The 382,386-nt window shown below is 72.8% G+C and carries 359 protein-coding genes, 10 tRNA genes, 1 rRNA gene and 4 pseudogenes (1 of these 374 only partly in view); 108 read left to right on the forward strand and 266 right to left on the reverse strand.

Going from position 1 to position 382,386, the window contains the following annotated elements:
- From IE305_RS09785 to IE305_RS09865, 16 genes are all read left to right on the forward strand, one after another.
- On the forward strand, positions 1-327 hold the 3' portion of the coding sequence (locus tag IE305_RS09785; protein ID WP_190129109.1) for a hypothetical protein. 57 nt of this gene lie to the left of the window's left edge; the window shows 327 of its 384 coding nt (coding positions 58-384); the start codon falls outside the window, past its left edge; the stop codon is at positions 325-327.
- 49 nt (positions 328-376) lie between these two features.
- Positions 377-1,291: a phage tail tube protein gene (locus IE305_RS09790; RefSeq protein WP_444546160.1), complete on the forward strand. Its 915-nt coding sequence runs from the start codon at positions 377-379 to the stop codon at positions 1,289-1,291.
- A 78-nt stretch (positions 1,292-1,369) separates the two neighbouring features.
- On the forward strand, positions 1,370-1,651 hold the full coding sequence (locus IE305_RS09795) for a hypothetical protein (RefSeq protein ID WP_190129111.1): 282 nt from the start codon (positions 1,370-1,372) through the stop codon (positions 1,649-1,651).
- A 14-nt stretch (positions 1,652-1,665) separates the two neighbouring features.
- Positions 1,666-2,055 carry a hypothetical protein gene (locus IE305_RS09800; RefSeq protein WP_190129112.1) on the forward strand — a complete coding sequence of 130 codons (390 nt, stop codon included), beginning with the start codon at positions 1,666-1,668 and terminating at the stop codon, positions 2,053-2,055.
- A gap of 8 nt (positions 2,056-2,063) precedes the next feature.
- Positions 2,064-7,895, forward strand: a complete 5,832-nt coding sequence (locus tag IE305_RS09805) for a transglycosylase SLT domain-containing protein (protein WP_190129113.1) — start codon at positions 2,064-2,066, stop codon at positions 7,893-7,895.
- Between the two features lie 90 nt (positions 7,896-7,985).
- Complete coding sequence (locus IE305_RS09810; protein WP_190129114.1) at positions 7,986-8,906, forward strand: phage tail domain-containing protein; 921 nt, start codon at positions 7,986-7,988, stop codon at positions 8,904-8,906.
- Between the two features lie 61 nt (positions 8,907-8,967).
- Positions 8,968-10,395 (forward strand): siphovirus ReqiPepy6 Gp37-like family protein, encoded by a 1,428-nt coding sequence (locus IE305_RS32925; RefSeq protein WP_229890824.1) that lies wholly within the window; start codon positions 8,968-8,970, stop codon positions 10,393-10,395.
- Positions 10,396-11,466 (forward strand): hypothetical protein, encoded by a 1,071-nt coding sequence (locus IE305_RS09825; RefSeq protein ID WP_190129115.1) that lies wholly within the window; start codon positions 10,396-10,398, stop codon positions 11,464-11,466. It begins immediately after the preceding gene.
- A 22-nt stretch (positions 11,467-11,488) separates the two neighbouring features.
- Positions 11,489-12,250 carry a hypothetical protein gene (locus IE305_RS09830; RefSeq protein ID WP_190129116.1) on the forward strand — a complete coding sequence of 254 codons (762 nt, stop codon included), beginning with the start codon at positions 11,489-11,491 and terminating at the stop codon, positions 12,248-12,250.
- Positions 12,251-12,263: 13 nt separating this feature from the next.
- On the forward strand, positions 12,264-13,076 hold the full coding sequence (locus IE305_RS09835; protein WP_190129117.1) for a hypothetical protein: 813 nt from the start codon (positions 12,264-12,266) through the stop codon (positions 13,074-13,076).
- A gap of 52 nt (positions 13,077-13,128) precedes the next feature.
- Positions 13,129-13,659: a hypothetical protein gene (locus IE305_RS09840; RefSeq protein ID WP_190129118.1), complete on the forward strand. Its 531-nt coding sequence runs from the start codon at positions 13,129-13,131 to the stop codon at positions 13,657-13,659.
- Positions 13,660-13,709: 50 nt separating this feature from the next.
- Positions 13,710-14,297: a hypothetical protein gene (locus tag IE305_RS09845; protein ID WP_190129119.1), complete on the forward strand. Its 588-nt coding sequence runs from the start codon at positions 13,710-13,712 to the stop codon at positions 14,295-14,297.
- A gap of 53 nt (positions 14,298-14,350) precedes the next feature.
- Positions 14,351-14,908: a hypothetical protein gene (locus IE305_RS09850; RefSeq protein WP_190129120.1), complete on the forward strand. Its 558-nt coding sequence runs from the start codon at positions 14,351-14,353 to the stop codon at positions 14,906-14,908.
- Positions 14,909-14,910: 2 nt separating this feature from the next.
- A complete protein-coding gene (locus tag IE305_RS09855; RefSeq protein WP_229890781.1) occupies positions 14,911-15,174 on the forward strand; it encodes a hypothetical protein in 264 nt (87 codons plus the stop codon).
- A 67-nt stretch (positions 15,175-15,241) separates the two neighbouring features.
- The gene (locus IE305_RS09860) at positions 15,242-16,483 is read left to right on the forward strand and encodes a LysM peptidoglycan-binding domain-containing protein (protein ID WP_190129121.1); all 1,242 of its coding nucleotides are present in this window, start codon (positions 15,242-15,244) and stop codon (positions 16,481-16,483) included.
- The gene (locus tag IE305_RS09865) at positions 16,473-16,733 is read left to right on the forward strand and encodes a hypothetical protein (RefSeq protein WP_190129122.1); all 261 of its coding nucleotides are present in this window, start codon (positions 16,473-16,475) and stop codon (positions 16,731-16,733) included. The genes IE305_RS09860 and IE305_RS09865 overlap by 11 nt, the downstream gene beginning before the upstream one ends.
- Positions 16,734-16,940: 207 nt before the next feature.
- On the opposite strand, the gene IE305_RS09870 is transcribed toward IE305_RS09865, so the two are convergent.
- The 23 genes from IE305_RS09870 to IE305_RS09980 all read right to left on the reverse strand — a co-directional run bounded on the left by IE305_RS09870 (position 16,941) and on the right by IE305_RS09980 (position 30,231).
- Entirely contained in the window at positions 16,941-17,663 is a 723-nt protein-coding gene (locus IE305_RS09870) for a hypothetical protein (protein ID WP_190129123.1), read from the reverse strand.
- Between the two features lie 50 nt (positions 17,664-17,713).
- On the reverse strand, positions 17,714-19,060 hold the full coding sequence (locus IE305_RS09875; protein ID WP_190129124.1) for a DUF3987 domain-containing protein: 1,347 nt from the start codon (positions 19,058-19,060) through the stop codon (positions 17,714-17,716).
- A gap of 94 nt (positions 19,061-19,154) precedes the next feature.
- Positions 19,155-19,409, reverse strand: coding sequence for a hypothetical protein (locus tag IE305_RS09880; RefSeq protein WP_190129125.1), 255 nt, complete (start codon positions 19,407-19,409; stop codon positions 19,155-19,157).
- Positions 19,406-19,648 (reverse strand): hypothetical protein, encoded by a 243-nt coding sequence (locus IE305_RS09885; protein ID WP_190129126.1) that lies wholly within the window; start codon positions 19,646-19,648, stop codon positions 19,406-19,408. The genes IE305_RS09880 and IE305_RS09885 overlap by 4 nt, the downstream gene beginning before the upstream one ends.
- A gap of 13 nt (positions 19,649-19,661) precedes the next feature.
- The gene (locus IE305_RS09890) at positions 19,662-19,871 is read right to left on the reverse strand and encodes a hypothetical protein (RefSeq protein WP_190129127.1); all 210 of its coding nucleotides are present in this window, start codon (positions 19,869-19,871) and stop codon (positions 19,662-19,664) included.
- Positions 19,868-20,080 (reverse strand): hypothetical protein, encoded by a 213-nt coding sequence (locus tag IE305_RS09895; protein ID WP_190129128.1) that lies wholly within the window; start codon positions 20,078-20,080, stop codon positions 19,868-19,870. The genes IE305_RS09890 and IE305_RS09895 overlap by 4 nt, the downstream gene beginning before the upstream one ends.
- Before the next feature lie 72 nt (positions 20,081-20,152).
- A complete protein-coding gene (locus IE305_RS09900) occupies positions 20,153-20,359 on the reverse strand; it encodes a hypothetical protein (RefSeq protein WP_190129129.1) in 207 nt (68 codons plus the stop codon).
- 74 nt (positions 20,360-20,433) lie between these two features.
- Positions 20,434-20,823 (reverse strand): hypothetical protein, encoded by a 390-nt coding sequence (locus tag IE305_RS09905; RefSeq protein WP_190129130.1) that lies wholly within the window; start codon positions 20,821-20,823, stop codon positions 20,434-20,436.
- On the reverse strand, positions 20,820-21,305 hold the full coding sequence (locus IE305_RS09910; RefSeq protein WP_190129131.1) for a hypothetical protein: 486 nt from the start codon (positions 21,303-21,305) through the stop codon (positions 20,820-20,822). The genes IE305_RS09905 and IE305_RS09910 overlap by 4 nt, the downstream gene beginning before the upstream one ends.
- Before the next feature lie 84 nt (positions 21,306-21,389).
- Complete coding sequence (locus tag IE305_RS09915) at positions 21,390-21,902, reverse strand: antirestriction protein ArdA (RefSeq protein WP_190129132.1); 513 nt, start codon at positions 21,900-21,902, stop codon at positions 21,390-21,392.
- Positions 21,899-22,168, reverse strand: a complete 270-nt coding sequence (locus IE305_RS09920) for a hypothetical protein (RefSeq protein ID WP_190129133.1) — start codon at positions 22,166-22,168, stop codon at positions 21,899-21,901. Before IE305_RS09920 ends, IE305_RS09915 begins: the two co-directional genes overlap by 4 nt.
- Before the next feature lie 10 nt (positions 22,169-22,178).
- Complete coding sequence (locus IE305_RS09925) at positions 22,179-22,412, reverse strand: hypothetical protein (RefSeq protein ID WP_190129134.1); 234 nt, start codon at positions 22,410-22,412, stop codon at positions 22,179-22,181.
- Positions 22,403-22,597 (reverse strand): hypothetical protein, encoded by a 195-nt coding sequence (locus IE305_RS09930; protein ID WP_190129135.1) that lies wholly within the window; start codon positions 22,595-22,597, stop codon positions 22,403-22,405. Before IE305_RS09930 ends, IE305_RS09925 begins: the two co-directional genes overlap by 10 nt.
- 118 nt (positions 22,598-22,715) lie before the next feature.
- On the reverse strand, positions 22,716-22,949 hold the full coding sequence (locus IE305_RS09935; RefSeq protein WP_190129136.1) for a hypothetical protein: 234 nt from the start codon (positions 22,947-22,949) through the stop codon (positions 22,716-22,718).
- Positions 22,950-23,244: 295 nt separating this feature from the next.
- Positions 23,245-23,469 carry a hypothetical protein gene (locus tag IE305_RS09940; protein WP_190129137.1) on the reverse strand — a complete coding sequence of 75 codons (225 nt, stop codon included), beginning with the start codon at positions 23,467-23,469 and terminating at the stop codon, positions 23,245-23,247.
- An 84-nt stretch (positions 23,470-23,553) separates the two neighbouring features.
- Entirely contained in the window at positions 23,554-23,802 is a 249-nt protein-coding gene (locus IE305_RS09945; protein WP_190129138.1) for a hypothetical protein, read from the reverse strand.
- A gap of 10 nt (positions 23,803-23,812) precedes the next feature.
- Complete coding sequence (locus IE305_RS09950; protein ID WP_190129139.1) at positions 23,813-24,166, reverse strand: hypothetical protein; 354 nt, start codon at positions 24,164-24,166, stop codon at positions 23,813-23,815.
- A 1,077-nt stretch (positions 24,167-25,243) separates the two neighbouring features.
- Positions 25,244-25,582 (reverse strand): histone-like nucleoid-structuring protein Lsr2, encoded by a 339-nt coding sequence (locus IE305_RS09955; RefSeq protein WP_190129140.1) that lies wholly within the window; start codon positions 25,580-25,582, stop codon positions 25,244-25,246.
- Between the two features lie 85 nt (positions 25,583-25,667).
- On the reverse strand, positions 25,668-27,017 hold the full coding sequence (locus tag IE305_RS09960) for a phosphomannomutase/phosphoglucomutase (RefSeq protein ID WP_190129141.1): 1,350 nt from the start codon (positions 27,015-27,017) through the stop codon (positions 25,668-25,670).
- A gap of 72 nt (positions 27,018-27,089) precedes the next feature.
- Complete coding sequence (locus IE305_RS09965) at positions 27,090-28,127, reverse strand: GHMP family kinase ATP-binding protein (protein ID WP_190129142.1); 1,038 nt, start codon at positions 28,125-28,127, stop codon at positions 27,090-27,092.
- Complete coding sequence (locus IE305_RS09970; protein ID WP_190129143.1) at positions 28,124-29,014, reverse strand: radical SAM/SPASM domain-containing protein; 891 nt, start codon at positions 29,012-29,014, stop codon at positions 28,124-28,126. Before IE305_RS09970 ends, IE305_RS09965 begins: the two co-directional genes overlap by 4 nt.
- 109 nt (positions 29,015-29,123) lie before the next feature.
- On the reverse strand, positions 29,124-29,594 hold the full coding sequence (locus IE305_RS09975) for a hypothetical protein (protein WP_190129144.1): 471 nt from the start codon (positions 29,592-29,594) through the stop codon (positions 29,124-29,126).
- A 478-nt stretch (positions 29,595-30,072) separates the two neighbouring features.
- Positions 30,073-30,231, reverse strand: coding sequence for a hypothetical protein (locus IE305_RS09980; protein ID WP_190129145.1), 159 nt, complete (start codon positions 30,229-30,231; stop codon positions 30,073-30,075).
- Between the two features lie 368 nt (positions 30,232-30,599).
- Between IE305_RS09980 and IE305_RS09985 the strand changes: the two genes are divergently transcribed.
- The 4 genes from IE305_RS09985 to IE305_RS09995 all read left to right on the forward strand — a co-directional run bounded on the left by IE305_RS09985 (position 30,600) and on the right by IE305_RS09995 (position 33,319).
- A complete protein-coding gene (locus IE305_RS09985; protein WP_190129146.1) occupies positions 30,600-31,475 on the forward strand; it encodes a helix-turn-helix domain-containing protein in 876 nt (291 codons plus the stop codon).
- Between the two features lie 22 nt (positions 31,476-31,497).
- Positions 31,498-31,707, forward strand: a complete 210-nt coding sequence (locus IE305_RS09990) for a DUF397 domain-containing protein (RefSeq protein WP_190129147.1) — start codon at positions 31,498-31,500, stop codon at positions 31,705-31,707.
- A gap of 299 nt (positions 31,708-32,006) precedes the next feature.
- Positions 32,007-32,141: a hypothetical protein gene (locus IE305_RS33450; protein WP_268255902.1), complete on the forward strand. Its 135-nt coding sequence runs from the start codon at positions 32,007-32,009 to the stop codon at positions 32,139-32,141.
- On the forward strand, positions 32,141-33,319 hold the full coding sequence (locus IE305_RS09995; protein WP_190129148.1) for a methyltransferase domain-containing protein: 1,179 nt from the start codon (positions 32,141-32,143) through the stop codon (positions 33,317-33,319). The genes IE305_RS33450 and IE305_RS09995 overlap by 1 nt, the downstream gene beginning before the upstream one ends.
- Positions 33,320-33,364: 45 nt before the next feature.
- On the opposite strand, the gene IE305_RS10000 is transcribed toward IE305_RS09995, so the two are convergent.
- Both IE305_RS10000 and IE305_RS10005 read right to left on the reverse strand, forming a co-directional pair.
- Positions 33,365-33,529 carry a hypothetical protein gene (locus tag IE305_RS10000; RefSeq protein WP_190129149.1) on the reverse strand — a complete coding sequence of 55 codons (165 nt, stop codon included), beginning with the start codon at positions 33,527-33,529 and terminating at the stop codon, positions 33,365-33,367.
- 31 nt (positions 33,530-33,560) lie between these two features.
- Positions 33,561-34,946 carry a uracil-xanthine permease family protein gene (locus IE305_RS10005; RefSeq protein WP_190129150.1) on the reverse strand — a complete coding sequence of 462 codons (1,386 nt, stop codon included), beginning with the start codon at positions 34,944-34,946 and terminating at the stop codon, positions 33,561-33,563.
- A gap of 218 nt (positions 34,947-35,164) precedes the next feature.
- Here IE305_RS10005 and IE305_RS10010 point away from each other — a divergent pair, with 218 nt between their 5' ends.
- From IE305_RS10010 to IE305_RS10020, 3 genes and pseudogenes are all read left to right on the forward strand, one after another.
- On the forward strand, positions 35,165-35,557 hold the full coding sequence (locus IE305_RS10010; RefSeq protein WP_190129151.1) for a hypothetical protein: 393 nt from the start codon (positions 35,165-35,167) through the stop codon (positions 35,555-35,557).
- A pseudogene (locus tag IE305_RS10015) lies at positions 35,500-36,762 on the forward strand (uracil-xanthine permease family protein); the annotation flags it as partial. The gene IE305_RS10010 and the pseudogene IE305_RS10015, both read left to right, overlap by 58 nt.
- Before the next feature lie 92 nt (positions 36,763-36,854).
- On the forward strand, positions 36,855-37,589 hold the full coding sequence (locus tag IE305_RS10020; RefSeq protein ID WP_190129152.1) for a DUF5995 family protein: 735 nt from the start codon (positions 36,855-36,857) through the stop codon (positions 37,587-37,589).
- On the opposite strand, the gene IE305_RS10025 is transcribed toward IE305_RS10020, so the two are convergent.
- The 11 genes from IE305_RS10025 to fmt form a co-directional block, all read right to left on the reverse strand.
- Positions 37,550-39,271 (reverse strand): flavin monoamine oxidase family protein, encoded by a 1,722-nt coding sequence (locus IE305_RS10025; protein ID WP_190129153.1) that lies wholly within the window; start codon positions 39,269-39,271, stop codon positions 37,550-37,552. The genes IE305_RS10020 and IE305_RS10025 overlap by 40 nt on opposite strands.
- Before the next feature lie 57 nt (positions 39,272-39,328).
- On the reverse strand, positions 39,329-40,132 hold the full coding sequence (locus IE305_RS10030; protein WP_190129154.1) for a carbon-nitrogen hydrolase family protein: 804 nt from the start codon (positions 40,130-40,132) through the stop codon (positions 39,329-39,331).
- A 250-nt stretch (positions 40,133-40,382) separates the two neighbouring features.
- Positions 40,383-41,456 carry a M4 family metallopeptidase gene (locus IE305_RS10035; protein ID WP_190129155.1) on the reverse strand — a complete coding sequence of 358 codons (1,074 nt, stop codon included), beginning with the start codon at positions 41,454-41,456 and terminating at the stop codon, positions 40,383-40,385.
- Between the two features lie 67 nt (positions 41,457-41,523).
- A complete protein-coding gene (locus tag IE305_RS10040; RefSeq protein WP_190129156.1) occupies positions 41,524-41,979 on the reverse strand; it encodes an Lrp/AsnC family transcriptional regulator in 456 nt (151 codons plus the stop codon).
- A gap of 96 nt (positions 41,980-42,075) precedes the next feature.
- Complete coding sequence (locus tag IE305_RS10045; RefSeq protein ID WP_190129157.1) at positions 42,076-42,642, reverse strand: GNAT family N-acetyltransferase; 567 nt, start codon at positions 42,640-42,642, stop codon at positions 42,076-42,078.
- Positions 42,643-42,734: 92 nt separating this feature from the next.
- A complete protein-coding gene (locus IE305_RS10050; RefSeq protein ID WP_373311579.1) occupies positions 42,735-44,477 on the reverse strand; it encodes an amino acid permease in 1,743 nt (580 codons plus the stop codon).
- Between the two features lie 390 nt (positions 44,478-44,867).
- Entirely contained in the window at positions 44,868-46,310 is a 1,443-nt protein-coding gene (locus IE305_RS10055) for a GuaB1 family IMP dehydrogenase-related protein (RefSeq protein WP_190129158.1), read from the reverse strand.
- A gap of 277 nt (positions 46,311-46,587) precedes the next feature.
- Positions 46,588-47,577, reverse strand: a complete 990-nt coding sequence (locus IE305_RS10060) for a sugar-binding transcriptional regulator (protein ID WP_190129443.1) — start codon at positions 47,575-47,577, stop codon at positions 46,588-46,590.
- A gap of 168 nt (positions 47,578-47,745) precedes the next feature.
- Entirely contained in the window at positions 47,746-48,432 is a 687-nt protein-coding gene (rpe, locus tag IE305_RS10065) for a ribulose-phosphate 3-epimerase (protein WP_190129159.1), read from the reverse strand.
- A gap of 471 nt (positions 48,433-48,903) precedes the next feature.
- Positions 48,904-50,349 carry an RsmB/NOP family class I SAM-dependent RNA methyltransferase gene (locus tag IE305_RS10070; protein ID WP_190129160.1) on the reverse strand — a complete coding sequence of 482 codons (1,446 nt, stop codon included), beginning with the start codon at positions 50,347-50,349 and terminating at the stop codon, positions 48,904-48,906.
- 67 nt (positions 50,350-50,416) lie between these two features.
- Positions 50,417-51,352 (reverse strand): methionyl-tRNA formyltransferase, encoded by a 936-nt coding sequence (gene fmt, locus IE305_RS10075; protein ID WP_190129161.1) that lies wholly within the window; start codon positions 51,350-51,352, stop codon positions 50,417-50,419.
- 373 nt (positions 51,353-51,725) lie between these two features.
- On the opposite strand from fmt, the gene IE305_RS10080 reads away from it, so the two are divergent.
- A complete protein-coding gene (locus tag IE305_RS10080; protein ID WP_190129162.1) occupies positions 51,726-52,226 on the forward strand; it encodes a hypothetical protein in 501 nt (166 codons plus the stop codon).
- A gap of 50 nt (positions 52,227-52,276) precedes the next feature.
- Here the strand turns inward: IE305_RS10080 and IE305_RS10085 are convergent, their stop codons facing one another.
- The 14 genes from IE305_RS10085 to pyrR form a co-directional block, all read right to left on the reverse strand.
- On the reverse strand, positions 52,277-54,439 hold the full coding sequence (locus IE305_RS10085) for a primosomal protein N' (RefSeq protein ID WP_190129163.1): 2,163 nt from the start codon (positions 54,437-54,439) through the stop codon (positions 52,277-52,279).
- Between the two features lie 105 nt (positions 54,440-54,544).
- Complete coding sequence (gene metK, locus IE305_RS10090; protein ID WP_190129164.1) at positions 54,545-55,753, reverse strand: methionine adenosyltransferase; 1,209 nt, start codon at positions 55,751-55,753, stop codon at positions 54,545-54,547.
- Between the two features lie 201 nt (positions 55,754-55,954).
- Positions 55,955-57,169 (reverse strand): bifunctional phosphopantothenoylcysteine decarboxylase/phosphopantothenate--cysteine ligase CoaBC, encoded by a 1,215-nt coding sequence (gene coaBC, locus IE305_RS10095; RefSeq protein ID WP_190129165.1) that lies wholly within the window; start codon positions 57,167-57,169, stop codon positions 55,955-55,957.
- Positions 57,170-57,325: 156 nt separating this feature from the next.
- Entirely contained in the window at positions 57,326-57,598 is a 273-nt protein-coding gene (rpoZ, locus tag IE305_RS10100; protein ID WP_126913306.1) for a DNA-directed RNA polymerase subunit omega, read from the reverse strand.
- A gap of 34 nt (positions 57,599-57,632) precedes the next feature.
- Positions 57,633-58,223 (reverse strand): guanylate kinase, encoded by a 591-nt coding sequence (gene gmk, locus IE305_RS10105; RefSeq protein ID WP_190129166.1) that lies wholly within the window; start codon positions 58,221-58,223, stop codon positions 57,633-57,635.
- Between the two features lie 50 nt (positions 58,224-58,273).
- Complete coding sequence (locus IE305_RS10110; protein ID WP_190129167.1) at positions 58,274-58,597, reverse strand: integration host factor; 324 nt, start codon at positions 58,595-58,597, stop codon at positions 58,274-58,276.
- Positions 58,598-58,847: 250 nt separating this feature from the next.
- Positions 58,848-59,708, reverse strand: a complete 861-nt coding sequence (gene pyrF, locus IE305_RS10115) for an orotidine-5'-phosphate decarboxylase (RefSeq protein WP_190129168.1) — start codon at positions 59,706-59,708, stop codon at positions 58,848-58,850.
- Positions 59,705-60,820 carry a quinone-dependent dihydroorotate dehydrogenase gene (locus tag IE305_RS10120; RefSeq protein WP_190129169.1) on the reverse strand — a complete coding sequence of 372 codons (1,116 nt, stop codon included), beginning with the start codon at positions 60,818-60,820 and terminating at the stop codon, positions 59,705-59,707. Before IE305_RS10120 ends, pyrF begins: the two co-directional genes overlap by 4 nt.
- A gap of 130 nt (positions 60,821-60,950) precedes the next feature.
- Positions 60,951-64,262, reverse strand: coding sequence for a carbamoyl-phosphate synthase large subunit (carB, locus tag IE305_RS10125; protein ID WP_190129170.1), 3,312 nt, complete (start codon positions 64,260-64,262; stop codon positions 60,951-60,953).
- Positions 64,255-65,397 carry a glutamine-hydrolyzing carbamoyl-phosphate synthase small subunit gene (gene carA, locus IE305_RS10130; protein WP_190129171.1) on the reverse strand — a complete coding sequence of 381 codons (1,143 nt, stop codon included), beginning with the start codon at positions 65,395-65,397 and terminating at the stop codon, positions 64,255-64,257. Before carA ends, carB begins: the two co-directional genes overlap by 8 nt.
- Positions 65,394-65,969 (reverse strand): PH-like domain-containing protein, encoded by a 576-nt coding sequence (locus tag IE305_RS10135; protein ID WP_190129172.1) that lies wholly within the window; start codon positions 65,967-65,969, stop codon positions 65,394-65,396. The genes carA and IE305_RS10135 overlap by 4 nt, the downstream gene beginning before the upstream one ends.
- On the reverse strand, positions 65,966-67,255 hold the full coding sequence (locus IE305_RS10140; RefSeq protein ID WP_190129173.1) for a dihydroorotase: 1,290 nt from the start codon (positions 67,253-67,255) through the stop codon (positions 65,966-65,968). Before IE305_RS10140 ends, IE305_RS10135 begins: the two co-directional genes overlap by 4 nt.
- A gap of 2 nt (positions 67,256-67,257) precedes the next feature.
- On the reverse strand, positions 67,258-68,259 hold the full coding sequence (locus IE305_RS10145; RefSeq protein WP_190129174.1) for an aspartate carbamoyltransferase catalytic subunit: 1,002 nt from the start codon (positions 68,257-68,259) through the stop codon (positions 67,258-67,260).
- An 89-nt stretch (positions 68,260-68,348) separates the two neighbouring features.
- Entirely contained in the window at positions 68,349-68,942 is a 594-nt protein-coding gene (pyrR, locus tag IE305_RS10150; RefSeq protein WP_190129175.1) for a bifunctional pyr operon transcriptional regulator/uracil phosphoribosyltransferase PyrR, read from the reverse strand.
- Positions 68,943-69,198: 256 nt separating this feature from the next.
- On the opposite strand from pyrR, the gene bldD reads away from it, so the two are divergent.
- Positions 69,199-69,699: a transcriptional regulator BldD gene (gene bldD / locus IE305_RS10155; protein ID WP_190129176.1), complete on the forward strand. Its 501-nt coding sequence runs from the start codon at positions 69,199-69,201 to the stop codon at positions 69,697-69,699.
- 81 nt (positions 69,700-69,780) lie between these two features.
- On the opposite strand, the gene nusB is transcribed toward bldD, so the two are convergent.
- The 15 genes from nusB to rpsD all read right to left on the reverse strand — a co-directional run bounded on the left by nusB (position 69,781) and on the right by rpsD (position 83,578).
- Positions 69,781-70,215 carry a transcription antitermination factor NusB gene (gene nusB, locus IE305_RS10160; protein WP_190129177.1) on the reverse strand — a complete coding sequence of 145 codons (435 nt, stop codon included), beginning with the start codon at positions 70,213-70,215 and terminating at the stop codon, positions 69,781-69,783.
- Between the two features lie 2 nt (positions 70,216-70,217).
- Positions 70,218-70,784 (reverse strand): elongation factor P, encoded by a 567-nt coding sequence (gene efp / locus IE305_RS10165; RefSeq protein WP_190129178.1) that lies wholly within the window; start codon positions 70,782-70,784, stop codon positions 70,218-70,220.
- 50 nt (positions 70,785-70,834) lie between these two features.
- On the reverse strand, positions 70,835-71,944 hold the full coding sequence (locus IE305_RS10170) for an aminopeptidase P family protein (protein WP_190129179.1): 1,110 nt from the start codon (positions 71,942-71,944) through the stop codon (positions 70,835-70,837).
- 69 nt (positions 71,945-72,013) lie between these two features.
- Positions 72,014-72,697: an AAA family ATPase gene (locus IE305_RS10175; protein WP_373311559.1), complete on the reverse strand. Its 684-nt coding sequence runs from the start codon at positions 72,695-72,697 to the stop codon at positions 72,014-72,016.
- Between the two features lie 75 nt (positions 72,698-72,772).
- Positions 72,773-73,234, reverse strand: a complete 462-nt coding sequence (gene aroQ, locus IE305_RS10180) for a type II 3-dehydroquinate dehydratase (protein ID WP_190129181.1) — start codon at positions 73,232-73,234, stop codon at positions 72,773-72,775.
- Positions 73,231-74,322: a 3-dehydroquinate synthase gene (gene aroB / locus IE305_RS10185; RefSeq protein WP_190129182.1), complete on the reverse strand. Its 1,092-nt coding sequence runs from the start codon at positions 74,320-74,322 to the stop codon at positions 73,231-73,233. Before aroB ends, aroQ begins: the two co-directional genes overlap by 4 nt.
- A gap of 7 nt (positions 74,323-74,329) precedes the next feature.
- Positions 74,330-74,875: a shikimate kinase gene (locus IE305_RS10190; RefSeq protein WP_190129183.1), complete on the reverse strand. Its 546-nt coding sequence runs from the start codon at positions 74,873-74,875 to the stop codon at positions 74,330-74,332.
- Positions 74,872-76,056: a chorismate synthase gene (gene aroC, locus IE305_RS10195; protein WP_190129184.1), complete on the reverse strand. Its 1,185-nt coding sequence runs from the start codon at positions 76,054-76,056 to the stop codon at positions 74,872-74,874. The genes IE305_RS10190 and aroC overlap by 4 nt, the downstream gene beginning before the upstream one ends.
- A 99-nt stretch (positions 76,057-76,155) precedes the next feature.
- A complete protein-coding gene (locus tag IE305_RS10200; RefSeq protein ID WP_190129185.1) occupies positions 76,156-76,992 on the reverse strand; it encodes a shikimate dehydrogenase in 837 nt (278 codons plus the stop codon).
- Positions 76,989-78,713 (reverse strand): endolytic transglycosylase MltG, encoded by a 1,725-nt coding sequence (mltG, locus tag IE305_RS10205; protein WP_190129186.1) that lies wholly within the window; start codon positions 78,711-78,713, stop codon positions 76,989-76,991. Before mltG ends, IE305_RS10200 begins: the two co-directional genes overlap by 4 nt.
- Positions 78,714-78,836: 123 nt before the next feature.
- Entirely contained in the window at positions 78,837-79,307 is a 471-nt protein-coding gene (ruvX, locus tag IE305_RS10210; RefSeq protein ID WP_190129444.1) for a Holliday junction resolvase RuvX, read from the reverse strand.
- Positions 79,304-81,973, reverse strand: a complete 2,670-nt coding sequence (gene alaS, locus IE305_RS10215) for an alanine--tRNA ligase (RefSeq protein WP_190129187.1) — start codon at positions 81,971-81,973, stop codon at positions 79,304-79,306. The genes ruvX and alaS overlap by 4 nt, the downstream gene beginning before the upstream one ends.
- Complete coding sequence (locus IE305_RS10220; protein WP_190129188.1) at positions 81,973-82,308, reverse strand: DUF6167 family protein; 336 nt, start codon at positions 82,306-82,308, stop codon at positions 81,973-81,975. Before IE305_RS10220 ends, alaS begins: the two co-directional genes overlap by 1 nt.
- An 8-nt stretch (positions 82,309-82,316) precedes the next feature.
- Complete coding sequence (locus IE305_RS10225; protein WP_190129189.1) at positions 82,317-82,757, reverse strand: DUF948 domain-containing protein; 441 nt, start codon at positions 82,755-82,757, stop codon at positions 82,317-82,319.
- A 206-nt stretch (positions 82,758-82,963) separates the two neighbouring features.
- The gene (gene rpsD / locus IE305_RS10230; RefSeq protein WP_190129190.1) at positions 82,964-83,578 is read right to left on the reverse strand and encodes a 30S ribosomal protein S4; all 615 of its coding nucleotides are present in this window, start codon (positions 83,576-83,578) and stop codon (positions 82,964-82,966) included.
- Between the two features lie 201 nt (positions 83,579-83,779).
- On the opposite strand from rpsD, the gene IE305_RS10235 reads away from it, so the two are divergent.
- Positions 83,780-84,481, forward strand: a complete 702-nt coding sequence (locus IE305_RS10235) for a DUF2470 domain-containing protein (RefSeq protein WP_190129191.1) — start codon at positions 83,780-83,782, stop codon at positions 84,479-84,481.
- Positions 84,482-84,490: 9 nt separating this feature from the next.
- Here IE305_RS10235 and IE305_RS10240 read toward each other — a convergent pair whose 3' ends face one another.
- From IE305_RS10240 to IE305_RS10255, 4 genes are read right to left on the reverse strand one after another with little or no spacing between them, the layout of a single operon-like run.
- Entirely contained in the window at positions 84,491-85,840 is a 1,350-nt protein-coding gene (locus tag IE305_RS10240; RefSeq protein WP_190129192.1) for a replication-associated recombination protein A, read from the reverse strand.
- A gap of 30 nt (positions 85,841-85,870) precedes the next feature.
- Complete coding sequence (locus IE305_RS10245; protein WP_190129193.1) at positions 85,871-86,521, reverse strand: vitamin K epoxide reductase family protein; 651 nt, start codon at positions 86,519-86,521, stop codon at positions 85,871-85,873.
- Between the two features lie 57 nt (positions 86,522-86,578).
- Positions 86,579-87,853 (reverse strand): histidine--tRNA ligase, encoded by a 1,275-nt coding sequence (hisS, locus tag IE305_RS10250; protein ID WP_190129194.1) that lies wholly within the window; start codon positions 87,851-87,853, stop codon positions 86,579-86,581.
- 8 nt (positions 87,854-87,861) lie between these two features.
- On the reverse strand, positions 87,862-88,587 hold the full coding sequence (locus IE305_RS10255) for an MBL fold metallo-hydrolase (RefSeq protein WP_190129195.1): 726 nt from the start codon (positions 88,585-88,587) through the stop codon (positions 87,862-87,864).
- A 202-nt stretch (positions 88,588-88,789) separates the two neighbouring features.
- On the opposite strand from IE305_RS10255, the gene IE305_RS10260 reads away from it, so the two are divergent.
- Together IE305_RS10260 and IE305_RS10265 are read left to right on the forward strand one after the other, a co-directional pair.
- Positions 88,790-89,620: a peptidylprolyl isomerase gene (locus tag IE305_RS10260; RefSeq protein WP_190129196.1), complete on the forward strand. Its 831-nt coding sequence runs from the start codon at positions 88,790-88,792 to the stop codon at positions 89,618-89,620.
- Positions 89,621-89,843: 223 nt separating this feature from the next.
- A complete protein-coding gene (locus tag IE305_RS10265) occupies positions 89,844-91,073 on the forward strand; it encodes a DUF349 domain-containing protein (RefSeq protein ID WP_190129197.1) in 1,230 nt (409 codons plus the stop codon).
- Between the two features lie 81 nt (positions 91,074-91,154).
- On the opposite strand, the gene IE305_RS10270 is transcribed toward IE305_RS10265, so the two are convergent.
- From IE305_RS10270 to pgsA, 15 genes are all read right to left on the reverse strand, one after another.
- Positions 91,155-93,590: a RelA/SpoT family protein gene (locus IE305_RS10270; protein WP_190129198.1), complete on the reverse strand. Its 2,436-nt coding sequence runs from the start codon at positions 93,588-93,590 to the stop codon at positions 91,155-91,157.
- Positions 93,591-93,767: 177 nt separating this feature from the next.
- A complete protein-coding gene (locus IE305_RS10275; RefSeq protein WP_190129199.1) occupies positions 93,768-94,334 on the reverse strand; it encodes an adenine phosphoribosyltransferase in 567 nt (188 codons plus the stop codon).
- Positions 94,331-95,455, reverse strand: a complete 1,125-nt coding sequence (gene secF / locus IE305_RS10280; protein ID WP_190129200.1) for a protein translocase subunit SecF — start codon at positions 95,453-95,455, stop codon at positions 94,331-94,333. Before secF ends, IE305_RS10275 begins: the two co-directional genes overlap by 4 nt.
- Position 95,456: 1 nt before the next feature.
- Entirely contained in the window at positions 95,457-97,322 is a 1,866-nt protein-coding gene (gene secD, locus IE305_RS10285; RefSeq protein ID WP_190129201.1) for a protein translocase subunit SecD, read from the reverse strand.
- Between the two features lie 148 nt (positions 97,323-97,470).
- Positions 97,471-97,968, reverse strand: a complete 498-nt coding sequence (gene yajC / locus IE305_RS10290; RefSeq protein WP_190129202.1) for a preprotein translocase subunit YajC — start codon at positions 97,966-97,968, stop codon at positions 97,471-97,473.
- Between the two features lie 177 nt (positions 97,969-98,145).
- On the reverse strand, positions 98,146-99,198 hold the full coding sequence (gene ruvB / locus IE305_RS10295) for a Holliday junction branch migration DNA helicase RuvB (protein ID WP_190129203.1): 1,053 nt from the start codon (positions 99,196-99,198) through the stop codon (positions 98,146-98,148).
- A 185-nt stretch (positions 99,199-99,383) separates the two neighbouring features.
- Entirely contained in the window at positions 99,384-99,995 is a 612-nt protein-coding gene (ruvA, locus tag IE305_RS10300; RefSeq protein ID WP_190129204.1) for a Holliday junction branch migration protein RuvA, read from the reverse strand.
- Positions 99,992-100,522, reverse strand: a complete 531-nt coding sequence (ruvC, locus tag IE305_RS10305; protein WP_190129205.1) for a crossover junction endodeoxyribonuclease RuvC — start codon at positions 100,520-100,522, stop codon at positions 99,992-99,994. The genes ruvA and ruvC overlap by 4 nt, the downstream gene beginning before the upstream one ends.
- Positions 100,523-100,645: 123 nt before the next feature.
- Complete coding sequence (locus IE305_RS10310) at positions 100,646-101,395, reverse strand: YebC/PmpR family DNA-binding transcriptional regulator (RefSeq protein WP_190129206.1); 750 nt, start codon at positions 101,393-101,395, stop codon at positions 100,646-100,648.
- 60 nt (positions 101,396-101,455) lie between these two features.
- A complete protein-coding gene (gene pdxT, locus IE305_RS10315) occupies positions 101,456-102,049 on the reverse strand; it encodes a pyridoxal 5'-phosphate synthase glutaminase subunit PdxT (RefSeq protein ID WP_190129207.1) in 594 nt (197 codons plus the stop codon).
- 130 nt (positions 102,050-102,179) lie between these two features.
- Positions 102,180-103,097, reverse strand: a complete 918-nt coding sequence (pdxS, locus tag IE305_RS10320; protein WP_373311563.1) for a pyridoxal 5'-phosphate synthase lyase subunit PdxS — start codon at positions 103,095-103,097, stop codon at positions 102,180-102,182.
- A gap of 86 nt (positions 103,098-103,183) precedes the next feature.
- Complete coding sequence (locus tag IE305_RS10325) at positions 103,184-103,726, reverse strand: hypothetical protein (RefSeq protein ID WP_190129208.1); 543 nt, start codon at positions 103,724-103,726, stop codon at positions 103,184-103,186.
- A 48-nt stretch (positions 103,727-103,774) separates the two neighbouring features.
- A complete protein-coding gene (locus IE305_RS10330) occupies positions 103,775-104,941 on the reverse strand; it encodes a glycosyltransferase family 4 protein (RefSeq protein WP_190129209.1) in 1,167 nt (388 codons plus the stop codon).
- On the reverse strand, positions 104,938-105,879 hold the full coding sequence (locus IE305_RS10335; protein ID WP_190129210.1) for a phosphatidylinositol mannoside acyltransferase: 942 nt from the start codon (positions 105,877-105,879) through the stop codon (positions 104,938-104,940). The genes IE305_RS10330 and IE305_RS10335 overlap by 4 nt, the downstream gene beginning before the upstream one ends.
- Positions 105,876-106,538, reverse strand: coding sequence for a phosphatidylinositol phosphate synthase (gene pgsA / locus IE305_RS10340; protein WP_190129211.1), 663 nt, complete (start codon positions 106,536-106,538; stop codon positions 105,876-105,878). Before pgsA ends, IE305_RS10335 begins: the two co-directional genes overlap by 4 nt.
- Before the next feature lie 244 nt (positions 106,539-106,782).
- Here pgsA and IE305_RS10345 point away from each other — a divergent pair, with 244 nt between their 5' ends.
- Both IE305_RS10345 and IE305_RS10350 read left to right on the forward strand, forming a co-directional pair.
- Positions 106,783-108,990 carry an elongation factor G-like protein EF-G2 gene (locus IE305_RS10345; RefSeq protein ID WP_190129212.1) on the forward strand — a complete coding sequence of 736 codons (2,208 nt, stop codon included), beginning with the start codon at positions 106,783-106,785 and terminating at the stop codon, positions 108,988-108,990.
- 198 nt (positions 108,991-109,188) lie between these two features.
- A complete protein-coding gene (locus IE305_RS10350) occupies positions 109,189-110,841 on the forward strand; it encodes an AbeC-like domain-containing protein (RefSeq protein ID WP_190129213.1) in 1,653 nt (550 codons plus the stop codon).
- Positions 110,842-110,865: 24 nt separating this feature from the next.
- Here the strand turns inward: IE305_RS10350 and IE305_RS10355 are convergent, their stop codons facing one another.
- From IE305_RS10355 to IE305_RS10380, 6 genes are all read right to left on the reverse strand, one after another.
- Positions 110,866-112,071, reverse strand: a complete 1,206-nt coding sequence (locus IE305_RS10355; protein ID WP_190129214.1) for a YncE family protein — start codon at positions 112,069-112,071, stop codon at positions 110,866-110,868.
- Positions 112,068-112,865 (reverse strand): polysaccharide deacetylase family protein, encoded by a 798-nt coding sequence (locus tag IE305_RS10360; protein WP_190129215.1) that lies wholly within the window; start codon positions 112,863-112,865, stop codon positions 112,068-112,070. Before IE305_RS10360 ends, IE305_RS10355 begins: the two co-directional genes overlap by 4 nt.
- A gap of 100 nt (positions 112,866-112,965) precedes the next feature.
- Positions 112,966-113,526, reverse strand: coding sequence for an HIT family protein (locus IE305_RS10365; protein ID WP_190129216.1), 561 nt, complete (start codon positions 113,524-113,526; stop codon positions 112,966-112,968).
- A 65-nt stretch (positions 113,527-113,591) separates the two neighbouring features.
- Positions 113,592-115,568 (reverse strand): threonine--tRNA ligase, encoded by a 1,977-nt coding sequence (gene thrS, locus IE305_RS10370; protein WP_190129217.1) that lies wholly within the window; start codon positions 115,566-115,568, stop codon positions 113,592-113,594.
- Positions 115,569-115,663: 95 nt separating this feature from the next.
- Complete coding sequence (locus IE305_RS10375; protein ID WP_190129218.1) at positions 115,664-116,857, reverse strand: hypothetical protein; 1,194 nt, start codon at positions 116,855-116,857, stop codon at positions 115,664-115,666.
- On the reverse strand, positions 116,857-117,453 hold the full coding sequence (locus tag IE305_RS10380; protein WP_190129219.1) for a DUF4365 domain-containing protein: 597 nt from the start codon (positions 117,451-117,453) through the stop codon (positions 116,857-116,859). Before IE305_RS10380 ends, IE305_RS10375 begins: the two co-directional genes overlap by 1 nt.
- Before the next feature lie 166 nt (positions 117,454-117,619).
- Here IE305_RS10380 and IE305_RS10385 point away from each other — a divergent pair, with 166 nt between their 5' ends.
- Entirely contained in the window at positions 117,620-118,345 is a 726-nt protein-coding gene (locus IE305_RS10385; RefSeq protein ID WP_190129220.1) for a 3'-5' exonuclease, read from the forward strand.
- A gap of 56 nt (positions 118,346-118,401) precedes the next feature.
- Here the strand turns inward: IE305_RS10385 and IE305_RS10390 are convergent.
- The 4 genes from IE305_RS10390 to IE305_RS10405 form a co-directional block, all read right to left on the reverse strand.
- Positions 118,402-118,473, reverse strand: a tRNA-Val gene (locus IE305_RS10390).
- A 62-nt stretch (positions 118,474-118,535) separates the two neighbouring features.
- Positions 118,536-119,027 (reverse strand): SRPBCC family protein, encoded by a 492-nt coding sequence (locus tag IE305_RS10395; RefSeq protein WP_190129221.1) that lies wholly within the window; start codon positions 119,025-119,027, stop codon positions 118,536-118,538.
- A gap of 67 nt (positions 119,028-119,094) precedes the next feature.
- Positions 119,095-119,166: transfer RNA gene (locus IE305_RS10400), tRNA-Val, on the reverse strand.
- Positions 119,167-119,250: 84 nt separating this feature from the next.
- The gene (locus IE305_RS10405) at positions 119,251-119,721 is read right to left on the reverse strand and encodes a TIGR02611 family protein (protein WP_190129222.1); all 471 of its coding nucleotides are present in this window, start codon (positions 119,719-119,721) and stop codon (positions 119,251-119,253) included.
- Positions 119,722-119,922: 201 nt separating this feature from the next.
- Between IE305_RS10405 and IE305_RS10410 the strand changes: the two genes are divergently transcribed.
- Together IE305_RS10410 and IE305_RS10415 are read left to right on the forward strand one after the other, a co-directional pair.
- Positions 119,923-120,336 (forward strand): SsgA family sporulation/cell division regulator, encoded by a 414-nt coding sequence (locus IE305_RS10410; RefSeq protein ID WP_190129223.1) that lies wholly within the window; start codon positions 119,923-119,925, stop codon positions 120,334-120,336.
- A 214-nt stretch (positions 120,337-120,550) separates the two neighbouring features.
- Positions 120,551-121,114, forward strand: a complete 564-nt coding sequence (locus IE305_RS10415) for a CGNR zinc finger domain-containing protein (RefSeq protein WP_190129224.1) — start codon at positions 120,551-120,553, stop codon at positions 121,112-121,114.
- 22 nt (positions 121,115-121,136) lie between these two features.
- Here IE305_RS10415 and IE305_RS10420 read toward each other — a convergent pair whose 3' ends face one another.
- Complete coding sequence (locus tag IE305_RS10420) at positions 121,137-121,277, reverse strand: hypothetical protein (RefSeq protein WP_190129225.1); 141 nt, start codon at positions 121,275-121,277, stop codon at positions 121,137-121,139.
- Between the two features lie 104 nt (positions 121,278-121,381).
- Positions 121,382-121,837, reverse strand: a complete 456-nt coding sequence (locus IE305_RS10425; RefSeq protein WP_190129226.1) for a hypothetical protein — start codon at positions 121,835-121,837, stop codon at positions 121,382-121,384.
- A gap of 166 nt (positions 121,838-122,003) precedes the next feature.
- On the opposite strand from IE305_RS10425, the gene IE305_RS10430 reads away from it, so the two are divergent.
- A complete protein-coding gene (locus IE305_RS10430; RefSeq protein WP_190129227.1) occupies positions 122,004-122,531 on the forward strand; it encodes a DsbA family protein in 528 nt (175 codons plus the stop codon).
- A 40-nt stretch (positions 122,532-122,571) separates the two neighbouring features.
- On the opposite strand, the gene IE305_RS10435 is transcribed toward IE305_RS10430, so the two are convergent.
- The 3 genes from IE305_RS10435 to IE305_RS10445 form a co-directional block, all read right to left on the reverse strand.
- On the reverse strand, positions 122,572-123,390 hold the full coding sequence (locus IE305_RS10435; RefSeq protein WP_190129228.1) for a GNAT family N-acetyltransferase: 819 nt from the start codon (positions 123,388-123,390) through the stop codon (positions 122,572-122,574).
- Between the two features lie 62 nt (positions 123,391-123,452).
- Positions 123,453-124,274 (reverse strand): aminotransferase class IV, encoded by an 822-nt coding sequence (locus tag IE305_RS10440; protein ID WP_190129229.1) that lies wholly within the window; start codon positions 124,272-124,274, stop codon positions 123,453-123,455.
- Positions 124,271-125,347 carry a chorismate-binding protein gene (locus IE305_RS10445; RefSeq protein WP_190129446.1) on the reverse strand — a complete coding sequence of 359 codons (1,077 nt, stop codon included), beginning with the start codon at positions 125,345-125,347 and terminating at the stop codon, positions 124,271-124,273. Before IE305_RS10445 ends, IE305_RS10440 begins: the two co-directional genes overlap by 4 nt.
- 229 nt (positions 125,348-125,576) lie before the next feature.
- Between IE305_RS10445 and IE305_RS10450 the strand changes: the two genes are divergently transcribed.
- The 6 genes from IE305_RS10450 (at position 125,577) to IE305_RS10475 (ending at position 126,119) form a co-directional block, all read left to right on the forward strand.
- Positions 125,577-125,649 (forward strand) — tRNA-Gly (locus IE305_RS10450).
- 33 nt (positions 125,650-125,682) lie between these two features.
- Positions 125,683-125,756: transfer RNA gene (locus IE305_RS10455), tRNA-Cys, on the forward strand.
- A gap of 1 nt (position 125,757) precedes the next feature.
- Positions 125,758-125,832 (forward strand) — tRNA-Val (locus IE305_RS10460).
- Positions 125,833-125,853: 21 nt separating this feature from the next.
- Positions 125,854-125,925 (forward strand) — tRNA-Val (locus IE305_RS10465).
- Between the two features lie 26 nt (positions 125,926-125,951).
- Positions 125,952-126,026, forward strand: a tRNA-Val gene (locus IE305_RS10470).
- Positions 126,027-126,047: 21 nt separating this feature from the next.
- Positions 126,048-126,119: transfer RNA gene (locus IE305_RS10475), tRNA-Val, on the forward strand.
- Positions 126,120-126,342: 223 nt separating this feature from the next.
- Here the strand turns inward: IE305_RS10475 and IE305_RS10480 are convergent.
- Positions 126,343-126,561, reverse strand: coding sequence for a hypothetical protein (locus IE305_RS10480; RefSeq protein WP_229890784.1), 219 nt, complete (start codon positions 126,559-126,561; stop codon positions 126,343-126,345).
- 497 nt (positions 126,562-127,058) lie between these two features.
- Here IE305_RS10480 and IE305_RS10485 point away from each other — a divergent pair, with 497 nt between their 5' ends.
- The gene (locus IE305_RS10485; RefSeq protein ID WP_190129230.1) at positions 127,059-128,333 is read left to right on the forward strand and encodes a serine/threonine-protein kinase; all 1,275 of its coding nucleotides are present in this window, start codon (positions 127,059-127,061) and stop codon (positions 128,331-128,333) included.
- Here IE305_RS10485 and IE305_RS10490 read toward each other — a convergent pair.
- The 9 genes from IE305_RS10490 to IE305_RS10525 all read right to left on the reverse strand — a co-directional run bounded on the left by IE305_RS10490 (position 128,308) and on the right by IE305_RS10525 (position 141,298).
- Positions 128,308-129,126 carry a TrmH family RNA methyltransferase gene (locus IE305_RS10490; protein ID WP_190129231.1) on the reverse strand — a complete coding sequence of 273 codons (819 nt, stop codon included), beginning with the start codon at positions 129,124-129,126 and terminating at the stop codon, positions 128,308-128,310. The two genes, IE305_RS10485 and IE305_RS10490, sit on opposite strands and share 26 nt — an antisense overlap.
- 50 nt (positions 129,127-129,176) lie before the next feature.
- On the reverse strand, positions 129,177-130,409 hold the full coding sequence (cobA, locus tag IE305_RS10495) for a uroporphyrinogen-III C-methyltransferase (protein WP_190129232.1): 1,233 nt from the start codon (positions 130,407-130,409) through the stop codon (positions 129,177-129,179).
- 152 nt (positions 130,410-130,561) lie between these two features.
- Complete coding sequence (cobT, locus tag IE305_RS10500; protein WP_373311565.1) at positions 130,562-133,462, reverse strand: nicotinate-nucleotide--dimethylbenzimidazole phosphoribosyltransferase; 2,901 nt, start codon at positions 133,460-133,462, stop codon at positions 130,562-130,564.
- 215 nt (positions 133,463-133,677) lie between these two features.
- On the reverse strand, positions 133,678-134,139 hold the full coding sequence (locus IE305_RS33750; protein WP_373311566.1) for a hypothetical protein: 462 nt from the start codon (positions 134,137-134,139) through the stop codon (positions 133,678-133,680).
- A 2,176-nt stretch (positions 134,140-136,315) separates the two neighbouring features.
- The gene (cbiE, locus tag IE305_RS10505; RefSeq protein WP_190129233.1) at positions 136,316-137,530 is read right to left on the reverse strand and encodes a precorrin-6y C5,15-methyltransferase (decarboxylating) subunit CbiE; all 1,215 of its coding nucleotides are present in this window, start codon (positions 137,528-137,530) and stop codon (positions 136,316-136,318) included.
- Positions 137,531-137,661: 131 nt separating this feature from the next.
- Positions 137,662-138,324, reverse strand: a complete 663-nt coding sequence (locus IE305_RS10510; RefSeq protein WP_190129234.1) for a GNAT family N-acetyltransferase — start codon at positions 138,322-138,324, stop codon at positions 137,662-137,664.
- Positions 138,325-138,477: 153 nt separating this feature from the next.
- Positions 138,478-139,356 (reverse strand): MetQ/NlpA family ABC transporter substrate-binding protein, encoded by an 879-nt coding sequence (locus IE305_RS10515; RefSeq protein WP_190129235.1) that lies wholly within the window; start codon positions 139,354-139,356, stop codon positions 138,478-138,480.
- 95 nt (positions 139,357-139,451) lie between these two features.
- Positions 139,452-140,252, reverse strand: a complete 801-nt coding sequence (locus IE305_RS10520) for a methionine ABC transporter permease (RefSeq protein ID WP_229890785.1) — start codon at positions 140,250-140,252, stop codon at positions 139,452-139,454.
- Positions 140,249-141,298, reverse strand: coding sequence for a methionine ABC transporter ATP-binding protein (locus IE305_RS10525; RefSeq protein ID WP_190129236.1), 1,050 nt, complete (start codon positions 141,296-141,298; stop codon positions 140,249-140,251). The genes IE305_RS10520 and IE305_RS10525 overlap by 4 nt, the downstream gene beginning before the upstream one ends.
- 587 nt (positions 141,299-141,885) lie before the next feature.
- On the opposite strand from IE305_RS10525, the gene IE305_RS10530 reads away from it, so the two are divergent.
- Both IE305_RS10530 and IE305_RS10535 read left to right on the forward strand, forming a co-directional pair.
- Positions 141,886-142,245, forward strand: coding sequence for a hypothetical protein (locus tag IE305_RS10530; RefSeq protein WP_190129237.1), 360 nt, complete (start codon positions 141,886-141,888; stop codon positions 142,243-142,245).
- Positions 142,246-142,247: 2 nt separating this feature from the next.
- Complete coding sequence (locus tag IE305_RS10535) at positions 142,248-142,751, forward strand: hypothetical protein (protein ID WP_229890787.1); 504 nt, start codon at positions 142,248-142,250, stop codon at positions 142,749-142,751.
- A gap of 7 nt (positions 142,752-142,758) precedes the next feature.
- Here the strand turns inward: IE305_RS10535 and IE305_RS10540 are convergent, their stop codons facing one another.
- From IE305_RS10540 to IE305_RS10550, 3 genes are all read right to left on the reverse strand, one after another.
- Positions 142,759-143,271 (reverse strand): GNAT family N-acetyltransferase, encoded by a 513-nt coding sequence (locus IE305_RS10540; RefSeq protein ID WP_190129238.1) that lies wholly within the window; start codon positions 143,269-143,271, stop codon positions 142,759-142,761.
- Positions 143,272-143,299: 28 nt separating this feature from the next.
- Complete coding sequence (locus IE305_RS10545) at positions 143,300-143,854, reverse strand: sigma-70 RNA polymerase sigma factor region 4 domain-containing protein (RefSeq protein WP_190129239.1); 555 nt, start codon at positions 143,852-143,854, stop codon at positions 143,300-143,302.
- A 102-nt stretch (positions 143,855-143,956) separates the two neighbouring features.
- Positions 143,957-145,126, reverse strand: coding sequence for a glycerophosphodiester phosphodiesterase (locus IE305_RS10550; protein WP_190129240.1), 1,170 nt, complete (start codon positions 145,124-145,126; stop codon positions 143,957-143,959).
- Positions 145,127-145,341: 215 nt separating this feature from the next.
- On the opposite strand from IE305_RS10550, the gene IE305_RS10555 reads away from it, so the two are divergent.
- The gene (locus IE305_RS10555; RefSeq protein WP_190129241.1) at positions 145,342-146,019 is read left to right on the forward strand and encodes a lysophospholipid acyltransferase family protein; all 678 of its coding nucleotides are present in this window, start codon (positions 145,342-145,344) and stop codon (positions 146,017-146,019) included.
- 49 nt (positions 146,020-146,068) lie between these two features.
- On the opposite strand, the gene IE305_RS10560 is transcribed toward IE305_RS10555, so the two are convergent.
- The 5 genes from IE305_RS10560 to IE305_RS10580 form a co-directional block, all read right to left on the reverse strand.
- Positions 146,069-146,917, reverse strand: a complete 849-nt coding sequence (locus IE305_RS10560; protein WP_190129242.1) for an alpha/beta fold hydrolase — start codon at positions 146,915-146,917, stop codon at positions 146,069-146,071.
- Between the two features lie 199 nt (positions 146,918-147,116).
- Entirely contained in the window at positions 147,117-148,661 is a 1,545-nt protein-coding gene (locus IE305_RS10565) for an MFS transporter (protein ID WP_190129243.1), read from the reverse strand.
- The gene (locus IE305_RS10570; RefSeq protein ID WP_229890788.1) at positions 148,658-149,206 is read right to left on the reverse strand and encodes a TetR/AcrR family transcriptional regulator; all 549 of its coding nucleotides are present in this window, start codon (positions 149,204-149,206) and stop codon (positions 148,658-148,660) included. The genes IE305_RS10565 and IE305_RS10570 overlap by 4 nt, the downstream gene beginning before the upstream one ends.
- 102 nt (positions 149,207-149,308) lie before the next feature.
- Entirely contained in the window at positions 149,309-150,757 is a 1,449-nt protein-coding gene (gene argH, locus IE305_RS10575; protein ID WP_190129245.1) for an argininosuccinate lyase, read from the reverse strand.
- Positions 150,754-151,947 (reverse strand): argininosuccinate synthase, encoded by a 1,194-nt coding sequence (locus IE305_RS10580; protein ID WP_190129246.1) that lies wholly within the window; start codon positions 151,945-151,947, stop codon positions 150,754-150,756. Before IE305_RS10580 ends, argH begins: the two co-directional genes overlap by 4 nt.
- A gap of 206 nt (positions 151,948-152,153) precedes the next feature.
- On the opposite strand from IE305_RS10580, the gene IE305_RS10585 reads away from it, so the two are divergent.
- A tRNA-Pro gene (locus tag IE305_RS10585) sits at positions 152,154-152,227 on the forward strand.
- Between the two features lie 208 nt (positions 152,228-152,435).
- Positions 152,436-153,593: a GDSL-type esterase/lipase family protein gene (locus IE305_RS10590; RefSeq protein ID WP_229890790.1), complete on the forward strand. Its 1,158-nt coding sequence runs from the start codon at positions 152,436-152,438 to the stop codon at positions 153,591-153,593.
- A 129-nt stretch (positions 153,594-153,722) separates the two neighbouring features.
- Here IE305_RS10590 and IE305_RS10595 read toward each other — a convergent pair whose 3' ends face one another.
- The 16 genes from IE305_RS10595 to IE305_RS10670 form a co-directional block, all read right to left on the reverse strand.
- A complete protein-coding gene (locus IE305_RS10595; protein ID WP_190129247.1) occupies positions 153,723-154,157 on the reverse strand; it encodes a lasso peptide biosynthesis B2 protein in 435 nt (144 codons plus the stop codon).
- A complete protein-coding gene (locus tag IE305_RS10600) occupies positions 154,154-154,411 on the reverse strand; it encodes a lasso peptide biosynthesis PqqD family chaperone (protein ID WP_190129248.1) in 258 nt (85 codons plus the stop codon). The genes IE305_RS10595 and IE305_RS10600 overlap by 4 nt, the downstream gene beginning before the upstream one ends.
- On the reverse strand, positions 154,408-156,267 hold the full coding sequence (locus IE305_RS10605) for an asparagine synthase-related protein (protein WP_190129249.1): 1,860 nt from the start codon (positions 156,265-156,267) through the stop codon (positions 154,408-154,410). The genes IE305_RS10600 and IE305_RS10605 overlap by 4 nt, the downstream gene beginning before the upstream one ends.
- 51 nt (positions 156,268-156,318) lie before the next feature.
- Positions 156,319-156,465 (reverse strand): keywimysin-related RiPP, encoded by a 147-nt coding sequence (locus IE305_RS10610; protein ID WP_190129250.1) that lies wholly within the window; start codon positions 156,463-156,465, stop codon positions 156,319-156,321.
- 267 nt (positions 156,466-156,732) lie between these two features.
- On the reverse strand, positions 156,733-157,425 hold the full coding sequence (locus IE305_RS10615) for an RraA family protein (protein WP_190129251.1): 693 nt from the start codon (positions 157,423-157,425) through the stop codon (positions 156,733-156,735).
- 40 nt (positions 157,426-157,465) lie between these two features.
- Complete coding sequence (locus IE305_RS10620; protein ID WP_190129252.1) at positions 157,466-158,026, reverse strand: arginine repressor; 561 nt, start codon at positions 158,024-158,026, stop codon at positions 157,466-157,468.
- Between the two features lie 8 nt (positions 158,027-158,034).
- On the reverse strand, positions 158,035-159,240 hold the full coding sequence (locus IE305_RS10625; RefSeq protein WP_268255910.1) for an acetylornithine transaminase: 1,206 nt from the start codon (positions 159,238-159,240) through the stop codon (positions 158,035-158,037).
- Positions 159,237-160,175 carry an acetylglutamate kinase gene (argB, locus tag IE305_RS10630; protein ID WP_190129253.1) on the reverse strand — a complete coding sequence of 313 codons (939 nt, stop codon included), beginning with the start codon at positions 160,173-160,175 and terminating at the stop codon, positions 159,237-159,239. Before argB ends, IE305_RS10625 begins: the two co-directional genes overlap by 4 nt.
- Complete coding sequence (argJ, locus tag IE305_RS10635; protein WP_190129254.1) at positions 160,172-161,323, reverse strand: bifunctional glutamate N-acetyltransferase/amino-acid acetyltransferase ArgJ; 1,152 nt, start codon at positions 161,321-161,323, stop codon at positions 160,172-160,174. Before argJ ends, argB begins: the two co-directional genes overlap by 4 nt.
- A complete protein-coding gene (locus tag IE305_RS10640) occupies positions 161,320-161,484 on the reverse strand; it encodes a hypothetical protein (protein WP_190129255.1) in 165 nt (54 codons plus the stop codon). The genes argJ and IE305_RS10640 overlap by 4 nt, the downstream gene beginning before the upstream one ends.
- Complete coding sequence (argC, locus tag IE305_RS10645; protein WP_190129256.1) at positions 161,481-162,509, reverse strand: N-acetyl-gamma-glutamyl-phosphate reductase; 1,029 nt, start codon at positions 162,507-162,509, stop codon at positions 161,481-161,483. The genes IE305_RS10640 and argC overlap by 4 nt, the downstream gene beginning before the upstream one ends.
- Before the next feature lie 162 nt (positions 162,510-162,671).
- Positions 162,672-163,220, reverse strand: a complete 549-nt coding sequence (locus IE305_RS10650) for a GNAT family N-acetyltransferase (protein ID WP_308440240.1) — start codon at positions 163,218-163,220, stop codon at positions 162,672-162,674.
- Positions 163,221-163,366: 146 nt separating this feature from the next.
- Positions 163,367-165,721, reverse strand: coding sequence for an ATP-binding cassette domain-containing protein (locus IE305_RS10655; RefSeq protein WP_190129257.1), 2,355 nt, complete (start codon positions 165,719-165,721; stop codon positions 163,367-163,369).
- 39 nt (positions 165,722-165,760) lie between these two features.
- On the reverse strand, positions 165,761-166,177 hold the full coding sequence (locus tag IE305_RS10660) for a VOC family protein (protein WP_190129258.1): 417 nt from the start codon (positions 166,175-166,177) through the stop codon (positions 165,761-165,763).
- A 10-nt stretch (positions 166,178-166,187) separates the two neighbouring features.
- The gene (locus tag IE305_RS10665; RefSeq protein ID WP_190129453.1) at positions 166,188-166,631 is read right to left on the reverse strand and encodes a helix-turn-helix transcriptional regulator; all 444 of its coding nucleotides are present in this window, start codon (positions 166,629-166,631) and stop codon (positions 166,188-166,190) included.
- 40 nt (positions 166,632-166,671) lie between these two features.
- A complete protein-coding gene (locus IE305_RS10670; protein ID WP_190129259.1) occupies positions 166,672-167,274 on the reverse strand; it encodes a TetR/AcrR family transcriptional regulator in 603 nt (200 codons plus the stop codon).
- A gap of 115 nt (positions 167,275-167,389) precedes the next feature.
- Between IE305_RS10670 and IE305_RS10675 the strand changes: the two genes are divergently transcribed.
- On the forward strand, positions 167,390-168,892 hold the full coding sequence (locus IE305_RS10675; RefSeq protein ID WP_190129260.1) for a carboxylesterase/lipase family protein: 1,503 nt from the start codon (positions 167,390-167,392) through the stop codon (positions 168,890-168,892).
- Between the two features lie 86 nt (positions 168,893-168,978).
- A complete protein-coding gene (locus tag IE305_RS10680; protein WP_190129261.1) occupies positions 168,979-169,557 on the forward strand; it encodes a flavodoxin family protein in 579 nt (192 codons plus the stop codon).
- Here IE305_RS10680 and IE305_RS10685 read toward each other — a convergent pair.
- Positions 169,536-170,987, reverse strand: a complete 1,452-nt coding sequence (locus IE305_RS10685; protein ID WP_190129262.1) for an aminotransferase-like domain-containing protein — start codon at positions 170,985-170,987, stop codon at positions 169,536-169,538. The genes IE305_RS10680 and IE305_RS10685 overlap by 22 nt on opposite strands.
- Between IE305_RS10685 and IE305_RS10690 the strand changes: the two genes are divergently transcribed.
- Both IE305_RS10690 and IE305_RS10695 read left to right on the forward strand, forming a co-directional pair.
- Positions 170,986-171,930: a DMT family transporter gene (locus IE305_RS10690; RefSeq protein ID WP_190129263.1), complete on the forward strand. Its 945-nt coding sequence runs from the start codon at positions 170,986-170,988 to the stop codon at positions 171,928-171,930. The genes IE305_RS10685 and IE305_RS10690 overlap by 2 nt on opposite strands.
- Positions 171,931-172,026: 96 nt before the next feature.
- Positions 172,027-172,227 (forward strand): DUF1918 domain-containing protein, encoded by a 201-nt coding sequence (locus tag IE305_RS10695; protein WP_190129264.1) that lies wholly within the window; start codon positions 172,027-172,029, stop codon positions 172,225-172,227.
- 25 nt (positions 172,228-172,252) lie between these two features.
- On the opposite strand, the gene IE305_RS10700 is transcribed toward IE305_RS10695, so the two are convergent.
- Positions 172,253-173,503, reverse strand: coding sequence for a glycoside hydrolase family 10-like protein (locus tag IE305_RS10700; RefSeq protein ID WP_190129265.1), 1,251 nt, complete (start codon positions 173,501-173,503; stop codon positions 172,253-172,255).
- A gap of 190 nt (positions 173,504-173,693) precedes the next feature.
- On the opposite strand from IE305_RS10700, the gene IE305_RS10705 reads away from it, so the two are divergent.
- Together IE305_RS10705 and IE305_RS10710 are read left to right on the forward strand one after the other, a co-directional pair.
- Complete coding sequence (locus IE305_RS10705; protein ID WP_373311567.1) at positions 173,694-174,554, forward strand: 3-hydroxybutyryl-CoA dehydrogenase; 861 nt, start codon at positions 173,694-173,696, stop codon at positions 174,552-174,554.
- Between the two features lie 193 nt (positions 174,555-174,747).
- A complete protein-coding gene (locus tag IE305_RS10710; protein ID WP_190129267.1) occupies positions 174,748-175,005 on the forward strand; it encodes a hypothetical protein in 258 nt (85 codons plus the stop codon).
- 81 nt (positions 175,006-175,086) lie between these two features.
- Here IE305_RS10710 and IE305_RS10715 read toward each other — a convergent pair whose 3' ends face one another.
- The 10 genes from IE305_RS10715 to infC form a co-directional block, all read right to left on the reverse strand.
- Positions 175,087-175,617, reverse strand: coding sequence for an NUDIX hydrolase (locus IE305_RS10715; protein WP_190129268.1), 531 nt, complete (start codon positions 175,615-175,617; stop codon positions 175,087-175,089).
- 56 nt (positions 175,618-175,673) lie between these two features.
- On the reverse strand, positions 175,674-177,011 hold the full coding sequence (locus tag IE305_RS10720; RefSeq protein ID WP_190129269.1) for an NsdA family TPR-like regulatory protein: 1,338 nt from the start codon (positions 177,009-177,011) through the stop codon (positions 175,674-175,676).
- Between the two features lie 88 nt (positions 177,012-177,099).
- A complete protein-coding gene (locus IE305_RS10725; protein ID WP_190129270.1) occupies positions 177,100-178,296 on the reverse strand; it encodes a PP2C family protein-serine/threonine phosphatase in 1,197 nt (398 codons plus the stop codon).
- A 201-nt stretch (positions 178,297-178,497) separates the two neighbouring features.
- Positions 178,498-181,008, reverse strand: coding sequence for a phenylalanine--tRNA ligase subunit beta (gene pheT / locus IE305_RS10730; RefSeq protein ID WP_190129271.1), 2,511 nt, complete (start codon positions 181,006-181,008; stop codon positions 178,498-178,500).
- Positions 181,008-182,129 (reverse strand): phenylalanine--tRNA ligase subunit alpha, encoded by a 1,122-nt coding sequence (gene pheS / locus IE305_RS10735; protein WP_190129272.1) that lies wholly within the window; start codon positions 182,127-182,129, stop codon positions 181,008-181,010. The genes pheT and pheS overlap by 1 nt, the downstream gene beginning before the upstream one ends.
- Before the next feature lie 99 nt (positions 182,130-182,228).
- Positions 182,229-183,365, reverse strand: a complete 1,137-nt coding sequence (locus tag IE305_RS10740; protein WP_190129273.1) for a sensor histidine kinase — start codon at positions 183,363-183,365, stop codon at positions 182,229-182,231.
- A gap of 38 nt (positions 183,366-183,403) precedes the next feature.
- The gene (locus IE305_RS10745; RefSeq protein ID WP_190129274.1) at positions 183,404-184,258 is read right to left on the reverse strand and encodes a TrmH family RNA methyltransferase; all 855 of its coding nucleotides are present in this window, start codon (positions 184,256-184,258) and stop codon (positions 183,404-183,406) included.
- A 130-nt stretch (positions 184,259-184,388) separates the two neighbouring features.
- Positions 184,389-184,775 carry a 50S ribosomal protein L20 gene (rplT, locus tag IE305_RS10750; protein ID WP_004944290.1) on the reverse strand — a complete coding sequence of 129 codons (387 nt, stop codon included), beginning with the start codon at positions 184,773-184,775 and terminating at the stop codon, positions 184,389-184,391.
- 104 nt (positions 184,776-184,879) lie between these two features.
- Positions 184,880-185,074 (reverse strand): 50S ribosomal protein L35, encoded by a 195-nt coding sequence (gene rpmI, locus IE305_RS10755; protein WP_030754426.1) that lies wholly within the window; start codon positions 185,072-185,074, stop codon positions 184,880-184,882.
- A 125-nt stretch (positions 185,075-185,199) separates the two neighbouring features.
- Entirely contained in the window at positions 185,200-185,895 is a 696-nt protein-coding gene (gene infC, locus IE305_RS10760) for a translation initiation factor IF-3 (RefSeq protein WP_190129454.1), read from the reverse strand.
- Between the two features lie 318 nt (positions 185,896-186,213).
- Between infC and IE305_RS10765 the strand changes: the two genes are divergently transcribed.
- Positions 186,214-186,561, forward strand: coding sequence for a DUF1844 domain-containing protein (locus IE305_RS10765; protein ID WP_190129275.1), 348 nt, complete (start codon positions 186,214-186,216; stop codon positions 186,559-186,561).
- Positions 186,562-186,619: 58 nt separating this feature from the next.
- Here the strand turns inward: IE305_RS10765 and IE305_RS10770 are convergent, their stop codons facing one another.
- The 5 genes and pseudogenes from IE305_RS10770 to IE305_RS10790 form a co-directional block, all read right to left on the reverse strand.
- Positions 186,620-187,498, reverse strand: coding sequence for an MIP family channel protein (locus IE305_RS10770; RefSeq protein WP_190129455.1), 879 nt, complete (start codon positions 187,496-187,498; stop codon positions 186,620-186,622).
- A gap of 98 nt (positions 187,499-187,596) precedes the next feature.
- Positions 187,597-188,334: an SseB family protein gene (locus IE305_RS10775; protein ID WP_190129276.1), complete on the reverse strand. Its 738-nt coding sequence runs from the start codon at positions 188,332-188,334 to the stop codon at positions 187,597-187,599.
- 9 nt (positions 188,335-188,343) lie between these two features.
- The gene (locus IE305_RS10780) at positions 188,344-189,144 is read right to left on the reverse strand and encodes a gamma-glutamyl-gamma-aminobutyrate hydrolase family protein (protein WP_190129277.1); all 801 of its coding nucleotides are present in this window, start codon (positions 189,142-189,144) and stop codon (positions 188,344-188,346) included.
- A 4-nt stretch (positions 189,145-189,148) separates the two neighbouring features.
- Positions 189,149-190,611 (reverse strand): annotated as a pseudogene (eat, locus tag IE305_RS10785) (ethanolamine permease).
- Positions 190,612-190,752: 141 nt separating this feature from the next.
- Positions 190,753-191,475, reverse strand: coding sequence for a FadR/GntR family transcriptional regulator (locus IE305_RS10790; protein ID WP_190129278.1), 723 nt, complete (start codon positions 191,473-191,475; stop codon positions 190,753-190,755).
- 78 nt (positions 191,476-191,553) lie between these two features.
- On the opposite strand from IE305_RS10790, the gene IE305_RS10795 reads away from it, so the two are divergent.
- From IE305_RS10795 to IE305_RS10810, 4 genes are all read left to right on the forward strand, one after another.
- Complete coding sequence (locus tag IE305_RS10795; protein ID WP_190129279.1) at positions 191,554-192,921, forward strand: glutamine synthetase family protein; 1,368 nt, start codon at positions 191,554-191,556, stop codon at positions 192,919-192,921.
- Between the two features lie 10 nt (positions 192,922-192,931).
- Positions 192,932-194,332, forward strand: coding sequence for an aldehyde dehydrogenase family protein (locus tag IE305_RS10800; protein ID WP_229890792.1), 1,401 nt, complete (start codon positions 192,932-192,934; stop codon positions 194,330-194,332).
- Positions 194,333-195,115: a 3-oxoacyl-ACP reductase gene (locus tag IE305_RS10805; RefSeq protein WP_190129280.1), complete on the forward strand. Its 783-nt coding sequence runs from the start codon at positions 194,333-194,335 to the stop codon at positions 195,113-195,115.
- 90 nt (positions 195,116-195,205) lie between these two features.
- On the forward strand, positions 195,206-196,474 hold the full coding sequence (locus IE305_RS10810; protein ID WP_190129281.1) for an HAD family hydrolase: 1,269 nt from the start codon (positions 195,206-195,208) through the stop codon (positions 196,472-196,474).
- A gap of 7 nt (positions 196,475-196,481) precedes the next feature.
- Here the strand turns inward: IE305_RS10810 and IE305_RS10815 are convergent, their stop codons facing one another.
- Positions 196,482-197,669, reverse strand: a complete 1,188-nt coding sequence (locus IE305_RS10815) for an amino acid deaminase/aldolase (protein ID WP_190129282.1) — start codon at positions 197,667-197,669, stop codon at positions 196,482-196,484.
- 181 nt (positions 197,670-197,850) lie between these two features.
- Between IE305_RS10815 and IE305_RS10820 the strand changes: the two genes are divergently transcribed.
- Together IE305_RS10820 and mycP are read left to right on the forward strand one after the other, a co-directional pair.
- On the forward strand, positions 197,851-198,711 hold the full coding sequence (locus tag IE305_RS10820) for a hypothetical protein (protein ID WP_190129283.1): 861 nt from the start codon (positions 197,851-197,853) through the stop codon (positions 198,709-198,711).
- 17 nt (positions 198,712-198,728) lie between these two features.
- Positions 198,729-199,865, forward strand: a complete 1,137-nt coding sequence (gene mycP / locus IE305_RS10825; RefSeq protein ID WP_229890794.1) for a type VII secretion-associated serine protease mycosin — start codon at positions 198,729-198,731, stop codon at positions 199,863-199,865.
- A gap of 153 nt (positions 199,866-200,018) precedes the next feature.
- Here the strand turns inward: mycP and IE305_RS10830 are convergent, their stop codons facing one another.
- Positions 200,019-200,936: a LysR family transcriptional regulator gene (locus IE305_RS10830; protein ID WP_190129284.1), complete on the reverse strand. Its 918-nt coding sequence runs from the start codon at positions 200,934-200,936 to the stop codon at positions 200,019-200,021.
- Positions 200,937-201,006: 70 nt separating this feature from the next.
- On the opposite strand from IE305_RS10830, the gene IE305_RS10835 reads away from it, so the two are divergent.
- Positions 201,007-202,140: a TDT family transporter gene (locus IE305_RS10835; RefSeq protein ID WP_190129285.1), complete on the forward strand. Its 1,134-nt coding sequence runs from the start codon at positions 201,007-201,009 to the stop codon at positions 202,138-202,140.
- Here IE305_RS10835 and IE305_RS10840 read toward each other — a convergent pair.
- From IE305_RS10840 to IE305_RS10850, 3 genes are read right to left on the reverse strand one after another with little or no spacing between them, the layout of a single operon-like run.
- Entirely contained in the window at positions 202,067-202,819 is a 753-nt protein-coding gene (locus IE305_RS10840; protein ID WP_190129286.1) for a helical backbone metal receptor, read from the reverse strand. The genes IE305_RS10835 and IE305_RS10840 overlap by 74 nt on opposite strands.
- 32 nt (positions 202,820-202,851) lie before the next feature.
- The gene (locus IE305_RS10845; RefSeq protein WP_190129287.1) at positions 202,852-204,660 is read right to left on the reverse strand and encodes an ABC transporter permease/substrate binding protein; all 1,809 of its coding nucleotides are present in this window, start codon (positions 204,658-204,660) and stop codon (positions 202,852-202,854) included.
- On the reverse strand, positions 204,653-205,690 hold the full coding sequence (locus tag IE305_RS10850) for a quaternary amine ABC transporter ATP-binding protein (protein WP_190129288.1): 1,038 nt from the start codon (positions 205,688-205,690) through the stop codon (positions 204,653-204,655). The genes IE305_RS10845 and IE305_RS10850 overlap by 8 nt, the downstream gene beginning before the upstream one ends.
- 183 nt (positions 205,691-205,873) lie before the next feature.
- Here IE305_RS10850 and IE305_RS10855 point away from each other — a divergent pair, with 183 nt between their 5' ends.
- The 3 genes from IE305_RS10855 to IE305_RS10865 are packed head-to-tail and all read left to right on the forward strand — an operon-like array spanning position 205,874 to position 208,017.
- The gene (locus IE305_RS10855) at positions 205,874-206,794 is read left to right on the forward strand and encodes a 5'-3' exonuclease (RefSeq protein WP_190129458.1); all 921 of its coding nucleotides are present in this window, start codon (positions 205,874-205,876) and stop codon (positions 206,792-206,794) included.
- A 58-nt stretch (positions 206,795-206,852) separates the two neighbouring features.
- Complete coding sequence (locus IE305_RS10860; protein WP_190129289.1) at positions 206,853-207,704, forward strand: siderophore-interacting protein; 852 nt, start codon at positions 206,853-206,855, stop codon at positions 207,702-207,704.
- A 22-nt stretch (positions 207,705-207,726) separates the two neighbouring features.
- Positions 207,727-208,017, forward strand: coding sequence for a hypothetical protein (locus tag IE305_RS10865; RefSeq protein ID WP_190129290.1), 291 nt, complete (start codon positions 207,727-207,729; stop codon positions 208,015-208,017).
- A gap of 185 nt (positions 208,018-208,202) precedes the next feature.
- Here the strand turns inward: IE305_RS10865 and IE305_RS10870 are convergent, their stop codons facing one another.
- The 11 genes from IE305_RS10870 to IE305_RS10920 form a co-directional block, all read right to left on the reverse strand.
- Positions 208,203-211,016, reverse strand: coding sequence for a DEAD/DEAH box helicase (locus IE305_RS10870; protein ID WP_190129291.1), 2,814 nt, complete (start codon positions 211,014-211,016; stop codon positions 208,203-208,205).
- A gap of 104 nt (positions 211,017-211,120) precedes the next feature.
- On the reverse strand, positions 211,121-211,987 hold the full coding sequence (gene tatC, locus IE305_RS10875) for a twin-arginine translocase subunit TatC (RefSeq protein WP_190129459.1): 867 nt from the start codon (positions 211,985-211,987) through the stop codon (positions 211,121-211,123).
- A 109-nt stretch (positions 211,988-212,096) separates the two neighbouring features.
- Positions 212,097-212,378: a Sec-independent protein translocase subunit TatA gene (gene tatA, locus IE305_RS10880; RefSeq protein ID WP_190129292.1), complete on the reverse strand. Its 282-nt coding sequence runs from the start codon at positions 212,376-212,378 to the stop codon at positions 212,097-212,099.
- 258 nt (positions 212,379-212,636) lie between these two features.
- A complete protein-coding gene (locus IE305_RS10885) occupies positions 212,637-212,843 on the reverse strand; it encodes a hypothetical protein (RefSeq protein ID WP_190129293.1) in 207 nt (68 codons plus the stop codon).
- 21 nt (positions 212,844-212,864) lie between these two features.
- Complete coding sequence (locus tag IE305_RS10890) at positions 212,865-213,107, reverse strand: hypothetical protein (protein WP_190129294.1); 243 nt, start codon at positions 213,105-213,107, stop codon at positions 212,865-212,867.
- A 64-nt stretch (positions 213,108-213,171) separates the two neighbouring features.
- Positions 213,172-214,134, reverse strand: a complete 963-nt coding sequence (locus IE305_RS10895; RefSeq protein ID WP_190129295.1) for a helix-turn-helix transcriptional regulator — start codon at positions 214,132-214,134, stop codon at positions 213,172-213,174.
- Between the two features lie 49 nt (positions 214,135-214,183).
- Positions 214,184-215,185: a helix-turn-helix transcriptional regulator gene (locus IE305_RS10900; protein ID WP_190129296.1), complete on the reverse strand. Its 1,002-nt coding sequence runs from the start codon at positions 215,183-215,185 to the stop codon at positions 214,184-214,186.
- 119 nt (positions 215,186-215,304) lie between these two features.
- A complete protein-coding gene (locus IE305_RS10905; protein WP_190129297.1) occupies positions 215,305-215,682 on the reverse strand; it encodes an FKBP-type peptidyl-prolyl cis-trans isomerase in 378 nt (125 codons plus the stop codon).
- A gap of 57 nt (positions 215,683-215,739) precedes the next feature.
- Positions 215,740-216,717: an FKBP-type peptidyl-prolyl cis-trans isomerase gene (locus tag IE305_RS10910; protein ID WP_190129298.1), complete on the reverse strand. Its 978-nt coding sequence runs from the start codon at positions 216,715-216,717 to the stop codon at positions 215,740-215,742.
- 142 nt (positions 216,718-216,859) lie between these two features.
- Complete coding sequence (gene pafA, locus IE305_RS10915; RefSeq protein ID WP_190129299.1) at positions 216,860-218,221, reverse strand: Pup--protein ligase; 1,362 nt, start codon at positions 218,219-218,221, stop codon at positions 216,860-216,862.
- Between the two features lie 82 nt (positions 218,222-218,303).
- Positions 218,304-219,911 carry an MFS transporter gene (locus IE305_RS10920; protein ID WP_190129300.1) on the reverse strand — a complete coding sequence of 536 codons (1,608 nt, stop codon included), beginning with the start codon at positions 219,909-219,911 and terminating at the stop codon, positions 218,304-218,306.
- Between IE305_RS10920 and IE305_RS10925 the strand changes: the two genes are divergently transcribed.
- Complete coding sequence (locus tag IE305_RS10925) at positions 219,865-220,857, forward strand: LacI family DNA-binding transcriptional regulator (RefSeq protein WP_229890796.1); 993 nt, start codon at positions 219,865-219,867, stop codon at positions 220,855-220,857. The two genes, IE305_RS10920 and IE305_RS10925, sit on opposite strands and share 47 nt — an antisense overlap.
- Before the next feature lie 71 nt (positions 220,858-220,928).
- Here IE305_RS10925 and prcA read toward each other — a convergent pair whose 3' ends face one another.
- The 6 genes and pseudogenes from prcA to arc form a co-directional block, all read right to left on the reverse strand.
- Positions 220,929-221,669, reverse strand: a complete 741-nt coding sequence (prcA, locus tag IE305_RS10930; RefSeq protein ID WP_190129301.1) for a proteasome subunit alpha — start codon at positions 221,667-221,669, stop codon at positions 220,929-220,931.
- Between the two features lie 57 nt (positions 221,670-221,726).
- Positions 221,727-222,527 carry a proteasome subunit beta gene (gene prcB, locus IE305_RS10935; RefSeq protein ID WP_373311580.1) on the reverse strand — a complete coding sequence of 267 codons (801 nt, stop codon included), beginning with the start codon at positions 222,525-222,527 and terminating at the stop codon, positions 221,727-221,729.
- A pseudogene (locus tag IE305_RS33755) lies at positions 222,524-223,119 on the reverse strand (endonuclease VII domain-containing protein). Before IE305_RS33755 ends, prcB begins: the two are co-directional and overlap by 4 nt.
- 34 nt (positions 223,120-223,153) lie before the next feature.
- The gene (locus IE305_RS10945) at positions 223,154-223,372 is read right to left on the reverse strand and encodes a ubiquitin-like protein Pup (protein ID WP_190129303.1); all 219 of its coding nucleotides are present in this window, start codon (positions 223,370-223,372) and stop codon (positions 223,154-223,156) included.
- A gap of 165 nt (positions 223,373-223,537) precedes the next feature.
- Positions 223,538-225,049 (reverse strand): depupylase/deamidase Dop, encoded by a 1,512-nt coding sequence (gene dop, locus IE305_RS10950; protein WP_190129304.1) that lies wholly within the window; start codon positions 225,047-225,049, stop codon positions 223,538-223,540.
- Between the two features lie 350 nt (positions 225,050-225,399).
- Positions 225,400-227,166, reverse strand: a complete 1,767-nt coding sequence (gene arc, locus IE305_RS10955; protein ID WP_190129305.1) for a proteasome ATPase — start codon at positions 227,164-227,166, stop codon at positions 225,400-225,402.
- Between the two features lie 242 nt (positions 227,167-227,408).
- Between arc and IE305_RS10960 the strand changes: the two genes are divergently transcribed.
- A complete protein-coding gene (locus tag IE305_RS10960) occupies positions 227,409-227,696 on the forward strand; it encodes a ferredoxin (RefSeq protein WP_190129306.1) in 288 nt (95 codons plus the stop codon).
- 70 nt (positions 227,697-227,766) lie between these two features.
- On the opposite strand, the gene IE305_RS10965 is transcribed toward IE305_RS10960, so the two are convergent.
- From IE305_RS10965 to IE305_RS10975, 3 genes are all read right to left on the reverse strand, one after another.
- Positions 227,767-228,357 carry a hypothetical protein gene (locus IE305_RS10965; RefSeq protein ID WP_190129307.1) on the reverse strand — a complete coding sequence of 197 codons (591 nt, stop codon included), beginning with the start codon at positions 228,355-228,357 and terminating at the stop codon, positions 227,767-227,769.
- 207 nt (positions 228,358-228,564) lie between these two features.
- Positions 228,565-229,452, reverse strand: coding sequence for a tRNA (adenine-N1)-methyltransferase (locus tag IE305_RS10970; RefSeq protein ID WP_190129308.1), 888 nt, complete (start codon positions 229,450-229,452; stop codon positions 228,565-228,567).
- A gap of 48 nt (positions 229,453-229,500) precedes the next feature.
- Positions 229,501-230,739, reverse strand: coding sequence for a site-2 protease family protein (locus IE305_RS10975; RefSeq protein ID WP_190129309.1), 1,239 nt, complete (start codon positions 230,737-230,739; stop codon positions 229,501-229,503).
- 75 nt (positions 230,740-230,814) lie between these two features.
- Between IE305_RS10975 and IE305_RS10980 the strand changes: the two genes are divergently transcribed.
- Together IE305_RS10980 and IE305_RS10985 are read left to right on the forward strand one after the other, a co-directional pair.
- Positions 230,815-231,831 (forward strand): RecB family exonuclease, encoded by a 1,017-nt coding sequence (locus IE305_RS10980; protein WP_190129310.1) that lies wholly within the window; start codon positions 230,815-230,817, stop codon positions 231,829-231,831.
- 15 nt (positions 231,832-231,846) lie between these two features.
- Entirely contained in the window at positions 231,847-232,518 is a 672-nt protein-coding gene (locus IE305_RS10985) for a response regulator (RefSeq protein ID WP_190129311.1), read from the forward strand.
- 80 nt (positions 232,519-232,598) lie between these two features.
- Here the strand turns inward: IE305_RS10985 and IE305_RS10990 are convergent, their stop codons facing one another.
- The 9 genes from IE305_RS10990 to IE305_RS11030 form a co-directional block, all read right to left on the reverse strand.
- Complete coding sequence (locus IE305_RS10990) at positions 232,599-234,188, reverse strand: ABC transporter substrate-binding protein (protein ID WP_190129312.1); 1,590 nt, start codon at positions 234,186-234,188, stop codon at positions 232,599-232,601.
- Between the two features lie 175 nt (positions 234,189-234,363).
- Positions 234,364-235,956, reverse strand: coding sequence for an ABC transporter substrate-binding protein (locus IE305_RS10995; protein WP_190129313.1), 1,593 nt, complete (start codon positions 235,954-235,956; stop codon positions 234,364-234,366).
- A gap of 413 nt (positions 235,957-236,369) precedes the next feature.
- A complete protein-coding gene (locus IE305_RS11000) occupies positions 236,370-237,080 on the reverse strand; it encodes an HAD family hydrolase (protein ID WP_190129314.1) in 711 nt (236 codons plus the stop codon).
- 155 nt (positions 237,081-237,235) lie between these two features.
- The gene (locus IE305_RS11005; RefSeq protein WP_190129315.1) at positions 237,236-238,363 is read right to left on the reverse strand and encodes a PAC2 family protein; all 1,128 of its coding nucleotides are present in this window, start codon (positions 238,361-238,363) and stop codon (positions 237,236-237,238) included.
- Positions 238,364-238,507: 144 nt separating this feature from the next.
- The gene (locus tag IE305_RS11010; RefSeq protein WP_229890800.1) at positions 238,508-239,572 is read right to left on the reverse strand and encodes a glycoside hydrolase family 18 protein; all 1,065 of its coding nucleotides are present in this window, start codon (positions 239,570-239,572) and stop codon (positions 238,508-238,510) included.
- A gap of 104 nt (positions 239,573-239,676) precedes the next feature.
- Positions 239,677-241,284: a glycerol-3-phosphate dehydrogenase/oxidase gene (locus IE305_RS11015; RefSeq protein ID WP_190129316.1), complete on the reverse strand. Its 1,608-nt coding sequence runs from the start codon at positions 241,282-241,284 to the stop codon at positions 239,677-239,679.
- 14 nt (positions 241,285-241,298) lie between these two features.
- Complete coding sequence (gene glpK / locus IE305_RS11020) at positions 241,299-242,837, reverse strand: glycerol kinase GlpK (RefSeq protein WP_190129317.1); 1,539 nt, start codon at positions 242,835-242,837, stop codon at positions 241,299-241,301.
- Between the two features lie 55 nt (positions 242,838-242,892).
- Positions 242,893-243,675: an MIP/aquaporin family protein gene (locus IE305_RS11025; RefSeq protein ID WP_190129318.1), complete on the reverse strand. Its 783-nt coding sequence runs from the start codon at positions 243,673-243,675 to the stop codon at positions 242,893-242,895.
- A gap of 360 nt (positions 243,676-244,035) precedes the next feature.
- On the reverse strand, positions 244,036-244,800 hold the full coding sequence (locus IE305_RS11030) for an IclR family transcriptional regulator (RefSeq protein WP_190129319.1): 765 nt from the start codon (positions 244,798-244,800) through the stop codon (positions 244,036-244,038).
- A gap of 312 nt (positions 244,801-245,112) precedes the next feature.
- Here IE305_RS11030 and metH point away from each other — a divergent pair, with 312 nt between their 5' ends.
- Positions 245,113-248,622 carry a methionine synthase gene (gene metH / locus IE305_RS11035; RefSeq protein WP_190129320.1) on the forward strand — a complete coding sequence of 1,170 codons (3,510 nt, stop codon included), beginning with the start codon at positions 245,113-245,115 and terminating at the stop codon, positions 248,620-248,622.
- Positions 248,623-248,699: 77 nt separating this feature from the next.
- Positions 248,700-250,253, forward strand: a complete 1,554-nt coding sequence (locus IE305_RS11040; RefSeq protein WP_229890802.1) for a N,N-dimethylformamidase beta subunit family domain-containing protein — start codon at positions 248,700-248,702, stop codon at positions 250,251-250,253.
- 76 nt (positions 250,254-250,329) lie between these two features.
- On the opposite strand, the gene IE305_RS11045 is transcribed toward IE305_RS11040, so the two are convergent.
- The 7 genes from IE305_RS11045 to IE305_RS11075 all read right to left on the reverse strand — a co-directional run bounded on the left by IE305_RS11045 (position 250,330) and on the right by IE305_RS11075 (position 257,596).
- On the reverse strand, positions 250,330-250,998 hold the full coding sequence (locus tag IE305_RS11045) for a VC0807 family protein (protein ID WP_190129321.1): 669 nt from the start codon (positions 250,996-250,998) through the stop codon (positions 250,330-250,332).
- 34 nt (positions 250,999-251,032) lie between these two features.
- Positions 251,033-251,683: a TetR/AcrR family transcriptional regulator gene (locus tag IE305_RS11050; protein WP_190129322.1), complete on the reverse strand. Its 651-nt coding sequence runs from the start codon at positions 251,681-251,683 to the stop codon at positions 251,033-251,035.
- Positions 251,684-251,765: 82 nt separating this feature from the next.
- Entirely contained in the window at positions 251,766-253,994 is a 2,229-nt protein-coding gene (locus tag IE305_RS11055; protein ID WP_190129323.1) for a glycoside hydrolase family 31 protein, read from the reverse strand.
- Positions 253,995-254,095: 101 nt separating this feature from the next.
- Positions 254,096-255,325, reverse strand: coding sequence for a cysteine--1-D-myo-inosityl 2-amino-2-deoxy-alpha-D-glucopyranoside ligase (gene mshC, locus IE305_RS11060; protein WP_190129324.1), 1,230 nt, complete (start codon positions 255,323-255,325; stop codon positions 254,096-254,098).
- A gap of 100 nt (positions 255,326-255,425) precedes the next feature.
- Positions 255,426-256,256, reverse strand: coding sequence for an SCO1664 family protein (locus IE305_RS11065; protein WP_190129325.1), 831 nt, complete (start codon positions 256,254-256,256; stop codon positions 255,426-255,428).
- Entirely contained in the window at positions 256,220-256,810 is a 591-nt protein-coding gene (locus IE305_RS11070; protein WP_190129326.1) for a DUF3090 domain-containing protein, read from the reverse strand. The genes IE305_RS11065 and IE305_RS11070 overlap by 37 nt, the downstream gene beginning before the upstream one ends.
- Before the next feature lie 99 nt (positions 256,811-256,909).
- Positions 256,910-257,596: a histidine phosphatase family protein gene (locus tag IE305_RS11075; RefSeq protein ID WP_190129327.1), complete on the reverse strand. Its 687-nt coding sequence runs from the start codon at positions 257,594-257,596 to the stop codon at positions 256,910-256,912.
- 92 nt (positions 257,597-257,688) lie between these two features.
- Here IE305_RS11075 and IE305_RS11080 point away from each other — a divergent pair, with 92 nt between their 5' ends.
- On the forward strand, positions 257,689-258,681 hold the full coding sequence (locus IE305_RS11080) for a magnesium and cobalt transport protein CorA (protein WP_190129462.1): 993 nt from the start codon (positions 257,689-257,691) through the stop codon (positions 258,679-258,681).
- A gap of 22 nt (positions 258,682-258,703) precedes the next feature.
- On the opposite strand, the gene IE305_RS11085 is transcribed toward IE305_RS11080, so the two are convergent.
- Positions 258,704-259,492: a ferritin-like domain-containing protein gene (locus IE305_RS11085; protein ID WP_190129328.1), complete on the reverse strand. Its 789-nt coding sequence runs from the start codon at positions 259,490-259,492 to the stop codon at positions 258,704-258,706.
- A 222-nt stretch (positions 259,493-259,714) separates the two neighbouring features.
- Positions 259,715-260,764, reverse strand: coding sequence for an LLM class F420-dependent oxidoreductase (locus tag IE305_RS11090; RefSeq protein ID WP_190129329.1), 1,050 nt, complete (start codon positions 260,762-260,764; stop codon positions 259,715-259,717).
- Between the two features lie 109 nt (positions 260,765-260,873).
- Here IE305_RS11090 and IE305_RS11095 point away from each other — a divergent pair, with 109 nt between their 5' ends.
- Complete coding sequence (locus IE305_RS11095) at positions 260,874-261,857, forward strand: aldo/keto reductase (protein WP_190129330.1); 984 nt, start codon at positions 260,874-260,876, stop codon at positions 261,855-261,857.
- Positions 261,858-262,084: 227 nt separating this feature from the next.
- A complete protein-coding gene (locus IE305_RS11100) occupies positions 262,085-264,277 on the forward strand; it encodes a helix-hairpin-helix domain-containing protein (protein ID WP_444546161.1) in 2,193 nt (730 codons plus the stop codon).
- A gap of 48 nt (positions 264,278-264,325) precedes the next feature.
- On the opposite strand, the gene IE305_RS11105 is transcribed toward IE305_RS11100, so the two are convergent.
- Positions 264,326-265,048 carry a hypothetical protein gene (locus IE305_RS11105; RefSeq protein WP_190129332.1) on the reverse strand — a complete coding sequence of 241 codons (723 nt, stop codon included), beginning with the start codon at positions 265,046-265,048 and terminating at the stop codon, positions 264,326-264,328.
- A 47-nt stretch (positions 265,049-265,095) separates the two neighbouring features.
- Between IE305_RS11105 and IE305_RS11110 the strand changes: the two genes are divergently transcribed.
- Positions 265,096-265,284, forward strand: a complete 189-nt coding sequence (locus tag IE305_RS11110; RefSeq protein WP_190129333.1) for a DUF5703 family protein — start codon at positions 265,096-265,098, stop codon at positions 265,282-265,284.
- A gap of 115 nt (positions 265,285-265,399) precedes the next feature.
- On the opposite strand, the gene IE305_RS33670 is transcribed toward IE305_RS11110, so the two are convergent.
- The 3 genes from IE305_RS33670 to IE305_RS11125 form a co-directional block, all read right to left on the reverse strand.
- Positions 265,400-266,293 (reverse strand): chaplin, encoded by an 894-nt coding sequence (locus tag IE305_RS33670; RefSeq protein WP_190129334.1) that lies wholly within the window; start codon positions 266,291-266,293, stop codon positions 265,400-265,402.
- Between the two features lie 160 nt (positions 266,294-266,453).
- Positions 266,454-266,687 (reverse strand): chaplin, encoded by a 234-nt coding sequence (locus tag IE305_RS11120; protein WP_190129335.1) that lies wholly within the window; start codon positions 266,685-266,687, stop codon positions 266,454-266,456.
- 161 nt (positions 266,688-266,848) lie between these two features.
- The gene (locus IE305_RS11125) at positions 266,849-268,180 is read right to left on the reverse strand and encodes a M20/M25/M40 family metallo-hydrolase (protein ID WP_190129336.1); all 1,332 of its coding nucleotides are present in this window, start codon (positions 268,178-268,180) and stop codon (positions 266,849-266,851) included.
- 240 nt (positions 268,181-268,420) lie between these two features.
- On the opposite strand from IE305_RS11125, the gene IE305_RS11130 reads away from it, so the two are divergent.
- A tRNA-Leu gene (locus tag IE305_RS11130) sits at positions 268,421-268,508 on the forward strand.
- Positions 268,509-268,576: 68 nt separating this feature from the next.
- Positions 268,577-268,990, forward strand: coding sequence for a (2Fe-2S) ferredoxin domain-containing protein (locus IE305_RS11135; protein ID WP_190129337.1), 414 nt, complete (start codon positions 268,577-268,579; stop codon positions 268,988-268,990).
- Here the strand turns inward: IE305_RS11135 and IE305_RS11140 are convergent.
- Positions 268,987-270,558: an APC family permease gene (locus IE305_RS11140; RefSeq protein ID WP_190129338.1), complete on the reverse strand. Its 1,572-nt coding sequence runs from the start codon at positions 270,556-270,558 to the stop codon at positions 268,987-268,989. The genes IE305_RS11135 and IE305_RS11140 overlap by 4 nt on opposite strands.
- 44 nt (positions 270,559-270,602) lie before the next feature.
- Positions 270,603-271,565, reverse strand: coding sequence for a hypothetical protein (locus IE305_RS11145; RefSeq protein WP_190129339.1), 963 nt, complete (start codon positions 271,563-271,565; stop codon positions 270,603-270,605).
- 330 nt (positions 271,566-271,895) lie between these two features.
- Here IE305_RS11145 and IE305_RS11150 point away from each other — a divergent pair, with 330 nt between their 5' ends.
- Positions 271,896-272,780 (forward strand): DMT family transporter, encoded by an 885-nt coding sequence (locus IE305_RS11150; protein ID WP_190129463.1) that lies wholly within the window; start codon positions 271,896-271,898, stop codon positions 272,778-272,780.
- Between the two features lie 51 nt (positions 272,781-272,831).
- On the forward strand, positions 272,832-273,356 hold the full coding sequence (locus tag IE305_RS11155) for an NUDIX domain-containing protein (protein ID WP_229890804.1): 525 nt from the start codon (positions 272,832-272,834) through the stop codon (positions 273,354-273,356).
- A gap of 18 nt (positions 273,357-273,374) precedes the next feature.
- Here the strand turns inward: IE305_RS11155 and IE305_RS11160 are convergent, their stop codons facing one another.
- On the reverse strand, positions 273,375-274,298 hold the full coding sequence (locus IE305_RS11160) for an NADP-dependent oxidoreductase (RefSeq protein WP_190129341.1): 924 nt from the start codon (positions 274,296-274,298) through the stop codon (positions 273,375-273,377).
- A 91-nt stretch (positions 274,299-274,389) separates the two neighbouring features.
- Between IE305_RS11160 and IE305_RS11165 the strand changes: the two genes are divergently transcribed.
- Positions 274,390-275,328: an MBL fold metallo-hydrolase gene (locus IE305_RS11165; RefSeq protein ID WP_190129342.1), complete on the forward strand. Its 939-nt coding sequence runs from the start codon at positions 274,390-274,392 to the stop codon at positions 275,326-275,328.
- 31 nt (positions 275,329-275,359) lie between these two features.
- A complete protein-coding gene (locus IE305_RS11170) occupies positions 275,360-276,331 on the forward strand; it encodes an endonuclease/exonuclease/phosphatase family protein (protein WP_190129343.1) in 972 nt (323 codons plus the stop codon).
- Between the two features lie 14 nt (positions 276,332-276,345).
- Here IE305_RS11170 and IE305_RS11175 read toward each other — a convergent pair whose 3' ends face one another.
- The 4 genes from IE305_RS11175 to IE305_RS11190 form a co-directional block, all read right to left on the reverse strand.
- A complete protein-coding gene (locus tag IE305_RS11175; protein ID WP_190129344.1) occupies positions 276,346-276,957 on the reverse strand; it encodes a TetR/AcrR family transcriptional regulator in 612 nt (203 codons plus the stop codon).
- 93 nt (positions 276,958-277,050) lie between these two features.
- Positions 277,051-277,854: a GntR family transcriptional regulator gene (locus tag IE305_RS11180; RefSeq protein WP_190129345.1), complete on the reverse strand. Its 804-nt coding sequence runs from the start codon at positions 277,852-277,854 to the stop codon at positions 277,051-277,053.
- Entirely contained in the window at positions 277,851-279,182 is a 1,332-nt protein-coding gene (gene hmgA / locus IE305_RS11185; RefSeq protein WP_190129346.1) for a homogentisate 1,2-dioxygenase, read from the reverse strand. Before hmgA ends, IE305_RS11180 begins: the two co-directional genes overlap by 4 nt.
- An 87-nt stretch (positions 279,183-279,269) precedes the next feature.
- Entirely contained in the window at positions 279,270-279,788 is a 519-nt protein-coding gene (locus tag IE305_RS11190; RefSeq protein ID WP_190129347.1) for a DUF2165 domain-containing protein, read from the reverse strand.
- 120 nt (positions 279,789-279,908) lie between these two features.
- On the opposite strand from IE305_RS11190, the gene IE305_RS11195 reads away from it, so the two are divergent.
- On the forward strand, positions 279,909-280,526 hold the full coding sequence (locus IE305_RS11195; protein WP_190129348.1) for a TetR/AcrR family transcriptional regulator: 618 nt from the start codon (positions 279,909-279,911) through the stop codon (positions 280,524-280,526).
- A 30-nt stretch (positions 280,527-280,556) separates the two neighbouring features.
- Positions 280,557-281,003, forward strand: coding sequence for a redox-sensitive transcriptional activator SoxR (gene soxR / locus IE305_RS11200; RefSeq protein WP_190129349.1), 447 nt, complete (start codon positions 280,557-280,559; stop codon positions 281,001-281,003).
- A gap of 42 nt (positions 281,004-281,045) precedes the next feature.
- On the opposite strand, the gene IE305_RS11205 is transcribed toward soxR, so the two are convergent.
- The 4 genes from IE305_RS11205 to IE305_RS11220 all read right to left on the reverse strand — a co-directional run bounded on the left by IE305_RS11205 (position 281,046) and on the right by IE305_RS11220 (position 284,872).
- Positions 281,046-281,657 carry a hypothetical protein gene (locus IE305_RS11205; protein ID WP_190129350.1) on the reverse strand — a complete coding sequence of 204 codons (612 nt, stop codon included), beginning with the start codon at positions 281,655-281,657 and terminating at the stop codon, positions 281,046-281,048.
- A gap of 265 nt (positions 281,658-281,922) precedes the next feature.
- Positions 281,923-283,248, reverse strand: coding sequence for an alpha/beta fold hydrolase (locus IE305_RS11210; protein ID WP_190129351.1), 1,326 nt, complete (start codon positions 283,246-283,248; stop codon positions 281,923-281,925).
- 196 nt (positions 283,249-283,444) lie between these two features.
- Positions 283,445-283,720: a hypothetical protein gene (locus tag IE305_RS11215; RefSeq protein WP_190129352.1), complete on the reverse strand. Its 276-nt coding sequence runs from the start codon at positions 283,718-283,720 to the stop codon at positions 283,445-283,447.
- Between the two features lie 312 nt (positions 283,721-284,032).
- Positions 284,033-284,872: an SGNH/GDSL hydrolase family protein gene (locus IE305_RS11220; RefSeq protein WP_190129353.1), complete on the reverse strand. Its 840-nt coding sequence runs from the start codon at positions 284,870-284,872 to the stop codon at positions 284,033-284,035.
- 327 nt (positions 284,873-285,199) lie between these two features.
- Between IE305_RS11220 and IE305_RS11225 the strand changes: the two genes are divergently transcribed.
- The 6 genes from IE305_RS11225 (at position 285,200) to IE305_RS11250 (ending at position 293,458) form a co-directional block, all read left to right on the forward strand.
- Positions 285,200-285,616, forward strand: a complete 417-nt coding sequence (locus IE305_RS11225; RefSeq protein ID WP_229890807.1) for a hypothetical protein — start codon at positions 285,200-285,202, stop codon at positions 285,614-285,616.
- A gap of 1 nt (position 285,617) precedes the next feature.
- Positions 285,618-286,712, forward strand: coding sequence for a GNAT family N-acetyltransferase (locus tag IE305_RS11230; protein ID WP_190129354.1), 1,095 nt, complete (start codon positions 285,618-285,620; stop codon positions 286,710-286,712).
- Between the two features lie 411 nt (positions 286,713-287,123).
- A complete protein-coding gene (locus tag IE305_RS11235) occupies positions 287,124-287,963 on the forward strand; it encodes a glycosyltransferase family 2 protein (protein ID WP_190129355.1) in 840 nt (279 codons plus the stop codon).
- Positions 287,960-289,036, forward strand: coding sequence for a glycosyltransferase family 2 protein (locus IE305_RS11240; RefSeq protein WP_190129356.1), 1,077 nt, complete (start codon positions 287,960-287,962; stop codon positions 289,034-289,036). Before IE305_RS11235 ends, IE305_RS11240 begins: the two co-directional genes overlap by 4 nt.
- Before the next feature lie 38 nt (positions 289,037-289,074).
- Positions 289,075-289,848 carry a polysaccharide deacetylase family protein gene (locus IE305_RS11245; RefSeq protein WP_190129465.1) on the forward strand — a complete coding sequence of 258 codons (774 nt, stop codon included), beginning with the start codon at positions 289,075-289,077 and terminating at the stop codon, positions 289,846-289,848.
- On the forward strand, positions 289,841-293,458 hold the full coding sequence (locus tag IE305_RS11250; RefSeq protein WP_190129357.1) for a lipopolysaccharide biosynthesis protein: 3,618 nt from the start codon (positions 289,841-289,843) through the stop codon (positions 293,456-293,458). The genes IE305_RS11245 and IE305_RS11250 overlap by 8 nt, the downstream gene beginning before the upstream one ends.
- Positions 293,459-293,480: 22 nt before the next feature.
- Here IE305_RS11250 and IE305_RS11255 read toward each other — a convergent pair whose 3' ends face one another.
- From IE305_RS11255 to IE305_RS11300, 10 genes are all read right to left on the reverse strand, one after another.
- Positions 293,481-294,122, reverse strand: a complete 642-nt coding sequence (locus IE305_RS11255) for a hypothetical protein (protein ID WP_190129358.1) — start codon at positions 294,120-294,122, stop codon at positions 293,481-293,483.
- Positions 294,123-294,137: 15 nt separating this feature from the next.
- Positions 294,138-294,392: a hypothetical protein gene (locus IE305_RS11260; RefSeq protein ID WP_190129359.1), complete on the reverse strand. Its 255-nt coding sequence runs from the start codon at positions 294,390-294,392 to the stop codon at positions 294,138-294,140.
- Positions 294,393-294,457: 65 nt separating this feature from the next.
- Positions 294,458-295,852, reverse strand: coding sequence for a xylan 1,4-beta-xylosidase (locus IE305_RS11265; protein ID WP_190129466.1), 1,395 nt, complete (start codon positions 295,850-295,852; stop codon positions 294,458-294,460).
- Between the two features lie 101 nt (positions 295,853-295,953).
- Positions 295,954-296,328: a GntR family transcriptional regulator gene (locus tag IE305_RS11270; RefSeq protein WP_190129360.1), complete on the reverse strand. Its 375-nt coding sequence runs from the start codon at positions 296,326-296,328 to the stop codon at positions 295,954-295,956.
- A gap of 82 nt (positions 296,329-296,410) precedes the next feature.
- Positions 296,411-298,279 carry an asparagine synthase (glutamine-hydrolyzing) gene (asnB, locus tag IE305_RS11275; protein WP_190129361.1) on the reverse strand — a complete coding sequence of 623 codons (1,869 nt, stop codon included), beginning with the start codon at positions 298,277-298,279 and terminating at the stop codon, positions 296,411-296,413.
- Between the two features lie 81 nt (positions 298,280-298,360).
- The gene (locus IE305_RS11280) at positions 298,361-299,593 is read right to left on the reverse strand and encodes a type III PLP-dependent enzyme (RefSeq protein ID WP_190129362.1); all 1,233 of its coding nucleotides are present in this window, start codon (positions 299,591-299,593) and stop codon (positions 298,361-298,363) included.
- 15 nt (positions 299,594-299,608) lie between these two features.
- Positions 299,609-301,357: an IucA/IucC family protein gene (locus IE305_RS11285; RefSeq protein ID WP_190129363.1), complete on the reverse strand. Its 1,749-nt coding sequence runs from the start codon at positions 301,355-301,357 to the stop codon at positions 299,609-299,611.
- A gap of 86 nt (positions 301,358-301,443) precedes the next feature.
- Positions 301,444-303,294, reverse strand: coding sequence for an IucA/IucC family protein (locus IE305_RS11290; protein WP_190129364.1), 1,851 nt, complete (start codon positions 303,292-303,294; stop codon positions 301,444-301,446).
- On the reverse strand, positions 303,294-304,514 hold the full coding sequence (locus tag IE305_RS11295; protein ID WP_190129365.1) for an ATP-grasp domain-containing protein: 1,221 nt from the start codon (positions 304,512-304,514) through the stop codon (positions 303,294-303,296). Before IE305_RS11295 ends, IE305_RS11290 begins: the two co-directional genes overlap by 1 nt.
- Before the next feature lie 121 nt (positions 304,515-304,635).
- On the reverse strand, positions 304,636-306,159 hold the full coding sequence (locus tag IE305_RS11300; RefSeq protein WP_190129366.1) for a carboxyl transferase domain-containing protein: 1,524 nt from the start codon (positions 306,157-306,159) through the stop codon (positions 304,636-304,638).
- Positions 306,160-306,217: 58 nt separating this feature from the next.
- On the opposite strand from IE305_RS11300, the gene IE305_RS11305 reads away from it, so the two are divergent.
- Positions 306,218-306,604, forward strand: coding sequence for a tautomerase family protein (locus IE305_RS11305; protein ID WP_190129367.1), 387 nt, complete (start codon positions 306,218-306,220; stop codon positions 306,602-306,604).
- A gap of 2 nt (positions 306,605-306,606) precedes the next feature.
- Here the strand turns inward: IE305_RS11305 and IE305_RS11310 are convergent, their stop codons facing one another.
- The 7 genes from IE305_RS11310 to IE305_RS33675 all read right to left on the reverse strand — a co-directional run bounded on the left by IE305_RS11310 (position 306,607) and on the right by IE305_RS33675 (position 314,964).
- Entirely contained in the window at positions 306,607-307,095 is a 489-nt protein-coding gene (locus tag IE305_RS11310; protein ID WP_190129368.1) for a ribonuclease FAU-1 family protein, read from the reverse strand.
- 41 nt (positions 307,096-307,136) lie between these two features.
- Positions 307,137-307,514, reverse strand: a complete 378-nt coding sequence (locus tag IE305_RS32930; RefSeq protein ID WP_308440242.1) for a DUF6193 family natural product biosynthesis protein — start codon at positions 307,512-307,514, stop codon at positions 307,137-307,139.
- A 50-nt stretch (positions 307,515-307,564) separates the two neighbouring features.
- A complete protein-coding gene (locus IE305_RS11315; RefSeq protein ID WP_190129369.1) occupies positions 307,565-308,242 on the reverse strand; it encodes an Lsr2 family DNA-binding protein in 678 nt (225 codons plus the stop codon).
- Complete coding sequence (locus tag IE305_RS11320) at positions 308,239-312,945, reverse strand: DUF6531 domain-containing protein (RefSeq protein WP_190129370.1); 4,707 nt, start codon at positions 312,943-312,945, stop codon at positions 308,239-308,241. The genes IE305_RS11315 and IE305_RS11320 overlap by 4 nt, the downstream gene beginning before the upstream one ends.
- Before the next feature lie 62 nt (positions 312,946-313,007).
- Positions 313,008-313,910, reverse strand: coding sequence for an aldo/keto reductase (locus tag IE305_RS11325; RefSeq protein ID WP_190129371.1), 903 nt, complete (start codon positions 313,908-313,910; stop codon positions 313,008-313,010).
- Between the two features lie 179 nt (positions 313,911-314,089).
- Positions 314,090-314,503 carry a hypothetical protein gene (locus IE305_RS11330; protein WP_190129372.1) on the reverse strand — a complete coding sequence of 138 codons (414 nt, stop codon included), beginning with the start codon at positions 314,501-314,503 and terminating at the stop codon, positions 314,090-314,092.
- Positions 314,500-314,964: a DUF397 domain-containing protein gene (locus tag IE305_RS33675; protein WP_308440243.1), complete on the reverse strand. Its 465-nt coding sequence runs from the start codon at positions 314,962-314,964 to the stop codon at positions 314,500-314,502. Before IE305_RS33675 ends, IE305_RS11330 begins: the two co-directional genes overlap by 4 nt.
- Between IE305_RS33675 and IE305_RS11340 the strand changes: the two genes are divergently transcribed.
- From IE305_RS11340 to IE305_RS11350, 3 genes are read left to right on the forward strand one after another with little or no spacing between them, the layout of a single operon-like run.
- Entirely contained in the window at positions 314,963-315,364 is a 402-nt protein-coding gene (locus tag IE305_RS11340; protein WP_190129374.1) for a hypothetical protein, read from the forward strand. The two genes, IE305_RS33675 and IE305_RS11340, sit on opposite strands and share 2 nt — an antisense overlap.
- 6 nt (positions 315,365-315,370) lie before the next feature.
- A complete protein-coding gene (locus IE305_RS11345; protein WP_190129375.1) occupies positions 315,371-317,116 on the forward strand; it encodes an alpha/beta hydrolase in 1,746 nt (581 codons plus the stop codon).
- On the forward strand, positions 317,117-317,689 hold the full coding sequence (locus IE305_RS11350) for a hypothetical protein (protein ID WP_190129376.1): 573 nt from the start codon (positions 317,117-317,119) through the stop codon (positions 317,687-317,689).
- A 3-nt stretch (positions 317,690-317,692) separates the two neighbouring features.
- Here the strand turns inward: IE305_RS11350 and IE305_RS11355 are convergent, their stop codons facing one another.
- Positions 317,693-317,893: a DUF397 domain-containing protein gene (locus IE305_RS11355; protein WP_190129377.1), complete on the reverse strand. Its 201-nt coding sequence runs from the start codon at positions 317,891-317,893 to the stop codon at positions 317,693-317,695.
- The gene (locus IE305_RS11360; protein WP_190129378.1) at positions 317,881-318,696 is read right to left on the reverse strand and encodes a helix-turn-helix domain-containing protein; all 816 of its coding nucleotides are present in this window, start codon (positions 318,694-318,696) and stop codon (positions 317,881-317,883) included. Before IE305_RS11360 ends, IE305_RS11355 begins: the two co-directional genes overlap by 13 nt.
- A 135-nt stretch (positions 318,697-318,831) precedes the next feature.
- On the opposite strand from IE305_RS11360, the gene IE305_RS11365 reads away from it, so the two are divergent.
- Complete coding sequence (locus IE305_RS11365) at positions 318,832-319,140, forward strand: hypothetical protein (protein WP_190129379.1); 309 nt, start codon at positions 318,832-318,834, stop codon at positions 319,138-319,140.
- A 16-nt stretch (positions 319,141-319,156) separates the two neighbouring features.
- Here IE305_RS11365 and IE305_RS11370 read toward each other — a convergent pair whose 3' ends face one another.
- The 3 genes from IE305_RS11370 to IE305_RS11380 form a co-directional block, all read right to left on the reverse strand.
- Positions 319,157-320,047 (reverse strand): esterase/lipase family protein, encoded by an 891-nt coding sequence (locus IE305_RS11370; protein ID WP_190129380.1) that lies wholly within the window; start codon positions 320,045-320,047, stop codon positions 319,157-319,159.
- A gap of 195 nt (positions 320,048-320,242) precedes the next feature.
- Positions 320,243-321,277, reverse strand: a complete 1,035-nt coding sequence (locus tag IE305_RS11375) for a DNA polymerase Y family protein (RefSeq protein ID WP_190129381.1) — start codon at positions 321,275-321,277, stop codon at positions 320,243-320,245.
- The gene (locus tag IE305_RS11380; protein WP_190129382.1) at positions 321,274-324,795 is read right to left on the reverse strand and encodes a DNA polymerase III subunit alpha; all 3,522 of its coding nucleotides are present in this window, start codon (positions 324,793-324,795) and stop codon (positions 321,274-321,276) included. The genes IE305_RS11375 and IE305_RS11380 overlap by 4 nt, the downstream gene beginning before the upstream one ends.
- Before the next feature lie 265 nt (positions 324,796-325,060).
- Between IE305_RS11380 and IE305_RS11385 the strand changes: the two genes are divergently transcribed.
- Together IE305_RS11385 and IE305_RS11390 are read left to right on the forward strand one after the other, a co-directional pair.
- Positions 325,061-326,092 (forward strand): YhgE/Pip domain-containing protein, encoded by a 1,032-nt coding sequence (locus IE305_RS11385; protein ID WP_190129383.1) that lies wholly within the window; start codon positions 325,061-325,063, stop codon positions 326,090-326,092.
- Between the two features lie 519 nt (positions 326,093-326,611).
- Entirely contained in the window at positions 326,612-327,070 is a 459-nt protein-coding gene (locus tag IE305_RS11390; RefSeq protein WP_190129384.1) for a subtilase-type protease inhibitor, read from the forward strand.
- Positions 327,071-327,207: 137 nt separating this feature from the next.
- On the opposite strand, the gene IE305_RS11395 is transcribed toward IE305_RS11390, so the two are convergent.
- The 4 genes from IE305_RS11395 to IE305_RS11410 all read right to left on the reverse strand — a co-directional run bounded on the left by IE305_RS11395 (position 327,208) and on the right by IE305_RS11410 (position 332,452).
- Positions 327,208-328,380, reverse strand: coding sequence for a S1 family peptidase (locus IE305_RS11395; protein ID WP_229890814.1), 1,173 nt, complete (start codon positions 328,378-328,380; stop codon positions 327,208-327,210).
- A gap of 418 nt (positions 328,381-328,798) precedes the next feature.
- On the reverse strand, positions 328,799-329,866 hold the full coding sequence (locus tag IE305_RS11400) for a slipin family protein (RefSeq protein ID WP_229890815.1): 1,068 nt from the start codon (positions 329,864-329,866) through the stop codon (positions 328,799-328,801).
- A 110-nt stretch (positions 329,867-329,976) separates the two neighbouring features.
- Entirely contained in the window at positions 329,977-330,909 is a 933-nt protein-coding gene (locus IE305_RS11405; protein ID WP_190129386.1) for a S1 family peptidase, read from the reverse strand.
- A gap of 247 nt (positions 330,910-331,156) precedes the next feature.
- Positions 331,157-332,452, reverse strand: coding sequence for a DUF5685 family protein (locus IE305_RS11410; RefSeq protein WP_190129387.1), 1,296 nt, complete (start codon positions 332,450-332,452; stop codon positions 331,157-331,159).
- A gap of 275 nt (positions 332,453-332,727) precedes the next feature.
- Between IE305_RS11410 and IE305_RS11415 the strand changes: the two genes are divergently transcribed.
- Positions 332,728-333,165: a cell division protein SepF gene (locus tag IE305_RS11415; RefSeq protein WP_190129388.1), complete on the forward strand. Its 438-nt coding sequence runs from the start codon at positions 332,728-332,730 to the stop codon at positions 333,163-333,165.
- 12 nt (positions 333,166-333,177) lie between these two features.
- Here IE305_RS11415 and IE305_RS11420 read toward each other — a convergent pair whose 3' ends face one another.
- Positions 333,178-334,347, reverse strand: coding sequence for an acyl-CoA dehydrogenase family protein (locus tag IE305_RS11420; RefSeq protein WP_190129389.1), 1,170 nt, complete (start codon positions 334,345-334,347; stop codon positions 333,178-333,180).
- A 92-nt stretch (positions 334,348-334,439) separates the two neighbouring features.
- Positions 334,440-336,041, reverse strand: coding sequence for an MFS transporter (locus IE305_RS11425; RefSeq protein ID WP_190129390.1), 1,602 nt, complete (start codon positions 336,039-336,041; stop codon positions 334,440-334,442).
- A gap of 198 nt (positions 336,042-336,239) precedes the next feature.
- Between IE305_RS11425 and IE305_RS11430 the strand changes: the two genes are divergently transcribed.
- Together IE305_RS11430 and IE305_RS11435 are read left to right on the forward strand one after the other, a co-directional pair.
- Entirely contained in the window at positions 336,240-337,409 is a 1,170-nt protein-coding gene (locus IE305_RS11430; RefSeq protein WP_373311581.1) for a glycosyltransferase family 39 protein, read from the forward strand.
- A 283-nt stretch (positions 337,410-337,692) separates the two neighbouring features.
- Positions 337,693-338,706, forward strand: a complete 1,014-nt coding sequence (locus IE305_RS11435; RefSeq protein WP_190129392.1) for a phosphatase PAP2 family protein — start codon at positions 337,693-337,695, stop codon at positions 338,704-338,706.
- Between the two features lie 65 nt (positions 338,707-338,771).
- Here the strand turns inward: IE305_RS11435 and IE305_RS11440 are convergent, their stop codons facing one another.
- A complete protein-coding gene (locus tag IE305_RS11440; RefSeq protein ID WP_190129393.1) occupies positions 338,772-338,987 on the reverse strand; it encodes an I78 family peptidase inhibitor in 216 nt (71 codons plus the stop codon).
- A gap of 445 nt (positions 338,988-339,432) precedes the next feature.
- Between IE305_RS11440 and ctaD the strand changes: the two genes are divergently transcribed.
- Complete coding sequence (ctaD, locus tag IE305_RS11445) at positions 339,433-341,103, forward strand: aa3-type cytochrome oxidase subunit I (RefSeq protein ID WP_190129394.1); 1,671 nt, start codon at positions 339,433-339,435, stop codon at positions 341,101-341,103.
- A gap of 43 nt (positions 341,104-341,146) precedes the next feature.
- Here the strand turns inward: ctaD and IE305_RS11450 are convergent, their stop codons facing one another.
- Positions 341,147-342,097, reverse strand: coding sequence for a hypothetical protein (locus tag IE305_RS11450; protein ID WP_229890817.1), 951 nt, complete (start codon positions 342,095-342,097; stop codon positions 341,147-341,149).
- Positions 342,094-343,347 (reverse strand): glycosyltransferase family 4 protein, encoded by a 1,254-nt coding sequence (locus IE305_RS11455; protein WP_190129395.1) that lies wholly within the window; start codon positions 343,345-343,347, stop codon positions 342,094-342,096. Before IE305_RS11455 ends, IE305_RS11450 begins: the two co-directional genes overlap by 4 nt.
- Before the next feature lie 251 nt (positions 343,348-343,598).
- On the opposite strand from IE305_RS11455, the gene IE305_RS11460 reads away from it, so the two are divergent.
- The gene (locus tag IE305_RS11460; protein ID WP_190129396.1) at positions 343,599-344,381 is read left to right on the forward strand and encodes a DUF8842 C-terminal domain-containing protein; all 783 of its coding nucleotides are present in this window, start codon (positions 343,599-343,601) and stop codon (positions 344,379-344,381) included.
- A 176-nt stretch (positions 344,382-344,557) separates the two neighbouring features.
- A complete protein-coding gene (locus tag IE305_RS11465; protein WP_190129397.1) occupies positions 344,558-344,899 on the forward strand; it encodes a hypothetical protein in 342 nt (113 codons plus the stop codon).
- A 22-nt stretch (positions 344,900-344,921) separates the two neighbouring features.
- Here IE305_RS11465 and der read toward each other — a convergent pair whose 3' ends face one another.
- The 4 genes from der to IE305_RS11485 all read right to left on the reverse strand — a co-directional run bounded on the left by der (position 344,922) and on the right by IE305_RS11485 (position 349,014).
- Positions 344,922-346,382 (reverse strand): ribosome biogenesis GTPase Der, encoded by a 1,461-nt coding sequence (gene der / locus IE305_RS11470; protein WP_190129398.1) that lies wholly within the window; start codon positions 346,380-346,382, stop codon positions 344,922-344,924.
- 56 nt (positions 346,383-346,438) lie between these two features.
- Positions 346,439-347,026, reverse strand: coding sequence for a lysophospholipid acyltransferase family protein (locus IE305_RS11475; RefSeq protein ID WP_190129468.1), 588 nt, complete (start codon positions 347,024-347,026; stop codon positions 346,439-346,441).
- 62 nt (positions 347,027-347,088) lie between these two features.
- The gene (gene cmk, locus IE305_RS11480; RefSeq protein WP_190129399.1) at positions 347,089-347,790 is read right to left on the reverse strand and encodes a (d)CMP kinase; all 702 of its coding nucleotides are present in this window, start codon (positions 347,788-347,790) and stop codon (positions 347,089-347,091) included.
- A 138-nt stretch (positions 347,791-347,928) separates the two neighbouring features.
- Positions 347,929-349,014 carry a prephenate dehydrogenase gene (locus IE305_RS11485; RefSeq protein ID WP_190129400.1) on the reverse strand — a complete coding sequence of 362 codons (1,086 nt, stop codon included), beginning with the start codon at positions 349,012-349,014 and terminating at the stop codon, positions 347,929-347,931.
- Between the two features lie 41 nt (positions 349,015-349,055).
- Between IE305_RS11485 and IE305_RS11490 the strand changes: the two genes are divergently transcribed.
- Positions 349,056-349,418, forward strand: coding sequence for a DUF952 domain-containing protein (locus IE305_RS11490; RefSeq protein WP_190129401.1), 363 nt, complete (start codon positions 349,056-349,058; stop codon positions 349,416-349,418).
- 67 nt (positions 349,419-349,485) lie between these two features.
- Here the strand turns inward: IE305_RS11490 and IE305_RS11495 are convergent, their stop codons facing one another.
- The 9 genes from IE305_RS11495 to pyrG form a co-directional block, all read right to left on the reverse strand.
- Positions 349,486-350,622, reverse strand: coding sequence for a pseudouridine synthase (locus IE305_RS11495; protein WP_190129402.1), 1,137 nt, complete (start codon positions 350,620-350,622; stop codon positions 349,486-349,488).
- On the reverse strand, positions 350,622-351,260 hold the full coding sequence (gene scpB / locus IE305_RS11500) for an SMC-Scp complex subunit ScpB (RefSeq protein ID WP_190129403.1): 639 nt from the start codon (positions 351,258-351,260) through the stop codon (positions 350,622-350,624). Before scpB ends, IE305_RS11495 begins: the two co-directional genes overlap by 1 nt.
- Positions 351,253-352,233, reverse strand: coding sequence for a segregation and condensation protein A (locus tag IE305_RS11505; RefSeq protein WP_190129404.1), 981 nt, complete (start codon positions 352,231-352,233; stop codon positions 351,253-351,255). The genes scpB and IE305_RS11505 overlap by 8 nt, the downstream gene beginning before the upstream one ends.
- Before the next feature lie 56 nt (positions 352,234-352,289).
- Positions 352,290-352,781, reverse strand: a complete 492-nt coding sequence (locus IE305_RS11510; RefSeq protein ID WP_190129405.1) for a hypothetical protein — start codon at positions 352,779-352,781, stop codon at positions 352,290-352,292.
- The gene (locus IE305_RS11515; protein WP_190129406.1) at positions 352,766-353,863 is read right to left on the reverse strand and encodes a ParA family protein; all 1,098 of its coding nucleotides are present in this window, start codon (positions 353,861-353,863) and stop codon (positions 352,766-352,768) included. Before IE305_RS11515 ends, IE305_RS11510 begins: the two co-directional genes overlap by 16 nt.
- A 343-nt stretch (positions 353,864-354,206) precedes the next feature.
- On the reverse strand, positions 354,207-355,322 hold the full coding sequence (gene ald, locus IE305_RS11520; RefSeq protein WP_190129469.1) for an alanine dehydrogenase: 1,116 nt from the start codon (positions 355,320-355,322) through the stop codon (positions 354,207-354,209).
- Between the two features lie 205 nt (positions 355,323-355,527).
- Positions 355,528-357,675 carry a tetratricopeptide repeat protein gene (locus IE305_RS11525; protein WP_373311573.1) on the reverse strand — a complete coding sequence of 716 codons (2,148 nt, stop codon included), beginning with the start codon at positions 357,673-357,675 and terminating at the stop codon, positions 355,528-355,530.
- 182 nt (positions 357,676-357,857) lie between these two features.
- Positions 357,858-358,496 (reverse strand): NUDIX domain-containing protein, encoded by a 639-nt coding sequence (locus IE305_RS11530; RefSeq protein ID WP_190129407.1) that lies wholly within the window; start codon positions 358,494-358,496, stop codon positions 357,858-357,860.
- Positions 358,497-358,573: 77 nt separating this feature from the next.
- Complete coding sequence (pyrG, locus tag IE305_RS11535) at positions 358,574-360,226, reverse strand: CTP synthase (RefSeq protein WP_190129408.1); 1,653 nt, start codon at positions 360,224-360,226, stop codon at positions 358,574-358,576.
- A 451-nt stretch (positions 360,227-360,677) separates the two neighbouring features.
- Between pyrG and IE305_RS11540 the strand changes: the two genes are divergently transcribed.
- Positions 360,678-362,480, forward strand: a complete 1,803-nt coding sequence (locus IE305_RS11540) for a glycoside hydrolase family 15 protein (RefSeq protein WP_190129409.1) — start codon at positions 360,678-360,680, stop codon at positions 362,478-362,480.
- A gap of 93 nt (positions 362,481-362,573) precedes the next feature.
- Complete coding sequence (locus IE305_RS11545) at positions 362,574-364,148, forward strand: PucR family transcriptional regulator (protein ID WP_190129410.1); 1,575 nt, start codon at positions 362,574-362,576, stop codon at positions 364,146-364,148.
- Between the two features lie 10 nt (positions 364,149-364,158).
- Here IE305_RS11545 and IE305_RS11550 read toward each other — a convergent pair whose 3' ends face one another.
- From IE305_RS11550 to recN, 3 genes are all read right to left on the reverse strand, one after another.
- On the reverse strand, positions 364,159-365,286 hold the full coding sequence (locus IE305_RS11550) for a glycosyltransferase family 4 protein (RefSeq protein ID WP_190129411.1): 1,128 nt from the start codon (positions 365,284-365,286) through the stop codon (positions 364,159-364,161).
- A gap of 133 nt (positions 365,287-365,419) precedes the next feature.
- Positions 365,420-366,160, reverse strand: coding sequence for a hypothetical protein (locus tag IE305_RS11555; RefSeq protein WP_190129412.1), 741 nt, complete (start codon positions 366,158-366,160; stop codon positions 365,420-365,422).
- Between the two features lie 52 nt (positions 366,161-366,212).
- Positions 366,213-367,967: a DNA repair protein RecN gene (gene recN, locus IE305_RS11560; RefSeq protein ID WP_190129413.1), complete on the reverse strand. Its 1,755-nt coding sequence runs from the start codon at positions 367,965-367,967 to the stop codon at positions 366,213-366,215.
- Between the two features lie 121 nt (positions 367,968-368,088).
- Between recN and IE305_RS11565 the strand changes: the two genes are divergently transcribed.
- Positions 368,089-369,522, forward strand: a complete 1,434-nt coding sequence (locus tag IE305_RS11565; protein WP_190129414.1) for a S41 family peptidase — start codon at positions 368,089-368,091, stop codon at positions 369,520-369,522.
- Between the two features lie 6 nt (positions 369,523-369,528).
- On the opposite strand, the gene IE305_RS11570 is transcribed toward IE305_RS11565, so the two are convergent.
- From IE305_RS11570 to IE305_RS11580, 3 genes are read right to left on the reverse strand one after another with little or no spacing between them, the layout of a single operon-like run.
- Entirely contained in the window at positions 369,529-370,461 is a 933-nt protein-coding gene (locus IE305_RS11570; RefSeq protein WP_190129415.1) for an NAD kinase, read from the reverse strand.
- The gene (locus IE305_RS11575) at positions 370,458-371,264 is read right to left on the reverse strand and encodes a TlyA family RNA methyltransferase (protein WP_190129471.1); all 807 of its coding nucleotides are present in this window, start codon (positions 371,262-371,264) and stop codon (positions 370,458-370,460) included. The genes IE305_RS11570 and IE305_RS11575 overlap by 4 nt, the downstream gene beginning before the upstream one ends.
- 13 nt (positions 371,265-371,277) lie before the next feature.
- Positions 371,278-371,562, reverse strand: a complete 285-nt coding sequence (locus IE305_RS11580) for a hypothetical protein (RefSeq protein WP_190129416.1) — start codon at positions 371,560-371,562, stop codon at positions 371,278-371,280.
- Between the two features lie 70 nt (positions 371,563-371,632).
- On the opposite strand from IE305_RS11580, the gene IE305_RS11585 reads away from it, so the two are divergent.
- Positions 371,633-371,980: a sterol-binding protein gene (locus IE305_RS11585; protein WP_190129417.1), complete on the forward strand. Its 348-nt coding sequence runs from the start codon at positions 371,633-371,635 to the stop codon at positions 371,978-371,980.
- A 32-nt stretch (positions 371,981-372,012) separates the two neighbouring features.
- Here IE305_RS11585 and IE305_RS11590 read toward each other — a convergent pair whose 3' ends face one another.
- The 4 genes from IE305_RS11590 to IE305_RS11605 form a co-directional block, all read right to left on the reverse strand.
- A complete protein-coding gene (locus IE305_RS11590; protein WP_190129418.1) occupies positions 372,013-372,462 on the reverse strand; it encodes a VOC family protein in 450 nt (149 codons plus the stop codon).
- Positions 372,463-372,554: 92 nt separating this feature from the next.
- Entirely contained in the window at positions 372,555-373,373 is an 819-nt protein-coding gene (locus IE305_RS11595; protein WP_373311575.1) for an ABC transporter ATP-binding protein, read from the reverse strand.
- Between the two features lie 65 nt (positions 373,374-373,438).
- Positions 373,439-374,515, reverse strand: coding sequence for a FecCD family ABC transporter permease (locus tag IE305_RS11600; protein ID WP_229890821.1), 1,077 nt, complete (start codon positions 374,513-374,515; stop codon positions 373,439-373,441).
- Positions 374,512-375,582 (reverse strand): FecCD family ABC transporter permease, encoded by a 1,071-nt coding sequence (locus IE305_RS11605; RefSeq protein ID WP_373311576.1) that lies wholly within the window; start codon positions 375,580-375,582, stop codon positions 374,512-374,514. Before IE305_RS11605 ends, IE305_RS11600 begins: the two co-directional genes overlap by 4 nt.
- A 55-nt stretch (positions 375,583-375,637) precedes the next feature.
- Here IE305_RS11605 and IE305_RS11610 point away from each other — a divergent pair, with 55 nt between their 5' ends.
- Entirely contained in the window at positions 375,638-376,672 is a 1,035-nt protein-coding gene (locus IE305_RS11610) for an ABC transporter substrate-binding protein (protein ID WP_190129420.1), read from the forward strand.
- Positions 376,669-377,490, forward strand: coding sequence for a siderophore-interacting protein (locus tag IE305_RS11615; RefSeq protein WP_190129421.1), 822 nt, complete (start codon positions 376,669-376,671; stop codon positions 377,488-377,490). Before IE305_RS11610 ends, IE305_RS11615 begins: the two co-directional genes overlap by 4 nt.
- A gap of 37 nt (positions 377,491-377,527) precedes the next feature.
- On the opposite strand, the gene IE305_RS11620 is transcribed toward IE305_RS11615, so the two are convergent.
- On the reverse strand, positions 377,528-378,556 hold the full coding sequence (locus tag IE305_RS11620; protein ID WP_190129422.1) for an HAD-IIA family hydrolase: 1,029 nt from the start codon (positions 378,554-378,556) through the stop codon (positions 377,528-377,530).
- Between the two features lie 72 nt (positions 378,557-378,628).
- Between IE305_RS11620 and IE305_RS11625 the strand changes: the two genes are divergently transcribed.
- Positions 378,629-379,933 carry a DUF1015 family protein gene (locus tag IE305_RS11625; RefSeq protein ID WP_190129423.1) on the forward strand — a complete coding sequence of 435 codons (1,305 nt, stop codon included), beginning with the start codon at positions 378,629-378,631 and terminating at the stop codon, positions 379,931-379,933.
- A gap of 71 nt (positions 379,934-380,004) precedes the next feature.
- Here the strand turns inward: IE305_RS11625 and IE305_RS11630 are convergent, their stop codons facing one another.
- The 3 genes and pseudogenes from IE305_RS11630 to rrf all read right to left on the reverse strand — a co-directional run bounded on the left by IE305_RS11630 (position 380,005) and on the right by rrf (position 382,214).
- Positions 380,005-380,820: a tetratricopeptide repeat protein gene (locus IE305_RS11630; protein WP_190129474.1), complete on the reverse strand. Its 816-nt coding sequence runs from the start codon at positions 380,818-380,820 to the stop codon at positions 380,005-380,007.
- Positions 380,821-381,054: 234 nt separating this feature from the next.
- Positions 381,055-381,960: pseudogene (locus IE305_RS11635) on the reverse strand (hypothetical protein); the annotation flags it as partial.
- A 137-nt stretch (positions 381,961-382,097) separates the two neighbouring features.
- A 5S ribosomal RNA gene (gene rrf / locus IE305_RS11640) occupies positions 382,098-382,214 on the reverse strand.
- Positions 382,215-382,386: the final 172 nt, after the last annotated feature.

A 382,386-nucleotide genomic window follows, 5' to 3' on the forward strand; every position in this document is an offset into this window, starting at 1 on the left:
CGCGAGCACGTGTCCGGCGACCTGGTCGGCCGGGAACCTGGGCAGGTCACGATCTACTTCGAGCACAGCGGGGGCTTCCGGCGCGTCCGCGACCGGGCCGACCGCTCGGACATCGAGTACGCGGTGTTCCACCCCGATCGTGGCGAGGCCGCGGCCCTCGCGTTCGCGCTGCGGGAGCACCTGCTGGAGCGCGCGCCTGGTGCGGTCGTTGCCGGCGTGCAGTTCCTCGACGTCGCGGAGGTCAGCGCTCCCCGGTACGAGCCGGACTCCGTATCCCGCGAGCACGTCTACAGCGGCGAGATAGCCGCCTTCTACATACAAATCTGATCACCCCCCAGACGGGGGCTTTTTTATTGCCTGAACCAGGAGGCACCTCATAGCCGTTGACACTCGCGGTAACGACTCGGGCCGCATTCGTTTCGCCCCTGAGGGCGCAGTCTATTTCGCACCGATCCCGAAGACGGGTCCGAAGCCGAACCCTCCGACGTCATGCGGCGTCAAGGGCGTAGCCCCTGATGGGTATACCCCCCTCGGGTACGTGGATGAGGGCGGCGTGACCATCACGCCGGAGATTTCCAGCGACCCTGTGAAGGTTTGGCAGGCAGCCGTCCCGGTCCTTTACAACGTAAAGGAGGCCAGTTTCAAGGTGAAGGCAACTTTCCTTGAAACGAACCTTGCGACCACCGAGCTCTTTTATGGCGCGAAGTGGGAAAAGGCCACCGAGAAGGACCCCTCCGGCGTATGGAAGGAAATCCCGGGCACGTGGCGCCTGAACCTGTCCTCCACGCCCAACCTCGAGGAAATCTCCCTCGTCGTGGACTGGGGCCAGGCTGGCGTGCAGAACAGAGCCGTCATCGAACGCGCCATGGTGGCCGATCGCGGGGCCATCCAGCTCCAGCGCCAGGAGAGCGGGAAGTTCGAGTTGACGATCGACGCGCTGGACGCTTCCGGCCGGCTCGGTTACGTGCTGACCACCGACGACCTCAAGGACGGCAGCACGCCCCCGTCGAAGGTGGCCGCGGCGGACCTCGAAGCGGACACGGTCGCCCCCGGCGCGATCACCTACGTGAGCATGTCCGGCTTCAAGCCTGGCACCGCCATCACCGTTACCACCGGCACGGACAAGATCACGGCGGCGACCGGCCAGACCGACCAGCGCGGCGACGCGCGGATCCCGCTCACCGTCGCGAGCGACTGCCCGGCCGGCTCGTACGAGATCAAGGCCGGCGACGGCACCACCGAGGCTGCCGCCGGAACCCTCGTGATCGACGTCAAACCCAAGACGGTCTAGCCCGTCGACGCCCCTGCCGGGGAGGGCTCTCATCCCCGGCCCCCACTTACTTTCCCCCTGCTGTCCCCTGGAGTTGCGATGACTGCTGCCACCCCTGCCACTGAGCCGGCCGCTAAGAAGGAAGCGGAGAACCGGCCGACCTCATTCGAGCACCACGGCCTGACGTTTACCGTGCCGGCGCCGCGCAAGCTGCCCGTCGCCCTCCTGGAAGCCCAGGACGAGCTCGAAGCGATTCGACTCATTCTCGGTGTCACGCAGTGGAAGACCTACACGGCCCACGAGGACAGCACCCTTGAGGACTTCCCCGTCTTCGCCGACAAGGTCGCCCAGGCGGCCGGTCAGGCCGACTCGGGAAACTAATCCAGACCGTCCGGGTGATCCAGCAGTACCCGGACGAACTCGAAGCCGACTTGCTTGAGCATTTCGGCATTGACCTGCTCGGCCTCTGGCGGGGGCAGCTGTCTCTCCGCCGGATCAGCGTGCTGATCAAGGCACTGATGGGCAAGGCCGGACGGTCCGCACTTCTGGCCGCATTCGACGAGTCGGCCACGTGGTCCGTACAGGAACACCTCTCCGCACGCATATCCGACTCCCTGGAACTGGCGAACTTCTTCTTCCTCAAGGCCCACTCCTCCGAGAGCCAGGGCCTGACGCCGCCCGATCCGATCCGCCGGCCCGGCCAGCCCGAGCCCGCGAAACGCGAATCCAACTTCGCATCGGGTGAGGAACTTTCCGCCTTTCTGGCGGGCATGAGTAACCTTTAGGAGGCCCTGTGGCTGTCGATAGGGCCCCGATCAGGGTGGGTTCCGGTTACATCGAAATCCTGCCGCTGATCAACCACGGCGCGGTCTCCCGGATGCGCACGGACCTCACGCGGCAGCTGTCTCAGCTCGGCCAGCAGGCCACCGCGACCGTCTCGCGGACAGCGAAGCGGGCTCGGCAGGCCACCGAGAAGGAAGCGGTCGACTCCCGGGCAAAGCTGCGGCAGTTGGAGAGGCACCTGACGAAGGTGCACGGCGAGGAAGCCGGTCGGCAGCTCAGGATGTTCCGCAACCTGCACAAACAGCGGGAGGAGCTGGAGGAGGGCACCAGCCGCGCGACCCGGCGGGCCATCAACGACGTCGTCCGCGTCGACCGCCAGGCGGTACAGGAGCGCATGCGCGCCGCGCAGCAGCAGGCCCGGGAACAGGCCGTTGCCGAGCGGCAGGCGACGGCCGAGACCCGTCGCCGCGTCGCCGCTGAAAAGGCGGAGGAACGCGCCTTGGCCGCCGAGGTGCGGCAGGTCAAGAGGGAGGTTGCCCAGGCGGCTCGGCAGTCCGCCGCTGAGCAGCGGCAGGCGGAGCGCGAGCTGGCTGCTGCCGCACGACAGCGCGCTGCCGAGGAGCGGCTTGCGATCCAGCGCCGTAAGGCCGGCCTCCGGGAGGAGCTGCGGCAGCTGGCCCTCGTACGACGCGAGTACGCGGACGTCATCGCCAGCAACCAGGCCCAGATGCGGGCCTTCGTGCGGCAGTCCGGCGCGAGCACGAAGACCGCCGGCCAGCACTGGAAAACGCTGAGCCAGAACACCGAAACGTTCGGCACCAACGTCGAGCAGATCGGTCGGACGCTCACACAGAACCTGGTCATGCCCCTGGCCGCCGCGGCCGGCTATCTGACGAAGATCGGCAGCCAGAGCGCCGACATGCAATTCCTTTCCTCCCGGGGACTGGAACGCGCAGGCTTCGATAACAAGGAAGTCGCCACCTCGCTCAAGTCCATCCAGGACTTCGCGGTGCGAACCCCTTTCTCGTTGGAAGACATGACGGATAAGTTCCAGCAGCTTACGCGGAACTTCCAGTCTTACGGCAATACCGCTTCAGACTCCCTGAAGAAGTCCGAGAAACTGATCCGGGCCATCGCCGATTTCGCGGCGTCGTACGGCGTCATGGACCCCGAGCGCGTCAAGAGCGCCATGTATTCGGCGGACATGATGATGGACATGTCGAAGCTGAACACGCGCTCCCTGAAGCAGTTCAGCCGCGGCACCGGCATCCCCATCAACGAACTCGCAAAAATGGCCGGCTTCAAGGTCGAGTCGAGTGACGATGAGGACACCGAGGCAAAGGAGTTCCTGGCCAAAGTCCAGGAACGCGGTGCGGGCATCTCATCGAAGAAGTTCTTCGAGAACTTCCTCGACGCCTACGACACGCGCAAGGGAGTTCAGGGTACCGCCGAGAAGCTGGGCACTGGCTCCATCGGTGGCCACCTGCAATCCGTCAAGGAACAGGCTCAGCTCAACCTCGGCAAGCTCTTCGGCGACTTCGACCCGAAAACCGGCCGGTTCGAGTGGACCGAGCTGGGCGAGAGCGTCCACAAGCTCATCGACCGCGTGGACGGGATGCTGTCCGACGAAGGCTTCCAGGAGATGTCCGGCGGGCTGATCCGGAACTTCGTCAAGTCCCTCCACTACCTCCTCAGCGGGGTTGAGTGGACGGCCGAGTTTCTGGACGAGAACCCGGAACTCAAGGGCCTGATCGTCAAGGTGGCCAAGGTCGCCGCCGTGCTGGGCCCCTTCTCGATCGCCATCGGCATCGCGACCAAGACCATCGGCAAGGTCGGCAAGTCCTTCTCGCCGCTGTTCAAGGTGATCGGCGGCCTGGCCAAGGGCGCCCGGGGCGCTACCCGGACGACGAACCAGCTCCTCGCGGGTGTACGCGCCGGCCGCGGCAACTTCCGGACCACCTACCGTGAGCGCCGGGCCGACTACCACGACGGCGACGACCGGTCCCTGGCTCGTCGCGGTCTCGACCGGACCCGCGGCCAGGACAGCCGTGTCCAGGCACTGCGGCTCAACACCGAACAGGCCGAGCAGGCACTACGCGAGGTCGATCGGAAGATCGAAACGGTCAAGGCGGCCGTCCGGGCGCTGAACGACCTGCGACTCGCCAACCTCGCGGCCGAGCTGGGCGGCGAGTTCGGCACCTCGGTGAAGGGCGGAGCACGCGACGCCAACCAGAAAATCGAGGCAACGCAGCGCAGCGTCCAGCAGCTGAACCAGTCCGGTCTCGGCGAGCTCGTCGGAAAGTTCCAGGCCCTGTCCGCGCGGGCGGATGAGTCCGAGCGGCAGGTGCGCCAGGTGCACACCGCGGTGCGGGAGCTCAACTCGGGCAAGTTGGGCCTGGTCCGGCAGCAGTTCGAGTACCTGAAGGACAAGGCGGACACCACCTACCGGCACGCCGGAAAGGTCTCCTCCGAGGTCAAGGAGATCAACGGCCGGAGCCTCGGAGCGATCAGGGAGCGGTTCGCCGGCTCGCTGAGCCCGGCCGTCAAGGGCTCCTACGGCCAGGCCAAGAGCCTGAACGACAAGATCAAGGAGATCAACGCACGCGGGCTCGGCCAGGTCACGTCCCGCGTGCGCACGCTCGCCGACGCCCTGGAGAAGGCGGAGAAGAAGGCCAGCGATCTCCACAAGCGGATCAGGGACGTCAACGAGGCCAACGGTGGCGGCCCCGGTGGCAGCTCGGGTCACGGCGGCAAGGGCGGGAAGGGGAAGCCTCCCCGCAAGCACGCTGCCGGCGGCGTCCTGCCGGGTTACGCGCCCGGGGTCGACAACATTCCGGCCCTGCTCTCCCCCGGCGAGGCGATCCTCCGTCCCGAGGTGGCGCACCATCTGGGCGCCGACCGGATCAACGCGTGGAACGCCGCCGCGGTCAGGGGGCGCCTCTCTCGGCATGCCAAGGGCACGGCGGGCAAGGGCACCTCGAAGGGCGGCCGGTGGCCGCTGAGCATCCTCGACGATCTGTGGTCGAGCATCGATATGTCGCCCGCCCTCGGGGCCTTCAACGGGGGTCTGGGGATGGCGCGGGCCGGCGCCGAAGTCGGCGGCGGCACCGGCCGGAACCTACGCTCGTGGGGCGCCCAGCAGGGCGGCGACGCGGCGGGCAGATCCGCGGTGAACCGGTTCGACAACATGCGCACGTTCGCCGTCGACCGCGTACCGGACCTGCTCCGGGCCGCGCCCACGGGCATCGGCAACATCATCGGCCTGGTGGCAGGCGCCGTCGCGCCGACCGCCGGTGATCTTTTCTGGCGCGACGTCTGGAAGGGGTCGGGAAACCTCTTCCAGCGCGGCCAGAAGTTCACGGACGACCTGCTCGACCCGTCCTCGGTCTGGTCGATGATCAAGGACCTCTTCGGCGGGTTCGTCGAGACAGCCAAGGAGATCGGCTCCCTTGCGAAGGACATCGTCACCGACGGTCCCGGCAAGGTCCTCGGCGAGGGCATCGATGCCCTGAAGGCGCTGTTCACCGACATGATCCGCGGCTTCCAGGACTCTTTCCAGGACGTCCGGGACATCATGTCGAACCCCGACGCGTTCGCCGCTGAGGTCTTCGCGTCCTTCTGGGAGCGGGCGCGGGAGGCGGCCCCGAACCGGGAGGGTCTGTTCGACTTCGCGGACGGCGGCATCGTGCCGGGCTACAGTCCCGGCCGGGACGTCGTCCACGCGCGTCTGAGCCCCGGAGAGGCGGTGCTGCGCCCGGAGGCCGTGCGGGCACTCGGCCACCGGGCGGTGCAGGGTCTCAATCGCGGGGCGAAGCACGGCAGCCTGAGCAAGGGCTCCGACGGGGACCAGGCCCAGGACCTCACGCCGGTTCCGGACGCGGAAGCCGTCGAGGCCGCTGTCCAGCGGATCCGCGCCGCCCTGGAGGCGATGACCAAGGCCGTCGCCGACCACCAGTCGGCGGCCGGTTCCTCCTGGAGTGCGGTCTCCTCCTCTGTCCGGTCGGCGGTCGACGGGGAGATCCGCCCGGCGCAGCAGCGGTGGGCACAGCACCTCACCGGCCCGCTCAGTACGGCGGAGCGAAGCTGGCAGAGCACCCACGACGGGGTCTGGTCGGCCGTGCAGTCCCGCGTCGCCTCGGCGACCGGGAGCTCCTTGGGGCAGTTCGCCCGGCTCCAAGCCGGGCTGGGCAACCTGCGCGGGATCTTCGAGACATCCTCGTCGGCCATCCGCAGCTCCTGGTCGTCGGCGATGTCAGTGGTGGACTCCTCCACCAGGTCCACGATCCAGGGACCGTACAACTCCGGCATGGTGCCGATGCTCGGCGGCATGGCCAAGCTCGCAGGGACCGCCGCGCCTCTCAGCGCCGTGCACTACGCGACCGGTGGCGTGGTCCCCGGGTACGCCCCGGGCGTTGACCGGGTGCCGGCCGTGCTGAGCCCTGGCGAAGGCATCCTCCGTCCGGAGGTCGTACGCGCCCTCGGCGCGGAGACGATCCACCAGTGGAACGCCGCTGCCCGCGCGGGCAGAAACGTTTTCGCAAACGGCGGCATCGTCAACGGCGGCACATGGGTGCAGCGGCACCAGGACGAGCCGTACAGCGGCTACGAGGAAGCCGTCGGCAAGGGCTGGTTCGAGGTGATCGAGCCGGAGCTGAAGCGCATCGCCGACGCGTTCGCGCCCGTCGGCCGGCTGTCGGCCGACGACTTCCGCAAGGCGCAGCCGTGGGCGAAGGCGTGGGGCAAGTGGGCTGATGACCGTGCTGCTGCCGGTGGCGGGCAGGTCGTCAAGGTCGCCCTCCAGGAGGCCCGGCAGGGCGACATGTCAGGGCGGAAGTACACCGCCGGCGAGGTCGAGTCCTGGTGTGCCGACTTCGTCTCGTGGGCGGTCGATCACGCGGCGGCAACCGCTTCCTACGGCGGTTCCCCGACCGGCACGCCGGGCTCCCGGTGGCCCGCCGTCGCCACCTGGGTCGACCACATGCCCTCGGTGCCGGTCTCGCAGGCCAGGGCCGGCGACCTCATGGTCTACCGCGGCTTCGGCCCCGGCTCCTGGGGCCACATCAACATCGCGACCCGTCGTGAGGGTTCCCAGCTGGAGACGGTGGGCGGCAACGAGTCCGGGGCCATCCGTCGGCAGCTCGGCTACGGCAACCGCGCCGACGCCGCCCTTCGTCCGCGGGGCGGCGCCCCGGGTACCGGCACGGGTCCGGTGCTCAACCCCTGGCCGGGCTCGCTCGCTCGGATCACCGAGGGCATGGGCGAGTACGCCGGCGGTGGCGGCGCCGTGGCCCGTTGGCGGCCCCTGGTCGAGAGCGTCATCCAGGAGCTGAACGGCAAGGGCGGCATCTCGCTGTCCGACGTGCCGCTCGTCCTGCATCGGATCGACGTGGAGTCCGGGGGCGACCCGAACGCGGTCAATAACTGGGACTCGAACGCCGCTTCCGGCGACCCGTCCAAGGGCTTGCTCCAGGTCATCAAGAGCACCTTCGACGCCTACGCCGGACCCTATCGGGACCGGGGACAGCTCGACCCGAGGGCATCGGTCTACGCGGGCCTCTCCTACGCGATCGACCGCTACGGCGCAGGTTGGCGCCGTGCTCTGGCCGGTACCAGCGGCTACTGGACCGGCACCCGGTCCGCCGCCTCCGGCCTCGCGCTGGTCGGCGAACGCGGCCCGGAGCTGATCGACTTCCGCGGCGGCGAGCGCGTCTACAACGACCGCGACACGCGGGACCTCCTCGCTCCTCGCTACGAGATCCACATCCATGAGGCGCGGTCGGAGGACACCACACAAGCGGTGCTCCGCGCGATGCGCTACGCGGAAGCCATGTCCGCACACTAACCGAAAGTAGGTGATCTCCTGCCGATTCCGGCAAGTTGGGACTTCAAGACGGAGCAGCCCCCGCTGCTGCCGCCGAGTCCACCCCAGCCCATGAGCTGGGGGCACACCTACGTTTCGATCACGGGCGGGGCTGGTGAGGGGGAGATCCCCCTCACCGGCTTCTCCGGACGCCACTGGCCGGGCATCTTCATGCAGGCCGGCGCCACGGGGCTCGACATGCCCGCCTACGAGGTGAACTACGACACCAGCCCCAACCTGGACGGCTCCACCTTCCGGTCCGCCCGGGCCGCCGCCCGGGAGATCATGATCCCCGTCTTCCTCTACGGCATCGACCGGTACACCGTCCGGCAGCTGAAGCGGAAGCTGATCCGCACCCTCAACCCGGACAACGGGCCTTGCACCCTGCGCGTCCAGGAGTCCGGCCAGCCGCCCCGGTACCTGACCTGCTACTACAAGGGCGGCCTGGAGGGCAACGAGGGCGAGAACAACGCAGGCTTCCGGTGGGCGAGTTACGGCATCCAGCTCACCGCCCCGGACCCCTATTACTACGGCGACGACTTCCACGTGGCACGGTGGGCCTTCGGCGGCGGCCAGCCGCTCCTCGGCGACCCCGGGCCTCTCTTCCCGCTGAAGCTCAGCGCGGGCGTCGTCTCCGACTCGGCGCTCCCGGTGCTCAACCCGGGCGATGCCCGAGCGTGGCCGGTGTGGGAGATCAAGGGCCCCGTGCGCTCCTTCACGTTGTCGCACGGCGACCGGTCGTTCGGCATCACCGGGCCCGGACCCGGCTCCGGCGAAGTCGTTCCCGGCGGCCGGACGCTACGCATCGACACCCGGCCGGGCGTGAAGACCGTCCGAGACGACCTCGGCCGCAATCTGTGGCCGGCACTCGACCCGAACCCCGATCTGTGGGCGCTGCCCTCCGGCTCGTCGCGCATCGGCGTGCAGCTGGTGCCCGGCAGCGGCTCCGCCGCGCTGACGATGACCATCAAGCCCCGCTACGAAAGTTACTGACCTTGGCGTACCGCGTATTCGTCCGTGACCGGAACCTGAACCTCGTCGGCGAGCTCGACTCCTGGATGAAGCTGGATTTACTGTCCGCTTCTGCCAGCAGGGTTCCTGGCAGCTCCTCGTAAAGGCCGGCACGGAGCAGGCGGATCTGCTGCAACGCGGCGGCGGGATCGCCGTCTACCAGGACGGTGTCGCCGCTCCCGTTTTCACGGGCCAAATCGAAAGTTTCCAGAGATACTGGACCAACGCCCAGCACACCGGACCGGGCAGCATGTACGTCGGGGGCAAGTGCGACAACAAGATCGCCTATGGCTACCTCGCCTTCCCCGGCGTCACGGGATCCGGCACCGACCGGATGAGCCCGCTCCCGGTGTCGGAGCAGTGGAGGGGCCAGGACTCCCGGCCCGCGGGCGGCCCGGCCGGCCAGGCCCTGTGGGTCGAGTGCGACATGGCCGTCGGCAACCGGGCCCTGCCGGACCGACGGGTCGAAGGTGTCGACGTCGGCTCGAACCCGAAGATCGGCGGCGACGTCGGCGGCACGCTCCGGTACGACACTCTGGGCACGACGTTCGAGAAGTGGTGCCAGGACAAGAACGTCGGCTACCGGTTCCTGTGGAACCCCGCCCGTAAGAAGATCGAGCTGACCGTCTTCGAGCCCCGGGACCTCTCCCGGCACATCCGCTTCTCCAAGGAGCTGGGCAACCTCCGCGAGGTCGTCTGGACCCTGACCGCCCCGCGCGTCACCCGCGCCATCGTCGCCTGCCAGGGGCAGGGGGCGGAACGTTACCTCTACCAGCAGGTCGACAGCGAAGGTGAGCAGCAGTGGGGCCTGGTCGCCGAGCAGTTCGTCGACCGGCGCGACATCCCGCTGAAGACCAACGCCCAGGGCGAGCCCGAACTCGTGCTGCGCAAGAACTCCGACGGCTCTGAGGAGATGGGCACCGGACCGGACGGCGCGGAGTGGACGCCGGCCCTCGCGGCGGCCAAGAAGGCCGTGGCGGACGCGCAGAAGCAGGCAGCCGACGCGGACGCCGCCGCCGAGAAAGCGAAGACGGACGCCGAAAAGCTCAAGGCCGCGCAGCTCAAAGCAGCCGCGACGGCGGCCGTCACCGCCGCCGCGGTGAACCTGATGAACGCCACGACCGACGCCAAGAAGGTCATGCTCACGCACTTCGTGAAGACCGTGAAGGATGCCGCGGCTGCCGCCCTCAAGGAGGGCGAGAAGGCCGGCAACTTCCAGATCTACCCGATCGACACCGAGCAGATCCGCTTCGGCGTCGACTACTTCGTGGGCGACAAGATCACCGTCATGGTCGACGGCCAGGAATACAGCGACATCGTCCGCGAGGTCACCATCACCGTCGAGGACGGCGGCCGGACCCAGTCCGTTACCCCCAAGGTCGGCCAACAAGGCATGGGCGACCCGCTGAACCTGTACCGAACCGTGTTCGAAATGCGGGAAAAGCTACGCAAACTCGAATCAAGGATGTAATTGGCAGAGATCAGCTTCCCCTTCAACAAGGACAACGACGCGGGCGGCCGGCAAGCCGTCGGCCAGGGCGACTGGCAGGCGATGTCGCAGCTGTGGGCGGGCGACCGCGTCGCGGCCAAGCTCACCAGCAGCTCCTACACCGGCGCGGCACTCCCCTTCGCCATCAAGGTCATCGGCGACCGCACCGTGGAGATCTCGCCCGGCGAGGCGTGGGTGGGCGGCTTCTTCTACCGGCTGGACGCCCCGATCAGCTTCGACATCGGCCCCAACTTTGACCCGGCCAAGGACCGCAGGGACACCATCGTGCTGCGGGCCGACATCCCCCGCGGCTCGGTCAACATGGCCGTCGTACAGGGCCAGCCCTCGGCGAACCCGATCGCGGTGCAGCCCAAGCGGAAGCCGGGCCAGGAGTGGGAGTTGGTCATCCACGAGCTGAAGGTCCCCCGCGCCAACGGGCGCGTCGAGCCCTTCAACCGGGCCCCCTTCGACCTGCCGGCCCCCGTGGCCTTCCCCTGGAACGCGGGCGACTCGGCGAACTTCGTCCCGGTCGGCACGTTCGTGTACGACCTCGACAGCGACGGGCGCCACGGCCAGCAGGAGCTGTTCCGGGGCCGCGACGGCTTGGTGCCGTCGATGACGCTCGGCAAGTCCTTCACCTACACCCCTCAGCTCATCAACGCCGCCAGCGACCCCAAGGGACTTGTGTGCCGTGGGCGGTGGCGCTGGATCGCCCCGAACCTTGCCTGGTTCTCGGTGGACTTCCGCAACGACAGCAGCGCCGCGATCCGCGCCAAGCAGGACGCCCTGTCCTTCCAGCTCCCCGTCCCGCTCAACGGGAGCACCGGCCAGAGCTTCGCAGGCTACCTGCTCAACATCGAGGAGCGGTCGGGGCTTCCCAACATGGCCGCGCTCACGGGGATGGCGTGGGCCGGCCAGCGCGGCCAGACGGTGCGCATTCTCAGCCAGTCCGCCAACAGTCTGATGGACGGGCTCGACTACCTCCTCGTCTTCCCGCCCCGTGCATCCATCGTGTTCTCCGGCGTGTTTGAGGCCAACCAGTTCAACGAGTAAGGAGGCTCCGGTGGAGCGCAACATGTTCGGAGGATCGGCCTCCGACGTCGCCGAAGACGTTGACGGCCGTCGCGTCTCCGGCGCGCCGGTCACGATCTGGGACGGCCCGTCCGAGACAGCGGCCCGCGTCCTGGACGTCCTGGACGCTGACGGCGCCGTGCTCGACAGCGGCACGGTCGTCGCCGACCAGTACGGTTACCTGCCCGCCTTCTTCGGACCACCTGGGGTCGAGCGGCTGTGGGCTGACTCCGGCGTCCGCCGGGTCGAGCTGATCCCGGTCAACCTCGGCCTGCGGCTCAAGCGCCACACCGAGCTGGACCCCGACCCCCACCGGTCCCGGGAGTACACCGACAACAAGTTCGCGCAGACGGTCAGGCTCGACGGCCCGAACCAGGCCGCGACCGCGGTGAAGGAGCCGTGGGTGGCGGTCGAGGCAGCCGACGGCTCCGGCGACGTTCTTCGCGTCACGCGGGCCGGCGCCCTCGGCACCAACCTCAAGGCCAACGGGACGCTGTACCTCAACCCGTTCACCGACAACACACCGCTGGTCATCAATACGACGCCGCTCGGCGACGGCAGACCGGCCGTCTCGGTCTCCAGCAATGGGCCGGGCACGGATGCTGCTTTCCGGGTCTACAAGACCGGCCTCGTTCGGGCGGCCGGGGCGATCGAGGCCGGCGGCGCGGTCAGCGCGCCGAACATCGGCAGCGCGCGCGTGTTCAGCGGGCCGACGCCTCCGGCGGCCCCCCAGCCCGGAGACGTGTGGGTGCAGTATGGCGCGTAGCTACAACCCGGTCATGACCTGGAACGGCAAGGGCTGGGTCGAGGTCACAAAGAAGGTCTGGAACGGTACGGCCTGGGTGGAGAAGCCGACCGTGCGGTACTGGGACGGGCAGGAGTGGATGACCCGCCCCCCGGAGGCACGGGAGTTCGCCACGTACGCCGGCAGCACCTCGAGCTCCGTGACGGCCAAGCGGTACGCCACGCTGCGGGTACCGCCCGGCACGCGGGTCAACGACTACATCGTCAGCATCTGCGCGAGCATGAGCGGCCTGCCGCGGCTCTTGTCCCCTGCCGGCCGCATGCCGCAGGTGCTCGGCAGCAACCAGGATGAGATTTCCCTCGCCGTCGCCTGCTGGCCGTACACCGGCGCCGACGACCAGGTCTTGTGGGACCTCGGCGCCTCCCCCCAGGCCACGCTGATCAACCTTGCCTACCGTAACGGCGACATCGCCCAGCAGTCCCTTACCCCGGTGAGCGACATGCAGGTATACAAAGCGGTGGACAAAGTGCCGCTCATGGCCAGCCGCGACTTCATGAGCGTGTTCGTGGCCTTGACGGTCTCCCGGCAGGTCACCAGCTACCAGTGGCCCGAAGGGCTGATCCCCCGGGAATCCGCGCTGGGTCGCTTCGGCTCGTACGAGATCAGCGTCCTGACCGCCGAGACGCCCGGCGCCGGCGCGTCGGCAGGAACCCTCGACCTCAACACGGCGGTGGACACCGCTGCCCTCTACCTCGTGACCATCCCCGGCCGCTCGGACGGGAAACCGACCTGGATCCTGGGCGACGACCGCGCGTCGCTGCTCGGCACCAGCACCTACCTGGGGTGATGCACCGATCGACATCAAGACTTGGGCCCAGGGCCCGGTATCGGCCGAGGACATGAACGTCCACATCCGTGACGTGCTCGGCCTCCTCATGGCCCCGCCCGGCTGCCGCAGGGCAGGCAAGATGTCCGGCAGCAAGGACGCCGGAACCTGGGCCGTGCTCACCCTGGAACCCGCCGGGCAGGGCGCCGGCCGCGGGCACTCCTACGACAGCACCGGCACGGCGATGTCCGACTCCGCCATCCGTATCACCGCTCCCCGCGACGGTCTCTACGAGGTCAACGCGGGTGCGGTCATCGGCTCGTACCAGACCGACGGCAAGATCGGCTACGCCCGCGTCGCCGTCGCCAAGGGGCAGACGGAAGGGTCGCAGTTCGAGGCCAACGCGTTCGTGAAGTTCGGGTGCCACCGCATCCGTAACTCGCACCGCTCCGGCACCGGCACGGCGACGATCCCCCTGCGGGCCGGCGAGTGGATCGCCATGGCCGGCTACGCCGAAGGCGGGGCCTGGATGTTCTCCGACGACAAGGAGAACGCCGGTGCCGCCACGTACCTCGAAATGCGATGGGTGGGTGATCTTCCCTGATCCCAACGACTCCGACCTGGGCTCGCCGCGAGGTCGTCACCGCGGACTTGATGAACGCCCGCATCCGCGACCTGCACCGGTTCCTGTACCGGCCGCCGTCCTGCTGGGTGACCTCGCGGCAGCGGGGCACGCACAAGGACGGCTCGGTGAACTGGGCGCCGGCCGACGCCCTCGACCCTGGCAAGCTCACGGGGTGGACCACGTTCTCCTGGTACCCGCCCGGCCAGGGCCTCCAGCCCGACTCCGAGTTCGACACGGCGAAGCTGGCACTGCCCGAAGCGACCGCCGGAGGAACTCCGTACGCGCTGCGCCTGACCGCCCCGGAGGACGGCCGGTACAGCGTCGCCTTCGGCGGCGTCATCGACACCCCCGGGGCGACACCGCTGAACATGCACGTCAAGCTCGGCAAGAACATCACGGCCGACTCTATGTGGACCGACGACTCCCACGTGATCGCGTCGTCCTCGCCGGGACGCTCCAACGGCAGCCGGGGATACGGCTCCCTCACCGCGACGGTCCGCCTGAAGAAGGGCGAGTCCGTGAGCGCGGCCGGCATCGCGGACCAGCCATTCCTCCTCGGCAACAAGTCCCTGCCGGGCAGGTCGTTCTTCTCCGTGCGATGGGTGGGAAGGTACTGATGAAACCGCCAGTGATCGAACCCTGGGCACCGCGCGAACTCGCGGACCCGGGCATGCTGAACCGTCGGGTCAAGGACGTCCACACCCATCTGCTGCGCCCTCCCGCGGTGCGGGTCATCGGCGTGGAGTGGCTGGCCCGCAAGGGCGGCTACACCCATCTCCCCTGCTACGCCGTGGGGGCGCAGCCGGTGGGGATCGCGTACGAGACCCGCCCCGGGATGGCGCCGACGAACTCTGCGGGCAACGTCGTCGGCCTCACGGCGCCGGTCGACGGGCGGTACCGGTACACGATCGGCGGCAACGTCTCTCCCGGGCTCCAGTCCTCGGGTGCCGACCAGGTCCACATGATGTGGCTCGACGTCGCCGTGCTGCCGGCCCCCGACTTCAACACCGCCTCGGTGGGCAACAACGCCCTCGCCACGGGCTCGCTCTCGTCCTGGACGTCGTACAGCAACTGCGGCACGTTCACCGTCGAAGTGCCGATGCGCGCCGGGAACTTCATCAGCTGCGTCGCCCGAACCCCCGACCTCGCCGGCATCGGCTGGGCCGACGCCCGCTTCCACACCTCTACCTGCTTCCAAGAGCTTCGTTGGATAGGTGAGCTCCCCTGAACATGTCCGTGATCCTGAGCCTCTTCGGGATCGCCAGCACCATCATCGGCGGCTACGTCGTCGTGCGCGCCGCCAAGGAAGTCCGCACGGCCGAGGTCTGGAAGTCGGAGGCCGAAGCCCAGAAGGCAAGGGCGGACCGGCTCCAGGACGATCTCACGGAGATCAAGATGCGGCTGGCCCGTATCGAGGCCGAGAACTCCAGGCTCGTTGAGCTGCTGACCGCGCTCGACCCGGCCCGCGTCGCGGCCCTCCTCGGCCCCCGCTGAATGAATTAATCCGTTCGTGCGGCCCGCTTCGGCGGGCCCTTTTTCATGCCCTCGCGAAGGAGAGCCCTTGGCTTCAACCGCAGCGTCCATGGTCAACCTGGCACTGACCCAGGTCGGCTACAAGGAAGGCGCCAACAACTACAACAAGTACGCCGAGCAGACCCCCGGGCTCCAGGTCGACTGGGCCGTCTACGGCCCCTGGTGCCAGAGCTTCATCAGCTGGCTCGCCTGGAAGACCGGCAACCGCGACGTCATCCCCACCACTGCCTCCTGCTCGGTGTGCACCGACTACTACAAGCAGCGCGGGGCCTTCACCCGCACGCCCCGCGTCGGCTCGCTGGCCATGTTCGGCTCGGACGGCGGCGTTCACGTGGAGCTGGTGATCGGTGTCTTCAACGGCGGCCGGGACATCGAGGTCGTCGGTGGCAACACCAAGGACTATCCGGCACCGAACGGCGACGGCGTCTACCGCAAGACCTACCGCGACTGGGCCTCGACGACCCGCATCCACGGTTTCGGCCACCCCGCCTACTCCGGGGCCGGCGTCGTCACCGACAAGGGCGGCTCCCCGGGCCGGTACAAGATCAAGGCCGGTCAGACGCTGAGCGGCATCGCCGCCGCCCTGGGCGTCACCCTCGCCTCGCTGCTCGCTGCGAACCCTCAGATCTCCAGCCCCGACGATGTCCATGAAGACCAGGAGATCAACGTTCCGGCGAAGCCCGCCGAGAAGCCGAAGCCCCCGGCCAAGGGCCGGGAGAAGCCGTCCACCACACCGGCGCCGCCTCCGGACTCCGGTTCGGCGACGGGCGAGTACACCGTGCGGTCCGGCGACTCGCTCAGCGGGATCGCCCGCGCGCACGCCATGTCGCTCGCCCGGCTCCTGTCTCTCAACCCGAGCATCACCGACCCCGACGTCATCACGGCCGGCCAGGTCCTGAAGGTGACCGGCTCACCGCGGCCGGAGCCGCCACCCCTGATGGGCGAAGGCTCGAAGAGCCCGGTGACCAAGCCCGCGCCGAAGCCGGACGCCTCGAAGCCGGCCAGCCCTGACTGGAGCGACCGGTTCGACCGAATCGACCGGGAGCTGAAGGAGGTCAAGGACGAGCTGGGCCGGATCAAGGACCGGATCAAGGACAAGCCGGCGCCGAAGCAGCCGGAGCCGCATAAGCCCGCCGATCTCCCGTTGCCGCCGAAGCCGTCGCATCCGGGGCCCATCCCTCCGGTCACCCCCGAGGTGTCGAAGCCGACCGACATCCCCGTCGTCCCCCAGCAGGTCATCCCCACCCCGGAGGTCAAGAGTGCTGCGTAATCACCCTGTACGGATCACGTCGTACGTAGGCGCGCTCGTCCCGCTGCTCGTCGCCCGGTGGCCGGGCGTGGACTGGTACACCCTCGCGGGCCTGGTCCTCACGGTCCTCGGTGCCGGCGAAGCCGCACAGCGGTTCGAGGACGCCAAGACCACCGCCGCCCAGAACACGCCGTCCCCCTGGGACGAGGCCACCGAGCGGCAGCGACTGCTCACCCTGAAGGAAGGCCCGTCGGCCGCCGGAACGCCGTAATCGCCCACACACGCCATGCCCCTCCTCTCCCCGCGCGGGTGAGGAGGGGCGCTTCTTTGCGTTATGGCACCAGGGCGCCATGTCAACCGGTCTTCCAGATCCCGTCGCGCCACTTGATCACAAGGTCCCAGTAGCGGCCCCGCACGAAGTGGTGGGGCCGCCGCCGAGGCATCGAGAGCGGGGTAGCCAGTGCCTGTTCGCTGACGGTCACGCGGCGGGGCGGAACTGCCCGTCCGTTGTCAGCCATCCGATCACCCGGCCCGAGGTCAGGTGCAGAACCGCCCGGCCGAGCTCGGTGTGCTCCTCGGCCGACAACCACCCTTCGTAGAGCACCCCGCGCCGGGCCTGGGCCGGCGGCACCGGCGGCGCTTCCTCAACGGGCACCTCGTGTTCGTCGGCCGCGGGTTCACCGTCGCCGGTCTCGTCCTCCGGTGCAGGGGCCCACCAGATCGCGGTCTGCCACGCGACGGTCAGCAGCACCTCGTCCGTGGCGACGTCACGGATCTCGTACCGGCCGTTGTCCACGTGCCGGATCCTGGCCAGCGCGGGCTTGGCGGGCTCTGTTGACCGCTTGCCGCCCTTGCCGCCGAACCTCACCACGACACCCTCGTCGGCGGTGCGCATGCCGGGGACCTTGCTCAGCGGGCCGTTGGTCCAGTCGTTCGACGTCGGCTTCCGCGTCGGCTCCACGAACCCGAAGTCCGGGAACAGGGTGGTCCAGGTGGAGCGCTGGGACGGGTCGGTGCCGGCGAGACCGATGCACAGCCGCACGGCGTCTTCCTTCCTCCCGCCGAACTGCGCCTTGACCTTCTGCGGCGGGGCCAGCAACGTACCCGTGCGGGTGACCTCGTGGCCCCGGGTGTCGGTGCCCCGCGCGGTCACGTAGTCCCCTGCGGTGATCTTCATCAGGGCGGCATCCAGCGTCGTCATGTTCTGTCCGTTCTCGTACTGTTCGGCGTGCCTGCGTGCGGTGTGGCCGCTCATACCAGCTCAAGCTGCGGCTGCTCGGCGGCGACGGCGGCCGTCTTCCGGCGGGCGGGGGCCTTGCGCTTCGGCCGGGCGGGTATGACCTGGAGCGCGGGCTTGCGGTCCTCCGGCTGCTGGTCGGCGGGGTTGGTCTCCGCCTCCTGGTCGACGAGCTCGTAGTAGATCGTCGGGGCCCCGCGGCCGGGGGTGGTCTTCTCGCTCCAGGTCTTCACCTGGTCCATGCCTTCGACGGCGGCCTTCAGGCCAGCCGCGTTGGCGCGGGTGCCCAGCACCCGCAGGATCTGGGTGGAGGTGGCCCGGCCGCCGAAGCGGGTGAGGGCGTCGATGATGCTCTCCTCCAGCGTCTTGCCGATTCTCGTGCCGGCGGAGGCTGTGGCCGCGTCGCGGACCAGCTTCTCGGCGGAGGCCATGCTGTACTGCACGAAGGCCCATGCGGCCTCCAGCGCGCGCTTGCTCACCCGCGTCTTCATCTCCGCGGCCGTCAGGACGGAGGCGACCCGGACGACCTGCTCCTCGGAGCGCTCCAGGTAGCACGAGATGCTTTCGGGCAGGGTGATCAACCGCTCCTCGATCTCGTCCCGCAGCTGGTCGAAGCGGTCCTCAGCGGCCTTGGTCAGCTCCATGACCCGCTGCTCCGCGCAGGCCCACCGGTACGCCTCCGCGAGCTTCTGGCTCGCGGGAGCGGTGGTGTTGGCCGAGTACGACAGCCGCTTGCTGCGCTCGACGGTCACCGGCAGGATCCGGTTGAACGAGCCGCCCAGGGCCTCGGAGGCGGAGACGTACTTCGCCCACTCCCCGGGAGTGATGTGCGCGTGCAGGCCCAGCAGCGGCCGGCTGACCTCCTGCGTGCCGTCCTTGGTCTTGTTGCTGATCGGCTTGCCGTCCCACGCGGTGCGAAGGAGCGGCGAGAAGGTGGCGCACTTCTTGGCCCTCTTGAGGACCGTCGCCCACTCCTCCTCGACAATCAGCGCCCGGCCGTCGATCCCGCCTTCCGTGCCCAGCGTCTCCATCTCCAGCGTGAAGAGCAGGTCCACCAGGGCCGGTCCGCTGGCGATGCCGGACACCGTCCGGGCGCTGACGTAGCGGCTGATGCCGCCGTTCAGGATCTGCCTGCTGGTGCCATAGGCGTAGCCCTTGCGGCCGATCGCGGACCGGCCGGCGAGCACGGTCCACAGCACGACGGGCCGCCCCTTGTCCGTGGTGACGGTGCGGCTGATGGCCGAGGAGAACTGGGCGAGGAGGGCGGCGTACACGCCGATCGGGTCGGCCTCCGTATACGGCATCGCCGCTTCGACGGCTTCCCCGAGGGGGCCGTAGTTCATCGTCTTGAATGCGCTCATTCTTCTGCTTTCCACGTGCGCCCATGCGAAAGGGGCCCGGGTCGTGACCTGGGCCCCTTTTGGGCGCCGCTATGTGTTGTCGGCTACTACGAGTTCAGAGAACCGGCTCGGGCGTTCGCTCGGCATTTCGGTGCTGGCTGCGGACGGCCCCGTATTCGAATACGGCCTCACGCACCAGCCGCTTCAGGACGGCTTCGGGGTCGGCGTACTTGCCCGCGGCTTCCCCGCACGCCGTGAAGGCGCCGTCGAGAGCCCGCATCCGGTCAGTGGCCCGCAGGAGCTGTGCTGCTTCTCGCGCCAGCTCACGGACCAGGTCGCTGTCCTCCACGTAGCGCTTCATCAGGCTCACCGGCGCTCCTTCGCGGGCTCGACCTCGGCCAGCCGGCACGTCCGGTACTCAACAGGCACGATCACGCGACCGTCGATGATGCTGACCAGCGCCTCGGTCTTGACCGTCACGCCTATGAGCGTGGTCCGGTTCATGGGTGCCCCACTGTGGATGCCCCCCACGACCCAGCCCTCGACCTTGCGGCCTTCCCACGTCCGGCCCTTGACGTACAGGCCGTGCCGGTACTGCTTCGGTGTCACTGCTCGGTTCTCCTCAGCGGTTGCGGCGCCGCACCGGACGCCAGGTCGTGCCGGGTTGGGCTTCTTCAGGGTGCGCGTGGGCGTCGCAGCGCGGCCAGGAGCAGAAGCGCTTGTCGCCGTAGTGCTCCCAGTCCTCCCACCAGGTGGCGGCCTCGTCGCACAAATGGCACTTGACGTCGCCGTTCGGCAGACGCGCGGGCTTGTAAACGTGTCGGGTTCTCATGCGTGATCGACCACCGTTGCGCAGAATTGGCAGTAAAGCGGATAGCTTCGTTCTTCTTGGTTCGACCACGGGAAGCAGAGGGTCGGCCCGTAGATGTCCTTCGCGAACTCTTCCCAGTGGAAATTTCCGCAGGGCTGGCAGGCGTATTTCGTTCCGAGGAAGCTGCTGGGCCAGCGCCAGTAGGCGTTATCGTCGGCTTTCTCAGTCACAAGGTGCCTTTCGTGAGTGACCGGCAAAGCCGGCCGCGCGACGGGCGGCCGACCAAGCCGGGCACTCGCGGGTCAGCGCGTGCTGCCGACGGGCGTGGGGGCGTCGACCTGTTCGACAGGGCCGTCGAGGTCGATACCGAGACGCTGGAAGGCATCGCAGACGAAGTCCACGACGTCGGCGCCGTTCCAGCCGCCGTCACCCTCCTCAACGGACTTGCAGCTCCGGAAGAGATCGGCGAGGACGCGGCCCTCGTGGGTGGTGGGGTCGAAGCTGATCAAAATGTGCACCTTTCGTCGGCGGGCAGCAAAAAAGCCCCAGGCCGGGACGGCTGAGGCATGCGGGCGGTCGGGGGTTACACCGCTGTGATGACAGCCGGCTTGGCGGAGCCGGGCACCGCCGGGGGTGACAGCGGCCGTCCCCGCGGGGGCTCGAAGACGTCGGGGCGGACCTCGATGAAGCCGCCGGGACGGCAGTCCAGCCGGATAGGCGGACCATCTTCCGCCCACACAGCCTCCCAGCCCTCAGCCGGCCGCCCCTGGGCGTCGGCGGGCACGCGCATCGCCCAGGTGGTGATCTCCTCCGCGAAGTGCGCCCGCCAACCGGCGAAGACAGGGAAGAGGTCTGCGAAGTCGTCCACCACCACGCAGGCTCGCGCGTCGAGCGGAGACGGGTCCTCGGCGAAGGTCGGCTGGTCCGGCCGAGTCCTCTCCCCGAGCGCCATGATCCACACGTGACGGTTCACCGCTGGTCCTGCTTCCCGGAGGGAACCTCGAAGGGCTCTGCCTCCAGGAACGCCATGTGCACAGGCTTGATGTGCCGCCGGAGATCGCGGCGTTCGGGACGGTTCAGGGGTCGGCCGTTGGGGTGGCGGGCGAGCGAGACCGCGCGATCGATCAGGAGGTGGGGGGATCGCCTGCGGACGTGCGTAGCGCATGTTTCGCACGCCGCCCAGTCGTCGCCGTAGTCCCTGATCTGGCCGTCCTCCTCGATCGCGACGAGGGCTTTCGTGGTGCGGAAGGTGCTGGTGCCGCCGGGCTGCAAGCACAGGTCACAGAGGTGGATGACGCGCTCGTCGACGTCGACCGGTTCTGGCTCGTGGTCCCATTCGCCTTCGGCACGAGCGGGGTGCTCGTAGATCGGAGGAACGATCGGTGCCCACAGCGGGGTATGGGCGTCGAGCGGAGTGAAGCAGACCGCGCACATGCGGGGCCGGGGAACGAACATGGATGTCCTTCTTCGTGCGTTCGACTGTCGTCTGACCAGCCGTCGCCGCCCTCGGTCAGGTTGGCCGAGGGCGGCGACGGTAAGTCAGGCGTTGCTCAGGACGGCCACGCCCCCGGAGGTGGGGACGGTGACGTACTCCCCGGCCACCTCCCAGTCGTGGGCCATGGCCTTGGCGATCGTCCAGCGGTAGTCCTGGTACGCCCTTGGGAGATCTCCGAGGTCGTCGATCAATTCCAAGGCGTAGTCGGCAAGGGAGTCGTGCACCCCGCAGAACCGGTCGTCGATCTCCTCGGCGATGTCCTCGGGCTCCAGGCCCTCGGCACGCAGGTAGCCCACGACTTGCGGCGGATGTTGGGTGACCAGGTGCGCGAGCACGGCCACGGTCTCCAGCGAGTCGTACTCGTCGATGTGGACCCCGCCGAAACCCTCGTAGTCGTGGATCGCCCACTCCTCGGCGTAGGGATCCGACGACGCGGCCAACATCGCGGTGACGCCCTTGCCGATGTCGTCAGCGCTCCGGTCGGCGGCGAGCCACGCACCGTGGTACCGCCCGGCCACATAGTCCGCCAGGCTGGCGACGTAGACCCGGGGACTCATACCTCGGACACCCCGACCAGGTCGTAGAGGAACGGGTTGTAGTCGTCGTGGTAGTCCTTGCGGTAGATCTTCGGCGGGTTGGTGACTCCGTTCTCCTCCGCGATGTGGTTGAGGGTCAGGGCGGGGAACTCGCGGTACAGGCGCTCACGCCAGGCCCCCAACACAATGTCCACAAAGGGCCGTTCCTCGTCGCCCCGCCAGATGCGGACCCTCGTGCGGCTGCGGTTCTCTTCCCACTGTCCGGCGCGGATGATGAACTCTGCCATGTGTCGCTCCTCAGCGAATGGCGCACAGGCCGTAGGGCCTACACGAGAAGTTGATGGGGCGGTCGATAAGAAGTCGGTGCCCGTCGGCGCGCTCCAGCGCGGCTATCCACGGGTCGACGTGATCCACGCAAAGGTGGGCGGTGATGGCGACGCCGCCGGGCCGCCCGGAGGTCACGTGCCGCGAGGCGCCGTGATTCGGGTCCTGCTGGCATCGCAACGACGGCGGATAATCGATCAGGCGCACAGGCCGCACCGCCGCACGTGCGTTTCGAGCTTCCGGACCATGTAGCGCTTCGTGGTGACCACCAGGCTGCTGTGCCAGCGAGCCAGACGGTCGTCCGTGTGCTCCTGCGCGCTCTTGGCGTGCTTTGCCGCCTCATGCTGAAGCTCTGACTTGATGGTCTGGAATGTTTCGCACTGGTATTTCATCGATCTCCCTCGGTGGAGTCAGCCCCGGCTGTGGCAGCCGACGAGCCATGCAAAAGGCCGCTCGACCGAATACATCGAGCGGCCCCAGGCAAAGCGCGTCAGTGTCGCCGAACTATGGTCACGACGTCACCTCCTCGAATCGCTTCAAGAGGTCCCGAAGCAGCTCTTGCGCGCTGAATGCCTGATCCTCCTGGATCTCGTCCATGCGACCCGCTTCCTCATCGTCTACATAGCCGTCTTCTGGGCAGTAGGAGGGAACCTCCGAGTGGAGGTATTCGAGCCAATGCGCCTCGTGCTCCTTTATGCGTTCCACTGCATTCCGCAGAACCGCATAAACGTGCCTGTCACTCATCGACCCCTCGTCTCAATCCGTTCACCGTTGGCCGTAGTCCTGGTTCCGTCAGGCCAGACGGCCATGCAGTCCCGCCCGGAGATGTGGAACTCTTCCTTCAATCCCTCGCTGTATACCGCCCACGGATAAGGGTCACCGGCCGTTCGGGGACGGTGCAAAGCTCGGAGGTAGGTATTACGTTCACGTATTTCGGCTCCCCGCTCTATAGCGGTGAGCAACTTGGGTTTCTGCCGGTTCTTGGGCTTCCGGAACGCCTGCGACTTTTCGCCAGTCATCACAACTGCCACCCGTTCCATTACTTCCAGTCCCACCAGGAGAGGACTTCTTCGGCTCCGCCGTCGTAATTTCGATCCATCACGTCGTTCAGCGACAGGGTCGGGTCTTCCAGGAGCGACAGAGCGGCGTTGACCATGAGGTTGAGAAGGTCGGCGTCCCGCTCGTCAAGCCCTAGCCCGTCGGCTACGAGGTCTGCTCCGTCGTTGATGGTGCGGGATATCTGCTCTTGCGTGTATGTGCTCATCGAGGCATTTCCTTAATCTTGATCCGGCCCGTTGACCGGCCATGGCGAGCGCACGCCGCCGCGTGCGCCACCAAAGCAGGTCAATCAGCCGTTGCACCACTCAGGGGAGTTGGGGATGGCAGGGACGTTTTCCCGTATCCAGCACTCGTCCGGATTGTTGGTGATGACACGTGCGACCTGTTCCCTGACGTCGCGCGCCCCGTCTTCGAACCCTTCGTTGAAGTTAGCGATGTCGCGGGCACCGCTTTGCGAACTACCCACGGGGCCGATCGCGATTCCGAGACAGATTCCAGCGGTCATGGTGAGTGCAAATCGGATTACTGTGCGCTTCATCAGGTTCTCCCTAGAGGTTGATCACGTCACCAGTGGTCACGTCGTAGATGGCTTTCTGTGACTCGAATTCACCCATGAGCAGCGCCTCTGCCCGGTCCGCGATGTTCATTGAGATGTCGAGATAGACCGTGCCGCCGTCAACCCACGCGCCGTAGTAAAGGCGCGGGTCAGAGTCGATGCGGTAGGCGTACTCCTGCATGTAGTTGACCAGTTCCGTCGGCCCGAACTCTGCGAGGGGGATGGTGCGTTCGCTGCCGTTCAGCGACACCATGAACCCCGATGCAGGTGCGGGACGGTCGGGTGCGTACGTCGCTCCGCCGGTGCCTCGGATCTGATCGAGAAGAGTGGTTGTTGCCGCGTTCATCACTTACCCCCTGAGGGTAGGTTACCGGTCAAGTTTGAGGTGAAAAAAAATGGCGCCTTCAGACTGCCAGTGGCGCCCTGTCCCGATTCCTGAGCTCCCACGCCGCTCGCTTCGCTAGCAGCTTTTCCGCCCTGCTGTCGCTCATCGCGTAGCCCGACCCCTTAGGGGTGGCTCGCCGTGTGGTGCGATAGACGGTCGGTGTCAGCCCTTTGGGCTTGTCGCTCACTCGGTAGCTCTTGGCCATTGTCTCTGCCCTCCATAGCGGCCCCCACGGTTGCTATCCCGTGGTAACCACTAAAGAGCCCAGATTCCCTGACTCTTCACCTCCGATGAAATGGCCCGGAAGGTAGCCCACCTAGCGGCTGCGACCCTTTAGGAGCGAGTCCTACGCGGTCTATGCGGCTGAACCACTGCGGTCTATCTGGGCCGTGGCTCCTGGCCCTGTCGGCGTCTTGCTCTTTCCGACACCCAGAACATTACGCAGATTGAGGTTACCGGTCAACTTAAAAGCGCGTGACGTGGATCACAACTTCAATTACCCATTGATTCATCAAAAGGACTGCGCGCACGCACGCTAAATAAGACCGATCGACCACCGGAGTCAAGATCAAACCGAGTGATCCACATCTCATCGAGGCATTCCAATTGCATTAATGAATTAATCCCCTAGGCGTGATCCAGCTCACCCGCTATTTAATTCATTCAGCGCGCACACTCGGGGGTAATACCCGGATTCTTTCATTCAGGACCCGCCGCGGGGCCCGTCCTCCGGGTGTGTACGGGTATGAAGGTTCTCGGCGCCTCGCCGGCGCTGCTGGAAGGGCGGGGCAAGAGGGCGAGCCCCAGGCCGGCAGGCGGCCCCGCAGGGCGGCGCAGGCCGGCTGGCGCGCCGCTTCCGCCGCCGAGGGGCCACTTGAATGAAATAATCGAGGGGCAGGGAAGTGACGTCAGGCACTCTTTCGCTCCTCAGAGTCCCGAAAACCGTCAAAGGACACCGACATCTACTGTGTAGGGGGCTCTCTATACACAGAAGCGGCCCCCTTGAGGGGGCCGCTCTGGGGTCGCTTTCAGCCGTCGTTAGTCCGCCAGGGCTTTCGCGTAGGCTTCCTGAATCTCTGCCGACACTCGACCGCGGTCGTTGACCGCGTAGCCGTTCTCCTTCGCCCAAGAGCGAATAGCGGCAGTGTCCCCGTTTCGGCGATATGCCTTCGCCCGGTTCCCCGGCTTATTGCCCTTACCCTGCTTTCGGGCTGCTTTCACGAATGGGCCAAATGCCTGAAGCATCTGCTCGTAACTGTCCGGTCCAAGGTCAATCTCGTAGGCGACACCGTCGATGGAAAAGGTGTGCGTCTCCGCCTCTTGGGACTCCTCGCCAGTCAGGTCGTCGGTGTAAATGGTGATGTACTTTTGTGCCATGCGAGGAGTATAGGGGCCGCCGCAGCGCTCAGGCTCGTTTAAGCAAAAGAGGGCTCCCCCACTAGGGGGAGCCCTCTTTTGTGGTTCAGGAGCGCACAAGGGCGAGGACTTCGTCCCGCAGGGCCCTCACAGCGTCATCGGTAGGAGCTTCGACGTTGAGGCGGAGCAGCGGCTCCGTATTGGAGGGGCGGAGGTTGAACCAGCGGCCGGCGCCGAGGGTGACGGTCAGCCCGTCGAGCCGGTCTGTGGTTACTCCGTCGAGCTGCCGGAAAGCCTCTTCGACCTGGTTGAGCTTTGCCGGAACGTCGGCGACCTCGGAGTTGACCTCCCCGGACGCGGCGTAGCGGGTGTAGTCCGCGACCAGTTCGGACAGGGGCCGGTCCTGTTCGCCGAGCGCAGCCAGGACGTGCAGGGCGGCGAGCATGCCGGTGTCCGCGTTCCAGAAGTCGCGGAAGTAGTAGTGGCCGGAGTGTTCGCCGCCGAAGACCGCGTTGTGCTCGGCCATGAGGGCCTTCATGTACGAGTGGCCGACGCGGGAGCGGACCGGCGTTCCGCCGTTCTCGCAGATCACCTCGACCGCGGCCTGGGAGGTGATGGCGTTGTGCACGACGGTGGAGCCAGGGGACTTCGCTAGTTCGCGCGCGGCCACCAGGCCGACGATGGCGGACGGTGGTACGGCTTGGCCGCGCTCGTCGATGACGAAGCATCGGTCGGCGTCGCCGTCGAAGGCGAGACCGATGTCCGCGCCCGTCTCGCGGACCTTCTCCTGGAGGTCCAGGAGGTTCTTGGGCTCCAGGGGGTTCGCCTCGTGGTTGGGGAACGTCCCGTCGAGTTCGAAGTACAGGGCGGTGAGGTCGACGGGCAGGTTCGCGAAGACCGCGGGGACCGTGTGGCCGGCCATGCCGTTGCCGGCATCCGCGACGACCTTCAGCGGTCGTTGGCCCGTGAGGTCTACGAGGTTGTTGAGGTGGGCGGCGTAGTCGCCGAGCATGTTCTGCTGGACCGTACGAGCCGCTTTGTCGGTGGGGGCCGGGATGTCGTCGGCTTCCAGCCAGGCGCGGATTTTGGCGAGGCCGGTGTCCTCACCGACGGGGGCAGCACCGGCGCGGCACAGCTTGATGCCGTTGTACTGGGCGGGGTTGTGGCTGGCCGTGATCATGGCGCCGGGCATGTTGAGCTTGCCGCTGGCGAAGTAGAGGTAGTCGGTGGAGCCGAGGCCGATGTCGACGACGTCCGCACCCGCGCGGTTGGCGCCCTTCGTGAAGGCGTCGGCGAGGCTGCGGCTGGTGGATCGCATGTCGCGGGCGATGACGATGGTCTCGGCTGCGGTGAGGCGGATGAACAGGGCCCCCGCCTTCTCGGCGACGTGCTCGTTCATCTCCGTGGGGACCTCGCCACGGATGTCGTACGCCTTCACCAGCCGGGAGTAGTCCATAAGCTGCGCCTTCTTCCAGGGGTTGATGGGCTCGTCTGAGGTTACCGACGGTTGGTGCGCAGGCACGGTTGGTCAGGCCGAGTTTGCCCTCTGTGGGGCAGGGGCGGCCAGACGGGTGACGGCGACGCCTTCCGGCTCGGATGCGGGCAGGACGTGGGTGTGGACGGGCAGGCCGACGAGGGCCTGGAGGACGGAGTTGAGCGCTTCGTCCGGCACCAGCGCGAAGAGGCACCCGCCGTATCCGGAGCCCGAGAGCTTCGCGCCGAGCGCGCCAGCGTTGATCATCCGAGCCACGCACTCGTCGATCAGCGGGGTTGAGCAGCGCACCAGGTCGCGCAGCAGACCGTGGCCTGTGGTCAGCAGTCGACCGACCAGCCGGTAGTCCACGTGCTGCTGCCCCAGGGCGGTGGTGACCGAGTCGACCAGGTCGGCAGCTTGGCGGGCGTACGCGTGCATGCTCGCGTCACCCGCGGCGTACCGCTCACGTTTCGAGCTCAGGGCCCGCATGGTGGTGCGGGGCTGGAGGGTGTCGACGATGACGACGGGGACGCCGAGGGTCGGTGCGATCCCGCGAGCCCCGGGACGGTCGCCGGCGGTCACGTGGCTGACGCCGCCGAAGGCGACGGCCACGTAGTCCATCCAGCCAGCCCCCGAGCCCAGTTCCCCGGTCTCGGCTGCGCGGGATAGGCGGCAGATCGTCGCTAGGTCCGGGGAGGTGCCGTTCATGGCGGAGAGGGCGGTGACCGCGGCGACGGTGACGGCCGCGCTGGAGGACAGCCCGGCGGCGACGGGCATGTCCGTCGTGGCGGTGAGTACCGTGCCGGCGATCTGGTCGGCGGTCTTCAGGGTGACGCGGACGGCGGCCTGCATGTAGTCGAGTTGGTCGCCGCTGTACTTCCCTTCGGCCACCTGTTCGGCGGGGATGAGGCGGTTGACGAACAACGGGCTGCCGGAGAGCAGGGTCAGCGCGTTGCCGGGGGCGCGCCAGGCGGTCACCTTGGTGCGCAGGGGGATGGTCGCGACGACGCTGCTGCCGCCGGTCATCCAGTCGAGGCTTTCCCCGGCGAGGCAGAGCCGGCCGGGGGCGGTGGCGACGGCGGCGGCCCTCATCGGCGTGTCTCCGGGAGTGCCTGCACGCAGGTCGCGCAGGCCGGAGAGCGGGTCCAGTCCGCCCGACTGTGCCGGTCGCGCCAGTCGGCCATCAGGGGGTGGTTCCACAGTTCGGCCAGCGAGTGGTCGGCGGCGTTGCCGAGGACGTACTCGCGGTGGTTGGCCGCCTGGTCGGGCACGACGTTGCAGCACATCTTCATGTCGCCGCGGTAGTCGATGCTCAGGGAGGTGCTGGTCATCTGGCACGGCTCGGTGCGGCGGGGCAGGACGACGGGCACGACCGCTGTCCCGCCCCTGTCGTTGTACGTGGCGATTTGCGGGCGGATGACTTCGACCAGCATTCCGGTGAAGGGGTCCTGCCAGCTGGCGGCGAGGCCCTGGCGGACTTCCTTGTACGTCCAGTTGATGCCGCCGCTGAGGAGCTTCTTCTTGTTCAGGTACTGGTGGAGGGCGGGGAAGTCGGGGCTCGCGTGGGCTTTGGTCGGGTAGCGGGTGACCCGGATGTAGCGGACGCCGTCCTCCGACATCTGCTCCAACAGGGTGCGGTTGAAGAGGTCGCCGTTCGTGTAGATCGCGGGCTGCGCGTCGGGCAGCGTGGCGCGGACGCGGCGGATCTCCTCGCCCAGCCGCGGGTTGGCCAGCGGCTCGTTGTAGTTGTGGAACGCGAAGTAGCCGTCGAAGGCGCAGTCCGCCAGCTCGGCCGTGATCTTCTCAAACAGTGACCAGTCCATGAAGTTCTTGTCGCGCCGTGCGAGCGTGTGCCCGTTGGGGCACCACCCGCAGCGACGGTTGCAGAACTGGCTCGTCTCCACCTCCACGTACCGCAGGCCCTTGAGGGGGTTCGGCGGGTTGGTGGCGATCAGCGGCAAGACCGTTCGGCCCTCCATCGGGCCCTCCTGTCGGTTCAGGGTATGTAGGTGAACACAGCCACGGCGGGCGTGGCGACGGTCAGAACCTGCAAGGTCACGATCAGCGCGGCCCAGCAGTGGTCAGCACTCACTCGAGGACCGCGGCTCGCGGCACGTGCGCAAGGAAGGCGCGGCGTTCGTGCAACCACTCGAGCTCGCGCTCGTATTCGCGGTCGGCGGTGCTGACGGCGCTGCGGGACACGGTCACAATGCCGCGCGCGAACCCGCCGGCGATGAGCTTGCGTACGGCCTGCCAGCCCGGCCGCTCTGCCGGGTCGGTCATGCCGTGGTTGTCCCAGAAGACGTCGTCGAGGACGCTCCACCGTTGTCCCTCTGCGTACGTGCGTGCCGCGTCGAAGGCCGGGTCGGGGTCCGCACGAAGCGTCGTGAGGGCGTAGAGCGCCACCTTCACCGTGCCGTTGTGGCCCTGTATGGCGTCCTCGAAGACCGTGCGCCGGAGTGCCGCGAGACGGGTGCTCGGGAACCCGCGGGGGTCGGTGTCCGGCCGGAGCATCCGGCTTCCGGAGTTGTCGAGGACGAGGTCAGCGGTGCCTCTCACGAGAGGTGTCCTTCCGAGCCAGGCATGGGGGGAGGCGTCGTGGGCGCGGTTCTGCTTCGAACCGCGCCCACGACTTCGGGGGTGCCGGCAGCCCTGACTCGCCACAGGTCTGCCGACCGGCGTCCCGGCCTCCTCGCCGCGCTCTCCTCCGCACGGGCCGGGACGTTGGTGGTCATGGGCGCGGGGTCATAGGTCCGCCGCGTGCATGACCGGCTGGTGGGGGCCGCCCGCCGCAGGTTGCGGGCGGCCCCGAAGCGGCCGGGCAGGTCCCCGGTCGGCTGGACGCCGGCTCGATCTTCCGGCGTCGGGGACCCGGTGCCCGTCCTCCGCCCTGGTCTCGGCGGGCCTGGCGCCGCGTACCCCCGTACAGCGGCAACAGGTCCGTCGTCCTCCAGGTGCAGGGCGAAGGCGGGCCCGGCCAAGCCGCATCACGCCGACGTGAGGAGGAAAACTGAACTCCCCGGCGCGATGCGGCGGTCTAGACGGCGGGCGCCGACTGGTCGCGGAGGTGCATCCGCTTGCTCGCCAGTCGGCGTCCGCGGATGACCGGCTCCAGGTCGCGGTGACGGACGGAGGTGCGCGTGCCGGGCGGCGGGGAAGCGGGCTGCTCGCCGAGCGGGAGGAACGGCAAGGGCATCTGAGCCGGCATTGTGCGGCCTCCGAGGAGTCGGCCTGGAGCAGGTCCGCAGCGAACGCGGGAGGGCTCCAGGGAGCGGGGACGGCTGGCCGCCGGAGGCATGGATGGTTCGGGGCCGGCGGCCAGCCGGAGGGGGGTGCCACCAGCGGAGTTCCGGACTCCCTGGTGCACAACTACCGTCGTTCAGCAGACCGTTCATCTGCAAGTGAATCTGAAATAAATACTCGCGGTCAGGCGCATTGGTATATGACTTTTCTGCACAGGGAGCGGTGACGGCTGCACAGGGGTGCCAGACTCAAGCACACGGGCCCTCGCAGCGCGCACAGGACCGTTCGGGGCATGCACACGGGCACGAGGAGAGGACACAGGTGGCAGCACGACGCGGGCCTACGGGTCACAAGATCGAGCTCGGCATCCGGCTCCGCCAGTTGCGCGACAACGCGGACCTGACGATGAAACAAGCCGTCGAGGGCCTGGGTTTCAGCGATGCCAAGCTGCAACGGGTCGAGAAGGGTGAGCTGGCCTTCCGACACGTCGGCGAGCTACGAGCACTGCTGGAGCGGTACGGTCTAACGGACAGGGAGCTCGTCGACTCCTTGGTCGAGCTCAACAAGGCGTCGAACAGCCGGTCATGGGTGACACAGGTTCGGCAGAAGATGCCGCCGGGGATGACCAAGTTCGTTGGGGCTGAGTCGGAAGCGCGAGAGATTCGGGCCTTCCACCCGACGGTGGTCCACGGGCTGCTTCAGACAGAGAACTACGCCCAGGGGATCTTCGAGAGGTCGAAGCCCATAGAGGAGACCACGACGCAGTTCATCCGTGACAGTGTCGCCATCCGCATGCAGCGTCAGGAGCCCGTGCTCCGCGAGGACGACCCTCTCAAGCTGTGGGTGGTCCTCTGCGAGGTCTCGCTTCAGTACGTCATGGGGGACGACGACGTGATGATCGAGCAGTACCGGCACATCGCCACGCTGTCCCAGCGCGAACACATCCGCGTCCAGGTACTCCCCACCGCGCACCGGGGCTATCGGTCCAGCAACGACTTCGCCATCCTCGATCTGGGAGAAGGACTGCCGTCGATGGTGCAGACCGACACCGCCGGAGGCGCTGTCTCCACATCGGATACCCCCGAGGTGGTCGAGCGCTTCGGTCGGAAGTTCGAAGCCATGGCGGCATCCGCACTTCCGCCCGAGGAAACAACCGATTTCATGTACCGACTAGAACGAGAGTTGCAGAGCCATTAACACTCACATCACGGCCCCTGACGTGGCCCCCGAAGACGCTTGGGTCAAGTCCTCCTACAGCGAGGGCACCGGTAACAGCTGTGTCGAGATCGCGCGCCTTCCCCTGGCCAAGCAGGTCGGCGTCCGCGACTCCAAGGACAAGGCCGGCGCCGCCTTGGTCCTGACGGCGACGGCGTGGAGCTCCTTCATCGATGAAGTCCGTACGGGTCACCTCACCTGCTCCACGGACTGACCTCGGACTGGCGTTCCCCCTCCTCAAGCCAAGTGAGGAGGGGGAACGGCGTCATGGGCCTGCCCATGCGGTTGTCCGGACCGAGCCAGTTTAGGGGCCGAGGCCGACGGTTCACAGAACCGTGCAGCCATCGGCATAGACCGCTGGCACCACCGGCGAGGCACCTCCAGACGGAGTTCGATCGTCCCGGGGCGGCTGCTCTGCTCGACCGGTGTCCTGAACCCTGCATGCCGCCTTCCGGCCAGGCAGCCGGGGGCCTACCGTATGCGCCGTCAACGTCGAGAGAAGGGGCGTGCGTCATGGGGTGGGGCACGGGCAAGGGCGGTTCCGGGGGCGACGGGCAGCACTCGGGCAAGAAGGACTTCGGCGACAGCAAAACCACGGATGACACGCAGAAGCCGCGGAAAGAGCCGAAGCACAAGAAGGACAAGTAATGCCCCAGAACGTCCCGTCCGGAGAGCCGGCCGCTCTGCGCGGCCTGCTCGCCGGCATCATCGAGGAAAACGGCGCGCTTCCCGAGAAGTGGGCATCCGCCATCACGGCAGTGCCCCGTCGGCTACACCTCCCGAGAGTGATCTGGCAACGCGACGACCAGGGCAACTACATCGCGATCGACGCCGAGACGAACTTCGGAGACTGGTTCTCCGCCGCCTACGCCGCCACCTCGGTCGTCACTCAAGTCAACGACGGCAACCCGGTAGACCCGGACGTGTCGGCCTTTCCGTCATCGTCCGCGTCGGCCCCGTCCATCGTCGCGCGCATGCTCAGCATGCTCGACCCCCGGCCCGGACAACGCGTCCTCGAGATCGGCACCGGCACCGGCTGGAACGCCGCTCTTCTTGCCCACGCGATCGGCGAGGACAATGTGGTCACGATCGAAGTCGACGCCACGCTCGCCGAGCAGGCCGCCACAGCCCTGAAGCAGACCGCTCCCGGCGTACGAGTCGTGTGCGGCGACGGCACCCTCGGGTACCCGGAGGGGGCCCCGTACGACCATGTGTTGGCCACCTGCTCCGTGAGCGCCATCCCTGAAGCCTGGATTGAGCAGATCCGACCGGGCGGCACCATCCTCACTCCGTGGTCCCGACCATGGTGCGACTACGGGCTACTCCACCTGGCCGTAGAAGCCGGCGGGAAGGCCGCAGGGCGCTTCCACCCCTATGCAGCCTTCATGCGCGCCCGGGGGCACCGCCTGGGACTGCGCCTCTTCCGTGATGTCGTAGCGGACGACCATCAGCCCGACGAGTCCAGGACTTCCTTGTCGCCGTGGAGCGTGGCCGGCGACGACTGGGACGCCCAGTTCGCCCTCGGGCTGCGCTGCCCTGACCTGTGGCACGTGTGGCACGACGATCCCGACGTGGACGGCGTGGCGACGCGTCTATGGGTGGTCACTGCGGACGGCTCATCCTGGGCCGCCGTGGACCACGATGGCCGACAAGACGACGAGTTCGCCGTCTGGCAGCACGGCCCGCGCAGGCTATGGAACGAGGTCGAGGCCGCCTGGCACTGGTGGACCGCTAAGGGCCGTCCGGAGCCCAGTTGCTTCGGGCTGACCGTTGCAGGAGCCAAGCAAGAGGTCTGGCTGGGTGTCCCACAGACCGTTGTCAACTAGAAGAGGCCCCCTTTGAAGGGGGCCTCTCGACGTTGTCGCCAGCGTTCACTTAGCGGAGTCGAACGCCCAGCGACCATGCTGGAAGCGCACCCGCGGCACTCCCTCTTCGCTGAGCTGGTCAGCCAGTGCTTCCACCGTGATGTCCGACGAGGCGTACCGCTTGGAGATTTCGCGGACGACGTCGTCAGGGGTGTCGTAGGAGGCAGTCATGGGCCAAGGCTACCCACGGCGCTATCACGACTCAGGAAGAACGCCGCGCTTCCTGGTCGTACTCCGAGGTGCCGCCGTCCAGCAGCGGGCCCTGCGGCCGACTCGCAGCCTGGGACAGCCACCGCAAGGAGTGGAACCCGGTGAGCACGATGAGGGTGCCCAACGCGATGCCGCTCAGTTCGAAGTTGTCCGTGATCTTCAAGCTGACGCCGCCGATACCGACGATGACGCCGGCCGCAACCGGAACGAGGTTGAGGGGCTGGGCAAAGTCCACCTTGTTACGGACCCAGATTTGCGCGCCGAGCAGGCCGATCATCCCGTAGAGGATGACGGTGATCCCGCCCAGCACCCCGCCCGGGATGGCGGCTACGACGGCGCCGATCTTCGGGCACAGGCCGAAGAGGAGCGCGAAACAGGCCGCAGCCCAGTAGGCCGCGGTCGAGTACACGCGGGTGGCCGCCATGACGCCGATGTTCTCGGCGTACGTCGTGGTGGCGGGTCCACCCACGGCCGTCGAGAGCACGGTCGCTGTGCCGTCCGCGACGATGGCCATACCCATCTTGTCGTCGAGCGAGTCACCGGTCATCTCGCCGACCGCCTTGACGTGGCCGGCGTTCTCAGCGATCAGGGCCACCAGCACCGGAAGGGCAACGAGAATCGCCGAGAACGAGAAGTTCGGCGCGTGGAAGGTCGGCAGGCCGATCCAGTCGGCCTTCGCCACGCCGGAGAAGTCGATCCGCCAGTGGTCCGTCATCTTTCCGGAACCGTCAACCGAGCGGATCTTGCCGGAAGCGAGGTCGAGGACCCAGGACAGCACGTAACCGAAGAGGAGACCCAGGAAGATCGCGATACGCGACCAAAAGCCCCTCAGGACGACCAGGGCGAGACCTGTGAAAAGCATCGTGGCCAAGGCGGTCCACTGATCCTGGGGCCAATACGTCTTGGCGGTGACCGGCGCGAGATTGAAGCCGATCAGCATGACCACTGCACCGGTCACTGCCGGCGGCAGCACGGCATGGATCACCCGCGCCCCGAGAAACTGGATAACGACCCCGCACGCCGCGAGGGCGGCGCCGACGACGAGCAGAGCACCGGTCAACGTGCCAGCGTCCCCGCCCTGCCCCGCGATGACGGCCGAAACCCCGACGAACGAGAGTGAAGATCCCAGGTAGCTGGGAATGCGCCCACGCGTCATCACCAGAAACAAGATCGTCGCGACACCAGACGCCATCAACGCCAGGTTGGGATCGAGCCCCATAAGAATCGGAGCGACGAAACATGCCCCGATCATTGAAACGACGTGCTGTGCCCCGAGCCCTGCGGTACGCCCCCACGACAGTCGTTCGCCGGGCTTGACCACCTCCCCGTGCTTCAGGTGCTTGCCATCGCCGTGCAGCTTCCACCCGAAGCCCGCCATAGTCCTTCTCCTTCGCACCGCCCTGCACGTCGCAGAGGCCAAGAGGATTCATAGTCGATCGTTTCGCCGAGGGACAAACCGAACCGGGCGCCGACCAGCGGCACCCCGCTCTTCGTGGCTCGGCAGCACGGCTTGAATGAATAAATCGAAGCCCCCGCCCACAGGCCGGAATCGCACACAGGTTCCCGTTTGCGAACATGATCGTTAACATCCCGATCATGGAACTTGGTGAGTACAAGACCGTCGGTGACCGCCCGCTCGTGCGCCCCATACCCGAGCCCGACAGCGCGGCGAGGTTCCTCGCCAACACCCTGGCCAACATCGCGGCCTGGCGAGCCTCAGAAGGAACCGCCAAACCCGCCGAGGACGCTTCTGACGAAGTCGCGGTGCGCCTGACCCCGAGGGAGTTCGAACTGGTGGTCCGGCTCCTTGCGGACGACGCCAGCCCCACCGGGATGCACCTCCTCAACGCCCTCGCCAACGACACCGAGGAACGCCTGGGAGACGTCTCCACAGGGGAGTGGCTGCCCCTCAAGCCCAGTGATGTACTCTCGGAGCCACATTCGTGGCCCCGCTGCTCATGGGCCTGGACCCCAATCTGGCGATCATGATGTCGGGCGTCGCCACGATCCTCTTCCTGCTCACCACGCGCGGCCGGGTGCCCAGCTACCTGGGGTGCAGCCTCTCGTTCGTGGGCGTGGCGGCGGTCGTCCGGGCGCGGGGCGGCGACAGCGCCGCGGTCACCGGCGCCATCCTCGTCGTGGGCGTCGCGCTGTTCCTCGCCGGGCTGGCCGTCCGCCGGTTCGGCGCGCGCATCATCCACGCCGCGATGCCGCCCGTGGTGACCGGCGCCGTCGTCATGCTGATCGGTTTCAACCTCGCACCGGTCACCGCCAGCACCTACTGGCCGCAGGACCAGTGGACGGCCCTGCTGACCATGCTCTTCACCGGCCTGGCCGTGGTGTGCCTGCGCGGCTTCTGGTCCCGGATCGCCATCTTCCTCGGCCTGGCCTTCGGCTACGGCATCTCCTGGCTCTTCGACCGCCTCTTCGGGAAGATCCATTCGGTGCACGGCGGCCCGCAGGCCGTCGACCACTGGCGGCTGGACCTCTCCGGCGTCGGCAAGGCCGAGTGGATCGGCCTGCCCTCCCTGCACGGCCCGAGCTTCGGCTGGTCGGCGGCGCTCGTCGCGCTGCCCGTCGTGATCGCGCTGATCGCGGAGAACGCCGGGCACGTCAAGGCCGTCGGCGAGATGACCGGGGACCCGCTGGACGACCAGCTGGGCACCGCCATCGCCGCGGACGGCGCCGCCACCGTCCTGTCCACCGCGGTCGGCGGCCCGGCCAACACCACGTACTCCGAGAACATCGGCGTGATGGCCGCCACCCGGGTCTACTCCACCGCCGCCTACTGGGCCGCCGCCGGCTTCGCCCTGCTGTTCGGCCTCTGCCCGAAGTTCGGCGCCGTCGTCGCCGCCGTGCCCGGCGGCGTCCTGGGCGGCATCACCGTGATCCTCTACGGCATGATCGGCCTGCTGGGCGCGCAGATCTGGAGCCACAACAAGGTCGACCTGCGCAACCCGCTCAACCTCGTGCCGGTCGCCGCGGGCGTCATCATCGGCATCGGCGGGGTCAGCCTGAAGATCAGCAGCAGCTTCGAACTCGGCGGCATCGCCCTGGGCACCATCGTGGTGATCACCGGCTACCACACGCTGCGTGCCCTCGCCCCGGCCCACCTCAAGTCGCAGGAACCCCTGCTGGACGAGGGCACCAGCGGGTACGACCCGGTCGCCGGGAAGCCGGCCGCCGAGCAGTAGCCGCACCGGGCGGGAGCGCCGCCGCTCACCCGTTCGGGTGCACTCCCGGCCGCCGCGCCCGCCGCACCGGCCCCGGATGCCACCGTGTGCGCATGACAGGGATCGGCGCGGTGCTGGAACGGATGCGGCGGCTGGACGCGACCCTGCCACCGGGCGACGGCGTGGCCGTGTTCAACCGCGTCTACCTGCGCGTCACCGAGGAGATCGGGCGCCGCGCGGCCGGCGGCGGCTTCCGTGACGTACGGGCCGCCACCGAGCTGGACGTACGGTTCGCCCGGCGGTATCTGGACGCGGTGGACCGGGCCGCGTGCGGCCTGCGGCAGCCGGCCTGCTGGCGGCCGCTGTTCCAGCTGCGCGGCCATCCGGCCGTGCGCCCGGTGCAGTTCGCGCTGGCCGGGATCAACGCGCACATCGGTCACGACCTGGCGCTGGCCCTCGTCGACACCTGCCGTGCGCTCGGTACCGGGCCCCGCGCCCTGCAGCCCGACTTCGAGCGGATCGGGGAGCTGCTGGTGGCCATGGAGGAGCGGGTCCGGGAGGAGCTGATGCCCGGCCCGGACCTGCTGGACGTCGCGGACCCGCTCACCCATGTGGTCGGGTCCTGGACGCTGGAGGCCGCGCGGAACGCCGCCTGGACGGCGTTCCGCACCCTGTGGGCGGTCCGCGGACTGCCCGAGGTGGCCGAGGAGTTCGCCGTCCGCGTCGACACGGGCGTGGGCCTGGTCGGCCGCTACCTCCTCACCCCGCTCGGGCCGCTGCCCGCGGCCCTGCGGCCGTACCTGCCGGCTCAGTCCTCCGGCAGCTCGACCGGCGCGATCTCGTCGTAGACGTCGCCCGGGCCCGGGTTGGTCGGATCGGTTTCGCCGCCGAGCTGGTGCATGACGCCCCACACGGCGTTCAGCGCCGTCTGCACCGCACCCTCGGCCCAGCCGGCCGTCCACGAGATGTCGTCGCCGGCGAGGAAGATGCCGCGCTTGTCCTCCGGCAGCCGGTCCTGCATGAAGTGCGTGAACAGGCGCCGCTGGTAGCGGTAGTGGCCGGGCAGGTTGGCCTTGAACGCGCCCATGAAGTAGGGCTCGTTCTCCCAGGAGACCGTCACCGGGTTGCCGATGATGTGCTTCCGGATGTCGACCTTGGGGTAGATCTCGCCGAGCGACTTGAGCATGACCTCCATGCGCTCGTTGGCCGACAGCGGCAGCCACTTGAGGCTGTCGTCGCACCACGTGTACGACAGGCAGATGACGGCCGGCTGGTCCGGGCCGTTGTCCAGCAGGTAGGTGCCGCGGGTCATGCGGTCGGTGAGCGTCATCGACATGACGTCCCGGCCGGTCTCGTTGCCTTCGTCGTCGACGGCCTTGTCCAGCCAGAACGGCCGGTCGACCGGGACGAACAGCTTGGAGCTCTCCATGTAGTGGGTGCGCTCCATCGCCGTCCAGTGGTCGATGGGGAAGAGCGAGTCGTCGCACTCGATCTTCGACAGCAGCATCCACGACTGGGCGGTGAAGACCGCCGCCTTGTACGTGCGGATGTCGCCGTTCGCGTCCGTCACCGTGATGCGGTTGCCGGACGTGCGGTTCAGGCGCGTCACGGCCGGGCGCGGAGCGCCGTCGTGCAGCGAGGACAGCGAGGTGCCGGGCGCCCAGTGGATGATCTTCTGCGGCTCGCGTTCCCACAGGCGCAGCGGCAGCTGCTGGCTGCCGCCGACGATGCCGCGGTGGTGGTCGTCGGCCTCGGTGTAGACGACGCGCAGGATCTCCAGGATGGAGTTGGGGAAGTCGGTGTCCCAGCCGCCGGTGCCGAAGCCGACCTGGCCGAAGATCTCGCGGTGCCGGAAGGACTTGAAGGCCTGGGACTCGCAGAGGAAGCCGTAGAAGGTCTGGTTGTCGAGCTTCTCGACGAGCTTCGCCCAGATCTCACGGATGCGCGGCACGTCGCGCTCGCGGATGGCCCGGTTCATGTCGGAGAAGTCGGCGCCCTCCTCCAGGCAGGCGTTCCACGCCTCGGCGACGTCGCGGTAGACCTGCGGCAGGTCGTCGATCGTCTCCGCGTAGTGCGACTCGCCCTTGAGGTCGACGACGGTGGAGGGCGTGGCGGGGGCCAGCGGGTTGGGGAACGGCTTGGTCTCCAGGCCCACCAGGTCGATGTAGTGCTGGAAGGCGGTGGAGGACGGCGGGAAGCGCATCGCGCCCATCTCCGCGGTGAGGTCGCCCTCGCAGCCCTCGAAGCCGACGGTCCGCAGCCGGCCGCCGATCTGGTCGGCCTCGTAGACGACGGGCTTGAGGCCCATCTTCATCAGCTCGTACGCGGTGATGATGCCGGACAGGCCGCCGCCGATGACGGCGACCTCGGTGCCGTGCTCGGTGGCCGGGACCTGGCCGAGCCCGGCCGGGTGGGCCAGGTAGTCGTCGTACGCGAAGGGGAAGTCCGGGCCGAACATGGTGATCGGCGGCAGGGCGGGCCGCTCGGTCTCGTGCTCGTCGTGGGCGGCGGGGGGCACCGTGGACGTCATCGGTCGGACTCTCCGTACTTGCGGGGGTGGTGACTGGGGGGTGGGGCGCGGGCGGGCTCAGCGGAGCGAGGTGTACAGCTCCGGCCGGCGGTCGCGCAGGTAGGTGTTCTCGGCGCGGGAGGCGGCGAGCAGCTGCGGGTCGGCGTCGGCGACGACGAGGTCCTCGCCCGTGCCGGCCCGGGCCCGTACGGTCCCGTCGGGGGCGGCCAGGCAGGACAGGCCGGCGAAGGTGAAGCCGCCCTCCTCGCCGCAGCGGTTGACGTAGGCGATGTAGAGCTGGCTCTCCCAGGCGCGGGCGGGGACGACCGTCATCGGCACGACCTCGTAGGGGCGCATCAGGGCGGTGGGGACGAGCAGCAGGTCGGTGCCGGCCAGCGCGTGCGCCCGGACGGTCTCGGGGAACTCCACGTCGTAGCAGATGAGCAGGCCGAGGGTGAAGCCGTCGAGCTCGGCCTGGACGACGGCCTCGGAGCCGGGCGTGAAGTGCCGCTTCTCGTAGGCGCCGAAGAGGTGGGTCTTGCGGTAGTTGGCCAGGGCCGTGCCGTCGGGGCCCACCAGGCGGAGGGAGTTGTGCACGGCGTCGCCGGCGCGCTCGGGGTAGCCGTAGGCGACCGCGACGCCGTGCTCGGCGGCGATCCGGCCGACGGCCTCCGCCCAGGGCCCGTCGGCGGGCTGGGCCAGCCCGGCCAGGGCGTCGCCGGCGATGTACCCGGAGAGGAAGAGCTCGTCGGTCACCAGCAGCCGCGCGCCGGCCCCGGCGGCCCGGCGGACGGCGCCGGCCAGGTCGTCGAGCGCGGCGTCCGGGGAGGAGGGAACGCCGCAGGGGCCTTGGTACAGCGCGATACGGAGCGGCGGCGTCATGCGTTCCTCTTCAGCCGGGCGGACAGGCGGACGGACGGGGCGGAACCACGGGAAGCGCACATGCGTGCGGAAGGTTCCCACGACGGTACGGCCCGGTAACCGGCGCGGACAAGGCGTCGACGTTGCGCGCGGACGTCGGGAACGTTGCGCCTTTGCGGTCGTGTCCGGCGATTCGTTGCGCGGGTGCCCGGGGACGGGCACGGCACCGCCACCGGGAGGGCCCGCGGCGGTGCCGTGCCGGCGGGCCGGCTCAGGCGCCCCGGACGCCGACCGCCGCCCAGGCGGCCGCGGTGGCCCGGTAGGCGGTGCTGTCCGCGCCGTACAGGCCGGCCGCGGCGGCGAGGGTGGCGGTGCGGGCCTGTGCGTAGGTGGTCCGCTCGGTCATCCGGGTGGTGAGGGCGCGGTACCAGATCCGGCCGGCCGCCTCCCGGCCGATGCCGCGCACCGGGACGCCGTCGGCGGTGGGGCTGTCGTACTGCACGCCGTTGATCACCTTCCGCCCGCTACCCTCGGCCAGCAGGTAGAAGAAGTGGTTGGCCGGGCCGGAGGAGTGGTGCACGTCGATGCCGCCGATGCCCGGGTACCAGGAGTCCTTCGACGCGCCGTCCCAGGACGGCCGGTCCATGCGGCGCAGGGGCAGGCCGTTGCCGAGGATGTCGGTGTCCTCGCCGATGAGGTAGTTGCCGGGGGCCTCGGGACGGGCGGCGTGGAAGCCGGCGGAGACGGCGAAGATGTCGCTCGTGGCCTCGTTGAGGCCGCCGGGCTCGCCGGAGAACACCAGGTTGGCCGTGGCGGACGTGACGCCGTGGGCCCACTCGTGGAGGCCGAGGTCCACGGGGAAGGACCACCGCCCGCTGCCCTGGCCGCCGCCGTAGGTGACGCAGCCGTCGAGGTCGCTGTGGAAGACCACCGGGGAGGAGGTGCCGTAGTGGACGCGGCTGCATCCGGCTCTGCCGTCGCCGCGGGCGCCCTTGCGGCCGTGGACGTCGAGGAAGTAGTCCCAGAAGCGGGCGTGCGTGACGTGGGCCAGCACGGCGTCGGCCTGCGCCGGGGTGTCGCACCAGACGTTGTCGTCGTCGGTGACGAGGGTGCCGGGGCCGGACGTCGCACCGTTCAGGTCGTAGGTCCGGTGCCCGCCGCGTATCTGGTCGACCAGCTCGTAGCGGCCGGTGGCGGGGTTGTACGTGGTGTCGAGGACGAACCCGCAGCCGATGCCCTTGGCGGGCACTCCGGACGGCGGGGCGGCGGCGCCGGCCGGGCTCCCCTGGAGGCCCAGGAGGAGACCGGCGGCTGCGACGAGGGCGTACACGTGGCGACGGGCCATGACGGCTCCTTGTGCGTCGGCTGCGGTGACGTGTGCGTCCGCAGCCTGGCAGGACCGCCGCGCGCTGTCAGGAGGGTGCGCCGGAGCTGAAGCGGCGCAGGAGCGGGGAGAGGACCAGCACCGACTTGGTGCGCTCCACGAACGGCTCGCCGGCGATGCGCTCCAGGACCCGCTCGAAGTGCCGCATGTCGGACGCGAAGATCTGGACGAGCGCGTCGGCCTCGCCGGTGACGGTGGAGGCCGCAGCGACCTCGGGGTAGCGGCTCAGGCCGCGGTGGATGGCCTCCGGCGAGGTGTTGCGCCGGCAGTAGAGCTCGATGAAGCCCTCGGTCTCCCAGCCGAGCGCGGCCGGGTCGACCCGGACGGTGAAGCCGGTGATGGCCCCCTCGGCGCGCAGCCTGTCCACACGCCGTTTGACGGCGGGCGCGGACAGGCCCACCTCCGCGCCGATGTCGGCGTAGGAGCGCCTGGCGTCCTCGGCCAGGGCGTGCACGATGCGTTCGTCGAGCTCGTTCAGTCGCACGTCGGGTGGATCACTTTTCTCGGGATGACCTGCTGCACACAGCAGTAGATCACGTCTCCGGGGCCGGGCCCGACCCGGACGTTCCGGGCGGTCGCCTCAGCTGCCCAGGGCGACGCACATCGCGGGCGGGCCGGGGAAGTCCTCGGGCAGGGCGTCCATCAGCACCTCGTCGACCTGCTGGCCCAGCCAGCTGCCGGAGCGGCGGAAGCGCCCGGTGGGGCGGAAACCGGCCTTCTCGAACGCGGTGATCGCGGCCCGGTTGGGCTCCAGCACCCGCAGCCAGACGGCGCGCAGCCCGGCGAGGTGGAAGGCCCAGTCGAGGGTGAGCCGGGTGGCCTCCTCGGCGAGGCGCTTGCCGCGGTGCGCGGGGGCGAGGACGACGTGGAACTCGGCCCGGCGCTCGCGCGCCTCGACGCGCAGCGTGCTCAGGCCCACGGGCTGCTTGTCCTTGGCCTTCACGACCTCGAAGGACACGTGGTCGGGGTCCTCCAGCTGCCGGTCCCAGGCGTCGGCGCGGGCCTCCCAGGTCTGCGGGAAGCGGCTGCCGCGGCCGAGGACGGCGTGCGGGTCGTTCTCCCACCGGTGGTACTCGGTGAGCATCTCGTCCCGGGCCAGGCCCAGGGCGAGGCGGTCGCCGGTCAGCAGGAGATGGGGACTGCTCATGCGGTGTGATCCCTTTCCGGGCCCGGATGACGACTGCCGGGCCCGCGGAGGCGGACCCGGCAGTCGGGATCATAGGGCGGCTCAGAAGAAGATCACTTCTTCGTGGCGGCTCCTGCCGGGGACTTGCCGGCGGGCTTCGCACCCTTTGCGGCGTTCTTGGCCGGGGCCTTGGCCGTGCCCTTGGCGGGGGTCCGGGCGGGGCTCTTGGCCGGAGCCTTGGCGGGGGCCTTGGCCGTGGCCTTCGCCGGGGTCTTCGCGGGCTCGGCGGGGGCGGCCTCGGTGACGGCCTCAGTGACGGCTTCGCCGGTCGTGGCCTCGGCCAGGGCCTCGCGGGCCAGGCGCGAGTTGCGCATGCCGTAGGCGAAGTAGATCACCAGGCCGAGGAACATCCAGCCGAGGAAGACCTCCCAGGTGACGACGTCCAGGCTGAACATCATGTAGACGCACAGACCGAAGCCGATCAGCGGGAAGACCGGGAACAGCGGCACCCGGGTGTCACCGAAGGGCACCCGCACACCCGAAAGCGGTACCTGGAAGCTGCGCTTCATGCCGGGGCGGGTGAACCGCAGCACGATGACGGCGACGTTGACCAGCGCGAAGGCGAACAGGGTGCCGATGCTGGTGGCGTCCGCGAGCTGGCCCAGGGGCACGGCCGCGGCCAGGCCGCCGCAGAAGAGCGAGACGACGACGGTGTTGCCGACCGGCACGCCCTTCTTGCTGACCTTGGCCAGGCGCTTGGGCACCAGGCCGTCACGGGACATCGCGAAGAGGATGCGGGTCTGGCCGTAGAGCACGGTCAGCACGACGCTGGCGATGGCGATGACGGCACCGGCGGCCAGCAGCACCGACCAGTAGCCGTGGCCGGTGACGTCCTTCATGATCCCGGCCAGCGCGGCCTCGGAGCCCTTGAACTCCTGCCACGGCATCGCGCCGACCGCGATCGCGGCGACCAGCACGTACAGCGCGGTGACGATCAGCAGCGAGAGCATGATGGCCTTGGGCAGGTCCCGCTTGGGGTCCTTGGCCTCCTCGCCCGCGGTGGAGGCGGCGTCGAAGCCGATGTACGAGAAGAACAGCGTGGCGCCCGCGGCGCTGACGCCGCCCAGGCCCAGCGGCATGAACGGGGCGTAGTTGCCGGCGCGGATGCCGGTGAAGGCGACGGCGCAGAAGAGCAGCAGCGCCGCGATCTTCACACAGACCATGATGGTGTTGGCGCGGGCGCTCTCCTTGGCGCCGCCCAGCAGGAACGCCATGCACAGCAGCACGACGAGCAGGGCCGGCAGGTTGAAGATGCCGCCGTCCACACCGGGCGGGTTGGCCATCCACGCCGGGATGGTGACGCCGATGGTGCCGTCGAGCAGCTCGTTGAGGTACTGGCCCCAGCCGACGGCGACGGCCGCGACGGAGACGCCGTACTCGAGGATCAGGCACCAGCCGCAGACCCAGGCGACGAGCTCGCCGAGGGTGGCGTACGTGTACGAGTACGAGGAGCCGGAGACCGGGATGGTGCCGGCGAGCTCGGCGTAGGACAGGGCCGAGAACAGCGCCGTGAGACCGGCGATGACGAACGAGATCACCACGGCCGGGCCGGCGTCGGGGACCGCCGAGCCCAGGACGACGAAGATGCCGGTGCCCAGGGTGGCACCGATGCTGATCATCGTCAGCTGCCACATGCCGAGCGAGCGGCGGAGGGTGCCGCCCTCGCCCTGGCCGCCCTCGGCGACGAGGCGCTCGACGGGCTTGGTGCGCATCAGGCGTGCGCCGAAGCCGGTGGTCGGCAGCGAGGCGCGCGCGGTGCCGCCGGAGGCGGCGGGCGCTGCGCCCTTGTCGATGATGGGGGTCGCTCCCACGGGGGTCGCTCCGTTCCTGAAGGCCGGTCGGGGGGATGCCGGTCGGTCGGGAGCGACGGCCGACGGCGGACCCCGGGGGTGCACCGGCAGGGCAGAGCAAACCCGTAGCGAGGGGGGTACCGCCGAGCAAGCGGTATCCGCCACTCCACGTTCTGCGCAGACCCTACGAGGTGAGGGGCCACGCTGGTAATGCACCATTCTTGCGTATGCCCGTTCGATCATTGCGTCGCAGGGTCCGACACGATTAATCGTTGCATACTCCATCATGAATCGGTACATGGGCAGCAAAAAAGGGGCGCGATCCGGAATGGATCGCGCCCCTTTCGGTGCGCCAGCGCGTGATCACCCTCTGATCACGGGTGAATCACACCTTGATCACTGCCAGCTGGCGTGCAGCGGCTTGCCCTCGGCGTAGCCGGCGGCGCTCTGGACGCCGACGACGGCACGCTCGTGGAACTCGGCGAGGTTGCCCGCGCCCGCGTAGGTGCAGGAGGAGCGGACGCCCGCGATGATCGAGTCGATCAGGTCCTCGACGCCCGGGCGGGCCGGGTCGAGGAACATGCGGGAGGTGGAGATGCCCTCTTCGAACAGGCCCTTGCGCGCCCGGTCGTAGGCCGACTCCTCCGAGGTGCGGTTGCGCACGGCGCGGGCGGAGGCCATGCCGAAGCTCTCCTTGTACAGCCGGCCGTCGGCCGTCTGCTGGAGGTCGCCCGGGGACTCGTACGTGCCGGCGAACCAGGAACCGATCATGACGTTGGAGGCGCCGGCGGCCAGCGCCATCGCCACGTCGCGCGGGTGGCGGACACCACCGTCGGCCCACACGTGCTTGCCGTACTTGCGCGCCTCGGCGGCGCACTCCAGGACCGCGGAGAACTGCGGGCGGCCCACGCCGGTCATCATGCGGGTGGTGCACATGGCGCCGGGGCCCACACCGACCTTGATGATGTCCGCGCCGGCCTCGACGAGGTCGCGCACGCCCTCGGCGGCGACGATGTTGCCCGCGACGATCGGGACCTGCGGGTCGAGCGCCCGGACGGCCTTGATCGCGGCGATCATCGACTCCTGGTGGCCGTGGGCGGTGTCCACCACGATGGTGTCCGCGCCCGCGTCCAGCAGCGCCTTGGCCTTGCCGGCCACGTCGCCGTTGATGCCGACGGCGGCGGCGATGCGCAGCTTGCCGTTCGCGTCGGTCGCCGGGGTGTAGAGGGTCGCGCGCAGGGCGCCCTTGCGGGTGAGGATGCCGGCGAGCCTGCCGTCCGCGTCCACGGCGGGCGCGAGCTTGCGGTGCGCGGCGTCCAGCTGGTTGAAGGCCTCGCGCGGGTCCATGCCCGCGTCCAGGAGCAGCAGCTCCTTGGACATGACCTCGGACAGCTGGGTGAAGCGGTCCACGCCGGTCAGGTCGTGCTCGGTGACGACACCCACCGGGCGGTGGTCGGCGTCGACCACCACGCCGGCGCCGTGCGCCCGCTTGGGCAGCAGGGCCAGGGCGTCCGCGACGGTCTGGTGCGGCGTGAGGACGATGGGCGTGTCGAGCACGAGGTGACGGCTCTTGACCCAGGTGATCACGTCGGTGACGACGTCGATCGGGATGTCCTGGGGGATGACCACGAGACCGCCGCGACGGGCGACCGTCTCCGCCATGCGGCGGCCGGCGATCGCGGTCATGTTGGCGACCACCAGCGGGATGGTGGTGCCCGTCCCGTCCGGGGCGGACAGGTCCACGCCCTGGCGGGAGCCGACCGCGGAGCGGCTCGGCACCATGAACACGTCGTCGTACGTCAGGTCGTACGGCGGCTGCTGGTCGTTGAGGAATCGCATACTGGCTCTCTCACCTGCGAAATTGAGGATAAAGCGGGTGGGGAGTCAGACCGTGCCGATACCGGATCGGGCTGAGGTTCCTGGACCCATCATCCACGATGAGAGGCCGTTCGGGCGAACATGTGACGCATTTGGGTGGGATTGCGTGGCTATTGCGTGGCTTCGGACAAGCGCTCCGGGGGCACGTCTGTGTGTTCGGCCAAGCGCATGGGCGTGCGCCCCTGATACGCCGACGCGCACCGGAGCTCCCGGTGCGCGTCGGGTAGTGACTACGCCCCTAGCCGGCGTCGGGGTCGGCGCGGTCCAGGGCCGGGCGGGGGCCGGGGCCGGTCTCGTGCAGCAGGTAGTCGGCGGCGGCGGTGTCGGTGACCAGGCTGGTCACCAGCCCGGAGCGGAGCACCGCGCCGATCGCCGCGGCCTTGCGGAGCCCGCCGGCGATGGCGACGACCTCCGGTATGCGGCGCAGCCGGTCGGCCTCGACGGTGATGCACCGCTCGCCCAGGTCGCGCCCGATGCGGCGGCCCTCCGCGTCGAAGAGGTGCGCCGACATCTCGGCGGTCGCGCCGAGGGACGCGTAGTGGGTGCGCTCCTCGTCGGTGAGCATGTCGTAGACCGTGGAGATGCCCGGCGCCCAGGAGCCGATGGAGACGGCGGCGACGGTCACCTTGTCGAAGTACTCGAAGGCGCGGGCGATGCCGGTCTGGCCGCGCAGGGCGGCCGCCGTGGCCGGGTCCGGCAGCAGCATCGGCGCGTAGATCGGGTGCGCCTCGCCGCCGGAGACCTGGGCGGCCCGCCGGACCGCCTCCACCGAGCCGCGCTCGGCGGTGCCGGCGTCGTACACGCCGGTGAGCTGGACGACCGTGCACGGCGGCAGCCGGTGCAGGGCCGCGGCCATGTGAATGGTGGAACGGCCCCAGGCCAGGCCGAGGACGTCACCCTCGTGCACCAGTTCGCCGAGCAGGCCGGCTGCCACCTCGCCGAGGTTCTCGGGGTCGGGCGCGTCGTCGGCCGCGTCGGCCGGGGACTCCACGACGACCGCGTGCCGCAGGCCGTAGCGGGCGCGCAGCGCGTCGGAGCGCTCGGCGTCCAGCTCGGCGGGCACCCGGATCTCGATCCGCACCAGGTCGCGCTCCAGCGCCGTCTCCAGCACCCGCGCCACCTTGAAGCGGCTCACGCCGAACTCCTCGGCGATCTGGATCTTCGACTTGCCCTCGAGGTAGAAGCGGCGGGCCATCGCCGCCGCCTGCACCAGCTCGGCGGGCCCCATGGGCGTGGCTGAACGGCCCGTCGACACCGTGGTCTCCTCACTACTGATGGGTTGTGCCGCTGTGGTGCAGCTGCTGTGGAGTCTTGCAGAGCTGTGGACTCGACGTCATCCTGTCAGATTCCGCTGACCTTGATCAGCCCTATTCGGGCGAGGAGCACGCCGGGGCGTTCAGTGCGCGCACGCCCAGGGTGCGGCGGCGATGGCGCCCTCCGCCTGGGCGCGCAGGGAGCGCACGGCCCCGGCCGGGTCGTCGGCGCCGTAGACGGCCGAACCGGCCACGAACACGTCGGCGCCGGCCTCGGCGCAGCGCTCGATGGTGGCGGCGGACACACCGCCGTCGACCTGGAGCCAGATGGGGAGGTTGTGCCGGGAGATCAGCTCACGGGTGCGGCGGATCTTCGGCAGCATGATGTCGAGGAACGCCTGGCCGCCGAAGCCCGGCTCGACCGTCATGATCAGCAGCATGTCGAGCTCGGGGAGCAGGTCCTCGAACGGCTCGATGGGTGTGGCCGGCTTGAGCGCCATGGAGGCACGGGCCCCGAGGCGGCGCAGCTCGCGGGCGAGGCGTACGGGGGCGTGGGCGGCCTCGGCGTGGAAGGTGACCGACCCGGCGCCGGCCTCGGCGTACTGCGGGGCCCAGCGATCGGGGTCCTCGATCATGAGGTGGCAGTCGAGCGGGGTGTCGGTGGCCTTCACCAGCGACTCGACGACCGGCACGCCGAGCGTCAGGTTGGGCACGAAGTGATTGTCCATGACATCGACATGGAGCCAGTCCGCGCCCCGCACGGCCCGCGCCTCGTCGGAGAGGCGGGCGAAGTCCGCGGAGAGGATGCTCGGATTGATCTGCACAGCCATGCCCTTAGCCTATGCGCTGGAGCGCATAGGCCCTGCGCTGGGTGGGGGGCCCGCCGATGCCCCGGCCGGGGCACCACCGGCAGCACGGGGCCGAGGGGGCAGCCCCCCGCACCCCGCCGCGACGGCACAACCCGGCGAGGCCGAGCCGACCCGGCCACCACCCGGCATGGGAGCCGAGGGGCCCCCGCACACCCCGCCACGACGGCGAGCAAGCACCACCCACCGGCAGCACCAAGCCGGCCCCAGCCACCACCCGGCACGGGGGCCGAGGGGGTCAGGCCCCCCTCATTCCGCCGCGACGGCGAGCAACCACCACGGCGCAGCCCGGCGGTGCCGAGCCGCCCCCGGCCCGGGGGCACCCACCCCCTTGCGCAGAGTTCGGCACCGCCGGAATCCGCCGTCGGGGCTGATCGCCGTCGCGGCGGGATGAGGGAACCGGGGGTCCCCTCGCCCCGGCGCCCGGGGCGAGGCTTACGCCGTGCGGCGGAGCAGCGCCAAGTACATCGCGTCCGTGCCGTGGACGTGGGGCCACAGCTGGATGTCCGGGCCGTTGCCCAGGGACGGGACGTCGGGGAGGAGGGGGCGGGCGTCGATCCAGTCCGCGGGGGGCGTCTCGCCGGCGCGGCCGCGGAGGACGTCCTCGACCACCACGCGCGTCTCCGCCAGGTGCGGCGAACACGTGGCGTAGGCCACCACACCGCCGACCCGCACCGACCGCAGCGCCTCGCGCAGAAGCGCGCGCTGGAGCGGGCCGAAGCCGGCGACGTCCTCGGGGCGGCGGCGCCAGCGGGCCTCGGGGCGGCGGCGCAGTGCGCCCAGACCCGTGCAGGGGACGTCGACCAGCGCCCGGTCGAACGTGCCCTCGCGCCACGGCGGGCGCGTGCCGTCCGCCGCGATCACCTGGTACGGGCCTGGGTTGCCGGCCAGCGCGCGGCCGACCAGCCGCGCGCGGTGCGGCTGCTTCTCCGACGCCAGCAGCGTCGCCCCGCGCTGCGCGGCCAGCGCGCCGAGCAGCGCAGCCTTGCCGCCGGGCCCGGCGCAGCCGTCGAGCCAGCGCGCGTCCGGGCCTTCCAGGGGCGCGGACGCCAGCGCCAGCGCGACGAGCTGGCTGCCCTCGTCCTGCACGCCGGCGCGCCCCTCGCGCACCGCGTCGAGCGCGCCCGGCTCGCCGCCCTCCGCGAGCGCCACGGCGTACGGGGACCAGCGGCCGGCCCGGCCGGCCTCGGGGCCGAGCGTGGAGAGCAGTTCCTCGGTCGTGGCCCGGCCGGGCCGGGCGACGAGCGTGACCTCGGGCCGTGCGTTGTCGGCGGCGAGGAGTTCCTCGATGCCGGCCCGGCCGCCGCCGAGCGCGTCCCACAGCGCGGAGACGACCCACCGTGGGTGGGAGTGCACCACGGAGAGGTGCTCCTCGGGGTCGTCCTCGTACGGCGGGGCGACGCGCTCCAGCCAGCCGTCCAGGTCGTGCGCGGTGATGCGCCGCAGCACGGCGTTGACGAACTTGGCGCGGCCGTCGCCGAGCACCACGCGGGCCAGCTCGACCGTGGCCGACACGGCCGCGTGCGGCGGGATGCGCGTGCCCAGCAGCTGGTGCGCGCCGAGGCTCAGCACGTCGAGGACCGGCGGGTCCACCTCGCGCAGCGGCCGGTCGACGCAGGCGGCGATGATCGCGTCGTACGTGCCGCGCCGCCGCAGCGACCCGTAGACCAGCTCGGTGGCGAGCGCCGCGTCCCGCGCCTGGAAGCCGTCCTTCTCGCGGGCCTTGCGCAGCAGCGGCGGCAGGACGAGGTTGGCGTAGGCGTCGCGTTCGTCCACGGCCCGGAGTGCCTCGAAGGCGAGGATCCGTACCGGGTCCTTCTTGGGCCGGCGGTGGGGCCGGGCGGGACGGCCGTTGCGGGGGCGGGGCGACGCCTGGTTCACGAAAGGTGCTCCGGAGCTGGGGTGACGAAGGGTTCCAGCCTACGCCGCCGCTCTTGGCGAGGGCCTGTCAGCTCTCCCCCAGCCGCTCGCCCGCGGCGATCCGCACGCCGCGCGCCCAGTCCGCGGCAGCCATCGGCTTCTTGCCCTGCGGCTGTACCCACTGGAGCTGCACCGCGTGCGAACCCGTGCCCACGTGCACCGTGTTCTTGGCCGCGGCCAGCGTGCCGGGCGCCAGGTCCGTGCGGGCGGGGTCGGGGGCCACGGACATGATCTTCAGGCGCTCGCCCCGGAACGTCGTCCACGCGCCGGGCGCGGGCGCGCAGCCGCGCACGACGCGGTCCACGCGCAGCGCGGGCGCCGTCCAGTCGAGGCGCGCGTCCTCGACGGTGATCTTCGGCGCGAGGGAGATGCCCTCGGCGGGCTGCGGCACGGCCTGCAGCGTGCCGTCCTCGATGCCGTCCATGGTGGCGGCCAGCAGCCCCGCACCGGCGAACGCGAGCCGCGTCAGCAGGTCGCCGCTGGTGTCGGTGGGGCGGATCTCCTCGGTGAGCACGCCGTAGACGGGGCCGGAGTCCAGGCCCTCCTCGATCTGGAAGGTGGAGGCGCCGGTGACCTCGTCACCGGCCATGATCGAGTGCTGGACGGGGGCGGCGCCGCGCCAGGCCGGCAGCAGCGAGAAGTGCAGGTTCACCCAGCCGTGGGCCGGGATGTCCAGCGCGGCCTTGGGCAGCAGCGCGCCGTAGGCGACGACCGGGCAGCAGTCGGGTGCGATCTCGCGGAGCCGGGCGAGGAAGTCCTCGTCGCGCGGCCGGGCGGGCTTGAGCACCTCGATGCCGGCCTCCTCGGCCCGTTCGGCCACCGGGCTGGCGACCAGCCGCCGGCCGCGCCCGGCGGGCGCGTCGGGGCGGGTGACGACGGCGACGACCTCGTGCCGCCCGGAGGCGAGCAGGGCGTCGAGGGCAGGGACGGCGACCTCGGGGGTACCGGCGAAGACGAGCCTCATGGGTGGCTGACTACCTCTCTCGCAGCTGTCTCGCGCCGCTGCACGGGCGCCGGACGGGGCCGGAACGGACGGCCGACCAGTCTAGATCCCGGGTGCGCCGCGGCTTCGCGCCGCCCCGGCCGGCGGGGCGGGCGCGCACGCCCAGGGGCTCCACCCGGAGGCTCCGGCCGGGGGGCGTGCGGGCTGCCACGCGCCCCATTACGGCTGATGCGCGCCCCCATACCGTGACCCAGCGGCCCGTGGCGCGTTGGGTCAAGAGAGATTGACCTGAACGGGCCGCGACGGCAGCCCGCTTGCACGGCGTCACCCGTCGGCCGCCCGTCAACTCCCGTACATTCCCGTCCTTTTAACCGCCGGTCCGAGAGGCTACTTCATGCCCGACCACGCAACCCACGACGCCCAGGCACGGGCCAGCCTGCATCTTCTGGTCCGGGACATCGAGAGGGTCCGCCGGCAGGTGGACGCCCTGCGCACGCTCACGGCACAGCTCGGCAACGTCTACCGGCCGCGCCGCACGGGACCGTCGGCGGGCTTCGTCGTCTACGGACGCGCGCCCGCGCCGACGGTGCGGCTGGCCCAGGAGCTGCGGGACAGCGTCGAGACGCTGGTCACCGCGGCCGTGGACTTCGACCGTTCCCTGGGGTTCTCGTGGGACGCCGTGGGTTCGGCGCTCGGTGTCACCAAGCAGGCCGTGCACCGCCGCTACGGGGCGCGGCGCGCGCAGAACACCGCGGAGACGGCGGAGCCGGTGCGCACGGCCCCCGAACCGGCCCCGGTGCCGGTGGTGCCGGCGGCCCGCACGGTACCCGGCCAGGCCACCGTCCACCGCGAGGAACCGCGCGCCTCCGCCTTCCCCGGCCCCCGCAACGGCTGACGCCGCACAGCCCGGCAGGCCGACGGCCGGACGCCGGCCCCGCCCCCCCGTCACCCGATGTCCGGCGGGTCCACCCGCAACCGCACCGGTTCGCCCTCGCGGCGGGCCAGCCGTACCGCCTGCGTCGTCTTCAGTGCCGCCGCCAGCGCCGCGCCCTGGCCGGGGCGCACCCGGAGCAGCGCCCGTTCCCAGCGTTCGCCCGGCGGGGCATCGCCGGGGCGGCGGGGGCGGCCGGGGAGCGCGGCGGGAACCGGGACCGGGCCGAGGACCTCGGCGCCGTCCGGCAGTTCCGCCATGGCGAGGAACTCCGCCACGGCCTCCGGCGGGCCCGTGACCGACGCCATCCGTGACACCGGCGGGAACCCCAGCTCGGCGCGGTCGGCCAGCTCCCGCGCGGCGTGCCCGGCCGGGTCCCAGCGGACCAGCGCCTGCACGGGCCGCAGCGCCGGGTCGGCGACGACCACCACCGTGCCGCCCGCCTCCTGGCCGCGCACCAGCGCCGCCGCGCCCAGCCAGCGGCGCAGCGCCTCCTCGCCGGCCCGCAGGTCGGGCCGGTTGAGCAGCGCCCAGCCGTCGAGCAGCAGCGCCGCGGCGTACCCAAGGCCCTCGGCCACGGGCTCGGCGCCGGGCGTGGAGACGACGAGCGCGGGGCGGTCGGGGACCGTGTCCAGGACGTGGTCCCGGCCGGAGGTCCGCACCGGCACGCCCGGGAAGGCCCGGCCCAGCTCCTCCGCGGTGCGCCGGGCGCCCACGACCTGGGCGCGCAGCCGGAAGCCGCCGCACTCGGGGCAGTGCCACGGCCCGGACTCCCGGCCGCACCAGCCGCAGTGCAACCCGCCGTCCTGGCCGCGTGCCTCCAGCGGGCCCGCGCAGTGCGCACAGCGCGCCGGCTCGCGGCACCGCTCGCAGGCCAGCCGGGGGACGTATCCCCGGCGCGGCACCTGCACCAGCACCGGCCCGTGCCGCAGGCCCTCGCGGGCCGCCTCCCAGGCGACCGTGGGCAGCCGGGCGGCCCGCGCGGCGGCGTCCCTGGCCTCGTCGTGCTCCCCCACCGTACGGATGCGGGGCGCGGCGGCCCGTACGACCGCCCGGTCGGCGGCCAGCGGCAGCGCCCAGCCGGTCTCGACCAGCTGCGCGGCCTCCACCGTGCGGCCGAAGGCCCCCAGCAGGAACGCGGCCTTCTCCTGCGCGGCGCGCAGCTCCAGCACCTCGCGGGCGTGCGGCTGGGGGGCGCTGGGGTCGCTGTGGCTGGAGTCGCCGTCGTCCCACAGGGCCACCAGGCCCAGGTCCCGTACGGGGGCGAACATGGCCGCCCTGGTCCCGACGACGGCCCGGACGGCGCCGCGGTTGACCGCCAGCCAGCGGCGGTAGCGCTCCTCGGGGCCCAGGCCGGCGGTGAGCAGGACGTGCCGCCCGGCGCCGAGCAGGGCCGTGAGCTCGGCGTCCACGCGGGCGGCGGTGCGCCCGTCGGGCACGACGAGCAGCGCGCCCCGGCCGGAGGCGAGCGCGGCGACGGCGGCGCGGGCCAGCTCGGCGGCCCAGTGGGGGCCGGGCAGCGCGGTCCAGACGGCCCGGGGGGTGTCGCCGCGGACGACCGCGTCCAGGTAGGCGGGGCCGGCCGGATAGCGGGACCAGCTGCCGGGCGCGGGCGCGGCGGGCGGCGGCAGCAGCTCCGGCGACGGCTCGGCCTCGATCCGGGCGTGCCGCGGCGGCACGGCCAGCTGGAGCACGTCGGCCAGCGACCCCGCGTACCGGTCGGCGACGGCCCGGCACAGCCGCAGCAGCGCGGGGCCCAGCACGGGCTCGGGCGACACCACCTGCGCGAGCGCGGCCAGCGGCCCCTGGTACTGCGACTCGGCGACGCGCTCGACGACGTACCCGTCGAGCAGCCCGCCCCCCTCGCGCCGCCCGCCCCGCACCTGCCGCGTCCCGGCGCCGAACCGCACCCGCACCCGCACCCCGGGCTGCGCCTGCGCGTCGAGCTCGGCGGGCACGGCGTAGTCCCACAGCCGGTCGAGGTGCACCGGCCCCTTGTCCACCAGCACCCGCGCCACGGGCAGCTCGCCGGCCAGCTTCGCGCCCCGCCACGTCCGCGGCCTGGCCTTGGGCTCCTTGGCCTTCCGCACGCTCTCCCGGATGAGCGCGAGCTGCTCCCCGTGCTCCCCGGACTGCCCGGAGTCCCCGCCCCGCCGCCGGCCGTTGTCGCTGCTCACAGCTCCAGGTGTATCAGAGGGCACCGACAACGGGACCGACGGCGACGGCCCCGCACCGGATGTCCGGTGCGGGGCCGTCGTGGTGGCTGCGGTGCGGTGCGCGGTTTACAGACCCGCGGCCTTCTTCAGGGCGTCCACGCGGTCCGTGCGCTCCCAGGTGAAGTCGGGCAGCTCGCGGCCGAAGTGGCCGTAGGCGGCGGTCTGGGAGTAGATCGGGCGGAGCAGGTCCAGGTCGCGGATGATCGCGGCCGGGCGGAGGTCGAAGACCTCGGCGATGGCGTGCTCGATCTTGTCGACGTCGACCGTGTTGGTGCCGAAGGTCTCGACGAAGAGGCCGACGGGCTCGGCCTTGCCGATGGCGTAGGCGACCTGGACCTCGCAGCGGGCGGCCAGGCCTGCGGCGACGACGTTCTTGGCGACCCAGCGCATGGCGTAGGCGGCCGAGCGGTCGACCTTGGACGGGTCCTTGCCGGAGAAGGCACCGCCGCCGTGGCGGGCCATGCCGCCGTAGGTGTCGATGATGATCTTGCGGCCGGTGAGGCCGGCGTCGCCCATCGGGCCGCCGATCTCGAAGCGGCCGGTGGGGTTGACCAGCAGGCGGTAGCCGTCGGTGTCCAGCTTGATGCCGTCCTCGACGAGCTGCTTCAGGACGTGCTCGACGACGTACTCGCGGATGTCGGGGGCGAGCAGCGAGTCGAGGTCGATGTCCGAGGCGTGCTGGGAGGAGACGACCACGGTGTCGAGGCGGACGGCCTTGTTGCCGTCGTACTCGATGGTCACCTGGGTCTTGCCGTCGGGCCGCAGGTAGGGGATGGTGCCGTTCTTGCGGACCTCGGTCAGGCGGCGCGAGAGGCGGTGGGCCAGCTCGATCGGGAGCGGCATCAGGTTCGGCGTCTCGTCGCAGGCGTAGCCGAACATCAGGCCCTGGTCGCCCGCGCCCTGGCGGTCCAGCTCGTCGTCGTCGCCCTCGACACGGGCCTCGTAGGCCGCGTCGACACCCTGGGCGATGTCCGGGGACTGCGCACCGATGGACACCGACACGCCGCAGGAGGCGCCGTCGAAGCCCTTCTTCGAGGAGTCGTAGCCGATCTCGAGGATCTTGCCACGGACGAGGGTGGGGATGTCGGCGTAGGCCTTCGTCGTCACCTCGCCCGCCACGTGCACCAGGCCGGTGGTGATGAGGGTCTCGACGGCGACCCGGGAGGCCGGGTCCTCCTTGAGGAGGGCGTCGAGGATGGAGTCGCTGATCTGGTCAGCGATCTTGTCGGGGTGACCCTCGGTGACGGACTCCGAGGTGAACAGGCGACGGGACACAATGCTCCCTGGGGTTGCAGCGGCTGCTGTCTGATCATTGACGGACCCGTTCGAGAGCTGCGCTCGACGGATCCGGTGCCAGTTTATCCGGCGTTCTGTCGATTGAGGACGCCCGGTCCCCGCGATGTGGAGCGCGTCCTGTGACTCCCGTCACCGGCGTCCCACGGGGACCGGGCGCAACGGCTCAGGCCGGGCCCGGGGTCAGCCCCGGCCCAGGCGGGCCGCGACCAGGTCCCAGACCGTGTCGGCCAGGGCCTCCTTGGGGCCGTGCGGGACCGGCGTCTCGGTGCCGTCGGCGGCGAGCACGACGGCCTCGGTGTCCTCCGCCCCGAAGGTGCGGGTCTCCCCCACCTCGTTGACGACCAGCAGGTCACAGCCCTTGCGGGCGAGCTTGGCGCGGCCGTTGGCCAGGACGTCGTCCGTCTCGGCGGCGAAGCCGACCACGACCTGGCCGGGCCGGGCGCGGTCCGCGGAGAGCTCGGCGAGGACGTCGGGGTTGCGGACGAGGGCGACGGGCTCGGGCTCCTGCCCCTCCCGCTTCTTGATCTTGCCTTCGGCGTACCGGGCCGGCCGGAAGTCGGCGACCGCGGCGGCCATGACCACCGCGTCGGCGTCGGCCGCCGCCTTCAGCACGGCCTCGCGCAGTTGAACAGCGGTGCCGACCCGGACCACGTCGGCGCCGGCCGGGTCGGGCAGGCCGGTGTTGGCGGCGACCAGCGTCACCCGGGCGCCGCGCGCCACGGCGGTGCGGGCCAGTGCGTAGCCCTGCTTCCCGGAGGAACGGTTGCCCAGGTAGCGGACGGGGTCCAGCGGCTCGCGGGTGCCGCCGGCGCTGATCACCACGTGCCGGCCGGCCAGGTCGGCGGCCGTGGCGGCCGCGCCCCGGGCCAGCACGCGGCGGCAGACCTCGAAGAGCTCCTCGGGCTCCGGCAGCCGGCCCTTGCCGGTGTCGACGCCGGTGAGGCGGCCCACGGCCGGCTCGACGACGACGGCGCCGCGGCGGCGCAGGGTGGCCACGTTCTCCTGGGTGGCCGGGTGCTCCCACATCTCGGTGTGCATGGCCGGGGCGAACACCACGGGGCAGCGGGCGGTGAGCAGGGTGTTGGTCAGCAGGTCGCCGGCCAGCCCGTGCGCGGCCTTGGCCAGCAGGTCGGCGGTGGCCGGGGCCACGACGACGAGGTCGGCCTCCTGGCCGATCCGCACGTGCGGCACCTCGTGGACGTCCCCCCAGACCTGCGTCCGCGCCGGGTGCCCGGAGAGCGCGGCCCAGGTGGCCTCGCCGACGAACTGCAGCGCCGACTCCGTCGGCACGACGCGGACGTCGTGCCCGGACTCGGTCAGCCGCCGCAGCAGCTCGCATGCCTTGTAGGCGGCGATCCCGCCGCTGACCCCGAGGACGACCTTGGGCTTGTCCATGCTCGTGCGCCTCTCCCCGCGCTCTTCGCCGTCGCGCGTTCACCTTCACGCGTACGCGTACGGCTCCATGACACACCAAGGGCCCGGCAGGTGTACTGCCGGGCCCTTGGTGACGTGTGTATTGCGTGTGTGCTGTCGCGTCGCCGCGTGGCGGCCTTACGCGGCCGGGGCCTCGACGGCCTCGGAGGTCAGCAGGCCCGCGTTGATCTCACGGAGCGCGATGGACAGCGGCTTCTCGTGGACGTGGGTGTCCACCAGCGGGCCGACGTACTCCAGCAGGCCCTCGCCGAGCTGCGAGTAGTACGCGTTGATCTGGCGCGCGCGCTTGGCGGCGTAGATCACGAGGCTGTACTTCGAGTCGGTCGCCTCGAGCAGCTCATCAATCGGCGGGTTGATGATGCCCTCGGGCGCGGTGATGGAAGAGGACACTCTCTGCCTTCCGAAGGGGGGTGAAGAAAGATGTTCAGCGCAGCAAGGCTAGCAGCTCGCGCGCCACGTCCTCGACCGAGGTGTTGACCAGCGTGGTGTCGAACTCCGACTCCGCCGCCAGCTCCACCTTCGCGGCCTCGAGGCGGCGCTCGATCACCTCGGGCGACTCCGTCCCCCGGCCGGTGAGCCGGCGGACCAGCTCCTCCCAGCTGGGCGGCGCGAGGAAGACCAGCTGTGCCTCCGGCATGGTCTCGCGCACCTGACGGGCGCCCTGGAGGTCGATCTCCAGCAGGACCGGCTCGCCCGCCTCCAGGCGGTCGAGCACGGCCTTCCGCGGCGTGCCGTAGCGGTTGCCCGCGAACTCGGCCCACTCCAGCAGCTCCCCGTTGGCGATGAGCTTGTCGAACTGCTCGTCGTCGACGAAGAAGTACTGGACGCCGTCCTGCTCACCGGGGCGGGGCTTGCGGGTGGTGCAGGAGACCGACAGCCATACCTCGGGGTGGGCCTTGCGCATATGGGCGACGACCGTGCTCTTGCCGACCCCGGAGGGGCCGGAGAGCACGGTCAGCCGCGGTTGTCCGGCCGGGGGAACGGGGGACGTCCCCCGGGAGACTGCAGTACTCATGCAGCGATTATCCCGGTTCCGGGGAGTGCCCGGTAACCAGCCGGGGGGCGTCAGGCGGCCTTGCCGCCGAACTCCCGCTCCAGGGCGGCGATCTGGTTCGAACCGAGACCGCGCACACGTCGGCTCTCGGAGATCCCCAGTCGCTCCATGATCTGCTTGGCCCGCACCTTGCCGACGCCGGGGAGGCTCTCCAGCAGGGCACTGACCTTCATCTTGCCGATGACTTCGTTCTTCTGGCCCTGCTCGATCACGTCGTGCAGAGAGGCGCCGGAGTGCTTGAGCCGATTCTTGACCTCGGCGCGCTCCCGGCGAGCCGCGGCGGCCTTTTCGAGCGCGGCTGCGCGCTGTTCAGGGGTAAGGGGCGGAAGAGCCACGCCTACGTCACCTCGGATGTCGAACTGTCGGATACGGACCGGTGAGGAACCTAGTCGGCCCACACCTGCGGAGCAACGAGCAACGCGCTTGCACGTTCGCTCTCGACGGAGACTAGCGGCCGATCCCGCTCCAGTCAGCGAGAACAGACGAAAAGTCCTGGTCAGACTCGCGCGACCAGGACTTTTCCGGACATAATGACCGACAATTTTGACGTTCCGACGACGCCCGGCGGCCGGTAATCGCCGTCGGCTACCCGCCGAGCGCCTCGCGCACCTCGCCGGCGAACCGCTCCGCGCTCTCCCGCAGCGCCGCCACGTCCGGCCCGTGCCGCAGCACGCCCCGGCTGACGTTCGGCACCACGTCGCCGGCGGCCGCGCCGAACACGCGGGGCAGGTCCGCGGCCGTGGCGCCCTGCGCCCCGATGCCGGGGGCCAGGAGGGGGCCGTTGATGGCCAGATCCGTACCCTGCGCGGCGGCCGCACCGCCCAGGGTGGCGCCGACGACGGCCCCGTACGAGCCCATGGGCGCCGCACCGGCGTTCTCGGCCCGCAGGTGGTCCAGCATCGTGGCCGCCACCGTCGCGCCGTCGCCGCGGACGGCGTGCTGCACCTCGGCGCCCTCGGGGTTGGAGGTCAGCGCCAGCACGAAGACGCCGGTGCCGCTCTCCCGGGCCAGGTCCAGCGCCGGGCGCAGCGAGCCGTAGCCGAGGTACGGGCTGACGGTCACGGCGTCGGAGAACAGCGGCGAGGCCGGGTCGAGGTAGGTGGCGGCGTACGCGGCCATGGTCGAGCCGATGTCGCCGCGCTTGGCGTCCATGAGCACCAGCGCGCCGGCGGCGCGGGCGTCGGCCACGGCGCGCTCCAGTACGGCGATGCCGCGGGAGCCGAAGCGCTCGAAGAACGCGGACTGCGGCTTGAGGACGGCGACCCGGTCGGCCAGCGCCTCGACGACGGTGTGCGTGAAGCGCTCCAGGCCGGCGATGTCGTCGCTCAGGCCCCAGTCGGTGAGGAGCGAGGCGTGCGGGTCGATGCCGACGCAGAGCGGGCCCCGCTCGTCCATGGCGCGGCGCAGGCGGGCGCCGAAGGGCTCCGGAGAGGACGCGGAGGTCATGCGGTCACCTTCTTGTGGTCGGCGCCGACGGCCTCGGCGAGGGTGGCGTACGGGCTGGCGGCGAGGCGCTCGGCCAGGCCCTTGTGGATCTTCCGGCACCAGAACGGGCCCTCGTACACGAAGGCGCTGTAGCCCTGCACCAGCGTGGCGCCGGCCAGGATGCGCTCCCAGACGTCGTCGGCGGTCTCCACGCCCCCGACGCCGACGAGGGTGATCCGGTCGCCCACACGGGCGTACAGGCGGCGCAGGACCTCCAGCGAGCGCTCCTTCAGGGGCGCGCCGGAGAGGCCGCCCGCGCCGATGGCCTCGACGGTGCGCTTGGGGGTGCGCAGGCCGAGGCCGTCGCGGGCGATGGTGGTGTTGGTGGCGATGATGCCGTCGAGGCCGAGCTCGACGGCGAGGTCGGCGACGGCGTCGACGTCCTCGTCGGCGAGGTCCGGGGCGATCTTGACGAGGAGCGGGACGCGGCGCGCGGTGACGGTGCGGTCGGCGGCCTCGCGCACGGCGGACAGCAGCGGCCGCAGGTGGTCCACGGCCTGGAGGTTGCGGAGCCCGGGCGTGTTGGGCGAGGAGACGTTGACGACGAGGTAGTCGGCGTGGGCGGCGAGGCGCTCGGTGGAGGCGACGTAGTCGGCGACGGCCTCCTCCTCCGGCACGATCTTGGTCTTGCCGATGTTGACGCCGACCGTGGTCCGGAAGACCTCGTGGCGGGCGGCGAGGCGGCGGGCCACGGCCTCGGAGCCGTCGTTGTTGAAGCCCATGCGGTTGATCAGCGCGCGGTCGGCGACGAGGCGGAAGAGGCGCTTCTTGGGGTTGCCGGGCTGCGGCTGCGCGGTGACGGTGCCGACCTCGACGTGGCCGAAGCCGAGCATGGCCAGGCCGTCGATGCCGTCGGCGTTCTTGTCGAAGCCGGCGGCGAGGCCGAAGGGGCCGTGCATGCGCAGGCCCAGCGCCTCGGTGCGCAGCTCCTTGTGGCGGGGGGCGAGCACGGCGGCGGCGAAGGTGCGCAGGACGGGGACGCGGGCGAGCGCACGGATCCAGCCGAAGGCCAGGTGGTGGGCCTTCTCGGGGTCCATCCGGGTGAAGATCAGGTCGAACAGGAGTCGGTACATGGCGGGCCTTCCGTGACGCCTTCCGTGAGGGGTGCCGTGGCGGTGTGCCGTGAGGTGTGCCGTGGGGGCGGCTCTCATGGCGAGGGGGACACCGGTCGGTGTCCCCCTCGCACGGTGGTGCGGACGTGCCTTACGCCTCGCGGGCGGCGATCAGGTGCTGCGCGTGCTCCTGGAGGGAGCGCACGCCGACCTCGCCGCGGGTGAGGGCGTCGATGCCCTGCACGGCCGCGGCCAGCGCCTGGACGGTGGTCAGGCAGGGCACGGAGCGGGCCACGGCGGCGGTGCGGATCTCGTAGCCGTCGAGGCGGCCGCCGGTGCCGTAGGGCGTGTTGACGATGAGGTCGACCTGGCCCTCGTGGATGAGCTGGACGATGGTCTTCTCGCCGTTCGGTCCCTCGCCCTCGCTCTGCTTGCGCACCACGGTGGCGTTGATGCCGTTGCGGCGCAGCACCTCGGCGGTGCCGGAGGTGGCGAGCAGCTCGAAGCCGTGGGCGACCAGCTCACGGGCGGGGAAGATCATCGAGCGCTTGTCGCGGTTGGCGACGGACACGAACGCGCGGCCCTTGGTGGGCAGGGCGCCGTACGCGCCGGCCTGCGACTTGGCGTAGGCGGTGCCGAAGACGGCGTCGATGCCCATGACCTCGCCGGTGGAGCGCATCTCGGGGCCGAGGACGGTGTCCACGCCGCGCCCGGAGGCGTCGCGGAACCGGGACCAGGGCAGGACGGCCTCCTTGACGGAGATCGGCGCGTCCAGCGGCAGGGAGCCGCCGTCGCCGTTCTTCGGCAGCAGGCCCTCGGCGCGCAGCTCGGCGATGGTGGCGCCGAGCGAGATGCGGGCGGCGGCCTTGGCCAGCGGCACGGCGGTCGCCTTGGAGGTGAAGGGCACCGTGCGGGAGGCGCGCGGGTTGGCCTCCAGGACGTAGAGGATGTCCCCGGCCATGGCGAACTGGATGTTGATCAGGCCGCGGACGCCGACGCCCTTGGCGATGGCCTCGGTGGAGGCGCGCAGCCGCTTGATGTCGTGGCCGCCCAGGGTGATGGGGGGCAGGGCGCAGGCGGAGTCGCCGGAGTGGATGCCGGCCTCCTCGATGTGCTCCATGACGCCGCCGAGGTAGAGCTCGTGGCCGTCGTAGAGCGCGTCGACGTCGATCTCGATGGCGTCGTCGAGGAAGCGGTCGATGAGGACCGGGTGCTCGGAGATCAGGCCGGCGTGCCGCTCCAGGTAGGCGGCGAGGGAGGGCTCGTCGTAGACGATCTCCATGCCGCGGCCGCCCAGCACGTAGGAGGGGCGGACCATGACGGGGTAGCCGATCTCGCCGGCGGTCTTCTTGGCCTCCTCGAAGGAGAAGGCGGTGCCGTACTTGGGCGCGGGCAGGCCGGCCTCGGTGAGGACGCGGCCGAAGGCGCCGCGCTCCTCGGCGAGGTCGATGGCCTCGGGCGAGGTGCCGACGATCGGAACGCCGTTCTCCTTGAGCGCCTGGGCGAGGCCGAGCGGGGTCTGGCCGCCGAGCTGGACCAGGACACCCGCGACGGGGCCGGCCTGCATCTCGGCGTGGACGATCTCCAGGACGTCCTCCAGGGTGAGCGGCTCGAAGTAGAGCCGGTCGGAGGTGTCGTAGTCGGTGGAGACGGTCTCCGGGTTGCAGTTGACCATGACGGTCTCGTAGCCGGCCTCGCCGAGGGCGAAGGAGGCGTGCACGCAGGAGTAGTCGAACTCGATGCCCTGGCCGATGCGGTTGGGGCCCGAGCCGAGGATGATCACGGCGGGCTTCTCGCGCGGGGCGACCTCGGTCTCCTCGTCGTAGGACGAGTAGAAGTACGGGGTCTTCGCGGCGAACTCGGCGGCGCAGGTGTCGACGGTCTTGTAGACCGGGCGGATGCCGAGCGCCTGGCGGATCTCGCGGACGACGTCCTCGCGCAGGCCGCGGACGGCGGCGATCTGGGCGTCGGAGAAGCCGTGCCGCTTGGCCTCGGCGAGCAGCTCGGGGGTGAGCCGGTCGGCGGCGCGGACGGCCTCGGCGGTCTCGTGGATGAGGAACAGCTGGTCGACGAACCAGGGGTCGATCTTCGTGGCGGCGAAGACCTCCTCCTGGGTGGCGCCGGCCCGGATGGCCTCCATGACCGTGTTGATCCGGCCGTCGGTGGGGACCGCGGCCTTGACCAGCAGCTCGTCCTTGTCGCCGACCGGGCTCACGAAGTCGAACTGGGAGCCCTTCTTCTCCAGCGAGCGGAGGGCCTTCTGCAGCGCCTCGGTGAAGTTGCGGCCGATGGCCATGGCCTCGCCGACCGACTTCATGGTGGTGGTGAGGGTGGCGTCGGCGGCCGGGAACTTCTCGAACGCGAAGCGGGGCGCCTTGACCACGACGTAGTCGAGCGTGGGCTCGAAGGACGCCGGGGTCTGCTCGGTGATGTCGTTGGGGATCTCGTCGAGCGTGTAGCCGACGGCCAGACGGGCGGCGATCTTCGCGATCGGGAAGCCGGTGGCCTTGGAGGCGAGCGCGGAGGAGCGGGAGACGCGCGGGTTCATCTCGATGACGATGACCCGGCCGTCCTCGGGGTTGACGGCGAACTGGATGTTGCAGCCGCCGGTGTCGACGCCGACCTCGCGGATGATCGCGATACCGATGTCGCGCAGGATCTGGTACTCGCGGTCGGTGAGCGTCATCGCCGGGGCGACGGTGATGGAGTCACCGGTGTGCACGCCCATGGGGTCGAAGTTCTCGATGGAGCAGACGACCACGACGTTGTCGTTCTTGTCGCGCATCAGCTCCAGCTCGTACTCCTTCCAGCCGAGGATGGACTCCTCCAGGAGCACCTCGGTGGTCGGGGAGAGCGTGAGGCCCTGGCCGGCGATGCGGCGCAGCTCGTCCTCGTCGTGGGCGAAGCCGGAGCCGGCGCCGCCCATGGTGAAGGACGGGCGGACGACGACGGGGTAGCCGCCGAGCGTCTCGACGCCCGCGAGGACCTCGTCCATGGTGTGGCAGATGACCGAGCGGGCGGACTCGCCGTGGCCAATCCTGGCGTTGACGGCCTCGACGACGCCCTTGAACAGGTCGCGGTCCTCGCCCTTGTGGATCGCCTCGACGTTGGCGCCGATCAGCTCCACGCCGTACTTCTCCAGCACGCCGTTCTCGTGCATGGAGATGGCGGTGTTGAGCGCGGTCTGGCCGCCCAGGGTGGGCAGGAGGGCGTCGGGGCGCTCCTTGGCGATGATCTTCTCGACGAACTCCGGGGTGATCGGCTCGACGTACGTGGCGTCGGCGATCTCCGGGTCGGTCATGATCGTGGCCGGGTTGGAGTTGACCAGGATGACCCGCAGTCCCTCGGACTTCAGGACACGGCACGCCTGGGTGCCGGAGTAGTCGAACTCGGCGGCCTGGCCGATGACGATCGGGCCGGAGCCGATGACCAGAACGGACTGGATGTCGGTGCGCTTAGGCACGCTGGCCCTCCATCAGGGACACGAAGCGGTCGAACAGGTACGCGGCGTCGTGCGGACCCGCGGCCGCCTCGGGGTGGTACTGGACGCTGAACGCCGGGCGGTCGAGCAGCTGGAGGCCCTCGACCACGTTGTCGTTCAGGCAGACGTGGGAGACCTCGACCCGCCCGTAGGGCGTGTCGGCGGGGCCGTCGAGCGGGGCGTCGACGGCGAAGCCGTGGTTGTGGGCGGTGACCTCGACCTTGCCGGTCGTACGGTCCTGCACCGGCTGGTTGATGCCGCGGTGGCCGTACTTCAGCTTGTACGTGCCGAAGCCCAGGGCGCGGCCGAGGATCTGGTTGCCGAAGCAGATGCCGAACAGCGGGGTGCCGCGCTCCAGCACGCCGCGCATCACCGAGACGGGGTGGTCGGCGGTGGCCGGGTCGCCGGGGCCGTTGGAGAAGAACACGCCGTCCGGGTTCACCGCGTAGACGTCGTCCAGCGTGGCGGTGGCGGGCAGGACGTGCACCTCGATGCCGCGCTCGGCCATCCGGTGCGGGGTCATGCCCTTGATGCCGAGGTCGACCGCGGCGACGGTGAAGCGCTTCTCGCCGATGGCGGGGACGACGTACGTCTCCTTGGTGGCCACCTCGGCGGACAGGTCGGCGCCCTTCATCTCGGGGGCCTCCTGGACGCGGGCGAGCATCGCGGCCTCGTCGGTGACGGCGTCGCCGGAGAAGATGCCGACCCGCATCGCACCGCGCTCGCGCAGGTGGCGGGTGAGGGCACGGGTGTCGATGCCGCAGATGCCGACGACGCCCTGGCGCTCCAGCTCCTCGTCCAGCGTGCGGCGCGACCGCCAGTTGGAGGGGATGCGGGCGGGGTCGCGGACGACGTACCCGGCGACCCAGATGCGGCCGGACTCGGGGTCCTCGTCGTTGACGCCGGTGTTGCCGACGTGCGGGGCCGTCATCACGACGACCTGGCGGTGGTAGGAGGGGTCGGTCAGCGTCTCCTGGTAGCCGGTCATGCCGGTGGAGAACACCGCCTCGCCGAAGGTGGCCCCCACGGCCCCGTAGGCACGGCCGCGGAACGTACGGCCGTCCTCCAGGACAAGTACGGCGGGGATCTGGCCGGTCCCCCTGGTGGAGGTCGTCATCGTGCGCCTTCCGTAGTGCTGTTCTTGGTGCTGATCGCCGTGCTGATCGCCTCGACCCAGGCGGCGTGCTCGGCCACCCGGTCGGAGCGGAAGCCGGAGTCGAGGGCCTTGCCGCCGTGCTCCCAGGTGATCACCAGCAGGCCGCCCTCGGTGAGGACCTTGCCGGCGATGCCCTTGTCCAGGCGGGCGCCGCGCAGGGCGGTCGCGGGGATGAGGAAGTCCGCCGCGCCCGGCCGTACGACCGCCACGCCCTGCTCGGTGAGGGTGAGCTCGGCCCGGCTGCGGGTGCCCAGGCCGTGCGCCACGATGCGGTCGAGCCACTGGCCGGCGGTGGTCGAGCCGTGGTAGCGGCCGCTCATCCGCAGCTCGGGCTCGCCCGGCGCGCCGGGGACGGCCGGCAGCTCGGGCAGGTCGCCCTGGAGCGTGCCGCGCCACTTCCAGCCCTCGCGCATCAGCCAGTAGCAGAGCGCCACGAAGAGCAGCAGCCCGACGACCCAGCCGATGCGCGCGGCCCAGTCCGTGACGGCCTGGGACTTCGGCCCGTCCGCCAGGTTGATGAGTGCAGATGTCACGTGAGATTCCCGTCCACGACCGTCGCCCGGCCCCGCAGGAAGGTGTGGGTGACGCGTCCCGGCAGCTCCATGCCCCGGTAGGGGGTGTTGCGGCTGCGGGAGGCGAAGCCCGCGGGGTCCACGACACCACGGTAAGCGGAGTCGACCAGGGTCAGGTTGGCAGGCTCACCGGCGGCGACCGGGCGGCCGTGCCCGGCCAGCCGGCCGATGGCGGCCGGGCGGACGGACATCCGGTCGGCGACCTGGGCCCAGTCCAGCAGGCCGGTGTCGACCATGGTGTGCTGCACGACGGACAGCGCGGTCTCCAGGCCGACCATGCCCATGGCCGCGGCGCCCCACTCGCAGTCCTTGTCCTCGTGCGGGTGCGGGGCGTGGTCGGTGGCCACGCAGTCGATCGTGCCGTCGGCCAGCGCCTCGCGCAGGGCCAGCACGTCGGCCTCGGTGCGCAGCGGCGGGTTGACCTTGTAGACCGGGTCGTAGCTGCGGACCAGCTCGTCGGTGAGGAGGAGGTGGTGCGGGGTGACCTCGGCGGTGACGTTCCAGCCCTTGGACTTGGCCCAGCGCACGATCTCCACCGAGCCGGCGGTCGACAGGTGGCAGATGTGCACGCGGGAGCCGACGTGCGCGGCGAGCAGCACGTCCCGGGCGATGATCGACTCCTCGGCGACGGCGGGCCAGCCGCCCAGGCCCAGCTCGGCGGAGACGACGCCCTCGTTCATCTGGGCGCCCTCGGTGAGCCGGGGCTCCTGCGCGTGCTGGGCGACGACGCCGTCGAAGGCCTTCACGTACTCCAGGGCGCGCCGCATGATGACGGCGTCGTCGACGCACTTGCCGTCGTCGGAGAAGACGCGGACGCCGGCGGCCGAGTCGTGCATGGCGCCCAGCTCGGCGAGCTTCTTGCCCTCCAGGCCGACGGTGACGGCACCGACGGGCTGGACGTCGCAGTAGCCGGACTCCTTGCCCAGCCGCCAGACCTGCTCGACGACGCCGGCGGTGTCGGCGACGGGGAAGGTGTTGGCCATGGCGTGCACGGCGGTGTAGCCGCCGACGGCGGCCGCCTTGGTGCCGGTCAGGACGGTCTCGGAGTCCTCGCGGCCGGGCTCGCGCAGGTGGGTGTGGAGGTCGACGAGGCCGGGCAGCAGGATCTTGCCGGCCGCCTCGATCACCTGCGCGCCCTCGGGGGCGGTCAGGGAGGGGGCGACCTCGGCGATCGTCTCGCCGTCGATCAGGACGTCCTGGGGCTCTCCGCCGAGGACCTTGGCGCCACGGATCAGGATCTTCGGCATGGTTACTGCGCCTCCTCGGGGCGGACGGTGTTCGGGGTGACGGCGTGGGGGGTGGTGGCGGGCTCGGAGCCGCCGAGCAGCAGGTAGAGCACGGCCATGCGGATCGAGACGCCGTTGGCGACCTGCTCCACGGCCGTGCAGCGGGGCGAGTCGGCGACCTCGGCGGTGATCTCCATGCCCCGGTTCATCGGGCCGGGGTGCATGACGATCGCGTCCTCGGGCATCCGGGCCATGCGGTCGCCGTCGAGGCCGTAGCGGCGGGCGTACTCGCGCTCGGTGGGGAAGAACGCGGCGTTCATCCGCTCGCGCTGGACGCGCAGCATCATCACCGCGTCCGACTTCGGCAGCACGGCGTCCAGGTCGTACGAGACCTCGCACGGCCAGGTCTCCACGCCGATCGGCAGCAGGGTGGGCGGCGCGACGAGGGTGACCTCGGCGCCGAGCGTGGTGAGCAGGTGCACGTTGGAGCGGGCGACCCGGCTGTGCAGGACGTCGCCGACGACGGTGATGCGGCGGCCGGCGAGGTCCTTGCCCAGCCCCGCGTCCGGGCCGATGAGGCGGCGGCGCACGGTGAAGGCGTCCAGCAGCGCCTGGGTGGGGTGCTCGTGGGTGCCGTCACCGGCGTTGACGACCGAGCCGCCGATCCAGCCGGAGGTGGCCAGGCGGTGCGGGGCGCCGGAGTCGTGGTGGCGGATGACGACGGCGTCGGCGCCCATCGCCTCCAGGGTGAGGGCGGTGTCCTTGAGGGACTCGCCCTTGGACACCGAGGAGCCCTTGGCGGAGAAGTTGATGACGTCGGCGGAGAGCCGCTTGGCGGCGGCCTCGAAGGAGATGCGGGTGCGCGTCGAGTCCTCGAAGAAGAGGTTGACGACGGTACGGCCGCGCAGGGTCGGCAGCTTCTTGATCGGCCGGTCGGCGACCCGGGCCATCTCCTCGGCGGTGTCGAGGATCAGGACGGCGTCGTCGCGGGTGAGGTCGGCGGCCGAGATGAGGTGGCGCTTCATCCGGTTGCTCCGGGGGTGTGGAGGTGTGCGGGGGTGTGGCCGGGCATGCGGCGGTACGGGCCCGGGGCGTGCCGGGTCCGGGGTGGGGGTTACTGCCGCTCGGCCGAGGTGGCGGGACCGGCGCCGAGGAGCACGCTGTCGCGCCCGTCCTCCTCGGTGAGCTGGACCTTGACCGTCTCCCGCAGCGACGTGGGGAGGTTCTTGCCGACGTAGTCGGCGCGGATGGGCAGCTCGCGGTGGCCGCGGTCGACCAGGACGGCGAGCTGCACGGCGCGCGGGCGGCCGATGTCGTTCAGCGCGTCCAGCGCGGCGCGGATGGTGCGGCCGGAGAAGAGCACGTCGTCGACGAGGACCACGAGGCGGCCGTCGATGCCCTCGCCGGGGATCTCGGTACGGGCCAGCGCACGGGCCGGACGCAGCCGGAGGTCGTCGCGGTACATGGTGATGTCGAGGGAGCCGACCGGCGTCTTGGTGCCGGTGATGTCCTCGAGCCTGTCGGCCAGCCGGCGGGCGAGGAAGACGCCGCGGGTGGGGATGCCGAGGAGGACCACGTCGTCGGCGCCCTTGGCGCGCTCGACGATCTCGTGGGCGATGCGGGTCAGGACCCGGGCGATGTCCGGTGCCTCGAGCACGGGACGGGCCGGGCCCGGCGCGGCGGAACCTGCCGGAAGATGTGCGTCCATACGAAACGGACCTCCTTCTCCGCCTCACGGGACGGACCTTAAAGGACGTCGGATGCACGGCCCCCGGGCTCACGGACCCGGATTTCAGCCGTACGGCCTCCACCGTACCAGCATTCCGGGAGGGGCTCCGCGGCGGTGCGGGACCGGGCCGGGAGCACACCTCCGACGGCCCAGGGGGTGGCCCATTCGGCTTGACGATCCGGGATTACGCTGCGTAACCTCACAGTGAGTTACCAGTCTGCGTCCGGGGAGCTTTATGTCCAGCGAATACGCCAAACAGCTCGGGGCCAAGCTCCGTGCCATCCGCACCCAGCAGGGCCTCTCCCTCCACGGCGTGGAGGAGAAGTCCCAGGGGCGCTGGAAGGCCGTCGTGGTGGGTTCGTACGAGCGCGGCGACCGTGCCGTGACCGTGCAGCGCCTGGCCGAGCTGGCTGATTTCTACGGCGTGCCCGTGCAGGAGCTGCTGCCCGGCACCACGCCCGGCGGCGCCGCCGAGCCCCCGCCGAAGCTGGTCCTGGACCTGGAGCGCCTCGCCCACGTCCCGGCCGAGAAGGCGGGCCCGCTCCAGCGCTACGCCGCGACCATCCAGAGCCAGCGCGGCGACTACAACGGCAAGGTGCTCTCGATCCGCCAGGACGACCTGCGCACCCTGGCCGTGATCTACGACCAGTCGCCCTCGGTGCTCACCGAGCAGCTGATCAGCTGGGGCGTCCTGGACGCGGACGCGCGCCGCGCGGTCCAGCACGAAGAGGCCTGAGCAGCGCCGGCCCGAGAAACGCCGTGAAAACCGCCTGGGGCGGGAAACCCGATGGTTTCCCGCCCCAGGCGGTTTTCCGTATCAGTGGTTCTCGCGCCGCAGGCTGGGCTTGAGCTCCTTGAAACGGCCGAGCAGACCGTTGACGAAGGCGGGGGACTCGTCGGTGGAGAACTCCTTCGCGAGCTGCACCGCCTCGTCGATCGCCACCGCGTCCGGGGTCTCGTCCTCCCAGATCAGCTCGTACGCGCCCAGGCGCACGATGCTGCGGTCGGCGGCCGGCATCCGGTCGAGCTCCCAGTCCACCGCGTAGGTGCTGATGAGCTCGTCGATCCGGGCGACGTGCTCCGCGTAGCCCTCGACGAGCCGCATCGTGTACTCGTTGACCGGCGGCTGCCGGTCGTCGGACCGCGAGTGCCGGATCCAGTCCGCGAGGACGGTCTGCACGGTCGCCCCGCGCTGGTCGGCCTCGAACAGGATCTGGAAGGCGCGCTTACGGGCCTTGCTACGGGCAGCCACGGTTAGCTGTTCACCCGGCCGAGGTAATCACCGGTACGGGTGTCCACCTTGATCTTCTCACCCGTGGTGATGAAGAGCGGAACCTGGATCTCGTAGCCGGTCTCCAGCGTGGCGGGCTTCGAGCCACCGGTGGAGCGGTCGCCCTGGACGCCCGGCTCGGTGTGCGCGATGGTCAGCTCGACCGCGGCGGGGAGCTCGACGTAGAGGACGCTGCCCTCGTTCTGCGCGACGACGGCCTCGAAGCCCTCGATCAGGAAGTTGGCGGCGTCACCGACGGTCTTGCGGTCGATGTGCAGCTGGTCGTACGTGTCCATGTCCATGAACACGAAGTATTCGCCGTCCATGTACGAGAACTGCATACCGCGCTTGTCGACGTTGGCCGTCTCGACCTTGACGCCGGCGTTGAAGGTCTTGTCGACGACCTTGCCGGAGAGCACGTTCTTCAGCTTCGTACGGACGAAGGCGGGGCCCTTGCCGGGCTTGACGTGCTGGAACTCGACGACGGACCAGAGCTGGCCGCCTTCGAGCTTGAGCACCATGCCGTTCTTGAGGTCGTTCGTGGATGCCACGGTTGCGGAATCTCCTGGACTGGTGGAACCAGAAAGTGCGGTGCGCCCCGCTAGAGGGCGAGCAGCTCTTTGGTCGTGATGGTGAGTAGCTCGGGTCCGCCGTCCGCCTCGGGGCGGACGACGAGCGTGTCATCGATCCGGACGCCGCCCCGCCCCGGGAGGTGGACCCCCGGATCTACGGTGACCGGCACGCAAGCGTCCAGTTTACCCATGGCCGACGGCGCCAGCCGAGGGTCCTCGTCGTTTTCGAGCCCCACGCCGTGGCCCGTCACCGGGCCCAGCCGCTCGCCGTGGCCCGCCGACTCCAGTACCACCCGTGCCGCCCGGTCCACGTCCCGGCAGGCCGCGCCGGGCAGCAGCGCCTCCCGGCCGGCGCGCTGGGCCGCGAACACCAGCTCGTACAGCTCGATCTGCCAGTCGGCGGGCGAACTGCCGATCACGAACGTCCGGGCGATCTCGCTGCGGTAGCCCCGGTAGCAGGCGCCGAGGCAGACGCTCAGGAAGTCGCCCTCCTCCACCCGCCGGTCGGTGGGCACGTGCCCGGACCGGCCCGAGTGCGGCCCCGCGCCCACGGACGTGGCGAAGGCCGGCGCGTCGGCGCCGTGGTCGATCAGCCGCCGCTCCAGCTCCAGCGCCAGATGCCGCTCGGTCCGCCCCACCAGGATCGACTCCAGCAGCTCCCCCAGCGCCTGGTCGGCGATCTCCGCCGCGATGCGCAGACAGGAGATCTCCTCGTCGTCCTTGACGACCCGCTGCTGCTCCACGGCCGGCCCCAGGTCGTCCAGGCGCAGCCGGGGCGCCACCGAGCCGAGGGCCCGGTGCCGGGCCACCGTCAGGTGGTGCTCCTCCACGGCCAGGGCCCGGGCCCCGGCCTCCGCGGCCCGTTCGGCGCCCGCCACCGCCGGGTCGCCCTCGGGCGAGGGCAGCACCAGCAACGGCAGGTCGTCGGCGGGCCGGCTGGTGCCGGTGACGTCGGCCGCCGGGTCGGTCGGGCAGACCAGCAGGTCCTGCCGCGGGCCGAGCAGCAGCACGGCCCCGGCCGGGGCGCCGCCCGACAGATAGCGGACATTCGCGCCACCGGAGACCAGGGCGGCGTCACTGCCGGCCGCCGCGCACCGCTCACGGAGGAGGGAACGCCGTGCCGCGTACACCTCGGTCATGGTTCCGAGCGTACGTTCGGCGGTCCGTTCCGGCCTGCCCAGGGAGCCGACCGGCGGACCGGCCGGGGTCTAGCGCGCCGGCACCGCGGTGAGGGAGCGGGCGACCGCCTCGTCCAGCAGCCGGGCCGTGGTGGCGACGTCCTGCTGCGAATTGTCGATGATCGGCAGCCCGGAGCCGTACCAGCCGGCCATCCGGCCGTGGATGCGGGCCACCTCCTCGTCACCGAGCCGGCGGTTGCCCGTGCGCTCCGCGTTGCGCTCCAGGACCACCTCCAGGCCCGGCAGCAGCACCACCGGCAGCAGACCGGGGCCCACGTGCCGCTTCCAGCCGCCCAGGCCCACCACGGGCCGGTCGGGGAACACGGCGTCGTCGATGATGCAGGAGATGCCGTTGGCCAGGAAGTTCCGGGCGGCGAAGCCGCAGGTGCGGCGGGCCAGCCGGTACTGCGCCTCGGACCGCTCGTCCCAGCCGGACTGCGGATTGGCGAAGCCCGACCGCACCCACTCGCGGACGTCGTCCAGGCTGACGTGGGCGGTGGGGACCCGGCGGGTGTCGGCCCAGTACCGGGCGACGGTGGTCTTCCCCGCCCCGGCCGGACCGATGAGCAGCACCGCCACCGCGGCGGTGCTGGGGTCGGGCGGGGGTACGGCCGGCATCGGGGGGTGGGGTGGCGGGGGCACCGGCGGTCCCACGGGGTGCTGCATCCTGTGGCACGCTCCGTCTCGTACGGCGGTTTCTGCGAGGCGCGCCACGGCGGGACCGGACCCGGCACACGGCGGCGCGGCCAGGGAGCGTACCCCGAGCCGCCCGCCCGCCCAACGCCCGGCTCAGCCCCGGAGTTCCTCCGCCAGCGCGCGCAGCGCCAGCCGGTAGGAGCCGATGCCGAAGCCGGCCACCGTGCCGCTGGCCACGGCCGCGATCACCGAGGTGTGCCGGAACTCCTCGCGCGCGTACGGGTTCGAGATGTGCACCTCGATCAGCGGCGCCGTGCGCTGCGCCGCCGCGTCCCGCATCGCGTACGAGTAGTGGGTGAACGCGCCGGGGTTGATCACGACGGGCAGCGAGCCGTCGGCGGCCTCGTGCAGCCAGCGCACCAGCTCGCCCTCGTCGTTGGTCTCCCGGACCTCCACCGCGAAACCCAGCTCGGCACCGAGCCGGGTGCACTCCTCGACCAGGCCCTTGTAGGACGTCGAGCCGTACACGTCCGGTTCCCGGGAGCCGAGACGGCCCAGGTTGGGCCCGTTGAGGACCAGCACCCTGCGCGGGCTCACACCGCTCACGCCGCTCATGCCGCGATCTCGGCGTGGGCGGCCAGCAGCATCGCCGGGTCCGGGCTCTCCAGCACGGCGGGCCGCGCCAGGCCGTCGAGGACGATGAAGCGCAGCCGGTCGCCGCGCGACTTCTTGTCGACCTTCATCGTCTCCAGCAGCCGCGGCCACTGGTCGCCCCGGTAGGTCACCGGCAGGCCCACCGACTCCAGGACCGCCCGGTGCCGGTCGGCGGTGGCGTCGTCCAGGCGGCCGGCGATACGCCCCAGCTCGGCGGCGAAGACCATGCCGACGGAGACGGCCGCGCCGTGCCGCCAGTTGTACCGCTCGTTCTTCTCGATGGCGTGGGCCAGGGTGTGGCCGTAGTTGAGGATCTCCCGCAGGCCCGACTCCTTGAGGTCGGAGGAGACCACCTCGGCCTTGACCCGGATCGCCCGCTCGATCAGCTCGGACGTGTGCGGGCCCTGCGGCGTGCGGGCCCCCTCCGGGTCGGACTCGATCAGGTCGAGGATCACCGGGTCGGCGATGAAACCGGCCTTGATGACCTCGGCGAGCCCGCTCACATAGTCGTTCACCGGCAGCGACTCCAGCGCCGCCAGGTCGCACAGCACCCCGGCCGGCGGGTGGAAGGCACCCACCAGGTTCTTGCCCTCGGCCGTGTTGATGCCGGTCTTGCCGCCGACGGCGGCGTCGACCATGCCCAGCACGGTGGTGGGCACCGCGATCCAGCGCACCCCGCGCAGCCAGGTGGCCGCGACGAAGCCCGCCAGGTCGGTGGTGGCGCCGCCGCCCACGCCGACGATCACGTCGGTGCGGGTGAACTTCGACTGGCCCAGCGCCTTCCAGCAGTAGGCGGCGACCTCCGCGGTCTTGGCCTCCTCGGCGTTGGGCAGCTGGATGCCGATGGCCTCGTAGCCCTGCTGCGCCAGGTCCTCCCGGAACACCTCGCCGGTGGGCGCGAGCGCCTCGGGGTACAGCACGGCGACCCGCTTGGCCTCCGGGCCGACGAGGGCGCCCAGCTCACCGAGCATCCTGCGGCCGATCAGCACCTCGTACGGGTCGGTGCCCGCGCTGCCGGCGACCGGGATGCGGGTGATGGCGTCGGTCATGCGTTCCTCACTGCGGGGTGTCGGTGGCGTCGGGGGTGGCGGCCGGGGCCAGCCGCAGCGCCGCCATCACGGCGTCGGCGACCTCGGCCGGGGTGCGGCCGGCGGTGGCCACGACGGCCGTGGCCACCTCGGTGTACAGCGGGCGGCGCTGCTCCATCAGCTCCCGCCAGCGCTTGCGCGGGTTGACGGCCAGCAGCGGCCGCGGGGCGTCCAGGCCCACCCGGTGGACGGCGTCGGCCAGGTCGACGTCGAGGAAGACGACGGGCAGGCCCTTCAGGAGGGCCCGGGTGCCGGCGTCCATGACGGCGCCGCCGCCGAGGGCGAGCACCCCGGGGTGCCCGGCCACGGCGGCCCGCACGGCCTGCCGCTCCAGCTCGCGGAAGTGCGGCTCGCCCTCGTCGAGGAAGATCTCGGGGATGGGCTTGCCGGCGGTGCGCTCGATGTCGGCGTCGGTGTCGCGGTAGCCGGTGCCCAGCCGCTGGGCGAGCAGGGCACCGACCGTCGACTTGCCCGCTCCGGGCGGGCCGACCAGGACGGCGAGCGGCGGTGTCACCGGATCGCCAGGTTCTCGAGGTAGCCGCGGACGTTGCGGCGGGTCTCGGCGACGCTGTCGCCGCCGAACTTCTCCACCACGGCGTCGGCCAGCACCAGCGCGACCATGGCCTCGGCCACGATGCCCGCGGCGGGCACGGCGCACACGTCGGAGCGCTGGTGGTGCGCCTGGGCCGGCTCGCCGGTGGTGACGTCCACGGTGCGCAGGGCGCGCGGGACGGTGGCGATGGGCTTCATGGCGGCGCGGACGCGCAGCAGCTCACCGGTGGTCAGGCCGCCCTCGGTGCCGCCGGAGCGGCCGGAGGAGCGGCGGATGCCGTCCTCGGTGGGGACGATCTCGTCGTGCGCCTGGGAGCCGGGCACCCGGGCCAGCTCGAAGCCGTCGCCGACCTCGACGCCCTTGATCGCCTGAATGCCCATCAGCGCGGCGGCCAGGCGGGCGTCCAGACGGCGGTCCCAGTGGACGTGCGAGCCGAGGCCGACGGGCACGCCGTAGGCCAGCACCTCGACGACACCGCCGAGGGTGTCGCCGTCCTTGTGGGCCTGGTCGATCTCGGCGACCATCGCCGCGCTCGCGGCCTCGTCGAGGCAGCGCACCGGGTCGGCGTCGAGCTTCTCGACGTCGGCGGGGGTGGGGTACACGCCGTAGGGAGCCTTGGCGGAGGCCAGCTCGACGACGTGCGAGACGATCTCGATGCCGGCGGCCTCCTTGAGGAAGGACCGGGCGACGGCACCGAGGGCCACGCGGGCGGCGGTCTCACGCGCGGAGGCGCGCTCCAGCACCGGCCGGGCCTCGTCGAAACCGTACTTCTGCATGCCGGCCAGGTCGGCGTGGCCGGGCCGGGGGCGGGTCAGCGGGGCGTTGCGGGCCAGCTCGGCGAGTTCCGCCGGGTCGACCGGGTCGGCCGCCATGACCTGCTCCCACTTGGGCCACTCGGTGTTGCCCACCATGACCGCGACCGGGGAGCCGAGGGAGAGGCCGTGCCGCACGCCGCCGAGGAAGGTGACCTCGTCGCGCTCGAACTTCATGCGGGCGCCGCGACCATAGCCCAGCCGCCGCCGCGCGAGGTGGTCGGCCACCATGTCGGTGGTGACCGGAACGCCGGCGGGAAGTCCCTCCAGCGTCGCGACGAGTGCGGGGCCGTGCGACTCCCCCGCGGTCAGCCAGCGCAACCTGCTCAACGGTGCTCCTCAGTGCTTCGGCATGCGAAATGCTGCCTCGATCCTCCCACGTCCGCGGCGCTCGTCCGGCCCGGCGTCCACGGTGTGGACCCCGTCGTCTCAGTGGCCGCGGGCCGCCAGCGCCGCCTCGCCCGCCGTGCGCATCGCGGCCAGCGGGGCCGGGCGCCGGCCGGTCATCAGCTCCACCTGGAGCACCGCCTGGTGGACCAGCAGGTCGAGGCCGCCCAGGAGGGTGCCGCCGCGGGCGGCCCAGGCGGCGGCCAGCGGGGTGGGCCAGGGCTCGTAGAGGACGTCGAAGAGCGTGCCGGGGCGGCCGGGCACCGCACCGGTCAGGGCGTCGGTGGCACCGGCGGGGGTGGTGGCGATCACCAGGGGCGCGGCGAGGGCCTCGCCGGCCCGCGCCCAGTCCTCGGTGCGGACGGGGACGCCGAGCCGTTCGCCCCACTGCCGCATCTCGGCGGCGCGGGCGGCGCTGCGCACGTAGACGGTGACGTCCTCGGCGCCCAGGCGGCCGAGCGCGGCCAGTGCGGAGGAGGCGGTGGCGCCGGCGCCCAGGACGGCGGCGGAGCCGGCCGACTCCACGCCGCGCTCGCGCAGCGCGGCCACGAGGCCGGGGATGTCGGTGTTGTCACCGAGGCGGCGGCCGTCGTCGGTGAACAGCACCGTGTTGACGGCCTCCACGGCGGCGGCCGTGTCACTGACTCCGTCGAGCAGCGGGATGACGGCCCGCTTGAGCGGCATGGTCAGGGAGAGCCCGGCCCACTCCGGGCCGAGCCCGTCGAGGAAGGCGGGCAGGGCCGCCTCGTCGACCTCGAACCGGTCGTACGTCCACTCCCCCAGGCCCAGGGCGGCGTACGCGGCCCGGTGCAGGTCCGGGGAGAGGGAGTGCGCGACGGGCGAGCCGAGCACGGCCGCCCGGTGACGCGTGGGGCTCATGAGCTGCCGGCCTTCTTCTTGTTCTCCTGCTCGTAGCGCTGCCGGTTCCGGTTGTGCTCCGCGTTGGTCACGGCGAACAGCGTCTCGTTCTCGTTGATCGAGACGAAGTAGTACCAGGGACCGTCGGCCGGCTGGAGCGCCGACTTCAGGGCTTCCGTGCCCGGGTTGCTGATGGGGCCGGGCGGCAGGCCCTTGATCTTGTAGGTGTTGTACGGGTCGTTGAACTGCCGCAGGTCACGCACCGCGCCGGTGTCCAGGGTGCTCTGGTTGCGCGCGTAGTTGACCGTGGAGTCGAAGTCGAGGAGGCCGTAGGTCTCCTTGTTGTCCGGCTTGAGCCGGTTGTAGACGACCCGGGAGATCTTGTCGAAGTCGTGCTTGTACTTGCCCTCGACCTGCACGAGGCTGGCGACGGTGACGACCTGGAGCGGCGACTTCAGCCCCAGCGCCTGCGCCTTTCCGGCCACGTCCTGCTGCTCGTAGTTCTGCTTGGCGCGGGCCACCATCTGCCGCAGGATGTCCTCCGGCTTCGTGCCCTTGCCCGCGCTGTACTGCGAGGGGAAGAGGAAGCCCTCCAGCGGGTCCTTGACGTTCGGGTCGCTGCCGGCCCAGTCGGGCAGGCCCAGGTTCTTCGCCTGGCTCTTGGCCACGCCCTTGGTGGTGCCCTCGGTCAGGCCGAGCTTCTTGTCGATGGCCGAGTAGACCTCGGAGGCCCGGATGCCCTCGCGCAGGGTGAGGAAGTTCTTGGCGTCCGTCATCAGCGCCACGGCGGCCTGGCCGGACATCTCCTTGCGGAGCGTGTACGTGCCGGGCTGGATGGACTTCTTGGCCGCCGCCTCGGTGAAGGCGCCGACGCTCTTGACGACCCCGGCCTTGAACAGCACCTGGCCCATCTCGGTGAGCGAGGCGCCCTTGGGGATCTCGACCTGCACCTGCCCGGTGCCCTCGCCCTCGTAGTCCGGGGCGGCGCCGAAGTGCGTCTGCCAGTAGTCGTAGGCGAGGTAGCCACCGCCGCCCACGGCGCCGACGAGCACGACGGCGACCAGCAGGCAGGCCGTGCCGCTGCGGCGCTTGTTCTTCTTGGTCTTGCCCTTGCCACGCCGCTCACGGCCGCGGCCGCCCTCCTCGGCGGCCGCCGGCTCGTCCCCGGCGGGGTCGCCGGGGACGGCACGGTCGTCCGGGCGGTCGTCGAACAGGGCGAGCTTGCCGGCGTCCGGCTCCTCCTGGTGCCACTCCCGGGCCCCGAGCTGCTCGTGCTCGCCCTGGCGCTGCTGGGGGGCGGCGTACTGGCCGGTTCCGTACGGGTCGGAGGGGTCGCCGGCCTGCGGGACGGCGTACGTTCCGGTGGAGTGCTGCCCGGTGGAGTGCTGCCCGACGTGGTGCTGACCCGTGTCGTGCTGACCGACATGGTGCTGACCCGTGTCGTGCTGACCGACATGGTGCTGACCCGTGTCGTGCTGACCGACGTGGTGCTGACCGGTGTGGTGCTGAGCGGCATAGGGGTCCTGGTGGGCGGTGCCGTCACCCGCGTACGGCGCCGCCTGGCCCTGCTGGTCCCAGCCGTAGGGCTGCCCGCCCTGCGGCTGCTGTCCGCCGTAGGAGGGCTGGGACTGCTGCGGCTGCTGCTGCGGCGCGTACCGCTGCCCTCCGTATCCCGGGTCCCCGTACAGCGGGTCCTCCGGATGCCACGGTTGGGAGCCGGAACCCCGGCCGTACTCAGTCATCTATCCCCTAGTGCCGCAACAGCGGCAGCCTTGGGCGCTTCAGGAGCGCGAGTCCGATGCCTGGTCCTGCCCGGAAGACATTCGAACAGCTGCCATGTCGCGCGGAACGTTACCGTATTGCGATCAGATGACCACTTCCACGGCCTCGCCGGGGGGCCGTCCGGAGGTCTTCTCCGTCTCCAGCGCGCTCTGCAGGATGACCACGGCGGCGGCCTGGTCGACCACCGAGCGGCCCTTCCTGCTGTTCACGCCGGAGGCCCGCAGCCCCTGCGCGGCCGTGACCGTCGTCATCCGCTCGTCGACGAGCCGGACCGGCACCGGCGCGACGCGCCGGGCCAGTTCCCTGGCGAAGGTACGCACCTTGGTGGCCGCCGGCCCCTCCCGCCCGCTCAGCGAGCGGGGCAGGCCGACGACGACCTCGATGGGCTCGTACTCCGCGACGACGGCCACCAGCCGCTTGTGCGCGGCGGGGATGTCACGCCCGGGCACGGTCTCGACCGGGGTGGCGAGGAGCCCGTCGGGGTCGCACGTGGCGACCCCGATCCGGGCGTCCCCGATGTCCAGGGCGATGCGCCTGCCGCGTCGCACGGTCAGGCCGCTTCCGCCACGAGGCGCTCGACGGCGGCCATGGCCTCGTCGACGGCCTCGGGGTTCTGGCCGCCGCCCTGCGCGAGGTCGGGCTTGCCGCCACCGCCGCCGCCGAGGGTCTTGGCGGCCGTCCGGACCAGGTCGCCGGCCTTGAGGCCGCGCTCGCGGGCGGCGTCGTTGGTGGCGATGACGGTCAGCGGGCGGCCGTTGGCGACGGTGAACAGGGCGACGACGGCCGGGCGGCCGCCGGTGATGCGGCCCCGCACGTCGAGGACGAGCTTGCGCAGGTCGTCGGCGTTGGTGCCGTCCGGCACCCGGTCGACCACCAGGGCGGTGCCGTGCACGTCCTTGGCGGAGGAGGCCAGGCCGCCGGCGGCGGCGAGGACCTTCTCGGCGCGGAAGCGCTCGATCTCCTTCTCGGCGTCCTTGAGCTTGGCCAGCATCCCGGAGATCTTCTCCGGCAGCTCCTCCGGGCGGCCCTTGACCAGCTCGGTGAGCTGGGCGACGACCGTGTGCTCCTTGGCCAGGAAGTTGTACGCGTCGGCGCCGACGAGGGCCTCGACGCGGCGCACGCCGGAGCCGATGGAGGACTCGCCGAGCAGCTTCACCAGGCCCAGCTGAGCGGTGTTGTGCACGTGCGTGCCGCCGCACAGCTCCTTGGAGAAGTCGCCGATGGTGACCACGCGGACCCGCTCGCCGTACTTCTCGCCGAACTCGGCGATGGCGCCCTGCTTCTTGGCGTCCTCCAGGCTCATGACCTCGGCGTGCACGTCGAGTTCGTGGGAGAGGACCTCGTTGATGCGCTGCTCGACGTCGGTGAGGACCGAGGACGGCACGGCGGTCGGCGAGCCGAAGTCGAAGCGGAAGCGGCCCGGGGAGTTCTCCGAGCCGGCCTGGGCGGCCGTCGGGCCCAGGGCGTCGCGCAGCGCCTGGTGGGTGAGGTGGGTGGCGCTGTGGGCGCGGGCGATGGCCCGGCGGCGCTTGACGTCGATGGCGGCGTGGGCGGAGGAGCCCACGGTGACCTCACCGACCTGGACGACGCCCTTGTGGACGTGGACGCCCGGGACGGGCTTCTGCACGTCGCGGACCTCGACCACGGCGCCGTTGTCCAGCCGGATGCGGCCGGTGTCGGCGAGCTGGCCGCCGCCCTCGGCGTAGAAGGGGGTGCGGTCGAGGACGACCTCGACCTCGTCGCCCTCGGAGGCGGCGGGCGAGGGCACGCCGTCGACGAGCAGGCCGACGACGGTGGACTCGCCCTCGGTGAGGGTGTAGCCGGTGAAGTCGGTGGCGCCGGCGGTGTCGGCCACCTCGCGGTAGGCGGACAGGTCGGCGTGGCCGGTCTTCTTGGCCTTGGCGTCGGCCTTGGCGCGCTCCCGCTGCTCCTTCATCAGGCGGCGGAAGCCGTCCTCGTCCACGGACAGCCCCTGCTCGGCGGCCATCTCCAGGGTGAGGTCGATCGGGAAGCCCCAGGTGTCGTGGAGCAGGAACGCCTTGTCGCCGGGGAGCACATTGCCGCCGGCGGACTTGGTCTCGGTGACGGCCGTGTCGAGGATGTTGGTGCCCGCCTTGAGGGTCTTGAGGAAGGCGGCCTCCTCGGCGAGCGCGACGGTCTCGATGCGCTTCCGGTCGGTGATGAGCTCGGGGTACTGCTGGCCCATCGTGCGGATGACGACGTCGAGCAGCTCGGCGACGACCGGGCCGGTGGCGCCGAGCATGCGCATGTTGCGGATGGCGCGGCGCATGATGCGGCGCAGGACGTAGCCGCGGCCCTCATTGCCGGGGGTGACGCCGTCGCCGATGAGCATGGTGGAGGTGCGCAGGTGGTCGGCGACCACGCGGAGGGACACGTCGGTGTCCTTCTTGTCGCCGTAGCGCACGCCGGTGAGCTCGGTGGCCTTGTCGATGACGACGCGCAGGGTGTCGGTCTCGTACATGTTCTGCACGCCCTGCAGGATCATCGCCAGGCGCTCGAGGCCGAGGCCGGTGTCGATGTTCTGGGCGGGCAGGTCGCCGAGGATCGGGAAGTCCTCCTTGCCCTCGCCGGCGCCGCGCTCGTACTGCATGAAGACCAGGTTCCAGATCTCCACGTAGCGCTCGTCGTTGACGGCCGGGCCGCCCTCGACGCCGAACTCCGGGCCCCGGTCGTAGTTGATCTCGGAGCACGGGCCGCACGGGCCGGGCACGCCCATGGACCAGAAGTTCTCCTTCTTGCCCAGGCGCTGGATGCGCTGGGCGGGCACGCCGATCACGTCGCGCCAGATGCGCTCGGCCTCGTCGTCGTCGAGGTAGACGGTGATCCAGAGGCGCTCGGGGTCCAGCCCGTAGCCGCCGTCCGCCACGGGAGTGGTCAGCAGCTCCCAGGCGTACTTGATCGCGCCTTCCTTGAAGTAGTCCCCGAAGGAGAAGTTGCCGCACATCTGGAAGAACGTGCCGTGCCGGGTGGTCTTGCCGACCTCCTCGATGTCCGGCGTGCGGACGCACTTCTGCACGCTGGTGGCGCGCGAGAAGGAGGGCTTGACCTCACCCAGGAAGTAGGGCTTGAAGGGGACCATGCCCGCGTTGACCAGCAGCAGCGTCGGGTCGTCCGCGATGAGCGAGGCCGACGGCACCACGGTGTGCCCGCGCTCCTCGAAGAAGCGCAGCCAGCGGCGGCGGATTTCAGCCGACTCCATCAGTGGTCCTCTTTCCGGGTGTACGAGTGGTGGGTGGGGTGCTGCGGTTCGAGCGCGACGAGGTGGCGCTGGGCGGGCAGGGCCCGGTGGCCGTCCTCGGGCCCGGGGGCCGCGGCCAGGCCGAGCGCGTCCCGCAGCGCGGCCTCGCGGTGCGCCATGCCGTCGCGCACGTCGAGGGCGAAGAGCTTGACCTTGCGGCCGGCGAGGACCGCGCGGTCGGCCGCCTGCAGGGCCAGGCTCTCCGGGGTGAGCTTGGCGAGCTTGCGGTTGACCTTGGTGGTGGCCCACACACCGGCGGCGACGCCGGTGGTGAACCAGAACGTGCGGCGGAACATGTCGGGGATCAGCCCTTCCCACGGGTGCTGCGGCGCCGGGACGACGGCAGGCCGTCCCCGGCGGTACGGCCGACGAACACGGTGCCGGAGCCGGACGGCGGCTCGGCCCGGCGGCCCATGGCGCGCCGGACGCCGTAGCCGAAGGCGGCGACCTTGACCAGCGGTCCGCCGAACGCGGACGAGACGGTCGAGGAGAGCGCCGAGGCGTTCGCCGTCACCTCCTGGACGTCCGCGGTGATCGAGTCGACGCGGGCGAGCTGGGCGTTGGCGGAACGGAGGGCGGCGGTGGCGTCGGTCAGGAGCGGCACGGCCTGCTCACTGATCTCGGTGACCAGCCGGGTGGCGGCCCGCAGGGTCTGCGCCAGCCGGACCAGGGCCAGGGCCAGGAACGACACGAGGATCGCCCAGAAGACGGCCACGAGGATCCCGGCCACCTCTCCACCGGACACGCTGCACCGCTCCCTGCTGATCGTCGCTGGTCATTGCACTGAACGTCGGATACCGACCTTATCGCGCCGGGCCCGTCCGCCCGTACCGCATTCCCGTTCGCCCTTCGCATTCGCGTGGGGCCGCGAAAACGCGCGAGCCCGCCGGCTCCCCGGCCACGAGGGCCGGGTGAGACGACGGGCTGGTGCGGAAGGAGTCCGCGCCCGGGTCAGCGGGCGTAGTACTCGACGACGAGCTGCTCGTCGCAGATCACCGGGATCTCCTTGCGGTTGGGCTCCCGGTCCAGGCGGAAGGCCAGCGCCTGCAGGTTGACCTGCAGGTAGCGCGGGGTCTCGCCCTCACCCGCGTAGCCACCCTCGCGGGCGACCTGGAAGGGGTGCTTGGCGCGGCTGCGCTCGCGGACCATCACGACGTCGTCGGGACGGACGCGGAAGGACGGCTTGTCGACCTTCTTGCCGTTGACCTCGATGTGGCCGTGGACGACCATCTGGCGGGCCTGGTAGATGGTGCGGGCCAGGCCGGCGCGCAGGACGAGGGCGTCGAGGCGGCGCTCGAGCTCGACCACCAGGGCCTCACCGGTCTTGCCCGGGGCCTTCTTGGCGCGGTCGTAGGCGCGCGCCATCTGCTTCTCGCTGATGTCGTACTGGGCGCGCAGACGCTGCTTCTCGAGCAGACGGACCTTGTAGTCCGAGTTCTGCTTGCGGCCACGGCCGTGCTCGCCCGGCGGGTAGGGGCGGGCCTCGAAGTACTTGACGGCCTTGGGCGTCAGCGCAATGCCGAGCGCACGAGACTTCTTGACCTTGGGACGCGACTGGTTAGGCACGTTCTCCAGACCTCCGGATGTAAGTTAGGTTAGGCTTACCTTACTCAAGGAGATCGCATGTCTCGTCCGGGGAACACCAGTCACATCACGGACAGCACGAAAGGATCCACGAGGGAATCCGACGCTCACGAAGGCGTCGACGTGACGGAGGTCCGATCAGATCGTGGTCAGCCGCGTCCCAGCGGACTTGAAATCGCACGGATGCCGTCAGCAGCCGAGCGCACACGAACTCTCGTACAGGGTACATGCTCCGGAGCACTGCTGATTCCCGGGCACTCCCCGGCCACCCCCGACAGCCTGGCCGAACGCCTCACACCCCAGGCCCGCACGGTCGGCCGCGACGGCGAGGTGTACCTCGTCCTCCCCGCCGACGCCGCCGCGGTACGGGCCGCCACCCACGCCCAGGACGACGAGCTGTCCGCCGTACTGGAACTGGTCGACGTCGCCCCCGTCGCCCTGCCCGGCGGCCGCATCCGGGGCCGCGCCCTGCTGGGCGGCTGGCTGACGAGCGTACCGGGCGTCGCCGAGCCGGGCCGTATGCTGCTGCGCCTGGAGGTCGGCGAGGTACGGATCGAGGACCTGTGGGGCGCGGACGGGGTCGACGTCGAGGACTTCGCCCGCGCGGAACCGGATCCCCTGGGGGCGCACGAGGGGGAACTGCTCCAGCACCTGTGTGCGGGGCACGGGGATCAGGTGCGGCGGCTGTCCTCTCTTCTCGGTGCGGAGAGGGGGCCGTACGAGTCCGTGGTGCCGGTCGCACTCGACCGCTTCGGTCTGCGGGTCCGCTTCGCAGTGGGGGGCGGGGACTGCTTCGACGCGCGCTTCGAGTTCCCGCGCCCGGTGCGCGACGTGCACGGCCTGCGCCGCGAGATGCACCGCCTCTTCGAGGCGGCGATGGAGTAGTCCCGGTCCTCAATCCCCCCGCAGCCGCGCACGGACCCGTTCGACCACGTCCGCGTACCGCGCCTCCGACCCGTACCGCGTCGGCTCGTAGTACCGCTTGCCGTGCACCTCGTCCGGTGCGTACTGCTGGGCCGCGATGCCGCCCGGTACGTCGTGCGGGTAGACGTAGCCCTCGCCGTGGCCCAGCTTGCCCGCGCCGCGGTAGTGGCTGTCGCGCAGGTGCGGGGGGACCGCTCCCGCGTGGCCGGCGCGGACGTCGGCCAGGGCCGCGTCGATCGCGAGGTACGCCGCGTTCGACTTGGGGGCCAGCGCCAGCGCGATCGCCACCTGGCTCAGGATGATGCGCGCCTCGGGGAAGCCGATCAGCGCCACGGCCTGCGCACCGGCGACCGCGGTCTGGAGGGCCGTGGGGTCGGCCAGGCCCACGTCCTCGCTCGCCGAGATCATCAGGCGGCGGGCGATGAACCGCGGGTCCTCGCCCGCCTCGATCATCCGGGCCAGGTAGTGCAGCGTGGCGTCGACGTCCGAGCCGCGGATGGACTTGATCAGCGCGCTGGCCACGTCGTAGTGCTGGTCGCCGGCGCGGTCGTAGCGCACGGCCGCGCGGTCGACCGCCGCCTCCAGCGTCTCCAGGGTGATCTCCTGCTCGCCCTTGGCGAGGGCCGAGCCCGCGCCGGCCTCCAGGGCGGTGAGCACGCGCCGGGCGTCGCCGCCGGCGATGCGCAGCAGGTGCGCCTCCGCGTCCTCGGCGAGGGTGACCGTGCCGGCCAGGCCGCGCTCGTCGGTGAGGGCCCGGCGGACCAGGCCGCGCAGGTCGTCGTCGGTGAGGGCCTGGAGCGTGAGCAGCAGGGAGCGGGAGAGCAGCGGGGAGATGACCGAGAAGTAGGGGTTCTCCGTGGTGGCCGCGATCAGCGTGACCCAGCGGTTCTCCACGGCGGGCAGCAGGGAGTCCTGCTGGGCCTTGCTGAAGCGGTGGATCTCGTCGAGGAAGAGGACGGTCTCCTTGCCGTACCCGCCGGCGGCGCGGCGGGCGCCGTCGATGACGGCCCGGACCTCCTTGACCCCGGCGGTGATCGCCGAGAGCTCGACGAAGCGCTTGTTGGTGGCCTGGCTGACGACGTAGGCGAGCGTCGTCTTGCCCGTGCCGGGCGGGCCCCAGAGGATCACGGAGGAGGCCCCGGCCGGGCCGCCGGCGCCCTCGCCGACGAGGCGGCGCAGCGGGGAGCCGGGCTTCAGCAGGTGGGCCTGGCCGACGACCTCGTCCAGGCTGCGCGGGCGCATGCGCACGGCCAGGGGCGTGGCCGCCGGGTCCTTCTCCTGGCGGTCCTCGGCGGCTGCGGTGAACAGGTCGGGCTCCACGTGAGGAACCCTAAGTCACCGCACTGACAATCAGGCCGTCCCGCCGGTCCAGAACCACCACCAGCGGGTGAGGATCAGCATGCCGATCACGCCGATCCACAGCACCGGCACCACCCAGTGGAACTCCAGCAGGCCCCGCTTGAGGCCCTCGGGGGCGGGGATGAAGCCGTGGCGGAGGTTGTTCAGCGTCACGTACCAGAACATGACGATGGTGGCGACCCAGGCCAGGCAGCACCACAGGCACAGCGAGCCGATGACGTACAGCGACTCGTACTGGAGCCAGGTGACGAAGCCGACGCCGAAGAGGCAGCCGGCCTCCATGCCGAGCCAGTACCAGCGCGGGAAGCGGCTGCCCGACAGCATGGCCAGGCCGATGGCGATGATCATGCCGTAGGCGACCAGGCCGAGCATCGGGTTGGGGAACCCGAACGCCGCGGCCTGCTTGCTCTGCATGATGTTGCCGCAGGAGACGATGGGGTTCAGGCTGCAGCCCGGGGTGAAGTTCGGGTCCTCCAGCAGCTTGAACTTGTCCAGCGTGATGACCCAGGAGGCCAGCAGGCCCATCGCGCCGGTGATCACCAGCAGCAGCGCGAACGCGCGACCGCCCCCCACCGAGCCGGTGGCGGGACCGTCGCGCTCCGCGTCGTCGGTGTCGGAGCGGTCGAGTGCCGAAATGGTCATAGCGCCGTCGATCCCATCAGTAGGCCGTCGCCCCATTCTGCACCAACCGCCTTCGCGTCAGCCCCGGGCCGAACGGACTTCACCCGCCACGGTGGCGGCCACCGCGTCGAGGGCGACGGCGCGCTGCTCGCCGCTCTCCAGGTCCTTCAACTGCACGACACCGTCGGCCAGATCGCGCTCGCCGGCCACCAGCGCCCAGCGGGCGCCGGAGCGGTTGGCCGACTTCATGGCGTTCTTCAGGCCCTTGCCGCCGAAGGCGAAGTCGGTGGCGACGCCCTCCCGGCGCAGCTGCGTGACGACGCCGAACAGGACCCGGCGGGCCTCCTCGCCCAGCGGGACGGCGAAGACCTGGGTGGGGGCGGGCAGTTCCAGCTCGATGCCCTCGGCCCGGAGGGCCAGCACCGTGCGGTCGACACCGAGCGCCCAGCCGACGGACGGCAGCGCGGGGCCGCCGATCATCTCGGAGAGGCCGTCGTAGCGGCCGCCGCCGCCGACCGCCGACTGCGAGCCGAGGCCGTCGTGGACGAACTCGAAGGTCGTGCGGGTGTAGTAGTCCAGGCCGCGGACCAGCTTGGGGTCGTCCTCGAAGGCGACGCCGGCGGCGGTCAGCAGCTCGCGGACCTGCTCGTGGTACTCCTTGCACGCCTCGCACAGGTGGTCGCGGAGCATGGGGGCGCCGGTGAGCTGCTTCTGCACGGCCTCGCGCTTGTCATCGAGGACGCGCAGCGGGTTGATCTCGATGCGGCGGCGGGTGTCCTCGTCCAGGTCCAGGCCACGCAGGAAGTCCTGCAGGGCGGCGCGGTAGGCGGGGCGGCACTCCTTGTCGCCGAGCGAGTTCAGCAGGAGGCGGAAGTTCGTGAGGCCGAGCGAGCGGTAGGCGTCGACGGCCAGGATGATCAGCTCGGCGTCGAGGGCCGGGTCCTCGGCGCCGATGGCCTCGGCGCCGACCTGCGAGAAGTGGCGGTAGCGGCCGGCCTGGGGGCGCTCGTAGCGGTAGTACGAGCCGGAGTACCAGAGCTTGACCGGCAGGTTGCCGGCCTTGTGCAGGTTGGCCTCCAGCGCGGCGCGCAGGACGGAGGCGGTGCCCTCGGGGCGCAGGGCGAGCTGGTCGCCGCCGCGGGTGGTGAGGGTGTACATCTCCTTGGTCACGATGTCGGTGGACTCGCCGACGCCGCGGGAGAACAGCTCGACCTGCTCGAAGCCGGGGGTCTCCACGTAGCCGTAGCCGGCCCGCTTGAGCGGTGCGGAGATCGCGTCGCGCACGGCGAGGTAGGTCGCCGAGTCGGGCGGGAGGAGGTCGTAGGTGCCCTTGGGGGCCTTGAAGGTGCTCACGTGAGTCGTCACATTCCTCGTCGTGGAGCCGACGGGGCTCCGTGGCCGGCCGCCACTTCCCTGAGATAGGGGTTGGTGGCGCGCTCGTGGCCGATGGTCGTCTGGGGGCCGTGGCCGGACAGCACCACGGTCGAGTCGTCCAGTGGCAGGCACACACGGGCCAGGGACTGGAGCATCTCGGCGTGGTCGCCGCCGGGCAGGTCGGTGCGTCCGACGGAGCCGGCGAACAGCAGGTCGCCCGAGAAGAACACCGAGGGACACCCTTGTTCTTGAAGAGTGGCGGCGGTCTCGGGGAGCCTGAAGGTCACCGACCCCTTGGTATGGCCCGGGGCGTGCGCGACGGTGAACTCCAGGCCCGCAAGGTCGAGCCTGCTGCCGTCGGTGAGCTCCTTGACGTCGTCCGGCTCCCCCACCGTGAGCTCGCCCATGAGCTGCTGCCCGATGGAGCGGCCGAGGGCCTTCTCCGGGTCGCTCATCATGTAGCGGTCCGCGGGGTGGATCCAGGCCGGGACGTCGTGGGCCCCGCACACCGGCACGACCGAGGCGACGTGGTCGAGGTGGCCGTGGGTGAGGACGACGGCGACGGGCTTGAGACGGTGCTTGCGCAGTGCTTCCTCGACGCCCGGGGCCGCCTGGTGGCCCGGGTCGATGATCACGCACTCCTCGCCGGCGGCGGGGGCGACCAGGTAGCAATTGGTCCCCCAGGCCCCGGCGGGGAACCCGGCAATGAGCACGTTCGTCCTTAAGGTTCGGCGTCGGTATTACTGCGGTTTCGGCGGTTCTGGGCGGTCGGCTTCGAATCCCCCGGCTTCGGGAGATCCGTGCAGGCAGAGCCTACCGGCGGCACTCCTGCCGCCGCGAACCCGTATACGGTACGGGCACACGCGCGATTCGCGGCTCATGACATGCACGCACACGGCACGAGGAGACGACCCGGTGGTCACTAACGAGCAGCGGCGGCGGCAGCTCGCCCGCGAGAAGTTCGAGCGGCAGCAGCAGCGCCGTGAGGCGGCGCGGCGCAAGGCACGCCGCCGGAACGCGGTGATCGCCGCGGGTGTCGCCGTGGTGCTGGCCGCGGGTGCGACCGCGTACGCCACGGGTGCGCTGACCGGCGGTGACAAGAAGGAGAAGGCGGCCGACGCCGCTCCGGACGGCCTGCCCACGCCGTCCGCGCCGAGCAAGGGCCCGGACCCGTGCGCCAAGCCGGCGCCGGGCTCGCCGTCGGACAAGCAGTGGAAGTCGGAACCCGCGATGACCGTGGACAAGTCCGCGTCGTACGCGATGGAGCTGAAGACCACCTGTGGCGCGATCGACATCAAGCTGGACGCGGCCAACGCGCCGCACACGGTCAACTCCTTCGACTTCCTGGCGAAGGAAGGGTTCTTCGACCACTCCAAGTGCCACCGCCTCACCACCGCGGGGATCTTCGTGCTCCAGTGCGGCGACCCCAAGGGCACCGGCACCGGCGGCCCCGGCTACAAGATCCCGGACGAGAACCTCAAGGACGAGCGGCTCAAGGGCAACGTCTACCCGGCGGGCACGATCGCCATGGCCAACACCGGCCAGCCGGGCACCGGCGGCAGCCAGTTCTTCCTCGTCTACCAGGACAGCCCGCTGCCGCCCACCTACACGCCGTTCGGCACGATCGGCGCGGACGGCATGAAGGTGCTGAAGAAGATCGCGGACGCCGGTGAGCAGTCGGGTGCCGGCGATGGCGCGCCGAACGCCACCGTGGTCATCGACAAGGCGACGGTGACCAGGTCGTAGCCGCCGGCGGCCGGTCCGTGCAGGGAAATCCGTTCGCGCGGGATACGGACAGCAAGGCCGCCGTTCGCCTATGTTGGCGTTGTGTAGGGTGCCCTGATCCGGCGGCGGTGAGCACCCGGACGATCAAGCCGCCGGACCGGCCAGGGCGCGGCCCTGCCCGGATCAACTGTGGACGATGCCAGCGGGCCGCACACCGGCCGCGGCATCATGTGGAGGAGGCGCTGTGAGCAGCGACCGGTGGGGCCGCGTCGACGAGACGGGGACTGTGTACGTGCGCACCGCCGACGGCGAGAAGGTCGTCGGATCGTGGCAGGCCGGGTCCCCCGAGGAGGCCCTGGCCTACTTCGAGCGCAAGTACGAGGGCCTCGTCGTCGAGGTCGGTCTCCTCGAGCGCCGGGTGAGGACCACCGACCTGTCGGCCAAGGACGCCATGGTGGCCATCGGCCACCTGCGCACCCAGGTCGACGAGCACCACGCGGTGGGGGACCTGGACGCGCTGCGGGAGCGGCTGGACAAGCTGGTGGCGGCCGTCGAGGCACGGCGCGAGGAGCGCAAGGCGGCCAAGGCCAAGCAGAGCGAGGAAGCGCGCACGGCCAAGGAGGCGCTGGTCGCCGAGGCCGAGGAGCTGGCCGCGAGCGAGCAGTGGCGGTCGGCCGGCGAGCGGCTGCGGGCCCTGGTCGACACGTGGAAGGGCCTGCCGCGGCTGGACCGGAAGACCGACGACGAGCTGTGGCACCGCTTCTCGCACGCCCGCTCGGCGTTCTCCAAGCGGCGCAAGGCGCACTTCGCGTCCCTGGACGCGCAGCGCGAGGACGCCCGCAAGGTCAAGGAGAAGCTGGTCGCCGAGGCCGAGGCGCTGTCCGGCTCCACCGACTGGGGCCCGACGGCCGCGCGGTACCGCGAGCTGATGGCGGAGTGGAAGGCGGCCGGGCGCGCCCAGCGCGAGGCGGAGGACGAGCTGTGGGCCCGTTTCCGCGGGGCGCAGGACGTCTTCTTCCAGGCCCGCGGCAAGGTGTTCGCGGAGCGCGACGCCGAGCAGCAGGCCAACCTCACGCTGAAGGAGGAGCTGGTCGCCGAGGCCGAGAAGCTGGTGCCGGTGACGGACCTCAAGGCGGCGCGGGCGGCGTTCCGTTCGGTCAACGAGCGGTGGGAGGCCATCGGGCACGTGCCGCGTGACGCGCGGCCGCGCATCGAGGGCCGGATGCACGCGGTGGAGCGCGCGATCCAGGAGGCCGAGGAGGCCGAGTGGCGCCGTACCAACCCCGAGGCGCGGGCGCGTGCGGCCGGCCTGACGGGCCAGCTGCAGGCGGCCGTCGACAAGCTCCAGGAGCAGGTCGAGAAGGCGCGTGCGGCGGGCAACGAGGCCAAGGCCGCGAAGCTGGCGCAGGAACTGGAGGGCCGCAAGGCGCTGCTGGACCAGGCGCTGAAGGGGCTTGAGGAGTTCGGCGGCTGACCGAGCGCAGCACGAGCGCATACGCGTAAGGGGCTCCGGCTATTGCCGGAGCCCCTTACGCGTGGGCTGCTCGTGGGGCCGCTACGGCCTGCGCGCCGACGTCACGCGGTAGACGTCGTAGACGCCCTCCACGCCCCGGACCGCCTTCAGGACGTGGCCCAGGTGCTTGGGGTCGCCCATCTCGAAGGTGAAGCGGGAGGTGGCCACCCGGTCGCGGGAGGTCTGCACCGCGGCGGAGAGGATGTTGACATGCTGGTCGGACAGCACGCGCGTGACGTCCGACAGCAGGCGGGACCGGTCCAGCGCCTCGACCTGGATGGCGACCAGGAAGACGGAGGACTGGGTGGGCGCCCACTCCACGTCGAGGATCCGCTCGGGCTGCTGGGAGAGCGAGTCGACGTTGACGCAGTCGGCGCGGTGCACCGAGATGCCGTTGCCGCGGGTGACGAAGCCGATGATGGGGTCGCCGGGCACCGGGGTGCAGCAGCGGGCGAGCTTGACCCACACGTCGTCGACGCCCTTGACGACCACGCCGGGGTCGGCCGTGGTCCGCCGCTTGGAGCGGCCGCGGATGGGCGCGGCCTCCTCGATGTCCTCGGTCGCCGCGTCCTCGCCGCCGAGCGCCTGGACCAGCTTCTGCACCACGCCCTGCGCCGCGACATGGCCCTCGCCGATGGCGGCGTAGAGGGAGGAGATGTCGGGGTAGCGCATCTCGTGCGCCAGGGTGACCAGCGAGTCGCCGGTGAGGATGCGCTGGATGGGCAGGTTCTGCTTGCGCATCGCGCGGGCGATGGCGTCCTTGCCCTGCTCGATCGCCTCGTCCCGGCGCTCCTTGGAGAACCAGGCGCGGATCTTGTTGCGGGCGCGGGGGGACTTGACGAAGCCGAGCCAGTCGCGGGACGGGCCGGCGCCGGGCGCCTTGGAGGTGAAGACCTCCACCAGGTCGCCGTTGTCGAGCGTCGACTCCAGCGGCACCAGGCGGCCGTTGACCCGCGCGCCTATGGTGCGGTGGCCGACCTCGGTGTGCACCGCGTAGGCGAAGTCGACGGGGGTGGCGCCGGCGGGCAGCGCTATGACGTCGCCCTTGGGCGTGAAGACGAAGACCTCGTTGCGCGAGAGGTCGAAGCGCAGCGACTCCAGGAACTCGCCGGGGTCCTCGGTCTCCTTCTGCCAGTCCAGGAGCTGCCGCAGCCACGCCATGTCGTTGATGGCGTCCGCGTCCTTGCCGGACTTGCCGGACGTGCGCGGCACATCCGTACGGATCTTGGAGGCCCCGGCGACGGCCTCCTGCTTGTACTTCCAGTGCGCGGCGATGCCGTACTCGGCGCGGCGGTGCATGTCGAACGTGCGGATCTGGAGTTCGACCGGCTTGCCGCTGGGCCCTATGACCGTCGTGTGCAACGACTGGTACATGTTGAACTTGGGCATCGCGATGTAGTCCTTGAACCGCCCCGGGACCGGGTTCCAGCGGGCGTGGACGGTGCCGAGTGCCGCGTAGCAGTCGCGGACGGTGTCGACGAGGACGCGGATGCCCACCAGGTCGTAGATCTCGGCGAAGTCGCGGCCCCGCACGATCATCTTCTGGTAGACGCTGTAGTAGTGCTTGGGCCGGCCGGTGACGGTGGCCTTGATGCGGGCGGCACGCAGGTCGGCCTGGACCTCGTCGATGACGGTGGCCAGGTACTCGTCGCGCTTGGGCGCGCGCTCGGCGACGAGGCGGACGATCTCGTCGTACATCTTGGGGTAGAGGATCGCGAAGGCGAGGTCCTCCAGCTCCCACTTGATGGTGTTCATGCCCAGCCGGTGCGCCAGCGGGGCGTAGATCTCCAGCGTCTCGCGGGCCTTCTTCTCCTGCTTCTCCCGCTTGAGGTAGCGCATGGTGCGCATGTTGTGCAGGCGGTCGGCGAGCTTGATGACCAGGACGCGCGGGTCCTTGGCCATGGCGACGACCATCTTGCGCACGGTCTCGGCCTGGGCCGCCTCGCCGAACTGGACGCGGTCCAGCTTGGTGACGCCGTCGACGAGCAGGGCGACCTGGTCGCCGAAGTCGCGGCGCAGGTCCTCCAGGCCGTACTCGGTGTCCTCGACGGTGTCGTGCAGCAGGCCGGCCATGAGGGTGGCGGGGTCCATGCCGAGCTCGGCGAGGATGGTGGTGACGGCGAGCGGGTGGGTGATGTACGGGTCGCCGCTCTTGCGCTTCTGGCCGCGGTGCCAGCGCTCGGCGACCTGGTAGGCGCGCTCGATCTGGCGGAGGGTGGCGGTCTCGGCCTTGGGGTCGTTGCCCCGGACGATGCGCAGAAGGGGCTCGAGGACCGGGTTGTACGGGCTCTGCCGCTGGACGCCGAGGCGGGCGAGGCGGGCCCGGACGCGGCTGGAGGAGCCGGGGCGCGGGGCGGGGCCCTGGACGGGCGCCGGGCCGGTGGCCGGCCGGCCGGTGGGCGTGCCCGGGACCGCCGCGGTCTCGGGAGAGCGTTTTTCCTGCTGAGCGGCGGTGACAGGCTGGACCTCGTCTGGCAAGAGCACTCCTCATGCGTTCCGGCCCCCCGTTCAGGTCCGGACTGCCATGGTAGCGATCCCGGACGCCGGGCCGCCGCGCGCCCGGCGGCCACCCCGCACAACAGCGGGCGCCCCCGGGAGCTTCCCGGGTGACGCCCGCTGTGCGGTGCGGTGCCTGACTGTGCTGGTCAGGGCCGGTCAGACCGTGATCAGGGCCTCCAGGGGGGCGTCCCCCAGGACGGGTGCCAGACGGTCGCGGCCGGGCAGGAAGCCCAGCTCCATCAGCACCGCCACACCGGCGACCTCGGCCCCGGCGCGGCGGATGAGCTTCAGCGACGCCTCGGCGGTGCCGCCGGTGGCCAGCACGTCGTCGATCACCAGCACGCGGTCGCCCGCGGTGAGGGCGTCGGCGTGCATCTCGATCTCCGCGGAGCCGTACTCCAGCTCGTAGGACTGGGCGAGCGTGGCGCCCGGCAGCTTGCCGGCCTTGCGGACGGGCACGAAGCCCACGCCGGCGCGGACGGCCACGGGCGCGGCCAGGATGAAGCCGCGGGCCTCCAGGCCGACGACCTTGGTGGCGCCGTACCGCTCGCAGAGCGCGACGAACGCGTCGGTGAGGGCGGTGAAGGCCCGGGCGTCGGCGAGCAGGGGCGTGATGTCCTTGAACATCACACCGGGCTTGGGGTAGTCCGGGACGTCGGTGATGCGGCTGAGCAGCAGCTCGCGCAGCTCCTCACCGGCGCCCGCGGCGCGTACGGCGCTCATCGGCGCCGTCCCTGGGACCGGCCGCGGCCACCGCGGTTGCGGCCGTCGGTGCGGCCGCGCTGGCCGACCACCCCGGCGGGGGCGGCGTCCTGCGGCTCGCCGTCCTCGCCGTGCTCCTCGCCGTCGCGCGGCTCGCCCGAGTCCGCCTTGGCGGCCTCGCTGGCGCGGCGTGCGCGCACCCGCTTGGCCAGGGCCTGCATCTGCGGGTCGCGTTCCTTGAGGTCGGCGACCAGCGGCGTGGCGATGAAGATCGACGAGTAGGCGCCGGCGGCGAGGCCGACGAACAGGGCGAGGGAGATGTCGTTCAGCATGCCCGCGCCCAGGAAGCCGCCGCCGATGAACAGCAGGCCGGCGACCGGCAGCAGCGCCACCACGGTGGTGTTGATGGAGCGCACCAGGGTGCTGTTGAGGCTGCGGTTGGCGATCTCGCTGTAGGTGAAGCGGGTCTGCTTGGTGAGGTCCTTCGAGCTCTCCTTCAGGCCGTCGAAGACGACGACCGTGTCGTAGAGGGAGTAGCCGAGGATGGTGAGCAGACCGATCACGGTGCCCGGCGTGACCTCGAAGCCCACCAGGGCGTAGACGCCCACGGTGATGGTGAGGTCGTGGACCAGGGCGATGAGGGCGGCCACCGCCATGCGCCACTCGAAGGCGATGGCGAGGTAGATCACCACCAGGACCATGAAGATCCCCAGGCCCCACCAGGCCTTGTTGGCGATCTGGTCGCCCCAGCTGGGGCCGACGATGTCGGTGTTGACCTTGTCGGTGTCGACGCCCAGCTTCTTGGCGAGCGCCTGCTGGGTCTTCCGCGACTGGTCCGGGGTCAGGTCGCTGACCTGGAGCCGGAGGGTGTCGTTGCCGAGCTTCTGGACGACGGCGGTGTGCCCCGACGCGTCCTGCGCGGTCTGCCGGGCCTGGGCGGAGGTCACCGCGGTCTTGGGCGTGGTGAACACCGCGCCGCCGGAGAACTCGATGCCCATGTTGAGGCCGCGCACCGCCAGGCCGACGATGGCCGTGATGGTGATGAGGATCGAGATGCCGTACCAGATCTTCCGCTTGCCGACGAAGTCGTAACCGACCTCACCGCGGTAGAGCCGGGCGCCGAGGGATCCGAGTCGGGACATCTCACGCCTCCTTCGGGTCGACGGGGGCGGAGGGACGGCGGCGGGAGGCCCGCAGCGGGGGCCGCACGCCGAGCCGGCGGGGGTCCAGACCGGACCACGGGTGACCGGAGGCGAAGAACTTCCGGCGGGCGAGGAGCGTCATGAGCGGCTTGGTGAAGAAGAAGACCACGACGATGTCCAGGAGCGTGGTCAGGCCGAGGGTGAACGCGAAGCCCTGCACCTTGCCGACGGTGACGACGAAGAGCACCGCGGCGGCGAGGAAGGAGACGAAGTCCGACACGAGGATGGTGCGGCGGGCGCGGGGCCAGCCGCGCTCGACGGCCGGCCGCAGGGTGCGTCCCTCACGGATCTCGTCGCGGATGCGCTCGAAGTACACGATGAACGAGTCGGCGGTGATGCCGATGGCCACGATGGCGCCGCAGACGGCCGGCAGGTTCAGCGCGAAGCCGATGGCCGGGCCGAGCAGAACCATGATCGTGTAGGTGAGGACGGCGGAGCACGCGAGGCTCGCCAGGGCCACCAGGGCCAGGCCGCGGTAGTACGCCACCAGGTAGATCACGACGAGACCGAGGCCGATGGCGCCGGCGATGAGGCCGGCCCGCAGCTGCTCGCCGCCGAGCGCGGCGGTCACGGTGGTCTCGGTGACCACGTCGAAGGAGAGCGGCAGGGCACCGTAGGACAGCACGTTGGCCAGGTCCTGGGCGCCCTGCTGGTCGAAGCCGCCGGAGATCTCGGCCTGGCCGCCGCCGATGGAGGTGCTGACGGACGGGTCGGAGACGACCTCGCCGTCGAGGACGATGGCGAACTGGTTCTGCGGCGACTGCTTGGCCGCCAGCTTGCCGGTGACGTCGGCGAACTTCTTGGCGCCCTCGGAGTTGAACTTCAGCTGGACGAGCCAGCCCTTGCCGCCCTGGCTGTCGAAGACGGCGCTGGCCTTGTCGACCGCGGTGCCCTCGACGGCCACGGGGCCGAGGATCTCCTTGACCGAACCGTCCTTGCGGCAGGCCACGACCGGGTCCTCGGCACGGGCGGAGGCGGCGGCCTCGTTGGCCTGGGCACGGCCCTGGGGGGTGGAGCAGTCCAGGGCGTCGAGCTTCTTCTGCAGCGCCGCCATGTCGGTGCCGCCGGAGGCGGACGGGGCGGGCGACGGCGACTGGCCGTCCTTCTTCGCCTCGTCCTTCTTCGGGTCCGTGCTGCCGTTCTTGCCGTCGGACACCGAGGCGGTGGCGCGCGGGGAGGGGGTGCCGTCGGCCTTGAGGGCGTCGCTGACGGCGCGGCCCTGCTGGCCCGTGCTCGCGGACGGCGCCGCGGAGCCGGAGGGCTTCACGCTCTCCTTGGACTTGCCGTCCTTGTCACCGGACTTGTCGTCGGGCTTGTCCGACGCCTTGTCCTTGTCGCCCTTGTCCTTGTCGCCGGCCTTGCCGGAGGCACTGGGCGCGGGCTCGGGCGTCTTCACCCCGGCGGTGGCGGTCAGCACCGGCCGGAAGCCCAGCTTGGCGGTGGTGCCCACCTGCTTGCGGGCCTGCTTCGCGTTCGTCCCCCGAGGGATGTTCACGATGATGTGGTTGCTGCCCTGCGTCTGGACCTCGGCCTCCGAGACGCCGAGACCATTGACACGGCTGTCGATGATGCCGACGGCCGTGTTCATGTTGGTCTCGTTGATCGCGTTGGGCTTGCCGGGCTCGTTCTTGGCCTCCAGCGTGAAGCTCGTGCCTCCCGCGAGGTCGATGCCCAGCCGCGGCGTCGTGTGCCCGGAGGCGAACATCCCCCCGGTGAGCGCCACCATGGCGATCAGGATGAGCGCCAGGACCCGGCCCGGCCTCCCCTGGCCGCCCGGGGACCTACGGCCCTTCTTCGGTGCTGCCACCTTGTCGTTTCTCCCTGTCCAACCGCCCGGCGTCGGGTGTTCGCCGGGCGGCCACGAAGTGTTGTGGGGACCTGCCCCCGCCGGAGCCTAGACCGTAACGGAACCGCGGTGCACCGCTCGGTGGGTGCTCCGCGGTTCCGGAAGGGGGCTACTTCGCGTCGGCGCTGCCGTCCGGCTTCTCGCCCTTCGCGTCGTCCTTCGCGTCCTTCGTCCCCGGGCCCGCCTCGTCGGCGTCCTTCTTGCCCAGGTCGATCTTCTTCTCGGACGCCTCGGCCGGCTCGCCGGACCCCGTCTCGGTGCGCGCCTCGGCGTCCCCGGTCAGAGCGGAGGCGTCGTCGGGCACGGCCGGCAGGTCCTCGGGCTCCAGGCCGTGGACGATGCGGTTGTACTCGGCGTCCTCCAGGACCGCGCCGATCGCGTTCTTCGCGTAGACGGCGTGCACGCCGGGGGCGACCTCGAGGAGCACCGTGTCCTCGCCGAGCTCCTTGACGGTGGCGTACATGCCGCCGATCGTCCGGACACCGGTGCCGGGCTGCATCTGGTCGCGCATCTGCGCTGCCTGGCGCTGCTTGTTCTTCGCCGACCGGGTCATCAGGAACATGGCCCCGATAAGCACGATGAACGGCAGGAGACTCACGATATTCACGGGACGGGGTTTCCTTCACACGACCGCTTGGGGGCGCGGCCTGGTCTACGGGGGTGGTATGCCGCACCGGTACGGACGGCATCGGCGGAGTCTAAGCGAGTCCGCACTCACGGAACAACGCCCAGCATGGCACCGCGGTTCCCGGCCGGACCAGCCCCCGCGCCGTCGCGCCCGCCATCACTCGGCGAAGAGTCCCGGCTGGCCGGAGGCCGTGGGCGGGGTGAGCCCCAGGTGGGCCCAGGCCGCCGGGGTGGCCACCCGGCCGCGGGGCGTCCGGGCCAGCAGGCCCTCGCGCACCAGGAACGGCTCGGCGACCTCCTCCACGGTCTCCCGCTCCTCCCCCACCGCCACGGCCAGCGTCGACAGGCCCACCGGACCGCCGCCAAAGAGCGTGAGCAGCGCGGTGAGCACGGCGCGGTCCAGCCGGTCCAGGCCGCGCGCGTCCACCTCGTACACCTCCAGCGCCCGCGCCGCGACCTCCCGGGTGATCACGCCGTCCGCCCGGACCTGCGCGTAGTCGCGGACGCGGCGCAGCAGACGGTTGGCGATACGGGGCGTGCCACGGGAGCGGCCGGCGATCTCGGCGGCGCCCTGGTCCGCTATGTCGACCTCCAGCAGACGGGCGGAGCGGTGGATGACGCGCTCCAGCTCGGCCGGGCTGTAGAACTCCATGTGCCCGGTGAAGCCGAAGCGGTCGCGCAGCGGCGGCGGCAGCAGGCCGGCCCGCGTGGTGGCGCCGACGAGCGTGAACGGCGGCAGCTCCAGGGGGATGGCGGTGGCGCCGGGCCCCTTGCCGACGACGACGTCGACGCGGAAGTCCTCCATCGCCATGTAGAGCATCTCCTCGGCGGGCCGCGACATGCGGTGGATCTCGTCGAGGAAGAGGACCTCGCCCTCGGCGAGGGACGACAGGATCGCGGCGAGGTCGCCGGCGTGCTGGATGGCGGGGCCGGAGGTGATGCGGATGGGCGCGCCCATCTCCGCCGCGATGATCATCGACAGGGTGGTCTTGCCGAGGCCCGGGGCGCCGGAGAGCAGGACGTGGTCGGCGGTCGCGCCGCGGGCGCGGGCGGCCTTGAGGACGAGGTCGAGCTGGGTACGGACGCGCTCCTGGCCGACGAACTCGCCGAGGTCCTTGGGGCGGAGGGCGGCTTCGACGGCCCGGTCCTCGCCGTCTGCGGCGGGGCCGACCACGCGGGTGGGGTTCGTTGACTCGTCGTCCCAGTTCACGGGTGCGTTGTCCTCACGGGTTGGTGTGACGTGCGGGTGCGGTGGGGGTCGCGGCGCGGGAGGGGGCCCCGGCCCCGCCTTCAACCTCCCCCAGCTACCGCTGGGAGGTGCCCCCACCGCTACCGCGGCGGTGTCCTCAAACGCCGGACGGGCTTGATGGGGCGGAGCCCCCGAACGGGCACATCTCAGCGTGCGCGGTTCAGCGACTGCAGCGCGGCGCGCAACAGCTGGCCCACCTGGGGCGTGCCCTCCGTCGCCTCCGCCTGTGGCGTCACCGCCGCCACCGCCTCGTCCGCCTCGCGTGCCGCGTACCCCAGGCCCACCAGCGCCGCGTGGAGCTGGTCCCGCCAGCCGGGGGCGCCGGCCGGCGCCGGCGCGGGGGCCGCGCCGCGCAGGGGTTCGCCCAGCCGGTCCTTCAGCTCCAGCAGGAGCTTCTGCGCGCCCTTCTTGCCGATGCCCGGCACCGCCGTCAGCGCCTTCTCGTCGCCCGCGGCGAACGCGCGCCGCAGCCCGTCCGGGCTGTGCACCGCCAGCATGGCCTGGGCCAGCCGCGGCCCGACCCCGCTCGCGGTCTGGAGCAGCTCGAACGTCTGGCGTTCGTCGTCGTCGGCGAAGCCGTACAGCGTCAGCGAGTCCTCGCGGACCACCAGCGACGTGGCGAGCCGGGCGGGCTCGCCGACGCGCAGCCGGGCGAGCGTGGCCGGCGTGCACTGCACGGCCATGCCCACGCCGCCGACCTCGACGACGGCGGCATCGGGGGCGAGGGCCGCGACCGGCCCGGAGACGAAGGCGATCATCGGGTGCCCTTCGGGAGTTGTACGGAGGCGGCCAGCTGCTGCAGGCGGTTCACCGCCGGGGACCGCCAGATGTGGCAGATGGCCAGGGCCAGGGCGTCGGCGGCGTCGGCGGGTTTCGGGGGCGCGTCGAGCCGCAGCAGCCGGGTGACCATGGCGCCGACCTGGTCCTTGCCGGCCCGGCCGGAGCCGGTGACGGCGGCCTTGACCTCGCTGGGGGTGTGCAGGGCGACGGGCAGTCCGCGCCGGGCGGCGCACAGCATGGCGACGGCGCTGGCCTGGGCGGTGCCCATGACCGTCCGTACGTTGTGCTGGCTGAAGACGCGCTCGACGGCCACGTACTCCGGCCGGTGCTCGTCGAGCCACTGCTCGATGCCGCGCTCGATGAGGACGAGGCGCTCGGCGACGGGCGCCTCGGCGGGGGTGCGGACCACGCCGACGCCGACCATGTGCAGCGGCCGGCCGGCCGTGCCCTCCACCACGCCGACGCCGCACCGGGTCAGCCCCGGGTCCACGCCCAGCACCCGCATGACGCCCCCTCCTCCAGTCACCCGTGTCATCTGCCCCGGCAGGTTATCGGCCACCACTGACAACGCCGGACAAGCACGACGGGCCGGCGGGATGCTCCCGCCGGCCCGTCGTGGTGGCCGTTGTCAGCCGACCTTCTCCATGACCTCGTCGGAGACGTCGAAGTTGGCGTAGACGTTCTGCACGTCGTCGCTGTCCTCGAGCGCGTCGATCAGCTTGAAGATCTTCTTCGCGCCCTCCTCGTCCAGCTGCACCTGCATGGTGGGGACGAAGTTGGCATCGGCCGAGTCGTAGTCGATGCCGGCCTCCTGGAGGGCGGTGCGCACCGCGACCAGGTCGGTGGCCTCGCTGATGACCTCGAAGTTCTCGCCGAGGTCGTTGACCTCCTCGGCACCGGCGTCCAGGACGGCGCCGAGCACGTCGTCCTCGGTCAGCTCGCCCTTGGGGACGATGATGACGCCCTTGCGGTTGAACAGGTAGGACACCGAGCCCGGGTCGGCCATCGAGCCGCCGTTGCGGGTCATGGCGACGCGGACGTCACCGGCGGCGCGGTTGCGGTTGTCGGTGAGGCACTCGATGAGCACGGCGACGCCGTTGGGGCCGTAGCCCTCGTACATGATCGTCTCGTAGTCGGCGCCACCGGCCTCGAGACCGCCACCACGCTTGATCGCGGAGTCGATGTTCTTGTTCGGGACCGACTGCTTCTTCGCCTTCTGGACGGCGTCGTACAGCGTCGGGTTGCCGTCCAGGTCGACGCCGCCCATCCGGGCCGCAACCTCGATGTTCTTGATGAGCTTCGCGAAGAGCTTGCCGCGCTTGGCGTCGATCACGGCCTTCTTGTGCTTCGTCGTAGCCCATTTAGAGTGGCCGGACATCTCGCCTGTCTCCTTCGCGTAACCCATTCCGGAACGAACGACTGAGATCCTACCGGGATCTCAGGACCGCCCCGCGCGCACCATCTCCACGAACAGGGCGTGCACCCGGTGGTCGCCGGTCAGCTCGGGATGGAAGGACGTGGCCAGCACATTCCCCTGGCGCACGGCGACGGTGTGACCGTCGTGGGTGGCGAGCACCTCGACCGCGCCGCCGACCGACTCGACCCAGGGGGCGCGGATGAAGACGCCCTCGACGGGGCCGCCTTCGACGCCCGCCATGTCGATCGTGGCCTCGAAGGACTCGTTCTGCCGGCCGAAGGCGTTGCGGCGCACGATCATGTCGATGCCGCCGAGCGTCTCCTGGTCCTCGCGGCCGTCCAGGATCTTGTCGGCCAGCATGATCATGCCGGCGCAGGTGCCGTAGACGGGCATGCCGGCGCGGACGCGCTCGCGCAGCGGCTCCAGCATGCCGAAGATCACGGCGAGCTTGGACATGGTGGTGGACTCGCCGCCCGGGATGACCAGGCCGTCGACCTCGGCCAGCTCCTCGGGCCGGCGCACCGGCCGGGCCAGGGCGTCGGCGGTGGCCAGGGCCGCCAGGTGCTCGCGGACGTCGCCCTGGAGGGCGAGGACGCCGATGGTGGGGGTGGACACGGGTGGGACCTCTCGGACGGGAAGCTGACAGGAGCGGGGAGCGGGGGAGCAAACACGCCCGCCGGGCGGCCGCGGGGCGCGGCCGCCCGGCGGGACGGGGCTCACGGTGACCGGCGGGGCCGGTCCGTCGTCACCAGCCGCGCTGGGCGTAGCGCTCGGACTCGGGCAGGGTGTCGCAGTTGATGCCGACCATGGCCTCGCCCAGGTTGCGGGAGGCGTCCGCGATGACCTTCGGGTCGTCGTAGAAGGTGGTGGCCTTGACGATCGCGGCGGCGCGCTTGACCGGGTCGCCGGACTTGAAGATGCCGGAGCCGACGAAGACGCCCTCGGCGCCCAGCTGGCGCATCAGCGCGGCGTCGGCCGGGGTGGCCACACCGCCGGCGGAGAACAGCACGACCGGCAGCTTGCCGAGCTCGGCGACCTCCTTGACCAGCTCGTACGGGGCGCGCAGCTCCTTGGCGGCGGCGTACAGCTCGTGGTTGTCGAAGCCGCGCAGCTTGGCGATCTCGTTCTTGATCTGGCGCAGGTGGCGGACGGCCTCGACGACGTTGCCGGTGCCGGCCTCGCCCTTGGAGCGGATCATGGCCGCGCCCTCGGCGATGCGGCGCAGGGCCTCGCCGAGGTTGGTGGCGCCGCAGACGAAGGGGGTGGTGAACGCCCACTTGTCGGAGTGGTTGACCTCGTCGGCCGGGGTGAGGACCTCGGACTCGTCGATGTAGTCCACACCGAGGGACTGCAGGACCTGGGCCTCGACGAAGTGGCCGATGCGGGACTTGGCCATGACGGGGATGGAGACCGCGTCGATGATGCCCTCGATCATGTCCGGGTCGGACATGCGGGCCACGCCGCCGTCCTTGCGGATGTCGGCGGGGACGCGCTCCAGGGCCATCACCGCGACCGCGCCGGCGTCCTCGGCGATCTTCGCCTGCTCGGGGGTGACGACGTCCATGATCACGCCGCCCTTGAGCTGCTCGGCCATGCCGCGCTTCACACGGGCGGTGCCGGTCTCCGGCTGGGGCGCGACGGACGACGTGCTGGGGGTGGACACGATGTGACCTCACTCATCAGGGGGTGGTGATCCTGCGAAGCCATCAAAACCAGGCCGCACCCCCCGGAAAAAGAGCCAATTCGAGGTCAGTGGCCTGTTCGCTCCGCCAGCGGCACCGGCGGCTCGTCGTCCATCTCGAACGCCAGGGGGAACGGCGCGTGCCCGGCCAGCCGGAACCAGCGCACCGTACGGTGCCGGCGCAGGGCCCGCGCGGCCCGCACCGCATCGTTGTGGAACCGCCGCGCCATGGGCACGCGGCGCACCGCCTCCGTCAGCTCGGCCAGCGACTCCTCACCGCCCGGCGCCTCCCGCACCGCCTCCACCTGCGGCGCCTCGGCGAACACGGCACGCAGTGCCTGGCTCAGCTCGCTCTCGGCGACCTCGCGGTGCTCCTCCTCGGCCTGCCGGGCCGCGTGCGCGGCCTGGTACAGCACCATCGAGGCGGCCGGGTCGAGGACCCCGGCGGTGCCCAGCTCCTGGGTGACGGAGGCCCGGCGCAGCAGCTGCGCGTCGAGCGCGGCACGGGCGGCGTCGATGCGGGTGTGCAGGCGGTCGAGGCGGCCGGCGGTCCAGCTGAGGTAGACGCCTACGGCGACGAGGACGACGACGATCCAGATGAGGGTGGTCACGCGCGATCACGTTACCGTTCGCCCGCCGCCGGGCCCGGCCGGTCCCGGTCAGTCCCCCGACGGGCTCGGCTTCAGCCGGGCCCACAGCCCCGTGCGCTCGTCGGTGGCCACCGACGCCGCGCCGTCCGTCACCGTCTCGTACACCGCCAGGATGTCCGCGCCCACCGTCGACCAGTCGAAGCGCCGGACGTGGCGGCTGCCCCGCTCGCTCAGTTCCTTGCGGCGCTCCGGGTCGCCCAGCAGCCGGAGCGCCGCCCCGGCCAGCGCGTCCGCGTCCTCGTTGGCGAACAGCTCCCCGGCCGCGCCCCGGTCCAGCACCTGCGCGAACGCGTCGAGGTCGCTGGCCAGCACCGGGGCGCCCGCCGACATGGCCTCGACCAGGATGATGCCGAACGACTCGCCGCCGGTGTTCGGGGCCACGTACACGTCGACGCTGCGCAGCAGCCGTGCCTTGTCCTCGTCGCTCACCATGCCGAGGAACTCCACCCGGCCCCGCATCTCCGGCGGCAGGCCCGCGACGGCCTCCTGCTCGTCGCCGCGGCCGGCGACCAGCAGCCGGGTGCCCGGCCGCTCGGCCAGGATGCGCGGCAGGGCCCGCATCAGCACCGGCAGCCCCTTGCGCGGCTCGTCGATGCGGCCGATGAAGCCGATGGTGCCGCCCTGCCACTCCGGCTTCGGTTCGGCGCCGGCGAAGAAGCCGACGTCCACGCCGTTGGGGATGACGACGGCGTCGCCGCCCAGGTGCTCCACGAGCGTGCGGCGCGCGTACTCGCTCACCGCGATGCGCGCGCTGATCTTCTCCAGCGCCGGCTGGAGGATCGGGTACGCGGCGATCATGGCGCGGGAGCGCGGGTTGGAGGTGTGGAACGTGGCGACGATCGGCCCCTGCGCCGCCCAGCAGGCCAGCAGGCCCAGCGACGGCGAGGTCGGCTCGTGGATGTGGATGACGTCGAAGTCGCCGTCGTGCAGCCAGCGGCGCACCCGGGCGGCGGAGAGGAAGCCGAAGTTGAGGCGGGCCACCGAGCCGTTGTAGGGGACGGGCACGGCGCGCCCCGCGGACACGACGAACGGCGGCAGCGGCGTGTCGTCGTCCGCGGGGGCCAGCACGGACACCTCGTGGCCCCCGCGCAGCAGGTGCTCGGCCAGGTCGCGGATGTGGAACTGCACGCCGCCGGGGACGTCCCAGGAGTACGGGCAGACGATGCCGATCCTCACTGCTGCTCCCCTTCCCCCTGCTTCCCCTGTTCCCCTTGCTCGCCGTGCTTGCCGTTCTTCCCGAGGTCGGCGAGCCAGAGCCGCTGGAGCATGTGCCAGTCCTCCGGGTGCTCGGCGATGCCGGCGGCGAAGGCGTCGGCCAGCTGCTGCGTCATGGCCGCGACCTGTTCCGGCCGGGTGCCGCCGGAGGGCGCCCGCACCGGCTCGTGCACCCGCGCCCGCATCCGTGCGCCCTCGTACCAGAGGGTGACCGGCAGCAGGTCCGCGCCGGTGCGCAGGGCCAGCATGGCGGGGCCGGCGGGCATCTTTGCGGTCTCGCCGAAGAAGCCGACCTCGACCCCGGAGTCGGACAGGTCGCGGTCGGCGACCAGGCAGACCAGGCCGCCGGTGCGCAGCCGGCGGGCCAGCGTGCCGAAGGCGCTGCCGCCGGTGTGCGGCACGACCTCCATGCCCAGGCCCTCGCGGTAGGCGACGAACCGGTCGAAGAGCGTCTCGGGCTTCAGCCGCTCGGCGACGGTGGTGAAGGGCACCCCCAGGTGGGTGGTGACCCAGGCGCCGGCCAGGTCGTAGTTGGCCATGTGCGGCAGCGCCAGCACGACGCCGCGGCCGGACGCCAGGCTGTCCTTGAGCCGGTCGGCACCGTCGACGGTGACGTCGCGCGCTATGCGCTCGGGCGTCCACACCGGCAGCCGGAACGACTCCATCCAGTAGCGCATGTACGAGCGCAGACAGGCCCGGGAGACACGGGCGAGCCGCTCGGGCGGCGCACCGGGCAGCACCCGGGCGAGGTTGGCCTCCAGCCGCAGGACGCCCGCGCCGCGCCGCTTCCAGGCGATGTCGGCGATCCGCCGGCCGAGGCCGGCGGCCACGGGCTCGGGCAGCTTCTTGACGGCCGCCCAGCCCAGCCCGTACAGGGCGTCCGTCAGCCGGTCCCTCACGCGCCCTCTCCCCCGCCGGCCGCCGCGGCGGCCTCCGCCTCGGCCGACTCGCGACGCACCGTCACCACGCGCTGGATCAGCGTGACCAGGCTGCCGACGGCCACGATCCACAGGGCCACGGGCAGCAGCACCTGGATGTGCGGCACGCCGAACGTGTGCAGGCCCGACAGGCCGCACGCGACCAGCGAGACGACCAGCCGTTCGGCGCGCTCGACCAGGCCGTTGACGGCCACGGGCAGCCCGATGCTCTCGCCGCGCGCCTTCGTGTACGACACGACCTGACCGCTGGCCAGGCAGAAGATGGCCACCGCGCACAGCATGTCGTCGTTGCCGCCGCCCGCGTACCACAGGGCCAGGCCGCCGAAGATCGCCGAGTCGGCCACCCGGTCGAGCGTGGAGTCCAGGAAGGCGCCCCAGCGGCTGGACCGGCCCAGCTGACGGGCCATGTTGCCGTCGACCAGGTCGGAGAAGACGAACAGCGTGATGACGACCGTGCCCCAGAAGAACTCGCCCCGGGGGTAGAAGACCAGCGCGCCCGTGACCACTCCACCGGTGCCGATGAGGGTCACCGCGTCGGGGCTGACGCCCAGCCGGATGAGCAGGGCGGCGAACGGCGTGAGAACACGCGTGAAGAAAGCACGCGCGTACTTGTTCAGCATGGCCTTCCCGTAAGGGTCGAAAGCGGGCCGGGTGGTCGGAAGGCCACCGGCTGGCCCATCGTAGCCAGGCCGCCCGGGCGGCCCGCGCACGCGTCACCCGAGGGGCAGCCGCCACCGGTCACGCGCCCGGTCGCGCGGAGGTGCGGGCGCGCGGGGTGTACGGGAACGTGTGCCATGTATGGACGCAGGGTGACCACGGTGGAAAGCTCGAAGGACCGCAGGTGTCGACCGGGAGGCGAGACACATGGGCGAGAAGACGAGTACGCACCCAGGGGCCGCCGGCAGGGCCGTCACGGCCGACCGGCCCGGGGCGATCCGGAACGTGGCCCTGGTCGGCCACACCGGGTCCGGCAAGACCACGCTGGTGGAGGCGCTGGCGCTGGCCACGGGCGCGGTGACCCGGGCCGGCCGGGTCGAGGACGGCGCGACGGTCTCCGACCACGACGAGATCGAACACCGCCAGCAACGCTCGGTCCAGCTGTCACTGGTGCCCGTCGAATGGGCCGGCATCAAGATCAACCTACTCGACACCCCCGGGTACGCCGACTTCCTGGGGGAGCTGAGGGCCGGTCTGCGCGCCGCGGACGCGGCCCTCTTCGTCGTCTCGGCGGCAGAGGGCACCGAGGGCGTCACCGGCGCCACCCGCGTGCTGTGGGACGAGTGCGCGGCCGTGGGCATGCCCCGCGCCATCGTCCTCACCCACCTGGAGACCGCCCGCGCCGGCTTCGAGGAGATGACCGAGACCTGCCGGGCCGCCTTCGGCGGCGACTCGGCCGAGAACGTGCTCCCCCTCTACCTGCCGCTGCACGGCCCCGAGGGCCCCGACGGGCACCGCCCCGTCACCGGCCTCGCCGGCCTCCTCAGCGGCCGCGTCTTCGACTACTCCGGCGGCACCCGCACCGAGTCCGCACCCGACGCGGACCAGCTGCCGCTGATCGAGGAGGCCCGCAACCGGCTCATCGAGGGCATCATCGCCGAGAGCGAGGACGAGACCCTCATGGACCGCTACCTCGGCGGCGAGGAGATCGACGTCAAAACACTCATCGAGGACCTGGAACGCGCCGTCGCCCGCGGCAGCTTCCACCCCGTCCTGGCCGCCGCCCCCGCCACCGACGGCTCCCGCCAGGGCCTGGGCACCGTCGAACTCCTCGAACTGATCACCGGCGGCTTCCCCAGCCCCACCGAACGCGAGGCCCCCGCCGTCACCACCCCCGACGGCCGGCCCCGCCCCGCCCTCACCTGCGACCCCGACGGCCCGCTCGCCGCCGAGGTCGTCAAGACCGCCTCCGACCCCTACGTCGGCCGCGTCTCCCTCGTCCGCGTCTTCTCCGGCACCCTCCGCCCCGACGAGACCGTCCACGTCTCCGGACACGGCCTGGAGGACCGCGGCCACGAGGCCCACGACGTCGACGAACGCGTCGGCGCCCTCTCCTCCCCCTTCGGCAAACAGCAGCGCCAGCTCGCCCAGGCCGTCGCCGGCGACATCGCCTGCGTCGCCAAACTCACCCGCGCCGAGACCGGCGACACCCTCTCCGGCAAGAACGACCCGCTCCTGATGGAGCCCTGGCTGATGCCCGACCCGCTCCTCCCGGTGGCCATCGAGGCACACAGCAAGGCCGACGAGGACAAGCTCTCCCACGGCCTCGCCCGGCTCGTCGCCGAGGACCCCACCATGCGGCTCGAACAGAATCCCGGCACCCACCAGGTGGTGCTGTGGTGCCTCGGCGAGGCCCACCGCGACGTCGCCCTGGAACGCCTGCGCACCCGCTACGGCGTCCAGGTCGACGTCGTCCCGCACAAGGTGTCGCTGCGCGAGACCTTCGCCGGCCGCGCCACCGGCCGCGGCCGGCACGTCAAGCAGTCCGGCGGCCACGGCCAGTACGCCATCTGCGAGATCGAGGTCGAACCGCTCCCCGAGGGCTCCGGCATCGAATTCGTCGACAAGGTCGTGGGCGGCGCCGTGCCCCGCCAGTTCATCCCCTCCGTCGAGAAGGGCGTACGCGCCCAGGCCGCCCGCGGCATCGCCGCCGGACACCCCCTCGTCGACATCCGCGTCACCCTCGTCGACGGCAAGGCCCACTCCGTCGACTCCTCCGACGCCGCCTTCCAGACCGCCGGCGCCCTCGCCCTGCGCGAAGCCGCCGCCGAAGCCCGCATCCACCTCCTCGAACCCGTCGCCGACGTCCAGGTCCTCGTCCCCGACGACTACGTCGGCCCCGTCATGAGCGACCTCTCCGGCCGCCGCGGCCGCGTCGTCGGCACCGAACAGTCCGGCAGCGGCCGCACCCTCGTCCGCGCCGAAGTACCCGAGATCGAGATCGGCCGCTACGCCGTCGACCTGCGCTCCCTCTCGCACGGCACCGGCCGCTTCAGCCGCCGCTACCTCCGGCACGAACCCATGCCGCCCCAGATCGCCGACCGCGTCCGCGAAGAAGCCCCCAACGGCGGCTAGTTCCCCTGTACCACCACAAACGGCACATACGACCGTCCGCCCCAACTCACTTGCGGCGGACGGCCGTCCGTTCTCCCCCATCTCCACCCCCGCCACCGCCACGCCCCGTTACGCTGAGCACGCGGCCCATGACACAGTCGGGAGGGCAGCAGTCGGAAACAGCCGGCGCACCGGACCGCGCAGGCGTGGGGGGCAGCAGTGGCAGGAGACGCGTACGACTTCACCCCGGGGGCACAGGTACCCGTCGCCGGAGGCGCCGGACAGACCGCGGCCACCCAGGCCCTGGCCTCCGCCGCCTACCGCGACGGCCCCGTCGACGAACTCCTCAAGGCCAACTCCGACTGGGCCACCTCCGAGGTCAAGAAACCCCGCATCTCCCTCTTCGAACCCAACCTCGGCGAAGCCTTCGCCCGCGCCGTCCAGACCCGCATGCTCGGCAGCGGCCGCAAACCCCTCATCCAGTCCTTCGGCCTCGAACCCCAGGTCATCGTCGAACACTGCCTGGCCGCCAACCGCATCCGCCGCGAACGCGACGCCCGGCTCACCCTCATCACCGTCCTGTGCGGCCTGCTCTTCCTGCCCGGCCTGCTCCTCTGGCTCGGCGCCTTCCAGCTGCGCCGCAGCCTCGCCGGCGCCCAGGACAAACGCGCCGGCGCCATGGGCACCCTCCTGATGGTCGTCCTCGGCGGCCTCGTCGTCCTCTTCCTCGTCAAAATGCCCTTCGGCGGCCTCCTCGGCCTCTACCTGCGCGCCATGGTCGTCGTCCCCGCCATCGGCGGCCTGCTCGCCAAGACCGTCTGCGAACGCACCGCCAAGGACCTCCGGGAACGCTGGACCGGCCTCCTCGAAGGCGGCGGCGTCCCCGCCCGCATCCCCGAGGCCGTCCCCCGCACCCCCGGCGAGAACGCCGCCGAACAACTCCGCCAGAACCTCGAGCGCATCTCCGCCGAACAACGCAGCAACGTCGTCTTCTACGCCGGCCCCAAGGGCATACTCGGCATGGGCACCCGCTGGGGCAGCTGGCAGCTCGCCGAGGAACTCCACCCCGCCGAACCCGGCAAGGACATCGCCCCCTTCCGCAGCTGGGACATCGTCCGCGCCGTCCACGACCGCCTCCAGCTCCTCGAACGCACCCCCGTCAACACCGGCGGCCTCACCCCGCCCCAGGTCGAACACTGGGTCGTCGTCCCCGTCGGCGAAGGCGCCGGCGCCGTCTCCCGCCCCGGCGGCACCGACGCCGCCTTCCGCATCAGCGGCGCCCAGCTCCAGGAGATCTGCGACAAACAGCACTTCGGCAGCGGCGACCGCCACTACCTCGGCGTCCAGTTCGTCCTCTGGGACGGCCAGCTCGTCATCACCCTGCTCGTCAACGTCACCGTCCTGCACAAGACCCTGCGCATCGAGGTCACCGGCCACGCCCTCGGCCCCACCCACTCCGTCTTCAACGCCAAGCCGAAGAGCCGCACCAAGACCTTCCGCAAGGGCCTGAAGTTCTGGGAGACCTGGACCCGCACCCTCCCCGTCGTCGAACCCCGCGAAGTCGTCCGCCTCGCCGCCCGCGCCCCCCTCACCTGGTACCCCCCGCTCCTCGAGTACTGGGGCGGCAAACTCGTCCTCCCCGAGCCCTTCGGACTGCGCCACGCCTGGGCCGACAAGCCCTGGCGGCACCGCTTCATGGCCGACGACGCCCTGCGCGCCGCCACGCCCGTCCTGCGCGTCGTCCACGAGGCCACCCTCAAGGTCCTCAAGGACCACGGCGTCGACACCGAACGCTTCGAGAGCCGCGCCGGCAACCTCAGCGGCGCCATCCAGGACCCGACCCCCCGCCAGGCCGACGTCTACAACGCCTGAGCCCCGGGACGGGCGCTCACGTGCTCACCTGAAGATGCCCGTGTGACCCAGCGAGTACCGGCCGGGCTGCGGATAGACCGCCAGCCCGTGCGGCCCGTCCCCCACCTTGATCTTCGCGATCTGGTGCCCGTCCCGCGTGTCGATCGCGTACACCTCGCTGTCGTACCGGCCCGACAGCCACAACACCTTGCCGTCCGCCGACACCCCACCCATGTCCGGGCTCCCGCCCTCCGGCAGCTCCCACTTCTTCACCAGCTTGCGGCTGGGCAGGTCCAGCACCGAGACCGAACCCTCGCCCCGGTTGGAGATGTACATCGACTTCGAGTCCCGGCTGACGTACAGACCGTGCGCCCCCTTGCCCGTCTTCATCAGCCACGGCTCGGTGAACTTGTCCCCGTCCAGCACCCACACCCCGTCGGCGATCATGTCCGCGACGTACCAGGTCTTCCCGTCCGAGGAGATCTTCACGTCCTGCGGCATCGCCCCCTCGAACGGCAGCTTCTGCTTGGCGATCACCTTCATCCGCGCCGTGTCGACCTTCAGCAGTTCCCCCGAGAACTCGCACGACACGATGAAGTACCGGCCGTCCGGCGAGAAGTCCGCATGGTTCACCCCGAGACAGTCCACGTGCTCCGTCTTCATCCGCTTCATCGTGTGCGCGTCCCGGAACACCAGCTCCCGGTCCATCGACGCCATCACCACCGCGTACTTCCCGTCCGGCGTGAAGTACAGGTTGTACGGGTCGTGCACATCCACCGGCTTGCCCGCCACCTTGCCCGTCGCCGGGTCGATCGGCGTCAGCGTGTGCCCCCGGTCGTTGTTCACCCACAACGTCTTCAGGTCCCACGACGGCACCACGTGCTGCGGCTGCCGGCCCACCGGAATCGTCTCGATCACCTTGTACGTCTCCGGATCGATCACGCTCACCGTGTCCGACTCGGTATTCGGCACGTACACCCGCGACGGGAAGTCCTTCACCACCGGCGACAGCGCATTCGGCCGGTCCGCCGCATACAGGTCGTCCGGATCCAGCAACGGCGGCATCCCCGGCAACCCCTGCGGCATACCCCGCGCCGCCCCCTGACTGCGGGCCCCGCGCGGCCCCCGCCCGCCGTCCCCGTCCTCACCACCACCACAGCCGGCCACCAGCCCGGCCACCAGCAGCGAGGACACGACGGCGAACACGGCGTGGGTACGGAAGGAAGCACGACGGGAGGAGAACGGGATCATTGGCTCAGCAGCTCCGAAGTCGTCACCGCACGCAGACCGCGGCGGTGCAGGCCGTCGAGGATCGCGGGCATCGCGGCCACCGTGCCCGCATGCCCGAAGTGCAGGCTCACCACGGACCCCGGGCGCACCTTGTCCAGCACGGCGCGCCGCACCGCGTCGGCACCCGGGTCGGTGAAGTCGAGCGAGTCCACGTCGTAGGACAGGACGTACGGATACCCGGCGCGGCGCGCCAGACGCACCACCTGCTCGGTGGCGCGCCGCGCCTTCGACGGCCGGAACCAGCGGCCGATGCCGCCCGTCAGCCGGCGCAGCCGGTCCGCGCACTCGGTGATCTCGGCGTAGGCGGCCTGCGCGGGCAGCGCGCAGATGTTGAGATGCCGCATGGTGTGGTTGCCCAGTTCGTGCCCGCCGTCCAGCACCCGCCGGGCCATCTGCGGCGAGGCGTCGAGCCAGTCCCCGACCGCGAGCACGGTCACCCGCGCCCCGGCCCGCTCCACCTCGCCCAGGACGGCCTCGGCCGACCGCGGGTCGCCCCGCCCGTGAAAGGTGAGGGCCACCGCCCTCGTCCGGCGCTCCCCGTGCTCGATCTGCGCCGGCAGCCCGGCGGGCAGCTTCGGCAGCACCAGCGGCTGCCGGCCGGGCGGTACGGCGGCGGAGCCCCGGCGCGGGGCCGCCGGGTGCGGCGACGAGGAGGCCGGCACCGCCCCGCCGGCCGTCCGGCCGTCCCCGCCACAGCCCACGACGGCCGGCAGGACGCCCCCGGCGAGGGCGCCACCGGCGGCTGCGCGCAGCACGCCACGACGGTGAAGGGTCACCGTCTCATTAGAGCTTCTTCGGAAAGAATTTCGTGCTATTTGCCCGAATCTCGCCGCGAACGTGTCTTGAGTCGCCCCGTCAGACGGCCGGCCAGACGTCGGCGAGCATCTTGCGCGTGTCGGCGAGGAGCTGCGGCAGGACCTTGGTGTGGCCGACGACGGGCAGGAAGTTGGTGTCGCCGCCCCAGCGCGGAACGATGTGCTGGTGCAGATGGGCGGCGATGCCGGCACCCGCGACGCTGCCTTGGTTCATGCCGATGTTGAACCCGTGGGCCCCGGACGCCTCGCGCAGCGCCCGCATGGCGCGCTTGGTGAAGTCGGCCAGCTCGGCGGTCTCGGCCTCGTCCAGCTCGGTGTAGTCGGCGACGTGCCGGAAGGGGACGACCATGCAGTGCCCGCCGTTGTACGGGTAGAGGTTGAGCACGGCGTAGACGCGCTCGCCCCGGGCGATGATCAGCCCGTCCTCGTCGCTCTTGGCCGGGATCGAGCAGAACGGGCACCCGTCGCCGGCCCCCGGCCCGCTGGGCTTGTTCTCACCCTGGATGTAGGCCATCCGGTGGGGGGTCCACAGGCGCTGGAACGCATCGGGCGTCCCCACTCCGAACTGCTGCTCCGGCTCAGTCGTCATGGGGTGAAGCATAGGAGCCCCGGAGCGCTGCGTGCGCTCCGGGGCTCTCCCGGCCGGCCGGTACGGCCGTCGGGCGGTCAGACCTGGACGCGGTCCTCGACGGCCTTGGCGACCTTGGCGAGGGCCTCGTCGCGCGGGATGCCGTTCTCCTGCGACCCGTCGCGGTAGCGGAAGGAGACCGTGCCCGCGTTCATGTCGTCGTCACCGACGATGATCATGAACGGAACCTTGGCCTTCTGGTGGTTCCGGATCTTCTTCTGCATGCGGTCCGAGGAGGCGTCGACCTCCATCCGCAGGCCCTTCTTCTTCGCCTCGGCGGCGAACTCCTGGAGGTACGCCACGTGGGCGTCACCCACCGGGATGCCGACCGCCTGCACCGGCGCCAGCCACGCCGGGAAGGCGCCCGCGTAGTGCTCCAGCAGCACGGCGAAGAACCGCTCGATGGAGCCGAACAGCGCGCGGTGGATCATGACCGGGCGCTGCTTGGTGCCGTCGGCCGCGGTGTACTCGAGGTCGAAACGCTCCGGCAGGTTGAAGTCGAGCTGGATCGTCGACATCTGCCAGGTCCGGCCGATGGCGTCCTTGGCCTGCACCGAGATCTTCGGCCCGTAGAACGCCGCACCGCCCGGGTCGGCCACGAGCTCCAGGCCCTGCTTCTCGGCCACCTTGCGCAGCGTCTCGGTGGCCTCCTCCCACGCCTCGTCCGTGCCGACGAACTTCTCCGGGTCCTTGGTGGAGAGCTCCAGGTAGAAGTCGGTCAGGCCGTAGTCGCGGAGCAGGTCGAGCACGAAGGTGAGGGTGCGGTCGAGCTCCTCGCCCATCTGCTCACGGGTGCAGTAGATGTGCGCGTCGTCCTGCGTGAAGCCCCGGGCCCGGGTGAGGCCGTGGACCACGCCCGACTTCTCGTACCGGTACACCGTGCCGAACTCGAACAGCCGCAGCGGCAGCTCGCGGTACGAACGCCCCCGCGCGTCGAAGATCAGGTTGTGCATGGGGCAGTTCATGGGCTTGAGGTAGTAGTCCACGCCCTCGTCGAGCTGCATGGGCGGGTACATGCCGTCGGCGTACCAGTCCAGGTGGCCCGAGGTCTCGAACAGCTGCCCCTTGGTGGCGTGCGGGGTGTAGACGAACTCGTAGCCGGCCTCCTCGTGCTTCTTGCGCGAGTAGTCCTCCATGACGCGGCGGATGATGCCGCCACGGGGGTGGAAGACGGCCAGGCCGGAGCCGATCTGCTCGGGGATGGAGAAGAGGTCCAGCTCGGAGCCGAGCTTGCGGTGGTCGCGCTTCTCTGCCTCGGCGAGGAAGTCGAGGTGCGCCTTCAGCTCGTCCTTGGTCGGCCAGGCGGTGCCGTAGATGCGCTGGAGCATCGGGTTCTTCTCGCTGCCGCGCCAGTAGGCGGCGGCGTTGCGCATGAGCTTGAACGCCGGGATCAGGCGGGTCGTCGGCAGGTGGGGACCACGGCAGAGGTCCTTCCAGCACAGCTCGCCCGTCTTCGGGTCCAGGTTGTCGTAGATGGTGAGCTCGCCGGCGCCCACCTCGACGTTCGCGCCCTCTTCCTGGGCGGCGGAGCCCTTGAGGCCGATGAGCTCCAGCTTGTACGGCTCGTCGGCGAGCTCCTCGCGGGCCGCGTCGTCGGTGACGACGCGGCGGGCGAACTTCTGCCCGCGCTTGATGATCTCCTGCATGCGCTTCTCGACGAGCTTGAGATCATCGGGGGTGAACGGCTTCTCCACGTCGAAGTCGTAGTAGAAGCCGTCCTTGACCGGCGGGCCGATGCCCAGCTTGGCCTCGGGGAAGAGCTCCTGCACGGCCTGGGCCATGACGTGGGCGCACGAGTGGCGCAGGATGTTCAGGCCGTCCTCGGAGGAGACCTCGACGGGCTCGATCTCCTCGCCGTCGGCGACCTCGTACGCGAGGTCCTTCAGCTCGCCCGCGACGCGCGCGGCGACGATGGTGCGCTCACCGGCGAAGAGGTCGGCGGCCGTAGTGCCCGTCGTCACCACGCGCTCTTCCCGCTCGGAATCGCGTTTGATGATCACACGGACGTCTGACACCGGTCTCTCCTGACGATATGGGGCGCGTCAGCGGTCGCTGCGCGCCTGAATCGTACCGAGCCCGGCGGCCCCGCCGCTAAACGGTTATCGGTGGCCTATCCGTGGCCTTGATCATGCTCGCGCTTCCCGGCGAGGGCGTCGAGGTTCTCGCGGAGCGACTTGAGCATGTGGTCGTGGTCGGCCTCGCCGGTGCGGGCGGGGACGGCGTCGTGGGCGCCGGCGAGGCGGCGGAAGCCGCCGCGGCTCTCCAGGCGCCCGGTGAGGGTGAGGGGCACCCCGGCCAGGTGGGCGTATCCGGCGACGCGGTAGTCCTCCGCGCCGAGGGTGGCCCGGACGTGGGTGACGTCGGCGCCGGACAGGACGCGCAGCCGGACGGTGCCGGGGCCCCAGGGGCTCTCGCGGCGCAGGCGCACCACGGTGCCGGTGAGGGTGACGGGCAGGGCCGGTTCCTGGTGTATGTAGCGGGCGGCGGCCTCGCGGAGGGCGGGGAGGTCGTCCGGGGTGAAGGTGACGGGGGCGGGGCGGGCGGGGGCGCCGGGTGGGGGGCCGGCGGCGGGGGCCCAGTGGACGGTGACGCGGGCGGCGGCGCAGCCGTGGACGAGGGCGGCGACGGCGTCGGTGAGCTCGCGGCTGCCGCCGTGGGTCACGGCGGTGGTGTAGCCGTCGGTGCTGCCGGTGGCGCGGCACTGGTCGGTGGCGGCGCGGGTGGCGCGCAGGGCGTCGAGCAGCGTGGTGACCAGGGGGCGGCCGCCGTCGGGCGGGGCGTGCAGGGGGACGTGGGCGGTGAGGGCCTGTCCGTCGGGGGCGGCGGTGACGAGGACGGGCGCGAGGGCGGTCTCGGCGCGGCGGCGGTGGCGGGCGCCGTGGTGGGCGGCGGGGCCGTGGGCGGCGAGGGCGGCGGCGAGGAGGAGGGCGCGGGTGGCGGTGCGCAGCCGGTCCTGGCCGGCCCAGGGGGCGGCGGGGGCGGGGGGTTCGGGGTGTTCGCGGTGGACGTGGACCTCGTCGCCGGGGGTGTGCAGGGCGTGGAGGACGGCGTCGGCGCTGGGGTGGGGGCTGTGTTCGAGGGCGGTGACGGCCTCGGCGAGGAGGTCGGCGCTGTCGGGGAAGGCGGGGTCGTCGGGCAGCAGGAGGCTGGTGGCGCCGGCGGTGGGGCCGGGTGGGGTCCAGCGGCTGTAGCGGCCGGGCTGTCCGCCGCGCCGGCGCCAGCCGTGGCGGGCGAGGAGGGCGGCGAGGACGGCGGGGTCGGGTGGGTGGGGTGCCTGGTGGTGGGGTCCGGTGGGCCGGTGCATCAGGGTCTCCCTCCCGCCCCGACCCGCGTCATGATCTCGCAGAGGGCGCGGTCGTCGAAGACGCGCGTGGCCGGGATCCGCACGGTGGTCCTGCGCCGGCCGGTGACGGGGTGGCCGGCGAGGTTGGTCCAGTAGCAGCAGTGGCGCAGTTCGAGGGCGTCGTGGCCGGCGTGGAGCCAGTCGTCGCGGGCGCGGGGGACGAGCATGACGACGAGGATGCGGTGCACGGCGACGGGGGTCCGGGCGAGCTTGGCCAGGTGGTCGTTGTCGAGGGTGAAGGGGAAGGTCACCGGGGGTGTGCCGGGGCGGGCCGGCAGGCGGCGGGGGCCGAGCTGGTAGGTGCTTTTGAGCTGGACCTTGATGGTGACCTCGTCGTCGGCGGTGTGGCCGGGGGCGCTGTGGCTGACGTGCCAGTCGACGCCGTTGTCGGGGAAGGGCTGGGCCAGGGTGCAGCCGGCGGCGGCCGCGACGGCGTGCAGGTAGCCGATCTGGAGGGTCTCCATGCAGGCGGTGGTGGCCAGGCTGCCGCGGCCGGGTCCGGTGGGGGGTGGTGGGGCCGGGACGGGGGCGTCGGGGCCGGGCTGCGCGAGCGCCATGTCCGAAAAGCCTTCCGGGCTCGCCGGTTCTTCGGTCGTACATCTGTGTTGTCTCCACGCGAACCCACCGGCAAACGGCGGCGGTTCGGGCACGCGGGTGTGGGGGTATCCACCTGGCGGGGAGGGGAAATTCGCCAAGTTCCGCTTGAGTGCGAGGAGTTGTGTCATGCCGTGCTGGTTCGAGGGGCCGCTGGCGGCCTTCGACACCGAGACGACCGGTGTGGACGTGGAGCGCGACCGGATCGTGTCGGCGGCGTTCGTGACGCAGTCGCAGGCGGGGGCCTCGCCGTTGGTCACCCGCTGGCTGGTGAACCCGGGTGTTCCGGTGCCGGAGGAGTCGACCGCGATACACGGGTTGTCGGAGGAGCATCTGCAGCGGCACGGGCGGTGGCCGGCGCCGGTGATGGAGGAGGTGGCGCGGGCGCTGGCGGGGCATGCGACGCGGGGCATCCCGCTGGTGGTGATGAACGCGCCGTTCGATCTGACGCTGCTGGACCGGGAGTTGCGCCGGCACCGGGCGTCGTCGCTGGCGGGGTATCTGGGCGGGGCGCCGCTGTGCGTGCTGGATCCGTGGGTGCTGGACCGGCATCTGGACCGCTATCGCAAGGGGCGGCGGACGCTGGTGGACCTGTGCGGGGAGTACGGGGTGGCGCTGACGGAGGCGCACGACGCGGCGGCGGACGCGATCGCGGCGCTGGAGGTGGTGCGGGCGGTGGGGCGGCGGTTCGCGTCGCGGCTGGACCGGCTGAGCCCGGCGGAGCTGCACGCGCGTCAGGCGGTGTGGCATGCGGCGCAGGCGCGGGGGCTGCAGGCGTGGTTCGCGCGGAACGGTTCGGACGAGGAGTGCGATCCGGCATGGCCGTTGCGGCCGGAGCTGCCGGCGGTGGCCTGACCTTCCGGGCAAGGCGGAAGGCCGGTCCCTCTGTTGAGGGACCGGCCTTCGTGCTGTGGGCGATACTGGGATCGAACCAGTGACCTCTTCGGTGTGAACGAAGCGCTCTCCCGCTGAGCTAATCGCCCGGGATTTCCCCGGGGTTTCCCCCGGCGACGCACTGAACAATACAGGTCGCGGCGGCTCCGCATCAAATTCCCTGCCGGGCGGGGTCCAGCCGGGTGCGGAGGGAGCGGCGGGCGGTGCGCATCATCCAGGCGTGGTTGGCGAGGAAGACGGGGCGGCCGGGGAGGGCGAGGAGGCGCATGAGGGGGTGGCGGACCTCGACCTCCTGGTCGTAGCGGAGGGTGGTGCCGGCGGGGTGGTGGGGGCGTACGGTCCAGCGGGCCCAGCCGTGGAGGTCGCCGGTGATGGCGATCTCCAGGAGGCCGGCGGCGGGGTCGTGGCGGGTGGCGCGGACGGCGAGGGTGAGGTCGTAGGGCAGGACGGAGCGCACGCGGACGGTGGCGCGGGTCTCGTCGATGCGGTCGACGTGGCGGACCTGGGGCCACCAGACGTTGTAGGCGTCGGCGTCCTCCAGGACGGCGTAGACGGCCGTGGGCGGGGCCGGGAAGGTCCAGGTGCCCTGGAAGCGGTAGCGGTGGAGGGTGCGCCGGTGCGGGCGGGTCGTGGCGGGTGGCATGTCTGCCAGCGGACACGACGCGACCGGGGGCCCGCAAGACGGCGTCCTGCGGGCCCCCGGTCGGCTGTGGGCGATACTGGGATCGAACCAGTGACCTCTTCGGTGTGAACGAAGCGCTCTCCCGCTGAGCTAATCGCCCCGGGCGCATCGCCAACATTACCCCATGTCAGAGGGTGCTTTCGAACTGCGCGGCGGCCGGGTGGCGGGACGGTGGCCGGGGCGGTCAGCGGTGCAGTGCCCAGGGTGCGCGGAGGCCGTAGCGGGCGAGGTAGCAGCCGACGAGCACGCCGGCGATGGCGAGGCCGGCGACGGTGAGGGCGATGTTGCGCCGGCGGACCTTCGGGTCGAGGGCGCGCTGGGCGGCGGCGGTGACCTTGTGCTTGGTCCAGCGCAGGACGAGCTGGGCCCAGACGAACTCGGTGGCCCAGATCGCCATGCCGGCGAAGATCACCAGCCAGCCGGGGCCGGGCAGGGGCAGCATGATCACGCCGGCGACGACGACGGCGAGGCCGACGACGAAGACCCCGGCCTGCCAGCTGAGGTGCAGGGCCCGGGAGCGCCGGACGAAGTGCGGGGCCCGGGAGCCCAGGGGCCGCTCCCGGCCGGCCGGGCCGGGCGGCGCTGCGGCGGGGCCGGTCCCGTCGGCGGGGGCGGTTTCGTCGGCGGGGGACCGCTCGTCACTCTCCGCGTTCATGCCGTCCAACGTACCCGACGGTGCGCGGAACGGCGGATATCACCGCTTCGGCGGTACCGGTGGCGCGGCGGCTGGGCCGTCCGGGGTATCCGAAGGGCCGCAAAACGGGCAGAGGGGTTTACAACGGCACCGTAGGTGGCATGTCGATTTCGCCGACGTGCGAATCCCCGAGCGCACACTGAGCGAAAGGCCTTGGCGCTTATGAACACCACGGTCAGCTGTGAGCTGCACCTGCGCCTCATTGTGTCGAGCGAATCCTCACTGCCCGTACCCGCGGGCCTGCGGTACGACACGGCCGATCCGTATGCCGTGCACGCCACCTTCCACACCGGAGCCGAAGAGACGGTCGAGTGGGTCTTCGCCCGGGACCTGCTCGCGGAGGGCCTGCACCGGCCCACGGGCACCGGAGACGTACGGGTCTGGCCGTCCCGCAGCCACGGTCAGGGCGTCGTCTGCATCGCACTGAGCTCGCCGGAGGGCGAGGCCCTGCTGGAGGCGCCGGCCAGGGCCCTGGAGTCGTTCCTCAAGCGGACCGACGCCGCCGTCCCGCCCGGCACCGAACACCGGCACTTCGACCTGGACACCGAGCTCTCCCACATCCTCGCGGAGAGCTGAGGCCGGGCGGGAGCCGAACCGACACGCCGGCCCACTCGGGGAGGCCGGCGAGCCCCACAGGAACATCACTCGACATCGCGCATACGGCATGAGGCGGCGCCGTCGTCCACCGCTCCCGGTGGCCGGCGGCGCCGTCGTACGGCCGGGCCGCTAGAGTCGCTCCCCACTCGAACAGTTGCCGCCCCACACCGCCCGGCCAGGGAGCGAACGACCCGTGCTGATCAACCACGACACCCGGTTCACACTGGAGGCCGTCGTCGACCTGCTCAACCGCGAGCTCGACGGCCTGGCCGCGCTGCGGGACTTCGTCGCCCGGCACGCCATCAGCGGCACCGGCGCCCTGCACGAGCCGGACCTCGCGGCCGTACGGGCCGTCCGCGACCGGTTCGCCCAGGTGTTCGACAGCCGGGACGCGCGGGAGGCGGCCGAGCTGCTCAACGCACTGGTCGCCGAGGCCGGCACCACGCCCCGGCTGACCGACCACGACGGGCACGACTGGCACGTCCACTACTTCGCCCCGGGCGCCTCCCTGGCCGAGCACCTGGCCGCCGACGGCGGCATGGCCCTCTCCTTCCTGCTGGTGGCCGGCGAGCTGGAGCGGCTGCGGCGCTGCGACGCCCCCGGCTGCGGGCGCGCCTTCGTGGACCTCTCCCGCAACCGCTCCCGCCGCTACTGCGACGGCCGCACCTGCGGCAACCGTCTGCACGTGGCCGCCTACCGCGCCCGCCGCCGTGGCGGCGACGGCGGCGGGGACGGCGGCAGCGGCACGGCCGGCTGACGCCCGGCCCGCCCCTCCCCCGTCACCACCGGTAGAGGTCGTGCACGGCGGTGAGCAGGATCAGGGTGCCGATGAAGGCGAGGAAGAACATCAGCGGGGGCTGGGAGAGCGCGAAGAGGCAGCCGCGCGGTTCCTCGGTGATCTGGGCCGGTTCGTCGTTCATCTCCGGCAGATCATGACGCAGCCCTGCCCCGGGGCCGCATCAACATGCCACCCGTTAGGGGGAGTTCATGGGAATGTTCTGCGGAGCACCGGGGCGAGAGATCGTCAGATCCCGTGTTTCTTGAGGATCGCCTCGATGTCCGAGAAGTCCTCGTCGCCCCCGCCCGCAGCCTTCGCCCCGCGCCCCTTGCGCCCCGCCTCGGGCGCGGCCGGTATGCCGGGCGTGGCGGACGCCGGCGCCACGGCGTCCCGCCGCCGGGCCCGTATCGCCGCACGGCGCTCGCGCCGCTCGGCGCGGCTTCCCCCGGACCGGCGCTCCACGGCCCGGCTCACGGTGAAGAGGAGGAAGGACAGCGCGAGCACGCCGAAGCCCGCCCACACGGTCGGCTTGAGGACGATGTCGGTGAGCCAGTCGACGACGCCCGTGAGCACCAGCCCCACGGGGATGAGGGACCAGGCCGCGATGCGGGTCGCGGCGAGGAAGCGCCGGCGGTAGGCGGTCACCAGGGCGATGCCCAGGCCGGCCGCGGACACCGCGGCCAGTACGGTCGACGTCAGCATCGCGTCCTCCAGCCGGTGGTTTCTCCGTCCGTTCCATCGTGCACCGTGCGGGAGCCGTGGGGCCACGCCTCCGGCCGGGGATCAGGGAGATCTCCGGGTGAACCCCTGGGTGATCCCGCAGTGATCCCCCGGGGGCGGGGCCCGCCGCGCCTGGAAGACTGGCCCCATGAGCGATGCCAGCACCCCCGACCCCGCCACCTCCCGCCCCGTCGTCCTGGACGTCTGGTGCGAGCTGCAGTGCCCCGACTGCCACACCGCGCTGGACGACGTCCGCGCCCTGCGCGCCCGCTACGGCGACCGGCTCGACATTCGTCTGCGCCACTTCCCGCTGGAGAAGCACAAGCACTCCTACGCCGCCGCGCAGGCCGCCGAGGAGGCCGCGGAGCAGGGCAAGGGCTGGGCGTACGCGGAAGCGGTCCTGGGGCGCACGGCGGAGCTCGGCGCACGCGGCGAGAAGCTGCTGGTGGAGGTCGCGGGCGAGCTGGGCCTGGACGCGGAGGAAGTGGACACCGCGCTGATCGACGGGCGCCACATGCTGGTCGTCGACGCCGACCAGGCGGAGGGCAGGGCGATCGGCGTGACGGGCACGCCCACCTACGTCATCGGTGACGAGCGGCTGGACGGCGGCAAGAGCCAGGAGGGTCTGCGCGAGCGGATCGAGGAGATCGCCGACCGGCTGCTGTCCGGCCACTGACCGCGCGGGAGCGGCCCGGCCCGGGAGCGGCCCGGCGTGCTCAGAGCGGCTTGTAGAAGTGGAAGGCCGTCGGCCAGTAGCCCAGCGAGTCGTACAGCCGTACGGCCGGGGTGTTGGCGGCGAAGACGTGCAGCCCCAGGGTGCGGGCGCCGGCCGCGAGGCACTCCCGTTCGGCCAGGCGCATCAGGGTGCGCCCGTGGCCCCGGCCCCGGTGGGCCGCGCCCACCTTCACGAGGAAGACGAAGCCGGCGTCCTCCTTCAGTGCCACCCACAGGGTGCCCACGTCCTGGCCGCCGGAGGTGAGGGCACGCAGTACGGTGCCGGGCGTGTCCGGGCCGGCGGGCAGGGCCGTGGCGTGGTCACGGTCGGCCTTGGCCCGGGCCACCGCCTCCGGCAGGCCGTTCTCCGCCCAGTCCTGCGCGTACCCGGCCTTCGCGTCGGCCTCCCAGGCGGGGAACTCGGCCGCACCCAGCTCCCGTACCGTCACGCCGCCGGGCAGCGGGGGCGCGGTGCCCAGCGTCTTCTCCATGGAGCGGCTGCGCTCCGCGTAGCCCAGGGCGCGGACGAGGCCGAGGGCGGCCTCTTCTCCGGCGGGAACCGTGACGGCGATCTGCCGGCAGCCCCAGCCGCGCAGCACCTCCTCCGCGGCGAGCGCGGCGACGGTGCCGCGCCCCCGGCGCCGGTCGGGCCCGGCTATCGCGAGCCGTTCGATCCGCCCGTAGCGGGGGCCGAAGCGGCGGTCGGTGGTGATCTCGACGGAGCCGACGGGCCGGCTGTTGACGCACACGTCGTACGTGCGGGCGCGGTGGCCGTCGGCGGTGCGCCGCTCGGGTGCGGTGGGCCGCAGGGTGGTGGTCACGCTGATGTTGTACCGGCCCGCCGTCCCTCCGTCACCGGGTTTTCAGGGGTCTCCACACGTCTCTACGGGTCGAGGTCGGCGGCCGCCCGCTCGGTGAAGGTCCGCAGCGCTCGGGCGGTGACGGGCCCGGGTGTGCCGGGTCGCTGACGGCCGTCGACGGCGTGCACGGGCTGCACGTCGCGCAGCGAGGAGGTCAGGAAGATCTCGTCGGCCTGTTCCAGCACGTCGAAGGGGAGATCGGTCTCCTTGGCGCCGGACCACTCCACCACCAGGGCGCGGGTGATGCCGGGCAGGCAGCCGGAGGAGAGCGGCGGGGTGTGCAGCTCGCCGTCGAGGACGACGAAGACGTTGGAGGCGGTGCCCTCGCAGAGCCGGCCCGCGGTGTTGGCGAAGAGCGCCTCGCCGGCGCCGTGCTGGTGGGCGTGGGCGAGGGCGACGACGTTCTCGGCGTACGAGGTGGACTTGGCGCCGGCCAGGGCGCTGCGTTCGTTGCGGGTCCACGGCACGGTGACCACGGCGGTGGTGGCGGCGGGACGCTGCGTCTCGGTCAGGGTGACGACGAGTGAGGGCCGGGCGGCGGAGCGGCCGGAGCCGGGGGGCGCGACGCCGCCGGTATAGGTGATGCGCAGTCGGCCGAGCGGCATGGGGTTGGCCCGGAGGACCTCGCGGCAGGCCTCGCGGACCTCGTCGGGGTCGGGCGCGGGCAGGCCCATGATCCGGGCCGAGGAGGCGAGCCGGTCGAGGTGGCGGGTGAGGGCGAAGGCGCGGCCGTCGGTGGCCTTGAGGGTCTCGAAGACGCCGTCGCCGACCGTGAGCCCGTGGTCGAGGACGGAGAGGCGGGCGCTGTCGGCGTCGCGGAGCGCTCCGTCGCACCAGATCATCACTGTGGTGTCCCTCCTCGGGCGCCGGCTTCTGCTGCTGTCTCTTCGCGCGTTCCGCCCGGCGCCGCTGCCGGTGCCGAGGCCAGGGCGAGGAGCCGGGCGGCCTTGAGTTCGGTCTCGGCCCACTCGCGGTCGGGGTCGGAGCCCCAGGTGATGCCGGCGCCGGTGCCGAAGCGGACGACGGGGCCGCCGGGGGCGGCGCGGTCGACCCAGAAGGTGCGGATGCCGACGGCGAGGGCGGCGGTTCCCCGGTCGGCGTCGACCCAGCCGATGCCGCCGCAGTAGGGGCCGCGGGGGGCGGTCTCCAGGGCCTCGATGATGCCGAGGGCGCTGGCCTTGGGGGCGCCGGTGACGGAGCCGGGCGGGAAGGTGCCGGCCAGCAGTTCGGGCCAGCCGGCGCCGTCGGCGAGCTGCCCGCGCACGGTGGAGACGAGGTGGACGAGGCCCGGGTGCGGTTCGACGGCGCACAGCGCGGGCACGGTCACCGAGCCGGTGGCGCAGACGCGGCCCAGGTCGTTGCGGACCAGGTCCACGATCATCACGTTCTCGGCGTGGTCCTTCTCCAGCAGGTCGGCCGCGGTGCGGCCGGTGCCCTTGATCGGGCCGGACTCGACGGTGCGGCCGTCGCGGCGCAGATAGAGCTCGGGCGAGGCGGTGGCGACCTCGACGCCGTGGGCGGGGAGCCGCACGGTGCCGGCGTAGGGGGCGGGGTTGCCGTGGGCGAGGAGGGCGGTGAGCGCGTCGACGTCGGCGTGGTCCGGGTCGGGCAGGGGCGCGCTGAGGACGCGGCAGAGGTTGGCCTGGTAGACCTCGCCGGCGGCTATGTGCTCGCGGATGCGGCGGACGCCCGCGGTGTAGGCGTCGCGGTCGAGGGAGCTGGTCCAGTCCTCGGGCGCGGGGCCGCGCCAGCGCGTGGGCTGGGCGAGGGGCGCGGGCCGTACGTCGCCGAAGCGGGCACAGGTGAGGCCCCCCTCGAAGTCGGCGACGACCGCCCACCAGCCACGGGATTCCAGGGCCGCCGGGTCGCTGGTCACGTCGCGCAGATCCGTGGCGACGAGACCGCCGAACCGGGCCATCGGGGAGGGCATCGTGGGGAGGCTGTGCACGTCATCGAGTCTATGGCGCGGCCCTCCGGGGCCGTCCGGACCTGCGCCGGGACCGCCTCCGGATCGGGATCAGGCCAGCATGCTGGGCAAACGGAATTTGAGCTGGCGCCGGAATCCGCTAAAGTTCAACACGTCGCCGGGACGCGGAAGCGGAACGGCGGAGCAGCTGCGGGGCCCGAGGCCCGGTGGGTGCGAAAATGCGGACATAGCTCAGTTGGTAGAGCACCACCTTGCCAAGGTGGATGTCGCGAGTTCGAGTCTCGTTGTCCGCTCGATGTGGGGGATCTTCCCGACCCCCCGCTCCTGGTGGAGTGGCCGAGAGGCGAGGCAACGGCCTGCAAAGCCGTCTACACGGGTTCAAATCCCGTCTCCACCTCCAAGGACGATTAGCTCAGCGGGAGAGCGCTTCCCTGACACGGAAGAGGTCACTGGTTCAATCCCAGTATCGTCCACCAGGGCCTTCACCGGCCTTGCCCGCGCGATTAGCTCAGCGGGAGAGCGCTTCCCTGACACGGAAGAGGTCACTGGTTCAATCCCAGTATCGCGCACGCACACCGCATGACCTGCGGTTCCCGGACGATTAGCTCAGCGGGAGAGCGCTTCCCTGACACGGAAGAGGTCACTGGTTCAATCCCAGTATCGTCCACCAGGGCCCTCATCGGCCTTGCCCGCGCGATTAGCTCAGCGGGAGAGCGCTTCCCTGACACGGAAGAGGTCACTGGTTCAATCCCAGTATCGCGCACACGTCACCGGCCGGGCCGGAGCATCACGCTCCGGCCCGGCCGTCGTCGTACTGCCGTAGGTCGCATCTCGCATGTCGTACGAGCGCACACGGGGTGAAACGCAACCGACCGGGTGCCTCCCCAGGCACCCGGCCGGACGTGCCGTCCGCCGCACCCCCGTCCCCACGGGGCTATGGCCGGTGACCACCGGTGGGTCCGGGCCGCTCTCCCGGACCCGGGGGCTCAGCGCCCCAGCAGTCCCGCCACGGACGACGCCTGTGTGACGAGGGCGTCCCAGCCGCCGAAGACGACGGTCAGGAAGACCGCCATCGGCAGCACCATGGCCGCAGCGACGAGAGGGTGGCGGGTCGGCGAGGGCTGCTCGCCGTGGAGGCCCTGCGCGGGACCGGTCCGCGGGCTGTGCGCCACCCGGCCTCCGGTGCCTCCCACGAGGTCCGTCATCGTCCCTCCACCCCTTTTTCCCGCTGCTCCCCGTCGTTCCGTCGCCCACCACAGTAGGTGGCGGGCGGGGTCCGGCACGTCATGCCCGCGTACCCCTTGGTCGTTGTCCCCGAGGAGGAGACGGGCCCGGCGCGGTACTCCCGAGGGTGGAGGGCGACCCTGACACCTTCCGGGTCACCCCTGGGGGGCGGGGTGAGTTCGATCACTTTCCTCCCGATCCTGCGGGCCGGCCGCGGCCCGGGGCGCGTCCGTCCGCGGGCGGACGGCGGGTGCCGTCAATCCCCCTGCGCCCAACGGATCTTGGCCGGTGGGGCACGGGCCGGGGCCGCCGCGCTCCCCTCCCCCGCCGGCGCACCGGCCGCCCCGCCCCGCACCGACACTCCGCGCGCCGACGCATGCGCGGCCTCTGCGCGCGACGGTCCGTCAATCCGTAAGCTGTGGCACGTCACAGGCCGGGCAGCTACGTGGGGCAGCCCCACCGGAGGTAGGGGACGAAAATGACGATGATGCGGCTCCGTCGCGAGGACCCGCGTGTCGTCGGCTCGTTCCGGCTGCATCGACGGCTGGGCGCGGGCGGCATGGGCGTGGTCTACCTGGGCTCCGACAAGCGCGGGCAGCGGGTGGCCCTCAAGGTGATCCGGCCCGACCTGGCGGAGGACCAGGAGTTCCGGTCCCGGTTCGCACGGGAGGTCTCGGCCGCCCGGCGCATCCGCGGCGGCTGTACGGCGCGGCTGGTGGCCGCCGATCTGGAGGCGGACCGCCCCTGGTTCGCCACGCAGTACGTGCCCGGGCCCTCGCTGCACGACAAGGTGAACGAGGAAGGGCCGCTGTCGGCGGCCCAGACCGCCTCGATCGGCGCGGCCCTCGCCGAGGGGCTGCTCGCCGTGCACGACGCGGGTGTGGTCCACCGCGACCTGAAGCCGTCGAACATCCTGTTGTCGCCCAAGGGCCCGCGCATCATCGACTTCGGCATCGCCTGGGCCACCGGCGCCTCCACGCTCACGCACGTCGGCACCGCGGTCGGCTCCCCCGGCTTCCTGGCGCCCGAACAGGTGCGCGGCGCGCTCGTCACACCGGCCACGGACGTGTTCTCGCTGGGCGCCACGCTCGCGTACGCCTGCACCGCCGACTCGCCCTTCGGGCAGGGCAGCTCCGAGGTGATGCTGTACCGGGTGGTGCACGAGGAGCCGCAGCTGATGGGCGTGCCGGACGCGCTGGCGCCGCTGATCCACGCCTGCCTGGCCAAGGACCCCGAGGAGCGGCCGAGCACGCTCCAGCTGTCGCTGCGGCTGAAGGAGATCGCCGCACGGGAGGCGCACGGCCTGTCGGAGGGCCGGCCGCCGTCCCCGCGCCGCGAGCCCGACCGCCCCTCGACGCGCCGCATGGCGGCCTACGAGCAGCAGCGCACCGAGCGCCGCCCGGGCAGCAGCCCCACGCCGCGCCCGCACGCCCCGGCGCGCCCCGCCGACGCGCTGCGCACGCCCGCGGCGCGCCGCCCGGCGGCGCCGCAACGGCCGTCGGGAGCACGGAACCGGCCGCGGCAGACGGCGCGGGGCCGGCGCCCGGGGCCGGACGGCAAGCTGCTGCGGCAGCGTCTCATCGTGTTCGTGGTGGTGACGCTGCTGGTGGCGCTCGGCATCGCGGCGGCCCAGGGCTGCCAGGGCCCGGCGCACAGCATGGAGCGGCCGGCGCCGGTCACCGTCACCGGGACGACAACGGGTACGGCTACGGCTACGACAACGGCGGTCAGTCCTGCGGACGGCCGGTCGTGACGGCGTAGAAGGCGACGGCGGCCGCCGCGCCCACGTTGAGCGAGTCCACGCCGTGCGCCATGGGGATGCGGACCCACGTGTCGGCGGCGCGCAGGGCGCGCCCCGACAGCCCGTCGCCCTCGGCGCCGAGCATGAGCGCGACCTTCTCGCGGCGGTGCGGGGCGGCCTCGTCCAGGGTGACGGCCGAGGCGTCCGGGGTCAGTGCGAGCAGGTCGAAGCCGGCGTCCCGGACGGCGTCCAGGCCCTGCGGCCAGTGCTCCAGGCGGGCCCACGGCACGGAGAACACCGCGCCCATGGAGACCTTCACCGACCGCCGGTAGAGAGGGTCGGCGCAGTCCGGGGAGAGCAGGACGGCGTCCATGCCGAGTGCGGCCGCGCTCCGGAAGATGGCCCCGGTGTTGGTGTGGTCGACGAGCCCTTCCAGGACGGCGACGCGGCGGGCGCCGCGCAGCAGCTCCGCCGGGTCCGGCTGGGGCTTGCGGGCCATGGAGGCGAGCGCTCCGCGGTGCACGTGATAGCCCGTCACCCGCTCGGCGAGGCCGGGTTCGACGACGTAGACGGGGGCGGGCGAGGCGTCGATGACGTCCCGCATCACGTCGACCCACTTGGCGGACAGCAGCATCGACCGCATCGCGTAGCCGGCCCCCACGGCCCGCCGGATCACCTTCTCGCCCTCGGCGATGAACAGGCCCTCGGCAGGCTCGCGACGGCGGCGCAGCTCGACGTCGGTCAGCCCGGTGTAGTCGTGCAGCCGGGGGTCGTCGGGGTCGTCGAGCGTGATGATCTCAGCCATGGCCGTTCCTGGGGTGGTGCGGGTGTGTCGTACGGGAGGTGTCGTACGGGTCAGGCGGTACCGGCGTCGGTGCCGACGGCCACCACGTCGCCGATCACGATGACCGCGGGCGGGCGTATGCCCTCGGCCCGTACGGTCTCCCCCACCGTCTCCAGCGTGGCGTCCACGCGGCGCTGCGCGGCCGTGGTGCCCTCCTGCACGACGGCGACCGGCGTGCCGGCGGGGCGGCCGTGGGCGATCAGGGCGGCGGCGATGGCGGGGATGTTCTCCACGGCCATGAGCAGCACCAGCGTGCCGCGCAGCTGCGCCAAGGCCGCCCAGTCCACCGTCGACCGGGGGTCGCCCGGCGGGACGTGCCCGCTGACGACGGTGAACTCCTGGGCGAGGCCCCGGTGGGTGACGGAGATTCCGGCGGCGCCGGGCACGCTGACGGCGCTGGAGATGCCGGGGACGACGGTGCACGGGATGCCGTGCTCGGCCAGCGCCTGCACCTCCTCCATGCCGCGGCCGAAGACGAACGGGTCGCCGCCCTTGAGGCGGACCACGGCCTTGCCGGCCTTGGCGTGCTCCACGAGGGCGGCGTTGATGGCCTCCTGGGCCATGGCCCGCCCGTAGGGGATCTTCGCGGCGTCGATGACCTCGACGTGCGGCGGCAGTTCGTCCAGCAGGTCGCGGGGGCCGAGGCGGTCGGCGACGACCACGTCGGCCTCGGCGAGCAGCCGCCGGCCGCGCACGGTGATGAGGTCGGGGTCGCCGGGGCCGCCGCCGACGAGGGCCACGCCCTTGGCGGGGGCCCGGAAGTGCGGTGCGGCCAGCGAGCCGTCGCGCAGGCCGTCCACGACGGCGTCGCGGACGGCGGCCGAGCGGCGCGGGTCCTGGCCGGTGAGCACGGCGACGGTCACGCCGGCGGCCCGGCCCGTGGCGGGGGTCCAGGCGGTGGCGGCGTCGGCGTCGTCGGACCGTACGGCCCACACGCGGCGCGCCTCGGCCTCGGCGGACGCCGCGGCGTTGGCCTCGGGGTCGTCGGTGAGGATCAGCGCGTACCAGGCGCCGTCGAGGTCGCCCTCGCGGTAGCGGCGGCGCTCCCAGCGGAGTTCGCCGGCGGTGGCCATGGCCTCGACGGAGGGGGTGGCCGACGGCGAGACGAGCAGGACGTCCGCGCCGGCGGCGAGCAGGGCCGGCAGCCGCCGCTGGGCGACCTGGCCGGCGCCGAGGACGACGACGCGCCGCCCGGCGAGGCGGAGTCCGACGGGATAGGAGGCGACGGGTGCGTGGTCGGCCATGGCGGTACGGGTCTCCTCCGGGCGACGGTCGGGAAGTCGGGGCGGCTACGGGTTTCTGCCCTGCGCACACCCTAAGTCAATCGCCGGGCGGCCCCGTGAGGGGTCCGCCCGGCGAGACGGGGCAAAAACGGCAGGTCAGCGCCGTGCGGACGTCACTTCTTCTCGCTGACGCCCGCGGTGTCGAAGGTGGCGACCTCATGCATGGCGCGCGCGGCGCTCTGCACCACGGGCAGCGCCAGCAGCGCGCCCGTGCCCTCGCCCAGCCGCAGGTCCAGGTCGACCAGCGGCCGCAGGCCCAGCTTGGTGAGCGCGGCGACATGGCCGGGCTCGGCGCTGCGGTGACCGGCGATGCAGGCCGCGAGCGCCTCGGGCGCGACGGCCCGGGCCACCAGGGCCGCGGCCCCGGCGCTCACACCGTCGAGGATCACCGGCGTGCGCAGCGACGCGCCGCCGAGGATCAGGCCCACCAGGGCGGCGTGCTCCAGCCCGCCGACCGCGGCCAGCACCCCGATGGGGTCCTTCGGGTCGGGCTGGTGCAGCTCCAGGGCCCGGCGCACCACGTCGACCTTGCGGGCGTGCATCTCGTCGTTGATGCCGGTGCCGCGGCCGGTGACCTCGGCCGGGTCGGCGCCGGTGTAGACGGAGATGAGGGCGGCCGACACGGTCGTGTTGGCAATGCCCATCTCGCCCGTGAGCAGCGCCTTGTTGCCGGCGGTGACCAGGTCGCGGGCCGTCTCGATGCCGATCTCGACGGCGCGCAGCGCCTCCTCCCGGCTCATCGCCGGGCCGGTGGTGAAGTCGTCCGTACCGGGACGGACCTTGCGCGGCAGCAGGCCGGGGGTGCTGGGCAGTTCCCCCGCCACGCCGACATCCACGACGCACACCTCGGCACCGACCTGGTTGGCGAAGGCGTTGCACACCGCGCCGCCGCCCAGGAAGTTGGCGACCATCTGCGCGGTGACCTCCTGGGGCCACGCGGTGACGCCCTGGTGGTGCACGCCGTGGTCCCCCGCGAAGATGGCGACGGCGGCCGGCTCGGGGATCGGCGGCGGGCACTTGCGGGACAGGCCGCACAGCTGCGCGGAGATGATCTCCAGCATGCCGAGCGCGCCCGACGGCTTCGTCATGCGCTTCTGCCGCTCCCACGCCTCGCCGAGCGCCTTGGCGTCCAGCGGGCGGATGCCGCGCAGCGTCTCGGCCAGCAGATCGTGCGGGTCCTCGCCGGGCAGCGCGCGACGGCCGTACGTCTCCTCGTGCACGACCCACGACAGCGGCCGGCGCTTGGACCAGCCGGCCTGCAGCAGCTCCGGCTCGTCCGGGAACTCGTCCACGTACCCGACGCACAGGTACGCCACGACCTCCAGGTGCTCGGGCAGCCCGAGGGCCCGCACCAGCTCCCGCTCGTCGAAGAAGCTCACCCAGCCGACGCCGAGGCCCTCGGCGCGGGCCGCGAGCCACAGGTTCTCGACGGCGAGCGCGGACGAATACGGCGCCATCTGCGGCTGGGTGTGCCGGCCGAGGGTGTGGCGGCCGCCGCGCGTGGGGTCGGCGGTGACGACGATGTTGACGGGCGTGTCGAGGATGGCCTCGATCTTCAGTTCCTTGAACTGCTTGGCCCGCCCCTTGGGCAGCGACTTCGCGTACGCCTCGCGCTGCCGCTCGACCAGCTCGTGCATGGTCCGCCGGGTCTCCTCGGACCGGATGACCACGAAGTCCCACGGCTGGGAGTGCCCCACGCTGGGCGCGGTGTGCGCGGCCTCCAGGACGCGCAGCAGCACCTCGTGGGGGATGGGATCGGTCCGGAAGCCCTTGCGGATGTCACGGCGCTCCCGCATGACACGGTGCACGGCGGCCCGCTCGGCGTCCCCGTACGGGTCCGCCGGGGGGCCGGCGGGCTCTTCGGGCTGCGCGGGCTGGTCCTCGGCGGGGGCGGTGGCCTCAGCGGCGGTGGCCTCGGCGGCCGGCGTGCCCTGGGGGGTGGGGGTGGTGGCCTCGGCGGCCGGCGCGCCCTGGGGGGCGGGCACGGTGGCCTCGGCGGCCGGCTGGTTCTGCTGCGGGAGTGCGGCGGTGTCGGCTGCCACGGCGGTGTCCGTATCGCTCGGTGCGGGGGCGCCTGCGGCGCCTTCCGCGGCGGGGGGCTGGGTCTGCGGTCCGGCCTCCGGGGAGGCCGGCGCCGGTGCGGTGTCCTGCCCGGCCGGGGCGTCCGACGGCAGGGGGTGGGGGTCGGGGGCGGGGTCGGCGCCCGGCGCGACGGCAGACGTGCTGTCGCTGCCGGGGGCGGCTTCGGCCGGTACGTCGGCGGCAGCACCGTCCGAGCCCGGCGCGGTGGGCACCGCAGCCGCACCCGGCACCGCCGGGTCGTCGGCCGCCGTCGGCGCAGCAGGCGCCGTAGCACCATCGCCCGTGCCCGGCACGGCAGGCGCGCTACCCGGCGCCACAGCACCGTCAGCGGCGGCGCTGTGGCCTACGGCCGGGACGTCGGCGCCGTCGGCAGCACTCGCCGCGACCGTGGCCGCACCGGCGTCGGCAGCGCTGGCCGCCACTGCCGTACCTTCATCCGCGCCCGGCGCCGCAACGCCGTCAGCGGCCGGAGCCGCACCGTCGACGGCACCCGGCACCGCAGCAGCGGGCGCAGCGTTGTCCACCACCGGCGCGACGGCGCCGTCGGCGACGCCCGGCGACATAGCAGCGGAAACATCACCCGCACCGGCCGCCGTAGCGCTGTCGGCCGCAGCCGGGTTGTCCGGCACCGCAGTACCGTCGGCGGCGCCCGGCGTCACAGCAGCAGCCGTAAGGCTTTCGGCGGCACCTTCGCCGGCCGTGGCCGCACCGGCCTCGGCAGCCGGCGCCACAGCGCCGTCAGCGGCGGCGGGCAGGCCCTCTCCAGCGACAGGCGCACCGTCGTTGGCATCGGGCACCACAGCGGTCGCGATACCCGCCTCGTCACCCGCGCCCTGCGCGGCAGGCGCCCCGGAGCCGTCAACGACGGCCACGCCGTCGCCGGCACCGAGCACCGGGGACGTACCGTCACCCGAACCCTGCGCACCAGGCACCCCAACACCGTCGGCAGCGGCACCCTCGTCGGTGGCCGGCACCGCAACACCGTCAGCAACCGCACTCGGCGGACCAGGCACCGCAGCAGCAGCGCCGTCCCCGGCGTCCTGCACCGAAGCTGCACCGTCGCCCGGCCCCTGCGCGGCAGGCACACCAGCCGCGGCTGCACCCTCGGCGGCAACCGGCACCTCAGCACCGACCGCAGCGCCCGGGATCACACCCGCCGCGCCGTCACCCACGACCGGCGGACCAGGCACCGCAGCGCCAGCAGCAACCGGCACACCAGCCACGGCAGCACCCTCGGCGACAACCGGCACCTCAGCACCGACCGCAGCGCTTGGGATCGCACCCGCCGCGCCGTCGTCCGCACCCGGCACCGGAGACGCACCGTCACCCACGGCCGGCGCGCCAGGCACCGCAGCGCCAGCAGCACCGTCAACGGCAACCGCACCCTCCGCTGCACCAGCCGCGCCGTCACCCGCACCGGGCACCGAGGACGGGCCGTCACCCACACCAGGGGCGCCAGGCACCGCAGCACCATCAGCAACCGGCACACCAGCCACGGCAGCACCCTCAGCGGCAACCGGCACCTCAGCACCGACCACAGCCCCCGGCACCACACCCGCCGCCTCGTCACCTGCGCCCGGCGCACCCGGCACCGCAACATCATCAGCAACCGGCACACCTGCCGCGGCCGCATCGTCAACGGCAACCGCACCCGGCACCGGGGACGCACTGTCACCCACACCAGGGGCACCAGGCACCGCAGCGCCTTCAGCGGCAACCGGCATCTCAGCACCGACCGCAGCGCCCGGGATCGCACCCGCCGCGCTGTCACCCGCACCCAGCACCGGAGACGCACCGTCCCCCGCACCTGGCACACCAGGCACCGCAGCACCATCAGCAACCGGCACGCCAGCCACGGCAGCGCCCTCAGCGGCAACCGGCACCTCAGCACCGGCCACAGCCTCCGGCACCTCGTCACCCGCACCCGGCACCGGGGACGTACCGTCCCCCGCACCCGGCACACCAGGCACCGCCGCACCATCAGCAACCGGTGCCCCGGCCACGGCCGCATCGTCGGCAACAGCCGACATCACATCGGCGGCACCCTCGCCGGCAACCGGCGCACCAGCACCGTCACCCGCGCCCAGCGCCGACGACGTACCGTCACCCGGACCCTGCGCACCAGGCACCGCAGCACTATCGGCAACCGGGGCGCCGCCAGCCGCCACCGCACCGTCAACAGCGACCGCATCCGACACCGCACCAGCCGCGCCGTCACCCGCACCCGGCACCGGAGACGCACCGTCTCCCGCACCCGGCGCACCAGGCGTCACGCCATCCTCAGCGGCAACCGGCACCCCAGCCGCCGGCTCATCGGCACCGTCACCCGGCACCACAGCAACAGCCACAGGCACATCGGCACCGTCACCCGGCACCGGCGCCTCAGCAGGAGCACCGGCAACGCCCGTCACAACGCCCGCGCCCGCACCGCCGGCACCGGCCTCAACCGAAGCCATCGCACCAGCCACACCGCCAGCACCGGCCTCAACCGAATCAACGGCACCAGCCACCCCGGCAACGCCCGTCGTAGCGTCAGCCGCACCGGCCACATCGGCCTCAGCAGGAGCACCGGCACCGGCCACGTCGGCCCCGGTAGGAGCATCGGCACCGACCACACCAGCCTCAGCCGGAGCACCCACACCAGCCACACCGGCCTCAGCAGGAGCCTCTGCACCAGCCGCATCAGCCTCAGCAGGAGTACCCACACCAGCCGCACCGGCCGGAGCAGCAACCTCCGTACCCACCACCCCAGCAGCCTCAACCCCCGCCACAACCGCACCGGTTGCGTCGGTTGCATCGGTACCCGCAGCAGCGTCCCCCGTTGCCGGAGCGCCCTCGGCACCCTCCGGCGCGGCGCCCCCCGTGGGCACCGTCCCGGTGTCGGGCGTTCGGGGCTCGCTCCCCAGGTCCAGGCCCTGGCTCTCGCCCTGACCCTCGCTCTGGCTCTCGGCCTCCTCCGGCATCACCACGCGCATCGCCGCCAGCGTGTCCGCGCCCGCGACCACGCGGGCCACCGCCGCGGCCGCGGCGTCGTCCGCCGGTCCCGTGGGGACTATGTCGGGCGTGGCCGGGCCCATTGCGCCCGTGTTCTGCGGCGGGACGAAGGCCGTCGCCGGCTGGGGGTCGAAGTACTCGACGCCGCCCACCGGCGGAGCGGGGGTGCTCAGGGGCTGCTGCGGCGCGGCCGGGCCGCGGTCGGCCAGGGAGCGGACGACGCCGCTGTGCGGTTCGGGGACCGGCGGGCCCATGTGGAGGGGGCGGCGCGGCGGCGGAGGGGAGGGTTGCGTGCGCACACCGGTGAAGTCGTGCGAGCCCGTGTCGCGGCCGCCCGTCTCGTGCGTACCGGCCGGCGGCTGCTCCATCCAGGCACCCTGGGCGCCGGGCATGAGCAGCAGGTCGTCCTCCTCGGCAGGGTCGGGGTCGACGAAACCGTAGGGGGCCTGACTGCCGGTCTCGGCAGGGGCTGCGGCGTCCGCCGGGAGCGCGCCTGCGTTCTCCGGCTGTTCCTCGCCCGGGAACCGGCCGGTGTCGGTCATGCGTACCCCTCGCCCATCGGTAGTGCTCCTTCCAACCGCTGCCGCCCACAGACAACAACGAGCGTCCATGCCTGGCGGCACGTTGTGTGCCACCGATGCCACCCTGCCCTGCACGCGCCAAGCGAGTGGGGCGTTCGGGACATTGACGGGTGTGGTGTCGGACACCGCTCGCCGGGAGCATCGGCAGCACGACGGTCCGCCAGCCTACCTGCCGACCGACCAGCAGGGCCCTGGGCCCCGGCCACTCCCCTACGCGTGCGTCCGACGGCCGCTCAGCAGGAAGGCTACGGCGCGCTCGCGCTCCGTCCAGGCGGCTGTGTCCAACTCCACTGCCTGGACGAGCACGCATTCGACGGCGTACCCGCCCTCCGCGAGGACCCGGCCGATCTCCTCCGCCTCGTCGCGCGTGGCGGCGTGGGTGACGATGCGTTCGGGGCGGCGGTCGGCGCAGGCGGCGACCACCGGCGGGCCGCCGCCGCCCACCCGGACCACGTCCGGCTGCGGCAGGTCCTCCAGGACGTGCGGTGCGGTGCCCTCGACGAGCTGGAGCATGACGCCGTGCCGGCGGGCCACCACGGCGGTGCGGCGGCAGGCCACGGGGTCCCGGTCGACGGCGATGACGGCCGCGCCGAACCGGGCGGCCTCGACCGCCGCCGCGCCCGTGCCGCAGCCGATGTCCCACACCAGGTCGCCGACGCGCGGGCCGAGCCGGGCCAGTTGCGCGGCGCGCAGTTCGGTCGTCTCGCCCTCCCCCGGCACGCCGTCGTACGCCTCGGCGGGCAGCGCCCAGCCGCGGACGGGTGAGGGGTAGCCGGGGTGGCGGCCGGCGATCCAGCCGCCGGGGCCGATGGTGGGGCCGCCGGGGCCGCCGATGGCGATGACGACGTTGGGGTCGCGCCAGGCGTGGTCGACGGCCCGGTCGGAGGTGACGACGGTGACCTGTTCCCGGTCGGTGCCGAGCTCCTCGCAGATGACGAACGTGCGGTGGACGTCGCCGAGCAGCAGGGCGAGCTCGGCCGGGCCGGCGCCCGGCGAGGTGAGCACGGCGACCTTGGGGTGGGCGCGGCAGACGTTGACGGCGCGGCGCAGGTCGCGGGCGTGGGCGACGACGATCTGGGCGTCGTCCCAGGGCATGCCGGCGCGGGCGAAGGCGGCGGCCACAGAGGAGACGGCGGGCACGACCTCCACTTCGAGCCCGTACTCGGGGGCGCGGAGGGTGCGGACGACGCCGAAGAAGCCGGGGTCGCCGTCGGCGAGGACGACGGCGGAGCCGCGGTGGCGGGCGATGCGGCGGGCGGCGAGGTCGACGCTGCCGAGCCGGATGCGTTCGGCGGTGCCGGGCACCTCGGGCAGGGCCAGGTGGTGGGCCGCACCGGCCACGAGGGTGGCGGCGGACAGGGCGGAGCGGGCCGCGTCCGTCAGCGGTGAGCCGTCCCAACCGATCACCGTGACCCGGTCGGCCATCGTCGTCTGTCTCCTGGACTGCTGAGGGGGCTGGGCAGGGTGAGATTACCCCGATTGGTATGGACCGGGGGTGGAGCGGGGCCGGCGCCTGTGCCTGCCGGCTACGGGCTGTGCCCGCTGGCCGCGGCCGGTCAGCGCCAGTCGGGGAACGCGCCGAGGTAGCCGCCGGCGCCCGTGGTGTCGTACCCGTCGCCGGGGTGGCCCTCACGGATCTCGTCGAGGTCCTCCGGCAGGAGGCTCCAGACGATGAGGTCGGTGCGGTTCTCCGTCCAGCCGCCGTCCTCCGTGCGGCTGCGTGTTATCCGGGCGCTGCGCAGCACGCCCTCGCTGACGCAGCCGGTCTTCTGCGCCACCTGCTGGGCGGCGGTGTTGTCGGCGGGGGTGCGCAGCTCCAGGCGTTCGAACTTCTGGTCCCGGAAGAGCCACTCGGCGACGGCGAGGACGGATTCGCAGGCGTAGCCCTCGCCGCGGGCCCAGGGGGCGGTGACGTAGGCGATCTCGGCGGTGAGGGTGCGCCAGTCGGTGTTGCGGAGGTGGACGGTGCCGACGAGGCGGTGGGTGAGGAACTCGGTGACCGCAAAGACGATTCCGCGGCCGGAGGTGCGTTCGGCGTGGGCGCGGCGCAGGGCCCAGTCGCGGGCGTCGGCGGTGGTGTAGGGGTGGGGGGCGGAGGTCCAGGCGACGATGAGTTCGTCGTTCATCATCTCCGCGAGCGCGGGCACGTCCCCTGCCTCGAACGGGCGCAGCACCAGCCGGTCCGTACTGATGGAGATGTCCGGAAAGGTGGATGTCATGCGCTGCTCCAACGCGGGACGGGTGGGTTCGGTGCCGTCGTGGGGAACCAGCATGCAGCATGGGCGGGCGGGTTCGCCAAGCGCGCGGGCCCCGCACACGGTGGTTTCGTGCGCGGGGCCCGGGACCGTTCGGACGGCCGAGGTTACAGGGCGTCAGCTCTTGACCGGCCCGAAGGCGGGCAGCACCGCGCCGTTGTTGTACTTCTTCTCGATGAAGGCCTTGACCTCGTCGGAGTTGAGGAGCTTGGCGAGCTTGGCGATGCGGGGGTCGCCCTCGTTGCCCTTCTTGACGGCGAGGAAGTTGGCGTAGGGGTTGCCGTCGGCCTTCTCCAGGGCGAGCGCGTCCTGGGCGGGGTTGAGCTTGGCCTGGATGGCGAAGTTGCCGTTGATCACGGCGGCGTCCACGTCGGCGAGGCGGGAGGGGATCTGGGCGGCCTCCAGCTCGGTGAACTGCACGCCCTTCTTGTCCTCGACGTCGGAGAGCTTGGCGGCGGCGCCGACGCCGTCCTTGAGCTTGATGACGCCGTTGTCGGCGAGCAGCTTCAGGGCGCGGCCCTCGTTGGTGGCGTCGTTGGGGATGGCGATGGTGGCGCCGGAGCCGAGGTCGGCGGTCTTCTTCGTCTTCTTGGAGTAGAGGCCGAGGGGCTCGATCTCGACGTTGACGACGGGGACGATGTCCGTCTTGTTCTTCTTGTTGAAGTCGTCGAGGTACGGCTTGTGCTGGAAGAAGTTGGCGTCGACCTCGCCGTTCTGGGTGGCGGTGTTGGGCAGCACGTAGTCGTTGAACTCCTTCACCTCCAGCTTCAGGCCGGCCTTCTCGGCGAGGTTGTCGCGGACGAAGTTCAGGATGTCGGCGTGCGGGGTGGGGCTGGCGGCGACGACGAGCTTGGCGGTGGGGTCGGCGTCCTTGCCCTTTTTGGCCGAGCCGGAGGAGGTGTCGGAGGGGGCGCTGCAGGCGCTCAGGCCCAGGGTGAGGGCGGCGGCCGCGGCGAGGGCGGCGGTGAGCTTGACGGTGGTGGCGGTGGTACGCACGAAGAGTGCCTTCCTTGCTGTGGTGTACGGGTCCCAGGGGGTGTCGCCCGGCAAAGGGTCCGGGCTCCGGGGTCTGTGGGGGGTGGCCGGCGGGGTCAGACCGCCTTTTCGGGGGCCGAGGCCGGAACGGAGTCGGACACGGCCTCGGGGGCGGCGGTCGCGGGGGCCGTCGTGGCCGTGGCGGGCTTGCGCTGGGCGGGCAGCAGGCGGCGCAGGCCGGCGGCCGGTGCCTGGCGGCCGCCGCGGGCGGCGAGGCGGCGGACGGCGAAGTCGCCGGCGAGCTGGACGACGGTCACGATGACGATGAGCAACACGATCGTGACGTTCATCAGCGTGTCCTCGCGGCGCTGGTAGCCGTAGGTGATGGCGAGGTTGCCGAGGCCGCCGCCGCCGACGGCGCCGGCCATGGCCGAGTAGCCGATGAGGGTGATGACGGTGGTGGTGAGGCCGGCGATGAGGGACGGCAGGGCCTGCGGCAGCAGCACCTTGAAGATGATCGTCCAGGTGCCGCCGCCCATGGCCTGGACGGCCTCGACGAGCCCGTGGTCGACCTCGCGGATCGCGGTCTCCACCAGCCGGGCGAAGAACGGGATCGCGCCCAGGGCCAGGGCGACCACGGCCGCGCTGGGGCCGATGGACGTGCCGACGACGAACCGGCTGAAGGGGATCAGCCAGACGATGAGGATGATGAAGGGCAGGGACCGGCCGAGGTTGAGGACGGCGCCCAGGACCTTGTTCACCAGGGCGTTGCGCAGCAGTCCGCCGCGGTCGGTGAGGACGAGGAGGATGCCCAGGGGCAGGCCGCCGACGACGGCGTAGACCGTGGACCACCACACCATGAAGAGGGTGTCCAGACAGGCATCGCGCAGCAGCGGCTGCATCTCGGACCAGGTCACTTGGCACCTTCCTCGGCCGGCGCGGCGGCGGGCGCCGGCGTGTTCACGTCCGCGACGTCCACCTGGAGGCCCTGCTCGCGCAGGAAGCCGATGGGGACGACGTTCTCCTCGAAGCGGCCGGGCAGCTCGATGCGCATCCGGCCGATCTGCCGGCCGCCGACGGTGTCCATCGCGGCGCCCAGGATCGAGATGTCGATGTTGTACGTACGGGCGAGCTGGGAGACGACGGGCTGGGTGGCGGCCTCGCCGTGGAAGGTGACGTCGACCACGGTGCGGTTGGGGCCGGAGGGCTCGCCGCCGACGGGGAACAGCTCGGCGGCCAGCTCGGAGCCGGGCGTGGCCAGCAGCTCGGCGACGGTGCCGGACTCGACGATGCGGCCGGACTTCATCAGGGCCGCGGAGTCGCAGATGGTCTTCACGACGTCCATCTCGTGGGTGATGAGGAGGACGGTGAGGCCCAGCTGGCGGTTGAGGTCGCGCAGCAGCTGGAGGATGGAGCGGGTGGTCTCCGGGTCGAGCGCGGAGGTCGACTCGTCGGAGAGCAGCACCTTGGGGTCGCCGGCCAGGGCGCGGGCGATGCCGACGCGCTGCTTCTGGCCGCCGGAGAGCTGGCCGGGGTAGTTGCGGGCCTTGTCGGCCAGGCCGACGAGGTCGAGCAGCTCCAGGGCCTTGCGCTCGCGCTCCCGGCGGGCGAGGCCGAGGATCTCCAGCGGCAGTTCGACGTTGTCCTGGACGGTGCGCGAGGACAGCAGGTTGAAGTGCTGGAAGACCATGCCGATGCGGCTGCGGGCGCGGCGCAGTTCGGCGGAGGCGCGCGGGCCGCGGCCGGCGAGCGCGGTCAGGTCCTGGCCGGCGACGGTGACCGTGCCGGAGGTGGGGCGTTCCAGGAGGTTGACGCAGCGGATGAGGGTCGACTTGCCGGCGCCGCTCTGACCGACGACGCCGTACACCTCCCCCTCGCGTACGTGCAGATCGACGCCGCCGAGTGCGGTGAACTCTCGGCCGCGTGAGCGGTAGACCTTGGTGAGGCCCGAAGTGGTGATCACAGGGTTTCCGTCACTGTCGAGTGCCGGTGCGGGTACACGCCGGCACGGGCATGGGCTGCGGAACGCGGCTGCGGAGCCCGGCGGGCCCTGGGCGGGCGGAAGTGCGGGGTCCGGTGACGCGAGGGGCGGTGGCGGCCTCGCCGGCCGGGGGCGGCCGGGCGGGCGCGGGGTCTCGCTTCGGGGCGCGAGACACGGAAAGGAACAGGGGCCCTCAGCGGTCACACATTCGACACATGCAACGGGCAGCACCGGGCGTGGTCATCGCCTCGGTCGCAAGGGTGCGGCTGCTCGTCGTGGTCATGCGGGCAAGTAAAACAGAAGCGCGTGCGAATCAGCCATGCCTGTCCGAATAGCGGACGGTGCTGCTCGAGGCGTGGACGGGACGCCTGGGGAGCGTGGGGCGGGACGTGGGGTGGGACGTGGGCGCGACATGGGGCGGCAGGTGCCCGCGCGGGCTCGGGAGGGGTCGGGTGGGGTCGCGTGGGGTCGCGTGGGGTCGCGCGCGGGCGGGGCGTCCCGGGCGATTAGAGTCGTGCCATGCCTGTCACGCCCCCTTCGTCCCGCCGCGCCACCGCCCGGGGGCCGCGGTGATCGACGCGCTGACGCTCGCGGCCGGCCTGGCCGCCCTCGGGCTCGCCGCCTGGTGCGGCTTCGCCTTCACCCGGGACCAGCCGACCAAGGACTGGCACTTCATCGGCATGGCCGTGGTGTCGCTGCTGGTCCTGGTGCAGCTGGTGGTCGGCGTGGTGCGGCTGGCCGGTGGCGACCGGCCCGCCCAGGGCACCGCCATCTTTGTGGCCTATCTGCTCGGTGCGGCGGCCGCCGTGCCCGCGGCGGGCTTCATGTCGCTGGCCGAACGCACCCGCTGGGGCTCGGCCACCGTCGCGGCGGGCGCCGTGATCCTCGCCGTGCTCGAGGTGCGGCTCTACGACATCTGGGGAGGCTGACCATGGCCGAATACCGCTCCGCGTCCGACGCCACCGCTGCCGAAGCCGCTGCCGAAACCGCTGCCGAAACCGACGGCACGGCCGGCGGCGCGACCGCCCCGGCGGCCGCCCGTCCCCGGTTCGACCTGGGCCAGGGGCCCGGCCGGCTGCTGGTGTGGCTGTACGGCGTCTTCACCGTCGCCGCGGCCTCCCGGTCGATCGTCCAGACGATCCTGGACTTCGACCGCGCGCCGCTCGCCTACCTGCTGTCGGCCGCCGCGGCCGTCGTGTACGCCTTCATCACCTACTCGCTCGTCCGCGGCGGCGAGCAGGCCCGCAGGGCGGCGCTGGTGTGCTGCGCCGCCGAGCTGGCCGGTGTGCTGATCGTGGGCACCTGGACGCTGGTGGAGCCCTCGGCGTTCCCCGACTCGACGGTGTGGTCCGGCTACGGCATGGGCTACCTGTTCATCCCCGTGCTGCTGCCGCTGTCCGCCATGGTCTGGCTGCGCCGGGCCCCGCGCGGCTGACCGCCGCTCAGGCCGTCGTGGCCAGGGCGTGCGCGACGCCCTTGTCCGGCTCCTTCTCCAGCGTGACGAGGGTGAGCTTGCGGGTGACCTCGGTGGTGCCGGTGCTGCGGTAGCCCCACTTGCGGTACAGCCGCAGGTTGCCCTCGCTGCGCTGGCCGGTGGCCAGCCGGAACCGCTTGGCGGCCCACTCGCCCGCCAGCCGCTCCTCGACCGCGGCCAGCAGCCGGCCGCCCAGGCCGTGCCGCTGGAGGCGGGGGTGGACGATGAGGCCCGTGATCTCGGCCGTGCCCTCCGCGTCCACGAAGCCGCGCACCGAGCCGACGACCTCCTCGCCGAGCCGGGCCACGAGCACGCAGCCGCGGCCCAGTTCGGCGCGCAGGTCGTCGAGCGACTGGGTGAGGGGCTCGATGGAGTAGTCGCCGTAGAGTTCCGCCTCGCTCTGGTAGCAGAGGTACTGGAGTTTGAGAATCTGCTCGGCATCGGTCTCGGCCGCGGCCGAGATGCTCACACTCATGCCCATCTGCGCATGCCTCCCCTACGCCGGTTGTCTACCGCTCCCATCCCCCGGGGCCGGGAGCCGCAATCTCCCCGGTGAGCATTCTGCGCAGGCATCCCAGGCAACGGGAACGCACGGGCCCCATGGATCCTTGTGATATTCCCAACTTCCCTGCGATTTCCCGGTACGTCGGGTCTCCGGCCCCCAGGAAGGCACCGAGGAGCCCGGGGCAGCGGCCGGGCAGCCGGCGGACGGCGGCGCGCAGGGCACGGTGGGTCTCGGCGGTCAGCACGGTCTGCTCGACGCCCTGTTCGGTGCCGGCGGCCGCGGTGCCGGCGGGCGGGCCGTGGCCGGTGGGGTCGAACGGGACCTCCCGCCGGGCGCGGCGCCGGGCGGTACGGGCCTCGGCGCGGACGGCGCGGCGTAAGCGGGTGGCGCCGGGCGCGGCTGCCGCCGCGGGGTCGGTGAGCAGGCGTACCCACACCGCCTGTTCGAGATCGGCGGGCTCGACGCCGGCGGCGGGGGCCTCCGCGGCGCACTCGGCGCGGAGGAGGGGGCCCAGGCGGGTGAGGAGGTCGTGGCGGGGGTCGCGGTTACTGTCTGTCACGATCCGCTTGACGAACGGGCCCTCGGCTCCGGTTTCCGGACCGGCCGGGATTCACCCCTTCGGGCGACGGAGGGGCCACCACGGACCCCTCCGTCGTAGAGGTCACCGCTTCAGGAACGCGTCCCGTGCCAGTACCGCCGTGTCCGCGTTGTCCGAGAAGATGCCGTCGATGCCCGTCCCGAAGTACGTCTTGAACGCGCCGAGTGCGTCACCGTACGCGTTGGGGTCCGTGCCGCGCCGGTACTCCGCCGGGAGGAAGGAGTTCTCGTTCCGCATCGTGTACGGGTGCAGGATCAGGCCCGCGGCGTGGGCGTCGCGCACCAGGGTCGTGGGCTTGGTGAGCCTGCCGTCGGCGTCGCGCGGAATGATGAGGTTCAGCCAGGGGCCGATGCCCTGGGCGAAGCCGGCGATCCAGCCGAGGCCCTTGGGCGTGACGAGGTCGGCCACCGTGCGCGGGTCCTTGGCCTCGACGAAGTCCCAGGGCCGCGTCGGCAGGTCGTCCAGCAGCAGCACCTTCGGGCAGTCGAGGCCCAGCTTGCCCAGCCGCTGGAGGCTGCTCGGCTCGAACGACTGGAGGAACGTGTGGCCGTCGCGGCCCGCGCGCCCGTAGCGGCGCAGCAGGCGCGCCAGGCGCTCCTCCAGGGCGAGGCCGGCCTTGCGGAAGTAGGTGGGGTGCTTGGTCTCGACGTGCAGCCAGATGCGCCGGCCGCGCTTGCGGCCCTGCTCGTCGGCCCACTTCAGGACCTCTTCGAAGGTGGGCACCTGCCACACGCCGTCGTAGAGGGTGTTGTGCTGGCGGGTGCCGGGGATGCGCTCCTTGGCGCGGAGGGTCTTCAGTTCCGCGAGCGTGAAGTCCTCGGTGAACCAGCCGGTGTGGGCCTCGCCGTCGACGGTCTTGGTGGTCTTGCGGGAGGCGAACTCGGGGCGCGAGGCGACGTCCGTGGTGGCGGTGATGTCGTTCTCGTGCCGGCACACCAGGTGGCCGTCCTTGGTGGGGACGACGTCCTGCTCGATGACGTCGGCGCCGTTGTCCAGCGCGAACTGGTAGGAGCCGAGGGTGTGCTCGGGGCGGTAGCCGCAGGCGCCGCGGTGCCCGATGACGGTGGGTACCGGCAGGTCCCGGTACGAGGCGCCGTGGCCGCGCCGGGCGGTGGTCTCCTGCGGTGCGGCGACCACCGGGGCCGCCCCGCCGCCGAGCGCCATCGCCCCCGCGCCGAGGGCCGCCGCGGCCCCCAGCACCGTGCGCCTGCCCGGCCGCTGCTCGTGCTGCATGACTCTCCTTGCTCCGTCGGTCGGTTTCGCCGGCCGATCGTATGCACGTACGACTCGCGGGTAGAAGAACGCGGGTGGAACGGAGTGGAAAGTCACGTCAACACTGGGTTTCGAGTCGGTCAACCCCACGTGCGCCCGGGGCGTACCGGCGAGTATCGTCTCCGACCGCGTACGCGTGCGCACCGCCCGCGAAGAACACGACCGGAGGCTCTCCCTTGTCCCGCATCCTGCTCAAGGCGTTCCTCGGACTGCTGATGCGTGTGCTGTACCGCCCCACGGTGGAGGGCACCGAGCACATCGCCGAGAGCGGCCCGGTGATCCTGGCCGGGAACCACACCACGTTCATCGACTCGCTGTTCGTGGCGGTGATCGTGAAGCGGCAGGTGTACTTCATCGGCAAGGACGAGTACGTCACGGGCAAGGGGGTCAAGGGCCGGCTGATGGCGTGGTTCTTCCGGTCCTCGGGCATGGTGCCGGTCGACCGCGACGGCAGCAACGGCGGTGTGGCGGCGCTGATGACCGGCCGCCGGCTGCTGGACGAGGGCAAGGTCTTCGGCATCTACCCGGAGGGCACCCGCTCCCCCGACGGCCGGCTGTACCGCGGCCGTACCGGCATCGCGCGTCTCACGCTGATGACGGGCGCGCCGGTGGTGCCGTTCGCGCTCATCGGTACGGACAAGGTGCAGCCGGGCGGCAAGGGCCTGCCCCGCGTGGCCCGGGTGACCGTGCGGTTCGGCGAGCCGCTGGACTTCTCGCGCTACGAGGGCATGGACCGCGACCGTTATGTGCTGCGGGCCGTCACCGACGAGGTGATGAGCGAGGTCATGCGGCTGTCCGGCCAGGAGTACGTGGACATGTACGCCACCAAGGCCCGTCAGGCGAAGGCCGCCTGACGGCCCTGACGCCGCCCGCAGCCGCCCGGCGTGCCGGGCCCGCAGGAGCTCACGCCCCGCCGATGCACCGAGGCCGGAAGGCCGGGTCGGCGGGGCCTTCGTGTGCCAGGGCGTTGAGCACCCACTGCGCGACCACGGGGTCCTTGGTGGCCTGGTCGTGCATGAACAGGTCGAGCGGGCAGGCGTCCTGGAGCACCACGTTGGTGAGGTGCTCGGCGGGGCCGCCGAGCAGGGCGCTGGTGTAGGGGATGACGACCTCGTCGTGGCGGGTGGTGATGACGGTGTAGTCCGGCCCGGCCGGCGTCTCGTCGCCCGCGTTGAGCTTCGCCAGCAGGTCGGAGCCCCAGCGCTGGTCGAGGCAGGAGGGGCAGACGGTGTACCCGGCCGGGATGGCGAGGGGGTTCTTCGTGCCGTGGTTGGACGGCACGATGCCCACGAGGTCGTCGACCTTGTCGGCGCCGCCGAGGAACTTCACGTAGTAGCGCGGCATCATGCCGCCCTGGCTGTGCCCGACGATGTCGACCTTGGCGGCGCCCGTGGCGCCGCGCACGGCCTCGACGAAGTCACGCAGCTGGGCCGCCGACTCGGGAACCGGGTCGGTCTCCAGGTGCCCGTAATTGAAGGCGAAGACGCAGTAGCCGGCCTCCTTCAGGCGCGGCGAGAGCTTCGCCCAGTTCTCGGCCATGAGCTTGAAGGTGCCGTTGACGAGGACGACGGGCTGCGGGTGGGCGGAGTCCGGCTTGCAGGACCAGTCGTTGGCGCCGCTCGGCGGGATGTCCAGGGGCGAGGCGGAGGCCGGGCTCGCGGCGGGGCCGGCGGTGGCGAGCACTGCGGCGGCCGCGGCCGCGACGAGGTATCCGACGGTGGTGCGCAGGCGTATGGGGCGCAGGGGACGCATGGGGGGTTCCTTCGGAGACGGCCCGGGTGTCCGGGGCGAAGGGTTTCCGAACCGCGTTCGGCATTGCCGACCGTTGGCCGGGATCTTCTCCGGGGTGTCAGTGATGCGTCAAGGGAGTTACCGGCCGGTAAACATCACAGGGGCCGGGGGTTGCGACCCCCGGCCCCGATGCGGTTTGCTCATCCGAGCTGTCCGCGGCTCAGCCGCCGTAGCCCTCCTCCAGCCGCTGCCCGCGCAGCAGGAACCACGCCGCGCAGGCCGTGGCCAGCAGCACCACCGCGCCCACGCCCGAGGCGATGCGCAGCCCGTCCACGAAGGCGTCCTGCGCGGAGGCCAGCAGGGCGGCGCCGCTGTCGGCCGGCAGGGCCCCGGCGGCCTCGACCGCGCCGCCCAGCGACTCGTGGGCCTCGGCGGCCTGCTCGGCCGGCACCCCGGCCGGCACGGCGAAGCCGCGGTAGACACCGGTGACGATCGTGCCCAGCAGCGCGATGCCGAGCGCCGCGCCGAGTTCGTACGCCGTCTCGGAGACCGCCGAGGCGGCGCCGGCCTGCTCCTTGGGCACGCCGGAGAGGATCACGTCCGCCGTCACGGTGAAGGAGAGGCCCGCGCCGACACCCACGACCAGCAGCAGCGCGCCGAGCACCGGGTACGGCGTTCCGGCGTTCAGCCAGACGATGCCCGCCAGCGCCACCCCGATGGCGGCCAGCCCGCCGGCCACCACCGAGCGCACCGAGAACCGCCGGGCCGCCTGCCCGGCCAGCAGGCCCGCCGTCACCGCGCCGATCGCCGCGGGCAGCTCCGCGAGGCCCGCCTCCAGCGGGCTGCGCTCCTGGACCAGTTGGAGGAACTGGGAGAGGAAGAAGACCATCCCCGACAGCCCCAGCACGGTGAGCAGGTCGGCCAGCACCGCGGCCGAGAAGCCCCGGTGGTGGAAGAGCCGCATGTTCAGCAGCGGCGAGTCCAGCGTCAGCTGCCGGCGCACGAACCACACCAGTGCGCCCACGCCGACCGCGGCGATCAGGGCGGTCGTCGCGCTCAGGCCGTTCGTGGCACCTTCCTTGACGGCGTAGACGACCGCGATGATGCCCGTTATCGACAGGGCCACACTCGGCAGGTCCCAGGGCCCCGGCGAGGGGTCGCGGGATTCGGGCAGCAGCTTCACGCCGACCAGGACCAGCACCGCCATCACCGGCAGGTTGATCAGGAAGACCGAGCCCCACCAGAAGTTCTCCAGCAGGAACCCGCCCACGACCGGGCCGACGGCGGCACCCGCCGAGGCCATCGCGCCCCAGATGCCGATCGCCAGGCTGCGTTCCTGCGGGTCGTGGAAGATGTTGCGGATCAGGGCGAGCGTGGACGGCATCAGCGTGGCGCCCGCCACGCCCAGCAGCGCCCGGGCGGCGATCATCATCTCGGGGCTGGTGGCGTAGGCGTTGAGCACCGACACCGCGCCGAAGGCCACCGCGCCGCTCAGCAGCAGCCGCTTGCGGCCCACCCGGTCGCCCAGGCTGCCCATCGAGACCAGCAGGCCCGCGATGACGAACGAGTAGACGTCACCGATCCACAGCAGCTGCGTGCCCGTGGGCTGCAGGTCCTCGCTGAGGAACGGGGTGGCCAGGCCCAGGACGGTGGCGTCGACCGCGACCAGCAGCACGGCGAGCGCGAGGACGGCCAGCGCGAGCCAGCGCCCCGGCTGCTGCGCCGGCGTCTTCCCTGACGACTGTGCGGGGGTCGTGCTGGTCACCGGTCCACCCTCCGACGGGCACCGCCGAGCAGCAGCTCGGAGACCATGCGCGTGAGGTCCTTGGCGGCCACCCGCCCATCGTGCACGGCCCAGGCGCCGGAGGCGATCAGCCCGTACAGCGCGTCGGTGAGCCAGGCGGGTGACAGGTCGAGGCGGAAGACCCCTTCCTCCTGGCCGCGCTGGAAGAGGTCCTGCACGCGCGCGTCCAGCCGGTTCCAGCCCTCGTTGATCTCGCCCTCGAAGAGCTGGTTCTCGGTGTAGAGGAAGGAGAACAGGCCGGCCACCGGCTCCACGGACACGATGAGCCGCCGTACGGCCTCGGCGGGGTCGCCCTCGCCGGTCCGCGCCTCGTCCAGGGCGTGCTCGAACCGCTCGATGGCCAGCTGCTCCAGGGCGCGGACGAGTGCGTCGCGGCCCGCGAAGTGGCGGTGCAGGGTGGCACGGCTGATGCCCGCGGCCTTGGCGATCTCGTCCATGGAGGCCGTGGCCTTGCGCGTGAGCAGGGCGGCGGCTTCCTTCAGGACGCTTTCACGGTTCACACTCATGAGACAAGGGTAACCCGTATGAGACATCAATGTCTCATACGGGTGTTCCTTGTCTCAGAGGCCGCGGGGCGGGAACGCCCTGGTTGCGTGCCGCGTTGATCCTCAGCGCCGGGCGTCCGCCCAGGCCCGCTGCACCTCCAGGTCCCCCTTCACCTCCTGGAGCTGCACGGCCACCGCGGACGGCGCCGTACCGCCGCGCCCACTGCGGGACGCGATGGCGCCGTGCACGTGGAGCACCGAGCGGACCTCGGGCGTGAGGTGCGGGGAGATGGCCGCGAACTGCTCGTCGGTCAGCTCGTCCAGCTCGATGCCGCGCGCCTCGCACTCCTTGACGCACGCGCCGGCGACCTCGTGCGCCACCCGGAACGGCACGCCCTGCTTCACCAGCCACTCGGCCACGTCCGTGGCCAGCGAGAACCCGGCGGGCGCCAGCTCCTCCAGCCGCTCGCGGTGGACGGTGAGGGTGGCCATCATCCCGGTGAAGGCCGGGAGCAGGACCTCCAGCTGGTCGCAGGAGTCGAAGACCGGCTCCTTGTCCTCCTGGAGGTCGCGGTTGTACGCGAGCGGGAGGGCCTTGAGCGTGGCCAGCAGCCCGGTGAGGTTGCCGATGAGCCGCCCGGACTTCCCGCGCGCCAGCTCCGCAATGTCCGGGTTCTTCTTCTGCGGCATGATCGAGGAGCCGGTGGAGAAGGCGTCGTGGAGCGTCACGAAGGAGAACTCCTTCGTGTTCCAGATGATGACCTCCTCGGCGATCCGCGACAGGTCCACGCCGATCATCGCCGTGATGAAGGCGAACTCGGCGACGAAGTCGCGCGCGGCCGTGCCGTCGATGGAGTTGGCCGCGCTGCCGTGCTCGAAGCCGAGGTCGGCGGCGACCGCCTCCGGGTCGAGCCCCAGCGAGGAGCCGGCGAGCGCCCCCGACCCGTACGGCGAGACGGCCGTGCGCTCGTCCCACTGCCGCAGCCGCTCGGCGTCCCGGGACAGGGCCTGGACGTGGGCGAGCACATGGTGGGCGAAGAGCACGGGCTGGGCGTGCTGGAGGTGCGTACGGCCGGGCATCGCCACGTCCGGGTGCGCCTCGGCCAGCCCGACGAGCGCCTCCTGGAGGTCGGCGATCAGGCCGCCGATGATCCGGGCGTGGTCGCGCAGGTACATCCGGAAGAGCGTGGCGACCTGGTCGTTGCGGGACCGGCCGGCCCGCAGCTTGCCGCCCAGCTCCGGGCCGAGCCGCTCCAGCAGGCCGCGTTCGAGGGCCGTGTGCACGTCCTCGTCCGCGACGGTGCCGGTGAAGGCGCCGGAGGCCACGTCGGCCTCCAGCCGGTCCAGCCCCTCCAGCATCGAGGCGAGCTCGTCCTCGGTCAGCAGCCCGGCCTTGCGCAGCACGCGGGCGTGGGCCCGGGAGCCGGCGATGTCGTACGGGGCCAGCCGCCAGTCGAAGTGGACGGAGGCGGAGAGTTTGGCCAGTGCCTCGGCGGGGCCGTCGGCGAACCGGCCGCCCCACAGCCGTACGTCCTGTGTCCCGCCCTGGTCCTCCTGGGTGGGGGCGCTCATACGAGGTCCCGCTTGGCGGCGACCTTGCTGGACAGGCCGAAGATCTCGATGAAGCCCTTGGACATGGACTGGTCGAAGGTGTCGCCCGTGTCGTACGTGGCGAGGTTGAAGTCGTACAGCGACTTCTCCGACCGCCGGCCGGTGACGACGGCCCGGCCGCCGTGCAGGGTCATGCGGATGTCGCCGGTGACGTGCTCGTTGGCCTCGGCGATGAAGCCGTCCAGGGCCCGCTTGAGCGGCGAGAACCACAGGCCGTCGTAGACGAGCTCGGCCCACCGCTGCTCGACCTGCCGCTTGTAGCGGGCGAGCTCGCGCTCGACGGTGACGTTCTCCAGCTCCTGGTGCGCGGTGATCAGCGCGATGGCGCCGGGGGCCTCGTAGACCTCGCGGGACTTGATGCCGACCAGCCGGTCCTCGACCATGTCGATCCGGCCGACGCCCTGGGCACCGGCCCGGTCGTTGAGCTGCTGGATCGCCTGGAGGACGGTGACGGCCTCGCCGTCGATCGCGACGGGAACGCCCTTGTCGAAGCTGATCACGACCTCGTCGGCGTCCCGGGGGGTGGCCGGGTTGGCCGTGTAGTCGTAGATGTCCTCGATCGGCGCGTTCCAGATGTCCTCCAGGAAGCCGGTCTCGACGGCCCGGCCGAAGACGTTCTGGTCGATGGAGTACGGCGACTTCTTGGTGGTGGCGATGGGCAGGCCCTTGGCCTCGCAGAAGGCGATGGCCTTGTCCCGGGTCATCGCGTAGTCACGGACCGGCGCGATGCACTTCAGGTCTGGCGCGAGGGAGGAGATGCCGGCCTCGAACCGCACCTGGTCGTTGCCCTTGCCGGTGCAGCCGTGGGCGACCGTGGTGGCGCCGTGCTTCTGGGCCGCGGCCACCAGGTGCTTGACGATCGTGGGCCGGGAGAGGGCGGAGACCAGCGGGTAGCGGTCCATGTAGAGGGCGTTGGCCTTGATCGCCGGGAGGCAGTACTCCTCGGCGAACTCGTCCTTGGCGTCGGCCACCTCCGCCTCCACGGCACCGCACGCGAGGGCGCGCTTGCGGATGACGTCCAGGTCCTCGCCGCCCTGGCCGACGTCCACGGCGACGGCGATGACCTCGGCGCCCGTCTCCTCGGCGATCCAGCCGATGGCGACGGAGGTGTCCAGGCCGCCCGAGTAGGCGAGTACGACGCGCTCGGTCACGGGTTTCTCCTCACGATGCAGTGCAATGCGCTTCTAGGCATAACTATGCAACGACCCGTATGTTTCGTCAATGGCTCGTGGGAGTGAATTCATCGCGGGGCACACCAGGGGAACAGGAGGGTGACCCCCGGATTTGGATCACGGAGCGGAACAGGATATTTTCTTCCTGCACGCCCCACCGGGCAGAAACCGGCGGGAACGGGCACCGGGACGTGGCGCAGCTTGGTAGCGCACTTGACTGGGGGTCAAGGGGTCGTGGGTTCAAATCCCGCCGTCCCGACACGGAAGAAGCGGCCTCCGGCCTGAGACAACTCAGGCCGGAGGCCGCTTCTTGTCGTCCTCGTCACAAGGAGACACTCATGTCCACGGGCACCTGGAGGCACGGCCGCCCCGGAGCGTTACGGGCGTTATATGCGAGAACGGGCAGCGCGGGCGGAGCGGGACGCGCGAGAGCCTGGGCCGCGCGGGCCGCGGCCGGAATCCTGTTCTTGGGGGGCCTGACCGGCGGGATGCCGGCCGCCCACGCCGACGGGGCCGGGCCGCAGCGGCCGGCGCCGGCACCGACGGGCGGGCCGCAGCCCTGGAAGGTGCCGCGGCTCACGGTGATGCCCCTGGGCGACTCGATCACCGAGGGCACCGGCAGCTCGACCGGGTCGAGCTACCGCGCCGCGCTGTGGGACCGGCTGACCGGGCACGCCGACCGCCTCGACTTCGTGGGGTCCATGAAGAGCGGCAGGCTCCCGGACACCGACCACGAGGGCCACTACGGCTGGAAGATCGGCGGCCTGTCCGCCAACATCGACACCTGGCTGCCGCCGGCCCGGCCCAATGTCGTCCTGCTGCACATCGGCACCAACGACGTGCACGACGACTACCGCACGGCCACCGCCCCCGCCCGGCTCGGCGCGCTCGTCGACCGGATCACCTCCGCCGCGCCGGACATGACCGTCCTGGTCGCCTCCCTCGTCCCGTCCAACGACGCACCGACGCAGAAGCGCATCGAGGCGTTCAACGCCACCGTGCCCGGCCTCGTCGCGGAGCGGCGGGCCAAGGGCCGCCACGTCGGGTACGTCGGCATGGGCGCCGTCACGCCGCAGGACATCTCCGACGACCTGCACCCCAACGACCGCGGCTACGCCAAGATGGCGGACGCCTTCTACGACGGCATCGCCCGGGCGGCGGCCGACGGCTGGATCCGGCAGGACGTCGCCGTCCGCCCGGCCCCGCCGCGGACCCCGCCGCCCGGTGACTACCGGGTCGACGCCGACGGCGACGGGCGGGACGACTACCTGGTGGTCGAGGACAACGGCGTCGTGAAGGCGTGGCTCAACAAGGGCGGAACGGGCCGGGCGGGCTGGACCGAGCGCGGCACGTTCGCGACCGGCGTCGGCGAACCCGGCAGCAAGGTCCGCTTCGCCGACATCGACGGCGACGGCAAAGCCGACTACCTCGTCCTCCAGGACAACGACGTGGTCAAGGGCTGGATCAACAAGGGCGGGACGGACCGCGGCAGCTGGGCGGAGTTCGGCACGTACGCCACGGGGTCGGCGAACCCGCCGACAAGATCCGCTTCGCCGACATCGACGGCGACCGCAGAGCCGACTACCTCGTCCTCCAGGACAACGGCGCGGTCGACGCCTCCGTGAACCGCGGCGGCTGGGCCGAGTACGGCGCGTTCGCGCCGGGCTTCGGGGAGGCCGGGCGCAAGGTACGGCTGTGAGACCGGGCGGGGCGGCCGGGGCGGGCACCGCCGCGACCGCCCCGCCCCCGCCGGTTCAGCGGCGGCCGCGCGGCGGGGCCGGGACCGAGAAGAGGCGGCGGAAGTAGGAGGGGTCCGCATCCTCTCCGACCATGCGGCCCTCCGCCTCCACCCAGGCGTGGGCGGCGAACGGCGGGTGGGCCCGTACGCCGACCGTCCACTCCGGCCAGCTGCCCCGCGCCCGGCACAGCAGCACCGTGGCCAGGGAGCGCGGCAGGCAGCCCTCGTCGGAGGCGCAGCGCAGGCTCACGGTGACCACGGCCGCGCGGGCGGCAGCGGCCTCGCCGTAGCGGGCGGGGCGGGCACCGGTGCGGAGGCGGGCCAGGACCGTGCGGATCTGTGCCGGGGGCCGGCGGGCGAGCCGCCGGGCGACCGCCACGGCGGCGAGGGTGAGCAGGCGGCGGCCGGGCGTGAGCCGGGTGCGGGCCCGGTGCGGTACGACGCCGCTCACGGGCGTACCAGCCGGGCGTCGCGCAGCCGGGTGAGCAGGCGTTCCACGTCCTCGCGGGCGCGGTCGGGGCCGACGGCGTACGTCCCGGTGAGCCGGCGGACGGCCTCGTCGACGGTGCCGCCGTCGAGGAGGGTGCGCAGGGTGAGCGACGCGGAGGCGTTGAGCTGCCAGTAGCGGCCGTCGGCGCCGTCCAGCAGGACGGTGCCGTAGTCGGTGTCGGCGGTCGAGACGTCGGCGCGCAGTCTCAGGGTCATCGTTCCTGGCTTTCGGGCTGGGGGCGTTGTGCGGTGCGGATCCAGAGTTCGCAGGCGAGCGTGGCCGGCATGGTGCGTTCGTGGTGCCGCGCGGAGTAGGGGCGGCGGAACAGTTCGCGCAGCGGCGCGGGGTCGACGAGCCCGAGCTCCGCCAGGTGGGAGGAGTCGAAGAGGCCGGCCAGTTCGCGGCGGTGCTTCTCGAAGCTCTCGGCGGCGATGCGGCCCCCGTCGCCCTTAGTGCGCCGGGTGAGCAGTTCGCGCGGCAGCACGCCGGCCAGGGCCGTCTTGATGAGCGGCTTGAACTCCCATGGCGTGGCGCGCTGTTCGGGGCGTACGGCGAGGCAGACGTGGAGCACCCGGTCGTCCAGGAAGGGCGAGGACTGGGTGAACTCGGTGGTGTCGACCAGCTGGTGGTGCTGGCGGATCATCCGGCCGACGCTCTGGATCTCCAGCAGGTCGCCGTGGCGGCCGCGGGTGGGCGCGAGGGGGTGGGCCGTGCGGGCGGTCTGCCGCAACGCCTCACCGATCAGGTGCCGGGCCTCGGGCGTGAGCCAGCCGGGCACCTGGAGGGCCCCGCCCCAGGCGAACACCGAGGAACGCCGCGGGCCGGCGGGGCTGTTCCGGGTCAGCGCGTCGGCCTCGGTGGCCAGCCAGCTGCCGTACGAGCGGCCGTCCAGCAGGTCGCGCAGGGGCACGGCCGGGCCGCCGGCGGGGCCGGCGAGTGCGCGGAGGGTACGGAGCCGCTTCAGGGCGAGCAGCGGACGGCTGCGCAGCAGGTCGTGGTCGTATGCGGGGTGGCCGGTGAGCAGCTGGTCGCCGCCGAAGCCGTCGATGTGCAGGCGCGAGCCGTGGGCGACGGCCTTGTCCCGTACCGCCCGGATGCGCGGGGCGCTGGACAGGGCGACGGCGGGTTCGTCGGGGAGGGCGTCCAGGGGCAGCAGGCTGCCGTCGGCGCCGAAGAAGCCACCGAAGAAGCCGGGGAGGTCGTGGGAGGGGTAGACGACGTGACGCATCTGCGGGAGGTGGGCGGCGGCCTTCTGCGCCCAGTGGAGGTCGTCGTCGGCGTCGTCGGGGTTGTCCATGGTGAAGGCGGTCAGCCCGGGGCGTTCGCGGGCGGCCAGCATGGTGAGGCTGGTGGAGTCGAGGCCGCCGGAGAGATCGAGGGTGACGGTGCCGGTGTCGCGGGTGCGTGCACGGACGGCCGCTTCGAGGGCGCGGGCCAGTTCCGTCGCGCCCTCTTCGAGGGAGAGCACCGGTTCGGGGGCCTGCCACCAGCGGGCCGTGGTCTGGTGCCGGCCGTCCGGGGAGAGGACCAGGCGGGTGCCGGGCGGCACGGCCGTGACGTTGCGCCAAGGGGTCCGGTCGGCCAGCGGGTGCGGGAGCGAGGGCAGCAGGCGCAGGGCCAGCGCGGTGCGGTCCAGGGAGGCGCCGAGGAGGGCGGCCAGGACGTCGGCGCGGTCGGCGGCGAAGGCCAGGCCGTCGAGCCGGCCGTGGAAGACGCGGCGCAGGCCCGAGGCGCTGCCCTGGATGTGGAGGCGGTCGCCGACGTGGGCGACGAGGTGGAAGCTGCCGGCCCAGGTGGTGCCGAGCCGGTCCAGGTCGCGGGGCGCGCGGACGCGGGCGGCGGCCTCGGCGAGGCGGGCCTCGGTCACGTCGCTGTGTCCGATGACGGCGAGGCGGGTGCCTCCGTGTTCGGCGACGACCACCTGGCCGGGTACCAGCCGGCCGGCCACCCAGGGCCGGCCGGACCGGTGCGTCAGGACGGACTCGGTGCCCGGTGGGAGCCGGCGGGCCGCCTCGGCCGCGGACTCGTGGTCCGGCAGGACCACGAAGTGGGGCGTGGCGGCACCGACCATGAACGTCTCCTCACCGGTCTCACCGGATTCCCTCGCCGCGTCGGGGTGCCACTACCACCAGCTCTTGGGGTAGTTCACCACCGGCTCGACGCCCTTGATGCCGAGGATGCCGGTGTCCTCGGCGAAGGAACCCGCCTCGAACATCTCCGGAGCCTCGTAGGCCTGCAGCTCCCGGCTGTCCGCGCGCTCGTCGTTCATTATTGAACTCACCTCCCTCCTGCTGATCCGTGGGATCGGAGGGCAGCGCTGCCGCGCACGGGAACGCGGGGCGGTGCTGTACGCACCGCCCAACTGCCGTGGGCACCGGAGGAATTGAGGCCCCCGTGACGTCCTGACCGGTGCTTGATCACGACTGTTCCACAGTCGAACGTATGGATCAAGGTCGGGATACGGCCGTATCGTCCCGCAGATTCCGGAATGTGCTGCACCACTTGCCGGCCGGCAGCAGCACCGGCACCGGCGGTGTCACTCCTCGATCGCCCCGCCCACGCTCCGCAGGTGCCGGCGGAAGGTGTACGACGGGTCGGCGGCGCGGCGGGCGAGGTAGCCGGCGAACGCCGTCTGGTCGCGCAGGGTCTCGCCGGCGCGGATGCGGCGGGCCTGCTCGCGCTCGGTGCGGTGGATGGCGCGGGCCGTCTCCAGGAGCTCGGCGGCGCGGGCGGCCGGGAGGAAGAGCACACCGTCCTCGTCGCCGACGACCACGTCGTCGGCGCTCACCGTGTGCGGCCCGAACCGCACCGTCTCCAGGGCGCCGGGCTCACGGTCGTCCAGCCGTACGGGGCCGGGCGGGCAGCTGCCGTAACTGAAGACGGGCAGGCCGATCTCCACCAGGTCGGCGGTGTCGCGGTGCAGGCCCCACACCACCAGGCCCGCCACGCCCGCCGCCGCGGCCTCCAGCACCACCAGGTCGCCGATGCACGCCTCGTCCTGCCGGCCGTCGTTGCCGACGACCAGCACGTCGCCCTCGCGGGATCCGCCGAGCGCCTCCAGGAAGACGTCCACGCTGCCGTAGTGCCGCGCCGGCAGCACCCGCCCCGCCACGCGCCCGCCGGGCACCACCGCGGCGATGCCGGGCGGGGCCGTGCGCAGCGGCACCCCCTGCCGTACGCAGGCGTCGGCCAGCAGCGGCGTGGACAGTCCGGCGAAGTCCTTCAGCACGGGTCCCCCTCGTCGGTCCTCGTCGTGGGCTGCTCGCCGCTCAGCCGGCGTCGGCCCCGCGGTGCTCCCGCTGGGCCAGCCGCAGCAGGTGGTCGGCGAGCGCCTGGCCGCCGACCGGGTCACGGCTGATGAGCAGCACGGTGTCGTCACCGGCGATGGTGCCGATGATCTCGTGCACGCCGGCCTGGTCGATGGCCGAGGCGAAGAACTGGGCGGCGCCCGGCGGGGTGCGCAGCACCACCAGGTTGGCCGACGCCTCGGCGGAGATCAGCAGCTCGGCGGCCAGGCGGCCCATCCGGGCCTCGGAGGCCGACTCGCCGAGGGGGGCGCGCGGAGTGCGGTCGCCCCCCTCGGACGGGACGGCGTAGATGAGCTCGCCGCCCGTGTTGCGGATCTTGACGGCGCCCAGTTCGTCGAGGTCGCGGGAGAGCGTCGCCTGGGTGACGGACAGCCCGTCCTCGGCGAGCAGCCGCGCCAGCTGGCTCTGCGACCGGACCGCCTGCCGGCCGAGGATGTCCACGATCCGGCGGTGCCGTGCGGTGCGGGTCTGCGGCACGGCCTGGCCGCCCTGGCCCGGATCGGTCTGCTGCGCCTCGGTCATGGTGTTCGTCAGTCTCCGGATCGTCGTTCCTCGTCGGCTCTCGCGGCGGCGTCCAGGATGCCGGGCAGGGCCCGGACGAACGCCGTGGCCTCGTCCCGGGTGAGGATCAGGGGCGGGGCCAGCCGCACCACGCCGGGTGCGACCGCGTTCACCAGGAAGCCGGCTTCCCGGGCCGCCTGCTGCACCGTCGGTGCGAGGGGCCTGTCAAGGACAATACCCAGCAGGAGGCCGCTGCCACGGACGTGGTCGATCAACGGGTGACGGAGCGCCGCGATCCCGTCATGCAGCTCCGCCCCCACCTGCCGTACGTGGTCCAGGGCGCCGTCGGCGGCCAGGGTGTCGAGGACGGCGAGCGCGGCGGCGCAGGAGACGGGGTTGCCGCCGAAGGTGGAGCCGTGCTGGCCGGGCGTGAGCAGCCCGGCGGCGGGGCCGAAGGCGAGCGTGGCACCGATGGGCAGGCCGCCGCCGAGGCCCTTGGCGAGGGTGACGACATCGGGTTCGACGCCCTGCGCCTGATGGGCGAACCAGTGCCCGGTCCGGCCGACACCTGTCTGGATCTCGTCGAGACACAGCAGCGTCCCCGTGGCCCGGGTGATCTCGCGGGCGGCGGCGAGGTAGCCGTCCGGGGGGACGACGACGCCGTTCTCGCCCTGCACGGGCTCCAGCACGACCATGGCGGTCCGCTCGGTGACGGCGGCGCGCAGCGCCTCCACGTCGCCGTACGGCACGTGGGTGACGTCGCCGGGCAGCGGGCGGAAGGGGTCCTGCTTGGCGGGCTGGCCGGTGAGGGCGAGGGCGCCCATGGTGCGGCCGTGGAAGCCGCCGGTGCTGGACACCATGTGCGTGCGGCCGGTGCGCCGGCCGATCTTGAAGGCGGCCTCGACCGCCTCGGCGCCGGAGTTGCCGAAGTAGACGCGGCCGGGGCGGCCGGCCAGCTCCAGGAGGCGTTCGGCGAGTTCGACGGTGGGTTCGGCGACGTAGAGGTTGGAGACGTGGCCGAGGGTGGCGATCTGGTCGGAGACGGCGCGGACGACGGCGGGGTGGGCGTGGCCGAGGACGTTCACGGCGATGCCGCCGACGAAGTCGAGGTAGGCGTTGCCGTCGGCGTCCCACACGGTCGACCCCTCGCCGCGCACGAGGGGCAGCGACGGGGTGCCGTAGTTGTCCATCAGCGCGGCCTGCCAGCGCGCGGTGAGCTTCTCGTTGGCGGTCACTCCCCCGCCACCTCCCCCTCGTCGGCCCCGTCGGGCACGACCATGGTGCCGATGCCGTCGTCCGTGAAGATCTCCAGCAGGATGGCGTGCTGGACCCGGCCGTCGATGACGCGGGCGGTGCTGACGCCGTTGCGCACGGCGTGCAGACACCCCTCCATCTTGGGCACCATGCCGCTGGCCAGGTCGGGCAGCATGGCCTCCAGCTCGCTCGCGGTGAGCCGGCTGATGACGTCGTCGCTGTGCGGCCAGTCGGCGTACAGGCCCTCGACGTCGGTGAGCACCATCAGGGTCTCGGCGCCCAGCCCGGCGGCGAGGGCGGCCGCGGCGGTGTCGGCGTTGACGTTGAAGACGCCGCCGTCGTCGCCGCGGGCGACGGAGGACACGACGGGGATGCGGCCGTCGTCGAGGAGCGCCTTCACGGCGCCGGTGTCGACGGCGGTGACCTCCCCGACGCGGCCGATGTCGACGGGCCGGCCGTCGACGGTCGCGTAGTGCCGGGTGGCGGTGAGGGTGTGGGCGTCCTCGCCGGTCATGCCGACGGCGAGCGGGCCGTGCGCGTTGAGCAGGCCGACGAGTTCGCGCTGCACCTGCCCGGCGAGCACCATCCGCACCACGTCCATGGCCTCGGGGCTGGTGACCCGGAGCCCGGCGGTGAACTGCGAGGGGATGCCGAACCGTTCGAGCTGGGCGCTGATCTGCGGGCCGCCGCCGTGCACGACGACGGGCCGCAGCCCGGCGTGGTGCAGGAAGACGACGTCCTGGGCGAAGGCGGCCTTGAGCTCGTCGTCGACCATGGCGTTGCCGCCGAACTTGATGACGACGGTGCGGCCGCGGTGGCGGGTGAGCCAGGGCAGGGCCTCGACGAGGATGCGGGCCTTGGGCAGGGCGGTGTGGCGGCGGGTGCTCGTGGCCGCGGCCTGGCGGATGGTCGTCATGAGGAGTAGGCGCTGTTCTCGTGGACGTAGTCGGCGGTCAGGTCGTTGGCCCAGATCACGGCGGATTCGGGGCCGGCGTGCAGGTCGACGGTGATGCGGACCTCGCGGTAGCGCATGTCGACCAGGTCGCGGTCCTCGCCGGCGGCGCCGTCCCGGCACACCCACACGCCGTTGATGGCCACGTCGAGGCGGTCGGGCTCGAAGGCGGCGGAGGTGGTGCCGATGGCGGAGAGCACCCGGCCCCAGTTGGGGTCCTCGCCGTGGATGGCGCACTTGAGGAGGTTGTTGCGGGCGATCGAGCGGCCCACCTCCACGGCGTCGTCCTCGGTGGCGGCGCCGGTGACCTCGATGCGGATGTCCTTGGTGGCGCCCTCGGCGTCGCCGATGAGCTGCCGGGCCAGGTCGTCGCAGACGGTGCGGACGGCCTCGGCGAAGGCGTCCGCGTCGGGCGTGACGCCGGAGGCGCCGGAGGCCAGGAGCAGCACGGTGTCGTTGGTGGACATGCAGCCGTCGGAGTCGACCCGGTCGAAGGTGGTGCGGGTGGCGTCGCGCAGGGCGGCGTCCAGGGCGGGCGCGTCGAGGTCGGCGTCGGTGGTGAGGACGACGAGCATGGTGGCCAGGCCGGGGGCGAGCATGCCCGCGCCCTTGGCCATGCCCCCGACCGTCCATCCGGCGCCTTCCGCCACGGCGGTCTTGTGGACCGTGTCGGTGGTCTTGATGGCGATGGCGGCCTTCTCGCCGCCGTACGGGGAGAGGTCGGCGGCGGCCTTCTCGATGCCGGGCAGCAGCCGGTCCATGGGGAGGCGGACGCCGATGAGGCCGGTGGAGGCCACGGCGACCTCGGCGGCGTTCACGCCGAGCACCTCGGCGGCCTTCTCGGCGGTGGCGTGGGTGTCCTGGAAGCCCTGGGGGCCGGTGCAGGCGTTGGCGCCGCCGGAGTTGAGGACGACGGCGGCGACCTGCCCGCCCTTGAGGACCTGCTGCGACCAGAGGACGGGCGCGGCCTTGACGCGGTTGGCGGTGAAGACGCCCGCGGCGGCCAGGCGGGGGCCGTTGTTGACCACGAGGGCCAGGTCGGGGCTGCCGCTCTCCTTGATCCCGGCGGCTATGCCGGCCGCCGTGAAGCCCTTTGCTGCGGTGACGCTCACGCCTTCTCCTTGTCCGCCGGGTGGTGGTCCGGGGTGTCCTTCGGGTGCTCGGGTGTCTTCGGGGGGTCGCAGGGCGCGAACCGGGCCAGCAGGGTCGCCAGACCCCGGCGCACGCCGGTGGCCCGTACGCCGGGGGCGCGTACGCCGGTGACGGTGCTCATGGCGCGAGTCCCGTGACCGGCAGGCCCAGCTCCTCGGGGAGGCCCAGCGCGAGGTTCATGCTCTGCACGGCGCCGCCCGCGGTGCCCTTGGTGAGGTTGTCGACGGCGCTGACGGCGACGATGCGGCCGGCCGCCTCGTCGAGGGCGACCTGCACCTGCACGGTGTTGGAGCCGAGGACGGCGCCGGTGGCCGGCCACTGCCCGGCGGGCAGCAGGTGGACGAACGGCTCGTCCGCGTACGCCTTCCCGTACGCCGCCCGCACGGCCTCCGCGGTGACGCCGGGCCGGGCCTTGGCGGTGCAGGTGGCGAGGATGCCGCGGGGCATGGGGGCGAGGGTGGGGGTGAAGGAGACGGTGACGGGTTCGCCCGCGGCGGCGGACAGGTTCTGCGCCATCTCGGGGGTGTGCCGGTGGCCGCCGCCGACGCCGTACGGGCTCATGGAGCCCATGACCTCGCTGCCCAGCAGGTGCGGCTTGGCGGCCTTGCCGGCGCCGGAGGTGCCCGACGCGGCCACGATCACGGCCTCGGGCTCGGCGAGCCCGGCGGCGTAGGCGGGCAGCAGCCCCAGCGAGACGGCGGTCGGGTAGCAGCCGGGAACGGCGATCCGCCGGGCGCCGTGCAGCGCCTCCCGGGCGCCGGGCAGCTCGGGCAGCCCGTAGGGCCAGGTGCCGGCGTGGGGGGTGCCGTAGAAACGCTCCCACTCCCCCGCGTCCTTCAGCCGGAAGTCGGCGCCGCAGTCGACGACGAGCACGTCGTCCCCGAGCTCGCGGGCGACGGCGGCCGACTGCCCGTGCGGCAGGGCGAGGAAGACCACGTCGTGACCGGCGAGGACGCCGGGCGCGGTGGGCTCCAGCACCCGGTCGGCCAGCTGCGGCAGGTGGGGCTGGAGGGCACCGAGGGGCTGCCCGGCGTTGCTGTTGCCGGTGAGCGCGCCGATGGTGACCTCGGGGTGCCCGAGCAGCAGCCGCAGCACCTCGCCGCCGGCGTAACCACTCGCTCCCGCCACTGCCGCACGTATCGCCATGGGGTCCTCCTCCGTGATGGAGCATGACTATACGTTTATTCGCAGCTTTATGCAATGGTGTCCGCAGGTCCCCCGGCTCCTCGCTGGAACTGAGCACTCCACCTGGCGGATGTGCACGTGATGCGGTGGGCTGAGCGTTCTGGCCGGCGGGCAGGTGGGACGTCAGTCGCCGGGCCGCGGCCGGTCGATGCGGTAGAGGTAGTGGGTACGGTCATCGACCGGGTTGTCCGGCTCCAGGTTTCCGACCCCGACCCGGTGCAGTCCGGCCCGCTCGAGCGCTCGCCATGAAGCGCGGTTGGCTGCCACCACCGGGACGAGAATGCACGGGGCGGCCGAGTGTTCGGCCCAGGTTCGCACGATGGCGGAGTGGATCATCGCCGTCCCGATGCCCTGGCCGGTCCGGCGGGGATCGCCGATCAGGTAGTCGATGGTCATCGCGCCGTCAGGTACGGCGACGACGGACGCCAGCTCGGCCAGGTACTCGGGGTAGTCCCGCAGGCGTGAACGCTGCACCAGACCGACCGGAACGCCTTCGAGGAATGCGAGCAGATCTTCCGAGGGCTCCTCGCCCCGGGCGGCGGGGCCGAAGTCGCGCGCCACCGCCTCCGCCGTTGTCTCGTGATTCCACCATCGCTTCACGTGGGGCTGCTGCAGCCACATCCGCAGCAGGGGGAAGTCCTGCTCGTCGATCCGACGCCACGTGATCACCACAAGACCGCCCCCGGACTGCTCCGCCGCGCCTGCGCACGCTCCCTCGCAGGCTACGTGCGGCGCAGGCAAGTCCCAAGGGTCCCGCCACATCAGGCGCTCCACCCGCCAAGTGGAGTGCTCGGTCACCCTCGCGTCAGGCGACCCCGTCACGCCCCCACGTACGCCGCCAGGTGTTCCCCCGTGAGCGTCGAGCGGGCGGCCACCAGGTCGGCCGGGGTGCCCTCGAAGACGATGCGGCCGCCGTCGTGGCCCGCGCCGGGGCCCAGGTCGATGATCCAGTCGGCGTGCGCCATCACCGCCTGGTGGTGCTCCACGACGATGACCGACTTGCCGGAGTCCACGAGCCGGTCGAGGAGGCCGAGGAGCTGTTCCACGTCGGCGAGGTGCAGGCCGGTGGTCGGCTCGTCGAGGATGTAGGTCCCGCCCTTGTCCGCCATGTGCGTGGCCAGCTTCAGCCGCTGCCGTTCGCCGCCGGACAGCGTCGTCAGCGGCTGGCCCAGGGTGAGGTAGCCCAGGCCCACGTCGGCCAGCCGGCGCAGGATGCGGTGGGCCGCCGGGAGGTGCGCCTCGCCCGCGGCGAAGAACTCCTCGGCCTCGGCCACCGGCATCGCCAGCACCTCGCTGATGTCCCGGCCGCCGAGGCGGTACTCCAGCACCGACGCGTCGAACCGCCTGCCCTCGCACTCCTCGCACGTGGTCGCCACCCCGGCCATCATCGCCAGGTCGGTGTAGACGACGCCCGCACCGTTGCACGTGGGGCAGGCGCCCTCGGAGTTGGCGCTGAACAGCGCCGGCTTCACGCCGTTGGCCTTGGCGAACGCCTTCCGGACGGGCTCCAGCAGCCCCGTGTACGTCGCCGGGTTGCTGCGCCGGGAACCGCGGATCGGGGCCTGGTCGACCGGCACCACCCCCGCGTCCGCCGGCAGCGACCCGTGCACCAGCGAGCTCTTGCCGGACCCGGCGACCCCGGTGACGACGGTCAGCACCCCGAGCGGGATGTCGACGTCGACGCCCCGGAGGTTGTGCGTCGTCGCGCCCCGGATCTCCAGCGCCCCCGTGGGCTTGCGCACCGTCTTCTTGAGGACGGCACGGTCGTCGAAATGCCGTCCGGTGAGGGTGCCGCCGGCCCGCAGCCCCTCGACCGTGCCCTCGAAGCAGACGGTGCCGCCCGCCGTGCCCGCGCCCGGGCCGAGGTCCACGACGTGGTCGGCGATCGCGATCACCTCCGGCTTGTGCTCGACGACCAGCACCGTGTTGCCCTTGTCGCGCAGCCGCAGCAGCAGCGCGTTCATGCGCTGGATGTCGTGCGGGTGCAGGCCCGCGGACGGCTCGTCGAAGACGTACGTGACGTCGGTCAGCGACGAGCCGAGATGACGGATCATCTTCACGCGCTGCGCCTCGCCGCCCGACAGCGTGCCCGCGGGCCGGTCGAGCGAGAGGTAGCCGAGGCCGATCTCCACGAACGAGTCGAGGGTGTGCCGCAACGATGCGAGCAGCGGCGCCACCGACGGCTCGGCCAGGCCGCGGACCCACTCGGCCAGGTCGCTGATCTGCATCGCGCACGCGTCGGCGATGCTCACGCCCCCGATCCTCGACGAGCGGGCCGCCGCCGTCAGCCGGGTGCCGTCGCAGTCGGGGCAGGTGGTGAAGGTGACGGCCCGGTCCACGAACTCCCGGACGTGCGGCTGCATCCCCTCCCGGTCCTTGGCGAGCATCGACTTCCGGATGCGCGGGATCAGCCCCTCGTACGTCATGTTGATGCCGGCGATCTTCATCCGGGCCGGCTCGTGGTGCAGGAAGGCGTGCAGCTCCTTCTTCGTGTACCGGCGGATCGGCTTGTCGGGGTCGACGAGGCCGGACTCCGCGTAGAGCCGGTGGTTCCAGCCGCCCGCCTTGTAGCCGGGGACGGTGAGCGCGCCCTCGTTCAGCGACTTCGCGTCGTCGTAGAGCTGGGCCGGGTCGAGGTCGGTGACCGTGCCCCGGCCCTCGCAGCGCGGGCACATGCCGCCGGTGATGCTGAAGCTGCGCCGCTCCTTCACCGTCCTCCCGCCGCGCTCGACGGTGACCGCACCGGCCCCGCTGACCGAGGCGACGTTGAACGAGAACGCCTTGGGCGAGCCGATGTGCGGCCGGCCCAGCCGGCTGAACAGGATGCGCAGCACGGCGTTGGCGTCGGTGGCGGTGCCGACGGTGGAGCGCGGGTCGGCGCCCATCCGCTGCTGGTCGACGACGATCGCGGTGGTCAGCCCGTCGAGCACGTCGGCCTCGGGGCGGCCCAGGGCCGGCATGAAGCCCTGCACGAAGGCGCTGTACGTCTCGTTGATGAGCCGCTGCGACTCGGCGGCGATCGTGTCGAGGACGAGCGAGCTCTTGCCCGAGCCCGACACCCCGGTGAACACCGTCAGCCGGCGCTTGGGGATCTCGATGCTGACGTTCTTGAGGTTGTTCTCCCGCGCTCCGTGGACGCGGATGACTTCGTGGCTGTCGGCGGCGTGCGGCACTGACGAGGTCCTTGTCCGGTTCGAGAGGGCGTGAGGGGGTCAGCGCTTGCGGGGCTGGTTGAAGCGGAGCATGTTGCCCGAGGGGTCGCGGAAGGCGCAGTCGCGCACCCCGTACGGCTGGTCGATGGGCTCCTGGAGGACCTCGGCACCGGCGGCCCGGACGCGCTCGAAGGTGGCGTCGACGTCGTCGGTGGAGAAGATCACCCCGCGCAGCACGCCCTTGGCCAGCAGTTCCGCCATGGTCTGCCGGTCGGCCGGCGAGGCGTTGGGGTCGGCGAGCGGCGGCTCCAGGACGATCTCCACGTCCGGCTGCTCGGGCGAGCCGACGGTCACCCAGCGCATGCCCTCGAAGGCGACGTCGTTGCGCACCTCCAGGCCGAGGGCGTCACGGTAGAAGGCGAGCGCCTCGTCGTGGTCGTGGACGGCGATGAAGCACTGCGAAAGCTTGATGGTCATGCCTCAGACGCTACGAGGCGGCGGCGGATCGCGCTTCTCCATTCCTGACCGGTTCCGGTCCCCGGCCCCGCACCGGCCGCGTGAAGATCTTCGCGACGCAGGCGGGGATCGCGGCGCCGGCGTCGTGGCCGCGGGCCCGGTAGGCGCTGGGGGTCTCACCGACCAGCTCGGTGAAGCGCGAGCTGAACGAGCCCAGCGAGGTGCAGCCCACGGCGAAGCAGACCTCCGTCACGCTGAGGTCGCCCCGCCGCAGGAGCGCCTTCGCCCGCTCGACGCGGCGGGTCATGAGGTAGCTGTAGGGCGTCTCCCCGAAGGCCGCGCGGAAGCTGCGCGAGAAGTGCCCGGCCGACATGTGCGCGGCCTGCGCCAGCGCCGGGACGTCCAGCGGCTGCGCGTAGTCGCGGTCCATCGCGTCGCGCGCGCGGCGCAGCCGTACCAGGTCCTCCAGGGTCATGCGCTCCAGGATCGCACGGGGGTGTGTCACGCGGGGTCCGTCACGCGGGCCCGGTGAACAGCCGGTCCAGGTGCTGGTCGATCGCGGCGAGCACCTCCTCGGGGCCGACGGCCCCCAGTTCGAGGAGGGTGGTGAAACCGGTGAGGGCGAGGAGCAGGTGCGTCTCGGCCACCGGGTCGCGGTCGGCGGGGACGAGGCCGTCGGCGACGGCCCGGCGGATCAGCTGCTCCACGAGGTCCCGCCCGTGCAGGATGCCGTCGCGCGCCCGAGCGCGCAGGGCATCGTCGTGCAGGGCCTCCAGCACGTAGGCGGCGCTCATCCGGCTGGTGGCGCGGGCGTCGGGGTGCAGCGGGAGCGTCTCGGTGAGCATCACCCGGAGCACGTCGCGCGGGTGCGGGGCGTCGCCGAGCGCCGCGAGGCCCCGGCCGACGCGCAGGGTGGTCTGCTCGGCCGCGAAGTCCATGGCGAAGGAGAGCATCGCCTCGCGCGAGGCGAAGTAGTGCTGGAGCTGCCCCAGGGACATGCCCGCCTCCTGTGCCACCTCGCGCATGGTCAGGTGCGGGACGCCGCGCTGCTCGGCCACGCGCCACAGCGCGCGGGCGATGGCCTCCCGGCGGGCGCGGTGATCCACCTGCTTGGGCATGCCGGCCTCGTCTCCTCTCCGCGGACCCCGTTTTTTCCATACGCTTGACATAATACAGCTGACCTAAAATCCTGGGGGAGATCGAGAAAAACAATTCAGCGGGGAGGGCGGCGTCATGCAGGGACAGGAACAGCCGGTGGTGCGGACGGCCGAGGGCCTGGTGCGGGGACGGTGGCGGGCGGGGCTCGCGGACTTCCGCGGGATTCCGTACGCGCAGCCGCCGGTGGGTGCGCTGCGGTTCGCCGCGCCCGCACCGGTGCTGCCCTGGGACGGGGTGCGGGAGGCCGATGCCCACGGGCCCGCCGCGCCCCAGTCGGGGCCGCCCGTCGCCTACGGGGACGAGGGCGGCACGGACTGGCTGACGCTCAATGTCGCCACGCCCGACCCCGGCGCGGCGGGGCTGCCGGTGCTGGTGTGGATCCACGGCGGCGCCTACATGGCGGGGGCCTCCAGCGACCCGCTGTACGACCCGGCGGCGCTGTGCGCCGAGGGCCTCGTCGTGGTGAGCGTCAACTACCGGCTCGGCGCCGAGGGGTTCGCGCTCCTCGACGGCGCCCCGCCCAACCGCGGGTTCCTCGACCAGATAGCGGCGCTCCACTGGGTGCGGCGGAACATCGCGGGGTTCGGCGGCGACCCCGGCCTGGTCACCGTGGCCGGGCAGTCCGCGGGGGCGGGGTCGGTCGCCGCGCTGCTGACGATGCGGCCGGTGCGCGGCCTGTTCCGGCGGGCGATCGCCCACTCGGTGCCGGGCCACCACGCCACCCCCGCCCTCGCCGCGGACGTCGCGGCGGTGCTCGCGGACCGGCTCGGGACGCGCCCCACCGCCGAGGCCCTCCGGGACGTCGCGCCGCGGCGCCTGGCCGACGAGGTCACCGCACTCGGCGCCGGCCTCGCCGCGTACCGCGAGCGCTGGGGCCGGCTGGCCGACGCCGGCATCGCGCTGGGCCCCGTCGTCGACGGCGACGTACTGCCCGGCACGCCCTGGGCCGCCCTGAGCGGCGGCCGCGCGGACGGCATCGAGCTGCTCACCGGCCACACCCGCGACGAATTCCGGCTGTTCAGCGTCATGACGGGGCGGCTGGGCAGCTACACGGAGGACGAGGCACGGGCCGCACTGGAGGCGTTCGCCCCCGGGCCGCACGGCGCGGACGCGTACCGCGCCGCCCTGCCGGAGGCCGGCCCCGGGGAGATGCTGGAGACGGTGTACGGCGACGCCCTCTTCCGGATGCCCTCGCTCCAGCTGGCCCGGGCCAACACTGCGGCGGGCGGCACCTCGTACCTCGTCGAGACGTGCCTGGCCTCGCCCGTGATGGGCGGCGCCCTCGGCGCGTGCCACACCATCGACGTGCCGCTGGCGTTCGGCACCCTGGACAGCCCCGCGGGCCGGGGCTTCCTCGGGGACGAGCCCTCCCCCGGCGCCGTCGCGGCGTCGCGGGAACTCCGGGGCGCGTGGGCGGCGTTCGCCACCACGGGCGACCCGGGCTGGCCCGCCCACGGGCCGGGCGAGGGGCTCACCCGCGTCCTCGACGCGCCGTCACGCACGCTGCCCTACCCGGAGGAGGCGTCCGCCCGCATCTGGGAGGGCCACGCGCCGGCCCCCTTCGGTCCGGTGCGGTGAGGGCCCGCCGCCCGTCCCGGAATACCCGGCGGGCCGGGCGAGTTGGAGCCGGTCAGTACTGACCGCATCACCCACAGGAGCCCGTCATGGCCCGTTCCTTCCTCTTCCTCCTCGGCAGCGCGCGCGAGGGAGGCAACACCGAGCTGCTGGCCCGGGCCGCGGCGGAGCAGCTGCCGGAAGGCACGGAGCAGACGTGGCTGCGCCTGTCGGAGCTGCGGCTGGACGACTTCCGGGACGCGCGGCACGGCGGCGCCTGGTCGGCCGGCGCCGACGAGGAGCTGCTGCGGGAGACGACGCTCGCCGCGACGGACGTCGTCATAGCCTCGCCGCTGTACTGGTACTCGCTGTCGGCGTCCGCGAAGCGCTACCTCGACCACTGGGTGACGTGGCTGTCCGCCCCGGAGCTCCGGTTCAAGGAGACGATGGCCGGGCGCACGCTGTGGGGTGTGACGGCCCTGGCCCACGAGCACGAGGTGGTCGCCGAGCCGCTGGTCCTGACGCTGAACCACTCGGCGGCCTACATGGGCATGCGGTTCGGCGGCGTGCTGCTGGGCAACGGCTCCAAGCCGGGGGACGTCCTGCAGGACGCGCAGGCCCTCGCGCGGGCCAAGACGTTCTTCGCCGAGGAGGCCCCGCTCGCCGCCTATCCGGCCGGCGCGATCTGACCGACGGCGCGGCGCAGCCGGGCCACGCCCTCCGCGAGCTCGGCCGTGCCCGCCACCGAGGCGAAGCTCAGGCGGAGGTGGGGGGCCTCGGGTTCGGCCGCGTAGTACGGGCGGCCGGGGGCCACGGCCACGCCCTCGCGGAAGGCGGCCGCGGCCAGCGCCGTGTCGTCCGTGCCGTCCGGCAGCCGTACCCACACGTGGAAGCCGCCCGGCGGCACGTACTCCACGGTCAGCTGCGGCAGTTCGCGGCGCAGTGCGCTCAGCAGGGCCTCGCGGCGGGCGCGCAGTTCCGCGGCGACGGTGCGCCGGTGGCGGGACCAGGCGGGCGAGCCGACGAGTTCGAGCGCGGCCTCCTGGAGGGGGCGGGGGACGAAGAAGTTGTCGACCACATGGATGGCGCGCAGCCGGTCCAGGGCCGGGCCGCGCGCCGCGAGGGCGCCCACCCGCAGGCTGGGCGAGGTGAACTTCGTCAGCGAGCAGACGTGGACGACGATGCCGTCGGGGTCGTCCGCGGCGAGCGCGGGCGGCAGCGGCGGCGCGTCCTCGTGGGCCAGGCGCCGGGCGAAGTCGTCCTCGACGACGAACGCGCCGGCCTCGCGGGCCGCGCGCAGCACCTCCGCCCGCCGTTCCTCGGCGAGCACGGCGCCCGAGGGGTTCTGGAAGAGCGGCTGGAGCACGAGGAGGCGGGCCCCGCTGGCCCGGAAGGCCGGGGCGAGCAGGTCGGTGCGCACGCCGTGGGCGTCGGCCGGTACGGGGACGGGCCGCAGGCCGGAGGCGCGGGCGGCGGCGAGCATGCCGGGGTAGGTGGGCGACTCCACGAGGACCGGCGCGCCGGGCGGGGCGAGGGCACGCAGCGCGGCGGTCAGGGCGCTCTGGCCGCCGGCGGTGATCAGGACGTCGGAGGGGGTGACGGTGCCGGCGGGGCCGCCGATCTCGCGGGCGAACCAGGCGCGCAGCTCGCCGACGCCCTCGACGGGCGGGCGGCCCCAGGCGCCGGGGCGCCGCCCGGCGCGGGCCAGGGCGGCGGCCAGGGCCCGCTCGGGCTGGAGGGCCGGGTGGAGGTAGCCGCCGTTCAGCTCCAGGACGCCGGCCGGGGGTTCGGAGAGCGTGGCGAGGACGCCGGAGGCGTCGACGGAGCGGGGTACGGCGTCCTCGCCGGCCTCGGCGCTGAGCGCGACCTGCTGCCAGGAGGTGTCGCCGGGGCGGGCGCCGCCGGCGCGCGGCCGGGCGCGGAAGGCGCCGGCGCCGGGCCGGGTGACGACGAGGCCCTCGGCGGCGAGGGCGGCCAGGGCGCGGGAGACGGTGACGGGGCTGACGCGGAACCGCTCGACCAGGGCCCGGCTCGACGGCAGCTTCTCATCCGGAGAGTAGCGGACGAGCTCCGTGCGCAGGATCCCGGCGAGTTCGGCCACACTGCTACGCTCGTGCATGACAGCACAGAATAGCGCTACTCTCCCCGACGCGATAGCGGTGCACACCGCCGCCGGCCCCCGGCCGGTGGCCACGGCCCGCCGGACCCCCTGGGCCGGCACCCTGCTGGCCGCGCTGGGCGTGGTCGTCTTCTCGCTGACCTTCCCCGCGACGTCCTGGGCCCTGGAAGGCATGGGCCCGTGGTCGGTGACGACCTGCCGGATCACCCTGGCCGCCCTGGCGTCGCTGGGCGTGCTGCTCGCGCTGCGCGTACCGGTGCCCGCCCGCCGCCACTGGGGCGGGCTCGCGGTCGTCGCGGGCGGCACCGTCGTCGGCTTCCCCCTGCTCACGGCGCTGGCCCTGCGCACCGCGACGACCTCGCACGCGGCCGTGGTGGTGGGCCTGCTCCCGCTGACCACGGCCGCGTACGCCTCCGTACGGTCGCGGACGCGGCACTCCCGCACGTTCTGGGCCGCGTCGGTGGCGGGTGCCGTGGTGGTGGCCGGCTTCGCGCTCCAGCAGAGCGGGGGCGCGCCGGGCCTCGGTGACCTGTACCTGCTGCTCGCCCTGCTGGTGTGCGCGGCCGGGTACGCGGAGGGCGGCCGGCTGGCCGGTGACATGCCCGGCTGGCAGGTGGTGGCCTGGGGGCTGGTGGCGTGCCTGCCGCTGAGCGCCGTGGGGGCGGCGGTGGCGCTGGGGGCGGAGCCGGTGCACTTCACGGGCCGCAGCGTCGCCGGGCTGCTGTGGGTGGTGCTCGGCTCGCAGCTGCTGGGCATGGCGGTCTGGTACCGCGGCATGGCCCTGACCGGCGTGGCCCGGGCCAGCCAGCTCCAGCTGGCCCAGCCGCTGCTGACCCTGGTCTGGGCGGTGGTGCTGCTGGGCGAGCACCTCACGCCGGCCGCGCCGCTGGCCGCGGTGGCGGTGCTGGTGTGCATCGCGGTGACCCAGCGGTCGCGCCGGTGAGGAGCCCGGCCGCACGCCGAGGGACATCGCGGGGACGGGAACCTAGACTGGAGACGTCCTGGAGCAGGTGTCGACGCGATCGGAGGATCGGTATCGATGCGGGCGCAAAAGGGTGACCGGTTGGTCGTGCACGGACGCGTGGTCGGCCAGAACGACCACGTCGTGGAGGTCGTGGAGGTCCTGGGCCGGGACGGGACGCCCCCGTACCGCGTCCGGGCGGAGAACGGGCACGAGACGATCATGTCGCCGGGCCCGGACTCCGTCGTGGACCACCGCAAGCAGTCGGACACGCAGTAGTAGCAGGAGCACACGCAGCAGCGTTTCAGCGCGGCGGGCGCGCGGGGTGCGGGTAGTGGTCCCGCACCACGCGCGCCATGGCGCCGGCCGGATCCTTGATCATCTGCGTGGCGGAGAAGAAGGCGTGACCGCGCACCTCCCGGTACCGGCCGGCCAGGGTCAGGTGGCGCGACAGCTCCGCGGGGTCCTGCCAGGGCGCGGGCTGCGTGGGGTCGCCGGCGCGGTACAGCGCCTCGCCGATGTACAGCCGCACCTTGGTGCCGCGCACCGCCTCCGCCCACCAGGGCACGAGCCGGGCGTAGTCGGCGGCCGGGAAGCCGATGTGCCAGTAGCACTGCGGCACGATGTAGTCGATCCAGCCCTTGCGGACCCAGCCGAGCGTGTCCGCGTACAGGTCGTCGTACGTCTGCACCCCCGCCCGGGTGTCCGAGCCGCGCGGGTCGGTGGCGCGGTTGCGCCAGACGGCGAACGGGCTGATGCCGAACCGTACGTGCGCCTTGCGCTCGGCGATGCGCCGGCCGATGTCGCGCACCAGCCGGTCGGTGTTGTCGCGGCGCCAGGCGGCGCGGTCCGGGAAGCCGTGCCCGTACCGGCGGTACGCGGCCGCGTCGTCGAAGTCCTGCCCGGTCACCGGATAGGGGTAGAAGTAGTCGTCGAAGTGCACGCCGTCCAGGTCGTAGCGCCACACGGCGTCCAGCATGGCGTCCTGCACGAAGCGGCGGACCTCCGGCAGGCCGGGGTTGTAGTAGAGCTTGCCGCCGTAGGGCACCACCCAGTGCGGGTGGCGCCGCGCGGGGTGGGAGGGGGCGAGGCGGCCGGGGTCGGTGTGGTTGGCCACCCGGTACGGGTTGAACCAGCCGTGCAGCTGGAGGCGGCGCCGGTGGGCCTCGCGCACGGCGAAGGCCAGCGGGTCCCAGCCGGGCGAACGGCCCTGAGTCCCCGTCAGGTACTCGGACCAGGGCTCGTACCGCGACGGCCAGAAGGCGTCGGCGGTGGGCCGGACCTGGAGCAGCACCACGTTCAGCCGCCGGGCGACGGCGGCGTCGAACAGGGCGAGCAGCTCGGCGCGTTGCTGCCGCGGCGGCAGCCCGGGCCGGGAGGGCCAGTCGACGTTGACCACCGTGGCCGCCCACACCCCCCGGAACTCCGTCGTCCGGGCGCGGCCGGCGGCTTCCGGGGCGGCCGCGGCCGCGCCGCCGGCCAGCAGTCCCGTGACGGCTCCCGCCGTCGCGCCCGCCGTGGCCACGGTGAAGCGTCTTCGGGTCATACGTCCCATTTGAGATCTCTCCCTGCCGAGCGTGTCGTGACCGTCACACCGTTCCCGACAGAGCATGCCCGCCGTGGGGCCCGTACCACCGCCACCGCGGAGTAACGTCTCTTCCAGGCGGGGACCGGAGGATTTCGACCACCCGCGAATCGACGAAGAGACGAAGATCAGCGAAAGGCACGATGTGACGGACTCTGCTGTGGATCTGGCTCGCGTCGGCGTGGTGGGCTGCGGCCAGATGGGCGCGGGCATCGCCGAGGTCTGCGCCCGCGCCGGCCTGGACGTCAAGGTCGCCGAGACCACCGGTGAGGCGCTGGAGCTGGGCCGTACCCGTCTGACCAACTCCCTGGACAAGGCCGCCGAGCGCGGCAAGATCACCACCGAGGAGCGGGACGCCACCCTCGCGCGGCTGAGCTTCACCACCGACCTGGGCGAGTTCGCCGACCGCGACCTCGTCATCGAGGCCGTGGTGGAGAACGAGAAGGTCAAGACCGAGATCTTCCAGGTCCTGGACCGCGTGGTGACCCGCCGGGACGCCATCCTCGCCTCCAACACCTCCTCCATCCCGCTGGTGAAGCTGGCCGTGGCCACCTCCCGGCCGGACCAGGTGATCGGCATCCACTTCTTCAACCCCGCCCCGGTGCAGAAGCTCGTCGAGCTCATCCCCGCGCTCACCACCGGCGAGGAGACCATCAAGCGCGCCGAGATACTGGTCGGCAACGTCCTGGGCAAGCACGCCATCCGCGCCCAGGACCGCTCCGGCTTCGTGGTCAACGCCCTCCTCATCCCCTACCTCCTCTCCGCCATCCGGATGTTCGAGTCGGGCATGGCCAGCCGCGAGGACATCGACAACGGCATGGAGCTGGGCTGCGCCCACCCCATGGGCCCCCTCAAGCTCTCCGACCTCATCGGCCTCGACACCGTCGCCTCCGTGGCCCAGTCGATGTACGAGGAGTACAAGGAGCCGCTCTACGCCGCTCCCCCGCTGCTCCAGCGCATGGTCGACGCCGGCCGCCTCGGCCGGAAGTCCGGCGCCGGCTTCTACACCTACGGAAAGTGACGGGCCGGCGGCACCACCCCCGCCCGGGCCCCCACGTGCCCCCGCCGGCCCGGCCGGCGGGGGCACGCCGTTCACACGGGGTGTGCGCCGCTGACCCGCGGATACCCCCCGCACACGCTCCCGCCCGGCCGTTCCCCGCGGTTGACTGACGTGCGTCGCAACCCCGAGGGACCTCCCGGAAGGAGTACGCACCGTGACCATCCATCCCGAGCACGCCGCGAAGGCGGCCGAGCTCGCGGAGCTCAGGCGCAGCCTCGACGTCGGCGTCGTCCGCATCGACGGCCACCTCGCCCTGCTCACCCAGCGCAGCGACCAGGCCGAGCGCGACCTCACCGAGATGACGGAGCGGGTCAGGGCTCTGGAGCACGGCCGCTGGCCGCTCCCCTCACTGGCCGCCCTCACCGGCCTCGCCGGACTGGCGGTCGCCCTCTGGCAGGGGTCCGGCCACTGACGCGGGGACGTGCGCCGGTGCCGCGGCCGGGCATGCCGGGGCCGCGCCGCACCGGGCCCCGGGCCCGGTCGTGGCGGGGCGTCAGCCCAGCCGGAGGTGGTGCAGGAGCAGCAGCGCCGCCGCCATGTTGGCGGCCGGTACCTCGCCCCGGGCGATGAGGTCCGGCACGAGCTTCAGCGGGACCCACTCCCGGCGGTCCGACTCGAAGCCGTCCTCCGGGTCGCCGACGTACTCGGCCTCGTCAGTCCAGTAGATGTGGTGCCGGGCGTCGGTGAGCCCGTTGGACGGCTCCACCGTCATCAGGTGCCGCAGCGGGCCCGGCCGCCAGCCGGTCTCCTCCTCCATCTCCCGGGCCGCGGCGAAGGCCACGTCCTCGCCGTCCTCGACGACGCCGGCCGCGAGCTCCCAGCCCCAGGTCTCGGTGATGAACCGGTGCCGCCACAGCAGCAGGACCTCGTTCGCCGCGTTGACCGCCGTGGCGACGGCCACCGGCCGCAGCCGGACGACGAAGTGGTCGAGGTGCCGGCCGTCGGGGAGCTCGACGTCCGCGAGATTGACGCGGAACCACCGGTTCTCGTAGACGGTCAGCTCACTGAGATTCTTCCAACGCACGTGTTGCCACCTTCCGCCGAGGTGGCCACCTCCCGGGCGCTGTCCTCACGGTGTGCTCACAAGGGCACGCGCAGCGCCCCGTCGATCATCTCGGCGGCCTCGGCCGTGGCCGCGCACCCACTTTCGATCAGGTGCTCGCGCACCGCACGGAGCCGGTCCCGTAAGCGCTGCGATTCCATGCCTCTCGCCTGCTCGGTCATCTCCCGCGCGGTGGCCACCGCCTTGTCCGCGTCTCCTTGACGCAGCTCGATGTGCGTGAGCATGGCGAGCCGGTGGACACGCCCCCGGTCGTGGGCGGGGGTGTCGACGGCCCGGTCCGCGTGCTCACGGGCGGGTCCGAGGTCTCCGAGGCTCAGCAGCGCCTCCGCCACCTGGACGTTGACCAGACCGGGCTGGACGTAGCCGGTCTCGGCGGGTTCGTCACCGCGGTGGATGCGCTCGGCGGCCGCCTCGGCGCGCCGGATGCAGGCCAGCGCCCCGGCGCCGTCGCCCAGCCGGGCGTACGCCTTGGCCTGCATCGCGTACAGGTCGGCGGCCAGCGCCGGCGTCAGGTCCGCGCCCGCGGCGCGCACCGCGGACTCGGCGAAGGCGACGGCCTGCCGGTACTCCCTCATGAACAGCGACTGGTTGACCAGCAGGGCGATCACGTACGCGCCCAGCCCCCGGTCGCCGCTGGCCTTGGCCAGCCGCAGCGCCTGGTGGAAGTAGCGCTGGGCCAGGCCCTGGGCGTCCGAGTCGTACGCGCAGATGCCGGCCACGGCCACCAGGCCGCCGGTGGCGCGGTGCAGCTGGCGGCCCGCCGCGTCCGAGTAGCTGCCGCGCAGCAGCGGCGCCGCCTCGGCGTTGAGGAAGCCCACCACCCGGGCGCGGGTGGCCACGCCGCCGGCCTTGCGGTACATCTGCTCGTAGTGGGTGCGGGCCGCGCGCAGCATCGCGATGTCCTCCGCCGACACCCGCGTCAGGCCGCGCCGCGACACGTCGGCGTCCTCCGGCGGGTTCTCCCACTCCCACACGGGGATGACGGCGGGCGTGCCGGTGACGGCGGGTGCGCGGACGACGTGTTCGCGCTGCTGCTCGTCGGAGCGCCACAGCGCGGTGGCCCGCTCGACGAAGCCGGAGAGCGGCGTGCCGGGGACCCTCGGGGAGCCGGGGGTGCCCAGGCCGATGTCGTCGAGGGAGAGCGGCCGGCGCAGCCGCTCGGCGAGGACCTCGCAGATCAGGTCGGGGACCTGGCCACGGGGCCGCTGGCCCTTGAGCCAGCGGGCGACGGCGGTGTGCTCGTACCGCAACGCCAGCCCCCGGGCCCGGCCCGCCGCGTTGACGTGCGCGGCGAGCGCGGCATGGGATATCCCGGCCTCGTCGAGGATGGCGTCGAGCAGGGTGTTGGGCTCCATGGCTGCCCTCCGGTGCGCTCGGTGGGCTCAGCGTAGTGGAGATCGCTTCGCACGGGGTGTGAACGAGCCACGGGCGGCACGCGCGCGTTCACGCCCGGCGGCAGGCGCGGGCCAGGGCCGGCCGGGGCGGCGGTGCGGGCAGGGCGGCGGGGCCGGGGCGGTCGTGGGCCGGGGCGAGGGCGAGGACGGCGGCGTCGTCGGTGAGCCGGCCGCCGGTGTGGCGCAGCAGGGCGTCGCGGACGCGGTCGACGACGGCGGCGGGGGTGAGGCCGCCGGCGGGGGCGGTGTGCACCGTCTCCGCGAGGACGCCGGTGAGCGGGAAGAAGGCCCCGGCGGCGTCACGGGCGTCCTCGGCGCCGTCGGTGTGCAGGACGAGCGTCTCGCCCGGCCGCAGCGGTCCGAGGGCGGTGGTGGGCGGCTCGGCGGGGAGAGGGAAGAGGCCCAGCGGGGGCAGGGGGTCGCCGGGGGCCAGGGACACGGCGCCGGTGGGCGTGAGGCGGTGGGGCCAGGGGTGGCCGCAGTTGAGGGTGGTGATCTCGCCGCCGGGCCCGACCTGGAGGAGCAGCAGGGTGACGAACTCCTCCCCGGCTCCGCCGGCCGCGCCGTCCTCGGTCTGGTCGGCGCGGTCCCGCAGGTGGCGCTGGAGGGTGCGGTCCAGGCGGCGCAGCACGCCGGGCAGGGCGGGTTCGTCGTGCGCGGCCTCGCGGAAGCCGCCGAGGAGGGCGGCGACGGTGGCGAGGGCGGGCAGGCCGTGGCCGCGGACGTCGCCCATGACGACGCGCAGCCCGTGGTCGGTGGACTGGGCCTCGTACAGGTCGCCGCCCACACTGCCCACGCCGCCGCGGCCCGCGGCGAGGTGGCCGGCGGCCAGGGCCACACCGTCGAGGCGGTCCGGGAGCGGGCGCAGCAGGGCGTGCTGGGCGGCCGTCGCCACCTCCTTGGCGTGCTCCAGCTCCTGCGCGAGGCGGCGCCGGCGGCCGGTGGTGAGGTAGCTGGCGACGATGACGGCGAGGATGGCCGCGCACGTGCCGGCCCGGGTGCCGGCGCCGGTGTGCCCGGAGGGCCCCACGGGCAGCAGGGCGAACAGCGCGCAGGCACCGCCGAGCAGGATGCACTGCCGCCGGCCGGTGCCGGCGCAGGCGATGGCGGGGGTGGCGGCGAGGAGTTCGGTGAACTGGGTGCCCAGGGGGCGCAGGAGTTCGCAGAGGACGACGGCCACCACCCACAGGCCCGGTAGCGTGAACACCAGGGCCTGCCGGCAGCGCACTGCTCCTGCACGGATCATGCCGTCGGCCCCCCATAGCTGTGACGGCCCCGATTCTGGCCGAGGGCGGGCGGCCCGTCACGGGTAAGTCACGACCGGGACCCGGGATTCCACCCTATTGGGGGACCTTCTCCACTCGTGTGGCTGACGGTGCGCGACATATGCCGAGGGGCGCCCCGGATGGTCCGGGGCGCCCCTGCGGCCTACGGCGTGCGGCGGGTGTTACGCGCCGCGCAGCACCGCGCCCGTGCGCTCGACGGCGGCGGCCACCGCCGCGTCGCGGGCGGCCGTCGCCTCCTCGGCGGTCAGCGTGCGGTCGCCGGCGCGGAAGCGCAGCGCGTACGCGAGCGACTTCTTTCCCTCGCCCAGCTGGGCGCCGGTGAAGACGTCGAACAGGCGCAGCGACTCCAGCAGCTCGCCGGCGCCCGACCGCAGCGCGGCCTCGACGGCGGCGGCGGGCACCGAGGAGTCGACGACCAGGGCGACGTCCTGGGTGGCGACGGGGAAGGCGGAGATGCGCGGGGCCTCGACCGCGTCGCCGCCGGCGCGCTCCAGCAGGTCCAGGTCGATCTCCATGGCGCAGGTGCGCTCGGGCAGGCTGAACGCCTTGGTGACGCGCGGGTGCAGCTCACCGGCGTGGCCCACGAGCGTCTCCTCGCCGTCCACGACGGCGAACAGCGCGGCGCAGCGGCCCGGGTGGAAGGGCGCGTACTGGTCCTGGCGGACGATCAGCTCGACGCCGGCCTCGCGGGCCACGGCACGGCCGGCCTCGACCGCGTCGGCCCAGGTGGCCGGGCGGCCCTGGCCCCACCAGCCGGCGCGCTCACGGGCACCGGCCAGCACCACGGCGGCGTGCCGCGGCTGCCGCGGCAGCGCGGCGTCCAGGCGGGCGATCTCCTCGTCCGTGGGACGGTGGTCGACCGGCAGCCGGACCGGGGCCGGCTCCTCGCCGGTGGGCCGGAAGACCAGGCCGGTCTCGAAGAGCGCCAGGTCGTGCTCGCCCCGGCTGTCGTTGCGGCGCAGGGCCGCGAAGAGGCCCGGCAGCAGCGTGGTGCGCAGCAGCGGCTCGGCGTCGGAGAGCGGGTTGGCCAGGCGCACCGCGGTGCGGCGCGGGTCGTCGGCCTCCAGGCCCAGGTGGTCCAGGGCCCACTCGCCCACGAACGGGTAGGTGGGCGCCTCGACGTAGCCGGCGCCGGCGAGGGCGCGGCCGACGCGGCGGTGCAGCCGCTGGCGGGCGGTCAGGCCGCGGCCGGCCGGGGGCTGCGGCAGCGTGGAGGGCAGGTTCTCGTAGCCCTCCAGCCGGATGACCTCCTCGGCGAGGTCGTTGGGGTCGGTCAGGTCCGGGCGCCAGCTGGGCACGGTGACGATGAGCTCGTCCTGCCCGTAGACGTCGCAGCCGACCTCCTGGAGGCGGCGCACCACGGTCTCGCGGCCGTAGGTGACGCCGGCGACGCGGTCCGGGTGGTCCGCGCGCAGCGTGATGGTGCGCGGGCCGCTCGGCGCGACGATCTCGGTGACGCCGGCCTCGGCGGTGCCGCCGGCCAGCAGCACCAGCAGGTCGACGGTGCGCTGGGCCGCGGCGGAGGCGGCCTGCGGGTCGACGCCCCGCTCGAAGCGCTTGGACGCCTCGGTGGACAGCTTGTGGCGGCGGGAGGCGCGGGCGATGGCGACCGGGTCGAAGTGCGCGGACTCGATGACGACCTCGGTGGAGCCCTGGGCGGCCCCGTGGTCGGCGATCTCGGTGTCCGCGCCGCCCATGACGCCGGCCAGGCCGATCGGGCCGCGGTTGTCGGTGATCACCAGGTCCTCGGGGTCGAGGACGCGCTTGGTGCCGTCGAGGGTGGTGAGCTTCTCGCCGGGCAGCGCGCGGCGCACCCCGAGCGCGCCGTCGACCTGGGAGCGGTCGTAGGCGTGCAGCGGCTGGCCGAGCTCGAGCATCACGTAGTTGGTGATGTCGACGGTCAGCGACACCGGGCGCATGCCGGCCTTCTGCAGGCGGCGCTGGAGCCAGATCGGGGAGCGCGCCTCGGGGTCGATGCCGGTGACGGTGCGGGCGGTGAAGCGGTCGCAGCCGGTGGGGTCGGCGACGGTCACCGGGTGGCCGTACGAGTTGGGCGCCGGCACGTCCAGCAGCGCGGGGTCGCGCAGCGGGAGGCCGTAGGCGGTGGCGAGCTCGCGGGCGATGCCGCGCATCGACAGGCAGTAGCCGCGGTCGGGGGTGACCGCGATGTCGAGGACCTCGTCACGGAGCTGGAGCAGCGCGACGGCGTCGGTGCCGACCTCGTGCTCGGGGGAGAGCACGATGATGCCGTGGCTGCCGTCGTCGCCCATGCCGAGCTCGTCGCCGGAGCAGATCATGCCGCGGGACATCCTGCCGTAGGTCTTGCGCTCGGCGATGGCGAAGTCGCCGGGGAGCACGGCGCCGGGCAGGGCCACGACGACCTTGTCGCCCACGGTGAAGTTGCGGGCGCCGCAGACGATCTCCTGCGGCTCGCCGGTGCCGTTGGCCTGACCGACGTCGACGGTGCAGAAGCGGATCGGCTTGCGGAAGCCCTCGAGCTCCTCGATGGTGCGGACCTGTCCGACGACCAGGGGGCCGGTGAGGTCGGAGCCGAGCTGCTCGACCCGCTCGACCTCCAGGCCGGCGGCGACCAGCTTGGCCTGTACGTCACGGCCGGTCTCGCCCGCGGGCAGGTCGACGTATTCCCGCAGCCAGGAAAGCGGGGCGCGCATCAGATCTCCATCCCGAACGGCCGGGTGAAGCGCACGTCACCCTCGACCATGTCTCGCATGTCCTCGACGTTGTGGCGGAACATCAGCATCCGCTCGATGCCGAACCCGAAGGCGAAGCCGCTGTACTTCTCCGGGTCGATGCCCGCGGCGACGAGCACGCGCGGGTTGACCATGCCGCAGCCGCCCAGCTCGATCCAGCCCTCGCTGGAGCACGTCCGGCAGGGGCGGCCGGGGTTGCCGACCGACGCGCCGCGGCAGACGTAGCACTCCATGTCGAGCTCGGCGGACGGCTCGGTGAACGGGAAGTACGCCGGGCGCAGCCGCGTCCTCAGGCCCTCGCCGAAGAGCGAGGTCACCATGTGCTCGATGGTGCCCTTGAGGTCGGCCATGGTCAGGCCCTCGTCGATGGCGAGGAGCTCGACCTGGTGGAAGACCGGGGTGTGCGTGGCGTCCAGCTCGTCGGTGCGGTAGACGCGGCCGGGGCACACCACGTAGACGGGGGGCTCGCGGTCGAGCATGGAGCGGACCTGCACCGGGGAGGTGTGGGTGCGCAGCACGACGCCGGACTCGCCCTTGGCGTCCTTGCCGGACACGAAGAAGGTGTCCTGCATGGCGCGGGCCGGGTGGTCGGGGTCGAAGTTCAGGGCGTCGAAGTTGAACCACTCCGCCTCGACCTCGGGGCCCTCGGCCACCTCGTAGCCCATGGCCACGAAGATGTCCTCGACGCGCTCGCAGAAGGTGACGAGCGGGTGGCGGGCGCCGGCGGCCACGCGGTCGTGGGGCAGCGTGACGTCCACGGCCTCCTCGACCAGCACGCGGGCGTCGCGCTCCGCCTCCAGCTCGGCCTGGCGGGCGGCGAACGCCTTGTTCACGGCACCGCGGGCCATGCCCACGCGCTTGCCGGCCTCGGCCTTCGCCTGCGGCGGCAGCGCGCCGATCTCGCGGTTGGCCAGGGCCAGCGGGGAGCGGTCGCCCATGTGGGCGGCCTTCGCCTCGCGGAGGGCCTCGAGGTCGGCGGCCGCGGCAAAGGCTGCGAGCGCCTCCTCCCGCATGCGCTCGATCTCTTCCGGTTTCAGTGCCTCGACCTCGACAGGGTCGTACGACTTATTGGGTGCCGACATCTCTTCCCGTGCTTCCGGTTGGCCAAAGGTGGTGCCAAAGGTGCCAAAGGTCGAGTCTAAGGGGCGTGGGGGTCGCGGTGGGCCCGCGGGCCCGCCCGGTCAGCCCTGGGTGAGGAAGGCCGGGGCGCCCACGGGCAGCGTGAAGCGGAACTGGGCACCGCCCCGCGCGGCCCGGCCGACGGTGATCGTGCCGCCGTGGGCGTCGATGATGCCCTTGACGATGTACAGGCCCAGGCCCGTGCCGCCGCGCTTGCTGCCCCGCCAGAACCGGGTGAAGACGCGCGGCATGGACTCGTCCGGAATACCGGGGCCCTCGTCGCTCACGGTGACCGCCGTCCCCTCCGTCCGGGCCTGTGGACTCGCCGCCGACACCTCTATCGTGACGGTTCCCTCGCCGTGCCGCACCGCGTTTTCCAGGAGGTTGCCCAGCACCTGGTCGATCTTGTCGGGGTCGGCCCACAGCTCGGGCAGCGGCTCGCGCACCTTCACCACGAACCGGCCGGGCGCCAGCCCGGCCCGGGTGTAGCTGGCCACGTGGCGGCGCACGGCGGCGGCGATGTCGACCGGCTGCCGGCGGACCTCCAGCCGCCCGGAGTCGATCCGGGAGATGTCCAGCAGCTCGGCGATCAGCCGCGTCACACGGTCGGCGTCGGCGTCGACCGTCTCCAGCATCAGCCGCTTCTGGTCGTCGGTGAACCGCTCCCACTTGGCCAGCAGGGTGGCAGTGAACCCCTTGACCGAGGTCAGCGGCGAGCGCAGCTCGTGCGCCACGGTGGCGATCAGCTCGGCGTGGCTGCGCTCGGCACGCCGGCGCGCCTCCGTGCCGCGCAGCTGCACCACCACGCGCTGCACGGGCCCGCCGGGCCGCTCGCGCACGTACCGCGCGGAGACCAGCACCTCACGCCCGCCGGGCAGCAGCAGATTGCGCTCGGGCTGGCCGCTGCGGGTGGCCAGCCCGCCGTACGGGTCGGTCAGCGCCCACCAGCGGCGCCCGTCCTGGTCCTCCAGCGGCAGCGCGCGCTCCAGCGACCGGCCCAGCGCCTCGGCGGGCCGCGTCGCGGTGATCCGGGCGGCGGCGGCGTTGAAGCACACCACACGGCCGGCGGCGTCGGCGACGACCAGGCCGTCGGGCAGGTCGTCGGGGTGGAGCCCCGGCCACGGGCCGGCCGTGCGGCCCCCGTACGCGGGCGACGAGCAGCCCTCGGCCACGCTCCCGGACGTCCCGGCATACCTCATGCGCGCACCCCCTCCCGAGCCCCCGGAGCGCCACCCTACTAGCTGGAGGTCACGGAGCGGCACCCTCCGGACGCGCGCTGCGCACGGGCGGAGGCGTACAGGCACACGGCGGCGGCCGTGGCGAGGTTCAGGCTCTCGGCCTTGCCGTGGATGGGCACCCGCACCACCGCGTCGGCCAGCGCGCGGGTCTCCTCGGGCAGGCCCCACGCCTCGTTGCCGAAGACCCAGGCGGTCGGGCCGCCCATGGTGCCGTGGTCCAGCTCGGCGTCCAGGTCGGCGTCGCCCGCCCCGTCGGCGGCCACGATCCGCACCCCGGCGGCGCGCAGCCCGGCCACCGCCCGGTCGACGGGCACGCCGACCGCGACCGGCAGGTGGAACAGGGAGCCGACGGAGGCCCGGACGGACTTGGGGTTGTACAGGTCGACCGAGGCGTCGGTGAGCACGACCGCGTCGGCGCCGGCGGCGTCGGCGCAGCGCAGCACGGTGCCGGCGTTGCCGGGGTCGCGCACATGGGCGAGGACGGCCACCAGGCGGGGGCGTGCGGCGAGGATCTCGTCGAACGGCGAGTCGAGGAAGCGGCAGACCCCGACCAGGCCCTGCGGGGTGACCGTCTGGGACAGCTCGGCGATCACCTCGTCGGAGGCGAGGTGGAAGCGGACCCCGGCGGCACGCGCCGCCTCGACGATCTCGGTGTGCCGCTCGGCGGCCTCGACGGTGGCGAACAGCTCGACGAGGGTCGGCTCGCCGCCGCTGCGGTGCTCGACCGCCTCGCGCACGGCCTGCGGGCCCTCGGCGATGAACCGGCGCTCCTTGACCCGGGAACTGCGCTTGGCCAGCTTGCGCGCGGCGACGACGCGGGGGGAGCGCGGGGAGATCAGCTCGGGGGTGCCCATGGGCGGCGGCTCACTTCACGAGGGGGTTGGCGGGGGCGGGGCGGGTACGTGGGGGCGTACGGGGCGCAAACGGCAGCGGACCCGCAGGCCGCGGGGCCTGCGGGTCCGCTTCATGCCGTGGGGCGCCGGATCAGGCGGCGGCCTTCGGGGCGTTGACGTCGGCCGGCAGCGCCTTCTGCGCGACCTCGACGAGCGCGGCGAACGCGTTCATGTCGTTGACGGCCAGCTCGGCCAGGATCTTGCGGTCCACCTCGATGTTGGCGGCCTTCAGGCCCTGGATGAGGCGGTTGTAGGTCATGCCGTTCTGGCGGGCAGCGGCGTTGATGCGCTGGATCCACAGCTGACGGAAGTCGCCCTTGCGCTTCTTGCGGTCGTTGTAGTTGTAGACCAGGGAGTGGGTGACCTGCTCCTTGGCCTTGCGGTACAGACGCGACCGCTGGCCGCGGTAACCGCTGGCCTGCTCGAGGATCGCCCGGCGCTTCTTGTGCGCGTTGACTGCGCGCTTGACGCGTGCCACTAGTTAACTCCTTGTAGCGGGGTCGCGGCTGTTTCTCTCGCGACCCGAATCGACTGAGGTCCCGGTCCGACGCGCACCCCGGTCATCCGACGGGGTGCGGGGCGTCACTTGCCGAGAAGCTTCTTGATCTTCTTGGCGTCGCCCGGGGCCATCTCGGCGTTGCCGGTGAGGCGACGCGTCAGCTTGGACGACTTGTGCTCGAGCAGGTGGCGCTTGCCGGCGCGCTCGCGCAGCACCTTGCCGGAGCCCGTGATCTTGAAGCGCTTGCTGGCGCCGCTGTGCGACTTGTTCTTCGGCATCGCGCCGTATCTCCTCGTCGGTGCCGCTCCCGCCCGCTTTCGGGCGCACGGAAGCGTCAACTGGTTCGATTACTGCTGTCCGGGACGGGTGCCCCGGAGCGATCCGGGGCACGGCGGCCCCGGGATCACGCCTCGGCGGGCTCCTCGGCGGCGTTCGCGCCGGTACCACCCTGGCGCTCCGCCTTCCGAGCGGCCTGCGCCTCGCGGGCTTCGGCCATCGCCTCGGTCTTCTTCTTGTGCGGACCGAGGACCATGATCATGTTCCGGCCGTCCTGCTTGGGGTTCGACTCGACGAAACCCAGGTCCTGGACGTCCTCCGCGAGCCGCTGCAGCAGCCGGTAGCCCAGCTCGGGCCGGGACTGCTCGCGACCACGGAACATGATCGTGATCTTGACCTTGTCGCCCTGCTTGAGGAACCGGACGACGTGACCCTTCTTGGTGTCGTAGTCGTGCGGGTCGATCTTCGGCCGGAGCTTCATCTCCTTGATGACCGTGTGCGCCTGGTTCTTGCGCGCCTCACGGGCCTTCATGGCCGACTCGTACTTGAACTTCCCGTAGTCCATGAGCTTGCAGACCGGCGGGCGTGCGTTCGCCGCCACCTCGACCAGGTCGAGGTCGTACTCCTGCGCAAGCTCCAGGGCCTTGGCAAGCGGCACGATGCCGACCTGCTCGCCACTGGGACCGACAAGTCGCACCTCGGGGACGCGGATCCGGTCGTTGATGCGGGGCTCGGCGCTGATGGGGCCTCCTCGGTAGCACCACGCGACGCCCTCACGGGCGCCCGTAACGTCTTCTAGACAAGACCAACCGCGCCGGCGCACGAAAAATGCCCCGACGGGCACAGGCGGGGCTCCAAGGACCGGAACACCGCCACGGCGAGCCGCGGGGCGCATCGGACGGCTCCATCGTCCGTACGGAACGATGGCGGCCGTCTGACCGGAGACCTGCCGACCCGTGGTCGGCGAGGTGGGAGATCGGAGCTCCACTTGTGGGCCGGGCACATGAGTGTCCAGCCGGTCGACATCCGACTCTACCAGCTGTGCGGGGCCGCCGCTAAACGGAGGGGAACCGATTCTCCGGGCCCCCGGGCGGGCCCCTGGGCAGGGGCCCGGCGCGCCCCGGCACGTAGGGTGGGCGGCATGAGCGACGCCACCCCCGACTTCGACAGCATGACCCGCGACATCGCCGACGTGCCCGCCGTGGAGGTGATCACCACGGTCGCGGTGCACCTGATGAGCGCGGCGGCGGTCAACCTCGGCCTGGCCGAGGAGGGCGAGGCGCACAAGGACCTCGACGAGGCCCGCAAGCTGATCACCGCCCTGGCCGGGCTGGTGACCGCCGGCGCCACCGAGATCAGCAACTTCCACGCCGCGCCGCTGCGCGACGGCCTGAAGTCCCTCCAGCTGGCCTTCCGCGAGGCGTCCGTGGTCCCGGACGAGCCGGGCCAGGGCCCGGGCGAGAAGTTCACGGGCCCCGTCTACGCCTGACAATCGGCACGCCGGCCCCGGCAGGAGCAGAAGGGGGAGGGGGAGGACGGGCGCGGCGCTAGCTGCTGCCCGTCTCCCGCTTCCGGCCCTCCCGGGCCTCCCGTTCGGCCGTGGACTCCGTCCCCGGCTCCGGGCCGCTCCCCCGCACATGGCCCTCGATCTCCTCGGGCACGGCCAGGTCGTCGGCCACGATCGCGCGGCTGTGCGGCGGGTGCGTGACCAGGTGCGCGCAGGCCGCCAGGACCGCCCCCACCAGCGGGGCGATGATGAACAGCCACAGCTGCGACAGGGCCGCGCCGCCCGCGAAGAGCGCGGGCCCCAGGCTCCGGGCCGGGTTCACGGACGTGCCCGTGAGCGGAACGCCCACGATGTGCACGACCGCCAGCGCCAGGCCGATGGCCAGGCCCTGGAACCCCACCACGGCGACCCGGTGGGTCACCGACAGCACCACGAAGACCAGCAGGAACGTGAGCACGACCTCCGCGAGGAAGGCGCCGCCCGTGGTCAGGTGCACCGCCGAGCGGTCGCCGTAGCCGTTGCTGCCGAAGGCGCCCTCCGTCTTGAGCCCCGGCACCTGCTTGGCCAGCACGAAGAGCACCGCGGCACCGAGGATGCCGCCGAGCAGCTGCGCGATCCAGTACTCGATCGCCGTGGTCACCGAGATCCGGCGCTGCAACAGCATCCCCAGCGTCACCGCCGGGTTGACGTGGCAGCCCGAGATCGGGCCCAGGGCGTACGCCAGGGCCAGAAGGGTGAATCCGAAGGCGAGCGCGATGCCCAGTACGCCGATGAAATCGGCGGCCAGGGCCACCGAACCCACGGCGAAGAAGACGAGGGCCGCGGTGCCGATGAACTCGGCGGCGATGCTCCTCGTCGTGACCGGATCGAGGCGGGACCACGCCTGCCGTACGTCATTCCAGTCCTTCAGGCCGTCCATGGCGTCCTCCAGAGGATCTCGTGGAACGTCCTCCGGCATTGTCGGACGATCCGCCTCCGGGCGCCTGTCAGCGGCCTGCCGCCTGCTCGGCGGGGTGCTCAGCGGCTGAAGAGCGGCTCCCCCGCCGTGCCCGCCGCGTCCGCCGGCAGCAGCGCCAGGTCCAGGCCGCGAACGAGCCGGGCCCGCAGCACCTCGTCGGCCGCCAGCGCCTCGGCGACGCGCCGCACCACCTCGGCCACGGCGTGCCCGCCGGCCACGGCGAGCGCCAGGGTGCCGTCCGCCTCGGCGGAGGGTGCCAGGTGGGCGCGGAGCACACCGGGCTCGGCGGCCAGGACGGCCCGCAGCGCGTCGGTGACGGCGGGGTCGGCCAGCGGGTCGGCGGTCTGCCGGCCCTCGGCGAGGGCGAGCAGCGCGGGGCCGGTGAGCGGGTACGTCACGGGCCCGGCCAGGTCCAGCACGACGGTGCCGGCCTGCTCGTGCGCGGCGGCCTGGAGCGCCTGGTGCAGCGGTACGGCCACGGGGCGGGCGTCGGCGCGCCAGCGCTTCAGCGTCTCCATGGACGTGAAGGCGGGCAGGGCGCGCCGGCCGTCGGGCGCCTGGAGGGTGGGCACGGCCATGTCGCTGGTCTTCTCGCGCTTCAGGCCGTCGGGCCCGGTCTCGACCTCGCCGAGCACGGCGACGACGGGGACGAGCAGCCGGGCGCCGCGCAGGGCGCGCAGGACGCCGTCCTCGGCGGCGGGGTCCTCCGCCCAGGCGGCGAGGGCCGCGGTGAGGGCGGGGTCGGCGGAGCCGTCGTCGTCGGCGAAACCGGGATCGGGGATGTTCTTCAGGGCCACGCGGCGAGCCTAGCCGGGTATCGCCGGGCCGGTTCGCCCCGCCCCCCGGCAGCGTCCGGCCGCCGCTTCCACCAGCGCCCGGCCCGGGCCGGGGTCCGTGCCCGCCTCCGGGTGCCACTGGATGCCCAGCGCGAAGCCGTCGTGCGCCACGTACTCCAGCGCCTCGGCCGTCCCGTCCTCCGCGTGGGCCGAGACGCGCAGGCCCTCGCCGAGGCGGTCCACCGCCTGGTGGTGGTGCGTGGCCACCGGTCGCGGGTGCGGGCCCAGCAGGCGGGCGGTCAGCGATCCCGGCACAGGTGTGACGGTGTGGTCGGTGAACGTTCCGGCCTTGGGGTTGTGGCCGTCGTGGCCCACCACGTCCGGCAGGTGCTGCACGAGCGTCCCGCCCGCGTGCACGTTCATCAGCTGCATCCCCCGGCACACGCCCAGCACCGGTACGCGCTGGTCGAGCGCCGCCGCCAGCAGGGCGAGCTCCCAGCGGTCGCGCTCCGGGACGGGGCGGCCCGTACGGGGGTGGGGCGGCGCCCCGTACAGGGCGGGGTCGAGGTCGTCGCCGCCGGCCAGCAGCAGCCCGTCGAGCCGGCGCACGGTCTCCGCGGCCGCCGTGGCCGCCGCGGCCGCCGCGGCCGTCGTGGAGCCGTCCGGCGGGAGCATCACCGCCAGGCCGCCCGCCGCCTGCACGTAGGCGGGGTAGGAGGCTGGGAGGAGCGCCGCGGGCAGGTCCCAGGCCACGCCCCAGCGGGCCTGCGTCCAGTACGTGGAGATGCCGATCAGGGGCCGTGCGCCGGCCGCCGTGGTCGCCGTGGTCACCGTCTCATCCTTCCAGTTCCGCTTCGGCCGCGGCCAGGGCCGCGAACTCCTCCTCGGGCGCGCTCGCCACGAGCCGGTGCCGGCTCCACAGCGCGAAATACGTCGCGGCCACGGCGTACACGCCGAGCGTCACCAGGGCCGCCGTGACGTCGACCAGGAACGTGGCCACCAGCGCGGCGCAGGCCAGGACGAAGGCGACGGCGGAGGTGAGGGCGCCGCCGGGGGTGCGGTAGGGGCGGGGCAGGCCGGGTTCGCGGCGGCGCAGCACGATGTGGGAGAGCGACATCAGGGCGTAGGAGATGGTGGCGCCGAACACCGCGACGTTCAGCATGCGCGCCCCGTCGCCGCTCGTCGCGGCCAGGACGAAGCCGAGGGCGCCGGGCACGAGCAGCCCGGTCCAGGGGGCCTTGCGGCGGCTGGTGAGGGAGAGGAAGCGCGGCAGGTAGCCGGCGCGGGAGAGCGCGAACAACTGCCGGGAGCCGGCGTAGATGAGGGAGAAGAAGGACGCCACCAGGCCCGCGAGCCCCGCGTAGTTGACGATGCGGCCGGCGGTGGTGGGGTGCCCGCCGGGTTCGAGGGCCTCCACCAGGGGGTTGCCGGACTCGCGCAGCCCTGCGGCGCCGCCGGCGCCGGTGGCGGCGACGAAGGTGAGCAGGGCCAGCAGCAGCAGGACGCCCAGCGCGGCGGCCATGGCCCGGGGCAGGCTGCGGGCGGGGTCGCGGGCCTCCTCGGCGGCGAGCGGCACGCCCTCGACGCCGAGGAAGAACCACATCCCGAAGGGGAACGCCGACCAGATGCCCAGCAGCCCGAACGGCAGCCAGGAGGAGGCGCCGAGGGCGTGCGGGTCGGGCGGCAGGTCGTGCAGGCGGGCGGGGTCGAAGCGGGTGAGGGCGGCCGCGGCGAAGACGACGAGCGCGGCGACGGCGATCCCGGTGACGACGAAGCTAACCGCAGGGCCTCGCCGACGCCCCAGAGGTGGATGCCGATGAAGAGGGTGAAGCAGGCGAGGAGCACCGGCCAGGAGGAGGTGAGGCCGAACAGGTGCAGGGAGGCGACGTAGTCGCCGATGAACAGGGCGATGGCGGCGGGCGCGAGCACGTACTCGACGAGGATGGCGGTGCCGGTGAGGAAGCCGCCCCAGGGGCCGAGGGCGCGGCGGGCGAAGCCGTAGCCGCCGCCCGCGGTGGGCAGGATCGCGGCGAGCTCGGCGAGGGAGAAGACCAGGCAGGTGTACATCAGGGCCATGAGCGCGGCGGCGACGGCGAGGCCGCCGAAGCCGCCGTGCGCGAGGCCGAAGTTCCAGCCGGAGAAGTCGCCGGAGACGACATAGGCCACGCCCAGGCCGGCCAGGAGCAGCGGTCCGGCGGTGCCGCGGCGCAGGGTGCGGCGTTCGAGGTACGCGGCATCGGGAGTGCCGGGAGGGTCGGCGGGAGGATCCGTGGTGGCATCGGGGGCGGGATCGGCCATGGGGACTCCTGGGCCGGGGCGCGGGACGGCGCCCGGAAGGCAAAGGTTGTGGCCGACACCTTTGCCCGACCGGCGTGCGGAAGGCAACCCCTCTGCGTAAAAGGCCGGTTAACCGGCCCCGCCGTCGTCCCCCGGCCGCCCTTACGTCAGGAAGCCGCGCAGCAGTGCGGCCGTGCCGAGGCAGTGTTCGCGCATCACGGCGCGCGCGGCCTCCGCGTCGCCCTCCAGGACGGCTTCCACCAGGGCGGTGTGCTGGCGCTGGGAGTGCTCCAGGTTGCGGACGAGCAGGGGGATGCGGTCGAGCAGGTCGTTGACGGTGGCGCGGACGGCGGCGTAGCGCGCGGCGAGCGAGGGGGAGCCCGAGAGTTCGGCCAGGGTGAGGTGGAGCCGGGTGTCCTGGCGGCGGTAGTCGGCGAGTGGCGCGTCGTGCGTGGCGGCCAGTGCGGCCCGCAGCCGTCCGGCCCCGGCGTCGTCGAGGCCGTGTTCGGCGCACAGGCCGGCGGCGCCCACCTCCAGCACCTCGCGGAAGCGCAGGGTGTCCTCGACGTCGACGGCCGCGACGCGGCGGCGCAGTTCCTCCTGCGCGGGCCCGGCGCCGCCGGGCAGGACGAAGGTGCCGCCGTAGCGGCCGCGCCGGCTCTCCACGAGGCCGTGGTCGTGCAGCACCTTCAGCACGTCGCGCAGGGTGACCCGGCTGATGTGCAGCCGTTCGGCCAGTTCCCGTTCGGGCGGCAGCCGTTCGCCCTCGGCGACCAGGCCCAGCCGGAGCACCTGGAGGATGCGTTCCAGGGCCTCCTCGAAGCCGTTGTCCGCGCGGACGGGCCGCAGTACCGGCGCGAGCCGGTCCGCCGCTTCCTCGTTCACGGGGCGGCACCCCCTTCCCAATCAATGGTCTGCGGCCCTACCTTAAGACCTCCCGTCGTACCGACAGGAGGCACCACCGTGGCAGACCGCACGCCCCCGCTGGCCGTCGGCGAACTGCGCCGGCTCGTGGACACCGGGGAGATCGACACCGTCGTCCTGGCCTTCACCGACATGCAAGGACGGCTCCAGGGAAAGCGGTTCGCCGCACGGTTCTTCCTCGACGACGTCCTGGAGCACGGCACGGAGGGCTGCTCGTACCTCCTGGCCGTGGACGCCGAGATGAACACCGTCGACGGCTACGCCCTGGCCTCCTGGGACCGCGGCTACGGCGACTTCGCCCTGCACCCCGACCTCGCGTCCCTGCGCCGCACCCCCTGGAACCCCGGCACCGCCCTCGTCACCGCCGACCTCGCCTGGCACGACGGCACGCCCGTGCACGCCTCGCCGCGCCAGATCCTGCGCCGCCAGCTCGACCGGCTCGCCGAGCGCGGCTGGACCGCGCACGTGGGCACCGAGCTGGAGTTCATGGTGTTCCGCACCAGCTACGAGGAGGCGTGGAACAGCGGCTACCGCGGCCTGACCCCCGCCAACCAGTACAACGTCGACTACTCGGTCCTCGGCACCGGCCGCGTCGAGCCCCTGCTGCGCCGCATACGCAACGAGATGGGCGCGGCCGGCATGACGGTGGAGTCCGCCAAGGGCGAGTGCAACCTCGGCCAGCACGAGATCACCTTCCGCTACGACGAGGCCCTCACCACCTGCGACCAGCACGCCGTCTACAAGACCGGCGCCAAGGAGATCGCCGCCCAGGAGGGCATGGCCCTCACCTTCATGGCCAAGTACGACGAGCGCGAGGGCAACTCCTGCCACATCCACCTCTCGCTGCGCGACGAGGCCGGGCGGCCCGTGCTCGCCGACGAGCGGGACCCGTACGGGATGTCGGCGACGATGCGCCACTTCCTGGCCGGGCAGCTCGCCGCCCTGCCCGACCTCACCCTCCTCCACGCCCCCAACATCAACTCGTACAAGCGGTTCCGCCCCGGCTCCTTCGCGCCCACCGCCGTCGCCTGGGGGCCGGACAACCGCACCTGCGCCCTGCGCGTGGTCGGCCGCGGCGCCGCCCACCGGCTGGAGAACCGGCTGCCCGGCGGCGACGTCAACCCCTACCTCGCCGTGGCCGGCATGATCGCCGCCGGCCTGCACGGCATCGACCACGGGCTCGAACTCCCGGCGCCCTGCACCGGCAACGCCTACGCCGCCGAGGAGACCCACGTACCGGCGACCCTGCGCGACGCCGCCGCCCTGTGGGCCGCCAGCCCCGTCGCCCGCGCGGCCTTCGGCGACGAGGTCGTCGACCACTACACCACCATGGCGCGCGTCGAGCAGGAGGCGTACGACGCCGCCGTCACCGACTGGGAGCGCTTCCGCTCCTTCGAGCGCATGTGAGGACCCCGCGTTGGACACGCTGCACACGCTGGAGGCGTCGGACGTCCCCGAGCCCCTGGAGATCCTGAACCCCGCGACGGAAGAGGTCGTCGCCACCGTCCCCACCACCCCGCCGCGCGACGTCGACGCCGCCGTCGCCCGCGCCGCCGCCGCGCAGGGCCCCTGGGCCGCCCTCTCCCCCGGCGACCGGGCCCGGCTGCTGCGCCGCTTCGCCGACGCCGTCGACGCGCACGCCGAGGAGCTGGCACAGCTGGAGGTCCGCGAGGCCGGCCACCCCGTGGGCAACGCCCGCTGGGAGGCGGGCAACGTCCGCGACCTGCTGGAGTACGCGGCCGGCGGCGTCGAACGGCTCGCCGGCCGCCAGATCCCCGTCCCCGGCGGGCTGGACGTCACCTTCCACGAACCGCTGGGCGTCGTCGCCGTCATCGCCCCGTGGAACTTCCCCATGCCCGTGGCCGCCTGGGGCTTCGCGCCCGCCCTGGCCGCCGGCAACGCCGTCCTCCTCAAACCCGCCGAGACCACCCCGCTCACCGCGCTGCGCCTGGCCGAACTGGCCCTGGCCGCCGGGCTGCCCGAGGGCCTGTTCCAGGTGCTGCCCGGCCGCGGGCCGGTCACCGGCGACGCCCTCGTCCGGCACCGCGGCGTGGCCAAGGTGGTCTTCACCGGCTCCACCGCCGTCGGCAAGCGCATCATGGCCGCCTGCGCGGACGACGTGAAGCGCGTGACCCTCGAACTCGGCGGCAAGAGCCCCAACATCGTCTTCGCCGACGCCGACGTCGAGCGGGCCGCCGCGGCCGCCCCCGGCTCCTTCCTCGACAACACCGGCCAGGACTGCTGCGCCCGCAGCCGCATCCTGGTCCAGCGCCCGGTGTACGACCGCTTCCTGGAGCTCCTCGAACCCGCGGTGCTGGCCTTCACCGCCGGCGACCCCACCGACCCGGCAACGCGGATGGGCCCGCTGATCTCGGCCGCCCAGCGCGCCCGCGTCCGCTCGTACGTCCCGGAGGACGCCCCCGCCGCGATCCGCGGCGAGGCACCGGCCGGCAAGGGCTTCTGGTACCCGGCCACCGTCCTGGAGGGCCGCCCCGGGGACCGCGCCGCCGTGGAGGAGGTCTTCGGGCCCGTCGCCGTCGTCGTCCCCTTCGACGACGAGGCCGAGGCCGTACGCCTGGCCAACGCCACCGACTACGGGCTGTCCGGCTCGGTGTGGACCCGCGACGTGGGCCGCGCGCTGCGCGTCTCGCGGGCCGTCACCGCCGGCAACCTCTCCGTCAACTCCCACAGCAGCGTCCGCTACTGGACCCCCTTCGGCGGCTTCAAGCAGTCCGGCCTGGGCCGGGAGCTGGGCCCCGACGCGCTCGCCGCGTTCACCGAGACCAAGAACGTCTTCATCAGCACCGAGGAGGACTGAGTGACCGAGACCCCCGTCTGCCGCCGGCTCGTCGGCAGGACCGCCGTCATCACCGGCGCCGGCAGCGGCATCGGCCTGGCCACCGCCCGCCGGCTGGCCGCCGAGGGGGCGCACGTGGTGTGCGCCGACATCGACGAGAAGGCCGGCAAGGCCGCGGCCGAGGAGGTCGGCGGCCTGTTCGTACGGGCCGACGTCACCGACCCCGAGCAGGTCGAGGCGCTGTTCCGCACCGCCCACGACACCTACGGCTCCATCGACGTCTCCTTCCACAACGCCGGCATCTCGCCGCCCGACGACGACTCGATCCTGGAGACCGGCCTGGAGGCGTGGAAGCGCGTCCAGGAGGTCAACCTCACCTCCGTCTACCTGTGCTGCAAGGCTGTACTGCCCTACATGCGCCGCCAGGGCCGGGGCTCGATCGTGAACACCGCCTCCTTCGTCGCCGTCATGGGCGCGGCCACCTCGCAGATCAGCTACACCGCCTCCAAGGGCGGCGTGCTCGCCATGTCCCGCGAGCTGGGCGTGCAGTTCGCCCGCGAGGGCATCCGCGTCAACGCCCTGTGCCCCGGGCCCGTGAACACCCCGCTGCTCAAGGAGCTGTTCGCCAAGGACCCCGAGCGGGCCGCGCGCCGTCTGGTGCACGTGCCGGTGGGCCGCTTCGCCGAACCCGAGGAGATCGCCGCGGCCGTGGCGTTCCTCGCCAGCGACGACGCGTCCTTCGTCAACGCCGCCGAGTTCCTCGTCGACGGAGGCATCGCGGGCGCGTACGTCACCCCGCTGTAGGGTCCATGATCGTAGAGCCGGGACCGGAGAGGCCGCAGTCGCCGGTCCGGTCCCGGCGCGGAACCACCGTCCACGCACCGAAGAGAGCCCATGCGCACCAAGTCCGCCGTCGTCGCCGGTCTCGCCGTCGCCGCCGCCCTCACCGCCTCCGTGCCCGCCGTCGCGGCCCCGGCCCACCACCGGCCCCGCCCGAACTGCCCGCAGCTGGACACGAACCTGCCCTGGGCCGGCGACAACCGGGCCCGGCTGCAGAAGATGATCGACGAGCGGGGCACCTGCTCCGGCAAGGGCGGCCCGCGCCCCGTCGCCGCGTTCGACTGGGACAACACCGTCGTCAAGAACGACATCACGGACGCCACCCTCGCCTGGGCGCTGAAGCACGACAAGATCCTGCGGCCGAAGAGCTGGAAGGACACCAGCGCCTGGCTCACCCCGGCCGCCGACAAGGCCCTCACCAAGGCGTGCGGCACCGCCGTGCCCGCCGGCCGGCCGCTGCCCACGTCGGTGAACACCGCCTGCACCGACGAGATCTTCGAGATCCGTGAGAAGTCGCAGACCATGGCCGGCGAACCGGCCTTCGCCGGCGAGTGGAACCACCGCCGCACCGTCCCCGCCTACGCCTGGATACCGCAGCTGTTCGCCGGCCACACCCCGGCCGCGCTCACCTCCTTCGCCCGGCAGGCCCGCGCCGAGCAGCTCGCCGCGCCCGTCGGCACGAAGCAGACCGTCGGCACCCACACCATCGCCGGCTACGTCCGCTACTACGACCAGCAGAAGGACCTCATCGGCACGCTGAAGAAGGCCGGCTTCGACGTCTACATCGTCTCCGCCTCCTCCGAGCCCATCGCCGAGGCCTGGTCCGGCGGCGTCGGCCTGGACCGCGCCCACACCATCGGCATCCGCAGCATCACCGAGCACGGCCGGCTCACCACCCGCCTCAAGGGCTGCGGCGGCGTCGAGACCGGGCGCGGCGACGCCCTGCCGTACATGGACGGCAAGCGCTGCATGATCAACCAGGAGATCTTCAAGATCAAGGGCGCCCGGGCCTGGCAGCAGCAGGACTGGTCGCACCGCATCGCCCTCGGCGCGGGCGACGCCGACACCGACGTGACGTTCGTGAACGACGCGACCGGCGCCCACGTCGCCATCAACCGCAACAAGGCCGAGCTGATGTGCCGCGCCTACGACGACGCGGACGGCCGCTGGGTGGCCAACCCCATGTTCATCGACCCGATGCCGCGCAAGAACGGCACCTACCCCTGCTCGACGACCGGCGCCACCGCCGAGGACGGCACGCACGTGCCGGTGCGCCGCGCGGACGGCAGCATCATCCCCGACCAGGCCGACCGGGCGTTCTGAGTCCGGCTCAGAGGAAGGCGTGCCCCTCGCCCCGGTACGTGGGCACCGTCTCCACCACCCGGTCGCCGTCGACCAGGTGCAGCGCCGCGAACCGTTCGCACAGCTCGCCCGCCTTCGCGTGCCGGAACCACACCCGGTCACCGATGAGCAGGTCGTCCGCGGGCGTGCCGAGCAGCGGTGTCTGCACCTCGCCGGCGCCCTCCTGCGGCGCCAGCCGCAGCCCCGCCGGCAGGTACGGCTGCGGCAGCCGGTCCCGGCCCGCCGCGCCCGAGGCGGGGTAGCCGCCGCCCAGCACCGTCACCACACCCAGGCCCGGGCGCCGCACCACCGGCAGCGCGAACAGCGCCGCCGGGCGGCCCCGGAAGGACCGGTAGTCGTCGAACAGCCGCGGCACGTACAGCCCGGAGCCCGCCGCCACCTCCGTCACGGCGGGCTCCGCGGCGGTGTCCTGCACACTGCCCGTGCCGCCGCCGTTGACGAACTCCAGCTCCGCCACGGACCGTACGGCCGCCACCGCCTCGGCACGCCGCGCCGCGAGCTGCCGCCGCGCCACCGACTGCACCAGCCGCACCGCCGCCGACCGCACCGGACGGCCCGCCGGCGCGTCGCCCACGCCCGCCACGTGCGCCTCGTACGCCATCAGGCCCACCAGGCGCACGCCCGGCCGGCGCTCCACCGCCCGTGCCAGCTCCGCCAGCCGCTCCGCCTCGTACAGCGGCGACCGCAGGGCACCGACCCGTATGCGGCCGCCCAGCAGGCGCAGCGAGACGTCCAACTCCAGGCAGACCCGCACCTCTTCGCGCCCGGCGCGCGCCGTCTCCAGGAGCGCCAGCTGCGCCGGGTCGTCCACCATGACGGTGACGGCGCGGGCCGGCTTCGGGTCCGACGTCAGCTCGGCCAGCGCCGCACGGTCCGCCGTCGGGTAGGCGACGAGCACGTCCTCGACGCCGGAGCGCGCCAGCCACACGGCCTCCGGCAGCGTGTACGCCAGGACACCGGCGAAGCCGTCCCGCGCCAGCACCCGTTCCAGCAGGGCCCGGCACCGCACCGACTTGCTGGCCACCCGCACCGGTTTGCCGTGCGCCCGGCGCACGAGGTCCGCCGCGTTGGCGTCGAACGCCGCCAGGTCGACGACCGCCAGGGGGGCGTCGAGGTGGGCCGTGGCCCGGTCGTACCGTGCTCGCTCACCGGTCATGGCGGGCAGCCTGCCAGAGCCGGGGCGTACGGGTGAAGGGGTCGTGCCCCGGTCGCGCCCCGGGCGAATGGCACCGGCCCTCCCGCGACCCGTAAAGTGGCGCGCACGCCGCGGCCCTTCGGACCCGTCCGCCCCGGGCCGCCGGCGGCACGGGCAGCAGGTTCGCGAGGGGGAGCGCAGGGTGAGCACCGACACCGACGCCATGCCCGCCGCGCCCCTGCACGCGCCGCCGCGCCCGCTCGTGCCCCCGCGCCCGGCCGTTCCGCCGCCCCCCGCCGGGCCTCCGGCCGGCCCCCGGCCCTCCGCCGCGCGCACCGTGGCGGCCGCCGTCTGCCTCGTCGTCGGCATCGGCCTCATAGGCGGGGCCGCCGCCGGGAGTTGGCTGGCCGCCCCGGCCGAGCGGTCCGCCGCGCAGCGCACCTTCGACCACGGCGCCACGGTGTGGCGCGAGGTCCCCGTCGACACCTTGTTCCCGCCGTCCGTGCACGCCGACGCCGCCGGGCCCGGCGGTGCGGCCCGCGACTGGACCCGCACCGGGGTCGCCCCCGACGGCGACTGCACGGGCGGCTTCGACGCGCCCCTGGAGAGCGCCCTGGCCCCGGCCGGCTGCCGGCGCCTGCTGCGCGCCACGTACACGGACGCCACGTCCTCCACCGTCACCACCGTGGGCGTCCTCGTCACGGACACCGACGCCGCCGGCATGCGGGAGCTGCGCGACCGGTTCGCGCACGACGGGCTCACCGACCGCGTCGGCGTCATGCCGCGTGCCTACGCGCCGCCCGGCACCGCCGCCGCCGGGTTCGGCGACGCCCAGCGCGCCAGCTGGCAGCTGACCGTCCTCACCGACCTGCCGGCCGTCGTCTTCGCCGTCACCGGCTTCGCGGACGGCCGTACGGGGGTGCCGCCCGAGCCCGCGGAGCGCGCCGTGGCCCCCGGTGCCACGAGCGTGCCCGCGCAGGCGGGCCTGGGGCACGACGCGCGGGCGCTGGCCGGCGCCCTGACGGACGCGCTGCGCACCGCCGCACGGAAGGGCGCGCGGTGAGACGGCACGCCCGCCGCGTGTCCCACGCGCTCACCGCCGCGCTGCTGCTCGCCCTCGTGGCGGCGGCACCCGCGCGGGCCGATGCCATACGGGCCCAGCAGTGGGGGCTGGACGCACTGCACGTCCGGGAGGCGTGGGAGACGACGCGCGGCGCCGGCATCACCGTGGCGGTGCTCGACACGGGGGTCGACGACACCCACCCCGACCTGCGCGGCCAAGTGCTGTCCGGCACCGACCTGGTGGGCTTCGGCGCCGGCCCCGGCGACCGCGCGTGGGCACGGCACGGCACCGCCATGGCCGGCATCATCGCCGGGCGCGGCCACGGCACCGGCGACGCCGACGGCGTCCTGGGCGTGGCGCCCGAGGCCCGCATCCTGCCGGTGCGGGTCATCCTGGAGGACGGCGACCCGGCGCGGCCCAAGGCGCGCGGCGCGCGCGGGGGCGCGCTCGCGGACGGCATCCGCTGGGCGGCGGACCACGGCGCCGACGTCATCAACCTGTCGCTGGGCGACGACAGCGACACCGCGCACCCCGAGCCGCGCGAGGACGCTGCCGTGCAGTACGCCCTGAGCAAGGGCGCCGTGGTCGTCGCCTCGGCCGGCAACGGCGGCGAGCAGGGCGACCACGTGTCGTACCCGGCCGCCTACCCCGGCGTGATCGCGGTGACGGCCGTCGACCGGTACGGCAGCCGGGCGCCGTTCTCCACGCGGCGCTGGTACGCCACGGTGAGCGCGCCCGGCGTGGACGTGGTGATCGCCGACCCCGACCGCCGCTACTACGAGGGCTGGGGCACGAGCGCGGCGGCGGCCTTCGTGTCGGGCGCGGTGGCCCTGCTCCGCGCCGCGCACCCGGCCCTGACCCCGGCGGAGATCCGCTCCCTGCTCACCCGCACCGCGCAGGACGCCCCGGACGGCGGCCGCGACGACGAACGCGGCGCGGGCCTGGTCGACGTGGCGGCAGCCCTGTCGAGGGCGGAAGCCACCCCCCAACCCCTGACCCCCCGCTCGGCCACCACCCCCCGCTACTTCGGCCAGGGCCCCCAGGCGGCGGCCCGCCCCCCGGAGGAGTTCCCCCGCCGCTCGGCGATCCTGGCGGCAACGGCAGGCGTGATCCTCCTGGGCACCGCGGCGGCACTACGGGGACGCAGGGGCTGAGCGGGAGGGGGCCGCCCCCCAGGCACCCCCGAGGATGCAGCAACCCACCCGGTCGGCCGGACCCCGCCCAGGCCGCCGGCGGCAGCGTCAGGCACCGCCCGCCGAGCCCGGCGGGGCGCTACGGGCCCGGCGGGGCCGAGCCGCCGTCCCCCCTCAGCCCTCCCTCCCCCGTGTCAGACCCAGCAGGTCGCGGGCCGGGCCCGTCGGGTAGTGGCCCGTGGGCCAGACCGCGCGGAGGGCGCGGCGCAGGGGCAGGGAACGGAGGGGGATCTCCGTGGCGCGGTGGGAGGCCAGTTCGTCGGCGACGGCCAGTTCGCTGAGGACCGACGGGCCCGCGCCGCTCACCACCGCCGCCTTCACGGCCGTCGTCGAGGCCAGTTCCAGCAGTGGGGGCGCCGTCAGGCCGCCGTGGGGGGCCAGGGCCGCGTCGAGGACCTGGCGGGTGCCGGAGCCGGGTTCGCGGAGGACCAGCGGGGTGGCCGCCAGTTCCGCGGGGTCGAGGGGGGTGCGGCGGCGGGCCCACGGGTGGGTGGGGGCCGTCACGACCACCAGGCGGTCGTGGGCGACGACCGCGCCGTCCAGGCCCGGCGGCACCTCCAGGCCCTCCACGAACCCGAGGTCGGCCTCGCCCGCCAGGACGTGGCCGGCCACGGCGGCCGAGTTGCCGGCGCGCAGGGACACGGCCGTGCCGGGCCGTTCCGTGCGCAGGGCGATGAGCCAGCCCGGCAGCAGGTATTCGGCGACGGTCATGCTCGCCGCGACCCGCAGCCGGGAATCGCGCCGGCCGCGCAGCGCCTGCACGCCTGCGTCGAAGGCCTCGGCGGCCTCCACGACGCGCCGTGCCCAGTCGGTGACGAGGACGCCGGCGTCCGTCAGCCGTGAGCCGCGCGGCGAGCGTTCGACGAGGGCCACGCCCAGCAGGCGTTCCGTCGCGCGGATGCGGGCGCTCGCGGCGGGCTGCGTGATGCCCAGTTCGCGCGCGGCCCGGCCGAGGCTGCCGAGCCGGGCCACGGCGAGGAGGAGCTCCAGCGCGGCCAGGTCCGGCACCCTCCGTGAGAGGAGGTCGGTCATAATGGCAGCTTATGACCTCATAGCAACATACTCCCTGGTGGGCGCCCGTCCCCGGGGAGACGGTAAGGACATGAGCACCAACCCGCCCCTCTCCCTCTCCAGCCCCCTGCGCCAGCTGGGCCCCAACTGGTACGCCGCCGTCATGGGCACCGCGATCGTCGCCTCCGCCGGCCCCGCCGCCGGCCCGGCGGTGCCGGGGCTGCGCGGCGCGTGCGAGGTGGTGTGGGCGGTGGCCGCGCTCGCGCTCGCCGTGCTGCTCGTGGCGCGCGCCGCGCACTGGGCGCGGCACCGCGACGCCGCGCGCCGGCACCTGCTCGACCCGGCGGTCGCCCCGTTCTACGGCTGCGCGGCGATGGCGCTGCTGGCGGTCGGCGGCGCCACCCTGGCCGTGGGCCGGGGCGTCGTCGGCGAGGGCGCCGCCGTCGCGGCCGACGCCGTGCTGTGGACCGCCGGCACCGTGACGGGTCTGGCCACGGCCGTCGGCGTGCCGTACCTGATGGTGACGCGGCACCGCCCGGCCCCCGCCGACGCGTCCCCGGTGTGGCTGCTGCCCGTCGTCCCGCCGATGGTCTCCGCCGCGCTCGGCCCGGCGCTCGTGCCGCACCTGCCGCCGGGCCAGGGCCGGGAGGCGATGCTGCTGGCGTGCTACGCGCTGTTCGGCATGAGCCTGCTGGCGACGCTGACGGTGCTGCCGCTGGTCTTCGCCCGCCTGGTGCACCACGGCCCGCTGCCGCTCGCCGCCACCCCGGCGCTGTTCCTCGTCCTGGGCCCGCTGGGCCAGTCCACGACGGCGGCCGCCAACCTGGCCGGTGCCGCGCCGGGCGCGGTGGACGCCCCGTTCGCCGCGGCGGCACGGGCCTTCGCGGTGCTGTACGGCGCGCCCGTGCTGGGCTTCGCGCTGCTGTGGCTGGCGCTGTCCGTGGCCCTGGTGGTGCGCGCGTTCCGCCGCGGCATGGGCTTCGCCATGACCTGGTGGGCCTTCACCTTCCCCATCGGCACCTGCGTGACGGGCGCCGCGGGTCTCGCCCGCGTCACCGGCCTGCACGCCCTCACCTGGGCGGCCGCGGCCCTGTACGTCGTGCTGCTGACCGCCTGGGCGGTGGCCGCGGCCCGTACGCTCGCCGGCCTGTTCAGCGGCCGGCTGCTCGCAGCGCCGCGCCCAGTACCCGTGGCGCGTCCCGCAGCGATGGCCCGTACCACGTGAGGTGCCGGCCGCTGACGAGGGCGGCGGGCAGGCCGGGGAACGCCTCGGGCCCGTCGTCGGCGCGGAAACGATACGGCTCGTCGGGCAGGACGACGAGCTCCGCGCCGCACGCGTTGAGCTCGTCGAGGGGGATGCGCGGGTAGCGCTCGCGGTGCGTGGCGTGCAGGTTGGCCACGCCGAGCCGGGACAGCACGTCCCCGGCGAAGGTGTCGCGGCCCAGCACCATCCAGGGCCGGCGCCACACGGGGACGACGGCGGGCACCGGCGGCCCGCCGGCGCGCACGTCGCGCCAGGCGTCGCGGGCGTCGTCCAGCCAGGACGGCCGGGGCAGGCCGCAGCCGCGCACCAGGACCCGTTCGAGCTCGGTGAACGCCTGCTCCAGGCCGCGGACCTCGGTGACGAGCACCTCCAGGCCGGCGGCGCGCAGGGCGGCCAGGTCGGGGGCGCGGTTCTCCTCCTCGTTGGCGAGGACGAGATCGGGCGCGAGGGCCGCGATGCGGGCGGTGTCGGGGTTCTTCGTCCCGCCGATCCGGACGACGTCCAGGCCCGGCGGGTGCTCGCACCACTCGGTGGCGCCGACGAGCAGCGCCGGCTCGGTGGCGGCCACCGCCTCGGTGAGCGAGGGCACCAGCGAGACGACGCGGCGTACGACAGGGCGTACGGTGGGGCGACCGGCCATCGCCCCACCGTACGCCCGTTCGGCGGACGGCGTCAGCCGCTCACCGGCGCCAGCTTGTCGACCAGGCCCGGGTGGGCGTCGAGCCAGCGGCCGGCGGACTGCTTCTCCTTGCCCTTGCCGCCCTTCTGGATCTCCGCCTCCAGCGAGGAGAGGTCCTTCTCGGACATCCGGAAGTCCTTCACCCAGGAGGCGATCTGCGGGAAGTCCCGCGCGAAGTCCTTCTTGCCGACGGCGTGGATCTCCTCGCCCTTGCCCCAGGCGCCCTTGGGGTCCTCGAGCTTCTTCAGGTCGTACGTGCCGTACGCCCAGTGCGGGGACCACAGGGTCGTGACGACGGGCTCCTTCTTCTTCAGGGCCCGGTCGAGCTCGGCGAGCATGGTGGACGTGGAGGACGAGACGACCTTGTACTCGCCGTCCAGGCCGTACTCCTTCAGCACCGTGTCGTTGAGCTTGCCCATCATTCCGGCGCTGGCCTCGATGCCCACGATCCGGCCGCCGAACTGCCCGGCCTTGCCCTTGAGGTCCGCCAGGGAGTTCACGTCCTTCATGTAGGAGGGGACGGTGAGCTCCAGGGAGGTGGGGCCGTACCAGGCGCCGAGGTCGGTGAGCTTGTCGCGGTAGCGGTCCATGTACTGCTGGTGGGTGGTGGGCAGCCAGGAGTCGAACTGGACGTCCATCTGGCCCTGGGCCAGCGCGGTGTACAGCGGGCCCGGGTCGAGCTGCTTGACGTCGGGCCGGTAGCCGCGCCGCTCCAGGACGTTCTGCCACAGGTAGGTGGAGGCGACGGCCTCGTCCCAGGGGAAGTAGCCGAGCTTGACCGTCCGGCCCTGGCCCACGTTCTGGCCGGCGGCCACGCTCTCGCGGTCGCCGCCGCCCCCGGTCAGCCGCATGCCGCCGGCGACGAGCGCCAGGACGACGACGCCGACGGTGGCCACGGCGGTGCCGGGCCGGTGGCGCAGCACGGTCGCGGCGCCCGACGCGGACCGGGCGGCCTTGGCGGAGGCGCGGCGGCCCAGCGGGGAGACCCGGCGGCTCAGCGCACCGGTCATCCGGTCCAGGTACATGGCGAGGACCACGACGGCCAGGCCGCTCTCCACACCGCCGCCGATGTCGACCTGGGTGACGGCCGCGTACACCGACTCGCCCAGGCCGCCGGCGCCCGCCATACCGGCGATGACGACCATGGACAGGGCCAGCATGATGACCTGGTTGACGCCGGCCATGATGGTCGGCAGCGCCAGCGGCAGCTGGACCCGGGTGAGGATGTGCCGCGGCTGGGTGCCGAAGGCGCGGGCGGCCTCGACGAGCTCCTCGTCGACCTGGCGGATGCCGAGCTCGGTCATCCGCACGCCCGGCGGCATCGAGAAGACGATGGTGGCGATCAGGCCGGGGATCGGGCCGATGGAGAAGAACATCACGCCCGGGATGAGGTAGACGAAGGCCGGCATCGTCTGCATGACGTCGAGCACGGGCCGCAGGGTCCGGCTCACCGCCGCGTTGCGCGCGGCCCACACGCCCAGCGGCACCGCCGTCACGAGCGTGATGAGGCTGGCCACCAGGACGAGCGAGAGGGTGCTCATCGCCTCGTCCCACAGCCCGAACGAGTCGATCAGGGCCAGGCCGGCGAAGGCGAGGACGGCGGCGGCCAGGCCGCGCAGCCACCACGCCACGACGGCCAGGATGCCGGCCATCAGCAGCGCGTCCGGGGCGCCCAGCACGGCGTTCACGCCGTCGTACAGGCCGGACAGGACGGTGTTGACGGCGCCGAACAGGCCGCCGAGGTGGGACTGGAGCCAGTCCACGGCGGTCTCGGCCCACGAACCGAGGTGGATCCTAGGCATGGGCGGTCACCTCCGCCGGCTGCTCGCCGAGAGCGGCCAGGACGGCGTCGCGGGTGACGACACCGGCCGGCTCGCCGTGCTCGTCGGCCACCGTGACCGGGCCGTCGTCCTTGGCCAGCGGCGCGAACAGGTCGGCCAGCGGCGTGTCGGCGGCGACGGTGGCCGCGCCCTCCGGGGCGGGGCCGGCGGCCGGGTCCATCACGGCGCCCGCGGTCAGCACGCGGGAGCGGTCCACGTCCTGGATGAAGGAGGCCACGTAGTCGTTGGCGGGCCGGACGAGGATGTCCTCGGCGGTGCCGTTCTGCACGATGCGGCCGTCGCGCATGACGGCGATGCGGTCGCCCAGGCGCATGGCCTCGTTGAGGTCGTGGGTGATGAAGACGATGGTCTTCTTCAGCTGCTTCTGCAGGTGCAGCAGCTGGTCCTGCATGTCGCGGCGGATCAGCGGGTCCAGCGCGCTGAACGACTCGTCCATGAGCAGCAGGTCGGCGTCGGTGGCCAGCGCGCGGGCCAGGCCCACGCGCTGCTGCATGCCGCCGGACAGCTCGTCGGGCCAGGACGCGTCCCAGCCGGACAGGCCGACCAGCTCCAGGGCCTCGGCGGCGCGCTCGCGGCGCTCCTCGCGCGGCACGCCGCGCACCTCCAGGCCGTAGGCGGCGTTGTCCAGCACGGTGCGGTGGGGGAAGAGCGCGAAGTGCTGGAAGACCATGCTGATGCCGCGCGAGCGGACCTCGCGCAGCTCGGCCGGGGCGAGCCCGGTCAGGTCGCGGCCGTCGTAGAGCACGCGGCCGGCGGTCGGCTCCAGCAGGCCGTTGAGCATGCGCAGCAGCGTGGACTTGCCGGACCCGGAGAGGCCCATCACCACGAAGATCTGGCCGGCCTCGACCTCGAACGACGCGTCGATGACCGCGGGCATGGCACCGTCGGCGCGCAGTTCGTCGCGGCCTGCGCCGCCCTTCAGTCGTTCGACGGCGGCTTCGGGTCGTCTGCCGAACACCTTGTAGAGGTGTTCGGCCGTGAGCCTGGACACATGAACCTCTCGGGTCGTACTTCGGCCCCGTCCGTCCCCCCGGCCGCACGGAGCCACTCCGGCCCCGCGCCTGCCCAGGTCATTCGGGGGCAAACGGAACAGTGACGGGCCTCACATCCGCGGGGGGTCGTCCTGCCGGGCCGCCGGGGGGTGCGGCATGATCGGCCCGTGACCCGACGCCTGATGCTCCTCGACACCGCCTCGCTCTACTTCCGCGCCTACTTCGGGGTGCCGGAGTCGGTGAAGGCGCCCGACGGCACGCCCGTGAACGCGGTGCGCGGCCTGCTGGACTTCGTCGCCCGGCTGGTCCGCGACCACGAGCCGGACGACCTGGTGGCATGCATGGACGCCGACTGGCGGCCGCAGTGGCGGGTGGACCTCATCCCCTCGTACAAGGCGCACCGGGTGGTGGAGGAGGTGCCGGGCGGCGGGGACGGCGGCGCGGGCTACGTCGAGGAGACCCCGGACACGCTGTCACCGCAGGTGCCGGTGATCGAGGCGGTGCTGGACGCGGTGGGCATCGCGCGGGTGGGTTCGGCCGGGTACGAGGCCGACGACGTGATCGGCACGCTGGCGACGCGGGCGGCCGGCCCGGTGGACGTCGTCACCGGCGACCGCGACCTCTACCAGCTGGTCGACGACCGGCGCGGGGTGCGCGTGCTCTACCCGGTCAAGGGCATGGGCTCGCTCCAGGCGGTCGACGAGGCGGTACTGCGCGAGAAGTACGGCGTGGACGGGCCGGGGTACGCGGACCTGGCGCTGCTGCGCGGGGACCCGAGCGACGGGCTGCCGGGGGTGCCGGGCATCGGCGAGAAGACGGCCGCGAAACTGCTGGACGCGTTCGGCGACCTGGCGGGCATCCTGGCCGCGGTCGACGACCCGGCGGCGAAGCTGACGCCGGCGCAACGGAAGCGGCTGGTGGAGGCCGGGCCGTACCTGGCGGTGGCGCCGCGGGTGGTGCGGGTGGCCACGGACGTGCCGCTGGCGCCGTTCGACGCGGCGCGGCCGCGGGCTCCGCGGGACCCGGAGGGGCTGGCGGCGCTGGCGGAGCGGTGGGGGCTGGGGGGCTCACTGGAGCGGCTGCTGTCGGCTCTCGCCGCATGACCAACTCTGTTAGGTTAACCTAACCTAATTTATAACGCAGGGGATCAGGGGAGACAGCATGGCAGACCGTCCCGTCCGCAAGAAGCCGCAGCTCAACCGGGCCCGTGTGGTGCGCACCGAGCGTCTGACCCCGCACATGGTGCGCGTGGTGCTCGGTGGCGAGGGCCTGGCCGAGTTCGGCGCGGGCCCGCACACCGACCACTACGTCAAGCTGCTCTTCCCGGTGCCCGGGGTCGCCTACCCCCAGCCCTTCGACATGGAGGTCATACGCCGGGACCTGCCGCGCGACCAGTGGCCGCGGACCCGCACGTACACGGTGCGCGCCTTCGACCGGGCGGCGCGCGAGCTGACGATCGACTTCGTCCACCACGGCGAGCAGGGCCTGGCCGGCCCGTGGGCCGCGCACGTCCGGCCGGGCGAGGAGGTCCTGTTCCTGGGCCCCGGCGGCGGGTACGCGCCCGACCCGGCCGCGGACTGGCACCTGCTGGCGGGCGACGAGAGCGCGCTGCCGGCGATCGCGGCGTCGCTGGAGGCGATGCCGGCGGGTGCGGTGGTGCACGCGTTCGTGGAGGTGGCGGGCCCGGAGGAGGAGCAGAAGCTCACGCTTCCGGAAGGCGTCGAGGTCACGTGGCTGCACCGGGGCACGGACCCGGTGGGCCGGGCGCTGGTCGAAGCCGTCCGGGGCCTGGACTTCCCGGCCGGTGACGCGCAGGTCTTCGTCCACGGCGAGGCGGGCTTCGTGAAGGAGCTCCGCCGCCACCTGCGGCTGGAGCGCGGCGTTCCGAGGGAGCGGCTGTCGATCTCCGGCTACTGGCGCCGGGGCCACGACGAGGACGGCTGGCAGGCGTCCAAGCGCGAGTGGAACGCACAGGTGGAGGCCGAGCAGGAGGGCACGGCCACGGCGGCCTGACGCCCCGTCGTATCCTCACCCCATGCGTACCCTCCGCCGGGTCCTGCCCGCAGCCGCCGCGGCGGCCCTCCTCCTCCCGGCCGCGGTCACGGCGGCCCCTCCGGCCTTCGCCCAGGTGACGGCGGCGGACCCGGACGACCCGGACGAGGGCGACGCGGCGTCGGAGGAGGACGAGGAGACCGAGGACGACGCCGGCGTCAGCACAGGCGAACTGGCGGCGGTCATCGCCGGCACCGCGGCCCTCACCGCCGCCCTGGCCTCGACGGCCACGTACCTGCTGACGCGCCGCCGGGGCCGGACGGACGAGGCGTGACGCCCCCGCGGCCGCTGGCACGAACAGCGCCGCACCCCCACACCGCCGCGACGGCGCGCAACCACAACACCGCAGCCCGGCGGTGCCGAACCCGCACGGGCAGGTTCGGCACCGCCGGACACCCCGGCACCTCTTGATCGCCGTCGCGGCGGAGAGCCGGGCAAGGGCGGCCCCTGGACGTGGGCTCAGCCCACCGACGAGTACGCCACCACTCCGCGCAGCAGCGAGTCCACCGCGCGGCGGGCCGTGCGGGCCACGCCGCTCTCCGCGGGGGCCGCTGCGGCGATCTGGCCCAGGACGTCGATCAGCTGCTTCGACCAGCGGACGAAGTCACCGGCCGGCATGTCGATCTCGCGCAGCACCTCGTCCAGGCCGTGGCCGGAGGCCCACCGGTACGCGGGCCAGGCGAAGCCCAGGTCCGGTTCGCGCTGGCCGACGCCCTCGGCCTGGTTGATGCGGTGGTCCTCCTCCAGCGCGTCGAGGCGGCCCCAGACGCGGACCATCTCGGCCAGGGCGTCCCGGGCCGGGCCCGTCGGCAGCTTCGGCGGGGCGGCGTCGTCCGCGGCGCGCGCCTCGTAGACGAGCGCGGACGCGCACGCCGCGAGCTCGGCCGGCTTGAGGCCCTCCCACACACCCTCGCGCAAGCACTCCGCGGCCAGCAGGTCCAGCTCGCCGTAGAGCCGGGCCAGGCGCCGGCCGTCCTCGGTGACCTCGTCGTTCCGCAGGTAGCCCAGGTCGGTCAGGAGTGCGCAGATGCGGTCGAAGGTGCGGGCGATGGTGTTCGTGCGGCCCTCGATGCGGCGCTCCAGCTGCCGCGTGTCGCGCAGCAGGCGGTGGTAGCGCTCCGCCCAGCGGGCGTGGTCCTCGCGCTCGTCGCAGCCGTGGCACGGGTGGGCGCGGATCGCCGTGCGCAGCCGGGTGATCTCGGCGTCGTCGACGGCCGCCGAGCGGGCCTTGCGGTGCCGCTCCGGCACGATGTGCCCGGCCTTGGTGCGCAGCGCCGACGCCAGGTCGCGCCGCGACTGCGGGCTGCGCGGGTTGAACGAGCGCGGGATCCGCATCCGCTCCAGCGGCTCCACCGGCACCGGGAAGTCGATCGCGGCGAGCCGCTTGACCTGCCGCTCGGCGGTGAGCACCAGGGGGCGGGGGCCGTCGTAGTGGTCCATGCGGTGCCGGTCGGTGCGGGCCGGGGCCACGCCCGGGTCGAGCACCAGGGCCAGGCCCGCGAACTTCCCCGTCGGCACGTGGATGACGTCACCCGGCTTGAGCCGCTCCAGCGCGGCCGCCGCTGCGGCCCGCCGCTGCACGGCGCCCTGCTTGGCCAGCTCGGTCTCGCGTTCCTTCAGCTCGCGGCGCAGCCGCGCGTACTCCTCGAAGTCGCCGAGGTGGCACGTGATCGCCTCGCGGTAGCCGGCCAGGCCCTCCTCGTTCTTCTGCACCTGCCGGGAGATGCCCACCACGGAGCGGTCGGCCTGGAACTGGGCGAAGGAGGTCTCCAGCAGCTCGCGCGAGCGGTGCCGGCCGAACTGCGAGACGAGGTTGACCGCCATGTTGTACGACGGCTTGAAGCTGGACCGCAGCGGGTACGTGCGGGTGCCGGCGAGGCCCGCGAGGGCGGCGGGGTCCATGGCGCGCTGCCACAGCACGACCGCGTGGCCCTCGACGTCGATGCCGCGGCGCCCGGCCCGGCCGGTGAGCTGGGTGTACTCGCCGGGCGTGATGTCGGCGTGCTGCTCGCCGTTCCACTTGACGAGCTTCTCCAGCACCACGGAGCGGGCCGGCATGTTGATGCCCAGCGCCAGCGTCTCGGTGGCGAAGACGGCCTTGACCAGGCCCTTGGTGAAGAGCTCCTCGACCACCTCCTTGAAGGTGGGGAGCATGCCCGCGTGGTGGGCGGCGATGCCGCGCTCCAGGCCCTCGAGCCACTCGTAGTACCCGAGGACGTGCAGGTCCTCCGAGGGGATCGCGGCGGTGCGCTCCTCGACTATCTCGCGGACCGTGGCGCGGGCCTCGGCGTCGTTGAGCCGCAGCCCGGCGTAGAGGCACTGCTGCACGGCGGCCTCGCAGCCGGCGCGGCTGAAGATGAAGGTGATGGCGGGCAGCAGCCCCTCGGCGTCGAGGCGCTCGATGACCTCCACCCGGCTGGGCGTCCAGATGCGGCTGCGCTGGCGGCGCTCCCGCTCCCGGTCGGCCTCGCGCATCGCGCCGCGCCGCCGGTCGCGGCCCAGCGGGCGGCTGTTCTCCATGCGGGCCAGCCGCACCAGGTCGGGGTTGACCTCGCGGCGGCCCCGGCCGCCGGCGGCACCGGCCTTCTCCTCGAACAGGTCGTACATCCGCCGGCCGGCCAGGACGTGCTGCCACAGCGGCACCGGCCGGTGCTCGGAGACGATCACCTCGGTGTCGCCGCGGACGGTGTCGAGCCAGTCGCCGAACTCCTCGGCGTTGGAGACGGTGGCCGACAGGGAGACCAGGGTCACCGACTCGGGGAGGTGGATGATGACCTCCTCCCAGACGGCGCCGCGGAAGCGGTCGGAGAGGTAGTGCACCTCGTCCATGACCACGTAGCCGAGGCCGTCGAGGGTCCGGGACCCGGCGTACAGCATGTTGCGCAGCACCTCGGTGGTCATCACGACCACGGGGGCGTCGGAGTTCACGCTGTTGTCACCGGTGAGGAGGCCGACCTGGCCGGCGCCGTAGCGGCGCACCAGGTCCGTGTACTTCTGGTTGGACAGCGCCTTGATCGGCGTGGTGTAGAAGCACTTGCGGCCCTGGGTGAGGGCCAGGTGGACGGCGAACTCGCCCACGATGGTCTTGCCGGAGCCGGTCGGCGCGGCGACCAGCACCCCCTTGCCCGCCTCCAGGGCCCGGCAGGCGTCCAGCTGGAAGGGGTCAAGCTCGAAGTCGTACATCGCCCGGAAGGGCGCGAGCGCGGTGGCCTGCTCGGCGGCGCGGCGCCGGGCCAGGGCGTAGCGCTCAGCAGGGGACATGTCGTCGGTCATCGCTTCCGAGCCTACCGGCCGCCCCCGACAGCCACCTGATCTTTACGGGGGGCCGGCCGACCGGCCCGGGGGCGGGGCCCCGGGCCGGTCGCGCGCGGCTCACCTCACGTGACGTCGTCGTAGCCGCCGCGGCCGGCGGTGCGCTCCTGACGCGTCAGCGGCTCGGCCTCCAGGGGCTCCGGGGAGAGGTCGAGCGGGGCGGCCTCGTCGTCGGACAGCAGCCGGTCGGGGTTGTTGCGCTCGCGGCGCTTGTCGTTGAGGATCGCGAACCCGACGGCACCGAAGTAGAGGATGATGATCGGCACCGCGAGGACGCACATGCCGAACGGGTCGGTGCTGGGCGTGGCCACCGCACCGAAGACGAACACACCCATGGTCACGCCGCGCCACCACTTGACCATGGCGCGTCCGCTGACCATCCCGACGAGGTTCAGCATCACCAGGAGCAGCGGCAGCTCGAAGGCGAGGCCGAAGACGAGGATCATCCGGACGGTGAAGTCGAGGATGTCGTCGAGGTTGAGGGTGTTGGCCGCGCTGTCCGGGGTGACGCTGAGGAGCACCCGCATGCTCGTGGGCATGATCACGTACGCCAGGTAGGCGCCCGCGAGGAACAGCGGGGCGGCCGTGGCGACGAAGGCGATGGTGTACTTCTTCTCGTTCCGGTGCAGGCCCGGGGCGAGGAACGCCCACAGCTGGTAGAGCCAGACGGGCGAGGAGATGGTGACACCGGCCAGGAGGCAGACCTTCACCACCGTGGTGAACGGCGAGGTCGGTGTGTTGAAGATCAGGACCGCGCAGTTGCCGCCGTGGCTGGCCGCCAGGTCGCGGCCGGGGCACTCGGGCACCGGGGCGGCCAGGAAGTCCATGATCTGCTTGTTGTAGAACGCGGCGACGACGCTGACCACCACGATCGCCAGCACGGCCTTCGCCAGCCGGTTGCGCAGCTCACGCAAGTGCTCCGTGAGGGGCATCCGCCCCTCGGGGTCCTTCTCCTTCTTGCGGGCAGACTTGAGCAACCCACGTCCCTATCTCGTGCGGCAGGCGGTCGCCGACGGCGGCCGCCTCAGTCTGTCCGGGGTATCAGCGCTGGGTCGTACGGTCGGTGGGCTCGGTCACCGGCCGGGAGGACACGTCGCCGGGCGCGGCCTTGATGGTGCGCGGGGCGGGCTCACCGGCGGGCGGGTCGGCAGGGGCCGCGGCGTTGTCCTGGCCCTCGGCCTTCATCGCCTTGGCCTCGCTCTTCAGGATGCGGGCCGACTTGCCCAGCGAGCGCGCCATGTCCGGGAGCTTCTTCGCACCGAACAGCAGGATGACGACAACGAGGAGGAGGATGAGCTCTGGAGCACCGAGCCGTCCGAACATGTCTTTACCTTCTCACCGAGGCGGGATGGGAGTGGAGCCTGGTGACCGATCGGACATTTGTCCATCAGCCGTACGGCAGCGATCGTAACGCGCGGGGGTGAACGCACGGCAATCCCTCTGCATACGCACCGTGGGCGCACCACCCGGCCGGAGCCGGAGGAGACCCTCCGCCTCGTGCCAGGGCCGCCCCGCCCAGCGTACCGCCCGGCCACCCGGTCAAGGAGATGGCCGGGAGCGCCTCCGGGTTCCCTCCGCGGCTCAGCCGCCGCGCACCGTCCGCGCCGTCTCGGCGGCCAGCGGGGCCGCGGCCCGCTCCAGGTCCTCGGCGGCCCGCCCGATGCGCCGGGATGCCTCCGCCACCTGCGACGACAGCCGCCGCACCTCGGCGAAGACGCGCACGGCCGGCACCGCGAGCACGACGATCCCGCAGAACCCCAGGGCGACGGCGAACACGGTCCAGAACATGGGAGCAGCCTAACCGCGGTCTCAGGCCGTGATGTGCAGCCGCAGGGTCCGCACGCCCCCGCCGGTGAGCAGTTCCACGATCCGCTCCCCCGCCGGCTTGCGCACCGACGAACCGCAGTCGGGGCAGGTGAAGGAGTAGAACGTGGTCCGGTCGCTGGCCCCGATCGCCAGCCGCAGCGCCCCGGCCGCCAGCTCGAACCGGCCCCGGCACTCGGGGCACGCCGCCTTGAACACGGCGGTGGTGCGCACCGCGGTCTCCGTCACGTCCCCTGAACCTTCCACCGTCACCTCGTCCCTCCCCCGTCGCGGGCCCGCGCCCGCCGGGGCTTCACTCTCCGTAGGCCGCCAGCGCCTCGCGGGCGGCCTCCCGCGCGCTCGCCGCCAGGTCCTCCGGCGAGACGATGCGCCCGTCGCGGCCCAGCCGCAGCGCCAGCCGGCGCAGCGAGGCGGGGTCGGGGGTGCGCAGCGTGATCCGCAGGCCCCCGTCCGGCAGCTCGTCGGCCCGGTCGTGCGGGTAGTACTCGGCGACCCAGCGGCCGCCGGGGCCCACCTCGATGACGACCTCGGGGTCCTCGGCGGCCGGCTGCACCAGCCCCTGGGAGAGGTCGCGCAGCTCCACCGGCGGCGGGTCGGAGACCTCGTCCAGCAGCCTGATCTCGGCCACCCGGTCCAGGCGGAAGGTCCGGCGCGCCTCGGACAGGCGGCACCAGGCCTCCATGTACGTGTGGCCGACGGCGAACAGCCGGATGGGGTCGACCTCGCGCTCGGTCAGCTCGTCGCGGGCCGGCGAGTAGTAGCGCAGCCACACGCGGCGCCGCTCGGAGATGGCCCGGTCCGCCTCGGCGAACACCCCGCCCTCCGACTCGAACCGCACCGACAGGCGCGAGCTGGCCTCGGCGGCCTCACCGGCCGCCGCCTCGATCTTGGCGGTGGCGCGGACGAGCGCCTGCCGGTCGCCCTCCCGCAGCCCCGGCAGGGTGGCCACCGCGCGGGCGGCCACCAGCAGCGCCGTCGCCTCGTCGGCGGCCAGCCGCAGCGGCTCGCCGGTGCTGGTGCCCGAGGCGTCGGGGTTGTGCCACCAGATGCGCTCGCCGTCGGTGTCGATGTCGAGCAGGTCGCCGCCGCGGAAGCTGGTCCCGCACATCGGCAGGATGTCCAGGTCGCCGATCAGCTCGTCCTCGCTGATGCCGAAGGCGCGCGCGACGTCGGCGACGCGGGCGCCGGGGCGTTCCCTCAGGTAGGTGACGAGGGACAGCATGCGCCGCGTGTGGTCAATGGCGTTGATGGCCATCAGATTCTGGGGTCCGTTCCTCTCAAGCCCTGCTCAGCCCGGTCCGCGGTCAGCCCTTGGCGACCGCGCGCAGCCGGTCCACGACGTCGGCGCGCAGCTCGGCGGGGCCGAGCACCACCACGTCGGGGCCGAACTCCACCAGCCACGCGTCCAGGCCGTGGCCGTACGGGATCTCCAGCTCGTCCCAGCCGTCGCCCAGCGCCCGGGTGACGGTGGCCCGCTCGCGCAGCGGGTAGCCGTGGCCGGCCCGTACCTTGATCCGGGCGGTGCCGGTGGCGGTCTCGCCCGCCCAGCTCTCGACGGTCTCGCGCACCGTGACGTGGTCGGGCACCGGCGCGGTGAACGGCAGGGCGCGCGAGCGCACCTTGCCGGTGATCCGCGACAGCCGGAAGACGCGCTCGGCCTGCCGGTCGCGGTCCCAGCCGGCCAGGTACCAGTGGCCGCGGCAGAACTCCAGCGCCCACGGCTCCACCCGGCGCTGCTCGGGCCGGGCCGCGTTGGCCTTGCGGTAGTCGAAGACCACCGGGCGCCGGTCGCGGGCGGCCAGCAGCAGCGGCTCGAAGGCCGCCTCGTGGGTGGGGACGCGGGTCTCCAGCGCGCTCTGCCCGCCGTACGGGTCCTCGGCCAGCGGCATGCCCGCGGCCCGCAGCTTCTGCAGCGCGCCGCTGGCCGCGGCGGCCAGCCGGGCCTGCTGCCAGACGCTGGCCGCCAGCCCCAGCGCCGCGGCCTCCTCGGCGTCCAGGGTGATGGGCGGCAGCCGGTTGCTGTCCCGGCGGGCCAGGTAGCCGGTCTCGCCGTCGACGCCCTCGACGGTCTCGATGACGAGTCCGAGCTCGCGGAGGTCTTCCTTGTCGCGCTCGAACATGCGGTTGAAGGCGTCGTCGCTGCCGCTCTCGGAGGCGCCCGCAGCGGAGGCGGCGGCCGCGGAGCCGGCCGTGGCCTCGATGTACGCCTCGATCGAACCGCGCAGCTCCGCCTTGGTGAGCGGACGGCGGGTGCCCAGCAGGCACAACGCCAGGTTCATCAGCCGCTCGGCCTTGGCAATGGCCATCGACGCCCTCTCTACTTGTGCTCTCAACGGCTGACCGTACCGCTCAGCGGTCCCCCGGCAAAAGCCGAGGGCCCGTGCCGGTCCGGCACGGGCCCTCGCACGTCACGTCACCCGGAGGATCAGCGACCGACGCCCATCAGGTCGCAGACGAAGATCAGCGTCTCGCCCGGGGCGATCTTGCCGCCGGCGCCGCGGTCGCCGTAGGCCTGGTGGGCCGGGATGATCAGCTGGCGGCGCCCGCCGACCTTCATGCCCTGCACACCCAGGTCCCAGCCCTCGATGACCTGGCCCACGCCCAGCTGGAACTCGAGCGCGCTGCCACGGTTCCAGCTCGCGTCGAACTCCTCGCCGGTGGAGAAGGAGACACCCACGTAGTGGACGCGGACGACGTCGCCCGCCTTGGCGACCTCTCCGTCGCCCTCCCAGATGTCCTTGATCTCCAGGTTGGCCGGCGGCTCGCCACCCGGGAAGTCGACCTCGGGCTTCTCGATGTTCACGAAAGTGCTCCTACGAACGTTCTGCATGGACAACCGGGCAATTCTGACAGACGCCGATCACACGGTGCCGAGGATGTCCACGACGAAGACCAGCGTGTTCTTCTGCAGCTCGCTGCCCTCCTGGTTGCCGTAGCCCAGCTTCGGCGGGATCACCAGCAGCACCCGGTCCCCGACGTGCTTGCCGACCAGGCCCTTGTCCCAGCCCTGCACCACCGAGCCCGTACCGATCTGGAAGGCCGTCGCCCCGGCGTGGTCCCAGGACGAGTCGAACTTCGCGCCGTCCTCCCACTTCACGCCGGTGTACTGGGCGATCAGGCCCTCACCGGCCTTGACCTCCGGGCCCGAGCCCTTGATCAGGACCTGTTCCTTCAGGTCGGCCGGCGGCTTCTCGTCCTTCGGGACCGTGATCTCCGCCGGCTTCTGCGACGGCGCCTTCACCACCGGCATCCCCTGCTCGGGCGCGGCCTGCTCGCCCTTCGCCTCGCTCTTGGCGTCCACCTTGCGGGCGCCGAGGACGTCCACCACCCACACCAGGCCGTCGCCCGGAGCGAAGCCCGACCGCGGGTTGGCCGCCTCCGCGACCAGGGACTTCACCGTCCCCTCCAGCAGCACCCGGCTGCCGGCCCGCTGACCCGCCAGCGCCTCACCGACCTTCGCGGGCACCTGCTGGCCCTGCTGCCCCACCTGGAGCACCTCCTGGGGACGCGCACCGCCGGCCGGCTTCCCCGGCGGCATCTGCGGATTCCAGGAGTTGATCAGCTCGCGCCCGTCCTTCATCGAGTACACCGCGTAGTCGATGCGGATGAACGAGCCCTTCTCCACCTTCTCGCCACGGCCCTCGCTCAGGGCCTTCACCACCGGCTCGTCCGCCGGCTTCGCACCCTTCGGCACCGAGACGGTGGGCTTCTCCCCGAACTTCCCTTCCACGGAGACCTTGCCGCCCCCGTCGTCGGAGCCGCACGCCGAGGCGGTCAGCAGCAGCACGGGCACGGCCAACGCCGCAGCGAGGCGACGCACGTTCTTCGCGTGGTTCATGAAGTCCAACTCAGGCAGTAGAGGGCGCTGGGCAGTGCGGTCACTCTACGGCCTGTCCCCCGCCGATCAACCCCCACCGACACGGACGGGCGCCGGGCCCGAAGTACCCGGCGCACACCCGTACGGGACCCGCGGGCCCCGGCTACATCCCCGCGATCAGCTTCTCGACCCGGTCGTCCACCGAACGGAACGGGTCCTTGCACAGCACCGTCCGCTGCGCCTGGTCGTTCAGCTTCAGGTGCACCCAGTCCACCGTGAAGTCGCGGCGCTGCTCCTGCGCCCGCCGGATGAAGTCCCCGCGCAGCCGGGCCCGCGTCGTCTGCGGCGGCACCGACTTGCCCTCGAAGATCTTCAGGTCGTTGCAGACCCGGGCCGCCTGGCCCTTGCGCTCCAGCAGGTAGTACAGGCCCCGCCGGCGGTGGATGTCGTGGTAGGCGAGGTCTATCTGCGCGATCCTCGGGTGCGACATGGTGATGTTGTTCCGCGCCCGGTAGCGCTCGATCAGCTGGTACTTCATCACCCAGTCGATCTCCGTCGCGATCCGGTCCAGGTCCTCGTCCCGGATCGCCTCCAGGGACCGCCCCCACAGCTCCAGCACCCGCTCCACCGTGCCCGTGCGGATACCGCGCCGCTCGCAGAAGTCGACGGCCTTCTCGTAGTACTCCTGCTGGATCTCCAGCGCCGACGCCTCCCGGCCGCTGGCCAGCCGCACCTTGCGGCGGCCCGTGACGTCATGGCTGACCTCGCGGATCGCCCGGATCGGGTTCTCCAGCGTCAGGTCCCGCATCACCGTGCCCGCCTCGATCATGCGCAGCACCAGGTCCGTGGCGCCGACCTTCAGCAGCATGGTCGTCTCGGACATGTTGGAGTCGCCGACGATCACATGCAGCCGGCGGTAGCGCTCGGCGTCCGCGTGCGGCTCGTCCCGCGTGTTGATGATCGGCCGGGACCGGGTCGTCGCCGAGCTGACCCCCTCCCAGATGTGCTCGGCCCGCTGGCTCACGCAGTAGACCGCGCCGCGCGGCGTCTGGAGCACCTTCCCCGCGCCGCACAGCAGCTGCCGGGTGACCAGGAACGGGATGAGGATGTCCGCCAGACGCGAGAACTCCCCGTGCCGCGCGACGAGGTAGTTCTCGTGGCAGCCGTAGGAGTTCCCGGCGGAGTCGGTGTTGTTCTTGAAGAGGTAGACGTCGCCCGCGATGCCCTCCTCGTGGAGCCGGCGCTCGGCGTCCACCAGGAGCCCCTCGAGAATGCGCTCGCCCGCCTTGTCGTGCGTGACCAGCTCCGTCACGCTGTCGCACTCGGGCGTCGCGTACTCGGGGTGCGACCCCACGTCCAGGTAGAGACGGGCCCCGTTGCGAAGGAAGACGTTGCTGCTCCGGCCCCAGGAAACGACACGGCGGAAGAGGTAGCGCGCCACCTCGTCAGGCGACAGCCGGCGCTGCCCCCTGAACGTGCACGTGACGCCGTACTCGTTCTCCAGCCCGAAAATGCGGCGGTCCATGCCAGAACACTACGCCTGAACCCCCGTGCTGAAACCGGGTTCGACAGCCTGGTTCCGAGCGAATTCCCCGGTCCCGTGGCGACTACTGCGCCACCGCGGTCTCCTGCGGCACCACCGGCTCGGCCTCCGAGCCCGCCACCACCGTCGAGGCGGCCGCCGGCGCGCGCAGCACCCGGCGCCCCAGGAGCAGCACCACCAGCGCCGCCGCGCCACCGCACACCGCCACCGCGAAGCCCGCGCCCGAGCCGTTGTACTGCACCGCCGGGCCGACCACGGCCGCACCGATCGAGGCGCCCACGCCGAACGACGTCACCAGCCAGGAGAACGCCTCGGTGACCGTGCCCTGCGGCGCATGCCGGTCCACCACCACGAACGCCGTGGCCAGCGACGGCGCCAGGAACACACCCGCGACACCCGCGAGCACCGTCATGCCCACCGGGCCGGGCTGGATCACCAGCGGCGCGTAGCACACCGCCAGACCCGCCACCAGCACCCGCAGCCGCTGCTCCGGCGTACCGGCCCACTGCCGGGCACCGTAGACCGAGCCACCGATCAGGGCACCCACACCGAGCGCGGACAGCAGGTACGAGGCCACGCCGCCACCGCCGTGGCCGTCGCCGTACGCCACCGCCGCCACGGCGATGGAGCCCAGCGCGGAACCGATGAAGAAGAACGCACCCAGCAGCACCAGCAGCCCGCGCGAGCGCAGCGCACCCAGCCAGTGCGCCTCGCGCGGCGCGCTGCGCCACGTCCGGGACGGCGGGGAGGTGACGACCGCGAGCGCGCCCAGCACGCCCAGGGCGGCCAGGACGTACAGCGAACCGGCCTCGGACCAGCACCAGACCAGGGCGGTGACGATCAGCGGGCCGACGACGTACATGACCTCCTGGGCGATGGCGTCCAGGGAGTACGCGGCGTGCAGCCGCTCCTCGCTCTTGAGCACCGAGGGCCACAGCGCCCGCAGGCCGCCCTCCAGCGGAGGCGTGAAGAAACCGGAGACGATCATCGTGGCGTAGGCCACGACCAGCGAGCCGGTGCCGAACACCGCGAAGGCCGCCATGCCGATCCCCGCCAGCAGCGCGGAGGGCAGCAGTACCCTGGGCTGGCCGTAGAGGTCCACGGCGCGGCCCAGCAGCGGCTGGCCCACGGCGTTGGCCACGCCGTACGCGGCGGACAGCGCGCCGGCGAGGGCGTAGCTGCCGCCCTCCGCGCGCACGAAGAGCACGAGAGCCAGCGCGGCCGTGGCGTTCGGCAGCCGGCCCACCAGGGTGCCGGTCAGCAGTCGCGCCGCGTGCCGCGTCCTGAGCATCTCGACGTAGCCGCCGCCCGCCGCCGCCATGGTCCGCCTTTCGGGGTGCTTCCCGGGTTGTCCCGGTGTTCTGGGGTGTCGCGTTCCGGGTTTCGTCCCGGTTTTACGTATAACTAGAGTAGTTATACGTATCACGAGCGCCCTCCACGGGTCCAGCCGCGTGGTAGGACAGCACCAGCAGGAACCACGGACGGCGACGAGGAGGGGCGGCGCAGTGACGGCGGACGACCAGCTCACCAGCGGCCACGGCGGGCCCACGGAACGCACCGGCGACGACCGCTGGCCCACCGTCCGCGGACGGCACGCCGCCACCGCCCGCGCCACCAGCCGCGACGTGGCCCGCGCCGCCGGCGTCTCCCAGGCCACCGTCTCCCTCGTCATGGGCGACAAATGGCGCGGCCGCGTCTCCGCACCCACCGCCGACGCCGTCCGCAGAGCCGCCCGCGACCTCGGCTACCGGCCCAACCTCACCGCCCGCAGCCTCCGCCTCGGCCCCACCCGCACCGCCCTGCTCGTCGTCCCCGCCCTCACCAATGAATTCTTCGCCCGCGTCCACGCCGGCGCCGCCCGCGCCGCCGCCGCACACGACGTCGGCGTCGTCCTCTACCCCTCCCCCGAAGGCACCGGCCCCGCCCGCGACCCCTTCGCCTCCGCCCGCGCCGCCCTCGACGGCGTCATCGCCTCCTCCATGGCCGCCGAAGCCCTCACCGACCTGCGCCAGGGCGGCCTGCCCCTGGTCATGCTCGACAGCGACCCCGGACACACCCCCGCCGACGCCACCGTCAACCTCGACATCGAGGACGGCATACGGCAGGTCGCCCACCACCTGCTCACCCTCGGCCACCGGCACTTCGCCCACATCGCCGCCGGCATCGACTCCTGGACCTTCCGGGCCCGCGCCCGCGCCCTCACCGCCGCCCTCGCCGACGTCCCCGGCACCACCTGCCGCACCGAGACCGCCACCCTCGACGTCGTCGCCGGACGCCACGCCGCCGAACGCGCCCTCGCCGCACCCGGCCCCCGCCCCACCGCGCTCATCTGCGACGGCGACGTCCTGGCCGCCGGCGCCTGCAAGGCCGTACGCCGCACCGGACTCCGCGTCCCCGACGACGTCTCCGTCACCGGCTTCGACGACTCACCCCTCGCCGTCGCCCTCGAACCCGAGCTCACGACCGTCCGCCTGCCCGCCGAGGCCGTCGGCGAGGCCGGCATGCGCGCCCTCCTCGCCGTCATGGACGGCCACCGCCCCGCCCCCGTCACCCTCCCCGTCGGCCTCGTGCCCCGCGCCTCCAGCGCCGCACACACGAACGCCGGGCGGGCCGGCTGACCGGCCCGCCCGGCGCACGGACGGAAAACCCGAGGAGGACCCGAGAGGGCAGCGCCCCCGGGGCGCGGGACCTACTCCTCGTCCCCGCCCTCACCGCTCTCCGGAGCGGCCTTGCCCTCCGCCAGCAGCCGCTCCAGCTGCCGCACCGGCAGCCGCTTGAACTTCCGCTGCTGCGGACGCCGCCGGTCCAGCACCGCGACCTCCAGCTGCTCGGCCGTCAGCTCCCGCTCACCGCCATTGGTGTCCCGCGTCAGCGAGTCCACCGCCAGCTTCACCGCCTCCGCCAGCGACATGCCGTCCCGGTGGTTCCGGCCCAGATAACTGCTGATCTGATCCGCATTGCCGCCGACCGCCACCGAGCCGTGCTCGTCGACGATCGAACCGTCGTGCGGCAACCGGTAGATCTGGTCGTCCTCCGGGGCCGCACCGACCTCCGCGACGATCAGCTCCACCTCGTACGGCTTCTCACCCACGCTGGAGAAGATCGTGCCCAGCGTCTGCGCATAGACATTGGCCAGGCCGCGGGCGGTCACGTCCTCCCGGCCGTACGTGTAACCCCGCAGGTCGGCGTAGCGCACCCCACCGATCCGCAGATTCTCGAACTCGTTGTACTTGCCCACCGCCGCGAACGCGATGCGGTCGTAGATCTCACTGACCTTGTGCAGGGCGCGGGACGGGTTCTCGGCGACGAACAGCACGCCGTCGCAGTACTGGAGGACCACGACGCTGCGCCCGCGCGCGATGCCCTTGCGGGCGTACTCGGCACGGTCGGCCATGGCCTGCTGGGGGGAGACATAGAACGGTGTCGACACCGCGTTATCCGTCCCTTCCTGAAGATCGTTCCGTCACGGCGAGCATCCTTGCAGCCCTTACAGCAGCGCGGCGCGCGGGCCGTCGGGCTCCTCCAGCCGCCGCTCGTGGACGGCACGGACGATCTGCGCCAGCTCGTCCTCGCCCAGCCTCCGGAAACCCTCGTCGGTGATCACGGTGACGACCGGGTAGATACGGCGCGCGAGGTCGGGCCCGCCGGTCGCCGAGTCGTCGTCGGCGGCGTCGTACAGCGCCTGGACGACGAGCGTGGCGGCCTGCCCCTCCGTGAGGTCCTCACGGAACAGCTTCTTCAGCGCACCCCGCGCGAACAGCGAACCGGAGCCCGTCGCCGCGTACCCCACCGCCTCCTCGGACCGGCCGCCGGTCACGTCGTAGGAGAAGATCCGGCCCTTCTGCCGGTCGACGTCCCACCCGGCGAACAGCGGCACCACGGCCAGGCCCTGCATGGCCATGCCGAGATTGCTGCGGATCATGGTGGACAGGCGGTTGGCCTTGCCCTCCAGGGAGAGCGAGACGCCCTCCACCTTCTCGAAGTGCTCCAGCTCCAGCTGGAACAGCTTCACCATCTCCACGGCCAGGCCGGCCGTGCCCGCGATGCCCACCGCCGAGTACTCGTCGGCCGGGAACACCTTCTCGATGTCGCGCTGGGCGATGAGATTCCCCATCGTGGCCCGCCGGTCACCGGCGAGCACCACCCCACCGGGGAACGTCGCCGCCACGATCGTCGTCCCGTGCGGCGCCTCGACCACGCCCTGCGCGGGCAGCTGACGGTTCCGCGGCAGCAGGTCGGGCTGGTGCGCCGCGAGGAAGTCCATGAAGGACGAGGAGCCCGGCGTCAGGAAGGCAGCAGGTAGACGCCCGGTGCTACGAGGGTTGGCTTCCACGCATGTTTCCTTCCAGGTAATCGGCCGCACGCCGCAGGGCGTCGGGCCGGTCCTTGAATTGCCCCAGTGCTGCGTTACAACTGAAGCACAGCACGCCACGGACTTTATCGGTCGCATGACAATGATCCACATGCACCGGGCGTGCCGACAAGCAGATGCAGCAGACCCCGCCTTGCGCCATGATCATTTGCTCCCGCTCGGCCTCCGTGATGCCGTACTTGCGCTTGAGGTGACCGGCCCGGCCCTCGACAGCCCGGCAGGACTTGCAGGCCGTTGTCAACCTGTCGGAGGCCGAACTGTTGCGAGACCACTGGGAGTGGGGCTTGATCTGCCCACTGCGGCGGCAGTACTTATGCCCCGGCGGCACAGCGACCCGCGGGCGGATGTTCCTACCTTTCGCCTTCTGTCTCTGCTGGTGGTACTCAGCGGCACACACTCTGCAGTAGGACTGCAGCCCGTCACGCAACGACCGATTCGCAGCGAACGCTGCGCGCGGCTTGTCCTCGCGACACCGCGCGCAGCGCTTCGTTCCCCCCGCCTGCGACACTCACCCTCCCCTACGTTTCGAAGGCAGAAGCCGCTTACTGGCCACCCTTCTGAACGAAGCTTCGAACGAAATCCTCCGCGTTCTCCTCAAGGACGTCGTCGATCTCGTCCAGCACGGAGTCCACGTCGTCCGACAGCTTCTCCTGGCGTTCCTTGAGGTCGTCCGAGACCTGCGCGTCCTGCGCCTGCTCCTCGACCTCCTCGGTCGAACGCGTGGCCCGCTGCTGTCCGCCGCCGGTGTCCTTGGTCGCCATACCCCTCACCCCGCTCGATTCAGCCGTGCACGAGACGTACGTACAAGATCAGACCCTACAAGCCGGGCCCCGGATCGGCCCCGTTCTTGCTGCAACTGCTACAACGTCCCGGGGCCACCCTGATGATTCCCGCTCGGTCCCCCTCTCAGACCACCCGGGCCACCCTCAGCCCCCGGAGAGCACCCGGACCAGCTCCTCCGCCGTGCGGCAGCGGTCCAGGAGTTCCTTGACGTGGTTGCGGGTGCCGCGCAGGGGTTCGAGCGTGGGGACGCGCTGGAGGGAGTCGCGGCCGGGGAGGTCGAAGATCACCGAGTCCCAGGAGGCCGCGGCCACGTCGTCCGCGTACTGGTCCAGGCAGCGGCCGCGGAAGTACGCGCGGGTGTCCTCCGGCGGCGCCGTGCGGGCGCGCAGGACCGCGTCCTCCTCGACCAGGCGCTTCATCCGGCCGCGGGCGACCAGCCGGTTGTAGAGGCCCTTGTCGGCGCGGACGTCCGCGTACTGGAGGTCGACCAGGTGCAGCCGGGCCGACTCCCAGTCGAGGCCGTCGCGGCGCCGGTAGCCCTCCAGGAGCTCCAGCTTCGCCACCCAGTCCAGCTCGCCGGCCAGGCTCATCGGGTCGCGTTCGAGCCGGCCGAGCACGTCCTCCCAGCGCGCGAGGACGTCCTTGGTCTGCTCGTCCGTGTCGGTCCCGAAGCGGTCCTCGACGTACTTGCGGGCCAGCTCGCAGTACTCCATCTGGAGCTGCACGGCGGTGAGCGTCCGGCCGTTGCGGAGCGTGACCAGGCGGCGCAGGCCGGGGTCGTGGCTGATCCGGTGGAGCGTGCGGACGGGCTGGTCGACGGCGAGGTCGGTGGTGATGAAGCCGTCCTCGATCATGGAGAGGACGAGGGAGGTGGTGCCGAGCTTGAGGTAGGTGGAGATCTCCGAGAGGTTGGCGTCGCCGATGATCACGTGCAGCCGGCGGTACTTCTCGGCGTCCGCGTGCGGCTCGTCCCGGGTGTTGATGATCGGCCGCTTGAGGGTGGTCTCCAGGCCGACCTCGACCTCGAAGTAGTCGGCGCGCTGGCTGATCTGGAAGCCGTGCTGGTGGCCGTCCTGGCCGATGCCGACGCGGCCGGCGCCGGCGACGACCTGGCGGGAGACGAAGAAGGGCGTGAGGTGGCGCACGATGTCGGAGAAGGGGGTGTCCCGCTTCATCAGGTAGTTCTCGTGCGTGCCGTAGGAGGCGCCCTTGTTGTCGGTGTTGTTCTTGTAGAGGTGGATGGGCTGGGCGCCGGGCAGCTGCGCGGCGCGCTCGGCGGCCTCGGCCATGATCCGTTCGCCGGCCTTGTCCCAGAGGACGGCGTCGCGGGGGTTGGTGACCTCCGGGGAGCTGTACTCCGGGTGGGCGTGGTCGACGTAGAGGCGGGCGCCGTTGGTCAGGATGACGTTGGCCAGGCCGATGTCCTCGTCGGTGAGCTGGCTGGCGTCGGCGGCCTCGCGGGCGAGGTCGAAGCCGCGGGCGTCCCGCAGCGGGTTCTCCTCCTCGAAGTCCCAGCGGGCACGGCGTGCCCGGTGCATCGCGGCCGCGTAGGCGTTGACGATCTGGGACGAGGTGAGCATGGCATTGGCGTTCGGGTGACCGGGGACGGAGATCCCGTACTCCGTCTCGATGCCCATTACTCGCCGTACGGTCATGCGGCCCTCCTTGCCCGGCGGCGCCCCGTCGCGGGGTCGGCGCTCAAGTACCGCTGCGCTTCCGGTCCGTGTGCGTCCCCCACGCGCTGCGCGGCGATACCGAAGAGCCTAGAACGGCTTTGCGGCGCTGGGGAGATCATTACAGTCATTGCTCGGGTCGGTGCGGTGGGACACGGCGCCGGTCGGCGCGTCGTCCCGCGGCCGTGCGGGGCCCGGCGGGGGCACCCGTACGGGTGGCGCGGGCGGCACGTGTCGTCTCGTGCGCGCCAAAGACACGTCCGGCTGCGGATGGCCTGGTCCGTCCCCCGCCTGGGGCGGGGTGGGGAGGCATCCGCAGCCGGACGGCGGTGTTACAGGTACTGGCCGGTATTGGCCACGGTGTCGATGGAGCGGCCGGTGTCCGCGCCCTGCTTGCCGGTGACGAGGGTGCGGATGAAGACGATCCGCTCGCCCTTCTTGCCGGAGATGCGGGCCCAGTCGTCGGGGTTGGTGGTGTTGGGCAGGTCCTCGTTCTCCTTGAACTCGTCGACGCAGGCGGCGAGCAGGTGGGAGACGCGGAGGCCCTTCTGGTTGTGGTCGAGGTAGGCCTTGATCGCCATCTTCTTGGCCCGGTCCACGATGTTCTGGATCATGGCTCCGGAGTTGAAGTCCTTGAAGTAGAGGACTTCCTTGTCACCGTTGGCGTAGGTGACCTCCAGGAAGCGGTTCTCCTCGGACTCGGCGTACATCTGCTCGACGACCGACTGGATCATGCCCTCGATGGTGGCCCTGGCGTCGCCGCCGTGCTCGGCGAGGTCGTCGGCGTGCAGGGGCAGGGACTCGGTCAGGTACTTCGAGAAGATGTCCTTGGCGGCCTCGGCGTCCGGGCGCTCGATCTTGATCTTGACGTCGAGGCGGCCGGGGCGGAGGATCGCCGGGTCGATCATGTCCTCGCGGTTGGAGGCGCCGATGACGATGACGTTCTCCAGGCCCTCCACGCCGTCGATCTCGGAGAGCAGCTGCGGGACGATGGTGTTCTCCACGTCCGAGCTGACGCCGGAGCCACGGGTGCGGAAGAGGGAGTCCATCTCGTCGAAGAAGACGATGACGGGGGTGCCCTCGCCGGCCTTCTCCCGGGCGCGCTGGAAGATCAGCCGGATGTGCCGCTCCGTCTCGCCGACGTACTTGTTGAGCAGCTCGGGGCCCTTGATGTTGAGGAAGAAGGACTTCCCCGCGGGCTTGCCGGTGACCTCGGCGACCTTCTTCGCAAGGGAGTTGGCGACGGCCTTCGCGATGAGGGTCTTGCCGCAGCCGGGCGGGCCGTAGAGCAGGACGCCCTTGGGCGGGCGGAGTTCGTGCTCCTTGAAGAGGTCGGGGTAGAGGTACGGGAGCTCGACGGCGTCGCGGATCAGCTCGATCTGGTTGCCCAGGCCGCCGATCTTGCCGTAGTCGATGTCGGGCACCTCTTCGAGGACGAGTTCCTCGACCTCGCTCTTGGGGATGACCTCGTAGACGTAGCCGGAGCGGGGTTCGAGCAGGAGGGCGTCGCCGGGGCGGATGGTGGTGTCCAGCAGCGGCTCGGCGAGCCGGACCACCCGCTCCTCGTCGGTGTGCCCTATCACGAGGGCGCGTTCGCCGTCCTCCAGGATCTCCTTGAGGGTGACGATGTCGCCGGCGCGCTCGAAGTGCATGGCCTGGACCACGTTGAGCGCCTCGTTGAGCATGACCTCCTGGCCGGGCCGGAGGTCGTCGGGCTCGACGCCGGGGCTGACGTTCACCCGGAGCTTGCGGCCGCCGGTGAAGACGTCGGCCGTGCCGTCCTCGTTCGCCTGCAGGAAGACACCGAAGCCGGCCGGCGGCTGGGCGAGCCGGTCGACCTCCTCCTTGAGGGCGACGATCTGGTCCCGGGCCTCACGGAGGGTGTTCGCGAGGCGTTCGTTCTGTGCGGATACGCCGGCCAGGTTGGTCTGGAGCTCGACGATCCGCTCTTCGAGAATCCTCGTGTGCCGCGGAGAGTCGGCGAGCTTGCGTCGCAGGACGGCGATCTCCTGCTCGAGATAGGCAATCTGGCCCGCGGGGTCGTCGGACCCGCGCCCCGGCCGGATGCCGCGGTTGATGTCGTCGTCGTGGGCTGCCACGGTCCTCACCTCCTCCAAGGGGAGCTGGACGCTTCCAGACCCTACCTGGGCCGGTGCAGGTTGAAACCCCTAGATCACAAACCCGGTCGGAGTGTGTCCGATCTTCACCCTTGCGCACGTCCTCACGTCAGGGGAATACCCACCCATCAACATCGGAAAGCGGGCGGTTGTATCGTCGACTCGGTCAACACCCGTCAGGGCTGGCTCCAATTGGTTCACGTACGCAGGAAACGGCAGGCGAGATGTCCGTGCAGAACGACGAGCTCGAGGTCTGGATCGACCAGGACCTGTGCACCGGCGACGGGATCTGCGCCCAGTACGCCCCGGAGGTCTTCGAGCTCGACATCGACGGCCTGGCGTACGTCAAGGACGCCGACGACGAGCTGCTCCAGGACAAGGGTGCCACCACGCGGGTGCCGCTGGAGCTGCTCGCGGAGGTGCGGGACTCGGCGAAGGAGTGCCCGGGCGACTGCATCCACGTGCGCCGGGTCGCCGACAAGGTGGAGGTCTACGGTCCGGACGCCGAGTAGGCGGTGAGCAGCCGTACGGCTCGGTGACCGACCCCTCACGGCCGGTGCCGGGGCCCGCGTGATCGCGGGCTCAGGCGCCGGCCGTGGCCGTTTGCGGGGCCAGGGCCGTCAGCACGAATCTCCCGTCGCGCCAGTGCCACTTCACGGCGCGCCGGCGGTCGGGGCAGCAGCGGGGCACGGCGGGGCCGGAGTAGCCGAGGAGAGTGGCCGAAACCGTGCCGGGCCCGGCGCCGAGGCCGGTGACGGTCATCCGCTCGGCGGGGTCGACGAGGGTGGCCAGGAGGCGCGGGGCGGCCGAGCCTGCGGCCGGGGTCCCGAGCAGGTAGAGGCCGCTGGGCGGGGTGCCGCCGCCGGCGGGGCAGCGGACCTGGGCGACGGTCTCGGGGCGCCCGTCGCGGTCGAGGTCGGCGGTGGCCTGGTGGACGACCTCGGCGGGGGCGCGGCCGCAGTCGAGGGGGTAGTGGGCGGCGCGGGCGTCGGGGGCGGCCACGGCGGCCGGGTGGGCCTCCGGGGTGGTGCCGGGACCGGTGAGGGCGGCGCCGGTGAGCACGGCGGCCAGGGCGGCCGCGGTGGCGAGCCAGTGGAGCGGGCGGGGGCGGGTGTGCGGGAGGGGCTGCGTCGGGCCGGACGAGGGGAACGAACCGGCTGCTGCGGACTGCACGCGCGCGGACTCCTGTGAGAGCTGTGGCTGCGGGGTTGGCTGCGAAAAGTGACTGCATGGTGTCACACCGGTGGTGACGCAGGAACAGCGGGCCGGGGGGTGAGCAGCACGGTCCGTGGTGCGGGAGCGGGCGGTAACGCGACGGCGCCGCCCCCGAGTTCCGCGGTGCGGTTCCCGGCGGCGGCGCCGCGTGGTGGTGCGTACGGGTCAGCCCTTGTTGGGGCCCTCGTAGTCCTCGCCGTAGGCGCCCTTGGCGGGGCGGCGGCGGCGCATGGGCGGCTCGACGCCGTCCGCGAGGCGGCGGGCGGTGACGAGGAAGCCGGTGTGGCCGATCATCCGGTGGTCGGGGCGGACGGCGAGGCCCTCCACGTGCCAGTTGCGGATCATCGACTCCCACGGCTGCGGCTCGGCGAAGCAGCCGATCTCGCGGATGGACTCGACGGTCCGCGCGAGCTGGGTGGTGGTGGCCACGTAGCAGCAGAGGATGCCGCCGGGGACCAGCGCCTTGGAGACGGCCTCCAGGCACTCCCAGGGAGCGAGCATGTCGAGGATCACGCGGTCGACGTCGGTGTCGGACAGGTTGTCCTGGAGGTCGCCGACGGTGAGCTGCCAGGCGGGGTGCGGGCCGCCGAAGTAGCGCTCCACGTTGGCCTGGGCGATCTCGGCGAAGTCCTCGCGGCGCTCGTAGGAGTGCAGCATGCCCTGGTCGCCGATGGCGCGGAGCAGGAAGCTGCTGAGCGAGCCCGAGCCGACGCCGGCCTCCACGACGCGGGCGCCGGGGAAGATGTCGGCGAAGGCGAGGATCTGCCCCGCGTCCTTCGGGTAGACCACCGCGGCTCCGCGGGGCATGGACAGGACGTAGTCGGGGAGCAGGGGGCGCAGCGCCAGGTAGGCGACGTTTCCCGTGGTACGGACGACACTGCCCTCGGGGGCGCCGATCAGCTCGTCGTGGGGGAAGGAACCCTTGTGGGTGTGGAAGTTCTTCCCGGCCTCGAGCGTGAACGTGTAGTGGCGTCCCTTGGGGTCGGTGAGCTGGACCTGGTCCCCGACCTTGAAGGGCCCGCGACGGCGGGCGGCACCGGTCGGTTCGGACATACGACCAGCGTACCGGGCGTCGGGGGGACTGCTGACCACCGGTAGTGGTCAGGGGCCGGCGGGGCGGGACATGGCGGCGACGAAGGCGCGCTCGACGTCGGTGGCGGAGAGGACGCCGTAGACCTCGCCGGTGTCCTCGACGACGAGGTATTCGCTGGCGGGGGTGGTGCGGAGGGCTTCGAGGAGGTCCTCGCCGGCGAGGTCGGCGGGGAGCCGCATGCCGTCGGTGAGCTCCTGGGCGAGGGTGCCGGTCTCGGTCCAGGGGCGGCGGTGCTGGGGGATGCCGGCGATGGCGGTCTCGCGGACGATCGCGGTGGGGGTGCCCTGGGCGTCGACGACGACGAGGGCGCGGGCGCCGGCCTCGCCGGCGCGGCGGAGGGCCTCGGAGAGGGGGGTGGCGGCCTGGACGGGGACGGCGCGCCGGGTGAGGGTGCGGGCGCGGAGGCCGGGCAGGTGTTCGCGGAGGCGGGCCATGCGGAGGCTGTTGCCGGCGCCGGTCCAGATGATGGCGGCGAGGACGGCCGCGAGGAGGGCGTCGGTGAGGGAGTCGGTGCCGCCGAAGCTGTCGATGTCGCCGCCGTGGGTGAGCAGGGGCAGGCCGAGGAGGACGGCGACGGCGAGGGCGCGGCCGACCCAGGCGGCGGCGACGGTGCCGGTCATGGGTTTGCCGCTGATCTTCCAGACGACGGCGCGGAGCATGCGGCCGCCGTCGAGGGGGAGGCCGGGCAGCAGGTTGAAGGCGGCGACGAGGAGGTTGGAGAGCATGAGCCCGGCGAGGAGGACGCTGGGCACGGTGCCGGGGCGGACGGCGAGGAGGCCGAGCCAGAAGAGGCCGGCGAGGACGAGGGAGAGGAGGGGGCCGACGAAGGCGAGGACGAATTCGCGGCCGGGGGTCTCGCTCTCCTTCTCGATCTCGGAGACGCCGCCGAAGAACTGGAGCTGGATGCGGCGCACCGGGAGTTTGAAGCGGAGGGCGGCGACGGTGTGGGCGAGCTCGTGGACGAGGACGGAGCCGTAGAAGGCGACGGCGAAGAAGAGGGCGACGAGGTAGCGGGCGCGGCCGAGCTCGGGCAGGACGCGGTCCAGCTGGCCGCCGAAGACCCAGGTGATGAGGGCGGCGACGAGGAACCAGCTGGGGGCGACGTAGACGGGTACGCCGAAGGGGCGGCCCATGAGGATGCCGCCGCCGGGTCCGGGCTGCCGGGGGGCGCCGGGGCGCCTGCCCGGGGGGCCGCCGGGGCTGTCGTCGCCGCCCGTGCCGGGTCGGCCCTGCCCGCTGTCGTCCACGGTGTCCCCTCGTCGGCTCCGGTCCCCGCACCACCGGGTGCTTTGTCACGATCATGCAGTGCGGGTCTACCGTCGATGGTATGCGGCCGGTTGTCCGTGCCGGGCCGTAGGGTCTGTGTCATGGATTCCGCCACCGGGAGCTCCGTCGAGGGCTCCGCCGAGAACTGTTCGGGGGCGGCAGCGGGCCCGGTGCGCGGGCCCGCTGCCGTGCCGCCGGCCTCCCTGTCGCCGTCGAGGGCAGCGGATTTCATGCGGTGCCCGTTGCTGTACCGCTTCCGGGTGATCGACCGGTTGCCGGAGAAGCCGAGTGCGGCCGCGACGCGGGGCACGGTGGTGCACGCGGTGCTGGAGCGGTTGTTCGACGCGCCGGCGGAGGAGCGGACGGCGCCGCGGGCGGTGTCGCTGGTGCCGGGCGAGTGGGAACGGCTGCTGGCGGCGAAGCCGGAGCTGGCGGGGTTGTTCCTGCGCGAGGACGGGTCGCGGGACGACGAGGCGCTGGCGCGCTGGCTGGCGGACGCGGAGCGGCTGGTGGAGCGCTGGTTCTCGCTGGAGGACCCGACGCGGCTGGAGCCGGCCGAGCGGGAGCTGTCGGTGCAGACGGTGCTGGAGCCGGTCGCGGAGGAGGACGGTGCGGGGCGGCCGGAGCTGCTGCTGCGCGGCATCGTGGACCGGCTGGACGTGGCGCCGTCGGGCGAGCTGCGGATCGTGGACTACAAGACGGGGAAGGCGCCGTCGCCGCAGTACCGGGGCGAGGCGCTGTTCCAGATGATGTTCTACGCGCTGGTGGTGTGGCGGCTGCGGGGCCGGGTGCCGCGCCGGCTCCAGCTGGTGTACCTGGGCAGCGGGGACGTGCTGACGTACGACCCGGTGGAGGCCGAGCTGCACGCGGTGGAGCGGAAGCTGCGGGCGCTGTGGGACGCGATCGCGGAGGCCACCCGGACGGGCGACTGGCGGCCGCGGCCGACGAAGCTGTGCGGCTGGTGCGACCACCGGGCGGTGTGCCCGGAGTTCGGTGGCACTCCCCCGCCGTATCCGCTGCCGCTGCCCGCGCAACGGGACGGGGCGGCCCAGGGCAGAATGGACGCGGTCTAGCGAAGGAGATCTCCCGTGGCGATCCGCGTCCTACTGGTCGACGACCAGCCGCTGCTGCGCACCGGCTTCCGCATGATCCTGGAGGCCGAGCAGGACCTGGCGGTGGTGGGTGAGGCCGGGGACGGCCTGCAGGCGCTGGAGCAGGTGCGCGCGTTGCAGCCGGACGTTGTGCTGATGGACATCCGGATGCCGCGGATGGACGGGGTGGAGGCCACCCGGCAGATCACCGGCCCGGAGCGGGACGGCCCGGCGAAGGTGCTGGTGCTGACGACGTTCGACCTGGACGAGTACGTGGTGGAGGCGCTGAAGGCGGGGGCGAGCGGCTTCCTGCTGAAGGACGCCCCGGCGCATGAGCTGGTGCAGGCGATCCGGGTGGTGGCCGGTGGTGAGGCGATGCTGGCGCCGAGCATCACGCGGCGGCTGCTGGACAAGTACGCGGGGCACCTGCCGTCGGGCGAGGAGCCGCTGCCGGACGCGCTGGGCACGCTGACCGAGCGTGAGGTGGAGGTGCTCAAGCTGGTGGCCCGGGGCCTGTCGAACGCGGAGATCGCGGCGGACCTGTTCGTGAGCGAGACGACGGTGAAGACGCACGTGGGCCATGTGCTGACGAAGCTGGGGCTGCGGGACCGGGTGCAGGCCGCGGTGTACGCGTACGAGAGCGGGCTGGTGCGTCCCGGCGCGCAGTGAGCGGTCCGGGTCCGTGAACGGGGTGCGCCCCGGTCCCCGCGGTGCGGGGGCCGGGGCGCGGCCGTCGGGGGGTGCGGGCGTCAGGCCTTGGCGCCCTTGCTGATCTCCCAGAAACGGAAGACGGTGGAGGCGTCGAGGGTCCACTGGAGCCCGGAGATGCGCTCGTTGGCGACGGCGTACTGCTTGCCCTGCCAGAGCGGGAGGACGGGCACGTCCTGGGCGACGGCCTGCTGGACCTTGGCGAAGTCCTCGTTGGTGGCCTGGCGGCTGCCCATGCCGGCCGTGACGGGGAGGATGTTCGCTATGTCCTTGTTCTGGTAGCCGTTGCGGAGGACGTTGTCCTCGCCGAAGAACGGGGCGGTGAAGTTGTCGGGGTCGGGGTAGTCGGGCACCCAGCCCTTGACGTAGACGCCGTACTTGCCGGCCGCGATGTCCTTCTCGTACTGGTCGAAGGGCACGCTCTGCACGTCGGCTTCGAAGAGGCCGCTGGCGTTGAGCTGCTTGGCGATCTCCTGGAACTCGGCGACGGTGCCGGGGCCGTAGCGGACGGGGGTGGCCCACAGGGTGAGCTTGACCTTGCCGCTGACGCCGGCGGACTTGAGGGCGGCGGTGGCCTTCTCGACGTTGGGCCGGTCGCCGTACATGTCGAAGTAGGGCGTCTTGTGGCCGGTGATGCCGCTGGGCACGACGGAGTAGAGCGGCTCGGCGGTGCGCTTGTAGACGTCGCGGACCAGGGCGGCGCGGTCGACGAGGTAGGCGATGGCCTTGCGGACGCCGGCCTTGCCGACCACCGGGTCCTTGGTGTTGAAGACCATGTGCTGGACCTCGGCGCTGGTGCCCTCGGTGACCTTGAGGCCGCCCTTGGCGTCGCCGGACTCGATGTCGGCGATGTCCTTCATGGCCAGGCCACGGTAGGCGACGTCGACGTCGCCGTTCTGCACGGCCTTCTTCAGGGCGTCCTGCTGGCCGTGGAACAGCTTGAGGGTCATGCCGCTGTTCTGCACGGTGGCGGGGCCCTTGTAGGTGCTGTTGACCTTGAAGACGGCCTTGTCCTTGCTGAAGGAGTCCAGCTTGTAGACGCCGGAGCCGACGGCCTTGCCGTCGGTGCGCAGCTTGTCCTTGGGGTACTCGGTGTGGTCGACGATGGAGCCGGCACCGGAGGCGATCTTCTGCGGGAAGGTGGCGTCGGGGCGCTTGAGAGTGAAGACGACGGTGGACTTGTCGGGCGTCTTGATGTCCCCGATGGTGGAGAGCATCGCGGCCGCCGGGCCGTCCTTGTCGTTGATGCGCAGGGTGCGGCGGAAGGAGTAGGCGACGTCCTCGGAGGTGAGGGGGTTGCCGTTGCTGAACTTCAGGCCGTCCTGGAGGGTGCACTCGTAGACGGTGCTGGTCTCGTCCCGGAACTTGCAGCTCTTGGCGGCCTCGGGCTGCGGGACGGTGCTGCCCTTGGGGAAGCTGAGCAGCGACTGGAAGACGTTGTTGAACAGCAGCCAGGAGCCCGGGTCGTAACCGGAGGCCGGGTCGGTGGCCTGCACCTCGTCCGACATCCCCATGACCACCGACTCCCCGGTGCCGGCCGCCTTGCCGTCCTCCGATCCGCACCCGCTGAGCAGGGCGGCGGCGAGCCCCGCGGTGAGCGGGGCGGCGAGCCACTGGTCACGTTTCCTCACGTGCACGTTCCTCACAGTTCTTGATCGCTGAATGACCGTCTGGTGCTGCAGAGAAGTTTCTGCATTCTGCGGGTGGAGCTGGTGAAGCGGTGGAGCGAGTACAGCTGGTGGTGCGGGGTGGGCGGCGGCCGGGCGTCGCCGGGCCGCCGCCGCCCGTCCGGGGTCCGGGTCCGGCTCAGGCGCCGCGGCCCAGCTCCCACGGCTGGAGTTCGGAGGAGGAGTTGAGGACCCATTCGCCGCCGGTGATCTTGGAGCTGGCGGCGACGTAGTGCTTGCCCTGCCACAGCGGCAGGACGGGCACGTCGTCGGCGAGGATGTCCTCGGCCTGCTGGAAGTACTTGCCGGCGGTGTCACGCTGGACGGACTGCCGCGACTGCGGGATCAGCTCGTTGCTGATCTTGGCGTTGCGGTAGGGGGAGCCGAGGAAGTTGTCCTTGCCGATGAACGGGGCCACGAAGTTGTCCGGGTCCGGGAAGTCGGGGACCCAGCCCATGCCGTAGACGGCGTACTTGCCCTTGGACGACTCGGGGCGGAACTCGGACCACTTGACGCCCTGCACCTTGGTGTCGAACAGGCCGCTGTCGTTGAGCTGCTTCTGCAGCGTCTTGAAGGCCTTTCCGGTGGCCTCGCCGTAGTGGTCGCTGGTGTAGGTGAGCGTCAGCGGCACGGGGGTGGTGACGTTGGCGGACTTCAGCAGCGCACGGGCCTTGTCGGTGCTGGGGTCGCCGTACTTGTTGGCGAAGGCGTTCTGGTGACCGGTGATGCCGGTGGGCACCATGGAGTACAGCGGTTCGCTGGTGCGCTGGTAGTCGTCGCGGGTCAGGGCCTGGCGGTCGACCAGCTGCGCGATGGCCTGGCGGACGGCCTTCTGCTTGACGACCGGGTCCTCGGTGTTGAAGGCGAGGTAGCTGATCTCCTGGCTGGTGGACTCCAGGAGCTGGACGCCCTTCTCCCCCGCGCCGCGCAGGCGGCCGATCTGCTCGGGCGTCATGGCCCGGGTCATCAGGTCGATGTCACCGGACTTCAGGGCCGCCTCCATCGACGTGGAGTCGTCGAAGAAGCGCATTTCGACCTTGCTGTTCTGCACCTTGACCGAACCCTTGTAGTCGGGGTTCCGGTTCAGCTCGACCTTGGTGACGCGGTCGTCCTGGACGTCGGTCTTCAGGGTGTACGGCCCGGAGCCGACGACCTTGAAGCCGGTGCCCAGCTTGTTCTTGTCGTACGACTCGCTGTCGACGATGGCGGCGGCGGGGGTGGATATCTTCTGCGGGAACGTGGCGTCGGGCGTCTTGAGGTGGAAGACCACCTCGAGCTCGCCCGGCGTCTCCACCTTGTCGATGTTGCTGAGCAGCGACACCGGGCCGTTCTCGAAGTTGATGGCCTTGGAGCGGTCGATGGAGAACTTGACGTCCTCCGAGGTGAGCGCGTGGCCGTTGGAGAACTTCAGGCCGCTGCGCAGCGTGCAGCGGAACTGCTCGTTGAGCCGGTCGCTCCAGCCGCACTTCTCCGCGGCGTCCGGCTCGGGGGCCGTGCCGGAGCGGGGCAGGCGCAGCAGCGTCTGGAAGGTGCTGTGCAGGACGTTCCAGAGGCCGTTGTCGTACGCGGCGGCGGGGTCGAAGGGCGCGGGAGCGTCGGTGGTCTCCTCGAACCGGTCGGTGGTGCCGATGACGATGGCCCCCTGTCCGGCTCCGTCGCCCCCGCCGCAGGCGACGAGCACGGGTGCCAGCAGGCCCGCCACGGCGGGCAGGACCAACGTCTTGCGGTTCATTGTCCGGTGTTCTCCCTGTGGTGCGTTCGGCTGCCCGGACCCTACCGATAGCCGATGGCCGGTCATACGGGCAGCCGTGAAGTTCTCGCGAAAAGATTAGTGTGCGTGGCCTGCACCGCCGGAACACGATGAAGTTGATGCAATATCACGTGGTGATAACGACCCCGGGCTGTTCGATAAACGGACGCCGGAACGAACCCGACACGGGACGATCAAACGGGACACAAGGGTGCGCTTCCGCCCGCAGTGCGGGCCGCGCGGGGCGCACGAAAGGCGCCGTCGGCACTCCGTGCCGGTGACGAACGTCACGCAGGAGGCTTTCCGGCCGACCGCGGGAATTCAGCCGCCGCATTCGTCACGGAAAACACCCGGCCCGCTGCCGGGAGTTCCCGTGCGTATTCCGCGGCACACGCTCAGTGCACGCCCCGGTGCATTCCCGTGATCAGTCCGCGCAGAAAAGAGAGATCGACTTCCTCCAGCGAGCCGACCACGGTCCGGCCCGCGGCGGGCGGGATCGGCGCCACCGACGGCACCGCCACCACCCGGCACCCGGCCGCCTCCGCCGCGGCCACACCGGTCAGGGTGTCCTCCACCACCGCACACCGCGCCGGGTCCGCGCCCAGCCGGGCGGCGGCCAGCAGGTACGGGTCGGGGTGCGGCTTGGTGCGGGTCAGCTCGTCGCCGGCCACCGTCAGCGCGAAGTGCTGCCGGCCCAGCGTGTCGAGCACTCTGTCGATGATCTCCCGGTGCGAGGCGGAGACCAGGGCCGTCGGCACCCCGTGCGCGGACAGCTCGGCCAGCAGCCGGCGGGCGCCGGGCATCAGCGGCACACCGCGCCCGATCATCTCCGAGAACCGGGTGTTGAGCAGGGCCGTGAGCTCGGCCAGGGCGATCCGGGCCCCCGTCGCCTTGATCAGGAACGAGGCGCTGCGGGTCATCGGCCCGCCGACGACCACCTCGCGCCACTCCTCCAGCAGCTGGTGCCCCAGCTCGGCGAAGACGGCGACCTCCACCTCCCACCAGAAACCCTCGGTGTCGACGAGGGTGCCGTCCATGTCGAGCAGGACCGCCTGCAGGGCCGGGGCCTCCGGCCGCACGCCGATCACGGGGACGCTGCTGGTCATCCGCACACCTCCTGGGGGACACGAAGGCCGGCCCGGCCCTCCGCTCACCGCGGAGGACGGACCGGCCTTCACCGGACCGACCAGTGTACGGCGGTGGGCGCCGCACGTCGCGTCGATAATCACCCAGTCTGCGCGGGCCCCGTCGGGGGCCGGGATCAGTCGTCGCCGGGGCCGTCCTGGGAGCCGTCGCGCCCGCCGCCGTCGTCCTTGCCCCTGCCCTTGCCGTCCGGGGCGCCCTTGCCGTCGGAGGCGTCATCGCCCTCCGTCCCGGCGGCCCCGTCGGCCCCCTCGTCGGGGGTCTGGGCCGGCGGGCGGGGCGGCCGGGTCCGGCCGCCGGCGGTGTCCCGCAGGTACGACGGGTCGCGTGGGCCGCCCTCGGCCAGCCCCGGCTCGGCGGCCAGGCCGCCGGCCCGCTCCGGACCGGGCGCCTGGCCCGGCTGGCCGTCGCGGCGCCGCAGGTAGCGCTCGAACTCCCGGGCGATGGCCTCGCCGGACGCCTCCGGCAGGTCCGCGGTGTCCCGCGCCTCCTCCAGCGACTGCACGTACTCGGCCACCTCGCTGTCCTCGGCCGCCAGCTGGTCCACGCCCAGCTGCCAGGCGCGGGCGTCCTCCGGCAGCTCGCCCTGCGGGACGCGCAGGTCGATCAGGTCCTCCAGGCGGTTGAGCAGCGCCAGGGTGGCCTTCGGGTTGGGCGGCTGGGAGACGTAGTGCGGCACGGCGGCCCACAGGCTCACCGCCGGCACCCCGGCGTGCGTGCACGCCTCCTGGAGGATGCCGACGATGCCGGTCGGTCCCTCGTAGCGGGACTCCTCCAGGTCCAGGGTGCGCGCCAGATCCGGGTCGGAGGTGACGCCGCTGACCGGAACGGGCCGGGTGTGCGGGGTGTCGCCGAGCAGCGAGCCCAGGATCACCACCATCTCCACACCGAGCTCGTGGGCGAAGCCCAGCAGCTCGTTGCAGAACGACCGCCAGCGCATGCTCGGCTCGATGCCCCGCACCAGGACCAGGTCCCGCGAGGCGCCGGTGTCCGCGGCCCGCACCACCGACAGCCGGGTGGTCGGCCAGGTGATCTTGCGGACGCCCCCGTCCAGCCAGACCGTGGGCCGGTTGACCTGGAAGTCGTAGTAGTCCTCCGCGTCGAGCGCGGCGAACACCTCGCCCTTCCACTCCCGGTCCAGGTGCGCGACCGCGCTGGAGGCTGCGTCACCGGCGTCGTTCCAGCCCTCGAAGGCACAGATCATGACCGGGTCGATCAGCTCGGGAACCCCCTCAAGCTCGATCACCCAGCGCCTCCTTCCGACCGGGGCGCACACCATGGGTGCAGGGCGCCGCCGGTTGCCGTTCCGTGCGATTGCGGTTGTCTCGTGTGTGCCCCAAGCCTACGACTTCGGCGACCCCGGTACGCAGCCCCCGAGGGGGAGGCACTTTCAGCCACGCGTGCCCCACCCGCCGCGATAGGCGCGCCAGTCGGCCTCGGTGGCGGCGAAGTCCACGTACAGTGCGACGCCGAAGCGTTCGCGGTGCCGGTCCTGCCGGGACAGGCCCAGCCGGGCGCCGCGCACGGCGGCCGCCGCCGTCTCGGCCCGGCTCTGATGGCCCCAGTCGTCGGTGTGGTAGAAGGGCAGGCCCATCAGCAGGTCGGTCCGCCGGGGCGTCACCTGGAGGGCCAGCGCGGTCTGCCGGGCCACGTAGCCGCCGTAGAGCGTCTCCGCCGGCAGCGCCGTGTCGTACGACATGACGGCTATCTGGTCGGTGCGGCGGGCCACCTGGGCGAAGTAGCGCTGGGTCCACCACTTCTTGCTGCCCAGCGTGCGCGCCGCGCGGTGCAGGGCGGGCAGCGGGTCGATCTGCTGGGCGGCCACCGACAGCACTCCGCCCTGCGAACGCACCGCCGTATGCAGGGAGTCGAGCAGCGCGAGGAAGTCCCGGTCGTCGCTGGGCACGGGTTCGACGTCCAGGTGCAGGCCCTCGAAGCCGGCCCGCAGCACCTGCCGGGCGGACTCCACGACGGCCTCCCGCACCGGTGCGGAGGGCAGGTACAGGCCCGGGCCGCCGGCCCGGTCGGTCACCTTGTCGCCGAGCCACGCCTGGACGCGTACCCCGGGCAGCTCGCGGTGGACCGCGTCGAGGAACCGGCCGGCGCCGCGGTACACGTCCGCGGGCAGGGTGCCGTCGTGCTCCAGCGGGCCGGCGTGCACGTACAGGTCACGGATGCCGGTGCCGGCCAGGCGCCGCTTCAGCGCGGCGAGGTCGGCCGGGCCGCGCCGGCCGTCCACCCAGGCGTGCCCCAGCCACACCGCGTCCCGGCCGCGGGTGACCGCGTCGTCGGCGGGCGACCCGGCGTAGGCGGCGCGCAGCGCGCTGCCTGCCGTGACGACCGGCACGAGGACGAGGAGGGCCAGCCCGATCGCCACGCGTACGGTGATGCGCCGCCACAGCGGTGGGCGGGGCCGTGAGGTCTTCTTGCCGGCCGGCGGTGCTGCCCTGTTCATGTGTACGTCCCCTCTTCCCTCCAGGGGACGTGTGCGGCCGGTGCCTGGTTGCCCGTCCGCCGTGTGCCCGGGAGCACACGGCGGACGGGCGCGAAGGGGGCGCGTCAGTGCTTGTCGCCCAGCAGCTCCTTGACGCGGGTCCGGACGTCCTCGGTGTCGAGGCCGCGGATGGTCAGGGTGGTGCGGCGGCGCAGCACGTCGTCGACCGTCTCGGCCCACTCGTGGTCGCGGGCGTAGACGACCTGGGCCCAGATCTCCGGGCCGTCGGGGTGGATCCGCTCGCCGAGCTCGGGGTTCTCGTTGACCATGCGGGCGATGTCGAAGGACAGCGAGCCGTAGTGGGTGGCGAGGTGACGGGCGGTCAGCGGGTCCATGCGGGCGCCGGGCTCGCGGTCGACGAGCAGGCGGTGCGCGACGGCGTTGGGGTTGGCGACGCCGGGCAGCGGGGTGCGGCGGACGAGGCTGGAGACGGGCTCCATGTCCTCGGTGAGCGGGCTGCCGGGCACCTGGGCGAGCTTCTTCATGACCGTGCGGCCGATGTGGCGGTAGGTGGTCCACTTGCCGCCGGCGACGGACAGCATGCCGCCCTTGCCCTCGGTGACGACCGTCTCGCGCTTGGCCTGGGCGACGTCGCCGGGGCCGCCGGGCAGCACGCGCAGGCCGGCGAAGGCGTACGTCATCAGGGAGCGGTCGAGGTCGGCGTCCTGGATGGAGAACGCGGCCTCGTCGAGGATCTGCTGGATGTCCTCCTCGGTGGCGCGCACGTCCGCCGGGTCGCCCTCGTACTGGGTGTCGGTGGTGCCCAGGAGGAGCTGGTCCTCCCAGGGGAGGGCGAAGGTGATGCGGTACTTGTCGATCGGGGTGGCCATGGCGGCCTTCCACGGCGACTTGCGCTTCATCACGATGTGCGCGCCCTTGGAGAGGCGGATGGACGGTGCGGCGCCCTTGTCCTCCAGCTTCCGCAGGTGGTCCACCCACGGGCCGGTGGCGTTGAGGACGACGCGGGCGTCGATGCCGAACTCGGTGCCGTCCATGCGGTCCTTGAGCTCGGCGCCGGTGACCTTGCCGTGCGTGAAGCGCAGGCCGGTGACCTCGGCGTGGTTGAGGACCACGGCACCGGACTCGACGGCCGCGCGAACCGTCATGACGGCCACGCGGGAGTCGTTCATCTGGTGGTCGTAGTAGACCGCGACGGCCTTGAGGTCGTCGGTGCGCAGGCCGGGGTTGTCGGCCTTGGCGCGGGCCGGGGAGATGACCTTGCCGACGCCGTCGCCGAAGGCGGACAGCGCCGAGTAGGCGAAGACGCCGGCGCCGAGCTTGGCCGCACCCACCGGGCCGCCCTTGTAGACGGGCAGGTAGAAGGTGAGCGGGTTGACGAGGTGGGGGGCCACGTCCTTGGCGAGGACGCGGCGCTCGTGGTGGTTCTCCGCGACCAGCTTGACCGCGCCGGTCTGCAGGTAGCGCAGACCGCCGTGGACGAGCTTGGAGGACGCGGAGGAGGTGGCGCCGGCGAAGTCGCCGGCGTCCACCATGGCGACCCGCAGGCCGGCCTGCGCGGCGTGCCAGGCGACCGAGGTGCCCAGGATGCCGCCGCCGATGACCAGGAGGTCGTACGTCGCGTTGGACAGTCTCTCCCGGGTCTCGGCTCGGCCCGGGTTGACGCCGGCGGCCGGGTGCGTTCCCAGGGTGGGCACGCTCTGCGGGGTAGTCATGAGTTGCTCCTCAGTCAGCTCTCGTCGTCGATCCAGCCCATGGTCCGCTCGACGGCCTTGAGCCAGTTCTTGTACTCGCGGTCACGCGTGTCCGCGTCCATGCGGGGGGTCCACTCGGCGGCCCGGCGCCAGTTGGCGCGCAGGGCGTCGGTGTCCGGCCAGAAGCCGACGGCCAGGCCGGCGGCGTAGGCGGCGCCGAGGCAGGTCGTCTCGGCGACCATGGGGCGCACCACGGGTGCGTCCAGGAAGTCCGAGAGGGTCTGCATCAGCAAGTTGTTGGAGGTCATGCCGCCGTCGACCTTGAGGGCGGTCAGCTCGACGCCGGAGTCCTTGGTCATGGCGTCGGTGATCTCGCGGGTCTGCCAGGCGGTGGCCTCGAGGACGGCGCGGGCGATGTGCGCCTTGGTGACGTAGCGGGTCAGGCCCGCGATCACGCCGCGCGCGTCGGAGCGCCAGTAGGGGGCGAACAGGCCGGAGAAGGCGGGCACGAAGTAGGCGCCGCCGTTGTCCTCGACGGAGCTGGCGAGCGTCTCGATCTCGGCCGCGCTCTTGATGAGGCCCATCTGGTCGCGCATCCACTGGACGAGGGAGCCGGTGACGGCGATGGAGCCCTCGAGGGCGTAGACGGGCTTCTGGTCGCCGATGCGGTAGCCGACGGTGGTCAGCAGGCCGTTGTAGGACTGGACGGGCTCGCCACCGGTGTTCATCAGCATGAAGGTGCCGGTGCCGTAGGTGGACTTGGCCTCGCCCTGGTCGAAGCAGGTCTGGCCGAAGAGGGCGGCCTGCTGGTCGCCGAGGGCGGAGGCGACGGGGACGCCCTCGAGGGCGCCGCCCTTGGCGGTGCCGTAGACCTCGGCGGAGGAGCGGATCTCCGGCAGGACGGCGGCCGGGATCTCCATGGAGGACAGGATGCGGTCGTCCCACGCCAGGGTGCGCAGGTTCATCAGCATGGTGCGCGAGGCGTTGGTGACGTCGGTGACGTGGACGCCGCCGTTCACACCGCCGGTGAGGTTCCAGATGACCCAGGAGTCCATGGTGCCGAAGAGGATGTCGCCGGCCTCGGCGCGCTCACGCAGGCCCTCGACGTTGTCCAGCAGCCAGCGGACCTTGGGGCCGGAGAAGTAGGAGGCCAGCGGGAGGCCGGTCTCGCGGCGGAAGCGGTCCTGGCCGACGTTGCGGCCGAGCTCCTTGCAGAGGGCGTCCGTGCGGGTGTCCTGCCAGACGATGGCGTTGTGGACGGGCTCACCGGTGTTCTTGTCCCAGAGCAGGGTGGTCTCGCGCTGGTTGGTGATGCCGATGGCCTTGACGTCGGCGGCGGTGATGCCGGCCTTCTCGACGGCGCCGGCGACGACCTGCTCGACGTTGCGCCAGATCTCCAGGGCGTCGTGCTCGACCCAGCCCGGCTTGGGGAAGATCTGCTCGTGCTCCTTCTGGTCGACGGCGACGATGCGGCCGTCGCGGTCGAAGACGATGCAGCGGGAGGAGGTGGTGCCCTGGTCGATGGCCGCGATGAACGGGCCCTGGCCGTGGGAGGCGCCGTGGGTGGTGGTCATGGGGTGTCTGCTCCTGAAGGTCTGGGTCTCGGCGTGTCTCGGCGTGTGCTGCTGCTCAGAATGCGAGCTTGTGGATACCCGCGGCCAGGGCCGCGCCAATCAGGGGGCCGACGACGGGCACCCAGGCGTACCCCCAGTCCGAGCCGCCCTTGTTGGGCAGCGGCAGCAGGGCGTGCACGATGCGGGGGCCGAGGTCGCGGGCGGGGTTGATGGCGTAGCCGGTGGGGCCGCCGAGCGAGATGCCGATGCCGACGACGACGAGGGCGACCATGAGGGTGCCGGTGCCGCTGACGGCCAGGCCCTTGGTGAGGCCCAGGGTGAGGATGAACAGCACCAGCACCGCGGTGGCGATGATCTCGGTGACGAGGTTCTGCACGGCGTTGCGGACCTCGGGGCCGGTGGAGAAGATGCCGAGCACCGGGCCGGCCTGCGGGGTGGCGGTCTGGTCGACCATGCCCTCGCTGGGGTTGAGGCTCGCGACGAGCTCCGGATCGGTCAGGTGGGCCTTGAACTGGCCCTGGTAGGCGAGCCACACCAGCGTCGCGCCGATCATGGCGCCGAGCAGCTGGGAGCCGATGTACACGGGCACGTCGCTCCAGGCGACCGCGCCGTCGAGGGCGAGGCCGAGGGTGACGGCGGGGTTGAGGTGCGCACCGGACTTGGTGCCGATGTAGGCGCCGGCCAGTACCGCGAAGCCCCAGCCGAACGTGATGGTGAGCCATCCGGCGTTCTGGGCCTTCGAACGCTTCAGTGTGACGGCGGCGCAGACGCCGCCGCCGAGCAGAATCAGTACGGCGGTACCGATGGTCTCGCCGGTGAAGATGTCGGAGCTGGACACCCGCGACTCCTTTGTCCTTCGTCCAGGGGAAGGCGAACCCCGGGTCCCTCCGGTGGTCCGCGCCCTCCGAGAGGGCGGTGATCGGTCCCGCGGCACTGCACACCATAGCGAATATTGTCGGTAGGTGTTCGACAATGCCGACCGATGCACGGCAGTTTTCTGGACGGTTAAGACCCCGTCAAGGGCTCTGTGACCGGAAACTCCAGGCCAACTGGCCGGAAATCTACGTTCGGATACCGGTGGGTAACGAGAGGGTCTCGCGGGTCACGGAGAGGTCTCGGACAGGACCCGGAACGGCCCCTCGGCGGCCTCTCCGGCGCCCCCGGTCGGCATCGCCGACCGGGGGGGGCGCGGGGCGGCTCAGAAGCGCCCGGCGCCCAGGTCGCGCGAGACGGCGCGGGCGCAGTCGCGCACCGCGGCCACCAGCCGGGGCCGCAGCTCGCCGCCCTCGCACACGCGCTCGACGGCGCCCGTGATGCCGACCGCGCCCACCGGCATCCGGCGGCGGTCGTGAATGGGGGCCGCCACGGAGGCCACCCCGGCCCAGGTCTCCTCGACGTCCGCGGCCCAGCCGCGGGCGCGCACCAGGTCCAGCACACCCTCCAGCCCGGGGAGGTCCGTGACGGTGTGCGGCGTGAACGCCTCGCGGTCGGCGTCCACCATCTCCGCGTGCGCCACCGGGTCGTAGGCGCACAGCACCTTGCCCAGCGCCGTGCTGTGCAGCGGCTGCATGGCGCCGACCTCCAGCACCTGGCGGCTGTCGTCGGGGCGGAAGACGTGGTGCACGATCAGCACGCCCTGCTGGTGCAGCACGCCGAGGTGGACGCTCTCGCCGCTGGACCGGGCCAGGTCGTCGGCCCACACCAGGGCGCGGGCCCGCAGCTCGTGCACGTCCAGGTAGCTGTTGCCGAGGCGGAGCAGCTCGGCGCCGAGCTGGTAGCGCCCGGAGACCGGGTCCTGCTCGACGAAGCCCTCCTGCTGGAGGGTGCGCAGGATGCCGTGGGCGGTACCCTTGGCCAGCCCCAGCGCGGAGGCCACGTCGGACAGGCCGAGCCGCCGCTCGCCGCCCGCGAGCAGCCGCAGCATCGCCGCCGCTCGCTCCAGCGACTGGATGGTCCGTGCCATCGAGCTACTCCCTTCGCTGCCGCCCGGCGCTCACCGTTCGGCATTGCTGAACACTATCGGCCGTTGCCGACCAGGGGATACCCGACAGCAGGGCCCGACCATGATCACCGACACACTCCGCGGGCACCCCACCGGCCCCCGCCGGACCTCTCCGCCGGGCCCTCCGGCCGGTACGCCGTCCGCCCGCCGACTGGTCCGGACCATGAGACGCCCCTGCGCCGGGGGGCGGTCCTGGGGCTAGGCTGGCCGCGTGCGCCGTCCGCAACAGGGCGGCGCAAAGCCGACAGCCGTCGCACACCCGGGAGCTGCCCCATGGCCTCGTCCACCCCGCCGCCCGTACCCGCCAGCCGATCCGCGCAGCTGCGCGAGGCCCTGGCCACCCGTGTGGTGGTGGCCGACGGGGCGATGGGCACCATGCTCCAGGCGCAGGACCCCTCGCTGGAGGACTTCCAGCAGCTGGAGGGGTGCAACGAGGTCCTCAACGTCACCCGGCCCGACATCGTCCGCGCGGTCCACGAGGCGTACTTCGAGGCCGGCGTCGACTGCGTGGAGACCAACACCTTCGGCGCCAACCACGCCGCGCTCGGCGAGTACGACATCGCGCACCGCATCACCGAGCTGTCCGAGGCCGGCGCCCGGATCGCCCGGGAGACCGCCGACGCCTTCACCGCCCGCGACGGCCGCGTCCGCTGGGTGCTGGGCTCCGTCGGCCCCGGCACCAAGCTGCCCACCCTCGGCCACATCGGCTTCACCACCCTGCGCGACGCCTACCAGCGCAACGCCGAGGGCCTGCTGGCCGGCGGCGCCGACGCCATCCTCGTCGAGACCACGCAGGACCTGCTCCAGACCAAGGCGTCCGTCATCGGCGCCCGCCGCGCCATGGCGGCCACCGGCACCGACGTGCCGCTGCTGGTGCAGGTGACCGTCGAGACCACCGGCACGATGCTGCTGGGCTCCGAGATCGGCGCCGCGCTCACCGCCCTGGAGCCGCTGGGCATCGACATGATCGGGCTGAACTGCGCCACCGGCCCCGCCGAGATGAGCGAGCACCTGCGCCACCTCTCCCGGCACGCCCGCACCCGCATCTCCGCGATGCCCAACGCGGGCCTGCCCGTGCTCGGCAAGGACGGCGCCCACTACCCGCTGAGCCCCGCCGAGCTGGCCGACGCGCACGAGACGTTCGTCCGCGAGTACGGCCTCTCCCTGGTCGGCGGCTGCTGCGGCACCACGCCCGAGCACCTGCGCCAGGTCGTCGAACGGGTGCGCGACCTGACGCCGGGCGAGCGCCGGGTGCGCCCCGAGCCGGGCGCCTCCTCCCTCTACCAGACGGTGCCGTTCCGCCAGGACACCTCGTACCTCGCCATCGGCGAGCGCACCAACGCCAACGGCTCGAAGAAGTTCCGCGAGGCCATGCTGGAGGGCCGCTGGGACGACTGCGTGGAGATGGCCCGCGAGCAGATCCGCGAGGGCGCCCACATGCTCGACCTGTGCGTGGACTACGTGGGCCGGGACGGCGTGGCCGACATGGAGGAGCTCGCCGGCCGCTTCGCCACCGCCTCCACGCTGCCCGTCGTGCTGGACTCCACCGAGGTGGACGTCCTCCGCGCGGGCCTGGAGAAGCTCGGCGGCCGTGCGGTGATCAACTCGGTGAACTACGAGGACGGCGACGGCCCCGACTCGCGGTTCGCCAAGGTCACGGCCCTGGCCAAGGAGCACGGCGCCGCGCTGATCGCCCTCACCATCGACGAGGAGGGCCAGGCCCGTACCGCGGAGAAGAAGGTCGCCGTCGCCGAGCGGCTGATCGCCGACCTGACGGGGAACTGGGGCATCCGGGAGTGCGACATCCTCGTCGACTGCCTCACCTTCACCATCTGCACCGGCCAGGAGGAGTCCCGCAAGGACGGTATCGCCACCATCGAGGCGATCCGCGAGCTGAAGAAGCGCCACCCGGACGTGCAGACCACGCTCGGCCTGTCCAACATCTCCTTCGGCCTCAACCCCGCCGCCCGCATCCTCCTCAACTCCGTCTTCCTCGACGAATGCGTCAAGGCCGGCCTGGACTCGGCCATCGTGCACGCCGCGAAGATCCTGCCCATCGCCCGGTTCGGGGAGGAGGAGGTCGCCACCGCCCTCGACCTCATCCACGACCGCCGCGCCGAGGGCTACGACCCGCTGCAGAAGCTCATGCAGCTGTTCGAGGGCGCCACCGCGAAGTCCCTCAAGGCGTCCAAGGCCGAGGAGCTGCTGGCCCTGCCGCTGGAGGAGCGGCTGCGCCGCCGCATCGTCGACGGCGAGCGCAACGGCCTGGAGGCCGACCTCGACGAGGCGCTGCGCGAGCGGCCCGCCCTCGACATCGTCAACGACACCCTGCTGGAGGGCATGAAGGTCGTCGGCGAGCTCTTCGGCTCGGGGCAGATGCAGCTGCCGTTCGTGCTCCAGTCGGCCGAGGTGATGAAGGCCGCGGTGGCCCACCTGGAGCCGCACATGGAGAAGAGCGAGGCCGCCGGCAAGGGCACGATCGTGCTGGCCACGGTCCGCGGCGACGTCCACGACATCGGCAAGAACCTCGTCGACATCATCCTCTCCAACAACGGCTACAACGTCGTCAACCTCGGCATCAAGCAGCCGGTGTCGGCGATCGTGGAGGCCGCGCAGGAGCACCGGGCCGATGTCATCGGCATGTCCGGGCTGCTGGTGAAGTCCACCGTGATCATGAAGGAGAACCTGGAGGAGCTCAACCAGCGCAAGCTGGCGGCCACCTACCCGGTGATCCTCGGCGGCGCCGCCCTCACCCGCGCCTACGTCGAGCAGGACCTGCACGAGATCTACGAGGGCGAGGTGCGGTACGCGCGCGACGCCTTCGAGGGCCTGAAGCTCATGGACGCGCTGATCGCCGTCAAGCGCGGGGTGCCCGGCGCCACGCTGCCCGAGCTCCGGCAGCGGCGGGTGCCCAAGCGGGAGGCCCCCGCGGTGGCCGAGGTGGAGGAGCCGCAGGGCGCGGTGCGCTCGGACGTGGCCACCGACAACCCCGTGCCCGAGCCGCCCTTCTGGGGGACGCGCGTCGTCAAGGGCATCCAGCTGAAGGAGTACGCCTCCTGGCTGGACGAGGGCGCGCTGTTCAAGGGCCAGTGGGGGCTGAAGCAGGCCCGCGCCGGCGGCCCCACGTACGAGGAGCTGGTGGAGAGCGAGGGCCGGCCGCGGCTGCGCGGCCTGCTGGAGAAGCTGCACACCGAGAACCTGCTGGAGGCGGCCGTCGTCCACGGCTACTTCCCGTGCGTCAGCAAGGGCGACGACCTCGTGATCCTGCACGAGGACGGCACCGAGCGCACCCGCTTCACCTTCCCCCGGCAGCGGCGCGGCCGCCGGCTGTGCCTCGCCGACTTCTTCCGCCCCGAGGAGAGCGGCGAGACCGACGTGGTGGGCCTCCAGGTGGTCACGGTGGGCTCCCGCATCGGCGAGGCCACGGCGAAGCTGTTCGAGGCCAACGCCTATCGCGAGTACCTGGAGCTGCACGGCCTGTCCGTGCAGCTGGCCGAGGCCCTCGCCGAGTACTGGCACGCCCGGGTCCGCGCCGAGCTGGGCTTCGGCGCGGAGGACCCCGACGACGTCGAGGGGATGTTCGCCCTGAAGTACCGGGGCGCGCGGTTCTCGCTGGGCTACGGCGCCTGCCCGGACCTGGAGGACCGGGCGAAGATCGCCGAGCTGCTGCGGCCGGAGCGGATCGGGGTGCACCTGTCGGAGGAGTTCCAGCTGCACCCGGAGCAGTCGACCGACGCCATCGTCATCCACCACCCCGAGGCGAAGTACTTCAACGCGCGCTGACGCGCCCGCCGGTGCCAGGGGCCGCGACCGTTCTCCGGTTGCGGCCCCGGGTCCGTGCCCGCCCAATGGGTTACGACATGGGCACCCACGACACCCACCCCTGGAACCGGCGGCGCTTCCTCGGCGCCGTCGCCGGGACGGGGGCCGGCGCGTTCCTCGCCGGCTGCTCCGCCGGTGACGGGCCGCAGGGCGGCCCGGCCGCGGTCACGGCGGAGAACGAACGGCACGGCGACCACGACTGGCGGCTGGCCCGGCAGGGCCAGGAGCACGCGGTCGAGGGGTACGCCGACCGGGCGAGCGTCCTGCCCGGCGAACCGTTCCGGCTGCACGTGTCGGTGGCCGCCGGGTCCGGGTTCCGCGCGGAGGCGTTCCGCATGGGCTGGTACGGCGGCGCCCAGGCGCGCCGCGTGTGGGCGGCGGAGCGCATGCCGTGCGGGGCCCGGCCGCTCCCCCGGCCCGGCGGCCCCACCCGTACGGTCGCCGCGGCCTGGCCGGTGTCCGCCGAGGTGCCCACGCGGGGCTGGCCCGAGGGCGCGTACCTCGTCCGGCTCACCGCCGACTCCGGCGACCAGCGCTACGTACCCGTCACGGTCCGCTCCGCGCACACCGCGGGCCGGCTGGTCCTCGTCAACGCGGCCGCCACCTGGCAGGCGTACAACACGTGGGGCGGGCACAGCCTCTACCACGGGCCCGGCGGCAAGGCCGACTACAGCGCCCGCTCGCTGGCCGTCAGCTGCGACCGGCCGTACGACGGGGACGGCGCGCGGCTGTTCCTCACCTACGAGCAGCCGGCGATCGCCCTGGCCGAACGGCTCGGGCTGCCGCTGGCGTACGTCACCTCCATGGACGTCGACCGCGACCCCGGCCTGCTGCGCGGCGCCCACGCGGTGGTGTCCCTGGGGCACGACGAGTACTGGACGCCGGCGATGCGCACGGCGGTCACCGCGGCCCGCGACGCGGGCACCAACGTGGCGTTCCTCGGCGCCAACGCCTGCTTCCGGCGCATCCGGCTGGAGCCGGCCGGCACCACCGACCGCCGCCTGGTCGTCTGCTACAAGACCGACTGGCGGCTCGACCCGCTGGCCGGCCACGACGACCGGGCCGTCACCACGGACTGGCGGGCCGCGCCCCACCCCGACCCGGAGAACTCCCTCACCGGCACGCTGTACGAGTCGAACCCGACGTCGGCCGACTACGTGGTGACCGAGCCGGGCCACTGGCTGTTCGAGGACACGGGCGTGGCGCGGGGCGCCCGCTTCCCCAACCTGGTGGGCACGGAGTACGACCGCGTCAACTCCGGCCCGCGCACCCCCCGTCCGCTGGACATCGTGGCGCACTCGCCGCTGGTGTGCCGGGGCGTGCGCTCCTTCGCCGACTCGGGCTACTACACGACGGCCGGCGGCGCCGGGGTGTTCAACACCGGCACCATGCGCTGGGTGGAGTCCCTCAAGGGCGACGGGACACACGGCATCCCGCCGGCCACGGCCCGGTTCACCGCCCAGGTCACCGCCAACGTGCTGCGGGCGTTCGCCACGGGCCCGGCGGGCCGGGACCACCCGGCGGCGGACAACCTCGCCGCGTACCACCCGTACGAGGGCGATCCGGTGCAGGCGCACGAACACCTGTGGTGAGGCGCACGAGGTGCCCGTGCGCCGGCGGGGCCGGCGGGCCCGGCCCCGGCGACGACCACGGTGGTCTCCCGGGAGGTCATGCCTCCAGCCCCTTGGTCATGACGTACCGCCGGTGGAAGAGGATCAGGCCGGCCAGGACGACGAGCCACTGGGCCGTGCTCGCCGTCGGCACGGCGTCGACGGGCACGGTGAGGGCCAGCACGACGCGGACCCCGGCGTCCAGGGTGAGGACGACGCCCCACACGGCGCTGAGGATGCGGACGTGGCGCCGGAAGTCCGGCTCCGTCGTCCAGCGGCTCCGCCACTGCTGGTAGCCGTCCTCGCCCACCTTCGCCACGATCATCGGGCGGAAGGCGCTGAGCAGGAAGGGGTTGCGCGTCGGCACGGTGGCCAGCACCCAGATCCCGATGACGGCCGCGAGCCAGCTGTCCCGGACGAGGAGGGTCCGGGGGTCGCCGGTGACCAGGGTCATCAAGGAGCCGACGAGCAGCACGACGAGGGTGAACACCGCCATCGTCTCGACCCTGCGGTGCCTGATCATGCCGTGCACGATCCACGGGACGGCCAGCAGGCCGCCGGCCAGCAGCGCCGCCCACGGGCTGACGCCGGCGCCGCGCAGGGCGTAGTAGCAGCCCAGCGGCAGGCCGAGCTCGAACACCAGCTGGCGGAGCACGAAGCGGCGGACGGCCGCTTTCTTCCGGGCCTTCTCCTCCGCCGGAGGGGTGGTGGTGATGTCGTTCGTCATGGTCGTCCTGCTCTCACGCTTGTGGAACGCCGGTCTACGCCTTGCGGGTGGCGCGGTCGAACAGGTCCGCCAGTTCGCGGCCGCAGGCGGCCACGTCGATCGCGGCGCCCCCGGCCACGCGGCTGACGACGGCGTCGACGGCGCCGCGGATCGCCATGGCCATCACCCAGGGGTCGAAGTCGCCGAACTCGCCGGCCTCCTGGGCCCTGGCGAGCGCCTCGGCGACGCGGTCGACGAGGCCGCCCATCTCGGCGGCGAACTCCTGCTGCCACGGCTCGTCGCCCCGGGCCTGTGCCAGCACCTGGAGCAGGGCGGGCAGGTGCTTGGGGTGGGCGCCGAGCAGTTCGAGGTTGGACTCGATGTGGGCGCGGAGCCGGCCGGCGGCGGTGGGCTGCGCCTCGATGCGGGGCCGCATGTAGCCGTCGGCGACCCGCATGACCTCGGCGACGACCTCCCGCATGAGGTCGGCCTTGCCGGCGAAGTGGTACGAGATCATCCCCGTGCTGCTGAGGCCGGCGCGGCGGGCGATGCGCGCGTAGGTCGCCTTGGCGTACCCCTCGTCCGCGATCACCTCGATGGCGGCGTCGACGATCTGGGCCCGCCGGGCCGCCTCGGTGAACGTCCGGGGCGGCGCGGCGGCGGGCCCGCCGGAGTCCTGCTCGTCCGCACTGATCTTTGCTTGCATGAGCAAGACGGTAGAGCTTTTTGCTTGGCCGAGCAAGACATTGCGTAGTTGAGCTACGCGTGTCTCCGTAGCCGGTGAAGCGTCAGTGGGCCAGGACCAGCGAGAGGGGCCGGTCCGTCGGGCGGGCGGGTGTCGTCACGTGCACGACGCCGCCCCGGTCGGCCGGGTCGTACGACCACTGGCCGGCCGGCAACTCACGGCCGTCCAGGAGCACCCGCCCGGGCGCCCCGCCCGTGTGGACGGTGAACTCGTAGGGACGCTCCGCCTGCTTGCCCCGGAACGTGCCGCGGGACGGGCCGAGTTCGAGGGTGACGCCCTCGTCCGTCGTCCGGGTGGTGAGCGTCTGCTCGGCGTACGCGCCGGTGCGGTGCTCGCGCGTGACGCCGTCGTCCTCGTAGAGCGTGAACGCCGAGGTGCCGGCCGCCGGGTACACGTCCCAGGCCAGCGGCGAGCCGGCGGTGCGGTCCCGGTGGGAGCGGATGCCGCCCGGCCACATGGGGATGTTCGCGCCGGCCTTCACGAACAACGGCAGCGTGTCCAGCGGGGCCCGGTAGCCGTCGACGGTCGTCGGGCCCTCGTAGCGGCGGCCGGTCCAGTAGTCGGTCCAGGTGCCCTCGGGCAGATAGATGCCGTCCCGCACCTCGCTGTCCCGGTACACGGGCGCGACGAGGAAGTACTCCCCCGACAGGAACTCGTACTTGGCGGCCTCGGTCGCGGCCTTCGGGTCGCCGGGGTACTCCAGCGCGAGCGGCCGGACCGGGCCGACGCCCGTACGGGCCGCCTCGGCGGCGTAGCTGTACATGTACGGCAGCAGCGCCTCCTTGAGCTTGAGGTACTTGCGGTTGACGGACGTGTACGGCTCGCCGTACCGCCAGGGCTGCTTGTCGCTGGGCGCCCAGCCGTCCATCGTCATCACGGCCGGCAGGAACGCCTTCCACTGGAGGTCGCGGACGTACGTCTTCGGGCTGCCGCCGAAGATGCCGTCGACGTCACCGGTGGTGTACGCCAGGCCGGACATCGTGGCGCCCGCATAGGTGGGGATCTGCCAGCGGATGTACTCCCACGAGCCCTTCTGGTCGCCCGACCACTGCACGCCGCACCGCTGGGCACCGGCCCAGCTCTCGGGGGCCCAGGTGAAGCCGCGGGCGTCGCTGTTGTCCTCGATGCCCCGGTAGGCGTCCTTGCAGCCGTCGAGGGCGAACTTGTAGCCGTCGCCGACCCAGGCCACGTCGAGCTTCGCCACCCGCTGCCCCGCCTTGACCTGGTCGGCCAGCTTGCCGAGGCCGTCCTCGGTCCACAGGCCCATGGCGGCCTTGCGGCCGGCGAGGCCCCGGTTCACCTCGGCCAGGTTCTCGTAGCCGCAGCCGTAGCCGTCGTTGACGAGCATCCAGCCCAGCGGCAGGTCGTGCTCCACGTAGCCGTCGGCGACCTTCAGCGCGTCGAGGGTGCGGCGCTCGCCGCGGTTCTTGTTGTGCAGGTAGCAGTCGGAGTCGCCGATCTCCAGGCCGTACAGCGGCGGCAGGAACGGACGGCCCGTCAGCTTGGTGTAGCGGCCGACGACCTCCTTGGGCGTACGGCCGGCCACGTAGTACGCGTCGAAGCGGCGCTCGCGGGCCGTGGTGGTCACCGGGTCGCCGAAGGAGTAGGTGTTGGGTGCGTAGGTGTTGCGGTAGACGCCGTAGCCGGCGGAGGAGAGGTAGAAGGGCACGGAGTTGGGGTGGCCGCCGTCGTCCCAGTTGTAGTCGACGCCCACCTCCACGGTCCGGCCGCGGTGCGAGGTGTTGCCGCGCCCGTTCTGCATGCCGGCGCCGTAGAACTGCTCGGCGGCGCCGCGTGCGAGGGTCTGCACGGTCCGGTCGGCGCTCCACGTCAGGCCCTTGGTCTCCGCCCACAGCAGACTGCCGTCGGCCCGGTGCAGGGCGAAGCGCAGCGGGCTCTTGTAGGCGCGCAGGGTCAGGGCGGGGCTGCTGAGCTCGTAGCGGTCGCCGCGGTCGCGCCACCGCGTGGGCGGCGGCGGCCCCTGCGGCAGGACGATGTCCTTGCCCGTGGGGTCGGTGAACCTGCCGTCGGGCGCCAGCTCGACCCGTACGGTGTCGGCGGCGACGAACGTGACGCGGGCGGCGGCCTCGCCGGCCCGCAGATGGAAGACGGGGCCGGCGGTGGAGAAGCCGGTGACGTCGCCGACGGTCCGTTCCTGCTGTTCCTTCTGGTCCGGGAACTGGGCCCGCGCGGTGCCGGACGGGCCGGCGAGCGGGGCGAGGAGCCCGAGGAGAGCGGCGGCGAGCGCCGTTCTGCACCTGAAACGTCTCATGGGCGGGTGCTTAGCGCGCCCGCCCGGCGGAGGGCCATGGACGGAAGGCGTGCGGCCCGTGGACTTCTGTCCACGGGCCGCACGCCCCGTTCGTCACACGGTCACAGCGCGACGCCGAGGAGGGCGTCCACGGCCCGCGACACCAGGCCCGGCGCGCCGGTGTCGGCGCCGCCGGTCTCCGCCTGGGCGGCGGCCCAGCGGTCGACCGCGGCGAGCGCGGCCGGGGCGTCGAGGTCGTCGGCCATGGCCTCGCGGATCTCCTCGACCAGGGCGTCGGCGGACGGCCCGTCGGGCCGGGAGACGGCCGCGCGCCAGCGGTCCAGGCGCGCCACGGCCTCCTCCAGCACCGCGTCGGTCCACTCCCAGTCGGCGCGGTAGTGGTGCGCGAGCAGCGCCAGCCGGATGGCGGCCGGGTCGACGCCCTGGCGGCGCAGCGCCGAGACGAAGACGAGGTTGCCCCGGGACTTGGACATCTTCTCGCCGTCGAGGGCGACCAGGCCGGCGTGCACGTAGCTCTTGGCGAACGGGTGCTCGCCGGTGAGGGCCTGGGCGTGCGAGGCGCCCATCTCGTGGTGCGGGAAGATCAGGTCGGAGCCGCCGCCCTGCACGTCGAAGCCCATGCCCAGGTGCTCCAGGGCGATGGCGACGCACTCGATGTGCCAGCCGGGGCGGCCGGGGCCCAGGGAGGCGCCGTCCCAGCTGGGCTCGCCCGGACGGGCGGCCATCCACAGCATGGGGTCGACGGGGTTCTTCTTGCCGGGGCGGTCGGGGTCGCCGCCGCGCTCGGCCGAGAGCAGCTTCATGGCCTCGGCGTCGAGGTGCGAGACGCCGCCGAAGTGCGGGTCGGAGGCGACGGAGAAGTAGATGTCGCCGTCGAGCTCGTAGGCGGCACCGGCGTCGCGCAGCCGCTCGACGAGGGGGACGATCTTCGGTATCGACTCGACCGCGCCGATGTAGTGCTGCGGGGGCAGCATGCGCAGGGCGGTCATGTCCTCGCGGAAGAGGGCGGTCTCGCGCTCGGCGAGGGCGGTCCAGTCCTCGCCGTCGCGCACGGCCCGCTCCAGCAGCGGGTCGTCGATGTCGGTGACGTTCTGGACGTAGTGCACCTGCCGCTTGGTGTCGAGCCACACGCGCTGCACGAGGTCGAACGCGTTGTAGGTCGCCGCGTGTCCGATGTGGGTGGCGTCGTAGGGCGTGATGCCGCACACGTAGAGACGGGCGACGGGACCGGGGGCGAGGGTCACTCGCTCGCCGGTCGCGGTGTCGTGGATCCGGAGGTCGCGGCCCTTGCCGGGCAGGGCGGGCACCTCAGAAGCGGGCCAGGCATGCATGCCCCGAGCGTAACCGGACGCATGTTCCGGATACGAACCGGATCCGGCCTTTGGCCGAACAGGCGCTCTTGCGCCACGCCGGGCCCCTGGGGCCGTCCCCCTACACCGGCGGCCAGGGGATCGCGGGCCACGCCCCGCTCGGCTCACGGTGGCGCCCGGTGCGCAGAAGCTCCGCCACCCGTTCCCGCAGCGCGTCGATCTCCGCGACGGAGATCAACTCCGCCAGGCGCACGGCCAGGGGCGAACCCTCGGCCAGATTGGCCGAAAGTCGCCGCAACGCCTCCATCGCCTCCTCCGGCAACGGCTCCCCCGCCCACCCCCACAGCAACGTCCGCAGCTTGTCGTCCGCGTTGAACGTCACGCCGTGGTCGATCGCGTAGAGCCGCCCGTCCGCGGCCGGCAGCAGGTGGCCGCCCTTGCGGTCACCGTTGTTGATCACCGCGTCGAGCACCGCCAGCCGCCGCAGCCGTTCGTCGTCCGCGTGCACCAGCAGGGCCGTACGGTTCTCGCCGACCTCCGCGTAGCCGACGGCCTTCCAGCCGGGCCCCGGGTCGTCGCCCTCGACCAGGGCGAGCAGCGGCTCCTCCGGCCCCTCGGCCGTGGCCTCTATCCACAGCTGGCACATGCCCGGCCCGTAGGGCCCGTCCTCGCGGTAGACCGTGGGCGGGATCAGGCCCCACCCCATGGCCTCCGACAGCTCGTAGGCGGCCACCTCGCGCTGGGCCAGCGTGCCGTCGGGGAAGTCCCACAACGGCCGCTCACCGGCCACCGGCTTGTAGACGCAGGCGGCGCTCACGCCCTCGTGCTCGACGGTGCAGTACAGGACCGCGTTGGACGCCTCGCGGACCTGGCCGCGCACCGTGAGCTCGCCCTTGGCCAGCAGCTCGTGCGGGGTCACGCTCCGCGACGGTATCCGTTCTGGCGCGGACATACGTGTCCCTCCGGGTCGAGCGGCAGACTGCACAGCGGGCACGGCGGGCGGCCGGCGTTGACGACCTCCATGGCGCGCTTGGCGAAGGCCCGCGCCATCGTGCCGGTCAGCCGCACGCGCAGCATGGGCGGGCCGTTCTGCTCGTCGTGCAGCAGCCGTTCCTCCGCCTCGGCGAGGTCCTCGTCCGTCTCGGCCTCCAGCTCGACGAGCGCCTGGGCCTCCACCACCATGCGCTGGCTCTCGCCGTCCCAGGCCAGGGCCATGGTGCCGACCCGGAACTCCGCCTCGACGGGCGTGTCGAGCGGGGCGGTGTCGGCGAACTCGACGGGCGCGACGGCCGGCACGGGTGCGCTGCCGCCGGTGCGCCGCACCACTTCGTCCAGCAGTTCGTCGATGCGTTCGGCGAGCGCGGCGACCTGGGCCTTCTCCAGGGCCACGCTGGTGACCCGGCCGGCGGCGGTCGCCTGCAGGAAGAACGTGCGGCGGCCCGGCAGCCCGACCGTGCCGGCCACGAACCGGTCGGGCGGGTCGTAGAGGAACACCTGACGGGACAACGTCCTGCTCCATGGGGTCGGTGGGTGCGGTGCGGGATCAGGGGTGTCAGGGGCGACGGCCCGGCCGGTCCCGCGTCACCACCCTACTGCGGACGTCGATCACGGTGCTCCCGCGCCACCGCCGACGGCGGCGTCCCCGCCGGCGGGGTCCGCGGCGGGCGCCAGGGCCGACAGGTCGCCGGTGTCGCCGAGGCGCAGCAGGTAGGGGCGGAGCCGGGTATAGCGGATGGCAGTCACGGAGCAGGGGTCGGCGGTGATGCGCTGGAAGTGGTCGAGGTGGAGGCCGAGCGCGTCGGCGACGACGGACTTGACGATGTCGCCGTGGGTGCACACCAGGTAGCGGGCGTCGGGGCCGTGCTCGCGCTCGATCCGGTCGTTCCAGTCGCGTACGGCGGCCACGGCGCGGGCCTGGACGTCGCGCAGGGACTCGCCGGCGGGGAAGACGGCGGCGGAGGGGTGGCGCTGGACGACCTCCCAGAGGGGTTCACCGGCGAGTTCGGCGAGCTTGCGGCCGGACCAGTCGCCGTAGTGGACCTCGCCGACGCGGTCGTCGGTGTGCAGCGGCAGCCCGGGACGGGCGGCGAGGAGCGGGGCGAGGGTCTCGCGGCAGCGCTGGAGGGGGCTGGTGACGGCGGCGGCGAGGGGCACGCCCGCGAGCCGGCCGGGCAGGGCGGCGGCCTGGGCGGCGCCGCGCTCGTCCAGTGCCACGCCGGGGGTCCGGCCGGCGAGCACCCCCGCGGTGTTGGCGGTGGACCGGCCGTGCCGGACCAGGATCAGCGTGGGCATGGCAGCAGCGTACGACGGCGCACACGGCGGTGGACGGAACGGCGGACGGGACAGCGGATGGGACAGGTGTGACGGCGGCCTGGCGTGGAAGACTGCCCCACGTGATCGTGGACTGTGCCATTTACCGGGACGGGCACCGCACCGAGGGCGCCGCGGACTTCTCCGACGCGCTGGACGAGGCGCGGGCGTCGCGGGACGCCTTCCTGTGGATCGGGCTGCACGAACCCACGGAGAAGGAGTTCGAGCTGGTCACCAGCGAGTTCCGGCTGCATCCGCTGGCGGTGGAGGACGCCCTCAACGCGCACCAGCGGCCGAAGCTGGAGGTCTACGACGACTCGTTGTTCGTGGTCCTGAAGCCGGTGGTGTACGACGACGCGGCCGACACGGTCACCACGGGCGAGCTGATGCTGTTCCTCGGCGACTCGTTCGTGGTGACGGTGCGGCACGGCGCGGGCAGCCCGCTGTCGGGCGTGCGGCGGCGGCTGGAGGAGGACCCGGAGCTGCTGGCGCACGGGCCGACGGCGGTGCTGTACGCGGTGAGCGACGCGGTGGTGGACCAGTACACGGACGTGGCGGGGCTGCTCCAGGCGGACCTGGACGAGCTGGAGGCGGACGTCTTCGCCCCGCTGGGCACCGACACCCGGCACACGGCGTCGCGGATCTACTCGTTCAAGCGTCAGCTGGTGGAGTTCCGGCGGGCCACGCTGCCGCTGGCCGATCCGCTGGCCCGGCTGGCGTCGGCGCGGCTGCCGTTCGTCGACGAGCGGGCTCGGCCGTTCTTCCGGGACGTCGGCGACCACCTGACGCGCGCCAACGAGGCGGTGGAGGGCCTGGACCGGCTGCTGACGGACATCCTCTCGGCGCACCTGGCGCAGATGGGGGTGCAGCAGAACGACGACATGCGGAAGATCTCGGCGTGGGCGGCCATGGCGGCCGTGCCGACGATGATCGCGGGCATCTACGGGATGAACTTCACGCACATGCCGGAGCTGCGGCAGCCGTGGGGGTACCCGTCGGCGGTGGTGCTGATGGGTGGGCTGGTGTGGTGGCTGTACCGCACGTTCAAGCGGCGCGGCTGGCTCTGACGTACGACCGGCGTACGGCCCCCTAGGCGAACTCGGGCTCGGGCGTGGCGGGCCCGCCGAGCGCATCGCGCCGCTCGGGCATGGTGAGGGTGACCATGCGGCGCCGGCCGCCGAGGCGTTCGTACGCGTAAACGGCGTGGATGCCGGCCCGCAGCGCCGCCGACTTGGCCGGGGACCAGCGCAGGATGCGGCCCATGCGGGCGGTGACCGCAAGGCTGACGTCGCGGTACACGCGGGCCTCGGCGAGGGCGCTGGTGTGCAGCAGGGCGCGGATGGTGCGGCCGTGGCCGGCGCCGGCCAGGCGCAGCAGTTCCTCGTGGCAGTAGGCGAGGTGGTTGGTCTCGTCCTCGCGGATCATGCGGACGGCCCGGCCGACCTCGGGGTGGTCGCCGAAGTGGGTGGTGAGCATGTCCATCTGCTCGGCGGCGCGCTGTTCGGTGACGCGGCTGTGGGTGAGGTAGACGACGATGTCCCGCTCGGTCAGCGGGGCGTCGGAGCGCAGCTTGCGGTGGGGCAGGCCGATGCCGCGGCGTTCGAGGATCATGGTGTAGTCGGTGTCGGCCGGGACCTCGACGGGTTCCAGGCCGCGCTTGCGCAGCAGGGCGGTGAAGATGCGGCCGTGCTTGTCCTCGTCGGCGCCGTGCCGGGCGATCCTGGGGGCGAGGTGGCGCAGCGAGGCGGGCACAAGGGCGGCGATACGGCCGTTCTCCCAGCCGCCCTGTGCCTCGCCGCCGGCGGCGATGGAGCAGAACAGCCGGAACGCCTCGTCGTCGTCGAGGATCTCCTGGAACAGACTCCGGGCCGAGAGCATGGCCTCACCTCCACAGCCACACTCGATCGCCTGGCGGGGCGGGGCGCAATCGGAGGCGGGGGCGCGCTGACCCGAACGGAGGAGGCGAACGGCCGGGGGAGGCCGGAGGGGATTGGCCGGCCGGGGCGTAACCCCGGGCGCGGCGGGGCGTTGTGCTCGGTGTCGGCCGTGGCGGGGAAGTCCACCCCGAGCCCCCACCACGGCCGAAGGACTGTTCGGGCGTCAGGCCAGGCCGGCCCGCTCCACGGCGTCGACGGCCGCGCGCAGCGTGGCGATGCGCTCGTCGAGGGTGAAGCCGGCCGGGGCCAGCGAGAGGGTGGTGACGCCGGCGTCGGCGTAGGCGCGCATCCGGTCGGCGATGCGGTCGACGGGGCCGATGAGCGCGGTGGAGTCGATCAGCTGGCGCGGCACGGCGGCCGCGGCGCCCTTCTTGTCGCCGGCGAGGTACTTCTCCTGGATCTCGGCGGCCTCCTTCTCATAGCCCATGCGGCGCGCCAGCTTGTTGTAGAAGTTCTGCTTCGCGCTGCCCATGCCGCCGACGTAGAGGGCGGTGTAGGGGCGGAAGACGTCGGCGAGGCCGTCGACGTCGTCGCCGACGGCGATGGGCACGGTGGGGACGAGGTCGAAGCCGTCCATCGTCTTCCCGGCCTTCTCGCGGCCGGCGCGGAGCGGGGCGAGGGTGGTCTCCTCGGCGTGCTCGGGGGCGAAGAAGACGAGCAGCGCGCCGTCGGCGATCTCGCCGGTCTGCTCCAGGTTCTTCGGGCCGATGGCGGCGATGTACAGCGGGATGTGCTCACGCACGGGGTGGACGGTGAGCTTCAGCGGCTTGCCGGGGCCGCCGGGCAGCGGCAGCGTCCAGTGCTCGCCGTCGTGGGCGACGCGCTCCCGGGACATGGCCTTGCGGATGATCTCGACGTACTCGCGGGTGCGGGCGAGGGGCTTGTCGAACTTCACGCCGTACCAGCCCTCGGAGACCTGCGGGCCGGAGACGCCCAGGCCCAGGCGGAAGCGGCCGCCGGAGAGGGAGTCCAGGGTGGCGGCGGTCATCGCGGTCATGGTGGGGGTGCGGGCGGGGATCTGGAAGATGGCGGAGCCCACGTCGATCCGCTCGGTCTGGGCGGCGACCCACGACAGCACGGTGGGCGCGTCGGAACCGTACGCCTCGGCGGCCCAGCACACCGCGTAGCCGAGCCGGTCGGCCTCGCGGGCGACCGCGAGATTGTCCGCGTCCATCCCGGCACCCCAGTAGCCGAGGTTGATTCCGAGCCGCATGCCACACCCCTTACTGATCAGTAACGTCGTCGTTGCGGGGACTCTAGCGCGCGGGGCCCGGGTACGTCACCGGCCGGGGGCGGTGGGCCCGGGGATAGGCTCGCCGGTCATGGAACAAAGGCACCTCGGCCGTACGGGCCTGCGGGTGTCCCGGCTCGGGCTGGGCACCCTCACGTGGGGCCGGGACACGGGGGAACGCGAGGCGGCCGAACTGCTCAGAACGTTCTGGGAGGCGGGCGGCACGCTCGTCGACACGGCCGACGTCTACGCCGACGGCGGCGCGGAGCTGCTCCTGGGCCGGCTGCTCGACGGCCTCGTGCCGCGCCGCGACCTCGTCATCGCCACCAAGGCCGGCAGCGTGCTGGACCCGCACCGGCGCGTGGACTGCTCGCGCGGCCACCTGCTGGCGGCGCTGGACGCATCACTGGAACGGCTGGGCACGGACCACGTCGACGTCTGGCAGCTGCACGCCTTCGACGACCGCACGCCGCTGGAGGAGACCCTCCAGGCCGTCGACCTCGCGGTCAGCAGCGGCCGCGCCCGCTACGCCGGCGTCTTCGGCTTCTGCGGCTGGCAGCTGGCCAAGGCCGCGACGTGGCAGCTGGCCGAGCCGGCCCGGCGCACCCGGATCGCGTGCACGCAGATGGAGTACTCGCTGCTCCAGCGCGGCATCGAGCGCGAGGTGCTGCCGGCCGCGCTCGACCTGGGCGTGGGCGTGCTGCCGGCGTCCCCGCTGGGCCGCGGCGTGCTCACCGGCAAGTACCGGCACGCCACGCCGGCCGGCTCCCGGGGCGCGTCGGAGTACCTGGCGCCGTTCGTCGCCCCCTATCTTGACGAGACGGCACGCCGCGTCGTCGACGCGGTCGGCACGGCGGCCGACGGCCTGGCCACCACCCCCCTCCACATCGCCCTGGCCTGGGTCCGCGACCGCCCGGGCGTCACCGCCCCGCTCCTGGGCGCCCGCACCGCCCAGCAGCTCAGGGCGGCACTGTCAGTGGAGACCCTTACGCTTCCGGACGAGATCTGCCGCGCGCTGGACGACGTCTCGGCGCCGGTGCACCGCTACCCCGACCAGGACTGGAGCACGCTGTGACGACGGACGCCCCGGGCGCCCCCGGCAACCCCGCGCCCCCGCACGAGGGCACCGCGCCCGGCGGCCCCGCCGCCGGGGAGAACGCACCCGGCGCCACCGGCGAGGCCCGTCGGGCGGCCGGGGACGAGCCCGGCGCGGCTCCGCACGACGGAGCGGAGCATGCCGGTACCGAGCCGGTCGCGCCAGTCACGCCCGGAACCGGCGCGGCCGTACCGAGCGAGCCCGCCGTGCCGGGCGACGGCGCGGGCGAGCCCAGCACCCCCTCGCGCGGCGAGGCGGAGCAGGGCGGCGCCGAGCCGGCCGCGCCAGGCACGCCCGGAACCGGCGCGGCCGTACCGAACGAGCCCGCCGTGCCAGGCGACGGCGCCGGCGAGCCCAGCACCCCCTCGCACGCCGGTGCGGAACACGGCGGTGCCGAGCCGGTCGCGGCAGCCGCGGCCCCCGCCGGCCGCACCGGACCGGACAACGCCGCTCCGAGCGAGCCCGCCGTGCCGGGCGACGGCACGGGTGAGCCCGCCGCGCCGACCGCCCCCGCGGCCGGCCCCTCCCCCGAGGGCGACGTCCCCTCGCGGCCCGCCAACCCCGTCGCCGCCGCTCTCGCCGCTGCCGTGCGGGCCGTGGAGAGCGGGGAGCGGTCCGCGGCTTCGTTCTTCAACGAGCCCAGGCCCGCCGCCCCCGCGCGGCGCCCCGCCGCGCCCGCCCCGCGGCCGGTCGTCCCCGCCGCGCCGCGGCCTGCCGCCCGTATCGAGCCCAGCGCCGGGCTGCGCGAGGTGCTCGCCGCCGGCGGCGCGCCCGAGCGCCTCGCGGCGGCGGTCGCCGAGGCGCTCGGTGAGGACGCCGCCGACGCGCTCCGCGAGGACCCGTGGCGGCTCCTCTCCGTGGCCGGGGTGCGGCCCGAGCAGGCCGACGGGTTCGCCCGGGCCCTGCTCGGCGACGCGTGCGGGCCCGGGGACGAGCGGCGGTCGCGCGCCCTGGTCGCCTGGCTGCTCGACCGCGCCGCCCTCGCCGGGCACACCGCCGTCGACGCCGCCACCGTCCGTACCGAGCTGGGCCGGCTCTCCGTACCCGACGCCGAGGCCGCGCTGCACGACGCCATCGCCGACGGCGCCGTCCTCGTCTTCCGGGAAGGGGGCGAGGAGGACGAGGAGGACGCCGTGCGGCTCCTGCTCGGGCTCGACCGGTGGGCCATGGCCGAGGAGAGCCTCGCCGACGGCCTCGCCCGGCTCGTCAACGCCACCCCCGCCGACGACGTCGCCCAGGACGCCTGGGAGGCCGCCGCCGAGGCCGCGCCGTCCCCGTCCGCCGCCGAACTGATCCGCGCCGCCGCCCGCGCCTGCCTCGTCGCGCACAGCGGCGGCGAAGCGGCCCGCGCCGAGCCCGCCGCCCTCGTCACGGCCGCCGCCGGGCTGGGTCTGCGCGCCTGCGCCGCCGCCCACACCGAGGACGGCCGGCGCCGCCTCGCCGAGCTGGGCGTGCCCGAGCCCGTCACCGTCGCCGGCCTGCTCTCCGGCCACGAGGGCCCCGGCCGCGACGAGGACGGCACCCTGGCCCTGGACGTCCTCGCCGTGCTCGACGCACCGCAGTTGGATGTCGAGACGGCGGCCCTGCTGGTCGAGTCCGTCGCCGACGGCACCCGGCTCGTCCTCTCCGGCGACCCCGGCGTGCTCCGCTCCGCCGGCCCCGGCCGGGTCTTCGCCGACCTGCTCGCCGCCAAGGCGTGCCCGGTCGTCGTCTCCCGCACCCCCGACCCCGGCCCGCTCGGCGAGCTCGTCTCGGGCATCGGTGTCGGTGAGCTCACCGCCGTCGACGCCCCCGGCAAGGAGGTCTTCATCGTGCCCGTCCGGGAGCCGGCGGAGGCCGTGCACCGCACGGTGCAGCTCGTCGCCGACTCCATCCCGCGCGCCCTCGGCGTACCCGCCGACCGCACCCAGGTCGTCACACCGGGCCACGGCGGCCCCGCCGGCACCCGCGCCCTGAACGCCGCGCTCAAGGAGCGCCTCAACCCCGGCCCCGGCCGCTTCGGCGGCTTCGACGCCGGCGACCGTGTCGTCCACGTCCCCGCCCCCGGCCGCGCCGTCCCCGGCACGGTCGTCTCCGGCGACGCCGAGGGCCTGAGGCTGGACTGCGCGGGCACGCCCGTGGTCGTACCGCCCGGCCGCGTGGCCGACGAGGTCCGGCACGGCTGGGCCGTCACCGCGCACCAGGCCGCCGGTACGCGCTGGCCGGCCGCCGTGGTCGTCCTGCCGGGCGACGCGGCCGCGACGCTGACCCGCGACTGGGTCTACACGGCCTTCAGCCGGGCCGAGCGCCACCTGTCGGTCGTGCAGGGCGTGGACCAGGCCCTGCCCCGGGCGGTCGCCGAGGTCCCAGCCAAGGAGCGCACCACACGCCTGCGCACCCTGCTCGCCGGCCAGGAGTGACACGCCGCGGCGGTACGGCACCGGTGCCGGTGCCGTACCGCCGCGCGCTCACCGCTTCCGCGTGCGCCCCGAGCCCTCGTCGTCCTCGTCCTCGTCCACCAGGTCGAGGTCCTCGTCGTCGTCCGACTCGTCGTCCGCGTCGTCCTCCTCCTCGTCGAACACCGCGCTGACGTCGAAGCGGCACACGACCCGCTGCGGATCGGCCTGGTCGAACGGGGCCGGGAGCCACTCCCCCGGTTCTGCCGGCTCGTCGACGGCCGTCACCCACAGCGTGGAGTCGCCCTCCTCCAGGCCGAACTCCTTGTGCCGCGAGGCGATCTCGTCCGGTTCGTACTCGCCGAAGACCACGCCCAGCGCCGCGTGCACGCTGCCCTGGCCGGCGCCGCCGGGGCGGCCCGCCTCCGGCTCGGCGTCGACGTCCGGGTCGAGGTCCGCGACGCGCTGTGCCTGGGCGATCAGGCGCTGCGGTTCGACGACGGCGTAGTCCCTGCGGATCAGCACGCTGACCGCACTGGGCTCCTCGGGCCCGGCGTAGGCGGGCAGCGAGTCGTCGCCGGGGATTTCGAAGGGCGTCACCTCGTCATAGGTGTCGTAGAGCAGCTCGTCGTACGCCTCGGCTGTCGCGGCCAGCTCGTTGAACGCGGCGTAGACGGCCGGGTCGTCCTCCCCCGACCGGCGTTCGACGGCCTCGAGGTGACGGTCCAGAGCGGCTTTGACCGCCTCGGCGGCGGCGCGTACCTCGGCAGCGGTGGGCTGCGCAGCATCAGACATAGTGCAGACGCTATCCGCACCGGACCCGTTCCCGCACAATAGATGCGATGCCGGAATACGAATTCTGTGATGTGTATGTGCCCCGGGGTGTCTCCCGCACGGCGGCCACGCGTCTGCTGACCGACCACGCCGAGTACGGGCACTGGGAGTTGGACCGACTACGCCTCTTCCCCGACGGCAGCCGCAAGGTGCGGCTGCGGCGGCGGATCATCCGCCAGCTCCGTGCCACATGGTGACCGCCCGGTGACGGCCGCGCCCCGGGAACACCGGGAACGCCAGGAACGCTGAGGGCGCCGGGAACGCGGCAGCGGGCCCCGCGCCGGTGTGCGCGGGGCCCGCCTCCGGGATCGCTCAGCCCTGGGAGCCGCGGGCCCGGCGGTACAGCACCGCGCCGCCGGCCAGCAGCGCCGCGCTGGCCGCGGCGGCCGCGCCGACCTGGCCCGCACCGGTGTGCGCGAGCTGGGTGGCCTGCTCGACCATGGTCGCGGGCGCGTGCCCGGCGGTGGCGGGCGCCCGGTGGGCGTCCTTCACGTCCAGAACGGGCGCGGCGGGGTGGCCGCCCGGCACGTGGCCGGCGGGGCCGCCGGGGTGCTGGGCCGGCGGCTGGTGGGCGGGCTTCTCCTCGCCCGGCTTGCCGCCGTGGTGGTCACCGCCACCGGGGTGGCCGGGGTGCCCGGGGTGACCGGGGTGGCCCGGGTGACCGGGGTGGTCGCCGTGCGGCGGCTCGTGGTGCCCGCCGCCCTGGTGCACGCCGCCGTCGTTGACGCAGGTGTTGCCGTGCGTGGGGTTGCCGATGCCGACGACGTTGACGCTGTTGCCGCAGGCGTTGAGGCCCACGCCGACCGGGACCTGCACGGTGTTGCCGGAGGCCACGCCCGGCGAGTCGCTCGCGTCGCCGTCGGCCTGGGCGCCGCCGCCGTGGCCGCCGTGGCTGCCGTGGCCGTTGTCGCCGTGACCGTGGCCGTTGTCGCCGTGGCCGCCGCCGTGGTGGGCGCCCGCCTGGCCTCCGTTGACGCAGGTGTTGCCGCTGGCCGGGTTGAGCAGCCCGATGATGTTCACGGTGTTGCCGCAGGCGTTCACCGGGACGTGCACCGGGACCTGCACCGTGTTCCCGGACGCGACGCCCGGGGAATGGGTGGCGGAGCCGGAGGCACCCGAGCTCGCCTGCGCGTAGCCGCCGGCCGCGGCGAGCACGCCGCTCGCAGCGGCCACCGTGATCAGGCCCTTCTTGGTGACCTGTCGCATTTCGTCTTGCCCCTCTGTTTTTGCCATGCCGAACGCGCGCGGATCAGCCGGTCCGTGCGCGATGAATGCCCGGTCGAAAGCCCAGCGGCCCCGGAGTGCGTGGCACCGCACGCCCTCCGGAGCCGCGCGGGCTCAAAAGCTCACGGAATCAGGCAGAACGTCACTTGTTGATGCAGACGTTGCCGAACGTCGGGTTCAGCACACCGACGACGTTCACCGTGTTGCCGCAGGCGTTCACGGGCACCGCGACGGGCACCTGCACGACGTTGCCCGACACAACACCGGGGTTGTTCACCGCGGCCCCCTGGGCCCCCCCGCTCGCGGCAGCCACGCCCGCGCCCACGAGCACGAGACCACTGGTGGCAGCCGCAGCGGCGACAACCTTCTTGAGCATGGATTCCTCCTTGTTGGCGTGCGGTCCCAGCCGCGGACCGCACACCTGTAACGACAGGGAGGTAATAGGGCTACGCGACGCTCGGGGCGTTCACTCGTTCCGGCTAAGAAAACGCCAAATACGCCCAGCGGCTGGTGCGATGGAATCCATGGCGGGCCGGGTCAGCACTGGTCGAGGAATCGGTCGAGCACCCGCACGCCGAATTTCAGCCCGTCCACGGGAACCCGCTCGTCGACGCCGTGGAACATGCCGGCGAAGTCCAGCTCGGGGGGCAGCTGGAGGGGGGCGAATCCGAAGCAGCGGATGCCGAGGTCGGCGAAGGACTTGGCGTCGGTGCCGCCGGAGAGCATGTACGGGACGGCGCGCGCGATGGGGTCCTCGGCCTTGAGGGCCGACTGCATCGCGTCCACCAGCCGGCCGTCGAAGCTGGTCTCCAGGGCCTTGTCGGCGTGCACGTCCTCGCGCTTGACGCGGGGGCCGAGGATCCGGTCGAGGTCGGCGAGGAACTCCTCCTCGTAGCCGGGCAGGAACCGGCCGTCGACGTGCGCGGTGGCCTGGCCGGGGATGACGTTCACCTTGTAGCCGGCGCCCAGCATGGTGGGGGCCGCCGAGTTGCGCAGGGTGGTGCCGATCATCTTGGCGATGCCGCCGAGCTTGGCGAGGGTGGCCTCCATGTCCTCGGGGTCGAGGGGCGTGCCGAGGGCGTCGGACAGCTCGTCGAGGAAGGACCGCACGGTCTTCGTCACGCGGACGGGGAACTCGTGCCGCCCCAGCCGCGCGACGGCCTCGCACAGCTCGGTGATGGCGTTGTCCTTGTTGGTCATCGAGCCGTGCCCGGCCGTGCCCTCGACGGTGAGCCGCATCCAGTGCATGCCCTTCTCGGCCGTCTCGATCAGGTAGAGCCGCAGGTTCTCGTTGACCGTGAAGGAGAAGCCGCCGACCTCGCCGATGGCCTCCGTCACGCCCTCGAACAGCCCGGGGTGCTGGTCGACCAGGTGCCGGGCGCCGTACGTGCCACCGGCCTCCTCGTCGGCGAGGAAGGCCAGCACGATGTCGCGCGGGGGCCGGCGGCCGGAGCGCAGCCGGTCGCGGACCACGGCGAGCGTCATCGCGTCCATGTCCTTCATGTCGACCGCGCCGCGGCCCCACACGCACCCGTCGGCGATCTCGCCGGAGAACGGGTGGTGGGTCCAGTCGGCGGCGTCGGCCGGCACCACGTCCGTGTGGCCGTGGATGAGCAGCGCCGGCCGGGAGGGGTCGGTGCCCTCGATGCGGGCCACGGTGGAGGCCCGGCCCCGGTGCGACTCGATGATCCGTGGCTCCAGGCCGACCTCGGCCAGCTTCTCGGCGACGTACTCGGCGGCGGCCCGCTCCCCGGGCCCGGAGTGGTCCCCGTAGTTGCTGGTGTCGATCCGGATCAGGTCGCGGCAGAGGTCGACGACCTCCTGCTCGCCCGTGCCGGGGCCGGCGGTGGCCGGGCTCGACTCGCTCACGCTGCCTCCTCGTGGTGTGCGGCCGCGGCGGCCCGGGCGGGGCGGCCACGGCATGGTTCCCCCGCCATCCTCCCCCTCTCCCGGCCGCTGCCCAAGGCCACCGGGGGCCATGCGGCCGCCCGACACACGGCCGTAACGATCATGGCCCTGCGGGAGGGGCCGGGGGCGTGATCGAGCACCTCGGATGTTTGGTATTGTTTTCCATGTCGCCGCGGGGAACACCGCGAAGACCGACACCGAGTCCGGGTGGCGGAATGGCAGACGCGCTAGCTTGAGGTGCTAGTGCCCTTTATCGGGCGTGGGGGTTCAAGTCCCCCCTCGGACACCAGAGAAAACCCCAGCTGAGCTGGGGTTTTTCTTATTTTCCGGCGCGTGGGCGGCACGTATGATCGCCCGATGATCACCGACGACGCCCGCGGACGCCGCGGCTCCAGGACCGCTGTGCCCGCACCCTGTCGTGTCACCGTGTGCCGGGGGTGCTGCTGCGGTGATCCGCAGAAGGTGCCGGGGGTCGATCACGCGGGGCAGATCGCGCGGTTGCGGGGGGCGCTGGGCGGGGCCGCGGTGGTGCGGGCGTCGGAGTGCCTCGACGTGTGCGACCAGGCCAATGTGGTGGTCGTGCAGCCGTCCGCGGCGGGGCGGGCGGCCGGGGGGCGGCCCGTGTGGCTGGGACTGGTCAACGACGACGAGGCGCTGGCGGACATCGCCGCCTGGGTGAAGGCGGGCGGCCCCGGGCTGGCCGAGCCGCCCGGGGTGCTGGACCTGTACGCGTTCACCGTCTCGCGGCGCGTGGGCAAGGCGCTGGACTAGCCGTTGCGTTCCAGCCGGTCGAGCCGGTCGAGCTGGTCCAGCTGGAACGCCTCGTTGCCCAGCCCGATGCGGGCGTGCACCTCGGGCCTGCGGGCCTTGAGCAGGAGGCCGTGCGCGAGGCCGGCGGCGACGGCGGCGCCGATGGCGCCGGGCAGGGCCCAGCGCAGGCCGGGGACGGGGTCGTCGTCGAGCAGGGCGGGGAAGTCCCCCACGGTGCGGACGGCCACGGCGAGCAGGGCGGTGCCGGCGACGGCGGTGGCGGCCAGCCGCGGGGCCAGGGCGCGGGCCGCGCCGCGGCGGACGAAGAAGGCGATCACCGCGGCCGCCGTGGCGGCCATGAGCAGGATGACGCCCAGGGCGCCGATCGCACCCATCCACGCGAACAGCCGCTGGACGGGGGTGGTGGGGTCGCCGCCGGGCCGGTCGTCGGTGAGGGCGAAGACGGCGACGGCGGCCAGGGACACGGCGCTCTGCAGCAGGGAACCGTGCGCGGGGGCGCCGCTGGTGCGCGAGGTGCGGCTGACCGCGGCGGGGAGCAGGCCCTCGCGGCCCATCGCGAAGGCGTAGCGGGCGACGACGTTGTGGAAGCTGAGCAGCGCCGCGAACATGCCGGTCAGGTAGAAGACGTGCAGGGCGGTGGTGAAGCCGGTGCCGAGGCGGTCCTCGGCGAGCGTGAAGAGCAGGCCGGGGCCGAGGTCGCGGGCGGCCGCCACGACGCGGGAGGGCCCGGCGGCCACGCTGACGGCCCAGCAGGCCAGGGCGAGGAAGCAGCCGACGAAGGTGACGGCGAGCAGGGTGACGCGGGCGACGGTGACGTGCGGCCGGCTGGTCTCCTCGGCGTAGACGGCGGCCTGTTCGAAGCCCACGAAGGACGCCATGGTGAGGCCGAGGGCGGCGCCCAGCGCGGTGCTGTGCAGCCCGGCCGGTGAGAGGGCCTGGAAGGAGAGGCCGTCGGGGCCCGGGCTGCCGGTGCCGGCGACGACGAAGGCGAGCAGCATGGCGCATTCGGCGAGCAGCAGCACGCCGAGGAGCCGGGCGCTGAGGTCGATCTTCAGCCAGCCCAGGGCGCCGACGGCGGCGACCGCGCCGAGGGCGGGCAGCCACCAGGGGACGGTCGCTCCGAGGTGCTGCCCGAGGAGGCCGGAGAGCTCGTAGCCGAAGATGCCGTAGATGGCGAACTGCAGGGCGCTGTACGAGACGAGGGCGACGACGGAGGCGGCGGCGCCGGCCGTGCCGCCGAGGCCGCGGGCGATGTAGGCGTAGAAGGCGCCGGCGTTGTGGACGTGGCGGCTCATCTCGGCGTAGCCGGTGGTGAACAGGAGGAGGACGAGGCCGAGGCCGGCGAAGAGGAGGGGTTGCGCGGTGACGCCCATGGTGCCGTAGGTGGCCGGCATGACGCCGGCGGTGGACATCAGGGGCGCGCTGGCGGCGACGACGGACACCAGGAGGCCGGGGGTGCCGATCCGGCCGGCCCGCAGCCGCCGTCTCTGCCCGTGGCCGTGCGCCCGGGACCGCGCCGTGGACTGCCCCTTGTACGTGCGGATGTCGGTGGTGCGGCCGGTGGGCATGGTGGGGTGGGTCCTTCCCTGGTGGGGCGGCGGCGGGCGGGCGGTCAGGCGACGCCGAGCGCGGCGCGGCGGGCCGCGCGGAACGCGGCCGCCGGGTCCCGGTCGGGGTAGGACCAGGGGGCGCGGGTGGCGTGCGGGCCGATGCGGGTGAGCAGGGCGGCGGCCTCGGCGTGCCGGCCCTCGTGGTGCTTGGCGTGGGCGAGGTGGTTGAGGTCGACGAGGCGCCGGGGGTGGGTGCCGGTGGCGCCCGGGGTGCCGGTGTCCCATTCCAGCCACCAGTCGAAGGCGGCGCGGAGGACCTGGCGGGCGCGCGGGGTGGCCCAGTGGCCGGAGCGGGCGGGGTCGGGGTCGGTGAGGCCGGCGCGGGCGAGGACGCGGTAGCGCTCGGCGTGGGCGACGACGGGCAGCAGGGCCAGGGGCGAGCCGGGGGGTGCCTGCTCGGCGGCCCAGGCGGCGAAGTCGTACACCTCGTGCAGGGGGTCGTCGTGGTCGCCCTCCTGGTGCTCGGCGAGGCAGGCAGCCATGAGGTGGTGGGCGTGGTGGTGGGCCCGGTGCCGGGCGCGGACCTGGTCGAACGCGCGGGCCCGCTCGTCGTGGCCGCCGGTGGCGCGGGCGAGGAGGAGGACGGCGAGCCAGGGGGTGGGGTCGCGGGGGGCCATGGCGGCCGCGGCGCGGCACAGGGCGCGGGCGGTGCCGGGGCTGTCCTGGCCGCGCAGGGCCCGGAAGACGGTGGCGCAGGCGAGCAGGACGGCGGCGTCGGCGCTGCCGGGTTCGGCCAGCTGCCACTCGCGGGCCCAGGCGGCGCTGGCGGTGCCGCGGGCGAGGACGACGACGCGGTGGCCGCGGCGGTCCCAGTCCTCGCCGGTGCGGGCCAGCAGGCGGCGGGCGGCGGACCAGCGGCCGCGGACGAGGTCGTCCCGGGCGGCGGCGAGGCCGGCGTCGTCGAGGGCCGGGTCGAAGGCCGGCCCGTCCTTGGCTCGGTGGCGGCCCAGGAGCGGGGGCGTCATCTGCGGGCTTCCTCCACGGCGTGCGTCCCCTGCGGGCGCCGGTTCGGTACATCCTCGAACGTATTTTTCGTCGATCACGCACAGCAAACCGGTAGTCACGGCTCCGCGTCAAGGCGGTCCGGCCCGGCCGGCCGGTGCACGGAATCCGGGGGCGGGTGCGTGTCCCCCGCTTCCGGTGGTTGAACGGAGGAAAGGCGGGTACTCGGCAGCCGGGCCGCCCGCCGGGCGGCTATCGTCAGCAGTCAGGACCCGTTCCGGACCTCCTGCCGGCCTCCGGCCGGGGCTCCGGGCAAGTCTCCGCCACCGCGAGGTCTTGAGGTGCGCGACGTGATGGTCTTCGTCTTCGCCCTGAGTGCGGCCTGCTGCCTGGGCGTCGGCTTCGTGTTCCAGCAGAACGCCGCCCAGCGGGCGCCCATGAGCGACTTCCTGTCGCTGCGGCTGCTGCTGGACCTGGCCCGGATGCCCCGCTGGCTGGCCGGCATCGCGCTGATGGTCTGCGGCATGGGCCTGGGCGCCGCCGCGCTGAGCTGGGGCGAGGTGTCGCTGGTCGACCCGCTGATGGCGACCAACCTGCTGTTCGCCATGGCCCTCTCCCGCTGGCAGACCAAGCAGCCGCTGGGCCGCAGCGGCTGGGGCGGGCTGTGGCTGCTGGCGGGCGGCGTCGCCGCGTTCGTCCTGGCCGGCCGGCCCCATGGCGGGGCCACCGTCACCGACCCGCTGCGGCACTGGCTGGTGGTCGGGGTGATGGTGGGCACGGCGCTGCTGCTGGCGGCCGTCTCCAAGCGGGTGCGGATGAGCACCGAGGCCGCCCTGCTGGCGGTGGCGGCCGGCCTGCTCTACGGGCTGCAGGACGCCCTCACACGGGTCAGCGGCGGACGCTTCGCGCACGGCGGCTGGGCGGAGCTGGTCACCGGCTGGCAGCCGTACGCGGTGCTCGCCCTGGGCGTCACCGCGCTGGTGATGGTGCAGAGCGCCTTCGAGACGGCACCGCTGCGGATGTCGCTGCCCGCGCTGACCGCCGCCCAGCCGCTGGCCGGCATCGCCTGCGGCGTGGGGTTCATGGGCGACCGGCTGCGCACCACGCCCGGGGCGCTGGCCTGGGAGGTGGCGGGCCTGGTGGCCATCGTCTGCGGCATCGTGCTCATCGGCCGGCACCCGGCGATGCCCTCGGGCACGCCCCGGCCCCGCCCGGTGCACGACCTCCAGCCGCGCTGAGCCGGGGGCGTGCGCCTGCCCGGGCAGGGCCGGATGGGGTTGGATGGCGTCATGACCGAACCCCTGTCGCAGGACGAGCTGCTGGACATCGTCGACGAGCAGGACCGCGTGGTGGGGCAGGCCCGCCGGGCCGACGCGTATGCGCGCCGGCTCCGGCACCGCTCGACCTTCATCCTGGTGCGCGACGCGGCCGGACGGGTGTTCGTACACCGCCGTACCGACCGGAAGCTCGTCTTCCCGTCCCACTACGACATGTTCGTGGGCGGCGTGGTCGGCGCGGGCGAGGAGTACGACGCGGCGGCGCTGCGCGAGGCCGAGGAGGAGCTGGGCGTCAGCGGCCTGCCGGCCCCCACGCCCCTGTTCCGCTTCCTCTACGAGGCGCCCGAGCACAGCTGGTGGAGCGCGGTCTACGAGGTCCGCTGCGACCTTCCGGTGAAGCCCCAGGAGGAGGAAGTGGCCTGGTACGGGTTCCTCACCGAGGAGGAGCTCGGCCGGCGGCTGGAGGAGTGGGAGTTCACGCCGGACGGCGTGGAGGCGTACCGGCTGCTGCGGGAGCACCGCCGGGCCGGCGCCTGAGCAACCGCTCCCCCGGGCTCAGTCCACCCTGACGACGATCTTCCCGCGGGTGTGGCCCCGGGCGCTCAGCCGGTGCGCGTCGGCAGTCTTCTCCAGCGGGAACACCTCGGCGACCTCGACCGTCAGCACGCCCTGCTCGGCCATCCGGGACAGGGCCACGAGCCCGGCGGTGTCCGGCCGTACCCACAGCAGCCGGCCGCCCAGGGCGGCCACGGCCGGGTCGACGATCGAGACCAGGCGGGCGCCGGGCGCCGTGACGTCGGGCGACGTGCCGATGGTGCCGCCGCCGGCGAAGTCGAGGACGGCGTCCACGCCGCCCGGCGCCAGGGCCCGTACGCGCCCGGCCAGCCCCTCGCCGTAGGTGACGGGCTCGGCGCCCAGCGACCGGAGGAAGTCGTGGTTGTGCTCGCCGGCGGTGCCGACGACGCGGGCGCCCAGGTGCCGGGCGATCTGGACGGCCATCGACCCGACGCCGCCGGCCGCCGCGTGCACCAGCACCGTGTCGCCCTCGCCGACGCGGGCGGCGCGCAGCGCCTGGTAGGCGGTCAGGCCGGCCAGCGGCAGCCCGGCGGCCTGTTCGAAACTCATGCCGGCGGGTTTGGGGGCCAGGGTGCGCACGGGCGCGGCCACGTACTCGGCGAAGGTGCCCCGGGAGAGGAAGTCCTCGCGGACGTAGCCGACGACCTCGTCGCCCTCGCGGAACTCGGGGGTGTCGGCGCCCAGGCCCACGACGACGCCGGCCACGTCCCAGCCGGGCACCACGGGGAAGACGGGGTCGAGCATGCCGTCGAGGTGGCCCTCGCGCGCCTTCCAGTCGACCGGGTTGACCGCGGCGGCCCTGACCTCGACCAGCACGCTGTCGGGCCCGACCTTGGGCTTGGGCAGGTCCCCGTACTCCAGCACCTCGGGACCGCCGTAGGAGCGGTAGCTCACTGCCTTCACCGGTCGGCCTCCGTCCGCGCTGTCCTCTCCCGTCCCCCTTCGCCATACTTCGCATGATCGACGCAACCGCGCAACCGCCGGAGGACCACCGATGACCCGTTCGCGCACGCCCGACGCCGGGGCCGGGGCGACCGAGCCCTACACCGTCCCGGTCGCCCCCGGGGTGACCGCCTACATCCAGCCCGACGGCGGCTGGTGCCTGAACAACGCCGGGTTCGTCAGCGACGGCCGGCGCACCGTGCTGATCGACACGGCGCCCACCGAGCGCCGGGCCCGGGCGCTGCGCGACGCGGTGCTCGCCACCGGCGCCCCGGTGCCGGCCACGGTGGTCAACACCCACCACCACGGCGACCACACGTACGGCAACTGCGTCTTCCCCGAGGCGACGATCGTCGGTCATGCCGACTGCCGGAGGGCGACGCTGGAGGCCGGGCTCCAGCTGCACCAGATGTGGCCGGAGGTGGAGTACGGGCAGGTGGAGGTCACGGCGCCCACCCTCACGTACACCGACCGCCTCGCGCTCCACGTGGGGGACACCGAGATCCACCTGATCCACCCCGGCGTGGCGCACACGGTCGGCGACACCATCGCCTGGCTGCCGGAGCAGCGCGTGGTGTTCACCGGTGACCTGGTCTTCCACGGGGGCACGCCGTTCGTCCTCATGGGGTCCGTGGCGGGCTCGCTGCGCGCGCTGGAGGTGCTGCGCGGCCTGGACGCGGAGGTCGTGGTGCCGGGGCACGGCCGGGTGACGGGGCCGGAGGCGTACGAGCCGGTCGAGGCGTACCTGCGGTTCGTCCAGGAGCTGGCGCGCGAGGGGCGGGCGGCGGGCCGTACCCCGCTGGAGACGGCCCGGGCCGCGGACCTGGGCGAGTTCGCGGCCCTCCAGGAGAGCGAGCGCCTGGTGGCCAATCTGCACCGGGCGTACGCGGAACTGGAGGGGCTGCCGCCGGGGGCCCCGCTGGACGTGGTGGCGGTGTCGGCCGACATGATGGAGATGAACGGCGGGCGTCCTCTGCTCTGTCACGCCTGAGCCGTCTCGACCGACACCCACGGGGGGAAACATGCGCACCTGGAGAGCGACGAAAGCGACAAGAGCGGCACGGGCCGTACGGGCCCTGCCCGCCGCGGTCCTGGCCCTGCTGGGCCCGGCCGCGGCGCCGTCCGCCGCTGCGGACGGCGGCACCTCCACGGCCACCTACACGGTCTGGCAGTGGAACGTGGCCGGCGACGCGATGAACCACAACTCGACGACGAACGGCATGGTGAACGCCGCCGCCACGTCGATCCTCAACCGCGACGCCGACTTCGTCGCCCTCAACGAGCTGTGCGCAAGCCAGTACCGCGCGCTGGTGGACACCCTGCGCGCCGCGCACTGGCCGGTGGACGACGCCAACTTCGCGCGGTTCGAGGGCACGTACCCCGCGAAGACGGCGGTGTGCGGCGGCGAGGAGCTGGGCATCGCCGTCTTCAGCAAGCGGCCGCTGGGCGTCGCGGACCGGTTCGCGCTGCCCGACGACGGCAAGCGGGAGAAGCGCAAGCTGCTCTGCGCCGGCCTGAAGGACCAGCCGCACGTCAAGTTCTGCGCCACGCACCTGACGTACGTGGACGCGTACCGCAAGCCCCAGCTGGACTTCGTCCGCGACCGCCTGGAGGGCTACTACCGCGGGGGCGACACGGTCCTCACCGCCGGCGACTTCAACATGGAGCCGGACTGGGGGCGGATGGACGACGTCTACTCGTCCGCCGTGAACACCCCGTACAACGGCCGCAACACGGGTCACTACCACGAGCTGGACGACGACGACCCGGCCGAGTGCCACGGCTACGGGGAGTCGACCGTCAGCACGGTCGTCCCCGAGGCGGCGGGCCCGTGCGGCACCGGGCAGAAGATCGACTTCGTCTTCGTCCGCGAGGACCGGATCGCCGGCGCGTACGGGGCCGACTCGCTGGCCCCGTCCACCCAGTGCGGCGGCGGCCTCTGCTCCGACCACCGCATCCTGACCGGCACCGTCACCGTCTCCGTCAAGGACTGACGGCCGCGGGCCCGTTACGGCCGCAGGGACCGCATCAGCAGGTCGGCGAGGTGGTCGGCGACCTGCCGGGGGCCGAACTCGCCGTCGGGCCGGTACCAGTTGCCGAGGTGGTGGACGGAGCCGAAGTGGTAGTCCACCACCAGGTCGGCGGGGGTGGCGGTGCTGAACACGCCGGTGCGCTGGCCCTCTTCCACCAGGGCGCGGAACCGTTCGTGGTAGCGGCGGCGTTCGGCCCGCACCTGGCGGAGCTTCTCGGGTGAGAGGTGGTGCATGGAGCGGAAGAAGATGGTGGTGTCGTCGAGGTTCTCCACCGTCGTGACGACGACGTCGGCCGCCGCGTCCCGCAGCCGCTGCTCCACGGGGGCGTCGGCACCCGCCAGCGCGTCGAGCCGCTCCTGCTGCAACCGCAGTACCCGCCCGTAGATCTCGTGCAGCAGGTCGTCCTTGGACCCGAAGTAGTGGTACAGGGCGCCCTTGGTGACGCCCGCGGCCTCCACGATGTCCTGGACGGACGTGCGGTCGTAGCCGCGCTCCGCGAACAGCCGGGTGGCGGCGGCCAGGAGCCGCCGCGGCACCGGTCTGCGGCTGTGGTCCGTGGTCCCGGCCGCCACCGTTCTGGTCGTCATCGCCGCCACCCGCCTTCCGCCGTCTGTGCCGTGCGCGCCGGACGGGCGCGCGGCCTTCGTCGCAGGATCTTGCCACCGCGCGCGGGCCGGTGGTCAGTGGGCGTCGAGCGTGACGGTGAAGGAGAAGCGGTCGCCCCGGTACCGGATGCGGGCGACGTCCACGACGCGGCCGGTGTCGTCGTAGGTGACGCCGGTGTAGTGCAGGATCGGGCTGAGCAGCGGGACGTCGAGGAGCCGGGCGGTCTCGGGGTCGGCCAGGCGGGCCTCGACGGTGTCGGTGATGCGGCTGATGCGCACGCCGACGGTGTCGCGCAGCACCTTGGTCATGGGCCAGCGGGCGAGGTCGGCGACGTCGATGCGGGCGGCGAGGTCGGGGCGGACGAGGTTCTCCGCCCAGTTGGTGGGTTCGCCGCCGTCGGCGTCGTGCCGCAGCCGGCGGTAGGCCACCGCCTCGGTCAGGTCCGGGAAGTGCTCGGCGAGCTCGGCGGGGACGGGGCAGGGGCCGTGGCCGAGGACGGTGGTGGGCTCGCCGGACTGCTGGGCGACGATGGCGTCCACCGAGCCCAGCAGCCGGACGGGCGCCCCCTGCCGCGCGCCGGCCTCGATGAAGGTGCCGCGCCGGCGGTGCCGGCTGATGAGCCCCTCGGCCTCCAGTTCCTTCAGTGCCTGCCGCATGGTGAGGACGCTGACGCCGTAGTGCTCGGCGAGGGCGTCCTCGGTGGGCAGGCGCAGCGGGTCCTGCGGGCGGCGGCCGAGTATGGAGGCGCGCAGCGACTGCGAGACCTGGTACCACAGGGGCAGCTTGCGGTTGAGCGCGAGGGAGTCGGGGGCGAAGGTGCTCTGCGGGGTCACGGGTGCTCCGGCGGAAGGTGCGGCCCGGCGGACCGGCGGCGTCACGGACGGAAGTGGCGCTCCAGACCCTGCCACACCCGGTCGTACTCCGGTTGCAGGTGGTCGGCGGTCGCGGCGGCCGGGGTGAGCGTGACGGGCCAGCGGGTCTCGAACATGAAGGCCAGCCCGTCGTCGATCTTCTGCGGGACGAGGTCGGCGGAGCTGGCCCGCTCGAAGGTGTCCCGGTCGGGCCCGTGGGCGCTCATCATGTTGTGCAGGGAGCCGCCGCCGGGCACGAAGCCGCCCTGCCCGCCGGTCTTGGCGTCGTAGGCGCCCTCGATGAGGCCCATGTACTCGCTCATCACGTTGCGGTGGAAGTAGGGCGGCCGGAAGGTGTCCTCGCCCACCAGCCAGCGCGGCGCGAAGACGACGAAGTCGACGCCGGCGAGGCCGGGGGTGTCGGAGGGCGAGGTGAGGACGGTGAAGACGGACGGGTCGGGGTGGTCGTAGCTGATGCTGCCGAGGACGTTGAAGCGGCGCAGGTCGTAGACGTACGGCACGTGGTTGCCGTGCCAGGCGACGACGTCCAGCGGCGAGTGGTCGTAGGTCGCCGACCAGAGGTTGCCGCAGAACTTGTTGACGACCTCGACCGGGCCGGTGACGTCCTCGTACGCGGCCACGGGGGCCAGGAAGTCGCGGGGGTTGGCGAGGCCGTTGGCGCCGATGGGGCCGAGGTCGGGGAGGACGAAGGGGCGGCCGTAGTTCTCGCAGACGTAGCCGCGGGCGGTGGCGTCGAGGAGCTCGACGCGGAACCGGACGCCGCGCGGGATCAGGGCGATGTGGCCGGGCTCCGCGCGCAGCAGGCCGAACTCGGTGCGCAGCAGGAGCCCGCCCTGCTGGGGGACGATGAGCAGTTCTCCGTCGGAGTCGCCGAAGACGCGGGTCATGGAGGTGTCGGCGGCGTAGAGGTGCACGGCCATGCCGGTGCGCTGCGCGGCGTCGCCGTTGCCGCCGAGGGTCCACAGGCCGGCCAGGAAGTCGGTGCCCCGCGGCGGTTCGGGCAGGGGGTCCCAGCGGAGCCGGTTGGGGTCGGGCACGGTCTCGGTGAAGGGGGCGCCGCGCAGGGCGCCGTTGTCGGTGCGGGTGAAGGGCGGGTGGGCCGCCGAGGGGCGGATGCGGTAGAGCCAGGAGCGGCGGTTGGCGTGCCGGGGCTCGGTGAAGGCGGAGCCGCTCAGCTGCTCGGCGTAGAGGCCGAGCGGGGCGCGCTGCGGGGAGTTGCGGCCGACCGGCAGCGCGCCGGGCAGGGCCTCGCTGCTGTGCTCGTTGCCGAAGCCGGACAGATGGTCCAGTGCCTCGGCGGTCTTGCGTGCCTGCTCGTTACCGGTACCGCTCATCGCGTGCTCCCACCGCCGACGGATTCCTATGGAAGACCGTAGGATTCCTGGCGGGGCACGTCAATGGAATCCCGGGGCGGCGTTCCGCTACGGCACGCCCACGCCCCATCGAGGCGAGGGGAGCTGGACGAGCAGCAGGGTGATTCCGGCCAGGAGCACCTCCCGCGTGGCGGCGTCGAGCCCGTTCCACTTGGACGACTGCCACATGGCGAACCACTCGCCGCCTATGGCCATGAAGCCCAGCCCGAACAGGAGCAGCAGCATCACCAGCCCCACGGTGGTGAGCCGCCGGGCCCGGCCGTGGCCGAGCGTGCGCCCGGCCAGCCCGCGCACCCACTGGACGGTGGCCGCCAGCAGGACGAGGGCGGCGGCCGTCTCCCAGGCGATGATCGCCACGTAGACGGCGTCCTGGAGGGCGTGGTCGGTGATGGCGCGCCACATCAGGTCGGGGTCCTGGAAGGTGGTGTCCATGGCCAGGACGTGGCGGACGAATTCCTCGTTGGTACCGAAGTCGGTGATGTTGCCGAAGGCGACGAGCGCCGTGGAGACCGCCACCGTGGCGGTCAGCGCCAGGGCCGCCGCCGGCAGCGTGCGCTCAGCGGTCATAGGGCCATGCTGCCCGGGGTCCGGGGACGGTACGCCTGCGGCCGGTACGCCCGCTGAGCGCCCGCTCAGGCGGCGGTAGGGTGAGCTGTCATACCGTCGCACCGGAGAGCGGGGCACAGCATGCAGACGCAGCCGCGGCCGCAGGAGTGGGCCGACGTGACGCCCGACACCGCGCGGCGGCTGCTGACCGCCGCCGTGCAGGCGTTCGCCGAGCGCGGCTACCACGCCACCACCACGCGTGACATCGCCGCCCGCGCCGGCATGAGCCCCGCGGCCCTCTACATCCACTACCGCACCAAGGAGGAGCTGCTCCACCGCATCAGCGGCGTGGGCCACCGGCTCGCCCTCGGCATCCTCGACCGGGCCCGCGCGAGCGACGGCACCCCCGCGGAGCGCCTGGCCCGCGCGGTGCGCGACTTCGTGCGCTGGCACGCCGAGCACCACACCACCGCGCGCGTGGTGCAGTACGAGCTCGGGGCGCTGTCCGCCGAGCACCACGCCGAGATCGTCGCGCTGCGCCGCAGCTCCGAGGCGGCCGTACGGCAGATCGTCGAGGACGGCGTGGCGGCCGGGGCGTTCCGCGTGCCCGACGTGCGCGGCACGACGCTGGCGGTGCTCTCGCTCTGCATCGACGTCGCCCGCTGGTTCCGCGCCGACGGGCCCCGCACGCCCGAGGAGGTCGGCGAGCTGTACGCCGGCCTCGCGCTGCGCATGGTGGGGTGCGACGACGGTGCGTGAGCCGCGGACCGCCTGGCGTAAGGTCGCAGGGTGCCGCAGATTTCCACCAAGGTCCAAGAACTGTCGGTCGGCCAGCTTTCCGCGCGCAGCGGGGTGGCCGTCTCCGCCCTGCACTTCTACGAGTCCAAAGGGCTGATCAGCAGTCGCCGCACCTCGGGGAACCAGCGCCGCTACACCCGTGACGCGCTGCGCCGGGTGGCCTTCATCCGGGCCTCCCAGCGCGTGGGCATCCCGCTGGCCACGATCCGGGAGGCGCTCTCCCGGCTGCCGGAGGAGCGCACGCCCAACCGGGAGGACTGGGCGCACCTGTCCGAGACCTGGCGCGAGGAGCTGGACCAGCGCATAGCCCGGCTGACGAAGCTCCGCGACCTCCTCGACGGCTGCATCGGCTGCGGCTGCCTGTCCCTGGACCGGTGTGCGCTGTCCAACCCCGACGACCTCATCGGCGCCCACGGCAGCGGTTCGCTGCTGGGCTGAACCGCCGTACGGCGCTCCCCGGGAGGCTCCCGGGGAGCGCCCTCACACCGTCGCGAACCGCCCGGCGAGGGCGCGTCGACGGGCCGCGGACAGCGCCGCGGGGGTGAGGACGGACACGGGCACCACGATGCCGCAGTCGGTGCAGACCGGGCCCTGGAGCGGGCAGCGCTCGAGGTCGGTGCGCCATTCGATGCGGTCCTGGCCGCAGACGGGGCAGGCGTGGCCGGGGTGGGACTCCATGGCCCGGATCACCCGGCGCAGCACCTCGGCCAGCCGCAGCTCCGGCTGGTGGTCGGGCGACGCGCACGGCACGATGTCGCAACCGCCCCAGGTGTTGCGGTGCCAGTCGTCGACGGCGCTGGGCTGGCGGACCCCGCCGTGCTTCTCGATGCGGCGGCGGCCGGCGAACTCCGCCTCGTAGGCCAGCCAGACCTCACGCGCCTCCTCCAGCTCGGCCAGCGCGGTCAGCAGGCGCGCCGGGTCGGGGGCGCGGTCGTCGGGGTCGAGGCCCGCGCGGGCACACAGGTGCCGCCAGGTCGCGCGGTGCCCGTAGGGCGCGAAGCGCTCCAGGCACTTGCGCAGGCAGGTGCGCCGCAGCGCGATGGTATTGCGCGGATTGCGTACTTCTCGGGCCAGTGCTCTGAAACCTGCCACTGCAATCCCACCTCCGGTGGTGCGGACTCGGCTCGACGAGGAGCTCGACAGCTCGACATGGAAGGGACGTAACGCGCCGCCGATCGGATCCATCGGGTTTCTCCGGGATCCGCCCGGGGGCGGGGCACGCCGACTCCCGCACTGCTACCCCGGCCGGGCGTGTGGATGTGGGGATCCGCGAAGGTGGCGGAGAAGGTGGCGGATCCTCGTCGCCGGGCGTCCGGCGGAGCGGCGGTGCGGGTGGTGCCGGCGGTGCCGGTGTCCGTCAGCGGACGAGGCCGCCGGCCAGCAGGACGAGCCGGGCCAGCTCGCCGTGGCAGATGTCGCTGTGCGCGCCGGCCGGCGGGCCGCCGCGCCGCACCACGGCCGAGACGTCGACGTTGACGCAGCCCGAGGCGGGCAGCGGGCCCGCCAGGGCGTGCGCCAGGTCGAGGGTCACGGTGCCGCCGACGTCCTGGACGCCGTCGTGGCCGAGGGCACCCCAGCGCCGGTCGCCCAGGCCCAGCAGGGTGCTGTCGTCGCCGGAGATGCGGGACGCCAGCGGGTAGAGGAGCGACAGCGACAGGTCGTGCCGGGAGTGGCAGCACAGCACGGGGCCGCGCACCTTCGCCGGCGCGCCCCGGAGCGCGCCCCCGCGGCCGGTGGCGAAGGGCAGCTGCGGCGTGAACGCGTAGTGCGAGAAGGCGCCCTGGAGCAGCGTGAGGGAGCGCACGCCCCGCGCGTGCTCCGGCAGGGCGTCCACGGCGAACGACATGAGCCGGGCGCCGAAGCTGTGCCCCACCAGGTGCACCCGCAGGTCCGGCGCTGCGGTGGCCAGCACGCCCAGGGCGGGGCCGAGGCCGCGCTGCCCGACCTGGCCGGCGCGCCGCTTCATCTCCCAGTACGAGCACTGGCGCAGGAGCTCCAGGGCGCCGCGCCAGAGGGTGCCGGGCAGGCCGCCGAGGAGGGCGTCGTCGCCTTCCGCGGCGCTCGCGGTGGTCAGGGCCTCGGTGAAGAGGGTGCACAGCTCGTGGGGGTCCTCGGTGAGGACGGCGGGCAGCGGGTCGGGGCCGGTGGGCGGCTCCAGGTCGTGGTCGGCCGGGCCGGGCGCGGTGGCGAGCCGGCGGGCCAGCCCGGCGAACTCGGCCAGCTCGGCGGGGGTGGGGTCGCCGGGGCCGCGGGAGAGCAGCACCTCGATGCGGTCGAGGGCCGCGCGGTGGGCGGGGAGGACGGCGGCGAGGGCGTCGAGCGTGCCGGCGGGCAGACCGGCGCCGGCGGGCAGGGGGGCGGCGGCGCGGGGCCCGTCGGGGAGGACGGGGAGGTCGGCGAGGCGTTCGTCGGTGAAGCGCATCGACGGCCAGATCACCCCGGCGTAGCCGAGGCGCGCGGTGCCGCCGAGGGCGGCGAGGACCTCGGGGAAGGGGTCGAAGAAGCGACCGTAGAGGCTCCTGGCGAGGGAGCGGTTGTTGTTCCAGCCGTGCGCGAAGACCACGAGGTCCGTCAGGCCGGCTCCGGTCACCGTGGCGACCAGCGCGTCGAGTTCGTCCCGGGCGACGCCGCCCTCGGCGTCGAAGGTCAGCTCGGCGTACGGCGCGACACGTATCCCGTCCATGGCGTCCCCCTGTATACGGCCGGATGTGCGCGCATCTTCCTGCCGTCAAGAGGGGGTGTCCAGCCTTTGTAGGACTGTTTGACCGCCGGGGGGTGACCGTCCGCTCAGATGTGCTCGTCGTGTGCCGGGCGGGGCGGGGGCCGGGTACGGGTGCGCGGAGCCGGCCGGCCCCGGGGAGAGGGCGGCCGGGCCCGGGTCAGGCGTGGTTGCCGAACAGCGAGCGGCGCAGCCGCCGGAGGGGTGCGAAGAGGGAGACCCGGGCGGTACGGCTCTGGCTGAGGCTCTCGCCGGCCCGTGCCCGGTCACGCGACGTGAGCTCGCGCATCAGGACGGCGGCGCCCTCCACCTCGCCCTGCGGCAGGGCGGGCCCGCCGAGAACCGCGAGGTGACGGTCCAGGCGCGCACTCGACGCACCCGTGCCGCAGTTGATGGCAGGCACCCGCGGCCTGCTGCGCATAGTTATCTGATCCATGAGACTCCCCACCCGTACGAGGCACCCGGCCCAGGCAGGGTAACCCTATCGCCCCATCGCGTCACCCGCGCATTCGCGTGACGGATTCACCACCGCGTCAAGGCTGTTGACGAAGGCGGCGGGAATCCGCTCGGCGGTGCGCGCGCAGGCATGGACAATACGCCACGGGGGCGGGGGAAATCACGCTCCGTCGCGCTCCGGCGCGGGAGTTTCGTCCGGTTCGCTCTGCGGGAGGAGGGGGCGCGGCCGGCGGCCGCGCCCCCTCCCGCCCCCGGGGTGCCGACGTGCCCGGGAGACGGTGGCCCGCCGCGTTCAGGGACGGACGCCCGCCAGCCGGCTCGCGGCCGACGTCATCACCGGCAGGTAACCACCCGCGTGGCCCGCGGCCGTCGGGTGGTACGACTCGTCCACCGGGAAGGTCACGCTGTGCAGCCACGCGCTGCCCGAGCACAGTTCGTGGCCGGCGAAGGTGGTGGTGACGTTCCCGTACGCGAAGCCGTGGGCGGCGGCGCGCTGGGAGATGACGGAGTCGATGAGGTCGGCGGCGCCGTTGATGGCCTGCCTCTTGGTGTCGCTCAGGCCGGCGCAGAGCACCCCGGTCTTGTAGAAGCGGGGGTAGCCCAGGACGACGACCTTGGCGGAGGGCGCCTTGGCCCGGATGGCGTTGTAGACGGTGTCGAGACGGCCGGGCAGCTCGTTCTTGACGAAGGTGCGGGCGGTGGCGATCCGGTCCAGGCAGGCCTGGTCGGAGTTGAGGACGCAGGTGCTCATGGTGTCGCCGAAGCCGGCGTCGTTGCCGCCGATGCTGATGCTGACCAGGCCGGTGCCGGAGTTCAGGGGGCCGAGCTGGCCGTTGAGGACATCGTTCGTCCGGGCGCCGGAACACGCTGCGAAGGAGAACTTCGACGGGGAGTGGGCCGCGGCCCACAGGGCCGGGTAGGACTTGGAGCTGCGTTTGCAGTCGCCGCCGGCGGGGTCGTAGCTGCCGGCGCCGGTGCCGGAGGAGTAGGAGTCGCCGAGGGCGACGTAGGAGGGGCCGGCCGCCTGGCGTTCGCCGGCGGCGGCGGCGCCGGCCCCGCCGAGGGCGAACGTGGCGGCGAGGGCGAGCGCGGAGACGGCACCCGCGAGCCGGGATCTGGGGGGTGTGTGCATGGAATCTCCTGTAGCAAGGGTTTCGGCCACCTCTGTGGTAGCAACACGCCGCGCTTCAAGGAAGTGTCCATGACAAAATTCGATGACCCCTGGCCGTTCGGGCCCGCCCCGGCCCCGGCAAGTCCTCAACGTCTTTTTGTCAACGTTCAGTTGACTGACACGCGGTCGTCATGTCTTGACGGGTCCTGCCGACTGCGCGACATTGAAGCCCGGCATCCGGCGCTTCGGGGGGCAAAGTCGCCAATGCAGAGGTTTCAGGGTTTTACCGGCTCCACTGATCCGGCCGGCCGCGAGCACACCAAGGGGACCGAGGGGACAGGTGCCGGGGTGGAGCAGGACGTCCGGGGCGGGGAGCGGGAGAGAGGGCGCGAGCGGTGGCTCGCCGCGGACTCACTCCCCGTGGTCGCGGGGGCCGCGGCCGCCATCGCCGGGGTGGGGGGCGCACTGGCGCTCCTCGACATCGGTTCACCCGTGCGCGCGCCGTTCACCCTCTTCTTCCTGGTGGCCGCGCCCGCGTGCGCCCTGGCCGCCGCCCTGCGCGGCCTCGACCCGCTGAGCCGCGCGGTGGTGGCCACCGGCGGGGCGGTCGCGCTCGACCTGCTGGTGGCCCAGACCATGCTGGCCCTGCACGCCTGGACGGTCCGCGGCGGGGTGGCCGCCGTGGCGGCCCTCAGTCTCGTGGCGTTCCTGCTGGCCCACGCGCGGCGGCACCGCGGCCGCGCCGCGAGAAGTCGGGCTTCCTGACGTGGACATCAGCGTGTACCGGCCCGGTGAGCTCACCGCGGCCGACCGGGCGGCCTGGTCGGCCCTGCAGGAGCGGGCGGTGGCGGACGGCTCGCCCCAGCTCGCCAACCCCTTCCTCGCCCCGGAGTTCACCCTCGCCGTCGGCCGCTGCCGGCGCGGTACACGGATCGCGGTGGTCCGCGAGGACGGGGAGCCGGTGGCCTTCTTCCCCCACCAGCGCACCGCGCTGGGGGTGGGCCGGGCCATCGGGATGGGCGTCTCCGACGCCCAGGGGCTGGTGCACCGGCCCGGCTTCCAGTGGGACGCCCGCGAGCTGCTCCAGGCGTGCGGGCTGTCGCTGTGGGAGTTCGACCACCTGGTGGAGGGCCAGAAGCCGTTCGAGGCGGCGGCCTCGAGCGCGTACCCCTCCCCCGTCATCGACGTCGACCAGGGCTTCGACCAGTACCTGGCGGCCCTGCGCGCGCAGTCGCCCAAGTTCACCCGGACCACGCTCGCCAAGGAGCGGCGGCTGGCGCGCGACGCCGGCGAGGTGCGCTACGTGCACGACGAGCGCGACCCGGCGGTGCTGCGCACGCTGACCTCCTGGAAGTCGGCGCAGTACCGAAGAACCGGGCGCGCGGACCGCTTTGCGCGCCCCTGGATAGCGCACCTGGTCGAGCAGTTGTTCCACACCCGCACGGCCGACTGCTCCGGCCTGCTGTCCGTGCTCTACGCGGGCGGCAGGCCGGTGGCCGCCCACTTCGGGCTGCGCTCCCGGACGGTGCTGGCCTGCTGGTTCCCCGCCTACGACCCCCGGTTCGCCAAGTACTCCCCCGGCCTGGTGCTGCACCTGCGGATGGCCGGCGGGGCGGCCGCCGACGGCATGGCCTACCTGGACCTGGGGCGGGGCGAGAAGGAGTACAAGGACTCCCTCAAGACGCGCGAACTGAGCGTGTTCGAGGGCTGGGTGACCCGCAACAGCCCGGTCGCCCTGGGCCACCGGGCCCGCCGCGCCCCGGTGCGGGCCCTGCGCAACGCCGTGCTGTCGCGGCCGGAGTTGTTCGAGCCGGCCGACCGGCTGCTCAAGCAGGTGGGCCGGCTGCGCGCGGGCGGCTGACAAGCGCCCGTCAAGGGCGCGGGGGCTCCCCCGGGGGTGCAGAGGCGCAAAAAACACCAAAGGAGGAGTCTCCGCCCCACCTCTTGCCATACAGTCTCAAGCTTCAATACCGTCGTACATCTACCCGCATCGGCCCATCATGTCCAAGCGGCACCGGGGAGGGCTTCAGCAGCGTCGCGATGGGAGCCGGGGCGGGTTGCGCGGCAGGGGGTGCCGCGCTCGGCCGTTTCACCCATGCCGAGTCGCGTGCCGCGCGACCGGTGTTACGTGCCAACTCGCCCTGCCGACACGGAGACCGCCCCACGGCGGCCGCCACCGTGCCGGCCGGACGAGTACCCCCTTTTCGAACCGGACAGACGATCGGACCGCTCCGGGCGGGCGGTCCACCGGACCGAGAGGGAAAGAAGACCCATGAGTGCGTTCCTGCGGCCGGCGGCCGGTGAAGAGGATCCCGACACATCGGAGACAGCCGGTCGCTACCGGCCGGTGACTCCGCAGTTCGCCATAGCGCCGCCGGTCAGCGTCGTCATTCCCGCCATGAACGAGGCGGAGAACCTTCCGTACGTCTTCAAGACCCTGCCGGCCTGGATCCACGAGGTGGTCCTGGTCGACGGGAACTCCACCGACGACACCGTCCGGGTCGCCCGCGACCTGTACCCGGAGGTCAAGGTCGTCGAGCAGCGCGGCAAGGGCAAGGGGGACGCCCTGATCACCGGGTTCGCCGCCTGCACCGGTGAGATCGTCGTCATGGTGGACGCGGACGGCTCGGCGGACGGCGCCGAGATCGTCAGCTATGTCTCCGCCCTGGTGGGCGGGGCCGACTTCGCCAAGGGCTCCCGCTTCGCCAACGGCGGTGGCACGGACGACATGACGCTGATCCGCCGGCTCGGCAACCGGGTCCTGACCGCGCTGGTCAACTACAAGTTCGGCGCCCGCTACACGGATCTGTGCTACGGCTACAACGCCTTCTGGAAGCGCTGCCTCGACGCGATCGCCCTGGACTGCGCCGGCTTCGAGGTCGAGACGCTGATGAACATCAGAGTCGTCAAGGCCGGCCTGCGGGTCCAGGAGATCCCCAGCCACGAGTTCGTGCGCATACACGGCACCAGCAACCTGCGCGCCGTCCGCGACGGGCTGCGGGTGCTCAAGGTGATCCTGAGCGAGCGGGGCACGCCCCGCCGCTCCCGGCGGCGGCCGCGGCCCCTGGCCCTGGCCCTGGCCCCCACCGCGAACCACGGGGACGTGTCGTGACGCCACCGTCCTCCGCCCCGGCGGGCCGCTCCGGCCCGCCGGGCGTCTCCGTGGTCGTCTGCGTCTACACCGAGGACCGCTGGGACGACATCCTCGCCGCGGTGGCCTCGGTCCGCGACCAGTCCTACCCGGCGCTGGAGACGCTGCTCGTCGTCGATCACAACCCCGCGCTGCTCCGCCGCCTCGCCAAGGCATACGGGGACGACGGCGCCGGCGGGGCCGGCGGGGGCGCCCAGCCGGTCCGGGTCCTGGCCAACGCCGGGCCGCGCGGCCTGTCGGCCGCGCGCAACACGGGCGTGGCCGCCTCCTGCGGCGAGGTGGTGGCCTTCCTCGACGACGACGCGGTGGCCGAGCGGGACTGGCTGCTGCACTTCGCCGAGGCCTACGCCGACCCGCGGGTGATGGCGGTGGGCGGCCGCACCCAGCCGGTGTGGGCCTCGCGCCGGCGCCCGGCCTGGTTCCCCGAGGAGTTCGACTGGGTGGTCGGCTGCACGTACCGGGGCCTGCCACCGGGCCGCGTGCGGGTGCGCAACGTCCTCGGCGGCAACGCCTCGTTCCGCCGCTCGGCCCTGGAGGCCGTCGGCGGCTTCGCCAGCGGCATCGGCCGCGACGGCCGGCGGCTGCCGCTGGGCGGCGAGGAGACCGAGCTGTGCATCCGGCTGACGAAGGCCCTGCCGGACGCCGTGCTCCTCATCGACGACCGCTCCGTCATCCACCACCGGGTGCCCCCGGGCCGCGAGCAGTTCCGCTACTTCCGCACCCGGGCGTACGCCGAGGGCGTCTCGAAGGCCCTGGTGGCGCACAGCGTGGGGGCGCGCGCCGGCCTGGAGAGCGAGCGCCGCTACACCACGCGCGTGCTCCCCGCCGGGGTCGCCCGCGGGCTGCGGGACGCGGTGCTGCGCCGGCCCGGGGGCGCCGGCCGGGCCGGCGCCATCGTGGCCGGCGTCGCCGCGGCGGCCGGCGGCTACGCCCTGGGCACCCTGCGCGCCCGGCGCGGCGGCGGCCGGTTCGCCGTGGCCACCCCCACCGCACCACCCGCGGCCGCGGCCGCGGGGGAAGGAGTGGCGGCGTGAGAGCGACGCCAGGAGCGGGGGACGGGCTGCCGGTGCTGATGTACCACGCGGTGGCCCACTCCCCCGCCCGCGCGACGTACGGCCTGTCGGTCTCCCCCGGCGCCTTCGCCGGGCAGATGGCGCTCCTCGCCGACCGCGGCTTCACCCCCCTGACCACCGCCCAGCTGGCCGCCGCCTGGCGCGGCGGCCGTCCGCTGCCCCCCAGACCGGTGCTCATCACCTTCGACGACGGCTACGAGGGCGTGCACCGGCACGCCCTCCCCGTGCTCGCCGGGCACGGCTTCACCGCCACGCTGTTCGCCTCCACCGGCTGGCTGCGCGGCGCGCATGAGACCCCCGGCGCCCTCGACCTGATGCTCGACTGGGGGCAGCTGCGGGAGCTGGCCGCGGCCGGCTGGGAGATCGGCGGGCACAGCCACACCCACCCCCAGCTCGACCAGCTCACCACCGGCCGGCTGCGCTTCGAGGTGGAGCACTGCCGCGACCTGCTGACGGACGAGCTGGGTCACCCACCCGTGTCGTTCGCCTACCCGTACGGCTACTCCAGCCGCCGGGTGCGCGATACGGTGCGCGCGGCCGGGTTCGGGGTGTCGCTCGCCGTGGGCAACGCGCTGGCCGCCCGCCGCCAGGGGCCCCACGCCCTGCGTCGGGTGACGGTGCGCCGCTCCACGACGGACGCCGAGTTCGCACGGCTCGTCGAGGGCCGCGCGCTCGGCCGGCTCTTCGCCCGGGACCGGGCCCTGACGAAGGGGTACGCCGTCGTCCGCAGAAGCCGCCGCGCCCTGACGAAAGCGATCGAAGCCTGTGTCTGACACCTCCACCCGGGCCGAGGAGCAAGCGGCGGCGCCCCCCGCGCGCCGGCTGCGGCTCCCGGGCCGGGGCAGGGGCGGCAGCCCGCTCTTCCGCAACGCCTACGCGCTGATGCTCAACACGGGCGTCAGCGCCGTTCTCGGCCTGGGGTACTGGCTGGCCGCCGCCCGGCACTACACGGAGGACGCGGTCGGCCAGGGGTCGGCGGCCATCGCCGCGATGAAGCTGCTCGCCGGGATCACCGCCGTCACCCTCACCGGCGCGCTGGCCCGCTTCATCCCCGTCGCCGGGCGCACCACGCGCGCGCTGGTGCTGCGGACGTACGCCGGCAGCTCCGTGCTGGTGGCGGTCGCCGCCGGGGGGTTCCTGCTCACGCTGGACCTGTGGGGGCCCTCGTACCACTTCCTGCACGGCTGGCTGCCGGGGCCGGCGTTCGTGGCGTCCGTGGTCGCCTGGTCGCTGCTGACGCTCCAGGACGGGGTGCTCACCGGGCTGCGCAGCGCCGTGTGGGTGCCCGTGGGCAACACGGCGTTCTCCGCCGTGAAGCTGGCCCTGTTGGTGGGGCTGGCCGGGGTGCTGCCCCTGACGGGCGTGTACGTGTCGTGGGTGGTGTCGATCGCCGTGTCGGTGCTGCCGCTGGGCTGGCTGGTGTTCCGCCGCCTGGTGCCCGCGCACACCCTCCGTACGGAGAAGACCGCGCGGCCCGCCTCGTACCGGGAGATCGGCCGGTTCCTGGCCGGCGACTGCACCGGCTCCCTGTTCTCGCTGGCCGTGGTCTACCTGGTGCCGGTGATCGTGGCCGCCCAGGTCAGCCCGGCCGACAACGCCTACTTCTACATCACCTCCACCATCGCCGGCACGGTCAACCTGCTGGCGGTCAACATGGGCGCGTCGCTGACCGTCGAGGGCTCCCACGACCCGGCCTGCCTGGCGGAGAACTGCCGTGCGGCGCTGCGCCGGATGGCCCGCATCATGGTGCCGGTCTGCGTGCTGATGTTCCTCCTCGCCCCGTACGTGCTGGGCGTGTTCGGGCCGGGCTACGCGCACCAGGCCACGCCGCTGCTGCGCTGGTTCGCCGTGGGGGCGGCGCTGCGGGTGGTGATGGAGGTCTACTTCGCGACGCTGCGGGCACAGAGCCGCACGGCCGGGCTGGCCTGGCTCCAGGGCGGGCTGTGCGTCCTGGTGCTGGGCCTGACGCTGGTGCTGCTGCCGCGCATGGGGCTGACGGGCGCGGGCGTGGCGGAGATCAGCAGCCTGACGGTCATCACCGGCATCGCCGCGGTGAAACTGCGCGGCGTGCTGAAGGCGGCCCCCCGCCCCGCGCCGGCCGCCCGTCCCGCGCCCGCCGCCCGGCCGGTGTCCACGGCCGCCGAGAACACCCCGCCCGACGGCGACCTGGCGGACCTGGCGGTGCACGGCGACCGGGGCGACGGCGGGCCCGCCGGGCCGGCCCGGCGCGGCCTGTTCGGCCGCTGGGCGCTGCGCCCGGCCCTCGATCCGGACACGCTGCCGCTGGGCGTCCGGGTGGACCTCGACCACCCCGAGCGGCGCCCCGACGTGCGCCCGGTGCCGGGGCCGCCGGCGGCCGGCCGGCCGCGGTCCGCCGCCCGCCCGTGGTGGCGCACCCCCGAGGCGGCGGTCTGGGGGCTGCTGGCGGCGGCGCTCGCGCTGTACTGGCTGCCGCTGGGCGCCGTCGGCACGGTGGCGCTGGACGACATGGGCGGCTTCGGGCTGGTGTCCGTCCTCCCGGTGGCCACGCTGCTGGGCGCCGGGCTGCTGGTGGCGAGCTTCGCCGCGGCCCTGTGGCTGCCGCGCCCGGGGCGGTGGCTGCTGCCGGCGGTCCTGCTGGCCACGGTGGTCTCGCTGCACGCCCTGCCGGCCGTCCTGGAGGACCGGCCGCGGTTCGCCACCGCCTGGCAGCACCTGGGCTTCCTCGACTACATCGCCCGCACCGGTGTGGCCGCCCCCGACCTGGACGCCCGCTGGAGCTGGCCCGGGTTCTTCGCGCTGGCCGCGTTCGTGGCGCGGGCCTGCGGGGCGGACGACCTGACCGGGGTGCTGCGCTGGTGGCCGGTGGTGATGCAGCTGCTGTGCCTGGCGCCGCTGTGGCTGCTGCTGCGCACGGTCCGGGCCGGCCGGCGGGCCCGGTGGACGGCGGCCTGGCTGTTCGTGCTGTGCGGCTGGGTGGGGCAGGACTACTTCTCGCCGCAGTCGCTCAACTACCTCTTCTACGTGCTGTTCGTGGCCGTGCTGCTGATGTGGTTCCGCTGGCCGCGCCCGCTGTCCGGGCGGCTGATGCCGGGCGAGCGGGAAGTGGCCCCGGTGGGCCGGGGCACCGCCGCCGTCCTCATGGGCCTGCTGATCGCCCTGTTCACCGCGTCCGTGGCCGGCCACCAGCTGACGCCGTTCGTCATGCTGGGGGTGCTCACCGCGCTCGTCCTGGACCGGCGGCTGACGCCCACCGGGCTGCCGCTGCTGTGCTGCGTGGTGCTCGCGGTGTGGGTGGGCTTCCTGGCCGAACCGTACTGGTCGGGCCACTTCGACGACCTCTTCGGCGGCCTCGGCTCCCTGGGCGGCAACGTCTCCTCGTCCGTCTCCGGCCGTATCGAGGGCGGCAGCGCCACGCACAAGGCCGTGCTGTACGTCCGCGTCGCCCTGGCCGCCGGGGTGCTGGGCCTGGCGGCGCTCGGCTGGTGGCGGCGGCGCCGCGCCGGGCTGCACGACGTCACCCTGACTGTCCTCGCCTGCGTGCCGTTCCTCGCCTTCGGCATGCAGTCCTACGGCGGCGAAGTGGCCCTGCGCGTCTTCCTCTTCGCCCTGCCCGGCGCCTGCGCCCTGGCGGCGCTGGCCCTGTTCCCCAAGCCGGAGACCGGCCGGCGGCCGCTCCGGCGCGCCACGGGTGCGGCGCTGCTCGCCGGGCTGGTGCTGCTCATGGGGTTCCTCGTGGCGCGCTGGGGCAACGAGCCGTTCGAGCAGGTGCGCCGCGGCGAGGTCGCGGCCATGGACTACGTCTACCGGCACGACCGCCCCACCGCCCGCCTGCTGTGGCTGAGCAAGGACCCGCGCACGGACGTCACCCCCGCCCTGCCCTGGGGCGCGCGTGACATGGAACGGGTGCTGTACGAGCCCACGCCGGCCCCCCGCGACCCCGGCCGGGTCTCCGGGCTGGTCGACGCGTTGCGGAAGGCCGGGCCCAACGGCTACCTGGTCGTCGGCCGGGGCCAGGCCGAGTACCTGGAGCTGAGCGCCGGGTACGCGCCCGGCTGGGAGCAGCGGCTGCGGGCCGCGCTCGACGCCCGGTCCGACCTGCGCCGGGTGCTGGGCAACGGCGACGCCGCCCTGTACGTGCTGCGGGAGCCGCCGGCGGGGCAGGCGGCGGAGCCGCGGCCGGGGCCGGCCGGGCCGCGGGTGACGTGGACGCCGGTGTCGGTGGCCGGTGGCCTGGCGGCGGCGGTGCTGGTGGTGCTGCTGACGGTCCGGGAACTGGTGCGGGTCGGGGTGCGGCCGGGGGTGCGGCAGCTGCGGTGGCTCCAGATGTCGTTCTGGTTCGCGATGCCGCTGCTGGCGCTGGTGCTGGGGGCGCTGGTGTGGCGGCTGGCCACGATGGCGTAGTCCGGCAACGGCAGCGGCGGGGTCAGAAGAGGGAGCGGTAGCAGAAGGCGGCCACCGCGCTCAGTTCCCCTGTGGGGCGGCCGGGCCGGTGGTGCGGCAGGCGGCGGCCGTCGAGCGCGGTGACCCCGGTCGCCGGGTACGTCACGGGGGTGCCGCCGGCGCGGTCCCAGGCGGGGTCGCTCTCCAGCGCGCCCAGTTCGGCCATGGAGGCGCCGGTCAGGCCGGGGTGGAGGTGGAGGGGGCCGACGCGGCCGGCCGCGGTGGTGAGCAGGGTGAGTTCGCACAGCTCGGTGTCGATGTGCAGGAACACCTCGTCGTCGTGCTCGTAGTAGCCGTAGGCGGCGAAGGTGGGCACGAGGAGGCGGCCGGTCAGGGCGCGGGCGGGGCCGGTCAGCTCCAGGTGGATGCGGGCCAGCAGCGGCCCGCCGGCGGCGGGGGTGGCGCGGCGCGGGGCGCGGCGGGCGGAGACGGGGGTGCGGGGGCCGCCGCGGGGGACGCCGGCGGCGGCGTGCCGGGCCCGGCATTCGGCGGCCAGGTCGCGGGCGAGGCCGGGGCCCCACAGGCCGGGCAGCGCGACGTGGCCGTGGGCCGCCCAGTCCCGTCGTTCGGCGGGTGTGACGGCGGTGCGGTGCAGCAACGGGGTGGTGCCGGGGGCGCCGGTCATGGGTCGTGCGGCGCGTCAGCCGGTGGTGGCGACGGGCCAGCAGGGTTCGGGCGAGTAGTGGGCGAGTTCGCTGCCGGGCGGCAGCCGCAGCACTCCGGCGAAGGAGTAGCCGCCCGCGAGCGGTACGGGGTCGTGCCCGTCGAGGTGCTGCTCGATGGCGGCGCGGGACGCCGGGTCGGCCTTGGCCGTCTGGACCACCTCGCGGGGCAGCACGTAGTAGTTGCCGTCGGCGTCGACGATGACCAGGGCCTGGCCGGTGTTGCCGTCCATCGCGGTCTCCCTTTCCGTCGGTCGGACCGAGGGAAGTGTTGCCACCGGCGGGGGCGGGGAATCGGTCAGAGCCAGCGGACTTCCCAGGCCCCCAGGTCCAGGGCCCGGCCGTCCACCTGGGCGGTGACGGGGCGGTCCTGCGTGTTGACGGCCAGCGCCGTGCTGCCGGCGGCGAGCACGCGTACCCGGTCGGCGTCCTTGCCGGAGACGTCGGCGTCGCGGTAGGCCGTGCCGGGCGGGAAGGCGCGCGCGAACCGGGTCAGCAGGTCGAGCATGGGCAAGGGGCTGCCGCCGTCGGCCAGTTCGGTGCTGCGCCAGAGGCATCCGGGACAGTCGGCGCCCTGTTCCTCGGGGTTCCAGTAGAAGGCGCCGGCGGCGCCGGAGCGGGCCAGCTGCATCATGGCGGCGGCCTGGACGGCGACGCGGTGCGGCTCGGTCCAGGTCTTGCGGGCGTCGTGCTCGTCGGCGGGTTCGACGTACCACTCGGCCCACCAGACGGGCAGTCCGGTGGTGCGCGTCAGCCACTCGGTGACGTCGGCGAACTTGCGGGTGGCGGTGAACTCGTCGGGGACGGGCCGGCTGCCGGTGCGGGTGTAGCTGGCGCCGTCGACGACGACGAAGTCGGCGCCCTCCTTGTGCGCGTCCCAGTACTCCAGGACGTCGAGGGCGCGCTGGTCGACGGCGCCCCAGGGGCCGCTGAGGCGGGAGGCGTACGAGCCGGTGCCGGGGGCCTCGCTGTCCATGACCACGTACGGGCCGCCGACCAGGGCCTGCGGGTTGCGTTTCTTCACGGCGCGGTAGACGAGGTTGTACAGCTCGGTGTAGCCCTCGTAGTCCCAGCGGTTCCTCGACTCGTCGTAGAACCCCTTGAGTTCGTTCCACACGATGAAGTGGCGCACGTCGGGGTAGCGGGCGGCGACGGCGCCGGCGAGCCGGGCGAAGTCGCGGTAGTGGGCGCGGTCGGGCGCCTTCTCCAGCGACTTGCGGGACCAGTCGGTGCGTTCGCCGCCGCCCTTCATCCAGTCGGGGGCGCAGCACAGGGTGAGGACGGGGGTCGAGCCGGTCTTCCGCATGAGGGCCACGCGCCGGTCGAGGTCGGCGAAGTTGTACTTGCCGCGCCGGGGTTCGGGGTTGTCGGCGCCCCAGCCCATGATGTGCTGGTTCTGTGCGAGGGGGGTGGCGGACAGGGTGCGTGCCGCCGTGCCGACGGCGGCGTCCTGGCCGAGGTCGGCGCTGTACTGGGTGTGGGTGAAGCCCCAGCCGACCCGGGCGGCGCGGGCGTCGGGGGCGCGGGCGGTGCCGCCGCCCCCGCCGGTGTGCAGGGTCAGCACGCCGGCCGCGGCCAGCGCGGCCAGGGCGAGGACGGCGCCCACGAGCAGGGCGGTGGGCCGCCGGCGCGGTGCCCGTGGTCGTCCCCGCCCCCGGTTCGGCAACGTCCGACTCCCCCCATGACGTCCCATCATGGCAAGGGTAACCGGGGCGGAAACGGAGTGCGGCGGCTTCGCCGCTCTCCGTGCCCTGGAGTGGCTCCCGGTGGCCCTGGGTCGGCCCCGGGGCGCCTTCAGTCGCCGTAGACGGCCCGCAGGGCGTCCTGGACGGCGCCGAGGGCCGTGTCCCGGTCGAGGCCGAGGCGGCGGGCGCGCTCGGCGAAGGCGCGGGCGGCGGCCGCGGCCTCGCGGGCGGCGGTGTCGCCGGGGGCGGCCACGAAGGTGCCGTTGCGGCCGCGGGTCTCGATGACGCCGTCGGCCTCCAGGGCGCGGTAGGCCTTGGCCACGGTGTTGGCGGCCAGGCCCAGTTCCTCGGCGAAGCCGCGTACGGTCGGCAGTTTGTAGCCCACCGGGAGCGCGCCGGAGCGGGCGCGCTCGGCGATACCGGCGCGGATCTGCTCGTAGGGCGGTTCCGGGGCGTCGGGGTCGACGCTGATCTGCAAGGCCACGGCGGGGACTCCTGGCTGGGGGCTGCGGACGGGGTCCATTGTGCTCCACGCGTCACCGCCGTGCCCGCAGGCGGCCGGGGGCCTACAGCTCCAGGGCGGTGCCGTGGCTCCTCAGCCACATGTCGAGGCCGAGGACGGCCTCGGTGGCGGCGCGGAAGGAGTCGCCGGCCCCGTCGGCGAGGGCCTCCCGTACGGCGTCGTGGTCCAGCAGGGGGCGGACCGGGGCGTCGGGGTCGGCCATGACGTCGCGGAGCCCGGCGCGGAGCGCGGTGGCGTAGCGGGGGTCCTGGGTGCTGGGGTACGGGCTCTTGACGCGGTCGGCGACGGAGGCGGGCAGCAGGTCGCGGACGGCGGCGCGGAGGAGGGACTTCTCGCGTCCGTCGAAGGTCTTCATGGCCCAGGGCGTGTTGAAGACGTACGTGACGAGGCGGTGGTCGCAGAAGGGCACGCGCACCTCCAGGCCGGTGGCCATGCTGGCGCGGTCCTTGCGGTCGAGCAGCATCTGCACGAACCGGGTGAGGTGGAGGTGGCTGATCTCGCGCATGCGCTTCTGGTGGCCGGTCTCGCCGGGCAGGTGGGGCACTTCGGCGAGCGCCTCGTGGTAGCGGGCGCGCTGGTAGCCGGGGAGGTCGAGCTTGGTGAGGAGGCCGGGGGCGAGGAGGGCGAGGCGGCTGCCGCTGCCGGCACCGGAGAAGCTGTCGGCGACGTCGTCGGCGCTCCAGGGGAAGGTGTCGGCGGCGACGGCGGCGGGGTCGTGGAACCAGCGGTAGCCGCCGAAGACCTCGTCGGCGGACTCGCCGGAGAGGGCGACGGTGGAGCGGGCGCGGATGGCGCGGAAGAGCAGGAGGAGGGAGACGTCGCCGTCGCCGAAGCCGGCGTAGGGCAGGTCGCGTGCGGTGATGACGGCGGCGCGATGGGCGGGGTCCATGAGGTCGGCGGTGTCGAGCACGATGTCGCGGTGGTCGGAGCCGACGTGCTCGGCGAGTGCGTGGGCGTAGGGGCCGTCGGGGGTGGGGCGGAGGCGGTCGGGCCGGAAGTGTTCGGTGTGGCCGGTGAAGTCGACGGAGAAGGAGCGCACCGGGCCGCGGCCGGCCTCGCCGAGGCCCTTGGCGGCGAGGGCGGTGATGGCGGAGGAGTCGAGGCCGCCGGAGAGCAGGGTGCACAGGGGGACGTCGGCGACGAGCTGGCGGCCGACGATGTCCTCCAGCAGCTCGCGGACGTGCCGGACGGTGGCCGGTGTGTCGTCGGTGTGCTCGTACGACTCCAGTCGCCAGTAGGGGCGCACGATGCTGCCGGCGCGGCCGAGCCGCAGGGTGTGGCCGGGGCGCAGTTCGCGCATGCCGCGGTAGACGGCGTGGCCGGGCGTCTTGGTGAAGGCGAGCAGTTCGGCCATGCCCTCCAGGTCGACGGCGGGCCGTACGGCGGGGTGGGCGAGGATGGCCTTGGGTTCGGATCCGAAGAGGATGCCGTCCGGGGTGGGGTGGTAGTAGAGCGGTTTGATGCCCATGCGGTCGCGGACGAGGAGGAGTTCCTCGGTGCGCGGGTCCCACAGGGCGAAGGCGTACATGCCGTTGAGGCGTTCGGTGAAGGAGTCGCCCCAGGCGAGGTAGGCGCGCAGGACGACCTCGGTGTCGCTGTCGGTGCGGAAGGTGTGGCCCAGGGAGCGGAGCTCGGCACGCAGCTCGCGGTAGTTGTAGACCTCGCCGCTGTAGGTGAGGGCGAGGCGGGTGCGGCCGTCGTGCTCGTCCTCGGCGAGCATGGGCTGCCGGCCGCCCTCGATGTCGATGACGGCGAGCCGGCGGTGGCCCAGCGCGGCGTGGGTGTCGCGCCAGACGCCGCCGGCGTCGGGGCCGCGGCACTCCATGGTGCGGGTCATGGCCTCCAGCACGGGCAGGGCGGTGGGGGCGGTGAGGTCCTGGTCGTAGGCGATCCATCCGGTGATGCCGCACATGCCGGGGTGTCCTCTCGACGGGATGCCGAAATAGGTGCATGCACCATCCAATCTCGTCGGAGGCCGATGCGCAGGGCGGTTTCAGGCCGTCCGCGGCGTCCGGGCCGTCCGGGCCGCCCTCGGCAGGAAGTGGAAGGTGGGCGCGGGGTGCATCAGGAAGCCGTGGTGCGAGATGTTCCAGGCGTACGCGCCGGCCAGCGCGAAGGCCACCCGGTCCCCCGCCCGCAGCTCCGCCACCGGCACGTCCCGGGCCAGGACGTCCTTGGGCGTGCACAGCTGCCCGCACAGGGTCACCGGTTCGTCCCGCGCGGCGGGCCGCGGCCAGGGCCGCTCCCAGCCGGCCACGGGCAGCACCGTGAACGGCTGGTCGTGGCCCTTGGCCACCGGGGTGCGCAGGTGGTGCGTACCGCCGCGCAGGACGGCGAAGGCGTGGCCGTGGCTGTGCTTGACGTCGAGGACCTCGGTGACGTACCAGCCGCAGTAGGCCGTCAGCGACCTGCCGGGCTCGATGCGCAGCACCGTGCCGGGGTGGCGGGCCGCCAGGTCCGCCACCCCCTTGCCGTAGGCGGCCCAGTCGAACCGCTCCTGCGGCCGGGTGTAGTCGACGGCCATGCCGCCGCCCAGGTTCACCTCCAGCGGGCCGGGGAGCGCGTGCCGGCCGGCCAGGTCCCGCGCCCACGCCGTGACCCGGCGCGCCACGGCCAGCTGGGCGGCGGCGCCCAGGCCGCTGGCGAGGTGGGCGTGGACGCCGCGCAGCCGCAGCGGCGCGCGCAGCAGCCGCAGGCAGTCCTCGGCGTCGCGCGGGTCGAGGCCGAACGGGCCGGGCCGGCCGCCCATCGTCAGGGCTGCGCCGCCGCGTTCCCCGTCGGTCAGGGGGAGGTTGACGCGGAGGAGTACGTCCACGGGCCGGCCGGCGGGGCCGGCGGGGTGGTCGCGGGCCAGGGCGGTGAGCAGCCGCAGCTCGTGCGGGCTCTCCACGTGCAGGCGCTCGGCGCCCAGGGCGAGGGCGAGGCGCAGTTCGTCCTCCGTCTTGCCGGGGCCGCCGAACGCCACCGGCCGGCCGGGCACCGTACGGCGGACGTGGGCGAGTTCGCCGCCGGACGCGACCTCGAACCCGGTGACGTGCGGCGCAAGCACGGCCAGCAGCTCCGGGGCCGGGTTGGCCTTGGTCGCGTAGTACAGCTCCACGGCGGGCGGCAGGGCGGCGCGGACGGCACGCGCGTGCGTGTCGAGGGCGTCCAGGTCGTGGACGTACGCGGGCAGCCGGGCGGGCGGCAGCGCGGTGGCGTGGGCGGCGGCGCGCGGGGTGATCACAACGGGCCTCCGGGCTCAGGGGCGTACGGCGGAGGGCGGGCAGGGCGGGGGCAGCGCGGAGGCCAGGGGCGAGCCTATGCGCACGTACCCGGCGTGCCGGTCGGCCTTGCGCTCCCAGCGCGTGAGCAGGTTGGCCTTGGCGGGCAGGGGCGCGCCGGCGACGAGGGCGCGCAGCGCCGGCGGGTCGCCGTGCGCGCGGGCGCACCGGTCCAGTACGCGCCGTACGCCCGACCACAGCCGGGGCTCCAGGTGGGGGTGGAGGTCGGCGAGGGCGGCGAGCATCTCGGCGAGGTGGTTGACGAGCAGGCAGTACACGACGCGGTCCCAGCCGCGCCGCTCGTCGTACGTGAGGGGGCCGGCGACGTCCGGGTCGAGCGCGGCCAGGGCGGCGGCGTGGCGGGACGGCAGCAGCTTGGTGCCCTCCAGGTCGCGCAGCAGCACCTGCCGGGGCATGCCCTCGGCGTCGACGCCGACGACGACGTTCTGCAGGTGCGGCTCCAGGACGACGCCGTGGTCCACGTAGGCGGCCAGCACCGGCGGGACGAGCAGGTCGAGGTAGGCGTCCCACCAGCGCAGGGCCGCGCACGGGCCGCCGTGCCCGGCCCGGGCCAGGAGCCGGCCGGCCTGCGCGGGCCCGGTGGGGTACTCGTCGGCGACGGCCGCGGCGAGCAGGGCGGTCAGGCCCGGCGCGAGGCGGGCGTCGAGGCCCTCGCGGACGATGACGCCGAAGCCCTCGGCCAGGTCGCGGCAGCCCACGTCGAGCGTGCGGTAGGCGGGTTCGCGCAGCAGGGCGGCGCCGGGGAAGCGCGCGGCCAGCTCGCGGGCGACGGGTTCGAGGAGGCGGGTGAGGGCGACGGCGCCGGAGAGCTCGTACTCGGCGTTCTTGCGCAGGCAGTTGGTGATGCGGACGTTCAGGCTGACCTTCAGGAACGTGTGGCCGTCGTAGAGGGTGCGCACCGAGGCCGTGGGCCGGAACACCGGGCCCCGCTCCCCCAGGTCGCGCACGTCGCCGCGGTCCAGGGCGGCGCGCAGGGCCGGGTGACCGGCCAGCATCGCGTACTGCCAGGGGTGGACGGGCAGCAGGACGTGGCCGGCGGGCACGGTGCCCTGCCGGTCGAGGACGGCCAGGGCGGCGGGGGTGACGGCTTCCTCGCGTACGTGGCGGTGGCGTACGGCGAGGTGGCGGAGGGGGAAGCGGGCGCGGGCCTCGGGGGCGTACCGGGCCCAGTCCTCGGGGGCGCCGGTGCGGGCCTTGGGGGTGGGGTGGAAGCGGTGGCCGAAGAGGAGCGACTGCTCGGAGGCGACGTAATCCAGGGGTTCCAGGGGGGCCAGGGGGTGCAGGGGGTCCCCTCCGGCGTCGGGGCGGGCGGCGAGGGAGGCGGCGATGCCGGCGTGGCCGGCCGCGACCTGGCCGAGGAACTCGTCGTTGCGCACGCCCGTGCGCAGCTCCAGCTCGCGGTGGATGCGGGCGGCCAGCCGCTCCCAGGGCAGCGTGGCCCACCCGCCGTCGCCCTGCTGCTCGGCGACGGGACCGGTGAAGCGGTGCGCGCCGATGAGGGAGGTGCGGCGCAGCCGGACGCGGAGCACGACGCCGCTGCGGGGCAGCCGCAGCAGCAGGTGGCCGTCGGCGACGGCGGTGTGGTGCTCGGGGCCGGACACCTCGCGCAGCAGGCAGTTGAGGAGGGTGTGGGCCACGACCTCGCCGGCGGTGGGCAGCCGGCCGGCGGCGGGCACGGTCGCGGGGGCTGGGGGTGCGGACGTCATGTCGGCGGCTCCGGCGGAGGAGGGCGGGCAGGAACTGCGAAACCTGCGGGGCCTGCGGGACCGGCCGGAGCGGGGGCGCGGCGTGGTCACCGACCGGCCCGGCGCAGGTAGTTGGGGCCGTGGACGTAGTGCTTGTTGATGTCGGCGGCGCCCGAGCGCTCCTTGCCGAGGAGGGTGCCGGCCGTGACCATCGCCTTCACGGGGAGCCGGGGGGCGTCCAGGACGCGGGTGCGCAGCACGGCCGCAGCGTCCTTGCCGGTGTCTGCCGGGAGCCGTCCGACGGCCTCCGTCAGGCGGTCGCGGAGCTGCCGCAGCCGGTGCTCCGGGCCGCCGGGGCCCGGCCGGGCCAGGCCGAGGGCGAGGGCGGCGGCGCACAGGTGGACGGTGATGGTGGTGAAGACGTCGGCGACCGGCCCGTCGCCGCCGGCCAGGATGCGCCGGTCGTCGAAGCCGGACAGCGCGGCGGCCGTGTCGCCGCCCAGGCGGTCCGCGAGCCGGCCGCCGTGGACGCGCGGCCCGTCGTTGTCCTTCAGCAGCAGCCGCAGCCGGGTCCGGCCGCCGGCCTCGTCGAGGACGACGGAGGTGTTCTGCTGGTGCGACTCCAGGGCCACGCCGTACGAGAAGAGCGTGACGTGCCAGTCGAGGAGGAGGGTGAAGTAGGCGTCGAGGAACGCGTCGAGGGAGCCGCCGTAGTAGCGGTCGGCGAGCGCGTCGGCGACCGTCCGGCCGTCGGGCGCGCGGGCCGGCAGCGCGGCGACGGTCACGACGTGCGCGCCGTGCAGCCCGCCGGGGAGGCGGCGGACGAGGGCGGCGAGGAGTTCGTGGCCTGCGCCGAGGTGGGTCTGCTCGTCGGCGAGGAGCACCCGCCCGGCGAACCGCGGCTCGCGGGCGAGGACCGTCTCCAGCAGGCGCTGGACGGCTGCGCCGTCCTCCAGGGTGCCGGGTTTGATCGTGCGCCGGTTGCGCCGGCCCAGGGTGGCGGTGGCCAGCGGCAGTTTGAGGTGGACGGCGGGGTCTGCGGCGACGGCGACGGTCCGCATGGAGAGGGTGGGGACGACCTCCAGCCGGGGCCGCGCGGCGAGCACGGCGGACGGCAGCAGTCCGGTGCTGCGCAGGGCCTCGCCGAGCCGGCCGTCGCCGGCGGTGAGGGGGTGCACGGGCAGGGCGAGGTGGGTGCCGTCGAGCCCGTCCAGGCCGAGCGCGGCGGGCGAGGGCCACCAGGGCGGCAGCCCGGTGGTGGTGCCGGTGACGGCCTCGCGGGGCAGGGCGAGCCAGCGCAGCGCGAAGGTGGGGTGGAACTCGGGGGCGTGCTTGCGGAGTTGTTCCTCGGTGAGGCCGGCGCGGGCACGGCCGGTGGGGTAGAGGGGGTGGTCGCGGAAGGCGGCGAGGGTGTCGTGGGCGAGTGCGGCGCGCGGCCCGGTCCAAGTGGCGGCCGAGGGCCCGTACGTCGCGGCGAGGCGCGCGGTGACCGCCGTCCGCGCGCGGTCGTGCAGCCGGGCCGTGGCCAGCGCCTCGCGGCACTCGGTGACGAAGGCGTCGTGGCCGGCGCGGTCCTCGGGCGGTGCCGCCGCCCGTAGCCGGTCCAGGACCGGCAGCAGACCGCGCACCGGTCCGCCGGGGGCGAGCAGCAGGGGCTCGCGGGCCCGTATCGCGCACTGGAACCCGTCGGGCGCCACGGGCATGAGCAGCGCCTCGCCCGGGACGGGCAGGCGCAGCCAGTCGCCGTCGGGGCGCCGCTCGGTGCCTGCCGCCCGGGTGCGCAGGCCGTGGGCGTCCTCGCGCAGGAGGGTGCTGAGGACGCGGAGGACGAGGGCGTCCTCGACGGGGTCGGGGGGCGGGGTGACGGGTGGGGGCACGAGGGACAGCGGTGCCGGGGGTGTCGTCGCGCCGGGTGCGGCCGCGCCGGGCGCGGTCGCGGACGTCGCCGCGGTGCTCATCAGACGATCTCCCATCGCCGGGAAGCCAGGAAGTCCGCCACGGCCCGGTCGATCCGGTCCTGGTCGGTACCGGTCGCCCGCACCACCCCGAGGTAGTCGCGGTTGGTGCGGTGGTACGGGTGTTCCTCGCCGGGCGCGCGCAGCGGCCGGTAGACCAGCCGGACGCCGTCGCGCTCGGTGTCGCTCGCGCCGGGCGCGGCCACGAGGGTGCCGGCGCGCCGGGCGCACACGTACTCGATACGTACCCGGCCGTCCGCGCGCGCACCGAGTTCGGCCGGAAGCGGCTCCCCGAGGTGGGTGCGCAGCACGTGCTCGAAGAGGGGGATGCGCAGGGTTTCGGCCAGGGCGAGGTCGCACTGGTCGCCGATGGCGCGGTAGTTGACCTCGACGAGGCGGGCACGGCCGGCCTGGACGACGTACTCGGTGTGGCAGACGCCGAAGCCCACGCCGAGGGCGCGCAGCAGGTCCAGGACGTGCCCGGTGTGCGGGCGGGGCGGGGCGGGGAGGAGGTCGAGGCGTTCCTCGACGAAGTGCGGCGGTGGGGAGAGGCGGGTGCGGAAGGCAGCGAGAACGTGCAGGGTGTGGCCGTCGCCGAGGGTTTCGAGGGTGTGCAGGGGGCCGTCGAGGTACTCCTCGGCGACGAGGGCGGCGCCGGGGCGGCGGGCGAGGATCTCTTCGCGGCGGGCGAGGAGTTCGCGGGGCCCGGTGACGAGGACGACGTCCTCGCTGGCGACGCCCTCGCGGGGCTTGAGGACGGCGGGGAAGGGGAGGGGGGCGAGGGCGCGGAGCACGGCGTCCGGGGCGTCGCCGGGGAGGATTTCGACGGCGAGGACCCGGTCCGGTCCGGTCAGGGCCTGCCGGAACAGGGCCTTGTTCTTGACGCGGAGGGCGGCGCGCCAGTCCTTGCCGGGGAGGCCGAGGTAGTCGGCGGCGAGGGCGGCCTGGGTCTGGAGGTGGTCGCTGTTGGTGAAGACAGCACCGGTCGGCCCGAGGGCGGCGGCGAGGGCGGTGAGACGCCCGACGACCTCGCGGAAGTCGCGGACGTCGCAGGGCACGAGGGTGAGGCGGGGCAGGTCCGCGGTGGTGTGCGCGTAGGCGCGGCGGTGGGCGTCGGGCTGGTCGGTGAGGAGGGTGACGTCGAGCCCGAGGCGGGCGGCGGCGGGCAGGAACCCCTCGGTGACGGAGTCGGTGGGGTTGAGGGCGAGGAGGGACAGCCGCACGGTGACACCTTTCGGCAGGTGACGGGTGTGGCGGGCCGGCGCTGCGTCGCCGTGGGGTGCGCCGCGCCGGGGCTCCGTCCTGGTGGGGCGGGGGCCCGGCGCGGCGTACTCCGTACTGCTGCTACGAGGGAGGGAACGCCGTGGAGGACGCCGCGGAGGTCCCGAGCCGCCGGTAGCGCGCACGACGCGACGCGCGCCGCTCGTCCCGGTCGCGCGACCGGAGAGCGGCCAGCTCCGCACCGAGCACGCGACCGAGGTTCGCAAGGAAGTCCGGACCCTCCTCCACGATGCGGTCCACGATCCCGTTCGCCAAGAGGTCGGCGGAGCGCACCCCCTGCCGCCCGGCCACCTCGTAGGCGCGGTCGGTGGTGCGGTGCAGGATGGCGGAGGCGCCCTCGGGCGGCAGCGGCGAGAGCCAGGCGTGCCGTGCGGCCACCACGCGGTCGGCCGGCAGCAGGGCGAGGGCCGCTCCCCCGGCGCCCTGGCCGAGCAGCAGGCAGAGGGTGGGGGCGGGCAGGTTGACCAGGTCGGCGAGGCAGCGCGCGATCTCCCCGGCGAGGCCGCCCTCCTCCGCCTCGCGGGAGAGCGCGGCACCGGCGGTGTCGACGACGGTCAGCAGCGGAAGATCGAGTTCCGCGGCGATCCGCATCCCGCGCCGGGCGGCGCGCAGGCCGGCGGGCCCGAGCGCCTGACCGTGCGCGGAGGGGCTGCTTCCGCGGTCGTGGGCGAGGACGACGCAGGGCGTACCGGCGACGTGCGCGAGGGCGAGGAGCAACCCGGGGTCGCGCTCGCCGGCGCCGGTGCCGCTGAGGGGCGTGATGTCGGTGGCGCACGCGGCGAGGAGCTCGCGCACGCCGGGGCGCCCGGGGCGCCGGGAGGCGCGAATGGACTCCTCGGCAGAGGGGACGGGGCCGGAGGGGGAAGCGGGCAGCCGGTCACCGGAGGACGGGGCCGCCCCGTCCTTGCAAAGCACCGCCAGGGCGGTGGCGACCCGCTCACTCAGCATGCCGGGAGGCAACACGGCATCGACGAGCCCATGGGCGAGCAGGTTCTCGGCCACCTGGACGCCGGAGGGGAACTCCTCACCGTAGAGGGCCTCGTGCACGCGGGGGCCGAGGAAGCCGATGAGGGCGCCGGGCTCGGCGGCGGTGACATGGCCGAGCGAACCCCAGGAGGCGAGCACCCCGCCGGTGGTGGGGTGACGGAGGTAGACCAGATAGGGCAGCCCGGCGGCCTTGTGGTCGGTGATGGCGGCGGCCACCTTGACCATCTGGAGGAAGGCGATGGTGCCCTCCTGCATCCGGGTCCCGCCGGAGGCGGGGGCCGCGAGCAGGGGCAACCGCTCCTCGGTGGCGCGCTCCACGGCGCGGACGAGCCGCTCCCCCGCGGCCACGCCGATGGACCCGCCCAGGAACCGGAACTCACAGGCCACCACCGCGACCCGCCGCCCCCGCACCAGCCCCTCGCCGGTGACGACGGACTCGTCGAGCCCGGTCCGCTCGCGGGCGGCGAGCAGGTCGTCGCGGTAGGCGGCGTCCGGGGTGGTCACGGCAACGGGCTCGTCCCAGGACCGCCAGCTGCCGGGGTCGACGACGGCACGGACGAGCTCGAGGGCGGAGGCCCGCTTCACATGATGATCACTCATGAGCCCACCCTGTCACGGGCGGAGGCGGCAGGGGCTCTGTACCTACTAGTATGTACGCATGCCACTGGTACAGATAGACGCACTCAGGGCCGGCCCCCACCGCCTGGAAGCCCTGGGCCGGGCGGTGCACGAGGCGCTGCAGGAGACGATCGGCATCCCGGCCGACGACCTGTTCCAGATACTGACGAGCCACGACGGCACGACGGGCACGCTGCGCCACGGCACGTACTTCGGCATCGAGCGGGACGACGACATCGTGTACGTACGCATCACGCTGCGCGCCGGCCGCACCCCGCAGCAGAAGCGCGCGCTCTACCGCCGCATCGCGGAACTGGCCGAGGCGTACGCGGGAACGGAGCCGCGCAACGTGTTCGTCACGCTGACGGAGAACGGTCCGGCCGACTGGTCACTGGGCGAGGGGCAGGCCCAGTACGCCCCGGAGTAGCCTCACGCGGCGTCGGCCCAGGCGCCGAGCTCCAGCTCGTCCAGCGCCCGCCGGGCGGCGGCGGCCGCCCAGGGGTCGCGCTCCTCCAGCCCACTGGCGGCGAACTCGTCCTCGTCGAGCCGCAGAACGGTGCCACGGTCGGCGGAAACCCACAGATCGAGGTCGAGATCCTCGACGACGACCTCGCGCCCCTGGACATCAGCGGGCCGGGTGACATCGCAGTACCACCCCTTGAGCACCCCGTCCCCACCCCGCACGGCCTTCACGGCATACCACCGGTCCCGCCAGTAGTGCTCGGTGAACACGTCCCCACCCTCGAACCGCACAAACCCGAAGTCCCGCACCCCGTCCCCGGCCCACGCAGCCTCGACGACGAGATGCGTCCCGTCATCGGAAACCACGGTGGCGGGATACCTCACCTTGACCTTCCCGGCCTTGGTGAGAACAACGGTGACGGTGGTGCCGACGGGCAGCGCGGTGGAGGAGTCCATGCCCGCAGCGTGCCTTGCGGGGGCGGGGGAAGGCCACCGAATTAGCCGGTCGGAAGGTTGCCGACCACGAGCCCGACGGCCTCCTGGAGGGAGTCGGACTCCCCAAGGGTGACGCCGTCACTGTGCCGAATGACCACGAATCCACCCCCGGCACGGCGATGGAGCACGGGCACGTCGTCCGTCCAGGGGTGCTCGGCCCGACGACTCAGGTACACCACCCCATGACTGACCACCGGGAACAACTCCCGCAACCGCGGCTGCCCATAGAGTGCCCGCACCACGGAAGGCTCGACCAACTGCGCATCCATCCCCAGCACATGCCGCCACTGCCGATCCACGACGCCGTCGGCCGCACCCCCGCCACCACATGCGGCGCACCCATCGGCGGGCCCACCTGCGTGCCGCATCTCACCAGTCATTGCGCCCCCAGAACATCAAGCGCCTTCCGGTCGATGCCCCATGACCTGCGTCATTGCCCATGGGCTTCCCTCCAGGCGTCGATGACCGCGCCCGGGATCCGCCCACGGTCAGGGACGTCGTAGCCGTGGGCGCGGGCCCAGGCGCGGACCTCCTGGGTGCTGATGGCGACGCTGGCCTCAGGCTCCTCGTACGGTTCCGGTGGGCCTGGGGCATAGGGGGTGAAGTAGACGCCCTGGTCGAGGAGGTCTTCGGGGAAGAGAGGAACTTCTTCGCGGCCTGTGAGGACCGCTACGAGGAAGTCGGCGATCCCGCCCTCGTGGGTGTGCCAGAGAGGCCCTCGGGCTTCTGTGAGGGCGACGTGCCACTGGTCGGGGGCGATGGGCGGTTCGGTGATCCAGTAGAGGTATTCGCCGTTGTCCGTCACGCCGATAGGGAAAAGGTGCTGCGGATCGTGCGGGGCGGGGCGAGTGCCGCTGTCGTGGTCGTGCTGGAGCTGTTGCCGGATGGTGGTCGGCATGGGCCCGGTCAGGTTCACCCAAGGGGTGGGGGCGTGGGGGTGGTAGAGATGGATGAACCCGCAGAACTCACCAGGGCCGTAGGCGTCGGCGAGCTGTTTGTAGTCTGCAGGCAACGGCATGCCGAGGGCGTGCTCGACGGCGGCCCAGTCGACATGCGGCGTGCCGCCGGGCGGAGGGCAGATCCGGCACAGGTCGTCGATACGGGTCATGGGCGGAGTCCTCTGCGGTGTCGCTGTTGCTGCTGGTGGGCGGGGTTGGACAGGATCGTATCGACGATGACCTTGTTCTTGTGGTCGTAGGCCTCGAGCTGGATTTGCTTGGGGACGGAGTCCTTCTCGTCGTCGGTGTACTCGAGATAGACGTTGTAGGTGGCGACTCCATGCTTCTTGACTGAGTCGTAGATGGCCTTTTCCCACCTCCACATCTCTGGATGGTTGGTGGGGTTCTGCGTGATCGTGAAGAGGTTGTCGAGGGTGTCGCCGGAGCCGCCGAGCACACGGGCGAGCATGTGGCCACGTCCCTGCTGGTAATAGCCACCGAGGAAGCCGGGCGGGCGGAGAGCCTCGCGGGCCTTGGTGCCCTCGTCGAGCATGTCGCGCGTGATGGTGGCATTCATCTCGTAGGGCCGGCCGTGCTGGTCGCGGGTGAAGGTGACCCTGCCTCCCCAGGTCGGGTCTGCCTCGCAGCCGGCGAGCCCGAGCGGGTCGTACAGAGTGAAGGGGTTGGGGACGTAGGCGTAGTGGTTGACGGCAGGTGCCAGCCCGAGTGGGTCGGGAGTGAGGTAGCGGCCCAGGTCCGGGTCGTAGTAGCGGTTGACGTTGTAGTGCAGCCGGGTCTCGGGGTCGAAGTACTGCCCGGGCTGGCGCAGCGGGGTGTAGGCGGTTGCGTCGCGGTTCCACTGGGTCGCGCCCCAGGCGGTCGGGCGGGCGCGCCAGGCGGTGTCGCCGTCAGGGCTGAGAAGTGCACTGGGGCTGCCCGTGAGGTCGGCGACGATGGCGAAGAACCGCCGGTCGGTGGCGTCCTTGCCGTCTGCGCGTGCTTCGCGTTGTGCGAGCGGCTGGAGGCCGAGACGGTCCCAGCTGAGTGTGGTGGCCCCGTCGTGCTGCTCGGCGATCTGCCCGCCGTCCCACGTGTAGTGGATGGAGGCGCCGGTGTGGCCGTCGGCTTGGGTGTGGTGCTTGCCTATTCGGCGGCCGAGGCCGTCGTAGACGTAGTCCCATGTCTCGCCGGTGGGTGTGGTGACGCGGGTGAGGCGGTCTTCGGCGTTCCAGGTGAAGTGCCAGGTGAGCAGCTTGCCGCTGAGGGTGCGGGTCTGGCGCTGGACGGTGCGGCCTTGGGCGTCGTAGGTGTAGGTGGTGCGGCCGGCGCGGGTGATACGGCTGCCTATGTAGTGGCGCTCTCCGCTGGTGTGGCGGCCCGCGGCGCGGGCGGGGAGTTCCGCGTGGGTGATGTCACCGGCGGTGTTGTAGGTGTAGCGCTCGTTCCATCCATCGGCCTGGACGGCGGTGATGCGGCCGACCGGGTCGAGAGTGTAGGTGTGTCGGCCGCTGCGGCTGTCGTCGATGGCCACGGGGGTGCCGTCGGCCTGGTAGGTGACGGTCCGCTCCAGGATGCTTGCGCCGGGCGTTTGCATGGCCTGGTGGGTGATCCGGCCGACGGGGTCCCAGGCTTGATGCAGGGTGAGGGTGCCCAGGCAGCGTTTGGTTTCACGACCGAGCGCGTCGCGGGTGAAGTGGAAAGTGTGGTCGCCGGCCTGGTAGCGGGCGAGACCCTCGTGACTGTACTCGAGGGTGGAGGTGGCGCCGGAGGGGGTGCGGCGGTGGATACGCCGGCCCAGCGGGTCGTAGGCGTGGGTGAGGGTGCGGCCGTTGACGGTCTCGGACACGATCCGGCCGGCCGGGTCGCGTTCGAAGATGATGTCGGCGTGCGGGTTGCTGATCCGGGCCACGTGGCCGGTCTCATCATGTTCGAAGATCGTGGTGGAGCCGTCGTCGTGGATGAGCCGGACGACCCGGCCCAGGACGTCGCGTTCGTAGGTCAGGCTTTGCCCGGCAGCGTTGGTGCGGCGCGTGACGCGGCCCAGCGGGTCGTGCTCGTAGGTCAGCGTGCGCCCGTCGAAGTCGGTCTCCGCAACGAGCCGGCCCGCCGCGTCGTAGGTGTAGTGCCATTCCAGGCCCTGCGCGTTGGTGACCTTCGTCAGGCGTAGCTCGGTGTCATGGGTGAAGCGGTGGTCGGCGCCGTCCCGGGTGCGAGTGCTTGACCGCAGGTCGAAGTGCGTGGCCGTATGGGTGCTGATCTGGCCTATTCGGTCGATATGGGTGGCAAGGTTCCCTTCGGGGTCCCAGGTCCACTGCTCACGGGTTCCGTCGGGCAGTTCCCGCCAGGCGGGCAGCCCCTCCACCGTCCAGCCCTGCCGCAGGGTGCCGCCCAGAGCATCGGTGGCGGTGACGACCCTGCCGAAGGCATCCCGCGTGAAGACCGCGCGGGCTCCATCAGGAGCAATGATCTCCACGGGCAGCCCTGCGCCGTCGGTGCGGATCACCGTCTCGGCGCCGACCGCGTTGACCACGCGCACCAGGCGGCCGCGCTCGTCGTGAATGAAGCGGGTTGTGGCGCCGGCAGGGTCGGTGGCGCTGGTGCGGTTTCCTCGCTCGTCGTAGGTGAAGCGGTGAGCTGCGCCACCGCGTTCGGTGATCTCGACGGGCAGGCGCAGGTCGTTGTAGACGGCGGTGGTCCGCACGCCGTCAGCGGCAACCATGGCGACGAGATCTCCGTGCGCGTCCCTCTCGAACCGCGTGGTGTGACCAAGCGCATCGGTGTGGGACAGGAGTGCGTCCTGCGAGTCGAACGCGTAACGCGTCGTGTTCCCCAGCGGGTCGGTCTCCGCGACGACCTGCAACGCGTCGTTCATCTGAAAGATGGTCGTGGCACAGGTGGAATCGGTGTAGCGGGTGATGCGTTGCCCGGTCTGCGGGTGGACGTCGTAGGTGAACGTCGACGAGAGGTAGCCCTCCGGGCCGGTGGTGCGGGCGATGCGGCCGGTGGTGTCGTAGACGTAGCGGTATGTGGAGTCGTTGCGGTCCGTCCAGGACGTGATGCGGGCGTCCTCGTCGTACGTGAAGCGCAGCGGGAGGCCCGAGGAGTTGGTGACCGCGTCGAGGTTTCCCTCCTCGTCGTAGCCGTAGCGCAGCACCGTGACCGGGCCGTCCGGGGTGCGGAGGGACAGGTCGTGGACGCGGTCCGCCTCCGTGGTGAGGAGCAGGACGTAGCCGCCCGTGTGCGTGACGGTCGACGGGGCGCCGTCGCCGCGGCGGGCGAAAGTGATGCGGTTGCCGTTGCGGTCCTCGATCTCCGTCAGCCAGTGAGCGGGAGAGGCGCGGTAGGGGTTGCCGGTGAACGAGCGGGTCAGGCCCGTGTGCGGGTCGCTGATCCGGTACGTCGTCTCCGCCCCGTCCGTGCCGCCGTACGACAGCGGCAGGCGGGGCCCCTCCATCGGGAGAATCGTTTCTTCAGGGTGGCGCGGCAGCTCCGGGTAGATCAGCAGCGAGCCGTCCTCGCGGGCCCACACCGCGCCCCCGTCCACCCGGTCCACTTCCAGGCGTTCGTCCAGCGTCGACGCCCAGCTGCGGCCGAACCACTGGCCGTGCCGGTACCGCGACAGATGGGTCCGCCGCAGCACCAGCGGCAGCACGCCCGGCAGCGTGATGTCGGTCTGCGGCAGCACCATGTCGCCGGTGGCCACGTCCACCGGGTCCGTCGCACACGTCTTCTTCTCCAGCGACACCGCGTTGCGGCGCGGCTCCTCCTTCGCCTGCCGCAGTGGCTCCGGCTTGCGGTGGCCCGTGCCGTTCCCGCCGCCCTTGTGCCGGTTCCCGCCGCGACCGCCGTTCCTCTTCCCGAACTTGTCCAGCTCCGCCTTGATGTCGTGGTCGGTCCCCTTGTGCAGGCGCGAGATGTTGTCCACCGCCTTGGGCAGCCCCTTGCCCAGGTGATCGCCCACCCCCTTGGTGGCCTTCTCCAGCGCGCCCATGGCCCGGTCGGCCACCGCGTCGACCATCCGCGCGATCTCGTCCTTGCCGCGCGTACGGCGGTGGTGCCGCTTCGCCAGGCGCAGCTTCGCGCTCGTCCGGCCGTGGACGGACCCGGCGACCGTCGTGAGCTGCCCCGACGCGAGCTTGTGCTCGGCGTGGTCGATCTGCACGTCGCCCTGACCGCCGGCGGCCGGGCCGTCGCCCGCCGACGCCAGCTTCAGCGCCCCCTTCGCGCCCTCCACCCCCTGGTGGAACCCCTCCTTCCCCGCCTGCTTGATGCCGCCCGCGTGCACCCCGTTCTGCATCCCCAGCGCGGTGGCCCCCACCTGCACCACCAGCTCGGCGGCCATGCCCTCCAGCGCGGCCACCGCCGGCTCCGCCATCGCCGAGACGATGTAGCCGACCGCCTCCTTCATCGCCCCCTTGATCAGGCGCTTCAGCGCCTCCTGCGTCACCTTGATCGCCCCCGCGCCGATCAGGGCGGACAGACCGCCCGTCACGGGTATCAGCGACAGCGCGATGCCGGCCTCGTCGGCCAGCCAGCCGAGCTGGACGAGCGCCGCCGCCTTCATCCCCGCGATGGCCGTCGCCGCCGAGTCGAGCGCCCCCGCGATCGTGCGCGCCGCGGACGCCAGGTCCTTCAGGTGCCGGTCCTTCACCGTGCCCCAGTGCTCGCTGAGCGCCTCCATCGCCCAGCCCTGCCCCGACGACAGCAACCGCTGCATGTGCAGGTTCGCCGCGTGTGCGTCCTCCCCCACGTGGTCCGCGAACTCCCGCAACGCCGACGCCATGTCGCGGTACGCGTCCTCGTCCACGTTCGGCCACGCGACGCCGACCACGTCCAACAACGTGTCAGCCCAGTCCGGCAGCACGACACTCATGTTCTCGGCCCCTCCCCGTGTGATGCCCGATCATTTTCCCAGGCGGGGAGGACAGCCCCTTCTCAGCGCCGGTGGAGCGCCTCCAGCAGCGCGAGTTCGGGCTCCGAGAGCCGCAGGGCCCCGGCAGCCACGTTGCTCTCCAGGTGGGTGGGTTTGCCGGTGCCGGGGATGGGCAGGACGTGCGGGCCCCGGTGCAGGGTCCAGGCGATTCTCACCTGGGCCGGGGTCGCCCCATGGGCGCGCGCCACCGTCATCACCTCCGGGTGGTCGCCCTCCCCCGCCCCCGCCTCGCGCCCCCCAGCGGCAATCGCGTAGAACGGTACGAACGCCACGCCCTGCTCCCCGCAGGATCGGACGAACGCGTCCTGCTCCGGTCGCACCCCGAGGCCGTACATGTTCTGCACGCACACCACCGGCGCGATCGCCTGAGCCTCCGCCAGGTGCGCGGGCGTGACGTTGGAGATGCCCAGGTGGCGGATCAGTCCCGCCTCCCGCAGTCCGGCCAGCGCACCGAAGCGCTCGGCGATCGAACCCGTCCCCACGACCCGCAGGTTCACCACGTCCAGGTGGTCCCGGCCGAGCTGCCGCAGGTTCTCCTCCACCTGCCCGCGCAACTGCCCGGCCGTCGCATGGGGCAGCCACTCACCGGACGCATCGCGCGACGGCCCGACCTTCGTCGCGATCACCAGGTCTTCGGGGTAGGGCGCCAGCGCCCGGCTGATCAGCTCGTTCGCCGAACGCAACGGGGAGAAGTAGAACGCGGCCGTGTCGATGTGGTTCACCCCGAGCTCGACCGCCCGGCGCAACACCCCGATCGCCTCCGCACGGTCGCGCGGCACGGCGTCGGCAACGAGCGCCTCGCCCGTCTGCGGAAGGCGCATCGCTCCGAACCCGATCCGGTTGACCGTCAGGTCACCCAGGCTCCAGGTTCCCGATGCCGCTGCGTTGATCGTCTGCGATGTCATGCCGGAATGATCTCCGCCCACCACTGCGACCGCCAGTGATCCCGTGCACCGGCGCCGGCCAGAGCCTCGCGACCCTCTGCGACTCGTGTACCGCTGTGGCGGTTCGCCCAGCGCGGCCCGTGCCTCGCCGGCAGTTACGGTGCCGTCCCCGGCAGGCGCGGATTCCAGGGCCTCGCGGCTCATGCGGCCGACCCGCCGGGCTCGTGTCCCAGCAGTCCGTACGTCCCGTCCCGGAAGGTGATCGCCGTTCCCCGGGCGTCCCCGTCTTCGCGGACATACCCGCCGTAGCCGGGCTCCGCGACGTGCGGTGCGATCAGGTCCAGGACGGTCGCCAGTTCCCCCAGGTCGTCGTCCAGCCACTGGTTGCGGCTGAACAACCCCCACGCGTGTGCTTCCGGCTGGAAGCGCAGGGTCGCTGCGTCTCCGCCCGGCAGGCGGCTGTCCGGGTCCGGTTCCAGCAAGGGGTACGCGTCGTCCGGCGCCGCCGGGGGCGACTCGTCCAGCCCCAGGTGCCGGCGCAACGTGGCCAGCACCGTTTCGGGGGTCTCCTCGCGGAGAAAGCAGCTGAGGACGACTTCGTAGCGCAGGCTCACGGCTTGCCGGTCGCTCGCAGCGCAGAGGTGAACGCCGCCCATGCGGTGGGCGGGACCGTGATGTGGGTGGCGGGGCGTTTGCTGTCCCGGATGGGGACGGTGCCGGGTATGTTGTCGGCGACCTCTACACATTGACCGCCGGTGCCGGAGCTGTGACGGGACTTACGCCATCGTGCGCCCGACGGAACGGCGCGTGCTCGTGCGACGCTCATGCCTTCCATTCCTCCATCACCTCGCGGATCATCGTCAACGATGCCTCCGGCGACAGGGCGTCGGCACCCAGCCGGTCGGGCACGGAGACGTTGACAGTGGGGTGTCTGCGGAGTGTTCACCCAGTGACCCACCCCGTCACCAGCCGTTGGCGGAGCACCCAGAGACACCTTGGCGCTGCTTGTGTTCTCGCTCACGTGATCTCTCACTCCTGACCCGTCCTCAATCTGCCGAGGAATAATGACGCGCATGCCAACCCAGGAGCCATCCGTCACTGCGTCACACCTGCTGCTGGCTTCGGCAGGGCCCGCTGGTGCGGACAACGACACACACAAGGCCAGCGCTCATCCCTGGACCACCGCGAGCGGGGTTGCGAGCGAGCTCCGCGAGGGCATGAACACCGCCGTCGGAGACCTGGGCCACGCACACGACGGGATGAAATCCGGGACTTCGGGGTTCGTCAGCGCCACGACATTGACCAGCATCCTGACCACCTGGGAAACCCGCCTCAGCGCGGTACGCGCCGAGTGCGAACAACTCAGCGGCGCACTGAAGAAAGCAGGGGTCGATTTTGGGGAGAACGACACCTCGGTGAAGGAGTCGTTCGATTCGACCAAGTCAAAGATCGACGATTACTCCAAGGGGCGCTGACCCGTCGTGGTGAGCATCGAAGACCTGAAGAACCTGGATACCACCAAGTTCACGACGGCTGCCGACAGCTGGAGCGCCGCAAGCAACAGGGCCGGCGAAGCCAAGAGGCGCGTCGACAGTGTGCTGGGCACGCTGGCCGCCACACAGAAGGGAAAGGCGGCCACCTCCGTCCTGTCGAGACTGGCAAGGCTCAGCAGGAACTACCAGTACATACACGCCGAGTGCGGCATGATCCGCACTGCTCTTTCGGGCCTGGCCGAGGAATTGGCAGGCCCGCAGCAGAAGCTGAAGCATGCGCTCGAGGATGCGGAAGCCCTCAAGTTCACGGTGCGGAAGGACGGTTCCGTGGACTATCCGAGGGACCCCTCAACGCCGGCTCCCCTTCTGCCCACTCCAGCCGTCCCGGGCAAGCCCTCGCTCCTCAAACCGAGTGGCAACCAGGACAAGGCGCAAGGCATAGCCGACCGCATCGGCACTGCCCTCCAGGAAGCAGCCGAGATCGACGGGCGCTACGCCAAGGTCCTGGCCAAGCTCAAGGCCGATCCCAGCCTGGACAAGACCGACTGGCTCGACGTGGCCCAGGACATGAAGGACCTGCGCGCCGCAGCAGGCAAGCACTTCTCGGAAGCGGGGATACCGAAGGGCAAGTCCGCCAAGGAGAACGCCGAGTGGTGGGAACGCCGGAGCCAGGCGGAGAAGGACGAGTACCTGGCCCTCTACCCCGAGCGCATCGGTGCACTGGACGGCCTGCCCTCCTCGGTGCGCGATGCCGCCAACCGGGTTGTCCTGGCCGAAGGACATGCCGAAACGAAACAGCAGCTCGACGACTGGATTGAGCGAAAACCCGATGAAGAGTATGAGCGGCGTACGCGAGGTGAGTGGAGAGTCAGACCCGAGTGGAATTCATGGAGGGAGGAAAGGGATCGAATAAAGGAAAAACTTGAGGGAATTAAGGCCATCGAAGCCAGACTGGCCCAGCCCACCGGCACCGATGGTCTACCCGAGGCGTACCTGCTCGGGTTCGACACCAAGGGGAACGGTCACGCCATCGTCGCCAACGGGAACCCCGACACGGCGACAAACACCGCGGTATACGTCCCGGGCACCTACTCGAAGCTCGCAGGGGCAGAGGGAGATGTCAAACGAATGACCGACTTGTGGCGAGCCGTCCATGCCCTGCCGGGAAGTCCGGAGGCGTCAACGATCACATGGATCGGATACGACGCCCCTCAAAGCATCGTCCCTCAAGCCATGAACAAGAGCTACGCCCACGCCGGCGCCCCCAAACTCAACGACTTTCTCGACGGGCTGCAAACAGTGCAGGGCGGTGCGGACAAGAGCCATACCACCATCATTGGACACAGCTACGGCAGCACCACCGTCGGGGACGCCTCCCTCAAGGGCAAGCTGGCTGCCGATGACATCATCGTTGCAGGCAGCCCCGGCGTGCTGGTCAACGATGCCGGCAAGTTGGACGTGGGGAAGGACCACGTCTGGTCCGAGGCGGCAAGCGACGACGATGTGCCCCTCGGAGGAAAGATCGCAGGCCTGGGCGAACCCAAAAGAATCGGCCCGGACGAGGACGGCCGAATCAGCTACAAGCACGTGGTCCCCTCGGACAAGGAATTCGGAGGCCACCGGATGAAGGTGGACACGAGCGGCCACTCCAAGTATTGGACGCCAGATTCACTCAGCCTGCAGAATCAAGCCGTAGTCGTCGCCGGCATGTACGACCGGGTGGTGGAAGAATAGGTGTACGGCAAGTTGAAGGCTACGCGCAGATTCTTCACCATCACTCTCGGCCTCACTCTCACTCTCTCCCTGACCGGAACAGGATGCTCGAAGGTGAATTCACTTGGCTACGACCCGGTCGAGATGAGCCCCGACCAGGCCAGGCAGAAGACAAAAGAAATATCGAGCCAGATTTTCGACCTGATATCCATGCGCAACGGCCAGACAACCCCCACGGGACCGGGAGTATCCACCTGCCCGGAAGACCCTAAAAGCCTGTTCATTGTGCGCCACAGCTGGTCCGTTTACGGCGTTTCCATGGAGGAGCTCTCTCGCGGCTTTGAAAACCTCAAGGCCCGCCTTCCGAAACACGGCTGGAAGATCACCGAAGACGGCCCCGACGGGTCGAAAGCACGGACTCCCCACATCCTCGCCGATCTCACTCAGGAACGTTTCTCGGCCAACATCAAACTGATCGACAGTTCCAAGGATCGGAACACTGCTTCCGGGAAGGGTGATTCCGGCATCTGGGTCATGCTTGTCTCTGCATGCTTCAAGGCGCCGCCGGGGGTTGATCTCAAGCGCGAGTACTGATGCTCATGTATGCAACTGCGCTCGGCGCAGTGCAGTCGTGAACGCCGCCCATGCGGTGGGCGGGACCGTGATGTGGGTGCCGGGGCGTTTGCTGTCCCGGATGGGGACGGTGCGGGGTATGTTGTCGGCGACCTCGACGCAATTGCCTCCGGTGCCGGAGCTGTGACGGGACTTACGCCATCGTGCGACGCTCATGCTTTCCATTCCTCCATCACCTCGCGGATCATCGTCAACGATGCCTCCGGCGACAGGGCGTCGGCACGCAGCCGGTCGAAGAACGTCCTCGCGTCGGCGAGCATGTCGGCGGAATCGACGAGCTGACCGACGCCCATGTCCTCCTGGTACAGAACGTCGTCCTCGTCAGGGCCGAACCGCATCAGCGTGAAAGGGATGTACCACGCCGGCGTGCCTGATGCGAACGGGAGGATTTGCAGCGTGACAGTGGACGGCGGGCTGCACACCTCTAGCAGGTGCGCCAGCTGCTCCGCCATGACGCGCGCGCTGCCGACCCTGCGGCGTAGACACGACTCGTCCATGACACTCCACAACAGCGGAGGGTTCTCCGCCCTCAGCACTTCCCGGCGCTCGAGCCGCTTGGCGACCTTGGCAGCTGTCACGTCCGGGTCGTCGCACGGGTGAGCCTTGCGGAAGATCGCCTCCGCGTAGCTCTCCGTCTGCAGCAGGCCCCAGATGAAGCCGACGCTGTAGTCGTAGATCGTGGTCGCCCTCTTCTCCAGCTTGACGAACGGCTCGAACCAGTCCGAGAACGCCCCCTGCACGATCCTCCGCCGCAACCGCGCGAACGACCCCGGCGTCCCGAAAACCGCGTCGCACGCCGTCACGAACGTCTCGCTCGCGAGTCGTTCGCCCGCCTCCACCTTCGCCACGTACTGCTGGCCGTAATGCGCGGCGTCGCCGAGTTCCCGCTGGCTCAGGCCTTTGCCCTTGCGCCATGCGCGTACCTCGTCGCCGAGCAGCGCGGCTCCGCTCTTCGGTTCGTCCGCCATCTCCCGTTCACCCCTGACGCGTTGGCGTGCCCCTGGCCCTTCCCGACCCTAGGCGCGGAACGCGACCCTCAGTGCGCAGACAGTGAACACCGCTCGTGTGAGTGAGCGACGGCCAAGCAAAGGTTCTCCTCCGCCATGCCCCTTACCCCTGAACAGTCCTCCGAATTCGCCCCCGGCGACCTCGTCTGGGACACCGCCGCCTGTCGTGCCGGCGAGGTCATGGACCACCGGTGGTCCCGCTATCAGTTGCGGCCCCTCGGCGGTGGGACCGAGTGGTACGCGCGGGGGGAGGATCTCGTGTCGCACGCCGGGCCGGGGCCGCAGTGCGGGGAGTGCCGGCACATCAGGACCTCGTACCACAACGCCCGGCGTGCCGGGGACACGGAAGGAGCCGCGCGCTGGATCACCGAAATGGGGGTGCACCTGCGCGCGGCTCACGCCTAGCGGACGCAGCGGGCGGTCAGCTCACCATCGACGCGCACGTCGCGGGCTTCGCGTGGTCCGGGTCCAGCGTGTTCAGCGTCTCCTGGAACGCCAGGCGGTCGATCGTGCCGGCCGCCAGGTGTTCCGAGAGGTCGATGCCGCACAGGTCCTGGAGCACCACGTTCCGGACGTTGGGGCCCGACAGGAAGCCCGTGGTGTACGGGGTCGCCACCTCGTCGTACTTCGTCATGACGACCGTGTAGCGCACGCCGGGGACCGTGTCGCCGCCCTCGTTGAGGCGGTTCATGAACGGCGAGCCGGCCACCTGCTGTGTCAGGCCGGGGGCCTTGGCGCTGATGACGTCGCGCGCGCCGGGGACCACGTCCAGGAGGCGGGTCAGGCCCGAGAGCGTCGTCCCGTGGTTCGTCGGCGCCAGGCCGACCAGCGCGTTCACCTTGGGGGCGCCGCCGAGGAACTTCAGGTAGTAGCGCGGCATCATGCCGCCCTGCGAGTGGCCCACGATGTCGACCTTCGACGCCCCCGTCGACGCCAGCACGCGGTCCACGTCCCGGGACAGCTGCGCCGCCGAGTCCTCGATCGGGCCCAGGCCGTGGAACGTCGGGATGCCCGGCAGCTTGCCGTAGTCGAACGAGTAGACGCAGAAGCCGCGGTTGACCAGGTAGGGGGCGAAGGCCCACCAGTTGGTGAACGAGTTCTCCAGGGTGCCGTGCACCAGGACGACCGGGCGGGGGTGCGCCGCCGACGGCTTGCAGCGGAAGTCGTTCCAGCCGCTGGTGACCGTGGGGGACGCAGCAGCGGCGACCGTCGCCGATTCCAGGGGAACGGCGACGGCCGCCGCGGTGAGTGCAACGGTCGCCAGCAGGGTTCTGACGAAGGCGAAGGGTCTGCGGGATCTGTGACGGCGCATGCGGGGGGCTCCTTTTTCGGCAGGCAGGCATGCAGGCAGACAGGCATGCGGGCAGGAGGAACTGCAGGCAGGAAAGGGTGTGTTACGAACGCGTGAACGAACTTACTTGCGGGTAAGACTGGAAGCAGGTACTTGTTTTCGTCAAGCAATTCCGCAGAAATTGCAGAAATTTCGGCAGGTTGGCGGACAGGTGCCTCACGCCACCCACAGCGTCGCCGCCGGCCGCACCGCCCCCGCGCCGAACTTCGCCCGCGCCCGGTCGACGGCCTCCTCCACCCGCCGGGCCTTCTCGTCCGCCGGGTCGAACGACAGCTGGTGCGCCGCCGACCCGGCGTCGCACAGGCCCTCCGCGCGCAGCGCCACCGCCCGTACGCGCGCCCGTTGCAGTGCGAGGGACGCGTGCAACGCGTACGCGGCCGCGGTCAGTTCGGGGGTGTGGGCCGTGGGTTCCGGGAACGTGCGGGAGCGCGTGCTGGTGGAGCCGTCGGCGTAGCGGACGGTGAGCTTCAGGCCGCGTGCGGCCTGGCCGCTCTCGCGCAGCCGGGCGCCGAGCCCGTCGGCGAGTGCGAGCAGGGCGTGGCGCCGCACGTCGGGGTCGAGTTCGTCGCCGGCGAAGCGGTGTTCGGCGCCCACCGAGCGGGCGCGCGCGTCCGGGGCGACGGGCGTGGGGTCGATGCCGCGCGCCCGCTCGTGGAGGCGCCGGCCGGCGGACGCGCCGAGGATGCGCTGAAGCGTGCCGACGGGCGCCGCGGCCACGCGGCCGACGGTGTCGAGCCCGTAGGCGCACAGCGTACGGGCCGTGGCGGGGCCGACGCCGTGGAGCGCGGCGACCGGTTTCCGGGCGAGGAACGCGGCCACCGTCTCCGGGTCGTCGGGCAGTTCGCGTACGGCGCGGGGCGGGCCGTCCTCCGCGGCCATGCGGGCCAGCAGCGGGTTGGCGCCGATGCCGACGGTGCAGTCGACGCCGCACCGGGCGAGGACCCGGACCCGTAGCAGCGCGGCGAGTCCGGCGGGCGGGTACCCGAAGTACCGTACGGCGCCGCGTACGTCCAGCAGTGCGGCGTCCGGCGGCAGGGGCTGCACGACGGGCGTCACCTCGGCGAGCATGCCGAGCAGGCCGTCGTACGTCTCCTCGTCCAGGACGGCCCCGCTCACGGGGTGGAAGTGGACGTAGAGCACCCCCGCCCCGGCCGGAGGGGGCGGTACCAGGGAGAGGGCCGGCCGGGTCATCCTGCGCTCCCGGGGCTGGCGTGCCACAGTTTGCGGCCGGTGGCCGCGCCCTCGCCGGCGGGCTTGAGGTCGGCCCAGGGGTGCATGGTGTAGCCGGTGGACAGTTCGATACGGCGGCCAGAACCGGCAGAAGCAACCGCCGGCCCGCCCGAAGGCTCCGCCAGTCGTTCGGCCACCGCCGCCAGGCCGCCTTCCTTCCGTACCCGCAGCAGTGCGGACAGGTCCCAGGCCGCCGCGCCGACCACGCTCAGGCTGCGCGGGCCGCGCCGCTGCACCACGCCGCGCACGAGCAGCAGCCAGGAGTGGAAGACGGTGCCGGCGCAGGCGGGGTGGGAGTCGTCGAAGAAGGCGCAGTCGACCAGGCCCGTGCCGTCGTCGAGGGTGGTGAAGATGACGCGCTTGCCCGAGCGGATGGGCGGGGTCTGGGTCGCGGCCTTGGCGCCGGCGACGAGGACGGTCTCGCCGTGCCGGGCGTCGGCGAGGCGGCGTGCGGGGGTGACGCCCAGTTCGTTCAGGAAGGCGTGGTGGTCCGCCATCAGGTGGCGGGAGGTGTCCATGCCGAGGACGTCGAGCTCGGCGCCGAGGCGTTCGGCGGGGTCGAGGTCGGGCAGGCCGACGGGTTCGACGTGGGCGCTGTCGACGAGGGTGGGCTGGGCGGCGGGTTCGCGCTGGGTGCGGTGCAGTTCGGCGATGTGCAGCAGCAGGTCGCGGCGGTTGGTGCCGAACGCGTCCAGCGCGCCGACCCGCGCGAGGCGTTCGGCGACGGGCCGGCGGGGGCGGGCGCGCCGCCACAGGTCGAGGAGGGAGGTGTAGGGGCGGCCGGCCGCGATGCGGCGGGCCTCGGTCTCGCCGATGCCCTGGACGTCGGTGAGCGCCATGCGGATGCCGTACCGTCCCGCGTCCACACCCTCGGACACCAGTTCGACCGTATAGGCGCACTGCGAGCGGTTCACGTCGAGCGGCAGCACCGGCACCCCGCGCCGCCGCGCGTCCGCCAGCAGCAGCCGCTTGGGGTACATGCCCGGGTCGTGGGTGAGCAGCCCGGCGTAGAAGGCGGCCGGGTAGTGCGCCTTCAGCCAGGCCGACTGGTACGTGGGCACGGCGAACGCCACGGCGTGGGCCTTGCAGAAGCCGTACGAGCCGAACGCCTCGACGATCTCCCAGGTGCGGCGGACGACGTCGGGCGCGTAGCCGCGCCGCCGCGCCGCCTGCTCGAACCGCGTACGGATGCCGGCCACCTTGCCCGGGTCGGAGAGGGCGCGGCGCGTCTCGTCGGCCTCGCCCCGGTCGCAGCCGGTCATGATGCGCAGGATCTCGATGACCTGCTCGTGGAAGACGACCACGCCGTACGTCTCGGCCAGCGTCTCCGCCAGGTCGGGGTGGGGGTAGCGGACGGGGGCGCGGCCGTGCCGGGCGGCGATGAAGGGGCGGACCATGTCGGCGGCGACGGGTCCGGGCCGGAACAGCGAGATGTCGACGACGAGGTCGTGGAAGGTGGCCGGCTGGAGCCGGCCCACGAGGTCGCGCTGGCCCGGCGACTCGATCTGGAAGCAGCCCAGCGTCTCGGTGGAGCGGATGAGGTCGTACGTCCTCTTGTCGCCCGGCGGCACCTGCGCGGGGTCGTCGAGGTCCAGCCGCTCCCCCGTGACCCGCTGGATCTCGGCCACGGCGTGCGCCATCGCGGACTGCATCCGCACGCCCAGCACGTCGAGCTTGAGCAGCCCGAGCTCCTCCACGTCGTCCTTGTCGAACTGCGACATGGCGAAGCCCTCGCCGCTGGTGGGCACGATGGGTGTACGGGCCCGCAGCCCGGCGTCGGAGAGCAGCACCCCGCAGGGGTGCATGGCGATGCCGCGTGGCAGGGCGTCGAGCGCCTCGACCAGCTCCCACAGCCGGCGGTCGCGGTCCGGCCCGTGCGGGCCGGTGGCGACGGCGCGCAGTTCGGGCAGTTCGGCCAGGGCGGCGCGGGCGTCGCGGGCCCGGATGTGCGGGAACGCCTTGGCGAGCCGGTCGACCTCGGCGGGGTCCATGCCGAGGGCGGCGCCCACGGCGCGCACGGCGTGCCGGACGCGGTAGGTCTCGGGCATGGAGACGGTGGCGACGCGGTCCTCGCCGAAGCGGTCGAAGACGGCGCGGTAGACCTCCAGGCGGCGGGCGGACTCGACGTCGATGTCGATGTCGGGCAGGCCGGCGCGGCGCGCGGAGAGGAACCGCTCCATGAGCAGCCCCTGCTCGACGGGGTCGGCGTGGGCGATGCCGAGCAGGTGGTTGACGAGGGAGCCGGCGCCGGAGCCGCGGGCGGTGACGCGGATGCCCAGCGCGCGGGTGTCGTCGACGACCTGGGCGACGGTGAGGAAGTAGGAGGGGAAGCCGCGCTGTTCGATGATGCGCAGCTCGTCCTCGAGCCGGTCCCAGTAGCGGCGGTCGTGGTCGTGGTGGCGCAGCACCATGGCGGCGGCGCAGCGGGAGCGCAGCACGCGGGCGGCGGTGCGGTGTCCGGCGCCGACCAGGTGCGGTTCGGGGAAGTGGACCGAGCCCAGGCCGATGTGGTGCCGGGGGTCGACGACGCAGGCGGCGGCGGTGTCCTCGGTCGCGGCCAGCAGCCGGCGGGCCTCGGCGGGGCCGCCGCCCGCGGCCTCGGCGATGCGCCGGGCGGCGGCGGCCATGGCGGCGGGGTCCTTCAGCCAGCGTTCGCCGCTGTCGAGCGCCTCGGGGCGGCGCCGGTCGACGGGGACGAGGAGGCGGGCGGCGTCGAGGACGTCGGCGACGGGGCCGCTGCCGGGGTCGGCGTAGCGCACGGCGTTGCTGAGCACGGCCGGTACGCCCTGGTCGGCGGCGAAGCCGACGGTGCGGGCGGCGAGGCGCAGCGAGCCGGGTCCGGTGCCGGTGCGGCCGTGCCAGACGGCCTCCAGCCGCAGCTGGTCACCGAACATTTCGCGCCAGGGTGCGAGCAGGTCGGCGGCCCGGTCGGGCCGGCCGGCGGCCAGGGCGCGGCCGACCTCGGAGTCGGGGCCGAGCAGCACGGTGAGGGGGGCGCGGACGCCGGCCGCGACGGCGGCGGCGAGGTCGGTGCGGTCCAGGGCGGGGCGCTCCTCGCCGCGCGCGTGGGCGGCGGTGACGAGGCCGCACAGGGCGGCCCAGCCGTGGGCGCCGTCGCGGGCGAGGAAGACCGCGCGGGGGGCGGACTCGTCGACGAAGGCACCGCCGCGGGCGGGCGCGCGCCGCCGGGCCGCGCCGTCGTACGCGCTCTTGCAGGTGCCGCCGGGCGTGCCGCCGGGCGTGCCGCCCGGTGCCGGGCGGGGCTCGCGGACGGCCAGGTCGACGCCGAACAGCGGGCGCACCCCGGCGTCCGCGGCGGCGCGGGCGAACCGGACCGTGCCGGCGAGGCTGTCCCGGTCGGTGAGGGCGACGGCGGCCATGCCGCGCTCGGCGGCGCGCTGCGCCAGCTGTTCGGGGTGCGAGGCGCCGTACCGCATCGAGAAGCCCGATGCGGTGCGCAGATGCGTGAAGCCCGTCATCGCACCTCCTTGCCTCGCGCCTCGCCCACCTCCGGCTGCTGGCCGAAAACCACCCCTTACGGCTCCACCATAAACCACTTCTCGAACGTCCGTACGAATACGATCACGCGACCCACCTCCGCCCCCGCCGGGACTCACCCGAACGGCCCTGTGGCGGTGTGCCACGCCACAGGGCGTCGCAGGCTTCGGAAGGCGGACGCGTGGAATCCGCGGCAGACGGAACTCCGGATCACGAGCCATCTCCGAGCGCCCCCGAAGGAGTGACATGGTCGACACACCCCGCGGCACCACGCGCTTCACCGACGAGGTGCGGGACGCGGTGACGGGCCGCGCCGCCGTCCTGGTGATCGGCGCGCTGCTGCTCCAGCTCGCCTTCATCGCCTCGTACGTCGGGGCCTTCCACAAACCGAAACCGAGCGACGTCGCCCTGGGCGTCGTCGCCCCCGCCCAGGTCGCCGCGCAGGTGACCGAGCGGCTGGGCGCGCTGCCCGGCGACCCCCTCGACCCGCGGCGGCTCCCCGACGAGGCGGAGGCCCGGCGGCAGCTCCACGCCCGGGACATCGACGCGGCCCTGGTCGTCGACCCGCGCGGCACGAAGGACACCCTGCTCGTCGCGAGCGGCAGCGGGGCCTCGCTGGCGCAGGCCACCGAGACGGTGCTGACCCGCGCCGAGAAGGCCCAGGGCCGCGAGGTGCGGGTGGTGGACACCGCCCCGGCGGCCGCGGGCGACGCCCGGGGGCTGACCTCCTTCTACCTGGTGGTGGGGTGGTGCGTGGGCGGCTACCTGTGCGCGGCGATCCTCGCCATCAGCGCCGGGGCGCGCCCGGCCAACGTGCACCGGGCGGTGATCCGGCTGGCCGCGCTCGCGGTGTACGCGGTGGTGGCGGGGCTGCTGGGCGCCCTCATCGCGGGGCCGGTGCTGGACGCGCTGCCGGGCAGCGTCCTCGGCCTGTGGGGGCTGGGCGCGCTGGTGGTGTTCGCGGTCGGGGCCACGACGCTGGCCCTCCAGGGGCTGGCGGGCATCGTGGGCATCGGCCTGGCGATCGGCATCGTGGTGGTGCTGGGCAACCCGAGCGCGGGCGGCGCGTACCCGTATCCGCTGCTGCCGCCGTTCTGGCGGGCGATCGGGCCGGCGCTGCCGCCGGGGGCCGGTACGTGGACGGCGCGCTCGATCGCGTACTTCGGCGGCGAGGCCGTCCTCGGACCGCTGCTGGTGCTGGCGGCATGGGCCGCGGCCGGTACGGCGGTGGCGCTGGTGTGCGCGGCCCGGCGCGGCAGGCGTACGGCGGCGGCCTGACCGGCGCACGCCTGGGCGCCGCCCGCCCCCTCCGCGGGCGGCGCCCCCACGCCGTGACGGCAGACCGAATGGTCGGTCTGAGCGGTCTTCGGCCATTGCTGCGACACCCCTGCGCAGGACCGGCCGCCGCCCGGAGTGCGGGCACGCCACTTTTCGGCCGGTCCGGGGCCGCCCCACAGCCCGGCGTATGGATCATTAGATCCAATGGTTTCGATCGCCGCAAATCATCTTTTCGCAGGTTCCCTGGATATTTCATCCATGAAAATAAGGGATTCCACCTGGTCAACATCCCTGAAACATGAATCCCGCCCACACCGGGACACACCTGACAGACCACGGAAACCGCTCCGCCCGGGCAGGCCGGTCCCGCCCCGGCCGCCGCACACGAATCAGCCATCCGCACGTGCTACGCACCGCTTTCACATGGCGACTGAAAGTGTTCGTTCGAAGTGCGTTCATGCCCAACTTGAGCCAGACTTCCGTCCGTTATCTGCAGCCACGAGCAAGGGAGTGTTCGGAATGCGGTACATGACTGGGGGGATCGCGCTGGGGACCGCCCTCGCGCTGGGCGGCCTGCTGGGCGCCGGGACGTCGGCGAGCGCCGCGGCCCCGACGCCCGCACCGGTGCCCGCAGCGCAGACGCAGAGTCTGTACGCGCCCTCAGCGCTGGTACTGACCGTCGGCCAGGGCGAGTCGAGGGCGACCGCGGGCGTCCAGCGCGCGGTGACGCTCACCTGTACGCCCCGGCCCGCCGGGACCCACCCGAACACGAGCGGTGCATGCGCCGAACTCCGGCTGAGCGACGGTGACTTCGCCAAGGTCGTCAAGACGAGGTCGGAGACGTTCTGCACCCGCGAGTGGAACCCGTCCGTGGTGACCGCCGAGGGCGTCTGGGAGGGCAAGCGGGTCAGCTTCTCGCACACCTTCGCCAACCCCTGCGAGGCCAAGGCGGGCAAGGGCGTGGTCTTCGAGTTCTGACCCGGCCGCCCCACCGGGGCGATCGCGTCGGACCCGACGGGCTGTGCGGCCCCCGGACACCGTGGAGGTGTGTCCGGGGGCCGCGTCCATGGGGGCGCCGGAACCGCCGGCGGCGGGCGCCCGGCGCCGGGCGGGCGTCAGCCCACGCGCACGCCGTACGCCTGGAGGACCTCCGGCAGCGGCTGGAAGTACGTCTTCCCGCCGAGCGTGCAGTCGCCGCTGCCGCCGGAGGTCAGGCCCAGCCCGGTGTCGCCCGCGTACAGCGGCCCGCCGCTGTCGCCGGGCTCGGCGCAGACATTGGTCTCGATCAGCCCGGTGACCCGGCCCTCCTGGTAGTTCACGGTGGCGTTCAGGCCGGTGACCGTGCCGGTGTGCACGCCGGTGGTCGAGCCGCTGCGCGACACCGCCTGGCCCACCGCGGCCTGCCCGGCCCGCGCGATCGGCTGGGTGCCGCCGCCCGTGGTCACCGCGCTGGGGTGGGGGACGTCGGCGGTGTACTGGACGAGGGCGTAGTCGTGGCCGGGGAAGGTCGCCGAGGTGGTCGTGCCGATCTGCGGTCCGCCGCGCGTGGCGGACCAGCTCTGCTCGGCCTTGCCGCAGTGCCCGGCGGTCACGAAGTACGCACCCTGCGGCTGCCCGGCCGTACCGCCGCCGCCCTTCCCACCCTTGGGCGCCGCACCGCCCTTGGGCGCGTCCTTCGGGGAACCCTTGCCGCCGGTGTTCGCCGCGGCCTTGGTGACGTTGAAGCCGAGCGAGCAGCGGGCGCTGCTCCCCCAGATCGCGTCGCCGCCCGCGAGGAAACGGCGCAGCACGGTGGAGGCCCGCCGGACCTCCACCGCCTCGCCGAGGCCGGAGGTCACCCGGTTGAGCTGCGCCAGCTTCGCGCCCGTGACGGTGGGGTCGGCGGTCACCACGACCCGGTTGGCTCTGGGATCGGTCACCCAGGCCGTGCCGGGGATGGCCGCGCGCTCGTCGAGGGTCTGCCGGGCCTCGTCCAGCCGCGCCTGCGACAGGCGTACGCGCCGGGGCTGCGCGCCCGCCGCGCGCACGGCCTCCTCGGCGGCGCCGACGGCTCCGGCGTCGGTACCGAACACATTGACCACGAGCCGGCCGGTCCGCTCGTCGACGTACGAACCCGCGGCGGACCGGCCGAGCCGGGCGAGGAGCGAGCCCGCGAGCGCCGCGGCGGCGGGGGTGGCGGGGACGGCGACCGCGCCGGCGGGGGCGGCCCGCGCCACGTCGCGCGGGGCGAGACCGAGGCCGGCGAGCGCGGCGACGGCCGCACCCGCCGCGACAGCGCGCACGGACAACCGGCTGATCTTCAACTCGGCACCTCCAGTGGGGGGTTGGGCCCGGGGCGTACCACGCCGCCGGGCCCGGAGGACGAACGACACAGCCGCACCCCCGCTTGGAGGTCGCGTCCATGCCAAGTTGTCCGTCGAGTGTCCCGATCGGGCCGGGGAGTGCACAAGGGCGACTTCCGGTCGCGCGCATCGCCCTGCGTACGCCCTGGTCACGCGCCATGCGCGGGGGGTGTGCGCAGGGCGGCGCCGGCGGACGGGGAGCGGACAGGAATGGGCCCCGCGCCGGGTGGCGCGAGGCCCACTCATGCCGCTCACGTACTCATTCCACGACGCCAGGGGGAACGATCACCTCAGACACACCGGAGGTTCACCCTCCTGCGCCGCTCAGCCGTACCGGTGACCCACCCGCGGGGCCCCGGCGGCGTCAGGGGTGTCCGATACCCGTCCGCCCCGTGCCGGATTCCGGTGCGTCCGGCAGCTCCAGGCCCGCCACGGACCTCCCGGCCCGGCCGAGCGCCTCCGCCCAGCCGGGCGCGGCCGCCTCGTCCGTACCATCCGTGGCATCCGGCGCATTCGGCACATCCGCCGCGTCCGCCGTACCCGTCCGGTCCGTCGCATCCTTCCCGTCCGCCGGCTCCAGCTCGATGTGCTCGGCCGGCGGCACCTCCGGCGCCCCGCGCGCCGTACCGGCAGCGGTGTCGCGCCCGCGTCCGCCTTCGCCCTCCCCCTCCCCGTGTCCGGCCCGCTCCAGGAAGCGCAGCAGCTCGACCGGGAAGGGCAGCACGAGCGTCGAGTTCTTCTCGGCGGCGACCGCCACGATCGTCTGGAGCAGCCGCAGCTGGAGCGCCGAGGGCTGGTCGGCCATGGTGCGGGCGGCCTCGGCCAGCTTCTTGGAGGCCAGCAGCTCGGCGTCGGCGTTGATGACCCGGGCCCGGCGCTCGCGCTCGGCCTCCGCCTGCCGGGACATCGAGCGCTTCATGGTCTCGGGCAGCGAGACGTCCTTGATCTCCACCCGGTCGATGTGCACGCCCCAGCCGACGGCCGGGCTGTCGAGCATCAGCTCCAGCCCCTGGTTGAGCTTCTCCCGGTTGGAGAGCAGGTCGTCCAGGTCGCTCTTGCCGATGATCGACCGCAGCGAGGTCTGGGCCATCTGCGAGACCGCGAACCGGTAGTCCTCGACCTGGATGACGGCCTCGGCGGGGTCCACGACCTTGAAGTAGACGACGGCGTCGACCCGCACGGTCACGTTGTCGCGCGTGATGCCCTCCTGCGCGGGCACGGGCATCGTCACGATCTGCATGTTCACCTTGCGCAGCCGGTCCACACCCGGAACGATCATGGTCAGGCCGGGCTGGCGGATGCGTTCCCGCAGCCGCCCCAGCCGCAGCACCACGCCGCGCTCGTACTGCTTGATCACCCGGGCCGCCGCCATGGCGTACACCGCACCGGCCGACCCTGCCACCACTGCCGCAATCACGAGGTCCTCGACCATCACGGCCCCCTGCCGTATCACGTCAGGCGATACGTCCACGGTATGCCCGGTCCCGGGCAGGGTCGAGCCCCCGGCCGCGGAGGCCGGGGGCTCTCAGGGGCAGCCCGGGGTCAGCCCAGGGTCACCCCGTAGGCGCGCATCGCGGCGACCACGGGCTGGAAGAACGTGGTGCCGCCCGACGTGCAGTTGCCGCTGCCGCCGGAGGTCAGGCCGATCGCGGTGGAACCGGAGAACAGGGCGCCGCCGCTGTCGCCGGGCTCGGCGCAGACGTTCGTCTTGATCAGGCCGCGCACGACCTGGCCGTTGCCGTAGTTCACGGTGGCGTTCAGGCCGGTGACCTTGCCGCCGTGCACCTTGGTCGTGGAGCCGCTGCGCTGCACGCTCTGCCCGACGGTGGGGTCGGCCGCGGCGGTGATGCGCTGGGTGCGCCCGTTGTAGAGGTCGACCTCGCTGGGGTGCGGCAACGAGCCGTTGGTGTACTGCACGATGCCGTAGTCGTTGCCCGGGAAGCTGCTGCCGGTGGTGGGGCCGATCGGCACCGTCTTGCCGGAGTTGGCGTAGTAGGCGGGCTTGCCCTGGGTGCAGTGGCCTGCGGTGAGGAAGTACGCGGTGTTGCCCTTGCGCACGTTGAAGCCGAGGGAGCAGCGCCAGGTGGGCGCGTAGATGGCGTCGCCGCCGGAGATCAGCTGGCGCAGCGCGCCGGGGGTGCGCTCGACGCGTATGGCGTCGGCGTTGTCGCCGGCCTGCTCTCTGATCCGGGCGAGGGCGGCCTCGGAGACGGTGGAGTCGGCGGTGACGACCACGGTGCGGGTCTTCTCGTCGACGACCCACGCGGTGCCGGCGACGTCGGCCGCCTCCACCGCGCTGCTCGCGGCGGCGAGGGCGGCGGCCGAGCCGGCCGCGGCGCCGGTGGGCTCGGCGTGGGCGGTGCCGGCGACGAGCGCCGAGACGGCCGCCAGGCCGGCGGCGAGGGCGACGGCGCGGGTGCGGCGTGGCACGACGGTGGTGCGGGGGGTGGTGGATTCGGTGTGCTGTTTCCTCACGTGTGTCCTCCCGAGTGGGGGTTCGGGGGTCCGCCGGTGCGCGGGCCCGTGAGGCGCAGCCGAAAGGGCACGGGACGCTTCCACTTTTCGCCGTGCCCCTGACAAACGCTGCTCGGGAGTATTCGCGGCCGGGAGCGCGGGACGCAAGGGCCGCTTTCGGCCGCTCCCCCGGCACACGAGGCATCGGACGACGTCAGGAGTCCGTCCGGTCAACCCTGACCAGCCTGGTCAGGCTGCTCAACTCCGGTCAGCAATCGCATCCGCAATCGCAGCCGTCACAACAACAGCCGTCGTCGCAGCAGTTGCTGCAACAGTTGCACGTGTCGCAGCAGTCCCCGCAGCTGTCACAGCCGTCGCAGTTGTCACAGCACTTGGCGCACCAGCCCTCGCGCGGCTCCCCCGTCCACGGGTCGTGGTACGGGTCCTTGCAGCAGACCTGCCCGGAGCAGAACAGCACCGTCCACACCGCACACCCGGCCACCAGCCCCCGACGCCGCCCGCGGCGCCCCGGCGGCTCCGGCGGCGCGGACGGCGGCATCACGGGCGGCGCACCGAAGGACGCCTGCGGCGTCGCGTCGCGGTGCGTATCGCCGTGCGCGTCGCCGTGCGCGTCGCCGTGCGCGTCGCCGTGCCGGTGCCCGGCCGCGCAGGCGGAGGGCGCCGTCGTGCCGAACGCCCGGTCGACGGACCGCTGGAGTTCGTGCGCCAGCAGCAGATGGGCCAGCCGCCCCTGGGACTTGCTCGCGAACTCCACGTCGCGCAGCGCCAGCCGCACCCCGTGCACCGCGTCGTCGCACAGCCGTCGTACCTCGTCGAGTCCGGTGCCGGTGGCGGTGACGGGGTTCCACGCGCCGGTGCGGGCGTCCTCGGTGAGGTCCTCGACGGCGTCCAGCAGGTGGGCGAGGCGCCCGAAGAGGCGGCCGGCCTCCTCCAGCGCCGGCCGGTTGCCCGGCCGTCCGGCCAGTACGGCCGTATGGCCGAAGGCGGCGGCGGTGGCCGTCTCGGTGGGCTCGGTCACCTCCAGCAGCGAGGTGCCCGCCACCGCCCGTGCCTCCAGTCCCGCCTGCCGTTCGACGGCGTCGACCAGCACCGCGGTGTCGAAGCCGAGTTCGGAACCGGTACGCGCGCCCGCCCCGTCCCAGCTCGCCGCCACCCGCCGGGCCAGCGCCGCGACCGGGCGGCGGGCCAACACGCCGTCGCCGTCCGCGACATGGTCCCGCATCTTGGCCGAGGCCAGGACGAGCGAGACGGAGGCGGCGAGCCGCGCGCCCTCACCCGTGGCCACGGACGCCGAGCGCATGCCGCGCAGCGGACAGGGTCCCGCGGTGCGCCGCCAGGCCCCCGCGCCGTCCGCGCCGGACGACCGGGACGACTGCGCCTCGACGAGCACCGAGATGATCAAACCGTCGTAATTCGTTGCTATTCGAGCGAATTGCCCGTGATCGCCCTTCAGTGCCAGGCAGAGCCCGCACAGGTGCGCCATCCACTCCGTCCGCATGCTCTCGGACAGCCGGTGCCGGCATGGCCTGATGATCCCGAACAAATCGTGCCCCCGTGTGTGGTGTCGATGTGCCCGGGCATCCTATGCAGCGGGGACAATCGTCCTGGGCCGGAGCCCGCACTCCTCGAACCATGCCGCATATGCCCAGGTCCAGAGCCTGCGGCCGAGTCATGGGGGTTTCTGACGCATCGCCATCCGCTTTGCACCAGATGCGTCACGAAATCCCCGCATGGCCGCCATCCACTTGGCACATCATCCGCATCATGGACGACCATAGAGGAGCGGGCGGAACACACCGCGTGTGAGAGGAGGCGTCCATGGGATCGGTGCGCAAGGCGAGTGCCTGGCTTGGCCTCGTCGACGACAGCGATGACGAGCGCTACTACGACGACGATTACGCCGAGGGAGCCGAGCCCGGCGACGCCTGGGTGACCAACCCGAAGGTCCGGGTGGCCGACGAGGTCGCCCAGGAGCAGGGCACCCGGATCGCCACCGTCACCCCCGACGGCTTCCGCGACGCCCGGGGCATCGGCGAGCTGTTCCGGGAGGGCGTACCCGTCATCGTCAACCTGACGAGCATGGAGCCCAGCGACGCCAAGCGGGTGGTGGACTTCGCCGCCGGGTTGACCTTCGGGCTGCGCGGTTCGATCGAACGCGTGGCCAACCGCGTCTTCCTGCTCACCCCCGCCGACTACCAGGTCGTCAGCGGGGAGGCCACGGGCCGCACGAACGGCGGCTTCTTCAACCAGAGCTAGCGGGCAGGACGCTCACCGGAAGGCGTCGAGACCGGTGAGCGCCTTGCCCAGCACCAGCTGGTGCATCTCCACGGTGCCCTCGTAGGTCAGCACCGACTCCAGATTCGTCGCATGCCGCATGACGGGGTATTCGAGCGAGATCCCGTTGGCGCCCAGGATCGTCCGGGCGGTGCGGCAGATCTCGATCGCCTCCCGCACGTTGTTCAGCTTCCCGAAGCTCACCTGCTCCGGGCGCAGCCGCCCCGCGTCCATCCGCCGCCCCAGATGGTGGGCGAGCAGGATGCCCTTGTGCAGCTCGACGGCCATGTCGGCGAGCTTGGCCTGGGTGAGCTGGAAGCCGCCGATGGGCCTGCCGAACTGCTCCCGGGTGCGCGCGTAGTCCAGGGCCGCCTCGAAGCAGGAGCGCGCCGCGCCCATCGCGCCCCACACGATGCCGTACCGCGCGTGGTTGAGGCAGCCGAGCGGGCCGCGCAGGCCCGTGGCCTCCGGCAGCACCGCGTCGGCGGGCAGCCGCACCTGATCGAGCACCAGCTCGCTGGTGACGGAGGCGCGCAGCGACCACTTGTGCCGGATCTCCGGGGCGGAGAAGCCGGGGGTGCCGGCCGGCACCAGGAAGCCGCGGATGCCGTCGTCGGTGCGGGCCCAGACCACGGCGACGCCCGCCACCGAGCCATTGGTGATCCACATCTTGCGGCCCGTCAGCACCCAGTCGCCGCCGGCCTCGCGCTTGGCGTACGTGCGCATGCCCGCGGGGTCGGAGCCGTGGTCGGGCTCGGTGAGCCCGAAGCAGCCGATGACCTCGCCGGCGGCCATGGCGGGCAGCCACTGCTGCTTCTGCTCCTCGGAACCGAAGCGGTGGATGGCGTACATGGCGAGGGAGCCCTGCACGGACAGCAGCGAGCGGATGCCGGAGTCGGCGGCCTCGATCTCCAGGCAGGCCAGCCCGTACTGCACGGCACTGGCCCCGGCGCAGCCGTAGCCCTCCAGCTGCATGCCCAGGGCGCCGAGCGAGCCCAGCTCGCGCGCCAGCTCCCGGACGACGGGGAGTTCGCCGCGCTCGTACCAGTCGGCGACGTACGGCAGGACGCGGTCGGCGGCCCACTGCCGGACGGCGTCGCGGATGGCGCGGTCCTCGTCGTCGAGCAGGTCGTCGAGCCCGAGCGGGTCACGCGGGTCGAACACGGTGTCCTCCGGCGGTACGGTCCGGTGATCGGTCCCCCGACGCTACGTCCGGGTAACCTCCCGCGTCCAGACCCGGCGCCGGCCCGGACCCCTCAGTCCCGTGACTGTTCCGCGCACTCCGTCGTGCGCGGCAGGCGAAGGGCGGCCAGGGCACCGAGCAGGAGCAGGGCCGCGCTCACCACGAGGGTGACGTGCAGGCCGTGCACGAACGCGCCGCGTGCGGCGGTGCGCAGGGCCGTGCCCGCGGGGCCGCCGAGGCGGTCCGCGACCGCGAAGGCCTCGCCGAGGGAGTGGCCCGCGGCCGCCGAGGCGGCGCTCGGCACGCCCGGTGCACCGGCCACCGCCGGTGCGTACGCGGCGTTCATGACGCTGCCGAGCAGGGCGATGCCGATGCCGGCGCCCAGCTGGTACGAGGTCTCGCCGATGGCCGCCGCGCCGCCGGCGGACTCCGCGGGGGCGTCGCTGAGCATCGACTCGTAGGCGCCGAACAGCGTCGTCTCCAGGCCGAGGCCGAGCAGGACGAAGCACAGCAGGAGCAGCGCGGGCCGGTCCTCGCGGCCCATGGCGGTGAGCGACAGCACGGCCACGGCGGTCAGCGCGAAGCCGGAGGCGACCATGGCGCGCGGCCCGAAGCGGTGCAGCATGCGGGAGCCGGCCAGGCCGGCGGCCATGGCGGCGAGGGTGAGCGGCAGCAGGCGGAGGCCGGTCTCCAGCGGGGAGAGACCGAGGACGAGCTGGAGGTACTGCGCGGCAATGAGTTCGAGGCCGACCAGCGCGAGCATGGCCAGGACGATGCAGCCCACGGATGTGCCGAACGCCGGGCGGGCGAACATCGTCAGGTCGACCAGCGGCCGCTCCCGCCGCCGCTGGCGGCGGGCGAAGAGGACGAGCAGGGCCGCGCCCACCGCCCCCGGCACGAGCGTGCCGAGCGCCAGCGGTTCGGCGCCGCCGGTCTGCTTGACCCCGTAGACGACGCCGAACAGGCCGAACGCGGCCATCAGCGCGCCGAGCACGTCCCAGGGGCCGTCCCGGTCCCCGGTCGACTCGGGCAGCAGCCACCGGCCCACCGGCAGGGTCACGGCCATCAGCGGGATGTTGATGAGGAAGACCGAGCCCCACCAGAAGTGCTCCAGGAGGAAGCCGCCGAGCAGCGGCCCCACGGCCGCGCCCACGGCGGCCACCGCGCTCCACACGCCGATGGCCAGCGCCCGTTCGCGGCGGTCGGGGAAGACCTGCCGGAGGATGGAGAGCGTGGCCGGCATGATCATCGCGCCGCCGGCGCCGAGCAGCGCGCGGGCGGCGATGAGCACCTCGGGCCCGGTCGCCAGCGCGGCGGCCGCGGAGGCCAGGCCGAACAGGCCGTAGCCGAGGAGCAGCACGCGGCGGCGGCCGACGCGGTCGCCGAGGGTGCCGAAGAGGATGAGGAGCGAGGCGCAGACGAGCGGGTAGACGTCGACGATCCACAGCAGCTGGATCCCCGAGGGCCGCAGGTCCTCGGTGACGGCGGGCACGGCGACGTGCAGCACGGTGGCGTCGACGGCGACCAGCAGCAGGCTGACGCAGAGGACGACGAGCACGGTCCAGCGGTTCGCGCCCGCCGGGCCGGGCCCGCGCCGGTCCGCGCGGCGCGGCCGGGGCCGCTGCCGGGGAACGCCGACCGGCCGCCGGGGGCCGGCCGTGGTCGTCCCGGACATCCACACACCTCCGTGTCATGCGCTCGCGGGCACCGCCGGGGAGGGGACGGCCGGGCCCGTGCGGGCAGGCGGGTCCCGGGGTGCCGGATGCGAGTGAGTCGACAGCGTACGCGAGTCCCGCCGGGAACCCACGTGGCGCCTCTCACGTCCCGTGCCTGGGACAATCGGCCGGTGACCGATCTCGTCCCCTCCTCCGGCATAGCCGACGCGCCCGCCCGGACGCACGCCGTCCGCGTCCCTCGGCGTGCCGTGTCGTACGGCGCACCGGTGCGGGCGGCGCGCGCGGCGCTGCCCGCGCTCGCGCTGTACGCGGCGGTGCGGGCGCTGGGCGTCCTGGCGCTGGCGCTGTGGGGGCTGGCGGACGGCAAGGACGCGCACAAGCTGCTCTCGGCGCGCTGGGACTCGCTCTGGTACGCGCGGGTGGCCGAGGACGGCTACGGCTACACGCTGCATCTGGCGGGCGGCAAGGTCCACTCGGACCTGGCGTTCTTCCCGCTGCTGCCGTGGCTGGAGCGCGGGGTGTCGGCGCTGACGGGGCTGCGGGCGGGCGACGCGGGCCTGGTGGTCTCGGCCCTGGCCTCGCTCGCCGCGGCGTGGGGCGTCTTCGCCGTCGGCGAGCGGCTGTACGGGCGGCGGGCCGGCGTGGTGCTGGTGGTGCTGTGGGCGGCGCTGCCGGTCGGGGTCGTGCAGTCGATGGCGTACTCGGAGTCGCTGTTCACGGCGCTGGCGGCGTGGAGCCTGTACGCGGTGCTGACCGGCCGCTGGGTGGCGGCGGGCACACTGGCGGCGCTGGCCGGGCTGACCCGGCCGGTGGGAGCGGCGGTGGTCGCGGCGGTGTGGCTGGGCGCCCTGGTGGCGCTGCGCCGGGGTGAGCGGTCGTGGCGGCTGCCGGTGGGCGTGCTGCTGGCGCCGCTGGGCTGGCTGGGCTACGTGGCGTGGGTCGGGGTGCGGCGCGGCAGCGTGACCGGCTATCTGGACGTGCAGGGCGGCTGGGGCAACGGCTTCGACGGCGGCCTGGCGTTCGGCTCGTTCATCGCGGGGCGGCTGGCGGGCCCGGCGTTCCCGGCGGGGCTCGGCCTGCTGCTGGGCGTGGCGGGGGTGATCTGGCTGTACGTGGCGGGGGTGCGGCGCGGGCAGCCGCTGCCGGTGCTGGCGTACACGGGCACGGTGCTGCTGCTGGCGCTCACGGCGAAGGGCTACTTCGGGTCCAAGCCGCGCCTGATGATGCCCGCGTTCCCGCTGCTGCTGCCGCTCGCGGTGGCGCTGGCGCGGCTGCGGACGGCACGGGTGGCGCTGGTGCTCGCTCCGGTGGCGCTGGCGTCGGCGGTCTACGGCGCGTTCTGGCTGCACGGCTCCGGCCCGCCATGATCATATTCGGGGGGCGGGCGGGGCCGGGCGGAAACGCCGCGGAAACCCCGGGCCGCGCCCCGGCAAGCGTCGTACAAACGCGGCGGGAACGCCACCGGGCGAAAAAGAATTCACCGCCGGGATGCGGCCGTCCGGGTGCCGAACACCGCTTTCCCGGCGGTTTTTCATTCCGTCGTTTCAAACCTGCGGCGCGGCACGATTGAGACGCATTCCACATCACATCGTCATCACAAAGAGCCGAGATCGGCCGAACCTTCCCATCACGCAATGTAACGTCGATTGAGTGCGTACCAACGACGAGCTCGTCCCCGCGGAGGAGCGCCCGACCGATCCCGTGCGGCCACGGATGACCAGGACCCGCCTGGGGATCTTCGTGGCGACCTTCGTGGTCTACGTGGCGATCGTGGTCGGTGTGCTCACGACGTCCTGGCCGGTGCGGTTCGACTGGCAGGTCATGCTCTTCCGGCCCTACAAGCAGTGGCCGGAGATCCACACCTTCCTGGACTACTACGTGGTGCTGGGCCAGCGCGGGCCGACCGCCGTGGCCGTCGCCGCCTGGCTGGGCTGGCGCACGTACAAGCAGAAGACGCTGCGCCCGCTGCTGGTGCTGGGCACCTCGCTGCTGCTGCTCAACGTGACCGTGGGCGCGGCGAAGATCGGCATGGGCCGGCTGGGCCCGCACTACGCCACCGCCATCGGCTCGAACGAGATGTTCGCCGGTGGCGACATATTTCCTTCGGGCCACACCGCCAACGCGGTCGTCACCTGGGGCGTGCTGGCCTATCTGGCCACCACCGCCCGCGCCCGGCGGATCGCCTCCGTCATCGCCGCGCTGCTCGCCCTGGGCGTGGGCATGACGACGGTCTACCTCGGTACGCACTGGATGAGCGACGTCACGCTGGGCTGGACCGCGGGCCTGCTGGTGCTGCTGGTCCTGCCCTGGTTCGAGCCGCACATGGCGCGTGCCGAGACGTGGCTGCTGGCCCTGTGGGACCGGGTGCGCGAGCGCCGCGCGGCCGCCGCCCCGCCCGCCGGGGCACGGGTCGGCCTGGCCGGGCCGCGGACGCCCGTGGACGACCAGCTGCCGGTGCGCGAGCCCGTGGGTGCGGGCAGCCGCGCCACCGCCCGGCCGGCCGAGCGGCCGCACCTGCCGGCCCGCCCGCACACGGCCCGGTCGGAGCGCACGCCCGTCACGCCCACCGGCAGCCGGCGCCCGCCGCACGCGGACCGCACCCCGCGCACGGCGCCGCTGGGCCCGGCCGCGGGCCGCGGCCGCCCGGGCACGGCGGGCGGCTGACGCCACGTCCGTACGTAGGAGGGCGGCCCCGGACTCGTTCCGGGGCCGCCCTCGTACGTGTGGGCTCAGCCCTTCCAGCAGCGGCGGACCACGCCGCCGTCGACCTCGAAGTTCAGCCGGCCGGCCCGGTACTCCAGGGTGACGATCGTGTGCGGCGGCAGCGACCGGACGTCCGTCCAGCCGCGGCTGCGGGCCCGGTGGACGGCCTCCGGCTCGGCGAGGCCCACGTACGCCTCCAGGTCGTCGTCGGGGTCGGAGGGCAGGTGCGGGAGAGGTGCCATGCGGGCCACGGTAGGCGCTGACGGAGGGTCGGCGGAAGCGGGGCGAGTGCGGCGACCGTCCGCGACGGGTGCGCCACTGGTCACACTTCTGTCACAGTGGTCCCGGCGTGGTTTGACCCCGGCCGGCTCACCCTTCCGGGCATTGCGACACCCGCGCACCGCCTCTCCACAAAACCGCGGCAGTGAATTCACCGGGCCTTCCCGGAATGCTCTCCGCAGCTCCCTCCGGGGCCTTCCGCTTCCCGTCGCCGAAAAGCACGGCAATGGTCATGGCGACCGCATTTTGCCGACCGTCGCACCGTATCTCTCCCCGATATTCGGAAGATAAAATTCCGGCCCTTCGGTACGGAGGCACCCTCGCGCAACGCCCGCCACGCGCGCATGATGGCGACGTGCCCGGGGGAGGCGCCGCAGGAGGGTGACGGCCGAGAGCGAGGGGGCAACCATGGGGACCGAGACCGCGCAGACCGCCGCGGCCGGGCCGCGGACCGCACCGCGGAGTCCCGGCGCGCTGGTGGTGGACTGGCTGACGACGACGGACCACAAGAAGATCGGGCACCTCTACCTGATCACGTCGTTCCTCTTCTTCCTCGCCGGCGGTCTGCTCGCCCTGCTGATGCGCGCCGAGCTGGCCCGGCCCGGACTCCAGATCGTCACCAACGAGGAGTTCAACCAGGCGTTCACCGCGCACGGCACGATCATGCTGCTGCTCTTCGCCACCCCGGCCTTCGCCGGCTTCGCCAACGCGATCATGCCGCTGCAGATCGGCGCGCCCGACGTGGCCTTCCCCCGGCTCAACATGTTCGCCTACTGGCTCTACCTCTTCGGCGGGCTCATCGTGGTCTCCAGCCTGGCCATGCCCGAGGGCGGCGCCTCCTTCGGCTGGACCGGCTACGCACCGCTGAGCAGCCTGGCCCGCTCCCCCGGCATCGGCACCGACATGTGGATCATGGGGCTGGCGCTCTCGGGCTTCGGCACGATCCTGGGCGCCGTCAACTTCCTGACCACCATCATCGGCATGCGCGCACCCGGCATGACGATGTTCCGGATGCCCGTCTTCACCTGGAACGTGCTCTTCACCTCGATCCTCGTCCTCCTCGCCTTCCCCGTGCTGGCGGCGGCGCTGCTCTGCCTGGAGGCGGACCGGCGGTTCGGGGCGGTGGTCTTCGAGGCCGAGTGGGGCGGCGCGCTGCTGTGGCAGCACCTGTTCTGGTTCTTCGGCCACCCCGAGGTCTACATCATCGCGCTGCCGTTCTTCGGGATCATCACCGAGATCATCCCGGTCTTCTCCCGCAAGCCGATCTTCGGCTACCTCACCCTGATCGGCGCGACCATGTCGATCACCGCGCTGTCGCTGGTGGTCTGGGCGCACCACATGTTCGCCACCGGGGCCGTGCTGCTGCCGTTCTTCTCGTTCCTGTCGTTCCTCATCGCCATCCCCACCGGCGTGAAGTTCTTCAACTGGATCGGCACCATGTGGCACGGCTCACTGTCGTTCGAGGCGCCGATGCTGTGGGCGACCGGCTTCCTGGTGAGCTTCCTCTTCGGCGGGCTGACCGGCGTCATCCTCGCCTCGCCCCCGCTCGACTTCCACGTCACCGACACCTACTTCGTGGTGGCCCACTTCCACTACGTCGTCTTCGGCACGGTGGTCTTCGCGACCTTCGCCGGCTTCTACTTCTGGTGGCCCAAGTTCACCGGGAAGATGCTGGACGAACGGCTGGGCAAGGTGCACTTCTGGACCCTGTTCACCGGCTTCCACCTCACCTTCCTGGTGCAGCACTGGCTGGGCGCCCAGGGCATGCCCCGGCGGTACGCCGACTACCTGGCCGCGGACGGCTTCACCGCGCTCAACACCGTCTCCACCATCGGCGCGTTCCTGCTCGGCCTGTCCCATCTGCCGTTCTTCTACAACATCTGGAAGACGGCCAAGTACGGGCAGCCGGTACGGGTCGACGACCCCTGGGGCTTCGGCCGGTCCCTGGAGTGGGCCACGTCCTGCCCGCCGCCCCGGCACAACTTCGTCACCATGCCGAAGATCCGGTCCGAGTCGCCGGCCTTCGACCTGCACCACCCGCAGGTGGTGACCGCGAGCGAGGGCGCCGGGCGGGCCTGACGACACGTCCGGCCCGCCCGTCCCGCGGACGTCGTCGCGCCCGCTACGCCCGCTCGTCGACGCGGACCGACAGGTCGTTGTCCGCCGTGTAGTACGGGCCCGCCTGCGCCGGGGCGTACGCGGCGTCCACCGGCTGCGCGGGGTAGGTGAACACCTGCTTCTTGTCCGCCACGTCGTCCAGCAGCCGCGCGATCCGCACCGGGTCCGCGCCCTCCGGGCCGCGCAGCCACAGGTCCCAGACCTCCGGGCCGCCCCGCCACTCCTCGCACAGCGCCGCCCAGGACAGCGTGAACACGAAGTCCTGCCCGTCCGCCGTCACCTCGGCCGTACGGACCACGGACGCGTCACGGCGGCTGCGCGCCTCGGCCACCGCGCCGGCCAGCCACGCCGCCGGGTCCTCCACCCGGTACAGCGTGCCGCGGACGGTTATGCCGACGGCGTCCAGGGTCAGGTCGCCCGCCTCGGCGTGCGGGGCGCGCTGCCAGCTGCGCAGGGAGAGGTTGCCGTGCTTCGTGCCGTAGGGGATGCGCACGGCCAGCGGCGAGGTGCTGGGCCCGGGCCTGCGGTCCACCAGCGACCGCAGGTCCGCCAGGCCCGGCACCAGCCGCCGCGGCTCGTCCTCGCCGAACGCGACGTGCACGTCCCAGCGGCCCTCGGGCAGGGACACCGTGCTCGGCAGCACCGCGCGCAGCCGGCCCGCGGCGCCCGGCGCCAGCGGCAGCCGCACCTCCTCGGCCTCCCCGGCCTCCTCCGTACCCCGGCGGCGCAGCACGAGCGCCGCCGACCAGGGCGCGTCACCCTCCGCGGGCCCGGGGGCGTCCAGGTCGAAGGTCAGTCCGCCCGCGGAGTCCGCGATGCAGTCGGCGCTGGGGGTTCCCGCGTCGAAGGCCAGGGGAGGGGCAGACACGATCGTGCTCTCCTCGGTGGTGGTGGTCGTGGGAGGGGCGCCCTCGGGGGTCGAGGGCGCGTTCTCGTCGGGGTGCGGCGGCGTCATGCGGCACGCACCTTCCGCAGCACGGACCGGCTGCGGTCCTTGGCCTGGAAGGCGCTGCTGAGCAGGGCGCCGCGGGTGCGGTGCAGCGAGCCGCGCAGGCCGCCGCGCTGCGCCCGCAGGTCCGCGAAGAGCTCCTCGTAGCGGCCGGCCACCCGCCCGGGGTCGAAGCGCGCGGAGTTCTCCAGCGCCGCGGCGCCCATGCTGCGGCGCAGTTCGTCGTCCTCGATGAGCTTCAGCAGGCCGGCGGCGATGGCGTCGGTCTTGCCCACGGGCACGAGGAGGCCGTCCACGCCGTCCTGGATGATCTCCGCCGGGCCGTGCGGGCAGTCGGTGGCCACCACCGGCAGCCCGCAGCGCATGGCCTCGACGATGGTCATGCCGAACGACTCCAGGCTGGAGGTGACGGCGCCGATGGAGCCCTTGACCCACTCCGGCTCCAGCGGGCTGGCCGGGCCCATGAGGAAGACGTGGTTGTACAGGCCGCGCCGGTCGATGAGGGCGCGCAGCTTGGCGCGCTCGGCGCCGGCGCCGTAGATCCGCAGCCGCCAGTCGGGGCGCTGCGCGACCACCTTCTCGAACGCGCGGACCAGCACGTCGTAGCGCTTGGCGGGGGCGAGCCGGCCCGCGGCGATCACCCACTTGCCGCTGCCGTCGGCCGGCGCCAGGCCCGGCGCGGGGACGCTGTTGGGCACGGACTCCACGCGTACGCCGGGCAGCTTCATCAGCCGGCGGTAGGTGCGGGCGTCGGCCTCGGTGACGGTGGTCACCGCGTCCAGCCGCGGGTAGTGGGTGCGCAGCGCCAGCTTCAGCTGCGGCGAGTGGGTGCTCAGCGTCAGGTGTTCCTGCCCGACCCGGACCACGCCGCGGCGGGCCTGCTGGGCGATGTGCACGTTGAGGCCGGGGCGGGTGCCGACGACCACGTCGCAGTCCAGGGAGCGCAGGTGCTCGGCGATCCGCCGGTCGGTGAGCGCGCTGTACTGCTTGTAGCGGCCCTCGGCGGCCGGGAAGACCGTCGCCGGCTGCCGGTACTCGGGCAGGTCGCCCTCGTAGCCGGGCCCGTCCTTGCGCAGGTCCACCAGATGGCGCAGCCGCACCTTGCCGCCCGGGGCCAGCACCGGCTCGTCCCGGTGCCGGAACACCGAGACGATCTCCACGTCGTGGTGCTCGGCGAGCGTCCCCGCGAGGTTGAAGGTGGTACGGATCGTGCCGCCGATGCCGTACGCGTTGTGAATCAGGAATGAGATGTGCATTCGTCCCCTGCAGCCGTGTGCCGCGGACAGTTTCTCCGGCCCGCCTCTCCTGAGAGGTTAGACCGTGCGGCGGCCGGCCGGGTTGGCCTTGATCACCAACTCGTGCCGGAACAGTTGGCGAATCGGTAGCGGAACCGGGGAACCTTTCCGGAAACCCTCCGGTGCGTGACCCCTGCCCGGGATCGTCCGTTGTCTCCTTACGAGCCGGGAAGCGCCCGGCCGGACACACGCACCAGTTCGAGGGAGCCCCCGTGCCGCGCATGCTCGATGTCAGCGACGAGGTACGCGCCGAGATCGGCGACGAGGAAGCGGAGCGACTGCTGGGCGGGGACAACGCCCCGGACGTCTACGACTGCACCTCCTGCCGCACCCCGGGCAACAGCGAGCGGGAGCGCACCAGCACCGTGCTGTTCGTCGGCGAGGAGACGGCGGTGCTGGCCTTCGCGCACGCCTCCTGCATCCCTTCCCAGGTGGTCCCGGTCGCCGAGGAGCAGCTCCAGGGCGCGGTCCGGTCCATCACCGCCGGCGAGACGGGCGGGAGCGCCGCGGAGCAGTCGCCGATGCAGGCCGAGCTGGGTGTGACAAGCGGTCTGGTGCTGGTGGGCGGTGACGTGCAGCCGGCGCTGGTGGTGGAGCCGCTGGGGCCGATCGCCCGGCCGGGCTCGGACGGCCCGGTGGATGTGTTCCTGGAGCTGCTGCGCGCCCAGGGCTTCGCGCCGGTGACCGACGTCGAGCAGGCTCCCCCGCCGCTGGCGGGCTGGTCGGTGCTGCTGGCGATGGGCCGGCTGCACGCGGTGCTCCAGCCCCCGGCCGGCGGCGCCGCACCGCAGGCGTGGTGGCAGGCGCACCAGGCGATGCAGGTGGCCGACGACTGGCGGTCCGCGGTCAACCGGGCCGGACGGGTCCTGGTGTACGCCGCCCCGCACGGCGCCATCGGCGCCCAGCCGCGGGAGGACCTGCTGCGCGACGCCATGGACCGGGCGGCGGCCACGGGGCGTCTGGTGGGCGCCTCGATGCCGCTGGCGGGGACATGACGTACGGGCCGGGGCGGCCCGGCGACCACCCCGAGCTGCGGCCGGCGGTCACCGGCGAGGTGCTCCCGGCGGTCCATTCGCGCCCGGGACCGCATCCGACGGGGCTCCGGTTCGTTGGCAGGGATGTGTACTCATACGAACCCGTTCCTCGGAACTCGTACCACTACATCCCCGGCATGCGGCCACCCCGCGACGCCTCGGCGGAGAGTCACACCGCCTCGGTCACCCCGATCTACGACGCCCTCTGCTCCGAGTACCGCCGGTCCTTCCGCGCCCTCCCGGGCGACCGGTCCGGCGAGGAGGACCTGCGGTTCAAGAGCTTCGGCCAGCTGGGCGGCGGGCCCGCGGGCGCGGGCCAGCTCCCCGGGCCCCCCGTGCCACCCCCGTACCCGGCACAGCCGGGCGGGTACGGCACGGGCTGGGACCCGGGCCCCTACGCGCGGCCGCGGGGCCCTCTGCCCGCCCTGCCGCCCGCGCTCCCGCCGGGCCGGCGCGACGGCCGACCGGGCGGCTTCTGACCCCTGACGGCAGGGGGCCGCGTCACTTCTTGCGGCTGCGCTTCTCCCGCACCCGCACCGAGATGTGGATCGGCGTGCCCTCGAAGCCGAACTCCTCGCGCAGCCGGCGCTCGACGAAGCGGCGGTAGCCCGCCTCCAGGAAGCCGGAGGCGAAGAGCACGAAGCGCGGCGGCTTGGTGCCCGCCTGCGTGCCGAACAGGATCCGGGGCTGCTTGCCGCCCCGGATCGGGTGCGGGTGGGCCGCGACCAGCTCACCGAGGAAGGCGTTCAGCCGGCCGGTGGGGACGCGCGTCTCCCAGCCCGCCAGGGCCGTCTCGATCGCCGGGACGAGCTTCTCCATGTGCCGGCCGGTACGGGCCGAGACGTTCACCCGGGGCGCCCACGCGACCTGCTGGAGCTCCGTCTCGATCTCCCGCTCCAGGTAGTAGCGGCGCTCCTCGTCGAGGTTGTCCCACTTGTTGTAGGCGATGACCATGGCACGGCCGGCCTCGACCGCCATGGTGATGATGCGCTGGTCCTGGACGCTGATGTTCTCGCTGGCGTCGATGAGGACGACCGCGACCTCGGCCTTCTCCACGGCGGCGGCGGTGCGCAGCGACGCGTAGTAGTCGGCGCCCTCCTGGAGGTGGACGCGCTTGCGGATACCCGCGGTGTCCACGAACTTCCAGGTCTTCCCGCCCAGCTCGATCAGCTCGTCGACCGGGTCGCGGGTGGTGCCGGCCAGCTCGTTGACGACCACGCGCTCCTCGCCGGCCACCTTGTTGAGCAGCGAGGACTTGCCCACGTTGGGCCGGCCGATCAGGGCCACGCGGCGCGGGCCGCCGACGGTCTGGCCGAAGGTCTGCGCGGGGGCGTCGGGCAGCGCCTTCAGCACCTCGTCCAGCATGTCGCCGGTGCCGCGGCCGTGCAGCGCGGAGATCGGGAACGGCTCGCCGAGGCCCAGCGACCACAGCATGGCCGCGTCGGCCTCGCCGGACGGGCCGTCGACCTTGTTGGCGCACAGCACGACGGGCTTGCCGGCCCGGCGCAGCAGCTTGACGACGGCCTCGTCGGTGTCGGTGGCGCCGACGGTGGCGTCCACCACGAAGACCACGGCGTCGGCGGCGTCGATGGCGTACTCGGCCTGGGCGGCCACGGACGCGTCGATGCCGAGGACGTCCTGCTCCCAACCGCCGGTGTCGACGACCTTGAAGCGGCGGCCGGCCCACTCGGCCTCGTACGTCACGCGGTCACGGGTGACACCCGGGCGGTCCTCGACGACCGCCTCGCGGCGGCCGATGATCCGGTTGACCAGGGTCGACTTGCCCACGTTGGGGCGGCCGACGACGGCGAGCACCGGCAGCGGGCCGTGGCCGGCGGCCGCGAGCTCGCTCTCGACCTCCTCGGCGTCGAAGCCCTCCTGCGCGGCGAGCTCCATGAACTCCGCGTACTCGGCGTCGCCAAGCTCACCGTGCTCGTCGCCGGTGTGGATGTGGTCGCTCATGAAGTCCGTTCCTCGTTCGTCGTCCGCGCACGTCTTCCGTGCGCATCAAGTCTCGTTCAGCGGCCGGTCTGCCGCTTGGCATCGGCCAGGTGCGCCGCCAGGTGCCGCTGGATGCCGGTGGTCGCCTCGTCGAGCGCGGTCCGGGTGCGCCGTCCGCTGCCGTCACCGGCGCGGAAGGGCTCGCCGTACACCACGTCGACCCGGCTGCGCAGCGGCGACACCCCGGGCAGCAGCCGGCTGCGGCGCCCGGTGCTGCCGAGCACCGCGACGGGCACCACGGGCGCCCCCGAGCGCAGCGCGAAGTAGGCGAGCCCGGCGCGCAGCGACGCGAAGTCGCCCTCGCCCCGGGTGCCCTCCGGGAAGATGCCCAGGACACCGCCGCGCGCCAGCACGTCCAGCGCGCCGGTCACGGCGGTGCGGTCGGTGCTCGACCGGTCCACCGGCAGCTGCCCGATCCCCCGGAGGAACGGGCCCAGCGGGCCGGTGAACGCCTCCTTCTTGATCAGGAAGTGCGCGGGCCGGGGCGCGGTGCCCATGACCATCGGGCCGTCGAGGTTGCTGGAGTGGTTGACGGCCAGGATGACCGGGCCGACGGCCGGCACCCGCCAGGCGCCGAGCACCCGCGGCCGCCACAGGCCGTACATCAGCCCGATGCCGATCCGCCGCCCGACGGCGGCACCGCTCTCGGAACCGATCACATGATCGGTCACGCGGATCGCTTCTCCTCCACCAGCGTCACCACGCACTCGACGACCTGGTCGAGCGTGAGCTCGGTGGTGTCGACCTCGACCGCGTCGCCGGCCTTGGCCAGCGGGGACGTCTTGCGGCCCGAGTCGGCGGCGTCGCGCTTCACCAGGGCGGCCTGCGTGGCGGCCAGGTCGGCGGCCTCCTTGCCCTTGAGCTCGCCGTTGCGGCGGGCGGCGCGGGCCTCCGCCGAGGCCGTCAGGAAGATCTTGAGGTCGGCGTCCGGCAGCACGGTGGTGCCGATGTCGCGGCCCTCGACGACGATGCCGGCCGGAGCCTCGGCGGCGATGGCGCGCTGGAGCTCGGTCAGCCGGGTGCGCACCTCGGGCACGGCGCTGACGGCGCTGACCGCGGAGGTGACCTCCTGGGTGCGGATGGGACCGGAGACGTCGGTGCCGTCGACGGCGATGGTGGGCGCGGCCGGGTCGGTGCCGGAAACGATCTCGGGCTTGCCGGCGGCGTCCGCGACGGCCGCGGGGTCGTTCACGTCGATGCCGTTGTGCAGCATCCACCAGGTGATGGCCCGGTACTGGGCACCGGTGTCCAGGTAGCGCAGGCCGAGCTTGGCGGCGACGGCCTTCGAGGTGCTGGACTTGCCCGTGCCGGAGGGGCCGTCGATGCCGACGATGACAGCTGCCGGGGCGGTCCGGGCGGCGGTTTCCACGGTGTTCGACACCTTCCTTGTGCACGGGCGGAGCAAGAGGGTCCCCCGGAGGGGCTCAGACAAGGTTACTGGCTCGCCGGACCGCCCCGCGCAGTCGCGCGGGGCGGTGGGACGGCGGAGCCGGGCCGGGACGGGCGCTCAGTGGCGCACGGCCCACCCGCGGTCGCGCAGGGTGGCGGTCAGGCCGGCCACCGCGCCGGGCTCGACCATCAGCTGGATCAGGCCCGCCTGCTGGCCGGTGGCGTGCTCGATGCGGACGTCCTCGATGTTCACGCCCGCCCGGCCGGCGTCGGCGAAGATCCTCGCCAGCTCGCCCGGCTGGTCGCCGATGAGGACGGTGACCGACTCGTACACCGCCGGGGCCGCGCCGTGCTTGCCCGGTACCCGGGCGCGGCCGGCGTTGCCGCGCCGCAGCACGTCCTCGATGCCGGCGGCGCCGTCCCGCCGCTTGCCGTCGTCGGCCGCCTCCAGGGCACGCAGGGCCCGGACCGTCTCGTCCAGGTCGGCGGCGACGCCGGCGAGGACGTCGGCGACCGGGCCGGGGTTGGCGGAGAGGATGTCGACCCACATCCGCGGGTCGGAGGCCGCGATGCGCGTCACGTCGCGGATGCCCTGGCCGCACAGCCGTACGGCGGTCTCGTCGGCGTCCCGCAGCCGGGCGGCCACGAGGCTCGACACCAGCTGCGGGGTGTGCGAGACGAGGGCGACGGCCCGGTCGTGGGCGTCGGCGTCCATGACGACGGGCACGGCGCGGCAGAGGGCGACGAGCTCCAGGGCGAGGTTGAGGACCTCGGTGTCGGTGCCGGCGGTGGGCGTGAGCACCCAGGGCCGGCCCTCGAACAGGTCGGCGGTGGCCGCCAGCGGCCCCGACTTCTCGCGTCCGGCCATCGGGTGCGTGCCCAGGTAGGCGGTCAGGTCGCAGCCCAGGGCCTCCAGCTCGCGGCGCGGGCCGCCCTTGACGCTGGCCACGTCGAGGTACGCGCGGGCGACGCCGCCCTGGACCGCCTCGTGCAGCGTGCGCGCGACGTGGGCGGGCGGCACGGCCACGATCGCCAGGTCGACGCGGCCTTCCGGCGGCTGGTCGGTGCCGGCGCCGCGGGCGGCGGCCGTACGGGCCTGGGCGGGGTCGTGGTCCGAGAGGTGGACCTGGACGCCGCGCCCGGCGAGGGCGAGGGCGGCGGACGTGCCGATCAGTCCGGTTCCGATGACGAGGGCGGTTCTCACGGGCTCAGCCTAGTGCGGCGCGGTCGGGTAGAACGGACCACATGATCTTCCATCTGGTCCCGCTCGACGACTGGCAGGCCGCTCCCGGCCGCCCCTACGCGCCCGCGTCGCTGGCGGACGAGGGCTTCGTGCACTGCTCGCCCGACGAGGAGACGACGCTGGCCGTGGCCCGGGCGTTCTACGCGGACGTACCGGGGCGCCTGGTGGTGCTGTGCGTCGACGAGACGGCACTGGACGTGCCGGTGCGGTTCGAGGCGGCGGCCCCCGCTCCCCCGCCGGGCGTGGCACCGGACGTGCTGTTCCCGCACGTGTTCGGGCCGGTGGCGCGGGAGGCGGTGGTGGGCCTGCTGGACGTCGAGCGCGACGGCGAGGGCCGGGCGGTGGCCCTCACCCGGCGGACGTGACCCCGGCGGACGTGACCCCGGGGGACGACGCCCCGGGGTCCTGCGGGGTCCTGCGCTGCTTTGCGGCTTAGAGCTCGACCTCGCGCATCAGCATGCCGACCTCGGTGTTGGTGAGGCGGCGCAGCCAGCCCGACTTCTGGTCGCCCAGGGCGATCGGGCCGAAGGAGATGCGGACGAGCTTCTCGACCGGGAAGCCGGCCTCGGCCAGCATGCGGCGGACGATGTGCTTGCGGCCCTCGTGGAGGGTGACCTCGACCAGGTAGTTCTTGCCGGTCTGCTGGACGACGCGGAAGTTGTCCGCGCGCGCGTAGCCGTCCTCCAGCTGGATGCCGTTCTTCAGCTGCTTGCCGAGGTCGCGCGGCAGGGGGCCGGTGATCGCGGCGAGGTAGGTCTTCTGCACGCCGTAGCGGGGGTGCGTCAGGCGGTGGGCCAGCTCGCCGTGGTTGGTGAGCAGGATGATGCCCTCGGTCTCCGTGTCGAGGCGGCCGACGTGGAACAGCCGGGTCTCGCGGTTGGTGACGTAGTCGCCGAGGCACTGGCGGCCGTCGGGGTCCTCCATGGTGGAGACGACGCCAGCCGGCTTGTTCAGCGCGAAGAACAGGTACGACTGGGTGGCCACGGTCAGGCCGTCGACCTTGATCTCGTCCTTCTCGGGGTCGACGCGGACGCCCTGCTCGGTGACGATGCGGCCGTTGACCTCGACGCGGGCCTGCTCGATGAGCTCCTCGCAGGCGCGGCGCGAGCCCATGCCGGCACGCGCCAGCACCTTCTGCAGCCGCTCGCCCTCGGGCTCGCCGAAGGTCTTGGGCAGCTTCAGGGCCGGCTTGTTGTGCCGCTCCCGGTTGCGCTCCTCGATCTTGGCGTCGAGCTCACGGGGGCGGGACGGGCCCTGCGGCCGGCCGCCGCGGCGCTGGTCGCCCGCGCCGGACCGGGCGCCCGTGGGGCGCTTGGGGCCGCCCTTGGCGCCGCCCCGGGCCGAGGTGCCCCGGCCGGAGCCGGCGCCGGTGCCGCCGCGACGCTCGGCGTCGGGGCCGACGTCGTAGCGGCGCTCCTCGGGGCGCGGACGGCGCGGGCGCTGCTGCTGCCCGCCGTCCCGGCCCCCGCCCTGGCCGCCGCCGCCCGAGCGCCGGCCGGCACCGCCGGCGCCACCGCCGCCCCGGTAGTCCCGGTTGCCGCTTCCGCTGTTCCTGCCGCTGCTTCGCATCAAAGTTCCGTCTTGTCGTCTGCGTCGGGGTCCGGGGCGTCGGGGTCGAAGGACGGCACTCCCTCCTGGGAGTCGCCCTCGACCGCTTCGGCCTCGGGAAGGAACGGGGCGAGCTCGGGAAGCTCCTCCAGACCGCGAAGGCCCATCCGCTCCAGAAAGTAGTTCGTCGTCCTGTACAGGATCGCACCTGTTTCGGGTTCCGTGCCCGCCTCCTCCACCAGCCCGCGCTGGAGCAGGGTGCGCATGACACCGTCGCAGTTCACCCCGCGTACGGCGGAGACCCTCGAACGGCTGACCGGCTGACGGTACGCGACGACGGCCAGGGTCTCCAGCGCGGCCTGGGTGAGCCGGGCCTGCTGCCCGTCCAGGACGAACGCCTCGACGGCGTCGGCGTAGGCGGGCCGGGTGAAGTAGCGCCAGCCCCCGGCGACCTGCCGCAGCTCGAAACCGCGGCCCTGGGCGGTGTACTCGTCGGCGAGCTCCCGCAGGGCCGCGGCCAGCTCGCGGCGGGGGCGGCCGAGGACCTGGGCGAGGTGCTCCTCCGTGGCCGGCTCGTCGACGACCATGAGGACCGCCTCCAGGGCGGGCTTCAGCGGGAGCTGCGGCTCCTCCACCGGTGCCCCGGTCTCCTCACTCATCCCGTTCCCCTTCGCGTTCCTGCGGTTCCTGCGCTTCCTGGGACTCCTGCGCTTCCTGCGCTTCCTGCGGTCCCCGGTCGAACTCGTCGGTCACGCGCCCGGCGGCGTCCTCGCCCTCCTCGCCCGTCCAGCGGACCGTGAGCGTCCCCAGGGCCTCGCCCTGGTCCAGGGCGACGGCCCGCTCGCGGTAGAGCTCCAGGAGGGCCAGGAAGCGCGCGACGACGGTGAGGGTGTCGGGGGCGTCGGCCGTCAGCTCGCCGAAGGTGGCCGCGCCGGCCGAGCGCAGCCGGACCACCACGACCTCCGCCTGTTCGCGGACGCTGACCAGCGGGGCGTGGATGTGGTCGACGTAGACCCGGGGCGGCGGCTTGGGCTGCATGGCCTTGACGGCCAGCTCGGCCAGCCGCTCGGGCCCGATGCCGAGGACGACCTCGGGCAGCAGCTCGGCGTGGTGCGGCTCCAGGCCCACGGTACGGGGGTAGCGGCGGCCCTCGTGCGCCAGCCGCCCGCTGAAGATCTCCGCGATCCGCTTGTACGCCCGGTACTGGAGCAGCCGGGCGAAGAGCAGGTCGCGGGCCTCCAGGAGGGCGAGGTCGGCCTCGTCCTCGACGTCGGCGGCCGGCAGCAGCCGGGCCGCCTTCAGGTCGAGCAGGGTGGCGGCGACGACGAGGAACTCGGTGGTCTGGTCGAGGTCGAAGTCCGGGCCCATCGCGCGGAGGTGCGCCATGAACTCGTCGGTGACCTTGGAGAGGGCGACCTCGGTGACGTCCAGCTTGTGCTTGGAGATCAGCTGGAGCAGCAGGTCGAACGGGCCCTCGAAGTTGTCCAGCCGCACGGTGAACCGCGCGGGGTCGCCGCTCTCGCCCTCCCCCGCGGGGGGAGCGCCTCCGTCGTCCTCTCCCTCCGCCGGCTCCGGTGCGGGCGGCGGGCCCGCCGGGCCGTGGCCCAGGGTGCGGCGAGCGGATGGGGGCATGAGGGGTCCAGGGAACGAAACGGGTGGTACGGCGAAAAGCTAGCGCAGCGGACCGCTCAACGGCCGCGCAGGCGCCGTACGAGGATGGACGCGTCGCCGCGCGACTCGAGGTCGGCCAGGACGACGGCGACGGCCTCCCGGACGATGCGGCCCCGGTCGACGGCGAGGCCGTGCTCGCCGCGGAGCACCAGCCGGGCGTGTTCGAGGTCCATGAGCTCCTCGGCGGAGACATAGACCGTGATCTTCTCGTCGTGCCGTTCGCGGCCGCTCGGCCGGCGGCCCGCCGCACGGCCGCGCCGCTTGCCGGCGACCGGCTCGGTCGCACGGGGGGTGGCCCGCTCGCGCTCCGGGGCCGGGACGGGGGCCGGACGCCGTTCCGCGGCCTGCTCCGGCTCGGTGGTCGCGCCGTCGGGCGCGTCACCCGGGCCGGGCACCCGCGGCGGCTTCTCGCCGCCTGCCTGCCTGCGGGGGGAGGAGGGCTGCAGCCCCATGCCCCCGGTGGTGCGGAACAGCTCGTCGGCGCCGGGCAGACTCACTCGGCGTGACAACGGGCGAGCACCTCCCTGGCGAGCTGGCGGTAGGCGGCGGCGCCGACGGAGTTGGACGCGTACGTGGTGATGGGCTCGCCCGCGACGGTGGTCTCGGGGAAGCGCACGGTGCGCCCGATGACGGTGTGGTAGACGTGGTCGTCGAACGCCTCGACGACGCGGGCCAGCACCTCGCGGCTGTGCACCGTGCGCGAGTCGTACATCGTCGCCAGGATGCCGTCCAGCTCCAGGTCGGGGTTGAGCCGCTCCTGGACCTTCTCGATGGTCTCGGTGAGCAGCGCCACGCCGCGCAGGGCGAAGAACTCGCACTCCAGGGGGACGATCACCTTGTGAGCGGCCGTCAGGGCGTTGACGGTGAGCAGGCCGAGCGAGGGCTGACAGTCGATCACGATGTAGTCGTAGTCGGACATCAGCGGCTTCAGGGCGCGCTGGAGCGTCGACTCGCGGGCGACCTCGCTGACGAGCTGGACCTCGGCGGCCGACAGGTCGATGTTGCTGGGCAGCAGGTCCATGTTGGGCACGGCCGTCTTCAGCAGCACCTCGTCGGCCGACATGCCCCGTTCCATGAGCAGGTTGTAGACCGTCAGGTCCAGCTCCATGGGGTTGACGCCCAGGCCGACCGAGAGCGCGCCCTGCGGGTCGAAGTCGACGAGCAGCACCCGGCGCCCGTACTCGGCGAGCGCGGCGCCCAGGTTGATGGTCGAGGTGGTCTTGCCGACCCCGCCCTTCTGGTTGCACATCGCGATGATCTTGGCCGGGCCGTGGTCGGTCAGCGGTCCGGGGATGGGGAAGTACGGCAGGGGGCGCCCGGTGGGGCCGATGCGCTCGCGGCGCTGCCGGGCCGCGTCGGGCGCGAGGGTGGCCGCGTACTCCGGGTCGGGCTCGTACTCGGCGTCGGGGTCGTAGAAGTGCCCCTCGGGCACCTCGTCGTAGTCGGCGAAACCGGTGGGCTCCGTCCCACGCCGGTCGCCGGCCGTGGCGTTCACGTGTTGACCGTCCATGCTCTGGTGGGCTGTCGTCATGGTCTGGATGTTCTGGTGCGCTGCGAAGGTCTGGACAGCGACGGAGCCGACCGCAGGCATTCCTGGGTGACCACCCCCGGGAGCAAATGTCGACTCATTCACAAGTCGTCCTACCTCCTTGGTGACCAGGAAACATCTAGATAGGTCAGCGTGACACCATGCCGACGGTTGGCGACTCTATGGCGTGTCGGCGGTCCGCAGCAACACAATCCGCCGGAGACGGCACGATGTGTCGGCAATCGAACGCTCTTCTGTCAAGGGTCTACGGGGCGTTACCCGGAAGGTTCACGCTCGGGTGAAACCCTGACGAAACACCCCGGCCGGGCCTTGCGGAGCAAGACCCGGCCGGGTATGCGCGCGTGACGCGCGAAAGGCTGACGGCGGTTCAGCCGGTGCGGCTCGCTCAGCCGATGAGGCTGCTGAGCTCGACGTGCGCCAGGCCGTGGGCCTCGGCGACCGGGCCGTAGACGACCTGGCCCTCGTGCACGTTCAGGCCCTTGGCGAGCGCGGCGTCGCGGCGCAGCGCGTCCTGCCAGCCGCGGTTGGCCAGCTCCACGATGTAGGGCAGCGTGGCGTTGGTCAGCGCGTAGGTGGAGGTGTTCGGCACCGCGCCCGGCATGTTGGCGACGCAGTAGAAGACGGAGTCGTGGACCTGGAAGGTCGGCTCCGCGTGCGTGGTGGGACGGGAGTCCTCGAAGCAGCCGCCCTGGTCGATCGCAATGTCGACAAGGACACTTCCGGGCTTCATCTTGGCGACGAGCTCGTTGGTGACCAGCTTCGGGGCCTTGGCGCCCGGGATGAGGACGGCACCGACGACGAGGTCGGCCTCGACGACGGCCTTCTCCAGCTCGTAGGCGTTGGAGACGATCGTCTGCACCTTGGTGCCGAAGACCTTGTCCGCCTCGCGGAGCTTGTTGATGTCCTTGTCCAGCAGGGTGACGTGGAAGCCCAGGCCGATGGCGATCTGGGCGGCGTTCCAGCCGGAGACGCCGGCGCCGATGACGACGGCCTTGCCGGCGTGGGTGCCCGGGACGCCGCCCGGCAGGACGCCGCGGCCGCCGGCCGAGCGCATCAGGTGGTAGGCGCCGACCTGCGGGGCCAGGCGGCCCGCGACCTCGGACATCGGGGCGAGCAGCGGCAGGGCGCGGTTGGCCAGCTCGACGGTCTCGTAGGCGATGGCGGTGGTGCCCGACTCGAGGAGGGCGTCGGTGCACTCGCGCGAGGCGGCCAGGTGCAGGTAGGTGAAGAGGATCTGGCCCTTGCGCAGGCGGTGGTACTCCTCCGCGATGGGCTCCTTGACCTTCAGCAGCAGGTCGGCGGTGGCCCAGACCTCGTCGGCGGAGTCCAGGATCGAGGCACCGGCCCCGACGTACTCGGCGTCGGTGATGGAGGAGCCGACACCGGCCCCCTTCTCCACGAAGACCTGGTGGCCGTTGCGGACCAGCTCGTGGACGCCCGCGGGGGTGATGGCCACGCGGAATTCGTTGTTCTTGACCTCGCGGGGGATGCCGACCTTCACGTCGATCACGGTCCTTGAATCAGAGAATGACAGGCTAATCCGGATATGCCAGGCATACCAGTGCAGACCGCGACGATCGCGGCCCTGCCAGTCTAATGAAGGATGCCGCGCTGTCTAGCCTTGCAAAGCATCAATTTTTGCGGCGAACGCCACTGGATTCATAGGTCCAGGTGGGGTGTCATCCGGTAACACCCCACCAGCCCCGTCACTCCGTACCGGCGGTCGTGCCGACCCCCGTACCCGCCGTCCCGGCACCGGGGCCCGTGGCCGCTCCGAGCAGGTGTTCCGCCTCCGCGCGGTGCTCCTCCGCCGACACCGGGTCGCCCAGCCGCTCCAGCGTGTCGGCCAGCCGCAGCCGCACCCCCGCCTCCAGCCGGGGGTCGCCGCAGCGCCGGGCGCACTCCACCGCCTCCAGGCACGTCCGCAGCGCCTCCCGCGGCCGGCCCGCCTGCTCCAGCGCCCGCGCCACCTCGCACAGCGCCCCGGCCTGCCCCGGGTGGTCCTTCAGCCGCCGGTACGTGGCCGCCGCCGCCCGCCAGTCGCGCAACGCGTCCGTCCACTGCCCCGCGGCGCCGTGCACCGCGCCCAGGCACCCGTACAGCCGCGCCTGGTCGGCCAGCTCGCCCCGGGTCAGCCGCAGCTCCAGGCCGCGCCGGTACCAGTCGGCCGCACGCTGCCAGTCGCCCAGGCCCCGGTGCGCGCCGGCCACCGACTCCACGGCGCGGCTCGTCGCGTACGGGTCGCCCGCCTCCCGCGCCGCCTCCAGCGCCAGCCGGTACCGCTCCAGCGCCTCCGCGGTACGGCCCGCCCGCGCGTCCAGGTCGCCCAGGTTGAGCAGCGCCGCCGCCTTCTCCAGCGGCATCTCGCAGCGCCGGGCCACGTCCAGGACCAGCTGGTGCAGCCCGTACAGCTCGGGCGCGGCCGCCTCCGGGCCCAGGTGGGCGGTGAGCGCCCGGGTCAGCGCCGACACCAGCCGCCGGGCCAGCGTGTCCAGCCGGCCGTCCTCCACGGCCATGCGGGCCGCCGCCAGCAACGCCGGCAGCCGGGCGTGCAGCCACTCCTCGGCCGCCGGCCGGGACGGGAAGCGCAGCGGCCGCGGCAGCTGCTCGATCCGGCGCCGCACGGCCGGGTCGTCCCGCTCGGTGGCCGCCCGGCAGGAGTACAGCTGGCGCACCGTGCGCTCCAGCATCCGGGCCCGCGCCAGCTCCACCTCGGCCGGCCGCTCCTGCGACTCCAGCAGCGCGCCCAGCAGCGGGGCGAGGCAGCCCGGCACCCGGTACTGGGCGGGCAGCGCGCCCGACTCGCTCTCGGGGCTCTCGCAGCGCAGCAGCCCGCGGGCGGTGAGGTCCTCCAGGGTCTGCTGGGCCGTGGTGAGGGAACAGCCGGCCAGGGCCGAGGCGGTGTGCGCGTCGGCGAGCCCGGCGGGGGCCAGGGCCAGCAGGTGCAGGATGCGGGCGGCGGTCGCGGGCAGCGCCTCGTACGCCAGCCGGAAGGCGCGGTGCAGCGGCCGGGCCGCGATCTCCGGCCCCTCGCCGCCGGGCAGCTCGCGCAGCCGCCGGGCCGCGTCCGCGACCGACAGCTTGGGCAGGGCCGCCAGCCAGCCGCCCACCAGGGCCAGCGCGGCCGGCTGCCCCTGGCACTCCTCGACGACGCGGACCGCGGCCACCGGGTCGCAGGTGATGCGGGTCGGCCCCGCGTACCACTCCAGCAGTTCCACGGCGGCCGGCGCGTCCAGGCCGCCCAGGGTGCACGGCCGGACGTCGGGCACACCGGTCAGCGGGCCGCGCGAGACGGCCACCACCAGGCACTCGGGCTCGTCCGGCAGCAGCGGGTCCACCTGCTCCGCGCCCGCCGCGTCGTCCAGCAGGAGCAGCACCCGGCGGCCGGCCAGCGCCGCCCGCAACGCGGCCGTCAGCTCGTCCTCCTCGGCGCCCGCCGGGACCGGCGCGCCCAGCCCCGACAGCAGCGCCCGCGCCGTGCGCTCCGTGGGCACGGGCAGCCCGTCCGGCCCGCACAGGCGGGCCCGCAGCAGGCCGTCGGGGTAGTCGGGGGCCAGTTGCCGGGCCAGCTCCTCGGCCAGCGCGGTACGGCCGGAGCCGGGGCGACCGGCGATGAGCAGCACCCGGCCGCGAGGGCGCTTCCGCCCCGAGAGGGTGTCCAGGCCCGTACGGACGATGTCGGCGCGCAGCTCCTTCAGCTCGCGCTGCCGGCCCACGAAGAGGTCCGGCCGTTGCAGCGTCAGGCCCACGAGGCGGGCGGGTGGCTGACGGGGGGTCATCCCGGGGACGGCGGGGATCCGCCGTCCGTGCGGGGCCGCCGCCGGCCCGCCGGTCTCCACCGTCCGCTCCGCCACGGGTCCACTCCCGTTCCACCCTGCACCCACGCGCCGGCCGCGGCGCGGCGGCGTACGACGAGCCTAGTTCACCGGGTACCGGGCTCCGGGTAACCCCAACCCGCCGAACTGAAGATCACCTATTCGGGTTGTCCTACGGTCGGAGCGGGCGTGGGGTTCCCGGCAGCCGCGACGGGCGGCCGTCAGCCGCTGTACGGGCGCGCCGGCCAGGGGGCGTCGGCGGGCCGCAGCGCCTCCAGGCCGTCGCCGTGCAGCGCCGCCTGGAGCGAGAGGACACCCACGACGAGGCAGGTGTTGTGCAGCTCGCCCGCGAGGACACCGCGCACCAGGCCGGCCAGCGGCACCCGCTCGACCTGCATGTCGAGCTCCTCCTCGAAGACCTCGAAGCGCTCGCCCTCCACCTCGGAGACGCCGCGCGCCAGGAAGATCCGCACCGCCTCGTCGCAGCCGCCGGGGCTCGTGTACACGTCGGTCAGCACGCGCCAGTCCTCGGCCTTGACGTGCGCCTCCTCGTACAGCTCGCGCTGCGCGGCGTGCAGCGGGTTCTCGCCGGGCACGTCCAGCAGCCCCGCCGGGATCTCCCACAGCCGCTGCCGCACGGGGTGCCGGTACTGGTTGAGGACCAGCACCCGGTCCTGCTCGTCGAGGGCCAGCACGGCCACCGACCCCGGGTGGGTCTGGTAGTCGCGGGTGACGGCCGTCCCGTCCGGCATGACCACGGTGTCCGTGCGGACGCCCGTCTTGTTGCCCGTGAACGGCGTGGCGGTCGCGGTGACCTGCCACTCCTCGGGGGTGTCCTTGATGGCCGGGTGCTGCGCCATGAGAGTCCTCCAGATATGCGGAAACCGGGGCGGGCACCCCCCTCGCGGGAGGCGCTCACCCCGGTCCACCGTACCGATCAGCCCTGCTGGCGCTCGACGGCCGCCTTCACCAGGCCCGCGAAGAGCGGGTGCGGACGGGTCGGGCGGGAGCGCAGCTCCGGGTGGGCCTGGGTGGCCACCAGGTAGGGGTGCGCGTCGCGCGGGTACTCGACGTACTCCACCAGCTTGTTGTCCGGGGAGGTGCCGGAGAACACGATGCCGGCCTTCTTCTCCAGCTCCGCGCGGTAGGCGTTGTTCACCTCGTAGCGGTGGCGGTGGCGCTCCTCGACGTACTCCTTGCCGCCGTAGACCTCGCGCACGATGGAGCCCTCGGCCAGCTTGGCCGGGTACATGCCCAGGCGCATCGTTCCGCCGAGGTCGCCCTCGCCGGCCACGATGTCCAGCTGCTCCGCCATGGTGGAGATCACCGGGTGGGCGGTGGCCGGGTCGAACTCGGTGGAGTTGGCGCCCTCGATGCCGGCCAGGTTGCGGGCGGCCTCGATGACCACGCACTGCAGGCCCAGGCAGAGGCCCAGCAGCGGCACCTTGTTCTCGCGGGCGTAGGTGATCGCGCCGACCTTGCCGTTGACGCCGCGGTCGCCGAAGCCGCCGGGCACGCAGATCGCATCGACGTCACCGAGCTGCTCGGCGGCGCCCTCCGGCGTCCTGCAGTCGTCGGAGGTGACCCACTTGATCTTCACGCGGGCCTTGTTGGCGAAGCCGCCCGCCCGGATGGCCTCGGTGACCGACAGGTAGGCGTCGGGCAGGTCGATGTACTTGCCGACCAGGGCGACGGTGACCTCGTGCGCCGGGTTGTGGACGCGGTCCAGGAGGTCCTCCCAGACGGTCCAGTCCACGTCGCGGAAGGGCAGGTCGAGCTTGCGGACGACATAGGCGTCCAGGCCCTCGGAGTGCAGCACCTTCGGGATGTCGTAGATCGACTTGGCGTCGATGGCGGCCACGACCGCGGCCTCGTCGACGTCGCACATCAGCGAGATCTTGCGCTTGATGGCGGTCGGGACCTCGCGGTCGGCGCGCAGCACGATGGCGTCCGGCTGGATGCCGATGTTGCGCAGCGCGGCCACCGAGTGCTGGGTCGGCTTGGTCTTCAGCTCGCCGGACGGGCCGATGTAGGGCAGCAGCGAGATGTGCACGACGAAGACGTTGTCGCGGCCGACCTCGTGGCGAACCTGGCGGACGGTCTCCAGGAACGGCAGCGACTCGATGTCGCCGACGGTGCCGCCGACCTCCGTGATGACCACGTCGACGTCGTCGGTGGCCATGCGGCGGATGCGGTTCTTGATCTCGTTGGTGATGTGCGGGATCACCTGGACCGTGTCGCCCAGGTACTCGCCGCGCCGCTCCTTGGCGATCACCGAGGAGTAGACCTGGCCGGTGGTGACGTTGGCGCTGCCGTCCAGGTCGACGTCCAGGAAGCGCTCGTAGTGGCCGATGTCCAGGTCGGTCTCGGCACCGTCGTTGGTGACGAACACCTCGCCGTGCTGGAACGGGTTCATCGTGCCCGGGTCGACGTTCAGGTACGGGTCGAGCTTCTGCATCGTCACCCGCAGGCCCCGCGCCTTGAGCAGCGCGCCCAGGCTGGAGGCGGTCAGGCCCTTGCCGAGCGAGGAGGCGACACCCCCGGTGACGAAGAGGTGCTTGGTCGTCGTGGGCTTTGCGGCAATTGCCAAAGGGGGGCTCCCGTGGTCGCGAGGTGAAGGTGCGTACCGGCGGTCACCCGGTCATTTCCGGGGGTGCCGTCGCTGCGGTTGGGGGGCCTTTCGCCCGCCGGTCCACGGGGTACCAGGGTATCAGCGCCCGGGGCCGGGCGCGTCCGGTGACGCGGCGCCAAGCAGCGGCGAACCGTCCGTCACCGGCACCGCACGCCCCTCGCACGGGGCGCGAGCCCGGCGCGCACCGGGCCACCCATTCGGCACAGATTCCCCCGCCAACCGTCGCGCGTGTCCCAACTCGGCGTCGTATCCTGCACGGACACACGCAGCGAGCCGGCCGGCACGGCAGCCATCCCGCCCCCTCCCCCAGCTACAGCTGAGAGGTGCCCGGAACAAGAGCTCGTCGAAGATCGCTTGACCGTCAAAGAAGGCCCTTCGGGGTCCCTGATGCCGTTCGACTGGAGATGACGTGGCCGGGCGTATCGAGGATTACGCACTCATCGGCGACATGCAGACCGCCGCCCTGGTCTGCCGGGACGGTACGGCCGACTGGCTGTGCCTGCCCCGGTTCGACTCCCAGGCCGCCTTCGCGGGGCTGCTGGGCACCGAGGAGCACGGCTTCTGGCGGATCGGCCCGGCACACCCCTCGGGGGCCGCGCCGCCGCACGCCGACCGCCGCCGCTACCGCGGCGACTCCCTGGTGCTGGAATCCGAATGGGACACCCCGCGCGGCACGGTGCGGATCATCGACTTCATGCCGCCGCGCGACGGCGCGCCGCAGCTCATCCGCATCGTGGAAGGCGTCACCGGCCGGGTCCCCATGCGCTCGGCCCTGCGCATGCGCTTCTCCTACGGGCGCGTCGTGCCCTGGGTGCACAAGGTGGGCGACCGCACCGTGGCCGTCGCCGGACCCGACTCGGTCTGGCTCGACACCACCGCCGACACCTTCGGCATGGACCTCACCACCTACTCCGACTTCACCGTCTCCCCCGGCGAACGGGTCGCCTTCACCATCAGCTGGCAGCCCTCCCACCGCGAGGCACCCGCCCTGCCCGACCCCGAGGGCGCCCTGGAGGCCACGGAGGACTTCTGGCGCGAGTGGGTGAGCCACTGTACGTACCACGGCCCCTACCGGGACGCCGTCGTCCGCTCGCTGATCACGCTGAAGGCCCTGACGTACGCCCCCACCGGCGGCATCGTCGCCGCCCCCACCACCTCCCTCCCCGAGGAGATCGGCGGCGTCCGCAACTGGGACTACCGCTACACGTGGCTGCGCGACGCCGCGATCACCCTCTCCTCGCTGCTGCGCACCGGCTACCGCGAGGAGGCCCGCGCCTGGCGCGAATGGCTGCTGCGCGCCGTCGCCGGCGACCCCGAGAACCTCCAGATCATGTACGGCATCGCCGGCGAGCGCGAGCTCGGCGAGGCCGAGCTGCCCTGGCTGCCCGGGTACGAGAACTCCCTCCCCGTCCGCGTCGGCAACGGCGCCGCCGGCCAGCTCCAGCTCGACGTCTACGGCGAGGTCACCGAGGCCCTCCACCTGGCCCACATGACCGGCCTGGCCCGCAACGACTACGCCTCGCTGCTCCAGCTCCGCCTCATCGGCTACCTGGAGGACCACTGGACCGAGCCCGACGAGGGCATCTGGGAGGTGCGCGGCCCCCGCCGCCACTTCGTCCACTCCAAGGTCATGGCCTGGGTCGCCGTCGACCGCACGATCAAGCTCATCGAGTCCGGCGACGTGGACGGCCCCCTGGAGCGCTGGCGCGAGCTGCGCGACGACATCCACCGGGACGTGTGCGAAAAGGGCTACGACAAGGAACGCAACACCTTCACGCAGTACTACGGCTCCAAGGAGCTCGACGCCTCCCTCCTGCTCATCCCGCAGATGGGCTTCCTGCCGCCCGACGACAAGCGCGTCATCGGCACCATCGAGGCCATCCAGCGCGAGCTGTCCACCGAGGACGGCTTCGTCCTCCGCTACCCCACCGCCGGCCACGAGGCGGGCGTCGACGGCCTCGAAGGCGACGAGGGCGCCTTCCTCGCCTGCTCCTTCTGGCTCGCCGACGACCTCGCGATGATCGGCCGCGTGGAGGAGGCCCGCCAGCTCTTCGAGAAGCTGCTCGGCCTCCGCAACGACCTCGGCCTGCTCGCCGAGGAGTGGGACTCCCGCCTCCAGCGGCAGGTCGGCAACTTCCCCCAGGCGTTCAGCCACGTGCCGCTGATCGACACGGCGCTGCGGCTGACGGCGTCCACGGCGTTCGGCGGCTGACGCCGCGACGTTGCCCGGTGCGGCGGGCCGAGGGGTTCGCCGCCACCGTCCTCGCGGTACGCCGGCCCGCCGTACGCCGGTAGGTTCGCCGCCATGGAACCGCCGCACCCCGCCGCCCCCGGCGCCATCACCGTCGCCCGGGCCCTCGAGCTGCCCGCCCTGCGCCGCGGCCTGCCCGAGGTGCTGACCGCCGCCGACCGGCTGCACCGGCCCGTCCGCTGGGTGCACGCCGGCGAAGCCCCGCACATCGCGTCCCTCCTCAAGGGCGGCGAGCTCCTGCTCACCACCGGCCTCGGCCTGGGCAGCCGCCCCGCCGAACAGCGCGCCTTCGTCCGGGGCCTCGCCGAACGGGACATCGCCGCCCTCGTCGTCGAACTCGGCACCCGCCTGCCCACGCTCCCCGCCGCCGTGGTCGACACCGCCCGCTCCTGCGGGCTGCCCCTCGTCCAGCTGCACCGCGAGGTGCCGTTCGTCGCCGTCACCGAGGAGATCCACACCGAGCTCGTCAACGGCCACTACGCGCTGCTGCGCCGCGCCGAGGACGTCCACCGGCAGTGCACCGAGGCCCTCCTCGGCGGAGGCGGCGTCCCCGAGGTGCTCCACCTCTTCGCCGCCTTCGCCGGCAACCCCGTCTTCCTCCGCACCACCGAGGGCCGCCTCCTCTACGCCGCCGGGCCCGACCCCCTCCAGGTCTGCGACGGCCTGCCCGCCGCCGTGTCCGCCGGCGGCATCGTCGCCGAGGTCCCCGGCCACGGGCCCGGCCACGGCGCCGTCCGCGCCCACCTGACCGTCCTGCCCGTCAACGGCCCCCTCGCCCCCGTCCACCGCATCGCCGCCGAACGCACCGCCGGGCTCCTCGCCGTCGTCCTCCTCCAGGCCCGCCAGGAGGAGGAGCTCGCCGCCCGCGGCCGCGGCGACTTCCTCACCGGCCTCGCCGAGGGCCGCGTCGCCCCTGCCGACGCCCCCGCCCAGGCCCGCGCCCTCGGTTTCCGCCCGCCCTCCCCCGACGCGCTGCTGCCCATGGTGATGCGCCTCGCCAACGACACCGCCCCGCCCGGCGGTTGGGCCGCCCTGGCCGACGCCGCCCACCGCGAGCTCGGCGCTGTGGGGGCGCCGGTCCTGCTCGGTGTGCGGCTGCTGGAGGGGCGCGTACCGCTCCTCGTGGGCCTCCGCGCCGCGGACGGCCGCGCGGCGGTGGCGGACCGCGTCGCCGCGGCCCTGCGCGCGGCGGCTGCGCGCTCGGGCGCGCGACCGCCGGTGGTGGTGGCGGGCTCGCCGGTGGGCTGGGACGGGGCGGGCCCGGAGCTGCGGCGCGCGGCGGAGGCCGCGGATGCGGCGCCGGGCGCCGCGGAGCGGCCGTGGCACGACGTGCGGCGGCTGGACGTGGACGTGCTGCTGTGGCGGTTGCGGTCGCACGGGGACCTGGCGGCGTTCGTGGAGCGGGTGATCGGGCCGCTGCTGCCGCACGAAGTGCTGCTGACGACGCTGGAGACGTACCTGGCCCACGCGGGCCGCAAGGCGGAGACGGCGCGGGAGCTGCATGTGAACCGGCAGACGCTGTACGACCGCCTGGGGCGCGTCTCGCGGCTCCTGGGGGTGGATCTGGACGACCCGGAGACGGTCCTGGGGCTGAGCCTGGCGCTGCGGGCCCGGCGGCACGTGGGGTAGCCGCCGGCCGTCACTCGCCGTCGGGGGACGTGAGCTCGTCGTAGACCGCCAGGACGTGGGCCACGGCGTCGTCCGGCGTGGGCCAGGCGGCCGACTGGGCCCGGCCGGCCTCTGTCAGGCGTTCGCAGCGCAAGGGGTCGTGGAGGAGCCGGAGTACGGCATGGGCCAGGGCCTCTCCGTCGTCCGGGGGGACCAGTTCGGCTGCCTCGCCGACCATGTCGGGAACGCCGCCGACTGCCGCCGCCACCAGGGGGATGCCCGCGCAGAGGGCCTCGTGGACGAGCACGGGGCGGCCCTCGCGGCAGTGGGGCAGCACGGCGACGTCCGCCGCCGCCAGCAGCTCGGGGACGTCGTCCCGGCGCCCCACCAGCTGAACGGGAAGGTTCTCCTCTTCGATGCGCCGTTGCAGCGACGGCCGTTGGCTGCCCTCCCCCGCGACGACCAGCAGGGGTTCCGGGTCCTCGTCGCGCCATACGCGGGCGGCGTCCAGGAGGGAGTCGTAGCCCTGGCCCGGTTCGAGGCGGCCGACGGTGAGGAGCAACGGGCGGGCGACCGCGCCCAGTTCGGCGCGGGTCTTGTACCGGGCGTACTCGTCGTCGTCCCGGGGCGCGCCGCGGGGTGAGGGCAGGGCCGGGGAGGCCAGGCGGGCGTCGCGGGCGCCGCGGCGGCGGGCGGTGTCGACGAGGTCGGAGGAGGCGCCGAGGACGACCGCGGCGGCGCGGGCCGCGTGCCGCTCCATCAGCCGCACCAGGTGGGCGCGGGCGCCTCGCGCCCGTACGCGCGCGTGCCAGGTGACGACGAGCGGCGTGGGCCGGCCGCGCAGGGCGAGCGCGGCGAGGGAACCGGCGCGGGGGCCGTGGGCGTGCACCACGTCGGCGCCCTCGCTGGCGGCGCGGATGCTCGCGACGGCCAGGGCGTTGGGCCCGCTGTGCAGGGGCACGAACGACGCGCCGCCGGCGGTGAATTCGTAGGCGTCCTCCGTCGCGCAGGGCGCGACCACGGTGACCGCCAGGCCGTGCGCCACCAGGCCGTCCGCCAGCGACCTCACGTGCGCGCCACTGCCTCCGCCGCCGTTGCCCAGGACCTGGACGGTGTGCAGGGGGGAGGGCCCGTGCGAGGTGCCGGGTGAGGTGCTCACGCGGGGGAAGCTCCTGTGTCGACGTCGGTGGGCGTTCGGCGAGGTGCTGAGCCCAGGATGCCAGCACCCGCCGCCCGCCCGGCACCACCGGGACGGGGCCGGCCCGTCCCACCTCGCCCGTAGATCCCCGGATTCACCCGCTTTGGGGATTCCTGGCCTCTTCGGCCAGCGCCACGGCGAGCAGCACGGCGGTGTGCGCCAGCAGCCCCGCACGGCCGTTGGCGGCCACGACGGCCAGCCCCAGGCCCGCGCCCAGGGCGTGGGCGCCGGTGTCCCCGAGCATGGTGCGCTGCCGCACGTCGTCGGGAAGAACAGCGGCCGCAGCGCCCGTACAGGCCGCGGCAACCGGCCCCCGCGCCATCCCGCCCGCGCCCAGGGCGAGAACAGCGCCGCCCGCACGCCCCGGCCGCACGTCGAGCACGTTCACGGCATGAGCGGACCCGGCAATGACCACGGCGGCGAGCAACCGGTCGGCCGGCCGCTCCTTCAGCACCACCCCGGCGGCCAGGGCAGCGGCCCCCACGCCCACCAGCTTCACGGCACCGGTGGTCAACTCCCCCTGCCGCAGCGCCCCGAGATGGGCCCGGAAGCCACGCCGAGGGTCACGGGCACCCACCACGTCGTCGTACGCCCCGCACGCGGCGGCGGCGAGCACACCGGCGACAGCACCGGCCCGCTGCCGCCCCGGCAGACGGGGCACCACCGCCAGCGCGGCGGCCGTACCCAGGGCAACAGCGGGCCCGGCGCACAGATCCACGGTCCGCCCGGCCCGGTTCCGCCGCTCCCCCAGCCGGGCGCCCCCACGGCGCACCCGCCGCAGGCCCTCGTACACCCCACGCGTGACGGTCACGCCGACCAGCAATTCCCTGAGCAAGCCGCCCTCCCTGAAGACACGGGGAAACGATCTTGCCATCCGCGCGGGCCGCCTACGGCCGGGCCCCCCGCAGCAATTCCTCCGCGTGGGCCCGCGCCAGCTCCGAGTCCTCCTGCCCGGCCAGCATCCGCGAGAGCTCCCGCACCCGGTCCTCGCCCTCCATCACGCGCACCCCGCTCCGCGTGACGGACCCCTCGTGCGTCTTCTCCACCACCAGGTGCCGGTCGGCGAACGCCGCCACCTGCGGCAGGTGGGTCACCACCACGACCTGCGCGGACCGCGCCAGCCGGGCGAGCCGGCGTCCCACCTCGACGGCGGCCTTGCCGCCGACACCGGCGTCGACCTCGTCGAAGAGGTAGGTCGGCACCGGGTCGGAGCCGGCGAAGACGACCTCGACGGCCAGCATGACGCGCGAGAGCTCACCGCCGGAGGCACCCTTGGCGATGGGCCGGGGCGTCGCCCCGGGATGCGACGCGAGCAGCAGCTCGACCTCGTCCGCGCCGTGCGGCCCGTACGCGACCGGCCGCCCACCGACGTCGATACCGGCGGCGGCGTCGGCCACCTCGTTCTGCCGGACGGCGAACGACACGCGCGCGTGCGGCATGGCGAGCTCCGCCAGTTCGGCGGTGACGGCGTCGGCGAAGCGCCGGGCGGCCTCGGTGCGGGCGCCGCTCAGTTCCTCGGCCAGCGCGCCCAGTTCGGCGCGCAGCGCGTCGCGTTCGGCGGTGAGCTCGCCGATGCGGTCGTCGTCGCCGTCCAGCTCGGTGAGCCGGGCGGCGGCGGACTCGGCCCAGGCGAGGACGCCGGCGACGCCGTCGCCGGACGCGTCGTACTTGCGGACGAGGTGCGCGAGCACCGCCCGGCGTTCCTCGACGGCGGCGAGGCGCCGCGGGTCGGCGTCGAGGTCGCCGGCGTACCCGGCGAGCTCGCCTGCCACGTCGGCCAGCAGGATGCCGACCTCGCCGATGCGGTCCGCGAGCGCGGCCAGCGCGGGGTCGTGGGACCGTACGGCCTCCAGCGCGCGGGCGGCGCCGGCCACGAGGGTGCGGGCGTCGACGCCCTCGGGGTCCTCCGGGTCGCCGGCGAGCGCGGCGTGCGCGGCGGTGGCCGCGGACGACAGGGCCTCGGCGTGGCCGAGCCGCTCGGCCTCGGTGGTCAGCTCGGTGTCCTCGCCGGCCACCGGCGCGGCCGCGGCGACCTCGTCGAGGCCGAACCGCAGCAGGTCGGCCTCCTGGGCGCGTTCCCGGGCGCGCGTGGTGAGCTCGGTGAGCTCGGCGGAGACCGCGCGCAGCCGGCGGTAGGCGTCGGTGTACTTGGCGAGCGGCACGGCCACCGCGTCACCGGCGTAGCGGTCGAGGGCCTGGCGCTGCCGGGCGGGGCGCAGCAGCCCCTGCTGGTCGGTCTGGCCGTGGACGGCCACCAGGTCGTCGGCGAGCTCGCCGAGGAGGCCGACGGGGACGCCGCGGCCGCCCAGGTGGGCGCGGGAGCGTCCTTCCGCGGAGAGGGTGCGGCTGACGAGCAGGGTGCCGTCGTCGAGCTCGGCGCCGGCCTCCTCGGCCCGCAGGGCCACGGGTGAGCCGGGCGCGACGGCGAGCCGGCCCTCGACCACGGCGGCCTTGGCCCCGGCGCGTACCAGGGCGGGGTCGGCGCGCCCGCCGAGCAGCAGCCCGAGGCTGGTGACGACCATGGTCTTGCCGGCGCCGGTCTCGCCGGTCACCGCGGTGAAACCGGGCGACAGCTCGACCACCGCGTCGTCGATGACGCCCAAGGACCGGATCCGCATCTCCTCCAACACGGACATGACCATACGAGGTTCCCGGCCCGGCTCGCGACGGCCTCCCCCACCCCCGGCCCTGGGGATGGCCCCAGGGCCGGCCGGGGTGGCCGCCCCATCGCGGCCGGGGGCCTTGCGGGGCCAGGCTTTACACATGATCGAACGAGTCCGCGGCCGGCGCGCCGCCACGTTTCTGTTCGCCACGACGGTCGCCCTCGTCACCGCCGCGGGGCCGGCGGTGGCCACCGGCCCGCCTCGTGCCCCGCTCGACGGGACGTGGCGGATGGACGGCTACGGCACGCTCGTGTCCATCGGGGGCGGCCGGCTGGTCACGTACGACACGACGGGCGTGAGCTGCTTGAAGGGGCTGCGGGACGCCCCTGCGGTGGAGGGGGCGCCCGGTACGTTCCGGCAGGGCGACGACGCGGCCGTCCGTGTGGAGCTGCGCGGCCGGGACCGGGCGGTGCTGTCGTTCGACGACAACGTGGGGCACCGGTCGCTGCGCCGCATCGCGTCGCTGCCCGCGGCGTGCGGCGAGGAGCCGGCGCCGGGCAGGGTGGGGAGGGCGGAGAACCTGCGGGTCTTCGACGTGTTCTGGCAGACGTACGCGGAGAACTACCCGTTCTTCGCGGCCAAGCACGTCGACTGGGACGCGGTGCGGGAGCGGTACCGGCCGCGGGCCGCGGCGGCGGCCACGGAGGACGAGCTGTTCGCGGTGCTGCAGCAGATGATCGAGCCGCTGCACGACGGGCACACGGGCATTCTGAACGCGGGCGTCACCCCGCCCCGGCACTTCGGCGGGCACCGTCCGGACGTGCCCACGCCGTCCCGCGACGACCTGGCGCGGCTGGAGAAGGCCGTGACGGCGGCGAGCGGGGTGCCGGCGGAGAAGTGGCGGCGGTGGGGCGGGGAGCACGCCGCGGTGGCGTACGCCCGGCTGCCCGACGGCACCGGCCTGCTGCGGGTCACCGGTTTCCAGAACTTCACGGGCCGGGGCTTCGACGCGGACCGGGCGCTGCTGGACGGCGCCCTCGACGAGGTGTTCGGTCCCCTGGCGGCCGGGCGGCGCGGGCTCGTCCTGGACCTGCGCGTGAACGGCGGGGGTTCGGACCGGCTGGCGCTGCACGTGGCCGGCCGGCTGACGGACCGGCCCTACGTCGCCTACCTCAAGCACGCCCGCAACGACCCGGCGGACCCGCGGCGCTTCACGCGCGCCGAGCCGGTGCGGGTCACCCCGCACCACGGGCCGGTGCACACGGGGCCGCTGGCCGTGCTGACGGGCCCGCTGACGGTCAGCGCGGGCGAGACCCTCACGCAGGCCCTCACGGGCCGCCCGTACCCGACGGCCCGCATCGGCGAGAACACCTACGGGATCTTCTCGGACACCCTCGACCGGGTGCTGCCCAACGGCTGGACGTTCACCCTCCCGAACGAGGAGTACCTGAGCGCGGCCGACGGCAGGACGACGTACGACGGCACGGGCGTACCGCCCACCGACCGCCGGCCGGTGTTCCGGCCGGCGGACCTGGCCCAGGGCCGGGACCCGGCCCTGACGGCGGCGAGGAGGTGGCTGAGCACCGCCGGCTAGTACGGTCTAGTGCGGCGCCCCGCGCCACCCCGCGACCGGCAGCGCGAACTTGGCCACCAGCCGGTCCGTGAACGACGCGTGGTGCAGCCGCGCCAGCCGTACCGGCACCGCGCCGCGCCGCACCTCCACGCGGGCCCCGGCCGGCAGTTCCACCGTGCGCCGGCCGTCGCACCACAGCACGCCGTTGGGCGTCTCCGGCTGCACCTCCACGGCCAGCACCGAGTCGGGGGCGGTCACCAGCGGCTTGGCGAACAGCGCGTGCGCGCTGATCGGCACCATCAGCAGCGCCTCGACCTCCGGCCACACCACGGGGCCGCCCGCCGAGAACGCGTAGGCCGTGGAGCCGGTCGGCGTCGCGCACACCACGCCGTCGCCGCCGAAGCGGGAGACGGGCCGACCGTCGACCTCGGTGACGACCTCCAGCATGCGCTCGCGCGCGGCCTTCTCCACCGACGCCTCGTTCAGCGCCCAGTCGCGGTGCACGACGTGCCCGTCGGTGCGCACCAGGACGTCGAGGGTCATACGCTCCTCGACCTCGTAGGCGCGGGTGACGACGCGGTCGACGACCTTGTCGAGGTCGTCGCGCTCGGCCTCGGCCAGGAAGCCGACGCGGCCGAGGTTGACGCCGAGCATGGGCACGCCGGAGCGGCGGGCGAACTCGGCGCCGCGCAGCAGCGTGCCGTCACCGCCGAGCACCACCAGCAGCTCGCAGTGGTCGAGTACGTCGGCCGTGGCGGGCCCGGCGTGGACGCGTTCGACGGCGTCCGGCAGCGGCAGGTCCGCGGCCTCCTCGGCCAGCACGCGTACCCCGATGCCGCAGCGCAGCAGGCCCTGCACCACGAGTTCGGCGCTGCGCACCGCGGCCGGCCGGCCGGTGTGCGCGAGCAGGAAGACGGTGCGTCCGGCCGGTACTGCCTGTGGTGCTTCTGAAGTGGTCAACGGGGCCCCTCCGCCACTGCACGGTCAACGTCGGCCGGGTCCAGTTCGGGTGCACCGGCGCGCAGCCACAGAAAGTACTCGACGTTGCCGGAGGGACCGGGCAGCGGGCTGGCGGTGACGCCGAGGACACCGAGGCCCAGCGCGGCCGCCTGGCCGGCGACGGTGCGGACGGCCTCGGCGCGCAGCTCGGGGCTGCGGACGACGCCGCCGCTGCCGAGCCGTTCCTTGCCGACCTCGAACTGCGGCTTGACCATGAGGACGAGGTCGGCGTCGGGCGCGGCGCAGCGCACGAGGGCGGGCAGGACCAGGCCGAGCGGGATGAAGGACAGGTCGCCGACGACGAGGTCGACGGGCCGGTCGTCGATGTGCTCGAGGGTGAGCTCGCGGACGTTGGTGCGGTCCTTGACGGTGACGCGCTCGTCGCTCTGCAGCGACCAGGCGAGCTGCCCGTAGCCGACGTCGACGGCGACGACGTGGGCGGCGCCGGCGCGCAGCAGGACATCGGTGAAGCCGCCGGTGGAGGCGCCGGCGTCCAGGGCGCGGCGGCCCTCGACCTTCAGTCCGCGGGGGGTGAAGGCGGCGAGGGCGCCGGCGAGCTTGTGGCCGCCGCGGGAGACGTAGTCGGGGTCGCTGTCGTCGGCGGCGACGACGAGGGCGGCGCTGGTCTCCACCTGCGTGGCGGGCTTGGTCGCCGTCGTGCCGCCGACGGTGACGCGGCCGGCCGCGATCAGCTGTCCGGCGTGCTCCCTGGAACGGGCCAGCTTGCGTCGCACCAGCTCGGCGTCGAGTCGGCGGCGGGTCACTGCCACGTGCGGTTCAGCTCCTGTGGTCGTACGGACGCGGAGGGCCTTGCGGCCCGGGGCGCTGGTCGAGCGCGCCGAGCGCGTCGCGCAGCCCCTGGTGTACATCCTCGTACACCTCGGGGTGGCCGCCGACGTCGAGGTCGTCGGCGTCGGCGAGCCGGGCCAGGGCGGCGTCGACGGCGTCATGACCGGTGGGGGCGCGCTCCACGCCGAGCGGGCGGGGGCCGGCGGGCTGCGAGGTGTCCGTGGCGGGCTCGGGGACCTCGGGCGGGGCGTCCTCGGGCATGGCTTCGCTCATGGTTCCGACGCTACCCCGGAACGCGTCCTTGGCCTTACGTTCCCGCGCGGGTGGGGTACCGTCCATGCCGATGGCGACGATCGAGGAGTGCCTGGGGGCACTGGACCGGCTGGCGGAGAACCTCGCGGAGGCGAGCGACGGCGTCCGCCGCGCCGCCGCGCTCGACCGCTCGCTGAGCTGCCATGTGAAGGACCTGGACGTCACCTTCACGGGGCATCTGCGCGAGGGCCACCTCAAGGAGGTCCGTACGCTGCCGGGTGCGCCGGAGCAGCGGGCGGAGATCGCGCTGGAGATGGCCGGGGACGACCTGGTGGCGCTGGTGGACGGCAGGCTGGACTTCGCCCGGGCGTGGGCGAGTGGCCGGGTCCGGCTGAAGGCGTCGCTGCGGGACGTGCTGCGGCTGCGCTCGATCCTCTGACTCCGGTGACTCCGGTCCGCGTCCCGCGGGGCTCACGCGACGCAGAACTCGTTGCCCTCCGGATCGGTCATGATCACGTGGTCGGTGCCGGGTTCGCGGACGGCGCGCACCCGTGTGGCGCCGAGCTTCTCCAGGCGCGCCACCAGCTCGTCCCGTCCCTCCGGCCCGGCGTGCAGGTCGAGGTGGAGGCGGTTCTTGCCCTGCTTCGGCTCGGGCACGGCCAGGAAGAGGACGCGCCGGCCGAGCCCGGTGCCGGTGGTGTCGTCCACCGGGTCGTCGGGGTGGCGTACGGCGGCGGCGTGCCGCCACGCCTTGCGGCCGTCGACGGTGGTCCAGGCGTCGTCGCCGACGGCGCCGGCGGCCAGCAGCCGGTCGATGAGCGCGCTGTGGTCCTCGCGCACGTACTCCAGGGCCCCGGCCCAGAACCGGGCGAGGGCGACGGGATCGGCGCAGTCGACGACGAGCTTCCAGTGCACGGCCATGGGGACCTCCGCGGCAGCAGGGGGACTCCCTGCCGGTCCCCGTGACCGCAACGTACCGGCTGCCACTGACAACGGCCGCCGGGCGCCGTCTCCTACACGGTGACCGCGCGCCGGGCCCGCCGGGCCTTGGGCACGACCAGCGGCGTGCCCGTCTGCGGGTCGTCGATCACCTGGCAGCGCACCCCGAAGACCCGCTCGACGAGTTCCTCGGTCACCACCTCGGCGGGCGGCCCCTCGGCGACGACGCGCCCGTCCCGCATCGCGACGAGGTGGGTGGCGTACCGGGCCGCCTGGTTGAGGTCGTGCAGCACCGCGACGAGCGTGCGGCCCTGTTCCTCGTGGAGGTCGGCGAGCAGGTCGAGCACCTCGATCTGGTGCTGGATGTCGAGGTACGTGGTGGGCTCGTCGAGCAGCAGCAGCGGGGTGCGCTGGGCCAGGGCCATGGCGATCCACACGCGCTGCCGCTGGCCGCCGGACAGTTCGTCGACGTGCCGGGCGGCCAGCGCGGCCACGCCGGTGGCGGCCATGGACTCCTGTACGACGCGTTCGTCCTCCGGCGACCACTGGCGCAGCAGGCCCTGGTGGGGGTAGCGGCCGCGGGCGACGAGGTCGGCGACGGTGATGCCGTCGGGTGCCACGGAGGACTGCGGCAGCAGGCCGAGGGTGCGGGCGACCTTGCGGGCGGGCTGGGAGCCGATGGCCGCGCCGTCCAGGAGGACGCTGCCGGCGGCCGGCCTGAGCATGCGGGACAGGGCGCGCAGCAGCGTGGACTTGCCGCAGGCGTTGGGGCCGACGATGACGGTGAACGAGTGGTCGGGGACGGCGACCGAGAGGTTCTCGGCGACGACCCGGCCGTCGTAGGCGAGGGTGACGGCCTCGGCGGTCAGCCGGCTGCCGGTGCGGCTGCTCACGGGGTTCTCTCCTTGTGCGTACGGACGTTTCTGCGATGTCGGCTCCGCTGCCGTCCTCGTCGTGCTCATATCCGGCCCGCCCGGCGCTCGGTGTACAGCAGCCACAGCAGGTAGCAGCCGCCCAGCATCCCGGTGACGGCGCCCACGGGCAGCCGGCCGGCGCCGAAGACCTGCTGGCAGGCCCAGTCGGCGGTGACGAGCAGGGTGGCGCCGGTGCAGGCGGCGGCGGTGAGGCAGGGGCCCGGGGAGCGGGTGAGGCGGCGGGCGAGTTGCGGGGCGGAGAGGGCGACGAAGGCGATGGGCCCGGCGGCGGCCGTCGCTGCGGCGGTCAGCAGGACGGCGGCGCCCATGGTGACGATCCGGGTGCGTTCCACGGGCACGCCCAGCGCGTGGGCCGCGTCGTCGCCCATCTCCAGCATGCGCAGGGGCCGTCCGTGGCCGAGGACGAGGGGCACGAGCACCGCGCAGACCGCCAGCAGCGGCCACACCTGGCTCCAGTCGCGGCCGTTGAGGGAGCCGACCATCCACACCGTGGCGCGCGCGGCGTCGGTGAGGTTGGCCTTGGTGAGGAGGTAGCCGATGACGGCGGTGAGGACGGCTGCGGCGGCGATGCCGACGAGCACGAAGCGGTGGCCGTGCACGCCGCGTTTCCACGCCAGCGCGTAGATGGCGGCGCCGGTCAGCAGGCCGCCGGCCACCGAGCCGGCGGCGACGGCGGCGGTGCCGCCGTGGAAGAGGACGATGACGAGCAGGGCGCCGGCGGTGGAGCCCTGGGCCAGGCCGATGACGTCGGGGCTGCCCAGCGGGTTGCGGGAGACGGACTGGAAGACGGCGCCGGCCAGCCCGAGGGCCGTACCGGCGAGCAGGGCGACCAGCACGCGCGGCAGGCGCAGGTCGCGCACGACGAACTCCTCGGCGGGGGTGCCGCCGCCGGTGAGGGTGCGCAGGACGTCGCCGGGCGGGATGGGGAAGTCGCCGGTGCCGATGAGGGCGACGGAGGCGGTGAGGGCGACGGCGAGGAGCAGCAGGACGACGAGCGTGGCGCGGACGTCGAGGCGCAGGGACAGGCCGCCGGCCGTGCGCAGGGCACGCACGGCGGGCCGGGCGCGGGCGGGGCCGGGGGTGGCGGTGTCGGTGCTCACAGCTGGGCCATCTTCCGGCGGCGTACGAGGTGGACGAAGAGCGGGCCGCCGAGGAAGGCGGTGACGATGCCGGCCTGCAGTTCGCCGGGGCGGGTGACGACGCGTCCGGCGATGTCGGAGACCAGGACGAGGACGGGGGCCAGCACGGCGGCGTACGGGAGGATCCAGCGCTGGTCGGGGCCGGTGAAGGTGCGGACGGCGTGCGGCACCATCAGGCCGACGAAGACGATGGGCCCGCAGGCGGCGGTGGCCGCGCCGCACAGCAGGGTGACGGCGGCCAGGGCGAGGATGCGGGTGGTGGTCAGCCGGGTGCCCAGGGCGCGGGCCTGGTCGTCGCCGAGCGCGAGGGCGTTGAGGGGGCGGGCGAGGGCGAGCGCGAGGACGGTGCCGACGGCGATGAACGGCGCGAGCTGGGCGACGACGGTGGCGTTGGCGGAGGCCAGCGAGCCGACGGTCCAGAAGCGCATGCGGTCCAGGGCGGCGGAGTCGAGGAGCTCGACGGAGAAGACGTAGCCGTTGAGTGCGGCGGTGACGGCGGTGCCGGCCAGCGCCAGGCGCACGGGGGTGGCGGCGCGGCTGCCGCCGAGGGCGTACACGACGACGGACACGGCGGCGGCCCCGAGGAAGGCGAACCACACGTAGCCGGTGAGGGAGGTGACGCCGAGGAAGGCGGTGCCGGTGACGACGGCGGCCGCGGCGCCGGCGTTGATGCCGAACAGGCCGGGGTCGGCGAGCGGGTTGCGGGTCAGCGCCTGCATGACGGCGCCCGACAGGCCCAGGCCGGCGCCGACGAGGACGCCGAGGAGGGTGCGGGGGACGCGCAGGTCGCGGACGACCACGTCGGTGTCGGTGCCGGTGTGGGCGAACAGCCCGTGCCAGACCTGGCCGAGCGGGATCGGCTTGGCGCCCACGGCGAGGGACACGAGGGCGGCCAGGACGAGGACGCCGAGGGAGACGGCCAGCCCGGCGGCGCGTATGACGTCGCGTCGGCGCGATGCGGCCGCGGCTTCGGCTTCGGCGGCCGGGGCGGCGGCGGTACGGGGTGGAGGGGGACTGTCGACCAACACCCGGTTAGGTTAGCCTACCCTCATCCCCATTACCCACGGAGAGAAGCACCACCCCATGAGCACCCCCCGCACCCTCACCCCCACCCGCCGCGGCATTCTCGCCGCCGGCGGCGCCCTGGGCCTCGGCGCCCTCCTCACCGCCTGCGGGGGCGGCGGCTCATCGGACCCCTCCGGCGACTCCGGCAACGGCACCGGCAAGGGCGACGCCTGGTCCTTCAAGGACGACCGCGGCCAGGTCGCGAAGACCCCGCACACCCCCAAGCGCATCGTCGCCTTCACCGGAACCGCCGCCGCCCTCCACGACTTCGGCGTCGAGTGCACCGGCGTCTTCGGCCCCACCCTCCTCAAGGACGGCAGGCCCGACCCCCAGGCCGGCGACCTCGACGTCGCCAAGCTCACCGTACTGGGCAACACCTGGGGCGAGTTCAACGTCGAGAAGTACGCGGCCCTCCGGCCCGACCTGCTCATCACCAACATGTTCGAGCCGGACGCCCTCTGGTACGTGCCCGACGACAGCAGGAAGAAGATCCTCGCCCTCGCCCCCGGCGTCGGCCTCACCGCCTCCCGCGTCCCCCTCACCGAGCCCATCAAGCGCTACGCCGAACTCGCCGCCTCCCTCGGCGCCGACCTCCGGGCGAAGAAGGTCGTCGACGCCAAGGCCCGCTTCGAGGCCGCCGCCGAACGGCTCCGCAAGGCCGCCAAGGGCAACCCCGTCAAGGTGATGGCCGCCTCCGGCAGCCCCGACCTGTTCTACGTCTCCAACCCCGCCGTCAACGCCGACCTCATGTACTACCGGCAGCTCGGCGTCGACCTCGTCGTCCCCCGCAAGCTCGACCAGGGCGGCTACTTCGAGAGCCTCAGCTGGGAGAACGCCGGCACCTACGAGGCCGACGTCATCCTCCTCGACAGCCGCACCTCCGCCCTCCAGCCCAAGGACCTGGCCGCCAAGCCCACCTGGGCCAAGCTCCCCGCCGTCCAGGCCGGCCAGGTCACCCCCTGGCTCAGCGAACCCCGCTTCTCCCACGCCGGCTGCGCACCCCTCCTGGAAACCCTGGCCGACGCCGTCGAGAAGGCGAAGAAGACCTCATGACCGACCTCCCCTACCGGTTCTTCGACCTCCACGTCCTCCGCACCACCCGCGTCAGCCCCTCCCTCGTCCGCGTCACGCTGGGCGGCGAGGGCCTCGGCGACGTCGTCGACGGCGGCCGCGACCAGCGGTTCAAACTCTTCCTGCCCCAGCCGGGACAGGACACCCCGGTGCTCCCCGAGATCCGCGACGAGACCTGGTACGCCCAGTGGCGCGCCCAGGACCCCGCCGTACGGGCCGTCATGCGCACCTACACGGTCCGCGCCCTGCGCCACGACCCGGCCGAACTGGACGTGGACTTCGTCCAGCACGGCACCGGCCACCACAGCGGCCCGGCCTCCCTCTGGTCCCGCACCGCCCGCCCCGGCGACCGCGTCACCGTCCTCGCCCCCGTCGTCGAGGACAACGGCGGCGTCGACTTCCGCCCACCGGCGGACACCGACTGGGTCCTCGTCACCGCCGACGCCTCCGCCCTGCCGGCCGCCGCCGGCATCCTGACGTGGCTGCCCGCCGGCACACGCGCGAAGGTCTGGATCGAGGTGGACCACGCGGACGACGTCCAGGACCTCCCCACGGCCGCCGACGCCGACATCACCTGGCTGGTCGGCGACCGGCCCGTCCTGGACGCCGTCCGCGACGCGCACCTGCCGACGGGCACCCCGTACGCGTGGATCGCCGGCGAGGCCGGCACGGTCCGCGCCCTACGGCGCCACCTGGTGGGCGACCGCGGCTTCGACAAGCGCGCGATCACGTTCACGGGCTACTGGCGCCGCGGGGCCACGGAGGAGGACCTGCTGGCGGAGCTGACCCCGGCCGACTAGCCCTCCGGCGTCCCGAGCAACGGGGCCGGGGCCCCCTCTACCACCCCAGACGAGCCAGCACCTTGTCCGCGGACAGCCCGCACGCCCCGTCCCCGGCCTCGCTCCACGCCGCCGCACACAGCGCCCGCAGCGCGTCGACCCGCTCCCCGTCCCCGGACAGCACCAGCTCCCCACCGTCGACAGCCGCGGTCCACCCCCCGCACCGGAAACCGTCCGGCCCCCCGGCCACCGCGGGGTGCTCCACCAGCAACCCCCGCAGATCCTCCGCGACGAACGTCGGCCGGTGCTCCGGCCGCGCCGCCAGCAGCTGCGCAGGAGTCGTCACCCCCGTCAGCACCAGCAGCGAGTCCACACCCCCCGCGTACGCCCCCTCGATGTCCGTGTCGAGCCGGTCCCCCACCACCAGCGGCCGCTCCGCACCCGTCCGCAGGATCGTCTCCCGGTGCATCGGCGGCAGCGGCTTCCCCGCCACCTGCGGCTCCGCACCCGTGGCTATCCGCACCGCCTGCACCGCCGCACCGTTCCCCGGCGCGATGCCCCGCGCACTGGGGATCGTCAGGTCGGTGTTCGACGCGAACCACGGCACGCCCCGCGCCACCGCGTACGACGCCTCCGCCAGCCGCGACCACGGCATGTCCGGCCCGCCGTAGCCCTGCGCCACCGCCGCCGGGTCGTCGTCCGCCGACTCCACCGGCACCAGCCCGCGCTCGCGCAGCGCCACCCGCAGCCCCTCGGCACCGATGACCAGCACCTTCGAGCCCTGCGGCAGCTGATCGGCGATGAGCCGCGCCACCGCCTGCGCCGACGTGATCACGTCCTCCGGCGCCGCCGGCACCCCGAGCTCCGTCAGATGCCCGGCCACCGCCTCCGGCGTGCGCGCCGCGTTGTTCGTCACGTACGCCAGGTGCATCCCGCCGTCCCGCGCCGCCGCCAGCGACTCCACGGCGTACGCGATGGCCTCGCCCCCGGCGTACACCACGCCGTCCAGGTCCAGCAGCGCCGTGTCGTACGCGTCGCCGAGCCTCCGCTCGCTTCCGTCGGGCCCGGTCCGGACGGTCTGGTTCATGCCGTACCTCTCTGTGCTGAACGTCTCTTCCCCGATCATTGCTCATCGGGAGAAGCGGCATAACATTTCCTAATGAGCACTGCAGGCCACGCTAACGGCAACGGCGGTCCCGCACGGCAGGGGCTTCGGCTGACCCCCTTCCGGGGGCTGCGCTACGTCCCCGAGCGCGTCGGCAGTCTCTCGGCGGTCACCTCGCCGCCGTACGACGTCGTCGTACGGCCCGACGGCCTGCGCCACCTGGAGACCGCGGACCCGCACAACATCGTCCGCCTCATCCTCCCCCAGGCCGCCACCGCCGCCGACCGCCACCGCCAGGCCGCCGAGACGCTGCGCCGCTGGCAGGACGAACGGATACTGGCCGCCGACCCCGAGCCCGCGCTGTACGTGTACGAGCAGCAGGGCGACGGCATACTCCAGCGCGGCCTCATCGGAGCGCTGCGCCTCACCCCCCGCGAGGAGGGCGTCGTCCTCCCGCACGAGGACGTCATGCCGCACGTGATCGAGGACCGCGCCGCCCTCATGCGCGACACCGGCGCCAACCTCGAACCCCTGCTCTTCTCGTACCGCGGCAACGGCGACAGCACCCGGGGCGCCGCCGAGGTCATCGAACGCGTCATCCGCACCGCGCCCCTCCTCGCCACGACCACCGACGACGGCTACGCCCACCGCCTGTGGTCCGTGACCGACGCCGCCGACCTGGCCCGCATCGACGAGGACCTGTCGCGACAGCACGCCCTGATCGCCGACGGGCACCACCGCTGGGCCACCTACCTGCGGCTGCGCGCCGAACAGCCCGCCCCCGGCCCGTGGGACTTCGGCCTGGTGCTGCTCGTCGACACCACCCGCTACCCGCTGCGCGTCCGCGCCATCCACCGGCTCCTGCACCGTCTCCCCGTACGGGGCGCCCTGGCCGCCCTCGGCGACGCCTTCCGCGTCCGCACCCTCGACGGCCCCCTGGAGGCGGCCCTCGACGCCCTCGCCGGGCACTCGGCCGGGCCCGGAAACGCCTTCGTCCTCGCCGGCGACGGCCGCTTCCACCTGCTGGACCGCCCCGACCCGGCACTACTGGACCGCGCGGTGCCCACGGACCGCCCGCAGGCGTGGCGCGAGCTGGACGCGACGGTGCTGCACTCCGTGCTCCTGGAGCACGTGTGGCGGGTCCCGGACGACCCGGAGAACATCGGCTACATCCACGACGCCGAGGCGGCCGTCACCCAGGCCGAGCGCCAGGGCGGCACGGCCGTGCTCATGCACCCGGTGCACGAGGACGTCGTGCGCGACCTGGCCGAGCAGGGCGTCACGATGCCGCGCAAGTCGACGTCGTTCGGCCCGAAGCCGGCGACGGGCCTGGTCCTGCGGAGCCTGGCCCTGAGCTGAGACGACAAGCGACAAGGGCGGAACCCCGGCCGGGGTTCCGCCCTCATTGCGTCGGCTGTCGACCGTCGACGTCAGCGCTGGTCGCCCTCGGCGTCCTTCGCGTCGGTCTTCGCGTCGGTCTTCGCGTCGGTGCCGTCGGTGGCCTCGGGGGCGTCCGCCGGCTCGTCGGCGGCCTCCACGGCCTCGGCCTCGTCATCCTCCGAGGAGTGCTCCAGGACGTCCGTGAACTCCACGCCGTCCAGCTCGGCGAGCCGGTCGGAGGCGTTCGTGGTGCCGCCCTGATCGGCCTCGAGGGCCTTGGCGAACCACTCGCGGGCCTCCTTCTCACGGCCGACCTCGAGCAGGGCCTCGGCGTACGCGTACCGCAGGCGGGCCGTCCAGGGCTGGATGGAGTTCGACGCGAGCTCGGGGCTCTGGAGCGTCACGACCGCCGCGTCGGCCTGACCCATGTCACGCCGGGCACCGGCGGCCACCAGCCGCATCTCGACCTGGCCGGCCTTGTCCAGCTTCTGCACCTCGGGCTCGCCGGCCATGGCCAGCGCCCGCTCGGGGCGGCCCATGCCGCGCTCGCAGTCCGCCATGATCGGCCACAGCTCGACCGAGCCGGTCATCCGGCGGGCGGCACGGAACTCGGCGAGCGCCTCGGAGTACTTGCCGACGGCGTACGAGGCGAAACCGGCCGCCTCCCGGACGGACGCGACACGCGCGGCGAGCCGCAGGGCGACGCGGGAGTAGCCGTACGCCTGCTCCGGCTCCTCGTCCAGCAGCCGGGCCACCATGACGAGGTTGCGGGCGACGTCCTCGGCGAGCGTCTTGGGCAGGCTCATCAGGTCCTGCCGGACGTCCTTGTCGATCTCCTCGCCCGTCACGTCCTCGGGGATGGGCAGACGCTTGATCGGCTCACGGTCGTCCCGGCGGTCCCGGTCCCGGTCGCGGTCGTCACGGCGCCCGAAACCACGGGACCGGTCGTCACGGCCGCGGAACCCGCCACCCGGGCGGCCACCGCGGTCGTCGCGACGGTCGTCGCGGCGGAAGCCACCGCGGTCGTCGTCGCGGCGCGGGCCACGCTGGTCGTCCCGGCGGTCGCGGAAGGACGGACGCTCGTCACGGCGGTCGTCGCGGCGGAAGCCGCCGGGGCGGTCGTCGCGGCGCTCGTCGCGACGGAAGCCGCCACGGTCGTCGTCACGGCGGTCACGGAACGGCGGACGGTCATCACGACGCTCATCGCGACGGAAGCCACCGCGGTCGTCATCGCGGCGGCCGTAGCCACCACCCGGGCGGCCACCGCGGTCGTCACGACGGTCGTCACGGCGGAAGCCGCCGGGACGGTCGTCGCGACGCTCGTCACGGCGGAAGCCACTGCGGTCGTCGTCGCGGCGGTCACGGAACGACGGACGGTCGTCACGACGCTCATCGCGACGGAAACCGCCGCGGTCGTCGTCACGGCGGCCGTAGCCACCACCGCCGGCCGGGCGACCGCCACGGTCATCACGGCGGAAGCCGCCGGGACGGTCGTCGCGACGCTCGTCACGGCGGAAGCCACTGCGGTCGTCGTCGCGGCGGTCACGGAACGACGGACGGTCGTCACGACGCTCATCGCGACGGAAGCCACCACGGTCGTCATCGCGGCGGCCGTAGCCACCACCGCCGGCCGGGCGACCGCCACGGTCATCACGGCGGTCGTCACGCCGGTCATCACGGCGGAAGCCACCGGGACGGTCGTCACGGCGGTCGTCGCGGCGGAAACCGCCTCGGTCGTCGTCACGGCGGCCGTAGCCACCGCCACCGGCGGGGCGACCACCGCGGTCGTCACGGCGGTCATCACGGCGGAAGCCGCCGGGGCGGTCGTCGCGACGCTCGTCACGGCGGAAACCACCACGGTCGTCGTCACGGCGGGGGCCACGGTCGTCGCGCCGGAAGCCGCCGCCGGACCGGTCGTCGCGGCGGAAACCGCCGGCACGCGGGCCGCGAGGGCCGCCGCGGCGCGGGTCGCCGCCCGAACGACCGTCGGAAGAGTTGGTGGACATCGACGTGGCTCCTGTCTTCAGGTACGCATTCAGTCTCGCGCACCCGGCTCACAGGCGCGCATCGGGAAAAACATGTGCAACACAAAAAGGACCCTTGGTCCCAGCTGTACGCTGGGACCAAGGGTCCTTGAAAGATTGTTCGGCGGCGTCCTACTCTCCCACAGGGTCCCCCCTGCAGTACCATCGGCGCTGAAAGGCTTAGCTTCCGGGTTCGGAATGTGACCGGGCGTTTCCCTAACGCTATAACCACCGAAACCCTATCGGGTTCTAGCGAACAAGCACACTCTTCAGTTAAAGGTGTTACTGGTTCAACCGGCGCGAAACTGTTCGCAACCCGGGAACCACACAGTGGACGCGAGCAACTGAGGACAAGCCCTCGGCCTATTAGTACCAGTCAGCTCCAACCGTTACCGGTCTTCCACACCT

The sequence above is a fragment of the Streptomyces mashuensis genome (genome assembly GCF_014654785.1).
Lineage (GTDB): Bacteria > Actinomycetota > Actinomycetes > Streptomycetales > Streptomycetaceae > Streptomyces > Streptomyces mashuensis.

What these genes read in the sequence shown, in the direction of transcription:
- IE305_RS09795 (WP_190129111.1), top strand. Translation starts at nt 1,370, where the DNA reads ATGACTGCTGCCACCCCTGCCACTGAGCCGGCCGCTAAGAAGGAAGCG.
- IE305_RS09810 (WP_190129114.1), top strand. Translation starts at nt 7,986, where the DNA reads ATGAGCTGGGGGCACACCTACGTTTCGATCACGGGCGGGGCTGGTGAG.
- IE305_RS09830 (WP_190129116.1), top strand. Translation starts at nt 11,489, where the DNA reads ATGTTCGGAGGATCGGCCTCCGACGTCGCCGAAGACGTTGACGGCCGT.
- IE305_RS09835 (WP_190129117.1), top strand. Translation starts at nt 12,264, where the DNA reads ATGACCTGGAACGGCAAGGGCTGGGTCGAGGTCACAAAGAAGGTCTGG.
- IE305_RS09840 (WP_190129118.1), top strand. Translation starts at nt 13,129, where the DNA reads ATGAACGTCCACATCCGTGACGTGCTCGGCCTCCTCATGGCCCCGCCC.
- IE305_RS09845 (WP_190129119.1), top strand. Translation starts at nt 13,710, where the DNA reads ATGAACGCCCGCATCCGCGACCTGCACCGGTTCCTGTACCGGCCGCCG.
- IE305_RS09850 (WP_190129120.1), top strand. Translation starts at nt 14,351, where the DNA reads ATGCTGAACCGTCGGGTCAAGGACGTCCACACCCATCTGCTGCGCCCT.
- IE305_RS09855 (WP_229890781.1), top strand. Translation starts at nt 14,911, where the DNA reads ATGTCCGTGATCCTGAGCCTCTTCGGGATCGCCAGCACCATCATCGGC.
- IE305_RS09870 (WP_190129123.1), bottom strand. Translation starts at nt 17,663, where the DNA reads ATGACGACGCTGGATGCCGCCCTGATGAAGATCACCGCAGGGGACTAC.
- IE305_RS09875 (WP_190129124.1), bottom strand. Translation starts at nt 19,060, where the DNA reads ATGAGCGCATTCAAGACGATGAACTACGGCCCCCTCGGGGAAGCCGTC.
- IE305_RS09890 (WP_190129127.1), bottom strand. Translation starts at nt 19,871, where the DNA reads ATGAGAACCCGACACGTTTACAAGCCCGCGCGTCTGCCGAACGGCGAC.
- IE305_RS09910 (WP_190129131.1), bottom strand. Translation starts at nt 21,305, where the DNA reads ATGTTCGTTCCCCGGCCCCGCATGTGCGCGGTCTGCTTCACTCCGCTC.
- IE305_RS09915 (WP_190129132.1), bottom strand. Translation starts at nt 21,902, where the DNA reads ATGAGTCCCCGGGTCTACGTCGCCAGCCTGGCGGACTATGTGGCCGGG.
- IE305_RS09920 (WP_190129133.1), bottom strand. Translation starts at nt 22,168, where the DNA reads ATGGCAGAGTTCATCATCCGCGCCGGACAGTGGGAAGAGAACCGCAGC.
- IE305_RS09930 (WP_190129135.1), bottom strand. Translation starts at nt 22,597, where the DNA reads ATGAAATACCAGTGCGAAACATTCCAGACCATCAAGTCAGAGCTTCAG.
- IE305_RS09935 (WP_190129136.1), bottom strand. Translation starts at nt 22,949, where the DNA reads ATGAGTGACAGGCACGTTTATGCGGTTCTGCGGAATGCAGTGGAACGC.
- IE305_RS09940 (WP_190129137.1), bottom strand. Translation starts at nt 23,469, where the DNA reads ATGAGCACATACACGCAAGAGCAGATATCCCGCACCATCAACGACGGA.
- IE305_RS09945 (WP_190129138.1), bottom strand. Translation starts at nt 23,802, where the DNA reads ATGAAGCGCACAGTAATCCGATTTGCACTCACCATGACCGCTGGAATC.
- IE305_RS09950 (WP_190129139.1), bottom strand. Translation starts at nt 24,166, where the DNA reads ATGAACGCGGCAACAACCACTCTTCTCGATCAGATCCGAGGCACCGGC.
- IE305_RS09955 (WP_190129140.1), bottom strand. Translation starts at nt 25,582, where the DNA reads ATGGCACAAAAGTACATCACCATTTACACCGACGACCTGACTGGCGAG.
- IE305_RS09960 (WP_190129141.1), bottom strand. Translation starts at nt 27,017, where the DNA reads ATGGACTACTCCCGGCTGGTGAAGGCGTACGACATCCGTGGCGAGGTC.
- IE305_RS09965 (WP_190129142.1), bottom strand. Translation starts at nt 28,127, where the DNA reads ATGAGGGCCGCCGCCGTCGCCACCGCCCCCGGCCGGCTCTGCCTCGCC.
- IE305_RS09970 (WP_190129143.1), bottom strand. Translation starts at nt 29,014, where the DNA reads ATGGAGGGCCGAACGGTCTTGCCGCTGATCGCCACCAACCCGCCGAAC.
- IE305_RS09980 (WP_190129145.1), bottom strand. Translation starts at nt 30,231, where the DNA reads ATGCCCTTGCCGTTCCTCCCGCTCGGCGAGCAGCCCGCTTCCCCGCCG.
- IE305_RS33450 (WP_268255902.1), top strand. Translation starts at nt 32,007, where the DNA reads ATGGGGTGGGGCACGGGCAAGGGCGGTTCCGGGGGCGACGGGCAGCAC.
- IE305_RS09995 (WP_190129148.1), top strand. Translation starts at nt 32,141, where the DNA reads ATGCCCCAGAACGTCCCGTCCGGAGAGCCGGCCGCTCTGCGCGGCCTG.
- IE305_RS10000 (WP_190129149.1), bottom strand. Translation starts at nt 33,529, where the DNA reads ATGACTGCCTCCTACGACACCCCTGACGACGTCGTCCGCGAAATCTCC.
- IE305_RS10005 (WP_190129150.1), bottom strand. Translation starts at nt 34,946, where the DNA reads ATGGCGGGCTTCGGGTGGAAGCTGCACGGCGATGGCAAGCACCTGAAG.
- IE305_RS10010 (WP_190129151.1), top strand. Translation starts at nt 35,165, where the DNA reads ATGGAACTTGGTGAGTACAAGACCGTCGGTGACCGCCCGCTCGTGCGC.
- IE305_RS10020 (WP_190129152.1), top strand. Translation starts at nt 36,855, where the DNA reads ATGACAGGGATCGGCGCGGTGCTGGAACGGATGCGGCGGCTGGACGCG.
- IE305_RS10025 (WP_190129153.1), bottom strand. Translation starts at nt 39,271, where the DNA reads ATGACGTCCACGGTGCCCCCCGCCGCCCACGACGAGCACGAGACCGAG.
- IE305_RS10030 (WP_190129154.1), bottom strand. Translation starts at nt 40,132, where the DNA reads ATGACGCCGCCGCTCCGTATCGCGCTGTACCAAGGCCCCTGCGGCGTT.
- IE305_RS10035 (WP_190129155.1), bottom strand. Translation starts at nt 41,456, where the DNA reads ATGGCCCGTCGCCACGTGTACGCCCTCGTCGCAGCCGCCGGTCTCCTC.
- IE305_RS10045 (WP_190129157.1), bottom strand. Translation starts at nt 42,642, where the DNA reads ATGAGCAGTCCCCATCTCCTGCTGACCGGCGACCGCCTCGCCCTGGGC.
- IE305_RS10055 (WP_190129158.1), bottom strand. Translation starts at nt 46,310, where the DNA reads ATGCGATTCCTCAACGACCAGCAGCCGCCGTACGACCTGACGTACGAC.
- IE305_RS10060 (WP_190129443.1), bottom strand. Translation starts at nt 47,577, where the DNA reads ATGGGGCCCGCCGAGCTGGTGCAGGCGGCGGCGATGGCCCGCCGCTTC.
- rpe (WP_190129159.1), bottom strand. Translation starts at nt 48,432, where the DNA reads ATGGCTGTGCAGATCAATCCGAGCATCCTCTCCGCGGACTTCGCCCGC.
- fmt (WP_190129161.1), bottom strand. Translation starts at nt 51,352, where the DNA reads ATGAGGCTCGTCTTCGCCGGTACCCCCGAGGTCGCCGTCCCTGCCCTC.
- IE305_RS10080 (WP_190129162.1), top strand. Translation starts at nt 51,726, where the DNA reads ATGCCCGACCACGCAACCCACGACGCCCAGGCACGGGCCAGCCTGCAT.
- coaBC (WP_190129165.1), bottom strand. Translation starts at nt 57,169, where the DNA reads ATGGACAAGCCCAAGGTCGTCCTCGGGGTCAGCGGCGGGATCGCCGCC.
- gmk (WP_190129166.1), bottom strand. Translation starts at nt 58,223, where the DNA reads ATGAGTACTGCAGTCTCCCGGGGGACGTCCCCCGTTCCCCCGGCCGGA.
- pyrF (WP_190129168.1), bottom strand. Translation starts at nt 59,708, where the DNA reads ATGACCTCCGCGTCCTCTCCGGAGCCCTTCGGCGCCCGCCTGCGCCGC.
- IE305_RS10120 (WP_190129169.1), bottom strand. Translation starts at nt 60,820, where the DNA reads ATGTACCGACTCCTGTTCGACCTGATCTTCACCCGGATGGACCCCGAG.
- carA (WP_190129171.1), bottom strand. Translation starts at nt 65,397, where the DNA reads ATGACGACCTCCACCAGGGGGACCGGCCAGATCCCCGCCGTACTTGTC.
- IE305_RS10140 (WP_190129173.1), bottom strand. Translation starts at nt 67,255, where the DNA reads ATGCCGAAGATCCTGATCCGTGGCGCCAAGGTCCTCGGCGGAGAGCCC.
- IE305_RS10145 (WP_190129174.1), bottom strand. Translation starts at nt 68,259, where the DNA reads ATGAAGCGCCACCTCATCTCGGCCGCCGACCTCACCCGCGACGACGCC.
- pyrR (WP_190129175.1), bottom strand. Translation starts at nt 68,942, where the DNA reads ATGGACGCACATCTTCCGGCAGGTTCCGCCGCGCCGGGCCCGGCCCGT.
- bldD (WP_190129176.1), top strand. Translation starts at nt 69,199, where the DNA reads ATGTCCAGCGAATACGCCAAACAGCTCGGGGCCAAGCTCCGTGCCATC.
- IE305_RS10170 (WP_190129179.1), bottom strand. Translation starts at nt 71,944, where the DNA reads ATGACCGAGGTGTACGCGGCACGGCGTTCCCTCCTCCGTGAGCGGTGC.
- aroQ (WP_190129181.1), bottom strand. Translation starts at nt 73,234, where the DNA reads ATGAGCGGCGTGAGCGGTGTGAGCCCGCGCAGGGTGCTGGTCCTCAAC.
- aroB (WP_190129182.1), bottom strand. Translation starts at nt 74,322, where the DNA reads ATGACCGACGCCATCACCCGCATCCCGGTCGCCGGCAGCGCGGGCACC.
- IE305_RS10200 (WP_190129185.1), bottom strand. Translation starts at nt 76,992, where the DNA reads ATGAGCCCCACGCGTCACCGGGCGGCCGTGCTCGGCTCGCCCGTCGCG.
- mltG (WP_190129186.1), bottom strand. Translation starts at nt 78,713, where the DNA reads ATGACTGAGTACGGCCGGGGTTCCGGCTCCCAACCGTGGCATCCGGAG.
- alaS (WP_190129187.1), bottom strand. Translation starts at nt 81,973, where the DNA reads ATGGAGTCGGCTGAAATCCGCCGCCGCTGGCTGCGCTTCTTCGAGGAG.
- IE305_RS10220 (WP_190129188.1), bottom strand. Translation starts at nt 82,308, where the DNA reads ATGTTCCGCCGCACGTTCTGGTTCACCACCGGCGTCGCCGCCGGTGTG.
- IE305_RS10235 (WP_190129191.1), top strand. Translation starts at nt 83,780, where the DNA reads ATGCCGTCAGCAGCCGAGCGCACACGAACTCTCGTACAGGGTACATGC.
- IE305_RS10245 (WP_190129193.1), bottom strand. Translation starts at nt 86,521, where the DNA reads ATGACCATTTCGGCACTCGACCGCTCCGACACCGACGACGCGGAGCGC.
- IE305_RS10275 (WP_190129199.1), bottom strand. Translation starts at nt 94,334, where the DNA reads ATGAGCGCCGTACGCGCCGCGGGCGCCGGTGAGGAGCTGCGCGAGCTG.
- secF (WP_190129200.1), bottom strand. Translation starts at nt 95,455, where the DNA reads ATGTCCCGACTCGGATCCCTCGGCGCCCGGCTCTACCGCGGTGAGGTC.
- ruvA (WP_190129204.1), bottom strand. Translation starts at nt 99,995, where the DNA reads ATGATCGCCTTCGTCTCCGGGCCGGTCGCGGCCCTCGCCCCCGATGCC.
- ruvC (WP_190129205.1), bottom strand. Translation starts at nt 100,522, where the DNA reads ATGCGGGTGCTGGGCGTGGACCCGGGGCTGACCCGGTGCGGCGTCGGC.
- IE305_RS10310 (WP_190129206.1), bottom strand. Translation starts at nt 101,395, where the DNA reads ATGTCCGGCCACTCTAAATGGGCTACGACGAAGCACAAGAAGGCCGTG.
- pgsA (WP_190129211.1), bottom strand. Translation starts at nt 106,538, where the DNA reads ATGCTGAACAAGTACGCGCGTGCTTTCTTCACGCGTGTTCTCACGCCG.
- IE305_RS10345 (WP_190129212.1), top strand. Translation starts at nt 106,783, where the DNA reads ATGGGCGAGAAGACGAGTACGCACCCAGGGGCCGCCGGCAGGGCCGTC.
- IE305_RS10355 (WP_190129214.1), bottom strand. Translation starts at nt 112,071, where the DNA reads ATGATCCCGTTCTCCTCCCGTCGTGCTTCCTTCCGTACCCACGCCGTG.
- IE305_RS10365 (WP_190129216.1), bottom strand. Translation starts at nt 113,526, where the DNA reads ATGCTTCACCCCATGACGACTGAGCCGGAGCAGCAGTTCGGAGTGGGG.
- IE305_RS10375 (WP_190129218.1), bottom strand. Translation starts at nt 116,857, where the DNA reads ATGCACCGGCCCACCGGACCCCACCACCAGGCACCCCACCCACCCGAC.
- IE305_RS10380 (WP_190129219.1), bottom strand. Translation starts at nt 117,453, where the DNA reads ATGGCGCTCGCGCAGCCCGGCCCCGACGCCCCCGTCCCGGCCCCACCA.
- IE305_RS10385 (WP_190129220.1), top strand. Translation starts at nt 117,620, where the DNA reads ATGCCGTGCTGGTTCGAGGGGCCGCTGGCGGCCTTCGACACCGAGACG.
- IE305_RS10395 (WP_190129221.1), bottom strand. Translation starts at nt 119,027, where the DNA reads ATGCCACCCGCCACGACCCGCCCGCACCGGCGCACCCTCCACCGCTAC.
- IE305_RS10405 (WP_190129222.1), bottom strand. Translation starts at nt 119,721, where the DNA reads ATGAACGCGGAGAGTGACGAGCGGTCCCCCGCCGACGAAACCGCCCCC.
- IE305_RS10410 (WP_190129223.1), top strand. Translation starts at nt 119,923, where the DNA reads ATGAACACCACGGTCAGCTGTGAGCTGCACCTGCGCCTCATTGTGTCG.
- IE305_RS10420 (WP_190129225.1), bottom strand. Translation starts at nt 121,277, where the DNA reads ATGAACGACGAACCGGCCCAGATCACCGAGGAACCGCGCGGCTGCCTC.
- IE305_RS10425 (WP_190129226.1), bottom strand. Translation starts at nt 121,837, where the DNA reads ATGCTGACGTCGACCGTACTGGCCGCGGTGTCCGCGGCCGGCCTGGGC.
- IE305_RS10430 (WP_190129227.1), top strand. Translation starts at nt 122,004, where the DNA reads ATGAGCGATGCCAGCACCCCCGACCCCGCCACCTCCCGCCCCGTCGTC.
- IE305_RS10445 (WP_190129446.1), bottom strand. Translation starts at nt 125,347, where the DNA reads ATGGCCCGGTTCGGCGGTCTCGTCGCCACGGATCTGCGCGACGTGACC.
- IE305_RS10480 (WP_229890784.1), bottom strand. Translation starts at nt 126,561, where the DNA reads ATGACGGACCTCGTGGGAGGCACCGGAGGCCGGGTGGCGCACAGCCCG.
- IE305_RS10485 (WP_190129230.1), top strand. Translation starts at nt 127,059, where the DNA reads ATGACGATGATGCGGCTCCGTCGCGAGGACCCGCGTGTCGTCGGCTCG.
- IE305_RS10490 (WP_190129231.1), bottom strand. Translation starts at nt 129,126, where the DNA reads ATGGCTGAGATCATCACGCTCGACGACCCCGACGACCCCCGGCTGCAC.
- cobA (WP_190129232.1), bottom strand. Translation starts at nt 130,409, where the DNA reads ATGGCCGACCACGCACCCGTCGCCTCCTATCCCGTCGGACTCCGCCTC.
- cbiE (WP_190129233.1), bottom strand. Translation starts at nt 137,530, where the DNA reads ATGGCCGACCGGGTCACGGTGATCGGTTGGGACGGCTCACCGCTGACG.
- IE305_RS10510 (WP_190129234.1), bottom strand. Translation starts at nt 138,324, where the DNA reads ATGACATCCACCTTTCCGGACATCTCCATCAGTACGGACCGGCTGGTG.
- IE305_RS10535 (WP_229890787.1), top strand. Translation starts at nt 142,248, where the DNA reads ATGGCCGAATACCGCTCCGCGTCCGACGCCACCGCTGCCGAAGCCGCT.
- IE305_RS10540 (WP_190129238.1), bottom strand. Translation starts at nt 143,271, where the DNA reads ATGGGCATGAGTGTGAGCATCTCGGCCGCGGCCGAGACCGATGCCGAG.
- IE305_RS10550 (WP_190129240.1), bottom strand. Translation starts at nt 145,126, where the DNA reads ATGCAGCACGAGCAGCGGCCGGGCAGGCGCACGGTGCTGGGGGCCGCG.
- IE305_RS10560 (WP_190129242.1), bottom strand. Translation starts at nt 146,917, where the DNA reads ATGCGTCCCCTGCGCCCCATACGCCTGCGCACCACCGTCGGATACCTC.
- IE305_RS10570 (WP_229890788.1), bottom strand. Translation starts at nt 149,206, where the DNA reads ATGAGTGTGAACCGTGAAAGCGTCCTGAAGGAAGCCGCCGCCCTGCTC.
- argH (WP_190129245.1), bottom strand. Translation starts at nt 150,757, where the DNA reads ATGAGCGCCCCCACCCAGGAGGACCAGGGCGGGACACAGGACGTACGG.
- IE305_RS10600 (WP_190129248.1), bottom strand. Translation starts at nt 154,411, where the DNA reads ATGACCCTGAGACTGCGCGCCGACGTCTCGACCGCCGACACCGACTAC.
- IE305_RS10605 (WP_190129249.1), bottom strand. Translation starts at nt 156,267, where the DNA reads ATGGTCGGTGCCGCCACGCCCCACTTCGTGGTCCTGCCGGACCACGAG.
- IE305_RS10610 (WP_190129250.1), bottom strand. Translation starts at nt 156,465, where the DNA reads ATGAACGACGAGCGCGCGGACAGCCGGGAGCTGCAGGCCTACGAGGCT.
- IE305_RS10620 (WP_190129252.1), bottom strand. Translation starts at nt 158,026, where the DNA reads ATGACCGAGGCGCAGCAGACCGATCCGGGCCAGGGCGGCCAGGCCGTG.
- argB (WP_190129253.1), bottom strand. Translation starts at nt 160,175, where the DNA reads ATGACGACCATCCGCCAGGCCGCGGCCACGAGCACCCGCCGCCACACC.
- IE305_RS10640 (WP_190129255.1), bottom strand. Translation starts at nt 161,484, where the DNA reads ATGAGCACCGTCACCGGCGTACGCGCCCCCGGCGTACGGGCCACCGGC.
- argC (WP_190129256.1), bottom strand. Translation starts at nt 162,509, where the DNA reads ATGGCGATACGTGCGGCAGTGGCGGGAGCGAGTGGTTACGCCGGCGGC.
- IE305_RS10660 (WP_190129258.1), bottom strand. Translation starts at nt 166,177, where the DNA reads ATGACCATCAAGCTTTCGCAGTGCTTCATCGCCGTCCACGACCACGAC.
- IE305_RS10665 (WP_190129453.1), bottom strand. Translation starts at nt 166,631, where the DNA reads ATGACCCTGGAGGACCTGGTACGGCTGCGCCGCGCGCGCGACGCGATG.
- IE305_RS10670 (WP_190129259.1), bottom strand. Translation starts at nt 167,274, where the DNA reads ATGCCCAAGCAGGTGGATCACCGCGCCCGCCGGGAGGCCATCGCCCGC.
- IE305_RS10675 (WP_190129260.1), top strand. Translation starts at nt 167,390, where the DNA reads ATGCAGGGACAGGAACAGCCGGTGGTGCGGACGGCCGAGGGCCTGGTG.
- IE305_RS10680 (WP_190129261.1), top strand. Translation starts at nt 168,979, where the DNA reads ATGGCCCGTTCCTTCCTCTTCCTCCTCGGCAGCGCGCGCGAGGGAGGC.
- IE305_RS10690 (WP_190129263.1), top strand. Translation starts at nt 170,986, where the DNA reads ATGACAGCACAGAATAGCGCTACTCTCCCCGACGCGATAGCGGTGCAC.
- IE305_RS10685 (WP_190129262.1), bottom strand. Translation starts at nt 170,987, where the DNA reads ATGCACGAGCGTAGCAGTGTGGCCGAACTCGCCGGGATCCTGCGCACG.
- IE305_RS10695 (WP_190129264.1), top strand. Translation starts at nt 172,027, where the DNA reads ATGCGGGCGCAAAAGGGTGACCGGTTGGTCGTGCACGGACGCGTGGTC.
- IE305_RS10700 (WP_190129265.1), bottom strand. Translation starts at nt 173,503, where the DNA reads ATGGGACGTATGACCCGAAGACGCTTCACCGTGGCCACGGCGGGCGCG.
- IE305_RS10720 (WP_190129269.1), bottom strand. Translation starts at nt 177,011, where the DNA reads ATGGAGCCCAACACCCTGCTCGACGCCATCCTCGACGAGGCCGGGATA.
- IE305_RS10725 (WP_190129270.1), bottom strand. Translation starts at nt 178,296, where the DNA reads ATGATCCGTGCAGGAGCAGTGCGCTGCCGGCAGGCCCTGGTGTTCACG.
- pheT (WP_190129271.1), bottom strand. Translation starts at nt 181,008, where the DNA reads ATGCGCGCCCCGCTTTCCTGGCTGCGGGAATACGTCGACCTGCCCGCG.
- pheS (WP_190129272.1), bottom strand. Translation starts at nt 182,129, where the DNA reads ATGTCGGCACCCAATAAGTCGTACGACCCTGTCGAGGTCGAGGCACTG.
- IE305_RS10740 (WP_190129273.1), bottom strand. Translation starts at nt 183,365, where the DNA reads ATGAGGTATGCCGGGACGTCCGGGAGCGTGGCCGAGGGCTGCTCGTCG.
- IE305_RS10745 (WP_190129274.1), bottom strand. Translation starts at nt 184,258, where the DNA reads ATGGGCACCCCCGAGCTGATCTCCCCGCGCTCCCCCCGCGTCGTCGCC.
- rpmI (WP_030754426.1), bottom strand. Translation starts at nt 185,074, where the DNA reads ATGCCGAAGAACAAGTCGCACAGCGGCGCCAGCAAGCGCTTCAAGATC.
- IE305_RS10765 (WP_190129275.1), top strand. Translation starts at nt 186,214, where the DNA reads ATGAGCGACGCCACCCCCGACTTCGACAGCATGACCCGCGACATCGCC.
- IE305_RS10770 (WP_190129455.1), bottom strand. Translation starts at nt 187,498, where the DNA reads ATGGACGGCCTGAAGGACTGGAATGACGTACGGCAGGCGTGGTCCCGC.
- IE305_RS10810 (WP_190129281.1), top strand. Translation starts at nt 195,206, where the DNA reads ATGCGCACCAAGTCCGCCGTCGTCGCCGGTCTCGCCGTCGCCGCCGCC.
- IE305_RS10815 (WP_190129282.1), bottom strand. Translation starts at nt 197,669, where the DNA reads ATGACCGGTGAGCGAGCACGGTACGACCGGGCCACGGCCCACCTCGAC.
- IE305_RS10830 (WP_190129284.1), bottom strand. Translation starts at nt 200,936, where the DNA reads ATGACCGACCTCCTCTCACGGAGGGTGCCGGACCTGGCCGCGCTGGAG.
- IE305_RS10835 (WP_190129285.1), top strand. Translation starts at nt 201,007, where the DNA reads ATGAGCACCAACCCGCCCCTCTCCCTCTCCAGCCCCCTGCGCCAGCTG.
- IE305_RS10840 (WP_190129286.1), bottom strand. Translation starts at nt 202,819, where the DNA reads ATGGCCGGTCGCCCCACCGTACGCCCTGTCGTACGCCGCGTCGTCTCG.
- IE305_RS10845 (WP_190129287.1), bottom strand. Translation starts at nt 204,660, where the DNA reads ATGCCTAGGATCCACCTCGGTTCGTGGGCCGAGACCGCCGTGGACTGG.
- IE305_RS10855 (WP_190129458.1), top strand. Translation starts at nt 205,874, where the DNA reads ATGCTCCTCGACACCGCCTCGCTCTACTTCCGCGCCTACTTCGGGGTG.
- IE305_RS10860 (WP_190129289.1), top strand. Translation starts at nt 206,853, where the DNA reads ATGGCAGACCGTCCCGTCCGCAAGAAGCCGCAGCTCAACCGGGCCCGT.
- IE305_RS10865 (WP_190129290.1), top strand. Translation starts at nt 207,727, where the DNA reads ATGCGTACCCTCCGCCGGGTCCTGCCCGCAGCCGCCGCGGCGGCCCTC.
- IE305_RS10870 (WP_190129291.1), bottom strand. Translation starts at nt 211,016, where the DNA reads ATGACCGACGACATGTCCCCTGCTGAGCGCTACGCCCTGGCCCGGCGC.
- tatC (WP_190129459.1), bottom strand. Translation starts at nt 211,987, where the DNA reads ATGCCCCTCACGGAGCACTTGCGTGAGCTGCGCAACCGGCTGGCGAAG.
- tatA (WP_190129292.1), bottom strand. Translation starts at nt 212,378, where the DNA reads ATGTTCGGACGGCTCGGTGCTCCAGAGCTCATCCTCCTCCTCGTTGTC.
- IE305_RS10885 (WP_190129293.1), bottom strand. Translation starts at nt 212,843, where the DNA reads ATGTTCTGGACCGTGTTCGCCGTCGCCCTGGGGTTCTGCGGGATCGTC.
- IE305_RS10895 (WP_190129295.1), bottom strand. Translation starts at nt 214,134, where the DNA reads ATGGCCATCAACGCCATTGACCACACGCGGCGCATGCTGTCCCTCGTC.
- IE305_RS10900 (WP_190129296.1), bottom strand. Translation starts at nt 215,185, where the DNA reads ATGGCCATTGCCAAGGCCGAGCGGCTGATGAACCTGGCGTTGTGCCTG.
- IE305_RS10910 (WP_190129298.1), bottom strand. Translation starts at nt 216,717, where the DNA reads ATGAACCACGCGAAGAACGTGCGTCGCCTCGCTGCGGCGTTGGCCGTG.
- pafA (WP_190129299.1), bottom strand. Translation starts at nt 218,221, where the DNA reads ATGGACCGCCGCATTTTCGGGCTGGAGAACGAGTACGGCGTCACGTGC.
- IE305_RS10920 (WP_190129300.1), bottom strand. Translation starts at nt 219,911, where the DNA reads ATGACGAGGGAGACGGTGGCCTGGGAGACGCCGGCGGCGCGGGCCACG.
- IE305_RS10945 (WP_190129303.1), bottom strand. Translation starts at nt 223,372, where the DNA reads ATGGCGACCAAGGACACCGGCGGCGGACAGCAGCGGGCCACGCGTTCG.
- dop (WP_190129304.1), bottom strand. Translation starts at nt 225,049, where the DNA reads ATGACCGTACGGCGAGTAATGGGCATCGAGACGGAGTACGGGATCTCC.
- IE305_RS10960 (WP_190129306.1), top strand. Translation starts at nt 227,409, where the DNA reads ATGTCCGTGCAGAACGACGAGCTCGAGGTCTGGATCGACCAGGACCTG.
- IE305_RS10970 (WP_190129308.1), bottom strand. Translation starts at nt 229,452, where the DNA reads ATGTCCGAACCGACCGGTGCCGCCCGCCGTCGCGGGCCCTTCAAGGTC.
- IE305_RS10980 (WP_190129310.1), top strand. Translation starts at nt 230,815, where the DNA reads ATGGTATGCGGCCGGTTGTCCGTGCCGGGCCGTAGGGTCTGTGTCATG.
- IE305_RS10995 (WP_190129313.1), bottom strand. Translation starts at nt 235,956, where the DNA reads ATGAACCGCAAGACGTTGGTCCTGCCCGCCGTGGCGGGCCTGCTGGCA.
- IE305_RS11000 (WP_190129314.1), bottom strand. Translation starts at nt 237,080, where the DNA reads ATGACCAGCAGCGTCCCCGTGATCGGCGTGCGGCCGGAGGCCCCGGCC.
- IE305_RS11010 (WP_229890800.1), bottom strand. Translation starts at nt 239,572, where the DNA reads ATGAACAGGGCAGCACCGCCGGCCGGCAAGAAGACCTCACGGCCCCGC.
- IE305_RS11015 (WP_190129316.1), bottom strand. Translation starts at nt 241,284, where the DNA reads ATGACTACCCCGCAGAGCGTGCCCACCCTGGGAACGCACCCGGCCGCC.
- glpK (WP_190129317.1), bottom strand. Translation starts at nt 242,837, where the DNA reads ATGACCACCACCCACGGCGCCTCCCACGGCCAGGGCCCGTTCATCGCG.
- IE305_RS11030 (WP_190129319.1), bottom strand. Translation starts at nt 244,800, where the DNA reads ATGGCACGGACCATCCAGTCGCTGGAGCGAGCGGCGGCGATGCTGCGG.
- metH (WP_190129320.1), top strand. Translation starts at nt 245,113, where the DNA reads ATGGCCTCGTCCACCCCGCCGCCCGTACCCGCCAGCCGATCCGCGCAG.
- IE305_RS11040 (WP_229890802.1), top strand. Translation starts at nt 248,700, where the DNA reads ATGGGCACCCACGACACCCACCCCTGGAACCGGCGGCGCTTCCTCGGC.
- IE305_RS11045 (WP_190129321.1), bottom strand. Translation starts at nt 250,998, where the DNA reads ATGACGAACGACATCACCACCACCCCTCCGGCGGAGGAGAAGGCCCGG.
- IE305_RS11050 (WP_190129322.1), bottom strand. Translation starts at nt 251,683, where the DNA reads ATGCAAGCAAAGATCAGTGCGGACGAGCAGGACTCCGGCGGGCCCGCC.
- IE305_RS11055 (WP_190129323.1), bottom strand. Translation starts at nt 253,994, where the DNA reads ATGAGACGTTTCAGGTGCAGAACGGCGCTCGCCGCCGCTCTCCTCGGG.
- mshC (WP_190129324.1), bottom strand. Translation starts at nt 255,325, where the DNA reads ATGCATGCCTGGCCCGCTTCTGAGGTGCCCGCCCTGCCCGGCAAGGGC.
- IE305_RS11065 (WP_190129325.1), bottom strand. Translation starts at nt 256,256, where the DNA reads ATGTCCGCGCCAGAACGGATACCGTCGCGGAGCGTGACCCCGCACGAG.
- IE305_RS11075 (WP_190129327.1), bottom strand. Translation starts at nt 257,596, where the DNA reads ATGCCCACGCTGATCCTGGTCCGGCACGGCCGGTCCACCGCCAACACC.
- IE305_RS11085 (WP_190129328.1), bottom strand. Translation starts at nt 259,492, where the DNA reads ATGCTCTCGGCCCGGAGTCTGTTCCAGGAGATCCTCGACGACGACGAG.
- IE305_RS11090 (WP_190129329.1), bottom strand. Translation starts at nt 260,764, where the DNA reads ATGCGGCTCGGAATCAACCTCGGCTACTGGGGTGCCGGGATGGACGCG.
- IE305_RS11095 (WP_190129330.1), top strand. Translation starts at nt 260,874, where the DNA reads ATGGAACAAAGGCACCTCGGCCGTACGGGCCTGCGGGTGTCCCGGCTC.
- IE305_RS11105 (WP_190129332.1), bottom strand. Translation starts at nt 265,048, where the DNA reads ATGTCTGATGCTGCGCAGCCCACCGCTGCCGAGGTACGCGCCGCCGCC.
- IE305_RS11110 (WP_190129333.1), top strand. Translation starts at nt 265,096, where the DNA reads ATGCCGGAATACGAATTCTGTGATGTGTATGTGCCCCGGGGTGTCTCC.
- IE305_RS33670 (WP_190129334.1), bottom strand. Translation starts at nt 266,293, where the DNA reads ATGCGACAGGTCACCAAGAAGGGCCTGATCACGGTGGCCGCTGCGAGC.
- IE305_RS11120 (WP_190129335.1), bottom strand. Translation starts at nt 266,687, where the DNA reads ATGCTCAAGAAGGTTGTCGCCGCTGCGGCTGCCACCAGTGGTCTCGTG.
- IE305_RS11135 (WP_190129337.1), top strand. Translation starts at nt 268,577, where the DNA reads ATGATCACCGACGACGCCCGCGGACGCCGCGGCTCCAGGACCGCTGTG.
- IE305_RS11140 (WP_190129338.1), bottom strand. Translation starts at nt 270,558, where the DNA reads ATGCCCACCGGCCGCACCACCGACATCCGCACGTACAAGGGGCAGTCC.
- IE305_RS11145 (WP_190129339.1), bottom strand. Translation starts at nt 271,565, where the DNA reads ATGACGCCCCCGCTCCTGGGCCGCCACCGAGCCAAGGACGGGCCGGCC.
- IE305_RS11150 (WP_190129463.1), top strand. Translation starts at nt 271,896, where the DNA reads ATGGTCTTCGTCTTCGCCCTGAGTGCGGCCTGCTGCCTGGGCGTCGGC.
- IE305_RS11155 (WP_229890804.1), top strand. Translation starts at nt 272,832, where the DNA reads ATGACCGAACCCCTGTCGCAGGACGAGCTGCTGGACATCGTCGACGAG.
- IE305_RS11165 (WP_190129342.1), top strand. Translation starts at nt 274,390, where the DNA reads ATGACCCGTTCGCGCACGCCCGACGCCGGGGCCGGGGCGACCGAGCCC.
- IE305_RS11170 (WP_190129343.1), top strand. Translation starts at nt 275,360, where the DNA reads ATGCGCACCTGGAGAGCGACGAAAGCGACAAGAGCGGCACGGGCCGTA.
- IE305_RS11175 (WP_190129344.1), bottom strand. Translation starts at nt 276,957, where the DNA reads ATGACGACCAGAACGGTGGCGGCCGGGACCACGGACCACAGCCGCAGA.
- hmgA (WP_190129346.1), bottom strand. Translation starts at nt 279,182, where the DNA reads ATGAGCGGTACCGGTAACGAGCAGGCACGCAAGACCGCCGAGGCACTG.
- IE305_RS11190 (WP_190129347.1), bottom strand. Translation starts at nt 279,788, where the DNA reads ATGACCGCTGAGCGCACGCTGCCGGCGGCGGCCCTGGCGCTGACCGCC.
- IE305_RS11195 (WP_190129348.1), top strand. Translation starts at nt 279,909, where the DNA reads ATGCAGACGCAGCCGCGGCCGCAGGAGTGGGCCGACGTGACGCCCGAC.
- IE305_RS11210 (WP_190129351.1), bottom strand. Translation starts at nt 283,248, where the DNA reads ATGGACGGGATACGTGTCGCGCCGTACGCCGAGCTGACCTTCGACGCC.
- IE305_RS11215 (WP_190129352.1), bottom strand. Translation starts at nt 283,720, where the DNA reads ATGGATCAGATAACTATGCGCAGCAGGCCGCGGGTGCCTGCCATCAAC.
- IE305_RS11220 (WP_190129353.1), bottom strand. Translation starts at nt 284,872, where the DNA reads ATGCACACACCCCCCAGATCCCGGCTCGCGGGTGCCGTCTCCGCGCTC.
- IE305_RS11235 (WP_190129355.1), top strand. Translation starts at nt 287,124, where the DNA reads ATGAGTGCGTTCCTGCGGCCGGCGGCCGGTGAAGAGGATCCCGACACA.
- IE305_RS11245 (WP_190129465.1), top strand. Translation starts at nt 289,075, where the DNA reads ATGTACCACGCGGTGGCCCACTCCCCCGCCCGCGCGACGTACGGCCTG.
- IE305_RS11255 (WP_190129358.1), bottom strand. Translation starts at nt 294,122, where the DNA reads ATGACCGGCGCCCCCGGCACCACCCCGTTGCTGCACCGCACCGCCGTC.
- IE305_RS11260 (WP_190129359.1), bottom strand. Translation starts at nt 294,392, where the DNA reads ATGGACGGCAACACCGGCCAGGCCCTGGTCATCGTCGACGCCGACGGC.
- IE305_RS11265 (WP_190129466.1), bottom strand. Translation starts at nt 295,852, where the DNA reads ATGGGACGTCATGGGGGGAGTCGGACGTTGCCGAACCGGGGGCGGGGA.
- asnB (WP_190129361.1), bottom strand. Translation starts at nt 298,279, where the DNA reads ATGTGCGGCATCACCGGATGGATCGCCTACGACCAGGACCTCACCGCC.
- IE305_RS11285 (WP_190129363.1), bottom strand. Translation starts at nt 301,357, where the DNA reads ATGACGTCCGCACCCCCAGCCCCCGCGACCGTGCCCGCCGCCGGCCGG.
- IE305_RS11290 (WP_190129364.1), bottom strand. Translation starts at nt 303,294, where the DNA reads ATGAGCACCGCGGCGACGTCCGCGACCGCGCCCGGCGCGGCCGCACCC.
- IE305_RS11300 (WP_190129366.1), bottom strand. Translation starts at nt 306,159, where the DNA reads ATGAGTGATCATCATGTGAAGCGGGCCTCCGCCCTCGAGCTCGTCCGT.
- IE305_RS11305 (WP_190129367.1), top strand. Translation starts at nt 306,218, where the DNA reads ATGCCACTGGTACAGATAGACGCACTCAGGGCCGGCCCCCACCGCCTG.
- IE305_RS11310 (WP_190129368.1), bottom strand. Translation starts at nt 307,095, where the DNA reads ATGGACTCCTCCACCGCGCTGCCCGTCGGCACCACCGTCACCGTTGTT.
- IE305_RS32930 (WP_308440242.1), bottom strand. Translation starts at nt 307,514, where the DNA reads ATGACTGGTGAGATGCGGCACGCAGGTGGGCCCGCCGATGGGTGCGCC.
- IE305_RS11315 (WP_190129369.1), bottom strand. Translation starts at nt 308,242, where the DNA reads ATGACCCGTATCGACGACCTGTGCCGGATCTGCCCTCCGCCCGGCGGC.
- IE305_RS11320 (WP_190129370.1), bottom strand. Translation starts at nt 312,945, where the DNA reads ATGAGTGTCGTGCTGCCGGACTGGGCTGACACGTTGTTGGACGTGGTC.
- IE305_RS11325 (WP_190129371.1), bottom strand. Translation starts at nt 313,910, where the DNA reads ATGACATCGCAGACGATCAACGCAGCGGCATCGGGAACCTGGAGCCTG.
- IE305_RS11340 (WP_190129374.1), top strand. Translation starts at nt 314,963, where the DNA reads ATGCCAACCCAGGAGCCATCCGTCACTGCGTCACACCTGCTGCTGGCT.
- IE305_RS33675 (WP_308440243.1), bottom strand. Translation starts at nt 314,964, where the DNA reads ATGCGCGTCATTATTCCTCGGCAGATTGAGGACGGGTCAGGAGTGAGA.
- IE305_RS11355 (WP_190129377.1), bottom strand. Translation starts at nt 317,893, where the DNA reads ATGGAAAGCATGAGCGTCGCACGATGGCGTAAGTCCCGTCACAGCTCC.
- IE305_RS11360 (WP_190129378.1), bottom strand. Translation starts at nt 318,696, where the DNA reads ATGGCGGACGAACCGAAGAGCGGAGCCGCGCTGCTCGGCGACGAGGTA.
- IE305_RS11365 (WP_190129379.1), top strand. Translation starts at nt 318,832, where the DNA reads ATGCCCCTTACCCCTGAACAGTCCTCCGAATTCGCCCCCGGCGACCTC.
- IE305_RS11370 (WP_190129380.1), bottom strand. Translation starts at nt 320,047, where the DNA reads ATGCGCCGTCACAGATCCCGCAGACCCTTCGCCTTCGTCAGAACCCTG.
- IE305_RS11375 (WP_190129381.1), bottom strand. Translation starts at nt 321,277, where the DNA reads ATGACCCGGCCGGCCCTCTCCCTGGTACCGCCCCCTCCGGCCGGGGCG.
- IE305_RS11380 (WP_190129382.1), bottom strand. Translation starts at nt 324,795, where the DNA reads ATGACGGGCTTCACGCATCTGCGCACCGCATCGGGCTTCTCGATGCGG.
- IE305_RS11385 (WP_190129383.1), top strand. Translation starts at nt 325,061, where the DNA reads ATGGTCGACACACCCCGCGGCACCACGCGCTTCACCGACGAGGTGCGG.
- IE305_RS11390 (WP_190129384.1), top strand. Translation starts at nt 326,612, where the DNA reads ATGCGGTACATGACTGGGGGGATCGCGCTGGGGACCGCCCTCGCGCTG.
- IE305_RS11400 (WP_229890815.1), bottom strand. Translation starts at nt 329,866, where the DNA reads ATGGTCGAGGACCTCGTGATTGCGGCAGTGGTGGCAGGGTCGGCCGGT.
- IE305_RS11415 (WP_190129388.1), top strand. Translation starts at nt 332,728, where the DNA reads ATGGGATCGGTGCGCAAGGCGAGTGCCTGGCTTGGCCTCGTCGACGAC.
- IE305_RS11425 (WP_190129390.1), bottom strand. Translation starts at nt 336,041, where the DNA reads ATGTCCGGGACGACCACGGCCGGCCCCCGGCGGCCGGTCGGCGTTCCC.
- IE305_RS11440 (WP_190129393.1), bottom strand. Translation starts at nt 338,987, where the DNA reads ATGGCACCTCTCCCGCACCTGCCCTCCGACCCCGACGACGACCTGGAG.
- ctaD (WP_190129394.1), top strand. Translation starts at nt 339,433, where the DNA reads ATGGGGACCGAGACCGCGCAGACCGCCGCGGCCGGGCCGCGGACCGCA.
- IE305_RS11450 (WP_229890817.1), bottom strand. Translation starts at nt 342,097, where the DNA reads ATGACGCCGCCGCACCCCGACGAGAACGCGCCCTCGACCCCCGAGGGC.
- IE305_RS11455 (WP_190129395.1), bottom strand. Translation starts at nt 343,347, where the DNA reads ATGCACATCTCATTCCTGATTCACAACGCGTACGGCATCGGCGGCACG.
- IE305_RS11465 (WP_190129397.1), top strand. Translation starts at nt 344,558, where the DNA reads ATGCGGCCACCCCGCGACGCCTCGGCGGAGAGTCACACCGCCTCGGTC.
- der (WP_190129398.1), bottom strand. Translation starts at nt 346,382, where the DNA reads ATGAGCGACCACATCCACACCGGCGACGAGCACGGTGAGCTTGGCGAC.
- IE305_RS11475 (WP_190129468.1), bottom strand. Translation starts at nt 347,026, where the DNA reads ATGTACGGCCTGTGGCGGCCGCGGGTGCTCGGCGCCTGGCGGGTGCCG.
- IE305_RS11490 (WP_190129401.1), top strand. Translation starts at nt 349,056, where the DNA reads ATGATCTTCCATCTGGTCCCGCTCGACGACTGGCAGGCCGCTCCCGGC.
- IE305_RS11495 (WP_190129402.1), bottom strand. Translation starts at nt 350,622, where the DNA reads ATGCGAAGCAGCGGCAGGAACAGCGGAAGCGGCAACCGGGACTACCGG.
- scpB (WP_190129403.1), bottom strand. Translation starts at nt 351,260, where the DNA reads ATGAGTGAGGAGACCGGGGCACCGGTGGAGGAGCCGCAGCTCCCGCTG.
- IE305_RS11505 (WP_190129404.1), bottom strand. Translation starts at nt 352,233, where the DNA reads ATGCCCCCATCCGCTCGCCGCACCCTGGGCCACGGCCCGGCGGGCCCG.
- IE305_RS11515 (WP_190129406.1), bottom strand. Translation starts at nt 353,863, where the DNA reads ATGCCTGCGGTCGGCTCCGTCGCTGTCCAGACCTTCGCAGCGCACCAG.
- IE305_RS11530 (WP_190129407.1), bottom strand. Translation starts at nt 358,496, where the DNA reads ATGGCGCAGCACCCGGCCATCAAGGACACCCCCGAGGAGTGGCAGGTC.
- IE305_RS11545 (WP_190129410.1), top strand. Translation starts at nt 362,574, where the DNA reads ATGGAACCGCCGCACCCCGCCGCCCCCGGCGCCATCACCGTCGCCCGG.
- recN (WP_190129413.1), bottom strand. Translation starts at nt 367,967, where the DNA reads ATGGTCATGTCCGTGTTGGAGGAGATGCGGATCCGGTCCTTGGGCGTC.
- IE305_RS11565 (WP_190129414.1), top strand. Translation starts at nt 368,089, where the DNA reads ATGATCGAACGAGTCCGCGGCCGGCGCGCCGCCACGTTTCTGTTCGCC.
- IE305_RS11580 (WP_190129416.1), bottom strand. Translation starts at nt 371,562, where the DNA reads ATGAGCGAAGCCATGCCCGAGGACGCCCCGCCCGAGGTCCCCGAGCCC.
- IE305_RS11585 (WP_190129417.1), top strand. Translation starts at nt 371,633, where the DNA reads ATGGCGACGATCGAGGAGTGCCTGGGGGCACTGGACCGGCTGGCGGAG.
- IE305_RS11590 (WP_190129418.1), bottom strand. Translation starts at nt 372,462, where the DNA reads ATGGCCGTGCACTGGAAGCTCGTCGTCGACTGCGCCGATCCCGTCGCC.
- IE305_RS11610 (WP_190129420.1), top strand. Translation starts at nt 375,638, where the DNA reads ATGAGCACCCCCCGCACCCTCACCCCCACCCGCCGCGGCATTCTCGCC.
- IE305_RS11615 (WP_190129421.1), top strand. Translation starts at nt 376,669, where the DNA reads ATGACCGACCTCCCCTACCGGTTCTTCGACCTCCACGTCCTCCGCACC.
- IE305_RS11620 (WP_190129422.1), bottom strand. Translation starts at nt 378,556, where the DNA reads ATGAACCAGACCGTCCGGACCGGGCCCGACGGAAGCGAGCGGAGGCTC.
- IE305_RS11625 (WP_190129423.1), top strand. Translation starts at nt 378,629, where the DNA reads ATGAGCACTGCAGGCCACGCTAACGGCAACGGCGGTCCCGCACGGCAG.